Source organism: Limnohabitans sp. 2KL-27 (assembly GCF_001269345.1).
In the GTDB taxonomy this organism is placed as follows: Bacteria; Pseudomonadota; Gammaproteobacteria; order Burkholderiales; family Burkholderiaceae_C; genus Limnohabitans_A.
On the sequence record NZ_CXOP01000002.1, the window covers coordinates 1 to 456,679 of the forward strand.

At 60.9% G+C, this 456,679-nt stretch carries 415 protein-coding genes, 2 tRNA genes, 3 rRNA genes and 1 pseudogene (1 of these 421 cut by a window edge); 198 read left to right on the forward strand and 223 right to left on the reverse strand.

Going from position 1 to position 456,679, the window contains the following annotated elements; genetic code table 11:
• Positions 1–2,910, reverse strand: a 2,910-nt coding sequence (locus LHAB_RS02700) for a VCBS domain-containing protein (protein ID WP_194943060.1), incomplete at its 3' end; no start/stop codon positions are given.
• A gap of 172 nt (positions 2,911–3,082) precedes the next feature.
• Complete coding sequence (locus LHAB_RS02705; protein WP_194943061.1) at positions 3,083–17,101, reverse strand: beta strand repeat-containing protein; 14,019 nt, start codon at positions 17,099–17,101, stop codon at positions 3,083–3,085.
• 131 nt (positions 17,102–17,232) lie between these two features.
• On the opposite strand from LHAB_RS02705, the gene LHAB_RS02710 reads away from it, so the two are divergent.
• The 3 genes from LHAB_RS02710 to LHAB_RS02720 all read left to right on the forward strand — a co-directional run bounded on the left by LHAB_RS02710 (position 17,233) and on the right by LHAB_RS02720 (position 20,215).
• Positions 17,233–17,973: a hypothetical protein gene (locus LHAB_RS02710; RefSeq protein ID WP_194943062.1), complete on the forward strand. Its 741-nt coding sequence runs from the start codon at positions 17,233–17,235 to the stop codon at positions 17,971–17,973.
• A gap of 533 nt (positions 17,974–18,506) precedes the next feature.
• A complete protein-coding gene (locus LHAB_RS02715) occupies positions 18,507–19,541 on the forward strand; it encodes a sensor histidine kinase (RefSeq protein ID WP_194943063.1) in 1,035 nt (344 codons plus the stop codon).
• Positions 19,478–20,215 (forward strand): response regulator transcription factor, encoded by a 738-nt coding sequence (locus LHAB_RS02720; RefSeq protein ID WP_090043870.1) that lies wholly within the window; start codon positions 19,478–19,480, stop codon positions 20,213–20,215. The genes LHAB_RS02715 and LHAB_RS02720 overlap by 64 nt, the downstream gene beginning before the upstream one ends.
• A 68-nt stretch (positions 20,216–20,283) precedes the next feature.
• Here LHAB_RS02720 and LHAB_RS02725 read toward each other — a convergent pair whose 3' ends face one another.
• Complete coding sequence (locus LHAB_RS02725) at positions 20,284–21,216, reverse strand: 3,5-dioxohexanoate:acetyl-CoA acetone transferase (RefSeq protein WP_090043871.1); 933 nt, start codon at positions 21,214–21,216, stop codon at positions 20,284–20,286.
• 200 nt (positions 21,217–21,416) lie between these two features.
• Here LHAB_RS02725 and LHAB_RS02730 point away from each other — a divergent pair, with 200 nt between their 5' ends.
• Entirely contained in the window at positions 21,417–22,913 is a 1,497-nt protein-coding gene (locus LHAB_RS02730) for an AMP nucleosidase (protein WP_090043872.1), read from the forward strand.
• A 48-nt stretch (positions 22,914–22,961) separates the two neighbouring features.
• Positions 22,962–23,903, forward strand: coding sequence for a glutathione synthase (gshB, locus tag LHAB_RS02735; protein ID WP_090043873.1), 942 nt, complete (start codon positions 22,962–22,964; stop codon positions 23,901–23,903).
• A 9-nt stretch (positions 23,904–23,912) separates the two neighbouring features.
• Here the strand turns inward: gshB and LHAB_RS02740 are convergent, their stop codons facing one another.
• The 5 genes from LHAB_RS02740 to LHAB_RS02760 all read right to left on the reverse strand — a co-directional run bounded on the left by LHAB_RS02740 (position 23,913) and on the right by LHAB_RS02760 (position 28,705).
• Positions 23,913–24,677 (reverse strand): class II glutamine amidotransferase, encoded by a 765-nt coding sequence (locus tag LHAB_RS02740; RefSeq protein ID WP_090043874.1) that lies wholly within the window; start codon positions 24,675–24,677, stop codon positions 23,913–23,915.
• Between the two features lie 3 nt (positions 24,678–24,680).
• Positions 24,681–25,853: an MFS transporter gene (locus tag LHAB_RS02745; protein WP_090043875.1), complete on the reverse strand. Its 1,173-nt coding sequence runs from the start codon at positions 25,851–25,853 to the stop codon at positions 24,681–24,683.
• A complete protein-coding gene (locus tag LHAB_RS02750; RefSeq protein ID WP_090043876.1) occupies positions 25,850–26,107 on the reverse strand; it encodes a cysteine-rich CWC family protein in 258 nt (85 codons plus the stop codon). The genes LHAB_RS02745 and LHAB_RS02750 overlap by 4 nt, the downstream gene beginning before the upstream one ends.
• A gap of 11 nt (positions 26,108–26,118) precedes the next feature.
• Positions 26,119–26,352, reverse strand: a complete 234-nt coding sequence (locus LHAB_RS02755; protein WP_090043877.1) for a hypothetical protein — start codon at positions 26,350–26,352, stop codon at positions 26,119–26,121.
• A gap of 121 nt (positions 26,353–26,473) precedes the next feature.
• Positions 26,474–28,705 carry a malate synthase G gene (locus tag LHAB_RS02760; RefSeq protein ID WP_090047576.1) on the reverse strand — a complete coding sequence of 744 codons (2,232 nt, stop codon included), beginning with the start codon at positions 28,703–28,705 and terminating at the stop codon, positions 26,474–26,476.
• 174 nt (positions 28,706–28,879) lie between these two features.
• Between LHAB_RS02760 and LHAB_RS02765 the strand changes: the two genes are divergently transcribed.
• The 11 genes from LHAB_RS02765 (at position 28,880) to LHAB_RS02815 (ending at position 39,754) form a co-directional block, all read left to right on the forward strand.
• A complete protein-coding gene (locus tag LHAB_RS02765; protein ID WP_090043878.1) occupies positions 28,880–29,821 on the forward strand; it encodes a hydroxymethylglutaryl-CoA lyase in 942 nt (313 codons plus the stop codon).
• A 52-nt stretch (positions 29,822–29,873) separates the two neighbouring features.
• Positions 29,874–30,800, forward strand: coding sequence for a LysR family transcriptional regulator (locus LHAB_RS02770; protein WP_090043879.1), 927 nt, complete (start codon positions 29,874–29,876; stop codon positions 30,798–30,800).
• A gap of 67 nt (positions 30,801–30,867) precedes the next feature.
• Positions 30,868–32,553, forward strand: a complete 1,686-nt coding sequence (gene argS, locus LHAB_RS02775; protein WP_090043880.1) for an arginine--tRNA ligase — start codon at positions 30,868–30,870, stop codon at positions 32,551–32,553.
• Between the two features lie 11 nt (positions 32,554–32,564).
• Entirely contained in the window at positions 32,565–33,215 is a 651-nt protein-coding gene (locus LHAB_RS02780; protein ID WP_090043881.1) for an SPOR domain-containing protein, read from the forward strand.
• Between the two features lie 30 nt (positions 33,216–33,245).
• The gene (locus LHAB_RS02785; RefSeq protein ID WP_090043882.1) at positions 33,246–33,920 is read left to right on the forward strand and encodes a thiol:disulfide interchange protein DsbA/DsbL; all 675 of its coding nucleotides are present in this window, start codon (positions 33,246–33,248) and stop codon (positions 33,918–33,920) included.
• Positions 33,921–34,072: 152 nt separating this feature from the next.
• Positions 34,073–34,702 (forward strand): lipopolysaccharide transport periplasmic protein LptA, encoded by a 630-nt coding sequence (lptA, locus tag LHAB_RS02790; protein WP_090043883.1) that lies wholly within the window; start codon positions 34,073–34,075, stop codon positions 34,700–34,702.
• On the forward strand, positions 34,699–35,457 hold the full coding sequence (gene lptB, locus LHAB_RS02795) for an LPS export ABC transporter ATP-binding protein (protein ID WP_090043884.1): 759 nt from the start codon (positions 34,699–34,701) through the stop codon (positions 35,455–35,457). The genes lptA and lptB overlap by 4 nt, the downstream gene beginning before the upstream one ends.
• Before the next feature lie 37 nt (positions 35,458–35,494).
• Positions 35,495–37,036, forward strand: a complete 1,542-nt coding sequence (locus tag LHAB_RS02800) for an RNA polymerase factor sigma-54 (RefSeq protein ID WP_090043885.1) — start codon at positions 35,495–35,497, stop codon at positions 37,034–37,036.
• A gap of 10 nt (positions 37,037–37,046) precedes the next feature.
• Entirely contained in the window at positions 37,047–38,372 is a 1,326-nt protein-coding gene (locus LHAB_RS02805) for a THUMP domain-containing class I SAM-dependent RNA methyltransferase (protein WP_194943064.1), read from the forward strand.
• Entirely contained in the window at positions 38,369–38,803 is a 435-nt protein-coding gene (locus LHAB_RS02810) for a PIN domain-containing protein (RefSeq protein ID WP_090043886.1), read from the forward strand. The genes LHAB_RS02805 and LHAB_RS02810 overlap by 4 nt, the downstream gene beginning before the upstream one ends.
• Before the next feature lie 174 nt (positions 38,804–38,977).
• Positions 38,978–39,754, forward strand: a complete 777-nt coding sequence (locus tag LHAB_RS02815) for a YecA/YgfB family protein (RefSeq protein WP_090043887.1) — start codon at positions 38,978–38,980, stop codon at positions 39,752–39,754.
• 31 nt (positions 39,755–39,785) lie between these two features.
• On the opposite strand, the gene LHAB_RS02820 is transcribed toward LHAB_RS02815, so the two are convergent.
• From LHAB_RS02820 to LHAB_RS02845, 6 genes are all read right to left on the reverse strand, one after another.
• Positions 39,786–40,757 carry an alpha/beta fold hydrolase gene (locus LHAB_RS02820; protein WP_090043888.1) on the reverse strand — a complete coding sequence of 324 codons (972 nt, stop codon included), beginning with the start codon at positions 40,755–40,757 and terminating at the stop codon, positions 39,786–39,788.
• Positions 40,757–41,722: a Bug family tripartite tricarboxylate transporter substrate binding protein gene (locus LHAB_RS02825; RefSeq protein ID WP_090043889.1), complete on the reverse strand. Its 966-nt coding sequence runs from the start codon at positions 41,720–41,722 to the stop codon at positions 40,757–40,759. The genes LHAB_RS02820 and LHAB_RS02825 overlap by 1 nt, the downstream gene beginning before the upstream one ends.
• A gap of 130 nt (positions 41,723–41,852) precedes the next feature.
• Positions 41,853–43,403, reverse strand: a complete 1,551-nt coding sequence (locus LHAB_RS02830) for a class I adenylate-forming enzyme family protein (protein WP_090043890.1) — start codon at positions 43,401–43,403, stop codon at positions 41,853–41,855.
• On the reverse strand, positions 43,403–44,635 hold the full coding sequence (locus LHAB_RS02835; RefSeq protein ID WP_090047579.1) for an acyl-CoA dehydrogenase family protein: 1,233 nt from the start codon (positions 44,633–44,635) through the stop codon (positions 43,403–43,405). The genes LHAB_RS02830 and LHAB_RS02835 overlap by 1 nt, the downstream gene beginning before the upstream one ends.
• Before the next feature lie 32 nt (positions 44,636–44,667).
• Positions 44,668–45,450, reverse strand: coding sequence for an alpha/beta fold hydrolase (locus tag LHAB_RS02840; RefSeq protein ID WP_090043891.1), 783 nt, complete (start codon positions 45,448–45,450; stop codon positions 44,668–44,670).
• Positions 45,447–46,532: a 2,5-dihydroxypyridine 5,6-dioxygenase NicX family protein gene (locus LHAB_RS02845; protein ID WP_090043892.1), complete on the reverse strand. Its 1,086-nt coding sequence runs from the start codon at positions 46,530–46,532 to the stop codon at positions 45,447–45,449. The genes LHAB_RS02840 and LHAB_RS02845 overlap by 4 nt, the downstream gene beginning before the upstream one ends.
• Positions 46,533–46,603: 71 nt before the next feature.
• Between LHAB_RS02845 and LHAB_RS02850 the strand changes: the two genes are divergently transcribed.
• Positions 46,604–47,176 (forward strand): flavin reductase family protein, encoded by a 573-nt coding sequence (locus tag LHAB_RS02850; protein ID WP_228763328.1) that lies wholly within the window; start codon positions 46,604–46,606, stop codon positions 47,174–47,176.
• Positions 47,173–47,607 carry a MarR family winged helix-turn-helix transcriptional regulator gene (locus tag LHAB_RS02855; RefSeq protein WP_090043894.1) on the forward strand — a complete coding sequence of 145 codons (435 nt, stop codon included), beginning with the start codon at positions 47,173–47,175 and terminating at the stop codon, positions 47,605–47,607. The genes LHAB_RS02850 and LHAB_RS02855 overlap by 4 nt, the downstream gene beginning before the upstream one ends.
• Before the next feature lie 19 nt (positions 47,608–47,626).
• On the opposite strand, the gene LHAB_RS02860 is transcribed toward LHAB_RS02855, so the two are convergent.
• The 12 genes from LHAB_RS02860 to LHAB_RS02915 all read right to left on the reverse strand — a co-directional run bounded on the left by LHAB_RS02860 (position 47,627) and on the right by LHAB_RS02915 (position 61,285).
• Complete coding sequence (locus tag LHAB_RS02860; RefSeq protein ID WP_090043895.1) at positions 47,627–48,022, reverse strand: RidA family protein; 396 nt, start codon at positions 48,020–48,022, stop codon at positions 47,627–47,629.
• Between the two features lie 87 nt (positions 48,023–48,109).
• Positions 48,110–49,762 carry an AMP-binding protein gene (locus tag LHAB_RS02865; RefSeq protein WP_194943200.1) on the reverse strand — a complete coding sequence of 551 codons (1,653 nt, stop codon included), beginning with the start codon at positions 49,760–49,762 and terminating at the stop codon, positions 48,110–48,112.
• Positions 49,763–49,833: 71 nt separating this feature from the next.
• On the reverse strand, positions 49,834–51,018 hold the full coding sequence (locus LHAB_RS02870) for an acyl-CoA dehydrogenase family protein (RefSeq protein ID WP_090043897.1): 1,185 nt from the start codon (positions 51,016–51,018) through the stop codon (positions 49,834–49,836).
• A 3-nt stretch (positions 51,019–51,021) separates the two neighbouring features.
• Complete coding sequence (locus LHAB_RS02875; RefSeq protein ID WP_090043898.1) at positions 51,022–51,882, reverse strand: enoyl-CoA hydratase family protein; 861 nt, start codon at positions 51,880–51,882, stop codon at positions 51,022–51,024.
• Positions 51,883–51,893: 11 nt separating this feature from the next.
• The gene (locus LHAB_RS02880; protein WP_090043899.1) at positions 51,894–52,373 is read right to left on the reverse strand and encodes a MarR family winged helix-turn-helix transcriptional regulator; all 480 of its coding nucleotides are present in this window, start codon (positions 52,371–52,373) and stop codon (positions 51,894–51,896) included.
• Positions 52,370–53,161, reverse strand: coding sequence for an SDR family NAD(P)-dependent oxidoreductase (locus LHAB_RS02885; RefSeq protein ID WP_090043900.1), 792 nt, complete (start codon positions 53,159–53,161; stop codon positions 52,370–52,372). The genes LHAB_RS02880 and LHAB_RS02885 overlap by 4 nt, the downstream gene beginning before the upstream one ends.
• A 183-nt stretch (positions 53,162–53,344) precedes the next feature.
• Complete coding sequence (locus tag LHAB_RS02890; RefSeq protein ID WP_090043901.1) at positions 53,345–55,678, reverse strand: bifunctional salicylyl-CoA 5-hydroxylase/oxidoreductase; 2,334 nt, start codon at positions 55,676–55,678, stop codon at positions 53,345–53,347.
• 206 nt (positions 55,679–55,884) lie between these two features.
• Positions 55,885–55,997 (reverse strand): 5S ribosomal RNA (rrf, locus tag LHAB_RS02895).
• 148 nt (positions 55,998–56,145) lie between these two features.
• Positions 56,146–59,025: ribosomal RNA gene (locus LHAB_RS02900) — 23S ribosomal RNA — on the reverse strand.
• Positions 59,026–59,454: 429 nt separating this feature from the next.
• Positions 59,455–59,530 (reverse strand) — tRNA-Ala (locus LHAB_RS02905).
• Positions 59,531–59,577: 47 nt separating this feature from the next.
• Positions 59,578–59,654, reverse strand: a tRNA-Ile gene (locus LHAB_RS02910).
• A 100-nt stretch (positions 59,655–59,754) separates the two neighbouring features.
• Positions 59,755–61,285, reverse strand: a 16S ribosomal RNA gene (locus LHAB_RS02915).
• The 16S, 23S and 5S rRNA genes sit together here with 2 tRNA genes alongside, the layout of an rRNA operon.
• Positions 61,286–61,734: 449 nt before the next feature.
• Between LHAB_RS02915 and LHAB_RS02920 the strand changes: the two genes are divergently transcribed.
• The 7 genes from LHAB_RS02920 (at position 61,735) to LHAB_RS02950 (ending at position 69,461) form a co-directional block, all read left to right on the forward strand.
• Positions 61,735–63,642, forward strand: a complete 1,908-nt coding sequence (locus LHAB_RS02920) for an ATP-binding cassette domain-containing protein (RefSeq protein WP_090043902.1) — start codon at positions 61,735–61,737, stop codon at positions 63,640–63,642.
• Positions 63,643–63,705: 63 nt separating this feature from the next.
• Complete coding sequence (locus LHAB_RS02925) at positions 63,706–64,323, forward strand: LysE family translocator (RefSeq protein WP_090043903.1); 618 nt, start codon at positions 63,706–63,708, stop codon at positions 64,321–64,323.
• A 59-nt stretch (positions 64,324–64,382) separates the two neighbouring features.
• Entirely contained in the window at positions 64,383–65,300 is a 918-nt protein-coding gene (locus LHAB_RS02930; RefSeq protein ID WP_090047582.1) for a DMT family transporter, read from the forward strand.
• A gap of 22 nt (positions 65,301–65,322) precedes the next feature.
• A complete protein-coding gene (locus LHAB_RS02935; RefSeq protein ID WP_090043904.1) occupies positions 65,323–66,507 on the forward strand; it encodes an aminotransferase-like domain-containing protein in 1,185 nt (394 codons plus the stop codon).
• 31 nt (positions 66,508–66,538) lie between these two features.
• Complete coding sequence (locus tag LHAB_RS02940; protein WP_090043905.1) at positions 66,539–67,462, forward strand: PhzF family phenazine biosynthesis protein; 924 nt, start codon at positions 66,539–66,541, stop codon at positions 67,460–67,462.
• 49 nt (positions 67,463–67,511) lie between these two features.
• Complete coding sequence (locus tag LHAB_RS02945; RefSeq protein ID WP_090043906.1) at positions 67,512–68,186, forward strand: histidine phosphatase family protein; 675 nt, start codon at positions 67,512–67,514, stop codon at positions 68,184–68,186.
• Between the two features lie 111 nt (positions 68,187–68,297).
• The gene (locus LHAB_RS02950) at positions 68,298–69,461 is read left to right on the forward strand and encodes a hypothetical protein (protein ID WP_090043907.1); all 1,164 of its coding nucleotides are present in this window, start codon (positions 68,298–68,300) and stop codon (positions 69,459–69,461) included.
• Between the two features lie 13 nt (positions 69,462–69,474).
• On the opposite strand, the gene LHAB_RS02955 is transcribed toward LHAB_RS02950, so the two are convergent.
• Positions 69,475–70,314, reverse strand: coding sequence for a creatininase family protein (locus LHAB_RS02955; RefSeq protein ID WP_090047584.1), 840 nt, complete (start codon positions 70,312–70,314; stop codon positions 69,475–69,477).
• Positions 70,315–70,567: 253 nt separating this feature from the next.
• On the opposite strand from LHAB_RS02955, the gene LHAB_RS02960 reads away from it, so the two are divergent.
• The 3 genes from LHAB_RS02960 (at position 70,568) to priA (ending at position 76,601) form a co-directional block, all read left to right on the forward strand.
• Positions 70,568–72,769 carry a protein-disulfide reductase DsbD family protein gene (locus tag LHAB_RS02960; protein WP_090047586.1) on the forward strand — a complete coding sequence of 734 codons (2,202 nt, stop codon included), beginning with the start codon at positions 70,568–70,570 and terminating at the stop codon, positions 72,767–72,769.
• 214 nt (positions 72,770–72,983) lie between these two features.
• Complete coding sequence (gene hemE / locus LHAB_RS02965; protein ID WP_090047588.1) at positions 72,984–74,096, forward strand: uroporphyrinogen decarboxylase; 1,113 nt, start codon at positions 72,984–72,986, stop codon at positions 74,094–74,096.
• Positions 74,097–74,495: 399 nt separating this feature from the next.
• Entirely contained in the window at positions 74,496–76,601 is a 2,106-nt protein-coding gene (gene priA / locus LHAB_RS02975; RefSeq protein ID WP_090043909.1) for a replication restart helicase PriA, read from the forward strand.
• A gap of 207 nt (positions 76,602–76,808) precedes the next feature.
• On the opposite strand, the gene LHAB_RS02980 is transcribed toward priA, so the two are convergent.
• The 8 genes from LHAB_RS02980 to LHAB_RS03015 form a co-directional block, all read right to left on the reverse strand.
• Positions 76,809–77,777 (reverse strand): AEC family transporter, encoded by a 969-nt coding sequence (locus tag LHAB_RS02980; protein WP_090043910.1) that lies wholly within the window; start codon positions 77,775–77,777, stop codon positions 76,809–76,811.
• A 110-nt stretch (positions 77,778–77,887) separates the two neighbouring features.
• Positions 77,888–79,960: an NHL repeat-containing protein gene (locus LHAB_RS02985; RefSeq protein WP_090043911.1), complete on the reverse strand. Its 2,073-nt coding sequence runs from the start codon at positions 79,958–79,960 to the stop codon at positions 77,888–77,890.
• Positions 79,961–80,100: 140 nt separating this feature from the next.
• Positions 80,101–80,769 (reverse strand): excisionase family DNA-binding protein, encoded by a 669-nt coding sequence (locus tag LHAB_RS02990; protein ID WP_194943066.1) that lies wholly within the window; start codon positions 80,767–80,769, stop codon positions 80,101–80,103.
• Between the two features lie 183 nt (positions 80,770–80,952).
• Entirely contained in the window at positions 80,953–82,014 is a 1,062-nt protein-coding gene (locus LHAB_RS02995; RefSeq protein WP_090043913.1) for a fimbrial protein, read from the reverse strand.
• 80 nt (positions 82,015–82,094) lie between these two features.
• A complete protein-coding gene (locus LHAB_RS03000) occupies positions 82,095–84,740 on the reverse strand; it encodes a fimbria/pilus outer membrane usher protein (RefSeq protein WP_090043914.1) in 2,646 nt (881 codons plus the stop codon).
• On the reverse strand, positions 84,737–85,489 hold the full coding sequence (locus LHAB_RS03005) for a fimbrial biogenesis chaperone (protein ID WP_194943067.1): 753 nt from the start codon (positions 85,487–85,489) through the stop codon (positions 84,737–84,739). The genes LHAB_RS03000 and LHAB_RS03005 overlap by 4 nt, the downstream gene beginning before the upstream one ends.
• A gap of 55 nt (positions 85,490–85,544) precedes the next feature.
• Positions 85,545–86,075 carry a fimbrial protein gene (locus tag LHAB_RS03010; RefSeq protein WP_194943068.1) on the reverse strand — a complete coding sequence of 177 codons (531 nt, stop codon included), beginning with the start codon at positions 86,073–86,075 and terminating at the stop codon, positions 85,545–85,547.
• 80 nt (positions 86,076–86,155) lie between these two features.
• Positions 86,156–86,680, reverse strand: a complete 525-nt coding sequence (locus LHAB_RS03015) for a fimbrial protein (protein WP_090043917.1) — start codon at positions 86,678–86,680, stop codon at positions 86,156–86,158.
• A gap of 156 nt (positions 86,681–86,836) precedes the next feature.
• On the opposite strand from LHAB_RS03015, the gene LHAB_RS14600 reads away from it, so the two are divergent.
• Positions 86,837–87,046, forward strand: a complete 210-nt coding sequence (locus LHAB_RS14600) for a hypothetical protein (protein WP_194943069.1) — start codon at positions 86,837–86,839, stop codon at positions 87,044–87,046.
• Here the strand turns inward: LHAB_RS14600 and LHAB_RS03025 are convergent.
• Positions 86,977–88,902 (reverse strand): sensor histidine kinase, encoded by a 1,926-nt coding sequence (locus LHAB_RS03025; RefSeq protein ID WP_194943070.1) that lies wholly within the window; start codon positions 88,900–88,902, stop codon positions 86,977–86,979. The genes LHAB_RS14600 and LHAB_RS03025 overlap by 70 nt on opposite strands.
• A complete protein-coding gene (locus LHAB_RS03030; protein ID WP_090043920.1) occupies positions 88,889–89,551 on the reverse strand; it encodes a response regulator in 663 nt (220 codons plus the stop codon). Before LHAB_RS03030 ends, LHAB_RS03025 begins: the two co-directional genes overlap by 14 nt.
• A gap of 446 nt (positions 89,552–89,997) precedes the next feature.
• Between LHAB_RS03030 and LHAB_RS03035 the strand changes: the two genes are divergently transcribed.
• The 6 genes from LHAB_RS03035 to LHAB_RS03060 are packed head-to-tail and all read left to right on the forward strand — an operon-like array spanning position 89,998 to position 95,006.
• Complete coding sequence (locus LHAB_RS03035) at positions 89,998–92,085, forward strand: ATP-dependent helicase (protein WP_090043921.1); 2,088 nt, start codon at positions 89,998–90,000, stop codon at positions 92,083–92,085.
• Positions 92,082–92,558, forward strand: coding sequence for a hypothetical protein (locus LHAB_RS03040; RefSeq protein ID WP_194943071.1), 477 nt, complete (start codon positions 92,082–92,084; stop codon positions 92,556–92,558). The genes LHAB_RS03035 and LHAB_RS03040 overlap by 4 nt, the downstream gene beginning before the upstream one ends.
• A gap of 14 nt (positions 92,559–92,572) precedes the next feature.
• Complete coding sequence (locus LHAB_RS03045) at positions 92,573–93,256, forward strand: energy transducer TonB (RefSeq protein ID WP_090043922.1); 684 nt, start codon at positions 92,573–92,575, stop codon at positions 93,254–93,256.
• A 37-nt stretch (positions 93,257–93,293) separates the two neighbouring features.
• Entirely contained in the window at positions 93,294–94,106 is an 813-nt protein-coding gene (locus LHAB_RS03050; protein WP_090043923.1) for a MotA/TolQ/ExbB proton channel family protein, read from the forward strand.
• Positions 94,106–94,546 (forward strand): ExbD/TolR family protein, encoded by a 441-nt coding sequence (locus LHAB_RS03055; protein WP_090043924.1) that lies wholly within the window; start codon positions 94,106–94,108, stop codon positions 94,544–94,546. Before LHAB_RS03050 ends, LHAB_RS03055 begins: the two co-directional genes overlap by 1 nt.
• A 28-nt stretch (positions 94,547–94,574) precedes the next feature.
• Entirely contained in the window at positions 94,575–95,006 is a 432-nt protein-coding gene (locus tag LHAB_RS03060) for an ExbD/TolR family protein (RefSeq protein WP_090043925.1), read from the forward strand.
• Positions 95,007–95,141: 135 nt separating this feature from the next.
• Here LHAB_RS03060 and LHAB_RS03065 read toward each other — a convergent pair whose 3' ends face one another.
• The 8 genes from LHAB_RS03065 to LHAB_RS03100 all read right to left on the reverse strand — a co-directional run bounded on the left by LHAB_RS03065 (position 95,142) and on the right by LHAB_RS03100 (position 104,750).
• Positions 95,142–96,128 (reverse strand): tripartite tricarboxylate transporter substrate-binding protein, encoded by a 987-nt coding sequence (locus tag LHAB_RS03065; protein ID WP_090043926.1) that lies wholly within the window; start codon positions 96,126–96,128, stop codon positions 95,142–95,144.
• Between the two features lie 166 nt (positions 96,129–96,294).
• A complete protein-coding gene (locus tag LHAB_RS03070; RefSeq protein ID WP_090043927.1) occupies positions 96,295–97,557 on the reverse strand; it encodes a phenylacetate--CoA ligase family protein in 1,263 nt (420 codons plus the stop codon).
• A gap of 44 nt (positions 97,558–97,601) precedes the next feature.
• Positions 97,602–98,411, reverse strand: coding sequence for an ABC transporter ATP-binding protein (locus tag LHAB_RS03075; protein ID WP_090043928.1), 810 nt, complete (start codon positions 98,409–98,411; stop codon positions 97,602–97,604).
• Between the two features lie 136 nt (positions 98,412–98,547).
• Positions 98,548–99,885, reverse strand: a complete 1,338-nt coding sequence (locus LHAB_RS03080) for an ABC transporter substrate-binding protein (protein WP_090043929.1) — start codon at positions 99,883–99,885, stop codon at positions 98,548–98,550.
• A gap of 108 nt (positions 99,886–99,993) precedes the next feature.
• Complete coding sequence (locus tag LHAB_RS03085) at positions 99,994–101,070, reverse strand: branched-chain amino acid ABC transporter permease (RefSeq protein WP_090043930.1); 1,077 nt, start codon at positions 101,068–101,070, stop codon at positions 99,994–99,996.
• 12 nt (positions 101,071–101,082) lie between these two features.
• A complete protein-coding gene (locus tag LHAB_RS03090; protein WP_090043931.1) occupies positions 101,083–102,012 on the reverse strand; it encodes a branched-chain amino acid ABC transporter permease in 930 nt (309 codons plus the stop codon).
• Between the two features lie 12 nt (positions 102,013–102,024).
• The gene (locus LHAB_RS03095; protein ID WP_090043932.1) at positions 102,025–102,807 is read right to left on the reverse strand and encodes an ABC transporter ATP-binding protein; all 783 of its coding nucleotides are present in this window, start codon (positions 102,805–102,807) and stop codon (positions 102,025–102,027) included.
• Positions 102,804–104,750 carry an AMP-dependent synthetase/ligase gene (locus LHAB_RS03100; protein WP_090047590.1) on the reverse strand — a complete coding sequence of 649 codons (1,947 nt, stop codon included), beginning with the start codon at positions 104,748–104,750 and terminating at the stop codon, positions 102,804–102,806. The genes LHAB_RS03095 and LHAB_RS03100 overlap by 4 nt, the downstream gene beginning before the upstream one ends.
• 156 nt (positions 104,751–104,906) lie before the next feature.
• On the opposite strand from LHAB_RS03100, the gene LHAB_RS03105 reads away from it, so the two are divergent.
• The 3 genes from LHAB_RS03105 (at position 104,907) to htpG (ending at position 108,634) form a co-directional block, all read left to right on the forward strand.
• On the forward strand, positions 104,907–105,614 hold the full coding sequence (locus tag LHAB_RS03105; RefSeq protein WP_194943072.1) for a Crp/Fnr family transcriptional regulator: 708 nt from the start codon (positions 104,907–104,909) through the stop codon (positions 105,612–105,614).
• Between the two features lie 67 nt (positions 105,615–105,681).
• Positions 105,682–106,590 (forward strand): pseudouridine synthase, encoded by a 909-nt coding sequence (locus tag LHAB_RS03110; RefSeq protein WP_090047593.1) that lies wholly within the window; start codon positions 105,682–105,684, stop codon positions 106,588–106,590.
• A 76-nt stretch (positions 106,591–106,666) separates the two neighbouring features.
• Entirely contained in the window at positions 106,667–108,634 is a 1,968-nt protein-coding gene (gene htpG / locus LHAB_RS03115; RefSeq protein ID WP_090043933.1) for a molecular chaperone HtpG, read from the forward strand.
• Between the two features lie 127 nt (positions 108,635–108,761).
• On the opposite strand, the gene LHAB_RS03120 is transcribed toward htpG, so the two are convergent.
• From LHAB_RS03120 to LHAB_RS03140, 5 genes are all read right to left on the reverse strand, one after another.
• Positions 108,762–109,781 (reverse strand): serine/threonine protein kinase, encoded by a 1,020-nt coding sequence (locus LHAB_RS03120; protein ID WP_090043934.1) that lies wholly within the window; start codon positions 109,779–109,781, stop codon positions 108,762–108,764.
• Positions 109,782–109,812: 31 nt separating this feature from the next.
• Complete coding sequence (locus LHAB_RS03125; protein WP_090043935.1) at positions 109,813–110,619, reverse strand: crotonase/enoyl-CoA hydratase family protein; 807 nt, start codon at positions 110,617–110,619, stop codon at positions 109,813–109,815.
• Positions 110,620–110,729: 110 nt separating this feature from the next.
• Positions 110,730–111,584, reverse strand: a complete 855-nt coding sequence (locus tag LHAB_RS03130; RefSeq protein WP_369814099.1) for a 3-hydroxybutyryl-CoA dehydrogenase — start codon at positions 111,582–111,584, stop codon at positions 110,730–110,732.
• Between the two features lie 102 nt (positions 111,585–111,686).
• The gene (locus LHAB_RS03135) at positions 111,687–112,493 is read right to left on the reverse strand and encodes an ABC transporter permease (RefSeq protein ID WP_090043937.1); all 807 of its coding nucleotides are present in this window, start codon (positions 112,491–112,493) and stop codon (positions 111,687–111,689) included.
• Between the two features lie 3 nt (positions 112,494–112,496).
• On the reverse strand, positions 112,497–113,426 hold the full coding sequence (locus tag LHAB_RS03140; protein WP_090047594.1) for an ATP-binding cassette domain-containing protein: 930 nt from the start codon (positions 113,424–113,426) through the stop codon (positions 112,497–112,499).
• Between the two features lie 125 nt (positions 113,427–113,551).
• Between LHAB_RS03140 and asd the strand changes: the two genes are divergently transcribed.
• The gene (gene asd, locus LHAB_RS03145; RefSeq protein ID WP_090043938.1) at positions 113,552–114,409 is read left to right on the forward strand and encodes an archaetidylserine decarboxylase; all 858 of its coding nucleotides are present in this window, start codon (positions 113,552–113,554) and stop codon (positions 114,407–114,409) included.
• Between the two features lie 27 nt (positions 114,410–114,436).
• Here the strand turns inward: asd and LHAB_RS03150 are convergent, their stop codons facing one another.
• From LHAB_RS03150 to LHAB_RS03195, 10 genes are all read right to left on the reverse strand, one after another.
• Positions 114,437–116,305 carry a potassium transporter Kup gene (locus LHAB_RS03150; protein ID WP_194943073.1) on the reverse strand — a complete coding sequence of 623 codons (1,869 nt, stop codon included), beginning with the start codon at positions 116,303–116,305 and terminating at the stop codon, positions 114,437–114,439.
• 110 nt (positions 116,306–116,415) lie between these two features.
• Positions 116,416–117,711, reverse strand: a complete 1,296-nt coding sequence (gshA, locus tag LHAB_RS03155) for a glutamate--cysteine ligase (protein WP_090047596.1) — start codon at positions 117,709–117,711, stop codon at positions 116,416–116,418.
• 128 nt (positions 117,712–117,839) lie between these two features.
• Entirely contained in the window at positions 117,840–119,120 is a 1,281-nt protein-coding gene (locus LHAB_RS03160; RefSeq protein WP_090043940.1) for a glutamate-5-semialdehyde dehydrogenase, read from the reverse strand.
• Positions 119,121–119,150: 30 nt separating this feature from the next.
• The gene (gene holA, locus LHAB_RS03165; RefSeq protein ID WP_090043941.1) at positions 119,151–120,203 is read right to left on the reverse strand and encodes a DNA polymerase III subunit delta; all 1,053 of its coding nucleotides are present in this window, start codon (positions 120,201–120,203) and stop codon (positions 119,151–119,153) included.
• Between the two features lie 22 nt (positions 120,204–120,225).
• Positions 120,226–120,810: an LPS-assembly lipoprotein LptE gene (lptE, locus tag LHAB_RS03170; RefSeq protein ID WP_090043942.1), complete on the reverse strand. Its 585-nt coding sequence runs from the start codon at positions 120,808–120,810 to the stop codon at positions 120,226–120,228.
• A gap of 7 nt (positions 120,811–120,817) precedes the next feature.
• Complete coding sequence (gene leuS / locus LHAB_RS03175; protein WP_090043943.1) at positions 120,818–123,589, reverse strand: leucine--tRNA ligase; 2,772 nt, start codon at positions 123,587–123,589, stop codon at positions 120,818–120,820.
• 104 nt (positions 123,590–123,693) lie between these two features.
• Positions 123,694–124,122: an ExbD/TolR family protein gene (locus tag LHAB_RS03180; RefSeq protein ID WP_090043944.1), complete on the reverse strand. Its 429-nt coding sequence runs from the start codon at positions 124,120–124,122 to the stop codon at positions 123,694–123,696.
• Between the two features lie 3 nt (positions 124,123–124,125).
• Positions 124,126–124,770, reverse strand: a complete 645-nt coding sequence (locus LHAB_RS03185; protein ID WP_090043945.1) for a MotA/TolQ/ExbB proton channel family protein — start codon at positions 124,768–124,770, stop codon at positions 124,126–124,128.
• A gap of 19 nt (positions 124,771–124,789) precedes the next feature.
• The gene (gene dapB, locus LHAB_RS03190) at positions 124,790–125,605 is read right to left on the reverse strand and encodes a 4-hydroxy-tetrahydrodipicolinate reductase (protein WP_090043946.1); all 816 of its coding nucleotides are present in this window, start codon (positions 125,603–125,605) and stop codon (positions 124,790–124,792) included.
• A gap of 60 nt (positions 125,606–125,665) precedes the next feature.
• Positions 125,666–126,205 carry an outer membrane protein assembly factor BamE gene (locus LHAB_RS03195; protein WP_090043947.1) on the reverse strand — a complete coding sequence of 180 codons (540 nt, stop codon included), beginning with the start codon at positions 126,203–126,205 and terminating at the stop codon, positions 125,666–125,668.
• 83 nt (positions 126,206–126,288) lie between these two features.
• On the opposite strand from LHAB_RS03195, the gene fur reads away from it, so the two are divergent.
• The gene (gene fur / locus LHAB_RS03200; RefSeq protein WP_090043948.1) at positions 126,289–126,717 is read left to right on the forward strand and encodes a ferric iron uptake transcriptional regulator; all 429 of its coding nucleotides are present in this window, start codon (positions 126,289–126,291) and stop codon (positions 126,715–126,717) included.
• 15 nt (positions 126,718–126,732) lie between these two features.
• Here the strand turns inward: fur and hprK are convergent, their stop codons facing one another.
• From hprK to LHAB_RS03220, 4 genes are all read right to left on the reverse strand, one after another.
• A complete protein-coding gene (gene hprK, locus LHAB_RS03205; RefSeq protein WP_090043949.1) occupies positions 126,733–127,674 on the reverse strand; it encodes an HPr(Ser) kinase/phosphatase in 942 nt (313 codons plus the stop codon).
• A gap of 25 nt (positions 127,675–127,699) precedes the next feature.
• Positions 127,700–128,167 (reverse strand): PTS sugar transporter subunit IIA, encoded by a 468-nt coding sequence (locus LHAB_RS03210; RefSeq protein ID WP_090047598.1) that lies wholly within the window; start codon positions 128,165–128,167, stop codon positions 127,700–127,702.
• Positions 128,168–128,323: 156 nt separating this feature from the next.
• Positions 128,324–128,653, reverse strand: a complete 330-nt coding sequence (gene hpf, locus LHAB_RS03215) for a ribosome hibernation-promoting factor, HPF/YfiA family (protein ID WP_090043950.1) — start codon at positions 128,651–128,653, stop codon at positions 128,324–128,326.
• A 224-nt stretch (positions 128,654–128,877) separates the two neighbouring features.
• Entirely contained in the window at positions 128,878–130,098 is a 1,221-nt protein-coding gene (locus LHAB_RS03220; RefSeq protein ID WP_090043951.1) for an MFS transporter, read from the reverse strand.
• A 142-nt stretch (positions 130,099–130,240) separates the two neighbouring features.
• Between LHAB_RS03220 and LHAB_RS03225 the strand changes: the two genes are divergently transcribed.
• Together LHAB_RS03225 and corA are read left to right on the forward strand one after the other, a co-directional pair.
• A complete protein-coding gene (locus LHAB_RS03225; RefSeq protein ID WP_228763329.1) occupies positions 130,241–131,404 on the forward strand; it encodes a patatin-like phospholipase family protein in 1,164 nt (387 codons plus the stop codon).
• 156 nt (positions 131,405–131,560) lie between these two features.
• The gene (gene corA / locus LHAB_RS03230; RefSeq protein ID WP_090043953.1) at positions 131,561–132,547 is read left to right on the forward strand and encodes a magnesium/cobalt transporter CorA; all 987 of its coding nucleotides are present in this window, start codon (positions 131,561–131,563) and stop codon (positions 132,545–132,547) included.
• A gap of 7 nt (positions 132,548–132,554) precedes the next feature.
• Here corA and LHAB_RS03235 read toward each other — a convergent pair whose 3' ends face one another.
• The 4 genes from LHAB_RS03235 to LHAB_RS03250 form a co-directional block, all read right to left on the reverse strand.
• On the reverse strand, positions 132,555–133,316 hold the full coding sequence (locus LHAB_RS03235) for a 5'-methylthioadenosine/adenosylhomocysteine nucleosidase (protein ID WP_090043954.1): 762 nt from the start codon (positions 133,314–133,316) through the stop codon (positions 132,555–132,557).
• A 96-nt stretch (positions 133,317–133,412) separates the two neighbouring features.
• Positions 133,413–135,095: a long-chain-fatty-acid--CoA ligase gene (locus LHAB_RS03240; RefSeq protein WP_090043955.1), complete on the reverse strand. Its 1,683-nt coding sequence runs from the start codon at positions 135,093–135,095 to the stop codon at positions 133,413–133,415.
• Between the two features lie 125 nt (positions 135,096–135,220).
• A complete protein-coding gene (gene pntB / locus LHAB_RS03245; protein WP_090043956.1) occupies positions 135,221–136,639 on the reverse strand; it encodes a Re/Si-specific NAD(P)(+) transhydrogenase subunit beta in 1,419 nt (472 codons plus the stop codon).
• Positions 136,640–136,738: 99 nt separating this feature from the next.
• Entirely contained in the window at positions 136,739–138,340 is a 1,602-nt protein-coding gene (locus tag LHAB_RS03250) for a Re/Si-specific NAD(P)(+) transhydrogenase subunit alpha (protein WP_090043957.1), read from the reverse strand.
• Between the two features lie 225 nt (positions 138,341–138,565).
• On the opposite strand from LHAB_RS03250, the gene LHAB_RS03255 reads away from it, so the two are divergent.
• Positions 138,566–139,060, forward strand: coding sequence for an NUDIX hydrolase (locus LHAB_RS03255; RefSeq protein ID WP_090043958.1), 495 nt, complete (start codon positions 138,566–138,568; stop codon positions 139,058–139,060).
• Positions 139,057–139,815, forward strand: coding sequence for a sulfite exporter TauE/SafE family protein (locus LHAB_RS03260; protein WP_090043959.1), 759 nt, complete (start codon positions 139,057–139,059; stop codon positions 139,813–139,815). Before LHAB_RS03255 ends, LHAB_RS03260 begins: the two co-directional genes overlap by 4 nt.
• An 8-nt stretch (positions 139,816–139,823) precedes the next feature.
• On the opposite strand, the gene LHAB_RS03265 is transcribed toward LHAB_RS03260, so the two are convergent.
• A complete protein-coding gene (locus tag LHAB_RS03265) occupies positions 139,824–140,594 on the reverse strand; it encodes a lytic transglycosylase domain-containing protein (RefSeq protein ID WP_090043960.1) in 771 nt (256 codons plus the stop codon).
• Positions 140,595–140,668: 74 nt separating this feature from the next.
• Here LHAB_RS03265 and mnmA point away from each other — a divergent pair, with 74 nt between their 5' ends.
• On the forward strand, positions 140,669–141,805 hold the full coding sequence (gene mnmA / locus LHAB_RS03270) for a tRNA 2-thiouridine(34) synthase MnmA (RefSeq protein ID WP_090043961.1): 1,137 nt from the start codon (positions 140,669–140,671) through the stop codon (positions 141,803–141,805).
• Between the two features lie 25 nt (positions 141,806–141,830).
• On the opposite strand, the gene LHAB_RS03275 is transcribed toward mnmA, so the two are convergent.
• The 4 genes from LHAB_RS03275 to LHAB_RS03290 all read right to left on the reverse strand — a co-directional run bounded on the left by LHAB_RS03275 (position 141,831) and on the right by LHAB_RS03290 (position 146,087).
• Entirely contained in the window at positions 141,831–143,165 is a 1,335-nt protein-coding gene (locus LHAB_RS03275; RefSeq protein WP_090043962.1) for a DUF3422 family protein, read from the reverse strand.
• Positions 143,166–143,259: 94 nt separating this feature from the next.
• Positions 143,260–144,261, reverse strand: a complete 1,002-nt coding sequence (locus LHAB_RS03280) for an SLAC1 family transporter (RefSeq protein WP_090043963.1) — start codon at positions 144,259–144,261, stop codon at positions 143,260–143,262.
• A 73-nt stretch (positions 144,262–144,334) separates the two neighbouring features.
• The gene (gene ssb, locus LHAB_RS03285; protein WP_090043964.1) at positions 144,335–144,832 is read right to left on the reverse strand and encodes a single-stranded DNA-binding protein; all 498 of its coding nucleotides are present in this window, start codon (positions 144,830–144,832) and stop codon (positions 144,335–144,337) included.
• A 67-nt stretch (positions 144,833–144,899) separates the two neighbouring features.
• Positions 144,900–146,087 (reverse strand): MFS transporter, encoded by a 1,188-nt coding sequence (locus LHAB_RS03290; protein WP_090043965.1) that lies wholly within the window; start codon positions 146,085–146,087, stop codon positions 144,900–144,902.
• Between the two features lie 190 nt (positions 146,088–146,277).
• Here LHAB_RS03290 and uvrA point away from each other — a divergent pair, with 190 nt between their 5' ends.
• From uvrA to LHAB_RS03305, 3 genes are read left to right on the forward strand one after another with little or no spacing between them, the layout of a single operon-like run.
• Positions 146,278–149,181 carry an excinuclease ABC subunit UvrA gene (uvrA, locus tag LHAB_RS03295; protein ID WP_228763330.1) on the forward strand — a complete coding sequence of 968 codons (2,904 nt, stop codon included), beginning with the start codon at positions 146,278–146,280 and terminating at the stop codon, positions 149,179–149,181.
• Positions 149,182–149,237: 56 nt separating this feature from the next.
• Positions 149,238–149,636, forward strand: a complete 399-nt coding sequence (locus LHAB_RS03300) for a glutaredoxin family protein (RefSeq protein WP_090043966.1) — start codon at positions 149,238–149,240, stop codon at positions 149,634–149,636.
• A 21-nt stretch (positions 149,637–149,657) separates the two neighbouring features.
• Positions 149,658–150,272 (forward strand): CYTH domain-containing protein, encoded by a 615-nt coding sequence (locus LHAB_RS03305; protein ID WP_090043967.1) that lies wholly within the window; start codon positions 149,658–149,660, stop codon positions 150,270–150,272.
• Between the two features lie 34 nt (positions 150,273–150,306).
• Here the strand turns inward: LHAB_RS03305 and LHAB_RS03310 are convergent, their stop codons facing one another.
• Positions 150,307–150,717 (reverse strand): PaaI family thioesterase, encoded by a 411-nt coding sequence (locus LHAB_RS03310; protein ID WP_090043968.1) that lies wholly within the window; start codon positions 150,715–150,717, stop codon positions 150,307–150,309.
• The gene (locus tag LHAB_RS03315; RefSeq protein ID WP_090043969.1) at positions 150,714–151,073 is read right to left on the reverse strand and encodes a MerR family transcriptional regulator; all 360 of its coding nucleotides are present in this window, start codon (positions 151,071–151,073) and stop codon (positions 150,714–150,716) included. The genes LHAB_RS03310 and LHAB_RS03315 overlap by 4 nt, the downstream gene beginning before the upstream one ends.
• A 142-nt stretch (positions 151,074–151,215) precedes the next feature.
• On the opposite strand from LHAB_RS03315, the gene LHAB_RS03320 reads away from it, so the two are divergent.
• Positions 151,216–152,391 carry a serine hydrolase domain-containing protein gene (locus LHAB_RS03320; protein WP_090043970.1) on the forward strand — a complete coding sequence of 392 codons (1,176 nt, stop codon included), beginning with the start codon at positions 151,216–151,218 and terminating at the stop codon, positions 152,389–152,391.
• 28 nt (positions 152,392–152,419) lie between these two features.
• A complete protein-coding gene (locus LHAB_RS03325; RefSeq protein WP_090043971.1) occupies positions 152,420–154,042 on the forward strand; it encodes a long-chain-fatty-acid--CoA ligase in 1,623 nt (540 codons plus the stop codon).
• Between the two features lie 88 nt (positions 154,043–154,130).
• Here the strand turns inward: LHAB_RS03325 and LHAB_RS03330 are convergent, their stop codons facing one another.
• Positions 154,131–154,751, reverse strand: coding sequence for a glutathione S-transferase family protein (locus LHAB_RS03330; RefSeq protein ID WP_090043972.1), 621 nt, complete (start codon positions 154,749–154,751; stop codon positions 154,131–154,133).
• Between the two features lie 224 nt (positions 154,752–154,975).
• On the opposite strand from LHAB_RS03330, the gene LHAB_RS03335 reads away from it, so the two are divergent.
• Positions 154,976–156,148, forward strand: coding sequence for an acyl-CoA dehydrogenase family protein (locus LHAB_RS03335; protein WP_090043973.1), 1,173 nt, complete (start codon positions 154,976–154,978; stop codon positions 156,146–156,148).
• A gap of 158 nt (positions 156,149–156,306) precedes the next feature.
• Here LHAB_RS03335 and LHAB_RS03340 read toward each other — a convergent pair whose 3' ends face one another.
• Genes LHAB_RS03340 through LHAB_RS03350 form a run of 3 tightly spaced genes read right to left on the reverse strand, consistent with a single transcriptional unit; the run spans position 156,307 to position 159,506 of the window.
• Positions 156,307–157,101 carry an SDR family oxidoreductase gene (locus LHAB_RS03340; RefSeq protein ID WP_090043974.1) on the reverse strand — a complete coding sequence of 265 codons (795 nt, stop codon included), beginning with the start codon at positions 157,099–157,101 and terminating at the stop codon, positions 156,307–156,309.
• A 34-nt stretch (positions 157,102–157,135) separates the two neighbouring features.
• Positions 157,136–158,482: an MmgE/PrpD family protein gene (locus LHAB_RS03345; protein WP_090043975.1), complete on the reverse strand. Its 1,347-nt coding sequence runs from the start codon at positions 158,480–158,482 to the stop codon at positions 157,136–157,138.
• Between the two features lie 43 nt (positions 158,483–158,525).
• On the reverse strand, positions 158,526–159,506 hold the full coding sequence (locus tag LHAB_RS03350) for a Bug family tripartite tricarboxylate transporter substrate binding protein (RefSeq protein ID WP_194943074.1): 981 nt from the start codon (positions 159,504–159,506) through the stop codon (positions 158,526–158,528).
• 13 nt (positions 159,507–159,519) lie between these two features.
• Here LHAB_RS03350 and LHAB_RS14605 point away from each other — a divergent pair, with 13 nt between their 5' ends.
• The gene (locus LHAB_RS14605) at positions 159,520–159,714 is read left to right on the forward strand and encodes a hypothetical protein (RefSeq protein ID WP_194943075.1); all 195 of its coding nucleotides are present in this window, start codon (positions 159,520–159,522) and stop codon (positions 159,712–159,714) included.
• A 7-nt stretch (positions 159,715–159,721) separates the two neighbouring features.
• Here the strand turns inward: LHAB_RS14605 and pyrF are convergent, their stop codons facing one another.
• Positions 159,722–160,564, reverse strand: coding sequence for an orotidine-5'-phosphate decarboxylase (pyrF, locus tag LHAB_RS03355; RefSeq protein WP_194943076.1), 843 nt, complete (start codon positions 160,562–160,564; stop codon positions 159,722–159,724).
• A 37-nt stretch (positions 160,565–160,601) separates the two neighbouring features.
• A complete protein-coding gene (locus LHAB_RS03360) occupies positions 160,602–161,267 on the reverse strand; it encodes a GntR family transcriptional regulator (RefSeq protein ID WP_090043977.1) in 666 nt (221 codons plus the stop codon).
• A 117-nt stretch (positions 161,268–161,384) separates the two neighbouring features.
• Between LHAB_RS03360 and LHAB_RS03365 the strand changes: the two genes are divergently transcribed.
• The 10 genes from LHAB_RS03365 to LHAB_RS03410 all read left to right on the forward strand — a co-directional run bounded on the left by LHAB_RS03365 (position 161,385) and on the right by LHAB_RS03410 (position 171,087).
• On the forward strand, positions 161,385–162,581 hold the full coding sequence (locus LHAB_RS03365; protein ID WP_090043978.1) for a CaiB/BaiF CoA transferase family protein: 1,197 nt from the start codon (positions 161,385–161,387) through the stop codon (positions 162,579–162,581).
• Positions 162,578–163,354, forward strand: a complete 777-nt coding sequence (locus LHAB_RS03370; RefSeq protein WP_090043979.1) for an enoyl-CoA hydratase — start codon at positions 162,578–162,580, stop codon at positions 163,352–163,354. The genes LHAB_RS03365 and LHAB_RS03370 overlap by 4 nt, the downstream gene beginning before the upstream one ends.
• Before the next feature lie 22 nt (positions 163,355–163,376).
• Positions 163,377–164,354 carry an ABC transporter substrate-binding protein gene (locus tag LHAB_RS03375; RefSeq protein ID WP_090043980.1) on the forward strand — a complete coding sequence of 326 codons (978 nt, stop codon included), beginning with the start codon at positions 163,377–163,379 and terminating at the stop codon, positions 164,352–164,354.
• Positions 164,355–164,369: 15 nt separating this feature from the next.
• Positions 164,370–165,176 carry an ABC transporter permease gene (locus tag LHAB_RS03380; RefSeq protein WP_090043981.1) on the forward strand — a complete coding sequence of 269 codons (807 nt, stop codon included), beginning with the start codon at positions 164,370–164,372 and terminating at the stop codon, positions 165,174–165,176.
• A gap of 7 nt (positions 165,177–165,183) precedes the next feature.
• Positions 165,184–165,933: an ABC transporter ATP-binding protein gene (locus LHAB_RS03385; RefSeq protein ID WP_090043982.1), complete on the forward strand. Its 750-nt coding sequence runs from the start codon at positions 165,184–165,186 to the stop codon at positions 165,931–165,933.
• Position 165,934: 1 nt separating this feature from the next.
• The gene (locus tag LHAB_RS03390; protein WP_090043983.1) at positions 165,935–166,819 is read left to right on the forward strand and encodes a polysaccharide deacetylase family protein; all 885 of its coding nucleotides are present in this window, start codon (positions 165,935–165,937) and stop codon (positions 166,817–166,819) included.
• Positions 166,820–166,909: 90 nt separating this feature from the next.
• Entirely contained in the window at positions 166,910–167,686 is a 777-nt protein-coding gene (locus LHAB_RS03395) for a short-chain dehydrogenase/reductase (RefSeq protein ID WP_090047604.1), read from the forward strand.
• Positions 167,687–167,693: 7 nt separating this feature from the next.
• Positions 167,694–168,851 (forward strand): acyl-CoA dehydrogenase family protein, encoded by a 1,158-nt coding sequence (locus tag LHAB_RS03400; RefSeq protein WP_090043984.1) that lies wholly within the window; start codon positions 167,694–167,696, stop codon positions 168,849–168,851.
• Between the two features lie 14 nt (positions 168,852–168,865).
• On the forward strand, positions 168,866–169,666 hold the full coding sequence (locus LHAB_RS03405; RefSeq protein ID WP_090043985.1) for an enoyl-CoA hydratase/isomerase family protein: 801 nt from the start codon (positions 168,866–168,868) through the stop codon (positions 169,664–169,666).
• Complete coding sequence (locus LHAB_RS03410) at positions 169,666–171,087, forward strand: MmgE/PrpD family protein (RefSeq protein WP_090043986.1); 1,422 nt, start codon at positions 169,666–169,668, stop codon at positions 171,085–171,087. The genes LHAB_RS03405 and LHAB_RS03410 overlap by 1 nt, the downstream gene beginning before the upstream one ends.
• Here the strand turns inward: LHAB_RS03410 and LHAB_RS03415 are convergent.
• The 6 genes from LHAB_RS03415 to LHAB_RS03440 all read right to left on the reverse strand — a co-directional run bounded on the left by LHAB_RS03415 (position 171,033) and on the right by LHAB_RS03440 (position 176,454).
• Positions 171,033–172,352 (reverse strand): amidase, encoded by a 1,320-nt coding sequence (locus LHAB_RS03415; protein WP_090043987.1) that lies wholly within the window; start codon positions 172,350–172,352, stop codon positions 171,033–171,035. The two genes, LHAB_RS03410 and LHAB_RS03415, sit on opposite strands and share 55 nt — an antisense overlap.
• Positions 172,353–172,358: 6 nt before the next feature.
• Complete coding sequence (locus LHAB_RS03420) at positions 172,359–173,267, reverse strand: DMT family transporter (protein WP_090047606.1); 909 nt, start codon at positions 173,265–173,267, stop codon at positions 172,359–172,361.
• Positions 173,268–173,347: 80 nt separating this feature from the next.
• A complete protein-coding gene (locus LHAB_RS03425; RefSeq protein WP_090043988.1) occupies positions 173,348–174,160 on the reverse strand; it encodes a uracil-DNA glycosylase in 813 nt (270 codons plus the stop codon).
• A 7-nt stretch (positions 174,161–174,167) separates the two neighbouring features.
• Entirely contained in the window at positions 174,168–174,665 is a 498-nt protein-coding gene (gene rimI / locus LHAB_RS03430; RefSeq protein WP_228763331.1) for a ribosomal protein S18-alanine N-acetyltransferase, read from the reverse strand.
• An 8-nt stretch (positions 174,666–174,673) separates the two neighbouring features.
• Complete coding sequence (gene tsaB / locus LHAB_RS03435; RefSeq protein ID WP_090043989.1) at positions 174,674–175,474, reverse strand: tRNA (adenosine(37)-N6)-threonylcarbamoyltransferase complex dimerization subunit type 1 TsaB; 801 nt, start codon at positions 175,472–175,474, stop codon at positions 174,674–174,676.
• On the reverse strand, positions 175,471–176,454 hold the full coding sequence (locus tag LHAB_RS03440) for a DMT family transporter (protein ID WP_090047610.1): 984 nt from the start codon (positions 176,452–176,454) through the stop codon (positions 175,471–175,473). Before LHAB_RS03440 ends, tsaB begins: the two co-directional genes overlap by 4 nt.
• Positions 176,455–176,532: 78 nt before the next feature.
• Here LHAB_RS03440 and dacB point away from each other — a divergent pair, with 78 nt between their 5' ends.
• Together dacB and LHAB_RS03450 are read left to right on the forward strand one after the other, a co-directional pair.
• On the forward strand, positions 176,533–178,140 hold the full coding sequence (gene dacB, locus LHAB_RS03445) for a D-alanyl-D-alanine carboxypeptidase/D-alanyl-D-alanine endopeptidase (protein WP_090043990.1): 1,608 nt from the start codon (positions 176,533–176,535) through the stop codon (positions 178,138–178,140).
• Positions 178,141–178,211: 71 nt separating this feature from the next.
• Positions 178,212–178,466, forward strand: coding sequence for a SemiSWEET transporter (locus tag LHAB_RS03450; protein ID WP_090043991.1), 255 nt, complete (start codon positions 178,212–178,214; stop codon positions 178,464–178,466).
• A gap of 7 nt (positions 178,467–178,473) precedes the next feature.
• On the opposite strand, the gene LHAB_RS03455 is transcribed toward LHAB_RS03450, so the two are convergent.
• From LHAB_RS03455 to purE, 3 genes are read right to left on the reverse strand one after another with little or no spacing between them, the layout of a single operon-like run.
• On the reverse strand, positions 178,474–179,490 hold the full coding sequence (locus tag LHAB_RS03455; RefSeq protein ID WP_090043992.1) for an L-threonylcarbamoyladenylate synthase: 1,017 nt from the start codon (positions 179,488–179,490) through the stop codon (positions 178,474–178,476).
• An 8-nt stretch (positions 179,491–179,498) separates the two neighbouring features.
• Positions 179,499–180,689: a 5-(carboxyamino)imidazole ribonucleotide synthase gene (locus LHAB_RS03460; protein WP_090043993.1), complete on the reverse strand. Its 1,191-nt coding sequence runs from the start codon at positions 180,687–180,689 to the stop codon at positions 179,499–179,501.
• On the reverse strand, positions 180,686–181,186 hold the full coding sequence (gene purE, locus LHAB_RS03465; protein WP_090043994.1) for a 5-(carboxyamino)imidazole ribonucleotide mutase: 501 nt from the start codon (positions 181,184–181,186) through the stop codon (positions 180,686–180,688). The genes LHAB_RS03460 and purE overlap by 4 nt, the downstream gene beginning before the upstream one ends.
• A gap of 81 nt (positions 181,187–181,267) precedes the next feature.
• Here purE and trxA point away from each other — a divergent pair, with 81 nt between their 5' ends.
• The gene (gene trxA / locus LHAB_RS03470; RefSeq protein ID WP_090043995.1) at positions 181,268–182,221 is read left to right on the forward strand and encodes a thioredoxin; all 954 of its coding nucleotides are present in this window, start codon (positions 181,268–181,270) and stop codon (positions 182,219–182,221) included.
• A gap of 57 nt (positions 182,222–182,278) precedes the next feature.
• Here trxA and LHAB_RS03475 read toward each other — a convergent pair whose 3' ends face one another.
• The 4 genes from LHAB_RS03475 to pyk form a co-directional block, all read right to left on the reverse strand.
• Entirely contained in the window at positions 182,279–182,800 is a 522-nt protein-coding gene (locus LHAB_RS03475) for an Mpo1 family 2-hydroxy fatty acid dioxygenase (protein ID WP_090043996.1), read from the reverse strand.
• 162 nt (positions 182,801–182,962) lie between these two features.
• The gene (locus LHAB_RS03480) at positions 182,963–183,871 is read right to left on the reverse strand and encodes a phosphoribosylaminoimidazolesuccinocarboxamide synthase (RefSeq protein WP_090043997.1); all 909 of its coding nucleotides are present in this window, start codon (positions 183,869–183,871) and stop codon (positions 182,963–182,965) included.
• A gap of 74 nt (positions 183,872–183,945) precedes the next feature.
• Positions 183,946–185,010 (reverse strand): class II fructose-bisphosphate aldolase, encoded by a 1,065-nt coding sequence (fba, locus tag LHAB_RS03485; protein ID WP_090043998.1) that lies wholly within the window; start codon positions 185,008–185,010, stop codon positions 183,946–183,948.
• Between the two features lie 116 nt (positions 185,011–185,126).
• A complete protein-coding gene (pyk, locus tag LHAB_RS03490) occupies positions 185,127–186,560 on the reverse strand; it encodes a pyruvate kinase (RefSeq protein ID WP_090043999.1) in 1,434 nt (477 codons plus the stop codon).
• A 229-nt stretch (positions 186,561–186,789) separates the two neighbouring features.
• Between pyk and LHAB_RS03495 the strand changes: the two genes are divergently transcribed.
• On the forward strand, positions 186,790–187,905 hold the full coding sequence (locus LHAB_RS03495) for a fatty acid desaturase (RefSeq protein WP_090044000.1): 1,116 nt from the start codon (positions 186,790–186,792) through the stop codon (positions 187,903–187,905).
• A 97-nt stretch (positions 187,906–188,002) separates the two neighbouring features.
• Here the strand turns inward: LHAB_RS03495 and LHAB_RS03500 are convergent, their stop codons facing one another.
• The 6 genes from LHAB_RS03500 to LHAB_RS03525 all read right to left on the reverse strand — a co-directional run bounded on the left by LHAB_RS03500 (position 188,003) and on the right by LHAB_RS03525 (position 193,587).
• Positions 188,003–189,196 carry a phosphoglycerate kinase gene (locus tag LHAB_RS03500; RefSeq protein ID WP_090044001.1) on the reverse strand — a complete coding sequence of 398 codons (1,194 nt, stop codon included), beginning with the start codon at positions 189,194–189,196 and terminating at the stop codon, positions 188,003–188,005.
• Between the two features lie 105 nt (positions 189,197–189,301).
• Positions 189,302–189,637, reverse strand: a complete 336-nt coding sequence (locus LHAB_RS03505; RefSeq protein ID WP_090044002.1) for an AzlD domain-containing protein — start codon at positions 189,635–189,637, stop codon at positions 189,302–189,304.
• A complete protein-coding gene (locus LHAB_RS03510) occupies positions 189,634–190,365 on the reverse strand; it encodes an AzlC family ABC transporter permease (RefSeq protein WP_090044003.1) in 732 nt (243 codons plus the stop codon). Before LHAB_RS03510 ends, LHAB_RS03505 begins: the two co-directional genes overlap by 4 nt.
• Positions 190,365–191,327, reverse strand: a complete 963-nt coding sequence (fmt, locus tag LHAB_RS03515; RefSeq protein ID WP_090044004.1) for a methionyl-tRNA formyltransferase — start codon at positions 191,325–191,327, stop codon at positions 190,365–190,367. Before fmt ends, LHAB_RS03510 begins: the two co-directional genes overlap by 1 nt.
• An 8-nt stretch (positions 191,328–191,335) precedes the next feature.
• The gene (gene def, locus LHAB_RS03520) at positions 191,336–191,842 is read right to left on the reverse strand and encodes a peptide deformylase (protein ID WP_090044005.1); all 507 of its coding nucleotides are present in this window, start codon (positions 191,840–191,842) and stop codon (positions 191,336–191,338) included.
• Between the two features lie 92 nt (positions 191,843–191,934).
• Entirely contained in the window at positions 191,935–193,587 is a 1,653-nt protein-coding gene (locus LHAB_RS03525; RefSeq protein ID WP_228763332.1) for a phosphoethanolamine transferase, read from the reverse strand.
• 190 nt (positions 193,588–193,777) lie between these two features.
• On the opposite strand from LHAB_RS03525, the gene LHAB_RS03530 reads away from it, so the two are divergent.
• On the forward strand, positions 193,778–194,506 hold the full coding sequence (locus LHAB_RS03530) for a phosphatase PAP2 family protein (protein WP_228763333.1): 729 nt from the start codon (positions 193,778–193,780) through the stop codon (positions 194,504–194,506).
• 106 nt (positions 194,507–194,612) lie between these two features.
• Positions 194,613–195,779, forward strand: a complete 1,167-nt coding sequence (gene dprA, locus LHAB_RS03535) for a DNA-processing protein DprA (protein ID WP_090044006.1) — start codon at positions 194,613–194,615, stop codon at positions 195,777–195,779.
• 101 nt (positions 195,780–195,880) lie between these two features.
• On the opposite strand, the gene secF is transcribed toward dprA, so the two are convergent.
• From secF to yajC, 3 genes are all read right to left on the reverse strand, one after another.
• Entirely contained in the window at positions 195,881–196,831 is a 951-nt protein-coding gene (secF, locus tag LHAB_RS03540; RefSeq protein WP_090044007.1) for a protein translocase subunit SecF, read from the reverse strand.
• 12 nt (positions 196,832–196,843) lie between these two features.
• Positions 196,844–198,724: a protein translocase subunit SecD gene (gene secD, locus LHAB_RS03545; protein WP_090044008.1), complete on the reverse strand. Its 1,881-nt coding sequence runs from the start codon at positions 198,722–198,724 to the stop codon at positions 196,844–196,846.
• A 70-nt stretch (positions 198,725–198,794) separates the two neighbouring features.
• A complete protein-coding gene (gene yajC, locus LHAB_RS03550; protein WP_090044009.1) occupies positions 198,795–199,127 on the reverse strand; it encodes a preprotein translocase subunit YajC in 333 nt (110 codons plus the stop codon).
• A gap of 197 nt (positions 199,128–199,324) precedes the next feature.
• Here yajC and nthA point away from each other — a divergent pair, with 197 nt between their 5' ends.
• From nthA to LHAB_RS03570, 4 genes are read left to right on the forward strand one after another with little or no spacing between them, the layout of a single operon-like run.
• Positions 199,325–199,969 carry a nitrile hydratase subunit alpha gene (gene nthA, locus LHAB_RS03555; protein ID WP_090044010.1) on the forward strand — a complete coding sequence of 215 codons (645 nt, stop codon included), beginning with the start codon at positions 199,325–199,327 and terminating at the stop codon, positions 199,967–199,969.
• A complete protein-coding gene (gene nthB / locus LHAB_RS03560) occupies positions 199,966–200,655 on the forward strand; it encodes a nitrile hydratase subunit beta (RefSeq protein ID WP_090044011.1) in 690 nt (229 codons plus the stop codon). The genes nthA and nthB overlap by 4 nt, the downstream gene beginning before the upstream one ends.
• Positions 200,652–201,044 carry a nitrile hydratase accessory protein gene (locus tag LHAB_RS03565; RefSeq protein WP_228763334.1) on the forward strand — a complete coding sequence of 131 codons (393 nt, stop codon included), beginning with the start codon at positions 200,652–200,654 and terminating at the stop codon, positions 201,042–201,044. Before nthB ends, LHAB_RS03565 begins: the two co-directional genes overlap by 4 nt.
• Before the next feature lie 17 nt (positions 201,045–201,061).
• The gene (locus LHAB_RS03570) at positions 201,062–201,904 is read left to right on the forward strand and encodes an EamA family transporter (RefSeq protein WP_090044012.1); all 843 of its coding nucleotides are present in this window, start codon (positions 201,062–201,064) and stop codon (positions 201,902–201,904) included.
• A 28-nt stretch (positions 201,905–201,932) separates the two neighbouring features.
• Here the strand turns inward: LHAB_RS03570 and LHAB_RS03575 are convergent, their stop codons facing one another.
• From LHAB_RS03575 to phaP, 3 genes are all read right to left on the reverse strand, one after another.
• On the reverse strand, positions 201,933–203,054 hold the full coding sequence (locus LHAB_RS03575; RefSeq protein ID WP_194943078.1) for a hypothetical protein: 1,122 nt from the start codon (positions 203,052–203,054) through the stop codon (positions 201,933–201,935).
• Positions 203,055–203,097: 43 nt separating this feature from the next.
• Entirely contained in the window at positions 203,098–203,886 is a 789-nt protein-coding gene (locus tag LHAB_RS03580; RefSeq protein WP_090044014.1) for an enoyl-CoA hydratase/isomerase family protein, read from the reverse strand.
• Between the two features lie 85 nt (positions 203,887–203,971).
• Positions 203,972–204,529 carry a TIGR01841 family phasin gene (gene phaP / locus LHAB_RS03585; RefSeq protein ID WP_090047619.1) on the reverse strand — a complete coding sequence of 186 codons (558 nt, stop codon included), beginning with the start codon at positions 204,527–204,529 and terminating at the stop codon, positions 203,972–203,974.
• Positions 204,530–204,765: 236 nt separating this feature from the next.
• Here phaP and LHAB_RS03590 point away from each other — a divergent pair, with 236 nt between their 5' ends.
• The gene (locus LHAB_RS03590) at positions 204,766–205,365 is read left to right on the forward strand and encodes a hypothetical protein (protein ID WP_090044015.1); all 600 of its coding nucleotides are present in this window, start codon (positions 204,766–204,768) and stop codon (positions 205,363–205,365) included.
• Between the two features lie 13 nt (positions 205,366–205,378).
• Here the strand turns inward: LHAB_RS03590 and mdeB are convergent, their stop codons facing one another.
• Positions 205,379–207,964, reverse strand: a complete 2,586-nt coding sequence (gene mdeB / locus LHAB_RS03595; RefSeq protein ID WP_090044016.1) for an alpha-ketoglutarate dehydrogenase — start codon at positions 207,962–207,964, stop codon at positions 205,379–205,381.
• A gap of 102 nt (positions 207,965–208,066) precedes the next feature.
• Between mdeB and LHAB_RS03600 the strand changes: the two genes are divergently transcribed.
• A complete protein-coding gene (locus LHAB_RS03600; protein ID WP_090044017.1) occupies positions 208,067–208,534 on the forward strand; it encodes an Lrp/AsnC family transcriptional regulator in 468 nt (155 codons plus the stop codon).
• A gap of 13 nt (positions 208,535–208,547) precedes the next feature.
• Here LHAB_RS03600 and LHAB_RS03605 read toward each other — a convergent pair whose 3' ends face one another.
• The 5 genes from LHAB_RS03605 to LHAB_RS03625 all read right to left on the reverse strand — a co-directional run bounded on the left by LHAB_RS03605 (position 208,548) and on the right by LHAB_RS03625 (position 212,944).
• Complete coding sequence (locus LHAB_RS03605) at positions 208,548–209,339, reverse strand: SDR family NAD(P)-dependent oxidoreductase (RefSeq protein WP_090044018.1); 792 nt, start codon at positions 209,337–209,339, stop codon at positions 208,548–208,550.
• 41 nt (positions 209,340–209,380) lie between these two features.
• Positions 209,381–210,667, reverse strand: coding sequence for a TRAP transporter large permease (locus LHAB_RS03610; RefSeq protein ID WP_090044019.1), 1,287 nt, complete (start codon positions 210,665–210,667; stop codon positions 209,381–209,383).
• A 7-nt stretch (positions 210,668–210,674) separates the two neighbouring features.
• Positions 210,675–211,148 (reverse strand): TRAP transporter small permease, encoded by a 474-nt coding sequence (locus LHAB_RS03615; protein ID WP_090044020.1) that lies wholly within the window; start codon positions 211,146–211,148, stop codon positions 210,675–210,677.
• Between the two features lie 59 nt (positions 211,149–211,207).
• Entirely contained in the window at positions 211,208–212,197 is a 990-nt protein-coding gene (locus tag LHAB_RS03620) for a TRAP transporter substrate-binding protein (RefSeq protein ID WP_090044021.1), read from the reverse strand.
• A 132-nt stretch (positions 212,198–212,329) separates the two neighbouring features.
• Positions 212,330–212,944 (reverse strand): 3'-5' exonuclease, encoded by a 615-nt coding sequence (locus LHAB_RS03625; RefSeq protein WP_090044022.1) that lies wholly within the window; start codon positions 212,942–212,944, stop codon positions 212,330–212,332.
• A 112-nt stretch (positions 212,945–213,056) separates the two neighbouring features.
• Here LHAB_RS03625 and LHAB_RS03630 point away from each other — a divergent pair, with 112 nt between their 5' ends.
• From LHAB_RS03630 to LHAB_RS14805, 4 genes are read left to right on the forward strand one after another with little or no spacing between them, the layout of a single operon-like run.
• Entirely contained in the window at positions 213,057–213,728 is a 672-nt protein-coding gene (locus LHAB_RS03630; RefSeq protein ID WP_090044023.1) for a metallophosphoesterase family protein, read from the forward strand.
• 56 nt (positions 213,729–213,784) lie between these two features.
• Complete coding sequence (locus LHAB_RS03635) at positions 213,785–214,024, forward strand: FitA-like ribbon-helix-helix domain-containing protein (RefSeq protein ID WP_090044024.1); 240 nt, start codon at positions 213,785–213,787, stop codon at positions 214,022–214,024.
• Entirely contained in the window at positions 214,021–214,317 is a 297-nt protein-coding gene (locus tag LHAB_RS03640; protein ID WP_090044025.1) for a PIN domain-containing protein, read from the forward strand. The genes LHAB_RS03635 and LHAB_RS03640 overlap by 4 nt, the downstream gene beginning before the upstream one ends.
• A gap of 56 nt (positions 214,318–214,373) precedes the next feature.
• A complete protein-coding gene (locus LHAB_RS14805; protein WP_255349688.1) occupies positions 214,374–214,505 on the forward strand; it encodes a hypothetical protein in 132 nt (43 codons plus the stop codon).
• Positions 214,506–214,532: 27 nt separating this feature from the next.
• On the opposite strand, the gene LHAB_RS03645 is transcribed toward LHAB_RS14805, so the two are convergent.
• Together LHAB_RS03645 and LHAB_RS03650 are read right to left on the reverse strand one after the other, a co-directional pair.
• On the reverse strand, positions 214,533–214,865 hold the full coding sequence (locus LHAB_RS03645) for a type II toxin-antitoxin system RelE/ParE family toxin (protein WP_090044026.1): 333 nt from the start codon (positions 214,863–214,865) through the stop codon (positions 214,533–214,535).
• Complete coding sequence (locus tag LHAB_RS03650; protein ID WP_090044027.1) at positions 214,862–215,143, reverse strand: type II toxin-antitoxin system ParD family antitoxin; 282 nt, start codon at positions 215,141–215,143, stop codon at positions 214,862–214,864. Before LHAB_RS03650 ends, LHAB_RS03645 begins: the two co-directional genes overlap by 4 nt.
• Positions 215,144–215,535: 392 nt before the next feature.
• Here LHAB_RS03650 and dcm point away from each other — a divergent pair, with 392 nt between their 5' ends.
• The 7 genes from dcm (at position 215,536) to LHAB_RS03685 (ending at position 223,074) form a co-directional block, all read left to right on the forward strand.
• The gene (dcm, locus tag LHAB_RS03655) at positions 215,536–216,798 is read left to right on the forward strand and encodes a DNA (cytosine-5-)-methyltransferase (protein WP_090047621.1); all 1,263 of its coding nucleotides are present in this window, start codon (positions 215,536–215,538) and stop codon (positions 216,796–216,798) included.
• Between the two features lie 17 nt (positions 216,799–216,815).
• A complete protein-coding gene (locus LHAB_RS03660; protein ID WP_194943080.1) occupies positions 216,816–217,103 on the forward strand; it encodes a PAZ domain-containing protein in 288 nt (95 codons plus the stop codon).
• 373 nt (positions 217,104–217,476) lie between these two features.
• Entirely contained in the window at positions 217,477–219,117 is a 1,641-nt protein-coding gene (locus LHAB_RS03665) for an ATP-binding protein (RefSeq protein WP_090044029.1), read from the forward strand.
• Position 219,118: 1 nt separating this feature from the next.
• Positions 219,119–219,943, forward strand: a complete 825-nt coding sequence (locus tag LHAB_RS03670) for an HNH endonuclease (protein ID WP_090044030.1) — start codon at positions 219,119–219,121, stop codon at positions 219,941–219,943.
• On the forward strand, positions 219,936–221,753 hold the full coding sequence (locus LHAB_RS03675; protein ID WP_228763335.1) for a DEAD/DEAH box helicase: 1,818 nt from the start codon (positions 219,936–219,938) through the stop codon (positions 221,751–221,753). The genes LHAB_RS03670 and LHAB_RS03675 overlap by 8 nt, the downstream gene beginning before the upstream one ends.
• Before the next feature lie 2 nt (positions 221,754–221,755).
• Entirely contained in the window at positions 221,756–222,187 is a 432-nt protein-coding gene (locus tag LHAB_RS03680) for an EcoRII N-terminal effector-binding domain-containing protein (RefSeq protein WP_090047626.1), read from the forward strand.
• A 185-nt stretch (positions 222,188–222,372) separates the two neighbouring features.
• Positions 222,373–223,074, forward strand: a complete 702-nt coding sequence (locus LHAB_RS03685) for a DUF3427 domain-containing protein (RefSeq protein ID WP_090044031.1) — start codon at positions 222,373–222,375, stop codon at positions 223,072–223,074.
• 250 nt (positions 223,075–223,324) lie between these two features.
• Here the strand turns inward: LHAB_RS03685 and LHAB_RS03690 are convergent, their stop codons facing one another.
• The 4 genes from LHAB_RS03690 to dnaA all read right to left on the reverse strand — a co-directional run bounded on the left by LHAB_RS03690 (position 223,325) and on the right by dnaA (position 229,520).
• Complete coding sequence (locus LHAB_RS03690) at positions 223,325–224,008, reverse strand: DUF3800 domain-containing protein (RefSeq protein ID WP_090044032.1); 684 nt, start codon at positions 224,006–224,008, stop codon at positions 223,325–223,327.
• 145 nt (positions 224,009–224,153) lie between these two features.
• Positions 224,154–226,757 (reverse strand): DNA topoisomerase (ATP-hydrolyzing) subunit B, encoded by a 2,604-nt coding sequence (gene gyrB / locus LHAB_RS03695; protein WP_090044033.1) that lies wholly within the window; start codon positions 226,755–226,757, stop codon positions 224,154–224,156.
• 85 nt (positions 226,758–226,842) lie between these two features.
• Positions 226,843–227,952, reverse strand: a complete 1,110-nt coding sequence (gene dnaN / locus LHAB_RS03700) for a DNA polymerase III subunit beta (protein ID WP_090044034.1) — start codon at positions 227,950–227,952, stop codon at positions 226,843–226,845.
• 167 nt (positions 227,953–228,119) lie between these two features.
• Positions 228,120–229,520, reverse strand: a complete 1,401-nt coding sequence (dnaA, locus tag LHAB_RS03705; protein WP_194943081.1) for a chromosomal replication initiator protein DnaA — start codon at positions 229,518–229,520, stop codon at positions 228,120–228,122.
• 241 nt (positions 229,521–229,761) lie between these two features.
• On the opposite strand from dnaA, the gene rpmH reads away from it, so the two are divergent.
• The 12 genes from rpmH to LHAB_RS03765 all read left to right on the forward strand — a co-directional run bounded on the left by rpmH (position 229,762) and on the right by LHAB_RS03765 (position 241,368).
• On the forward strand, positions 229,762–229,896 hold the full coding sequence (gene rpmH / locus LHAB_RS03710; protein ID WP_005798102.1) for a 50S ribosomal protein L34: 135 nt from the start codon (positions 229,762–229,764) through the stop codon (positions 229,894–229,896).
• A gap of 67 nt (positions 229,897–229,963) precedes the next feature.
• Complete coding sequence (locus tag LHAB_RS03715; RefSeq protein ID WP_090047628.1) at positions 229,964–230,401, forward strand: ribonuclease P protein component; 438 nt, start codon at positions 229,964–229,966, stop codon at positions 230,399–230,401.
• The gene (gene yidD, locus LHAB_RS03720) at positions 230,401–230,673 is read left to right on the forward strand and encodes a membrane protein insertion efficiency factor YidD (RefSeq protein WP_194943202.1); all 273 of its coding nucleotides are present in this window, start codon (positions 230,401–230,403) and stop codon (positions 230,671–230,673) included. The genes LHAB_RS03715 and yidD overlap by 1 nt, the downstream gene beginning before the upstream one ends.
• Positions 230,670–232,352, forward strand: a complete 1,683-nt coding sequence (gene yidC / locus LHAB_RS03725) for a membrane protein insertase YidC (protein ID WP_090044037.1) — start codon at positions 230,670–230,672, stop codon at positions 232,350–232,352. Before yidD ends, yidC begins: the two co-directional genes overlap by 4 nt.
• A 70-nt stretch (positions 232,353–232,422) precedes the next feature.
• On the forward strand, positions 232,423–233,835 hold the full coding sequence (gene mnmE / locus LHAB_RS03730) for a tRNA uridine-5-carboxymethylaminomethyl(34) synthesis GTPase MnmE (protein ID WP_090044038.1): 1,413 nt from the start codon (positions 232,423–232,425) through the stop codon (positions 233,833–233,835).
• A gap of 178 nt (positions 233,836–234,013) precedes the next feature.
• The gene (locus LHAB_RS03735) at positions 234,014–234,991 is read left to right on the forward strand and encodes a fatty acid desaturase family protein (RefSeq protein WP_090044039.1); all 978 of its coding nucleotides are present in this window, start codon (positions 234,014–234,016) and stop codon (positions 234,989–234,991) included.
• 79 nt (positions 234,992–235,070) lie between these two features.
• A complete protein-coding gene (locus tag LHAB_RS03740) occupies positions 235,071–236,600 on the forward strand; it encodes an AMP-binding protein (RefSeq protein WP_090044040.1) in 1,530 nt (509 codons plus the stop codon).
• A 165-nt stretch (positions 236,601–236,765) separates the two neighbouring features.
• The gene (locus LHAB_RS03745; protein ID WP_090044041.1) at positions 236,766–237,542 is read left to right on the forward strand and encodes an ABC transporter ATP-binding protein; all 777 of its coding nucleotides are present in this window, start codon (positions 236,766–236,768) and stop codon (positions 237,540–237,542) included.
• The gene (locus LHAB_RS03750; protein WP_090044042.1) at positions 237,535–238,245 is read left to right on the forward strand and encodes an ABC transporter ATP-binding protein; all 711 of its coding nucleotides are present in this window, start codon (positions 237,535–237,537) and stop codon (positions 238,243–238,245) included. Before LHAB_RS03745 ends, LHAB_RS03750 begins: the two co-directional genes overlap by 8 nt.
• 26 nt (positions 238,246–238,271) lie before the next feature.
• A complete protein-coding gene (locus tag LHAB_RS03755) occupies positions 238,272–239,486 on the forward strand; it encodes an ABC transporter substrate-binding protein (RefSeq protein WP_090044043.1) in 1,215 nt (404 codons plus the stop codon).
• Positions 239,487–239,516: 30 nt separating this feature from the next.
• Positions 239,517–240,404, forward strand: coding sequence for a branched-chain amino acid ABC transporter permease (locus tag LHAB_RS03760; RefSeq protein WP_228763447.1), 888 nt, complete (start codon positions 239,517–239,519; stop codon positions 240,402–240,404).
• Between the two features lie 4 nt (positions 240,405–240,408).
• On the forward strand, positions 240,409–241,368 hold the full coding sequence (locus LHAB_RS03765; RefSeq protein WP_090044045.1) for a branched-chain amino acid ABC transporter permease: 960 nt from the start codon (positions 240,409–240,411) through the stop codon (positions 241,366–241,368).
• 77 nt (positions 241,369–241,445) lie between these two features.
• Here LHAB_RS03765 and LHAB_RS03770 read toward each other — a convergent pair whose 3' ends face one another.
• Positions 241,446–241,961, reverse strand: a complete 516-nt coding sequence (locus LHAB_RS03770; RefSeq protein ID WP_090044046.1) for a 2,4'-dihydroxyacetophenone dioxygenase family protein — start codon at positions 241,959–241,961, stop codon at positions 241,446–241,448.
• A gap of 101 nt (positions 241,962–242,062) precedes the next feature.
• On the opposite strand from LHAB_RS03770, the gene LHAB_RS03775 reads away from it, so the two are divergent.
• The gene (locus LHAB_RS03775) at positions 242,063–242,779 is read left to right on the forward strand and encodes a haloacid dehalogenase type II (RefSeq protein WP_090047630.1); all 717 of its coding nucleotides are present in this window, start codon (positions 242,063–242,065) and stop codon (positions 242,777–242,779) included.
• Between the two features lie 5 nt (positions 242,780–242,784).
• Here LHAB_RS03775 and LHAB_RS03780 read toward each other — a convergent pair whose 3' ends face one another.
• Together LHAB_RS03780 and LHAB_RS03785 are read right to left on the reverse strand one after the other, a co-directional pair.
• Positions 242,785–243,339: an adenine phosphoribosyltransferase gene (locus tag LHAB_RS03780; RefSeq protein WP_090044047.1), complete on the reverse strand. Its 555-nt coding sequence runs from the start codon at positions 243,337–243,339 to the stop codon at positions 242,785–242,787.
• 3 nt (positions 243,340–243,342) lie between these two features.
• Positions 243,343–245,328: a monovalent cation:proton antiporter family protein gene (locus LHAB_RS03785; protein WP_090044048.1), complete on the reverse strand. Its 1,986-nt coding sequence runs from the start codon at positions 245,326–245,328 to the stop codon at positions 243,343–243,345.
• 120 nt (positions 245,329–245,448) lie between these two features.
• Here LHAB_RS03785 and LHAB_RS03790 point away from each other — a divergent pair, with 120 nt between their 5' ends.
• Genes LHAB_RS03790 through lptC form a run of 3 tightly spaced genes read left to right on the forward strand, consistent with a single transcriptional unit; the run spans position 245,449 to position 247,617 of the window.
• Positions 245,449–246,426 (forward strand): KpsF/GutQ family sugar-phosphate isomerase, encoded by a 978-nt coding sequence (locus tag LHAB_RS03790; RefSeq protein ID WP_194943082.1) that lies wholly within the window; start codon positions 245,449–245,451, stop codon positions 246,424–246,426.
• A 1-nt stretch (position 246,427) separates the two neighbouring features.
• Positions 246,428–247,015 carry a KdsC family phosphatase gene (locus tag LHAB_RS03795; RefSeq protein ID WP_090044050.1) on the forward strand — a complete coding sequence of 196 codons (588 nt, stop codon included), beginning with the start codon at positions 246,428–246,430 and terminating at the stop codon, positions 247,013–247,015.
• On the forward strand, positions 247,012–247,617 hold the full coding sequence (lptC, locus tag LHAB_RS03800; RefSeq protein WP_090044051.1) for an LPS export ABC transporter periplasmic protein LptC: 606 nt from the start codon (positions 247,012–247,014) through the stop codon (positions 247,615–247,617). The genes LHAB_RS03795 and lptC overlap by 4 nt, the downstream gene beginning before the upstream one ends.
• Before the next feature lie 117 nt (positions 247,618–247,734).
• On the opposite strand, the gene LHAB_RS03805 is transcribed toward lptC, so the two are convergent.
• On the reverse strand, positions 247,735–248,292 hold the full coding sequence (locus tag LHAB_RS03805; RefSeq protein WP_090044052.1) for an RNA recognition motif domain-containing protein: 558 nt from the start codon (positions 248,290–248,292) through the stop codon (positions 247,735–247,737).
• Between the two features lie 228 nt (positions 248,293–248,520).
• A complete protein-coding gene (locus LHAB_RS03810; RefSeq protein WP_090044053.1) occupies positions 248,521–249,723 on the reverse strand; it encodes an ammonium transporter in 1,203 nt (400 codons plus the stop codon).
• 205 nt (positions 249,724–249,928) lie between these two features.
• Here LHAB_RS03810 and LHAB_RS03815 point away from each other — a divergent pair, with 205 nt between their 5' ends.
• The gene (locus LHAB_RS03815; protein ID WP_090044054.1) at positions 249,929–250,495 is read left to right on the forward strand and encodes a TMEM165/GDT1 family protein; all 567 of its coding nucleotides are present in this window, start codon (positions 249,929–249,931) and stop codon (positions 250,493–250,495) included.
• 53 nt (positions 250,496–250,548) lie between these two features.
• On the opposite strand, the gene LHAB_RS03820 is transcribed toward LHAB_RS03815, so the two are convergent.
• A complete protein-coding gene (locus LHAB_RS03820; RefSeq protein ID WP_090044055.1) occupies positions 250,549–251,364 on the reverse strand; it encodes a formate/nitrite transporter family protein in 816 nt (271 codons plus the stop codon).
• 189 nt (positions 251,365–251,553) lie between these two features.
• Between LHAB_RS03820 and LHAB_RS03825 the strand changes: the two genes are divergently transcribed.
• From LHAB_RS03825 to LHAB_RS03845, 5 genes are all read left to right on the forward strand, one after another.
• Positions 251,554–252,708 carry a homoserine O-succinyltransferase MetX gene (locus tag LHAB_RS03825; RefSeq protein ID WP_090044056.1) on the forward strand — a complete coding sequence of 385 codons (1,155 nt, stop codon included), beginning with the start codon at positions 251,554–251,556 and terminating at the stop codon, positions 252,706–252,708.
• Positions 252,705–253,289, forward strand: a complete 585-nt coding sequence (metW, locus tag LHAB_RS03830; protein ID WP_090044057.1) for a methionine biosynthesis protein MetW — start codon at positions 252,705–252,707, stop codon at positions 253,287–253,289. Before LHAB_RS03825 ends, metW begins: the two co-directional genes overlap by 4 nt.
• A 1-nt stretch (position 253,290) precedes the next feature.
• Positions 253,291–254,490, forward strand: a complete 1,200-nt coding sequence (locus tag LHAB_RS03835; RefSeq protein WP_090044058.1) for a Bcr/CflA family efflux MFS transporter — start codon at positions 253,291–253,293, stop codon at positions 254,488–254,490.
• Positions 254,491–254,614: 124 nt separating this feature from the next.
• Complete coding sequence (locus tag LHAB_RS03840) at positions 254,615–256,201, forward strand: thymidine phosphorylase family protein (RefSeq protein ID WP_194943083.1); 1,587 nt, start codon at positions 254,615–254,617, stop codon at positions 256,199–256,201.
• A 13-nt stretch (positions 256,202–256,214) separates the two neighbouring features.
• Positions 256,215–257,111 (forward strand): ribose-phosphate diphosphokinase, encoded by an 897-nt coding sequence (locus tag LHAB_RS03845; protein ID WP_090044059.1) that lies wholly within the window; start codon positions 256,215–256,217, stop codon positions 257,109–257,111.
• Between the two features lie 119 nt (positions 257,112–257,230).
• Here LHAB_RS03845 and LHAB_RS03850 read toward each other — a convergent pair whose 3' ends face one another.
• Both LHAB_RS03850 and LHAB_RS03855 read right to left on the reverse strand, forming a co-directional pair.
• The gene (locus tag LHAB_RS03850; protein ID WP_090044060.1) at positions 257,231–257,461 is read right to left on the reverse strand and encodes a DUF2783 domain-containing protein; all 231 of its coding nucleotides are present in this window, start codon (positions 257,459–257,461) and stop codon (positions 257,231–257,233) included.
• 18 nt (positions 257,462–257,479) lie between these two features.
• Positions 257,480–259,165 (reverse strand): FAD-dependent oxidoreductase, encoded by a 1,686-nt coding sequence (locus tag LHAB_RS03855; RefSeq protein WP_090044061.1) that lies wholly within the window; start codon positions 259,163–259,165, stop codon positions 257,480–257,482.
• 665 nt (positions 259,166–259,830) lie between these two features.
• Here LHAB_RS03855 and LHAB_RS03860 point away from each other — a divergent pair.
• From LHAB_RS03860 to LHAB_RS03870, 3 genes are all read left to right on the forward strand, one after another.
• Positions 259,831–261,756, forward strand: coding sequence for a hypothetical protein (locus LHAB_RS03860; protein WP_090044062.1), 1,926 nt, complete (start codon positions 259,831–259,833; stop codon positions 261,754–261,756).
• Positions 261,757–261,992: 236 nt separating this feature from the next.
• Entirely contained in the window at positions 261,993–264,065 is a 2,073-nt protein-coding gene (locus LHAB_RS14610; RefSeq protein ID WP_194943084.1) for a fused MFS/spermidine synthase, read from the forward strand.
• Between the two features lie 287 nt (positions 264,066–264,352).
• Positions 264,353–265,126: a FadR/GntR family transcriptional regulator gene (locus LHAB_RS03870; protein WP_090044064.1), complete on the forward strand. Its 774-nt coding sequence runs from the start codon at positions 264,353–264,355 to the stop codon at positions 265,124–265,126.
• A 1-nt stretch (position 265,127) separates the two neighbouring features.
• Here the strand turns inward: LHAB_RS03870 and LHAB_RS03875 are convergent, their stop codons facing one another.
• Entirely contained in the window at positions 265,128–266,159 is a 1,032-nt protein-coding gene (locus LHAB_RS03875) for a Bug family tripartite tricarboxylate transporter substrate binding protein (RefSeq protein ID WP_090044065.1), read from the reverse strand.
• Between the two features lie 28 nt (positions 266,160–266,187).
• Positions 266,188–267,060, reverse strand: coding sequence for an isocitrate lyase/PEP mutase family protein (locus LHAB_RS03880; RefSeq protein ID WP_090044066.1), 873 nt, complete (start codon positions 267,058–267,060; stop codon positions 266,188–266,190).
• A 70-nt stretch (positions 267,061–267,130) separates the two neighbouring features.
• Here LHAB_RS03880 and LHAB_RS03885 point away from each other — a divergent pair, with 70 nt between their 5' ends.
• A complete protein-coding gene (locus LHAB_RS03885) occupies positions 267,131–267,925 on the forward strand; it encodes an SDR family oxidoreductase (protein ID WP_090044067.1) in 795 nt (264 codons plus the stop codon).
• 128 nt (positions 267,926–268,053) lie between these two features.
• On the forward strand, positions 268,054–268,581 hold the full coding sequence (locus LHAB_RS03890; RefSeq protein ID WP_090047634.1) for a lipocalin family protein: 528 nt from the start codon (positions 268,054–268,056) through the stop codon (positions 268,579–268,581).
• A gap of 40 nt (positions 268,582–268,621) precedes the next feature.
• Here LHAB_RS03890 and LHAB_RS03895 read toward each other — a convergent pair whose 3' ends face one another.
• On the reverse strand, positions 268,622–269,239 hold the full coding sequence (locus LHAB_RS03895) for a hypothetical protein (protein WP_090044068.1): 618 nt from the start codon (positions 269,237–269,239) through the stop codon (positions 268,622–268,624).
• Positions 269,240–269,426: 187 nt separating this feature from the next.
• Here LHAB_RS03895 and LHAB_RS03900 point away from each other — a divergent pair, with 187 nt between their 5' ends.
• The gene (locus tag LHAB_RS03900; RefSeq protein WP_090044069.1) at positions 269,427–270,422 is read left to right on the forward strand and encodes an oxygenase MpaB family protein; all 996 of its coding nucleotides are present in this window, start codon (positions 269,427–269,429) and stop codon (positions 270,420–270,422) included.
• Here the strand turns inward: LHAB_RS03900 and LHAB_RS03905 are convergent.
• From LHAB_RS03905 to LHAB_RS03930, 6 genes are all read right to left on the reverse strand, one after another.
• Positions 270,391–270,819, reverse strand: coding sequence for a c-type cytochrome (locus LHAB_RS03905; protein WP_090044070.1), 429 nt, complete (start codon positions 270,817–270,819; stop codon positions 270,391–270,393). The two genes, LHAB_RS03900 and LHAB_RS03905, sit on opposite strands and share 32 nt — an antisense overlap.
• Before the next feature lie 176 nt (positions 270,820–270,995).
• Positions 270,996–271,652 carry a pyroglutamyl-peptidase I gene (gene pcp / locus LHAB_RS03910; protein WP_090044071.1) on the reverse strand — a complete coding sequence of 219 codons (657 nt, stop codon included), beginning with the start codon at positions 271,650–271,652 and terminating at the stop codon, positions 270,996–270,998.
• Between the two features lie 14 nt (positions 271,653–271,666).
• Positions 271,667–273,103, reverse strand: coding sequence for an NAD-dependent succinate-semialdehyde dehydrogenase (locus LHAB_RS03915; RefSeq protein WP_090044072.1), 1,437 nt, complete (start codon positions 273,101–273,103; stop codon positions 271,667–271,669).
• A gap of 110 nt (positions 273,104–273,213) precedes the next feature.
• Complete coding sequence (locus tag LHAB_RS03920; RefSeq protein WP_090044073.1) at positions 273,214–273,963, reverse strand: glucose 1-dehydrogenase; 750 nt, start codon at positions 273,961–273,963, stop codon at positions 273,214–273,216.
• A complete protein-coding gene (locus tag LHAB_RS03925; RefSeq protein WP_090044074.1) occupies positions 273,960–275,084 on the reverse strand; it encodes an aromatic ring-hydroxylating dioxygenase subunit alpha in 1,125 nt (374 codons plus the stop codon). The genes LHAB_RS03920 and LHAB_RS03925 overlap by 4 nt, the downstream gene beginning before the upstream one ends.
• Positions 275,085–275,097: 13 nt before the next feature.
• The gene (locus tag LHAB_RS03930) at positions 275,098–276,066 is read right to left on the reverse strand and encodes a Bug family tripartite tricarboxylate transporter substrate binding protein (protein ID WP_090044075.1); all 969 of its coding nucleotides are present in this window, start codon (positions 276,064–276,066) and stop codon (positions 275,098–275,100) included.
• 283 nt (positions 276,067–276,349) lie between these two features.
• Here LHAB_RS03930 and LHAB_RS03935 point away from each other — a divergent pair, with 283 nt between their 5' ends.
• The 3 genes from LHAB_RS03935 to LHAB_RS03945 all read left to right on the forward strand — a co-directional run bounded on the left by LHAB_RS03935 (position 276,350) and on the right by LHAB_RS03945 (position 279,365).
• On the forward strand, positions 276,350–277,783 hold the full coding sequence (locus LHAB_RS03935) for an aldehyde dehydrogenase family protein (protein WP_090044076.1): 1,434 nt from the start codon (positions 276,350–276,352) through the stop codon (positions 277,781–277,783).
• Positions 277,784–277,787: 4 nt separating this feature from the next.
• Positions 277,788–278,678, forward strand: a complete 891-nt coding sequence (locus LHAB_RS03940) for an NAD(P)-dependent oxidoreductase (RefSeq protein WP_090044077.1) — start codon at positions 277,788–277,790, stop codon at positions 278,676–278,678.
• A gap of 261 nt (positions 278,679–278,939) precedes the next feature.
• Positions 278,940–279,365, forward strand: coding sequence for a universal stress protein (locus LHAB_RS03945; protein ID WP_369814124.1), 426 nt, complete (start codon positions 278,940–278,942; stop codon positions 279,363–279,365).
• A gap of 33 nt (positions 279,366–279,398) precedes the next feature.
• Here the strand turns inward: LHAB_RS03945 and LHAB_RS03950 are convergent, their stop codons facing one another.
• Complete coding sequence (locus LHAB_RS03950; RefSeq protein ID WP_090044079.1) at positions 279,399–280,367, reverse strand: tripartite tricarboxylate transporter substrate binding protein; 969 nt, start codon at positions 280,365–280,367, stop codon at positions 279,399–279,401.
• Between the two features lie 39 nt (positions 280,368–280,406).
• Positions 280,407–281,639: an acetylornithine deacetylase gene (gene argE, locus LHAB_RS03955; RefSeq protein WP_090047636.1), complete on the reverse strand. Its 1,233-nt coding sequence runs from the start codon at positions 281,637–281,639 to the stop codon at positions 280,407–280,409.
• Positions 281,640–281,780: 141 nt separating this feature from the next.
• On the opposite strand from argE, the gene LHAB_RS03960 reads away from it, so the two are divergent.
• A complete protein-coding gene (locus LHAB_RS03960; protein ID WP_090044080.1) occupies positions 281,781–282,098 on the forward strand; it encodes an NIPSNAP family protein in 318 nt (105 codons plus the stop codon).
• Positions 282,099–282,138: 40 nt separating this feature from the next.
• Here the strand turns inward: LHAB_RS03960 and LHAB_RS03965 are convergent, their stop codons facing one another.
• Positions 282,139–282,858, reverse strand: coding sequence for an SDR family NAD(P)-dependent oxidoreductase (locus LHAB_RS03965; RefSeq protein ID WP_090044081.1), 720 nt, complete (start codon positions 282,856–282,858; stop codon positions 282,139–282,141).
• Positions 282,859–283,133: 275 nt separating this feature from the next.
• On the opposite strand from LHAB_RS03965, the gene LHAB_RS03970 reads away from it, so the two are divergent.
• The 6 genes from LHAB_RS03970 to LHAB_RS03995 are packed head-to-tail and all read left to right on the forward strand — an operon-like array spanning position 283,134 to position 288,639.
• The gene (locus LHAB_RS03970; RefSeq protein WP_090044082.1) at positions 283,134–284,108 is read left to right on the forward strand and encodes a Bug family tripartite tricarboxylate transporter substrate binding protein; all 975 of its coding nucleotides are present in this window, start codon (positions 283,134–283,136) and stop codon (positions 284,106–284,108) included.
• 10 nt (positions 284,109–284,118) lie between these two features.
• Positions 284,119–285,018 carry an L-threonate dehydrogenase gene (gene ltnD, locus LHAB_RS03975; RefSeq protein WP_194943086.1) on the forward strand — a complete coding sequence of 300 codons (900 nt, stop codon included), beginning with the start codon at positions 284,119–284,121 and terminating at the stop codon, positions 285,016–285,018.
• On the forward strand, positions 285,015–286,286 hold the full coding sequence (gene otnK, locus LHAB_RS03980; RefSeq protein ID WP_090044083.1) for a 3-oxo-tetronate kinase: 1,272 nt from the start codon (positions 285,015–285,017) through the stop codon (positions 286,284–286,286). The genes ltnD and otnK overlap by 4 nt, the downstream gene beginning before the upstream one ends.
• Positions 286,283–286,948 carry a class II aldolase/adducin family protein gene (locus LHAB_RS03985; protein ID WP_090044084.1) on the forward strand — a complete coding sequence of 222 codons (666 nt, stop codon included), beginning with the start codon at positions 286,283–286,285 and terminating at the stop codon, positions 286,946–286,948. The genes otnK and LHAB_RS03985 overlap by 4 nt, the downstream gene beginning before the upstream one ends.
• Positions 286,949–287,005: 57 nt before the next feature.
• The gene (gene otnI / locus LHAB_RS03990) at positions 287,006–287,839 is read left to right on the forward strand and encodes a 2-oxo-tetronate isomerase (RefSeq protein WP_090044085.1); all 834 of its coding nucleotides are present in this window, start codon (positions 287,006–287,008) and stop codon (positions 287,837–287,839) included.
• 56 nt (positions 287,840–287,895) lie between these two features.
• A complete protein-coding gene (locus LHAB_RS03995) occupies positions 287,896–288,639 on the forward strand; it encodes a sulfite exporter TauE/SafE family protein (protein WP_228763337.1) in 744 nt (247 codons plus the stop codon).
• A gap of 6 nt (positions 288,640–288,645) precedes the next feature.
• On the opposite strand, the gene LHAB_RS04000 is transcribed toward LHAB_RS03995, so the two are convergent.
• Both LHAB_RS04000 and LHAB_RS04005 read right to left on the reverse strand, forming a co-directional pair.
• Complete coding sequence (locus tag LHAB_RS04000) at positions 288,646–289,647, reverse strand: XdhC family protein (protein ID WP_090044086.1); 1,002 nt, start codon at positions 289,645–289,647, stop codon at positions 288,646–288,648.
• Positions 289,648–289,660: 13 nt separating this feature from the next.
• On the reverse strand, positions 289,661–290,341 hold the full coding sequence (locus LHAB_RS04005) for a nucleotidyltransferase family protein (RefSeq protein WP_228763338.1): 681 nt from the start codon (positions 290,339–290,341) through the stop codon (positions 289,661–289,663).
• Between the two features lie 155 nt (positions 290,342–290,496).
• Here LHAB_RS04005 and LHAB_RS04010 point away from each other — a divergent pair, with 155 nt between their 5' ends.
• Positions 290,497–291,978 (forward strand): M20 family metallopeptidase, encoded by a 1,482-nt coding sequence (locus tag LHAB_RS04010; RefSeq protein ID WP_090044088.1) that lies wholly within the window; start codon positions 290,497–290,499, stop codon positions 291,976–291,978.
• Entirely contained in the window at positions 291,978–292,844 is an 867-nt protein-coding gene (locus tag LHAB_RS04015) for an alpha/beta hydrolase (RefSeq protein WP_090044089.1), read from the forward strand. Before LHAB_RS04010 ends, LHAB_RS04015 begins: the two co-directional genes overlap by 1 nt.
• On the opposite strand, the gene LHAB_RS04020 is transcribed toward LHAB_RS04015, so the two are convergent.
• The 3 genes from LHAB_RS04020 to LHAB_RS04030 form a co-directional block, all read right to left on the reverse strand.
• A complete protein-coding gene (locus tag LHAB_RS04020; RefSeq protein WP_090044090.1) occupies positions 292,810–293,988 on the reverse strand; it encodes an MFS transporter in 1,179 nt (392 codons plus the stop codon). The two genes, LHAB_RS04015 and LHAB_RS04020, sit on opposite strands and share 35 nt — an antisense overlap.
• Positions 293,989–294,087: 99 nt before the next feature.
• On the reverse strand, positions 294,088–294,789 hold the full coding sequence (locus LHAB_RS04025) for a 16S rRNA (uracil(1498)-N(3))-methyltransferase (protein ID WP_090044091.1): 702 nt from the start codon (positions 294,787–294,789) through the stop codon (positions 294,088–294,090).
• A gap of 2 nt (positions 294,790–294,791) precedes the next feature.
• Positions 294,792–295,901, reverse strand: coding sequence for an aminoglycoside phosphotransferase family protein (locus LHAB_RS04030; RefSeq protein ID WP_090044092.1), 1,110 nt, complete (start codon positions 295,899–295,901; stop codon positions 294,792–294,794).
• A 127-nt stretch (positions 295,902–296,028) separates the two neighbouring features.
• Here LHAB_RS04030 and LHAB_RS04035 point away from each other — a divergent pair, with 127 nt between their 5' ends.
• Genes LHAB_RS04035 through rsmA form a run of 3 tightly spaced genes read left to right on the forward strand, consistent with a single transcriptional unit; the run spans position 296,029 to position 300,525 of the window.
• A complete protein-coding gene (locus tag LHAB_RS04035; protein WP_090044093.1) occupies positions 296,029–298,407 on the forward strand; it encodes an LPS-assembly protein LptD in 2,379 nt (792 codons plus the stop codon).
• The gene (locus tag LHAB_RS04040; protein WP_090044094.1) at positions 298,400–299,746 is read left to right on the forward strand and encodes a peptidylprolyl isomerase; all 1,347 of its coding nucleotides are present in this window, start codon (positions 298,400–298,402) and stop codon (positions 299,744–299,746) included. Before LHAB_RS04035 ends, LHAB_RS04040 begins: the two co-directional genes overlap by 8 nt.
• Complete coding sequence (gene rsmA / locus LHAB_RS04045; protein ID WP_090044095.1) at positions 299,743–300,525, forward strand: 16S rRNA (adenine(1518)-N(6)/adenine(1519)-N(6))-dimethyltransferase RsmA; 783 nt, start codon at positions 299,743–299,745, stop codon at positions 300,523–300,525. The genes LHAB_RS04040 and rsmA overlap by 4 nt, the downstream gene beginning before the upstream one ends.
• Before the next feature lie 279 nt (positions 300,526–300,804).
• Here rsmA and LHAB_RS04050 read toward each other — a convergent pair whose 3' ends face one another.
• The 6 genes from LHAB_RS04050 to LHAB_RS04075 form a co-directional block, all read right to left on the reverse strand.
• Complete coding sequence (locus tag LHAB_RS04050; protein ID WP_090044096.1) at positions 300,805–301,230, reverse strand: barstar family protein; 426 nt, start codon at positions 301,228–301,230, stop codon at positions 300,805–300,807.
• Between the two features lie 29 nt (positions 301,231–301,259).
• Positions 301,260–301,673, reverse strand: coding sequence for a guanyl-specific ribonuclease (locus LHAB_RS04055; protein WP_090044097.1), 414 nt, complete (start codon positions 301,671–301,673; stop codon positions 301,260–301,262).
• A gap of 154 nt (positions 301,674–301,827) precedes the next feature.
• Positions 301,828–304,131, reverse strand: a complete 2,304-nt coding sequence (locus LHAB_RS04060) for an NADP-dependent malic enzyme (protein WP_090044098.1) — start codon at positions 304,129–304,131, stop codon at positions 301,828–301,830.
• Between the two features lie 212 nt (positions 304,132–304,343).
• On the reverse strand, positions 304,344–304,949 hold the full coding sequence (locus LHAB_RS04065; RefSeq protein ID WP_090044099.1) for an MOSC domain-containing protein: 606 nt from the start codon (positions 304,947–304,949) through the stop codon (positions 304,344–304,346).
• 7 nt (positions 304,950–304,956) lie between these two features.
• Positions 304,957–306,345, reverse strand: a complete 1,389-nt coding sequence (locus LHAB_RS04070; RefSeq protein WP_090047639.1) for an aminopeptidase P N-terminal domain-containing protein — start codon at positions 306,343–306,345, stop codon at positions 304,957–304,959.
• A gap of 57 nt (positions 306,346–306,402) precedes the next feature.
• Entirely contained in the window at positions 306,403–307,125 is a 723-nt protein-coding gene (locus tag LHAB_RS04075; protein WP_090047641.1) for a nucleotidyltransferase family protein, read from the reverse strand.
• A 218-nt stretch (positions 307,126–307,343) separates the two neighbouring features.
• Between LHAB_RS04075 and LHAB_RS04080 the strand changes: the two genes are divergently transcribed.
• The 3 genes from LHAB_RS04080 (at position 307,344) to gap (LHAB_RS04090) (ending at position 311,715) form a co-directional block, all read left to right on the forward strand.
• Positions 307,344–308,438, forward strand: a complete 1,095-nt coding sequence (locus LHAB_RS04080; RefSeq protein WP_090044100.1) for an aromatic ring-hydroxylating dioxygenase subunit alpha — start codon at positions 307,344–307,346, stop codon at positions 308,436–308,438.
• Positions 308,439–308,533: 95 nt separating this feature from the next.
• Positions 308,534–310,564, forward strand: coding sequence for a transketolase (tkt, locus tag LHAB_RS04085; RefSeq protein WP_090044101.1), 2,031 nt, complete (start codon positions 308,534–308,536; stop codon positions 310,562–310,564).
• Between the two features lie 143 nt (positions 310,565–310,707).
• On the forward strand, positions 310,708–311,715 hold the full coding sequence (gap, locus tag LHAB_RS04090; RefSeq protein WP_090044102.1) for a type I glyceraldehyde-3-phosphate dehydrogenase: 1,008 nt from the start codon (positions 310,708–310,710) through the stop codon (positions 311,713–311,715).
• A gap of 128 nt (positions 311,716–311,843) precedes the next feature.
• On the opposite strand, the gene LHAB_RS04095 is transcribed toward gap (LHAB_RS04090), so the two are convergent.
• Positions 311,844–313,445 (reverse strand): GMC family oxidoreductase, encoded by a 1,602-nt coding sequence (locus LHAB_RS04095; protein WP_090044103.1) that lies wholly within the window; start codon positions 313,443–313,445, stop codon positions 311,844–311,846.
• An 18-nt stretch (positions 313,446–313,463) separates the two neighbouring features.
• Positions 313,464–314,735 carry a hypothetical protein gene (locus tag LHAB_RS04100; protein WP_090044104.1) on the reverse strand — a complete coding sequence of 424 codons (1,272 nt, stop codon included), beginning with the start codon at positions 314,733–314,735 and terminating at the stop codon, positions 313,464–313,466.
• Positions 314,736–314,738: 3 nt separating this feature from the next.
• Between LHAB_RS04100 and LHAB_RS14810 the strand changes: the two genes are divergently transcribed.
• Complete coding sequence (locus LHAB_RS14810; RefSeq protein WP_255349689.1) at positions 314,739–314,873, forward strand: hypothetical protein; 135 nt, start codon at positions 314,739–314,741, stop codon at positions 314,871–314,873.
• Between the two features lie 7 nt (positions 314,874–314,880).
• Here the strand turns inward: LHAB_RS14810 and LHAB_RS04105 are convergent, their stop codons facing one another.
• Entirely contained in the window at positions 314,881–315,075 is a 195-nt protein-coding gene (locus tag LHAB_RS04105; protein ID WP_194943088.1) for a hypothetical protein, read from the reverse strand.
• 174 nt (positions 315,076–315,249) lie between these two features.
• On the opposite strand from LHAB_RS04105, the gene gap (LHAB_RS04110) reads away from it, so the two are divergent.
• Entirely contained in the window at positions 315,250–316,257 is a 1,008-nt protein-coding gene (gap, locus tag LHAB_RS04110; RefSeq protein ID WP_090047643.1) for a type I glyceraldehyde-3-phosphate dehydrogenase, read from the forward strand.
• A 118-nt stretch (positions 316,258–316,375) separates the two neighbouring features.
• Here gap (LHAB_RS04110) and LHAB_RS04115 read toward each other — a convergent pair whose 3' ends face one another.
• Both LHAB_RS04115 and LHAB_RS04120 read right to left on the reverse strand, forming a co-directional pair.
• Entirely contained in the window at positions 316,376–317,269 is an 894-nt protein-coding gene (locus tag LHAB_RS04115) for an NAD(P)-dependent oxidoreductase (protein WP_090047645.1), read from the reverse strand.
• A 224-nt stretch (positions 317,270–317,493) separates the two neighbouring features.
• Positions 317,494–320,421, reverse strand: coding sequence for a DNA topoisomerase III (locus tag LHAB_RS04120; RefSeq protein ID WP_090044106.1), 2,928 nt, complete (start codon positions 320,419–320,421; stop codon positions 317,494–317,496).
• A gap of 95 nt (positions 320,422–320,516) precedes the next feature.
• Here LHAB_RS04120 and LHAB_RS04125 point away from each other — a divergent pair, with 95 nt between their 5' ends.
• The 4 genes from LHAB_RS04125 (at position 320,517) to LHAB_RS04140 (ending at position 323,079) form a co-directional block, all read left to right on the forward strand.
• Entirely contained in the window at positions 320,517–321,176 is a 660-nt protein-coding gene (locus LHAB_RS04125; RefSeq protein WP_090044107.1) for an SET domain-containing protein, read from the forward strand.
• Between the two features lie 141 nt (positions 321,177–321,317).
• Complete coding sequence (locus LHAB_RS04130) at positions 321,318–322,097, forward strand: biotin--[acetyl-CoA-carboxylase] ligase (protein WP_090044108.1); 780 nt, start codon at positions 321,318–321,320, stop codon at positions 322,095–322,097.
• The gene (locus LHAB_RS04135; protein ID WP_090044109.1) at positions 322,094–322,399 is read left to right on the forward strand and encodes a hypothetical protein; all 306 of its coding nucleotides are present in this window, start codon (positions 322,094–322,096) and stop codon (positions 322,397–322,399) included. The genes LHAB_RS04130 and LHAB_RS04135 overlap by 4 nt, the downstream gene beginning before the upstream one ends.
• Positions 322,400–322,419: 20 nt before the next feature.
• A complete protein-coding gene (locus LHAB_RS04140; RefSeq protein WP_090044110.1) occupies positions 322,420–323,079 on the forward strand; it encodes a glutathione S-transferase family protein in 660 nt (219 codons plus the stop codon).
• A 71-nt stretch (positions 323,080–323,150) separates the two neighbouring features.
• Here LHAB_RS04140 and LHAB_RS04145 read toward each other — a convergent pair whose 3' ends face one another.
• From LHAB_RS04145 to LHAB_RS04155, 3 genes are all read right to left on the reverse strand, one after another.
• Positions 323,151–324,614: a sensor histidine kinase gene (locus LHAB_RS04145; RefSeq protein WP_228763339.1), complete on the reverse strand. Its 1,464-nt coding sequence runs from the start codon at positions 324,612–324,614 to the stop codon at positions 323,151–323,153.
• Between the two features lie 50 nt (positions 324,615–324,664).
• Positions 324,665–325,339, reverse strand: a complete 675-nt coding sequence (locus tag LHAB_RS04150; protein WP_090044111.1) for a response regulator — start codon at positions 325,337–325,339, stop codon at positions 324,665–324,667.
• Between the two features lie 101 nt (positions 325,340–325,440).
• Positions 325,441–325,944, reverse strand: coding sequence for a MarR family winged helix-turn-helix transcriptional regulator (locus LHAB_RS04155; protein WP_090044112.1), 504 nt, complete (start codon positions 325,942–325,944; stop codon positions 325,441–325,443).
• A gap of 141 nt (positions 325,945–326,085) precedes the next feature.
• On the opposite strand from LHAB_RS04155, the gene recA reads away from it, so the two are divergent.
• Together recA and recX are read left to right on the forward strand one after the other, a co-directional pair.
• A complete protein-coding gene (gene recA / locus LHAB_RS04160; RefSeq protein WP_090044113.1) occupies positions 326,086–327,123 on the forward strand; it encodes a recombinase RecA in 1,038 nt (345 codons plus the stop codon).
• A gap of 24 nt (positions 327,124–327,147) precedes the next feature.
• Positions 327,148–327,606 (forward strand): recombination regulator RecX, encoded by a 459-nt coding sequence (gene recX / locus LHAB_RS04165; RefSeq protein ID WP_090044114.1) that lies wholly within the window; start codon positions 327,148–327,150, stop codon positions 327,604–327,606.
• A gap of 134 nt (positions 327,607–327,740) precedes the next feature.
• Here the strand turns inward: recX and argC are convergent, their stop codons facing one another.
• On the reverse strand, positions 327,741–328,664 hold the full coding sequence (argC, locus tag LHAB_RS04170) for an N-acetyl-gamma-glutamyl-phosphate reductase (RefSeq protein WP_090044115.1): 924 nt from the start codon (positions 328,662–328,664) through the stop codon (positions 327,741–327,743).
• Between the two features lie 186 nt (positions 328,665–328,850).
• Here argC and sucC point away from each other — a divergent pair, with 186 nt between their 5' ends.
• The 5 genes from sucC to LHAB_RS04195 all read left to right on the forward strand — a co-directional run bounded on the left by sucC (position 328,851) and on the right by LHAB_RS04195 (position 333,895).
• Complete coding sequence (gene sucC, locus LHAB_RS04175) at positions 328,851–330,011, forward strand: ADP-forming succinate--CoA ligase subunit beta (protein WP_090044116.1); 1,161 nt, start codon at positions 328,851–328,853, stop codon at positions 330,009–330,011.
• Between the two features lie 53 nt (positions 330,012–330,064).
• Positions 330,065–330,961, forward strand: coding sequence for a succinate--CoA ligase subunit alpha (sucD, locus tag LHAB_RS04180; RefSeq protein ID WP_090044117.1), 897 nt, complete (start codon positions 330,065–330,067; stop codon positions 330,959–330,961).
• Positions 330,962–331,090: 129 nt separating this feature from the next.
• Positions 331,091–331,807 carry a TerC family protein gene (locus tag LHAB_RS04185; protein ID WP_090047648.1) on the forward strand — a complete coding sequence of 239 codons (717 nt, stop codon included), beginning with the start codon at positions 331,091–331,093 and terminating at the stop codon, positions 331,805–331,807.
• Positions 331,808–331,872: 65 nt separating this feature from the next.
• On the forward strand, positions 331,873–332,355 hold the full coding sequence (locus LHAB_RS04190; protein ID WP_090044118.1) for a pilin: 483 nt from the start codon (positions 331,873–331,875) through the stop codon (positions 332,353–332,355).
• Between the two features lie 61 nt (positions 332,356–332,416).
• Positions 332,417–333,895, forward strand: coding sequence for a PglL family O-oligosaccharyltransferase (locus tag LHAB_RS04195; protein WP_090044119.1), 1,479 nt, complete (start codon positions 332,417–332,419; stop codon positions 333,893–333,895).
• Positions 333,896–333,923: 28 nt separating this feature from the next.
• Here the strand turns inward: LHAB_RS04195 and LHAB_RS04200 are convergent.
• Together LHAB_RS04200 and LHAB_RS14840 are read right to left on the reverse strand one after the other, a co-directional pair.
• Positions 333,924–334,064: pseudogene (locus LHAB_RS04200) on the reverse strand (cyclic pyranopterin monophosphate synthase MoaC); the annotation flags it as partial.
• Positions 334,065–334,488: 424 nt separating this feature from the next.
• Positions 334,489–334,782: an NUDIX domain-containing protein gene (locus LHAB_RS14840; protein ID WP_369814125.1), complete on the reverse strand. Its 294-nt coding sequence runs from the start codon at positions 334,780–334,782 to the stop codon at positions 334,489–334,491.
• A gap of 278 nt (positions 334,783–335,060) precedes the next feature.
• Between LHAB_RS14840 and LHAB_RS04210 the strand changes: the two genes are divergently transcribed.
• Entirely contained in the window at positions 335,061–335,603 is a 543-nt protein-coding gene (locus LHAB_RS04210) for a DUF2939 domain-containing protein (RefSeq protein WP_090044121.1), read from the forward strand.
• A 696-nt stretch (positions 335,604–336,299) separates the two neighbouring features.
• Here LHAB_RS04210 and moaC read toward each other — a convergent pair.
• On the reverse strand, positions 336,300–336,791 hold the full coding sequence (gene moaC / locus LHAB_RS04220; RefSeq protein WP_090044122.1) for a cyclic pyranopterin monophosphate synthase MoaC: 492 nt from the start codon (positions 336,789–336,791) through the stop codon (positions 336,300–336,302).
• 121 nt (positions 336,792–336,912) lie between these two features.
• On the opposite strand from moaC, the gene LHAB_RS04225 reads away from it, so the two are divergent.
• Together LHAB_RS04225 and LHAB_RS04230 are read left to right on the forward strand one after the other, a co-directional pair.
• On the forward strand, positions 336,913–338,409 hold the full coding sequence (locus LHAB_RS04225) for a M48 family metalloprotease (RefSeq protein ID WP_090047650.1): 1,497 nt from the start codon (positions 336,913–336,915) through the stop codon (positions 338,407–338,409).
• 49 nt (positions 338,410–338,458) lie between these two features.
• On the forward strand, positions 338,459–338,926 hold the full coding sequence (locus tag LHAB_RS04230; protein WP_090044123.1) for a DUF3717 domain-containing protein: 468 nt from the start codon (positions 338,459–338,461) through the stop codon (positions 338,924–338,926).
• 56 nt (positions 338,927–338,982) lie between these two features.
• Here LHAB_RS04230 and LHAB_RS04235 read toward each other — a convergent pair whose 3' ends face one another.
• On the reverse strand, positions 338,983–339,543 hold the full coding sequence (locus tag LHAB_RS04235) for a YaeQ family protein (RefSeq protein ID WP_090044124.1): 561 nt from the start codon (positions 339,541–339,543) through the stop codon (positions 338,983–338,985).
• Between the two features lie 9 nt (positions 339,544–339,552).
• A complete protein-coding gene (purB, locus tag LHAB_RS04240; RefSeq protein WP_090044125.1) occupies positions 339,553–340,953 on the reverse strand; it encodes an adenylosuccinate lyase in 1,401 nt (466 codons plus the stop codon).
• A gap of 121 nt (positions 340,954–341,074) precedes the next feature.
• Here purB and LHAB_RS04245 point away from each other — a divergent pair, with 121 nt between their 5' ends.
• Entirely contained in the window at positions 341,075–341,689 is a 615-nt protein-coding gene (locus LHAB_RS04245; RefSeq protein ID WP_090044126.1) for a glutathione S-transferase N-terminal domain-containing protein, read from the forward strand.
• A 24-nt stretch (positions 341,690–341,713) separates the two neighbouring features.
• Here the strand turns inward: LHAB_RS04245 and LHAB_RS04250 are convergent, their stop codons facing one another.
• The 9 genes from LHAB_RS04250 to LHAB_RS04290 form a co-directional block, all read right to left on the reverse strand.
• Positions 341,714–342,148, reverse strand: coding sequence for a nuclear transport factor 2 family protein (locus tag LHAB_RS04250; protein ID WP_090044127.1), 435 nt, complete (start codon positions 342,146–342,148; stop codon positions 341,714–341,716).
• 20 nt (positions 342,149–342,168) lie between these two features.
• Positions 342,169–342,939 (reverse strand): SDR family NAD(P)-dependent oxidoreductase, encoded by a 771-nt coding sequence (locus LHAB_RS04255; protein ID WP_090047652.1) that lies wholly within the window; start codon positions 342,937–342,939, stop codon positions 342,169–342,171.
• A gap of 122 nt (positions 342,940–343,061) precedes the next feature.
• Positions 343,062–343,658, reverse strand: coding sequence for a DUF3833 domain-containing protein (locus LHAB_RS04260; RefSeq protein ID WP_090044128.1), 597 nt, complete (start codon positions 343,656–343,658; stop codon positions 343,062–343,064).
• A 33-nt stretch (positions 343,659–343,691) separates the two neighbouring features.
• Positions 343,692–345,032, reverse strand: a complete 1,341-nt coding sequence (locus tag LHAB_RS04265) for an MFS transporter (RefSeq protein ID WP_090044129.1) — start codon at positions 345,030–345,032, stop codon at positions 343,692–343,694.
• Positions 345,029–345,643, reverse strand: a complete 615-nt coding sequence (locus LHAB_RS04270) for a chalcone isomerase family protein (protein WP_090044130.1) — start codon at positions 345,641–345,643, stop codon at positions 345,029–345,031. The genes LHAB_RS04265 and LHAB_RS04270 overlap by 4 nt, the downstream gene beginning before the upstream one ends.
• Before the next feature lie 5 nt (positions 345,644–345,648).
• Positions 345,649–346,902, reverse strand: a complete 1,254-nt coding sequence (locus tag LHAB_RS04275; RefSeq protein WP_090044131.1) for a class I SAM-dependent methyltransferase — start codon at positions 346,900–346,902, stop codon at positions 345,649–345,651.
• 17 nt (positions 346,903–346,919) lie between these two features.
• Complete coding sequence (locus tag LHAB_RS04280; RefSeq protein WP_090044132.1) at positions 346,920–347,696, reverse strand: DUF1365 domain-containing protein; 777 nt, start codon at positions 347,694–347,696, stop codon at positions 346,920–346,922.
• Complete coding sequence (locus LHAB_RS04285) at positions 347,693–349,012, reverse strand: NAD(P)/FAD-dependent oxidoreductase (protein ID WP_090044133.1); 1,320 nt, start codon at positions 349,010–349,012, stop codon at positions 347,693–347,695. The genes LHAB_RS04280 and LHAB_RS04285 overlap by 4 nt, the downstream gene beginning before the upstream one ends.
• A 20-nt stretch (positions 349,013–349,032) precedes the next feature.
• Positions 349,033–349,638, reverse strand: coding sequence for a glutathione peroxidase (locus LHAB_RS04290; RefSeq protein WP_090044134.1), 606 nt, complete (start codon positions 349,636–349,638; stop codon positions 349,033–349,035).
• A gap of 87 nt (positions 349,639–349,725) precedes the next feature.
• On the opposite strand from LHAB_RS04290, the gene LHAB_RS04295 reads away from it, so the two are divergent.
• Together LHAB_RS04295 and LHAB_RS04300 are read left to right on the forward strand one after the other, a co-directional pair.
• A complete protein-coding gene (locus LHAB_RS04295; RefSeq protein WP_090044135.1) occupies positions 349,726–349,896 on the forward strand; it encodes a DUF2256 domain-containing protein in 171 nt (56 codons plus the stop codon).
• Positions 349,897–349,932: 36 nt separating this feature from the next.
• Positions 349,933–351,471 (forward strand): cryptochrome/photolyase family protein, encoded by a 1,539-nt coding sequence (locus tag LHAB_RS04300; RefSeq protein WP_090044136.1) that lies wholly within the window; start codon positions 349,933–349,935, stop codon positions 351,469–351,471.
• A gap of 10 nt (positions 351,472–351,481) precedes the next feature.
• On the opposite strand, the gene LHAB_RS04305 is transcribed toward LHAB_RS04300, so the two are convergent.
• A complete protein-coding gene (locus tag LHAB_RS04305) occupies positions 351,482–352,378 on the reverse strand; it encodes a LysR family transcriptional regulator (RefSeq protein WP_090044137.1) in 897 nt (298 codons plus the stop codon).
• 84 nt (positions 352,379–352,462) lie between these two features.
• Here LHAB_RS04305 and LHAB_RS04310 point away from each other — a divergent pair, with 84 nt between their 5' ends.
• Positions 352,463–353,470, forward strand: a complete 1,008-nt coding sequence (locus tag LHAB_RS04310; protein ID WP_090047654.1) for a sodium-dependent bicarbonate transport family permease — start codon at positions 352,463–352,465, stop codon at positions 353,468–353,470.
• 24 nt (positions 353,471–353,494) lie between these two features.
• Here LHAB_RS04310 and LHAB_RS04315 read toward each other — a convergent pair whose 3' ends face one another.
• The 4 genes from LHAB_RS04315 to glnE all read right to left on the reverse strand — a co-directional run bounded on the left by LHAB_RS04315 (position 353,495) and on the right by glnE (position 361,295).
• A complete protein-coding gene (locus LHAB_RS04315) occupies positions 353,495–354,196 on the reverse strand; it encodes an SDR family oxidoreductase (RefSeq protein ID WP_090044138.1) in 702 nt (233 codons plus the stop codon).
• Complete coding sequence (locus LHAB_RS04320) at positions 354,193–357,300, reverse strand: efflux RND transporter permease subunit (protein ID WP_090044139.1); 3,108 nt, start codon at positions 357,298–357,300, stop codon at positions 354,193–354,195. Before LHAB_RS04320 ends, LHAB_RS04315 begins: the two co-directional genes overlap by 4 nt.
• 9 nt (positions 357,301–357,309) lie before the next feature.
• On the reverse strand, positions 357,310–358,425 hold the full coding sequence (locus LHAB_RS04325) for an efflux RND transporter periplasmic adaptor subunit (RefSeq protein WP_090044140.1): 1,116 nt from the start codon (positions 358,423–358,425) through the stop codon (positions 357,310–357,312).
• Between the two features lie 125 nt (positions 358,426–358,550).
• The gene (gene glnE, locus LHAB_RS04330) at positions 358,551–361,295 is read right to left on the reverse strand and encodes a bifunctional [glutamate--ammonia ligase]-adenylyl-L-tyrosine phosphorylase/[glutamate--ammonia-ligase] adenylyltransferase (protein ID WP_194943089.1); all 2,745 of its coding nucleotides are present in this window, start codon (positions 361,293–361,295) and stop codon (positions 358,551–358,553) included.
• A gap of 25 nt (positions 361,296–361,320) precedes the next feature.
• On the opposite strand from glnE, the gene LHAB_RS04335 reads away from it, so the two are divergent.
• The 4 genes from LHAB_RS04335 to LHAB_RS04350 are packed head-to-tail and all read left to right on the forward strand — an operon-like array spanning position 361,321 to position 368,717.
• Complete coding sequence (locus tag LHAB_RS04335; RefSeq protein ID WP_090047657.1) at positions 361,321–365,400, forward strand: YhdP family protein; 4,080 nt, start codon at positions 361,321–361,323, stop codon at positions 365,398–365,400.
• A 6-nt stretch (positions 365,401–365,406) separates the two neighbouring features.
• Positions 365,407–367,488 (forward strand): sensor histidine kinase, encoded by a 2,082-nt coding sequence (locus tag LHAB_RS04340; protein ID WP_090044141.1) that lies wholly within the window; start codon positions 365,407–365,409, stop codon positions 367,486–367,488.
• A 9-nt stretch (positions 367,489–367,497) separates the two neighbouring features.
• Positions 367,498–368,148 (forward strand): response regulator transcription factor, encoded by a 651-nt coding sequence (locus tag LHAB_RS04345; RefSeq protein ID WP_090044142.1) that lies wholly within the window; start codon positions 367,498–367,500, stop codon positions 368,146–368,148.
• Positions 368,145–368,717, forward strand: coding sequence for a C40 family peptidase (locus tag LHAB_RS04350; protein WP_228763342.1), 573 nt, complete (start codon positions 368,145–368,147; stop codon positions 368,715–368,717). The genes LHAB_RS04345 and LHAB_RS04350 overlap by 4 nt, the downstream gene beginning before the upstream one ends.
• 22 nt (positions 368,718–368,739) lie before the next feature.
• Here LHAB_RS04350 and LHAB_RS14620 read toward each other — a convergent pair whose 3' ends face one another.
• On the reverse strand, positions 368,740–368,877 hold the full coding sequence (locus LHAB_RS14620) for a hypothetical protein (protein WP_194943227.1): 138 nt from the start codon (positions 368,875–368,877) through the stop codon (positions 368,740–368,742).
• Between LHAB_RS14620 and LHAB_RS04355 the strand changes: the two genes are divergently transcribed.
• The 5 genes from LHAB_RS04355 to LHAB_RS04375 all read left to right on the forward strand — a co-directional run bounded on the left by LHAB_RS04355 (position 368,876) and on the right by LHAB_RS04375 (position 372,981).
• Positions 368,876–370,036 (forward strand): murein transglycosylase A, encoded by a 1,161-nt coding sequence (locus LHAB_RS04355; RefSeq protein WP_228763343.1) that lies wholly within the window; start codon positions 368,876–368,878, stop codon positions 370,034–370,036. The genes LHAB_RS14620 and LHAB_RS04355 overlap by 2 nt on opposite strands.
• A 5-nt stretch (positions 370,037–370,041) precedes the next feature.
• Positions 370,042–370,317: a YkgJ family cysteine cluster protein gene (locus tag LHAB_RS04360; protein ID WP_090047661.1), complete on the forward strand. Its 276-nt coding sequence runs from the start codon at positions 370,042–370,044 to the stop codon at positions 370,315–370,317.
• Positions 370,318–370,404: 87 nt separating this feature from the next.
• On the forward strand, positions 370,405–371,190 hold the full coding sequence (locus tag LHAB_RS04365; RefSeq protein ID WP_090044144.1) for a class II aldolase/adducin family protein: 786 nt from the start codon (positions 370,405–370,407) through the stop codon (positions 371,188–371,190).
• 7 nt (positions 371,191–371,197) lie between these two features.
• Positions 371,198–372,331, forward strand: coding sequence for an alkene reductase (locus LHAB_RS04370; RefSeq protein WP_090044145.1), 1,134 nt, complete (start codon positions 371,198–371,200; stop codon positions 372,329–372,331).
• Entirely contained in the window at positions 372,328–372,981 is a 654-nt protein-coding gene (locus LHAB_RS04375; protein WP_090044146.1) for a hypothetical protein, read from the forward strand. Before LHAB_RS04370 ends, LHAB_RS04375 begins: the two co-directional genes overlap by 4 nt.
• A gap of 24 nt (positions 372,982–373,005) precedes the next feature.
• Here the strand turns inward: LHAB_RS04375 and LHAB_RS04380 are convergent, their stop codons facing one another.
• A complete protein-coding gene (locus LHAB_RS04380; RefSeq protein WP_090044147.1) occupies positions 373,006–375,213 on the reverse strand; it encodes a heavy metal translocating P-type ATPase in 2,208 nt (735 codons plus the stop codon).
• Positions 375,214–375,289: 76 nt separating this feature from the next.
• Between LHAB_RS04380 and LHAB_RS04385 the strand changes: the two genes are divergently transcribed.
• The 8 genes from LHAB_RS04385 to minE all read left to right on the forward strand — a co-directional run bounded on the left by LHAB_RS04385 (position 375,290) and on the right by minE (position 379,655).
• The gene (locus LHAB_RS04385) at positions 375,290–375,487 is read left to right on the forward strand and encodes a heavy-metal-associated domain-containing protein (protein ID WP_090044148.1); all 198 of its coding nucleotides are present in this window, start codon (positions 375,290–375,292) and stop codon (positions 375,485–375,487) included.
• A 26-nt stretch (positions 375,488–375,513) separates the two neighbouring features.
• Positions 375,514–375,708: a YgaP family membrane protein gene (locus LHAB_RS04390; protein WP_090044149.1), complete on the forward strand. Its 195-nt coding sequence runs from the start codon at positions 375,514–375,516 to the stop codon at positions 375,706–375,708.
• 86 nt (positions 375,709–375,794) lie between these two features.
• Positions 375,795–376,280, forward strand: a complete 486-nt coding sequence (locus LHAB_RS04395) for a Spy/CpxP family protein refolding chaperone (RefSeq protein WP_090044150.1) — start codon at positions 375,795–375,797, stop codon at positions 376,278–376,280.
• Between the two features lie 115 nt (positions 376,281–376,395).
• Positions 376,396–377,280, forward strand: coding sequence for a DUF2189 domain-containing protein (locus LHAB_RS04400; RefSeq protein WP_090047663.1), 885 nt, complete (start codon positions 376,396–376,398; stop codon positions 377,278–377,280).
• Positions 377,280–377,489, forward strand: a complete 210-nt coding sequence (locus tag LHAB_RS04405) for a DUF2788 domain-containing protein (RefSeq protein ID WP_194943090.1) — start codon at positions 377,280–377,282, stop codon at positions 377,487–377,489. Before LHAB_RS04400 ends, LHAB_RS04405 begins: the two co-directional genes overlap by 1 nt.
• A 285-nt stretch (positions 377,490–377,774) precedes the next feature.
• On the forward strand, positions 377,775–378,545 hold the full coding sequence (gene minC, locus LHAB_RS04410; protein WP_090044152.1) for a septum site-determining protein MinC: 771 nt from the start codon (positions 377,775–377,777) through the stop codon (positions 378,543–378,545).
• A 30-nt stretch (positions 378,546–378,575) separates the two neighbouring features.
• Entirely contained in the window at positions 378,576–379,391 is an 816-nt protein-coding gene (gene minD, locus LHAB_RS04415; protein ID WP_090044153.1) for a septum site-determining protein MinD, read from the forward strand.
• A gap of 3 nt (positions 379,392–379,394) precedes the next feature.
• Complete coding sequence (minE, locus tag LHAB_RS04420; protein ID WP_090044154.1) at positions 379,395–379,655, forward strand: cell division topological specificity factor MinE; 261 nt, start codon at positions 379,395–379,397, stop codon at positions 379,653–379,655.
• Positions 379,656–379,745: 90 nt separating this feature from the next.
• Here minE and LHAB_RS04425 read toward each other — a convergent pair whose 3' ends face one another.
• Entirely contained in the window at positions 379,746–383,282 is a 3,537-nt protein-coding gene (locus LHAB_RS04425; protein WP_090044155.1) for an indolepyruvate ferredoxin oxidoreductase family protein, read from the reverse strand.
• A 119-nt stretch (positions 383,283–383,401) separates the two neighbouring features.
• On the opposite strand from LHAB_RS04425, the gene LHAB_RS04430 reads away from it, so the two are divergent.
• From LHAB_RS04430 to LHAB_RS04470, 9 genes are all read left to right on the forward strand, one after another.
• A complete protein-coding gene (locus LHAB_RS04430; RefSeq protein WP_090044156.1) occupies positions 383,402–383,869 on the forward strand; it encodes an Lrp/AsnC family transcriptional regulator in 468 nt (155 codons plus the stop codon).
• Positions 383,870–383,985: 116 nt separating this feature from the next.
• Positions 383,986–385,956 carry a tRNA uridine-5-carboxymethylaminomethyl(34) synthesis enzyme MnmG gene (gene mnmG, locus LHAB_RS04435; RefSeq protein WP_090044157.1) on the forward strand — a complete coding sequence of 657 codons (1,971 nt, stop codon included), beginning with the start codon at positions 383,986–383,988 and terminating at the stop codon, positions 385,954–385,956.
• Positions 385,953–386,609 carry a 16S rRNA (guanine(527)-N(7))-methyltransferase RsmG gene (rsmG, locus tag LHAB_RS04440; RefSeq protein ID WP_090044158.1) on the forward strand — a complete coding sequence of 219 codons (657 nt, stop codon included), beginning with the start codon at positions 385,953–385,955 and terminating at the stop codon, positions 386,607–386,609. The genes mnmG and rsmG overlap by 4 nt, the downstream gene beginning before the upstream one ends.
• A gap of 179 nt (positions 386,610–386,788) precedes the next feature.
• Entirely contained in the window at positions 386,789–387,406 is a 618-nt protein-coding gene (locus LHAB_RS04445) for a LysE family translocator (protein WP_090044159.1), read from the forward strand.
• 15 nt (positions 387,407–387,421) lie between these two features.
• The gene (locus LHAB_RS04450; protein WP_090044160.1) at positions 387,422–388,192 is read left to right on the forward strand and encodes a ParA family protein; all 771 of its coding nucleotides are present in this window, start codon (positions 387,422–387,424) and stop codon (positions 388,190–388,192) included.
• A 1-nt stretch (position 388,193) separates the two neighbouring features.
• Positions 388,194–388,733, forward strand: a complete 540-nt coding sequence (locus LHAB_RS04455; RefSeq protein ID WP_090044161.1) for an RBBP9/YdeN family alpha/beta hydrolase — start codon at positions 388,194–388,196, stop codon at positions 388,731–388,733.
• A 2-nt stretch (positions 388,734–388,735) separates the two neighbouring features.
• Entirely contained in the window at positions 388,736–389,653 is a 918-nt protein-coding gene (locus tag LHAB_RS04460) for a ParB/RepB/Spo0J family partition protein (protein WP_090044162.1), read from the forward strand.
• An 8-nt stretch (positions 389,654–389,661) separates the two neighbouring features.
• Positions 389,662–391,395 (forward strand): ATP-binding protein, encoded by a 1,734-nt coding sequence (locus LHAB_RS04465; RefSeq protein ID WP_090044163.1) that lies wholly within the window; start codon positions 389,662–389,664, stop codon positions 391,393–391,395.
• On the forward strand, positions 391,392–392,987 hold the full coding sequence (locus LHAB_RS04470; RefSeq protein WP_090044164.1) for a hybrid sensor histidine kinase/response regulator: 1,596 nt from the start codon (positions 391,392–391,394) through the stop codon (positions 392,985–392,987). Before LHAB_RS04465 ends, LHAB_RS04470 begins: the two co-directional genes overlap by 4 nt.
• 31 nt (positions 392,988–393,018) lie before the next feature.
• Here the strand turns inward: LHAB_RS04470 and LHAB_RS04475 are convergent, their stop codons facing one another.
• Positions 393,019–394,446 (reverse strand): FAD-binding oxidoreductase, encoded by a 1,428-nt coding sequence (locus LHAB_RS04475; protein WP_090047665.1) that lies wholly within the window; start codon positions 394,444–394,446, stop codon positions 393,019–393,021.
• Positions 394,447–394,646: 200 nt separating this feature from the next.
• On the opposite strand from LHAB_RS04475, the gene LHAB_RS04480 reads away from it, so the two are divergent.
• The 3 genes from LHAB_RS04480 (at position 394,647) to LHAB_RS04490 (ending at position 397,740) form a co-directional block, all read left to right on the forward strand.
• The gene (locus tag LHAB_RS04480) at positions 394,647–395,213 is read left to right on the forward strand and encodes a cob(I)yrinic acid a,c-diamide adenosyltransferase (protein WP_090047667.1); all 567 of its coding nucleotides are present in this window, start codon (positions 394,647–394,649) and stop codon (positions 395,211–395,213) included.
• Positions 395,214–395,223: 10 nt separating this feature from the next.
• On the forward strand, positions 395,224–395,559 hold the full coding sequence (locus LHAB_RS04485) for a hypothetical protein (RefSeq protein WP_194943091.1): 336 nt from the start codon (positions 395,224–395,226) through the stop codon (positions 395,557–395,559).
• 84 nt (positions 395,560–395,643) lie between these two features.
• Positions 395,644–397,740 carry an acetoacetate--CoA ligase gene (locus LHAB_RS04490; RefSeq protein ID WP_090044166.1) on the forward strand — a complete coding sequence of 699 codons (2,097 nt, stop codon included), beginning with the start codon at positions 395,644–395,646 and terminating at the stop codon, positions 397,738–397,740.
• 21 nt (positions 397,741–397,761) lie between these two features.
• On the opposite strand, the gene LHAB_RS04495 is transcribed toward LHAB_RS04490, so the two are convergent.
• The 7 genes from LHAB_RS04495 to LHAB_RS04530 form a co-directional block, all read right to left on the reverse strand.
• A complete protein-coding gene (locus LHAB_RS04495; RefSeq protein WP_090044167.1) occupies positions 397,762–399,078 on the reverse strand; it encodes a TRAP transporter large permease in 1,317 nt (438 codons plus the stop codon).
• A 23-nt stretch (positions 399,079–399,101) separates the two neighbouring features.
• Positions 399,102–399,623, reverse strand: coding sequence for a TRAP transporter small permease (locus LHAB_RS04500; RefSeq protein WP_090044168.1), 522 nt, complete (start codon positions 399,621–399,623; stop codon positions 399,102–399,104).
• A 101-nt stretch (positions 399,624–399,724) separates the two neighbouring features.
• Positions 399,725–400,756: a TRAP transporter substrate-binding protein gene (locus LHAB_RS04505; protein WP_090044169.1), complete on the reverse strand. Its 1,032-nt coding sequence runs from the start codon at positions 400,754–400,756 to the stop codon at positions 399,725–399,727.
• 323 nt (positions 400,757–401,079) lie between these two features.
• Positions 401,080–401,424 carry a hypothetical protein gene (locus tag LHAB_RS04515; protein ID WP_090044171.1) on the reverse strand — a complete coding sequence of 115 codons (345 nt, stop codon included), beginning with the start codon at positions 401,422–401,424 and terminating at the stop codon, positions 401,080–401,082.
• A gap of 3 nt (positions 401,425–401,427) precedes the next feature.
• A complete protein-coding gene (gene dapD / locus LHAB_RS04520; protein ID WP_090044172.1) occupies positions 401,428–402,405 on the reverse strand; it encodes a 2,3,4,5-tetrahydropyridine-2,6-dicarboxylate N-succinyltransferase in 978 nt (325 codons plus the stop codon).
• A 101-nt stretch (positions 402,406–402,506) separates the two neighbouring features.
• Entirely contained in the window at positions 402,507–403,493 is a 987-nt protein-coding gene (locus tag LHAB_RS04525) for an acrylyl-CoA reductase (NADPH) (RefSeq protein ID WP_090044173.1), read from the reverse strand.
• Between the two features lie 88 nt (positions 403,494–403,581).
• Complete coding sequence (locus tag LHAB_RS04530) at positions 403,582–404,478, reverse strand: DMT family transporter (RefSeq protein WP_090047669.1); 897 nt, start codon at positions 404,476–404,478, stop codon at positions 403,582–403,584.
• A 134-nt stretch (positions 404,479–404,612) separates the two neighbouring features.
• On the opposite strand from LHAB_RS04530, the gene LHAB_RS04535 reads away from it, so the two are divergent.
• Both LHAB_RS04535 and LHAB_RS04540 read left to right on the forward strand, forming a co-directional pair.
• Entirely contained in the window at positions 404,613–406,193 is a 1,581-nt protein-coding gene (locus tag LHAB_RS04535; RefSeq protein ID WP_090044174.1) for an alkaline phosphatase D family protein, read from the forward strand.
• 104 nt (positions 406,194–406,297) lie between these two features.
• Positions 406,298–406,921, forward strand: coding sequence for a TetR/AcrR family transcriptional regulator (locus tag LHAB_RS04540; protein ID WP_090044175.1), 624 nt, complete (start codon positions 406,298–406,300; stop codon positions 406,919–406,921).
• A gap of 2 nt (positions 406,922–406,923) precedes the next feature.
• Here LHAB_RS04540 and pcaQ read toward each other — a convergent pair whose 3' ends face one another.
• The 7 genes from pcaQ to LHAB_RS04575 form a co-directional block, all read right to left on the reverse strand.
• Positions 406,924–407,853, reverse strand: coding sequence for a pca operon transcription factor PcaQ (gene pcaQ, locus LHAB_RS04545; RefSeq protein ID WP_228763344.1), 930 nt, complete (start codon positions 407,851–407,853; stop codon positions 406,924–406,926).
• Between the two features lie 89 nt (positions 407,854–407,942).
• Positions 407,943–408,938 (reverse strand): amidohydrolase family protein, encoded by a 996-nt coding sequence (locus LHAB_RS04550; RefSeq protein ID WP_090044177.1) that lies wholly within the window; start codon positions 408,936–408,938, stop codon positions 407,943–407,945.
• Positions 408,939–408,940: 2 nt separating this feature from the next.
• Positions 408,941–409,915 (reverse strand): tripartite tricarboxylate transporter substrate binding protein, encoded by a 975-nt coding sequence (locus LHAB_RS04555; protein ID WP_090044178.1) that lies wholly within the window; start codon positions 409,913–409,915, stop codon positions 408,941–408,943.
• 72 nt (positions 409,916–409,987) lie between these two features.
• Positions 409,988–410,965, reverse strand: a complete 978-nt coding sequence (locus tag LHAB_RS04560; protein WP_090044179.1) for a TauD/TfdA dioxygenase family protein — start codon at positions 410,963–410,965, stop codon at positions 409,988–409,990.
• A gap of 167 nt (positions 410,966–411,132) precedes the next feature.
• Positions 411,133–411,555, reverse strand: a complete 423-nt coding sequence (locus tag LHAB_RS04565; RefSeq protein WP_090044180.1) for a universal stress protein — start codon at positions 411,553–411,555, stop codon at positions 411,133–411,135.
• Between the two features lie 120 nt (positions 411,556–411,675).
• Positions 411,676–412,557 carry a metallophosphoesterase gene (locus LHAB_RS04570; RefSeq protein ID WP_090044181.1) on the reverse strand — a complete coding sequence of 294 codons (882 nt, stop codon included), beginning with the start codon at positions 412,555–412,557 and terminating at the stop codon, positions 411,676–411,678.
• Entirely contained in the window at positions 412,554–413,540 is a 987-nt protein-coding gene (locus LHAB_RS04575; RefSeq protein WP_090047671.1) for a LysR family transcriptional regulator, read from the reverse strand. The genes LHAB_RS04570 and LHAB_RS04575 overlap by 4 nt, the downstream gene beginning before the upstream one ends.
• Before the next feature lie 146 nt (positions 413,541–413,686).
• On the opposite strand from LHAB_RS04575, the gene LHAB_RS04580 reads away from it, so the two are divergent.
• On the forward strand, positions 413,687–414,157 hold the full coding sequence (locus LHAB_RS04580) for a hypothetical protein (protein WP_090044182.1): 471 nt from the start codon (positions 413,687–413,689) through the stop codon (positions 414,155–414,157).
• A 66-nt stretch (positions 414,158–414,223) separates the two neighbouring features.
• Here the strand turns inward: LHAB_RS04580 and LHAB_RS04585 are convergent, their stop codons facing one another.
• From LHAB_RS04585 to LHAB_RS14740, 6 genes are read right to left on the reverse strand one after another with little or no spacing between them, the layout of a single operon-like run.
• Positions 414,224–415,117: a DMT family transporter gene (locus LHAB_RS04585; protein WP_228763345.1), complete on the reverse strand. Its 894-nt coding sequence runs from the start codon at positions 415,115–415,117 to the stop codon at positions 414,224–414,226.
• Between the two features lie 43 nt (positions 415,118–415,160).
• Entirely contained in the window at positions 415,161–415,622 is a 462-nt protein-coding gene (locus LHAB_RS04590; RefSeq protein WP_194943092.1) for a hypothetical protein, read from the reverse strand.
• A complete protein-coding gene (locus LHAB_RS04595; protein ID WP_228763346.1) occupies positions 415,619–416,110 on the reverse strand; it encodes an OmpA family protein in 492 nt (163 codons plus the stop codon). Before LHAB_RS04595 ends, LHAB_RS04590 begins: the two co-directional genes overlap by 4 nt.
• Entirely contained in the window at positions 416,107–417,942 is a 1,836-nt protein-coding gene (locus tag LHAB_RS04600; RefSeq protein ID WP_194943093.1) for a caspase family protein, read from the reverse strand. Before LHAB_RS04600 ends, LHAB_RS04595 begins: the two co-directional genes overlap by 4 nt.
• A 29-nt stretch (positions 417,943–417,971) precedes the next feature.
• Positions 417,972–418,802, reverse strand: a complete 831-nt coding sequence (locus LHAB_RS04605; RefSeq protein ID WP_194943094.1) for a hypothetical protein — start codon at positions 418,800–418,802, stop codon at positions 417,972–417,974.
• The gene (locus LHAB_RS14740; protein WP_228763347.1) at positions 418,799–419,497 is read right to left on the reverse strand and encodes a hypothetical protein; all 699 of its coding nucleotides are present in this window, start codon (positions 419,495–419,497) and stop codon (positions 418,799–418,801) included. The genes LHAB_RS04605 and LHAB_RS14740 overlap by 4 nt, the downstream gene beginning before the upstream one ends.
• Positions 419,498–419,918: 421 nt before the next feature.
• On the opposite strand from LHAB_RS14740, the gene LHAB_RS04615 reads away from it, so the two are divergent.
• Entirely contained in the window at positions 419,919–421,346 is a 1,428-nt protein-coding gene (locus LHAB_RS04615; RefSeq protein WP_194943096.1) for a caspase family protein, read from the forward strand.
• 88 nt (positions 421,347–421,434) lie between these two features.
• Here the strand turns inward: LHAB_RS04615 and LHAB_RS04620 are convergent, their stop codons facing one another.
• Positions 421,435–423,303 carry a phosphoenolpyruvate carboxykinase (GTP) gene (locus tag LHAB_RS04620; RefSeq protein ID WP_090044188.1) on the reverse strand — a complete coding sequence of 623 codons (1,869 nt, stop codon included), beginning with the start codon at positions 423,301–423,303 and terminating at the stop codon, positions 421,435–421,437.
• Positions 423,304–423,522: 219 nt separating this feature from the next.
• Between LHAB_RS04620 and modA the strand changes: the two genes are divergently transcribed.
• From modA to LHAB_RS04635, 3 genes are read left to right on the forward strand one after another with little or no spacing between them, the layout of a single operon-like run.
• On the forward strand, positions 423,523–424,326 hold the full coding sequence (gene modA, locus LHAB_RS04625; protein ID WP_228763348.1) for a molybdate ABC transporter substrate-binding protein: 804 nt from the start codon (positions 423,523–423,525) through the stop codon (positions 424,324–424,326).
• Positions 424,327–424,372: 46 nt separating this feature from the next.
• Positions 424,373–425,050 carry a molybdate ABC transporter permease subunit gene (gene modB, locus LHAB_RS04630; RefSeq protein ID WP_090044190.1) on the forward strand — a complete coding sequence of 226 codons (678 nt, stop codon included), beginning with the start codon at positions 424,373–424,375 and terminating at the stop codon, positions 425,048–425,050.
• Complete coding sequence (locus LHAB_RS04635) at positions 425,050–426,213, forward strand: ABC transporter ATP-binding protein (protein WP_090044191.1); 1,164 nt, start codon at positions 425,050–425,052, stop codon at positions 426,211–426,213. Before modB ends, LHAB_RS04635 begins: the two co-directional genes overlap by 1 nt.
• A gap of 72 nt (positions 426,214–426,285) precedes the next feature.
• Here LHAB_RS04635 and LHAB_RS14815 read toward each other — a convergent pair whose 3' ends face one another.
• From LHAB_RS14815 to LHAB_RS04665, 7 genes are all read right to left on the reverse strand, one after another.
• Entirely contained in the window at positions 426,286–426,420 is a 135-nt protein-coding gene (locus LHAB_RS14815) for a hypothetical protein (RefSeq protein ID WP_255349690.1), read from the reverse strand.
• A 124-nt stretch (positions 426,421–426,544) separates the two neighbouring features.
• Complete coding sequence (locus LHAB_RS04640; RefSeq protein WP_090044192.1) at positions 426,545–427,999, reverse strand: aldehyde dehydrogenase; 1,455 nt, start codon at positions 427,997–427,999, stop codon at positions 426,545–426,547.
• Positions 428,000–428,026: 27 nt separating this feature from the next.
• Positions 428,027–428,827, reverse strand: a complete 801-nt coding sequence (locus LHAB_RS04645; protein ID WP_090044193.1) for an ABC transporter ATP-binding protein — start codon at positions 428,825–428,827, stop codon at positions 428,027–428,029.
• The gene (locus LHAB_RS04650; RefSeq protein WP_194943097.1) at positions 428,824–429,618 is read right to left on the reverse strand and encodes an ABC transporter ATP-binding protein; all 795 of its coding nucleotides are present in this window, start codon (positions 429,616–429,618) and stop codon (positions 428,824–428,826) included. Before LHAB_RS04650 ends, LHAB_RS04645 begins: the two co-directional genes overlap by 4 nt.
• Positions 429,605–430,627 carry a branched-chain amino acid ABC transporter permease gene (locus LHAB_RS04655; RefSeq protein WP_090044194.1) on the reverse strand — a complete coding sequence of 341 codons (1,023 nt, stop codon included), beginning with the start codon at positions 430,625–430,627 and terminating at the stop codon, positions 429,605–429,607. Before LHAB_RS04655 ends, LHAB_RS04650 begins: the two co-directional genes overlap by 14 nt.
• Complete coding sequence (locus LHAB_RS04660; protein ID WP_090044195.1) at positions 430,624–431,499, reverse strand: branched-chain amino acid ABC transporter permease; 876 nt, start codon at positions 431,497–431,499, stop codon at positions 430,624–430,626. The genes LHAB_RS04655 and LHAB_RS04660 overlap by 4 nt, the downstream gene beginning before the upstream one ends.
• Before the next feature lie 3 nt (positions 431,500–431,502).
• Positions 431,503–432,693, reverse strand: coding sequence for an amino acid ABC transporter substrate-binding protein (locus LHAB_RS04665; RefSeq protein ID WP_090044196.1), 1,191 nt, complete (start codon positions 432,691–432,693; stop codon positions 431,503–431,505).
• Between the two features lie 207 nt (positions 432,694–432,900).
• Between LHAB_RS04665 and LHAB_RS04670 the strand changes: the two genes are divergently transcribed.
• Positions 432,901–433,860: a helix-turn-helix domain-containing protein gene (locus LHAB_RS04670; protein ID WP_090044197.1), complete on the forward strand. Its 960-nt coding sequence runs from the start codon at positions 432,901–432,903 to the stop codon at positions 433,858–433,860.
• 21 nt (positions 433,861–433,881) lie between these two features.
• Here LHAB_RS04670 and LHAB_RS04675 read toward each other — a convergent pair whose 3' ends face one another.
• Positions 433,882–434,292, reverse strand: a complete 411-nt coding sequence (locus LHAB_RS04675) for a PaaI family thioesterase (RefSeq protein ID WP_090044198.1) — start codon at positions 434,290–434,292, stop codon at positions 433,882–433,884.
• Between the two features lie 79 nt (positions 434,293–434,371).
• Between LHAB_RS04675 and LHAB_RS04680 the strand changes: the two genes are divergently transcribed.
• On the forward strand, positions 434,372–434,662 hold the full coding sequence (locus LHAB_RS04680; RefSeq protein WP_194943098.1) for a hypothetical protein: 291 nt from the start codon (positions 434,372–434,374) through the stop codon (positions 434,660–434,662).
• 7 nt (positions 434,663–434,669) lie between these two features.
• Here LHAB_RS04680 and LHAB_RS04685 read toward each other — a convergent pair whose 3' ends face one another.
• Positions 434,670–435,137: a DUF3237 domain-containing protein gene (locus LHAB_RS04685; protein WP_090044199.1), complete on the reverse strand. Its 468-nt coding sequence runs from the start codon at positions 435,135–435,137 to the stop codon at positions 434,670–434,672.
• Between the two features lie 46 nt (positions 435,138–435,183).
• Here LHAB_RS04685 and LHAB_RS04690 point away from each other — a divergent pair, with 46 nt between their 5' ends.
• Entirely contained in the window at positions 435,184–436,257 is a 1,074-nt protein-coding gene (locus LHAB_RS04690; RefSeq protein ID WP_194943099.1) for a 3-deoxy-7-phosphoheptulonate synthase, read from the forward strand.
• Positions 436,258–436,501: 244 nt separating this feature from the next.
• Here LHAB_RS04690 and LHAB_RS04695 read toward each other — a convergent pair whose 3' ends face one another.
• Positions 436,502–437,005, reverse strand: a complete 504-nt coding sequence (locus LHAB_RS04695; protein WP_090044201.1) for a CBS domain-containing protein — start codon at positions 437,003–437,005, stop codon at positions 436,502–436,504.
• A gap of 122 nt (positions 437,006–437,127) precedes the next feature.
• Positions 437,128–438,102: a Bug family tripartite tricarboxylate transporter substrate binding protein gene (locus tag LHAB_RS04700; protein ID WP_090047678.1), complete on the reverse strand. Its 975-nt coding sequence runs from the start codon at positions 438,100–438,102 to the stop codon at positions 437,128–437,130.
• On the opposite strand from LHAB_RS04700, the gene LHAB_RS14625 reads away from it, so the two are divergent.
• On the forward strand, positions 438,101–438,244 hold the full coding sequence (locus LHAB_RS14625; protein ID WP_194943100.1) for a hypothetical protein: 144 nt from the start codon (positions 438,101–438,103) through the stop codon (positions 438,242–438,244). The two genes, LHAB_RS04700 and LHAB_RS14625, sit on opposite strands and share 2 nt — an antisense overlap.
• Here LHAB_RS14625 and LHAB_RS04705 read toward each other — a convergent pair.
• From LHAB_RS04705 to LHAB_RS04730, 6 genes are all read right to left on the reverse strand, one after another.
• The gene (locus LHAB_RS04705; RefSeq protein WP_090044202.1) at positions 438,238–438,993 is read right to left on the reverse strand and encodes an amino acid ABC transporter ATP-binding protein; all 756 of its coding nucleotides are present in this window, start codon (positions 438,991–438,993) and stop codon (positions 438,238–438,240) included. The genes LHAB_RS14625 and LHAB_RS04705 overlap by 7 nt on opposite strands.
• Positions 438,980–439,630, reverse strand: a complete 651-nt coding sequence (locus LHAB_RS04710) for an amino acid ABC transporter permease (protein WP_090044203.1) — start codon at positions 439,628–439,630, stop codon at positions 438,980–438,982. Before LHAB_RS04710 ends, LHAB_RS04705 begins: the two co-directional genes overlap by 14 nt.
• Complete coding sequence (locus tag LHAB_RS04715) at positions 439,623–440,294, reverse strand: amino acid ABC transporter permease (protein ID WP_090044204.1); 672 nt, start codon at positions 440,292–440,294, stop codon at positions 439,623–439,625. The genes LHAB_RS04710 and LHAB_RS04715 overlap by 8 nt, the downstream gene beginning before the upstream one ends.
• A gap of 20 nt (positions 440,295–440,314) precedes the next feature.
• Positions 440,315–441,109 (reverse strand): transporter substrate-binding domain-containing protein, encoded by a 795-nt coding sequence (locus LHAB_RS04720; protein ID WP_090044205.1) that lies wholly within the window; start codon positions 441,107–441,109, stop codon positions 440,315–440,317.
• On the reverse strand, positions 441,106–441,867 hold the full coding sequence (locus LHAB_RS04725; protein ID WP_369814100.1) for a GntR family transcriptional regulator: 762 nt from the start codon (positions 441,865–441,867) through the stop codon (positions 441,106–441,108). The genes LHAB_RS04720 and LHAB_RS04725 overlap by 4 nt, the downstream gene beginning before the upstream one ends.
• Positions 441,868–442,090: 223 nt before the next feature.
• Positions 442,091–442,804: a YebC/PmpR family DNA-binding transcriptional regulator gene (locus LHAB_RS04730; protein WP_090044206.1), complete on the reverse strand. Its 714-nt coding sequence runs from the start codon at positions 442,802–442,804 to the stop codon at positions 442,091–442,093.
• A gap of 286 nt (positions 442,805–443,090) precedes the next feature.
• Here LHAB_RS04730 and LHAB_RS04735 point away from each other — a divergent pair, with 286 nt between their 5' ends.
• On the forward strand, positions 443,091–445,328 hold the full coding sequence (locus tag LHAB_RS04735; RefSeq protein ID WP_090044207.1) for an NADP-dependent isocitrate dehydrogenase: 2,238 nt from the start codon (positions 443,091–443,093) through the stop codon (positions 445,326–445,328).
• A 110-nt stretch (positions 445,329–445,438) separates the two neighbouring features.
• On the opposite strand, the gene LHAB_RS04740 is transcribed toward LHAB_RS04735, so the two are convergent.
• The 3 genes from LHAB_RS04740 to LHAB_RS04750 all read right to left on the reverse strand — a co-directional run bounded on the left by LHAB_RS04740 (position 445,439) and on the right by LHAB_RS04750 (position 449,495).
• Positions 445,439–446,692 (reverse strand): Hsp70 family protein, encoded by a 1,254-nt coding sequence (locus tag LHAB_RS04740; protein WP_090044208.1) that lies wholly within the window; start codon positions 446,690–446,692, stop codon positions 445,439–445,441.
• Positions 446,693–446,886: 194 nt separating this feature from the next.
• Entirely contained in the window at positions 446,887–447,627 is a 741-nt protein-coding gene (locus LHAB_RS04745) for a response regulator transcription factor (protein ID WP_090044209.1), read from the reverse strand.
• Positions 447,624–449,495, reverse strand: a complete 1,872-nt coding sequence (locus LHAB_RS04750; RefSeq protein ID WP_090044210.1) for a sensor histidine kinase — start codon at positions 449,493–449,495, stop codon at positions 447,624–447,626. The genes LHAB_RS04745 and LHAB_RS04750 overlap by 4 nt, the downstream gene beginning before the upstream one ends.
• 232 nt (positions 449,496–449,727) lie before the next feature.
• On the opposite strand from LHAB_RS04750, the gene LHAB_RS04755 reads away from it, so the two are divergent.
• From LHAB_RS04755 to hppD, 4 genes are all read left to right on the forward strand, one after another.
• Positions 449,728–450,006 (forward strand): hypothetical protein, encoded by a 279-nt coding sequence (locus LHAB_RS04755; protein ID WP_090044211.1) that lies wholly within the window; start codon positions 449,728–449,730, stop codon positions 450,004–450,006.
• 379 nt (positions 450,007–450,385) lie between these two features.
• Complete coding sequence (locus tag LHAB_RS04760; protein ID WP_090044212.1) at positions 450,386–450,646, forward strand: DUF3297 family protein; 261 nt, start codon at positions 450,386–450,388, stop codon at positions 450,644–450,646.
• Between the two features lie 7 nt (positions 450,647–450,653).
• Positions 450,654–451,853: a CaiB/BaiF CoA transferase family protein gene (locus LHAB_RS04765; protein WP_090044213.1), complete on the forward strand. Its 1,200-nt coding sequence runs from the start codon at positions 450,654–450,656 to the stop codon at positions 451,851–451,853.
• Between the two features lie 212 nt (positions 451,854–452,065).
• Entirely contained in the window at positions 452,066–453,148 is a 1,083-nt protein-coding gene (gene hppD / locus LHAB_RS04770) for a 4-hydroxyphenylpyruvate dioxygenase (protein ID WP_090047681.1), read from the forward strand.
• Positions 453,149–453,152: 4 nt separating this feature from the next.
• On the opposite strand, the gene recQ is transcribed toward hppD, so the two are convergent.
• Positions 453,153–455,033 carry a DNA helicase RecQ gene (gene recQ / locus LHAB_RS04775; RefSeq protein ID WP_090044214.1) on the reverse strand — a complete coding sequence of 627 codons (1,881 nt, stop codon included), beginning with the start codon at positions 455,031–455,033 and terminating at the stop codon, positions 453,153–453,155.
• Between the two features lie 209 nt (positions 455,034–455,242).
• On the opposite strand from recQ, the gene queC reads away from it, so the two are divergent.
• Positions 455,243–455,962: a 7-cyano-7-deazaguanine synthase QueC gene (gene queC, locus LHAB_RS04780; protein WP_090044215.1), complete on the forward strand. Its 720-nt coding sequence runs from the start codon at positions 455,243–455,245 to the stop codon at positions 455,960–455,962.
• A 25-nt stretch (positions 455,963–455,987) separates the two neighbouring features.
• A protein-coding gene (locus tag LHAB_RS04785; RefSeq protein WP_090044216.1) for a homocysteine S-methyltransferase family protein crosses the window boundary here: on the forward strand, positions 455,988–456,679 show its 5' portion. It continues 355 nt past the right edge of the window; only the first 692 of its 1,047 coding nucleotides appear in the window; the start codon lies at positions 455,988–455,990; the stop codon falls past the right edge of the window.

Below are 456,679 nucleotides of genomic sequence, written 5' to 3' on the forward strand. Positions count from 1 at the left end.
GCCCACACCCAGGCTGTCGTAAGCGCTGTTGCTCGCGTCAAACGTCCACGCACCCGTAGACCCATCGAGCGCCAGGCCCGCAGGCGTGTTGCCCACCACCGCATAGGTGGCCGTGCTGTTGTCATCCGCGTCGGTCGAGGTCAGCGTGCCGCTGATCGTCGCGCCCTCGTTGACCGGCCGCGCCGTCGTGTACGTCGCCACAGGCGCATCGTTGGCGCCCGTCACCGTGATCGTGAAGCTCTCAGTGTCGCTGCCGCCATTGCCGTCGCTGACCAAGTAAGTCACGGGAATTTGCTGCGTCGCGCCAGCAGCCAAGTCCTGGTAATCAGCGTGGCCAGGATCAAACGACCAGATGCCGTTCGTGCCGATCGACAGGCCCGCAATTGCGTTGCCCACCAGCGCGTACGTCGCGCCATCATTCGTGTCCGCGTCCGTGCGGGTCAACTGGCCCGAGATCGTCGCCAAATCTTCTGTCGCACTTTGCGCCGTCGTGTACGTCGCCACAGGCGCGTCGTTGGTGCCCTGCACCGTGATCGTGAAGCTGTTGGTCGCGCCTGCGCYCTGGTCATCAGTCACCGAGTAGTTGACCGTCACCGAAGCGGTCTCGCCCACACCCAAACTGTTGTACGCGCTGTTATTCGCGTCAAACGTCCACGCACCCGTAGACCCATCGAGCGCCAGGCCCGCAGGCGTGTTGCCCACCACCGCATAGGTGGCCGTGCTGTTGTCATCCGCGTCGGTCGAGGTCAGCGTGCCGCTGATCGTCGCGCCCTCGTTGACCGGCCGCGCCGTCGTGTACGTCGCCACAGGCGCATCGTTGGCGCCCGYCACYGTGAYCGTGAWCGCTYKCWSAACGTATGCCCCGTTGTTGTCGGTCACACGCGCGGTGTAACTCTGCGTGACAGAAGCGCCTTCTGCCAACGCCTTGACATCGGCATCATCGTTATCGAGCGTGTAGGTCCAAACCCCGGTCGATGAATCAATCTGGATCGAACCATATGTCGTCGAAGGCGTGCCCTCGATGCTCCATAGCCGGGTCGCACCCGCATCCACATCAGAAGCACTCAAGGCACCAGAAATGCTGGCTGTGCCTGAGACAGCACTACCATCATCAAGATTTCCAGCCTCAATCACCGTACCTGCATTGGCCCCGGCAGTCGTGGTCAATGTTGGGACGTCGTTGGTGCCAACAATGGTGACCGTGATCGCTTGCTCAACGTATGCCCCGTTGTTGTCGGTCACGCGCGCCGTGTAACTCTGCGTGACAGAAGCGCCTTCTGCCAACGCCTTGACCTCGGCATCCTCGTTATCGAGCGTGTAGGTCCACACCCCGGTCGATGCATTGATCTGGATCGAACCATATGTCGTCGGGGCCGCGCCCTCAATGCTCCATACTTGGGTCGCACCCGTATCCACATCAGAAGCACTCAGGGCTCCAGTAATGCTGGCCGTGCCTGAAAAGACATTGCCATTGTCAAGATTTCCAGCCTCAATCACCGTGCCCGACTGCGCAGCACTGCTGTTGGTGATCGTAGGTCCATCATTACTGCCGATGATCGTAATGGTTACCGTGGTCGTTGTTCCATCGACGGTCAGAACAGAAAAGACGTCCGAAGCGGAAGCACCCTGCGCCAAACTTTGCAACGCACTGCTTGAACTGGTCAGGGCGTAATTCCAAACGCCATTCGAGTCAACGCTAAAGTTGCCATACGAGCTGGCAGTATTGGCTTGAGGCTGGAAAGCTGACTCCCCAGTATCCAAATCAGTGGCCGTAAGCAAGCCACTGACACCAACGAGGCTGTCCTCTCCCATTTGAGCTGCAAAGTTCCCAGACACAACTGGTATGTCATTGACCGCCGTAACCATCACATTCGCAGTGATGTTGAGAGATTGAGTCTCGTTATCGGACGCGCTCGATAAGTTGTTACCACTGTCCGTGATAGACAAGAGCCTGAGCGAACGGGGACCCGGAGTAGGGTTATCAACGTTCAAATTTTGATAGGACGAATAGAGAAGAGCATTCTTTAGAGCGGTGCTGATCATCCCAGCGTCGCTGGTGATACTGACCGTGAAAACGCCGCCACTCTCAGTTATGGCCCAGTTCCAGTCGAAGGTTGCTCCCGAATCAAGGACGGATAAGCTATTGGAGGTAGCAGTTGGCGCCAGAACAATCTGTACCCCATCAAACCAGATGACTTCCTGGTTCGCATCCATGACCCCGGTAACCCGAAAAGTCAGTGCAGTGATTCGTTGATTTGTTGAATCGCCTGTGCCATAGCCTATGGATACCGACCTGAAAAGCAGCATGGGATCCCCCGGAAGCGCGGGGTCCACCACGGGGTTGCCATCTGAATCTAACGCTGCAAGGTTGTCACCCTCAACAAACTGTATGGAGGAACTAAAAGGTACTGCAGAAAGAGTTGGCGCCGCCAAAACCTGCTTGAACCCCTCCCTCGCCTCAGCACTGAAAGGCGCCTTGGGTGCAGCTTGCACGTCCAGCACCCAGCTGCCGCCCTTGTCTTCATGACCCACCAAACCGCTGGAAGCGAAGACGTGTGCACCGGTAACGTTTGCAACTGTGTTGATGAAGTTCATACCAATATCTCCGTGACCGGTCTTGCAGGACCAAAAAGCGATTTGAAGGGGGTTTGTGGCAGCGGCGCCAAGCAGGCCGCTGCGTTGAGAAAATGTCTGCGCGTCCAGGCGTTGACCGCCCAAAATGACCTCGCCAGGAGCTCCATGGCCCAGCACGTGCAGCTGGGCCAAAGAGGGGTCATTCATGAGTTGCGCCATGATGGCCAGGGGCTCATCTTGGGGCGTGATCGGAATGGCGTGTATGCCCGCGTCGAGCCCTTGCAGCAGCGCGTCAACCTGTTGAACGCTGGGGTCGTAAACGAGTGCTTGTGTCATGGCAAATGTCTCTGCTTGTGGGCTAATGCGGGGCGTGGTCATCGGTATGTACCTAGGTATTTTCCGTAATTTTAGCCATTTTGGCAGTATTGACAAGTAGTGATCGAAATAATCATCAATAAATTATGGCGCAGATGTTTTTCGGCGTTTTTGTGCATTTTCGTATTCCCCCTCAGTTCACTGGGTAGATCAAGGGGTCGAGGTCGGTGCGCCAGTCGGGTCCCCATGTGGTTTCAACCCAGTTGGGTTGCGTGATCACAAAGTTGTGCCCCGTGAGTGCCGAGTTGGCACCGCTTTCGAACTCGATGCGCACGGAGGCGCTCTTGGCCGCAGAGGTGGTGTCTAGCCATGTCGACAAATCGATCTCAACCGCTGAGGCATGGGTTTGCCCCTGCACAATGCCCAACAGGTGTGACATCACTTGGGCCGCGGCCTCGGGTGATGTGCTGTTGTTGATGCCAGACTGGGTCACCAATTTTGTGAATGGCGAAAGGTCAATCAAATCGGTGCTGGCATTGAAGTCGCTGATGATGAGGCGCACGTCTTGCCGGTCGTTATGAATCGCAAACACATCGCGCCCGTTGCCACCCGATGCGTGCACGGTGCCCGACAGGGCCACCAAGACGTCGTCACCGGCCCCGCCTTCCAGGCGGGCTTCGTTGGCCAAAACCTCAGCAGAGGTTTTGCCTGTGGTGTTACCGGGGGATTGGCCAGCCAAGAGGATGTCGTCGCCCTCTCCACCCAGCACTTGCGGCATGCTGCTGCCGACGACTTTGGTGGTGGCCCCATTGCCACGGGCCCAGACGATGTCGTTGCCGCCCGCTGCAATGATGTGGTCGGCCGAGCCGCTGCTCGAGATGTAGTCGGCACCTTCGGTCAGTTGCAACTGCAGACCATTGGCCGCGGTGTTGAGTTGGTAGGCTGCGGTGGTTTGACCCGAGGCGTTTTCAAGAACGATGGTTTCGGCGTCGGTCAAAACAGCGCCACCGTCTACAAAGCTGACAGCCAAAAGGCCTTGGCTGTTGGGTGTGAGGTTGGTGATGCCGCTCAATGCGCTGAGGGACACGCCAGTGGGCAAGTTGCTGTTGTTCCAACCCAACATGTACACGCCAATGAAGCCGTATCGGCCCGTTTCATCGGTACCAAAGTCGCGCACACTGGCATCAACGATCATGGTCAGATCCTCGCCAGACCCGCCCACAAAAAGAGACTTCTCTTCGGCATAGAAGAAATCATGCCTTGAATCAGTGCCCAAATAAGTGGTGAAGAGCTCGCCCGATTTGAGCGTTGCGGCATACGCTTGGGTGTAGTTCGTCGGGTGGCTGATGCTGAAAGGGCCTTGGTTGCTGACGTTGTTGGGGGATGTCTCTTGCGCTGAGATGGTCAAACCGCTGATGGCCGTGGTCCAGCCAGAGACTTGACCCAGGAGGCTTCCGCCAGATGCGACCAAAGGCAGGGTGCGTGATACGCCCCCTGCATCGGTGTAGAGACCCGTGAAGTTGAGGCCGCCGTCAAGGTCTTCGAACATGCCGTTGACGCGAACGACGGCGTTGCCGTTGGCCATTTTGTAGACGTTCACAGCCAGTTCAGGGCTAACACTGGACGACCAGGTTGGTGCGTCTTGTGCACCACTGACCGCAAAGGCGGCAAGCCCAGTGGCCACCAAGCCCCCGGTGTCGCGCACCACCATGACGAATTTGTCCAAATCGGTTTGGATGTTGGTCAAGGATGCGGTCTCTACAGCACTGGCATCCACCTGGTAACTGAGCGTGGCGGTGTTGCCACCCTGGTGCGTCAAGGTCACCGTGCCAAAGTTGCCGGCTTGTGTCCATTGCGTGGCATTGACCTGGGTCCAACCACCCCAGGTGGTGTCGTGCAGCAAACTCGGCAGGGGGCCGTCCACATCGCTGAAGGTCAACGTGCGCGTCAGGCCCGTGCCCGTGACGGCGAGCACTGGCGCGTCGTTCACGGGAATGAGGTCCAGCGTGAGGGTGTATTCAGAAAGACTGAACTGGCCTTGCGAGTCCTGAACCTTGAAGGAGAAGGTCTGGTCGGTGTCGGCGTTAGCGACAGGTGTGTAGATCAGATTGCCAGCAATGATCTGGTCGATGCCAATGGCTTGAGGTGCCACAACGGCCACGCCATTGAGCCTGAGCACGCCCTGCGCGGGCAGGCTGGTGATTTGCACGCCGGCGAAGCTGTCTGCCGGGTCTTGGTCTGCAAAGACACCAAAGTCAGATGCGGTCAAAGCCTTTGCCACATCCTCGGTCACGGCCGCGGTGTCATTGGCAGAAGTGGGGGGGGCGTTGGTCACGGCCGGATCCAGCTTGACGCTGGCCAGCGCGGTGTTCATGGCTGCCACATTGTTGCCTGCCAAGTCGGCCATGCTGCCAGCAAAGCCCAGCAAAGTGATGCCCGATGTGGCCGTGTCAGCGGATGTGACGGTGTAGCTGAAGCTGGCTTGAGTGGAGCTTGCGCCACTGTTGACCACAACGCTGCCAGGCACCAACGCAGCGCTGACGGTGCGGGAGGAACCAGATGGGTTATTGAGCTGCACCTGCAAACTGGCGTCGGCACCCACCGTGAGCACGGCATCAAACTGCAGCGTGAAGTTCAACACACGGGCCAGGCCGTAGGTGGCCGCTTCGGGGTACTCGCTGGTGGTGCTTAACACTTTCGGAGCTAGCGTATCGATCACCAAGGTACCCGCAGGATTGACAGCTGCGCTGAGTGCCGTCAACGCATTACCCGCAGCATCTTTGAAGGTGCCAGCAAAACTGCTGACCATCAGGTCAGCCACATTGCTGTCGCCACTGGCCACGGTGTAATTGAACACCAAGGCAGTGCTGCCACTGCCGCTGGCATAGGTTGCGGTCGCGCCGTTACTCAGCGTCAAGGTGGGGGTGCCGGTCACAGTGATCGCTTCGGTCGTGTTGACCGTGAAGGCCACTGTCTTGCCCGCGTTCAAAAATCCAGCGCCACCTGTGATGCCAGTTCCAGAAACTGCAATGGATGAAACCGTGGGCGCCGCGGTATCGATCACCAAAGTGCCCGTGGGGTTGACCGCTGCGCTCAGCGCCGTCAACGCGTTACCCGCAGCATCTTTGAGGGTGCCAGCAAAACTGCTGACCATCAGGTCAGCCGCGCTGCTGTCGCCACTTCCCACGGTGTAGTTGAACACCAAGGCAGTGCTGCCACTGCCGCTGGCATAGGTTGCAGTCGCGCCGTTGCTCAGCGTCAAGGTGGGGGTGCCCGTCACGGTGACGGCTTCGCTCGTGTTGACCGTGAAGGCCACTGTCTTGCCCTCTCCGAGCAAGCCAGCTCCAGCGGAAATTCCAGTTCCAGAAACTGCAATGGATGAAACCGTGGGCGCCGCGCTATCGATCACCAAAGTGCCCGTGGGGTTAACCGCTGCGCTGAGCGCCGTCAACGCGTTACCCGCAGCATCTTTGAGGGTGCCAGCAAAACTGCTGACCATCAGGTCAGCCGCGCTGCTGTCGCCACTTCCCACGGTGTAGTTGAACACCAAGGCAGTGCTGCCACTGCCGCTGGCATAGGTTGCAGTCGCGCCGTTGCTCAGCGTCAAGGTGGGGGTGCCCGTCACGGTGATGGCTTCGGTCGTGTTGACAGTGAAAGCCACCGCCTTACCCGCGTTGAGCAAGCCAGCACCAGCTGTGATGCCAGTTCCAGAAACTGCAATGGATGAAACCGTAGGCGCCGCGGTGTCGATCGCCAAAGTGCCGGTGGGGTTGACCGCTGCGCTGAGCGCCGTCAATGCATTACCCGCAGCATCTTTGAGGGTGCCAGCAAAACTGCTGACCATCAGGTCAGCCGCGCTGCTGTCGCCACTTCCCACGGTGTAGTTGAACACCAAGGCAGTGCTGCCACTGCCGCTGGCATAGGTTGCAGTCGCGCCGTTGCTCAGCGTCAAGGTGGGGGTGCCCGTCACAGTGATGGCTTCGCTCGTGTTGACCGTGAAAGCCACCGCATTACCCGCGTTGAGCAAGCCAGCACCAGCTGTGATGCCAGTTCCAGAAACTGCAATGGATGAAACCGTAGGCGCCGCGGTGTCGATCGCCAAGGTGCCTTCGGGGTTGAAGGCTGCGCTGGTCAAAGCGTTGCCTGCCGTATCCCTTAAGGTACCAGCAAAACCGGTGACCGTCAGATCAGCGGCACTGCTGTGGCCACTGGCTACGGTGTAGTTGAACACCAAGGTATTGGTGCCACTTCCGCTGGCATAGGCTGCAGTCGCACCGTTGCTCAGTGTCAAGGTGGGGGTGCCAGTGACGGTGATGGCTTCAGTCGTGCTGAGCGTGAAGGCCACTGTCTTGCCTGGGCTGAGCAACCCAGTGCCAGAGGTCAAGTCCGTGCCAGCAGCCGTGACAGAAGAAGCTGTGGGTACCACAGTGTCCACCGTCACAGACAGTGCTGCTGAAGGTGCAGAGACAAAGCTGCCCACTTGTATGGTGCTGGTGATGCTGCTGACAGTTGCATCGCCAGAGGCCAGATTTGTTGTGGGCGTGACATTGGCAACGCCAGAGGAAACCTCTGCTGCGGTAACCAAGCGCTCTGCAACCAAAGACCCGTTGGCATAGAGGCGAACGGTGCTGCTCACCGTCGCACCTGTGTCCGTCAAAGAGACGGCAAAGGTGGGAGTGGTCGAGCTGGTGCGGTCGTCTGTGGTGCTGGAGCCCAAGTCACTTGCTGCCACCAAATCTGGCGTGCCGGTGGGTACAGGTGCATTGAGGAAGAGCGACTGCGCAGTGCTGAAGATGGTGCCGTTGACATCGTCGTGCACGCGCACTTCGATGGCTGCAACACCAGCAGCCAATTTGGATGTGGCCGTGTAACCCAGGGTGGTCAACGCCGTGTTGACCACAGCCGTGGCGCCCACCAGGGTGTAGGTGGTTTGATTGCCACTCTCGACAGGGGTGCCGGACCAATTCAAGCCTGCGCCAACACCTAAAGACAGGCTGCCGCCGCGTGCGACGAGCTCAACGGTTTGGATGTCGGTGGCATACAAATCGTCTTTGATCTGTATTGATGCCGCGGCAGAGCCACCCAATGCGCTCAAAGGCAAAGCGGCACTCGATGCGGGCAAGACCACGCTTGAGGGGTCGTTCACAGCCACGGTGATCAGGCCTGCATCACCTGCGACGCTACGCCAGCCAGTGAGGCGCACCGTGTTAGTTGCAGTATTGGCCAAGATGATGCCAAGTGGGTTGGCATCGTTTGCTGTGGTCTCAAAGTACAGCATGTTCGCCGTCGTAGAGCCATCACCCGCAACGACCCAAGCATCAACGGTGCTTTCGCTACGAGCAGCCTCCGAGCTGACCAACTGAACATTGGATGGCAGTCGAATAAAGTCGCCCACCGACAAGTCGGTGATGGTGTCAAACGAGCCAACGGTTGAGCCGGTGGAGTCAGCATTGAAAACAAATACGTCATTGCCCGCACCGCCTGTGAGGCTGTCCACGCCTTCACCACCGGTGAGGGTGTCATGGCCTGCGCCACCGGCCAAGGTGTCGTTGCCTGCGCCGCCTGTGAGGCTGTCATTGGCTGCACCACCACTGGCGGTAATGGCTGCGCTGCTGGCAGAGGCATTTAGACTGAAGGCACCTGCGGTGCGCTGGCTTGCGTCAATGGCAGTTACAGAGGTGGTCGTTAAAGCGAGCGTGAAATCGCTAGAGCCAATGACTTTGAGAGTTTCAATGCTTTGCAATTTGGCCAAGTCGGCAGCCAGCAAGGTACCGCCTGAGCCCATCAACTCAATCGTATCCGCTCCGGAGTCACCTCCCACAGCCTGGGCGGCGTTCAAGTCGGCCACAGACATGCGGAAGGTGTCATCACCTGCGCCGCCATACAACTTGTCGGCACCGCCGCCGCCAGAGATGATGTCAGCGTATTGCGAGCCAATGATGACGTTGGTCGCCGTGGTACCCACCAAGTTGGTGGCGCCAGAGGCAGAAGAGGCCAGGGCTGAGGAGCTCAAGCCTGAGGCGTCAATGTTGACAGCGGCAAACAAGCCAGTGACAGATACTCGTCCAGTTGCTGTTGCCACCAATGACGAGGACAAGTCAGCCAATATGTTGCTTGAGCTAGGGTCAAGGGCCAACACCAAGGTCGTGTTGGAAGCCGGCGTTAGGCTTGTTACAGCAGCTGTGCCAGCACTCAAGACAGAGGCAAAGGGGCCTTTGCTCAAACTGAGGGCAACCGTGGTGGTGCCCACAGTTTGGTTGCCACCATCGGTTGCAGTGATGGTGACAGTGCGGCCTGCTGAAATTTCATCGTCAGCCACAACGACCGAATGGGTAAACACCACGCCCCGTAAGACCGATTCAAACGAAGTGATAGAGGCTGTGGTGCCATCGGCCTTGCTGACAGTCAGCGTCAGGTCACTGAGGGTGGCTATCAAACCTGCGGCGTCTAGGGCTGTTTGGCCAGCAGTGGAGAGCGCCAAGGCTCCCGTTCCATTGGCAAGCGAATTCAATGCCACCGTGATGGACTTGAACTGCGTGCTGTCTACGTCAGTGATGGTGGCAGAAGGCGCCAACACAGCAGCCACAGAGCCCACCCCACCCGAGAACATGGCGGTGTTGTTCAGGCCTGCGGTATCGGCACCTGACAAATCGATGATAGCTTTGTCGTCTGTGCCTGTGATATTGACTTGCACGGCTGCAGCAGCACTGCTGAGGCCAGATTCGTCTTTGACGCTGATCTGCACGGAACGCACTGCGGTGCTGGGGTTGGCCGCCATGTTTTGGTAGGCCACAGTGCGCAGCACAGCTTGGTAGTTGGCCAATGTGGTGGTACCCGTCAAGTTCAAGGTGCCACTTGTGGCATCAAAACTACCGGTGATGCCAGAGCCTGCCGTAAAAGCCAGCAAGTCTTCACCAGGTGCATAACCCGAAACCAATCTAATCTGAGCAGAGCTGATGTTGGCACTGGCGTTGCCATCAGGATCCGTCAATACCAAGCCCGACGCAATGAAGGCTGATGCCGCCGTTTTGGTGGATGAAGCTGATTCAGTGAAGGATACAGGCGAGACGCTCAGGGCAGATAACACAGGCGCGTCATTGACGGCGACAACGTTGATGCTGCGTGACACTAAAGCGGATGACAACACCGTGCCAGAGCTTGATTGGTTCAGATCGGTAAAGACGATTTCAAGGTTACGCGTCACAGTTGTGATGTCATCGCGCGTGTTTTGGAAAGTCACCGCTTGCACGGCAGCTTGGTACTGAGCGAGTGTGGCTGCACCTGTCAGGGTCAACACGCCATTGACGTAGCTGCCAGTGACAGGGTTGCTTGCAATAGCGGTGAAGCTCAACGCATCACCGGCTTGTGCGTTGGTGATTCGAACCACAGCACCGCTGAGCAGCGTACTGTCAATGTCGCTCAAGCTCACAGCCGGGGCCACTTGCATGGCTGGGCCGTTTTCGGTGAAGGTCAATGCAGTTGTTGGGATGATGGCCACAGGCGCATCGTTGCCGGATGTGATGGGCACGGTCACCACAGAAGCAGCAGAGTTCAGATCAGACTGGACACTGTCCACCAACACATAGCGCAAAGACGCGGGCGTGGTGCGATCGGCATCTGGGGTGAACTTCAAGTTCAAGGCACCACTGGTGAGCGTGAGTGCTGTGCCCGCAGCGCCCAACGCGATAGCCGAGCCATCAGATTGAGTCAAGGTGCCGCCCTCGACAGACAAGATGCGCAGCTTGCTAGGCGCAGCACTGTCTGCGTCGGTCAATGCGGGAGCCAAGGTGAGGTTCGCAGCCTTGGCGTCTTCGGCGATGGCGGTGGCAGTCAGGTTGCCACCGGCATTGGGGGCTTGGTTACTAACGACTGCCACCTGGATGGTGGTACTGGCTGTCAAATTGCTAGGATCAGTGACAGACACGGTGATAGTGGGGCTGCCGTTTACAGGTGAGGTGTACCTGACATTGGCCAAGGTGGTTTGCAATTCCTCAGGACTGCCGACAAAAGTGATGCTGGTGGCGGTCTTGGCGCCCTGCGTGACGCCAGCGCTGATGGTGCCGGGTGTGAGGGTACCCTGCGAAGCCGTCAAGGTCACTCTCAGGCTGCTGCTGTCCGCATCGGCCAAACTAATTTGCGGCAACAAGGTGGCCATCAATCCTTTGAACATGGCGCTGCTGGGTGCCACCACGGTGGGGGCTGCCTCATCGACCGCAACGCTGAAACTGCTCGCCGGGTCCGTTGTCAAGGCATCGAGGTCTGACACGCTAACGCTGATTTGCGCCGTGGTAATACCAGCATTGGCTTTGAACGACAAGTTAGCCAAGGCTGCATTTACAGCACTTTTAGCGCCTTCAAGTGTCACTTGCCCCGCGACTGAGCGGTTGACAAATATGCCTGTGCTGGTGCCCGTGATCACATCGCCCGCAGTGGACATCAAGGTGACAGACACGTTGTCGCTGTCGATATCGGCCACGCTGATCGGCGCGAGAGACGAGGTGGTGCCAGCAGTGACGCGCTGATCTGAAGCGATGGAGTCAATGGTGGCAGAGTTGTGGATATCCACCGCAAACTCAGCCTGGCCTAAAACGCCAGTACGAATAGATGCAGTTTCACCCGAGCCCAAATAGGGCTGCACACTCACACGCACGCCGCCCGTCAACTCACCAGCCGCGCCGGTGAACATCAAGCGGGCGAGGGCGCTGTTGATCTCTGCCAAATTGCCGGTGAGGGTATAGGTCCCGGTTGAACCCACCAAGGATAAGCCACCAGCAGCTTGCTGCAGGTGCAAGGTGCCGTGAACGGATGTGAGTGTCGCCACCAGCTTGCTGGTGGTGTCAAAGTAGTCCACCGCCACCCCGGCCACCGCCATGGCCTGACCATCGCCTGCTGCAATGGTGGTGGGCACGCTCAAGACAGGCGTGTTGGGATCATCATCAAGTAAGGTGACACGCGCAGAACCATTGGCAATCAAGTTGCCATTGAGGTCCGTGAATTGCGAATTTCCATACGCATCTTTGACCGTCAAAGTCAACAACTCAGAAGTATTGCGGGCAGTGTTGTTGACGAGTTCGATGGTAATGATTTGTTCGGTCACATCAGGACCAAAAGTCACGCTACCTTTAGGGATGTCTCCGCCTACAAAGCGGTCACCAGTCAAGGCGGCAGAGCCTTCTAAGCTGTAGTTCAGCACCACAGTACCGTCCAAACCACCGCCACGGGTAATCTTGAAGGCAATCACACCGCCTTGTCCCAATGCATCACCTTCGAATACGTTGGCGGCGGCAGCAGCAGTCAAGCTGTCAGTGGTCGTGACACTGACACTGAAAGACGATGGCACGATGGGGCCAACAATGACGTTGGCCACCTTGTAATCAATGCCCTGTGTCGTGTCACCCAACATCTGAGCAGGCGTGAGGTAGTCATTTCCGCTGGTATCGCCCACGATGTAGCGCTCCAGCATTTCGGTGGACTCACCCTGCACAACTTGCTGAACAGCCACAATTTTTCTCAACACATTGATAGCATCTTTGCTGTCGGCCGTATTGCCGTCGATGGCCGTTGCATCAACTGCTGAAATAAGCTGGTTTGCTTTGGCAATGATGCTGGCAATATCGCTGACTTTGGTGGCGTAGTCGGTCGTCAAGTCGCCGGTTCCAGAAACAACGGCAATAGACGAAAGCGCAGGTACGGCCTTGATGGCGTTAGTCAACAGGGTGTTGATGGTGCTGGAACTGGTGAGCAAGTTGCCCAGTAAAGGTGGTGTGGCATCGTTGAGCAAGGACGCCAGGGCTGAAATAATTTTGACACTGGTATCAGTGGTTTGAATCCCCGATGCAGTGGATAAACCGTCTATGGCGGCCAAGGTTGTGCCACCCACATCTGCCAAGGTGGCGATCATGGCGGCATTTTTTTGGTATGCAATGGCTGACAGCTTGGCGTTCATCTGCTTTGACGGTTGTTCCGAGGTGTCTGCTGATTTAGCGGCTACGCGAAACGCGTCATACGACGACAAAAATGAGCTGTATTTACCCGCAGTCATACCAACATCAGTGGTTGGCGAGTAGCTGCCAAACAAACCAGCGCTCACTACTTTGCTCACCGCTACTTCGGTGAGGGTGTTGTAGATAAACACACCTTTGCTGTTGATCGCACCACCAGCCAAGGACTGGTACTGCGCAAACAAGGTGGTCACCGGGTTGATGACGGTGTAATTCTCAGGCGCTTCGTATTGAACGGAGAAAGCAGCACCTGTAGAAATATCTTCACCACCGCGCATGATCAAGTGGCCTTTACCACCAGGAATCGAGAACACACCCGCGCCGATAGAGCCACCCACAGCCTCGCCTGCGTTGATGGCGTTGTTGTTGTTGCTATCGGCAAAGATGACCACGTTGATCAAATAGCCGTCAACCGCAGAACCGATGGCCACGCCGTTGATCTTGATACCAGACAAGGCGCCGATGTTGTTCAACGTCAAGCTCAGTTCGTTGCCTGCAGCGTCTTGAATCTTGGCATCACTGCCGCTGCCATCTGTAAACTCAACGCTTGGGTTAACAGTGATGCCGGTAGTATCCAAATCACCCGAGACCACTTCGTACTCAAAAGTCAATGCGTTGGTGCCCTGCCCTACCGGTTCGCCGTACTCATCTCGCTTGAGGTAAGCGTATTGCGGATCCGCACTGTCCAAATTGATTTGGATGTAGGGGTTGCCAGGTTGGTCTTGGCCAAGAGAAGTGTTGTAAGTACCACCCACATACATGGCCTCGGTGCCATTGAGCACAAAGGTCAAGGTCTCGCCGCGTTGGTATACGGCGTTGCCTGGAACCGACAGGCTAGATACCGTGGGGACTTGGTTGTCGAGGGTGATGGACAAAGCGCTACTTGCGACGCTGCTGTTGCCTGCTGCGTCAACAGCTTTAACGCTCAGACTGTGCGTGCCCTGCGATAGGCTGACACCTGTGAAGCTGTAGTTCCCACTGCTGTCAGCCGTGGTTGAGTAAGACGACTTGACACCGTTGACGAACAACTGAACAGTCGAGCCATTTTCCGCACTCGTCCCAGTAAAGGAGAGCGATGAGGACTGGGTGATATTGTCTGTAGTTGCGTATTTAAGCGCAAAAGCGCCGGTATCGCTTGTTAAATCTGGTGCACTTGTTGGCGTGGTCGGTGCAGAGCGGTCGAGCGTGAACGCTTTGGTGGACACGCTGGTCTCAAAAGTGTTGCCAGCACGGTCGGCCACCGTAGCGTTGATTTTGTAATCGCCATCATCGCTCAGCGCCGTCAAATCGGCGCTGCCTACAGCAACAGAAAAGGCTCCGTTTGTGACGGTTCCAGTCAGCACAAGAGTGCCACCAGCTGTCGACGTATTCGCCAGGCCTTCAATGGTTACCGAGACTGATTGCCCGTCCTCAGCACCGACAGCAGTGCCAGAGATGGTAAAACCTGTTGCAGCCAAAGCGCTGTTGACATAGCCGCCAGCGTCAGCTATGGCCGCAGCAGAAGGCAGGTTGATAACGGGCGCAGATTTGTCGATGGTGATGGGCTGCGTCTCTGTGGTGCTGTCGTTGCCAGCCAAGTCTGTCGCTTTGACTTCTAGTGTGTAAGTGCCATCAGCCAAAGAGGACAAGTTGCCAGACACCTTGGCTGTCACCCCACCGCTGGCAGCGCTATAGGACAAACCGCTTGAAACACTGACGCCAGAAGCATCGAGCAAACGCACGCTAACAACTGCAGCCGCATCGCTGAGCGTAAGAGGTTGTTCAAATTCATCGAGCTCAGTAGCTGAAAAATTGTTGTCGCTCAAAGCGGTCAGGCTCAGCGTTGGCGCTTGCTGATCCAACAAGACGACCGGTGACATGGTGCTAACGCCAGAGACGTTGCCAGCGGCATCGGTTTGAGAAATAGTGATGTCGTAGGTGCCCTCGGTCGTGATTCCCAGCTGCGAGGCACTGACGCTGAAGGTTGAGGTTGAAGCCACGACTGTTACAGCTACGCCGTTGACAGTGATTGACATCGCCGCACCAGGCTCGGCGTCGGTGATAGTGAAACTACTGCCGAGTTTGGTCACACCATCGCTAGAGGATGTTCCCGTGTCCTCGCCCGTTGCAAGTGCAATCGTGGGTGTTTTGACGGTGTTATCAAACGCGACCATTAACCCTTTAGACTCACCGCCAGCCAAGCCTGCTGCCGTGTCAACACGCGAGCTGATAAGACGCTTTTCATCGACTACAAGAGGTTGATTGGTATCAGTTTGTGAGTCGAGTTGACGCAACAAAGTGACCAAACTTGGTGCACTAAATGTCAAACTGAAGGTCGTGTTGGCACTGGCTCTGGCAGCCGTGAGTTCTTCGTCCGTAAAAATATGCGACAGCCACACGTTGCCATCGACCAACACTTTCAAGACGTCACCTGCCACTGCATCAGTGGGGACCTTCTGATTGATCGTCAAATTCCCGCTCGAGTTCAGCGTAGCGGAACCTAAACGGGTGAGCGCGTTGTTTGAGCCATCGATCAAGGTGGGGCGATCAGGGGCCGAGCGAGCACCCGCTGTAGGCGCCGCAACTGCACCCACCACGTCCGAGATACTGTCGAACATGCTGACCAGGCTAGAACCCGAAAAGTTAGACGCATCGAGCGTGCCAGCATTGATGGCATTGCTGAGGTTGTACTGCGCCGCGTATTCGGTTTGTACCAAAGACGTCAGTGCGGTCAACGAATAGGTGTTGGCACTGAAGGCCAATTTACTGACCTCGTCGTTCACATTGGAGATGGAGGCAGACAAGGCATCGAGCTGACCTGCCGGAATGCTCGTTCCGCCGACGTTAACGTCAGTCAAGACAGCATTGACAAAGGTGTCGCTACCCAAATCAACAGTCGTGCCTGCAGGCGCTGCGGACAATTGCCCCGCCAATGCGTTAACCACCGCATTCGATGAGAGCTCCAAAGAGGATCCTGATGCCATCTTTGCAGCGGCCGTGCCCGCTACGATCAAGTTCGCCACTTGTGCAGCCGCCGCGTAGACTGTCAGTGCCTTGGTTTTAGCGGCAGCATTTGCACCATTGAGCGCACTGTCAATTGAATCTGTTCTGAGCAAGTCGTCTGAAGTGACGCCCTGGGCGGTCAATCCCAAGAGATCTGCAACCTTAGCAACGGCAGCGTCTGTGGACAGGCCACCGATATCCTTGACACTTTGAATCAGTGTGGTCAAAGGCGTGACCACAGTGGCTCCATCTGGTGCAAGCAAAATACCTTGGAAGTTCAACCCCGTGCCATAGATGTCTTTACCGCCCAAAACGCGGATGGCCCCAGAGCCTTCAAGACCAGAAAAGTTGCCGTTCGCGTCCGTGAACTTGAACTTGTCAAGCCCAGCATTGACGACTTCACCTTCTTCCACCTCACCATCGCCGTCGTCGTTCCAGGTGCCGTTGAATTGCCCATTGCCATCGCCATCGCGCCAAACCAGCGCGCCTTTGAGGTAGCCTTTGACGACGACACCTGAGGCCAACGCCACCAAAGAGTTACCCCCAGCAGCAGCTGCTGCACCGCCGCCACCGCCGCCACCCAGACCAAGAAAGCCCAGCAAAAATGCCGGGTTAAATCCGTCTATGAATGAGCTGCCGGCCGATTTGACAACTGCATCCTCAGAATCGTCGATGGCGGGCAATCCAGCCTGCTCGAGTTCGTCGTTGAAAAGGTCCCTGAAGGATTTGCGGGCCTCTGCCGCCGAACTGATTGGTGCGCTGGCATTGGATCCAGCGCTTTGGCCCGAGGCTGTTGCAACCTCTTCACTGAATTGAGCATGCGCGCCGCCTAGGCGCAACCATTTCTCAACCAGCATGCTCAATGCGGCATCGGTGAGGATGGCCGACTGCTCTTGCGATGCAGCAGCGGTCTGATTTTGCTCTGTCAGCGGCGAGGCAAAGGAGATGACGGTCTCAGATTCGGGTCCACCGACATCATCACGTGCGTCGTGGGCTACGGCAGAGTCACTGGCGTCGGTGTTTGCTTGGCCCCGCCCCTCTTGGCCGTCTTGAGTGTCTTGCGATATGACTGTCTGTGCAGCCAGCGTCTTGTCGGCCAACAACAGGCTGGCCAACACAAGGGTCCAAAAAGACCGAGCAGGAACAAGCGTGACTTTTTGCAGCAAATCTGCAAGAGCCAGCTTGGCCTTTCTCTGATGGCGTGCATCACGGCTAGAGTCTGAACGCATACGGTATCCGGTCTTTACTTAGGTAGTTACCGCAAATTTATCATTTCTTACACAAGATTGCAAGTTCACCCCTCTTAATAGTCAGAATTATCAGTTAATTATCAAAGTGCTTGCCATAGAATGTCCTATAAATGTTTTCTTCACTTGTTCGGAACCTGATCACTGCGATTGCTCTCGCAGGGCTTGCATGGGCAGCACAAGGCCAGAACAACGTACTTGAAGACCCCAAAAAAGAAAAAATTGATTCTTTTGGAGTCTTTAGTGCTGATTCATCAGATCCTGCGCTTTTTCGGGATCTGCTGTCTCAATCTCTGGGCGAATTGATCCGATACGAATCCGCTGTTTTGTCAGAATTGCGGAAGGGTTTCGAGCGCCTGAACAAGAGCTGCCTGCGCTCTACCCCACCGAAGTCCCCGCCAGACAATGCCCTGTTGTCGCGAAATATTCTGGCTTTCGAACAAGCGGCCGCTGTTGTCGCTTCGCGTCAAGACACTTTGTCCCGCACAGCCACAGCGTTTGAACTTGCTGCCAAGCGACAGGAGGTACAGCACTGCTCTGGTTTGTCCTCTAACTTGACTTTTGGCTTTTTGAAGTCTCCAAGCTGCAAACAAGCTCAGAATCTACAGAGCCTGGTCAAAACTTACCGATCTGGACTGGAGCAGTACTACCAACTGCAGTCCGAGCGCTATCGGACTTATCTGGAACTGGCCCAAATCGAGCAGCAAAGCTGTGTGCGTGCAGGCTTCACAGGCCGTTTGCTGCAAGCCAATGAGGTTCACATGCGCGAGTCCGAGGCGCAAAGCCAACGCCTGCTGGTTCAATGGGACCGTGATTTGGCCCGGCTGCTGCAAGCAGGAGGGACGCCGCCATGAGTGCCATTCGCGCCATGCCGACTTGGCCACGCTCCATTGAGAAGATTTTGCTGGGCATGCTCTTTTTGAGCCTGACAGCCATGGGGGCCTTGATCGCTTATTGGTCTGGAAGCTGGTACCTTCACCAAACCGAACAACGGGCGGTGCAAAACGCGTTGCCTGCACTTTCAAGGGCGTTGGACCAGTCGCTGGGCGAGCTCGAATCACGCCTTATCACGGACAACTACCTGGACTTGAACAGCCCCAGCAAAATGGCGGCGATTTTTCAAGAGCTGCGAGAGGACCTGCCGTTTGTGGCGGCTTTGCAGCTGCGAGACATTGAGGGCGAGTTGTTGCTCACCACCGCTTCAACGCACCGGGCTGAACATCGCTGGTTGTCGCCAGGGTACGCGGCTTTGTTTGAAGCGGCGGTCAAGTCAAGACGCCCCAGCTACTCCAGCATTTACACAGAGCCGATGCGTGGCCAAGATGCTTACTTTTTTGACCTGATTGTTGTGACCCAGTGGGGGCACCAGCAAGGCTTGGTCGCCAAGGTGTCGGCCGCCGAGTTGTTAAAGGCCAGCCTCCAAGAATTGGAACGGGAAACTGCCTCGGGGCTGGAATTGGTGATCCAAGAGATCACCCAGGCCTTGCCCCAGCCAGCTCCTACAACGCGCTGGCCGCTCGCACAATGGCTTTTCGAGCGCAACGGCTTGCGCTTGACGCTGTCGGGCAGCGTCTCGGCCCCAATGGCCGACAGCGCCGCAGTTTTGCAATGGCTGCTCGCGTGCCTTGGCGGCTTGTCGACCCTGACAGTGTCCTTATGGGTGCGCGGTCTGCGGGTCAGAAGACTGACCAAGTTAAGGTTGGCCGAGATCGAAAAGAAAATGCAGTCGGACGCCCGGATTGCAACCCTTGGCGAAATGTCAACCGCCATCGCGCACGAGTTGAATCAACCCCTCGGGGCCATTTGCAATTACGCCTATGCGGCCGAAAAAATTGCAAAACAGCAGTCCCACCCTGAGCCTGCATTGCTGGAGGGATTGGCTCAAATTCGTCACGAAGCCGAGCGTGGTGCTGAAGTCATCAAAAGCATTCGCAACTTCATTCGCCGCGAAGAGATGGCGTCAGAGCAAATCGATGTGGCGGTAATGCTCAATGACCTCATGCCGATTTTGGAGCTTCAAGCCCAAAGCCAAGGCAGTCGCCTCGGTGTTGAAGTCAAAGATAACCTGAAGATCAATTGCTCAAAAGCACTTTTGCAACAAGTCATTTTGAATTTGACCAAAAACGGGCTTGATGCCATGAAGGATTTGCCCAGAGCGGCCCGGTTTTTGCAAATCAAGGCGGGAGTCAATGAAGACACCCAACGGATCACTTTTGAAGTGATTGATGCTGGCCACGGGATCTCGGAGGAGGTCCAGAAATCACTTTTCAAACCATTTTTCACCACCAAAAAAGATGGCCTTGGGATTGGTTTGAATTTGTGTCTGTCGATTGCCGAACGTCAAGGTGGTACGGTGAGATGGCAAAACAACGCCACAGGCGGTGCCAGGTTTGTGCTGGAGCTTCCAGCCAACAATTACTGATCATTCATGCCATGAACCTGCCTCTGACCGGACTGCCTCCGCCCTACGTGATCGCCATCGATGACGATGCCGGCATGCTCAAAAGCATGGACTTCTTGCTGAAAACAGAGCGGATCCAATCCCGCCTTTTTTCAGGCGGACCGGAATTTTTCGCGGAGGTTGAATCCCATCCCGAACTTCTGAACGGCCCGGGGTGTATCTTGCTTGACGTGCGCATGCCCGACATGAACGGGCTGGAAGTTTTTGACAAACTGATTTCGATCGATGACAACCTCAACATGCCGGTGATTTTCATCACAGCGCATGGTGATATTGCCTTGGTGACCAAGGTCCTCAAACAAGGCGCAGTCGACTTCATTACAAAACCATTTTCTGCGGAAGACCTGTTGTTGCGCCTGCACCAGTATTTTGAAATTTCCCGCGCAAGGTACACCCGAAAAGCCAACATCCAGTCAGTGCACCAGCGCATCAGCCAACTGACAGAGCGTGAACTGTTCGTCATGGAACACCTGTTTGAAGGCCTGTCCAACAAAGAAATTGCAGAACTGTTGGGCAACAGTGTCCGGACCATCGAGTTGCGCAGGGCCGCTATTTACGACAAGTTAAATGTCAAAAGTGCTGTCGAATTGGCCCGTCTTCTTGAAAATGCCGCTTGGAAAAAGAAAACGCTTTGACGGCATTTTCTGACGGGTTTGCCCGGCCTCGGTCAAGTGACGCGCCGGGGCTCAACGACCACTGATCTTCAAAAGTTCACCCGATCCCCGCCCTTGAGCGCCAGCATGCTGCGCGCTTCATCCGGCGTGGCGATCTCCAGATTCAGGGCTTCGAGCACGGTGCGGATGCGCTGCACTTGCTGAGCACTGGACTCGGCCAATTTCCCGGGGCCGATCCACAGCGAGTCTTCGAGGCCCACGCGCACGTTCGAGCCCATGGCCGCACCGATGCTGGCCAGGGCGATCTGGCCTTTGCCTGCACCCAAAATCGACCACTGGTAATCGTTGCCAAACAGGCGGTCGGCCGTGCGCCGCATGTGCATCAGGTCTTCGGGGTGCGGGCCGATGCCGCCCAAAATACCAAACACAGACTGCACAAACAAAGGTCCCTTGACCAGCCCCCGGTCACGGAAGTGGGCCAGGTTGTACAGGTGGCTGATGTCATAGCACTCGAATTCAAAGCGGGTGCCGTTTTCGGTGCCCAAGCGCAAAATGGTTTCGATGTCCTTGTAGGTGTTCTTGAAGACCAGATCCCGGCTTTTCTCGAGGTGCTCACGCTCCCACGCGTGCTCAAACGTCTTGAAGCGGTCGAGCATGGGAAACAAGCCGAAATTCATCGAGCCCATGTTGAGCGAGGCCACCTCGGGCTTGAAGGTCAAGGCCGGCTGCATGCGCTCTTCGACCGTCATGTGCGGACTGCCCCCCGTGGTCAAGTTGATGACGGCGTTGGTGCTGGCCTTGATTTTTTTCAAAAAAGGCACGAAATACGCCGGGTCTTGGGTGGGGCGACCGTCTTCGGGGTGGCGGGCGTGCAGGTGCAAGATGGCCGCACCCGCCTGGGCGGCGGCAATCGCCGCGTCGGCGATCTCGTCGGCCGTCACCGGCAAATGCGGCGACATGCTGGGCGTGTGGATGGCCCCGGTTGGGGCGCAGGTGATGATGACTTTGCGGCTTTTGCTCATGAACAGACTCCAAAAAGTGGCTGACCCGTGGCCAGCAGAACTCAAAGCGCACCAGCATGCCCGAGCCACCCCCTTCTTGGGGTCACCAAGGCAACACGCGAGAGTCTGGGCCTTGGGGCCCTGCCACGCGCCTGTCATGCCCCTGCCCCAAAATGCTCAGACAGAGCCACTAAACTCGACAGACCCTTTGAGGACACCTCATGCAGCACCTGCCGCCCTTCATCGCCCCTTCCGAGCACCATGATGCCGAGAGCGCTTTGGCGCAAATCCAGCGCATCTACCAACACAGCGTGAACCACCTGCGCCAGGCCATGCGTGAATTTGTGGCGGGCGAGGACATGGCAGACACCCGGGTACGGGCTTTTTACCCTTTTGTTCGGGTGCAAGTCAGCAGCGCCAGCCGCAAAACTGCGGGGCTGGACAGCCGCCTGAGTTACGGCTTTGTGGCCGAGCCTGGCCGCTTTGAAACAACGCTGACCCGGCCGGACCTGTTCGCCTTCTACATCCGCCAGCAATTGGCGCTGCTGCTCAACAACCACGGTGTGAGCCTTCAGGTGGGCACCAGCAACCAGCCCATTCCCATCCATTTTTCGTTGGCGGAAGACGAGCACATGGAAGGCAGCTTGAGCCCCGAACGCCAGGCCCTGATGCGCGAGGTGTTTGACCTGCCGGACTTGGCCGCCATGGACGACGGCATCGCCAACGGCACGCACGAGCCAGCGGCCTCCGAGGCGCGGCCGCTGTCGCTGTTCACAGCGCCGCGCATCGACTATTCGCTGCAACGCCTGCGCCACTACACCGGCACATCGCCGCGCTGGTTTCAGAACTACGTGCTGTTCACCAACTACCAGTTTTACATCGACGAGTTCATCGCCCTGGGCCGCGCCGAGATGCAAAACCCGGACAGCGAGTACCTCGCCTTTGTCGAGCCCGGCAACATGGTCACGCGCCGCGTGGGCCTCTCGCCAGAGGACGTGGACGCGCTGGGCCAAACACCGCCACGCCTGCCGCAAATGCCCGGTTATCACCTGGTGCGCAAGGGCCACAGCGGCATCACCATGGTCAACATCGGTGTGGGCCCGGCCAATGCCAAAACCATCACCGACCACATCGCCGTGCTGCGCCCACACGCCTGGCTGATGCTGGGCCACTGCGCGGGCCTGCGCACCACGCAGCTGCTGGGCGACTACGTGCTGGCCCACGCCTATGTGCGCGAAGACCATGTGCTGGACGAAGAGCTGCCGCTGTGGGTGCCGATCCCGGCGCTGGCCGAAGTGCAGCTGGCGCTCGAGCGCGCCGTGTCGGATGTCACCGGCTGTCATGGCGCAGACCTCAAACGCCTGATGCGCACCGGCACGGTGGCCAGCACGGACAACCGCAATTGGGAGCTGCTGCCCGACAACAAACCGCAGCGGCGATTTAGCCAAAGCCGCGCCGTGGCCCTGGACATGGAAAGCGCCACCATTGCCGCCAATGGCTTCCGGTTTCGGGTGCCCTATGGCACTTTGCTGTGCGTGAGCGACAAGCCGCTGCACGGCGAGATCAAGCTGCCTGGCATGGCCAACCAGTTTTACCGCGAACGGGTCAACCAGCACCTGCAAATCGGTATCCGCGCCGTGGGCTTGCTGCGCGATGCAGGCCCCGAACAGCTGCACAGCCGCAAACTGCGCAGCTTTGCCGAAGTGGCGTTTCAATAAGACGCTGTGGCGTCACGGCTTTCCCCTTTTTTGTGACACAGTTGAGCCATGCACATTCTTTTCATTGCCGATCCCCTCGAGTCCTTCAAGATCTACAAGGACACCACTTTTTCGATGATGCGTGAAGCGCAAAAACGCGGCCACCAGGTCGCAGCCTGCGAGATGACCGATGTGCGCTGGCAGCAGGGCGAAGCCGTGTCGGCCCAGGTGAGCGACATCACGCTCACCGGTCAGGCAGACGCCTGGTTCCACCAAACCGCTTCGCGCCGCGCCCAGCTGAAAGATTTCAGCGCGGTCATCATGCGCACGGACCCGCCTTTTGACAGCGAATACTTTTACGCCACCCATCTGCTGAGCCAGGCCGAACGCGAAGGCGCGAAAGTCTTCAACAGCCCGGCGGCCTTGCGCAATCACCCTGAAAAACTGGCCATCTTGGAGTTCCCGCAATTCATTGCGCCCACCTTGGTCACGCGCAGCGAAGCCGACATCCGTGCCTTCCATGCCGAGCACGGCACCATCATCTTGAAGCCCCTGGACGGCATGGGTGGCATGGGCATTTTCAAAGTGGGGGCCGATGGCCTGAACCTGGGTGCGATCATTGAAACGCTCAACCAGGACGGCGCTCAGACCGTGATGGTGCAGAAGTTTTTGCCTGGCATCGCGCAAGGCGACAAACGCGTGCTCTTGATCGGCGGCAAGCCGGTGCCCTTTTGCCTGGCGCGCATCCCGCAAGGCGGCGAAGTGCGCGGCAACCTGGCCGCAGGTGGCAAGGGTGTAGCGCAACCGATTTCGGCGCGCGACCGCGAGATCGCCGAAGCGCTGGGGCCCATCTTGTTCGCACGCGGCCTGATGCTGGTGGGCCTGGACATCATTGGCGAGAGCCTGACCGAAATCAACGTGACCAGCCCGACCTGCTTTCAAGAAATCACCGACCAGATGGGCTGCGACGTGGCAGCGCTGTTCATGGACGCGGTGGAGGCGGCGCTTTAAGGCGCAGGGTCAGGGGTTCAACCCACCGCCCTCAAAGGTGTACAAGCGCCCGGGCTCAAACGCCACCCAAGCCTCATCGGTGGTCAAGGGCGCCGTCACCACCACCGCCACCCGATCGGTCTCGCGGGTGTGGTCGGCAAAGTTCACACTCAGGTCCTCATCGCTCAACGTGGCTTGCGTGAAGGGGTGCTTGCGCAGCACGTAGTGCAAGTTCGTGCTGGCGTGTGCCCACAAGGCCTGCCCGTTGGAGAGCAAAAAGTTGAAGGTGCCAAAACGGGCAATCTGGGGCACCAACTCGCGCAGTGTCAACGACAACTCTTGCACGCTGGGCACACTGGCGTGCGACTTGGCCAGCTCTTGCATCAGCCAGCAAAACGCGCGCTCGCTGTCGGTTTGCCCCACCGGCTTGAAACTGCCGTGCAGGCGCGGCGCAAAATCCACCAGGTTGCCGTTGTGCGCAAACACCCAGTAACGGCCCCACAGCTCACGCACAAAGGGGTGACAGTTTTCCAGCCTCACTTCGCCTTGCGTGGCTTTGCGGATGTGGGCAATGACGTTTTGGCTTTGGATGGGGTAGCGGCGGATCAGATCGGCAATGGGCGAGCGGCTGGCGCTTTGGTGGTCCACAAAGTGGCGCACGCCCTGCCCCTCAAAAAAAGCGATGCCCCAGCCATCGCCGTGGTGGTCCGTCAGGCCGCCGCGTTGCGCGAAACCGCTGAAACTGAAGGTCACGTCGGTGGGGGTGTTGCAATTCATGCCGAGCAGTTGGCACATGGTTCAGTCCTTGGCGGTTGCGGCTGTGGGCTCGGCCATTTTCCAGGCCGCCAGCAAGGCCAGCGCGGTCATAGCGGCCAGAAAAACAAAGGTTTCGTTGAAGGCCCGCAAATCGGCGCGGTCTGGTGTGCCCGATGCATGGGCATACACCGCCAAACGCCACTCCAGCACGATGGCGCAAATGCTCACGCCCGCCGCACCGCCCAGCATGCGCACAAAACCGATCACGCTCGACGCCTGCGGGATCAGGTCTTTGGGCAAGCCCCGCAAAGCGCCCAGGTTGAGCGAAGGCAAGATGAAGCCCAGGCCAATGCGCCCCAAAATCACCAAAATCCAGAGGAGCGCCAAGCCCGCTGCGGGGTGAACCAAGGGCATGAGCGCAAACGACAGCGCCAGCAAAGCCAGGCCCCAGCTCACCCATTGGGCGGGCGGCATGCGGTGCGACCAACGCCCCACTGCCGCGATGGTCACGGCCAGCAAAATGCCCGCCGGCAACAAGGCCGCGCCAATGTAGGACGGCGACAGACCCAGCCCCATCTGCATGTAAACCGGCAGCAAATAGGTCGAGCCAAACAACGCAATGCCGTAGGTGAACGACACCAGCGCCACCATGGCCAGTGGCACCACCATGAAAAAGATCGAACGCCAGCCGAACACATCCACCAGCACACCGCCAATGCTGGGGCCAATGGCCGGAGCCAGCACCACGCCCATGCCAAACAGGCCACTGGCACGGCCCTGCTCGTGCGAGGCGAAAGCCCGCAAGATGATGATCGCCGGGATGGGTTGCACCACACCGGCAGCCAAGCCCTCGGCCACGCGGGCGGCCATGACCAGTGCAAAGTCGTTGGCCAAACCGCCCACCACCCCGCCGCCCAGCAGCAGCCACATGCAGACCTCGTACACCCGGCGATACCCGTAGCGCGAGAGCAGCCAGGGCGTGGTCAACATGGACACCGTCATCGCCACCATGAAACCCGAGGTCACCCACTGCACCCGACTTTGGCCCAAGGTGAAATGTTGGCTCATGTCCGGAATGGCCACGTTCAAGATGGTGGACGACATCACCGCCGCCATGGAGCCCAGCATCACCGACAGCAGCAGCAGCCAGCGGTGGCGCTCGCCATAACGCGCTTGCAGCGCCTGCAAGCTGTGCGGGCCATGGGCCAGGCTCATGCGTGTTCGCCTTGGTTTTGGCCTTGGCTTGTGCCTGTGTCTGGCTGTTCGGACGCCGCCACGCAAGCCGCGCAAATGCAGGCCTTGTTGCGTGCCGCTTCGGGCACTTGCTTCAGCAAATCGGCGCTGAACTGCACCAGCGTGCACCAGCAGGGGCCGGACGCTGCAGCCTCGGTGGTCGGCGTGGCCATGGCGCAGGCATTGGGTTGCCCGCACAAGGGGCAGCGGCAAGGATCAAAGGCAGGCTGCGTCATGACGACAGGGCTCAGTCCTTGCCTTGGCGGCGGCGCTGCGCGTCACGCCAAAGGCGAATGGCCAGCACCAACATGGGCACGGTGTGCAACAAGAAATCAAAGAGGTCGATGGGTTTACTCAAGCTGCCGTCGAACAACATGCGCCACTTTTCCACCAGATGCGGCTCGGGCACAAAAGGGGCCCCCGCCAGGTAAACAGCAATGCCCACCAGCCACAGCAATGGAATCCGGTCAATCCAGCGCATCGCGCCCTCCTGAAAACCCCTATTTTCGGGCATGCCTGGCACCGCAGCGCATGACGCACAGCAAAACGGCTCCAAAAGGAGCCGTTTTTCAAGTCTCAGACCGTGCCCGAGGCCAGCACTTTCAGGCCGCCTTGACCTTCAAACGCCAGGCGTGCAGCAAAGGCTCGGTGTAGCCGCTGGGCTGGGCTTTGCCTTTGAAGACCAGATCGCAAGCCGCTTTGTAAGCGGCCGACTTGGTGAAGTTACCGGCCATCTTTTGGTAAGACGAGTCACCGGCGTTTTGGCCATCGACCACAGCGGCCATGCGCTCCATGGTTTGCTTGACTTGCTTGTCGGTCACCACGCCGTGGTGCAGCCAGTTGGCCATGTGCTGGCTGGAGATGCGCAGCGTGGCACGGTCTTCCATCAGGCCCACACCGTGGATGTCGGGAACTTTGGAGCAACCCACGCCCTGGTCCACCCAGCGCACCACGTAACCCAAAATACCTTGGGCGTTGTTATCGAGTTCCTTTTGCTTGTCTTCGGCCGACCAGTTGGCCGCGTCTTTGGCGACCACCGGAAACTGCAGCAAAGCGTTGAGGGCGACTTCACGCAGCACCTTGGCGTCTTGCTTGGCCACCGCCTTTTCCATCTGCTTTTGCAGCGCGGGCACGTCCACCTGGTGGTAGTGCATGGCGTGCAGCGTGGCGGCGGTGGGGCTGGGCACCCAAGCGGTGTTGGCACCGGCCATGGGGTGGCCAATTTTGGCCTTGAGCATGTCGGCCATCAAATCAGGCATGGCCCACATGCCTTTGCCGATTTGGGCACGGCCGCGCAGGCCGCAGGCCAGGCCCACGTTGACATTGTTCTTCTCGTAAGCGCCCAACCACACGCTGTTTTTGATGTCGCCCTTGCGCATGACAGGGCCGGCCAGCATGCAGGTGTGCATTTCGTCACCGGTGCGGTCCAGAAAGCCGGTGTTGATGAAGGCCACGCGGCTCTTGGCGGCGGCAATGCACGCCTTGAGGTTGGCGCTGGTGCGGCGCTCTTCGTCCATGATGCCCAGCTTCACGGTGGAGGGCTTCATGCCGATGACTTTTTCCACGCGACCAAACAGCTCGTCGGCGAACGCGACTTCGGCGGGGCCGTGCATCTTGGGCTTAACGATGTAGACGCTGCCTGTGCGGCTGTTGCGCAGGGGGTGGGACGATTTTTTCTGCAAGTCCACCAAGGCGCAGGTCACGGTGATCATGGCGTCCAGGATGCCTTCTGGGATCTCTTTCGTGCTGCCGTCGGCCGCTTTGTAGAGGATGGCGGGGTTGGTCATCAAATGGCCGACGTTGCGCACAAACATGAGCGAGCGGCCGTGCAACTTGACAGTGCCCTTTCCTGAGGGCTTGGTGTACTCGCGGTCACCGTTCATGGTGCGGGTGAACGTCTTGCCGCCCTTTTGCACTTCTTCGCTCAGGGTGCCTTGCAAGATGCCCAGCCAGTTGGCATAGGCCAACACTTTGTCGTCGGCGTCCACAGCGGCCACCGAGTCTTCCAAATCCAAGATGGTGGACAACGCGCTTTCGGCGATCAGGTCGGACACACCCGCCGGGTCGGTTTGGCCGATGGCGGTGGTCTTGTTGATTTGCAAATCAAGGTGGATGCCGTTGTGCACGAACAGCACTGATGCAGGGGCTGATGCGGGGCCGGTGTAGCCCACGAATTGCTTGGCGTCTGCCAAGGTCGTGCTCTTGCCATTGGCCAGGGTCACGACCAGCTTGCCGGCTTTGACGGCATAGCACTTGCTGCCCACGTGCGAGCCGGTCTTGAGCGGGGCCGTGCGGTCGAGCACATGGCGGCAGTAGTCAATGACTTTGGCACCACGCTTGGGGTTGTAACCCGTGCCTTTTTCGCAGCCATCGGCCTCAGAGATGGCGTCGGTGCCGTACAGCGCGTCGTACAAAGAACCCCAGCGCGCGTTGGCGGCGTTCAGGGCGTAGCGGGCGTTCAGGATCGGCACCACCAACTGGGGGCCTGCCAGCTTGGCCAGCTCGGCGTCCACGTTGGCGGTGGTGGCTTGGGCGTTTTTCGGCTCGGGCACCAGGTAGCCAATTTGCGCGAGGTATTTGCGGTAGGCCTTCATGGCCTTGCCTTCGGCCACCGGGCCGGGGTTGGCGCTGTGCCACGCGTCCATGGCGGTCTGGATGCGGTCACGCTCGGCCAGCAAGGCGATGTTCTTGGGCGCCAAATCGGTCACGATGTCGTTGAAGCCTTTCCAGAACTTGTCTTTGTCCACGCCAGTGGCGGGCAACATTTGGTCGTTGATGAAACTCAGCAGGGGATTGGCCACTTGCAGGTTGTGGATCGCGGTGCGTGCAGTCATGGAAGCCTCGAAAGGATGTTGAAAAACGGTGGGGATATCGCTGGCGGCAGGGTCGCCACCCGGCAACAAACCGATGTGCAAAGACTTTATTCTAAGTTTGGATGCAGATAAACACGTTCAAAAGCCATAAACCCATGACTTTTCTGCACAAATCTGCTGTTGTCTAATCGGGTCATGACACGCATTTTTGTCCCGGACGTCCTGATCAGCGAAGTGGGCCCGCGCGATGGCCTGCAATCGGTCAAGGCCACCATGCCGACCGCAGACAAGCTGCGCTGGATCGACGCGCTGGCGGCCGCGGGCTTGCGCGAGATCGAAGTCGCCTCTTTCGTACCGGCCCAACTGCTGCCGCAAATGGCCGATGCCGCGCAGGTGGTGCAGCACGCGCTGCGCCACACCGGCGTGTGCATCATGGCCTTGGTGCCCAACCTGCGGGGCGCACAGGCGGCGCTGCAGGCCGGCGCGCAAAAACTCACCCTGCCCGTGTCGGCCAGTCCCGCGCATTCCGTGGCCAATGTGCGCAAATCGCCCGAAGCCATGGTCGAGGAAGTCAAGGCGGTTGTGCAACTGCGCAACGACACCGCGCCCGGTGTGCCGGTGGAGGTGGGCATGTCCACCGCCTTTGGCTGCACCCTGCAAGGGGCAGTGCCTGAAGACGATGTGCTGCGTTTGGCCAGGCTGCTGGCCGAAGCGGGCGTGGACGAAATCGGCCTGTCGGACACCACCGGCATGGGCAACCCGGCGCAAGTGCGCCGCCTGTTCCAGCGCCTGTTTCAGGAAGTCGGCCCCCTCACGGGCTCGGCCCACCTGCACAACACCCGAGGCCTGGGCCTGGCCAATGCGCTGGCCGCTTACGAGGCGGGGGTGCGCACCTTTGACAGCTCCCTCGGGGGGTTGGGGGGCTGCCCTTACGCGCCGGGGGCATCGGGCAATGTGGTGACCGAAGACCTGGTTTTCATGTTCGAAGCCATGGGGGTGTCCACCGGGATCGACCTGCCCTGGCTCATGGCCGCCCGCGAGCCCCTGCAGGCTGGGCTGCCCGGCGAGCCGCTGTACGGCATGACGCCCGAGGCGGGACTGCCCAAAGGCTGGGTGATTCCAAGCAACTCGCGCTAATTCACAAGAGTTTCCTCTTCATTGCAAACTTTGACCCTCATAATTGGAGGGCATGGACAAGCTCAAAGCCTTTGAAACCTTCGTCGCGGTGGCCACCAAAGGCAGCCTGACCGCAGCCGCCCGCGCCGAAGGGGTGGCCCCGGCCATCATCGGCCGCAGGCTCGATGCGCTGGAAGAAAACTTGGGCGTGAAACTGCTGGTGCGCACCACACGGCGCATCACCCTCACCCACGAAGGCAGTGCTTTCTTGGAAGACTGTCAGCGCCTGCTGTCGGATGTGGCCAACGCCGAGGCCAGTGTTTCGGCCGGCGGCGTCAAGGCCAGTGGGCATTTGCGCATCACCGCCCCTGCCGGTTTCGGGCGACGTCATGTGGCCCCATTGGTGCCGCGCTTTCGCGAACTGCACCCCGATGTCTCGATTTCCCTCAATTTGAGCGACCGGGTGGTGGACCTGGCCGCCGAGGGCTTTGACTGCGCGGTGCGCGTGGGCGACCTGCCCGACTCGTCGCTGGTGAGTGTGCGCATGGCCGACAACCGGCGCCTGTGTGTGGCCACCCCGGCCTATCTGGCGCGGCGCGGCGCGCCCACCCAACCCTCGGACCTGCTGCAGCACGACTGCCTGACACTGTCGAGCGACGCCTCACAAACCCGAGGCTGGGCCTTTCGCAACCCGGCAGATGGTGGCCAGGACGTGGTGCACTTGCGCCCGGGCGGACCACTTGACTGCTCGGACGGGCAGGTGCTGCACGACTGGTGCCTGGCCGGTTACGGCATCGCCTGGCGCAGCACCTGGGAAGTCGAAAGCGAGATCCGCTCGGGCCAATTGGTGGCCGTGCTGGAAGAATTTGCCGCGCCGCCCAACGGGATTTTTGTCGTTTTTCCTCAGCGCAAACACCTGCCGCTGCGCGTGCGTCTGTGGATCGACCACCTCAAACACCATTACGCCCAGCCCGGTTACTGGCAAACGACCCATCGCTGAGCACGAAACGCGACGAACGGGCCCTGGCACTGCGCTCATTCAGGCCCAAGCCGTAAAATCGCGCCCTATGCTTTCTGCCAAACAACATTTGCTCTCGGCTCTGGCCGCTGAGCTTGAAAAACTCCAACCCGGCGCCGGTGCGCGCGCGGCCTTTGAATCCCCCAAAGTGGCCGCCCACGGCGACCTGGCTTGCACCGCCGCGATGCAACTGGCCAAAGCCCTCAAGCAAAACCCCCGCCAGCTGGGCGAAGCCTTGCGCGCAGCCTTGTTGTCCACCCCCGCTTTCGAGCGCTGGGTCGATGCCATCGAGCTGGCCGGCCCAGGCTTCATCAACATCCGTCTCAAAAACGCCGCCAAGCAGGCCGTGGTGCACGAGGTGCTGCAAGCGGCGCAATGCTTTGGCGAGCAAGCGGCCCAACCCGGCAAAGTGCTGGTCGAGTTCGTGTCGGCCAACCCAACGGGCCCGCTGCACGTGGGCCATGGCCGCCAAGCGGCTTTGGGCGACGCCATCTGCAACCTGCTGGCCACGCAAGGCCAGCAGGTCTACCGCGAGTTTTATTACAACGATGCGGGCGTGCAGATTGGCACCCTGGCCAACTCCACCCAGCTGCGTGCCAAAGGCTTCAAGCCGGGCGATGCCGAATGGCCCGAGGCCGCGTACAACGGCGACTACATCCAGGACATCGCCAACGACTTTCTGGCCCAAAAGACGGTCAAGTCGGATGACCGCGAGTTCACTGCCAGTGGCGATGTGAATGACCTGGACGGCATGCGCCAATTTGCCGTGGCCTACCTTCGCCACGAACAGGACCTGGACCTCAAGGCCTTTGACGTGCGCTTTGACAACTACTACCTGGAGTCGAGCCTGTACACCAGCGGCAAGGTCGATGCGGCGGTGCAAAAGCTCAAAGACGCGGGCAAGACCTATGAGCAAGACGGCGCGCTGTGGCTCCAATCCACCGATTACGGCGACGACAAAGACCGCGTCATGCGCAAGGGCGACGGCACCTACACTTACTTTGTGCCCGACGTGGCGTACCACATCAGCAAGTGGGAGCGTGGCTTCACGCGCGTGGTGAACATCCAGGGCACCGACCACCACGGCACCATCGCCCGCGTGCGCGCAGGTTTGCAAGCGGCCAATGTCGGCATCCCCGAGGGCTACCCCGACTACGTGTTGCACACCATGGTGCGCGTGATGCGTGGCGGCGAGGAGGTCAAGATCTCCAAGCGGGCAGGAAGCTACGTCACGCTGCGCGACCTGATCGAATGGACCAGCAAGGACGCGGTGCGTTTCTTCTTGCTGTCGCGCAAGCCCGACACCGAATACATCTTCGACATCGACCTGGCCCTGGCGCAAAACAACGACAACCCGGTGTATTACGTGCAATACGCCCATGCCCGCATTTGCTCGGTGCTGGCCGCATGGAAAGACAAGTATGGGGGTGATGTGACTTCGCTGGCCCAAGCCGATCTGTCGCCGCTGCAAAGCCCGCAAGCCCACGCGCTGATGCTGGCCCTGGCCAAATACCCTGAGATGCTGACGTCTGCCGCCACCGACTTTGCGCCGCACGACGTGACGTTTTACCTGCGCGACCTGGCGTCGCTCTACCACAGCTACTACGACGCCGAGCGCATTTTGGTGGACGACGAAGCGGTCAAAAAGGCGCGTTTGGCGCTGGTCGCGGCCACCGCACAGGTGCTGCGCAACGGCCTTCATGTGTTGGGCGTGTCAGCCCCACAAAAAATGTAAAGGGACGGCTCATGCAACTCCACAGCCAACGCGGCGGTACTTTTTTGGGTTTCATCATTGGCTTGGTGCTGGGTCTGGGCGTGGCCTTGGCCGTGGCCATTTATGTGACCAAGGTGCCCACGCCGTTCTCCAACAAGAACCAGCCCCGCACCAACGACCAGGACGCGCAAGAAACCGAAAAAAACAAGGACTGGAACCCGAACAGCGTGTTCCAACCCAAACCACCGGCTGAGGCCCCGGCCGCACCCGCAGCACCCGCACCCGACGCAGGCACCGACAAAACCGCCCCAGGTCTGGTGGGCAAAACCGCCCCCGAAGCGCCCAAAGCCGAACTACTTCCGGCCGTCACCGCCGATCCGTTGGGCGATTTGGCCAAGACCAAATCAGGGCTGAGCACCCCCGCTGCGCCAGCCAACGCCGCCGACCCCTTTGACTATGTGATCCAGGTGGGCGCCTACCGGACCAGCAACGATGCCGACGCCCAAAAAGCCAAACTGGCCTTAATGGGGCTGGATGCCAAGGTTTCTGAGCGGGATCAAGCCGGACGCACCGTGTATCGCGTACGCTTGGGGCCCTTTGCAGACAAAGCCGCCGCAGAACGCATCCGCAGCCGCCTTGAAGGCAGCGGCATTGACAACACCTTGGTTCGAGTTCAACGCTGAACCCGAACCCCCCTCATTTGGAGCACGACCATGAAACGCCGCCTCTTCTCTTCCGCTTTGCTCACTGCCAGCGCTTGGCTGAGCACCCCTTTGGCCTGGGCCCAAGCGGCCCTGTTCAAGTCCGGCAAAGACTTTTTGACACTGGAGCGCCCCGTGGCCACTGAGGCCGGTGCAGGCAAAATCGAAGTCATCGAATTTTTCTGGTACAGCTGCCCGCATTGCAATGCTTTTGAGCCCAGCTTTGCCCAATGGGCCAAAAACGCACCGAAAGACGTGCTGGTGCGCAGGATTCCCGTGTCTTTCCGCGACGACTTTGCCCCCCAGCAACGTCTGTTTTTCACGATCGAAGCCATGAACCTGATGGAAACGCTGCACCCCAAGGTGTTTGCCGCCATCCATGTCGAGAAGTTGATGCTCAACACCGATGCCAGCGTTTTGGCCTGGGCCGAAAAGCAGGGCGTGGACAAAGCGAAATTCAACGAGGTCTACAAATCCTTTGGTGTGGCCGCCAAGCAAAAGCGGGCGGTGCAACTGCAAAACGACTTCAAGGTGGAAGGGGTGCCCTCACTGGGCGTGGCTGGGCGTTACTACATCGATGGCACGCTGGCTGGCAGCATGGACCGGGCTTTGAAAGTCGCTGAATCCCTGATCGCCCAGTCGCGCAGCGGCTCCGGCAACACAGCCGCCGCCAAAAAACAAAGCTGAGACCTCCACCCCAACAGGGGTCGGCTTTGGAGCCAACCCGCCAGACCCAGGTCTGTGCGGGTTTTTTTACGCCACAAGCCGCCCGCCGATGCCGATACAGCCTGGCTTGCGCCTACAATCAAAATCTGTTCTCAGCAAGATTCATGCCCTCAATGAAAACCCTTCGCGTCATTGGCCTCCTCGCCTCAGGGTTGAGCTTGTTCAGCATGCCTGCCTGGGCCGAGAAAGCCGACAGGGACAAACCCATGCGCATTGAGGCCGATGCCATGCGCCATGACGAGAACAAATTGCTCACCATCTTCACGGGTCAGGTGGTGGCCCTCAAAGGCACCATGGTGCTGCGCGGTGCACGCATGGAAGTGCAGCAAGACAAAGAAGGCCAACAAATCGCCCACGTCTGGGCTGCCCCCAATGAGCGGGTGTTCTTTCGGCAAAAGCGTGAAGGCGTGGACGAATTCACCGAAGGTGAGGGCGAAATGGCCATCTACGACAGCCAAGCCGACGTCGTGACCTTGATCCAGCGGGCCGAAGTGCGGATTTTGCGTGGCACGGTGCTGGCCGATCAGATCAACGGCCAGAAAATCGTGTTCAACAACACCACCGAGGTGATGACCGTGGACCGCCCCGCCCCGGGTGCCAAAGCCACAGACCCCCGCGACCAACGCGTGCGGGCCGTGCTCACCCCCCGAAAAACCAACCCCGCCACCACGCCAGTTGCACCCACAGCCAACATACCGGCCCTGCGGGTCAGCCCCGGCACCGGTGAGGGCAAGAAACCATGAGCGAGCCTGTGGTCACCAGCCGCCTAGAAGCCCACCACCTGCAAAAAGCCTATGGCAGCCGCAAAGTGGTGCATGACGTGTCGGTGCAAGTGGACAAGGGCGAGGTCGTTGGCCTGCTCGGCCCCAACGGCGCTGGCAAAACCACCTCGTTTTACATGATCGTGGGCTTGGTGCGGGCCGATGGCGGGCAAATCCTGATCGACGGCCAAGACGTCACCCGCATGCCCATCCACAAGCGCTCGCGCATGGGCTTGTCCTACCTGCCGCAAGAAGCGTCCATCTTCCGCAAGCTCACGGTGGCCGAGAACGTGCGTGCCATTTTGGAGCTGCAAACCAACGACCAGGGCCAAGGTTTGTCGTCAGCCGACATCGAAAAACGCCTGACCGAATTGCTGGGCGATTTGCGGGTCGACCACCTGCGCGACTCGCCTGCGGTGGCGCTGTCGGGGGGTGAACGCCGCCGGGTCGAGATTGCTCGCGCCTTGGCCACCGACCCGCGCTTCATCCTTTTGGACGAGCCATTTGCAGGCATCGACCCCATCGCCGTGATCGAGATCCAGCGCATCATCGCCTTCCTCAAGCAGCGCGGCATTGGCGTGCTCATCACCGACCACAACGTGCGCGAGACGCTGGGCATTTGCGACCACGCCTACATCATCAGCGAAGGCCGCGTGCTGGCTGAAGGTACGCCCGACGAGATCGTGACCAACGCCGATGTGCGCCGGGTGTACTTGGGCGAACACTTCAGGATGTGATGAACACCCACTCTGTTCTCGACTTGAAAGCGCAGCCATGAAGCCAGGCCTGTCGCTTCGCATGTCCCAGCACCTGGCGCTCACGCCCCAGCTGCAACAATCGATTCGCCTGCTCCAGCTGTCTACCCTGGAGCTGTCCCAAGAAGTCGACCAGATGCTGGACGACAACCCCTTTTTGGAACGTGCCGAAGAAGAATCCCCTGCCGAGGCCTTTGGCCTGGAGCAGGCCGACACCCACGTCAGCCTGGGCGACCGGGTAAGCGAAAGCGCCAGCACGTCCAGCAGCAGCGAAGACAACGCCAGCGAAACCCGCGACGAAGCCGTGACCGATGTGGCCGAAAGCTGGGACGGCGATGGCAGCGTGGACATGCGCCCCGACGACAGCGAATGGGGCGGCGACGCCACACCGCGCCAAAACAACGGCGAAGAAACCGCCGACGCCATCGATCTGGCGCGCGGCAGCGGGTCCCTGACCGACTTTTTGCACCGCCAGGCCTTGTCGCTGCGCTTGTCCGAAGTGGACCGCGCCGCCTTGCGCTTTTTGATCGAATCGCTCAACGACGACGGCTACCTGACCGACACCCTGCCCGAGCTGGCCGCAGGTCTTGCGGGCAGCGATGACTACGAGCAGCTCGACGAACTGGTGCACCGCTTCACCGTAGCGCTGGGTTTGCTGCAATCGCTCGAACCCGTGGGTGTCGGCGCACGCGACTTGGCCGAGTGCCTGCGCATCCAGATCAAGGCTTGGCTGCAAGACTCGCCCGATGACGAAGTCGCCCAGGCCGCACTGGCCATTTGCGCCCAGCCTCTCGAGATGTTGGCCAAGCGCGACTACAAGCGTTTGGCCGTGGCCTGCGGTCTGAGCGAAGCCGTGGTCAAAGTCGCCATCCCTTTCATCGCCCGACTCGAACCCAAGCCCGGCCGCCCCTTTGTGCAGGCCGAGCAAAACATCATCATTCCCGATGTGCTGGTGGTGAACACCAGCAAGACGGCCACGCCCAAATTCCGCATCCAGCTCAACCCGGACGTGATGCCCAAACTGCGCGTGCACGACATCTATGCCAACGCCCTGCGCGGCGGCAAGGGCGACAACCATGCCGGCCTGCAGCAGCGCCTGCAAGAGGCGCGCTGGTTCATCAAGAACATCCAGCAGCGCTTTGACACCATCTTGCGCGTGTCCACCGCCATCGTGGAGCGGCAAAAAAACTTCTTGACGCACGGCGAGCTGGCCATGCGCCCCTTGGTGCTGCGCGAGATCGCCGACGAGCTGGGCATGCACGAGTCCACCATCAGCCGCGTGACCACGGCCAAATACATGTCCACGCCACAAGGCACCTTTGAGCTGAAGTATTTCTTTGGCTCAGGCCTGGGCACCGACAGCGGCAGCGCTGCATCCAGCACCGCCGTGCGCGCGCTCATCAAACAGTTTGTGGCGGCCGAAAAACCCGCCAAACCGCTGTCGGACAACCAGCTGTCTGAAATGCTGAAAGAGCAAGGCATCGACTGCGCACGCCGCACCGTGGCCAAATACCGCGAAGCCCTGAAGATCGCCCCTGCGAACCTGCGCAAAACCCTTTGAGAGCATCTGAGTGAATTCATTGAACCTGTTCATGCCCTGCGCCGCGGGCGTCGAGGGCTTCCTGGCCGACGAAGTGCACGCCATCACGGGCCTCACGGGCCACGACCTGATGACCGGCCGCGGCGGCGTGATGGCACGCGCTTCCTGGCGCGATGCCATGCGCATCAACCTGCACAGCCGCCTCACCCAGCGTGTGCTGGTGCAGCTGTCGGTGACCGACTACCGCAACGAGAACGACCTGTACCACGCCGCCAGCGAAGTGGCCTGGGAAATCTGGTTCACCCCCAAGCAAACCTTCAAGATCGACATCACCGCGCAGCACAGCCCGCTGACCAGCCTGAACTTTGCGGCCCTCAAAATCAAAGACGCTGTGGCCGACCGTTTTCGCGCCAAACGCGGTGAGCGCCCCAGCGTGGACACAGCACGGCCCGATGTGCGCATCTACGCCCACCTCACACCCGAAACCCTCACGCTGTACATCGACACCTCGGGCGAGCCCCTGTTCAAGCGCGGTTGGCGCACCGACAAGGGCGATGCGCCCCTGAAGGAAACCCTGGCCGCCGCCATGATCGCGGCCAGCGGTTGGGACGCCACCGTCCCCCTTTACGACCCGTGCTGCGGCAGCGGCACCATCCCGATCGAAGCAGCGCAAATCGCCTGTGGCATCGCGCCCGGTTTGCAGCGCCGCTTTGGCTTCGAAAAACTGCTGCCCTTCCAGAACCACGTTTGGCAAGGCCTGATCGAAGAAGCCCGCGACCACGAACACGAACCCACCGCGCCGATCTTTGGCAGCGATGTGGCCTTTCGCATGGTCGACTTTGCCGAGCGCAACGCCGAACGCGCAGGCGTGTCGGGCGTGATCGAGTTCCGGGGTGGCGACGCCCTGCAACGCATGCCCCCCAGCGAGACCCCCGGCGTCATGCTGCTCAACCCGCCTTATGGCGAGCGCATTGCCGCTGCCGGTGTGGCCGGGCGCGGGCGTGACAACTTCCAGCCGGGTGCCCTTTCGGATGCTCGTGCCAGTTCCCGCGCCGCCGCCCCAAGCCACCACCGCGAAACCGCCCAGACCCAAGACGGCGACGACAGCGTCGACTTCTTTGCCCAACTGGCCAGCCACTGGAAGAAAAACTACAGCGGCTGGAGCGCCTGGATGCTCACGCCCGACCTGAAGCTGCCCAGCAAAATGCGCCTGAAAGAATCGCGCCGCGTGCCCATGTGGAACGGCCCCATCGAATGCCGCTTGTTCCGCTTTGACATGATCAAAGGCAGCTTGAAGCGCACACCAACAGACGCCTCTGCAGACAAAGCAGGGGATACTGGAACGCCTGCCCCATGAGTGTGAGTGCGCCTGTGAGCACCCTGGAGCGCCATGTGCTGGACACCAACATCTTGCTCGACCTGTGGGTGTTTGACGAACCCCAGGCCGAAGCACTGCGCACCCGCGTGGAGAGCGGCAGCATAGATTGGCTGGCCACCGCCGCCATGCGCGAAGAGCTGGCCCGGGTGCTGGCCTACCCGCAAATCGCCAAACGCCTGACGCACCGCCAACTGCCCGCCAGTGCCGTGCTGGGCCACTTTGACCGCTGGGCCCAACTGCAGCCCGACGCCCCCAAAGCCCCCTACGCCTGCAAAGACGCAGACGACCAGAAATTCATTGACCTGGCCGTGCAGCACACCGCCGCCCTGCACAGCAAAGACGCGCAAGTGCTCTGCATGAAAAAACGCCTGGAGCGCTGCGGCGTGGCGCTGAACCCGACCACGGCCTGAACCATCTCGGGCCAGCTTGTGGGAGGCCGCCCCTGCGGCCGAATGCGCGTTGCGGTCAAGGCGACCCTTCGCGAGCAGGGGCTCGCTCCCACTTGGCAGACAAGCACTGAGTGGGCTGAGGCATTGCAGTCCAGCGCTCCTCCTTACAATCCCCGCATTGCAACAGGAACCCCCATGAACACGACCGCTGGCTTGGAAGCCGAAGACTTTGACACCCTGGACAACATCCTGGACGACCTGCGTGAGCGCTTTGAAGAGACGCCGCAGTGGGAGTTTTGCGAGGGCTTCATGGCGGCGCTGGTGTGCTGCCGCCGCGCCATTCCCGACAGCGAGTGGCTGCCCATGCTGCTGGGCATTGACCCGGACGAGATGGATGGCGGCAGCTTTGCCGACGAGGCCCAGCGCCAGCAGTTCATGGCCTTGTGGCAGCGCCGTTTTGACGAGATCCAGCTCGCGCTGGACACCCCCGTGCAGGCGCTGGACGACGACAAGGCTTACGCCCCCGAGGTGATGGACGTGCGCGGCGCGATCGCGTCATTGCCGCCCGAAGAGCGCGAAGAAATCGAGGACAGCGAGATCCCATCGTTTGCCCAAGTGTGGGCGCTGGGCTTCATGTTCGCGGTGGAAAACTGGCCCGATGAGTGGGCCACGCCCAAGGACAAAGACGCGGCCAAGTGGTACGACCTGTCGCTTGAAGCGGTCGTTGCCTTGACCGAAGACGACACCGATGTGCCCACCCTGTCGGCCCTGTCCGAAGACGGCCCGCCCAGCGTGAGCGAGAACCGCCTGAATGCCTATGGCGAAGCGCTGTGGGCGGTGTACGACTTGCGTGAGATCTGGCGCAACATCGGCCCCCGCGTGGCGCAGGTCATCAAGGAAGCCACACCGGGTCGCAACGACGCCTGCAGCTGCGGCAGCGGTAAAAAATACAAGAAGTGCTGCGGGGCTTGACGCCCACTGGAGGCGCACAAGCCGGGCCGGTTTAAACGAAAAAGCCCCGCAAGGCGTCGCGGGTCGCCTCGGGCAGTTCCTCGGGAATGAAATGCCCTGCCGGTAGGCACAGGCCACTGACGCGGCCCGCGCATTGCGCCTGCCACAGCTCGACCGGCTTGAACATGCGGTTGACCACGCCGCGCTCGCCCCAAAGCACCAGAGTGTCGCAAGCGATCTTGTGGCCGTATTCGCGACCTTCGCGGTCGTGCTGCAGGTCAATGCCCGCGCTGGCCCGGTAATCTTCGGCCGCGCTGTGGATGGCGGCGGACCAGCCCTTGTCGTTGAGCGCCGGATTGCATAAGGCGCGCTCGTATTCGGCCAAGGCTTCGGCTTCGATGTAGCCCATGCCCTGACTGCCCCAGCCGCCCAGCTTGGCGTGCAAATAGGCTTTCGGGTTGCCGCCGATCATGAATTCCGGCAAGGGCGCGGGCTGCGTCAGGTGGAACCAATGGTAATAAGCCTGCGCAAACGCAAAGTAGGGGTCCGCCACCGGGCCGGAGGCCTGAGGGGTTTTGCCCCACAGACCGCTGTACATGTCCAGCGTCGGCGCGATGTCGATCACACAGAGTTTTTTGACCCGCGCAGCATGGTCCAGCGCCAGCCGGTGCGCCACACGACCGCCCCGGTCGTGACCGCACAAAAAGAAATCAGCCACCCCCAGCGCGTCGAGCAAGCCCACCACTTCTTGCGCCATGGCGCGTTTGCTGTAGTGCCGGTGTTCGGCGTCGCCTACGGCGTGTGAAGAGTCGCCATAACCGCGCAAGTCAGGCATGACCAAGCGGTAGCGGCCGCGCAAGTGCTGCGCGACGCGCTGCCACATGACGTGGGTTTGCGGAAAGCCATGCAGCAAGACCAGCACGGGCAGGTGCTCTTGCGCGGCCCAATCGGCCGAGCGCCGAAAGCAAACCGGCAAGCCTGCCACCGTGAGCGTTTGCCGCTCGAAGCCTTCAAACCAGGCCATCAATCGACCTTGGCACCCGAGGCCTTGACGACTTCGGCCCACTTCTTGTGCTCGGCCTCGATCAGCGCCGCAAATTGCGCGGGCGTGTTGCCGCTGGGGATCGCACCCAGCGTGGCCAAACGCTCTTTCATGGCGGGGGTGGCGAGTGATTTGGCCACTTCTTGCTGGATGCGGCTGACCACATCGGCGGGCGTGCCTGCCGGGGCCAACAAGCCGAACCAACTGCTGGCTTCAAAGCCTTTGAGGCCGCCCGCTTCTTCCACGGTGGGCAAATCAGGCAAGGCCGCAGAGCGCTGGCTGCTGGTCACCGCCAGGGCTTTGAGCTTGCCGGCCTTGATGAGTTGCATGGCCGAGGGCAGGTTGTCGAACATCACGTCCATGCTGCCGCCTGCCAAATCGAGCAAAGCCGGGCCGGAACCACGGTAAGGGATGTGCGCCATGAAGGTGCCGGTTTGGGACTTGAACAACTCCCCCGCCAAATGGATGGAGGTGCCATTGCCGCTGGAGGCCATGTTCAGCTTGCCGGGGTTGGCTTTGGCGTATTGGATGAAGTCCTTGACGTTGTTGATCTTGTTGGCGGCCGCTTTTTCGGCGTTGACCACCATCACATTGGGCACGCCCGCAACCAAGGTGATCGGCACAAAGTCCTTGAAAGGGTCATAAGGCAGTTTGGCGTAAAGCGCGCGGTTGATGCCGTGCGTTCCCACGGTACCCATGAGCAGGGTGTAGCCGTCGCCGGCCGACTTGGCCACTTGCTCGGCCCCCAGGTTGCCGCCTGCGCCGCCCTTGTTTTCGATCACGAACTGCTGGCCAAAGGCCTTGGCCAAATCGGGGGCGATGGCACGGGCGAGGATGTCGGTGGTACCGCCCGGTGCAAAGGGCACCACGATCTTGACCGGCTTGTTGGGCCAAGCGGTTTGGGCCCAGGCCAAAGACGTGGTCGACAACAGAACTGCAGCCGCCATGCCCAGAACCGGGCGGCGAGTGAAATGGCGTGACAGTTGAACCATGCGTATCTCCTTGTTTTGATGCATCGGTTAATAATGCCATGCAGGTATGGCAAGGCTGTCGCCCAGGCGAAGAAAGTCGCCCGTTTTAAGGGTTTGTCCCTGTCAATTGGGACTGCAGTTGCGGCTTGAGCACCTTGCCCAAAGCGCTCTTGGGCAGGCCGCCCACGAACACCACGCGGCGAGGGAGTTTGAAGCGGGCGATGCGCGGCTGCAGGTGGGCCAACACGGTTTCGGCGCTCAAAGCTTGGCCAGATGCATCGGCAGTGCGCACCAGCACCGCCACCGGCACTTCACCCCAGCGGGCATCGGCCACACCGACCACGGCGCACTCGGCCACACCGGGCAAGGTGACGAGTTGGTTTTCGATTTCGGCCGGGTAGATGTTTTCGCCGCCCGAAATCACCATGTCTTTGCTGCGGCCCACGATGGTGATGCAGCCATCTGCGTCGCGCTGGCCCAAGTCGCCCGAATGGAACCAGCCGTCTTGCAGGCCCAGGCCGCTTTGCCCTTGCGCGCTCCAGTAGCCGCTCATCAGGTTGTCGGCGCGCAGGCAGACCTCGCCGGTTTCGCCGGGGCCGACTTCTCGGTCTTGGGCGTCGATCAATTTGACCTGCGCTTGTGGGTGCGGCCAGCCGGATGCGCCCACACGGGCCATGGCCTCGGGCAGGCGCAGCACGATGGACACAGGGCCGGTTTCGGTGGTGCCATAAACCTGCCCCACCGGCACACCGCGTGCGTGCAGGGTGTCGAGGTAGGCCACAGGCACGGTGGACGAGCCGGTCATGATGCCGCGCAGGCCAGCGAGCGAGGTATCGGCCCAACGCGGGTGTTCGAACACAGCGCGCATGGTGGCGGGCACCAGCAGCGACAAGGAGGGTTGGCTGGTGGACATTTCGTCCAACCAGGCGCTGGGGTCAAAGCGTGTGTGCAGCACCACCTCCACACCCGCCAGCAGTGCCGGCAGGGTCTGGATGCACAGGCCCCCCACATGGAACAGAGGCAGCGTAGACAGCACTTTGTCGCCGGGTGCAAAGTCGTGCGCCCATGCACTGGCCCGGGCATTGGCCAGCAGCGCGGCTTGCGTGTGCACAGCGCCCTTGGGCACGCCCGTGGTGCCCGAGGTGTAGACCAGCAGCAGCGGCAACTCGCCATGCACAGCGGGCAGAGGCAAGGCGCGAGGCGAGGCGGTGGCGATCAACGTCTCGTGGTGGGTATGCTGCAGGCGCTCGACATGCAAGGCCCGTGCGGTGTCGGCGTGGTGGCTGTCGTGCACCAGCAGGCGCGGATGGGCGTCTTGCATGACCTGCTGCAACTCGGGCACGGCCAGGCGAAAGTTGAGCGGCAAAAAGACCGCACCCAAACGGGCGCAGGCCACCAGCGTGACCAACTGCAGTTCATGGTTGAAACCCAGCCAAGCCACGCGGTCACCCGGCTGCACGCCCCAGGTGGACTGCAGGTGCGCGGTGACGCGTGCCACGCGCCGCCAGAACTTGGCGAAGTCGTAGGCGAAGGTGCTGTCACCCGTCTGGGTGGCTTTGCGCTCATCGCCCCGGAAGGTCATGGCGGGCTGCGTGCCGCAGTCCTGCGCCAGCTGCGCAAAGCGGGCCGCGAGGGGGCTGGTCTCGGAGGCCTGCATCACTCGTCTTTTTCGCCGGGTTCGTACAGGGCTTCGCGGCCAATGCGGTCCATGCACAGCTCGGCTGTCCAAGGCAACATGAGCGAACCGCAACGCGCATCGCGGTAAAGGCGCTCGAGCGGCAGACTTTTGAGCATGGACTGACCGCCGCAGGTGCGGATGGCCAAGCGGGCGATGTCTTGCGCGTTTTCCATGATGGTGTACTGCGCGGCGTAGGCGCGCAGGCGGGTGGACTTGGACGGATCGACCTTCGCGTCTTCAATCGCACGCAAGAACAGGTTGCGGGTTTGCTCGAGCTTGATGAACATCTCGGCCACGGCGATCTGTTTGGTGGCGAACTGGCGGCGCTTGACGGGGCCCGTGCCCGGAATCTCGCCACGCAAATACGCCACGGTGAAGTCGTAGGCCGCTTGCGCGATGCCCATGTAGGTGGGCGAGAGCGTCATGAACATATGCGGCCAGCGGCTGGCGGCCTGGAAGTAAAGGCCTTGCGGCATGAGGGCCGCGTCGTCCGGCACGAACACGTCTTTGAAAATCAAATTGCGCGACACGGTGGCGCGCATGCCCAGCGGGTCCCAGTCGCCTTCGATCGTCAGGCCCGGTGCTGTGCGGGGTATGGCCAGGTACAGGGTGTCCCGGCGTGAGAGGTCAGCGCCCTCTTTCTTCTCGGTGCACAGCACGCCAAAGTAATCGGCCGCATCTGACAGAGAAGCAAAGATTTTTTTGCCGTTGACCTTCCAGCCGCCATCGACCTTGACCGCCAGGGTGCCAAAAGGTTGCGCCCCTGAGGCCGCAGCGCCACCTTCCGAGAAAGGCTGCGCGTAAATCGCGCCGTCTTTCACCACCCGCGCAAAGTGTGTGGCCTGGTGCTGGCGGTGTGAGGCACGCTGCTCGGGCGTCATCTCCAGGTCTTCAGACAACAAACCGCTCCAGAGCATGGTGCAGACGTGCATGTTGAAGGTGAGCGCGGTGGCGCCGCAGTAGCGACCGATCTCGGCCGAGACCATGGCATAGGTGGCGTAATCAGCGCCCTGGCCGCCATGGGCTTCGGGCACGCACAGCGCCAGCAGGCCGCAGGCGCGCATGTCGTCGTAGTTGGCAAACGGGAACTGCGCGTCGCGGTCGAGATGCGCGGCACGCGGGGCAAACTTTTCGCGGCCCAGTTGCCGGGCCAGGGCAATCAGCTTTTGCTGTTTTTCGGTCAGGGGGTAATCGTCACCACAGATGGGCATGGTGTGGGGGATCGTTTTGTTTTGCACATCGGTCATGGTTTCACGTCCTTCAGGAATTTTTCAAGTTCGGCGTTGAACGCCTTGGGCTGTTCGTAATGCAGCAAATGCCCTGCCCCGGCCAGGCAGGCGTAGCGCGCACCGGGGATCTTTTGCGCCATGCGCTCCATCACGATAGGCGGTGCGGTGCGGTCATGCTCTGCGGCCAGGCACAGCACGGGCACGCTGATGGTGGGCAGAGCAGCGCGTTGCTCAAACTGCACCAGCGCATGCAGCGCGGCGCGGTAGGTGGCGGCCGGCACGGCCGACATGCTTTGGTGCGCAGGGTTCAACTGGGTTGCATCGCCACCGGGTGCCGCCATGGTGGGGATCAACTTGTCGGCAATGTCGCCCATGGTTTTGCCCGATTCCAGCGGGGCCAGGCGCTGCGCCAAAAATTGCTTTTGAAAGTCACCGTCGCTGTTGCCAAAAGCCGGGCTGCTGGCGGCCAGCAGCAGGCCACGGATGCGCTCAGGTTTTTGCGTCCAGGCTTGCAGGGCGACCATGGCCCCCATGCTGTGGCCCACCAACACAGCTTGGTCGATGTGCGCCGCGTCCAGCATCTGCCAGAGGGTTAGCGCCAAGTGCGCAAAGTCATAGGGGGTGACCATGGGGCTGTCGCCATAACCGGGCATGTCCCAGGCCAAGCTGCGCCAGCCCAGAGCGGCCACATGCGCTTGTTGTGCTGTCCAGCCGTGTCGGCCACCGCCCACGCCGTGCAAAAACACCACAGCGGGTTGCGTGGGCAAGCCCACATCCGTAAAGGCTGGTGCGTTCATGCCAGCGCCGCGCTCACGACTTGGCCCGCATCGACCACAACCGTGTCGTCGAGCCGGATGGTGCAGCCGCGCATTGGCAGGTCAAAGTGGCCAAGGGTGTGGCGGCCCGCGACTTCATTGGCTCCGGTCGAATACAAAAAGTTGCCCGCAAAAGCTCGCAGCTCGGTGCCGTTGCAGTCGCGCTTGTCGTAAAACGCCATGGCGTCCCAGCGCGCCGCCGGGTTCAGGCCAAAGCCCACATGCGACACGGCATAAGCAGCGCGGTGGCCCTCAAAGTCTTCCCAGGCTTTCCAGTAGCCGCGCATCATGTCCACATCCACGCCCTGCCCCTCGATGGCGACCACGCTGTCGTTCTCAATCGTCAGGCGGATCGTGTCGCGCAAATAGCTTTTGAAGGTCAGGTTCACATCACCCGGGGCCATGACCAGCGTGCCGTTGACGCTGCCCGCAGCGGGGAAAGCCAGCGCCAGCCCGGCAGGCCAGTGCGACACCATGCCCGGCTTGGGGCAAAAGCCCCACACACCGCCCACCACCGCTTGTTTGTCGCCATGTTTCAGGTTCACACGCAGGTCGGTGCCTGCGGCAGACGTGACGTGCATTTGTTGTGCGCCGCGCAGTTTCTTCATGGCGGCACGCACCACGCCTTCGAGTGCCGGATCGGGCACGGTGCGCTCTAAAATTTCAGGGTGCTCGTTGGACACCATCAAGAGGCGCGGCATGTGGCCGTCCACGCCCTTCATGATGGCCGGCAGCTCGGGCGCGTGCAGCAGACCTTCGACAGTGCAGTCCACCACCATGTCGGCGCGGGCCAATGCAGCCACCACCGGGCCGAGCTGGCCAATGGCGTCGCTGGCGCCTGTAGAGCGCACGGGCGCAGGCGCTGTCAGTGCGGGCGTGGTCAAAGTCACCTCGAACACGCGGGCACCCATGGCCTCCAGTGCGAGGCGGGCCAAGTCCACGTTGACCCGGCGTGATTGGGTTTCCGCCAAAATAGCGACCACTTCGCCAGGCTGCACCTTGCACAGCGTGAAGGTGCGGGTAAAGGCCGCGAGCCACCTGTTTTCGATTCGTTCCACCAGCATGCTTGTCTCCTTGGCCTGCAGCTTTGAACGGTTCTCCTGCAGACATGAATGGTCAGTTTATATGAAAATTCATGCAATTCAACTATCATCCACCCATGCACCAAGCCCCCCCATCTCACATCAAAGCGCTGAGCCCAGACTTTGAAACGCCGCATTTCAAGCAAGCCCTGTCGCGCTTTGCCACGGGCGTGACCGTCATCACCACGTTCGCGCCGGGCGCACACAAAGGGGATTCGGCCAGCAGCAGCTTTGTGGGCATCACCGCCAGTTCATTCAACTCGGTGTCGCTCACGCCCCCGCTGGTGCTGTGGAGCCTGGGGCAAGGCGCCAGCAGCGCACCGCTGTTCCATGCGGGCACGCATTACGTGGTGAATGTGCTGGCCGCCGATCAGCTCGATGTATGCAACCGTTTTGCTTTCGGCAAAGGCGACCGCTTTGCCGATACCGCTTACACGCTGGGCGAGTCGGGTTTGCCCATTTTGGCTGGCGCGCTGGCCTGGTTTGAATGCCACAACCGCAGCCGACACGAAGAAGGCGACCATGTGATTTTTGTGGGCGAGGTGGAGCGCTGCGGTTTCAGCGATGGCTCGGCCCCACTCGTTTACCAGGGCGGTCAGTTCAGCACCACCGCGCCTCTCGCATGAGCAACTCGGCAGGCTTTGTCGACGACTACTTGGCCTACTTGCTGGCACGCGCCAGCCATTTGATTTCGAGCGAGTTCCACGCCGTGGTCGAAGCCAGCGGCCTGAGCCTGATGGAATGGCGCGTCATGGCCAGCCTGTCGGGCAAAGACGCCCTGAGTGTGGGTGAGTTGGCCGACATCGTGCTGGCCAAGCAACCCACGGTGACCAAACTGGTTGGACGCATGGCCGAGGCCGGCTGGGTTCAGCGCGTGGACGCGCCGCACGACAAACGCCAATCCCTGGTCAGCCTCACACCCGCAGGCCGTCGCAAAGTCAAACCCCTGCTGGGCCAAGCCCAGGCCCATGAAGCACAGGTGATGGCCGACATCGGCGTGAGCGAAGTGGCTCAACTCAAAAGGGTCTTGGAGCGGATGATTTCGGTGCGGGCATGAGCATGCCCGCCCGCTGCCTTCACTCCGGCACCACCGCCGTGACTTCGATCTCCACTTGGGCGCGGTCTTCCACCAGATCGGCCACCTGCACCAGCGTCATGGCGGGATAGTTCTTGCCAATGACTTCTTGGTAGACCTTGCCCAGCTCCTTGCCGCGTGCGAGGTATTCCTTTTTGTCCTTGACGTACCAGGTCATGCGGGCCATGTGCTGCGGGCCTGCGCCTGCGCAAGCGAGCGTGTCAACGATGTTTTGCAGGGCCTGGCGGCACTGGGCCACAAAGTCGTCGGTCTCGAATTGGGCTTGGCCGTTCCAGCCGATCATGCCTGCGACGAACACCATGCGGCCACGCGCTTCGATGCCGTTGGCATAGCCTTTGGCGGGTGCCCAGCCTTCGGGTTGCAAGACGTTGAACATGAACTATTCCTCAGTAATGGGTGGATGTGCACGACGCGAAGCATGCAAAGCCGTTGATGGATGGCCGCGCTGCGCTCGCCATGACTGTCAGCGCAGTTGACGCAGCTTGAAGCGCTGCAGTTTGCCGGTTTCGGTGCGGGGCAAGGCGTCCAAAAAGACCACCTTGCGCGGGTACTTGAATGGGGCGATGGTTTGCTTGACGTGCTCTTGCAAGGCTTTTTCCATCGCCGCATCACCCGTGTGGCCGGGCTTGAGCACCACACAGGCCTGCACGATGTGCCCACGGTCTTCGTCGGGCATGCCGACCACGCCGCACTCAGACACGGCCGGGTGTTGCAGCAAAGCGCCTTCCACCTCGGGGCCTGCGATGTTGTAGCCCGCCGAAATGATCATGTCGTCGTTGCGCGCCTGGTAGCTGAAGTAGCCGTCGGCGTCCATGACGAAGGTGTCGCCGGGCAGGTTCCAACCGTCTTTCACATAGTCTTGCTGGCGCGGGTCGGCCAGGTATTTGCAGCCTGTGGGGCCGCGCACCGCGAGCCGCCCCACGGTGCCGGGCGGCACGGCTTGCATGTCATCGCCCACGATCTGCGCCACATAGCCGGGCACCACCTGGCCAATGTTGCCCGCCCGCACCTGAGCGCCGGCGCTCGAGATGTAGATGTGGATCACTTCGGTGCCGCCAATGCCATCGGTCATCTCAATGCCCGTGGCCTGCCTCCACAGCTGGCGGGTGGCGTCGGGCAAGGCCTCGCCTGCCGAGACGGGGTGCTTGAGGCTCGACAGGTCAATGCCTTTGGCCAGCGTCGCCATCTGGCGGTACATCGTGGGCGCGGTGTAGCACTGCGTGGCGCGGTACTTGGCAATGGTCTGCATCAAGGTCTCGGGCGTGTGCTTTTCGAGCAGCACGGTGCTGGCGCCAAAGCGCAGCGGGAACGCCAGCAAACCACCCAAGCCGAAGGTGAAGGCAATCGGCGGCGTGCCGCACACCACATCGGTCTCGTTCATCTGCAAGATGTGGCGCGGGAACAAATCGCACATGGCCAGCACATCGCGGTGGAAGTGCATAGTGCCCTTGGGTTGGCCCGTGGTGCCGCTGGTGAATGCAATCAGGCACACGTCGTCGCGGCTGGTGGGGTGGGCGGTGTACGCGCCAGTTTGCCGCGCCATGCGCTGCTCCAAGCCATCGGGAGCGTCACTGCGGAAATGCACCACCTGCTTCAAATGGGCCATGTGGCTGGCGTGGCCAGCCGTCATGCAGTGCTGCAGTTCATCGCCCAGCAAGCTGTCGCACAGCGCGGCGCTGACCTGCGCTTTGTCGATGATCTGGGCCAACTCGCCCGCACGCAGCAGCGGCATGGTGGGCACCGCCACCAGGCCCGCCTTGAGCGCGCCCAACAAGCAAGCAGCCATCATGGGGCTGTTGCCGCCGCGCAGCAAGATGCGGTTGCCGGGCACGAGGCCCATGTCTTGTGTCAGCACCTGGGCGATGCGGTTGCTCTTGTCTTGCAACTGTGCATACGTCCAGCTGAAGTCGCCGCCCCCCTTGTTGAAGTCGCTCACGCCATGCAGCGCGATGCGGTCGCCCCGGCCCTCTTGCACATGCCGGTCCACCAACTCCACAGCGCAGTTGATCTGGTCCGGGTAGTCCAACTCGGGCCGATCCGCCATGAACACGGGCAGCTGGTCTTTGGGCGGCAGCCGGTCACGCGCAAAGGTGTCGTTGTGGCTGCTGGGCAGCAGTTCGTTCCAGTCCTTCATGTGCTTTGTCTCCTTTTTTGTTTTTGCTGTGCAGCGCTTGCCGCACCACGCTGTCACCCCTTCAACACATCCTTGCCAATGATCAGCTGCTGCACTTCCGTCGCCCCTTCGTAAATCCGCAAAGCCCGGATCTCCCGGTACAGCGACTCCACCATCACGCCCTTCTTAACGCCCATGCCGCCGTGCATCTGCACCGCCATGTCGATGATCTGCTGCGCGTTTTCGGTGGCGGTCATCTTGGCCATGGCCGCTTCGCGGGTGATGCGTGCGCCTTGGTCGCGCAGCCAAGCGGCGCGATACGTCAAGAGCGTGGCCGCGTCCAGCATGGTGGCCATCTGCGCGATCTTGGTCTGGGTGATCTGAAAATCGCCCAAGCTCTGGCCAAACATCTTGCGCGAACGCGCCCAAGCGATGGACTCGTGCAAGGCGCGCCGCCCAAAGCCCAAAGCGGCTGCGGCCACCGAGGTGCGGAACACATCGAGCGTGGCCATGGCGACCTTGAAGCCCTGGCCCGCTTCGCCAATGCGTTGCTTTGCATCGACCTTGCAGTTGTCAAACTTGAGCGTGGCCAGCGGGTGCGGCGCGACCACGTCGATGCGCTCTTCAATCGTCAAGCCCGGGGTGTCGGCATCGACAATGAAAGCCGTGATGCCGCGTGCGCCCGGCGCTTCGCCTGTGCGGGCGAACACCACATAAAAGTCGGCAATGCCGCCGTTGCTGATCCAGGTCTTGCGTCCGTTGAGCACATAGCCGTCTGCCGTGGCGGTGGCGCTGCACTGCATGGCAGCCACGTCCGAGCCGGCATCGGGCTCGCTGAGCGCAAACGCCGACAAGGCTTGGCCCGAGGCCACGCGGGGCAGGTAGCGCTGCTTCTGATCGGCTGTGCCCATGAGGCTGATGGCGCCTGTGCCCAAGCCCTGCATGGCAAACGCGAAGTCAGACAAGCCGTTGTGAAAGGCCAGCGTCTCGCGCAGCAGGCAGAGCTGGCGGGTGTCGATCACATCCGATGCGGCGCCATAGGCCGTGCCAGAGACTGCGTGTTTTAGCCAACCGCCGCTGCCCAGCAGGCGCACCAGACGGATGCATTCGGCGTCCACCGCGTCGCGGCTTTCGTCATGGTGCGCGTGGGCCAGGTGTGCGTTGCACCAAGCGTCCAGCCGCACTTTGAAGTCGCGGTGGCTGTCATCAAAGAAGGGCCAGTCGAGTTCGGGCGGGTGAGTGGCTGGGTGGTCTGACATGGCTCAGTCCCCTTCAAAAACGGGCGTTTGCTTGGCCACAAAGGCGTGGTACGCCCGGTGGAAGTCGTTGGTGGCCATGCAGATGGCTTGGGCCTGGGCTTCGGCCTCAATGGCTTCGTCCACGCCCATGTTCCATTCTTGCTGCAGCATTTTTTTGGTGATGCCGTTGGCAAAGGTGGGGCCTGCCACCAGCTGGGCGGCGATGGCTTGTGCATCGCCCAACACGGTGTCTGCCTCGCACACGCGGTTGTAAAAACCCCAGCGCTCGGCCTCCAGTGCGCCCAAGCCGCGTCCGGTGAAGAGCAGCTCGCTCGCACGGCCTTGGCCGATGATGCGCGGCAGCAATGCGCAAGCGCCCATGTCGCAACCGGCCAAGCCGACTTTGTTGAACAGGAAATAAGTCTTGCTGCGCTCGGTTCCGTAGCGCAGGTCTGAGGCCATGGCCAGTATCGCGCCTGCGCCCGCGCACACACCGTCGATCGCCGCGATGATGGGTTGCGGGCAAGCACGCATGGCCTTGACCAAGTCGCCCGTCATGCGGGTGAAGGCCAGCAGGCCCGGCATGTCGAGTTTTGTCAGTGGCCCGATGATTTCGTGCACATCGCCACCGGAGCAAAAGTTGCCGCCCTCGCCCGTGATGACCACGGCGTGGATGTCGGTTGCGTAGGGCAATGCGCGAAAGAAGTCACGCAGCTCGGCGTAAGAGTCAAACGACAGCGGATTCTTTCGCTCGGGGCGGTTCAGGCTCACCGTGGCCACACCGTCTTTGACGGCCAGCAAGAAATGCTCGGGCTGGTAGCCCGCCATGGGCTGGTTGTGACGGGGCAGCTGGTGGGGCTGGCCGGGCAGGTAGCGTGGGCTCATGTCTTCTCCTTTTATTGTGTTCGGGTGCCGGACTTCAAGGTGCCCAGCAGTTGGTGCAACTGTGTTTGTTCTCGCTCTGCCAATGGCGACAGCAGCTCGACCACCCAGCCTTCGTGGGCCTGGGCCATGGCGGCAAATGCGGTACGCCCTGCCTCGGTCAAGCTGACGGTGAAAGAGCGGCGGTCGCTGGCCTGCATTTGCCGCTGCACCAGTTGTTCTTTTTCCAGCTGGTCCACGATGCTGGTGACGTTGCCGCCCGTGACCATCATGCGGCGCGACAGCTCGCTCATCGACAGGCCGTGCGGCTCACGCTCCAACTGGGCCATCAGGTCAAAACGCGGCAGCGTGATGTCAAACTGCTCGCGCAGGCGCTGGCGGATGGTGTCTTCGATGCGGGTGGTGGCCGACAACAAGCGCAACCACAGGCGCAGCGAGGCATGGTGATCGGCATGGGCCCGCACTTCCATATCGGTGTCTTGTCGTGCGCTCATGCCACCAGCTCCCCACCGTCGATGGCAATCGATTGGCCGTTGATCGCATCGCTGCCTGCCGCACACAGCCACAGCACGCTTTGCGCCACTTCCTGCGGTTGTACCAGGCGCTGTTGGGGGTTGCCTGCGGCCAGGGCTTGGCGCGCTTCGGCTTCGCTCTTGCCGGTTTTACCCACGATGTTTTGCACGGCGTGGCGCACGATGTCGGTCTCGGTGTAGCCGGGGCAAATCGCGTTCACGGTCACGCCCTTGCGCGCCAACTCGAGCGCGAGCGCTTTGGTCAGGCCGACCACGCCGTGCTTGGCGGCCACATAGGCGCTGACATAGGCATAGCCCTTGAGGCCTGCCGTGCTGGCGATGTTGACGATGCGTCCGGGCGTTCCGCTGGCTGCCGCTTCGAGCATGCCCGGCAGCACTGCCTGGATGCAATGGTAGGTGCCTGTGAGGTTGACGTTCAACATCTGCTGCCACAGCGCGGCATCGGTCTTGGCAAAGGGCGCGCTGTGCGCCTGGCCCGCGTTGTTGACCAAGATGTTCACCGAACCAAAGCGGGCCTGGGCCTGCTGCACCGCCGCTTGTACGGCGTGTTCATCGGCCACGTCCATGGGCGCGATCAGCACCGCCACATCGGGCACTTGTGCACGCAGCGCCTCGGCTTGCGCCTGCAGCTTGTCTTGCGAACGGCCACTCAGGGTCAAGCGGCAACCCGCTTGCGCGAGCTGCAGTGCGATGGCCGCGCCAATGCCTGCGCCCGCGCCAGTGATGAGGGCGTGGCGGTTGTTCAGCATGCGGTCACCTTTGTAGGAGCGGCAAACTCGCCGCGATGGACTTTTGTGGGAGTCACCTCGCCTTGATTGGTTTTTGTGGGAGCGGCGCCCTCGCCGCGATGGACGCCCATTCGCGACGAGGGCGTCGCTCCCAAAAATTCAAATTGCAAGGAAGTTGAAGTCCCCCCATGAGCATTCAACATCTCAATCCCCCTTTGTCGCAGCCTGCTGGGCACGCTCGCGGGCAAAGCCTGCTTCGAGCTGGGGCTTGCCCGAAACGTATGCACGCGGCCAAGCGATGTCTTTGAAGCCAATGCGTGCGGCTTCGGTCAGCGTCCAGGCCGGGTTGGCCAGGTGCGGCCGAGCCACAGCGCACAGGTCGGCGCGGCCTGCCGCCAAGATGCTGTTGACGTGGTCGGCTTCACTGATGGCGCCCACCGCGATGGTGGCGATGCCCGCTTCTTGGCGAATGCGGTCGGCAAAGGGGGTTTGGTACATGCGGCCGTAAGTGGGCTTTTGCTGAGCACTGACCTGACCCGATGAGCAGTCGATCATGTCAGCACCTGCAGCCTTGAAGGCGCGGGCGATCTCGACCGCGTCAGTCGGTGTGATGCCGCCTTCTACCCAATCGTGCGCCGAGATGCGCACCGACATGGGCAGTTCTTTGGGCCAAGCGGCGCGCACCGCGGCAAACACTTCGAGCGGGTAACGCAGGCGGTTGGCGAGCGATCCGCCGTATTCGTCTGTGCGTTGGTTGGTGAGCGGGCTGATGAAGCTCGACAGCAGATAGCCGTGGGCGCAGTGCAACTCCAGCCAATCGAAGCCGGCTTGCGCAGCACGCTGGGTGCTGGCCACGAAGTCGGCCGTGACCCGGTCCATGTCGGCCCGGGACATGGCGCGGGGCACATCGCCGTGGGGCAAATAGGGCTGAGCCGAGGCCGCCAGCAATGGCCAGTTACTCTCTTCGTCGTCAGCGGGAACAGGTTGGTCCATGCCAGGACCTTGCCAAGGGCGGCAGGTCGAGCCTTTGGGCCCGGCGTGGCCGATCTGCAGGCCGATCTTCGCGTCAGACTTGGCATGCACCCAGTCGGTGATGTGTTTGAAATCTTCGGTCTGCTCATCGCTCCACAGGCCCGGACAGCCGTGGGTGATGCGGCCGTCTGCGCTGGGCGCGGTCATCTCGACCATCACCAGCCCGGCGCCGCCCATGGCGCGTGCGCCCAAGTGCACGAGATGGTCATCGCCCACGCGGCCGTCCAGCGCCATGTACTGCGCCATAGGCGAGACGACGACTCGGTTTTTGAGGGTGACCGAGCGCTGGGTGTAGGGCGTGAACATGGGTGGACGTACCCCGGGTGTGGCCGTGCGCCCAGCGAACCAAGCCTCGTAGCCCTCCAACCAGGCCTTGTCGCGCAGTCTCAAATTCTCGTGGCTGATGCGCTGGCTGCGCGTCAGCATGGAATACATGAACTGCTCGGGTTCGAGCTGGTCGCAGTAACGTTCACCGCACACTTCGAACCACTCCATGGCATTCCAGGCGGCGTTTTGCAGGCGGATCACGTCGATCTCTCGCACAGCTTGGTAGTGCTTCAGGACTTCCGGGATGCGGTCAGCGGTATCGCCCAGCCCTTTGAATTGACGCACCAACTCGATCGCGTCTTCGAGCGCAAGCTTGGTGCCCGAGCCAATCGCAAAGTGAGCGGTGTGCACCGCGTCGCCCATCAGCACCACATGGCTGTTGCCGTTGAAGTGCGACCAGTTGGCGCACTTGACCCGCTGAAAGTTGAGCCAAGCCGAGCCACGCAGGTGGCGGGCGTTGGTCATCAACTTTTCGCCCTGAAGGTTCTTTGCGAAAAGCTTTTCACAAAAAGCAATCGACGCGTCTTGATCGGCTTTGTCCAGACCGTGCGCCAGCCAGACGTGCTCGGGGCACTCGACGATGAAGGTCGAAGTCTGGTTGTCGAATTTATAGACGTGCGCCTGAAACCAACCGTGCTCGGTCTTTTCAAACAAAAAGGTGAAGGCATCGTATTGGCGGTTGGTGCCCAGCCAGATGAAGCGATTGGGCCGAGTGACGATGTCTGGTTTGAAAACTTCAGGAAGCCTGCTTCGAACACGCGAATTCACACCATCGCTGGCCAGGATAAGGTCCGCGTCGGGAAAATCCAGATCCGAATTCACATCTTGTTCGAACAAGAGCTTGACGCCCACTTGCTCGCAGCGCTCTTGCAAAATATTCAGCAATTTTTTTCGCCCAATCCCCACAAATCCATGACCACCTGATCGGATCACACGGTCTTTGATGTGCAGTTCTATGTCATCCCAGTGGTTAAAAGCTTGCTCCACTTCTGCAGCGGTTTCTGGGTCCCACCCGCGCATGTTCTCCAGCGTCTGGTCAGAAAAAACAACACCCCAACCAAATGTGTCGTAAGGCTTGTTGCGCTCCACCACGGTGATGTCGTGGTGGTGGCCGAGCTTTTTCATCAGCAACGCAAAGTACAAACCCGAAGGACCACCGCCAATGCACACAATTTTCATGTTCGTTCTCTTTGCTATAGACCGCACAGGCCATTGATTAAGGCCTATATATTTCAAACCTCAAGTATTGAGGCGAATGAAAAGTCGGTCAATCAGGGAGTAACCCGTAGAAAACGAAAGAAAGAGAGGGAATGGTGCGGATGCAGAAATGCTTCGCACAAAGCAAAACGCCCCACCGGTCGGTGAGGCGTTTTGGGCTGTTAGAAGCCTGACGATGTCCTACTTTCACACGGGAACCCGCACTATCATCGGCGCTAAGTCGTTTCACTGTCCTGTTCGAGATGGGAAGGAGTGGGACCAACTTGCTATGGTCATCAGGCATAACTTGGTGTCATCTTGACTTGCATCAAGACAACGAATTCATAGAGTTTCGAATCAGATTTCGGCCTTTCAGCCATTTTTGAATGCGTCAACTTGGCATAACTTCCTTGACCAATGCACATCTTTCAATGTGTGATCAAAGTTATAGGGTCAAGCCGCACGAGCAATTAGTATCAGTTAGCTTAACGCATTACTGCGCTTCCACACCTGACCTATCAACGTCCTGGTCTTGAACGACTCTTCAGGGGGCTCAAGGCCCCGGCAGATCTCATCTTGAAACGAGTTTCCCGCTTAGATGCTTTCAGCGGTTATCTCTTCCACACTTAGCTACTCGGCAATGCCACTGGCGTGACAACCGATACACCAGAGGTGTGTCCACTCCGGTCCTCTCGTACTAGGAGCAGGCTTCCTCAAATCTGCAGCGCCCACGGAAGATAGGGACCAAACTGTCTCACGACGTTTTAAACCCAGCTCACGTACCTCTTTAAATGGCGAACAGCCATACCCTTGGGACCGGCTACAGCCCCAGGATGAGATGAGCCGACATCGAGGTGCCAAACACCGCCGTCGATATGAACTCTTGGGCGGTATCAGCCTGTTATCCCCAGAGTACCTTTTATCCGTTGAGCGATGGCCCTTCCATACAGAACCACCGGATCACTATGTCCTACTTTCGTATCTGCTCGACTTGTCAGTCTCGCAGTTAAGCACGCTTATGCCATTGCACTATCATCACGATGTCCGACCGTAACTAGCGTACCTTCGAACTCCTCCGTTACGCTTTGGGAGGAGACCGCCCCAGTCAAACTGCCTACCATGCACTGTCCCCGATCCAGATAATGGACCTAGGTTAGAACCTCAAACACACCAGGGTGGTATTTCAACGTTGGCTCCACAAGATCTAGCGACCTCGCTTCAAAGCCTCCCACCTATCCTACACAGATCTGTTCAAAGTCCAATACAAAGCTACAGTAAAGGTTCATGGGGTCTTTCCGTCTTTCCGCGGGGAGATTGCATCATCACAAACATTTCAACTTCGCTGAGTCTCAGGAGGAGACAGTGTGGCCATCGTTACGCCATTCGTGCAGGTCGGAACTTACCCGACAAGGAATTTCGCTACCTTAGGACCGTTATAGTTACGGCCGCCGTTTACTGGGACTTCAATCAAGAGCTTGCACCCCATCATTTAATCTTCCAGCACCGGGCAGGCGTCACACCCTATACGTCCACTTTCGTGTTTGCAGAGTGCTGTGTTTTTATTAAACAGTCGCAGCCACCGATTTTTTGCAACCCCGTTCGGCTCCCTTTGTTCAAGTTCACCTAATAGGGGCATACCTTCTCCCGAAGTTACGGTATCAATTTGCCGAGTTCCTTCTCCTGAGTTCTCTCAAGCGCCTTAGAATACTCATCTCGCGCACCAGTGTCGGTTTGCGGTACGGTCAATGACAAGCTGAAGCTTAGTGGCTTTTCCTGGAAGCAGGGTATCACTCACTTCAGGTGCAAGCACCCTCGTTATCACCCCTCATCTAAGCCCGGCGGATTTGCCTACCGAGCACGACTACAGGCTTGAACCAACATATCCAACAGTTGGCTGAGCTAACCTTCTCCGTCCCCACATCGCACTTGTCATCGGTACAGGAATATTGACCTGTTTCCCATCAGCTACGCATCTCTGCCTCGCCTTAGGGGCCGACTCACTCTACGCCGATGAACGTTGCGTAGAAAACCTTGCGCTTACGGCGAGGGGGCTTTTCACCCCCTTTAACGCTACTCATGTCAGCATTCGCACTTCTGATACCTCCAGCAGGGTTTACACCACCACCTTCACAGGCCTACAGAACGCTCTCCTACCACTTGCAATAAATTGCAAATCCGCAGCTTCGGTAACTGGCTTAGCCCCGTTACATCTTCCGCGCAGGACGACTCGATCAGTGAGCTATTACGCTTTCTTTAAATGATGGCTGCTTCTAAGCCAACATCCTGACTGTTTTAGCCTTCCCACTTCGTTTCCCACTTAGCCAATTTTAGGGACCTTAGCTGGCGGTCTGGGTTGTTTCCCTCTTGAGTCCGGACGTTAGCACCCGGTGCTCTGTCTCCCAAGCTGTACTCATCGGTATTCGGAGTTTGCCTTGGTTTGGTAAGTCGCCATGACCCCCTAGCCAAAACAGTGCTCTACCCCCGATGGTAATACTTGAGGCACTACCTAAATAGTTTTCGGAGAGAACCAGCTATTTCCAAGTTTGTTTAGCCTTTCACCCCTATCCACAGGTCATCCGCTAATTTTGCAACATTAGTCGGTTCGGACCTCCAGTACCTGTTACGGCACCTTCATCCTGCCCATGGATAGATCACTTGGTTTCGGGTCTACACCCAGCGACTGATCGCCCTATTCGGACTCGATTTCTCTACGGCTTCCCTATTCGGTTAACCTTGCCACTGAATGTAAGTCGCTGACCCATTATACAAAAGGTACGCAGTCACCCCTTTCGAGGCTCCTACTTTTTGTAAGCATGCGGTTTCAGGATCTATTTCACTCCCCTCCCGGGGTTCTTTTCGCCTTTCCCTCACGGTACTTGTTCACTATCGGTCAATGATGAGTATTTAGCCTTGGAGGATGGTCCCCCCATATTCAGACAGGATTTCTCGTGTCCCGCCCTACTTGTCGTTAGCTCAGTACCACACATCTGTTTTCGCATACGGGGCTATCACCCACTATGGCCGGCCTTTCCATGCCGCTTTGCTAACAGTTGTGCTATCACTAACAGGCTCTTCCGATTTCGCTCGCCACTACTTTCGGAATCTCGGTTGATGTCTTTTCCTCGAGCTACTGAGATGTTTCAGTTCACCCGGTTCGCCTCGCATGACTATGTATTCATCATGCGATACCCCTAAGGGTGGGTTTCCCCATTCAGAAATCTCCGGATCAAAGCTTATTTGCCAGCTCCCCGAAGCTTATCGCAGGCTTTCACGTCTTTCGTCGCCTATCATTGCCAAGGCATCCACCACATGCTCTTATTCACTTGACCCTATAACTTTGAACTCTCTTGCGAGAACTCATCGTTGTTTTCAAGGAATGTCTGTCAGGTCTTTCACCTGACGCGTTATGCCGTAAATGAATAATTCCTCAACACCGGATGTTTCCATCCAATATCAAAAGAACAATTCGTCTTTACTTGAATTTCAAACGTCGTTTGAATATTCGTTTTGACGCAATCAAAAAATTGTCACCAGGGGCACGGTCCGCACTAAACCTTTACGAATGTGCGGTTTCCCCTGGCAACTCTGATTCGACTCTATGAATTTTTAAAGAACAGCCGTGTGTCTTGCGACACTTGTTAATCGATCAATATCAATCAACACAAAAACAGCCTCGCAATCTCTTGCCAAGCAGCTTTTGTTTTGAATGAAGATTTATCCAGGCCCTTGCAAAGCCCGCTCAACATTTCGATAAGTGATGGTGGAGGATGACGGGATCGAACCGACGACCCCCTGCTTGCAAAGCAGGTGCTCTCCCAGCTGAGCTAATCCCCCGTTATCTTGTCCGGAGCGCCCAAACAGCGCTCACTCTTCAGAAGGATTGGTGGGTCTGGTTGGTCTCGAACCAACGACCCCTGCGTTATCAACACAGTGCTCTAACCAACTGAGCTACAGACCCAAGTCGTTGCTCAACAACCAGGCTTTATGCCCAAGCCGTCAGCGACTTGCCTTCCAACAACCGATAAGTGTGAGCGTTCAATTTAGATTGCAGTTTCCAGAAAGGAGGTGATCCAGCCGCACCTTCCGATACGGCTACCTTGTTACGACTTCACCCCAGTCACGAACCCCGCCGTGGTAATCGCCCTCCTTGCGGTTAGGCTAACTACTTCTGGCGAGACCCGCTCCCATGGTGTGACGGGCGGTGTGTACAAGACCCGGGAACGTATTCACCGTGACATTCTGATCCACGATTACTAGCGATTCCGACTTCACGCAGTCGAGTTGCAGACTGCGATCCGGACTACGACTGGTTTTATGGGATTAGCTCCCCCTCGCGGGTTGGCAACCCTTTGTACCAGCCATTGTATGACGTGTGTAGCCCCACCTATAAGGGCCATGAGGACTTGACGTCATCCCCACCTTCCTCCGGTTTGTCACCGGCAGTCTCATTAGAGTGCCCAACTGAATGTAGCAACTAATGACAAGGGTTGCGCTCGTTGCGGGACTTAACCCAACATCTCACGACACGAGCTGACGACAGCCATGCAGCACCTGTGTTACGGCTCTCTTTCGAGCACGCCTCTATCTCTAAAGGCTTCCGTACATGTCAAAGGTGGGTAAGGTTTTTCGCGTTGCATCGAATTAAACCACATCATCCACCGCTTGTGCGGGTCCCCGTCAATTCCTTTGAGTTTCAACCTTGCGGCCGTACTCCCCAGGCGGTCAACTTCACGCGTTAGCTTCGTTACTGAGTCAGTGAAGACCCAACAACCAGTTGACATCGTTTAGGGCGTGGACTACCAGGGTATCTAATCCTGTTTGCTCCCCACGCTTTCGTGCATGAGCGTCAGTACAGGTCCAGGGGATTGCCTTCGCCATCGGTGTTCCTCCGCATATCTACGCATTTCACTGCTACACGCGGAATTCCATCCCCCTCTACCGTACTCTAGCTATGCAGTCACAAAGGCAGTTCCCAGGTTGAGCCCGGGGATTTCACCTCTGTCTTACATAACCGCCTGCGCACGCTTTACGCCCAGTAATTCCGATTAACGCTTGCACCCTACGTATTACCGCGGCTGCTGGCACGTAGTTAGCCGGTGCTTATTCTTACGGTACCGTCATGAGCTCCTCGTATTAAGAGAAACCTTTTCGTTCCGTACAAAAGCAGTTTACAACCCGAGGGCCTTCATCCTGCACGCGGAATGGCTGGATCAGACTTGCGTCCATTGTCCAAAATTCCCCACTGCTGCCTCCCGTAGGAGTCTGGACCGTGTCTCAGTTCCAGTGTGGCTGGTCGTCCTCTCAGACCAGCTACAGATCGTTGGCTTGGTGAGCCTTTACCCCACCAACTACCTAATCTGATATCGGCCGCTCCAATCGCGCGAGGTCTTGCGATCCCCCGCTTTCATCCATAGATCGTATGCGGTATTAGCGTAACTTTCGCTACGTTATCCCCCACGACTGGGCACGTTCCGATATATTACTCACCCGTTCGCCACTCTCGAGGGGTTGCCCCCTCTACCGTTCGACTTGCATGTGTAAAGCATTCCGCCAGCGTTCAATCTGAGCCAGGATCAAACTCTATAGTTCGATCTTGATTTTTTTCGCTCTCTCGAGCAACTCATAAATTGGAATCGACGTGGTCACCATCTCTGATTTCCACATCTTTTTTACTTCATGAGCGTTTGTTAGCTAGTTAAAGCTAAGTTCCGAAGAACTTGGCAATCACCATCAAACGCCCACGCTTATCGGCTGTATATTTTTAAAGAACCCAAGGCAATTTGCATCACCCCGTCTTGCTTCGCCGCGATCAGCGAAGCCTCGAATTATGACACAGTTTTGAAGGCTGCGTCAAGTTTTTGAAAAATTTTTTGACCCCAGGGGTCTTTTCAAAAACTCCTTCACTGCCTGATTTGCGTTTCTTGCGAAAGCCCATTTGTGTGCAGCGAAGCCCTCTATTGTGACACAGTTTTTTAGGCCTTCGCCATCTTTTTGAATTTTTCGGCTAATTTTTTGAGCCACCCCCGGATAATGGGCCCATGGCATTACTCACACTCCTGAACGCGTCTCTGGCTTTTGGTCACGTCGCCCTCCTTGATCACGCTGACTTTTCTTTGGAAACGTCCGAGCGCATCGGCTTGATTGGTCGCAACGGCACGGGCAAGTCGTCCTTGCTCAAAATTTTGGCGGGCATGGAGCGTCCGGACGACGGGAACTTGCATGTGCAGCAAGGCGTTCGCATTGCTTACGTGGCGCAAGAGCCCGTGCTGGTGCCTGAACACACCATTTTTGAGTCGGTTCGAGAGGGTCTGTCCGAAGTGGTGCAGTGGATCGACGACTACACACACAGCCGGGGGGATCTGGACACGCTGCAAGGGCTGATCGAGTCGCGCGACGGCTGGGGCTGGGAGCAACGCCTGGATGAAACCCTGCAACGCCTGAAGCTGGACCCCAATGCCATTGTGCAGTCGCTGTCTGGCGGCATGCGCAAACGGGTGGCCCTGGCCCAGGCCTTGGTGACCCGCCCTGATGTGCTCTTGCTGGACGAGCCCACCAACCACCTGGACCTGAACGCCATCACCTGGCTGGAAGACCTGCTGATTGACTTCAAGGGCAGCGTGATCGCCATCACGCACGATCGGGCCTTTCTGGACCGCATCGCCACGCGCATTGTCGAGCTGGACCGAGGCAAGTTGCGCCCTTATCCGGGCAACTATGCCGCCTACCAGCTTCAAAAAGAAGAGCAACTCGCGCAAGAGGCCGTGATTCAGGCCAAAGCCGACAAGCTGCTGGCCCAAGAAGAAATTTGGATTCGCAAAGGTGTGGAAGCGCGTCGCACCCGCAGCCAAAGCCGCATCACGCGCCTGCAAAACCTGCGCAGCGAACGCGCCGCCCGCCGTGAAAAGGTGGGCAACGTGAAAATGGAAGTCGCCTCGGGCGTGCCCAGTGGCAAGCTGGTGGCCGAATTGACGGATGTGAGCAAGAGCTTCGCCCAGCCCGACGGCTCGGTGCGAACCATCATCCAGAAGTTCACCGGCACCTTGCTCCGAGGTGACAAGATTGGCCTGCTCGGCCCCAACGGTGCTGGCAAGACCACCTTGCTCAAACTGATTTTGGGCGAACTGGAAGCCGACAGCGGCGAAGTGCGCCGCGGCACCAAGCTGGAAGTGGCCTATTTTGACCAGATGCGCGACGCACTGGACCTGGACGCCACGCTGGAGGACTTCATCAGCCCCGGCAGCGAATGGATCGAGATCGGCAACAAGCGCCAGCACGTCAAGAGCTACCTGGGCGACTTTCTGTTCTCGCCCGCACGCGGCACCTCGCCCGTGCGCTCCTTGTCTGGTGGCGAGCGCAACCGCTTGCTGCTGGCGCGTTTGTTTGCGCGCCCGGCCAACGTGCTGGTGCTGGACGAACCCACCAACGACCTGGACATCGAAACCCTGGAATTGCTGGAGGAGCTGCTGCAGACCTACGAAGGCACCGTGTTCCTGGTCAGCCACGACCGCGCCTTCATGGACAACGTGGTCACCGGCATCATCGCCTGCGAAAGCGCCCCGGACCAACCGGGCCTGTGGCGCGAATACGAAGGCTCGGTGCAGGACTGGTTGGTGCAATCGCAACGCGCTCAGGCCATTCGGGCGCAAGCTGCGCAGCGCAGTGGCTCGACGCCACCGGCCGCGGCCGCCCCCATCACGGCGGCTGCCGCACCCGCAGCGGCCGCTCGCAGCAAACTCAGCTACAAAGAACAGCGCGAACTGGCCGAGTTGCCTGCCAAGATCGAAGCGCTGGAAAAAGAACAGGCCGCAGCCCGAGCGCAGTTGGCCGATGGCAGCATCTACCAACGTGACCCAGGCCTGGCACAGCAACTGTTCAAGCGCGATGCCGAGATGGACGACCTGTTGTTGGTGGCCATGGAGCGCTGGGAAGTGCTGTCGGCCCGCTGATGGCACGCGGACGAGTCCAAATGGCGACCTGAGCAGTGGCCTTTTGGCCCTACATTCAAAGCCATGACCCCTTCAGAACTCAGCGCCCTGCTGGTGCTTGCCACCGTGAGCAGCTTCACCCCAGGGCCCAACACCACCTTGTCGACGGCCATGGCCGCCAACCACGGGATGCGCCGCGCCATGCGCTTTGTGTGCGCGGTACCGGTCGGTTGGGGCATTTTGTTCCTGCTGTGCGCCACAGGCTTGGGTGGTTTGGTCGTGGCTTTTCCACCTTTGCGCTGGGGCATCGTGACGCTGGGCACGGGCTATTTGCTGTGGCTGGCCTCGCGTTTGTGGCAAAGCGGCAGTTTGCAGCAAGCCGACAGCGCCAAGTTGCAGGTGGGCTTTGTGCAGGGTGTGGGCCTGCAGTTCCTCAACATCAAGGCCTGGATGCTGGCCCTGGCCATCGTGGCAGGCTGGGTGGCCGGGCGCGAAGACGCCACCGCCCGCACACTGGTGCTGCTGCCCATCATGGTGGCCTATGGTTTCTTCAGTAACCTGACCTATGCGGTGGCCGGCTCGATGCTGCGGCACTGGCTGGCACACGGCCGCCGCTTGCTGGTGTTCAACCGTTGCATGGCGGTGGCGCTGGTGGCCACGGCTTTGTGGATTCTGAACGGCTTGCGCCAAAGCGCAGGCTGACGCCAGCAGCAGCGCGCATGGCCCGCTCGGCAACCGCCCCGCCCCAAGAACACACATCCATGAACGACGCCGCTCAACACCGCGAGAACCTGGGCCTTTGGCTGGGTTTTTTGGGGGTGGTCATTTTCGGGCTCACCTTGCCCATGACGCGCTTGGCCACCGGAACGGTGGACGCGCCGCAAATGTCGCCCTGGTTTGTCACTTGGGCGCGGGCCGCGCTGGCGGGTGTGCTGTCGGGCATTTACCTACTGGCCGTGCGGGCCCCATGGCCCACTGCAGCCCAGCGCGGGCCTTTGTTTTTGTCACTGGCGGGCAATGTGATCGGTTACCCCTTGCTGCTGGGCTGGGCGCTGCGCCACGTCACGGCCAGCCATGCGGCTGTCATCACCTCGCTCATGCCGCTGGCCACTGCAGCGGCAGCCGCCTGGCTCATGCACCAACGCGCGCGCCTAGGGTTTTGGGTGTTTGCCGCGTTGGGCAGCGCCCTGGTGGCGGTCTACAGCCTGCTGCGGGCAGCGCAGTTGGGCCACGGCTTTGGCCTGACCTGGGCCGACACGCTGCTCGTGGGTGCGGTGGTGGCCGGCTCACTGGGCTATGTGGCTGGCGCCAAAGTCACGGCCAGCCTGGGCGCAGAAAAAGTCATCAGCTGGGTGTGTGTCATGGCCTTGCCCTTCACGCTGCCGGGGGCCTGGCTCACCTGGCCTGAACACGCCATGGCAACGACATCGTGGCTGGCCTTGGTGTATGTGGGCGTGTTCTCCATGTGGGCGGGGTTTTTTGCCTGGTTTCGTGGCCTGTCGCTGGGCGGTCCGCTGCGGGTGAGCCAGCTGCAATTGCTGCAACCGTTCATCACCATGTTGGCGTCCGTGCCTTTGCTGGGAGAATCGCTGGATGCCATGACTCTGAGTTTTGCCCTGCTGGTGGTGGCCACGGTTTTCATGGGGCGGCGCATGGCCAATGCCCCCACGTCGAATTGAACACACCTTTGAGGAGCACCGCATGAACTGGCAAATGGCCCAACGCGCCGAAAAAATGAACCCTTCGGTGATCCGCGAGATCCTCAAAGTCACCGAAAAGCCCCGCATCATCAGCTTTGCCGGTGGCCTGCCCTCGCCCCTGACCTTCCCGATCGACGCCATGCGCGAAGCCAGCGAGCGCGTGCTGAAAGACGACGGCAAAGCCGCCTTGCAATACGCCGCCAGCGAGGGCTACACCCCCTTGCGCGAGTGGGTCGCGCAAGACCTGCTCAAACAAGGCATGCACATCAGCCCCGACCAGGTGTTGATCACCACCGGCAGCCAACAAGGCTTGGACCTGGTGGCCAAGATCCTGATCGACGCGGGCAGCCGCATCTTGGTCGAGACACCCACCTACTTGGGCGCCTTGCAAGCTTTCACACCGATGGAGCCGGTGGCCGTGGGTGTGGACAGCGACGACCATGGCGTGGACGCGGCAGACCTGCGTGCCAAAGTCGGCTCGGGCAAGGACAAAGCCCGCTTTGTGTATTTGCTGCCCAACTTCCAAAACCCCACGGGTCGCACCATGACCGAAGCGCGTCGCGCCGCCGTGGCCCAAGTGGCCATCGAGACCGGCCTGCCGATCATCGAAGACAACCCCTACGGCGACCTGTGGTTTGATGCACCTCCTGCGCCCTCGCTGAGCGCACGCCACCCTGAGGGCAGTGTGTACCTGGGTTCTTTCTCCAAAATCCTGGCCCCCGGCCTGCGCCTGGGCTACCTGGTGGCACCCCAAGCGCTCTACCCCAAACTCTTGCAGGCCAAACAAGCGGCGGATCTGCACACCCCCAGCTTCAACCAACGCGTGGTGGCCGAAGTGCTCAAGGACGGCTTCATCGAGCGCCATGTGCCCACCATCCGCGCCCTGTACAAACAGCAATGCGAAGCCATGCTGGCCGCGCTCGACCGCGAAATGGCGGGGCTGGGCCTCACCTGGAACCGTCCGGTGGGCGGCATGTTCTTGTGGGTGCAGCTGCCCAAGGGGCTCCAAGCCATTCCCTTGCTGGCCAAAGCCGTTGAAAAAGGCGTGGCCTTCGTGCCGGGCTCGGCCTTTTATGCCGGGGACGCCAACGAAAGCACCCTGCGCCTGTCGTTTGTCACCGCCACTGTTGATCAGATCAACACCGGCATGGCCGCGCTGGCGGCGGCGATCCGCGAATCACTTTGAAACACGATCAGCGCCTGACCGGAGCCACGCCATGAAACCCCGCGCCTTCCAACAGGTCGACGTCTTCACCGACACCGCCTTTCTGGGCAACCCGCTGGCCGTGGTGCTGGACGGAGAGGGCCTGAGCGACACGCAAATGCAGGCCTTTGCCGCCTGGACGCAGCTGAGCGAAACCACCTTTGTGCTGCCGACCAGCCCCGAAGGGGCCGCGGGCGGTGCCGACTACCGGGTGCGCATCTTCACGCCCGGCGCCGAGCTGCCGTTTGCCGGGCACCCGACCCTTGGCACCGCCCATGCCTGGCTGGCAGCCGGTGGCCAGGCCCGGCAAAGCGGCGAGTTGGTGCAGGAATGTGGCGTGGGCTTGGTCCGCTTGAAATCCGTCGAGGGCCGCTGGGCCTTTGCCGCGCCCCCTTTGCAGCGCCAGCCCCCTGCGCCAGCGCTGCTGGCCGAGGTGTTAACGGCGCTGGGCCTGCATGCCGACGAAGTGCTGGCCGCCCAAGACCTGAACAACGGCCCGCACTGGCTGGGCCTGCTGGTCGAGTCTGTGGACACCCTGCTCGCGCTGGCACCGGACCACGCCGCGCTCAAACGCCTGAACACCAAGGTCGGCGTGGCGGCCAAACGTGAGGTGCCAGCAGGCGGCCTGATCCGCCGCGCCAACCGCGAGGCCCGCGCTTTTGCCGTCGCAAACCGCATCGCGAACGACCCGACCGACCTGGAAGTGCGCGCGTTTGCCGCCCCGGTGGGCATCGCCGAAGACCCCGTCACCGGCAGCCTGAACGCGTCGCTCGCGCAATGGCTGATGGCCGAGGGACACATGCCTGTGCACTACAGCGCCCGCCAAGGCACCGTCCTCGGCCGCGCCGGGCAGGTGTTCCTCTCCCAAGACGGACAAGGCCAAGTCTGGGTGGGCGGCGACGTGGTCGGCTGCATTGAAGGTTCAGTCACCCTCTGATCACCCCAGCGACAGGGGAAAGTGACCGCGCTGCGCACAATCGCAGCCCATGGGAACCCTCTACTTGGTCCGCCACGGACAAGCCTCTTTCGGGGCCGATGACTACGATCAACTCAGCCCGCTGGGCCGCCAACAGGCGGTGCGCCTGGGCGAGTATTTGCGGCCCAAGCTGCAAGACAAACCCCTCGAAGCGGTGCTCATGGGCAGCTTGAAGCGCCACCGCCAAACCTGGGAGGGCATTGCCGAAGGCGCGGGTTTGCCGCACACCCCGGCGGTGTGGCCGGGCCTGAACGAATACGACAGCCATGCCCTGATCGAGGCCATCCACCCCGAGCCGCTGGCCAAACCCGATACGCCCGAGTTGTACCGCCACCACTTTCGCCTGTTGCGCGACGCCCTGCAGGCCTGGATGGCCGGGCGCACCCAGCCGCGCGACATGCCCAGTTACGCCGACTTTGTGGGGGGCATCGAAGCCGCGCTCGACCATGTGCGGCAAAACCACGCTGGCGATGTGATGATTGTCTCGAGCGGCGGCCCCATCTCGACCGCCGTCGGACGCGTGCTGGGCACCCCGCCCGAGACCACCATCGAGCTGAACCTGCGCATCCGCAACACGGCACTCACCGAGTTCGTGTTCACGCCCAAGCGCCACATGCTGCTGACCTACAACACCTTACCGCACCTGGACAGCGACGCGCACAAAGACTGGGTCACCTTTGCCTGAAGCCCAAAAAACGCTGCGCAGCAGCCATCCGGGCGGATCCCGCGGCACATTCCTGCCACACAGGTACATTCCCTAGGCAATACCCCTTTGCTTTGAGGGCAAAATTGAACCATGAACAGTTCAACCGCGTGGTTGGCCCTCAAGTCATTGGAGGGCGGCTTCCAGCTCACCACCCTGCAAGCCGCGGACGCAGACCGCCTGGCCAGCGAGTTGACGACTTTGTTGGACGCCTGGGCTTTGGCCTCAGCGGTTCAAACCCTGACCCTGCCCTTGCCAAGCGGACAAATCGCCCTGGTCTGCACGCTGCGGCCCGACTTCAGAGCGCAATGCATGCCAGGCCACGACACCTTGGCCTTGCACGAAACACTGGGGCACACCCCTCAGACGGACGAAGTTTGGGCTGTGGAGCGTGAAATCTGGGTGGCTTTGCTGGGTTCTCCCCACCGCTTTCAATTTGCCAGCCTCAACTCGCTCACCTCGCACATCCGGGTGAGGCGCAACATGGCCTTGGATGCCCGAAAAACCGCCTTGGCTTTCAAAACCGAAGCGGCCGAACGACCCCAGGCTTTTTGGCGAGATGGTGGCGAAGAACCCGGCTTCATCTTGCAACCCGGTCGCTGCTTGGTCGATGCACTGACTGCGGCCACCCAGCCTGATGCCACGGGCAAGTTGTACGACTTTTCTTGTTACCGGGCGACCGAGTACGTGATCTTGCTGGGCATCGCGCAAGAGCTCCAAACCGAAAATCCCGAACTGCTGGCCCAGTTGCAAAGCCTCAATGAAATCCACGCCGTGCGCTCCGGTCAATTCCATGAGGTCTACCTCATCGAATACGGCAGCATGGAATCGCCCTTGCCGGCCCGCTTTTATGTGCCAGGCGACCGCTTATGGTTTCGCAACCCCGACGAACGCTCTTCCGACGTCACCGGCTACGAAGGCTCTTGGGTCCTCTACATGGGCGGCGGCTTGTTCAGCAACTTCTGGAAGCGCGACACGCCCTTCACCCTCGAGTCCAAAGCGATTGAAATCTTCCACTGGAAAGACGGCGCCTACACCGATGCCCAGGGGGTGCTGCAGATGGACGAGTCGGTGGTGGAGGCCAGGGTGGCGCAAACCGAAGCCGACCCTTCAGCCCGCGCCCGGGTGTTGGAACGCATGCTGCGAATGCGCGACCCCAAAGGCGTTTATGCCGAAGGCGGCTGCATCGACACCACCCGCGAATACCCCAAAAGCGTGAGCCGCGAGCACTGCGAACTGGTGCTGCCCAGCTTCTGAAGATCGGGCAAGCTCAGCCCACCCGGTCGCTCAAGGTGCCGGGCGGCAAACGATCGATTTCACCCAACAACTGCGCCAACGCCCGGCCCGAAGCATCCAGCAAAGCCTGGCCCTTTTCAGCGGTCGCGGCCAGGGCGTTGCCTGCGGCACCGTGGCGGTTGTAGTCCTGCATCTGCCAGCCGAGCTTGGCGCTTTTGCCGTTGCCCAGGATTTCAAAACGCTCAGCGCGGTCCTGCGAGGTGGATCGGAAGTTTTGCGCCAAGTCCATGCGCACGGTCTCTGGCCGCAGCGCCCGCATCATCGATGTTTCGGTATCGCCCGCGTGCACGCCAAAACGGTGCTCTTCGGCGGGGAACAGCGCATTCACATCCCCCCCTTGCGCGTCGCGCAGCGGCAAATTGAACCAGCTCACGCTGTACACCAACATGCCCAGCCGTGCCCGCAAATCCCGCGCCACGATGTCCATCACGCTGACCTGCCCACCGTGGGCATTGAGCAGCACCAGTTTGTTCACACCGCTGGCCGCGACCGACTCGCCGATGTCGGTCCACAAGCGGAACACGGTTTCGGCCTTCAAGGTCAGGGTGCCTGCAAAACGGGCGTGCTCGGGACTCAGGCCCACCGTTTGGGTGGGCAAAAACAAAGCCGGCAAGTCGGCAGGCAAATGCGGCAAGCAAGCTGCCACCACGCCGTTGACCAAATCGGTGTCCACCGACAGCGGCAGGTGCGGGCCATGCTGCTCGGTGGCCGCCACGGGCAGGATGGCGATGGCCCGATCGGTGGCCTGGTCTGACGCCAAGGCCTGAAAATCAAGGGTGGTCCAGTCGGCCCAATAACGCGAAGGGTTTAGCATGTTCGGCATCTTAATGGAGCGCGGGCGTGTACAGTGCCTTTCGCACTGTGATGCAGGTCCCCGCCCGAGGCGTTGGGGGCCAGAAAGAAGGATTGGCGTGAAAGTTTCCGTGTTCTTGCGTGGCTGGGCCACTGCTCAAAGCTCCGTGTGGGGTCTGTTGGCACTGGTGGGGCTGGGTGCGCTCTTGTGGTTCGCCCTGCCGGCTCAGGCACAAACCAACCCGCTGTTTTCGGCCAAAGGGGCAAGCGCCAGCATGTCGGGCACAGCCGCCTTGCTCGGCAGTGCCAGCCACGTGGTCAAGACCGACCAAGTGCGGGCCGAATTGCTGGTACACGCCCCACAGGGCATTCGCGCCGGACAAACTTTTTGGTTGGGCCTGCAGATCGAGCACCAGCCGCATTGGCACACCTACTGGCAAAACCCTGGCGACTCGGGCTTGCCCACGCGGCTGCAGTGGCAGCTGCCTGCCGGTTTGCAGGCCAGTGACATCGCTTGGCCTTTGCCCAAAAAAATCCCCATCGGCACCTTGGCCAACTACGGCTACGAGGGCCGCTTGCTGCTGACCGTGCCTGTGACCGTGGGGGCCGACTTCCGTTTCCCGGACGGTGCGCCACTGGCGCTTGGCTTGCAGGCCGAATGGCTGGTGTGCCGCCAAGAATGCATTCCCCAAGAAGGTCGATTCACCCTCAATCTGGCCTCTGCCGCGCCACAAAAGCCGCAAGCCGCCCTGTTTGAAGCCACCCAACCACTCAGTCCCCAAGCCCTGCCTCAGCGGCAACAAGGCGACACCTGGATCACGGGCGGCCAAGCCACTTTGACCGCAGACGCCCGGCAGATCAGCCTGCGCGTGCACGGCCTGCCTGTAGGCTGGCGTGGCCAGACTTTGAGCGCTTTCCCGGTCACCCCCAACGTGGTGCACAACGCGGCCGTGCAAGGCAAGGACTGGACGCAAAACTGGCAAGGTGCCGTCTGGAGTGCCCAAATCCCGGTGTCTGAGGAGCGCGGCGACAGCCCGCCATCCATGCGCTGGGTGATCGCGGCCGGACCAGAGTCTGCGCCCAAAGCCCCTGCTTTTGACATCGAAACGCCTGTGCAAGGCGCTTGGCCGGCGCCGACACAAGCCGCACCGGCTGAAATTTCGCCGGCCCTGGCCAAGGCGCTGGCCGATAACGCCAAAGCCAACGCAGCACAACAGCCAACCACCACCAGCACCACCGCTCTGGGCTTGGCCCTGGCCATCTTGGGGGCACTGGTGGGCGGCTTGTTGCTCAACCTCATGCCCTGCGTGTTCCCGGTCTTGGCCATCAAGGTGCTGGGATTTACCCAAGCCGACACCACTCAGACCCAACACCGCGCCGCGGGCATGGCTTACACCGTGGGCGTGGTCTTGTCGTTCATGCTGCTGGGCGGCCTGATGCTGGGCCTGCGGGCTGCCGGCGAGCAATTGGGCTGGGGGTTTCAATTGCAATCGCCCCCCGTGGTGGCGGGCCTGGCGCTCTTGTTCACCCTGCTGGGCCTGAACCTGGCGGGCGTTTTTGAATTCGGTCAGATGCTGCCCGGCAGCCTGGCCACCTTGCAAAGCCGCCACCCGACGGTGAACGCTGGTTTGTCTGGCGTGCTGGCGGTGGCGGTGGCCTCGCCCTGCACTGCGCCGTTCATGGGGGCCTCATTGGGCTTGGCGATCGCGCTGCCTGTGTGGCAGGCTTTGTTGGTGTTTGCCGCCATGGGCGTGGGCATGGCTTTGCCGTATTGGGCGGCCAGCTGGTGGCCGGGCATCGCCCGCGCCCTGCCACGGCCCGGGGCCTGGATGGAGACTTTCCGCCAAGCCATGGCCTTTCCGATGTTTGCCACCGTCATTTGGTTGCTGTGGGTGCTGGGCCAACAAACCGGCATCGACGGGGCGAGCGGCCTGCTGGCTTTGCTGCTCACGGTGGCTTGGCTGGTGTGGGCGCTGGGCCTGAGCGGCCGCACGCGCTGGGTTTTGAGCGCTCTGGCCCTGGCCACCTTGCTGTGGATGGGCAGCAGTTGGTTGCCCTTGGCGTTGCGCGAAGCCCCTGCACAGCCGCTGACCAGCGCCAGCCCATCAGCACCAGGCACCGGGGCCAGCCCGACCTGGCAGCCTTGGTCAGAAGCCGCTTTGCAAGCGCAGATGGCCGCAGGACGCCCGGTGTTTGTCGACTTCACCGCCGCCTGGTGCGTGACCTGCCAATACAACAAGAAAACCACACTGGCCGACGCGCGCGTGCTGGCCGACTTTGCGGCGCGGCAGGTGGTGCTGATGCGGGCCGACTGGACGCGGCGCGACCCGGCCATCACGCAGGCCTTGACGGCACTGGGCCGCAGCGGCGTGCCGGTCTACGCCCTGTATGCACCTGGCCGTGCGCCCATGCTTTTGTCCGAGCTGCCCAGCGTGGCCGAAGTCCAAACCGCCTTGCAGGGACTCCCGGCTCGTTGAGCCGCCCAAACATTGTTCAACGGGGGAGCCAGTCCCCGATCAAGAGCGCTTACTCTGGCCTTGCCAGCATTCGGCCGCAGGGGCGGCCTCCCACAAAAAACAGACCTCCCTTCAAACAAGTCAAACTGACTCTCTCGTGGGCGCTTGCCCCTGCTCGCGAATAGCCCTGAAAGTGACACCCAAAAACCTGGCCTGGGCCTGCCACAATAAGGGGATGAGCTCATTTGCCCCCCTCCAAAACGACACCTTCCTGCGCGCCTGCCTGCGCCAAGCCACCGACCACACCCCCGTCTGGCTCATGCGCCAAGCCGGGCGTTACCTGCCCGAGTACTGCGCCACCCGCGCCCAAGCCGGCAGCTTCATGGGCCTGGCCACCAACGTCGACTTCGCCACCGAGGTCACCCTGCAGCCACTCGAGCGCTACCCGCTCGACGCGTCCATCCTGTTCAGCGACATCTTGACCGTGCCCGATGCCATGGGCCTGGGCCTGTCGTTTGCCCAGGGCGAAGGCCCCCGCTTTGCCAAGAACGTGCGCGACGAAGCCGCCGTGGCCCAGCTGGCTGTGCCCGACATGAACAAGCTGCGCTACGTGTTCGACGCCGTCACCAGCATCCGCAAAGCCCTGAACGGCCGCGTGCCCCTCATCGGTTTTTCCGGCAGCCCCTGGACGCTGGCGTGCTACATGGTCGAAGGCGCTGGCTCGGACGACTACCGGCATGTGAAAACCCTGATGTACAGCCGCCCCGACCTGATGCACCGCATCTTGGCCATCAACGCCGACGCCGTGGCCCTGTACCTGAACACCCAAATCGAAGCGGGCGCGCAAGCGGTCATGGTCTTCGACAGCTGGGGCGGCGTGCTGGCCGACGGGGCTTTCCAGGAATTCAGCCTGGCCTACACCGCCCGCGTGCTGGCCCAGCTCAAAACCGAGCACAACGGCCAGCGCATCCCCAGCATCGTCTTCACCAAAGGCGGCGGCCTGTGGTTGCCCGAGATGGCCCCTTTGAAGTGCGACGTGTTGGGCCTGGACTGGACCATGAACCTGGGTCGCGCCCGCACCTTGGTGGGCGGACAAGTGGGCGGCCCCGGCAAAGCGCTGCAGGGCAACATCGACCCGAACATCTTGTTTGCACCACCCGCGCAGATCGCCACCGAGGTGCACCGGGTGCTCGACAGCTTTGGCACGCCGCACACGGACACAACCACCACCGGGCCCACGCACATCTTCAACCTGGGCCACGGCATCAGCCAATACACCCCGCCCGAGCATGTGACGGCGCTGGTCGAGGCGGTGCACAGCCATTCGCGGGCGATGCGCCAAAAGTGAGCATGGCACTGTGCGCGTCGCAAGCGCATAGCATAGAAAAAAGACCATTTAAAGCCTTTATTTGCAAAATATTCGGCTTTAAATGCTTGACTTATGCACAAAAGTAAAAAGCCTCTCAGGAAAACCCTAATGCCCACATTCATGCTCTGCGCGCAGTACACCAAACACACAAGTCATTGATTTAATTGGTATTTTTTATCCTGCACATTGGATGGGCAATTTGTTGGAAGGCTTGATTTTCAAGGCTTCCAGCGCATCCAGCGCAGGTTTTCAACAAAGTTATCCACAGTTTTTTTGGATGGCGCCCAAAGTGCTGGAAAATCAACGACTTACGTCTTATTTCAAGAAATCAGCTAACCTCCAATATCGCCAAATCCACCGCGAATCACCGGAAACCATGTGAGCACTCACCAGTGGATCGACATCGCCGTCCAAACACCTGCCCACAGCCAGGTGGGGGGTCTGCTGAGCTACCGCAGCCCCTTGGGGGTGCGGCCTGGGCAACTGGTGCGCGTGCCCTTGGGCAAGCGGGACGTGTTGGGTGTGGTGTGGGCCGTGCGCGATGCGGCGCCCACCGACATGCCCGCATCGGCCGTTCGCGATGTGCTGGGCGTGCTCGATGGCCTGGCCCCGCTGGGTGACGCCTGGCGGCAACTGGTGCAGTTTTCGGCACAGTATTACCAGCGTTCGCTGGGCGAAGTCGCCCTGTCGGCCCTGCCGCCCCAGCTGCGCGACCTGAGCGCTGAGCAACTGGCGCGCCGCCTGAAAAAACAGAACACCGAGCGCGCAGTGCAAACCGCCCCCGGCCCGGCCCTTTCCCCCGAACAAAGCGCCGTGCTGGACCAGATGGCGGCCGGCACCGGGCCTTTTTTGCTGTTTGGCAGCACCGGCAGCGGCAAGACCGAGGTCTATTTGCAAGCGGTCGAGCGCATGCTGGCGAGCGACCCGCAGGCCCAAGCCCTGCTCATGGTGCCCGAGATTAACCTCACGCCGCAGCTCGAAGAAAGGGTGCAGGCCCGCTTTGGCACCGAAGCGGTGGTCTCCATGCACAGCGGCATGACGCCCGCCCAGCGCCTCAAAGGCTGGCTGGCCGCGCACGCGGGCCACGCCCGCATCGTGCTGGGCACGCGCATGGCGATTTTTGCGTCCATGCCGCAGCTCCAACTCATTGTGGTCGACGAAGAACACGACCCCAGTTACAAGCAACAAGAAGGCGCACGCTACTCCGCCCGCGATTTGGCGGTGTACCGGGGCCGCCTGCACAACGCCCCCGTGTTGTTGGCCTCGGCCACGCCTTCGCTGGAGAGCTGGCACCACAGCCGCCCGGCCACCGACGAAGATCCAGGCGGCCGTTACCAGCGCCTGCTGATGCCCTCGCGCATTGGCACGGCCCTGCTGCCCAAAGTGCGGCGCGTGGACATGAACAAACAGCCGCGCCGCACCGTGCTGTCGGCCCCGCTGGTGGCCGCCATCCAAGAGCGGGTGGAGCGCGGCGAGCAATGCATGCTGCTGCTCAACCGGCGAGGCTATGCGCCCGTGCTGCACTGCGCCGACTGCGGCTGGAAAAGCGAGTGCAAGCATTGCAGCGCGTTCCGGGTGTTCCACAAGATCGACCGCACCTTGCGCTGCCACCACTGTGGCCTCGCCGAACGCGTGCCCCGCGCCTGCCCCGAATGCGGCAACGCCGACATCGCCCCGATTGGCCGGGGCACCGAACAACTGGAAGAACACCTGGGCGAGTTGTTGGCGCACGTCTTGCGCCCCGACGGGACGCCGGTGCGGATCGCCCGCATCGACGCCGACAGCACCCGTCTCAAAGGCGCTTTGGAGAGCCAGTTGGCCCAAGTGCATTCGGGCGAAGTGGATGTGCTGGTGGGCACGCAAATGATTGCCAAGGGGCACGACTTCCGGCGCATCACCTTGGTGGCTGCCGTCAACCCCGACACCGCGCTGTTTTCCAGCGACTTTCGGGCCCCCGAACGGCTGTTTGCGCTGCTCATGCAAGCGGCAGGCCGTGCCGGGCGCGACGCCGCGCAAAGCGCCACCAGCGAAATGTGGGTGCAAACCTTTCACCCCACGCACGCGTTGTTTGAAGCCCTCAAACAACACGACTACCCGGCCTTTGCCGCCAGCGAACTGGCCGAGCGCACCGCGGCCGACCTGCCCCCCATCAGCCACCAGGCACTGCTGCGCGCCGATGCCCGTACCCAGGAAGCCGCGCAAGCCCTGCTGAACGCGGCGCGCGAAACGCTGGAAGCGCAACTGAGCGCCGACCCGGTCAACGCCGATTTGGTGCAGCAGGTCAGCGTCTACCCGGCCGTGCCCATGAGCATGCAGCGCGTGGCCGATGTGGAACGCGCCCAAATGCTGCTGGAAAGCCCCAACCGCATGGCGCTGCAAAAGATGCTGTGGCACCTGCACGGCGTGCTGCACCAGGTGCGCAGCCAGCCCGAGCACAAAGGCGTGATCCGCTGGCTGGTGGACGTGGACCCTCAGGCGATCTGACACGGCAAGTCTTCCCCCGGTAGGAGCGAGTCCCTGCTCGCGAATCTGTATAGAGGTGCCGCAAGCATTCGGCCGCAGGGGCAGCCTCCCACAACAGCCAAGCAGACCCGATCTACCGTGGGAGCGAGCCTCCGCTCGCGAATTTGCGCCCGGCCACTTCAACCCTTCGGCCGCAGAGGCGGCCTCCCAAAGAACTGCGAATCCGTGTCAGGCTTTGAAAAAAGCCACCGCCCCAGAAAAGGTCAAGAAAGCCACCGCCGTGGTGACCAAAATGATGCGGGCGATGCGCCCGTTGTCTGCCCCCAAGCGCTCAGCCAGCAAAGACACATTGCTGGCGCTGGGCAGCGCGGCCACCAGCACCATCACCTGCAGGGCAAAGGGCTCGATCGGTACCCCCCACTGAATGGCCGTCAAGCCCACCAACAAGACCAGCACCGGGTGCAACACCAGCTTGATCAGCGCAATCGGCAGGTAATCGGCACTGCGCAAAGGCCCATCAGGGCGCTCGTGCGCCAGCAGTTGCGAGCGGGCCAACACCGCACCGATGGTGAACAGCGCCACAGGCGAGGCCGCATCGGCCAGCAAACTCACGGTTTTGTTCACCGGGCCCATCAGTTCCAGATTCCAGAATGAAAACACCGCACCCAGACTGATGGCCCAGGGCATGGGGTTGCGCAACACCCCCGCCAGCGCCTTGCGGGCGGCCACCGCCGCGCCGTGTTGCCCGGCCGCATCCATGCGTGACAAAGCCACGCACAAAGACGACGTGATCACCAAGTCCACCACAATGGTGACGATCGCAGGGCCTGCGGCCCCTGGCCCCAGCAGCGCCACCAACAAGGGCACGCCCATGAACCCCGTATTGGGGAAAGCCGCCACCAGCGCACCCAAAGACGCATCGTTCCAGCGAATCCGCGCGTTCAAACTGATGGCCACACTGAAGGCCACCATGACCAAGGCGCAGAGCAAGTAAGTGAAGAACACCCCGGCATCGAGCAACTGGGCAATCGGCGTGCTGGCCCCAAAGCGGAACAACATGCAGGGCAGGGCAAAAAACAGCACAAAGCCATTAAGGCCAGGAATGGCCTCCAAGGGCAAAAGCTTCAACCGGGCAGCGCCATAACCACACAAGACCAGGGCAAAGAAGGGGAAAGTGACGCGCAGAACTTCGAGCATGCCCGGATTATCGTGGCGATTGCGCCGCACCTTTTCACCACAGCGACATCCCGTGCGCCGCAGCCCAGCACCATGAGGTGCGGGCTACAAGTGTCCAGATTCAGGTGACTTTAAAAATTACTCACCAAAACGGCGCCGTTGTTCACAAGCAAAAGCATTTGGGTGCCATAGATGGCCAAACCGTACATGCCCGTCAATACACCGGGTAAGCTGCCCAAGCGCACCCCCGTAGAGCCGGCCGTTCCGGCCAATGTCGACACCACACCCGCTGGGGTGACTTTTCGAACCAAACTGTTGGCATAGTCGGTCACATACAAGTTGCCCGCGCTGTCGATGGCAATGCCATAGGGCTCTTTAAAACGCGCAGCGGCGCCTGTTCCATTGGTGCTACCCGAGCTACCCGCCGTGCCTGCAAACGTGGTGACCACACCGGCGGAGGTCACCTTGCGAATGGTGTGGTTGATGAGGTCCGTCACATACACATTGCCCGAGGCGTCCACGGCCACGCCCGTCGGCAAATCAAATCTAGCTGCTGTTCCGGTTCCGTCTTGGGCGCCATTTATGCCAGATGATCCCGCGAGGGTACTCACCGCCCCCGTTGAGGCCGTGATCTTACGGATGATGGAATTGCCGGTGTCGGCCACATACAGGTTGCCAGCAGTGTCTACCGCCAAACCATCCGGATTGGAAAAACGCGCATTGGCCGCGGGGCCATTGGTATCGCCCCCTACGCCTGCTGCACCCGCGACGGTGGTCACCTGTGAGTAATCGGCGCTGATCTTTCGGATCGTGTGATTGCTATAGTCGGACACATAAATATTGCCAGCGGCATCGACCGCTATACCGGTAGGGCTATTGAAACGCGCAGTGCCTCCCACACCGCCCGTACCATCAGCGCTACCTGACACGCCTGCCGCTCCGGCAATTGTCGTGACTTCACCCGCAGCCGTGACTTTACGCACCGTGTGATTCGAATTGTCTGTCACGTAGGCATTGCCATTGGCGTCATAAGCAGCACCGTATGGCGTGTAAAAACGCGCTGCAGTTCCGACGGCGTCGGTGCTGCCGCTGACAGTGGCTGCACCTGAAACAGTGCTTGCTACGCCAGCCAGCGTCAGTTTTCGAATGTTGTTATTGCCAGCGTCAGCTGCAACAAGCACATTGTTCGAAACGACCAAGCCCCACAAAGTCCCAAAACTGGCCGTCGAACCCGTGCCATCTGCTGATCCGGTCACGTTGGGGGTGCCCGCCAAGGTGCTCACAGTTGCTGTCTGGGTGATTTTTCGGACGATGCGACCTTCATCGTCAGCCACATACAGATTGTCACTGGCATCGACCGCCATCGAATTGGGACTGTTAAATCGTGCAACCCCACCGACACCGTTGACTGTGCCAGCTGCATTGGCAGCGCCAGCAAAGATAGACACGTCATCGATGGTGGAAGAGATTTTTTGAATCACGTGGTTGCCGTAATCGGCCACGTAGATGTTGTTTTGACTGTCAATGGCCAAGCCATAGGGGTTGCTGAACACGGCCGTTGCCCTGGGGCCTGGATTGGGAGGCAGCCCAAAAGCCTGTGCTGTCCCGGCATACGTCGACACCGTCCCGTCCGGTAAGATTTTCCGAATCACGTGGTTGGCTTGCTCTGCGACAAACAAATTGCCCAGGCTGTCAAATGCGAGCGCAACCGGCCTTGAAAATCGGGCAGCGGCCCCGATCCCGTCGGTACTTCCCGCGGTCCCGGCAACACCCGCAAAAGTGGTGACCACGCCCGCAGAAGTAATTTTTCGGATGGTGTGGTTGTCTGAATCAGCGACAAACACCACCCCTGTCGAATCGACGGCAATGCCGTGAGGCGAGTTGAATTGCGCCGCAGTACCAGTGCCGTTGGCCGTGCCAGAAACACCCGACCCTCCCGCCAAAGTGGTCACCACGCCCTGCGCGCTGATTTTTCGGATGGCGTGGTTGTAAGCATCCGCGACGTACGTGTTGCCAGCGCTGTCGGCTGCCATCCCGCGTGGGCCATAAAAGGCGGCTTCCGAGACCGAACCATCCAAGTTGCCAGGTCCAAAGATATTTCCAACAAAATGAACCATGGAAGCGATGGGGGTGTTTTGATTACCACCGCAACCCAGCAGACTGAAGGCGAGCATGGCTGCTGCGCAACCTTTTGCTAACTTCATACCAAACCTCGCGAAATTGTTAAAAAAAATTCGCAAGGATGATACTGGATTGATGGGATTACTCCGTCATGTCGGCGTGCTTTGACAGGTCATTCCACAGGTCATGCTTCAACGCCCAGCTGCTGCGCTGCAGCGAGGGTTCAGGCCAGCCTGGTATCGAGCCTCAGAAATCCCAGCCGATAACCGGTCAAGAATTCGGGGGTGAGCTGGGTGTTCAACAACAACGCCACTTTTTCAAGGTGCTCTCGAGCAGTGCTGCTCAGCACCGCACTGTTGTATATGACGAAATGGGTCTTGTCGTCCACCGAGCGCTCCAACTGGGACCAGTTCATCCACTCGATCTCTGCATTGATGAATATGTGCTTGATCTTGGCATGGGCATTCAACAATTCCATCGGGTTTGAAACGGTTTGAAAGCAATCGTCACCCCCCAAACGATCGAACGCGATGGGGTCTTGGTTGTCGCCGTGCCAGATATAGAAACCCACCTCTGACTGTGGCGGCTGAGCAGGTTCATGCGCCAAGTCCAAAGCCATGTTGTTGCGTTTCTTGAAGTTGATCAGCTCACCATAAGAAATTCGACGGTGGCCGCCCGGGGTCAAATACCCCGTGAGAACACCCGCATCAACCAGCTTTTGCACCGTCCCCACGGACATGTTCAGTTTTTTGGCCGCAAAAGCTGTCCCCACATACGCATGGCCATCGTGAGATTTGGGATTCATTTCAATTTCCTTCTGGGTTTGATTTCTCGATTCCACGCAGTAATTATCAATACCTCCAAAAAGAAAAAAATAGCTTGTTTTTGCCATTTGATGGCTTTGAACTGCCTCATTGAAGTCATTCGCAGTGGCCTTGGAAGCCCCAAAAAAAAGCTGGCAACAAAGCCCATCATCAGCACCCTTTGGTGAGGTGCATACGCTGGGCCGGAAAAAGATGGCTCATGTCCACGTGCGCTTGGCCTCAACCCAAAGCGTTAGTCTGCCGCCTCACCCTCACTGGTAGGTCATGTTGAACGTGACCACCCCGCGCACATTGCCCGCCGTGGCCTGGCCGGTGGCGTAGTAGCGTGCCGAAAAGTTCGCGCTGTAGGTGCCCGACGTGATGCCCGTGGCGATGGTGGACGTCGCGTTGTTGGCAATCGGGTTGTTGTTCGCATCGCGAATCTGGATTTCCACATTGCCCGCAGGCGACGTGGCGCTGTTGGCAATGGTGGTGGCGGTCGCGCCAGGCGTGAATGACCAATTGGCGTTGGCTATGTAGGTGCCTGTGGCTAGGGCCGAGCAGCCGGTCAGTGTGATGGAAAACGGCTGCACCCCGGCCGTGTCACCGGAATTTCTCAACTGCAGCTGCGAGACGGTTGGCAAGGTGACGGTGGACGTTGAGGGGGTCACTACGCAAGCAGTAGTTATAGCCCCCAGGGTAACGGGCGTGGGGTCGGCGTAATTGCCACCGTTATATGCAGTAGCCGTCATCGGAAAGTTCGTGGTGGAGGTGTTGATGGCTGCGCCCGATGTGCTGACCACCACGTTCAACGAAATGGTGACGACACAACCATAGGATGCCTGTGCGCTGACGCCCAGAACAAAGCCGTTTGCGTCCCAGCGGGTGGAGTAATTGGGCCCTGGCGTTGAGGACAAACTTCCATTGACGCTGTGGTCTTTGTTGCACGCATTCCAATCCGATATGGTGGAGGTCGGGGTACTAATGGGCGTGATGATCAAGCCGCCTGCAAAAGTCCGGGGCGTGTTGCCCATAAACAATTCAACAATGCCCAGTCTATAGCCTGAATCATCAGAGGCGCAATTTGCCGTAGCGGTCAGGGTGCCTGTGTAAATGGTGATGCCCGCAGACGGGTTTTGGCTCACCAAAAACTTTCCACCCCCTGCGCCATCGGTGCGCAAATTGGCGTGGGGCGTGAAGGTGGTGTTCATATTGACGCAAACAAAGGTGGCTGCATGCGCCGTACCAGCCGACAAGGCCCAGACCCCGGCCAGCAGCACCAGCGTCTTCAGCCAGCGGCGCACGTTGAGAAGTTGAGAAATGAAAGCAGTCATGGTGCGGGGCGGTCAGTGGGTGAATGGATCAGGATGAGGACCTGGGGTCGTTGAGGGGTGTGGCGCACTGCCGTGTCGGTTCAGTTGGCACTCAGCTGCACCCCGTCTGCGGGGGTTGTGCTGGGCGCGGTACCGATGACAGGCTGAGCACCCGGTTTGCCCGGGCGCTGCACCGTGCGGCATTGGCCCTGGATGTGCTGGATGGCGGCCCGGTTGCCGGTGGCGGGAACCTGGTAGGCGATCTCGCACAGCTCGCCTTGGGGGCCGTCGATGTCCACATACAACACACCACTGGCCAGGGCCACGTGGGCTTGCAGCTTGCCGCCCTGCCCGATGGCCCCAACCACCTGCCCTGACGCGTCGGTCACCGAGGCGCCAAAGGGCAGTCGGCTGCCTTTGTCGGCGTCGAGTTGCATCACGAGGAAGTAGCTTTTTTCGGTCTCAAATTTGACGTAGCTGACGGTGCCTGCCCGTGGCACGACTTTTTCGGTGGAGTTTTTGAAGCTGGTGTCAAAGCCGAGGTTGTTGCTGTCGATCTCAATCGCGTTCAGCGCATAGGGCTCGAGGTAAGGGATCACCGCAAAGTGGCGGTCATTGATGTTGACGCGGTGGAGGTAGCGCAACGAGGCGCCTTCGGCCCCAGGGGCTTCGACGATGGCCACGGTGTCACCAAGGGTTTGCGACGCGGTCACGCCGCCCCGGTGCACCACCAACCCGCCCGATGCGCTGAACGAGTACTGCGTGTAATGGCGGCCTTGACCCAGCGAGGCGCGCAGCGTGGCTTTGTCGCCGGTGTAACTGCCGTTGAGCCCGGAGGTGGTGCCTTGGGCTCCATCGGAGGCCGACAGGCCGTAGCCGTATTCTTGCTGTGCACCCAAGGTGCCGTACACCGACGCTTGTGTGGACGTCGGAACCACGTTGCCCGTGTTCACAGAAACGTGTGCGGAGGGCGCAGCTCTGCCCGAGCCCAATGGCATGGACACGGTGACCGTCAGGCGGTCATCTTGCCTGGCGTTGGTGTAGGTGCGGATGGCGGACAAGCCCAGCTGGACAGCGCCCCAATGCCTGTGCCAGCCGACTTGGTATTGCGTGGAAGGGGGCACGCCTTTCCAAGCGGTGGATTTGGCGTAATTGGCGAACAACGAGCCCGCACGGCCCAGGTTTTGGCTCAGCGAAAGGTCCAGCCGTTTTTTCACGGGCCCGGCCAAGGTGCCAAAAAACCGACCTGGGCTGAGCTGGCCAATGGCCTCGCGCAGACCGTAGTAGTCCTCGGAACTTTGCAAATAGGTGGCCAGGGCCACGTTGGTTTTTGTGGCGGGCACCACGGCTGTCCAGCCGAATTTGTGGCTGTCGCCTTTGTAGCGCAGCCCGGTGGGCGTGGTCAGGTCCGATTGCAAGCTGGCCGCCGAGAAAGAGCCCAAAGGCGTGCCCAAGGTGACCCCCAAGCTGTGGGCCCGGTAGGCGTCAGAGGCCACAAAGCCGCCGTTGAGTGTCAACCAATCGTTCAGGCCATATTGCAAGGTCCCGACGGTCATGTGCACATTGGTCGTGAGGTTGCCTTCGTCCAGCTCGCCCGTGGACAGGTGGTAGCGCACACTGCCTGCACGCAAGAGCTGCGGCGTGGACGCATAAGGCACCACGTAACTGAATTGGATGCCACTGTTCTCGGTCACGGTCACGGTCAGGTCGCCGCCGTAGCCGGTGGCGTAGAGGTCATTGATTTCAAAAGGCCCGGGGGCAACCGAGGTTTCATAGATCACCATGCCGTTTTGTGACACCGTCACCTTGGCGTTGGAGTTCGCAGTGCCGCGAATGGTGGGCGCATAGCCCCGCATGGAACTGGGCAGCATGCGCTCGTCGCTGGCCAAGGTCAGGCCGCGCATGGATGCGCTGCCGAAAAACGTGCCTTCTGTGTAGGTCGAACCCAGCGTGAGTGAGCCCTTCAAGGGGGTGACATCGGTGCGCACATGGGTGTTGAGGGATCGGTACTGGTTCAACTTGCCTTGGTTGCCGGTCAAGGTGCCGGTGTGCCGCAAGCGAAATGCGCCGATATTCAAACCTGCTTGCAAACCCAAAAAAGTGCTGCTGGTGGTCGTGGCCGAGCCGTTGGACGTGCGGGTGTTGTACTGGTTGAAGTTGTAGTTGAGGGTGCCCGCTGTGACGCCGTCGCTCCATTCGCTGGGGGAGACATGCCCACGGGGTTTGCGCAGCAGGAATTTTTGGGGGACGGTCAGCTCCAGACGCAAGTCGCTGAAGACCACCTGCGCGGTCGCATCGGGCACCTGCTGTGGCAAATTCAGGCACGCATTTGAGGGATCGGCGCTGTTGGGACGAGCGGCTGGCGGTGCGCTCTGGCCAGTTTCTTTGGCCACGCCTTCGTAGTCGATCGGGATTTGCGCCATCAAGGTGCCGCTCAGACACGCCACGGCCGTGGCTTCGGATTCGGCCTCTTGGACCTGCACGTCATGTTTGCCCAGCCAGGTGCTGTTGAGGTACACATCCAGCCGGTAACGCCCGGCCATGACGGGGTTGCCTTTGGCAAATTTTTGGATGTCTTTGCCACGCACACCGCCAAAGAGCATGCTGCTGTCAAATTCCACCAGGGCCAGCTCTTGCGCTGGCGTCTGTTTGGTTGTGGTGGCCTGCCGCTGGAGTCCATTGGCATGGCCGATACCGGTCAAACTGGCGGCCACCAAAGCCCACCCGGTGCATGCGAGGGGCTTCATTTTTTGTGCGCCCCCAGGTGAAAGACCGCGTCGCTGGTGGCACCCAAGTCGTCAATCACTTTGTAGCGCACGTCGGTGATTGGGGTGCTTTTGTCGGCCTTCTCGGCCAGCTCAAACGTCACGGATTCGGAGGCGTTGGGGGCGATCATGGTGAACATGGGTTTGCTCACGCGCACACCCTGGCTTTGCAAACTGACATCGCCAATGGAGATGTAATAGGGCGTGGGGTTGAACACCGTGTACTTCAAGCCAGCACCATCGGCGCTTTGCCATTGCAGCTTGGCCCCCATTTTTGAGACTTCGTCTTTGAGGGCGGCGGGTCGGTAAAACACTTTCAAGCGGGTGCGCACCGCAAACTGCAGCGTGTTGGCGTCGGGGGCCACTTTGGCTTTGGGTGGGACTTGGTAAATGTTGAGCCAATAAATGCTTTCGCGGTCTTGGGGCATGGCTTCGCCGGTATGGATCAAGCGCAAGGTTTGTCCTTTGCCAGGGTCGATCCGGGCCAGTGACGGCGACAGCAAAAAGGGGACGTTGATGCTCTCTGGCGAGGCTTTGCTGTCCCCTTTGTCGAGCCAGGCTTGGACCAAGGCGGGTTGCTCACCCGCGTTCGTCAAGTGGATGGAGACCTCTTTGGCGGTGGACACATAGACGAAACGTGTGCCACTGCTGACCACGGAAGCCTGGACACTGCCGATCACCCACCCCTGCAAGGCCAGGGCCATCAAGATTCGGAATAGATTGCTTTTCATAGACTCACAATTTGATTTCAATGAACGGGACGCACTGCGCGGGTGGTGCATCCGATCAGTTGTAGACCATGGAATACGTGACGCTGGACTGGACGGTGCCGGGCGTGACCAAACCAGTAGCTATATAGGCAACTCTGAAATCCAAACGGCCCGCATTGGAAAAGATGTTGTTGGTGAATTGCGGGTACTGAATGCCGCCGAGGGAGACCAGGTCGGTGGCGCCACCATCGGCGGTTTTGATGACCAATTCGACATTGCTGGCGGCTCCGCTGCTGGCCGTGTTTTTCAAGGTGTCATCAAACGAGAGCACATTGGGGCCGTCTTCGAAAGAAACATTGGCCCCTGTGATACTGGCATTGCAATTGGAGACGGCAATGGAGAATTGTGTTTCGCCAGCTTGGTCATAAAGCGTGGCCAAACTGGACACAGGCACAGTAGGCAAGATCACCGTGAAGTTCGCTGGTGCTGTGATGGTGCATGTCTCGGTTTTCAAGTTGCCACCGAAGGTGATGGTGCCATCCGACGCGCTGGCTGCCAGCGGCGCAAGTGCAGTGGCCAGGGTCAAGGCCCAAATTTTTGTGTTCATGGAGTGTCTCGCTGGGGTGAGAGGTTTCGGTGCAGGGCGCATCGCGGCGCCCCATGGGTCTAACGGGGCGCCGGGCTTGATCAGTTGTAGACGACTGAATAAGTCAGCGTGGAAGAGACTGTTCCCGCCGTGCTGACGCCTGTGGCGAAGTAGCGCACCGCGTATTCCAATACGGCGCCGCCAGAAACAATGTTGTCGGCCTGCAGCGTGTATTGAGGTTCGCTGTAAGGTTTGCTCAGGTTGATCGCTGCACCAGAAGCGGTGAGCAATTGGAGGTCTACGTTGGCGGCCGTACCAGTGCTCTTCAAGCGGCCAGTGCTGGAATCCACATTGGGGCCCGCTTCAAAATATGCGTTGGCATCGGTCAGCCCAACATTGCATCCGGTGATGGCGATCACAAAGCGGGTGGTGCCAGCTGTATCGTTGGCTTGGGCCAGTGTGCTGGTGCTCACGGTGGGCAAGGTTACCGTGAAGGTGGGTGTTCCAATGGTGCAAGTGACTGCTGACACGGCACCCGTGAATGTGATGGTGCCGTCCGAAGCGCTGGCGACCATGGGGGACAAAGCAGCGGCGGCAGTGGCCAAGGCCAAAAGTTTGTGTTTCATGTGGTTCCTTTTGAGGTTCGTGGGTTTTGTCTTTTTTTGCTCGTGCAGACTGGCAAAAGCATCTTCATTATTTGGATTTCAAGGGCCTTTGGAATCACCAAAATGAATGGTTTTCAAGGCTGAAATAGCGCAAACAAGCCATTGAGGCTGACTGTTTTGAGGGGTGTGCGTCACAGCGGCCATGGGCCTGCGCGGGCCGATGGCAAAGGCGTGGTGGTGGCGATGGCCCGCGAGGGCGGCGGGCAGCAGGTGGCGGGCGGCGGGCACTGCGGCCTGCGCCGCAAAACATCAAGGGATCAAGGCGCGCTGATGAGCGGCATCTGGATGTGGATGCAGGTGCCTTGGGACACGGGTTTGGCGGTGTAAATGGCGCCGCTTTGCAGGGTGCGCAAGGCAATGCCTTGCAGTCCGCGACCGCCCTGGGTGGTGGATGGCCCAGGGGCCTGCACATTGATGTGGGGTGGGAGGCCAATGCCGTTGTCGGTGACCATCAACTCAATCATGAGGTCCGACTGTTGGAACTCCACCAGGATTTCGGTGGCCCGGGCGTGTTTGATGGCGTTGGCCAAGAGCTCCTGCAGAATGCGCAGCAGGTTCATGTGGTGCCTGGGGAACAGGTGGATGGCGTGGGTGTCGTCGATGTCGTATTGGAAATCCAAATCCAGGCTGCTGATTTTGGATTCCAGGTCGATGCAGTAATCAAAGATGGCCGATTGGATGTCGCCCGTGCTGTCCACGTCGGTGTTGATGATCAGGCGCAAATCATCCAGGCAGCTTTTGATTTGGGCTTCCATGTCCACGGGTGTCAACACGCCTTGCCGGGCACTGAACAAAGTGGCAATCAGGCGAGAGCCGATGCCGTCGTGCACGTCTTGGTAGATGCGTTCACGCTCGAGGTTGGCCGCGCTTTGCCTTTGCAGTTTGGATTCGTTGTAAAAACTGATCTTCAATTGCCTTTCTTTTTCAATCAGGGCCCGCTCGAGTTCTTGGTTGTTGGAGGCTATTTTTTTCATGTACTCCATCCTCTCTTCGAGCCAGATTTGGGCCATGACGATCAGCATGAAGGGCAAGCCCAAATGGATGAAATACACGTGCTCGGAGACAAAGAAATAAGCCATCCAAGAGGATGGGTTGAAGTCGAACGTGTGGATCAAACCCGTGAGGATCAGGTAATCGTGAAAACCAATAAAAATGGTGAGGAGAGATTGCACAAACAAGGCAGTGCTGGACCCTTTTTTCTCGCGCAGCGCGTAAAAACCCAGTTGAACCACGGCGTACAAATACACCACCAACAGTGGGAGTGACCAAAAGATGTTCAGGCTGTTTTCTATTTGGCCTTCAAAAAGTGCATAAAGAATGGCCGCGCTTGCGGCGTACAAGGCCAAGCACTGGCCTTGTGATGGTGTCAAAGGCCGATGGCAGTGCTTCAAAATGTGCAGCGGCAAAACCGCAAGCAATATGCCTTCCAATAGGTAGCCCGACAAGCGCCATGTTTTGTGCCACTCCAATGGCACGTATTCCCACATGGCCAGCGCGTACAGCGATGACCATGAAATGGTGATGATGCCCACGATGCCGTAACTGTTGCCGCTGCTTTTGGATGACCAAGCTCCGATCATGAAAAAACCCACCAACAAAGCAAAGAAGTGGGTGGCGCTGGCCAGCACGTGGGTGATGTAAAAGAGGATTTCGTACACCACCCGCACGTCGTGCGAATACCCCAAGTAGGCGCGAGGAATCAACCAAAAGGGTTCACGCGTGGAATTGACCACGGTCAATTCGTTGTCGCGGCCATCCCAATGGAGCAGCGCATTGGGCAACTGCAACAAGGTCGGTTTGTACCAGGCCCAGCGGGCTTTTTCGTCGGAAGTGGGAAAGTTCAACAACCAGACGCCGTTGATGTAGAAATCGCCCCCGTTGATGGCCTGAAAAAAAATCAGGCTGCGTGCGGAATCGCTGGCTTTTTCTTCGGGACTCAAAGTTTCGTTGAGCTTGAATGTGAAACGGGCCGTCGAATGCGACAACTCGCTGCGGTCTTCAATCGATTGGAAATGCGGCAATGTGACCGACTGGGCCTGCGAATCGATGCTCACATGGGCTTGCGAAATGGGCTGTAAGTTGTAGCCACTCAAAGTGTGAAACACGGCCAAAGCCAAAACCAGGATCGAGCCAAACAAAATGAGGCTGGACCACTGGAGCAGTTGTTTTTTAAACGAGGCCATTTTCTTTGGCGACAAAAACAGCCAAGGAGCGCGAACGCACATTGAGTTTTCTGTAGATATTGCGCAAGTGCTGGTTCACGGTGTGCGGGGAGATGTTGAGGCGATCGGCGATGAGGATGATGCTCAAACCGAGTGCCAATTGGGTCAGCACATCGACTTCGCGTGCGCCGAGTTGGAACCGGGCAATGGCTTGTGCGCGGGCCTGATGGCTGGCGGGCTCTTTGGGCGATTCTGAAAGTTGCTGGATGAGGATTTTGGCAATGGGCGCGCTGATGGGGGATGCGCCGTTGTGCAGGGCCACGATTTTTTCGATCAAGGCCTGGCTGGATTCGTCTTTGAGCAAATACCCCTTGGCGCCTGCTCGGATGCTGCGGCCCACATGTTTGGCGTCACCAAAGGTGCTGAGCACCATGCTTTGTGCATGGGCACAGTGTTCCTGGATGTAGGCAATGACGTCCACCCCGTCGACGTCGGGCAGCCCGAGGTCGACCAGGTAGACATCGGTGATGTCTTGATCGATCAGCGCCATGGCTTCAGCACGGTGGCCTGCCGATCCTGTCAAAACACACAGATTGGATGACCGGATGATGGATTCCAAATGGGTGCGAACAGATTGGTCGTCTTCAATGATGGCGACAGAAATGGTCATGGATGGGCTCTTTTAAAGCGGGGCGCCATTTCAAGCAGATTCAGGCCATTGTGGATGCATAAGTGCGTATTAAATTCTACATACACTAGGATTTTTGCCACCCCATACCCACAAACTGTAGGCTTTTGGCCATGGCGGAGGTCGTTTGGCGGAGCTTGAATCGGGATCGGCAGCTGCATGATTGACGATTTTCGGATTATGAATCGATAGCAATATCTAAATTGCTTCGGAGTGCGGCCATTTTCTGACTTATCTTTTGGGGTTGGAATAGCCTATTTAAGTCATTGCCTCGCTGGTTGGTCCCTTTGTTGGGCAGGGCTGGCACGGGTTTGAGCACGCATGGGTACAGGCGTCTGGACGCCTCGCAGGCCCGCGTGCGTCGCCCTGGCAAACGGCTATCATGGCCCGCTTTGCTTTGCCTTCTTGGCCCCCAACCCCCTCCCCCCATGTCAGCCGGACTCAACAACGCCCAACTCGACGCCGTGAACTATGTTTCAGGCCCCTGCTTGGTGCTGGCCGGGGCGGGTTCGGGCAAAACGCGGGTGATCACGCACAAGATCGGTCGCCTGATCGAGGCCGGGCTGGAGCCCCGGCGCATCGCGGCCATCACCTTCACCAACAAGGCGGCCGCCGAAATGCGCGAGCGCGCCAAGCAGCTGATTGACCGCGCTGCCAAGGACGTGCTGATTTGCACTTTTCACGCCTTGGGCGTGCGCATCATGCGCGAAGACGGCCATGTGCTGGGCCTCAAGCCCCAATTCAGCATCATGGACGCGGACGATGTGACCAGCATCCTCAAAGACTGCGGCGGCACCACCGATGCGGCCACCGCCCGCCAATGGCAATGGACCATCAGCCTGTGGAAAAACATGGGGCTGAACGCCGAGCAAGCGGCAGCGCAAGCGCCCGACGACCATGCCCGCGTGATCGCCCGCATCATGGCGCTGTACCAAGAGCGGCTGAGCGCGTACCAAAGCGTGGACTTTGACGACCTGATCGGCATGCCGCTGAAGATGCTGGCCGAGTACCCCGAGGTGCGCGAGCGCTGGCAGGCCAAGATGGGCCATGTGCTGGTGGACGAATACCAGGACACCAACGCCACCCAATACGAGGTGCTCAAACACCTGGTGGGCGAGCGGGCCCGCTTCACGGCGGTGGGCGATGACGACCAGTCGATCTACGGCTGGCGCGGGGCGACCCTGGACAACCTCAAGCGCCTGCCGGTGGATTTCCCGCAGCTCAAGGTCATCAAGCTGGAGCAAAACTACCGCTCCACCAGCGCCATCTTGCGGGCGGCCAACCACGTGATCTTGCCCAACCCCAAGCTGTTTCCCAAAACCCTGTTTTCAGAACTGGGCGAGGGCGAGCCGGTGCGGGTGGTGGACGCGGTGAACGAAGAGCACGAAGCCGACCGGGCGGTGGCGCGCATCCAGTCGATCCGCAGCGGCCACTCGCTCGGCTCCCCCCACCGCGAATTCAAGGACTTTGCCATCCTGTACCGGGCCAACCACATGGCCCGCCCATTTGAGCAGTCGCTGCGCCGCGCCAACATCCCCTACAAGGTCTCGGGCGGGCAGAGCTTTTTCGACAAAGCCGAGATCAAAGACCTGTGCGCTTGGTTTCGCCTGTGGATCAACAACGACGACGACCCGGCTTTTTTGCGGGCCATCACCAGCCCCAAGCGGGGCATAGGCCACCAGACGCTGGGCCAGTTGGGCACCTTTGCCACGCAATACAAGCTCAGTCTTTTCGAAGCCTTGTTTGCGGGCAGCTTGCCCAGCGCGGTGAATGCCCGCGCCATTGCTGGCTTGCACGAGTTTGGCCGCTACATCAACGATTTGGAGCACCGGGCCCGCCACACATTGGGCAAAACGGACGCCCTGGCTTTCTTGCTGGCGTGGTTGCAGGAGATTGGCTACGAGTCGCACCTGTACGACGGCGAAGACAACGAAAAAGTGGCTGCGGCCCGCTGGACCAACGTGCTCGAGTTTTGCGACTGGATGGCCGGGCGCTGTGGCGGTGAGATCGACGACGTGACAGGGGCTCAAACAGGGGCCGAGGCTTCTGACACCAAAAACCTGCTGGAGGTGGCGCAAACCATCTCGCTGATTTCCACCCTGAGCGAACGCGAGAAAGACCAAAACGTGGTCACGCTGTCGACCCTGCATGCCTCCAAGGGTCTGGAGTGGCCGCATGTGATGCTGGTGGGCGTGAACGAAGGGCTGCTGCCCTTCAAGCTCGGCGACGACGACAGCACCCCCGGCGCCACCCCCGAGGGCATCTTGCTGCGCCTGCAGGAAGAGCGCCGCCTGATGTATGTGGGCATCACCCGCGCCAAGCGCAGTCTGGCCGTGAGCTGGACCCGCCGCCGCAAAAAAGGCCGCGAAACCGTGGCCGCCCTGCCCAGCCGCTTCATTGCCGAAATGCGGCTGGACGAAAACACCACCAAGGAAGACCCGCGCGAAAAACTCAAGGCGCTGCGGGCCGAATTTGCGCAACGCGCCGCCGATGCGGCCGCGAAAGCACAGCCATGACCGAACACCTTTTGGCCTTTTCCACCGTCAGGCGAACCGCACTGGGCCTGCTGACAGCGCTCTTGCTCAGCGCTTGCGCCACGCCGTCCGCACGCAAGGCCTGCCCCTCGGGGCCCGAGGTGCGGGCAGACATGCTGCACGGCGTGTGGCAAGTTCACATGGCAGGCATGTCGGCGCCGTGGACCTTGCACTTGGGGCCCCACCCGGAACACACGGGCAGCCTGCGCGGCGAACTGGTGCAAGGGCTGCAGCGTTGGCCCGTGGTGGCCGATGTGGACGATGGCGAATTCACCCTGGAAGAGTCACGCGACGGGCTGCGCATATCGGCCACTTGGCTGGGCACCCCCGCTGCAGGGCATTGCGGCCGGCTGATCGAAGGTCACCGGTATGAGAAAGATCAAAAGGGCCAAAGTTTTCGTTTGGTTCTCACGCAAAATACGGGCCCACAGACCCCCTCTGCGCCCGTTCACTGACCTGCCCCACCCCCATGTCTGAGAGCACCTACCTTCAAGCACCGCCCAAGCGCAAGCTGCTGGGACTGGGGGTGGTCGTGGCTTTGCATGCTGTGTTGTTCTGGGCCATCCAGGCGGGGCTCACGCGCACCGTGATCGACAAAATGCCGGTGGTGGTGCAGGCGCTGCTGCTGGAAGAAAAGCGGCCTGAATTGCCGCCCCAGCCACCCGCCCCGCCCCCCCCGCCCAAGCCGACACCCCCACCTCCTTCGCCACCACCTCCTTTGCCACCGGCCTATGTGCCGCCTGCCGTGACACCGGCTGCGGCGCCCCCGCCCCAGGCCATCGCGGCCGTGAGCACCACGCTGCCACCGCCTGCACCCAAAGCCGCGCCCACGCTGCCTGCCGCGCCAGCGCCAGCTGCGCCTGCCATCGCCCCGGTCCGCACCACCGCAGGCGTCAACATCGCCCAATGCGACAAGCCCGATTACCCCGCGGCCTCTCGGCGCATGGAAGAAGAAGGCACGGTGGGTTTGCGGTTTTTGGTGGGCGTGGATGGCAAAGTCATACAGTCCGAGGTGGCCAAAAGCTCTGGCTACAAACGCCTGGACGAAGCCGCACGCGCTGGTTTGGCCAAGTGCCAGTTCAAACCGGCCACCGTCGACGGCAAACCCGAACAAGCCTGGACCACCATCCAATATGTGTGGCGGCTCGAATGACCCCCCTGATTCAACGGATTTTTAAGGAAACGCCAACATGTTCAACACTTTGAAGCACAGCCTGCTGGCCGCTGTGGTGTGTACCGGCCTTTTGTTCACAGGCCTGAGCCAGGCCGCACCCGATGCGGCCACACCGACCTCGGCCTCGGCCACCGCTGCTGCCAGTCTGGTGCCTGCCCCGGCGACGGCCCCGCAAGACAACCCTTATGGCCTGGGCGCACTGTGGGCGCAAGGTGATGCAGTAGCCAAGGGCACGCTGCTGGTTTTGGTGCTCATGAGCATGGGCAGTTGGTATGTGATCTTCACCAAATTCACCGCCCAATCCAAACTGCACCGCTTTGCCCAAACAGCGCAGGCCAACTTCTGGTCTGCAGGCTCGGTGCGCCAAGCGGCCGATGCGCTGGAGGCCGACAGCCCGTTTCGCTTCATTGCCGAAAAAGGCCTGGAGGGCGCCTCCAAACACGAGGGTTTGCTGGGCAATGTGGACTTCAACACCTGGGTGACGATGAGCATCCAGCGGGCCATGGGCACGGTGCAAAGCCGCCAGCAAGATGGCCTGGCGGTGCTGGCCACTGTGGGCTCGACCGCACCTTTTGTCGGTTTGTTTGGCACGGTGTGGGGCATCTACCATGCGCTGGTCAAGATCGGCATGTCGGGCCAAGCCAGCATCGACAAAGTGGCTGGCCCGGTGGGCGAAGCGCTCATCATGACCGCCATTGGCCTGGCCGTGGCGGTGCCTGCGGTGCTGGGCTACAACTGGCTGGTGCGGCGCAACAAGGTGGCGATGGAAGCGGTCAATGCCTTTGGCGCTGACCTGCACGCCGTGCTGCTGGCCTCGGCCAAAAAGTGATGGGCATGAACCTCGGCCCTTCTCTGGGCAACATTTTGGGCACGACCGACGATGACGAGGTCATCGGCACCATCAACACCACGCCGCTGGTGGATGTGATGCTGGTGCTGCTGATCATTTTCTTGATCACCATCCCGGTGGTCACCACCTCGATCAAGGTGGAGCTGCCCAAAGAGCCCAACGTGGTGCGCGAGGCCAAGCCCGAGACCGTGGTCATCTCGGTCAACCGGGCCGGGCAAATTTACCTGTACGACACCCCGATCCCGTCCACCCGGGACCTCCAAACTCGGTTGGAAAAATTTGCCGCCATGAAGCCGCAACCCGATGTGCAAATTCGGGGCGATGCACAAAGCGCCTTCGAGTCGGTGGGCCGCGTCATGTACGCGGTCCAACGAGCAGGCATCACCCAAGTGGGCTTCATCACCGACCCGGCTCCCTGATGCGCATCACCCCAACAAGGACCCCCACATGGCCATGAACCTGGGCACCGGCAGCACCGACGAATCGGAAGTGATGATGGACATCAACACCACGCCGCTGATCGACGTGATGCTGGTGCTGATCATCATGCTGATCATCACCATCCCGGCGCAATTGCACGCGGTCAACCTCGACATGCCCGTGGCCAGCAGCGCTGCGCCACCGCTGGAGCCTGTGGTGATTCGGCTCGACATCGAGGCCGACAGCCGACTGCGCTGGAACGGTCAACTGCTGGCCGACCGGCCCGCCCTGGAGGCCCAACTGGCCGAGGCTGCGGCGCGACAACCCCAGCCTGAACTGCACATCCGTTCGCATGCCCAAGCGCAGTACGCGGCCACCGCCGCCGTGCTGGCCAGTGCACAGCGTCTGGGCCTGAAGAAGCTGGGCATCCTCGGCACCGAGCGCTTTGCCGGCCCGTGACTGGCATGCCCTGGGCATGGGCTGCACCGCTCACTCATCTGGGAAACCGATCACGTCGGGCATGACAGCGTCTTGGTGACGCGCCCAAAGAAAAAGCCGCTTCAAGAAGCGGCTTTTTTCAGGGTCTGAACAGCATCAGTCGGCGTACTTGCCGCCAGCGTCCACGGCTGCTTTGATCTTGACCATCTCGGCAGCCACAAACTTCTTGTGCTCTTCAGGTTCAACACGTTTGTCGTTCACCACCAAAGCGCCCAAGCCTTCGTTCTTCTTGATGAACTCAGGGTCCTTCAGGGCTTTTTTCAGGGCCTCGTTCAAAGATTTGGTGACCGCTGCAGGCGTGCCTTTGGGGGCATACAAACCGTGCCAGATGGTCAGGTTGAAACCCTTCAAACCCATTTCTTGCAAGCTGGGGTAGTGCTTGAGCACAGGGTGCGTGCTCAGCGGTTTTGCGGTTGTGACCGCGAAAGCCTTGACGCGTCCGCCTTCGATCTGGCCGGTGGTGTTGGTGGTCTGGTCACACATGACATCGACCTGGCCGCCAATCAGGGCCGTCATGGCTGGACCTGTGCCGCCGAACGGGATGGTGGTCATCGCGTCTTTGGTCTGCAGATTCGATTGCCACAAGAGGCCACAGAGGTGCGATGCTGAACCCAGACCTGCGTGGGCGATGTTGAGTTTGCCGGCGTTGGCGCGGATGTAGTTTTCAAAGTCGCGGTAGGTGTTGGCAGGCAACTGGGGCTTGCCGACCAAGGTCATGGGCACATCGTTGACCATGCCCAGATATTCAAAGTCTTCCAGCGGCTTGTAAGACAACTTGCGGTACAGAGCAGGGGTGGCAGCCATGCCGATGTGGAACAACAAGAGCGTGTGGCCATCAGGGTTGGCTTTAGCGACTTTGTTGGCGCCGATCGTGCCGCCCGCGCCTGCGGCGTTTTCAACCACGAAGTTGCTGCCGGGAATCTGCTTGCGCATGGCTTCGGCCAAGTCGCGTGCGACGCGGTCTGTCGGGCCACCGGCAGCAAAAGGCACCACGATGGAAACCGGCTTGGTGCCGGGGAAATTTTGGGCTTGGGCACCCACCGAAACAGCGGCCAAAGCGGCCAGAGCGATCCATTGCTTCATCTGAAACTCCTGAAATTGATTGAACAGTTTAAAACTTCAAGAGTGTCACGAAATGGCGGAAACTACTTAGCGGCTAACCCTTGTATGCCCTTGATTTTATGAAGGAATTGCAACACCCAGCCCAGCGCCACGCCCGCAGGGCAAACGTGTCCTGAAAACCAAAGGTTTATTGGTAGCTGCGGGCGTCTTCGATCACCTTGCCATCGTTGGCCAGGCTGCCTGACTTGACCAGGTGCACGTCGCCACGCAGCTTGGTCACATCGCGCACCGCCTCGGACACCCGGGCCTTCAGGGCCTCATCGCTCAAGTGGGCGGTCTCCACGTGCAAAGCCATTTGGTCATTGGCCATCTCACCGGTCACCACCAAACGGGCTTTGCTCACTTCGGGGAAGCGTTTGACGATTTCGGCCACCTGGCCGGGGTGCACAAACATGCCCCGGATCTTGGTGGTCTGGTCGGCGCGGCCCATCCAGCCTTTGATGCGCTGGCCGGTGCGGCCGGTGGGGCACATGCCGGGCAGGATGGCCGACAAGTCACCTGTGCCAAAACGGATCAGCGGGTAGTCGGGGTTGAGAACCGTCACGACCACTTCACCCACTTCGCCCTCGGGCACCGGGTCACCGGTGCCGGGACGCACGATCTCGACGATCACGCCTTCGTCCAACACCAGGCCTTCGCGCGAAGCGGTTTCGTAAGCGATCAGACCCACATCGGCGGTGGCGTAGCACTGAAAAACGGCTACGCCCCTTTGTAAAAACCACTCACGAAGAGAAGGGGGACAGGCCTCGCCAGACACCAAGGCTTTGGTGAAAGACAGCTTTTGCCCGGTTTCCTGGGCCTTTTCAATCAAAATTTTAAGGAAACTGGGCGTGCCCGAGTAAGCGACCGGACGCAGATCGGCCACGGCAGCGAGTTGCTGCTCCGTGTTGCCCACGCCGCCCGGAAAAACGGCACAGCCCAGCGCATGGGCACCGCTTTCCATGATCCAGGCGCCGGGCGTCAAGTGATAACTGAAGCAGTTGTGCACCAGATCACCCGCGACAAAACCTGCGGCCGACATGGCGCGTGCAGCACGCCAGTAATCCGCTGCGTGGCCCTCTGGCTCGTAAATCGGACCAGGCGACTGGTAAATGCGACGCACGCCAGTTGTTCGGACCATGCCTTTCCAACCAATCGTCGAAAAACCGCCCAATGGGTCTTGGGCGCGCAGCGCCTGTTGGCGCTCCAACAACTGCTGTTTACGCAAAACAGGCAGGCGAGCCAGAGCCGCACGGGTGTTCACGCTTTCGGCGTCCACATCCTGAAGCAACTGCGCAAAAGCGCTTGTGTGGGCCTTGGCATTGGCGATCTGCCCGGGTAGAGCCGACATCAGCGCGGCCTCGCGCTCTTGGGGTGAACGTGTTTCCAACGTGTCAAAGTGCTGCGACATGTGTGACTTTCCTGGGTACTGCGGGGAAAACGAATCTGTCAATCTCAAGCCAACCAACGCTTGCGGCGCTTGTAGCTCTTGACGTCTTTGAAGCTCTTGCGCTCACCGCCGCCCATGCCCAGATAAAACTCCTTCACATCCTCGTTGGTGCGCAGATCGGCTGCAGCGCCATCCATCACGATGCGACCCGACTCCATGATGTAACCGTAATCGGAATACTTCAGCGCCATGTTGGTGTTTTGCTCAGCGATCAAGAAAGTGACTTTTTCTTTCTCGTTGAGGTCTTTGACGATGTTGAACACCTCTTCCACAATTTGGGGGGCCAGGCCCATGGAGGGCTCGTCCAACAACATGACGCTGGGACTGGTCATCAAGGCACGGCCAATGGCACACATCTGCTGCTCACCGCCCGAGGTGTAGGCCGCTTGCGAGGTACGGCGGGTTTTCAGGCGCGGGAAGTAGGTGTAGACCTTGTCCAGGTTGGCCGCGATCTCGCCCTTGTCGGTGCGGGTGTAGCTGCCGGTCATCAGGTTTTCTTCGATGGTCAGGTGGGCAAAGCAGTGGCGACCTTCCATGACCTGCACCACACCCCGGTTGACCAAGTCGGCAGGCGTGAGGTTTTCGATGCGCTCGCCGCGCAGCTCGATGGAGCCCTTGGTCACCGCGCCGCGCTCGCCTTGCAGCAAGTTGGAGATGGCGCGCAGCGTCGTGGTCTTGCCCGCGCCGTTGCCGCCCAACAAAGACACGATGCCTTGCTCGGGCACCTGCAGGGACACGCCCTTGAGCACCAGGATGACGTGGTTGTAAATGACCTCGATGCCATTGACGTTCAGAACAATGTTTTTGTCGCTCATGGACTGTGCCTTTTCAAATTCTGGGGGTTCAAGCCAAATGGAACCGCTGCACGCAAGGGTTTCATTTGGCAGCTGCCGGTGGCGCGAACCACCGAGCAGCTGCAGCCCGCCGCTTGCGCAGCGGGCTGTTCACCGATCAGGACTGGCAATCCGCAGGGGTGCGGCGTGTCAGCTTTTTCTCGCCAGCGTACTTGTCGGCCGACGATTTCACGAGCGGCTTGATGATTTGCTCATCAGCCTGCAACCAGTCGGAAGCCCAGACAAATTTGCTGCCATCCCATGTGTGGACGCGGGCCCAAGCAGAACCCATGTGGTCAGCGCAAGAAGTGGAGACAGGACGCATCACGCCCTTGAAGCCCAAGGCATCCAACTTGGCTTGCGTCAAGTTGAGGTTCTCATAACCCCAGCGAGCTTGTTCGCCGGTCATGACTTTGCCCTTACCGTACTTCTCTTGCGCTTGGCGCACACCTTCAACGGCCAACATGGCACCGACCACACCACGCATGTACAGCACTTCACCGACCTCAGTCTTGGGGCCTGTGCCTTGTCCCTTGTTATGGACTTTGGCCAAAATTTCCTTGACCACTTCAGCTTGGGGCTCAGCACCGTGCTGCATCATCACGGCGTTGTAGCCTTTGGCAGCCGCACCGATGTCCTTGATGTCTGGTTCAGCGCCAGACCACCAGGTGCCAAACATTTTTTCACGTGGATAACCGGTCGCAATGGCTTCTTTGATCGAAGTAGCGGTCATCACGCCCCATGTTTGCAACATCACGTAGTCAGGGCGTTGCTGGCGAATTTGGAGCCAGATGGCTTTTTGCTCAACGCCGGGCGCGGGGATAGGCAACAACTGCAGGGTGAAGCCATGCATCGCTGCACGTTCTTGAACGATGGGCAACAACTCCTTGCCAAACGGACTGTCGTGGTAACCCACGGCGATTTTTTTGCCTTTGAGTTGGTCCCAGCCACCGGCTTGCTTGGCGATGTGCTGCAAGAGCACGTCACCCGCGACCCAGTAGTGGCCAATCAAGGGGAAGTTCCACTTGAAAACGCCGCCATCTGCCGAGTCACTGCGACCGTAGCCCGAGGTGATCATGGGGATCTTGTCGCCTGGGATTTTTTCGGTCAGAGCAAAGGTGATGCCGGTCGACAGGGGCTGGAATACGGTCGCGCCACCGTGCTTGCCCTTGAGGCGTTCGTAGCACTCCACACCACGGTCCGTGGCGTATGCGGTTTCACACTCTTCCACCAAGGTTTGCACGCCGTTGATGCCGCCGCGCAGGTTGACCAGTTTCATGTAGTCGGCGTAGCCATTGGCAAATGGCGTGGCGTTAGGGGCTACCGGTCCGGTACGGCCCGTCAGACTCGGGAAAAACTGTACTTTGGCTTGCGCCATCACGGCTGTGCTGGTGACCACAGCGGACAAACCTGCACAGGCCAAAGTGGCCAGCAGAGCTAACTTTTTGAGTTTCATGGAACTGTCTCCTTCAATCGTGTTAAAAAAATCAATGGGCCCATCATGAGAGCGGTGTTGGTGTGCCAGCCCGGCTGATGTCAGCCAACTTTGACACACCCGCACCACTCAGTGCGGGAAGGGCCACAACCGCAACTTCTGTTTGGTAATGCTCCAGAGCTTGGCCAGACCGTGGGGTTCGGCAATCAAAAACCAGACGATCAGCGCACCAAAAATCATGTACTCGGCATGGGATACAGCCGCAGTGGAAATTTCCACGCCCACCAAAGCACCCACAGCGGGCAAAAATTGGTTCAGGAAAATCGGCAAGATCACGATGAAGGCCGCGCCAAAGAAGCTGCCCATGATGGAGCCCATGCCGCCGATGATGACCATGAACAAGAGCTGGAAGGAGCGGTCAATCGAGAAGGCCGCAGGCTCCCATGAACCCAGGTGCACAAAGCCCCACAGGCCACCGGCCACACCCACAATGAATGAGCTCACAGCGAAGGCGCTGAGCTTGGCGTAAACGGGCCGAATGCCGATCACCGCAGCGGCCACGTCCATGTCGCGGATCGCCATCCACTCGCGACCAATGGCGGAACGCACCAAGTTTTTGGCCAACAAACCAAACACCACCAAGAAAGCCAGACAAAACAGGTATTTTTCAACAGGGGTGTCCACCACCCAACCCATGACCTGCAAATTCGAAACGGCAACAGAACCTGACGAACTGTTGTTCGTGAACCAACTGATGCGGCTGAAAGCCCAATCGCAAAAAAACTGGGCTGCCAATGTCGCCACGGCCAAATACAGGCCCTTCACGCGCAGGCTGGGAATGCCAAAGAACATCCCCACCAAGGTGGCGAAAAAGCCCCCGGCCAACAGTGCAACGATCAGCGGCATGCCCTCAATACGCACGTAGGTGTTGTAGGCCATGTAGGCCCCCACCGCCATGAACGCGCCCGAACCCAGCGAAATCTGACCGCAGTAACCCACCAGGATGTTCACCCCCAAAGCCGCCAGCGACAGGATGAGGAAGGGAATCAGGATGGCGCGGAACATGTACTCATCGGCCATGAAGGGCACACCGATGAAAGCGAAGGCGATGAGCGCCAGAATGGCCCAGCGGTCTTGCGCAATCGCAAAGATCTGCTGGTCGCTGCGGTAAGAGGTCTTGTACTGACCGTTTTCTCTGTAGAACATGTTTTTCTCTCCTTACACGCGGTCGATGATTTTTTCGCCGAACAGGCCTTGCGGACGGAACAGCAAGAACACCAGCGCCAGCACATAAGCAAACCATATTTCGATGCCGCCGCCCACATAGGGGCCAAGGTACACCTCGGACAGCTTTTCACCCACACCGATGATCAGGCCGCCGATGATGGCGCCGGGCACCGAGGTCAGGCCCCCCAAAATGATCACCGGCAAGGCCCGCAAAGCCACGGTGGTGAGCGAGAACTGCACGCCCAACTTAGAGCCCCAGATGATGCCAGCCACCAAGGCGGTGATGCCGGCCACAAACCAGACGATCACCCAGATGCGGTTGAGCGGGATGCCAATCGACTGTGCCGCTTGGTGGTCGTCGGCCACCGCACGCAGAGCACGACCGGTGCTGGTTTTTTGGAAGAAAAGGGACAACACCACCACCAGCAAAGCGGCAATGCACGCGGCATAGACGTCTTCCAGACTGATCAACACTCCGCCATCAAAAACGGACTGGAAAAGAAAGACCGGTTCTTTGGGCATGCCGACATCGATTTGGTAAATGGCACTGCCAAAGATCGTCTGGCCCAGGCCGTCCAGGAAATAGGTGATGTCCAAGGTGGCCATCAGCAAGGTCACGCCTTCTTGGTTGACCAGGTGGCGCAACACCAAGCGCTCGATCAACCAGGCCAGCACAAACATGATGGCGGCAGCCAGCACAAAAGCGATCAGGTTGCCCAAGAGCTTGTCTTCGATGCCCAGCCAGCCGGGAATCCATTCGGAAAAACGCGCCATGGCCAAAGCCGCGAACAAGACCATCGCACCTTGCGCGAAGTTGAACACGCCCGAGGCTTTGAAAATCAGCACAAAGCCCAGCGCCACCAGGGCATAGAGCATGCCGGCCATGAGGCCGCCAAAAAGAGCTTCCAGGAAAAATGCCATGTCTTGTTCTCCTCAGTGGCTGGTGCCCAGATAGGCACTGATCACTTCTTCGTTGTTGCGCACTTCTTCGGGAGTCCCGTCGCCGATTTTTTTGCCGTAGTCCAACACCACCACGCGGTCGGAAATGTCCATCACCACGCCCATGTCGTGCTCGATCAACACGATGGTGGAGCCGAACTCGTCGTTCACATCCAGAATAAAGCGGCACATGTCCTGCTTTTCTTCCATATTCATGCCGGCCATCGGCTCGTCGAGCAAAAGCACTTGGGGCTCCATGGCCAAGGCACGGCCCAAGTCCACCCGCTTTTGCAAACCATAGGGCAGCTGGCCCACAGGCGTTTTGCGAAAGGCCTGGATCTCCAGAAAGTCGATGATGTGCTCGACAAATTCGCGGTGCTCTTCTTCTTCGCGTTGTGCGGGGCCAATGCGCAAGGCCTGCATGAACAGGTTGCTTTTGATGCGCAGATTGCGGCCGGTCATGATGTTGTCGATCACGCTCATGCCCTTGAACAACGCCAGGTTTTGGAAGGTGCGGGCGATGCCCATCTCGGCCACTTGGCGGCTGTTCATGTGGTCAAACTTTTGGCCACGGAAAGTGATGCTGCCCTCTTGCGGCTGGTACACGCCGTTGATGCAGTTGAGCATCGAGCTTTTGCCAGCGCCGTTGGGGCCGATGATGGCACGCACTTCGTGTTCGCGCACGTTGAACGAAATGTCGGTCAGCGCCTTCACGCCGCCGAAACGCAAACTGATGTTGTTGACGTCCAGAATGACGTCGCCGATTTTCTTGGTCATGCTGCTGCCTTCACGGATGTGAATGTTTTGGCGTCGGAAATCTTGAGCGTGGCGCTGACGCTGCCGGTGCGGCCGTCTTCGAACTTGACCACCGTCTCAATGAACTGCTCGGTCCGACCTTCGTACAGGCCATCGACCAGCGGTTTGTATTTGTCGGCGATGAAACCGCGGCGGACCTTGTTGGTGCGGGTCAACTCGCCGTCGTCGGCATCCAGCTCTTTGTGCAGGATCAAAAAGCGCGAGACTTGGCTGCCGGCCAGCATGGCGTCTTCGGCCAAATCGGCGTTGACCTTTTCCACGCATTCCTGGATGAGTTGGTAGACCTCGGACTTTTGGGCCAGGTCGGTGTAACCGGCATAAGGCAGGTTGCGGCGCTCGGCCCAGTTGCCCACGGCGTCAAAGTCGATGTTGAGCATGACGCACACTTTTTCGCGCTGGTCGCCATAGGCCACCACCTCTTTGATGTGCGGGAAGAACTTGAGTTTGTTCTCGACGTACTTGGGCGCAAACATCGCGCCATCGTTGGCGCCGCCCTGAATGCGACCCACGTCTTTGACGCGGTCAATGATCTTCAGGTGGCCATGGCTGTCGATGAAGCCCGCATCGCTGGTGTGGTACCAACCGTCGGCCGTCAACACCTCGTCGGTGGCCTTCTGGTTCTTGTAATAGCCCTTGAGCAAGCCGGGCGACTTGACCATGATCTCACCGTTGTCGGCGACCTTGATTTCCACGCCCTTGCACGGCACGCCCACGGTGTCGGCACGGGCTTCGTTGTCGGGCTGCAGGCACACAAACACAGCGGTTTCGGTGGAACCATACAGCTGCTTGATGTTCACGCCAATCGAGCGGAAGAAGGTGAACAGGTCGGGGCCAATCGCCTCGCCCGCGGTGTAGGCCACGCGCACGCGGCTAAAACCCATGTTGTTGCGCAAGGGGCCGTACACCATGAGGTTGCCCAAGCCATAGACCAGACGGTCCATGAAGCCGACCGACTGGCCGTCCATCAAGGCGGGGCCGACTTTTTTGGCCACGCCCATGAAATAGTGGAAGAGCTTGCGCTTGAAGCTGCCCGCGTCTTCCATGCGGATCATCACGCTGGTGAGCATGCCCTCGAACACGCGGGGCGGCGCGAAGTAGTACGTCGGGCCAATTTCTTTGAGGTCGATCGTCACGGTGGCCGATGACTCTGGGCAGTTGACGACGTAACCGCACACCAGCCACTGCGCGTAGCTGAAGATGTTCTGACCGATCCAGGCGGGCGGCATGTAGGCCAGCACGTCCTCGGCGCTGGTCAGCTTGTCAAACTCGGCGCCGGCATCGGCGCGGTCGATCAGGGAGCTGTGGGTGTGCACCACACCCTTGGGGTTGCCTGTGGTGCCCGAGGTGAAGAACATGGCGGCCACATCGGTGTAAGCCGCTTTGTCCACCTCTTCGCTGAAGAACTGCGGGTGCTGCTTGGCGAACACGCCACCGGCGGCGATGAGCTCTTCGAGCGAGCCCAGGCCGTCTTCGGTGTACTTGCGCAAGCCACGGGGATCGTCGTAATAAATGTGCGTCAACTGGGGGCATTGCTCGCGCACTTCGAGCATCTTGTCGACCTGCTCTTGGTCTTCCACCACGGCAAAGCGCACTTCGGCGTTGGTGATGGGGAACACGCATTCGGCAGCGGCTGCGTCTTGGTAGAGCGGCACAGGGATCGCGCCCAGCGATTGCGCAGCCAGCATGGTGGCGTAGAGACGGGGGCGGTTGGAGCCCACCACGATCAGATGCTCGCCGCGCTGCAAGCCGGCCTGATGCAAACCGCAGGCCACCGACTGGACCAAGCGGGCCAGATCCGACCAGTTGGTGGTTTGCCAAATGCCATATTCCTTCTCGCGCAGTGCGGGCGCTGTGGGGCGCTCAGCAGCGTGCTTGAGCATCAAACGGGGAAACGTTGTTTGCATGACCTGACCTGTCTCCAAAAACGGTGCATTGAATGCAATGCGACTGAACTGGAACGGATGGTAGGCATCCATTTGACGCCAAGTTGTCGTTTGGACGACAATTCAGGGAAGACCCCTAGCCCTTCTGACCGGTTCCTGACAAGCATCACTTTTGACATGACCAAAGAAAACAGCGTTTACCAGCGCCGCCGCGCGCCCACCGAAGCAGAGCTTCAGATGATCCCGTGGCTGCACCTGCTGAGTCCACAAGAACGCTTGGAGATCGTGCCCCAGCTGGTGGTGAGCGATCCGCAGGTGGGCGACTACGTGTGCCGCGTGGGCCGCCCCGTGACCTTTTGGTTTGGTGTGATCTCGGGCCTGCTCAAAATGAGCAGCGACAACGAAAGCGGCCAGACCATGACCTTCACCGGCGTGCCGCCCGGAGGCTGGTTTGGTGAGGGCACGGCGCTCAAGCGCGAGGTTTACCGCTACAACATCCAGCCCCTGCGCCCCAGCGTGGTGGCGGGCTTGCAGCTGGAGACTTTCCACTGGCTGATCGACCACTCGCTGGGTTTCAACCGCTTCATCATGCAGCAACTCAACGAGCGGCTGGGCCAGTTCATCGCGGCACGCGAACTGGACCGCATGACCAACCCCGAGCTGCGCCTGGCCCGGCACTTGGCCACCTTGTTCAACCCGGTGCTGTTTTCCGGCGTGGGCGAGGTGCTGCGCATCACCCAACAAGAGCTGGCCTATTTGGTGGGCCTGTCGCGCCAGCGCGTGAACGAAGCGCTGCGCGTGTTGGAAACGCGCCAGCTCATCCGCATCGAATACGGCGGGCTGCGCATTCTGGATTTGCAGGGGCTGCGCACGGCCCAGTTTTGATGTGCAAAAGAGGGACAATTGGCCTTCGGCCGATTTGGCCCCTTTCAGCCCCCTTTTGATACCTCACATGACCCAGCCCCCCGCTTTCAAACGCGCCCCCCGCCCCGAAGGCAAAGGCGACGCCGCCGCACCCAGCGGGACTTCGCGCCTGAACAAGCGCATGGCCGAGCTGCGCATGTGTTCGCGCCGCGAAGCCGACGCCTGGATCGAACAAGGCTGGGTGATGGTCAACGGCCAACCCGCCAGCATGGGCCAGCAGGTCAGCTTGGCCGACCGCATCACCATCGACAAGGCCGCCGAGCAACAGCAAGACCGGCAAGTGACTATTCTTTTGCACAAACCCATGGGCTATGTGAGCGGCCAGGCCGAAGACGGGCACGAACCCGCCATCACCCTGATCAACCCGCGCAGCCACTGGGGCGGTGACCCGTCCAAGCTGCGCTTCACCCCGCCCCACCTGCGTGGCTTGGCCCCGGCAGGGCGCCTGGACATCGACTCCACAGGCCTGCTGGTGCTGACACAAGACGGCCGCGTGGCGCGTCAGCTGATCGGTGAAGACTCGGAGATGGAAAAAGAGTACCTGGTGCGCGTGGCCTACACCGGCCACGAAAACACCGCCGCGGCCACCGCCGCATCGGCCACCTATGGCGGCAAGGCCAACCAGCTCACGGCCATTGGCGACTTCGACCGCGTGAGCGCCAATGTGCAAGCCGTCTTTCCCAAGGCGCTGCTCGATCGCCTGCGCCATGGCTTGAGCCTGGATGGCAAACCCCTCAAGCCCGCCAAGGTGGAGTGGCAAAACCCAGAGCAGCTGCGCTTTGTGCTGACCGAGGGCAAAAAGCGCCAGATCCGCCGCATGTGCGAGCAAGTGGGCCTCAAAGTGGTGGGTCTCAAACGCATCCGCATGGGCGGCGTGCAGCTGGGGCAAATGCCTGCAGGCACTTGGCGGTATTTGGGCCCCAACGAGTCGTTCTGACCCCTCTTGAAACCCTGCCAGACGCCCCAAGCTGTGGGGCGTCATTGTTTTCTGACTTTTTTACTGTTGAACCGCTATGAGCAAACAAACCCATGCCTTTCAGGCCGAAGTCGCGCAACTGCTGCACCTGGTCACGCATTCGCTGTATTCCAACCAAGAGATTTTTCTGCGCGAGCTGATCTCCAACGCCTCGGATGCCTGCGACAAGCTGCGCTTTGAAGCACTCAACAACACCGCCCTGTACGAAGACGCCCCCGATTTGCAGGTGCGTTTGTCTTTCGACAAAACGGCCAAGACCCTGACCATCACCGACAACGGCATCGGCATGACGGCGCAAGAAGCCATTGACCACTTGGGCACGATCGCCAAGAGCGGCACCAAGGACTTCATGAGCAAGCTCAGCGGCGACCAAAAGTCGGACGCGCAGCTGATCGGCCAGTTCGGCGTGGGCTTTTACTCGGGCTTCATCGTCGCCGACAAAATCACCGTTGAAACCCGCCGTGCAGGTGCGGCCGCTGCCGAAGGCGTGCGCTGGATCAGCGGCGGCACGGGCGACTTTGAGGTGGAAACCATCACCCGCGCCGAGCGCGGCACCAGCGTGATCCTGCACCTGCGCGAAGAGGCGCTGGATTACGCCAACACCTGGAAGCTCAAGGAAATCGTCGGCAAGTACTCTGACCACATCAGCTTGCCCATCCTGATGGAAAAAGAAGAGTGGCAAGACGGCGAGCTGATCGACCCGAACAACGAAGAAGGTGGCCGCCAGCCCGGCGCCATGGTCAAGACCGGCGAGTGGGAAACCATCAACAAAGCCAGCGCCCTGTGGACCCGCCCCAAGAAAGACATCACCGATGAGCAATACGCTGATTTTTACAAGCAGATCAGCCGCGACTTTGAAGCCCCGCTGACCTGGACGCACAACCGCGTGGAAGGCAGCACCGAATACACCCAGCTGCTCTACATCCCCGGCAAAGCGCCACAAGACCTGTGGAACCGAGACAAAAAAGCCGGCATCAAGTTGTATGTGAAGCGCGTGTTCATCATGGACGAAGCCGAAGCGCTGATGCCCAGCTACCTGCGCTTCGTCAAGGGCGTGGTGGACTCCGCCGACCTGCCCCTGAACGTGAGCCGCGAGCTGCTGCAAGAAAGCCGCGATGTCAAAGCCATCCGCGAAGGCTGCACCAAGCGTGTGCTGTCCATGTTGGAAGACCTGGCCAAACACGACAAAGCGCCAGAAGCCCAAGACGGCGTGACAGACGTCCTGTCGGAAGAAGACAAAGCCAAGTTCGGACAGTATTCCAAGTTCTACGCCGAGTTCGGCGCGGTGCTCAAAGAAGGCCTGGGCGAAGACTTTGGCAACCAAGCGCGTTTGTCCAAACTGCTGCGTTTCGCTTCATCGACCCATGACACCGTGAGCGTGAGCTTTGCCGACTACAAAGCCCGCATGGAAGAGGGACAGGACGCGATCTACTACATCACCGCCGACACCTTGGCCGCCGCCAAAAACAGCCCGCAGCTCGAGGTCTTCAAGAAAAAAGGCATCGAAGTGCTGCTCATGACCGACCGCGTGGACGAATGGGCGCTGAACTTTGTGCACGAGTTTGACGGCACCCCGCTGCAAAGCGTGGCCAAGGGCGCGTTTGACCTGGGCAAGCTGCAAGACGACGAAGAAAAGAAAGCCGCTGAAGACGCGGCCGAAACCTTCAAGCCTGTGCTGGCCAAACTGAAAGAAGCGCTGAAAGACAAAGCCGAAGACGTGCGCGTGACCAGCCGCTTGGTGGACAGCCCCGCCTGCTTGGTGGTGACCGACGACGGCATGAGCATGCAACTGGCCCGCATGCTCAAACAAGCAGGGCAAAGCGCCCCTGAAGTCAAGCCCGTGCTCGAAGTCAACCCCGAGCACGCGCTGGTCAAAAAGCTCGACGGCTCGGTCCACTTCCACGACCTGGCCCACATCCTGTTTGACCAGGCCTTGCTGGCCGAAGGCGGTTTGCCTGCTGACCCTGCAGCGTATGTGAAGCGGGTGAATGCGCTGTTGAGCTGAGCGCTCTACGGCTGGTAGGAAGACATTCGGCTGCAGGGGCGGCCTACCACAAAGCGCTGCGACGGACTGCGTGGGCGCGAGCCCCCGCTCGCGAATGCTTGCGAGGGCCCGACCACCCAACCGTGGCTCAGACGCTGAGCGGCGCCTCCTGCATCTGCTCGACCTGCTCTTGCAGCATGAGCACCTGGCCACGCCAGTAGTCGGGCGTGCCAAACCACGGGAAGTTGACCGGGAAAATCGGGTCTTGCCAGCGCCGTGCCAACCAAGCGCTGTAATGGATCAGTCGCAAGGTGCGCAGTGGCTCGATCAGGTCCAACTCAGCCCGGTCGAAGTCGCGCACCTGCTCATAACCATCGAGCAAGGCCGACAGTTGCTGGGTGCGCTGAGCCCGGTCACCCGACAGCAGCATCCACAGGTCTTGCACGGCAGGGCCCATGCGGGCGTCGTCCAGGTCCACAAAGTGCGGACCGCCGCCAGGCAGCTCGGTGGGCGTCCACAAAATATTGCCCGGGTGGCAGTCGCCGTGCAGTCGAATCAGGCGGCGGTTTGACGCTCCTTGCGCCATTTTTTCCTGCACACATGCCAGCGCCTCGTCAAAGGCCTCGCGCCATTCGCGCTCGACTTCCAAAGGGATCATCTGGTGTGTTGTGAGCCACTCGGCGGGCTCCAGCGCAAAGGTCTGCACATCGAGGGCGGGGCGATGCACAAAGGGTTTGGCCGCCCCCACCGTGTGGATGCGGGCCAAAAAGCGGCCGATCCATTCGAGCACATCCAAATCATCCAGCTCAGGCGCACGGCCGCCACGCAAGGGGCTGACCGAAAAATCAAAGCCCACGCCTTGGTGCAGCGTCTGGCCGTTCAGCACCAGGGGCGCGACCACGGGCACTTCGCCCGCCAAGAGTTCGGCTGCGAAGTCGTGTTCTTCTTGAATCTGTGCCCGACTCCAGCGCCCCGGGCGGTAAAACTTGAGCACCACGGCCGATGCGCCTTGCACTGGCTCGTCCAGGTAGGCTCGGTACACACGGTTTTCATAGGAGCTGAGCGCCAGCAAACGGCCGTCGGGCCACAGGCCCAGATCGGTCAAGGCGTCCATCACGCGGTCGGGGGTGAGATCAGCGTAAGGATGCACAGCGTTCGGTTCGGTCATGCGCCGATTGTGACCGAGCGCTTGCGCCGTTTCAGTGTCCTGTGAAACGCGCCGCGCGCTTTTCTACAAACGAGCGCACGCCCTCGGCGGCATCGTCGCTGTGAGACAGCGTTTTCTGCACCGACAGAAAGTCGTGCATGGCCACCAGCGGGCCGTGCTCCACGCCCTTGAGCACATTCTGGCGCGTGGCGACCACCGCCAGCGGCGCTTGCGCGGCGATCTGCCCGGCCATGCGCATGGCCTCGGCCAGCAAACCCGCCGCAGGCACCACCTTTTGCACGAAGTTCAGGCGCAGGGCTTCGGCGCTGTCGAACACATCGGCCGTGAGCAGGTGCAAGAGCGCATTGCCCATGCCGGCACGCTCGGCCATGCGCAGCGTGGCGCCGCCCGTGGCCATGATGCCGCGCTGCACCTCCAGCTGCGAAAACCGGCAGTCGTCCGCCGCCACCACGATGTCAGCGGCCAGCATCAGCTCGATGCCCAGCGTGTAGGTGATGCCCTGCACCGCCACCACCATGGGTTTGGTGCGGCGGCGATAGCCTTCCATGCCCAGGTTCAGCGGGTCCACCAAGCCCAGTGGCACGGCTTTTTCGCCGCGTTGCATCAGTGGCGCGATGGTCGGCAAATCGAGCCCGGCGGTGAAATGGTCGCCCGCCGCGCACAGCACACCCACGCGCAGCGCCGGGTCGTCGTCCAGCCGGGTGTAGGCCTCGCCCAACTCACGGAACATTTTGGGTGTGAAGCCGTTGCGCTTGGCAGGGCGGTTGATGCTGATTTGAAGGACCGCACCGTGCACGCTGCAATCGATCTGGCCTTCGGGGTGGGGGGTGGTGTTCATGGCACTCGCTCTGTTGTATTTCTGTAGGAGGCTGCCCCTGCAGCCGAATGCGTGAAGTGTCCGATGCACACATTCGCGAGCAGGGGCTCGCTCCCACAGGGAATAGGACCTCAGTACTTGTAAACACCCTGACCGGTCTTGCGGCCCAAACGGCCTGCGGCCACCATTTCTTTAAGCAGCGGGCTGGGGCGGTATTTGCTGTCGCCGAACTCCTTGAGGTAAACCTCCATCACGGCCAGGCACACATCCAGACCAATCATGTCGGCCAGCGCCAGAGGGCCGATGGGCTGGTTGCAGCCGAGCTTCATGCCGGCGTCAATGGCTTCGGCTTCGGCCAAGCCTTCGCCCAGCACAAAGAAGGCCTCGTTGATCATGGGCACCAGGATGCGGTTGACCACAAAGCCGGGCGCGTTCTTCACGGTGATGGGGGTCTTGCCCAAAGCCAGCGCCATGTCGTGCACCGCATCGTGCGTGGCGTCGCTGGTCTGCAGGCCGCGGATGATTTCGACCAGCGCCATCATGGGCACGGGGTTGAAAAAGTGCATGCCGATGAAGCGGTCGGCGCGCTGCGTGGCGGCGGCCAACTGCGTGATCGAGATCGACGAGGTGTTGGACGCGATGATCACGCCCGGGGCCAGCATGCCGTCGAGCTGCTTCAAGATCTTGACTTTGAGTTCGTGGTTCTCGGTGGCGGCTTCGATCACCAGTTGGGCGCCCTTGAGGTCGTCGTAGCTGCTCGAACCTTTGATGCGTGCCAAAGCGGCGTCTTTGTCGGCTTCGCTGATTTTTTCTTTTTTGACCAGACGGTCCAGGCTGCTGGTGACGGTGGCCACGCCTTTGGCCACGGCTGCGTCCGAGATGTCGACCATCACGACCTGGATGCCCGACACCGCACACGCCTGTGCGATGCCATTGCCCATGGTGCCTGCGCCAATGATGCCTACGGTCTGGATGCTCATGCTCAATCCTTGAAAGTGTGAAATGGGAAAAATGGAAGATCTTAGCGGGTGGAGGGGGCAAATGGCTGACACATGCCCCACAGTGAAGGATGCGTCAGGCTCGTGGTTTCAACTCCTGAACCGCTTCCTCGTCAAAGCCAAGGCGATCCAGAACGACACCCCCGCAAACACCGCCAGCACCAGCACATGGCGCAGCGGCTGGTCTGGCCAGCGGTCCAGAAACAAGGGGCGCACCAAGTCCACCGCCACCGACAGCGGCAGCCAGTCCGCGACCACGCGCACAAAACCTGGCAGTTGCTCACGCGGAAAGAAGATGCCCGAGAGGAACATCATGGGCGTGAGGAACAGGGTGAAGTAATAGGTGAAGAAGTCGTAGCCCTTGGCCAGCGCATTGAAGATCAGCGCCATGCAGCTGAAGGTGATGCCCACACCCAGCAGCACGGGCCAGGCCACCAGCAGCTTCCAGCTGTGGCTGATGCCCAAGGCCATCATCACGACCAAAATGGCGGTCACGGTGAACAAGGCCTTGAAGGCCGCCCAGAGCATTTCGGCCAGCACCACATCGTCCAGGCGCACCGGGGCGTTCATGATGCCATCCCAGGTTTTTTGCACGTGCATGCGCGAGAACGCGGAATACAAGGCTTCAAAGGTGGCGGCGTTCATGGCGCTCATGCAGATGCTGCCGCTGGCCAAGAAAAGGATGTAGGGCACCTTTTCGCCGCCCAGCTCGATCTGCCCGACCAGCGAGCCGAGGCCGTAACCAAAGGCCACCAGCCACATGAGCGGCTCGGCGATGTTGCCCACCAGGCTGGGGATGGCGAGTTTTTTCCAGACCAGCCAGTTGCGCTGGAACACGGGCCACCAGCGCATGGACAGTCGGGGTGCGGCCCAGATGTTGTTTTGAATTTGGCTCATGGCTTAACCCTCCTCGCGGATCTGTCGTCCGGTCAACTTCAAGAACAGGTCTTCCAGGTTAGAAGGTCGGTGCAGCGTGCGCAGCGCGGGCCAGGCTTGCAAGGCCGCCATCAGGGCGCGGCTGTCCTGGGTGTAGAAAAACACCGTCTCGCCGCTGACCTCGACCCTGCCTGACAGCGCCTTCAAGCTGGCCTCTTGCGCCAGCGCGACTGCGCCTTGGCCAAACACTTCCACCACCTCGGGCTCCAGGTGCTCGGCGATCAAATCGCGGGGTTTGCCTTCGGCGATCTTGCGGCCTTGGTCCAACACCAACAAGCGCGAGCACAGGCGCTCGGCCTCGTCCATGAAATGGGTGGTGAGCAAGATGGACTTGCCTTCTTGCAGCAAGACCTGCAGGCGCTCCCACATGAGGTGGCGCGCTTGCGGGTCCAGACCCGTGGTGGGCTCGTCGAGCATCAGCAATTGCGGTTGGTTGATGAGCGCGCGCGACAAACTCAAGCGCCGTTTCATGCCACCTGACAACTCGCCAGGCTTGGATTTGGCTTTGTGACTGAGCGCACCAAAATCCAGCAGCTGGGGGATGCGCTCGCGGATCACGGCGTCGGGCAAGCCAAAGTAGCGGCCAAACACCAAGAGGTTTTCTTCGGCGGTGAAGTCCGGGTCCAGCGTGTCCATTTGCGCGACCACGCCCAAGCGGGACTTGATGGCCAGTGCGTCGCGCGGCATTTGCAATCCGTCGAAATAACGGATTTCACCGCCATCGGGTTGTGACAGGCCCAGGCACATGCGCAGCGTGGTGGTTTTGCCCGCGCCGTTGGGGCCGATCACGCCCAGGCATTCGCCGGGCTCGATGTGGAAAGACAGGTCATTGACCACCGTGGTGTCGCCGTAGCGTTTGACCAGATGTTCGACTGAAAGCAGTGGGGAGTTCATGGTTGGATTGTGCCTGTTGGGTCGCCACCCTTCGGCCGCAGGGGCCGCCACCCACAAGGGGGAAACCCGAGCAGGCGGCCCGATAAAATCTGGCAATTGTCTTGAACCGCCTTGGCGGCCCCCTCATGTCCAGTTCCTTCTCTGACCGCTTGGCGGTTTTGCCGCAGTACCTGATCCCCAAGCAAGCCCTGACCGCCTTTGCGGGCTGGGTGGCGGGCAGCCAGTGGGGCGGCGCGACCACCGGCATCATCGACTGGTTCGTCCAGCGCTACAACGTGAACATGAGCGAAGCGGCCAACCCGGACACGGCCAGTTACAAGAGCTTCAACGAGTTTTTCACCCGCCCGCTCCACGCCAGCGCACGCCCTTTGGCCCATGCCGCATATGTCAGCCCCGTGGACGGCGCCATCAGCCAGTGCGGCCAGATTGCAGGCGATCAGGTGTTCCAAGCCAAGGGCCACAGCTACAGCACACGCGCTTTGGTGGGCGGCGACGCGGCGCTGGCGGCGCAGTTTCAAGATGGCCAATTTGCCACGCTCTACCTCAGCCCGCGCGACTACCACCGCATCCACATGCCTTGCGCAGGGCGCTTGTCCCGCATGGTTTACGTGCCGGGCGACTTGTTCTCGGTCAACCCGACCACAGCCCGGGGTGTGCCCGGCCTGTTTGCCCGCAATGAACGCGTGGTGTGCGTTTTCGAGGGCGAGCACGGCCCCTTTGTGATGGTGCTGGTGGGTGCCACCATTGTGGGCAGCATGGCCACGGTGTGGCACGGGGTGGTCAACCCCCCACGCCCAGGCACGGTGCGCGAATGGACTTACGAGATGGGCAGCATCAGCCTGGCGCAAGGTGAAGAGATGGGCCGCTTTTTGCTCGGCTCTACGGTGGTGATGTTGTTCCCCCAAAGCGTGATGCAGTTCAACACCGACTGGACACCCGCCCGACCCATCGCCATGGGCGAGGCGATGGGGTCCGTGGTTTGATCTGAATCAATTGGGATCTGACCCCGATTAAATTTCGATTTTGGAGCCCAACTCGACCACCGCGTTGGTGGGCAAGTTCAGAAACTCGGCCGCGGCACTGGCGTTGTGGTGCATCTGGGCAAAGAGTTTTTCTCGCCAGGTCGCCATGCCGCCGCCAATCGTGGGAATCACGATGTCGCGAGACAAGAAGTAGCTGGTCGTCATCGGGTCCAATTTGTAACCCTCGCCTTCGATGGTGGCCAAGGCCGAGGGCAGGTCCGGGTTGTCCTTGAAGCCATAGTTCACGATGACTTGCCAGCAGTCGTGCCCCAGCGAGGTCACATCCAAACGCTCACCGATGTCCACCCGCGGCACCTCGTGGCTGCGCACCGTGACGAACAGGTTCCGCTCGTGCAAAACCTTGTTGTGCTTGAGGTTGTGCAGCAAAGCGTTGGGCACTGTACCGGTCTCGGCCGTCAAAAACACGGCCGTGCCATCTACGCGGGTGGGCGGCGAAATGAAGACCGCATCCAAAAAATCAGGCAAACGCAAGGCGTCCGAGCGCAATGACTCGTTGAGCAAGCGTCTGCCATCGTGCCAGGTCAGCATCAGGATGAACACCGCTGCGCCAATGAGCAGCGGGAACCAGCCGCCGTCGAACAGCTTGAACATGTTGGACGCCCAAAACGCCAAGTCGACCACAAAGAAGAAACCTGTCGCACCGATGCACAGCGCCAGCGGCAGCTTCCAGGCGTAACGGATCACGAAGAAGGTGAGCACCGTGGTGATCAGCATGTCGGTGCACACGGCAATGCCGTAGGCAGCGGCCAGGTTGCTGGACGACTTGAACATGACGACCGCCAAAACGATGGCCACAAACAAACCCCAGTTCACAAAGGGCATGTAGATTTGACCGGTGTCGGTTTCGCTGGTGTGCTGCACCTGCAAGCGCGGCAGATAACCCAGCTGAATGACCTGTTTGGTCACGCTGAATGCGCCGGAAATCAGCGCTTGCGAAGCGATCACCGTGGCCATGGTCGCCAGGCCCACCAGCGGCAGCAAGGCCCAATCGGGCGCCATCAGGTAAAAGGGATTTTTGACGGCTTCAGGGTTGGACAACAACAGGGCGCCTTGACCGAAGTAGTTCAAGGTCAGGCAAGGCATGACCACGCTGAACCATGCCAGGCGGATGGGCTTTTTGCCGAAGTGGCCCATGTCGGCATACAGCGCCTCGCCGCCCGTGACGCACAAAACCACCGCACCCAGAATGATGAAGGTGGTGCCCGGCTCGTTCCACATGAAGCCCAGCGCGTAGTGCGGGCTGATGGCCAGCAAAATTTCGGGGTGGTGCACGATGTGCGAGATCCCCAGCACCGCGATGGTGGCAAACCAGACCAGGGTGATGGGGCCAAAGAACTTGCCAATGCCTGCCGTGCCGCGTTTTTGCACCCAAAACAGCAAGAACAAAATCACCAACGTGAGCGGGATCACCCATTTTTTGAAAGCGGGCGAGATGACCTCCAGGCCCTCCACCGCCGACAGCACTGAAATGGCCGGGGTGATCACCCCATCGCCATAAAACAAGCAGGTGCCAAAAATACCGACGATCAGTAAAACTTTACGGGTTCGCGGGCGGTCTTTCACCGATTGGGAAGCGAGTGCCAGCATGGCCACCAGCCCCCCCTCGCCGTGGTTGTCGGCCCGCAGCACCAACACCACATACTTGACCGACACGATGGTGGTCAAGGTCCAGAAAAAGATGGAGAGGATGCCGTAGACGTTTTCGTGGGTGAAAGGCACATGGCCGGAGCCAAACACCTCTTTCATCGCGTACAGCACGCTCGTGCCAATGTCGCCGTAAACCACGCCAATGGCGCCCAAGGTCAATGCGACGAGTGAAGAACGGGTGGAAGACACAAGAGAGGGCCTGGGTGGGGTCAGGCCAAATGACAAAGATGGGCTATTTTGCGCCCGATCAGGGCCCTGTGTCACCGTTCAAGCGGTGATTTTGTTGCAGTGCAGCAACTTCAATCGTATACCTCGGCCTCGGGGTCGGTGGCTTCCAGTTCATAGCTGGCGGCCAGCATGGCCAAACGGCCAATCACACCGTACATATAGAAGCGGTTGGGCACGCTGGCACCGGGTTTGACACCGGGCTGGGGCAGGTGCGGGGTGTCGGCAAAGGCCAAAGGCACAAAGCTGGCACCCGGGGCATTGAGGTTTTCGTCCACGCCGCGCTCGGCGTGCACGCGGTAAAAGCCGCCCACCACGTAGCGGTCCATCATGTAGACCACGGGTTCGGCCACGGCGTCGTTGATGCGCTCGTTGGTCAGCACCCCTTCTTGGATGATCACGTCGTTGACGGTTTGGCCGTCCTTGATGACGTTCATCTTGTTGCGGGTCTTGCGGTTGAGCGCATCCAGATCGGACACATCGCGCACCGTCATGATGCCCATGCCATAGGTGCCGTTGTCGGCCTTGACCACCACAAACGGCTTTTCGTTGATGCCGTATTCCTTGTATTTGCGCTTGATCTTGGTCAGCAGCGCATCGACATTGCTGCGCAGGCACTCCATGCCCGTGCCCTCGGCAAAGTTGACATCGCCGCACTGGCTGAACATCGGGTTGATGAGCCAGGGGTCGATGCCCAGCAGCTTGCCAAATCGCTTGGCCACCTCTTCGTAACTCTGGAAATGCTTGGTTTTGCGGCGCACGCTCCAGCCCGCATGCAGGGGCGGCAACAAAAATTGCTCGTGCAGCTCTTCCAGAATGCCCGGTGCACCCGCCGACAGGTCGTTGTTGAGCAAGATGGTGCAGGGGTCGAAGTCTTTCAGGCCCAGGCGGTGCTGGGTGCGCACCACAGGTTCGAGCGTCACGCTCTCGCCGTTGGGCAGTTCGATGACGGTGGGTTCCTTGATCTCGGGGTTGATGGAGCCCAGGCGCACATTCAGGCCGGCCATGTGGAAGATGCGCTGCAGCTGCGCCACATTGGTCAGGTAAAAGGTGTTGCGCGTGTGGTTTTCGGGAATGATCAGCAGGTTTTTGGCCTCGGGGCAGATCTTCTCGATGGCCGCCTGCGCGGCCTGCACCGCCAAAGGCAGCATCTCGGGCGTCAGGTTGTTCCAGCCGCCGGGGTAAAGGTTGGTGTCGACCGGGGCCAACTTGAAGCCCGCATTGCGGATGTCGACCGAGGTGTAGAACGGGGGCGTGTGCTCCATCCATTCCAGACGGAACCAACGCTCAATGGCGGGCATGGAGTCGAGGATGCGCTGCTCCAACTCATTGATGGGGCCGGTCAGGGCAGTGATGAGGTGGGGAACCATGGGCATCCTTTATCGGGCAAAAAGCGGGTCAAAACAGAAAAATCATATGGGGTCGGCGAGCGCCATTGCAAGCGCCTACCGGACACAGCGCCCGCAGCGTGTGTGCCTGTGCACGGAAGGCGCGGCAATCAGCCACGCACCTCGCCCTCGCCCAGCACCACGTACTTGAGCGAGGTCAGGCCTTCGATGCCCACTGGGCCCCGGGCATGGAACTTGTCGGTGCTGATGCCGATTTCGGCACCCAGGCCGTACTCAAAACCATCGGCAAAGCGGGTGCTGGCGTTGACCATGACGCTGGCCGAGTCCACCTCGCGCAAGAAGCGCTGGGCGTGCATGTGGTCGCGGGTCAGGATGGCGTCGGTGTGGTGGCTGCTGTAGTGGTTGATGTGGGCAATCGCCTCATCCACCCCTTCGACCACCTTGATGCTGATGATGGGCGCCAAGTATTCCTCGAACCAATCTTGCTCGGTGGCGTCTTTCAGGTTGGCCCCGGTGACCTGGCTCAAGATGGCCTTGGCCTTGGGGCAGCATCGCATTTCCACGCCCTTGGCGGCATAGATCGCCCCGATTTTGGGCAGGAATTCGGCCGCCACACCACGCGCCACCAAGAGACTTTCGCTGGCGTTGCAGGGGCTGTATTTTTGGGTTTTGGCGTTGTCGGCCACCCGGGTGGCCATGTCGATGTCGCACGGGTCGTCCACATAGGTGTGGCAGTTGCCATCCAGGTGCTTGATCACGGGCACTTTGGCTTCGGCGCTGATGCGCTCGATCAGGCCTTTGCCGCCCCGCGGGATGACCACGTCCACAAACTGCGGCATGGTGATGAGCTGGCCCACGGCGGCGCGGTCGGTGGTTTGCACCAATTGCACCGCATCAAGTGGCAGGCCGCTCTCGGTCAAGGCCTGCTGCACCAATTTGGCCAAGGCCTTGTTCGATTCAATCGCCTCTGAACCACCGCGCAAGATGCAGGCGTTGCCGCTTTTGATGGACAGGCTGGCCGCTTCGATGGTCACATTGGGTCGGCTCTCGAAAATCATGCCGAACACGCCAATCGGCACGCGCATCTGACCCACGCGAATGCCGCTGGGTACCTGCTTCAAGCCGATGATTTCGCCGATCACATCGGGCATGGCGGCCAACTGCTCGCAGCCCTGGGCGCAGGTTTCCAGCACCTGGGGACTGAGTTTGAGGCGGTCGACCAGGGGCTCGGCCAGGCCAGCGGCGCGGGCTCGCTCCAAATCTTTGGCGTTGTCCAGCTGCAAAGCATCGGTGTTGGCGCGCAACAAGGCGGCCAAATGGCGCAAAGCCTTGTTTTTGGTGGCAGCCGAGGCCTTGGCCATCAAAGCCGAAGCTTGTTTGGCCTGCTGGCCCAAGGCCTGGACGTGTTCGGCGGTGTTCAATTCAGTCATTCGACCATTTTCGCAGATGCGCCCAGCCGCTCAGCGGACCCCGCAAAAACGCGAAAAGCGCAGCGCCAGCCGTTGCAGGGCTTGCCAGGGGTCGGTCGGCCAGTCGGGGACTTTGAGGCCTTTGACGATGCCGTCCACCTGATGCGCCGCTTGCAGCAAACCATTCAGACGGGCTTCGGTCATGCGGGGCAGCACACGTTCAAACAAGCGCTCCCGCGGCCCCCACACGCGCTGTTCGCGCAAGGCCAAGGGCATGGGCTTGCCTGCGGCGATGGCGTCTTTGACGCGTTTGAGAGCGCGGATGTCTTCGGCCAGCGTGTAGTGCACCAGCACCGCAGCTTCGCCCTCGGCCTGCAGACCGTCGAGCATGCGCTGCACGCGGGCCACCTGGCCCGACAACACCGACTCCGACAGCTTGAAGACGTCGTAGCGGGCCACATTGACCACGGCCGACTCGACTTGTTCTTGATTGAGTTCACCGGGTGGATGAAGCAAACCGAGTTTTTGGATCTCTTGGTGAGCGGCCAACAAGTTGCCTTCCACGCGGTCGGCAAAAAACTGCAAGGTGCGCTGGCCCTCTTCGCCTGCCACCACGCGCTGGCCTTGCTGCTGCAAGCGCTGCGCGATCCAATGGGGCAGTGCGTTGCGGTCCACCGGGTCGACCTGGATCGACACGCCCGAGTTTTCCAAGGCGCCAAACCAGGCCCCTTTGCGGGTGGCGGCATCCAGGCGAGGCAGCAAAAACAGCGTCAGGGTGCTGTCGTTGCCTTGGGCAGACGCGGCCAGTTGCTGAATGGCGGTGCTGCCCTCCTTGCCCGGCTTGCCTGAAGGCACGCGCACTTCCACGATTTGTTTGTCCGCAAACAGGCTGAGCGAGCCGCCTGCGGCCAGCACTTCGCTCCAATCAAAGTGTGCACCCGAGACGGTGTGCACGCTGCGCTCGGTGTAGCCTTGAGCGCGCGCCGTGGCGCGGATGGCGTCGACGGCTTCCTGGATCAGCAAGGCCTCGTCGCCGTGCAATACGTACAGGCTGCGCAAGCCTTTTTGCAGGTGCGCAGACAACTGTGGAAGGGCCAACTGCATGGACGCGCTCAATCCCGGGGCATCAAGGCCGGGAGGCCGGGCCGGACGCAGGCGCTGCAGCGGGCACTGCCGTACCCGCCGGCCTGGGCAAACTGCCCGGCTTGACCGCCGACAAACGGCGCATGATTTGCTGCACGACATCGGTCTGCATGTCGCGGTACAAGATGCCCATCTCGATTTCTTTGGACAATGCCGCCGTCTCGGTGAAGCTCAAATCACGCTGCTGGGCCAAAGTGACGGGCTCGATCAGATCAAGGCCTTGCGGTGTGCGCAAGCGAAACTGCACTTGCAAGCGCAATTGCAGTTCGCGCACCTGCCCGGTTGCGCTCACCCCGACAGGCACTTGCTGACGGGTTTCACTGAGGATGTCCAAAATGGCATCCGCCTTGGGCATTTCCTTGGGCTCGGTCAAGAGCGCTATGCGCCCCGATCCGAGCAAGTTGCGCCGCAACTCCACGCCCAAAGGCGAGGTGGTGGAAAAATTCGCATACAAGGTCTGGAACGCGAAATCGTTGGTTTGGCGCAGCTGAAACCCGCATCCCGAGAGCCAGGCGGGCAAGGCAGCTAAGCCCGCAGCGGTCAACAAGAATCGGCGTGAGGGTTTCATGCTGGGTTTACACAACAATGTTGACCAAGCGACCCGGCACCACGATGACCTTCTTGGGCGCAGCACCGGCGGCCTGCTTGACAAAGGCTTCGCTGGCCAGGGCAGCGGCTTCGATGTGCGCTTTGTCGGCGGCAGCAGGCACCAGGATGGCCCCCCGCAGCTTGCCATTGATCTGCAGCATCAGCTCGATCTGGTCACGCTCGAGCGCCGACTCGTCCACCGCGGGCCAAGGCGCGTCGAGCAATTCGCCAGCAGCCTTGGCATAACCCAGTTGCTGCCAAATCTCGTCGGTGATGTGTGGGCAGGCGGGGTAGAGCATGCGCATCAAGAGCGACACGCCTTCGCACAGGGCGGCGGTGTCACCCGCGTGGAAAGGTCCACTGCCGTCGGGCTTGAAATCTTCCAGTGCATTGAGCAGCTTCATGCAGCCCGAGACCACGGTGTTGTACTGCATGCGCTCGTAGTCGTAGCCCACTTGCTTGAGTACCAAGTGCATCTCGCGGCGCAGGGCTTTGGCGGCGTCGCCCAAAGCGGCTTGGCTCAGGTCTTGGCTGGTGGCCGATCGCAGCAGTTCGTGGTGCTTGAACGCAAAGTTCCAGACCCGGCGCAAGAAGCGGTAGCTGCCTTCCACGGCCGAGTCGTTCCATTCCAGCGTGACCTCGGGCGGCGCGGTGAACATGGTGTACAAGCGCGCGGTGTCGGCGCCGTATTTTTCGATCAGGTCCTGCGGGTCCACGCCATTGTTCTTGGACTTGGACATGGTGCCCACGCCTTCGTAGTCTATTGGCGTGCCCACGGGCAAACGGCCGTCGCCGCTGTCGGCTTCGTTCTTGAGCTTGGCACCCACCACTTTGCCGGTGTCGTCGAGCACATGCTCGATATCGTGCGGCCAGAAGTAGTCCTTGCCGCCTTTGGCAGTGCGGCGCGAATAAATGTGGTTCAGCACCATGCCTTGCGTGAGCAGCTTGGTGAAGGGCTCATCGACCTTGACCAGGCCCAAATCGCGCATGACCTTGGTCCAAAAACGCGCGTACAGCAGGTGCAAAATCGCGTGCTCGATGCCGCCGATGTACTGGTCCATCGGCATCCAGTAATCTGCGCCCTCGGCCACCATCTTGTCGGTGTTGGTCGGGTCGCAATAGCGCATGAAGTACCAGGACGAATCCACAAAGGTGTCCATGGTGTCGGTCTCACGGCGGGCGGGTTTTCCGCACACCGGGCAAGTGACGCCGGCATGAAAACCTTGGTGCTTGTGCAGCGGGTTGCCCGATCCATCGGGGATGCAGTCTTGCGGCAAGACCACCGGCAGGTCTTTTTCGGGCACGGGCACCGCGCCATGTTCGTCGCAATGGATGATCGGGATCGGTGTGCCCCAGTAACGCTGGCGGCTCACGCCCCAGTCGCGCAAACGCCAGGTGGTTTTTTTCTCGCCCAGACCTTTGGCAGCGAGCAGCTCGGCGACTTTGTAAACAGCGGCTTTTTGCGTCAAGCCGTCGAGTTCACCGGAATTGATGCACACGCCGTCTTTGGTCGCATACCACTCTGCCCAGGTCGTTGCGTCAAAAGAGGCCTTGGCGTTGCCTGCGTTGGGCAACGATGTTGAGCTTGCGTCTGAGGCGCCCGACGCAGGCGACGACAAGGCCGCACCACGCTGAGCGACGACTTGCTGGATCGGCAAGGCGTACTTCAAAGCAAACGCAAAGTCGCGCTCGTCGTGTGCAGGCACACCCATCACCGCGCCGTCGCCGTAGCTCATCAGCACGTAATTGCCCACCCACACCTCCACCTGCGCGCCGGTCAGAGGATGCGTGACGAACAGGCCCGTGGCCATGCCCTTTTTCTCTTGCGTGGCCAGCTCAGCCTCGGTCGTGCCGCCGCTCTTGCACTCTTCCAAAAACGCCGCCAAGGCGGGGTTGGACGAGGCCGCATGCAGCGCCAGCGGGTGCTCGGCGGCCACCGCACAAAACGTGACGCCCATGATGGTGTCGGCGCGGGTGGTGAAGACGTACATCTTGCCGTCGCCGATCAAAGCGCCATCAGCGCCCGCAATGCTGTGCGGGAACGCAAAGCGCACGCCTTCGGATTTGCCAATCCAGTTTTCCTGCATCAGCCGCACTTTGTCAGGCCAGCCATTGAGGGTGGCCTGGTCGTTGCCGATCTGCACGTGGTCAAGCAGCTCTTGGGCATACGAGGTGATGTTCAGGTAGTAGCCCGGAATCTCGCGTTTTTCGACCGGAGCGCCTGTGCGCCAGCCTTTGCCGTCAATCACCTGTTCGTTGGCCAGCACCGTCTGGTCCACCGGGTCCCAGTTGACGACCTGGGTCTTGCGGTAGGCGATGCCTTTTTCGAGCATCTTCAAAAACAACCACTGGTTCCACTTGTAGTACGTCGGGTCGCAGGTGGCGACTTCGCGCGACCAGTCGATGGCCAAGCCCATCGCCTGCATCTGCTTTTTCATGTAAGCGATGTTCTCGTAGGTCCACTTGGCCGGGGGCACGCCGTTTTTCAGCGCAGCGTTTTCGGCGGGCAGGCCAAAAGCGTCCCAGCCCATGGGCATCAAGACGTTGTAGCCCTTCATGCGCAAGCTGCGCGTGAGCATGTCATTGATGGTGTAGTTGCGCACATGGCCCATGTGCAGCTTGCCGCTGGGGTAGGGCAGCATGGAGCAGGCGTAAAACTTCTTTTTACTTGCGTCTTCGGTGACGCGGTAGGCGTCGCGGGCCGTCCAGCGGGACTGCGCTGCGGGTTCGACTTCGAGGTGGTTGTACTTGTCTTGCATAGTCTGCAATTGTAGGCTGGCGCGCGTGTTGTTCTGGGTGAAATGACCAGCGCTGGTGACCCGCAGGGCGGGCATCGTGCCTCTTGGTTCGCGGGCTTTACCGGTCAGCGCTTGGGGGTGGACGGCGTCTGGGCAACGAACCCAATGCGCGACAGCCCGGCTTTTTGGGCCAGACCCATGGTTTCGACGATGCGGCCATAAGGGACGGACTCGTCGGCACGCAGTTCCAGCTCGGCATTGGGGTTGCGCTTGGCCGCTTCGGCCAAACGCAGGCGCAGGGCTTCTGCGGTGATGGGCTTGTCGTTCAGGTACACCGTGCCTTGGGCGTCCACCACCAAAGACAGCGCCTGAGGCGATGCCCCGGCCTCGCCGCCCTCAGCCTGTGGCAAGTCCAAGCGAATGGCACTGGTCATCAAGGGTGCCGTCAAAATGAAGATCACCAGCAACACCAGCATCACGTCCACCATGGGGGTGACGTTGATCTCGCTCATGGGTGCATGCGGCTTGTGGGTTTCAAGACGACCGAAGGCCATGGCTCAGTCCTGCGGGTCGACCAGCAAGCCACGCAAATCGTGGGCAAAGCCTTCGAGTTCGGCCTCGATCTGGTCCAGTTTTCGGCCCAGCAGGTTATAGCCCAGCACTGCCGGAATGGCCACGGCCAAGCCGGCAGCGGTCATGATCAGGGCCTCGCCCACGGGGCCGGCGACCTTGTCGATGGTCAGCTGCCCGGCCTCGGCCATGCCCGTCAGGGCATTGAAGATGCCCCAGACAGTGCCCAAAAGACCGACAAAAGGCGAAATGGAGCCCGCTGTGGCCAACCAAACCTGCCCCCACTGCAAGCGGCGTACCACGCCCTGCATCGCGTCGCGCAAGGCTCGGGTCAGTTGTTGACGGCGGTCACCGGCTGAGGCCAGGGTGCCCCCCACCGGGAGCAAGGTGGCTTCGAGCATGGGGGTGATGCAGGCATCGCGGTCAAATTGGGCCACGCGCTGCTGGGCCTGGTCAAGACCCGGAGACTGCCAGAAAGCGGCCACGCTGCGGCGCACATCCAGACCCACGCGCCAGAGCAAGCGCCATTTCCAGACCATCACCACCCAACTGCCCACCGACAGCGCCAACAAAATCAGCGCCAGCGCCCGGCTGACCAGGTCGCTGTGCAACAAAAAGTCGTTGAGGGTCATGGCGAAAAAAGGACGGCTGTCAGCGCAAGCTCAACACGTCAAACATGTCAAACAGGCCGCGCTGCTGCGTGGCCAGATAGCGCACGGCACGCAGGCTCCCCTGTGCATAGGTGGACCGGCTGGAGGACTTGTGCGTCACTTCGATGCGCTCGCCAATGCCGGCAAACAGCACGGTGTGGTCGCCCACGATGTCGCCGCCACGGATGGTGGCAAAGCCGATGGAGGAGGGATCGCGCTCGCCCGTGTGGCCATAGCGTTCGTACACCGCGCACGCTTTCAGGTCACGCCCCATGGCCTCGGCCATCACTTCACCCATTTTGAGGGCCGTCCCCGAGGGCGCATCCACCTTGTGGCGGTGGTGCGCTTCGATGATCTCGATGTCGTAGCCCGTGGACATGGCTTGCGCGGCCATCTGCAAGAGCTTGAGCGTGACGTTCACCCCCACGCTCATGTTGGGGGCCATCACGATGGCGATGTCTTTTGCAATTTCAGCAATTTCGGCTTTTTGCGCATCGGTGAAGCCCGTGGTGCCGATCACGGCCTTGACACCGAGTTCTCGGCACACCTTCAGGTGGGCCAAGGTGCCCTCTGGGCGCGTGAAATCAATGAGGCAGGATGCGTTTTTCAGCCCGGCGTGCAGGTCAGATGTGACCAACACACCTGTGGACTGCCCCATGGATGCGGCGGCATCCTGGCCCAGCGCGGGACTGGCTTGGATGTCCAGCGCCCCCGCCAGGCGGCAATCGCCCGAGGCGAGGATGGCTTCGATGAGCATGTGCCCCATGCGGCCAGAGGCCCCGGCAACGGTGATGGGCAAGTCGTTCAATTGAGTCATGTCGTTTCAGCAATGAGGGTCACGCAGGCCGTGGGGCACCCGGCCCAAACAAGGCCCCCTTTAGCGGGGTGCCGGCTCCAAGGGAGGGTAAGTTGCAGGCAGTGGCGCAGTGCGCTGCGCATCGCCTGTTGCTTGGGGTGCAGGGAACTTTTTCAGATCTTCCTCGCTGGCCTGCAAATTGGGCACGCTGGCGGCTTTGCGCTGGGTGACGAGGCGCTCCACAAACTCGGACTCGCTGGGCAATTCGCCGCCCTCCACGGAAGACACCCCATCGTTCTTGAAATAGACGGTGAGCTGGAAGCTCTGCGGCGGCACACCCTGGCGGCGGATGCTGAAGGCGTAATCCCAGCGATCGGCATGGAACAGGCTGGTGACCAAGGGCGTTCCCAAAATGTCGCGGACCTGTGCGCGGGGCATGCCCACGCTGATCGCCTGGCGCTGCTCTTTGGAGACGAAATTGCCTTGCACGACCTCGGGCACGTAGGGCTTGAAGGTGTCGCTGGTGAAGCTGGACAAGTTGGCACAACCCGCCAAACTGGCGCACATGAAAAGCATGGCCAGGCGGGAGCCTGTCAAGGAAAAAGTCAGGGATGCTGTCATGGTTGAGGGCTGGCCGATATGATCGGTTCATTGTAGCGGCAGCTCGGCGCGCAACCTCTTTTCCTATCCAGACATCCCTTCACATGACCCAAATCGACGAACTGAAAAACAATGGTCTGAAGGCCACGCTGCCGCGCCTGAAAATTCTGGAGGTTTTTCAGAGCGGACAGCAACGGCACATGACGGCCGAAGACGTGTTTCGCCTTTTGTTGAGCGAAAACACCGACATCGGTCTGGCCACGGTTTACCGGGTGCTGATGCAGTTCGAGCAAGCGGGCATTCTCAGTCGCAACCACTTTGAAAGCGGCAAAGCCGTTTACGAGCTCAACGAAGGCCAGCACCACGACCACATGGTGTGTCTGGACTGCGGTCGGGTGGAAGAGTTTTACGACCCGGAAATCGAGTCCAGGCAACAAGCGGTGGCCGAAGCCAAAGGTTTTGTGATCGCCGACCACGCATTGAGCCTGTACGCCCATTGCACCCGAAAGCCTTGCCCTCACCGCCAGGGTTGAGCGGGCCGGGCGCCTTCAGTCCATCGCCCGGCGCTGGCGCTCGATGAACTCTTGGTAAGTGTCGATACCGCGCATCTGCAAGATGGTGTTGCGCACGGCAGCCTCGACCAACACCGCGATGTTGCGCCCGGCCACCACCTGAATGACCACTTTGCGCACCGGGATGCCCAGCACGTCTTGCACCAGAGGCTCCGAAGGCAGGCGCTCGTAATCGCGCTCCAGCGTCTCGCGGCGCACCAAGTGCACAATGAGTTTGAGGCGCATCTTGCGGCGCACCGCCGTCTCGCCAAAGATGGCTCGGATGTCCAATAGGCCAATCCCGCGCACCTCCAGCAGGTTTTGCAGCAAATCGGGGCAACGCGCCTCGATGGTGGTCTGGTTGATGCGGTACAGGTCCACGGCGTCATCGGCCACCAGGCCGTTGCCACGCGAGATCAACTCCAAACCCAACTCGCTTTTGCCCAAGCCGGATTCACCCGTGATCAATACGCCCATGCCCAAAATGTCCATGAACACACCATGCGTGGTGGTCCGGTCGGCAAAATGCTTGGACAGATAGGCCCGCAGCACATCGATGACAAAGGCCGAGGACTGCTCGGTCGAAAACATCGGAATTTGGGCCCGCTCGCACATCGACAAAAGGGCTTCGGGGGCCGCCTGGCCATCGGCCAAGACCAGGACTGGTGGCTCCAGCGTGACGATGCGGGCGATTCGGCGGGCGCAATCCTCGGGGGTGGAATTGGTCAGGTAGGCCACCTCGCGGGGGCCCAGAATCTGAACACGGTAGGGGTGGATGTAGTTCAGGTAGCCGACCAGGTCGGCGCCTGAACGGGCTTCGCGGACGGCGACTTCATCGAAGCGGCGCTCCGAAGCGCCCAAGCCCGCCACCCACTGCCATTTGAGTTTGCTGCGGTGGTCTTCGAACAGAACGTCGGCGCTGATGACAGAAGGTTTCATCGCAACATCACCGCCTGGTCTCGGCTCAGGCGGTTTGGGCCGACTGCCACTGGGCAATCAATTGGTGCAGGTTGTGTTGAACCGTGCTGTTTTTGATGTTTTCGCGCAGGGTGGTGTCGCTGAGCAACTCGGCGATCTCGGACAGGATCTCCAAGTGCTTTTGGGTCGCAGCTTCCGGGACGAGCAAGAAAATCAGCAGGTTGACCGGCTGCTCATCGGGGGCATCAAAGCCTATGGGCTGGGCCAGCTGGAACACAGCCGCCATGGGCGCCTTGAGACCCTTGATGCGGCCATGCGGGATGGCCACGCCATGCCCCAGACCCGTCGACCCCAGCCGCTCACGGGCGAACAGGCTGTCGGTCACCAGGGCACGGGACAGCCCGTGCAGGTTCTCAAAGAGAATTCCGGCTTCTTCGAATGCCCGTTTCTTGCTGGTGGCTTCGACCCCGACAAGAACTTGGGCAACAGGCAATATGGATGAGAGGCGATTCATGGTCGAGGCCGGATTATGCACCTTGCGCGGACTGCGCCATCTTTGCGCCTGCAAACCGGGCATGGGGGGCCGTGTTTCTGCCCCCGAATCGGCGTGTGGCCTGCATGAAAAAGGGCCACAAGCTTGTGGCCCTGTTCTGAAAAAACATGGAACCGATCACATCATGCGCTTGGGGGCGCTGTGGTGGTGGTCGGTGATGCGGTCTTTGTGCTTGACCACTTGGCGGTCCAGTTTGTCCACCAGATCGTCCACTGCGGCATACAAGTCTTGGTGCGCGCTTTCGGCAAACAGGTCATTGCCCTTGACGTGGATATTGCACTCGGCGCGTTGGCGCTTTTCCTTTTCTTTTTGCTTCTCGACGGTCAGAAGCACTTTGACATCGACCACTTGGTCAAAGTGCCGGGTGATCCGGTCAAGCTTCCCCGTGACGTACTGACGCAATGCCGGAGTCACTTCCAGATGGTGCCCGCTGATGGTTAAATTCATAGTCGTCGCCTCCATGATTCAGGGTATAAAAAGCCCCGCCGAAGCAGGGCTCGGAAACCACCTTGAGGGGTGGTTCAGCCCCACTATGCGCCCCCCGAAATGGAAAAGCAAGGCGCGCGCAACGAAACCTGTAACGTCCGCCGCTTTTGCCCCCAAAGCCCCATTTCGGTGCTATGGTTCGGCTTGAAACCTGACAGCGTGGGCCGTTTCCTGGGCCCCAAAGCTCATGCCGACCCGGCAGGCGCACCATGCAAGCGCAAATGCCCGGCCAGCCAGACGCTGAGCAAACTGGCCACCACCCCCAACAAGCCCGCCACCCAATACAAGGTCAGTTGCCCCTGCGCGTCGCGCCCGATGATGAGCCCCGCCACCAGGGCTGCCAAGCCCATGGAGGCCGACTGCACGGCCGAGTTGAGGGTCATGAAGGTGCCGCGCAAACGGGGCTCAACCGCCGAGGAAATCATCGCCATGCCAGGAATCATGCGCCCGCTCATGACGGTGAAGAGCAGCGTCGAGATGGCCAGCAAACCCCACAGGGGCAGGCCTTGCGAGAGCGTGGTGGCCATCAAGGGCACGGTCACCGCCAACGCCAGGCGTTGGAACATCCGGACCTTGCCCACCCGGTCCGTCAGGCGGCCAAAGTAGCGTGCACTGAGCAAGGTGGCCAAGCCGCCGCTCAGGTAGATCCAGGGCACCTCAGCGGCCTGCATGCCCGCGTTGGACTGCAGGTAAATGGTGATGTAAGGAATGACGGTGAACGCTGCGAACATCATCAGGCCAGACACGGCAAACGCCTTGAGGTGGTTGGGCTCGGCCAGAACCTGGCCGATGCCACGCCAAACGCTGACTCTCTCGGGATGGTGCAAGTGCGCATCCAGCTGGGGCAAGGTTTGCCAGGCCGCCAGCGCCAGCAGTCCGACCAAGGCCGCAATGCCCACAAATGGGGCATGCCAGTTGAAATGCGCCGCCAAAAACAAACCCAGCGGCACACCCGCCACGGTGGACACCGAAAACGAGGTCATCACCACACTCATGGCGCGACCCCGGCGCTCGAAGGGGATCACATCGGCCACGATGGTCTGTGACAGGGCCGACAGAACACCGCCAAACAAGCCTGCGGCCACCCGCGCCAGCATCAACCACACATAGTCGGGGGCCAAGGCGCAAGCGAGCGTGGCCAGTCCGAACAGGCTGTACATGCCCAAGAGCAACTGTTTGCGACTGAAACGGTCGATGTAAGTGGCCGCCATCAACCCCGAAAAGCCTGCCGACAAGGTGTAGGCCGAGACCAACAGCCCAAACTGGGCGTTGCTGATGCCGAACAAGGCCGTGAACTGCGGCCCCAGCGGCATCATGATCATGAAATCGAGGATGTGGGTGAACTGGATGCCGGCCAGCGTGAAAAGCAGCCAGCGCTCACGGCGCGGGGTCAAATGTGGGGTCATGGAACAATGCCGTTGAATTGACTGAATCTAACACCCACACCCGTCCAGCGCCTCTGTCCCAGATCACATGCCGATTGACCCCTTGACGCCCACCCCGCCAACGTCACCCCCAGAACCTCCGCATTCTGCGCATCCGCACCCCGTGCTGGGGCTGGTTCTGATGGGGGGCGGTGCCCGCACCGCTTACCAGGCGGGGGCGTTGCAGGCCATAGGCCAGCTGCTGCGCCGCAGCCCAGGGCCATCACAGGCTTTTCCTTTCCAGGTGCTGGCAGGCACCTCGGCCGGGGCCTTGAACGCCACGTTTTTGGCCAGCAAGGCCATGGAGGGCCTGGACGGGCTGGACGAGCTGGCGCATTTCTGGACCCACATCCGCACAGAAGCGGTCTACCGCCTGCCCCAGACCCCACTGGACAAGTTCAGCCGATGGGCCACAGCGGTGGGTTTGCTGCGCTCAGCCCGGGCCCATGCCGCAGCCATGGACAGCCTCGCCTTGGTCAACACTTTGCATCAGGCGATTGCCCTTGAGAAGATCGACACTGCCTTGCAAAGCGGTGCGCTGCAGGCCCTGGCCGTGACCGCGTCGAGCTATTCCAGCGGTGTTCATTGGACGTTTTGCCAAACACGCGACGGCCAGCCGATCCCCTGGAGCCGCCCGGGGCGTCGCGCCGAGCAGCAACCCATCACCATCGAGCACCTGATGGCGTCCAGCGCCATCCCCTTCATTTTCCCGTCTACGCCCCTGTGGGTGGACGGCGGCATGGAGTTTTTCGGAGATGGCTCGATGCGGCAGATCTCGCCCTTGTCCTCGGCGGTGCACCTTGGGGCCGACCGGATTTTGGCGATGGGCGTGAGCCAACCCCAGCGGGCCAGCCTGGCGGCACCGGCCCGCGCTGCGGGACGACCCTCGCTGGGCACGATCGCTGGCCATGCCATGGCCAGCGTGTTCCATGACACGCTGGAGGCCGATGTCGAGCAGATCAGCCGCATCAACCAGGCCCTGGACAGCTTGCCCGAGGCGGTCCGCGCGGGCCTGCCCCTGCGCCCAGTGCAGGTGCTGACCCTGCAGCCCAGTGCCTCGCTCGATGCCTTGGCGCAAGAGCACGCCCACACCCTGCCCCGGCCCATCCTTCGGGTGCTGGAGGGCTTGGGCGCACTGCGCGGCAGCGGCGCGGCCCTGGCCAGCTATTTGCTGTTCGAGCCGGGTTTCATCGCGGCGCTGATGGCTTTGGGACAAGCAGACGTCCAAGCCCGCGCCGACGAGATCCTGACTTTTCTGTCCCCCGCAGCGGCCCATCCGGTGCGATAATCCGCCGATTCATTCTGGAGACACATTGCCGTGGAAACTACCCCGAGTCGGTAGCTTTCGGACGCCTTGAGCATTGGCCCATCGTTCGAAAGCTGCAGAAAACCCCCTTCGCCGCCCCTTTGAACTTTTGGCACCTGGCCATTTTTTGGATTCGCCATGCTCAACATCTTCACCCTCGTCAACGGTCGACTCTTTCAGGAAGAGATCGAATCGCTCGAAGAACTCTCCCGTTTCCAGCCCATCTGGGTGGACCTGGAGTCGCCCACGCTCGAAGAAAAACGCTGGATCAAACAGTACTTTGGCCTGTCCATCCCAGAAGACGCGATGGACGAGGACATCGAGGAATCCGCCCGCTTTTACGAGGAAGACAACGGCGAGCTGCACATCCGCTCTGACTTTTTGATCGCCGACGAGGACGAGCCGCGCACCGTGCGCTGCGCTTTTATCCTGAACCAGCACAACGCCGACCTGAAAAGCCAGGGCGTGCTGTTTTCCATCCACGACGAAGACGTGCCGGTGTTTCGCTTGCTGCGCATGCGTGCGCGCCGCGCACCGGGCCTGATCGAAGACGCCAAGGAAGTGCTGCTCAAACTGTTTGACGCGGACGCGGAGTACTCGGCCGACACGCTTGAAGGCATTTACGACAAGCTCGAAACCGCCGGCAAAAAAGTGCTGTCGGGCGATGTGACCGACGCCATGGCCGGTGAAGTGCTGGGCGCCATTGCCCGCCAGGAAGACCTGAACGGCCGCATCCGCCGCAACGTGATGGACACCCGCCGCGCGGTGAGCTTCATGATGCGCTCCAAGATGCTCAACGCCGAGCAGTTCGAAGAAGCGCGCCAAATTTTGCGCGACATCGACTCGCTCGATTCGCACACGGCCTTTTTGTTTGACAAGATCAACTTCTTGATGGATGCCACTGTCGGTTTCATCAACATCAACCAGAACAAGATCATCAAAATTTTCTCGGTGGCCAGCGTCGCCTTGCTGCCGCCCACCTTGATCGCCAGCTTGTACGGCATGAATTTCCAGTACATGCCCGAGTTATCGCAAAAATGGGGCTACCCCTACGCCCTGGCCCTGATGGCTGCGAGCGCCGTGGTGCCCATGTGGTACTTCCGCCGGCGCGGCTGGCTCAAATAAGGCCAGCTCAAGCGGGCTGGCGGCGGCTCAGCCACCGGGAGACAATCGCCAGACTGTAGCGGCTGGCCACCTCACGAATGAAGCGCTGAAAGTCGGTGTGGGCCGTGTCATCCGCCCGGTCCGAGATGGTGCGCACCGCCGCAAAAGGCACGCCGAAATCGTGGCAGACCTGCGCCACCGCCGCGCCCTCCATCTCCACCGCCAAAGCTTCGGGCAAGGCCTGGCGCAGCACTTGGCTTTCGGCCGAAGCCGAGACAAAACGGTCGCCACTGATGACGAGGCCCTGGTGCATCCGGGGCGCGTGCAATTGAAAATCGGCCAAGGTGCCTGCGCCCAGGTGCAGCGCGGCATCGGCCAGCACCTGTGCGCTGGCTTTTGCAAGTTGCAGCGCCAATTCGGCATCGGCCTCAAAACGGGCGCGGCCGTACATGGGCACCTCATGGCGCGGAAACAGCGGCGAAGCGTCCATGTCGTGTTGCACAAACCCATTGGCCACCACCACATCCCCCACCCGCACGCCTGCGCCAAGACCCCCGGCCACACCCGTGAAGACAAGCGTGTCCACCGCAAAGCGCTCCAGCAGCACCGTGGCGGTGGTGGCCGCCGCCACTTTGCCAATGCGCGAGAGCACCACCACCACCGAGTGGCCTTGCCAATGACCCACCCAAAAGTCACGCCCGGCCACTGTGATGCGGTGCTCGTGCGGCATGGCAGCCAACACGGCGGCCAATTCCTCTTGCATGGCACTCATGATGCCGATCACGGCCATGGATCACCCCTGTGGTGTGCTTCAAAAAAGAAAACGGCCACCTTGAAACAGGTGGCCGCAGGCCAGTGTCCGGGCATCAGGCCCACCGCTGAGTCATCAGGCCTTGTTGCGCAATTCGCGACGCAAAATTTTACCCACCGGCGTCTTGGGCAATTCGTCACGGAACTCGATCACGCGAGGCTGCTTGTACGCAGTCATATTCTCGCGGCAGTAAGCCATGATCTGCGCCTCGGTCAGCGCCGGGTCTTTGCGCACGACCACCAGTTTGACGGTCTCGCCGGTTTTTTCGTCGGGCACGCCAATGGCGGCACATTCGAGCACGCCCGGACAAGCCGAGGCGACTTCTTCGACCTCATTGGGGTAGACGTTGAAGCCGCTGACCAGGATCATGTCTTTTTTGCGGTCCACAATTTTGAAGTAACCGCGCTCGTCCATGGTGCCCACATCGCCCGACTTGAAGTAGCCGTCGGCGGTCATGGCCTTGGCGGTTTCGTCGGGGCGCTGCCAGTATCCGGCCATCACCTGAGGGCCTTTGATGGCGATCTCGCCAGGTGTGCCGGGGGTGGTGACTTCGTTGCCTTCGTCGTCAAGCAGCTTCATCCAGGTGCCAGGAATGGGCACACCAATCGTGCCGGTGAACTCGGTGCTGGTGGTCGGGTTGCAACTGGCCGACGGGCTGGTTTCGGACAAGCCATAACCTTCGCAGATCGGGCAGCCTGTTTTCTCCAGCCAGAGTTTGGCCACATTCGGCGTCACGGCGGTGCCGCCACCCAAAGACACTTTCAGGTTGGACCAGTTGACGGTGCCGAAATCCGGGTGATTGGCCAAGCCGTTGAACAAGGTGTTGACCGCCGGAAAGCTGTGGAAGGTGTGCTTGGATAACTCTTTGAGCACGGCGGGCAGGTCACGCGGATTGGGGATCAGAATGGTCTTGCCGCCCATGCGCAGGCTCAGCATCATGTTCACCGTGAAGGCGAAGATGTGGTACAGCGGCAATGCGCAAACCGCAGTGGGTTGTTGTCCGGCCGGAATGCGCTGCATGACGGGCGAGTTCCAGGCCTCGGACTGCAACACGTTGGCAATCACATTGCGGTGCAGGAGCACCGCGCCCTTGGACACGCCGGTGGTGCCACCGGTGTACTGCAACACGGCGATGTCGTCGGCCGACAGCTCGGGCTTGCGAAAAGCCTGTTGACGCCCTTTGGCGAGGGCCTCGTTGTAACGCACGGCCTTGGGCAAATGGAAGACGGGCACCATCTTTTTGACGTGGCGCACCACGTAATTGACCAAATTGCCCTTGAGCAGACCCAAGCGGTCCCCCATGGCGGCCAGCACCACATGCTGCACCGGGGTTTGCGCGATGCACTTTTCCAGCGTGGCCGCAAAGTTCTCGATGATCACAATCGCCTTGGCACCCGAATCCTTGAGCTGGTGCTCCAATTCGCGGGCGGTGTACAGCGGGTTGACGTTGACCACCACCAAACCCGCACGCAACACAGCCGCCACCGCCACCGGATACTGGGGCACATTGGGCATCATGATGGCCACGCGATCGCCCTTGCTCAAACCCAAGGATTGCAGGTAAGCGGCCATGGCCAAACTGTCCTGATCAGTTTGGGAAAAGCTGAATTCCTTGCCCATGAAACTGTAGGCAGCGCGTTCTGAATACTTGGAAAAACTGTCTTCCAGCAACCCCACCAACGAGCTGTACGCGGCGGGATTGATGTCCGCCGGGACGCCTTCAGGGTAACTCTTGAGCCAAATGGGATTCGCGTTCATGTGGGGTACTCCTGCGGTTCAGTCTACCGTAAATCTGACATCTGACTGACGCTAAAAACCTCGGGGTTTACGCCAAAAAAAAGGGCGAACATGGTTCGCCCTTTTTCCAAAAGTGGGATGGGCTTTTAAGCCTTCAAAGCCATCAACACCTCGTCCAGCATCTTCTTGGCATCGCCAAACAGCATGCGGTTGTTGTCTTTGTAGAACAGGGGGTTGTCCACGCCGGCATAACCGCTGGCCATGGAGCGCTTCATGACGATGCTGGTGCGGGCCTTCCAGACTTCGAGCACCGGCATGCCGGCGATCGGGCTGGTCGGGTCGTCTTGCGCGGCCGGGTTCACGATGTCGTTGGCGCCAATCACGATGGCCACGTCCGTGTCCGGGAAATCGTCGTTGAGCTCGTCCATCTCGAACACGATGTCGTAGGGCACTTTGGCCTCGGCCAGCAACACGTTCATGTGGCCGGGCATGCGGCCTGCCACGGGGTGGATGCCAAAGCGCACGTTCACGCCTTTGTCGCGCAGTGTCTTGGTGATCTCAAACACCGTGTGCTGGGCTTGGGCCACGGCCATGCCGTAGCCAGGCACCACGATCACGTTTTTGGCTTCGCGCAGCAGCTCGGCGGTCTCGGCGGCCAAGATGGGGCTGACTTCACCTTGCGGCTCGGCCGCTTCGCCACTTGGCTTGGGCGCGGCGGCCGTGGTGCCAAAGCCACCGGCGATCACGCTGATGAAGCTGCGGTTCATGGCGTTGCACATGATGTAGGACAAAATCGCGCCGCTGGAGCCCACCAAGGCACCGATCACGATCAGCAAGTCGTTGCTCAGCATGAAGCCGGTGGCCGCTGCGGCCCAGCCCGAATAGCTGTTGAGCATGGACACCACCACCGGCATGTCGGCGCCGCCAATGGCCATGACCATGTGGATGCCGAACAGCAATGCGATGGCGGTCATGATGACCAAGGGCAGCATGCCTTCTTGCACCGTGTGCGCATTCATGAATTCACGGCCAAAATAAACCACCGCGATCAAACCCACCAGGTTGAGCCAGTGGCGGCCAGGAAGCAACAAGGGGCTGCCGCCGATGCGGCCGGACAACTTGCCAAACGCCGCCACCGAGCCGGAGAAGGTCACCGCACCAATGAAGATGCCAATGTAGATTTCACCCGCGTGGATGGCGTGCGCTGCACCTTCCAGATTTTTGGAGGCTTCGGGGTCCACATAAGTGGCATAACCCACCAGCGCCGCCGCCATGCCGACCATGCTGTGCATGAGCGCCACCAGCTCGGGCATTTGCGTCATCTGCACTTTGCGCGCAGCGTACAAACCAATGATGGCACCCACCAGCACGGAGCCCACGATCATGGGGATGCCCTCGGCCGTGACTTGCGGACCAAAGATGGTGGCCAGCACGGCCAGGCTCATGCCGATCATGCCGTAGAGGTTGCCGCGCCGTGCGGTTTCTTGGTTGGACAAACCGCCCAGGCTGAGGATGAAGAGAATGGTTGCGCCGATGTAGGCGACCGTGGCCAGACTTGAGTTCATAAGTGTCTCTTTTCTTAATCGGTTGGGAACAGCGCTAAAGATCTTTCCCCAAAGACTTAATCAGTCGGGGACAGAGCTGAAGATCTGTCCCCGAAGTCATTATTTTCTGAACATCGCCAGCATGCGCTGGGTGACGGCGAAGCCGCCAAACATGTTGATGGCGGTCAGCACCAGCGCCAAAGCGGCCAAGATGCCGATCAGGGTGTTGGGTCGGCCGGCCGCAGCCAAGGGCGAAATTTGCACCAGCGCACCAATGGCGATGATGGAGCTGATCGCGTTGGTCACGCTCATGAGCGGGGTGTGCAGGGCCGGCTTGACGTTCCAGACCACCATGTAGCCCACAAAGCAGGCCAACACAAACACCGTGAAGTGCGACAGGAACGCGGCTGGCGCGTACGCCCCCACCAGCACCAAGAGCACAGCGGCGACCGCCGACACGATGAGCAACTGGCCGACCGGCATGGGGCCCGAGGGCTCGCCATGGCCGTGGCCTTTTTTGGCGGCCGGCGCGGCAGCGGGCTTGGGGGCGGGCTTGGGGGCCACCACCAAAGGCGGGGCAGGCCAAGTGATTTCACCGTCCTTGATGACGGTGAGGCCCCGGATCGCGTCGTCTTCCATGTTGACGTTGATCACGCCGTCCTTGGTCTTGCACAGCTCTTCCGTCAGGCGGAACAGGTTGGTGCCATACAGCGTGGAGGACTGGCGCGCCATGCGCGAAGCCAAATCGGTGTAACCGACGATGGTCACACCATGCTTGACCACCGCTTTGCCCGGCTCGGTCAGTTCGCAATTGCCGCCTTGCTCGGCGGCCATGTCCACGATCACGCTGCCGGGCTTCATGCTTTGCACCATCTCGGCCGTGATCAGCTTGGGCGCGGGTTTGCCGGGAATCAGCGCGGTGGTGATGATGATGTCGCACTCTTTGGCTTGCTTGGCGTACATCTCGCGCTGCGCGGCCTGGAAGCCTTCGCTCATGACCTTGGCGTAACCGCCACCGCCCGAGCCTTCTTCTTCGTAGTCCACTTTGACGAACTCACCGCCGAGCGACACGACCTGATCGGCCACTTCGGCGCGGGTGTCGTTGGCGCGCACGATGGCGCCCAGGCTGGCGGCCGCGCCAATCGCGGCCAACCCCGCCACACCGGCACCGGCAATGAAGACTTTGGCGGGGGGCACTTTGCCCGCGGCCGTGATCTGGCCGTTGAAAAAGCGTCCAAACGCGTTGGCCGATTCGACCACCGCACGGTAACCACTCACACCGGCCATGGAGGTCAGCGCGTCCATCTTCTGGGCGCGGCTCAATGTGCGGGGCAAAGCGTCAATGGAGAGCGCCGTGACCTTTTTGGCCGCCAGCTGCTGCATCAAATCGGGGTTTTGGGCCGGCCACAAAAAGCCGATCAAAGTCTGGCCTTCGTGCATCAAAGCCACTTCGTCAGGCGTTGGGGCCCGCACTTTGAAGACGATGTCGCTGCCAGTCCACAACGCCGCTGCATTCGGTGCAATCGTGGCACCGGCTTCGACATAGGCGGCGTCCGACAGGTCGGCGAGCTCGCCCGCGCCCTGCTCCACCACCACAGCAAAACCGAGCTTGACCAGTTTGCTGACGGCATCGGGGACTGAGGCCACCCGTTTTTCACCTGGGAAAATCTCACGGGGCACGCCAATGCGCTGCGGCTTGGGGGCGTTGTCGCCTGTTTGCATGAATGTCTCCTCACTCAATCCACAAAAAAAGTACGGCCAATATGAAAGCTTAACCGAAGTCAATTCATCCAAGCCCAATGCAAGCCCTTCTCGAAGCTGCCCAAGCCGTTCGGGCCCGATAATATCAGCCAAAACTGATATTTGAATCTGACTTGACCCTGCCAAGCACCCTTTTGGTGCCCCAGGCGAGCACTTGGGCCCTTGGGCACACCGATAATCCCGGACATGGACACACGCTGGAAACCCAATGTCACCGTGGCCGCCATCATTGAGCGTGATGGCCGCTACCTGTTGATCGAAGAACATACCCAAGAAGGTTTGCGCCTGAACAACCCGGCAGGCCACCTGGACCCGGGCGAGTCACCCGCGCAAGCCTGCGCCCGCGAAGCGCTGGAAGAAACGGCCCAACCCTTCACGCCCACCGCCCTGGTGGGCATTTACCTCTCACGCTTTCAACGACCAGCGACCGGCGAAGACATCACCTATGTGCGCATGGCTTTTTGCGGCGACATCGGCGAGCGCCAACCCCATCTGAGCCTGGACGAGGGCATCGTGCGCACACTGTGGATGACACCCGAGGAAGTGCGTGCCAGCGCCGAGCGCCACCGCAGCCCCCTGGTCTTGCGCTGCATCGAAGACCACCTGGCCGGACAACGCTTCCCGCTGGACGTGATCCACACGGACCCGGCCGTGGCCGATTTGCCACCCTTGTCGACATGAGCCCCGTTTGGCCCGCCGAAGCCCTGTGGCTGCTCACTGGGGCGGCCGCTTTCGCTGCGGGCGTTCTCAATGCGATCGCCGGCGGCGGTAGTTTTCTCACCTTTCCCGCCTTGGTGTTTGCCGGGGTGCCCCCCTTGGCGGCCAATGCCACCAGCGCCATGGCCGTCAGCCCGGGTTACTTGGGCAGCGTGCTGGGTTTTCGCTCGGAGCTGCAAAACCTGCCCCGCGCGATGCTCCAACGCGAAGTGGCGGTGGCCGCTTTAGGCGGCTTGATCGGCGCGGGCCTGCTGTTGGTCACCCCGGCACGGGTGTTCTCAGGCTTGGTGCCTTGGTTGCTGCTGCTGGCCACGGCGCTGTTTGCGGCCGGCCCCTTGCTCGCCCGACGCAACGCTGGTCAGGGCCATCCCGCCTGGCGCCTGCCGGGCCTGATGGGTGTGGCCATTTATGGCGGTTACTTCAACGGCGGCTTGGGCATTTTGCTGATGGCCTTGTACACCCTGACGGGCGAGGGCCGGCTGAACACGGTCAATGCACTGAAAAACCTCAACTCCTTTGTGCTGTCCCTGTTGTCGGTCGCGGCCTTTGCGGCGGCCGGGGCCATCGTCTGGCCGCAGGCGCTGTGGATGATGGCACTGGCCACGGCCGGCGGTTGGGCCGGCGCTCGGCTGGCCAAGCGCTTGCCCGTGCGCTGGGTGCGTTGGCTGGTGGTGGGCACTGGCTTGGTGATGAGCCTGGTGTTTTTTGCGCGCGCTTGATGTCGCTTTTAGTTGGTTTGGCCACCAGAAGCTGACAACGGCTCAACACGGTCAGACAAGGACGGCTTTTGTCCCGCAGCCACTTGGTCCAGCTGGGCTTGTTCGGCAAACACTTTGGCCACATAGCCCCCATCTTCTGACAAGGCGTAGCCACCCAGGTAGAACTTGAGGCCATCTTCCAGAGAGCCGCCGCGCAGCTTGACCGCATCCGACAAAACCGCCACGCCCACACGCATGTTGGCAATGGGGTCAAAAGCGGCCAAACGCCCACCATAGGCCTCGTAGCGCTTGACGTGGATGTCCGTCACCACCTGCATCAACCCTTGCGCCCCGGCCGGACTCTGGACATAAGGATGAAAGTTGGACTCGATGGCCATGACCGCCAAAATGAAATGCGGGGCCAGCTTGGTTTTTTTGGACAAGACATGCGCCTCGGCCACCAAAGCGGCCAAAGGCTCCGGCGCGACTTTGTATTTGCGCCCCAACCATTGGGCCACCGCGGCCTGGGAGGGCGGCAAGTCCTGCAAACTCACGGCCGTGGCGCGCTCTGCGGTGTTTTCAGGCAACCAAGACAGCAAGACCTGGCGCTCTCGCAACCAGTTGAACACCGAGCCTTCGGCCGAGTGCAACCATTGCGGGTTCAGCCACAAAGCCAGAACCAGGCTCACGGCCGTCAAGCCCACCATGGCCAAACCACTGTGGGTGATGATGAACATCCCTTGCGCCACATCGCGCAAGAATGTTCTGCCTTGTTGGCACCAGTTGCAGTGCTTAGTCATGAGTTGAGCCCATTGGGCATTATAAATTTGCACCCCTGCACAGACCGATGAGGTCGTCGCGGGATAATTGCGCCATGCCCCAACTTCACCGTGTGGTCGTCGGCTTGTCCGGCGGCGTCGACTCCGCAGTCACCGCCCATTTGCTCAAGCAACAGGGCCATGACGTCATTGGCATCTTCATGAAAAATTGGGAAGACGACGATGACAGTGAATACTGCTCTTCGAATGTTGACTTCGTCGATGCAGCAGCGGTCGCGGACGTCTTGGGCATCGAGATCGAACACGTCAATTTTGCGTCCGATTACAAAGACCGTGTTTTTTCGGAGTTTCTGCGCGAATACCAAGCCGGGCGCACGCCCAACCCGGACATCCTGTGCAATGCCGAGATCAAGTTCAAATCCTTTCTGGACCATGCCATGCGGCTGGGCGCAGAAAAAATTGCCACCGGCCACTACGCACGGGTGCGGCAGAACAGCGCGAGTGGGCGGCACGAGCTGCTCAAGGGTCTGGACACCAGCAAGGACCAAAGTTATTTTCTGCACCGCCTGAACCAGGCCCAGTTGTCCAAAACACTGTTCCCCGTGGGCGAGCTGCACAAGACCGAAGTGCGCCGCATCGCCGAAGAGATCGGCTTGCCCAACGCCAAGAAGAAAGACTCGACCGGCATTTGCTTCATTGGTGAGCGGCCATTCCGCGAATTTTTGAACCGTTACATTTCCAAAGAACCCGGCCCCATCAAAGACCCGTCGGGGCGCACCATTGGCCAGCATGTGGGCTTGAGTTTTTACACCTTGGGGCAACGCCAAGGGCTGGGCATTGGCGGCATCAAGGCCAAAGGGGCTCAGCGGGGCGGGGGTGAACACACCCCTTGGTTTGTGGCGCGCAAAGACATCGACAAAAACACCTTGTGGGTGGTGCAAGGGCACGGCCACCCCTGGCTCCAATCGCCACGCTTGCAAGCCACCGATGTGAGCTGGTGCGCGGGCCTTGCCCCCGAAACAGGGCGCTATGCGGCCAAGACCCGTTACCGCCAAGCGGATGCGGCTTGCGACTTGCAGCCCCTGATGCCAGGACAGGGAGCCGCCGGGTTCGAGCTGGCCTTCAGCGAAAACCAGTGGGCCGTCACGCCCGGGCAAAGCGCCGTGGTCTATGACGGTGAAGTGTGCTTGGGCGGTGGTGTGATCTCTTGGGCCCCCACACTGACAGACTGAGGACCTTCGGCCTGTTCTTGGGCCCTCAATGGCCCGCGTTTTTCAGCTTTTCATGAATTTTCCGGGTCGTGCGCCAAACGCCCCACAGCACAAACGGCACCAACACCCCGACCGCCACTTCCGGCTGAACAGGCACACCCGCCGCATGGATGGCTTTGGCCCCGTACAACAACAGGCTGACCACGTAATAAGAGATGGCCGCGATCGACAGGCCTTCCACCGTGCTTTGCAAGCGCAGCTGCAAGGCTTGCCCTTTGGTGAGTTTTTCGAGCAGCACCTGGTTTTGTGCCTCGGTGGCAATGTCCACGCGCGTGCGCAGCAAGGCGCTGGAGCGCGAGACCCGCTCGGCCAAAGAGGCCAAGCGCTTTTCGGTGGCCTGCACCGTGGCCATGGCTGGCGACAAACGGCGCTGCATGAATTCGCCCAGGGTCTGGGTGCCCGAGATCGGCCGCTCGCGCAACTCGGCCAAACGCTGACTGACCAGCGTGTCATAAGCCCGTGTGGCCGAAAAACGGAATCCATGCTCGGCCGTCGCACGCTCGATGCGGGCGGCCAGGGACACCAGCAAGTCGAGCAAGGCCTGGTCGGTTTCGCCCTTGCTTTCGAGCAAACCGGTGATGTCGGCCAGCTGCGATTCGGCGGCTGACAACATGGCGGACAAATTCTTGGCCACGGGCAAGCCGCGCAAGGCCATCAGCCGATAGGTCTCCATCTCGAGCAGGCGCTGCGAAATGCGCCCGGCACGCGCTTCGGTGGTGCCATCGGGGGCCAACACCAGCATGCGCTCAAAACCATCTTCACCGATGCGGAAATGGGTCAGGATGCACGAGTGCGGCATACCTTCGGTGGTGTTGCCCATGCGGGAGGCCAGCACCGCCCCCGGTCCAAGCCAGGCTTGTGCGGTGGCGATCAGGTCCGGCTGATTCATGTCGGCGTGCAACATGCCCAAATGAATGGCCGCCATGGTTTGCCCGGGCAAGCCACGCAGCCACTCGGTGCCGACCTCCACATGGGTTGCCAGCTCGGGCTGCTCGGCACCCCAGCCGGCGTTGTCGGGCAAGGATTGCACGATGGAGTAACGCGTGAATTCGGTGTGCCGTTCCCATTTCACCGTGAAATGGTCGCATCGCAAGCGCAGGAAATTGCCCTGCAAGCTCTCGAGGGTCAAGTCGGCGTGACCGGGCAAAAGGCGCAAATGTGCCCATTCCTGCTCCCGGGTCACCCCTGCATTGAGCACCGCCACATAAACGATCAAGGCAGGCAAGCGCACCCGGGCTGAGGGCCGGGCGTGCACTTCGTTGTGCAATTCACGCCGCAGGGCGTCTTCATGGGGCAAAAACCGGGATGTGATTTCGTTCATGATGGCATTTTGCCGAGATTATTAAAACAGAACACCCTGATCCACAGAATTGTCAGGCTGCCCCAGCGCAGCGCCCCATTTTTGACGCGGTCGCTCAGGGCACCGCAGGGGACGGCCCAGGGGCTTCGGCCACCAGCAAACGGCCCAGCCAAAGCCCGTGGACCGTGGCCAGCAGCAAGGCCCCAATCACCCCAGATGCACAGACCAGCCAGGCCATGGCCAACACATGGACCCAACCCTGGGTGGGCGCGAGGTGCAAGGACAAGGCTGCCGAAGCTGCCAAGGGAAATGACATGCCCCAAAAAGGCATGCCAAAAGGCTGCTGCAGGCAGCGCTTGAGCACCGTCAAGGACACCAGCGTGAAAAACAAGGAAACGCCCCACAGCATGTGCACCACCGTGTCAGGCGCACCCAACTGGTGTCCTGACAAAGCCAAAATTGAAGGCGGTGCCATGGTCACGAAGGTGGTGGGCATCATGCGCGAGGGCCACAGACCCACCATGCCGATGCGCACCAAGACAAGCCCCAAGGCGATGGGCCACAAAAAGATCGCAACCCCATACTGCGCAGCCGCCCAAACCGAGTGGCCCAGCGTGACCCCGGCCAAGGCGGGCAGCACATTGCCCACCACCGGGATGAACAGCGCAGGGGTCATGCCGCGCCAGAAATCCTCTGCGGTCATGCCCGGCTGCAACCAACGCCAAATGACACCGACTGTGCCCAGCAACAAACCGACAGCGCCCAGCATCCACACCACCTCTGCCCACACGCTGTATCCCCGGTGCGCCACCCAGATGGTCGGCAGCAAGACCACGGAGGATGGCAAGGTGGCCACAAACACATGGCGCAGGGGATGGCGGGCATCTTCCAGAACAGCCGCAGGAAACCGATACCAGCGCCAAAGCTTGGCCGCCGTCAGGACCCCAAAAACCCCAGCCGCCAACACGCCCACCCCCAGCGACACCTGCAAGGCCACAGGCCCCCAATGGGGCACAGCCCGAAACCAAGCCAGTGACAGGCCGCACAGGCCCATGACCATGGCAAACCAGGCAAAACCCAAATGCTGCACGGATGCCAGCGACGCTCGTTGTGTCATGGGGTGATTTTTTTCCTATAAAAAAACCCGTGGTCCAGGCCACGGGTTTGGGATGCAGCGGGGCAGCCGAGCATCAAAATGGGATGTCGTCGTCCATGTCGTCAAAATTGCTGGCCGCTGGCTTGGGCGCAGCGGCTGGCCGCTGGGCGGGTGCGGCGGCCGGCCGAGCGGCAGGGGCCGACTGGCGAGGGGCGTAAGCACCACCGCCAGCGTCATCGGCTGGGCCACCCATGCCTTGGCGACCGCCGAGCATCTGCATGGTCTCACCCCGAATCTCGGTGGCGAATTTCTCGATGCCATCCTTGTCCGTGTACTTGCGGGTGCGCAGACTGCCTTCCACATAGACCTGCGAGCCCTTTTTCAGGTACTGGCCCGCAATTTCGGCCAGTTTGCCGAAAAAGCTGATGCGGTGCCACTCGGTGGCTTCCTTCATCTCGCCCGTCGCCTTGTCCTTGTAACGGTCGGTGGTGGCCACATTGATGTTGCTGACCGCATCGCCCGAGGGCAAGTAACGGGTTTCAGGGTCGCGGCCCAAATTGCCGACGATGATGACTTTGTTGACGGATGCCATGAAAACTCCTCGATGATGTCTGAATTATGAGGCCATTCCCCGCCCACTCAGCGGACTTGCCCCGCCCTCAGGCCGCTTGCCCGAGCTGTGCGCTTCGTCCCGGGGTTTGCATGGGCCAGGCCACCAGCAACCAGGCCAGCATGGCCACACCGCAGCACAAAAACAGGACCGGGCTGCCCCAGGACTTGACCAACCAGCCGCCCGTCAATCCCCCGACAAAAAAGCCCAGCGACTGCAACGTGTTGTAGACCCCCATGGCCGTGCCACGCATGGCCCGGGGGGCGATGCGCGAAGCCAAACTGGGCTGGGTGGCTTCCAGCGCATTGAAACCACAAAAAAACACCAGCAGCAAGGCCGCCAAAGCCCCCAGGCTGGTGGTCCCCACCGACTGGAGCAGCAAACCAGCCTGCACCAGCACGATCAGGCCGATCGAGACCAGGAACACCTTTTTCAGGTGCCCGCGTCGCTCCATGGCGAACACCACACCCAAAAACAAAAACGACACCAACACAGCGGGCAAATACACCTGCCAATGCTGCGCAGTTTGCAGGCCCGCCTGCACCAGCAAGGCGGGCAACGCCACCCACATGGCCAATTGCACCGCATGCAAAACAAACACGCCCACATTCAGGCGCATCAAGTCGGCATGGGCCAGCACATCGCGCAGTCGCCCCCGGCCTTGTCCAAGCACCGGCGCGGGCGCAGGGGGTGCCCCCCAAATCACCACGCCCACGCCCAACAGTGCCAACACACCGGTGAGCCAAAACAGGCCCGGCAAGCCAATCCAGGCCGTGAGCAAGGGCGACACCACCAAGGACAAGGCAAACATCAAACCGATGCTGCCGCCCACCAAAGCCATGGCTTTGGTGCGCACCTCATCGCGTGTCAAGTCGGCCAGCAAGGCCGTGACAGCCGCCGACACCGCCCCCGCCCCCTGCAAGCTGCGCCCGACCAGCAAACCGGTCAGGTCGGTGGCCGCAGCCGCCCAAAAGCTGCCCAAGGCGAAGATCACCAAGCCCAGCACGATGACGCGCTTGCGCCCAAACCGGTCGGAGGCCATGCCAAAGGGCAGCTGCAAAAGACCCTGCGTCAGGCCATAAATGCCCATGGCCAGACCCAACCACACCGGGTCTTCGCCGCCGGGGTAGCGGCGCGCCTCCAGGGCAAAGACCGGCAAAACCAGAAACAAACCCAGCATGCGCAGCGCAAAAATGCTGGCCAATGAAGCGCTGGCGCGGCGCTCGATGGGCGTCATGCTCAAAACGTCTGAAACGGGATAAGGCAAGGAATCGGCCACAAAAGATCTCAAAAAGCCCCAAACGGGAGGATGCAAAAGCCGGATTGTCCCTGATTGATGGACCCCAGCGCCCCGCAGGATCTCAAAGGGGATAATCAAAGGTTTTGCTGATCTGGCCCTCACTGTGAAACTTGCTGATCCCTCTCTCTTGCCCGACGAACCCCAAGAAGCGCGGTACCTGGCAACGGCCTTGCGGCAAACCCACATCAGCGTGCGGGGGGCGCGCACCCACAACCTGAAAAATATCGACCTGGACATCCCGCGCAACCAGCTGGTGGTGATCACCGGGCTGTCGGGCTCGGGCAAGTCGAGCCTGGCCTTTGACACGCTGTATGCCGAAGGCCAGCGCCGCTATGTGGAGAGCCTGTCGGCCTATGCCCGGCAGTTTTTGCAACTGATGGACAAACCCGATGTGGACCTGATCGAGGGTCTGTCGCCCGCCATTTCCATCGAACAAAAAGCCACCAGCCACAACCCGCGCTCCACCGTGGGCACCGTGACCGAAATCCACGACTACCTGCGTTTGTTGTACGCCCGTGCCGGCACGCCCTATTGCCCCGACCACAACTTGGCACTGCAAGCGCAGACCGTGAGCCAGATGGTGGACACCGTGCTGGCCCTGCCCGAAGACACCAAGCTCATGATCCTCGCGCCGATTGCGCGCGAGAAAAAAGGCGAGTTCGAAAAAGTTTTCGAGCAGATGCAGGCGCTGGGCTATGTGCGCTTTCGCATCAACGGCCAGACCGTCGAGGTGGAAGACCTGCCCACGCTCAAGAAGACCGAGAAACACAACATCGACGTGGTGGTGGACCGCATCAAAGTCCGATCAGAAGAAGACCCCAAAGCGCGCGACGCCTTGCGCCAGCGCCTGGCCGAAAGCTTTGAGGCCGCCCTGCACCTGGCCGAGCACCGCGCTGTGGCGCTGGAAATGGACACGGGGAAAGAACACTTGTTCAACGCCAAGTTTTCTTGCCCGGTCTGCACCTATTCCATCAGCGAGTTGGAGCCGAGGTTGTTCTCCTTCAACTCGCCCATGGGGGCCTGCCCCACTTGCGACGGCATCGGCACGATGGCGTTTTTTGACCCGGAGCGGGTGGTGGCCTTTCCGTCGCTCAGCTTGGCCAGCGGCGCCATCAAGGGCTGGGACCGGCGCAACGGCTTTTACTTCAGCATGCTCGAAAGCCTGGCCAAGCATTACCAGTTCGACATCGAAGCGCCGTTTGAAAAACTCGCGCCCATTCACCAGCAAGTTTTGCTGCACGGCTCAGGACTCGAAGAAATCAAGTTCAGCTACGTGATGGAGTCCGGTGCCTCGCAGGGCAAAAAGGTCAGCAAAAAGCACCCGTTTGAAGGGATCATCCCCAACATGACGCGCCGTTACCGCGAGACCGACTCGGCCGTGGTGCGCGAAGACCTGGCACGCTACCGCAACATGCAGGCCTGCACCGATTGCCAAGGCACGCGTCTGCGGCGCGAAGCCCGCCATGTGCGCATTGGCGAGGGTGCGCAAGCCCGCGCCATTTACGAGATCAGCCACATCACCCTGGGCGAGTCGCAGCAGTATTTTCAAAGCTTGAAGATGCACGGCGCCAAGGCCGAAATCGCCGACAAAGTGGTGCGCGAAATCGCGCTGCGCCTGAAGTTTTTGAACGATGTGGGTTTGAATTATTTGAGCCTGGACCGCAGCGCCGACACCCTCTCGGGCGGCGAGTCGCAACGCATCCGCCTGGCCAGCCAGATCGGCTCGGGCCTGACGGGTGTGATGTACGTGCTGGACGAGCCCAGCATCGGCTTGCACCAGCGCGACAACGACCGCCTGATCGGCACGCTGCAACACCTGCGCGACATCGGCAACAGCGTGCTGGTGGTCGAGCACGACGAAGACATGATCCGCGTGGCCGACCACGTCATCGACATGGGGCCGGGTGCGGGCGTGCACGGGGGGCGCGTGATGGCGCAAGGCACTTGCGCCGACATCCTGGCCGCCCCCGACTCGGTCACCGGCCAGTACATGTCGGGCCGCAAAAAAATCGACATCCCCAAACGCCACAAAGCGGGCAAGGATTTCATCGAGATCGTGGGCGCGTCGGGCAACAACCTGAAAAGCGTGAATGTGAAATTCCCAGTGGGCCTCCTGACCTGCGTGACCGGCGTGTCCGGCTCGGGCAAATCCACCTTGGTGAACGACACGCTCTACACCGCAGCAGCCCACCAGATTCACCGTGCGCACGATGAAGCTGCTGCCCACGAAGAGATCAAAGGGCTGGAGCACTTCGACAAAGTCATCAACGTCGACCAGTCGCCCATTGGCCGCACGCCGCGCAGCAACCCCGCCACTTACACCGGCCTGTTCACCCACATCCGCGAGCTGATGGCCGAGGTGCCTGCCGCACGCGAGCGTGGCTACGGCCCGGGGCGCTTTTCCTTCAACGTGACCGGCGGCCGCTGCGAAGCCTGCCAGGGCGACGGCATGGTGAAGGTGGAGATGCACTTTTTGCCCGACGTCTACGTGCCTTGCGACGTGTGCCACGGCATGCGCTACAACCGCGAAACGCTCGAGGTGCAATACAAGGGCCAGAACATCGCGCAAATCCTGAACATGACGGTGGAAGCCGCGCACCAGTTCTTCAGCGCCGTGCCCAACATTGCGCGCAAGCTGCAAACCCTGCTCGATGTGGGCCTGACCTACATCCGCTTGGGGCAAAGCGCCACCACCTTGTCGGGGGGCGAGGCGCAACGCGTCAAGCTCGCGCTCGAATTGTCCAAACGCGACACGGGCCGCACGCTCTACATCCTGGACGAACCCACCACCGGGCTGCACTTTGCCGACATCGACCTGCTGCTCAAAGTCTTGCACCAGCTGCGCGACGCGGGCAACACCATCGTCATCATCGAGCACAACCTCGACGTCATCAAAACCGCCGACTGGCTCATCGACATGGGCCCCGAAGGCGGCGCGGGCGGCGGCACGGTGCTGGGCGAAGGCACCCCCGAGCAACTGGCCCAAAACAAGGCCAGTTTCACGGGCCGCTATTTGGCGCGTTTGCTGTGAGTCAGAGGCACGCGCCTCATCTTTCATCCACACACTTTTGAAATTCTGAAACCCTTATGAAAACCGTGATCCGTGCTTTTTTCAGAACCCTGCGCGTTGTACTGGGCCCCGTCATGCTGCTCAAAGAGCGCTTGACCCAACCGACCGGCGTGCAACGAGGCTCCGCCGAACAAGCCGCTGTCGATCAGCAATGCCAAAGCCTGGCGCTGTACCAATTCAGCACCTGCCCGTTTTGCATCAAGGTTCGGCAAGAAATGCGCCGCCTGTCCTTGCCCATCGAAAAACGCGATGCACAGCACAACCCTGCCCACCGCGATGCGTTGATGCAAGGCAGTGGCGCCACCCAAGTGCCGTGCCTGCAGATCACCGAGGCCAACGGCCAAACCCGCTGGCTCAAAGACTCGGGAGCGATCATGGCTTATTTGCGCGAACGATTTGCGGCAACTGGCATTTGAGGGCTTTATCCCTCACACGGCATGGAAACCGAACTCAAACTCAGCCTGTGCACAACAGCGCTGCCGCGCCTGCTGACGCATCCTCTGCTGGCCGGCGCGAACAGCAAGCAACGTCTGCTGAACACCTATTTCGACACGCCCGAGTTGGCCCTGCAAGAGCGCCGCATGGCCGTGCGCGAGCGGCTGGCCGGCGATCAGTGGCTGCTCACGGTCAAGACGGCGGGGCGAAGCGACAAGGGCCTGTCGCGCAGGCAAGAGTGGGAGGGCCCAAGCACCGCTGGCGCTTTGCAGTTCGACACGCTGGTGGATGACGCCGCCCTGGCCACCGAACTGATGGCGATGCGGCCGCGTTTGAAGGCGCTTTTTTGCACCGATTTTGAACGCCAGCGCTGGGTGCTCATGCACGCAGACGCACAAATCGAAGTGGCGTTAGACCAAGGCCGCATCCATGTGCCCGGCACCGACTTGAGCGAGCCGCTGCTGGAGCTGGAACTTGAATTGCTGAGTGGCCCCGAAGCCGCCTTGCTCGCACTGGCCGAGGTGCTGCGTCAAACCCCGCAAGGTGAGTTGACGCTCACGCCCAGCGACACCAGCAAGGCGCAGCGGGGTATGGCGCTTTGGCAGCGCTCTCATTGACCCGACAAGCAGACCTCGGCGGGGTTTTGCAGACTCACGCCGCCTGAACCACCGTGAGCAAGGTCTGGCCGTTCGCGACCAGCTTCTCACCCTCTGCGTCCACCGCAAACAAATCACAGCTGGTAAAAACCTGCGCCTTCCCCGGCTTGACCACCCGTGCACGGGCAATGAATTTTTGCCCTACCGCTGGCCGCAAGCAGTTGACCGAAAAGTTCGCGGCCAGCAAATTCGGCCCGGCCACGGTGCCGGCGGCGAAACCACATGCGGTATCGATCAAGGCGCCAATCAGGCCCGCATGCAAGAAGCCCGAATACTGGCCGACTTCTGGCCGCCAAGGCATTTGGATTTCCACAAACCCGGGTTCAGCCACCGTCACTTCGATGCCGCACCAGCGGTTGAATTCGGCCATGGCATTGATCTTTTTCAACGTGTCGAGGGGGCTCATTTCGCTTTCCTTTGCTTGTTTTCAAACCAGCCGATGTGGTCGATCAGCTTCCTGCGCAGTGCTTGGTGTTCGGCGATGACTTGGTCGATGTCGGCCACACGCTGGCGGATCGCCTCGATCATGTCCTGGGGCCTCAATTGGCCCGATTGGAATTTGGGCACGTACTCGGCGATGAAGGGCAGCGAGAAGCCCATCTCCCGCGACATGGCGATGAAGACCACAAGCCTCAAGGTTTTCTCGTCGTAATCGCGGTAACCGTTGGGCAATCGCTGGCTCGCGATCAAGCCTGCCGCTTCGTATCGCCGCAAGCGGTGCACCGACACCTGGGTCTTGGCTGAAAGTTCTGAAATGCGCATGAATCCAGTCTAGCAACGCTCGCGCAATGCGAAGGTTCATCTCTTTGACGCATGGGCGACAAGCCAGGCGAGCGTCTGCGCCGCAGGTGATACCCCGCTGCGCCTTGCTGGTGTACAAAACATCCTTCTTCAGGAGCACCCGATGACCTCTCACCCCGCTTTGCCCCACGCCCATCCTGCTGACGTGGGCCTGTGCCCCGAGCGCACGCAACGCCTGATGGACGTGATGCGCCGCGAAGTGGACAGCGGCCGGCTGCCCGGCGCGGTGGCCATGGTGGCCCGGCGCGGGCAAATCGCCCTGCTCGAGGCCGTGGGCCAGCAAGACCCGGCCACGGGAAAAGCCATGCAGACCGACAGCATCTTCCGCATCTATTCCATGACCAAGCCGGTCGTGTCGGTGGCGGTGATGATGCTGATCGAGCGCGGACAGTTGCTGCTCTCCGATCCGGTCGGCCGCTGGTTGCCGGAATATGCCCACCAGCAAGTGGCCACCGCCCATGGTCTGGAGCCGGTGCGCAACCCGGCCACCGTGCAAGACTTGCTGCGCCACACGGCCGGCTTGACCTATGAATTTCTGGGCGACTCTGCGGTGCAGCGCCAGTACGCCCAAGCCAACATCGCTTCACGCGAACGGACCAACGCCGAGTTCTCGCAAACGCTGGCGGCCATGCCCTTGCAGTTTCAGCCCGGCAGTGTGTGGGCCTACAGCCGCGCCACCGATGTGCTGGGGCGCTTGGTCGAGGTGGTCATTGGTCAGAGCCTGGGCGCGTTTTTGCAAACCGAGATTTTTGGCCCATTGGGCATGGTGGACACCGGATTTTCCGTGCCCCCCGCGCAGCAGCACCGCATCGCCGAGCCCTTTGCGCACGACCCCGATGGCGGCGTGCCGATGAAGGTGCTCGAACCCCGACAAGTGCCTGCCATGGAAGGCGGTGGCAGCGGCCTCATGTCCACCACCCTGGACTACACCCGCTTTTTGCAGTGCCTGCGCAACCGCGGCGAGCTGAACGGCGTGCGCCTGCTGGGACCCCATACCGTGGACTACATGACCGCCGACCACCTGGGCAGTATCCCAGCCGATGGCACCCTGCTGCCCCCGGGCCACGGCTTTGGTCTCGGGTTTGCGGTGCGCACCCATCTGGGACAGGCGCCCGTGCCCGGTTCGGTGGGGCTGTATTACTGGGGCGGGATCGCGGGGACCACGTTTTTTGTGGACCCGGCGCTCGACATGGTGGCCATGCTGATGGTCCAGGCACCCAACCAAAAAGACTACTACCGTCCCTTGTTCCGCGACCTGGTGTACGCGGCGCTGCTGTAAATAACTCAAAACACTGGAGACTTCTCACATGTCCACTTCCGGCCTCATGATGAACCGCCCCCTGCTCATTTCGGGCATCCTCGAACACGGCGCGGCCCAATTCGGTGACCAGGAAATCGTCTCGCGCGAAACGCATGGCCCACTGCACCGCACCACCTATGCGCAGGCCGCCCAACGCGCCCGCCAACTGGCCAACGCCTTGGCCCAGATGGGCCTCAAGCACGGCAGCGCGGTCGGCTCAATCGCCTGGAACAACCACCGCCACCTGGAAGCGTATTACGCCGTCTCGGGCAGCGGCATGGTCATGCACACCTGCAACCCGCGCCTGCACCCGCAGCAGCTGATCTATGTGATCAACCACGCTGAAGACGAGGTGATCTTGTTTGACGCCACCTTTGCCCCCTTGGTCAAAGGCATCGCCGCACATTGCCCCAAAGTCCGCGCCTGGGTTTGCCTGGCTGATGCGGCCAACACCCCCACCATCGAGGGCGTGGCCAACGTGATGAACTACGAGGGCCTGATCACCGGCCACAGCGACACCTTCCACTGGCCTGAATTGGACGACCAAACAGGCGCAGCGCTTTGCTACACCTCGGGCACCACCGGCAACCCCAAGGGTGTGCTGTACACCCACCGCGCCATCGTGCTGGACGCCACCACCGCCTGCTTGCCCGATGTGCTGGGTTTTTCCACGCAAGAAACTGTTTTGCCGGTGGTGCCCATGTTCCACATCAACGCCTGGTGCATCCCCTACGCTGCGCTGGTGGCGGGCACCAAGCTGGTCTTGCCCGGCCCCAAACTCGACGGCCCGAGCCTGTTTGAGCTGATGGAGGCCGAGCAGGTCACCATCAGCGCGGGCGTGCCCACCATCTGGATGGGCCTGATCCAGCACGTCGAACACAACAACTTGCGCTTTGCCCACATGAAACGCACCTGCGTGGGTGGCTCGGCCATGCCCATGGCGCTGATCGCCAAGTTCATGGACACCTATGGCGTGGAAGTGCGCCACGGCTGGGGCATGACCGAGACCACCGCTGTGGCCACCATGAGCAACTTGAGCCGCGCCGACCGCCTCAAGCCCGCCGCCGAGCAGCACGCCATCGTGGCCAAGCAAGGCAAAACCGTCTCGGGCATTGAGATCAAAGTGGTCGATGAAAACGGCGCCACCTTGCCGCGCGACGGCACCTCACAAGGCGAGCTGATGGTGCGCGGCCAGTGGATCGTGGAGCGCTACTTCAAGGCCGAGAAAACTGCACTGGTGGACGGCTGGTTCCCCACGGGCGACATCGCCACCATCGACGCGCACGGCACCATGCAAATCCGCGACCGTACCAAGGACGTGATCAAGACCGGTGGCGAATGGATCAGCTCCATCGACCTGGAAAACGCCGCCATCGGTCACCCCGCCGTGGCCATGGCCGCCGTGATTGGCGTCAAGCACCCCAAGTGGGACGAGCGCCCGCTGCTGTTCATCGTGCGCAAGCCGGGCCAAGCCCTAGAAAAGCAAGAGATCCTCGACTTCCTGGCCACCCAGGTGGCCAAGTGGTGGGTGCCCGACGATGTGGTGTTCCTCGAATCCCTGCCCGTGGGCGGCACTGGCAAGGTGCAAAAGAACGAACTGCGCAAGGACTACGGCGGCGTGTTCAGCTGAAGTTGCCGTTTGGATGGCCACCTCGCAAGCTCCTCGCAATGACAGGCGGTCTGTCATGGCGAGCCAAGCGTGGCCATCCAGTGAACGGTCAAACCTTGGCGCTGGGCCGCTCGTTCATGCGGTCGCGCCAGGCTTGCAAAGCGTGCATGCCCTCGTCGCCGGGCACAAACTTCATCAGGCCCCGCGCAAACTCCAGCGCGCAAAACGCGGTGATGTCGGCGATGGTGAAGCGCTCGCCCGCGATCCAAGGCTGCGCTTGCAGGCGCTGGTCAAAACCCCGCGCCACATCGCGCACCTTCTCGGCCTGTGAGCGGCCGAACTCGGGAAACTGCGGTTTTTCCAAGGCAGCCAGCCCCGGGTGGCCGTGACGGATCGCGTTGGCAATGCCGCCCAACAAATACAACTCCACCTGCCGGTCGGCCATCTCGATGAAGCCGCGCTCGTCGCCATCCACACCCATCAGGTTGGGCGCGGGGTAGCGGCCCTCCAGCAAAGTGCAAATCGCCCGCGTCTCGGTGATCACGCGGCCATCGTCCAGTTCCAGCGCAGGCACTTTGGCCAGCGGGCTCTTGGCCAAATACGCCGGCTGACGGTGCTCGCCGCCTTTGAGGTCCATGTTCACCATCTCGATGCCGGTGATGTTTTTCTCGACCAAAAACATCAGCACCCGGCGGGGGCTGGGCGCGCGGTGGGCGGTGTAAAGCTTCATGGTTTTTCTCCTTTTTTTGGCAGGGGCATGTTCCCAGTCTTGGGCCTGTGCCGTGCAGACTAGCACCGGCCTGATCGGGGGCGTGCCACGCAGATGACAGCTGCTGCGAGGCGCAAGAACAGACACACGGGCGACACCCAGTCACAGGCCGGACAGGACAAGGCCTGTTCAGCCTTTCCAATCCACACCAGAGCCCCTGTTCAACGATTTGAGAAAACGCGACCATGAACTTCGACATCCCACCGGACATTGCAGCCCTGCGCGAGCGCACGCGGCAGTTCATTGCCGAACAGGTGATCCCGCTGGAGGGCGACCCGCGCCACGGCCCGCATGGCCCGTCCAAATCACTGCGCGAAGAACTGGTGGCCCGTGCACGCGCTGCGGGCTTGCTCACGCCGCATGCCTCCGTCGAGATGGGTGGGCTGGGTTTGAGCCACATTGCCAAAGCGGTGGTGTTTGAAGAAGCCGGCTACTCCAACCTGGGGCCGACCGCGCTCAACATCCATGCGCCCGACGAGGGCAACATCCACCTGATGGAAGAAGTGGCCACCCCCGCACAGAAAGAGCGCTGGCTGCGCCCGCAGGTGGCCGGGCTCACCCGCTCCTGCTTTGCCATGACCGAGCCCGCACCCGGCGCAGGGGCCGACCCCTCGATGCTCACCACCACCGCCGTGCGGGATGGCGACGACTACCTGATCAGTGGCGGCAAGTGGTTCATCACCGGGGCCGAAGGGGCCGATTACGCCATCGTCATGGCGCGCATGGAAGACGGCACGGCCACCATGTTTTTGACCGACATGGACAAAGCGGGCATCACGCTCGAGCGCAGCATGGACGCCATGGACAACTGCTTCACGGGCGGTCATGGCGTGCTGTGCTTTGACAACTTGCGCGTGCCCGCCACCGACGTGCTGGGCGAAGTGGGGCAAGGCTTTCGCTACGCGCAAATCCGGTTAGCTCCGGCTCGCCTGACGCACTGCATGCGTTGGCTGGGCCAAGCCCGCCGCGCGCACGACATCGCACTCGACTACGCCAGCCGACGCCAGGCTTTTGGCAAACCCCTGGCCGAGCACGAAGGCGTGGGCTTCATGCTGGCCGACAACGACATCGACCTGCACACCGCACGCCTGCACATCTGGCACACCGCCTGGCTGCTCGACCAAGGGCAAAAAGGCGGTTTCGAATCAAGCCGGGCCAAAGTGGCCTGCTCAGAGGCCGAATGGCGCGTGGTGGACCGCTGCGTGCAAATTCTGGGCGGTCAAGGGGTGACCGCCGAGACGCCCGTGATGCGCATCTTCATGGACATGCGCGCCTTCCGAATTTATGACGGCCCCAGTGAAGTCCACCGCTGGAGCATGGCGCGCAAGCTGGTTTACAAGGCGCAGCAGGCGACATAGAGTCTTGCTGGCCGATCTCACGGTTGACCCCCATCTGTGCCAAGCCGTCCAGGCCCCCTGTTGGCGCTTGGCTGAACCCGTTGAAGGCTAGCGCGCTGGCTTCAATACCCAGCCGGTCAAGCCAAAGGCAAAAAATGGCGTTGCCCAAACAAGCGCGCTCAGATCAAAGGCACCAACGCGCCATCCATCGACAAATTGGCTCCGTTGATGTAACTCGCTTGGCTGGACGCCAAAAAGACGACCGCAGACGCAACCTCCTCTGGCCGAGCAATACGCCCCATCGGCAGCTTTTCGGTCAGTTGCAAAAGAGCAGTTTCGGTAGAAATAAGCCGGCTCTTGGCGTCTGCAGCGATGGAATTCTCCAAACGCTGCGTCAAGGTGCTACCGGGATTGACGGCATTGACCCGAACGCCTTGCCCGGCATACGCGTTCGCCAGGCCAGCGGTCGCCAACATCAAGGCGGCATTGGCGGCACCGCCCGGCAGGTGCAAAGGGCTGGCCACCTTGCCGCCGTTGCCAACGACATTCACGATGGCACCCTGACCACGCACAGCCATCTTTTTGATGACGGGGTCCATCATGTTGATGTAACTGAAGAACTTCGATTGCATGGCGTTTTGCCAGTCCTGCGGTTTGAGGTCTGCGGCTGCCGTCTTTTTGGCAGCGCCGGCCGAATTGACCAGCACATCGATCGGACCACCCAAGCCTTCTGCCTCGGCAAGGGCCGCCAGGGCAGCCTCAGCCTGTGTCAGATCTGCTGCCACCACATGAATTTTGCAGCCTGCGGGTGCTGTCAGCCCCAGCTCTTGTTGCGCCGCTGTCAACGTTTCCGAATTGCGCGCCACCAAGGTCACATGCGCGCCCTCTTGCAAAAATGCGCTGGCGCATGCCAACCCGATGCCCTTGCTGCCGCCCGTGATGAGGATGTGCTTGTTTTGAAGATGGAGGTTCATTGATGGGCTTGGTTCAAGTGATTAAAAAGGGAGGTCATCGGGATTGCGGCACGGTCATGGCGATCAGCTCCGCAACATTGGCCATTTGAGGGAATCGGCCCAGCGCCTCCAACAGTTCGTCGGCATGGCAATGCGGCGCCCCCCAAGCGGCGAGCTCGCGAAACTTGCGTGCCAGTGCCTCAGAGGTCATGGGTGCTTGCGCCCCAAGGATCTCGCGGGTGATCAAACGCCCGCTTTGCAGGTGAATCACCACCCGAGCTTCTTCAGTGCTCAGGCGTTCGTCTGCCACGATCTTGACCTTTTGACGGCAGTTGCGAACGAGCACATCATTCACAGCAGCATCGGTAAATGCTCGCACACCGGCTTGGCCCCGCGTGATGGCCATGGCCACCGCATGCTGAAGGCTGAGCTTGGATTCAAGTCCATCAGCCGGATGAAGGCGGTCTGCACGTATTTGCGACAAGGGATGAACCGTGACCGTGATGTGTTCAATTTCATCCCCGGCATGGATCGGGTCATCGGCCATGCCCAAGCAGGCGTCCAATGTGGGGTGCAGCAAAAAGCCGCACGGGTAGGGCTTGAACGTATTTTGTGTCGCTACCCAATGTTGTCCCAAGCCTTCGCAAAGACCCGCATCCAGAGGTCGTGACCCCATGACTTCGGAGAACCCGAACCGTGCCTCCAACACCCGGTCGTTGGCCGTGATGCCATGCCTTGCAAGCTGTGCCGCCACCAAGCCGTTGCGCGCCGCATGGGCAATGTTCAAGCTCTTGGCCATGGTGCCCAGACTGGCCACCAAGCCACCCGACTGTGTGGCGGCATGGCCCATTGCCCAAGCCATTTCCTGGGGACTCAGGCGCATCAGGCGTCCTACAGCAACCGCAGCACCCAAGACGCCGCAAGTGGCCGTGATGTGCCAACCCCGCTCGTAGTGACCGGGCGAAACGGCCAGACCGATTCGGCACTCCACCTCCATACCCAACAAAAACGCATGCAAGAAATCCTCGCCGCTCACGACCGTCTGACTGGCCCAGGCCACCAGGGCCGACGCCACTGTGCCCGCAGGATGAATTCCCGTCGGCCAATGCGTGTCGTCGTAGTCAAGGATGTTCGAAGCAAAAGCGTGAAGCAATGCAATGGTTGCAGGGTCAAACTTTTCAGCGCGGCCGATCAGTGGTGCATCACCGCGGCCGAAAGGCGCTAGCGCCAAGAGCAGTCTGTCCAAGGCGGGGTCACCTGCGCCACCGAGGGCACAGGCAAACCAATTCATCCATGATGAAGCAGCCGACGATCGAGTCGCCGCATCGACATCAGTCCACTTCGACTCAACCGCCCATTGAGCAAGCGCATGCGTTGGAGATGCGCCATCCAGCAGCTTCATGAAAGAGGCCGCAACACCAGAGACAGCATGCTGAGATCCATGCTCAGTTGGCCACGATGCCTGCTTTTTTCACCACCGGGCCCCAGCGGTCAAGTTCTTGCCGCACGTAGCTGGCCGCTTGCTCTGGCGTTCCGCCTAGGGCCTCTGTTCCTTGGGACGCAAAGCGCTCGAGAACGTCGCTCGACTTGAGCGCCTGGTTCACTTCGCGGTTCAAGCGGGCAATGATGTCAGGCGGTGTGCCAGCTGGCGCCATCAAGCCGTACCAAAGTGCGACATTGACCGAAGGAAAGCCCAACTCAGCAAAGGTGGGCGTGTTGGGCAACAGGGGGTTTCGTCGAGGACTGGCAGCGGCCACAGCCCGGATCTTTCCGCTCGTGATGTGTGGCAGCAGTGACGGTGCGCCATCAAACATGACTTGGACTTGTCCGCCCACCAGGTCTGCCACAGCGGGGCCGCTACCGCGGTAAGGCGCATGGATCATGTCGATCGATGTTGCCGCGGTGAACAACTCGCCCGCCATGTGCGGTGCACCACCGTTGCCCGACGAGGCGAAGGCCAACTTACCAGGCCTTTGCTTGGCCAGCGCCACAAACTCAGGCAGCGTTTGTGCTTTCAATTCAGCGTTGATGGTCATGATCAACGGCAAGCTTGCCAGCATGGTGATGGGCGCGAACGATGTGATGGGGTCGTAGGGCAACTTGGCCATCAAGTGGGGACCAATGCCATGCGTTGTGATCGAGTTTTGCAGCAAGGTGTAGCCGTCGGGCGCTGACTTGGCGACGAAATCGCTGGCCAATGAGCCGCTGGCGCCCGCCTTGTTTTCCACAACAACGGGTTGCCCCATCGAGGTGGACAACTTGGCTGCCAGCAATCTGGCGATGAAGTCTGCAGCGCCTCCTGGCGGCACTGTGACGATGAGTTTGATCGGACGGTTGGGGTATGCGCCAACGCTTTGCGCTTGGGCCCATGTGCCCGCCAAAGCGCACACCACTGCGCAGACATATTTGGTCAGTTTGGATGCCATCGAAAACCTTTGAATGGAAGATCTGAACGGAAAAAACGCGTGGAAAGCTGACTCAACAACAGTCTCCGGCACTGGCGAGGTGCTGTTTTGTTGGAGAACTGCTTGGTTCATCCTAAACGAGATCGGCAAAAAAGGCCGAACGGTTGTGACAGGCTTTCAAAGACCGCAAACGCCAATCAACCCGCTTGGGGCCTCACCCTTTGACTGAACGCGCGTCACAGCTTGGCTGCTTCGAGGGTGTCCCTTGTCTGCATGGCCACACGGCGTGCAGCCGCTGCAAAGTCTTCGCCGCTCGAGGCGTAAAGCACCGCACGCGACGAATTGACGATGATCGGGCCGGCGCTGGAGCCGTCGGCATGGGCGCGCCAGCCGGCCTTGACGGTGGTGACCGCGTCGCCGCCTTGTGCGCCCACGCCGGGGATCAAGAGGGGCAAGGTGGGAGCGAGTTCGCGCACGCGCTCGATCTCTGCCGGGTAGGTCGCACCCACCACCAGGCCGAGTTGGCCGTTCAGGTTCCAGGGGCCTTGGGCCAGTTTGGCAACGTGTTCGTACAACAAAGGCTGACCCTCGACCGAGGCCAAACGCTGGTTTTGCAGGTCATCACCGCCGGGGTTGGAGGTGCGGCACAGCAAGAAGGCGCCTTTGCCTTCGTACTTCAAATAAGGGGCCACCGAGTCCCAGCCCATGAAAGGCGAGAGGGTCACGGCGTCGGCGCCGTAGCGCTCGAAGGCTTCTTTGGCGTACTGCTCGGCAGTCGAGCCAATGTCGCCGCGCTTGGCGTCCAGGATGATGGGCACATGCGGGGCCACACGGCGCATGTGTTCCATCAGGCGTTCGAGCTGGCCTTCGGCACGGTGCGCGGCGAAATAGGCGATTTGGGGCTTGAAGCCGCTGACCAGGTCGGCCGTGGCGTCGACGATGGCGGCGCAAAAGTCGTAGATCTTGTTGGCGTCGCCCTTGTAGCGGTCCGGGAACTTGGTGGGCTCGGGGTCCAGGCCCACGCAAAGCATGGAGCCGTTTTGGCGCTCGGCGGCGCGCAGCATGTCGAGGAAGGTCATGGGGGATGATTTTAAGCGGCGCCCCACACGCGGCGCTTCACTGCGAAGCCAGCAGGTCCGTGGGCAAATTGAGGATGAAGTCGTTCAGGCTTTTGGCATCACGCCCGGGGCGCATGTGGTCGCGCATCGAGAAAACAGCCGCATCGGCATCGCGCACGCGCAGGGCCTGAACAATCTGTTCGTGCTGCTCAAAAGAGGTCTGCAAACGGCCCAGGGCACCAAAGGCGTGGCGGCGGTAAACGCCTGTGCGAAAACGGATGCGCAAGACTTCTTGCCGCAAAAACGGGTTGCGTGTGCCTTGGTAAATGAGCTCATGAAACGCCAGATTGAGCTTTTGCCAGCCCTGCAAGTCCTCGGCAGCGGCCACCAGGCGGCTTTCTTCGTGCAATGCGAGCAGCTTGTGCAGGTCTTCTTCGGCCATGCGCTCGCAGGCCAGGCGCACGGCCACGGCCTCCAGCTCGGCCAGCAACTCCCACAGGCTGAGCAGTTGCTGCAGGTTCATCTTGGTGACGGTGCTCCCGCCCCGGGGCATGTTGCTGACCCAGCCCTGGGCCTGCAACTGGATGAGGGCCTCGCGAATCGGTGTTTTGGAAACACCGAAACGCTCGGACAAAGCCCCTTCGTCGATCGGGTCCCCAGGCAACAAATCACCCTTGGACATGGCTTCTTCCAAGTGCAAACGGATTTGGTCGCTGACTTTCATGGGGCGTTTCTTAGGGCTAACACTGATATTTTGGCATATTGCTTTGCATACAGATATAGACTATAAATATATTTATGGATGGTGACTTTGTTTTTAAAGTCATCCAACACAACATTTATGGCCAAAATTCAAGCTTCCTCTGCACTTTCACGCTTCAAGGTCATCGACCTGTCCCGCGTCCGTGCGGGCCCCAACTGCGTGCGCATCCTGACCGATTTTGGTGCGGATGTGGTGCGCGTCGAGCCGCCTGAAGGGGTCGATCCCAACGAAGCGATGTTTGCCGCCAACCGCAAGGGGGGCGATTTTCAGAACATCAACCGCAACAAACGCTCGATGACGCTGAACCTCAAGAAAGAGGGGGCGATGGACATCCTCAAACGGATGATTGCCGAGGCGGATGTGGTGGTGGAAAACTGGCGGCCCGATGTGAAGGACCGCCTGGGGCTGGATTACGCGTCGCTCAAGGCCATCAACCCGCGCATCATCTTGGCCAGCATTTCCGGCTTTGGGCAGGACGGTCCCTATGCTTGGCGGCCAGGCTTTGACCAGATCATCCAGGGCATGGGCGGGCTGATGAGCGTGACGGGTGAGCCCGAACACGGCCCCATCCGGGCGGGCCTGGCGGTGGCCGACCTGAGCGCCGGGCTGTACTGCGCCATCGGCATTTTGGTGGCCTTGATCGAGCGCGAAACCTCGGGCCAGGGCCAGTGGGTGCAAAGCTCCTTGCTGCACTCGCAAATTGCCATGATGGATTTCCAGATGGCCCGCTACCTGAACGACAACGACGTGCCCGTGCAGGTGGGCAACAACCACCCGACCAGCTCGCCCATGGGCTTGTTCGAGGCCAGCGATGGCTGCTTCAATTTGGGCGCATCGGGCGAGGGCAACTGGAAGCGCTTTTGCGAAGTGCTGCAAAAACCCGACTGGTACCAAGACCCGGAATTTGTGACCGAGCCGTTGCGCGTCAAGAACAGGGAGCGCCTGAACCGCTTGATCGCCGAAGAGTTTCCGAAGAAAACCGTTCACCAATGGGTCTCGATGCTCAACCAAGCGGGCGTGCCGGCCGGGCCGGTCTATACCGTGCCGCAGGTGTTTGAAGACGAGCAGGTCAAGCACCTGCAAGTGACCACCACACTGCCCACACAATTTGGCAAGGACATGCACTTCATCACACAACCGGTGGTGCTCAGCCGCACGCCGTCCAAGGTGGTGGCCCCGGCCCCAGGCTGGGGTGAGCACACCGACGAGGTGCTGGGTGATCTGGGTTTTTCGGCCACTGACATTGAGGGCTTCCATGCCCGGGGTGTTGTATGAGCGAAGGCCGCATCGATCTGAACGTGCAAGGCCATGTGGCACAGGTCACGATCGACGACATCACCCGGCACAACGCGATGAGCCTGTCCATGTGGACGGCCTTGCTGGCCGCTTTTGAAGAGATGGACCGCCTTACAGAGGTGCGTGTGTGTGTGCTGCGCGGCGCGGGCGAGAAGTCCTTTGTGTCGGGGGCCAACATCAGCGAGTTCGAAACCCAGCGCAACTCCGAGGCTTCGGTGGTGCATTACAACGACATGGTCAAGCGCACCCAGCAAGCGATTTTTCGATGCCGCGTGCCGGTGATCGCGGCCATCAGTGGCATTTGCTATGGCGGCGGGCTGGGCCTGGCCTTGAGCTGCGACCTGCGTTACGCCGCACCGCATTCGCGTTTTCGCATGCCTGCGGCCCGCATGGGCTTGGGCTATGACTGCGAGAACATGAAAAGCATTCTGAACAACCTGGGCCCCCAGGCCACGGCAGAGGCTTTTTACACCGCACGGGTCTATGACGCGGCCAGCGCGCAGGCCATGGGCATGGTCCTTGCAGTGGTAGATGATGTTTTTGCGCACTGCACCGCCTTGGCCCATGAGATCGCAGCCAACGCGCCCTTGACCATTCAGGCCGCCAAGAAAACTTTGGTAGCACTGGCAGAAGATGAAGAAGACATGACGTCAGTGGAAACCGCCATCGACGCCTGCTTCAAAAGCAACGATTATGCGGAAGGCCGGCTGGCTTTCGCACAAAAGCGGTCCCCCTTGTTCACCGGCCAATAACCCCCAACCCAGGAGTATTCAGATGAAACTTTTGACTTCCCTCATCGGCTTTGCACTGTCGGTCTCAACCGGCATGGCTTTGGCCTTGGGCCCAGCGCCCGCCCCCCTCAAAGACAAAGCCACACTGACAGTGGGCTACGTCAAAGTGGGCCACCTTTCGCCCATGCTCTTGGTCGAAGAAGAGCTCAAGAAGATGAACATCGAAGTCAAGCGTGCCGAGTTCGTGCGCTACGCCGATGCCCGCACCGCCTTGCTGTCCAACTCGGTGGACGTCTCGGCCGTGGGCGCGGGTGACCTGGCCATCGTGGCCGGTCAAGGCAGCAAAAACCTGATCGGCCTGACCGGTGTGGGCAGCTCGCCCAAATACCTGGTGGTGCGCAAGGGCGTGAAAATCGACGACTGGGCAGACATCAACGGCAAGAAAATTGCCATTGCCCCTGGCTCAGCCGTCTGGTTCCAGTGGGCCATGACCTTGATCGAGAAGAACATTCCCTACAACTCGTTCACCCCCGTGAACGTGCAAGGTGGTGGCACCGCCTTTGTGCAGGCCATGAAGCGCGGCGACATCGATGCCATGGTGCTGTGGGAGCCCTTTGAGTCCCAAGCCGTGGCCGAAGGCGATGCGTACTTCTCGCAAAAGCTCGAGTACAGCCAATCGCGTGCGGTGGGTGCCGAGCTGGGCATGTTGGCCGCCTCTGGCGAAGCCATGACCCAAAAGAAGGAGCTGGTGCGCCGCTTCCTGTGGGCTTACCTCAAGGCCGAAGAAACCCTGAGCAAGAACAAAGACGTGTTTGCCGATGCTTATTCCAAGTACACCGGCTTGCCACTGAACGTGACCAAAGAATCGGCCAAGATCATCAAGCTCGGTGGCGTGCTGAACAAGGACCAGGTCTCGCGCTTGGCTGAAGCCGCCTTCAAACAAGGCATTGTGCAAAAAGACGTGACCAAGGAAGCCGCCGCCCTGTACGACGACTCCATGGTTGTTGAACTCAAGAAGTAATCAGGCAGCACCCTCATGGCAAACGCTTCTCTCGATACCCTTCGTCGGACAGTGCTTGGCATGTTGGTGCCGGCATTGGTTCTGATCGTCTGGCAGGTGGCAGGCAGCCGTCCCGGCATGGCCGGCATCCTGCCCACCCCCATGCTGGTTTTGGAAGGCTGGCACGGCTGGATTTTTGGCTCGCCCGGCATGGGCCTGAACCCCTACCTGGGATCCTGGGTGTCCAACGTCCAGTACTCCTCAATGCGGGTGGCACAGGGCTTTGTTCTGGCGGCCCTGATTGGCGTGCCTTTGGGCTTGCTGATTGGCTGGAGCCGTCTGGTTCAGCAGCTGTTTGACCCGCTCATCCAGAGTCTGCGCCCGATCCCGATCACCGCTTGGCTGCCGTTTTCGATTGCCCTGTTCGGCATCCGCGACATGGGGGCCATCTTCCTGATTTTTCTGGGTGGCTTTTATGCCATCGTGGTCAACACCACGCAAGGCGCACGCGATGTCGAGCGCAACCTGGTGCGGGCCGCACTCATGATGGGGGCCAGCCGCAAGCAACTGCTGTATCGGGTGGTGCTGCCAGCGGCCATGCCCTCCATCTTCACCGGCTTGCGCATTGGCCTGGGCATCTCCTGGACGGCCGTGATCGTCTCCGAAATGGTGGCTGTCAAGTCGGGCCTGGGCTATGTGCTGTGGGACGCCTACTACGTGGGGCGCATGGACATCGTGCTGGCCGACATGGTGTCGATCGGCATCATGGGGTTTTTAAGTGATCGCCTGATCGTTTTCATCGAAAGCAAGGTTTTGGTCTGGCGCATGCTGCAAAGCCATTGAAACAACTATGTCTCACATTTCCATCGACAAGCTCTACAAGACCTACCCGGGTGCCACACCCGTCAAGGCGCTGGAAGACATCAACCTTCAAGTGGCCCCGGGTGAACTGGTGGCCCTGCTCGGGCCTTCGGGCTGCGGCAAATCCACTTTGCTCAACCTGATCGCTGGATTCGAGCAACCCAGCCAGGGCCAGCTTTTGGTCGACGGCCAAGGCGTGCGTGCGCCCGGACCGGATCGGGGCGTGGTCTTTCAGGAAGCCGCGTTGTTCCCTTGGCTGACCGTTTGGGAAAACGTGATCTTCGGACCCAAGGTGCAGGGCATGGCGCGCAGCGAGTACGAAGACCGCGCCCATGAAATGATCAAGATCGTGGGCTTGAGCGATTTCAAGAACCATCTGCCCGTGCAGTTGTCGGGCGGTATGCGCCAACGTGTGGGCATTGCCCGCATCCTGACACTGGGCTCGCGCGTCTTGCTGATGGACGAGCCTTTTGGTGCCCTGGATGCGCAAACCCGATTGACCATGCAGGAGCTGCTGCTCAATGTGTGGCAACAACTCAAGCCCACCATCATCTTTGTCACCCACGACATCGACGAGGCGATTTTCTTGGCCAGCACGGTTTACGTGATGTCGGCTCGGCCGGGCCGCATCCAGACCAAGATCACTGTGCCACTGGCGCGCCCACGCACCGTGGCCGACACCGCCAGCGAAACCTTTGCCTCGCTCAAACTCGACATCCTCAACCTCATTCGACACTGACATGGCCAACCCCCGCATTCCCTACCGCTTCTCCAACGATGGGCCAACGCTGAAGGCCGCGCCTGAAGGCGCCATCATGGTGCACTTGGTGGTGAACGTGGAACACTGGCAATTCGAGTCGAGCATGCCGCGCACCATCATCACACCGCCGCACGGCAAAGAGACGGTGCCCGATGTGCCCAACTTCAGCTGGGCCGATTACGGCATGCGCGCGGGTCTGCCGCGCATTCTGCGGGCCATCCAGGACCGCGGTCTGCCCGCCTCCACCAGCTTCAATGCCGGGGTCATCACCGCTTACCCCCAAGCTGCGCAAGCCATGCACGATGCGGGCTGGGAATTCATTGGCCACGGGGTGCACCAAAAAAGTCTGAACCACAACCAGGGTGAGTCCGAAGAATCCCTGATCGCGACCAGCCTGGACATGATCGAGCGCTTCACGGGCCAGCGCCCCAGAGGCTGGCTCAGCCCCGGTCTGCGCGAAACACACGACACCCCCGAGTTGCTGAAAAAGCAGGGCGTGGACTACGTGTTTGACTGGGTGGTGGACGATGTGCCTGGCTGGATGCAAACACGCAACGGCCCCTTGCTGGCCTTGCCCTACAACCTGGAAATCAACGACTCGATCGTCTACGCCATCGAAAAACACACCAGCGACGAAATGTACGAACGCCTGGCGCGGACGCTGGCCTTGTTTGAACGCGAAGCGGCTACGCACCCCCGGGTGCTGGCCATTGGCCTGCACCCGCACCTGATTGGCGTGCCCCACCGCTTTGCCAGTTTTGAGCGCATGCTGGACTTGCTGATGAAGTCGCCCCAGGTGTGCTTCATGAACGGGGGGCAGATTGCCGACTGGTACACCGCACAGGTGCCCGCACCCACTGTTTGACGGTGCTCGCCTGGTGCGCAAGCTCAAGTTTTGTCACGATTTTGAAACCCGGACCAGCCCTTGGGCTGGCACCATTTGCAGGCCCTTTGCATGAACCTCGAACTCGATCAAAAACAAGTCATCGTCACGGGTGGCTCCAAAGGCATTGGCCTGGCCATTGCGCTGAACTTTGCCCGTGAAGGCGCCAAGCCGGTGCTGGTGTCGCGCCAGCGCAGCAACCTGGACGCCGCTCTGGCAGCTTTTGCCAAAGAGGGCTTGCCTGCCCCCGCGATCGCGGAAATCGATTTGTCGCAACCCGGCTCGGACCGCGCTTTGTTCAACTTGTTCCCGTCTGCGGACATCCTGGTCAACAACGCCGGCGCCATTCCGGGCGGCAGCATCCACGACATCGCCGAAGACGCGTGGCGTGCGTCGTGGGAACTCAAGCTGTTCAGCTACATCAACCTCACACGCTTGTACCTGGGAGCGATGGAGTCACGCGGACAAGGCGTGATTTGCAACATCATCGGCATGGCCGGGGCTGCACCGCGCTACGAATACATTTGCGGCTCTGCGGCCAATGGCGCTTTGATATCGTTCACCCAAGGCATTGGCGCGGGCAGCGTGCGCAAGGGCGTGCGTGTGTTCGGCATCAACCCCTCCCCCACCCGCAGCGACCGCATCGAAGGCGTGCTCAAGCAGCAAGCGGCCAGCAAACTGGGCGATGCCTCGCGCTGGCTGGAGATGACCCAGAAATTGCCCTTTGGCCGTTTGGCCGAACCCGACGAAATCGCCCGACTGGCCGTCCATTGCTCGTCCCCCGTCTGCGGCTACCTCAGCGGCACGGTCTTGCACGTCGACGGCGGCCAACAATACGCACCCAACTGAAAACACCATGCACACAGAAAACAATTTCGAATCCCTGCGCGACGGCGTGCGCAGCGTGGTCTCCCAATTCGACTCGCGCTACTGGCAAGAGATCGACGAGGCCCGCGCATTTCCCGAAAAATTCGTTCAAGCCCTCACGGCGGCTGGCTGGCTGTCGGCCTTGATCCCCGAGGAATACGGTGGCTCCAACCTGAGCCTGGTGGAAGCCAGCGTGATCATGGAAGAGATCAACCGGGCTGGCGGCAACTCCGGCGCCTGCCATGGCCAGATGTATGTGATGGGTTGCGTGGTGCGCCACGGCTCGCAGGCCCAAAAAGAAGCCCTGCTGCCCAAGATTGCCAGCGGCGAGTTGCGCATGCAGTCGATGGCGGTGACCGAGCCCACCACCGGATCGGACACCACCCAGCTCAAGACCTTTGCCGAGCGCAAAGGCGACCGCTACATCGTGAACGGCCAAAAGGTCTGGACCTCGCGGCTGCAGCACTCAGACTACATGCTGCTGCTGGCGCGCACCACACCTTTGGCCGAGGTGAAGAAGAAATCCGAAGGCCTGTCGGTGTTTCTGGTGGACTTGCGCGAGGCCGTGGGCAAATCGATCACGGTGCGCCCCATCCGCAACATGGTCAACCACGAGACCAATGAAATCTTCATCGACAACCTAGAGATCCCGGTTGAAAACCGCATTGGCGAAGAAGGCAAAGGGCTCAAATACATCCTCGATGGCCTCAACGCCGAGCGCATCTTGATCGCTGCCGAGTGCATTGGCGACGGTTACTGGTTCGTGGACAAAGCCAAGGATTACGCCAACCAGCGCGTGGTGTTTGACCGACCGATCGCCAAGAACCAGGGCATCCAGTTCCCGATCGCCCGGGCCTTTGTCAACGTCGAAGCCGCCAGCCTGATGCGCTACGAAGCGGCCCGCCTGTTCGATGCCCAGCAGCCCTGTGGGGCCCAGGCCAACATGTCCAAACTGCTGGCCGCCGATGCCTCGTGGGAAGCGGCCAACGTCTGCCTGCAAACCCATGGCGGCTTTGGTTTTGCAGCCGAATACGACATCGAGCGCAAGTTCCGCGAAACCCGTCTGTACCAAGTGGCCCCGATCTCGACCAACCTCATCCTGTCGTATGTCGGCGAGCATGTCTTGGGCATGCCCAAATCCTATTGAAGGCGTTTGCACCCATGGCTCTTCCTGAAATCTGGGACACCTTGCAGCTGCAGATGCACGACGATGGCGTCTTGCAGGTCACCCTCAACCGCCCCGATGTCGGCAACGCGATCAACACCCGCATGGGTCAGGAGTTGCTCGACCTGTGGCTGCGCCTGACCGACGATGCACAAGGCGTGCGCTGTGTGGTGCTGACCGGCGCGGGTCCGAAAATTTTCTGCGCAGGCGGTGACCTGAAAGAGCGCAATGGCATGACGCGTGCGCAATGGACACACCAGCATGAGATTTTTGAACGTGTCTCTTGGGCCTTGGTGGATTTACCGCTGCCCGCGATCGCCGCGGTCAATGGCCATGCCTATGGCGGCGGTCTGGAGCTGGCCCTGTGTTGCGATTTCATTTACGCCAGCACCAGCGCACGCTTTGCCTTGCCCGAGGTCACGCTGGGCATCATGCCCGGCATGGGCGGCACGCAAAACTTGCCCCGCGCCATCGGTGATCGCCGCGCCAAGGAGCTCATCATGACGGGCCAAGCCTTCAATGCCCAGCAGGCGTTGGAATGGGGCTTGCTCAACCAAGCCATCGAGCCCGAACAGCTCTTGGGCCAAGCCCTGAGCACGGCGAAAACCCTGGCACGCAATGCCCCACTGTCGGTGCGGCAAGTCAAGAAATCCATCCGCTACGGCAGCCAGATGGAATTGCGCACGGCTTACCGGTTTGAAATCGAGGCCTACAACCAGCTCGTGGACACCGAAGACCGGCGCGAAGGTGTGTTGGCCTTCAACGAAAAAAGACCGCCCCGCTTCAAGGGACAGTGATGCGCCTCGCCACCCCAACGCCCTGGAGCGAATGGCTGGTGGCCGCGTTGCGCAGACCTGTGCACCGGTCTGACCGTGAGCGTGCTGCCCTGCACCTGATCGACTGGCTGGGCTGCGCGCACCTGGGACAGACCACCGAGCTGGGTGCGGTGTTGCGGCAATGGGCGAAGGTGCAAGCGCCCGGCCCCATTTGGGTGTGCGGTCACCCGGGCTTGCAGGCCGCAGAAGCGGCCCGCTGGCATGGCACCTTGGGCAGCAGCCACGAAATGGACGATGTACACCGCGAAGCCGTGGTGCACCCGGGCGACACCGTCATCCCTGCCGTGCTGGCCATGGCCCAGCGCGAAAATGCCAGCCCCGAAGCCTTGCTCGATGCGGTGGTGGTCGGCTACGAAACCGCCATCGTGCTCGGGCTGCTCAGCGGGCCGGCCCACTACGCCCAGTGGTACAGCACCGCCACCACTGGTGTCTTTGCCAGCGCCATGGCCTGCGCCCGCTTGCTCAAGCTCGACGCCACTCAGACGCAACACGCCCTGGCCTTGGCCGGCATGCAGTCTGCGGGCGTCTGGCAATGCCGACTGGAGCCAGGCCTGGCCAAGCAGATGGCGGCTGGCCACAGCGCCCAAGCGGGCCTGGTGGCCGCCGACATGGCGGCAGCGGGCATGACCGGCCCCTTGTCCATCCTGGAAGGCCCACTGGGTTGGCTGAAGGCCACTGGCGGCAATCTGGACGCAGCGCGGGCGCAAGCCCTTTTACAAACCCCAGTCGAGCACGCCTGGCGTGTGCACGAAGTCAGCTTCAAGCCCTGGCCCGCCTGCAGGCATGTGCACCCCGCCATCGAGTGTGCGCTGCAGCTGCATGCCCAAGGGATAGTCCCCGATCAGATCGCCAGCATGCGCTTGGAAACCTATGGCGTCGCCCTGTCGTTTGCAGACCAGCCCCATCCTCAAACGGCTTTGCAAGGCAAGTTCAGCTTGCAGCATGGCGTGGCGTGGAGCCTGCGCCATGGCGGCTTCGGGCTGGAGGCCACCGGGCCAGCGGCTCTGGCAGACCCGGCTTGCGCCGCGCTGCGCGAACGCGTGACTGTGGCCTGTGGGCAGGAGCAAGACCGGGCATACCCGCAAAGCTTTGGCGCACGGCTGCACCTGCAAATGGCCAACGGCAGCCAACACAGCAGCGAAGTGGTCAACGTGTTGGGCGATCCGGAAAACCCCTTGAGCCCTGAACAGGTGAGGGCCAAAGCGGCCCAGTTGCTGCAAGCCAGCGGCTGGGCGGTTGCGCAGGCCGAGCAACTCATCGTGCTGGTTGGGGCGCTGCCGCAAGCCAAGGCCTTAGGGCCTTTGTGGGACAGCCTGCAAGCCGGGCCTCAGTCCCAGAAGGTGTCGAGCGCACAGGCCAGCGAAAGCAAGCGCTCGTCCTGACCGGGCGCGGCCAGCAACTGGCACGACACCGGCAAACCTTCGGTCGGGCAAGGAAAGGACAAAGCGGGCGCGCCCAGCATATTGGCCAGGCACGCCCAATCGGCCTGGCTGGCGGGTGCGGCGTTGGTGTGGGCAAAAGCGGTGTGCGGCGTGGTGGGCAAGAGCAGGACATCGATGTCTGCGAACACTGCGCCGGCCTGCGCACGCAAGCCGTCGATGGCAGCCTGACTGGCTTGCCGTTTTTCAGGGCCCAACCGGGCGCCGTAATGCAGCATTTTTTGCAGGCCGGCACTCAAACCGGGCAGCTCAGGGCCCAAAGCGTTCAGCCAGTAATCCGCCCCCTCCCACTCGCTCATGAGCAAGGCGTGCAAGCGGTTTCGGGCGGGCGACCAATCGGGGAAGTGCACGGTTTGCACCTGCGCACCCAGCGTCTGCAGACGCTGCTGCGTGGCCTGCCAGGCTTGGTGCACAGTCGGGGCCATGTCCACCTCGTGGGTTTGCGGCAGGATGCCCACGCGCAAACCGCGCCACACGCTGGCCTGCGCAACGGGTGCCAAGCGGATGCCCAAGAGGCAAGCCATCGTTTGCGCGAGGTCGTGGCCACTGCGCGCCAATGGGCCCGCCACATCCAGCGTGGGGCTCAGGGGCACGATACCGTCCATGGGGATGCGCGTGCGCGTGGGGATCATGCCCATCACGCCGCAGTAAGCGGCCGGAATGCGGACCGAGCCCATGGTGTCGGTGCCCATGGCGATGGTGCACAGGTGATCGGCCACGGCAGCGGCCGAGCCACCGCTGGAGCCGCCCGGCGTGTGCCCCTCGCGCAAGGGGTTGATGCAGCGGCCATACACCGGGTTGTCGGTGGTGGCCCCCAAGGCGGCTTCGTGCATGTTGAGTTTGCCCAGCAGCACCATGCCGGCATCGCGCAGTCGCTGGTAAACGGGCGCATCGTGTTCAGGCATGCGCTGTGCGTAGGCCGCTGTGCCTGCCGTGCAGGGCATACCGACCACATCGATGTTGTCTTTGAGGGCCATCACCACCCCATCGAGCGGCCCCAGCGGCTGCCCGCCGGCCAATCGCTTGGCACTGGCCTGGGCCTGTTGCAAGGCCAGCTCTTCGCACACGTGCACAAAGGCCTGCAGTGCCGGGTTGCGCTGCGCGATGCGTGCCAAGTGCGCACGGGTCACGGCCACAGGGTCGGTGAGGCCTTGCGCATAAGCCTGCTGCAAAGCGGCCGAATTCAAAAGGGTCAGGTCCTGGTGCATGGTCAGTCAGGTGTCGGCCGCTTGTCGGGCCGGTGCAGGGGGGGTGCTGGCGGGCCACAGCACAGAAGCAATGGCCAGCACGATCAGCACGATGGCGGCCCAGTCTTGCCAATGCAAGGCTTCGTTGAGGAAGTAGGCCCCGCTGAACACGCCCAGCACTGGAATGAACATCACACTCAGCGTGGAGGCCAGCGGCGGCAAATTGCGCGCCAGCGAGAGCCAGGCCGCTTGGGCAAACACAAACACGCCAAAGGCGTTGTACACGATGGCGACCCAGGCCATCTGAGGCGGTGGCCCCCAATGGTCACGCTCAAATGCAAAGGCCAGAACACTCATGAGCACGCTGCTCATGCAGGTCATCCAGAACACCAAGGCCAATGTCGGCGCCTGGATGCGGGTGTGGCGGATTTGCTGCGTGCCCAAACCCCAAAAAGCGGCCGCCACCAGCCCCAGCACCACGCCCAGCGGTTTGCCCGAGATGGCGCTCAATTCATGCCAGAGCAACAGCACCACCCCCAAAGCCGCACACCCCACCCCGAACCAGCCCCGCCAGCGCAGCGCTGCCCCGTACCAAAACACACCGATCATGGCGGAAAAAATCGGCATGGTGTAACCCAGGATGGCAGAGCGGCCACTCGAGAGGCTTTGCACCGCCAGCATGATCAGCATGTGCCAGACCAGCATGTTGGTGGTGGCGAGCATGAAGAGCTCTTTCCAGTCGGCCCTCGGAATCCTGAAGGGGACTTTTTTGACATACAGCACGAGCGCCAGAAAGGGCAGCCCCATCCACATGCTCAAACTGCGAAAAGACAAAGGCGGGAAGTGGTTCACGCCCAACTTGAGCATGGGCCAGTTGAAACCCCAGACCAAAGTCAGCGTGATCAGCAGCGTGATTTGTTGTCGGCTCAGGGTCATGAAGGCCATGGTAGCGCAGGCCCATGGCCTTCGCTGACCAGGCGGCGACAAGCCCCTCGCCTGCGGGCAGCGCGCTGAGCTTACGAGCCGCGCACCACGCTCATCGCCATCACCAGATCGGCCCAGGCTTTGGCCTTGTCGGGCAAGTTGCGCAGCAGTATGTCGGGGTGATAAGTCGCCACCACAGGCACGCCTTGGTAACTGTGGACTTGGCCACGCAATTTGCCCAGCGGCTCGGTCGACTGCAGCACCGCCTGAATGGCAAACCTGCCCATCAACACAATGACTTTGGGCTTGACGAGGGCCACCTGCCGCGCCAAATACGGCTCGCACGTGGCCAATTCTTGCGGGCTGGGGTTGCGGCTGCCGGGCAGTGGGCACTTCAAGCTGCTGGTGATGTAAACACCCCTTTCGCCTTTCGCCTCACGGCTCAAACCTACTGCTTTGAGCATGTTGTCGAGCAGTTGCTTGGATGGACCGACAAAAGCCTCACCATGCTGGCCGTCGGCTTCGACAGGCGGGTCACCAATGACCAACCAATCGGCTTGCACATCCCCCACACCCAACACGGCCTGCTGGCGATTCGCGCACAAATCACAGGCCCGGCAACTGGCCACGGTGGCTTGCAAGGCGGCCCAGTCCATCTGGTCCACGCCCTCGGCCAGGGGCTGACCCACCCGGGCAAGGGCCGGTGTGGGGGCTGGGGCCGCAGGACGCGAGACGGGCAACGCTGCGGGCGCAGTTACCGCAAGGGCCACCTCCGGCGCTGCAGCAAGGGCCTGAACCTCGGGCTGTTCCTCGGCGGTGCGCTGCGGCCACCACACGCGCACGCCCATCTCGGCCAGCATGGCGCGTTGGCGGTCGTCCAGGTCGAATCGGGTGGGGTCGCTCATGTTGGGCTCACAGTTTCAAACTCATCACCACCGCATGCTCACGCTGCTGGCGGCCTGCAGGATAGTAATCCTTGCGGATGCTGACTTGCTTGAAGCCGTAGCGCTCGTAGACTTTCTGTGCTCGCAGATTGCTTTGCCGCACCTCCAGCCACAACCATTGCGCCCCTGCATGGCGAGACATGAGCGACAAAGCGTCCAGCATCATGTGCCCCCAGCCTTGCCCCTGGTGCGCAGGGGCCACGGTGATGTTGAGCAAATGCATCTCTTCAAAGCCGCGCATGGCCAAAAAGTAGCCGAGCAATTCGCCATCGAGCCACAGGCACTGGGCATCAAACAAGGGGTTGAGCGAGTCCCGAAAATTGCCCGATGTCCAAGGGTGGCTGTAGGCGGTTTGCTCGATGGCCATGACCGCGTCCAAGTTGTCCTGTGTCATGGGGGCCAGCGTGACACGGTTGCGTGTGGCCTCCGAAGGCTGCGGGCGTGTGGACAACTTGTCAGCGCTCATGACCGCACTCATGGCTGCGCCGTGGCCTTGGCCAAAGCAGACTGGGCCTGCAGGGCTTGTGCCTTCATGGCGTCGCGCTCGGCGGTGGTGTTGGCCACTTTGTCGCGGATATAGAGCGGCATGGCTTGTTCGGCCGGCACCGCCAAACCCTGCGCCCACAAGGCCGGGGCCAGGCGCAGCAAAGCGGCAGCGGTGGGCAGGGCCTCGCAGCGCAAACCACCGGACACCCCCTGCAACAAACGATCGCCGTAAGCGGCAAAGGCATTGCCCGCCTGCAACACCATGCGGCCCTCGGGCATCTGCAATTTTTCAGGGGCACCCACCTGCAAGGGTGCGGCTTCCTGCCAAAGCCCGTGGCTTGCCCCCGGCACGGGCTGCCAGTGGTAAACGGCGCTGTAGACCTCGTCCATGCGGGCATCCAAAAGCGCCAGCACAGAGAGCGCGGTATCGGGCGCGAGAGCCCCCGCTTGCACTTGCGACCAGCGTGCCTCTTCGGCCACGGCCAGCAGGGTGTCAACAGGCAACACCGGCAGATCGACCCCAAAGGCCAAGCCTTGCGCCACAGCGCAGGCCGTGCGCAAGCCGGTGAATGAGCCCGGGCCCCGGCCGAACACGATGGCGTCGAGCGAGGCCAGCGGCATGCCGGCCTCGTCCAGCAAGGCCAGCACCGCCGGGATCAAACCGCTGGAAGCCTGTGCGCCACCGGGCAGGGTTTGGCTCCAGACCTGCTGGCCGCGTGCCACGGCCAAAGACAGCACATCGGTGCTGGTGTCAAAGGCCAGCCAACGTCGCTCAGCGCTGCCGCTCATGGCCGACCTCCAGGTGGGGACGACAGGGGAGCGACCTCGGGCTTTTTGACCTGCCGCACGCCAAACAAAATGCCGCCTGTGACCAGCGCCAGCCCGGCCAGCAAATTCCAATGCATGGGCTCGCCCAGAAACCACACCGCACCCAAAGCAGACAGGCCCGGCACCAGGGCCGTGATCATGGTCGACCGCACCGGGCCGTAGTGGCGCACCATCTGGGTGAAGGTGATGCCCGAGATGACCACCGAGCCCATGCCCTGGAACACGGCCTGGAACAGGACCTCGGTCCAAGGCACCTGCATCAAATGAGTAGGCAACAGCCCCAGGCCAATCAAAGTGAGGTACACGGGCACAAAACTGACAAACGCAAACGCGGTGATGGCCATGGTGGCTCGCACCGCGTCCAGCCCATGCCGGCGCACCGTGATGCTGTAACCCGCCCAACAGCAAGCGGCGGTCATGAACAGCAAATCGCCCTTCCAAACTTCGCCGCCGTCAAAAGCCATGAGCAAGCTGGCTCCGCCCACCAGCACATCGCCCAGCACAATGAAACCCAGCCCCAGTGTGCGGGCCGATGACACTTGCTCACGCAAGACCAGCCAGGCCAGCAAGGTGGTCCACAAGGGCAAGCTGCCGGGCAAGAGCACCGAAGCATGGGAGGCCGGCGCAAAAAAGAAGCCTGTGTAAGCCAGTACGGCGTAAAGCAAGCCCCCCAACAAGCCGGCCTGCACGGTTGGGGCCAAGGGCAAAGGCGACAATCCGCCCAAAGAGCCCACTTTCTGCCCGGCCTGGCGAGCGGAGCGCATCAGCCACCAAGCCCAAGGCAACAAGATGCTGCTGGCCCCGAGAACGCGGGCCAGCGCGATGTCCAGGGGCAGCAAGCCCCGTGACGCCGAAGCCCGCGCAATGACAATGAAACCGGTCCAGATGAGCACCGTGATGACCGCCGAAGCCAGACCCACGGTTTTTGAAGAAAATCGCATGGCCCGAATCATACGGGGCCACAGTGCAAGCTTGTCCTTTGCCGCCGGATCTTCGCCTGTGCCCGTTAGACTTGCGCGATGTCCGCTTCCCGCGCCAGGCGCCCATTTTTGTTCACACTCGCCCACGCCGCCAGTGCAGCGCTGGCCCTGAGCAGCGCGCTGGTCTGGCCGGCCAGCGCCCAAAGCAGTGCACAAAACAGCCGCCTCACCCACACCGAGGGGGACCAGCAAACCCCTGGTGGCCGCGCCCACGCTGCGCTGCCCCGGCAGGTCCTGCAAACCCTGCAAAAGGCCCAAGTTCCCCCCTCGGCCCTGAGCGTGCTCATCGCCCCCCTGCCCAATGGCCCAGGGTCTGGAAAAGCCTTGCCACGGCATTTGTCACACCATGCGCAAGCCAGTGTCAACCCGGCCTCGGTCATGAAACTGTTCACCACCTACGCCGGCTTGAGCCTGCTGGGGCCGGATCACGTCTGGCGCAACCGGGTGTACACCGACGGGCCTGTGCGCGATGGCGTGCTGCAGGGCAACTTGGTCGTGCGCGGCAGCGGCGACCCCAAGCTGGTGGTCGAGCGCCTGCAGGAATTGCTGAACCAAGTGCGATCAGCGGGTGTGCGCGAGGTGCGCGGGGACATCGTGCTCGACCGCAGCGTGTTCGACGTGCGCGAACGCAGTGAGCCCTTTGATGACGAACCCCTGCGGCCCTACAACGCGGGCCCCGACGGGCTGCTGCTCAACTTCAAGGCGGTGGTCTACAAGTTCACGCCCGACGCCGCCAGCGGCCTGGTGCAGGTGCGCTTTGAGCCACCGCTGGCGGGTTTTTCCGCCCCCACGCAATTGCCGCTGACACAGGCCCCTTGCAGCGACTGGCGTCGCCAGCTCCAAGCCGACTTCAGCCAGCCCCAGCAAGTGCGCTTTACAGGACGCTACCCCGCCAGCTGCGGTGAGCGCGAATGGCCGGTGGCCTACCCCGAGCCCGAAGCCTATGCGCCCCGCGTCATGCAGGCCCTGTGGCAAGAAGGGGGCGGGAAGCTCACGGGACAGGTGCGCTACGGCCCCCGCCCTGCATCGGCTCGGCTGCTGCTGGAAGCGCCCTCCTTGCCCTTGTCCGAGATCATCCAAGACATCAACAAATTCTCGAACAACGTGATGGCGCAGCAGCTGTACCTGACGCTGTCGAGCGAAATGGGCGCACCCGGGCGCTTTGAGGCCTCGCGCTTGCGCCTGTCGCAATGGTGGCGTCAAGGCTTTGCCGGTCACGCTGAGCCGGTGCTGGACAACGGCTCGGGGCTGTCACGCCATGAGCGCAGCACCGCGCAGGCCCTCACCGCTTTGCTGCAGGCCGCCCACGCCAGCCCGCACGCCCGGCACTTTGTCGACTCGCTGGCCATTGCCGGGGTGGACGGCACCGCCGCCCGCCTCAAAGACCGCAGCCCGCAGTCGCCCGTGATCGGCCATGCCTGGCTCAAGACAGGATCGCTGCGCGATGTGGCCTCGGTGGCCGGTTATGTGCAGGGCCAAAGCGGCCAGCGCTACACCCTGGTGGCCGTGCTGCACCACCCCAACGCCCACCAGGCCCGGGCCGCGCTCGACCAGCTGCTGGAATGGACGGTGCGCGACACCGCGCCACCTGCCCAAAAAGAACAACCGGACCGTGCCAGACATGGCGCACTTCGTTCCTCGCGATGACGGCTTTTTTGTCAGTACGAGGCCAGCTTCGCCATCCATGAGCGCCTAAAGCCCCTCCCCCAAAGCACACCATGAACCTCATCGACTGGGTTGGCTCTTTGGCCGCCATCCTGACCACCACCAGCTTCATCCCGCAAGCCTGGCAGACTTTTCGCACGCGTGACGTGAGCGGCATCTCATTGGGCATGTACAGCCTCTTCACCGTGGGCGTGGCCCTGTGGCTGGTCTATGGCATCTTGATGGTGGCTTGGCCCATCATCATCGCCAACGCCATCACCACCAGCCTGGCGCTGATGATTTTGGTGATGAAGTTGCGTTACCGCTGAAGCCGCGTCAAGCCGCAGCCCGCTCAAGTCGGTCGCGCACGCCTTCCCACTCGGGCGTGTCGGGCGGCAGCTGCACCCAGATTTGCGTCACGCCCCGGGCGTCCAGGTCGCGCAAGACACTGAACAAATCGTGCGCGGCTTGCTCGGCTGTGCTGGCTTGCTCACGCCACAACACGCCTGCACCCGCGCCTGCACCCATGACGGGGTCGCTGGCAGGGCGCTCGGCCGACCAGACCCCCAGATTGTTGGCGTGCGGCCCCAGGGCCTGCAGTTTGGCCGCGATGTCTGGCGCCGACAGGAGGCGCACCTTGGCGCGCGGAGCGTAATGCGACGCCAGCGTGCCCGAGGCGCGGGGCGCGGGCTGACCCAGTGCCGCTTGCGGCGCGTCTTTACCCAGCACGGCGCGGCCGCAAGCCGCTTCAATTTGCGCCCGCGTGATGTGTCCGGGTCGCAGCAAAACGGGCTCGCCCCGGGTGCAGTCGATGATGGTGGACTCGATGCCGACAGCGCATTCACCACCGTCCAAAATCAACAATTCAGGGCCCAACTCGGACTGCACATGTGCCGCGGTGGTGGGACTCACGCGGCCAAAGCGGTTGGCGCTGGGGGCCGAGACGCCCAGCACGCCCAACGGCAAACAAGCTTGCAACAAAGCTTGCGCCACCGGGTGCGAGGGGCAGCGCAGCCCGATCGAGTCTTGTCCGCCCGCCGAAGCCGTGGCCACGCCGCTGCGGCGCGGCAGGATCAAGGTGAGGGGGCCAGGCCAAAAAGCCTGCATCAAACGCTGCGCAAACTCGGGCACCTGCACCGCAAACAAAGGCACCTGGTCCTGACTGGCCACATGCACGATCAGCGGGTGGTCGGCAGGGCGGCCTTTGGCCGCAAAAATTTGCGCCACCGCCGCATCGTCGTTGGCGTTGGCCGCCAGGCCATACACGGTCTCGGTGGGCAGGCCAAGCAACTGACCGTCACGCAAAGCTTGCGCAGACTGCGCGATGGCGGCGTGCGAGGCACTCAGGATCATGGTGGTCTTTAAAACGCTTCGATACCGAGCAAAACGGCCGCCTGCAAGGCCGTGGCACGCACGGCCTCAGGGCTGGCAGCCGTGATGTTCAGGTGGCCCATCTTGCGGCCGGGGCGGGCCGACAACTTGCCGTACAGGTGCAAGTGCGTGCCAGGCAGCGCCAGCACCTGCGCCCAAGCGGGGCTGGTCGGGCCTTTGCTGGTGGTGCTGACTTCGGGCCACAGATCGCCCAGCAGGTTGAGCATGATGGCGCTCGAATGCTGGCGCGGCTGCGTCAGCGGCAAGCCCGCCAGCGTGCGCACCTGCAGCTCAAACTGGGACTGATCGCAGGCATCCAGGGTGTAGTGGCCGCTGTTGTGCGGACGCGGCGCCATCTCGTTGACCACCAGCTGGCCACCTTCGAGGAGGAAAAACTCCACGCACAGCACGCCCACGTAATTCAAACCCTCGGCAATTGCGCGGGTGGCGGCCACGGCTTGGGCGGCCACGTCGGCGGGCACAGCGCCGTCGTACACGCTGGTCACGGCCAGAATGCCGTCGCGGTGCAGGTTCAGTTGCACCGGAAAATTCACCAGCTGGCCGTCGGCCCCCCGCGCCACGATGACCGAACACTCGGCCTTCAGGGGCAGCATTTTTTCGAGCACGCAGGGCACGTTTTTCAATTGGGCCCAGTCCGCAGCCAGTGCCTCGCGGGTCTGGACACGGATCTGGCCCTTGCCGTCGTAGCCCATGCGCGAGGTCTTCAAGATGCCCGGCAGCAAATCGTCGCCCACAGCCGCCAGTTGCGCGGCGGTCTCGATCACGGCGTGCGGCGCGACCGGCACCCCGCAGCGCACAAAGTGGGCCTTTTCGGCAGCGCGGTCTTGCGCAATCGCAACCGACTCGGACGCCGGGGCCACCGGGCGGTGGGCGCCCAGGGTCAACAGTGCAGGGGCAGGCACGTTTTCAAATTCGGTGGTGATGGCCGCGCAGCGCTGCATCAACTGCGCCAGCCCTTGCTCGTCCAGGTAATCGGTCTGGATGTGGTGGTGGCTCACCCGTCCGGCGGGGCTGGCCGCATCGGGGTCGAGGACGGCGGTGAAATAGCCCATGGCCTGCGCCGCGTGCACGAACATGCGGCCCAGCTGGCCACCCCCCATCACGCCCAGCGTGGCCATCTGGCCATTGACCATGGACCCGGGCAAGATGGCGCGGCTCATGCAGCACCCACGGGTGGGAGTTTCATGGCGCGCGCAGCCGCCGTTTGCTCGGCGCGGAAGGCTTCGAGTTTTTGGCGCAGCGCCGCATCCTGGTTGGCCAGCATGGCCACCGCAAACAAAGCGGCATTGGCCGCGCCCGCTGCGCCAATGGCAAAGGTGGCCACGGGCACGCCCTTGGGCATTTGCACAATGCTGTGCAGCGAATCGACACCCGACAGCGCCTGGGTTTGCACCGGCACACCCAGCACCGGCACCACGGTTTTGGCCGCGATCATGCCCGGCAGGTGGGCCGCGCCGCCCGCGCCTGCGATGATGGCCTGCAAGCCCCGCTCGGCCGCGCTTTGTGCATAGGCAAACATATCGTCCGGCATTCTGTGGGCCGAAACCACGCGGGCGTCGTGGGGGATGCCAAACTGTTGGAGAATCTGGACTGCGTGCTGCATGGTGTCCCAGTCGGAGCTGGAACCCATGACGACGCCGATGAGCGCTTGAGTCATTGGGTGCTTTTCGTGATCAATGTCGAATTTTAAGGTTTCGCCCCAGCCGGAGCCGAAACACAACCCGGAACACTGCCCGCCATGATGGACGTCACGATACAAAATTTTGAAGCCGAGGTGATTGAAGCCTCCATGACCACGCCCGTGTTGGTGGATTTTTGGGCACCTTGGTGCGGTCCTTGCAAATCGTTGGGCCCGGTGCTCGAAAAAGTCGAAACCGCTTACGAAGGCCGCTTCAAACTGGTCAAGATCAACTCAGACGAAGAGCAGCAACTGGCCCAGGCCTTTGGCATCAAGAGCATCCCGACCTGCGTTTTGCTCAAAAACGGTCAGCCGGTCGATGGCTTCATGGGCGCTTTGCCCGAAGGCCAGGTCAAGCAGTTCCTGGACAAACACCTGCCCGCCGCCGAGGAACTGCAGGCCCAAGCTGCCGCCCAAGAAGCCCAAGAGCACCTGCAAGCGGGTGACGCCCAAAGTGCCCGCGCCGCTTTGGAGCAAGCCCTGGCCACCGATCCCGGCAACGACGACGCCCGCTTCGATTTGGTCAAACTGTTGATCGGTGAGGGCGAGCTGGCCGAAGCCGCCGCCTTGCTGGCCCCGGCCATGGCCCGCATCCCGGTGCCGCTGCGTTTTGAGGCGCAGACCCAATGGCTCAACGCGCTGGAGTTTGTGACCCAGGACCCGCGTGGTCAGTGGGAATTGGCCCAGTTTGACGAATTGATTGGCCAGAACAAGCGCGATTTCGAAACCCGCTTTGCCAAAAGCCGCCTCTTGATCGCCGTGGGCCAATGGGAAGCGGCCATGGACGAGTTGCTGGAGATCATCATGCGCGACAAGAAATGGGACGACGAAGCCCCGCGCAAAACCTTTGTGGCCCTGCTCGAGCTGATGACGCCGCCCAAACCCAAAACGCAAGACGGCACGGGCAAATCGGCCGGTGGCATCGAGTTGATGGGCAAAGCCGCTGTGCAGGAAGACCCGTTGCTGGCCATGATTTCGAGCTACCGCCGCAAGTTGAGCATGGCGCTCAACTGAAAAGGCGCATGGGCGCTGGCCGGCTCAGTGCCGGCTCAGCGCTGGCGCGGTGCCGAATCAGTGGGTCGGTCCCGCCTGTCGCTCGATGTCCCGGCGCATTTTTTGCAGCAAGCCCAGCGCCATGAGCACCTCACCCACCACAAACATGGGGCCCACCAGCAAGCCCACCACATCGTCCACAAAAGCGGGTTTGCGGCCTTCAAAGTAATGCCCAATGAACTGGATGGCCCAGCCGAGCACGAACAGGCCAAGGCCGGCCTGCCACACCGTCAGGCCCCAAACCGCTGACCAAGCAGGCACTTGGTGGGCGGCCGCGATCAAGGCCCCATTGACCAGGGAGGTCGCCAAACCCAACAACAGATCCCCCCGCGTCAGGTACCACAGGCTGGTCAAGGCCCAAGCACACCAAGCCAGCGTCAGCGCGTGGCCCATGACTTCCCACGACGGGGCCAGGAGCAAGACGCCGATCGACATGAAGATGAGGGGAATGCCCAACAGATGGGTGACGATGTTGCGGCGATCGCGGTGGTAATGGGCGTACTGCACCATCAAAGGGGTGGCCGATCGGAAAAGGTTCATGCAGTGCTCCGGTGGGTGCTGGCGCCTGAATGGCCCACAGGCTCACCCTACCCACTCAACGACAGGAAAGCCTGCATTTTGGCGCGCTTTGCGGGTGCGTCAAGGGTATTTGCGAGCACTGGGCAGTGGCCCCTCGCGGCTTGCAGCGGCCAAAGCGGCCGCTCAACCCAGCAGGCGCTGCATCGCTTCTTGGTATTTGGCCGAGGTTTTCTCGATGACCTCGCGCGGCAGCCGAGGCGCAGGTGGCGTCTTGTCCCAGGGCTTGCCGTTGACCAAGGCCGTTTCAAGCCAGTCGCGCAGAAACTGCTTGTCATAACTGGGCGGGTTAGCGCCCTCGGCATAGCTGGCAGCCGGCCAGTAACGCGAAGAATCGGGCGTGAGCACCTCGTCCATCAGCACCAAAGTGCCATCGGCGTCCAGGCCAAATTCGAACTTGGTGTCGGCAATGAGGATGCCTTTGGCCGCAGCGATGTCGCGCGCCGCTTTGTACAGCCGGATGCTGATGTCGCGGATGCGGGTGGCCAGGTCGGCACCGATCATGGCCACGGTTTGCTCGAAAGTGATGTTTTCGTCGTGCTCGCCCACGGCGGCTTTGGCCGCCGGGGTGTAAATCGGCTCGGGCAAGAGGCTCGCGTTTTTCAGGCCGGCGGGCAACTGGACACCGCACACGGCCTGGTTGTCTTGGTATTCCTTCCAGCCGCTGCCGGCCAGATAGCCGCGCACCACGGCCTCGACCGGGATGGGCTGGAGGCGCTTGACCAGCATGGAGCGGCCCTGCACCTGTGGCACTTCATCGGCCGACACCACGCTCTCGGGGGCCTCGCCCGTCAGGTGGATTGGGCAGATGTTCAAACCCTTGGGGCCGAGCTGGTCAAACCAGAACAGCGCCATTTGCGTGAGCAGCACGCCTTTGCCCGGAATGGGCTCGCCCATGATCACGTCAAAGGCGCTGATGCGGTCAGACGCCACCATCAAAATCCGGTCCTCACCCACCGCGTAGTTGTCACGCACCTTGCCTCGCGCCAGCAGGGGCAAGGAAGTCAGGGCCGAGGTGTGGAGGGCAGAGGTCATGGCAAAACAGTCAAGCAACAAATAAAAAGGCCCGTTGAACAGTCAACGGGCCATTCGGGTCAATTATCGCAGGCTCAGTTCACGACTTGCGCCAATTCGCCCCGCGCATAGCGGGCGGCCACCACCTGCAGGTTGTCGCCCTTGATCTTGGGGGCCTGGCCTTCGCAGCCGAACTCCAGGTAGCGCTGCTTGCAGATTTGCTTGGCCGCTTCGCGGGCGGGCTTGAGCCATTCGCGGGCGTCGAACTTGTCAGGGTTTTCAAACAGGAACTTGCGGCAAGCAGCGGTCATCGCCAGGCGGATGTCGGTGTCGATGTTGATCTTGCGCACACCGTGCTTGATGGCCTCCTGGATTTCCTCGACCGGCACGCCGTAGGTTTCCTTCATCTTGCCGCCGTACTGGTTGATCATGGCCAACAGCTCTTGCGGCACGCTGGACGAGCCGTGCATCACCAAGTGGGTGTTGGGGATGCGCTGGTGGATTTCCTTGACACGGCTGATGGCCAAGATGTCGCCTGTGGGCTTGCGGCTGAACTTGTAAGCACCGTGGCTGGTGCCAATGGCAATGGCCAGCGCGTCCAGGCCGGTGGCTTTCACGAACTGCGCGGCCTCTTCGGGGTCGGTCAGCATCTGGCTGTGGTCCAGCTTGCCTTCGGCGCCAATGCCGTCTTCCTCACCGGCTTCGCCGGTTTCGAGGTTGCCCAGGCAACCGAGTTCGCCTTCAACCGACACGCCCAACAAGTGGGCCATGTCCACCACGCGGCGGGTCACGTCCACGTTGTAGGCAAAGTCGGCAGGCGTTTTGCCGTCTTCGAGCAAAGAGCCGTCCATCATCACGGACGAAAAACCCAGCCCGATCGCGCCCTGGCAAACCGCCGGGCTTTGACCGTGGTCCTGGTGCATCACCAACGGGATGTGCGGCCACTGCTCGGTGGCGGCTTGGATCAGGTGCTTGATGAAAGCCTCACCGGCGTATTTGCGCGCTCCCGCGCTGGCTTGCAGGATGACCGGGGCACCGACCTCGTCGGCCGCGGTCATGACCGCCTGAACCTGCTCCAGGTTGTTGACGTTGAAAGCTGGAATGCCGTAGCCGTTGACGGCCGCGTGGTCCAGCAGTTCGCGCATGGAAACGAGTGCCATGGTGAGAGTCCCCAGAAAGTTAAAAATTCGGCAAATCGGGCATGTACCCGACGTGTCACTGCCCGAATTTTACAGTCCGGGGTCTGACAAGGGGCTGAGCAGCGCCCCTGCGGCGCTCAGGCCACTCGGCAAATTTTGAGCATGTTGGTGCCGCCGGGTGAGCCCATGGGCTCGCCACAGGTGATGGCGTACACATCGCCCGCGCCCACAATGCCCCGTTTTTTCAGGTGCGCCTCGGCTTCCGCCAAAGCCGTGTCGCGGTCGGCGCTGGTGTCCATCAAGAGCGGCCGCACATTGCGGAACAGCGCCATCTTGCGCTGCGAACTGAGTTTGGTGGTCAGGGCGTAAATCGGGATGTGCACACGGTGGCGGCTCATCCACAAGGCGGTGGAGCCCGACTCGGTCATGGCCACGATGGCTTTGGCCCCCAAATGGTGGGCCGTGAACAAAGCGCCCATGGCGATCGACTGGTCGATGCGGCTGAACGACTGCCCCCGGAAGTCGGCATCGAGCTGCACGTCTTCGGCGTTTTCGGCCGCCTCGCAAATTTTGGCCATTTCTTCCACGGTTTCCAGCGGGTATTTGCCCGCGGCGGTCTCGGCGCTCAGCATCACGGCGTCGGTACCGTCCAGCACGGCGTTGGCCACGTCCGACACCTCGGCGCGGGTGGGCACCGGGTTGGTGATCATGCTCTCCATCATCTGGGTGGCGGTGATGACCACCTTGTCATGCACCTTGGCCAGCTTGATCATGCGTTTTTGCAAGGCGGGCACGGCGGCGTTGCCCACCTCCACGGCCAAATCGCCCCGGGCGACCATGATGCCGTCGCTGGCTTTGAGGATGGCTTCGAGGTGCGGAATGGCCTCGGCGCGTTCGATCTTGGCGATCAGGCCGGGTTTGTGGCCGTATTCGGCACCGGCCACATTGCACAGCTGGCGGGCCATTTCCATATCGGTCGCGTTTTTGGGGAAGCTCACCGCCACATAGTCGGCTTTGAGGCTCATGGCGGTTTTGATGTCGTCCATGTCCTTGGCGGTCAAGGCCGGGGCGGTGAGGCCGCCGCCTTGCTTGTTGATGCCCTTGTTGTTGGACAGCTCGCCGCCGAGCTTGACGGTGGTGTGCACCTGTTCGCCCTTGACCGCGTTGACGGTGAGCACGATCAGGCCATCATTGAGCAGCAACACATCGCCGGCTTTCACGTCGCGGGGCAGCTCTTTGTAATCCAGGCCCACGCCTTGCAGATCGCCGGGTTCGGTGCGCGAGGCGTCCAGCACAAACGGTGCGCCGGGCTCGAGCATGACTTTGCCCTCGGCAAACTTGCCCACGCGGATCTTGGGGCCCTGCAGATCGGCCATGATGGCGACTTCGCGGCCAGCGCGTTGCGAGGCTTCGCGCACCAAACGGGCGCGGTCCACGTGGTCCTGGGCCTTGCCGTGGCTGAAGTTCAGGCGCACCACATTGACGCCCGCACGGATCATGGCTTCGAGCAAAGCTGGGTCACTGGAAGCAGGGCCTAAGGTGGCAACAATCTTGGTGGCGCGACGGGGCATTCGGACATCTCCATGTAATTTGGTTTCAATTCTCACACGAAAACAGTTACATAACGGGTTCTTTCCAACGGGTCCCACGAGAAGCAAGACCCTCGCCCCCCGCGTGTGGCCCGCCAAGCCGAAGGCATACACCATCTTCCCCCTGCCATGACCCTGAATTGATCCTTGTCAGCCCATGGAAACCCTCTGGCGACTAAACTCTGCTTTGAGCGATTCAATTTCAAGCGCCATGACCGCACTACACACACCCACCAACTCGGCCCCCATCACACCGGACCAGCCTTTGCCGCACCGCAAGACCTTGCGCGAGTGGCTGATTCCCCTGTCCGAGCGCAGCACCTTCCGCGCCTTTGTGCTGCTGATCACGGACTACGCCCTGTTCTTGGCGCTGATTGCCGGCACCATCGCCCTGGACGCCATGTGGGCCAAAGTGTTGTGCGCGTTGGCCGCAGGTTTCGTGATCGGCCGCCTGTTCATCATCGGCCATGACGCCTGCCACCAGAGCCTGACGCCCCACCGTGAACTCAACAAGGTGCTGGGCCGCATCGCGTTTTTGCCCTCGCTCACACCCTACAGCCTGTGGGACACCGGCCACAACGTGGTGCACCACGGTTACACCAACCTCAAGGGCGTAGACTTCGTCTGGACCCCTCTGACGGCCGCCGAGTTTGAGGCCCTCAGCCCCATGCAAAAGCTGCTCGAGCGTGCTTACCGCAGCGGCTGGGCGCCGGGCCTGTATTACATGATCGAGATCTGGTGGAAGCGCGAGTTCTTCCCCAACAAAACCCACATGCCCACCCGCCGTCCTATCTTTTTCAAGGACAGCCTGCTGGTGAGCCTGTTTGGCGTTTTCTGGATCGCCACCATCGCAGCGGCTGCCGTGTACACCGGCCAGTCGGTCTGGTTGTCGCTTTTGCTGGGTTTTGTGGTGCCCTTTTTCTTCTGGAACACCATGATCGGCTTTGTGGTCTATGTCCACCACACCCATGTGAAGGTGTCTTGGCACGACAACAAGGCCGCCTGGACCAAAGCGGCGCCCTTCGTTTCGACCACCGTACACCTGACTTTCCCCTTCAACATCGGCGCCCTGATGCACCACATCATGGAGCACACCGCCCACCACGTGGACATGAGCGTGCCTTTGTACCGCCTGAAGAAAGCCCAGGCCAAGCTCGAAGAAATGCTGCCCGGGCGCATCATCGTTCAGCCCTTCTCGTGGAAGTGGTATTTCGAAACCGCCAAAAACTGCAAGATGTACGATTTCACACGCGAATGCTGGACCGACTTCAAGGGCAACATGACCAGCCCAGTGCGTGGCAACCTGCCGCCGGCCACGCCAGCCTGATCGGGTCTTTTCCCCAAACAAAAAACCCCGCCATGCGGGGTTTTTTTGTGGGGTGATCCATCGCAATCGGCGTCTCGCGCCCAGACAAAGCGTCCAATCAGCCCGCGGCGCGCTTCATCAAAATCTCGAACGCAGGCAAAGTCTTGCCTTCCAGAATTTCCAAGAACGCGCCACCGCCGGTCGAGATGTAGCCCACCTGCTTTTCGATGCCGTATTTGGCAATCGCCGCCAGCGTGTCGCCGCCACCCGCGATGCTGAACGCGTCGGACTCGGCAATCGCCTGGGCGATCACTTGGGTGCCGTTTTCAAAGGCCGCAAACTCAAAAACGCCCACCGGGCCGTTCCACACGATGGTGCCCGCCTGCTTGAGCTGGGCGGCGAGTTTGGCCGCCGTCTCCGGGCCAATGTCCAGGATCATGTCGTCATCGGCCACCTCGGTGGCTTTTTTCACGGTGGCCACCGCGTCGGCAGCAAAAGTCTTGGCCACCACCACGTCGGTCGGGATGGGCACTTCGGCGCCACGCGCCTTCATGGCCTCGATCACGGCTTTGGCCTCGCCCACCAAATCGGCTTCGGCCAGGCTTTTGCCGATCTTCAGGCCCGCTGCCAGCATGAAGGTGTTGGCAATGCCGCCACCCACGATCAGCTGGTCGACGTTTTGCGACAGGCTCTTGAGGATGGTCAGCTTGGTGCTGACCTTGGAGCCGGCCACGATGGCCGCCAGCGGGCGCTTCGGGTTGGCCAGGGCCTTGCCAATGGCGTCGATCTCGGCGGCCAGCAAGGGGCCCGCACAAGCGATGGGCGCGAACTGGGCGATGCCATACGTCGTGCCTTCGGCGCGGTGGGCGGTGCCAAAGGCGTCGTTCACATAGATATCGCACAGCTGGGCCATCTTGCGGGCGAGCGCTTCGTTGTTTTTCTTCTCGCCTTGGTTAACGCGGCAGTTTTCGAGCAGCACGACCTGGCCGGTAGCCAGGGTGACACCATCGACCCAGTTGGCGAGCAAGGGCACATCACGGCCGAGCAGCTCGCCCAAGCGTTTGGCCACCGGCGCCAAAGAGTCTTCGGGCTTGAACGCGCCCTCGGTGGGGCGACCCAAGTGGCTGGTCACCATCACGGCAGCGCCTGCGTCCAGCGCCATTTGAATGCAGGGCACGCTGGCGCGGATGCGGGTGTCTTCGGTGATGCTGCCGTCATCGGCCTGCGGCACGTTCAGGTCGGCGCGGATGAAAACGCGTTGGCCAGCGACTTGGCCCTTGGCACACAGATCAGAAAAACGGATGACGTTCATGAGGGACTTGTCCTGTATCGGGAAATTGGGCTCGATTTTAAAAGCAGTGGCCGGGCACCCCTTCGCGATCAAGGGCTCGCGCTCACCAGACAGGGGTGGCCCTGTTTACCAGCCCAGGCCCAGGTGCAAAGGCAAGTACACCGCCATGCCGCCCACGATGGTGACCAGCACATCGCGCCGCCAAAAGTAAGCGGCCACGCCGGCGACAGCGGCGTACAAGCGTGCGTCTTGCCAAGTGCTGACCAGCTCGCCCTGCACGGTGATGATTTCAGGAATGACCACCGCCGACAGCGCGGCAATGGGCGCGTATTGCAGACCGCGCTGCGCCCAATGGGGCAGCTGCCAGGCCTTGCTGGAGATGAAAAAGAAACTGCGCGTCACCACCGTCACCACCGCCAAGCCCACGATCACCGCCAAAGACCACAGATCGGTCATGTTCATGCGGCCACCTTGGGTTCAGGGCGGATTTTTTCGACCGTCAGGCACAAGACCACCGCCACGGCAATCGCCACCACGATGTTGAGCTTGAGCGGCAAATGGTAGGCGGCCACGGCGGCCGCACCCGCCACGGCGGCCGAGAGCATGCGCATGCGCGAGCTGGCCAGCGAGCACTGGATGCCCAGCAGGCACAAGATGCCGGCAAAGCCCAAACCCCATTCGGGCGGAATCAGGTTGGCCAGGCCCACGCCCAGCAGGCTGGCCACGATCCAGCTGCCCCAGTTCAAAAAGTAGTTGCCCGCCAGATAGGCCTCTTGCCCGGTGCGCTCGTCGTCTGTGGTGGCCGGGTGCGGACAGTGCCGGATGAACAGCACATAGGTGATGTCGGCGGTGAAATAGCCGTGGAACATGCGCTGCCAGCGCGGCAGGTGCATCAGGTATTGCCGCAGGTGCAGGCTGAACACCACAAAGCGCAGGTTCACGCAAAAACCGGTCGCCAAAATCACCCAGGCCGGGGCCCCGGCCACCAAAAGCGGAATGGCCGCCAGCTGCGAGCTGCCCGCGAACACCAGCATGGTCATGGCCACGGCCTCGAACACGCTCATGCCCGACTTGACCATGGCCACCCCGGTCATCAGGCCCCAAGCCGCCACACCCGGCGCTTGCGGGGCCAGGTCGCGCAGGCCTTGCCAGAACTCGGCGCGGCGGTAGAGCGTGGGCCGGAAAAACATCAGGCCACCAATCTCTGACCCGGCAGCAAGGGGCAGCCGCGCAAGAAATCGGCCGCGCTCAGGCGCTTGCCACCGGGGCGCTGCAACTGCGTCAAGCACAGCTGGCCCTCGCCGCAGGCCACACGCACGCCAGACGCATCGGCGCTGAGCACGGTGCCCGGCGCGGCGGTCTTTTCGGCTTCTTCGGCCACGGCCTGCCAGAGCTTGAGGGTTTCCACACCGGAGGCGGTGGCCAGCGGCACGGTCATGCCCGGAAACGGGTCAAAGGCCCGAATGCGCCGCGCCAGCAGCTCGGCGCTCAAAGTCCAGTCGAGTGCGGCCTCGGCTTTGTCGATCTTGTGCGCGTAATTCACGCCCTCCAAGGGCTGGGGCTGGCGGGGCAGGCTGCCTAAGCTGGCCAGTGCCTGCACGATGGCTTGCCCACCCAACGCGGCCAGTCGGTCGTGCAGGACGGCGGTGGTGTCTTCAGGCGCCATGGTGCATGGCAGCGTCAGCAGCATGTCACCCGTGTCCAGGCCCGCATCCATCTGCATGATGGTGATGCCAGTTTGCGAATCGCCCGCCTCGATGGCGCGGTGGATGGGCGCCGCACCACGCCAGCGCGGCAACAAAGAAGCATGGATGTTCAGGCAACCCCTGGGCGGCAAATCCAGCACCCACTGCGGCAGGATCAGGCCGTAAGCGGCCACGATCATCGCGTCTGCTTTCGCAGCCAACAGGGTCTCGCGGGCGGCGGCGGCGTCTTCGGGGTATTTGCCATCGAGGCGCAGGCTGCGCGGCTGGGCAACGGGGATGCTGTGGTCCTGGGCCCATTGCTTGACGGGCGAGGGCTGCAGCTTCATACCGCGCCCAGCAGGCCGGTCGGGTTGGGTCAGCACCAGCACGATCTCGTGGCCCGCCGCATGCAGGGCGGCCAGCGCCACTTGGGCAAATTCGGGTGTGCCCGCAAAAATCAAACGCATAAGGGGGATCAGCGCCCGGCTTTTTGGGCTTTGACCATCTTGGTCTTGATGCGGCCTTGCTTGAGCGGCGAGAGGTATTCCACAAACACCTTGCCCATCAGGTGGTCCAGCTCGTGCTGGATGCAAATGGCCAGCATGCCTTCGGCCTCGATCGTGCGGATTTGGCCATCGCGGTCCATGGCCGTGACCTTGACTTGCGTGGCGCGTTCGACGCCGTCGTAAATGCCGGGCACCGACAAGCAACCCTCTTCGCCTTTGACGCGCTCCTCGTTCATCCAGGTGATCTCGGGGTTGACCAGCACCATGGGCTGGTTGCGCTCTTCAGAGGTGTCGATCACCACCAGGCGCTCGTGCACATCGATCTGCGAGGCGGCCAAGCCAATGCCGCCGGCCTCGTACATGGTCTCCAGCATGTCGTCGATCAGGGCGTGCACGCGGGCGTCTACCGCCTGCACGGGCTGGGCCACTTTGTGCAGGCGAGGATCGGGGTAGCAAAGGATGGGGAGCAGGGCCATGGCATCAACACGGAAAGGAAATCAAGGGCGTATTGTCCCCAATTTCCGATGCGCCTGCCGAAGGCAGGGCGCATCGTGTGGGGGGCAGGCCTTCAGCGACCCGCCGAGCAAGCCGCAAACAAGTCCAACTCCGGTTTGGCCCAACGGGTGCTGACCTGGCTCAAGCCCAACATCGAATGGAACAGGTGGTCGTGCGACAAGGCCTTGGCGCTCTGCGATTGCAGGCAATCCATGCGCCAATTGCGCTCACGTTGCAGGGGCTTGGACAACCACACCAGCATGGGCACATGGATTTGCTCTTTGGGGGCCAGGCTGTAAGGCATGCCATGCAGGTACAGGCCTTTTTCACCCAAGGACTCGCCGTGATCGGACAGGTACATCAGCGCCGTGGGGCGCGACTGCGCCTGCAGCCAATTCACCGTTTTGGCAATGAAGTGGTCGGTGTACAAGATCGAGTTGTCGTAGGCATTGACGATCTGCTCGGGCGGACAGTTTTGCAGCGCGTGGCTGCTGCACTCAGGCTGGAAAGACTTCATCGCTGCCGGTGAGCGCTTGTAATAAGCCGGGCCGTGGCTGCCCATCTGGTGCATCACCACCACCGTGCCTTTGGCCCGTTTGGCCGGGTCCAGCGCCGCCAAATGTTGGGGCAGCTCGTGCAGCATCACCTCGTCCAGGCATTCGCCGCCCTGGCAATAGTCGCTCACCTTCAGCGCCGTGGTCGCCACATTGGGGACTCGATCGCACACGCCTTTGCAGCCCGACTGGTTGTCCAGCCACAGCACCGCCAAACCGGCACGCTGGAGCACATCGAGCACGCTTTCAAAGCGCGCTTTGTTGTCTTCGTAAGCCGCTTTGCCCATGTGAGAAAACATGCACGGCACCGACGTCTGGGTGCTGGTGCCGCAGGACTTGACGTCGGAGAAATAGACCAGATCGCCCTGCGCCTGAATTTTGCGCAACTGCGGCGTGGTGTCGCGGGCATAACCCCCCAGGCCGAAATTGGCGGCCCTGGCCGTCTCGCCCAAAATCAACACCACCAGGGGGGCCGCAGCCTCGCTGGCGGGGGGTGCGCGCAAACTTGCGTCCTCGCCAATGGCCTGCAGGGGCTGAGCGGCCTGGGTTGCCTGCCCCACAGCCAGGCGGGTCAAGCCGTAGAGGCTGTTGAACGGGTTGATCATGTAGCGCAACTGCTTGTGGTTGCGTGTGAGCGAGGCGATGTCCTGAAACGACATCCAGAACAAGCCCAGGGCCACCAAAAATGCCAGCAAGCCCACGCCCAATTGCCGCCAGATCAAAGACCGCAGGGGCACCGCACGAATGGGCTGCCGCCAAAGCCACAGTCCCGGTAAAACCACCCCCAGCAACACCGCTGCCAGCATCGGCCAGGACAACAAGTCGCGCACCTCGCGCACATCGGTTTGCACCACATTGGCCAGCATGCTGGTGTCGATGACCACACCATACGTCAGCATGAAGTAGCTGCTGGAGGTCACGGTGATCAACAGCACCAAGCCTGCCGGCTTGAGCCATCGGGGCCAAACCCACAGGCACAAAAACCAACCCAGCAAAGCCAACAAGATCAGCCACAAACTGCCCATCGTGCTCAGCGCTCGCAGGCCTTGGGTCTCTGGCAATTTCCAAATCGCCATCCAAAACGGCAAGTTGCCCACCGTTGCCAGCCAAAAAACCAAGACCGCCAACAGTCGCGTGGGGTGCCACGCCGCGGGCGCAATAAGAAGCTTCATCACAGCGTTGTCTCAAGATACACAAGGGCTTGATTCTAGACAGGGCCCATGAAGTTGCGCTCAGGCGCCGCTCAAATGCCGTATTCAAAACGGTTGCTGAGGATTTTTGACGCAAACGCCCTTACATTCGGTGCAACGTGATGGCCACGAGCGTGCGCGATCCCTCAGACCCCTTTGACTGACCCGGCCCATGACCTCACCCCACCACTACGCCCGCATCGGAGACCTCTCTCCATCCCGCCGCTTGGGGCAAATCACCTGGGTCACGCTGATGTGCTTGCTGGCTTGGGATTTCTCCGGCCTGGACGTGGGCTTCATGCACGCGATCGCTGACAGCAGAGGATTTTTGCTGCGCAACAACTGGTGGCTGGAAACCATTTTGCACACCCGGGCCAAACAATTCGCCATCGTGGTTTATTTGGCCTTGGTGATCATGGTCTGGTGGCCCCAAGCCGTTTTTCGACAACTGACGCGGCTGCAGCGTACAGAAATCGTGGTGGGCATCACCCTGAGTTTGATCACCATCAGCACCCTCAAAAGTTTCAGCTTGAGCAGCTGCCCCTGGGAATTGCAGTCCTTTGGGGGCCAAGCGGTGTATGTCTCGCACTGGCTGTGGGGCTCGCCAGACGGTGGCTCGGGACGCTGCTTTCCGGGTGGGCATGTGTCTTCGGCCTTGGCCTTTCTGGGCCTGGCCCTGCCTTGGCTGGGTTCCGATTCGGCACCACGGCGGAAAACAGGCCAACGGATTTTGCTGGTGGTTTTGTTGATGGGCGCTTTGCTGGGCATGACCCAAACCTTGCGGGGAGCGCATTACCCCAGCCACACCTTGTGGACCGGCTTCATCTGCTGGACGGTGGTGTTGGCCAACCACTTCGTGTTTGGCCGGTTGGCCCACCGACGCCAAACCCCTGCAGCCTGAGGCCGGGACTGGCTGATTTGGCAGCGTTGCCAAGTCTAGGCAAGGCCTGCCCTTTGGACCACAATGCCTCCACAGACAGCCAACAAGGCTGCACAGGGAGACAAAAATGGTCAAAACCTCAGAAGAACTGGGTGGGTGGCTGCGGCTGGTGCTCACGCCGGGTGTTGGACCCGAAACAGCCAGGCGATTGCTCGCAGCGTTCGGGCAGCCCCATGCCCTGTTCGCGCAAAACCAATCCGCCTTGCGGCAAATCGTCTCGGCGCAGCAAGCCCAGGCTCTGGGACAAGCGCCCGATGGCTGGGCCAGCCTGACCAGCGAAACCTGGCAATGGCTGCACGCAGGAAGCACGACAGACCTGACCCGAGCCATCGTCACCCTGGGCGATGCCGACTACCCGGCCGCCTTGCTCGACATTCCTGACCCGCCCCTGATGCTGTATGCCCTGGGCCAGACCGACAAGTTGCAACCACTCAAAACACAGCAGGCCTTGGCCATGGTGGGCAGCCGCAACCCCACACCCCAAGGAGCAGCCAACGCCCGCGATTTTGCGCGCAGCCTGGCCGCCAGTGGCCTGACCATCGTCTCAGGACTGGCGCTGGGCGTGGACGGCGCAGCCCACCAAGGCGCTTTGCTCGGCGCCGCTGCCGACAGCTTGGCCACCATCGCCATCGTGGGCACGGGCCTGGACCGGGTCTACCCGCGCCAGCACCGCGAGCTGGCGCACCAGATTGCCCTGCGTGGCCTGATCCTGAGCGAATACCCCCTGGGCACGCCGCCGCTGGCACCCCATTTCCCAAGGCGCAACCGGCTGATTTCGGGCTTGTCGCAGGCCACTTTGGTGGTTGAAGCCGCCCTGCAATCGGGCTCGCTGATCACCGCTCAACAAGCGCTGGAGCAAGGCCGCGACGTGATGGCCATTCCCGGCTCAATCCACTCGGCCCAATCCAAAGGTTGCCACCAGTTGATCAAACAGGGGGCCAAACTGGTGGAATCTGCACAAGATGTGCTGCAAGAGCTGCCTCTGCCCGGGCCGCTGGCGCGTGGCTCGATGGCGCTGGAGGCTGCGGCCAAACACAGTGACACAGCCAGCAGCGGCCAGCCAGACCCCGACTTGCTGCGGGCCATGGGCCACGACCCGGTGAGTCTGGACGCCCTGCAAGCGCGTTGCGGCTGGAGCACCGCACAAATGCAGGCACAACTGTTGGAGCTGGAACTCATGGGGCACGTTGGCCGCCTGCCGGGCGGCTTGTTCCAGCGGGTGGGAGTGGGGTGAGGGCTGCATCACCCCGAACTTCATCAGGGGTCCATGCCCTCGGAGCAGCGTGTTACCCGGTCAGGCCAGGTAAGACAAAAACCCAGCCCGGCCTGACATGTTCAGACCACCGCGCCAGAGTTCTCGTCGTTCGGGTCGTTGTCTTTTTTGATCGGCTTGATCAGGTCTTCGCGCTGCAATCCCAGCCACATGGCAATGGCGGCGGCCACAAACACCGAGGAATAAATGCCAAAGCAAATGCCAATCGTCAGCGCCATGGCAAAGTAGTGCAGGGTTTCGCCACCGAACAACAACATCGACAACACCATGATCTGGGTCGATCCGTGGGTGATGATGGTGCGGCTGATGGTCGAGGTGATCGCGTTGTCGATGATCTCCACCGTGTTCATCTTGCGGTAGCGGCGGAAGTTCTCGCGGATCCGGTCAAAAATCACCACCGACTCGTTGACCGAGTAGCCCAGCACCGCCAACACAGCCGCCAACACCGCCAATGAAAATTCCCACTGGAAGAAGGCAAAAAAGCCCAGGATGATGATCACGTCGTGCAAGTTGGCGATGATGGCCGAGACGGCAAACTTCCACTCAAAGCGGATCGCCAAATAAATCATGATGCCGACCACCACGAAGGCCAAGGCTTTGAGACCGTCTTCGGCCAGCTCGTCACCCACTTGCGGGCCCACAAACTCGGTGCGGCGCAGGGTCACATCGGGGTCGTTGGCCTTCAGCGCTGTCAACACCTTTTCGCTTTGCTGGGCCGAGCTCACGCCTTTTTGCGCGGGCAGTCGGATCATCACGTCACGCGCCGAGCCAAAGTTTTGCACCTGCACTTCGGAAAAGCCCAATGTGGCCACCGTGCCGCGCACCTTTTGCAGGTCGGCAGGCTGGCTGTAGCTCACCTCCATCAAGGTGCCGCCCGTGAACTCCACCGACAGGTGCAGGCCACGGCTGAACAAGAAAAAGACCGCCAAGGCAAACGTCACGAACGAGATCACGTTGAAGACCAACGCGTTCTTCATGAACGGGATGTCTTTTTTGATTTTGAACAATTCCATGGTCTTTTCCCCTTAGTCGGCTTTCACCGCAGTGCCAGCCTCGGGCCGCCAGACGGTGCCGATCGATACCGATTTGAGTTTCTTCTTGCCACCGTACCAAAGGTTGACCAAGCCACGCGAGAAGAACACCGCCGAGAACATGCTGGTCAAAATACCGATGCAGTGCACCACCGCAAAACCACGCACCGGGCCGGAGCCAAAAGCCAGCAAGGCCACGCCCGCGATCAAGGTGGTGATGTTGGAGTCAAAAATCGTGGCCCAGGCGCGGTCGTAACCGGCGTGGATGGCCGCCTGCGGACTCACCCCGTTGCGCAACTCTTCACGCACGCGCTCGTTGATCAGCACGTTCGAGTCGATCGCCATGCCCAAAGCCAGCGCCATCGCGGCCATACCCGGCAAGGTCAAGGTCGCTTGCAGCATCGACAAAATGGCCACCAAGAACAACAGGTTCACACCCAGCGCAATGCCCGAGAACAAACCGAACACGGCGTAATAGATGACCATGAAGGCCACGATCACCAGGAAACCCCAGGTCACGCTGTTGAAGCCCTTGGCGATGTTTTCGGCCCCCAGGCTCGGGCCAATCGTGCGCTCTTCGATGATCTCCATCGGCGCGGCCAGCGAGCCGGCGCGCAGCAGCAAGGCAGTGTCGTTGGCTTCGGCCGTGGTCATGCGGCCCGAAATCTGCACCCGACCGCCACCGATCTCGGCACGGATCACAGGGGCCGTGACCACTTCGCCCTTGCCTTTTTCGAACAAGATGATGGCCATGCGCTTGCCCACGTTGTCGCGCGTCACGTCCTTGAAGATGCGGGCGCCTTTGGCGTCCAGCGTCAGATTGACCACGGGTTCCTGCGTCTGGCCGTCAAAGCCAGGCTGGGCATCGGTCAGGTTGTCGCCTGTCAAAACCACTTGTTTCTTGACGATCAGGGGGCGGCCGTCGCGCTCCAAGTAACGCTCTGCACCAAAGGGCACAATGCCGCCGGCTTGCTCGGCTGCACGCGCTTCGGTGCTCTCGTCGACCATGCGCACTTCCAGGGTGGCCGTGCGGCCCAGAATGTCTTTGGCCTTGGCCGTGTCCTGCACGCCGGGCAGCTGCACCACGATGCGGTCCAGACCCTGCTGCTGGATCACCGGCTCGGCCACGCCCAGCTCGTTGATCCGGTTGTGCAGCGTGGTGATGTTTTGCTTCAAAGCCTGCTCTTGTACCCGGCGGGCCGCTTCGGGCTTGATGCTGGCCGTCAGGCGGAATTCGCTGCCATCGGCCGCTTCTTGAGTTTGCAAATCGGCAAACTGCTCAGACAAGACACGCTTGGCCGCTTGCAGTTGCTGCGCATCGCGCAAGCGGATTTCAATGCTTTGGCCATTGCGGCTGATGCCGCCATGGCGCACGTCTTTTTCGCGCAGCAAGCTGCGCATGTCGCCCGTGATGGATTCGACTTTTTGGGTCAATGCCGCTTGCATGTCCACCTGCAGCATGAAGTGCACGCCGCCGCGCAAGTCCAGACCCAGGTACATGGGCGAGGCGTGCAGGGCCGTCAACCAAGCAGGAGAACGGGACACCAGGTTCAAGGCCACCACGAACTGCGGGTCAGCCGCGTCGACAATCAGCGCTTTTTGAATGGCGTCCTTGGCCTTCAGCTGCTCGTCAGTGCTCTGGAAACGTGACCGGATCGAAGTCCCTTCCAACGCCACGGTTTGGGGCGTGATGGCAGCGGCCTTGAGCGCGTCTTCGACCTTTTGCAAGGTCGAGGTGTCTACCTTGATGGTGGCCTTGGCCGAAGACACCTGCACAGCAGGCGCTTCGCCGTAAAAGTTGGGCAGGGTGTAGACCACACCCAGCAACATGGCGATCACGATGATCGCGTATTTCCAGACCGGGTAACGGTTCATAGTGACTCGCGTGCAGGACAAAAAAACGGGGCTGGCCCATGCCGGGCCCCATGAAAAAAGCGCGTGTGAATTACTTCAGGGTGCCTTTGGGCAAGACTTGCACCACGGCGCTGCGCTGCAATTGCACTTCCACGCCGGTGGCCAGTTCCACACCAATGTAGGCGTCACCGATCTTGCTGACTTTGCCCAGCAAACCACCGGCCGTCACGACTTCGTCGCCCTTGGCCAGCGCATCGATCATGGCGCGGTGCTCTTTTTGCTTCTTCATCTGGGGACGGATCATGACGAAATACAGGACCACAAACATCAGCAGCAATGGCAGCATGCTCATCAAGGTGGACTGCATGTCGCCTCCGGCGGCAGCGGCAGGAGCAGTTTGGGCAAAAGCGGAAGAAATGAACATGGGAACTCCAGAAAAAAGCTAATTCGGGATTTATCGGAGCCCATCGGGTGGCCCGCGAACGAAGCCGCCATTGTATGCGGCGCTATCATGCCCACTGAAAGCCTTTTTTCCCCAACGGTCAGTGTCAAAAACCGGCCTCACAGCACCGGTACAAACCCTGAGCCGCAAGGCCACCCACCCACCCTCGAGGAGCGCCCATGCCAGCTGACAGCCAACATGACCACGACCACCATGAGCACAGCAGCCTGGGCGAGATGGAACTGCGGGTGCGGGCCCTGGAAACCTTGCTGACGCAAAAAGGCTACCTCGACCCCGCCGCCGTGGACCGCATCATCGAGACCTACGAAGTCCATGTCGGGCCGCACAACGGCGCCAAAGTGGTGGCCCGCGCCTGGGCCGACCCGGCTTTCCGGGACTGGCTGCTGCAAGACGCCACCGCCGCCATCGCCTCGATGGACTACTCGGGCCGCCAGGGTGAACACATGGTGGCCGTGCCCAACACGGCGGACACACACAACATGGTGGTCTGCACCCTGTGCAGCTGCTACCCCTGGCCCGTGTTGGGCCTGCCCCCGGTTTGGTACAAGAGCGCGGCTTACCGCTCTCGCGCCGTGATCGAGCCGCGAGCTGTGCTGGCCGATTTCGGCGTCTCGTTGCCGCCGGGCCAAAACATCCGCGTCTGGGACTCCACCGCCGAAGTGCGCTACTTGGTGCTGCCCGAGCGCCCTGCGGGCACCGAAGGCTGGACCGAAGAACAGCTGGCCACACTGGTCACCCGCGACGCCATGATCGGCACGGGCTTGCCCCTGAACCCCCAAGAGCGCCCAGAGGTGACCGCATGAACGGCGTGCACGACATGGGCGGCCTGCAAGGCTACGGCCCGGTTCGCATTGAAGCCAACGAGCCTTTGTTTCATGGCGAATGGGAGCGTCGCGCCTTGGGCGTGACCGTGGCCATGGGCGCCAGCGGCCTGTGGAACATCGACTTGGCTCGCTCGGCCCGCGAATCTTTGCCCCCGCTGGACTATGTGCGAGGCCCTTACTACGCCATCTGGACCCAAGCGCTGCAAAACCTGCTGATCGAGCGCGGCCTCATCACCGCCGAGGAGCTGGCACAGGGCCACCCCATCACGCCACCGGTAGCAGGCGTGCGTGTGCTGAAAGCGGTCGAAGTGGACGCGGCCTTGGCCAAAGGCAGTCCGGCCGACCGGCCCAGCACGCAAGCGCCGCGCTTTGCTGTGGGGCAACGCGTGCGGGCCCTGAACCTGAACCCCCAAGGCCACACCCGGCTGCCCCGTTACGTGCGCGGCCATGTGGGCACCGTGGTGTTGCACCACGGCAGCCATGTGCTGCCCGATCGGCATGTGGACCACATGCTGCCGCCCTTTAACGGCGCGGCCGAGCACCTGTACACCGTCGTCTTTGACGGCACCGAGCTGTGGGGCCCGCAAGCCGAAGCCGGGCACCAGGTGAGCGTGGACGCCTGGGAGTCTTATTTAGAGGCTGCACTGGAAACTGTACCCGCATGACCCCCAGCCTGAACGACCTGGCCCAAGCCTGTGGCGACGGCTTTCCCATGCCCCCCACAGCCAACAACGGTGCTGTTTTTGAAGAACCCTGGCAGGCCCACGCCTTTGCCATGACCTTGCAGCTGCACGAAAAAGGCGTGTTCACATGGCCGCAGTGGGCCGCTGCGTTGACCCGAGAAATCCGCGCGGGCCAAACGCGGGGGGAAGCCGACGACGGCAGCTTGTACTACACCCACTGGCTCAATGCCCTGGAGCAGCTGGTGATCGAGCGCCAACTGGGCACACCCGAACAAATCCACGATCTGGAACACGCCTGGGCCGCTGCCGCCGAGCGCACGCCGCATGGCCAGCCGATCGTGCTGGACGCGACCGAAAGAGGTTCCGTTTGAACCTGCGTTTGTGGGCCATGCTGGCCTTGATGGGCAGTCTGGTGTCACTGGCGGTGGGCACCTCGTTTGCCAAAAGTCTGTTTCCTGCCTTGGGGGCCGAGGGCACCACGGCTTACCGACTGGTGTTTGCAACGCTGATGTTGATGGCCGTGTTCAGGCCCTGGCGCAGAAAGTGGGTCTGGGGCGATGCGCTGCCGCTGGGCCTGTATGGCGTCACGCTGGGCGTGATGAACCTGCTGTTTTACAGCGCCATCAAGACCATTCCTTTTGGTGTGGCGATCGCCATCGAATTCACCGGGCCGTTGGCGGTGGCGGTCTGGACCTCCAAAAAAGCGAGCGACTGGCTGTGGGTGACGCTGGCGGTGGTGGGCCTGGCTTTGCTGCTGCCTCTGCCGGGGAGCGATGCCGTCACAGCGCTGGACCCAATGGGCATGTTTTTCGCCTTCACCGCCGGCATTTGCTGGGCGCTTTACATCGTGTTCGGCCAGCGCGTGGCCCTGCGTTACGGCGGCATGGCCACGCCCATGGGCATGCTTGCTGCCGCTTTGGTGGTGGCCCCGATCGGCGTGGCGCATGCCGGCAGCGCTTTGCTCAACCCGCAGTGGCTGCTGGCCGGGCTGGCCGTTGCACTGCTGTCCAGCGCCATCCCTTATGCGCTGGAGATGTTCGCGCTGAACCACCTGCCCAAAAACACCTTCAGCATCCTGCTCAGCCTGGAGCCCGCCGTGGGAACGCTGGCCGGGTGGCTGGTGTTGTCAGAGCGCCTGACCTTGCTGCAAGGTCTGGCGATCGCGATGGTGATGGCCGCATCCATGGGCACGGCTTGGTCTGCAGGCCGTGCTGCGGCCAACAGGCGCTAACAGGGGCTCGCTCCCACAGGGCTGGGGCTTATTGGGGCTTGGGTTCTCCGGCCTTGGCCTCTGGCTTGGCTTCAGACTTACCCTCTGACTTACCCTCTGACTTGGCCTCAGACTTGGCTTCGGCTTGGGGATCGCTTTTGAGTTTTTCGAGCTGCTTGAGCAACCAGCTGCGCTTTTCGAGGCGCTCTTGTTCCAGACGATCGAGTTCCTGCAGGCGTCTGGCGCGGTCGGCCTCGGCCTTTTCCTTGCGCTCGCGGGCTTGCGCAACTTTGGCTTCTTGCGCCAACTGCTCCTCGCGCAAACGGGCCTCTTCTTGGGCTTTGACTTTGGCTTCTTCATCAGCCAGCAGCCGCGCCTGACGGACTTGCTCCTGCTTTTGGCGTGCCGCTTTGGCCCCAGCGGTTTCCCGCACACCAGTGCCCCAGGGCTGGCCGTCGAGCAGGCGCCGGATCGCGACCTCTGCAGAGATGGGCACGGCCTTGCCCTTGTCCATGGCACTGAAAAAGCCCTCACAACGGGTCTTCAAGCCACCGGGCAAGGTGCAGGCAAAACTTTGCGGATTTTGTTCACCCCAGGCTTTTTTCTGCGCCACGAATTCATCGCACCGGTTCAGCGCGCGCTGGATTTTCGAGTCTTCGGGGCTGCTTTCCTGGGCCATCGTGTCAAACCACTCATAACGCACCCGGTCCAGCTGCAAGGCCGTGCGCACGCATTGCGCCTTGGCCGGGTCCATGGCCGACAAAGCAGTGCGCCACGACGCCTTGAGCGCCGCATTGTCTTCCACCACCCTGAATTGGGTGCGGCCCTGCGTGGGGCAAGCATTGACCGCCTCGCCATGGGCGCGCTTGAATTTGCCACGCCAGCTGACCAAGACCGACTCGACAACTTCTGGCGTGATCTCGATGCGGGCCTCAAAGTCAGGGGCACGGACCTCCCGCTCCAGGGTCGCTTGGCCTTGGATCGAGATTTCGAGGTTGCACACTTGTTCGGCGTTTTGCACCCGTGCAGCCACCACCACCGTGTTGGGCTGCTCGGCCAACAGCTGGTATTGCCCGGCCTGAACAGGGGCGCTCAAAACCAGCCACCCCAACAGAAGGGCCAACAGATTTAACGCCTGCATGGCGGGTGCATGGATTGAATTGGAGTGCATGACAGAGAAGTATCGGCTCGAACCACCGAAACTTGATAGCCCGTCACCGCCCCAAAAAAACTGGCTTGCGCCGTTCGGCAAAGGCGGCGCGACCTTCGGCAAAGTCTGCGCTGCGGCTGGTCATGTGCTCACGCTCGCGCAAACGGGCCACATCGGCCTGCCCGGTTTCAATCTCGCGCAGCGACTTTTTGGTCTCTTGCACCGCCAGTGGCGCCAAAGCCAGAATGTCTTGGACCAGCGCCAGCACCGTGGCGTCCCATTCCTCGGCCGTCACCATCGCCTCAAACAGGCCCATCGCCTCCAGCTGACTGGCCGTGAAAGGGCGTGCCGTCAAAAACGCACGCTTGGCTGCAGCCAAACCGAAGCGGCTCACATACCGCTGCAGCCCGCTCGGGTAGTAATGCAAACCCAGTGCCGTGGCAGGCATGCGCCACTCGATACCCTGCAGGCCAATGCGCAAATCACAGGCCAGCACCACATCGGTCGCACCGCCATACACACTGCCGTTGAGCGCGCAAATCGTCACGGGACGCAGCGCGGCCAGGGCATCGGGGATTTCTTCAAAGAAAGTGGCGCCATGGCCGGGTTCGTCAAAGCCACCGATGTCATAACCCGCGCAAAACACCGGCTTGGGTTGGCCCGCCGTGTTGGCCGTCAGCACCAGCGCCCGCACATCGGGATCACGGTTGACGGTTTCAAAATGGGCCAACAAGGCCTTGAGGTCGCCGTTTTCCAATCGATTGCGCTGGGCTGGGCGGTTCAAGGTGAGGGTGGCCACGCCGCCCTCGATCTGCAAAACGGGGGCTGAAGCTTGCGCAAAGGGTGATGACATGGGTGAAATCCAAAACAAAAAGGGTGCCCAGAGGCACCCTGATTGTAGAAAGCCGGCTTGTGCAGCCCGCTCATGAAGTCAAGGATTAAGCCTTGGCTTTGGCCTTGGACATGGCGGCCTTGACCGAAGCTTCGGCTTGGGCGGTTGCGGCTTTGATGTTCGACTCGGCGGTGTCAGCAGCTTGCTTGGCCACTTTTTTCAGGGTTTCAGCAGCAGTCTGGCTGGCTTCGTAAGCGGTTTTGAACACGGCCACAGCGGCGTCAGAGCCGGCAGGTGCGTTCTTCAGGCTGTTTTCGACCAAGCTTTTGACGGCTTTTTCGGATTCGGCCATTTTGCTTTCGACTGCTTTGGTGAACTCGGCGCCAGTGCTGTTGGCGATGTCAGCCAAGTGACGGCCATAAGACACCGACTTTTCGAAGGCGGGCTGCACCAAAGCGGCTTGCACGGCCATCAGGTCTTGCGGCGACTTGGCACCCATCAGGGCTTGCATGTTGGAGAAAGTCTCGCCCACAGCGGCTTTGCCAGCAGCCATGTTCAGCTCAACCAGGCGCTCAAAACCGGCGAAAGCGGTTTGCGACAGGCCAGCGGCCACGTTCATGTTGGCTTGTTGGGTGGCGGTGAATTGTTCAGCGTTGAAGTTCATGGTGTGTTCCTTGAAGGGTTTTTGTTGCAATGCAGCAATTTGAACAGCATGGAGCACCCAAGGCAAGGGGAAACCCGTACTTTAGAGTCCGCTCTCCAATTGGCCGGGTGAGAGAGAACACGCTGAACGCCTCGACCTGCCCCGGTGCCATGCACGGCGCAAGGCCTTTGCCCATTGCGCGAGTCCAACTCACTACACTTGGCGCAACGCCGATTCGGCCCCAATCCCCGCGCTCTATGGAATTTCTCAGTCTGCTGTTTTTATTGGCCACGGGCATCCACTGGCTCAACACCCAAAGTCAGCGCAAACGCACCGCCCTGCTGGCCGAGCAATTGCGGCCCTACCAAATCGAAAAGCACATGGAGCAGCTCACCGGGGCCTATATGCGGGCGCTGGGCGAGGGCGATGCCGAGCGCCAGCAACAAGTCCTGCAGCTGCAAGAGGCTGCCGAACAACAACTGGCCAGCGAATTCCAAAGCCTGGCGCAGGGATTTGCCAAACTGCCTGCACCCCTGACCCGGGCTTTCAAAGTGTCTCTGCCCTACGTCGACCAGCTCTCGCCCAAAACCACCTTTGACATGCGCCGCATGCTCGAAGTGCACGCACAAGGCATCGAGCGGGCCGTGAACAACCTGCAAGGCCTCTCCCCCAAGGCACGGGCCTTTCGCATGATGGGCGAGATGTTTTTGATGCAGCACAGCTGCCACTGGTTTTGCCGCTCCAAAGCCATCGCTTCGGCCCGCATGGTGGCGCAGCACCAAACTCGCTATGAACAAGCGCTGGAGGCCGCGAGCGCAGAAACGCGACAGGCTTATTTCAGCGTGGTGCAGGGCTGAAGCCCCGGCACCCTCAACGCTCCAGCGATTGGCGCGCCGCCTGCACGATGCTGTCCGCGTCCACCGCGAAGAAGCGGCGCAAAGCCGCCCGGGTGTCGCTGCGGCCAAAGCCATCGGTGCCCAGGGTGTTGTAGCGGCGGCCCTGGGGGACGAAGGCGCGCACGCTCTCGGGCACGGCGCGCACATAGTCGGTAGCGGCGATCACCGGGCCATGGGTGCTGGCCAGCAATTGCGCCAAGTGGCCCGCGTTCTCGGCTTGCGCCATGCCGTCGCGGGCCAGCTCGCTCCAGCTGGTGATGCTCAGCACCTCGACCCCCACGCCTTGCGCCGCCAGTTGCTGCGCGGCCTTGACCACTTCGGTCAAGATCGCACCCGAGCCGAGCAAGGTCACGCGCTGTGCGGCATCGCTCGGTCCGTACACCCCAAATCGGTAGCCCCCGCGCAGCACATCGGCCTCCACGCCCGCTGGCAAATCGGGCTGCGCGTAGTTCTCGTTCATCAGGGTGACGTAATAAAACACATCGGCCTGCTGCTCGACCATCTCGCGCATGCCCGCGTCCAAAATCACCGCCAGCTCGCCCGCAAAGGCCGGGTCATAGGCCTTGCAGTTGGGGATGGTGGCCGCCACCAGGTGGCTGCTGCCGTCCTGGTGCTGCAGGCCCTCGCCGCCCAAGGTGGTGCGGCCTGAGGTGGCGCCGAGCAAAAAGCCCCGGGCGCGCTGGTCGGCCGCGGCCCAGATGGCGTCCCCCACACGCTGGAAGCCAAACATCGAGTAATAAATGTAGAAGGGCAGCATGGCCAAGCCGTGCACGCTGTAGCTGGTGGCCGCCGCCGTCCAGCTGGCGATCGCGCCCGCTTCGCTGATGCCTTCTTCCAGAATCTGGCCGTCGGTGGCTTCGCGGTAGCTCAACACCGAGCCGATGTCTTCGGGCGCATAGCGCTGGCCCACGCTGCTGTAGATGCCCACCTGTTTGAACAGGTTGGCCATGCCGAAGGTGCGTGCCTCGTCGGCCACGATGGGCACGATGCGCGGGCCCAGCGTGCTGTCTTTGAGCAGGTTGCCCAACATGCGCACAAAGGCCATGGTGGTGCTCATCTCCTTGCCATCGGCCTGCAGCGCAAACTGTCCGTAGGTGCTCAAAGCAGGTACAGGCAAACGGTCACACACCGTCTCGCGCTTGGGCAAACTGCCGCCCAAGTGGGCGCGGTGCTCGCGCAGGTAGCGCATTTCGGCGCTGTCGTCAGCGGGTTTGTAGAAAGCCAAGCCCTTGGCTTGCTCGTCGCTCAGCGGCAGGTCAAAGCGGTTGCGGTACTCGATCAGGTCTTGCTCGTCGAACTTCTTTTGGCTGTGCGTGGTCATCTTGCCTTGGCCTGCGCTGCCCATGCCAAAGCCTTTTTTGGTGTGCGCCAAAATCACCGTGGGCTGGCCGCGGTGCGCTGCGGCAGCGGCATATGCCGCGTGGATTTTCACGATGTCGTGCCCACCGCGCTTGAGCCGGTCGATCTGCTCGTCGGTCATGCCCTGCACCAGCCGCGCCAGTTCTTCGTTTTGGCCAAAGAAGTTGTCGCGGTTATAGCGCCCGTCCTTGGCGGCAAAGGTCTGCATCTGGCCGTCGACCGTGTTGGCAAAAGCGCGCATCAAAGCACCCGTGGTGTCGCGCGCCATCAAGCCGTCCCAATCGCTGCCCCAGACCAGTTTGATCACGTTCCAACCCGCACCCGCAAACAACTTTTCCAGCTCGTCGATGATGCGGCCGTTGCCGCGCACCGGGCCATCGAGCCGCTGCAAATTGCAGTTGACCACCCACACCAGGTTGTCGAGTTTTTCGCGCGCGGCCAGCGTGAGCGCGCTCATGCTCTCGGGCTCGTCCATCTCGCCGTCGCCAAACACGCCCCACACCTTGCGAGCGCTGCAGTCTTGCAACTGGCGGTGCGTCAGGTAGCGCATGAAGCGGGCATGGTAGATCGAGCTGATCGGCCCCAAACCCATCGAGCCGGTGGGGAACTGCCAAAAATCAGGCATCAGCCAAGGGTGCGGGTAGCTCGACAAACCGCGTGCGCCGCTGTCCGGTGCGGTGATCTCCTGGCGGTAGTGCATCAGGTCCGCCTCACTCAGGCGGCCTTCCAAAAACGCGCGGGCGTACACGCCGGGTGCGCTGTGTGGCTGAAAGAACACCAAGTCGCCCTTGTGCTGCTCGGTGCGGGCATGAAAGAAGTGGTGAAAGCCGGTCTCGAACAAGTCGGCCACGCTGGCATAACTGGCGATGTGCCCGCCCAACTCGCCATAAGCCTGGTTGGCCCGCACCACCATGGCCAAGGCGTTCCAGCGCATGATGGCCACCAGCCGCTCTTCGGTGGCCAGGTCGCCGGGGAACACCGGCTGGTCATCGACGGCGATGGTGTTCATGTAGGGCGTGTTCAGCTCGGGCTGCCAGCCGGTGCGCTGCTGGCGGGCCACACGGGCCAGCTCGTCCAGAATCTGGCGGGCACGTACCGGTCCCTGGGTGCCGATGAGAGCAAGCAAAGCATCGCGCCACTCGGCGGTTTCCTCGGGGTCGATGTCGAGGGCGTGCAACAGGGGTTCGTAAGGTGCGTTCATGCGCTTGACTTTACAGAGGCAGGCGGCGCATGTGCTGCGTATTTTCGCCTCCCACACCTCGATTTAAAGCACAATATGCCGAAATTAGCAGGAATTCAGCACATGATTTTGGACAACGTGGATTTGAAGATACTGGACGAGCTGCAGCGCGACGGCTCGCTGTCCAATGTGACGCTGGCCAAACGCATTGGCCTCTCGCCCTCGCCGTGTCTGGCCCGCGTGAAGGCGCTGGAGTCGGGCGGCGTGATCCAACGCTATGTGGCACTGGCCAGTGCGGCGGCGCTGGGGCTGGGTCTGACGGTGTTCATCTCGATCAGCCTCAAAACCCAAAGCAAGGAAACACTGGCCGACTTTGAAGCCCACATCGCCCGGCACGACGAAGTGATGGAGTGCTATTTGATGACCGGCGACAGCGACTACCTGCTGCGCGTGGCCGTGCGCGACATGGCGGCGCTGGAGCGCTTCATCTTGGAGCAGCTCTCACCGATCCCGGGGGTGGAAAAAATCCGCTCCAGCTTTGCGCTCAAGCAGGTGCGCTACAAGACGGCGCTGCCGCTGGCTTTGGGGTGACCGAGCGCGCTGCTCACACCCGAATCGAAAACCCACCATCCACAGCCAGGCATTGGCCGGTGATGTATTGGGCTTCGTCAGAGGCCAAAAAGGCAGCGGCCTTGGCGATGTCCCAACCGGTGCCCATGCGGCCAGTCGGGCACATGGCGTTGCGCTTTTCCACCATCTCTTCGTGCGAGGCGTACTGGCCTGCAATGGCTTTGTAGATGTGGGGCGTGTCCATCATGCCGGGCATGATGGCGTTGACCCGGATGCCTTTGCGGGCATATTCAAGCGCCATGGATGCGGTCAAGTGGTTCACCGCCGCCTTGCTGGCGTAATAAGCGGGGTAGGGGTAACCGGTGTAGCGGATCGCCGCCAGCGATGAAATGTTGACAATCGCCCCCTTGCCTTGCCGCACCATGACAGGCAACACCGCCTGGCAGGTCAAGAAGACACTCTTGAGGTTCACATCCATCGCGTAGTCCCACTCCCCCTCGCTGAGCGTCTCCATGGTGCCCATGGCCGGCAAGCCCACGTTGTTGTGCAGCACATCAATCTGCCCAAAATGCGCCACGATCTCGGCCATCACCGCGTTCACCTCATCGCTCTGCGTCACGTCGCAGCGCCAGGCCACCGCTGTGCCGCCTTCGCCAACGATCCAGTCCACCGTCGCCTGCGCCGCCGCCAAATCGATGTCGATGGCCGCAATCGTGGCCCCGTCTCGGGCATATTGCACCGCCGCCGCTTTGCCATTGCCCCAACCGGGCCCCACCGAGCCAGCACCGCACACCACGGCCACACGGCCATCAAATCGTCGAGTCATGTTCAAACGCCTTGGAAAACAGACCGCCAGCGAGACTTGTTCTAGCGCCCACCGATCACCGAGGGCAACCACAAGGACACCGCAGGCACAAAGGTAATCAACAGCACGACACCGATGGCTGCGGCCAGGAATGGCAGCACTTCCCGGTTGACCTCGTCCGAACGCGCCCCTGCAATCAGCGCACCTATGGACAGGCTGATGGCCACCGGCGGCGTGATCAAGCCGATCAGCAAATTGATGCCGACGATCATCGAGAAATGGTAGGGGTCAATGCCGAACTTGGCCGCCACGGGGTACAACACCGGACACAACAACACCAAAGAGGGGCCGTTTTCCATGAAGGTGCCCACCAGGAGCAGCAGCACATTGACCAGCAACAAAAACAACATCGGGCTGCCAATCGAGCCCAGCATCCACTCGGCAATGCGCTGGGGGGCTTGCTCGTAAGCCAAGAACCAGGACACCACCTGCGCACCGCCCAAAATGATCATGATCGACGCTGTCCCGCGAGCCGAGCTCACCAGCGCCAGCCAAAGCTTGCGCAAATTCAGTTGGCGGTGAATGAAAAATCCCACCACCAGCGCATACACCACCGCCACTGCAGACGACTCGGTCACGTTGAAGATGCCCGTGCGAATGCCCACGATCAAAAAGACCGGCATCGCCAATGCCCAAAAGGCCAGCTTGAATTCGCGCCAGATCCCGGGCAAATTCACCGCCTCTGCCGCCGGGTAGCCGCGGCGTCGGCTGATCACCACCGCCACCAACATGATCGCGCTGGCGTACAGCACGCCCGGAATCACAGCGGCCACAAAGAGCTTGAGCGGTGACAAGTTGGTCAGCACGCTGATCATCAAAAACGTGATCGATGGCGGAATGATCGGCCCCACCACGTTGGCCGCCGCCGTCAGTGCGGCAGAAAATCCGCGTCCATAGCCGGCCTTGATCATGGCTGGAATCAACACCTTGCCCAAGGCCGAAGTATCGGCAATGGCCGAGCCCGAAATCCCCGACATCAAGGTGGCCGAAGCCACATTGGTCATGGCCAAGCCGCCACGAAAACGACCAAACACGGCATTGCAAAAACCCAGCAAACGGTCGGTCATGCCGCCTTGCGACATGAGTTCACCAGCCAACAAAAACAAGGGAATGGCCAGCAGCAAAAAGCTGTCCAGCCCCTGGTAAATTTGCTGGGGAACGATCATCAGATCAATGCCACCGACAAAAATCACCGCGATCGTCGCCGACAGGACCAAAGCAAACGCAACCGGCACAGCCAAAAGCAAAAGTACTGTCAAGGACAGCAACAGCACACCAAGCATCGTCATCTGGGTATCACTCCACGGGCATGATCGAATCGACGGCTGGCGTCTGACCGCCCAGTCGCGCCAGCGTGAGCACGAGCGCCATCAGCACCGCGCCCACAGCCATCGCCGAATAAGGGATCGACATCGGAATTTCCAGCGCGGCCGAGTCTTGGTCGGCGTTGAGCAGCGCAAAGCGCACGCCGGCCCAAGCCATCACGCCGGCGGTGGCCATCACCAGCACATCCCGGACAGCGAGCAACACCACACTGATGCGCGGTGGCACCGCATTGACCAGCGCCCCCACCGATATATGACCGCCGTTGCGCAAACACGCGCCGGTGCCCAGCATGGCCATCCATGCGACCAACATCCGCGCGACCTCCTCGGTCCAAGCGGGCGCACGGCCAATCACGTAGCGCCCGAACACTTGGTAGAAAAGGACCAAGGCGACCGTCAGCAGCATCAGGCCCAGGATCACATCGAGGGCGCGCTCGATGCGCATCGCCCAAGCGATCGCAGCGTTTGGAGGCCGCTCCCCAGCGGCCTCACCGGCTGCCACAATCACTTGACAGCCGCGAACTTGGCGGCCCAAGGGGCCAGGTCCGGGAACTCTTTCGCGATGCCACCGAGTCGGCTGCGGATCGCCTCACGGTCAATGTCGCTGAACTGCATGCCCGACTTGGAGAGCTTGTCACGCAAACCGCTTTCCAATTTCGCCATCTTGTCGCTGGCTTCGAGCATCACCTTGTCGCCCTCTTCCTTGAGCAGGGTCTGCACATCGGCGGGCAAGCGCTTGAAGCGGGCGTCCGAATAGATCCAGGTCATCGCGCCGATGATGTGCCGGGTGTCGATCGCGTATTTCTGGACTTCGTTGAACTTGAAGTTGTCAATGAACTCCAGCGGGTTCTCTTGGCCGTCCACCACGCCCTGCTGCATCGAAGTGAACAGCTCGGCGGCGCCCATCGGAACGGGGCTCGCGCCCAGCATGTCCCAGGTCATTCGGTACATCTTCAGGGGCGGCACGCGCAGCTTCAGACCCTTGATGTCGTTGACATTCTTGACCGGCTTGTTGGACGTCAGCCAACGTGCGCCGCGATAGCCTGCGCCAATGATCCGGAACGAGCTCTTCTTGGCCACCTCTTCAATGAACTCGGCGCCCACCGGGCCAAAGTAAACCTTCTTGAAGTGATCGAGGTCACGGATCAAATAAGGGTACGCCTCCAGACCGGGCAGCGGGTTGTAGCGGTCCAGCGTTCCGATGGACTGCAGCACGATGTCGTTGGTGCCGATCTTCAGGCCCTCGATCGAGGCAGGCCAATCGCCGGTCGAGCCGCTGGCTGCGATCTGGATCTTCACCTTGCCACCCGAGCGTGCCTCGACCGCTTTGGCATAAGCCTCAGCGGTCTCAAACCAGATGTTCCCAGGGTTGTAGACGTGTGCCATTTTGAGCACGAGGGGTGCCTGCGCCCAAGCTGGGGCAACAGAAAGGCCAGCCACCATGGCTGCAGCACCGACGGCCTTGAGCAATGCACGTTTGTTTGTCTTCAACATCTTGTGGGTCTCCTGAATAAGGTGGGTGATTTTTTGGCAGTCATCGTGTTGATGCTGCTCAAATCAGTATGTCACCCGCCACCCACACGCCCGAAAGGGAAAACCCTAACCGTCATGCCCACCAGCGCGAATTCAGTTACCTGCGTGACAAGCTGCCAAGTAGCTGCCCACCCTTTGGCGGCTGGTGCGTTGCAGGCCCATCAGCAAAGCGTGGTCGGCCTGGGTGCAGCCGTAGCGGGTTTTCAGGTCGTGCTGCATCTGCGCCAGCAAATGCGCGGCCATCTCGGCATCGGCCAGGGCCCGGTGGGCGCGGCCTGACGACGGCAAATGGTGCAGCGCCGCCAGCGTGCCCAGCTTGTGGTTGGGCGCTTGCGGGTACAGGCGGCGCGACAGCAGCAAAGTGCAGGCAAAGGCTTGCGAGCCGTCTTGCCCGCAACGGGCCAGCTCCGCCTGCCAGAACTTTTTGTCAAAGGCCGCGTTGTGCGCCACCATGGGCCGCCCGCCCACAAAGCGGGCCGCCTCGCGCATCACCTGCTCGGCTGGGGGCGCGGCCTGCACCATCTCGTTGGTGATGCCCGTGAGCTGGGTGATGAAACTGTTGACCCGCACCCCGGCGTTCATCAGGCTCTGGTAACGGTCTACAACCTGCCCGCCTTCGAGCATGACGATGGCCACCTCGGTGGCGCGGTCGCCCATGTTGGGCGAGATGCCAGTGGTTTCGAAGTCGATGATGGCGATGGGGGTCATGGGTGGCTTAGCGGAAAGCATTCGGGGGAACTGTTCAAGCTTATCCGAAGGCCCTGTCAACAGCTCTGCAAAGACCTGCACAATGCGAAAGAAACTTCATTCACTCACCCCCATGCACCCCGGCCCCATCCTCTTCTGCGGTGACCCGCACGGCCAATGGCAGCACATCATCGATGCCGCCTTGCAAACCCACGCCCGTGCCGTCATCCTGCTGGGCGATCTGGAGCCAACCCGGCCGCTGCACATCGAGCTGGAAGCCATTTGGGAGCGCGTCTGGTTCATCCACGGCAACCACGACACCGACCACGCGGGCAACTTTGCCAACGTCTGGCACCCAGAGGTGAACGAGCGGCAACTGCACGGCCGTACCGTCACGCTGCCCTGCGGCACACGCATCGCTGGGCTGGGCGGTGTGTTTCGCGGCGCAGTCTGGTACCCCAAAGACGCCCAAGCGCCCAAGTTTCGCAACCGCGAAGACCACGCCCGAGTCACCCCGCGCCAAGACCGCTGGCAAGGCGGCGTGCACCTCAAGCACTGGTCCACCATCTACCCCGACGAGGTGGAACAACTGGCCACCCTGCAAGCCGACATCCTCATCACCCACGAAGCGCCCGGCTACCACGAACACGGATTCAAAACGCTGGACACACTGGCCCGCCGCATGGGCGTGCGCATGACGGTGCACGGCCACCAACACGACAACATTGACAGCAGCGCCCACTGGGAAGCGCAAGGCTTTCAGAGCTTTGGGGTGGGGCTGCGGGGGGTGATGGTGGTGGATTGATTGATATGAAATTTTGATTTTCATATCATTCACACCTTGCCCAAGGAGTCCTTGCCATGTCGTCCATCACCATCCGCAACTTGCCCGAAGAAACCCTCAGGGCACTGCGCGTGCGTGCCGCATTGGCCGGGCGCAGCACAGAAGCCGAAGTGCGCGACATTCTGGAGCAAGCTGCCCGCCCGGAAGGGCGTATCCAACTGGGATCTCTGCTGGCCGAAATTGGCCAACAAGCTGGCGGCTTTGACTTGGTCACTGAACGCGACAAGACACCGGCAAAACCCATCGTATTTGAATGATCCTGTTCGAAACCAGCGTCATCTCTGAGTCGCTGAAGCTGCCAGTGGGCGAAAGAAAAGAAACCCTGCGCCTTGGCCTAGAGCAAAGAATCCTGCCTTTTGACGCCAGCGCATCGCAGGCCTATGCAGACATCCTTTCGACAGCCCGCGCCCAGGGCCGCGCCATCTCCATCTTGGATGGCTACATCGCCGCTACCGCGAAGCGACATGGCTTCATGGTGGCCACGCGAGACGCCAGTCCCTTTGAGGCTGCGGGGCTGACCGTGATCAATCCTTGGACGGTTCAACACTGAGCGCCCCCAAGCTGCGCTAACACGGCTTTAAAGCGCTGGACTCACTGGCCCGCCGCATGGGCGTGCGCATGACGGTGCACGGCCACCAACACGACAACATCGACAGCAGCGCCCACTGGGACGGGCAAGGGTTTCAGAGCTTTGGGGTGGGACTGCGGGGGGTGATGGCGGTGGATGGGCTGGATTGATCGTCACCCGACATCAACAGTCGCCATTCAATCCGGCAAATGCTTGGCCAAATCCATGCTGTCATGCAGCAAGCGGATGACATCGATAACTTGTCCGTCCGCAAACCTGAAAACCACCAAATGGCGGCCTTTTCTGCCCAGTCGTGCGACATGCAGTGTCCGAATACCCAGCCCGATATCGTCGCGCACTTTGCTGCCCACAATGTTGGGGCCATCGGTCAGCGCCTCAAATGCGAGCGTCAGCGTCTCAAGGTAGTCATCCGCCTGAAGTGCACCGAACTGATCAGTCGTCCAAACAAGCGCGTCAAGCAAGTCGTGCTCGGCCTTTTCTGCCAACCGAACTGCCCATACCGCACTCATTGGACAGTGCGCACTTTGGCTGCAATGCCCTGCATGTGATCGCGCAAGCCTTGCTTGGATTCAAAAGTCTTGAATCGCCCCGCGTCGATATCCGCAATGCCCTCTTGGGCTGCTTTTCTCAAAACCGCAAGTCGATAAGCGTCTTCGGCGTCTCGCTGCTCCACCATGCGCAGCCCCTCACGCAGAACTTCGCTGGCATTTTGATAGCGGCCACTTTGGACCAGCTGCTCGACCAGCGCAGCTTGGTGATCAGTCAGCACGACATTTCGGGTGGGCATGGGAGAGCTCCTTGTTGAAACAGGGTTGGCATATTATGCCAATAAGGTCTGTTGGTCGTGGTTGTAGCAATCAGAGCACCGGAAGCTTATTCGTCCTCGTCTTCGGGGACAGGGTGAAAACAGTACGTACACAACCCTTCAGCATCGACTGGAACTTCGATGGCGCAGTTTTCGCAATAGGCAAAACGCGTAACAGGTGTGGTGCTTTGACTCGCTGCCGTGGTAAGTCCGCCTCTCTCATAAACATGAAGCCCGGTTGCTGAATGGATGTGGGTGCTTGTTCTCATTTGTGACTCGCTGCGTCAGTTAAGACAAGAAGAATTTTACTGTAAATTTATACAGAGGGAATAATTTCGGACATAATGTCCGAAATTATTCCCGCCGGACAAGATATGAAACTCACGACTGAAGACACCAGCACATTTGACACGTACCTTGAGGCAGCCCAAAAAGCGCACCCAGAAATGGACTTGGCTAAACGGCTTGGTACAACCGCTCGGACACTCAGACGTTGGAAATCAGGAGAAGTCGCGGCACCTCAACTAGCCGTTGAGGAATTGCAACGGTTACTAAACTTCGGACCAATAACCAGCGGAAACGGAGATTTCACGTTCATCGATTTATTCGCAGGCGTTGGCGGTATCAGAGTTGCCTTCGAATCAATCGGTGGCGAGTGCGTCTTTACCAGTGAGTGGGACGACTACGCACAAAAAACCTATGCCGCCAACTTCCCGGGTGGACACGCCATCAACGGTGACATCACACAAATTGCCGAAGAAGACATTCCGGATCACGATGTCTTGTTGGGCGGCTTTCCATGTCAACCTTTTTCCATAGCCGGTGTTTCAAAGAAAAACGCATTGGGTCGGGCGCATGGCTTTTCAGACGAGACACAAGGAACGCTTTTTTTCGATGTGGCACGGATCATCGCTAAAAAACGCCCAAAAGCTTTTCTGCTTGAGAACGTCAAAAACCTTCAGTCGCATGACAAAGGCCGGACCTTTGATGTGATACGCAGAACACTGCAGGACGCATTAGGCTATCAGATCTTTTTCAAGGTAATCGATGGCGCGCACTATGTTCCGCAACATCGGGAACGCATTCTCATTGTCGGCTTCCGCGATCCCGCTCCATTCGATTGGGAGCACGTCGCGTTACCAGAAAAAGGCACTCGAACATTGAGTGAAATCCTCCACAAAAAAACGGGTGAGCCTTTTATCGAGACGGACGGAGACCGTTTTTATGACCACCAAGCCAAGAAGGTCCTCGACAAATACACCCTGACCGATAACCTCTGGGCGTACCTTCAAAACTACAAAAAGAAACATCAGGAAGCTGGCAATGGATTCGGCTTCGGAATGGTGACTGGTGAAAGCGTTACACGCACATTGTCTGCTCGCTACTACAAGGATGGATCTGAAATCCTTCTTAGCCAAGGCAGCAAGAAAAACCCACGCCGCTTGACACCACGCGAATGTGCCCGCCTCATGGGATTTCCCGACAGTTTCAAAATTCCCGTATCGGATATGCGGGCTTACAAACAATTTGGCAATTCGGTTGTTGTGCCGGTCATGACAGCTGTTGCCGAAGCAATGCGTGCGCACCTTGTTGTGCCGAGCACCACCGAACAAAAGTCCCGCCAATGCAAAGTCTGAAACCCCAAGGAGACATCATGCAAAACATAGTACGAGTTCCCACAATTCCAGGTAATTCCCGCTTCGCACTTGAGCGCTGGTTTTACAAGCTTTACACAGATGACTTGTTGTTCAACCCCGATGACCGCCCGGAAAATATCGTCCATGCAGGTAAAGATGAGCCATTCTTTTCAGCAGAGGAATGTGTGATCCTAAATCAATCGCTTGACCATCTTTTTGAGATACACGGAGACACAGTCTACGAAGTGGCGCTCAAATATTTCAACAAAAAGATGGGTATCCAGCTGGATTACTCCTACGCGTAACAGACGGTGTAGACAAAGCAACACGGTGCCGGATGATGACCGGCTGTCGTAGCTACACCAGCAAGCCTGAAATCGGCTATCAATTGCCACCCGACCGACGAATGATCTTTCTTGCCATGCCCACTAGCGGATGTGTGCGGCGAAGTACAAATCGATCAACCATTAGGGCCACAGCCGCTTTGTTGAGAAATGCATTGACTAACTCCCATCGAATTTGCATGACTCAACGTATTGGTCAGCAATAACGAAAGTCCAAAATATTGGAATGTGCGTACTTCTCACTAGATAATCTGCATGGTTCTGCTTTTACTGATCAAGAAGCAAATCGGACATCACATCGCTTTAACGCAAATCCCACTGGAGGTCAGCAAAAATGACAAATTCATCAATACATGACGACCTCATAAATGAACCAGATGCACAGCGTCTAATCTTTGGTCTGCGCGATACTGGATATAACGTAAAAACCGCAGCAGCAGACATTATTGACAACGCAATAGCTGCAAAAGCGGACAAGATTCAGGTCGAGATCACACTTCGTGAAGATGGCCGCAAGCTGGTCTATTTTGGTGACAACGGCGATGGGATGGACTCGGATGGAGTGAAAAAGGCCCTCCGTTACGGCGCACCGGAACGCGACAATCCAGAAAGCTTAGGAAAATTTGGACTCGGTCTCAAGACAGCATCAAGCTCCGTATGTAAAAAATATGCCGTTATATCCCGTAAGTCACCAACGCAAGCACTCTCGAAATTTGGGTGGGATTTAGATCACGTAGCGAAACAGGGTAAGTGGCAGATGCTCCAAGAACCCATAACGGTGGACGAACAAGAAATGTTCGAGGAGCTGTGCGGAGACAAAGGCACACTTATCATTTGGGAAAAGTGCGACAGAATTCTGACGAAGGACTATGAGCCCGGCGGTAATAAGGAGAGGGCCGCAATCGAGAGGTTAGCGAACAGCCTCAGCCGTCACCTTTCACTCGTGTACCACAGGTTTCTTGACAAGACTGACGTGCGAGAACGAGATGTCGAAATATGGATTAACCAGACTCAGGTTCAACATTGGAACCCTTTTTATCCTACTCGCTCCGAGCAAGTCCTCCCAGATCACCAGCAAAAGTTAATAGTAGAGTTGCCCGATGGAACGGAAGAGGAAGCCCGCATCAGGGCATGGATACTCCCACACCGGAGTGACATGACGAAGGAGGAAGAAAAAGTACATGCTCGCATATCCAACCGCGGGCAGGGCTTCTACATATACCGTGAAGGCCGACTAATTCAAGAGGGTACTTGGATGGAAGTGTTCGGCGCACCAGAGCCGCACACATCGTTACTGCGAATTGAGTTTGATTTCGGCCATACCCTCGATGACGCCTTCAGAATCGACGTCAAGAAGTCACACATACTTTTCCATCCTGACCTAGAGGATGGGCTACGCGAATTGCTCCAGCCGATATATCGAGAGGCTGGACAACGCTATCGCAGGAAAACACGGGCGGATGCGAATTTACGTGGAATCGATCACACCAGCGCGAACAAAAATATTGCTGAGACAGATTCAGCCAGCAAGCCGAAAGTCGAATCAGCCGACACAAAAACGCAGACTGCAGTCGTTACCAATAACTTGGGGGCGAAGATCCGGCTCAAGTTACCTGTTCAAAGCAACGTAAGCCCAGACACCATTTATGTAGATGCTGTTGAGAGCATCACTTCGGGCGAACTTTGGCAACCAGCATTCCGCAGCGCAAGCGATTTTGGACATGCGCCCGCTGTGCTGCTAAATAAGCATCACGACTTTTATCAAAAAATCTATAAACGGGCAGCCGCAAATGGATTTGCGGTCGAGGGAATGGATTTATTGCTTTGGGCATTCGCCGTCGCTGAACAGAACAACACGAACGCAGAGCTTGAGCCGATATTCGAGGACATTCGCAGTGAGGTCTCTAACAACCTGCGCAAGCTTTTACGACTTGTGCCAGACCCCGAGCCGGGCGAATTTACAGAAGAAGACTGAAATGCTAGCGGAGAAGAAGGACCTGATACTTCAGGAGCTTGAAAACGGTACTGGCGCAACCATCGGTGCCGCAGCAGATTTCAGTAACCTGTTATCCGGGTTAAAGATATGGTTTGGTGACCTTGATGAAAAGCATGGTCCCGTTGCTGTACTCCGGCGGCACGGTCTTAAAGGTCACCGCGTCTGTCTCAGCTTTGGCAGCTTTTCCGGCGAAGTGATCGCCCAAATCCGTAAAGCTCCCAAAGAAGATCTTCTGTTGGCACGGGCATTGGTAGCATCAATTCCTCGATCTATTGAAATAGACATACCGGGCCAAAACCTTTCTGATTGGTCGGTGACTACCGGCGGATTTCGAATAGTAGCGACAGTGCGTGATCTCGAGCACCCTAGCGATGACTCAGCGGTAATTACAACTTGTCGCGAAATACTCGTGCCGCTCATGGCTGCAATGGCGGAATTGATTGGATATGACGAGATTGATCAATCCGATATCGACGAACAGGCCAACTTTGATGGAGCCATATCGCTTTCAGTAGTACAGCGCCGTGAGCGCAACCCACGCAACAGACTTTTATGCATTAGAACCCATGGCGAATTTTGCGCAGTATGCGGCTTGGTACCGAAAGTGCTTTATGGAGCTGCTGGTGGGATCATCGAAGTCCACCATCTTGAACCGTTAGCACTACTTGTGGAACCCAAACTCTACGATCCTTGCACAGACCTAATTCCTCTATGTCCAAGCTGTCATCGGGCGATCCACACGAGGCGACCAGTTCCCTTCAGCATTGAAGAACTCAAAGCCATGATTGGGGGGCATCGTGATTGACTTCACTAGCCTACCAGTGGGTTTCGATTTATTGCGCACTCGCGTGCCCATTAATTTCATGCTTTCAGAACGCGTGATCGAACCCTTCATTACGATCAGTCGACATGGCGATTACATAGTGGCGTGCCTAGCTGGGCGTCGCATTCAACGCGGAGTGGAGATACTACTCACAGCGCCGAGCAACGACCATTCATGGGTTATAGATGGCAATACGATTCGCCCTCTTCCACGTGATTCGGCAGCCCTCTTCATAAAGGCGCTGAATGGATTAAACCCAAATGATGTTCCATACCGCGAGGCAATAAGGCTTTTACGAAACACTGATGCCTTTTTACGAGTCGTGCCTGACGAATCATTTCTCAAGTCCGGCGCTACTGCAGCAGATGAGCTAGAAGACACGATAGTAGTCCCGGGACTTACAGCAAATCTATTCCCGTATCAGGCACGCGGCGTCCAATGGATGTTCAAGACCGTACGGCATACAGGCGGGCTAATACTCGCCGATGAGATGGGCTTAGGAAAGACTCTGCAAATCATCGCACTACTGCTTATGGATACCCCAAAACCAACAGCACCAGCATTGATTGTTTGCCCCACCAGTCTCATTGCGAACTGGGTTCGCGAATTTTCTCGATTTGCAAACGGCCTAAGTGTTTTAGTGCACCGTGGACCTAACAGGGCTGGCATTTACCGTGGACTCACGACTACGAACATCGTCATCACGACCTATGACACATTGGTCAACGACATTTCGATTTTTTCCGCTTTCGAATGGTCCTGGGTAGTTTGCGACGAAGCACAGGCAATTAAAAATCCTGATTCAAACCGGAGAAGCGTGCTCTGTAGCGTCATGCGGCGGCGGTCCATAGCTATGACTGGAACGCCTGTGGAGAATAGTCTTCTTGACTTGTGGTCATTGACTGACTTTGTTATTCCGGGTCTTCTAGGGACGCGCCAAGACTTTGAAACGGACTTTCCTGATGATGTGGAATCCGCTAAGGCGCTTTCTTCAATCACAGATCCGGTAATTCTCAAACGAAGGGTAGCTGATGTAGCAGGGGATTTACCCGAGCGTCTTGATATAGATATACCGCTTGAGCTTGGTGATCAGTTAGGCGAACACTATATTGCCGTTCGGAATGAAATTTTAGCTAATTACCCCACAGCTGGAGCGCTTGTGGCAACACTACAGCTGCAGCTTATTTGCGCCCACCCTTGGCTTCGCATCAAGAAGATAACCGCAGATACGGACGGCGATGATGCAGAGCTGTTACGCGGCGATGCGTATCCCCTGATAACTCCAAAAATGGAGCGCACTTTAGAGCTTCTCCGAGAAGCCTTCTTTAACGGAGAGAAGGTTATCGTCTTCGCTTTGTTCAACAGGGTTGGCGATTTACTAAAAGAAGCATTCCAAGGCTTCCCGACCGCTTTCTGGGGCGCAATAAATGGAACGACTCCACAAGAGGAGAGGCAACCTATCATCGATAGCTTTACCGAACACAACGGACCAGGTTGCCTTATATTGAATCCGAAAGCTGCCGGAGCAGGACTAAACATAACTGCTGCAACAGTGGTAATTCACTTTACGCCTGTCTGGAATCCAGCCCTTGAGGCACAAGCAAGTGCAAGGGCACACCGCCGAGGACAAACTAGACCTGTCACCGTTTACCGGCTCTTCTACAAAGATACAGTTGAGGAGGTCATGATTGACAGATCTCTTTGGAAAAGCGAGTTGGCCAACGAAAGCGTGCCCGTCTCATCGAGGGATATTGATGACCTTAAGCGTGCACTAGAAATTTCACCTTTATGACCATGAAAAAAACTTTCAATAAGACACTAAGCGCCAACGATGTCGGCACTACAGGTGGACATCAAGGGGGCATATTGATTCCCAAAAAAGAGAATGAACTGCGCGCCTTCCTTCCGCATCTTGATCCTTCTGTAAAAAATCCTGACGCTTGGCTCGAATGCAGGGATGAAAACGGAAAAGTCCGCCGATTTCGGTTTGTTTACTACAACAACAAACTGCATGACCCCGCCGGCACACGAAATGAATATCGCATCACATACATGACTGCTTACTTCCGCGATATGGGGGCTCGCGAGAAAGATATTTTCGAAATCTCAAAGTCAGATGACTCCTCCTGCTACAACATAAAAATAGTCCGCCAAGAGCAACCGACTGCACTCGCCACACAAGCTGTCAGGATCAAGATTCGCACAGGATGGCAACGAGTACATTGAGATTTCATATGGCAATTTAGATGCGAACATCCGCATTGCGGTCCCCCCTGTCTCATCCTGGCAAAAGTTGAGGCTGTACAACACGGACAAAGCCTAGACCGAGGGCAACCCCAAAAACGCCCCTACCGCATCAGCGATGATTGTTTAGCAGCACTCAAGCAGCCCCTCTCTGAGGGGGCAACTCGATGAACGGCGGCAAAAATCCGGTGTTGGGCGGTGACTATTTGCTGCTGGAGTTGATCACGCCCAGTCGGGCAGGCTCGATCACGGGCAACGTGGTGGCCATCGAGCGGCAAGACGACAGCGGCGACAACCAATACCTACTGCGGGTGGTCACCAAGGGCCGCGATGGCCAATACATTCTGAAAGCCAACAACCCGGACTACGAAGACCTGACGGCCACCGACGACATGCGCACGCTCGCTCGCCTGCGCAACATCATCGATCCACTGGATCTGGCGCTCGGTGAGTCTTTCATGCGCGAAGACATTCCGGCGCTGTTTGGCGAGGCCTACAACCCCGGCAATTGGAATGTCGGCCATGTGGTGCTGGCCCAGAAAAAGGCGCACATCCTGCTGGTCACGCTCAACAAACAAGGCCGGGCTGATGAGCACAAGTACATGGACCACTGGATCGATGACACGCACTTTCACTGGCAAAGCCAGAACGCCACCGACCCGACCAGCAAACGCGGCAACGAAATCATCCGCCACGCCGCTTTAGGCATCGACGTCCACCTCTTTGTGCGCGACACCAAGCTGGCCGTCGGCAAGGCCGCACCATTCACGTACCACGGCCGGGTTCGCTACCAGTCGCACCAGGGCAGCAGGCCCATGAGCATTGTGTTTGGGCTTGATGCAGTGGTGGGCTCAAGCCCTCTTGATTGAACAAGCCTTCACCTAAGCCCCCAGCTCTATGACAATTGCTGGCGGGGAGCTCTCCTCTGCTAAAGCACTCTGTATTGCCAAGATGGTATCCAGAGGGTATGATGCAAACTGGATCTGAACCCTGGCTCGTCTGGTCATTAGGATTCCACCGGGGCCCGCAAGGGCCCCTTTTTTATAGCCGCACGATATGCAATGGGTCTCTGGGCGATGCGTGTTTAGACACAATCGGGGCCAGACGACCAAAATAATTCTAGCCGGATTTCTTTTTCATATAGGCCGATGGCGCCAAGTGTTGATAGAGCAAAAAGGCCGTGACATCCACCGATTGAATGAAATACGAGTGGCTGGAGTCCCGGTAGTTCGGGTCTTCGATGATGGTTCTGATTTGCAGGTTGCGATAGCCTGATGTTTGCTGACTGGGAACAGGATTGAAGGCACGCATGCGTCGGAGCAGAGCGTTGAGTTTCTTTTCATCAGATCGATCCGGGAAAAGCATGCCCATATCGTCCGGATTTCTCGGCCCCGGAAAATTCCTATGCGCCAGCGTGTTTTCAAACCGCTGAATCAATGCTTTCCAAGCGGCATCAAAAACATCGTACGTCGCAGGCTTATTGGTTTTGTCCACCACGACACAGATGAGGCTCAGATCCGGCATGCTTGCCAGCTTGTCTGCATAGCGGCGCAATATTTCAAGCCGCTGATGCTTGGGGATACGCACCAAACCACCTGGTTTGGAAAGCATGGGGCTTGCATGGATCTCTTCTCGGAGCTTGAGACCGAAATCGGTTTTTTGCTCTCTGCGAAAGGCAATCAGCTCATCAAGAGTTTGGCGCCATCGAAGTTCATGCAGAACAAGGCCCGTCAATACGAAATACCGCGTTGGCGAGCCAGTCAGGCCAATATCGCCACTTTCATCCACATACATCAAATACATGGTTCAAAGCCTCCCCAGGCTAGATGAGATGGCCGAAGCGCACCGGACTCTGAGGTCCTTGATGGTGTCTACTTCAGCGGTGTGATTGCAAGTACTTGATTCCTATCAGTTTTTTTCAAATTTCCGGATTCGGATGTGATAAGTCTTAGATATCGATGTTCCCCGCCCGCAGCGCGTTGCTCTCGATGAAGTGACGGCGTGGCTCAACCTCGTCGCCCATGAGCATGGTGAACACGCGGTCGGCTTCGATGGCGTCGTCGATCTGCACGCGCAGCAGGCGGCGCACGGTGGGGTCCATGGTGGTTTCCCACAGCTGGGCGGGGTTCATCTCGCCCAAGCCTTTGTAGCGCTGGCGGCTGGTGGTGCGTTCGGCTTCGCTGATGAGCCAATGCATGGCTTGGCGGAAGTCACCCACTTTTTCTTCTTTCTGGCGCTCGCCTTCGCCACGCTGGGCTTTGGCACCTTCGCTGAGCAAGCCACGGAAAGTCTCGGCCGCTTCGGCCAGCGCGCCATAGTCCGCGCCGTGCACAAAGTCTTGCGTGATGATGCTGCTCTTGATGTTGCCGTGGTGGCGGCGGCTGATGCGCAGAATGGGTTTGTCGGTGCGCACGTCAAACTCGGCGGTTACTTCGGCCGGGATGCCGGTGGTGTTGAGTTCGCGCAGCTTGGCTTGCAGCGCGGGGGCGCATGCAGCGGCTTGTTCCATGCCATCCAGGTTCAGTGACACGCCGTCGGCCATGGCGCGCAGGGCTTCGGCGTCCATGAAGTTGGACAAGCGGGCAATGACCGACTCGGCTACTTGGTGCTTGCGGGCCAGCGCTTCTAGGGTCTCACCCGTCAGCACTTGCGGCGCAGCGCCGCCGGTGCTGATGCTGGCGTCTTTGAGCGCGATGCGCAGCAAGAAGCCATCGAGCGCCGGGCCGTCTTTGAGGTACAGCTCTTCTTTACCGGCCTTGACTTTGTAAAGCGGCGGCTGGGCGATGTAGATGTGGCCACGCTCGACCAGGTCAGGCATTTGGCGGTAGAAGAAGGTGAGCAGCAGGGTGCGGATGTGCGCGCCGTCCACGTCGGCGTCGGTCATGATGATGATGCGGTGGTAGCGCAGTTTGTCGACGTTGAAGTCGTCGGTGCCGCTCTTGCCACTTTCAGCGCTGGCCTTGCCGATGCCGGTGCCCAGGGCGGTGATGAGCGTGACGATCTCGTTGCTGGTGAGCAGCTTTTCGTAGCGGGCTTTTTCCACGTTCAGGATCTTGCCGCGCAGGGGCAAGATGGCCTGGAATTTGCGGTCGCGGCCTTGCTTGGCCGAGCCGCCGGCGGAGTCACCCTCGACGATGTAGATTTCGCACAGGGCCGGGTCTTTTTCTTGGCAGTCGGCCAGTTTGCCGGGCAGGCCCATGCCGTCGAGCACGCCTTTGCGGCGTGTCATTTCGCGAGCTTTGCGGGCGGCTTCGCGGGCGCGGGCGGCTTCTACGATCTTGCCGCAGATGATCTTGGCGTCGTTGGGGCGCTCTTCCAAAAAGTCGGTCAGGGCCTTGGCCACGATGTCTTCCACCGGGGCACGCACTTCGCTCGACACCAGCTTGTCTTTGGTCTGGCTGCTGAATTTGGGTTCGGGCACTTTGACGCTCAGCACGCAGCACAGGCCTTCGCGCATGTCGTCGCCGCTGACTTCGACTTTTTGCTTCTTGGCGATTTCGTTTTTCTCGATGTACTTGGCAATCACACGGGTCATCGCAGCACGCAGGCCGGTGAGGTGGGTGCCACCGTCACGCTGCGGGATGTTGTTGGTGAAGCACAGCACGTTTTCGTTGTAGCCGTCGTTCCACTGCATGGCGACTTCGACACCGATGCTGGTGCCGGGGATGCCGCCGTAGCTGTCGGCCGGGCGCTCGCCGTTGGCGTGGAAAGCGTTGGGGTGCAGCACTTTTTTGTTGGCGTTGATGAAGTCCACAAAGCCTTTGACGCCACCCGCGCCAGAGAAGTCGTCTTCTTTGCCGCTGCGTTCGTCTTTGAGGCGAATGCGCACGCCGTTGTTGAGGAAGGACAGTTCACGCAAACGCTTGGCCAGGATTTCGTAATGGAAATCGGTGTTCTGCGTGAAGATTTCCACGTCGGGCAAAAAGTGCACTTCGGTGCCGCGCTTGTCGGTGGCTCCGGTCACGCGCATGGGCGAGACTTCGACGCCGTCAACGGTTTCGAGCAAGCGGTTTTGCACAAAGCCTTTGGCAAAGTCGATCTGGTGGACTTTGCCTTCGCGGCGCACCGTCAGGCGCAGCCATTTGCTCAAAGCGTTCACGCACGACACACCCACGCCGTGCAAGCCGCCCGAGACCTTGTAGCTGTTTTGGTTGAACTTGCCGCCCGCGTGCAGTTCGGTCAAGGCGATCTCTGACGCACTGCGCTTGGGCTCGTGCTTGTCGTCCATCTTCACGCCCGTGGGGATGCCGCGGCCGTTGTCGGTCACGCTGATCGAGTTGTCGGAGTGGATGGTGACGACGATGTCGTCGCAGTGGCCGGCCAGCGCTTCGTCGATCGAGTTGTCCACCACCTCGAACACCAGGTGGTGCAGGCCGGTGCCGTCAGAGGTGTCACCGATGTACATGCCGGGGCGTTTGCGCACCGCCTCCAGGCCTTCTAGGATCTGGATGGAGCCTTCGCCGTAGCCTTCGGATGCGCCCGCTTGGTGGGCGTCGATCTTGGGTTGCGCGGTGGTGAAAGCGTCTTCGCTGGGGTTGATTTCGTCGGTCATGTTCAATTTTCTCTGTCGCTTGAATGGCCGAAACCCGCGAAGGGTCGCGGGTTTCGATAAGGTCTATGGCCGTAGGGCGCGGGCCTTAAATGCGCATCGGCATCACCACGTATTTGAAGTTGTCGTTTTCGGGAATCGTGATAAGGGCCGAGCTGTTGGCGTCGGCCAAATCAATGCGGACCATGTCCTGGCCCATGTTGCTGAGCACGTCGATGATGTAGGTGACGTTGAAGCCGATCTCGATGCTGTCGCCACCGTAGTCGATGTCGAGTTCGTCCACGGCTTCTTCTTGCTCGGCGTTGGTCGAGGCCACGCGCAGGCTGCCGGGGTCGAGGTTCAGGCGCACACCCTTGAACTTGTCGCTGGTCAGGATGGCGGTGCGCTGCAAGCAAGACAGCAGGGCTTGGCGGCCCAGGGTCAAGTTGTTGCTGTGGCCCTTGGGGATGACGCGGTTGTAGTCGGGGAACTTGCCCTCGACCAGCTTGGTCACGAACTCCATGCCGTCAAAGCTGAACTTGGCCTGGTTGTTGGCGAATTGCATCTCGATCGCGCCGTCGGCATCCGACAGCAAGCGCTGCAGCTCGAGCACGGTTTTGCGCGGCAGGATGACTTCTTGTTTGGTGGGCACTTCGACGTCGAGTGTGGCGGCCGTGAAGGCCAGGCGGTGGCCGTCGGTGGCGACCAGGCTCAGGCGCTTGCCTTCGGCCACAAACAGGATGCCGTTGAGGTAGTAACGGATGTCGTGCACGGCCATGGCAAACGAGACCTGCCCCAGCAATTGCTTGAGGGTTTTTTGCGGCACGCTGAACACGGGGCCAAAGCTGGCGGCTTCTTGCACCAGCGGAAAGTCTTCCGCAGGCAAGGTCTGCAAGGTGAACTTGGACTTGCCACCCTTCAGGATCAATTTGGCTTGCGACGATTCAAGGCTCACTGTTTGGTCGGCCGGCATGGTGCGCAGGATGTCGATCAGTTTGCGGGCGCCCACCGTGGTGGTGAAGTCGCTTGGGTCGCCGTCCATCTCGGCCGTGGTGCGGATTTGGATTTCCAGATCGCTGGTGGTCAGTTGCACCGCATGGCCCGTTTTGCGGATCAGCACGTTGGCCAGCACAGGCAGGGTGTGGCGGCGCTCAACAATGCCGGACACGGATTGCAGGACCGACAGCAATTTGTCTTGGGTGGCCTTCAGGACGATCATTTGTCTACCTTTGGTGGTTTTTTTCAGGCGTCAGCCCAGAATGGGCGAATGGATGCAAACAGGGTACATTTTCGCCGTTTTTCGGCTGTTTTTTCGCCCAAAACCCCCGATGGGGCATTCTTTTGCCGCGGATCGGCCGAGGTGTTGGTGGGGGCAAAAAACAGCCATCAGCCCTTGAGCGTCTGCTCCAGCACGTGCAGCTGCTGGTTCAATTCGGTCATTTGCTGGCGCTCGGCGTTGATTTTTCGCACGGCGTGCAGCACGGTGGTGTGGTCGCGACCGCCAAACAGCTCACCGATTTCGGGCAGGCTCTTTTGGGTCATTTCCTTGGCCAGGTACATGGCAATCTGGCGCGGGCGTGCAATGCTGGCCGGGCGCTTCTTGCTGTACATGTCGGCGACTTTGATCTTGTAGTAATCGGCCACCGTTTTCTGGATGTTTTCCACGCTGATCTGGCGGTTTTGGATCGACAGCAGATCCCGCAGGGCGTCACGGGCCAGCTGGATGGAGATTTCCTTCTGGTTGAAGCGCGAATAGGCCAGGATCTTGCGCAGCGCCCCTTCCAGTTCACGGACGTTGGAGCGCACGTTTTTGGCCACAAAAAACGCCACCTCTTCGGGCATTTCACTGCCTTCGCTGATGGCTTTGTTGATCAAAATAGCCACCCGCATTTCGAGCTCGGGCGGCTCCATGGCCACCGTCAGGCCCGAATCAAAGCGCGAAACAAGACGCTCGTGGATGTCGGCCAAGCCCTTGGGGTAGGTGTCGCTGGTCATCACGATGTGCGATTTTTTGGCCAGCAAGGCCTCAAAGGCATTGAAAAACTCTTCTTGCGTGCGGTCTTTGTTCGCAAAGAACTGCACATCGTCGATCAACAGCAGATCGAGCGAGTGGTAATGCTGCTTGAACTCGTCAAAAGTCTTGCGTTGGTAAGCTTTAACCACATCCGACACAAACTGTTCAGCGTGGATGTACAAAACCTTGGCCTCGGGGCGGTCGGCCAGCAGCTTGTTGCCGATGGCGTGCATCAGGTGGGTCTTGCCCAGACCGACGCCGCCGTAGATGAACAAGGGGTTGTACAGGTGCCCGGGCGAGCCCGACACATGCATGGCCGCAGCTCGCGCCATGCGGTTGGCCGTGCCCTCGACCAGGTTGTCAAAGGTCAGGGCGGTGTTGAGTCGGCTGCGGAAGGTGTTGGTGGCGGGCTCTTCGGGCAGGTCGATGGGCTCGGGGCCGTTCTCCATCGACGATGGCGTGGACTGACGCGAAGGCCTGGAGCCACCATCACGAGGAGTAAGCACTAACTCTATTTGAACAGGATGACCCTGAAGGCTTTCCAAAAGAGCGGCCAGACGACCGGCGTATTGGGCCCGGATCCAGTCGAGTTTGAAGCGGTTGGCGACAAACAGCGTGAGGCGCTGCTGGTCCTCCGAGATCTGTGCGGTCAGGGGTTTGATCCAGGTGTTGAACTGCTGCTCGGGCAGCTCACGGGACAGCTCGTCCACGCAAGCCTGCCACAAGGCCTGGCCGGCATCCATCTGAAATTCTGGGGGGAGTCCCTCGGACATGTTGTATTTATTTTTTGTGGACAGTTGAGAGAAAAAATGGCTGTGAAATGAAGCTTATCAAGAGCTTATCCACATGCCGAATCGGGTTCGCCAAGGCATCATAAACCACATCTGCAGTGGATGGCGTCAGTATTCACCCGATGTTCTGAAAACGGCTTTATTTGCCGACCGCCCGAAAGTTTGCGATAATCTTGGGTTTCGCCCAACGCTGATCCATGGCATTGGGCACAAAGGAAGAGTTATGAAACGCACCTACCAACCATCCAAGACACGTCGCGCCCGTACCCACGGCTTTCTGGTTCGCATGAAAACCCGTGGTGGCCGCGCCGTGATCAATGCACGCCGCGCCAAAGGCCGCAAGCGTCTGGCTGTCTAATGACTTTTCAACCGTCTGGCTGTGGCCTGACGCCACTGCAGGCGGTTGATTCCAGGGTTTGGCCATCGTGCAGCGTTTGAAGACACGCCCACAATTTCAGGCCGCCCTGGCGGGTGGAACGGTCTCGCGCACTGCGCATTTTGCGCTGCATCGCCTGACATTGACCCGCCCTTCGGACACCCCCTTGGCGCCAGCCGAACAGGTCGGGCCTGCACCTTCACAGGAGCAGGCCCTTTTTGTCTTGTTTGACGTTTGGCTGGGGGCCATGGTGCCCAAACGCTGGGCGCGTCGCGCCGTCACGCGCAATGCCATCAAGCGCCAGATCTACAACGTGAGCGAGCGCTTTGGTGATCGCCTGCCTGTGGCTGCCCATGTGGTGCGTCTGCGCACGACTTTTGATCGCCAACAATTCATCAGCGCCACCTCCGAGCCCCTGAAGCTGGCGGTTCGGCAGGAGCTGGAGCAATTGTTTGAACGCGCAGTTCGTCCCGAGGTGCGCACATGATCATTCAACGTGTGTTGATGGGTGTGGTGCGCGGCTACCGCTTGCTGCTGAGCCCTTGGCTGGGGTCATCGTGCCGATTTGAGCCCACCTGCTCGGCCTATGCCTTGCAAGCCTTGGCGCTGCACGGTGCAGCCAAGGGCAGTTACCTGACCGTTCACCGTCTGGTGCGTTGCGGCCCTTGGTGCAAGGGCGGCCACGACCCCGTTCCCACACAAGCCTTGCGCTTGTTCTCTGATTTGTTATCCCCTACTTCGTCAAAGAAGACCCCATGACTGATATCCGCCGCACCATCCTTTGGGTGATTTTTGGTTTTTCCATGGTCCTGCTGTGGGACCAATGGCAGCTGCACAACGGCCACAAGGCCACGTTCTTCCCCAAGCCAGAAGCGGCCACCGCCGCTGCCGCACCCGCCGCAGCAGCCAGCGCCAATGGCGTGCCTGCGGCGTCTGCTGCCGTGACCGCAACGCCAGGCCAGGTGCCCAGCTCTGCGCCCGCCGCCTCGGTCACACCACGCGAGAAGATCGAAGTGTCCACCGACGTTCTCAAACTCAGCTTTGACACCGAAGGCGGCTCTTTGGTGCGCACCGAGTTCACACGGCACGCCGACTTTGTGGACACCAGCAAGCCTTTTGTCTTGCTCGACCAAAGCAGCAGCCGCGTTTACATGGCGCAAACAGGTTTGATCGGCGGTGACTTTCCGACGCACAAGTCGCCCATGAAGTTCAGCGGTGAGCGCAGCCTCAAAGACGGCCAAAACGAGTTGACCTTGCGCTTCGAGTCCGATGTGCAAAACGGCGTGAAACTGGTCAAGACCTACACCCTGCAGCGCGGCAACTACGCCATCGGCGTCAAGCACGAAGTGGTCAACACCGGCACCACCAACGTGTCACCGCAGCTGTATTTGCAACTGGTGCGTGACGGCAACAAGCCCGCTGGCGAGTCGTCTTTCTACTCCACCTTCACTGGCCCCGCCGTTTACACCGAGGCCAAAAAGTACCAGAAGGTCGAGTTCAGCGACATCGAAAAGAACAAGGCCGAAATCGACAAGACTTCGCCCAATGGCTATGTGGCCATGGTGCAGCACTACTTTGCATCCGCCTGGTTGTTGGCCGATGGCATTCAACGCGAAAACTTCGTGCGCAAGGTCGACACCAACCTCTACGCCGTGGGCATGATCACGCCCCTGGCCGATCTGGCGCCCGGCCAGTCCAAGACCGTGAGCACCCAGCTGTTCAGCGGTCCTCAAGAAGAAAAAGTGCTCGAAGCCTTGGCCCCTGGTCTGGACTTGGTGAAGGACTACGGCTGGTTGGCCATGCTGTCCAAGCCTTTGTACTGGTTGCTCGATAAGCTGTTTGGCTTCATCCAGAACTGGGGCTGGGCGATCGTGGCGCTGGTGTTGCTGCTCAAGATCGCTTTCTATTGGCTCAATGCCAAGGCGTATTCGAGCATGGCCAAGATGAAGGCCATCAACCCCAAGATCATGGAAATGCGCGAGCGCCTCAAAAACGATCCGCAAAAAATGCAGCAGGAGATGATGCGCATTTACCGCGAAGAAAAGGTCAACCCCATGGGTGGCTGCTTCCCGATCATGGTTCAGATCCCGGTGTTCATTGCCCTGTACTGGGTGTTGTTGTCCAGCGTCGAGATGCGCAACGCGCCTTGGGTTCTCTGGATCCATGACCTCTCGGCACCCGATCCGTATTTCATTCTGCCTTTGGTGATGACCTTGACCACCTTGCTGCAGACCGCGCTCAACCCCGCGCCACCGGACCCGATGCAAGCCAAGCTGATGTGGTTCATGCCGCTGATCTTCTCGGTGATGTTCTTCTTCTTCCCAGCCGGCCTGGTGCTGTACTGGATCACGAACAACATCTTGTCGATTGCCCAGCAGTGGATGATCAACACCCGCATGGGTGTGCCACCGCAGTTCAATCTGCCCAAGTTCAAGTAAATCCCCATCCATTCAAAGGGCCGCGCAAGCGGCCTTTTTTTGCTTCACCCAGCCTCCATCTGACACCGCCATGCTCGCCCGCCATCAAGAACCCATCGTCGCCATCGCCACCGCACCCGGTCGCGGCGCGGTGGGCATCGTGCGGGTGTCGGGTCGCCATCTGTCACCGCTGATCCAGGCGCTGTGCGGGCGTCCTCTCAATGCCCGCGAAGCCACCTACCTGCCCTTTGCCGACGCCGATGGCAGCCCGATTGACCACGGCTTGGCACTGCACTTTGTGGCCCCGCATTCGTTCACAGGCGAAGACGTGCTGGAGCTGCAAGCGCATGGCGGGCCGGTGGTCCTGCAGCTGCTGGTGGCGCGTTGCCTGCAAGCCGCTGCCGAAACGGACCCCGTCACCGGCTTGCCCCGTTTGGCCGGATTGAGGGTGGCGCAGCCGGGTGAGTTTTCCGAGCGCGCATTTTTGAACGACAAGATCGATCTGGCGCAGGCCGAAGCGATTGCGGACTTGATCGATGCCAGCACCGAGGCCGCCGCTCGCAGCGCGAGCCGGTCATTGGCGGGGGACTTTTCCAAAGAAATTCATGTGCTGCGCGATGCCTTGATCCACCTGCGCATGCTGGTCGAAGCGACCTTGGACTTTCCAGAAGAAGAGATTGATTTTTTGCAAAAGGCCGATGCGCAAGGACAACTGTCGCGCTTGCAGACCGCCTTGATGACGGTGCTGGGCAAGGCCCGGCAAGGCGCTTTGCTGCGCGAAGGCATCAAAGTGGTGATTGCGGGCCAACCCAATGCAGGCAAGAGTTCGCTGCTCAACGCGCTCGCCGGAGCGGAGCTGGCCATCGTCACCCCCATTGCGGGCACCACACGCGATGTGGTCCAGCAAACCATCCAAATCGAAGGCGTGCCCCTGCATGTGATCGACACCGCCGGACTGCGCGAAGGCGAGGGTGTGGACGAGGTCGAGCAAATCGGCATTGCACGCGCCTGGGGCCAGATTGAAAACGCCGATGCGGTGCTTTTTTTGCACGACCTGACTCGCTTGGGCCAAGCCGATTACGACATGGCCGATCAAGACATTGCCGCCGCCCTGCAAAGCCGATTGCCTGCCAGCGTGGCGGTGATTGATGTGTGGAACAAGTCCGATGCCGCCCCAGTTTCTGGTGAACGCTCGGGTTTATCCCTCTCGGCCCGAACCGGCGAAGGTCTGCAGGCGCTGCGCCAACAATTGCTGCAGCACGCCGGTTGGCAGCACGCCAGCGAAGGCCTGTACATGGCCCGCGAGCGCCATGTACAGGCGCTGCACCGGGTCAGGGAGCACCTGGCGTTGGCGGATGCACATTTGGCCGCGCAAGCGCAAAACCTGGACCTGCTGGCCGAGGAGCTTCGCCTGGGTCAAAACGCGCTCAATGAGATCACAGGCGAGTTCAGCGCCGACGATTTGCTGGGCGTGATTTTTTCGAGTTTTTGCATCGGCAAGTGAGCCAAGGCCAGGCCCTGAGCCTTCGGCAGCTGTGGATACCCGCATGCGCGGGTATGACAAGCTGGGCATGACAGACACAACCCACAATCGCTCAGGGAAAGCCCCGAAAAGGTCACGCCTGTGACTCTCTGGCCAAGTCATAAGGCACAAGATAGGTGTTTTGCCGACACCCCTTGCCATGACCACCGACACCCAGCCCAGCCTGAGCCCCGAGCAAGACGCGTATTTGCGCGAGCGCTCGGACTGGATGGGTGCTTATTTGGTGCTGCACGCTTGGGGCGTGATCGCCTTGGCCATGGCGTTTTTCGTGGCTTGGCCCAACCCTTTGAGCTTCGTGGTGGCGGTGGTCATCATCGGCGGACGTCAGCTGGGTCTGGCGATTTTGATGCACGATGCAGCGCATCGGGCTTTGTTCAAAAACGCCCGACTGAACGACACGCTGGGCGCTTTTTTGTGCGGCTGGCCTGTGGGTGCCAGCCTTGCGCAGTACCGACCCTACCACCTGAGCCACCACCGCCACACCCAGCAGGCCGAAGACCCCGACCTGATTTTGTCGGCCCCATTTCCGATCAGCCCACAAAGCTTCTGGCGCAAGATGCGGCGCGACATTCTGGGCATCACCGGATACCAACGGCGCATGGAATTTTTCCGCATGGAAATGGGCGACAGCCCCAGCCGCTGGCAGCGGCTGAAGAACCTGATCAACGCAGAAAAATACTTCTTCCTCAGCAACCTGGCCATCTTCGCCGTCACGGCCGCCGCTGGGGTGTGGTGGGCCTACTTCCTGCTGTGGCTGCTGCCCTTGCTCACTTGGTACCAAGTGATCAGCCGCGTTCGCAACATCGCCGAGCATGCGGTGGTGGGCGACAACGATGACCGCCTGCGCAACACACGCACCACGATGGCCCACTGGGGCATGCGCATGGTGCTGGCACCGTACTGGGTCAACTACCACCTGGAGCACCACCTGTTTGTGTTCACCCCTTGCTGGAAGTTGCCAGCAGCGCACGCCATGCTGATGGCGCAAGGCTTTGGCCCACGCATGGAGCTGGCCCCGGGCTACCTGGCCGTGCTGCGCCAAGCCACTGCCAAGAACCACGATGGTCCGGGCACGCCTTCAGGCGGCAAGCCACGCAAAACGGCCGCCATGATTTGAGGCCTGCTCCACCATTTTTTCCCCAACCCGACAGGCAAGGGCCAGCACAGGGGCGGCTTGCCAGAAAGCTTGAACCGACATGAACATCGCCCTTTGGCTGGCCCGCAGCGCCGAACGTTACCCGCAGCAAGCGGCCATTGCGCATGGCACCGACGTCTGGTGCGACTACGCCGAGTTCGCCCGCCGCGCCGCGCGCACGGCCCACTGGCTGCGCAGCCAAGGTGTTCAGCCGGGCGACCGGGTCATGCTGTTCATGCACAACGCGCCCGCCTACTTGCCCTTGATGTGGGGCATCTGGTGGTGTGGTGGTGTGGCTGTGCCGGTGAATGCCAAACTGCACGAACGCGAAGCGGCCTGGATTGCCGGGCACAGTCAAGCGCGTCTGGCGCTGGTCGACGACGAGCGCGCCAACGGCCTGCAGCAGGCTTTGCACGAGATCAAAGTCAACACGCAGGTGCAGGCTGACCACCGTTTCATGCAGCAGGCCCATGGCCCGCAGCTGTCTTTGCAGGCCCGCGAAGACGACGACCCGGTTTGGTTGTTTTACACCAGCGGCACCACCGGCAGGCCCAAAGGTGTGGTGCTGTGCGGGCGCCAATTGCGCGGCTGCACGCTGGCGTATTTCAGCTCAGTGCAAACTGTGCAGCGCGGCGACACGATGCTGCACCCCGCACCGCTGTCGCACGGCGGCGGCATGTACCACCTGCCTTATGTGCTCAACGCCGGATTGAACGTGGTGCCCCGCTCTGACGGCTTTGACCCGCACGAAGCCCTGAAGCTGGCCGCGCACTGGCAGCAGGCCTCGTTTTTTGCAGCGCCCACCATGGTGCGGCGGCTGGTCGATGCGGCACGCACTTTGCCGCAACGGCCACAGGGCCTGGCCACCATCGTCTATGGCGGTGGCCCCATGTACCTGGCCGACATCGAAGAGGCTTTGCAGGTGATCGGGCCGCACTTTGCGCAGATCTACGGACAAGGCGAATGTCCGATGACCATCAGCGTGCTGCCCAAGAGCGATGTGCTGGACACCGGCCACCCACGCTGGCGCGAACGCCTGGCCTCGGTGGGCCATGCACAGGCCATGGTCGAAATCAGAATTTGCGATGAGGCAGGCTCCGAACTGCCCCTGGGTGAAGTGGGCGAGATTTGTGTGCGCAGTGAGTTGGTCATGGCCGGCTATTGGCAGGATCCGGAGGCCACGGCCAAAGCGATTCGCAACGGTTGGCTGCAGACCGGCGATGTGGGCCGCCTGGACGCCGATGGCTACCTGAGCCTGCTCGACCGCTCCAAGGACATGGTGATCAGCGGCGGCACCAACATTTATCCGCGCGAAGTCGAAGAAGCGCTGCTCACGCACCCGCAAGTGGCCGAGGTCTCGGTGATCGGCCGCCCCGACCCCGAGTGGGGCGAGGTGGTGGTGGCCTTTGTGGTGTGCCGCGAAGCCTTGAGCGTGGCCGAGCTGGACGCGCACTGCCTGGCCCAGGTCGCTCGCTTCAAGCGCCCCAAGCACTACCACCTGGTGCAAAGCCTACCCAAGAACCACTACGGCAAGGTGCTGAAAACCGAGCTGCGTGCTGCCGATGCACGGCACATGCAAACCCTGGCATGACATGGACCTTGAAGGGACAGGCGACTCGCCGCCCATGCCGCGTGCGTGACAGACACTTGCGTGACAAGACCCCGGGATAACCATGACATGAAACTGACGATCCCCCCGCACAATCGGACCGCTTAGCAAGCCACAACCGCCGAACAATGAACCAGAGCAGTCCAGATGTCCAGCAATTTCATTCTTGAAACCCGCGAGCTTGTCAAAGAGTTCAAGGGCTTCGTTGCCGTCAACGGCGTGAGCCTGAATGTGCAGCGTGGTCACATCCACGCGCTGATCGGCCCCAACGGCGCAGGCAAGACCACCGTCTTCAACCTGCTGACCAAATTCCTGATCCCCACCCGTGGGCAGATCCTGTTCAACGGCCACGACATCACGTCAGAGAAGCCATCTCAGGTGGCGCGGCGCGGCATCGTGCGGTCCTTTCAGATCTCGGCCACTTTCCCCAACCTCACGGTCATGGAAAACGTGCGCATCGGTCTGCAACGCGCCACCGGCACTTCGATGCACTTTTGGCGTTCCGAACGCAGCCTGAACCAACTCAACGACCAGGCCATGGCATTGCTCGACCAGGTCGATTTGGGCAACATGGCCGACCTGACGGCAGTGGAGTTGCCTTATGGCCGCAAGCGCGCCCTGGAGATCGCCACCACCTTGGCCATGGACCCCGAGCTGATGTTGCTGGACGAGCCCACACAGGGCATGGGCCACGAAGACGTGGACCGGGTCACGCAGCTGATCAAAAAAGTCGGTGCCAACCGCACCATCTTGATGGTGGAACACAACATGAATGTGGTGTCAAAAATTGCCGACACCATCAGTGTCTTGCAACGTGGACAGGTGATTGCAGAAGGGCCTTACGCCGTGGTGTCGCAAAACCCCCAAGTGCTCGAAGCCTACATGGGCACGACCGATAACCAACTGGAGGGGGCCCATGGCTGAGTCCAAAGAATTCCTGCGCATCAGCAACCTGCAGTCCTGGTACGGCGAGTCGCACATCCTGCACGGGGTGGACATGACCGTCAACGAAGGCGAGGTCGTCACCTTGCTCGGTCGCAACGGCGCCGGGCGCACCACCACCGTCAAATCCATCCTGGGCTTGGTGGGCCGGCGCACCGGCTCCATCACCATCAATGGCCAGGAAACCGTCAACTGGGCGCCGCACCAGATCGCCAAATTGGGCTTGGGTTATTGCCCTGAAGAGCGCGGTATTTTCTCGGCCCTGACTTGCGAAGAAAACCTGTTGTTGCCGCCCGTGATTGCCCCCAATGGCATGTCGGTCGAAGAAATCTACGACATGTTCCCCAACCTGCTGGAGCGCCGCAACAGCCCCGGCACGCGCCTGTCGGGCGGTGAGCAGCAAATGCTGGCCGTGGGCCGCATCCTGCGCACAGGCGCTCGGTTTTTGCTGCTCGACGAAATTTCTGAAGGTTTGGCCCCTGTGATCGTGCAGGCCCTGGCCCGCATGATCACATCCCTCAAGGCCAAGGGCTTCACGATCATCATGGTGGAGCAGAACTTCCGGTTTGCCGCGCCCTTGGCGGACCGGTTTTATGTGATGGAACATGGTCAGATGGTGGAAACCTTCAGCTCGCAAGAGCTGTCCTCCAAGATGGGCATGTTGAACGAGTACCTGGGTGTGTGATTTTTTTTCTAACTGGAGACAACACGATGAAACGCAAACTTCTTTCCCTGGCCACAATGGCCGCCTGTGCCTTCGCTGGTGGCGCACAAGCCCAGATCTCTGACGGCATCGTCAAGATCGGTGTGCTCAACGACATGTCGGGTCTGTATTCCGACATCACCGGTCCTGGCTCGGTGACGGCCGCCAAAATGGCCGTCGAGGACTACATCAAAGCCACCAAGAGCACGCTCAAAGTGGAAATCGTGGGCGCTGACCACCAGAACAAGCCCGACGTGGGCTCCAATGTGGCACGCCAATGGTTTGACACTGACAAAGTGGACATGATCGCCGACGTGCCCACATCTTCTGTGGGTTTGGCCGTGGCCAAAATTGCCAGCGACAAGGGCAAGCTGCACGTCAACTCCGGCTCGGCCACCGCCGACCTGAGCGGCAAGGCCTGCAACGCCAACACCATCCACTGGGCTTATGACACCTGGATGCTGGCCAACGGCACGGGCAAAGCCATTGTCAAAAGCGGCGGCAACACCTGGTTCTTCCTGACCGCTGACTACGCCTTCGGTCACGCCCTGGAGCGTGACACCGAAGCCGTGGTGACCAAGAACGGCGGCCGTGTTGTGGGCAAAGTGCGCACCCCCTTCCCGACACAGGACTTCTCCTCTTTCTTGCTGCAAGCCCAAGCCTCCAAAGCCAAGATCATTGGCTTGGCCAACGCCGGTGGCGACACCACCAACTCCATCAAGCAAGCGGCTGAATTCGGCATCACCAAGGGCGGCCAGAACCTGGCCGGTCTGCTGGTGTTCTTGCCCGACGTTCACTCGCTGGGCCTGAACATCGCGCAAGGTCTGATGCTGACAGAAACCTTTTACTGGGATCTGAACGACAACACACGTGCCTTCTCCAAGCGTTTTGCAGCAGCCCAAGGCGGCAAGATGCCTTCGATGGTGCAAGCCGGTGTCTATTCCAGCGTGATTCACTACCTGAAGGCCGTTGACGCTGCCAAGACCGATGACGGCACCAAGGTCGCCGCCAAGATGAAAGAGTTGCCCACAGACGATCCGATCTTCGGCAAGGGCTCGGTCCGTCCCGACGGCCGCAAGATCCACCCAGCCTACCTGTTTGAGGTGAAAAAGCCTGCCGAGTCCAAGGGCCCTTACGACTACTACAAGCTGGTCGCCACGATCCCTGCCAACGAGGCATTCCGCCCATTGGCCGAGAGCGAGTGCCCGCTGGTCAAGAAGTAATTTCATCCCATTGTTCAAGCAAGTCGATACATCATGGAAATCTTTGGCATACCTTCACAAGCCCTGTTCGGGCAATTGCTGATCGGGCTGATCAACGGCTCTTTTTACGCATTGCTTTCGCTGGGCCTGGCCGTGATTTTCGGCTTGCTGAACATCATCAACTTCACCCATGGCGCCCAGTACATGCTGGGCGCCTTTGTGGCCTACCTTGGCTTGACCAAGCTGGGCATCAATTACTGGGTCGCGCTCGTCGTGACGCCTGTGGTGGTGGGTGCCACCGGCATGCTGATTGAGCGCACCATGCTCAAACAGCTGTACAAGCTCGACCACCTGTATGGCCTGCTGCTCACCTTCGGTCTGGCCTTGATCATTCAGGGTTTGTTCCGCCACGAATTCGGCTCTTCGGGCATGCCCTATCCGGTCCCCGAAGTCTTCAAAGGTGCTTACAACACCGGTTTCATGTTTTTGCCCAAGTACCGCGCCTGGGTCATTGTGGCCTCGCTGGTGGTGTGCCTGACCACCTGGTACGTGATCGAGCGGACCAAACTGGGCGCCTATCTGCGCGCCGCCACCGAAAACCCCAGCTTGGTGCAAGCCTTCGGCATCAACGTGCCGCGCATGATCACCCTGACTTATGGCTTCGGCGTGGGTCTGGCCGCTTTTGCAGGTGTGATGGCCGCACCCATTTACCAAGTCAACCCGACCATGGGCGCCGACATCATCATCGTGGTGTTTGCCGTGGTGGTGATTGGCGGCATGGGCTCCATCATGGGCGCCATCCTCACGGGTTTTGGCCTGGGGCTGATCGAGGGCCTGGTCAAGGTGTTTTACCCAGAAGCTTCCAGCACGGTGATTTTCATCATCATGACCATCGTTCTTTTGATCAAGCCTGCAGGCCTGTTCGGCACCCAGAAGTAAGACCATGACCACTGTCTCGACCCCCTCTCTCAAGACCCAGTCGTTCACACACCAGTGGGTGGCCTTTGCCATCATGGTGATGGTGCTGGTCATTGCGCCCATCTGGGTCTACCCCATCTTCCTGATGAAGGTCATGTGCTTTGCCTTGTTTGCATGCGCCTTCAACTTGCTGATCGGTTTTGGTGGCCTGCTGTCTTTTGGCCATGCCATGTTTTTGGGCACCGCCGGTTATGCCGCCGCACACGCCGCCAAAGTTTGGGGCTGGAACCCGGAGCTGGCGGTGTTGTTTGCCACCGCTTGCTCTGGGTTACTGGCGCTGGTCACCGGCATGCTGGCCATTCGCCGGCAAGGCATTTATTTCGCGATGATCACCTTGGCGTTTTCGCAGATGGTGTTCTTTTTCTACCTGCAAACGCCTTTCACAGGTGGCGAAGACGGCATCCAGTCGGTGCCACGCGGCAAGCTGTTTGGCATGTTCGATTTGTCTGAAAACTCGGCCATGTACATGTTTGTGCTGGCGATTTTCCTGGCCGGTTTTGCCCTGATCTGGCGCATCATTTATTCGCCCTTTGGCCAGATCCTCAAAGCCATCCGCGAAAACCAGGACCGCGCCATCTCGCTGGGTTACGACACCGACATGTTCAAGTTGATCGCTTTTGTGATCTCGGGCGCATTGGCAGGCACGGCCGGTGCCACCAAGTCCCTGGTCTTCCAGTTGGCCTCGCTGACAGACGTGCATTGGTCCATGTCGGGTGAGGTGGTCTTGATGACCCTGCTGGGCGGCCTGGGCACCTTGTTTGGCCCGGTGGTGGGCGCAGCGGTGATCGTGAGCATGCAAAACTACCTGGCCCAGTTCGGTGCCTGGGTCACCATCATCCAGGGCGTGATCTTTGTCGTCTGCGTGCTGGCTTTCCGCCGGGGCATCATTGGCGAAATCGCCAACTGGATCAAGAAGCCACTGTGATGCCACGCCACTGAGCTGCAGCTCAGCCAACAAAAAACCGCTCTGCTGAGCGGTTTTTTTATGGGCAGTAAAGCCGTTCAGCGCATGAAGGTCTTCACGTGATCGGCCCCCAGCCCCACGGCCTCAAAGTGGGCGCGGTACTTCTCGATGCGGGTGAACACGTCGTCGTAACCGGTGGCATTGCCTTGCGTGTCCACGTACATCAAGGCGCCATGTACGGTGAACATCGTCACCATGTCCTGGCAATCGTCCGGCACCACCAGGGTGTGGGTCTCGCCCGGGGGTTCGAACACGTAGCTGCCTTCTTCGGCCACCCAGTCATGCTCCAGATACAGCCATTTGCCGCGCAACACATGCGCATGCACCTGGCCCGAATGGCGGTGGCGCTGCAACAGGCCCGAGCGCTTGACCTTGAGCAGGTGCACATAAAAGCCACCCGTCACGTTCAGGTGCAGCGGGCGTGACCAGATGCCTGGCGCCACAGGCGCCCACAAGCGCTCGTCTTCGGTTTGCACATCGTGCACCACCATGTCGGGGGCCATGCCCCAAGGCTGGGGTTTGGCATAAGGCTGGCGATCATCACTGTCACTCATCGGGGGTCTCCTTAGAACTGTCACCCACGATAATGCCAACGGTGCCGCGTGTCTGCTCTTTGGGTGACAGCCATTTGGCCGGTGCGTGGAACAATGTGGCCATGCACACCCCCGACTTCGCCCCCGACAGCGTCCAGGTTCTGGCATTTGATATTTTCGGCACTATCGTCGATTGGCATGGCAGCATCGTGCGCGAGGTGCAGGCCCTGTACCCCCAAGTGGACGGCGACGCCTTGGCCCTGGCCTGGCGGGCGGGCTACCAACCCGCCATGCAGCGGGTGATGAGCGGCGAGCTCGGTTGGACCTTGATCGACGATTTGAACCGTATGATTTTGGACCGCCTGCTGCCCGAATTTGGCCTGGCACATTTGAAAGAAGCCGAACGCCAACACCTCAACCGCGTCTGGCACCGCTTGGATGCCTGGCCTGACAGTGTGTCGGGGCTCACGCGTTTAAAGCGCCGATTCACCATCACCACCTTGTCGAATGGCAACATCGGATTGCTCACGAACATGGCCAAGCGGGCCAGCTTGCCTTGGGACTGTGTGCTGAGTGCAGAAGTATTTCGCGCCTACAAACCCGACCCGGCCACCTACCTGGGCGTGGCGAAGGTGTTCAACCTGATGCCCGAACAAGTCATGCTGGTGGCCGCACACCATGAGGACTTGGCAGGCGCGCGTGCATGCGGCTTGCGCACCGCCTACATCGAGCGCGCTTTCGAGTTTGGCGCAAGCCATCCCAAAGATGTCTCGCCCCAGGCGGGCAATGACCTGCATGCCCTGGATTTGAACGCCCTGGCCGATCAACTCGGTTGCTGAGGCATTCAGTGACCGTCGTAGGCCACCAAGGTGAACAGTTTCAAACCCGCACTGCGCAAGCGTTGTGAGCCACCCAGCTCAGGCAAGTCCACAATGGCGGCCCCTTCGATCACGGTGGCCCCAAGCTTTTCAAGCAGTTTCTTACCGGCCATCATGGTGCCACCCGTGGCAATCAGGTCGTCAATCAGCAGCACGCGCTGGCCAGGCTGGACGGCATCGGTGTGCAACTCGATCGTGGCGCTGCCATATTCCAGCTCGTAGGTTTCTTCCACCGTGGTGAAGGGCAGCTTGCCTTTTTTGCGGATGGGGACAAAACCCAGCCCCAGCTCGTAGGCCACGACCGAGCCCAAAATGAAACCGCGTGCGTCGAGCCCCGCCACCACGTCTGGGCGCAAGGCCGGGTGCATGTAGCGGTGTACAAAGGCATCGATCAGCACCCGAAAAACCCGCGGGTCTTGCAGCAGTGGCGTGATGTCACGGAACTGCACGTCCGGCGCAGGCCAATCGGGCACGGTGCGGATGTGGCTTTTCAAATAATCGTTGACGTTCAGATCGTCCATGCCTCAACCTCGCAAGAGTTTTTCTTCGGCCACGGCCAGCGTTTGGGATTTGCCCGACAGCACCAGCGTGTCGCCCGGATGCAGCACGGTGTCATCGCCGACGATTTCGGGCTGGCCATTGGCGCGGCGCAGATTCACCACACGCACGCCCATGGCGTGAAAAGACAGGTCCTGGATCTGCTTGCCCAACCAAGGCGAGGCCATGGGCAGCCCCACAGTGGTCAAGCGCTCGTGGTCGATTTCATCGAGCGTGTCGTCGTCTGCGCCATGGAAGTAACCGCGCAGCAAGTTGTAGCGGGCATCGCGTTGGTCTTGCACGATGCGGATGACGCGGCGCATGGGCACACCCACCAGCGCCAGCGCATGGCTGGCCAGCATGAGCGAGCCCTCCAGCGCCTCGGGCACCACCTCGGTAGCCCCCGCCAGCTGCAGCTTTTCCAGATCCAGGTCGTCCTTGGTGCGCACAATCACCGGCACTTGCGGCGCATGGCTGTGGGTGTGGTCCAGCACCTTCATGGCGGCGGGCACATCCAGGTAGGTGATCACCACGGCGCTCGCGCGGGCCAGGCCTGCGGCCATGAGCGATTGCAAGCGTCCTGCATCGCCAAACACCACCGAATCACCGGCTGCAGCGGCCTGGCGCACCCGGTCTGGGTCCAGGTCCAGCGCCATGTAGGGGATGTTTTCCTTTTCGAGCATGCGCGCCAAGTTCTGGCCGCAACGCCCGTAGCCGCAGATGATGACGTGCTTGCTGGTGTTGATCGACTTGCGGGCGATGCTCGTCATCTGCAAGGACTGCTGCAACCACTCGCTGGCCACCACCTTGAGCACGATGCGTTCGCTGTGCATGATGATGAAAGGCGTGGCCATCATGGACAGCACCATGCTGGCCAGCACCGGGTTGAGCAAGGCGGGGGGAATGATCTGGCTTTGCGCCCCCAGTGTGAGCAACACAAAACCGAATTCACCCGCCTGCGCCAGGTACAAACCGGTGCGCAGCGCCACCCCATTGGGGGCACCTGTGAATTTGGCCAATGCGGTCACCAAAACCAATTTGAACAAAACAGGCAAGGTCGTCAGCAGCAGGACCAAGGGCCAGCGTTCGACCACGATGTGCCAGTCCAGCATCATGCCGATGGTGATGAAGAACAGACCCAGCAACACGTCGTGAAAAGGCCGGATGTCCAGCTCCACTTGGTGCTTGTATTCGGTCTCAGAGATCAACATGCCCGCGATGAAAGCGCCCAGTGCCAGACTCAAGCCTGCCAGTTCGGTGATCCAGGCCAGGCCCAGCGTGACCAGCAGCAAGTTGAGCACAAACAGCTCTTCGCTTTTGCGCCGCGCCACCAAGGTCAGCCACCAGCGCATCACGCGTTGCCCGCCCGTCATGAGCAAGGTGATCAAGACCGTGGCTTTGAGCGCGGCGATCACCAAGGCGCTGATCATCTCGTCGGCCGGCGCGCTCAGTGCAGGGACCATCACGATCAACGGGACCACCGCCAAATCCTGAAACAAGAGCACGCCCACCACCCGCTTGCCATGCTCGGACTCCAGCTCCAGCCGGTCGGCCACCAGTTTCACCACGATGGCCGTGCTGCTCATGGCCATGGCGCTCGACAAGGCCAGCGCGGTTTGCCACTCCATCTTCCAAAGCGTAGGGGCCACGGTGGCCACAAACAAGGAAAACACCGTCACGATCACCAGCGTCAACAAGACCTGCAGCAGGCCCAGGCCAAACACATGCTTGCGCATGGAGCGCAGCTTGGGCAGGTTGAACTCCAGCCCGATCACGAACATCAAAAACACCACGCCGAACTCGGCCAAGTGTTTCACGCCCTCGGAATTTTGCGCCAGCGCCAGCGCGTTGGGGCCGATCACCACACCCACCGCCAAATACCCAAGCATCGGCGGCAGCTTGAGCATGCGGCAGCCCACCACGCCCAGCACGGCCGCGAGCAGATACAACAGGGTCAACTCCAAAGCGCTCATGCTTCGATGGTAACAAGCACGTGGAAAACCCACGGCAACACGGTCCATCCTTTCACCCCCGCTGGGCGCTGGGGCACACCTGTTTCGCGCCACCACACGCCGCCCGATAAAATGTCCCATATGCTCGCCCATTCCGACCACACCTTGCAACTCGCCCGCGAGACCCTCGACATCGAGGCCGCCGCCTTGCTCCAACTCAAAGCCCGCTTGGACGAGCGCTTTGTCCAGGCCGTGAACATGGTTCTGGGCGTGCCAGGCCGTGTGGTGGTCACGGGCATGGGCAAAAGCGGGCACATCGGCCGCAAGATTGCCGCGACCCTGGCATCGACCGGCACACCGGCCATGTTTGTGCACCCCGGCGAGGCCAGCCATGGTGACCTGGGCATGATCCAGGGCATCGATGTGGTCCTGGCCATCTCCAACAGCGGTGAGAGCGATGAGCTGGTGGCCATCTTGCCGATCCTCAAACGCCAAGGCGTGCCCCTGATTGCGCTGACCGGTGGCCTGCAGTCCTCGCTGGCCCGTCATGCCGACGTGGTGCTCGACTGCTCTGTCGACAAAGAAGCCTGCCCCCTGAACCTGGCCCCCACTGCCAGCACCACCGCCCAGCTGGCCATGGGCGATGCCTTGGCCGTGGCGCTGCTCGATGCCCGAGGCTTCAAACCCGAAGACTTTGCCCGCTCGCACCCCGGGGGTTCGCTGGGGCGAAGGCTGCTCACCCACGTGGCCGATGTGATGCGCCAAGGCAGCGATGTGCCCCAAGTCGGACCCGATGCCGAATTCACCGCCCTCATGCGCGAGATGAGCAGCAAAGGGCTGGGCGCGACCGCCGTGACAGACACCGAAGGCCGCGTGCTGGGGGTGTTCACCGATGGCGACTTGCGCCGCCTGATTGAAAAGGGCGCCGATTTGCGACAGCTCAAGGCCGGCGACGTGATGCACGCCAGCCCCCGCACCATCCGGGTTGACGCACTGGCGGTTGAAGCGGCCGAAATGATGGAGCAGTGGCGCATCACCAGCATCCTCGTCATCGACGAAGCCGGCTGCCTGTGCGGCGCCCTGAACACCAACGACCTGATGCGTGCCAAGGTGATCTGAGATGCCAACCCTGAAAGCCCTCACACCTGCCCTGCATTTCCCGCCCGAATTGCTGCTGCAAGCGCAAGGCATCCGCGTGGCCTTTTTCGACATCGATGGCGTGCTGACCGACGGTGGGCTGTATTTTTCAGAAGCGGGCGAGACCCTCAAGCGCTTCAACACGCTGGACGGTCAGGGCCTGAAACTGCTGCAAAAGGCCGGCATCACGCCCGTGGTCATCACCGGCCGCGACTCGGCCCCACTGCGGCTGCGCCTGAAGGCGCTGGGCATCACCCATGCCCGCTTTGGCACCGAAGACAAGCGCCCGGCGGCCGAAGCTTTTTTGAGCGAACTGAATCTGAGCTGGGCGCAAGCGGCCGCCATGGGCGACGACTGGCCCGATTTGCCGGTGATGCAGCGCGTGGCCTTTGCCTGCGCCCCCGCCAACGCACACGCCCAAGCCAAGGCCGTGGCGCACCACACCACCCCAGAGCGTGGCGGCGAAGGCGCGGCTCGTGCCTTTTGTGACCTCTTGCTGGTGGCGGGCGGTCACTACGCCAGCTTGCTGGCCCAGGTCGGCATCCGCGCGCACACCGGCCCCTCGGCATGAACAGATTGCGCCAACTGCTCGACAAGTTGAGCATTTACCTGCCTTTGATTGTGATGGCCCTGCTGGCCTCAGGCAGTTGGTGGTTGGTCAGGAGTGTGCCGTCTTTGCTCACGCCCGAAGCCAACAAAACTGTCCGCCAGGACCCCGACTACCACCTGACCCATTTTTCGGTCAAGTCTTTCAATGACAGTGGGCGCATGACCCGTGAAGTCGTCGGCGACAAAGCACAACACTATCCGGCCACCGAGGCCTTGCACATTGCCCAGGTTCGCATTTACGCCGAAAGCGACAGCGGTGCCAAAATGAACGCCCGAGCCGAGAAGGGCATTGCCACCGACGATGGCACACAAGTCACCTTGATCGGCAACGCTTACGCCATCAAACACCCCCAAGAAACCCGCCCCCAAATTGAACTGCGGGGTGAACGCCTGGTCGCCTTGCCCGACGAAGACCGCGTGGTGTCTGCCGACCCGGTCCTCATCACGCGTGACCGCGATGTCTTCACGGGCAACACCATGGACTTCAACAGCAGCACGGGCGAGCACGTCTTGCAAGGCCGTGTGCGCGGCACCTTGGCCCCCAAGCCACGAAAAACACCCTGACGGATGCCACTGGCCACAGGACCATGGCCTGAACAAATCCCAGAAACGACAAAGCCCTGCATTGCAGGGCTTAGTCAGGATTCAAGGGCCTGTCCGTGAACAGGCCGGGTGCGTGAATCAGTAACCGCCGCCGTAGCCGCCGCCACCGCCTTCGCGGCGACCGCCACCACCACGTGGGCCGGCGCCGTAGGGGCTGCGGAAACCACCGCCGCCACCTTCGCCACCACCGTAGCCGCCGCCGCCTTCGCGACGACCGCCGCCGTAGCCGCCGCCACCGCCTTCACGGCCGCCACCAAAACCACCGCCGCCACCTTCGCGACCGCCGCCGTAGCCACCGCCACCGCCACCGCCTTCACGGCGACCACCGCCGTAACCGCCGCCGCCACCGCCACCGAAACCACCACCGCCAGTGCGGGGAGGACGGGCTTCCATGGGACGGGCTTCATTCACCACCACGTTGCGGCCGCCCAAAGGCTGACCGTTCATGCCGTTGATCGCCGCTTGTGCTTCGTCATCGCTGCCCATTTCCACAAAGCCGAAGCCTTTGGAGCGGCCAGTGTCACGTTCCATCATGACTTTGGCGCTGGTCACAGCACCGAATTCACCGAAGGCTTGTTCCAGATCGCCGTCGCGAACCGAGTAAGGCAGGTTGCCGACGTAAAGTTTGTTGCCCATGAAAGGGACTCCTCAAAACACAGAGATAAAAGCGATGGAGCTCCGAAAACGCATTCAACAAACCTGAAAACATCGGAAGGAAAGCGAAACTGATCTGGTCACCGCAAACATGACTTCGCTGCTTCAGACAGTGAAGTCCGGCAATTATGAGTGATAAAACAAAAAAAATTGCAAGGGGTTATCCCCCGAAGGCCCGCCGAATGTGGTCTCCCGTACACATCTGTTGTTTTACCAACTCACCTCGCGGTCCGGTGTGGCGCTGATTTTGTGGACGCTCAAATCAGCGCCGTCGTATTCTTCTTCCGGGCTGAGTTTCAGTCCCAAAGTGAACTTCAAGACCGCATAGACCACCACCCCACCCAACAAAGCCCAAGCCACGCCCAGCGCAGTGCCGATGCATTGCGCCGTCAGGTTGACACCCCCCAAACCACCCAGACCGGTCGCCCCAAAAATGCCAGCGGCAATCCCGCCCCAGGCGCCACAGATGCCATGCAAGGGCCACACGCCCAACACATCGTCGATCTTCCACTTGTTCTGGGTCAGGGTGAACATCACCACAAACAGGGCCCCCGCCACCGCGCCGGTGACCAAGGCACCAAAAGGGTGCATCAAATCGGAGCCTGCGCACACCGCCACCAAACCGGCCAAGGGGCCGTTGTGCACGAAGCCGGGGTCGTTCTTGCCCAAGACCAAGGCCGCCAAGGTGCCGCCCACCATGGCCATCAGGGAGTTGACCGCCACCAGGCCCGATATCTTGTCCAGCGTTTGGGCGCTCATGACATTGAAGCCAAACCAGCCCACGATCAGAATCCAAGAACCCAGGGCCAAGAAGGGGATGCTCGACGGCGGATGCGCCGACACCACACCGTCCTTGCGATAGCGGTTGTAACGCGCACCGAGCAACACAATAGCAGGCAAAGCGATCCAACCGCCCATGGCATGCACCACCACCGAGCCTGCAAAGTCATGGAACTCATCGCCCGTGGCGGCCTTGATCCAGGCTTGCACGCCAAAATGCTGGTTCCAGGCAATGCCCTCAAAGAAAGGGTAGACAAAGCCCACGATCACCGCTGTGGCGATCAACTGCGGCCAGAACTTGGCCCGCTCGGCAATGCCGCCCGACACGATGGCGGGAATGGCGGCGGCAAAGGTCAGCAAAAAGAAGAACTTGACCAGGTCATAGCCGTTCTTGGCGGCCAACTGCTCGGCGCCCACAAAGAAGGTGGTGCCGTAAGCCACGCTGTAGCCCACCACAAAATAAACCACGGTCGACACTGAGAAATCCACCAAGATTTTCACCAGCGCATTGACTTGGTTCTTTTTGCGGACTGTGCCCAGTTCCAAAAAAGCAAAACCGGCGTGCATGGCCAACACCATGATGCCGCCCAACAAAATAAAAAGCGCATCTGCGCCCTGTTTTAGTGCTTCCACGATCGTCCTTTGAGGATTTTTGAATTGATTTGGTGCATTTCGGGGGCGATCCACCCTCGCGCACCAAAGCAAAGCAAGAAACGCACCCAAACTGACTCACCCGTGAGGGGCTCTGCCTCATCCCCCCAAACCGGTGCACGGGGCCCTCACGTAAGATGCGCTCCTTGATTTGAATCGGTGTTCAGGGCTACGCCCGCATTCCCCCATGGAAGCATTCCTCGTCTCTACCGGCATCGTGGCCCTGGCCGAAATGGGTGACAAAACCCAGCTTTTGTCACTCGTGTTGGCCGCCCGTTTTCGCAAACCCTGGCCCATCGTGCTGGGCATTTTGGTGGCCACGCTGGCCAACCATGGTCTGGCCGGGGCCGTGGGCAGCTGGGTCACCAGCGTCATGGGGCCCGATGTGCTGCGCTGGGTGCTGGGCGCATCCTTCATTGCCATGGCGGCGTGGATGCTGATCCCCGACCAACTGGACGACGAAGAAGGCGACAGCGCACCGCGCATGGGCGTTTTTGTCACCACTGTGGTGGCTTTCTTTCTGGCCGAGATGGGCGATAAGACGCAGATCGCCACCGTGATGCTGGCCGCGCAATACAACGCCTGGTTCATGGTGGTCGCGGGCACCACGCTGGGCATGATGCTGGCCAACGCCCCCGTGGTGTGGCTGGGCGACGCCATCACCAAACGTGTGCCGCTGCGCCTGGTGCACATCATTTCAGCGGGCATCTTCGCCGTGCTGGGTGTGATTGCCTTGACGGGTTGGGGCGCTTAAATACAGCGGTCAAGCACTCGGGTACGTGAGCGCACCCCTGTGCGCCATGGTTTTCAAGTCGGCGGCTGGCGCTTGTAAATGACGTGGTACACCCCGGCTACCAGCACAGCGCCGCCCAACACATTCCCCAAAATCACGGGCAGCAAATTGCCCAGCATGCCGCTCCAGGTGATGGCGGGGTAGCCCGCCAACCCTGCCTGTTGCAACAACATGGCCAAAGGCATCAGGTACATGTTGGCAATGCTGTGCTCAAAGCCAGCTGCCACAAAGGCCATCACCGGCAGCATCACAGCCACCGCCTTGTCGGTCACGCTGCGCCCGGCCATGGCCATCCACACGGCCATGCACACCAGCACGTTGCACAGCACGCCACGCAACAAGGCCGTGACAAAGGGCAGCTCCTGCTTGGCCACGGCGATCTGCACCACCTTGAGGCCTATCGCGCCGCCGTTGAGGCTTGCGTGGCCGCTGGCAAACACCAGCAGCGCCAGACCGGCCGCGCCCACAAAATTGGCCAGGCACACGATGGCCCAGTTGCGCAGCACCTGCGCCGTGCTGACCCGGCCATCGGCCCAGGCCATGACGATCAGGTTGTTGCCGGTGAACAACTCGGCCCCGGCCACCACGACCATGAGCAAGCCCATGGCAAAGACCAGGCCGCCCAGCACCGAACTGGCCGCAAAACCCAAAGTGGGGTCGGATTTGACCAGCACAAACAGCATGGCCCCAAGGCCAATGAACGCGCCAGCGAGCACGCCCAGCAAAGCCAGTGGCAGCATGGCCATGCGGGCCTTGGTCTCACCCACGGCCTCGATGCGGCGGGCGATTTCGACGGGACTGTAGGCGTCCGAGCCATAAAGATCTGACATGCGTGCTCCTGAAATGGGCCCCGGCTTCGCCCTTATACTTGCCCCAAGCGCCGATTTGAACCCGATTGCGGGCGCCGGAACCGTGATGGTTTCGAAATTCAGCTAAATGGCGTGTGTTTCAACTCACTGAAGCCCGGCCCAGCTGACTGCGAAGCCGGGTTTTGTTTTTTGCACACCTGAACACCCTCGATGTTGATCGCCGAATCCCAAAGCATGCTGTTTGAAGCCCCTTTGCCTTTGCAAAGCGGTGCGTCCATCCGCGGCTATTCGCTGAGCTACGAAACCTACGGCACGCTCAACGCCGACAAATCCAATGCCGTGCTGATCTGCCACGCGCTCAACGCCTCGCACCACGTGGCGGGCGTGTACGCCGACCAGCCCAAAAATGTGGGCTGGTGGGACAACATGATCGGCCCTGGCAAGTCGCTGGACACCGACCGCTTTTTCGTGATCGGCGTGAACAACCTGGGTTCGTGCTTTGGCTCGACGGGCCCCATGCATGTGAACCCCGACACGGGCCGCGTATACGGGGCCGACTTCCCGGTGGTCACCGTGGAGGACTGGGTCAATGCCCAAGCCCGCTTGCTCGACGCGCTGGGTATCAATCAACTGGCCGCTGTGATGGGCGGGAGTCTGGGCGGCATGCAGGCACTTTCTTGGACGCTGCAATACCCCGAGCGCGTGAAGCACGCGGTGGTGGTGGCCAGCGCCCCCAACCTGAACGCCGAAAACATCGCTTTCAACGAAGTGGCCCGCCGCGCCATCGTGACCGATCCGGATTTCCATGACGGGCACTTTGTCGCGCAAGGCGTGGTGCCCAAGCGCGGCCTGCGCATCGCCCGCATGATTGGGCACATCACCTACCTGAGCGACGACGTGATGAACGAAAAATTTGGCCGCGAGCTGCGCGAAGCCGTGACGCACAACGCCACCGGCTACAAATACTCCACCCAAGACGTGGAGTTCCAGATCGAGAGCTACCTGCGTTACCAAGGCGACAAGTTCAGCGAGTACTTTGACGCCAACACCTATTTGTTGATCACCCGGGCGCTCGATTACTTTGACCCGGCCCGCGCCTTTGGCGGCGATCTGTCCAAAGCGCTGGCCCGTGCCACTTGCAAGTTCTTGCTGGTCAGCTTCAGCACCGACTGGCGCTTCTCGCCTGCCCGCAGCCGCGAGATGGTCAAGGCATTGCTCGACAACCGCCGCGACGTGAGCTATGCCGAGATCGACGCGCCGCACGGGCACGACGCCTTTTTGCTCGACGACGCCCGCTACATGAACGTGGTGCGCTCTTACTTTGACAACATGGCGAAGTCTTTGAACGAAGGAGGTGCCGCATGAGCGACCCCCTGATCATGCAAGCCATCGCCCGCCTGGTGCCGCAAGGCGCCCGCGTGCTGGATTTGGGCTGTGGCGACGGGTCCCTGCTGGCCTATCTGCAGCAACATAAGGGTTGTACTGGCTACGGCGTGGAGCTGGACGACGCCAATGTGCACGCCTGTGTGCAACGCGGCGTGAACGTGATCCAGCTGAACCTGGACGAAGGCCTGAACCTGTTTGCCGACCAATCGTTTGACGTGGTGCTGCAAATCGACACCCTGCAACACCTGCGCAACGCCGAGACCATGCTGCGCGAGACGGTGCGGGTGGGGAAAATCGGCATCGTGGCCTTCCCCAACTTTGCGCATTGGTTCAACCGCCTGAGCGTGCTGCAAGGCCGCATGCCGGTGACCAAGCGCCTGCCTTACCAGTGGTACGACACGCCCAACATCCGCGTGGGCACCTATGCCGACTTTGGCGACTTGGCGCGTAAAAACCAGTTGCGCGTCATGGACGCCTTTGGCCTGCAGCAGGGCCAAGAAGTGCGCCTGTGGCCCAACCTGATGGCGGGCACGGCGGTCTACAAATTGCAGCGCAGCTGACATGGTCACTGCGCCAGGCGCCACCGCCCCGGCCGCCCACAGCCCCTGGCTGATCGCGAACGTGCTGGCGCAAATTTCATTCGGTCTCTTGGCCATGACCCTGTGCCTGCCCTCCATGCAGGAGTGGGGCAGCATCTTCACCACCAGCCAGGCCGATGTGCAGCTGACCTTCAGCGGCTATGTGGTCGCCTACGGCGCCTTGCAGCTGGTGTACGGCCCGCTGTCCGACCGTCTCGGGCGCAAGCCCATCCTGATGCTGGGCTTGGTGGTGGCGGGATTGGCTTCGGTGATGGCCGCGCTGGCCACCGACATCACCACACTGATCGCCGCCCGTGTGTTGCAAGGTGCAGGTTGCGCCGCCAGCATGGTGGTCAGCCGCTCTATGGTGCAAGACCTGTTTGCCGGACCACAACGCACACGCGTCATGGCCTACATTGGCATGGCGATGGGCATGTGCCCGCCGCTGGCCACGCTGATCGGTGGGCAGATCCATGTGCGCTTGGGTTGGCAAACCAACTTTGTGGTGTTGGCCGTGTTGGCCTTGCTGCTCTTGGTGGCGGCGTGGCTGGGACTGCCGCGTGTGGCCAAACCTCCGCCCGCTCATGGCCACTGGCTGAGGGCCATGCTCAGCGCTTACGCCCGCTTGCTGCGCGAGCCGCGCTTTTTGCTCTACGTCGCCATCCTGGCGGCCACCACCGCCACGTTTTACGCTTTCTTGGCTGGCGCACCCATCGTGCTCAAGGGCTACGGCATCGGCCCGGACGGCATTGGCTGGTTCATCATGGCCGTACCTGTGTCCTACATCCTGGGCAACTTCATGACATCGCGGCTGATTGCGCAGGCGGGCGAATCGCGCGTCATGGCTTGGGGCCAGGCGCTCACGCTGGGTGGGTTGGTGGTGATGCTGGCGCTGGGCTTGGGGGGCGTGCAGACAGCGCTGGCCGTGGCCCTGCCCTTGTTACTTTTGGGTTTCGGTCATGGCCTGCTGAACCCGCCTGCGCTGGCGGGCACCGTGGGTGTATTGCCCGCGCTGGCAGGCTCGGCCGCTGCGGTGGCAGGCCTGATGCAGCAACTCACCGGAGCCTTCGGCGGCTACTTGGTGGGCTTGGTGCCGCACGAAGGCGCGGTGAACTTGGGTTGGATGATGCTGGGCTTTGCCCTCACAGGGGCCATAGCCCAATTTTTCTTGCGCAGGCGCTGAACAACAAGTGCGCACAGTGGCCAGCTGGGTGACCTTCTGACTTTCTGCACAAACCTTGAGCGACAGCAAGGCTTGCGCGCAGGCCGATACGCCTCAAGGGTGTTTGGGGTGTAGCCTCAGACGCATGGACAGCCCACTTCCTACAGCCCCTCTTGCAGGCACAACTGAGCGGACATCGCCCCTGTCGCTGCGCCGCGTGGCCATCGACACCTACCGCGAAAACGTGGCTTATCTCAACCGCAACTGTGCGGTTTACCGGGCCGAGGGTTTTCAGGCGCTGTCCAAGATCGAAGTGCGCGCCAACGGGCGGCAGGTGTTGGCCACCCTCAATGTGGTCGACGACGACAGCATCGTGGCCTGCACCGAAGTCGGTCTGTCTGAAGACGCGTTTCGCCATTTGGGCGTGCCCGATGGGCACACGGCCTCGGTCTCCCAAGCCGAGCCGCCTGCATCGATGGAGGCCCTGTTTCGCAAAATCGACGGCGAACGCCTGAACCAGGACGACTTCCACGCCATCGTGGAGGACATTGCCAAACACCATTACTCCAAGATCGAACTCACCGCATTTGTCGTGGCCACCAACCGGGGCGAGATGGACCGCGAGGAGGTCTACTTTTTGACCGAAGCCATGGTCAAGGCCGGGCGCCGACTGGATTGGCGCGAACCGCTGGTGGTCGACAAACACTGCATTGGCGGCATCCCCGGCAACCGGACTTCGATGCTGGTCATGCCCATCTTGGCGGCTTATGGCATCTTGTGCCCCAAGACTTCGTCACGCGCCATCACCTCACCGGCGGGCACGGCCGACACCATGGAAGTGTTGGCCGATGTGGAGCTGCCCTTTGAAAAACTCTCCGAGATCGTGCGCACTTACCGGGGCTGTCTGGCCTGGGGCAGCACCGCCGATTTGTCGCCGGCCGACGACGTTCTGATCGCGGTCGAGCGCCCACTGTCGCTGGACTCGCCCGCGCAAATGGTGGCCTCCATCCTGTCCAAAAAAATCGCGGCAGGCTCCACCCACCTGGTGCTCGACATCCCGATTGGCCCCACCGCCAAGGTGCGCTCCATGCCCGATGCGCAGCGCCTGCGCCGGCTGTTTGAATACGTGGCCACGCGCATGCACCTGTCGCTCGAAGTGGTCATCACCGATGGCCGCCAACCTGTGGGTCAGGGTGTGGGCCCGATGCTCGAAGCCCGTGACGTGATGCGCGTGCTCGAAAACGACCCGCGTGCGCCCAATGACCTGCGGCAAAAATCGCTGCGATTGGCTGGCCGTCTGATTGAAGCCGACCCCGATGTGCGCGGCGGCGACGGTTTTGCCATCGCGCGCGACATCCTCGACTCCGGCCGAGCGCTCAGCCGCATGCAGGCCATCATCGCCGCCCAAGGGGCACACCCCTTTGACCACAACCATCCGCCACTGGGGGCACTCACGCTGGAGGTGTGCGCCCCCAGTGGCGGCGTGGTGACCGGCATCGACAACCTTCAGATCGCCCGTGTGGCCCGCATGGCCGGTGCCCCCAAAGTGCGAAGCGCCGGGGTGGATCTGCTGCGCAAACTGGGCGACAGCGTCGCGCAAGGCGAGGCGCTGTACCGCGTGCATGCCGCGTACCCGAGCGACCTGGAATTTGCGGCCCAGCTGTGCCGCAAAGCCAGCGGCTACACGATGGGCCAGGCCAGCGATGTGCCGCATGTGTTTGTCGAGTTTTGAAGGCAGCACCCCGATGACCGCGCCGGGTGCCTTGCTGTATTTTGAAGACGAAGCGCCAGCCGCTTTGCGTCTGGGCGAAGCCTCGGGCCTGCTGCCACAGCAGATCGTGCAGCACCGCTTTCCCGATGGCGAAATCCAGCTGACCCTGCCCGCGCACTTGCCCCCGCGTGTGGTGCTGATGCGCAGCTTGCACCAGCCTAACGAGAAACTGACCGCGCTGCTTCTGGCCGCGCCCACCGCCCGCCAACTGGGCGCCAAGCACCTCAGCCTGGTCGCGCCCTATCTGGCTTACATGCGGCAAGACATGGCATTTGCCCCCGGCCAAGCCGTGAGCCAGCGCATTGTGGGCTCTTGGCTGGCCAATTTGTTTGACGCCGTCATCACCGTGGACCCGCACCTGCACCGGGTGGCCACGCTGGCCGAGGCCGTGCCCGCCCACCAGACCATCACGCTGAGCGCGGCACCGCTGCTGGGCAACTGGATTGCAAAGCACCGCCCAGGCGCGTTCTTGCTCGGGCCCGACAGCGAATCCGCGCAGTGGATCAACCAAGCCGCCGCCGCTCACGGCCTGCCCCACGCGGTGTGCCGAAAAGTCCGCCACGGCGACCGCGCCGTGAGCATGACGCTGCCCAAGTGCGACCTGCGCGGCCAAGCGGTGGTGCTGCTGGACGACGTGGCCAGCAGCGGCCACACCCTGGCCACTGCCGCCGCCTTGGCATTGGCCGCAGGTGCGGCCAGCGTGGACGTGGCCGTGACGCACGCCCTGCTGGCGGGCGATGCACTGCCGCGCATCCATCAGGCCGGCGTGGGCGAGTTTTGGAGCACGGACAGCGTGGCGCATCCGAGCAATGTGGTGGGCTTGGCGGCTTTGCTGGCGCAAGCGCTCATGCGGTCAAACCGGACACGATGACCGCCTTCTGTCACACCCGGCTTGACCGGGTATCGATGTCCGCTGGGCAAACGGACTGAGCAACCGACAGGTTGTGTGGCTGACAGCAAGCACGGCAAATCCGTCTTTAGCCGTCTTCCTCAAGTGCTGTCGCGCGCCTTGTCCAGCGCCTCGCGCAACACCTTCAATTCTCCAATGTGGTTGGCCAGCAGCAGGATCAATCGGGCGTTGAGGGCCTCGCTTTGCTCGTCACTCAAGCCGTTGTGGGCTTCGATCAGGTGTTCATAAAACTCGTCGCCGGGGGAGAAGTCGCGGAAGAAGCGGCGGCCTGTTTCGTGGAAGTTGGGGTCTGTTTTGAGGGCGGTGTTCATCTCAGTCCTTGCTGCGGTTCAGGCTGGGCCGATGTGGCTTCCGATGGCGCGGGCCAGTGCGGTCTGCACGGCCTTGGCGTCCAGCTGGCGCCAGCGGGCCACCACGTGCTGGTCGGGGCGCAGCAAGTAAGTGGTGCCTGGGCGGGCGTCGTAGCGCTTGGCCACCAGGCCTTGGGTGTCGACGATCACTTTGAAGCCGGGGATGTTCAAAGCACTGGGGGTGACGATGAGGGGGGTCACTTGGATGGGCGCATCCGCGCGCAGAGGCGCCCCCCCACAGAACGCAAGTTGCGCCAGGACCTCGGGCGAGGGCACTGCGCCAACGAAGAGCAAAACCTGAAAACCTTGGCCCACTTGGTCGAGCAACCACGCGTCTTGTCCGCTCACGTGCACCGGCGCGTCGTCCATCGGCGCACCGGGCACCATCTGGCCTTCAAAGGGCTCGGCATCGGGGGTGTTGAGCACCGATTCCGTCAGAAAGGACGGCATGGACAAGCGGCCCGAGTTCACGAGCTTGCGGGCAAAGGGGTAATGCTTGGCCAGCGCCAGCACCTGGTTGCGAAAAGTCTTGCTGGTGCGGCTCTTGGGCGTGATGAAATCGGTGGAGCGGGTCGAGTTCATGATGTTTTCGTCGGCCGCAAACTGGCGGTCGTGCGCGTAGGTGTCGAGCAGTTTCTCGCTGGCTTGGCCTTGGATGACCAAGCCCAGCTTCCACATCAGATCGTCCGCGTCCTGAAAGCCCGAGTTGGCCCCGCGTGCGCCAAAGGGCGAGACCTGGTGCGCCGCATCGCCCACAAACAGCACGCGGCCATGGCGAAAGTCGGTCATGCGCCGGCACTGGAAGGTGTAGATGCTCACCCACTCCAGCTCAAACGGGCGCTCGTCGCCCAGCATGGCTTGCAGGCGGGGGATGACTTTTTCGGGCTTCTTTTCTTCTTCCGGGTCGGCATCCCAGCCGAGCTGAAAATCAATGCGCCAGACGTTGTTGCTTTGCTTGTGCAAGAGCACGCTCTGGTTGGGGTGAAAGGGCGGGTCAAACCAGAACCAGCGCTCGGCGGGGTAGTCGGCTTTCATGATCACGTCGGCGATCAAAAAGCGGTCCTGGAACACCCGGCCCTCGATGTCCAGCCCCAGGTGGCGGCGCACCGGGCTGCGTGCGCCATCGGCCACCACCAGCCAGTCGGCTTCGATGTCAAAGCTGCCTTCGGGCGTCTCCACGGTCAGTGTGGCGTGGTCATCGTGCGGGCGGACCGCCGTGACCTTGTGCTGCCAGCGGATGTCGGCACCCAATTCAAGCGCGCGTGCAATCAGCATTTCCTCGATGTGGTACTGCTGCAGGTTGATCATGCCGGGGCGCTTGTGCCCCGCGTCGGGCACCAGGTTGAACTGGTAGACCTCGTCTTCTTCTAAAAAGGTGCGGCCGATGTTCCAGCTCACGCCCATGTCGCAGGCTTGTTCGGCAATGCCCAAACGGTCCAGGATTTCGAGTGAGCGCTTGGCGTAACAAACCGCCCGCGAGCCGATCGAGACGGTTTTGTCGTCGTCCAGCACCAACACGTCCAAACCCTGCAAGCGGGCATCGATGGCGGCAGCCAGGCCCACCGGTCCTGCGCCAATGACGATCAGCGGTTTGCGCTGCGGCGGTGTGGACATCAAGTCGGCTGGCGACTTGTAGGGATAGATCGGGTTGATGTAGGCACCCATGCGTGGTCTCCGGCCATGAGAAAAGCACCGTTCGGTGCGACAGGTGGTAATTTACTATAGTTGAATCAATTTACCTATCCGTAATTTTGAAATGCCTCTCCATGGAGACTTTTCACGTTGGACAAGCCATTTCAATTATTGAATGTGCATTCAATCTTGCAGCCCACCGCTGTGGTGACTCGGTGAGCCGCCCATCATATTTTGGCCATCGACCCCATCGGGTGTATCCGTGCCGTTGACACACCGAGTGTTGCCAAGCCAGCAGTCTCGCTCGGTCTTCCCCATCCGCAACTGGAGCTTGGGCACATCCTTTTTTAGTTAAAAAAAATAATAACCACTATTTATGGATTCAATCCCAAGACCGTGACGACTCAGAACGTGGAGCAGCCAAAAAATTTATGAATATGAAAATTTGTACACAACAAAAACAATGTGACATGAGCATCATATGATTCATTTTAAAAATTCATTAATATCAATAGATAAAATAAATAAATTTTGCCTGATGGTTATTAACTATTTTATAGTATTTAATTGCCGCATTGTTTGAGGGCACGGTTCATGGGAAGTGAGTTCTTGTGAGTAATCGTGAGCAATCACACTCTTTGGGGTGTTAAAAACCTTTTGGATTTTTTCACAGTCCACATCAACAAAAAGGTTTTGTCATGAAAGTTCCCTACAGATTGCTGCCATTGGCATTGATCGTCATGTCGATCAGCGCTTGCTCGACCATGGATAACCCAAAGAATTCATTCAATTCCTCACCGCTCAAACCCGCTGATTACATCAAACCCAGTTTCGCCAAAAAATCTGACCCCACCAATGCCCAGCAGCTCATGCAGAGCGGAACCGACTATTTACAAAAAGGTGATCTGCAAAAAGCCCATTCCGTTTTCAGTGTTGCCTTGAAACTTGATATCAGAAATGCTGGACTCCATTTCCTGAATGGTTTGACCTACCAAATGATGTATGAAGCAGGTGATGAAGCCAGCTTTGACTTGGCAGTGACTGGTTTTAACACTGCACTTTCACTGGATGAAAATTTAGAACCTGCACAGCTTCAATTGGGACAGCTTTATATTTCAGCTAAAAAATATGATTTGGCACAAAAAGTATTTTCTGAAGCTTACGCCGGCAATTCCAAGTCAACACGCGCATTGATGGGGATGGCCCAGTCTTCAATCTTGGCGGGAGACATGAAGTCATCTTATTGGGCCACTGTTAAATTAGAAGCACTGGGCACAAAAAGCCCAGAATTTTTAAGACTGAAAGCCATCCAAGCCGCGTTGGCACAAAGCCCTGAAAAAGCCAAGGCTTACGCCAAGCAATATGCGCAGCTTGCCAATGAAAAGGGTGCAACCAGCGATGTTGACTACGTCAACAATCGCGTTGATAAACTGTTGACGATGAACACCAGCTGGAGCGCTCCAGCCAACAGCGGCATTCAAATCGCACAAGCCGATACCGGTGGCAAATCCAAGGAAGAAGCCAAAGAGGGCGCCGCTGAAGAGTCGAAAGAAAGTGTTGCTGGAGCGCATCAACTGTGGTGGCGTTGCGATCCAAATCCGGGCTTGTCTTTGCAAAAAGACGGTTTACCGCAGCTTCAGCTGCCAGTGACAGAAGAAAACGCCACAACGCTGACTTTGCCAAAGCCATGTGCCGGTGAAAAGCCTCCGATGGCCATGATTGAAGTGACCATGATTCGAACCGAAGAATCCATGACACGCATGCAAGGTATCAACCTGTTGGACGGCCTGAAAATGGTGAAAGACACATTTTTGGATGCCGATAAACGCAGGGTCATTGGCAATGACGACACGATCACCACAAGTGCAGCATCGTTGATGTACTCTTTGAATATTGCCAATTCACTGTTTGCAAAAAATGAAGTGATTGCGCGCCCAAGTCTTTCAGCTGTAGACCGCTTACCTTCTGTGTTTTTCAGCGGTCGCACTGTTTCAATTGCAAGCGGCACGGTCAATACTGGCTTTTCATTATCTGACAAATCAGTGGGTACAAGCTTGTCCATCACCCCGACGTTCGTGGATGATGACAATGTGTTGCTCTCCATCCGATCCAGCCGTTCTTTCATTGAGCCATCAGAAGGTGTAAATATCGCATTGGTTCAATCAAGGAATGCCGTCAATGCCAGCGCCCGCGTGAAGTTCGGTCAAACTTATGTTTTGAATGGCATGATTGAACGTGAGAAAGACAATGTGAATACTGGTTTTCCAATATTAATGGATATTCCAATCATACAAAATCTGTTCTCGAAGAGTGTCAAAATAGACTTTAACCGTCAAATATTAACGCTGGTCACAGTTCGCAGATTGGTCGATGACAAAGACTCAATCCATCTTGCCAAAAATCCAACTGGAACGATCAATGGCCATAAATTGGCCAGCGAGGTTCAAGAGTTCATTGATCTTCAGTCCAACCAAACCGTGATGGATGAAGTTCTCAATGGCCTCAGAAAAGACAACAGCTTGTACAAGCGTCTTCGGAACAAAGATGTGGTTCAAGAAAGCTACAGCTCGCAATCGATGATTCAAAGACTGCTGATGGATTTGAAAGAACTTGCTTATTTCTAAATTATTTTGATGATTAACAATCAAAATTAAGGCCCAAAAAAGACTCCAGCTCATTTGCTGGAGTCTTTTTTTCCGCTTAGATTTATCAAATGGGCAGCCTGTATCTGACACCAATTCGTCAACGATCGATTACATGGTTCGCAATCGTAGGGTCGCCACGGATTCTGCTGGCATCCAACTCAAATGCGCGAATTATTTCCTCAAAAGATCATCCTCATCTCTAAAAAGCCAAGTCCATGTTTTACTTTTCGGCCACCATCTTCACAAGTGCATTTCTATTATTCATGGTGCAGCCCATTATTGCCAAACAAATTCTTCCTTGGTTTGGAGGCTCGTCGGCCGTATGGACAACTTGCATGGTTTTCTTCCAGATGATTTTGCTTTTGGGTTATTGGTATGCTGATTTTGTTGTGCGCAAACTGACCAACCGAACTCAAGCTATTTTCCACTCAACAGTGGTTATTTTTTCTTTAATTTGTTTGCCCATCATTGCAAGTAACGAATGGAAGCCAACCGCTGACACAGAGCCTGGAACAAGAATTTTGTTACTTTTAACGGTAACAGTCGGTTTGCCGTATTTGCTGCTTTCCACAACAGGGCCACTGGTGCAGGCTTGGTTTGCGCGTTGCTATCCACAGGCCAAGGTATACAGGCTGTTTGCCTTGTCCAACTTTGCTTCACTCATCTCGTTACTTGCATACCCTCCACTGATTGAACCGCACATTGATTTGCAAAGCCAAGCATGGTTATGGAGTGGTGTTTATGCGGTCTATGCTTTGCTGATTGTTGTATCTGCTTGGCACTCTGTTCGACAAGGCGTGGTCAGTCAATTACAAAAATCAACTGAAACTCAAATAGGCCCTGTTGGCGATGCGCCTGCCAAACAGGATTACATGCTTTGGATTTTACTGGCCACTCTCGGATCAGTATTGCTCTTGTCATTTACCAATCACATCACACAAAATATTGCGTCTGTTCCTTTTTTATGGATAGTTCCTTTGGTACTGTACTTGGTGACTTTTATTTTGGTATTTGACGTGGGCAGCTCAAGAGGTAAAAGTGGTTGGTACTCAAGATTGGTTTTTATACCCTTGTTGTTTGCTTTACTAATTATTACAACCTATGGCATGTATGAAGGCTTTGCCTCTACCATGAACATTTATATTGCATTGCCATTATTTTGTATTTTATTATTTGTGGGTTGCATGTTTTGTCATGGTGAGTTGGCTTCACTTCGGCCAGCAACTCAATACATCACTCAATTTTATCTGTGCATGTCAATCGGCGGTGCTGCGGGCGGCCTCATGGTTGGGTTACTGGCGCCATTGGTTTTTAATTCTTTCGCAGAACTGCCTTTGGCGCTTATTTCATGCGGTCTTTTAGCGAGCTTTGTGATGTGGAAAGCGCCTTCTGGTGCGATCCAGTCCAAGCTCAATTCAACGTTGATCAGTTGCGCCATCGCTTTAACTTGTGCGATGAGTTGGTTTTTATGGCAAGAGTCACAAACAAGCGAAGAAACGCTTTTGCAGCACAGAGATTTTTACGGCACTTTACGTGTTTCAGAATCTGATAAAAACATGACGCCTGAGTCTGTGCGTGACTTGTACCACGGGGTCATTAGCCATGGTTGGGAACACACCTACGAGCCACTGCGCTCTAAACCTGTCAGCTATTTTGGCCCAGGCACTGGCATCGCTCGAACAATTGATTTTTACCAACAAGAAGAGCCCTCTGTTCGGGTCGGCGTTCTGGGTTTGGGTATCGGAATTTTGACCTCTTATGGCCGTCAAGCTGATAGTTTTCGCATATACGAGTTGGTGCCCGCGGTCATTGATATTGCCAAAAAGTACTTTTGGTATTTACCCTCTTCCAAATCCAAAATCGATTACGTGGTGGGTGATGGGCGCTTGAGCCTGGAAAGAGAACAATCCAATGAGTTCCATATGCTCAGCGTGGATGCGTTCTCTTCTGACTCCATTCCGATGCATCTGATGACTGTTGAGGCTTTGCAAGTCTATAAAAAACAAATCAAAAGTGACGGCGCAATTGTTTATAACGTCACCAATCGCTTGATCAATTTGGCCCCTATGGTCAAATTGATTGCAGACCAAGAAGGGATGGAAGCGATCTTAATTGCCAATAGACCCTCAGAGTCTGATCTTTATCCCACGGATTTTGTGGTGGTGACCCATAACAAAAAATTAATTGCCGCATTAAAAAATACACAAGACTTCATGCCCATTGAGACATTGCCTAAGATCAAGGCCTGGACTGATAGTTATAACAACTTGTTTGATGTGTTGCGGTAGTCCTATTTCCAGGCAGGCAGGGCGCAGGCCACATCCACCTTTGTGCTCGTTGGTGCGGTAAGGACACACCCCACCAACTGAGCGAGTCCCAAGGCAGGCGATGGGCATTGCCCAGCACCGGATGCAGGGCCCTCGCCTCAAACAAGGTGGAAGTCATTTCATCATCGTGTTTTACTGCTGCATCGCGTTGTCCCCATTTGGGCTTGGCTTGCGGCCCCGCACCAGGTTGACAGCATGAAAAACGATCTCAGGCTATGCTTCAGAATCGTCTTTTGTATGACAACTTCATGATCCAGCATTTCACCCCCGTGTCCAGCGGCGCTCGCCTGTCTGACCAGGTGGCCGAGCAACTGGCCAACGAAATCAAACAAGGCCGTCTTTTGCCCGGCGACAAACTACCCACCGAGGCACGCTTGGTCGAGCAGTTTGAAGTGAGCCGCACCGTGGTGCGCGAAGCGGTGTCTCGGCTCAAGTCCTTGGGCCTGGTCGACTCACGCCAAGGCAGCGGGGTGTTTGTGAACCCCCAATTGCCCTTTGCACCGCTCAACTTCGAGGCCCGGCATGCCGCCTCGCAAGAGGCGGTGATCCAAATGGTGGAGGTGCGCCGCGCACTGGAAGCCGAGGTGGCCGCGTTGGCGGCCGAACGGCGCAACGCACGCGATATTCGCAAGATCGAGCAAGCCGTCCAGGCCCTTGATGCGGCTGTCCAGTCGGGCGGCGATGGTGTGGCCGAAGACGTCAAGTTTCACCGGGCCATTGCCGACGCCACGTGCAACCCTTTCCTGATCCAGACGCTGGAGTACTTGGGCCAGTTTTTGCATGGGGCCACTCAAGTGACCCGCGCCAACGAGGCCCGGCGCATGGACTTTGCGGCCGAAGTGCAAACCGAGCACCAGGCCATCTTGCAAGCCGTCAAAGCCGGTGATGCCGCTGCGGCCAGACAAGCCGCCGCCACGCACATGGGCAACGCCATCACCCGCATCCGCAGCGCAGACCCGGCCTTTTGGGTGCAAGAAGGCGAGCGGCTGGCACAGCCCCTGGTCAAAGGGCTGCGGCCTTGAATCACTCGGCCTTGATGTTGGCCGACTTGACCACCGCCGCGTAGCGCGACAGGTCACGCGCCATGTCGCGGCCAAACTTCTCCGGGCCGCCGGGGCTGGCGGTGATGCCCAAGGTGTTCAAGCGCTCGCGCACGGCAGGGTCATTGAGCACCGCGTTCAGCTCGGTGTTGAGCTTGTCCACAATGGCCCGAGGCGTTTTGGCCGGGGCCAGCAAGCCCACCCAGGAGTTGATGTCGAAATCGGTCACGCCCGATTCGATGAAAGTGGGCACATCGGGCATGGACGGTGCGCGCTGTGCACTGGACACCGCCACCGCATGCAATTTGCCCGACTTGACGTGCTGGATCGCGCCCGCCACAGCGGTGTAGACCAGCGGGATGGTGCCGCCCATCACATCGATCATGGCCTGGCCACCGCCTTTGTAGGGAATGTGCGTCAGGTTGGCGCCCGTGCGCTGCTTGAGCAATTCACCCGCGATGTGCGGCGTGCCGCCCGTGCCGGAGGTGCCATACGACAGGCCGCCCGATTGGGTTTTGGACAAGGCGATCACTTGCTGCAGCGACTTGGCGGGCACGCCGGGGTGCGACACCAAAATCAGGATGGCATCGCCGATCTTGCCGATCGGGGCAAAGTCTTTGGCGGTGTCAAAGCCCACCTTGGTAAAGACGTGCGGGTTGATCACCAGCGTGCCGTCAAAGCCCAACAGCAAGGTGTAGCCATCGGGCTCGGCCGCGGCCACCATTTGCGTGCCGATGTTGCCCGAAGCGCCCGGCTTGTTGTCCACGATCACCTGTTGGCCCAGGCGCTTGGACAGCTGCTCGGCGATCAGGCGGCCGCTGGTGTCGGTCACGCCGCCGGTGGCAAAGGGCACCACCAGACGAATGGGTTTGGCGGGGTAGGCCGATTGCGCTTGCGCCGTGCTCGCGCTCAAGGCCAGTCCCCCGCAGGCAGCGGCGATGAGGCCTGTGCCCTTGGCGGCATTCAGAACAGTTTTCAGCCATTGGCGGCGGGGTGTTGTCGTGGTCTTGGTCATGTGGGTCTCCGGAAGGTTTTAGAGGGAATCAATCGGTCTCGGCGTAGCGCTTTTCAAAAGCCCACACGTCTTCAAAACCCATGAGCTTTGTCAGGTCGGCAAAGTCGTACAAAGGCGTGGCGCCCTTGGCCGATGAGCCGGTGTCCTTGAACTGCTGGTAAACCTGCGCCATGGCCTGCACCCCGGCCAGCAAGGCGGTCACGGGGAAGATGGCGATCTTGTAACCCAGCGCTTCCAGCTCGGGGCGCGTCAGCACCGGGGTGCGGCCTTTCTCGACCATGTTGGCCACCAGCGGCAGATCCAAGCTTTGGCCGATGCGGCGCATCTCTTCTTCGGTCTCGGGTGACTCGACAAACAGGATGTCGGCACCGGCCTTGGCATAGGCCTCGGCCCGGCGCAGCGCTTCATCCAAGCCCAGCGTGGTGCGGGCATCGGTGCGGGCGATGATGAGGAAATCTTTGGAGTCGCGCGAATCCACCGCCACCTGGATTTTGCGCACCATGTCGGCCATGGGGATCACGCGGCGACCCGGCGTGTGGCCGCACTTCTTGGGGAACTCCTGGTCTTCGAGCTGGATGGCGCAAGCGCCCGCCGCCTCGTAGCCCCGGATGGTGTGGCGCATGTTGAGCAAGCCGCCGTAGCCGGTGTCGGCATCGGCAATCAAGGGCGTGCGGGCCATGCCCGCCATGGCCGTCACGCGCCCGACCATGTCGCTGTAGGTGGCCAAACCCGCATCGGGCAGGCCCATGTGCGAGGCCACGGTGCCGTAGCCGGTCATGTACAGCGCATCAAAGCCAAAGTTGTCGGCCAGACGCAGCGACACCATGTCAAACACACCAGGGGCGACCACGAGGCCGGGCTGGTTCAAACGCGCACGCAGCGCAGAGGTTTTTGTAGTCATGCGGCAAAAATGGATGAAGAGTGTTCAAATCACGAAATTCAACTTGGTTATTTCATCAGAAGAGCATCCCATGAATCTGCACTTAAGCGACAAGCACGTTTTGATCACCGGCGGCAGCAAAGGCATTGGCCTGGCCTGCGCCCAAGCCTTTTTGGAGGAAGGGGCCAAAGTGACGCTGGTGTCGCGTGACACGGCCAATCTGAAAAATGCGCTGCAAAAGCTGCAGGCCCATTTTGCAGCCGATCGCATCCACACCGTGTCCGCCAATTTGCGCGATGCAGGCGATGCCCTGACGGCGCTGAATTCGGCAGAGGCGGCCTTCGGCCCGGTCGATGTTTTGGTGAACTCGGCGGGCGCAGCCAAGCGCACGCCCGCGCCCGAGCTCACGCCCGAGGCCTTTGCCGATGCCATGCAGGCCAAATATTTCACCACCATCCACATGCTCACGCCCACCATCCAACGCATGGCCCAGCGTGGCCAAGGCACGGTGGTGAACGTGGTGGGCAACGGCGGCAAAGTGGCCAGCCCGATCCACCTGCCCGGCGGCGCGGCCAACGCGGCCCTGATGCTGGTGAGCGCAGGCATGGCGGCCGCTTACGGCCCACAAGGCATCCGCGTGAATGCGGTGAACCCCGGACTGACTTTGACGGACCGTCTGCAAGAAGGCATGGCGGCCGATGCCCGCATCAAAGGCATCGACACCGAAGAAGCCATGGCTCAAGCCGTGGCCAAAATCCCATTGGGCCGCATGGCCGAGCCTGAGGAAATCGCCAACGCCGTGGTGTTTCTGGCCTCGTCCAAAGCCAGCTACATCACCGGCATTTGCATGAGCATGGACGGTGCACTGACCCCGATCGTGGTGTAACAGACAGACTGGGGCTGCGCCTGTGTCATGCTCAGCAGGCCGCTGCCCCTTTTTGCTTTTGTGAGACCCCCACCATGACCCTTGCCACGAACCGGTCGCATCGCCTGCTCAACTCGGCCCAACACTGCATGGTCTCAGGCCTGTTGGCCTGGGCGGCTGCCACGGGGTCGGCGCAGGCCGAAGTAGCGCCGCTGCAAACAGTCCCTGCGGTGGACGTGCCGCGCTACATGGGGACCTGGCACGAGATCGCCAAATACCCCAACTGGTTCCAGAAAAAATGCGCCAGTAGCACGCAGGCCACGTACACCCTGCAAGCCAATGGCCAAGTGCAAGTGCTCAACCGCTGCAAAACCGACAAGGGCGAGTGGAGCGAGGCCTTGGGCGCAGCCCGTCAAATCGGCGGGCCGACCTCTGCCCAGCTCAAGGTGCGTTTTGCACCCGAGTGGCTGTCGTTCATTCCGCTGGTGTGGGGAGATTACTGGATCATCGAGCTGGACCCGGACTACCAGTGGGTGGTGGTGAGCGAGCCCCAGCGTGACTACTTGTGGATTTTGTCGCGCACGCCCCAATTGCCTGCCGCCACCTACCACGCTTTGCTGGGCAAGCTGGAAAAACGGGGTTTTGACCTGAAACGGATCGAGCCCACCAAGCCTTGAGATTGGCGGGCTCGATGGGGTTTTGGGAAAAGCGCTGGGGTCAGTGAACGGCTTCGGCCACGCGCACTTGGCGCGCTTCGCCAGCCTGCAGCCAGCCTTGGTTGGCGGCGTCTTGTGCCAGCTGGGCGATCAGGGCGCGGGCATCGGCGTTGACCATGGCCACAGGTTGCAGGCGCAGTGCAGCGTCCGAAAAGTGGTGCACCACTTCGGCCACGTCGTCAGCGTCCAGCGCCGTGGGTTTGTAGACCGGGCTGCAGGGCGCTTTTTGGCCCAAGGCACGGTAAAACACCGCTGACAAGTGGGATGACGCGCCGTACACGCTGTGCTGTTGGCCGGCAGCCGTCACCCGCAGGGTGTAGCCATATTTGCCTTTGACGCACTCGGCCTGGGTGATGTCTTTCAAGGTCAAGTGGTGCACCAGGGTGCCGCTGTCGTTTTCTGAGACCAGCAACTGGCGGTCGGTCAGCAGCCACAGGCCACGGCCGGACAACACCACGCGGCCGAGTACATAGCCCAGCACCCGCTCATCGGGCTGGATGTGGTCGCGCATCTGGTCCACATCGGCTTGCTTGAGCAGTTGCGCACCATAGGGGTTGTGGCCCTCAATGAGCAGTTCACTCAGTTCGTTGCCGTTTTTCAAAAAGTCCAGCCAAGCCATAGGGGTCTCCAAATAAGTCGTGGATGTTCGGTCATGGCGCGGGAGACACAGGCCTCGGCCCACAAATAGGCCCACAGTATGCCCGGTTATTCAGGTAAATCCCAAGGCATTTCATGGCCATTGCCCTGCGCCGTGCACCCAACAGAGCGCTGACCCAAACTGCGGTTTGTCTTCCATCGGGCCCACCATGTTCAAGCCATCGCGTTTTTTGCCCCACCTGAGTGCTGGGGACTGCCCAGTCCTGACCCCGCTGTCCGAACAGCTGTCGGCCCACCTGAAAACCCAGCTGGGCCAGCGCGTGCGTGCCATGACCGGGGCCACGGGCGATGCGCGAGACTTTTTGCAGCCTGCGGGCGACCCCGGTCTGTTTGGGCCCGACTCGGCCGCCTGGCAGGTGCACGCGCACTTTGTGGCCATGATGACCGGGGGCTTGTCATCGCTCATGTTGCAGGCCCTGCACCCCCGGGCGCTGGCGGCCGTGTGGGACCATTCCAGTTTCCGCACCCAACTGCAGGCGCGGCTGGGTCGCACCGCCTTGTTTGTGGCCACCACCACCTATGGCGGCACGGCGGCTGCGTTGCAGACCCTGGAGCGGGTCAACCGCATCCATGCGCACATTCGGGGCACGCTGCCCGACGGCACGCCCTATGTGGCCAACGACCCGGAACTGATCCGCTGGGTGCATCTGGGCGAGACCACCAGTTTCTTGCGGGCCTACCAAGACCTGTCGCTACAGCCTTTGCCCCCAGACAGGCAAGACCAGTACTTTGCCGAAATGGCGCAAATCGGCCAGCGCTTGGGGGCGCACGATTTGCCACTGACACGCCACCAGGCCTTGACGCAGCTGCAAGCCTTTCGCCCCGAGCTGCGGGTGGACGAGCGCACGCGAGAGACGATTGCCCTGATCGAACACTACCCATGCATGCCCCTGGACCGGCCCTTGGTGAGCCTGATCGTGCGGGCCGCGTTTCAGATGCTGCCGGACTGGGCGCTGCAGATGCTGGGTCGCGAACGCCGCTGCCCGCTGGAGCAAGCCGCAGTGCGCACCGCCTTGCAAGGCATGGGCGCGTCGCTGGCCTGGGCTTTTGCCGACACCGGTGTGGCCGCCCGCGCCCGTCAGCGCATGGCGCCCGGGTTCGCGGCCTCGGCATTCAGGGCTGCTGAATCGTCTCCAAGTACATGAGCAAAGACACGATGCGGTTGCGCGCCGACCACTCGGCGGTGCGGGGCGAGTCGCTGGGCTGGGTCATGGCGCGGGCTTTGAATTCGTTGCCCCACACCGGCATCTCGCGCGAGCCATGCGGCCCGCCATCGCCGGACCAACGCCCGTCGATCACCTCCCACATCAACTCCTGCGGAAATTTGCCGCCATGGCGCTGCGCAACCCGGGTCAAGTCAGACGGGGGCTTGACCAAAAACGAATGCACCGGGCCATCGCCCTTGCCGGAAGCGCCGTGGCAGCTGGCGCAGTTTTCCCTGTAGTCAACCCGCCCCAAGCCGACCGACGTCTGCGCCCAAGATGCGGCTGTGACGCTGAGGATGCTGGCAATCACGCATCGGCAAATGGTTTGTTTGTGCATGGGTGCTCCTGTTGTTTTGCAAGAGCCCCATCATCCTGAGAACGGCTGTCCAAGTCTGTGCGCTGGCACGCCAAAACCAAGGTATCGGCTTACCGGTTCGTCTGGATGTGGTGCGGGGCCTGAGCGCCCACAGCAGACAGCTCGGGAGCCCTGGCCGTGGACACAGGCATCGCGATTCAGTTCAGGGTGCCGCCGCTGATGGCCAAGTCGCTCAGCCCCTGCTGCCGATGCGCCACCAACAAGGCCAAGGCCTGCTGCACGCCAGCCGCCTGCACAGAAACCGGCCAGCTGGGCAAGGTCGGGCCAGGCCAATGGGCCGCTTGCTCGGGCAAGAGCGGCAAGTGCATGAAGCCGCTGAGCACCCCCAGCCCTGCCAACGTGTGCTGCAAGGCATAAAACACCTGGTTGCAGACAAAGGTGCCCGCCGTGTGCGAGACCGAGGCCGGAAAACCCGCCGCCTTCAGGCCCACCACCAGCGACTTGATGGGCAAGGTGCTGAAATACGCCGCCGGGCCACCGTCGATGACGGGCACATCGATGGGCTGCGCGCCTGCGTTGTCGGGGATGCGGGCATCCTGGACATTGATGGCCACTCGCTCGACCGAAAAATCGCAGCGCCCCTCGGCTTGGCCCAGCGCCAGCGCAATGTCTGGGCGGTGCTGCGCCAAGGCGTGCTGCAAAGCGGGCAGGGCCTGCGCAAACACACAAGGCAGCTGCACCGCCGTGACCTGCGCCCCGGCGATCACCGCGCCCTGTAGGGCGCGGGCCACTTCCCAGGAAGGGTTGATGCTTTGTCCGCCAAAGGGTTCAAAGCCCGTGAGCAGGATCCGCATCACCGCCGTCGCCTTCAGACGTTGAAGATCGACACCGTCTTGGTGTTGAGGTAAGCCTCCAGTGCCTCGGGGCCGCCTTCGGAGCCGTAGCCCGAATCCTTGACGCCGCCAAAAGGCAGCTCGGGCCAAGGCGCAGCAGGCTGGTTGACCCACAGCATGCCCAGTTCCAGGCGCTGGCTGAGTTGGTGCAGAGTCTTCATGGAGTTGGTGAACGCGTAACCGGCCAAGCCAAAGGGCAGGCGGTTGGCTTCGGCAATCGCGTCTTCGATCTTCTCGAAGCTGCGGATCGCGGCGATCGGGCCAAAGGGCTCGTTGACCACCACATCGGCATCGAGGGGCACATGCGAGAGCACCGTGGGCGCAAAAAAGTTGCCCTGCGTGCCAATCCGCTCACCGCCGGTGAGGACCTTGGCACCTTTGGCGCGGGCGTCTTGCACGATGGACTGCATGGCGGCCAGGCGACGCTCGTTGGCCAGAGGCCCCATTTGTGTGCCTGCGGCCAGGCCGTCACCCACCTGCAGGGCCTGCGCTTGGGCGGCATATTGCTCGGCAAAGGCATCGGCAATTTTGTGGTGCACCAAAAAGCGGGTGGGGGCGATGCACACCTGACCCGCATTGCGGAACTTGGCCGCACCGGCGGTCTTCAGGGCCAAGCCAATGTCGGCGTCTTCGGCCAAGATGACCGGGGCGTGACCGCCCAGCTCCATGGTCACACGCTTCATGTGCTGGCCTGCCAAAGCGGCCAGTTGCTTGCCCACAGGCGTGGAGCCTGTGAAGGTGATTTTGCGGATCAGCGGGTGGGCAATGAGGTAGTTCGAGATCTCGGCGGGTGTGCCATAGACCAGCCCAATGACGCCAGCAGGCACGCCTGCATCGTGAAAGGCGCGGATCAATTCGGCAGGCGCGGCAGGGGTTTCCTCCGGCGCCTTGACGATGATGGAGCAACCGCTGGCCAGCGCGGCAGACATCTTGCGTACGGCCTGGTTGATGGGGAAGTTCCAGGGCGTGAAGGCCGCCACAGGGCCCACAGGCTGCTTGAGGACTTGCTGCTGGACGTTGATGTTGCGGGGCGGCACGATGCGGCCATACACGCGGCGGCCCTCTTCGGCAAACCACTCGATGATGTCGGCGGCCATCATGGCCTCCACCTTGGCTTCCGCCAAGGGCTTGCCTTGTTCTTGCGTGAGGAGTTCGGCGATTTGCGGGGCGCGTTCGCGCATCAAAGCGGCGGCCTTGCGCAGAATGGCGCCGCGTTCGTTGGCTGGGGTGTCACGCCACAACTCAAAGCCTTTTTGAGCGGCTTGCGCGGCACGCTCCAGGTCGGGAATGCCCGCATGGGCCAAGCGGCCGATCTCGGTGCCGGTCGAGGGGTTGAACACGGACAAGGTCCGGCCGCCTTCGGCATCGCACCATTGGCCGTTGATGAAGAGTTGGGTGTTGGGGTAAGTCATGGGCAGTGTCCAATCAGAGCGTCAAATGTCAAAATACTCCGTCGCAAAACAGCACAGGCCGCAGCAGGCCTGACGGTGCAACATAAGCTGGGGTGGGCGTATTGTGTCAGTCAGATGTTGCGTCCGCCGTCCACATCGAGACACACCCCCGTGAGGAAGGCGGCCTCATCGCTGGCCAGGTAAACCGCCGCATGGGCCACATCCAGCGGCTGGGTAAAACGGCCCAAAGGAATGCGTGCCAAGAATTTTTGCCGGTTTTCGGGGGTGTCGGGCATGCCCATGAACTGCTCCATGAGAGGCGTTTCGCCAATCATGGGGTTGATCACGCAGACCCGGATTTGGTCCTTGGCCAGCTCCAGCGCCAGCCCCTTGCTGGCGGTGATGACCGCGCCCTTGCTGGCGCTGTACCAGCACAGCCCGGGGCCAGGGCGCACCCCCGTGGTGGAGGCCACGTTCACAAAAACACCCCCACATTGCTGGCGAAAGAGCGGGGTCACATGGCGGTTCATGTGGAACAGACTCTTCACGTTCACTTGGTAGAGCCTGTCGAACTCGGCCTCGGTCACCTCACCGGCAGGCTTGTTGGGGTGGGTGGTGCCGGCGTTGTTGACCACGATGTCCAGACGGCCAAATTGCGCCAGGGTGAACTGGAGCAGCTGTTCAATGTCGGCACTGCTGGAAACATCACAGCGGCAGGCGACGCCGCCAATGCGGCTGGCCACTTCCTGGCCTTTTTCAAGGTTCAGGTCGACCACCACCACGCGGGCACCTTCTTGGGCAAAACGCTCGGCGATGCTGGCGCCAAAGCCTGAGGCGGCGCCGGTGACGACAGCCACCTTGTTGTGAAGTCTGGGTGTCATGGGCTGGTTTTCTGGCGGGTTGCTGGGCTCGCCATGGCAGCTTCTTGCTGCAAACGGCGTTTGATGATGAAACGGGCTTGGTTCAGGCCGCTGTCGTGGGCGGTGGCCACGGGTTTGAAATGCGGGTCCAGGTTCAGGTTGCGCTGCTGCGCTTCGATGATGCTGCGGTCTTCGCCGAAGGCCTTGACCACGTCCTGAAAAATCGCCTCGGTGATCTCGGGCCTGTCCAGCATGAAGTGGTGGGCCTGGCAAAAGAAGTAATGCGTGGTGCCATCGGTCTCGGGCGTTTGCACCGAGGTGTGGCGAAACTGCAAGGCTTCAGGCACGCGGGTGCCCTCTGGCGCACCGGTGCCCGTGGGGGCAGAACCCGCATCCATGCGCAAAAAGGCCGGTGCATGCCATTCGTAGATTTGCCAGCGGTCTACCAGGCCCTCAAATGTCGCCACGCGCTGGTGGTTGGGGGACATCTCGTCGTTGATGTACCAGCGCGTGATGCGCAGGCCCGGCCCGGCTGCATCGTCCGTCAGGCGGTCGATCTGGGCCCGGACCTGGGCATTGGAGACGGTGCCCAACGTGGTCGGGTGCACAAAAGACAGGTGCGAAAAATCCAGCAGGTTGTCCACCACCAGCTGGTAGTGCGCCTGGTAATGGATGTAACCGGGCTTCATGCGCCACTCGGGGTGATCGTGCCAGAAGAAATCCAGAATCCGGGCAGGGTCGGCCAAGGCTGGGTCGCCCATCCAGATCCAGATGAAGCGGTCGCGCTCAACCACCCGGTAGGCCTTGACACAGGCAGATGGGGGAATTTGCGACTGGCCCGGGATGTCGGTGCAAGCACCTTGCGGGTTGAACTGCATGCCGTGATACAGGCAGCGGATGTGGTCCCCCTCGACCCGGCCATGCGACAGCGGTGCCGCCCGGTGTGGGCATTTGTCGGCCAAGGCCACCACCTGGCCCTGCGTGTCGCGGTAAAACACCACCGGCTCGCCCAGCAAGGTGCGGGCGAGCGTGCCGCTGTGGCCCACTTCGTGGTCCCACGCGGCCACATACCAAGCGTCGCGAATAAATTCCGAAGACAGGTAAGCCTCCCCGCTGTGCGGGGTGCCATTTTCTGGGTTCATGCGGGCCTCGCGCTCAGTCGGCTTTGAAGCCGGAAGCCCTGACGATCGGGCCCCAGCGGTTGGTGTCGACTTCCATGATGCGGCTCAAATCGGCCGCGCTGCCACCGCCGGTTTCAAGACCCAGCGACAGGAACTTCTCGATCACATCGGGCGATGCCAGGGCTTTGTTCAGCGCCTTGTTGACCCGCTCGACCTCTGCGCTGGCGGTTTTGGGCGGCGCATACAAACCGAACCAGCCCTGCCCAACGATGTTGGGGAAACCCTGCTCGGCAAATGTGGGCACATCGGGCAAGACTTTGGCGCGTGCGCGGCCCGAGGTGGCGATGATGCGGGCCTTGCCGGCGCGGTGGTTTTGCAAAAACTCGAACACCACGTCAATGCCTGCAGGCACCTGATCGCCCAACACGGCCGTTTGCAAAGGTGCACCGCCGTTGTAGGAAATATGCACCATGTCCACTTTGGCCTCCCGGGCCAGCATCAGGCCAAAGAAATGCGGCAAGCTGCCCGCTGCAGGCGAACCAAAACTGGCTTTTTGTGGATTGGCCTTGAGCCAGGCCACGAACTCGGACACGGACTTGATGGGCGAGTCGCCCTTGACCGCCAGCCCGAAGTTGAAATTGACCACATGGCCGACCGGCGTGAAATCGGTCGCGGGGTTGTAGGGCAACTTGCTGAACACCAAGGGGGCCAGCACCGGCACCACCACGGGGGTGATCATCAAGGTGGTGCCATCGGCCGGCGCGTTTTTCAGCAATTCGGCGGCCAGGCGGCCACCCGCACCGGTCTTGTTTTCAATCACCACAGGCTGGTTCAGATCGACCCGCATTTTCTCGGCAATCGTGCGGGCCACGGTGTCGATCGAGCCACCGGGCGGAAACCCCACGAGGAGTTTGATGGGCTTGTCGGACTGGGCAAGCGCTTGCGGCGCGTGCAAAAGTGGCAAGGATGCTGCAGCTGTGACCAGCAAGTGGCGGCGTTTCATGGTGTCTCCTGGGTTTTGTATGGGAAAAGGTTGGGGTGACCTCTGCTGACTCTATGCACTTTCAACACGATTGATCTAATCAACCAACCCTATCGTTTTCCCTAGGGTGGCACTCAAGGGCAGGCGGCTGAGCGGCGTTTTCGGTGCTGCAAATGCACGCTTCGGATCCTCCGTCCAGGGTTTGCCAAGCAGCCCCTTGGTGCAAGGCGGTGGATTCGGTCAGCGCCGCAAGGCACCTGCGGGCAGGCGGTAAACTGACCGCATGACATTGGAGACAGGTCCCATGAAACTGCACTACATCGCCAACCAGCACACCGCTCCGGCCTCGGGCCAGGACATCCCGGTCATCGATCCGTCCACCGGCGAACAGTTCAACGCCATTGCCCGCGGCAACGCGGCCGACATTGACCGCGCGGTGCACGCCGCCCGCGAGGCCTTCCAGGGCGACTGGGGCCGGCTGACCGCCACCGAACGCGGCCGTTTGCTGCAGCGCCTGTCGCAGCACATGCTGGCGCACATCGACGAGCTGGCCGCCATCGAGTCGCGCGACTGCGGCAAGCCCACCACGCTGGCGCGCGGCGACGTCACAGCAGTGGCGCGTTACTTCGAGTTTTATGCCGGCGCCGCCGACAAGTTGATGGGCGAGACCATTCCGTTCTACAACGGCCACACCGTGTTCACACTGCGCGAACCGTTTGGCGTGACGGGCCATGTGATCCCCTGGAACTACCCACTGCAAATTTTTGGCCGCAGCGTGGCGGCGTCGCTGGCAGTGGGCAACGCCTGCGTGGTCAAGCCCGCCGAAGACGCCTGCCTGTCGATCTTGCGTGTGGCCGAGATGGCCGCCGAGGTCGGCTTTCCGGCCGGGGCGCTCAACATCGTCACCGGCTATGGTCACGAAGCGGGCGACCTGCTGGTGCGTCACCCGGGCGTGGACCATGTGTCATTCACCGGCTCACCGCGCGTGGGCCAGCTGGTGATCCAAGCCGCGGCCGAACACCATGCGCCCGTCACGCTGGAGCTGGGCGGCAAGTCGCCGCAGATCATTTTTGGCGACGCCGACATGGACGCCATGACCACGGTGGTGACCAACGCCATCGTGCAAAACGCTGGCCAGACCTGCTCGGCGGGCAGCCGCGCCTTGGTGCACCGCCCGGTGTACGAGGCGGTGGTGGAACGCCTGGCCCAGTCCTTTGCCGCGACCCGCACCGGCCCGGCCCACATGGACCTGAACTGCGGCCCGCTGATCCGCGCGTCGCAGATGCAGCGCGTGCGCAGCTTTGTCGAGCTGGCCAAGCAAGATGGCTTGCCGATTGCCGCACAAGGCCAGCTGGTGCCCGAAGCGCCCCAAGGCGGCTTCTACCAAGTGCCCACCCTGATCCGCGATGTGCCCATCGCGCACCGCTTGGCGCAAGAAGAAATATTCGGCCCGGTCTTGACCATCTCGCCCTTTGACGACGAAGACCACGCCATCGAGCTGGCCAACGGCACCGAATACGGCTTGGCCGCAGCCCTGTGGACGCAGGATGGCGGTCGCCAGCTGCGCATGGCGCGTCGCTTACAAAGCGGCCAAGTGTTCGTCAACAACTACGGCGCGGGTGGCGGCATCGAGCTGCCGTTTGGTGGCGTCAAGGCCAGCGGCCACGGCCGTGAAAAAGGGTTCGAGGCGCTGTACAGCTTCACCACGCTCAAGACCATCACCCTCAAACACGGGTAAGCCAATGAACAACCCCCGCATCGGCATGATCGGCCTGGGCCTGATGGGTCTGGGCATCGCCACCAACATCGTCAAAAAAGGCTTCGCGCTCACGGCCATGGAACACCCGGGCAACCAGCCCTTGGGTGAGCTGATCGCCGCCGGTGCCACGACCGCACCCACCGCGCAGGCGGTGGCCCAGGCCAGCGACATCGTGATCCTGTGCGTCAACGGCTCGGCCCAGGTCGAGGCCATCCTCGCAGGTGACAGCGGTTTGCTGGCGGGCTTGCGCGCGGGCATGACAGTGATCGACTGCTCAACCAGCATTCCGGCGTCCACCCAGCAAGTGGCGGCCAAGCTGGCGCAGCATGGCGTGCGCTTCATGGACGCAGCCATGACCCGCACGCCCAACGAAGCGATGCAAGGCCGCCTCAACCTGCTGATCGGTGGTGACGCGGCGCTGCTCGAAGAGGTGCGCCCACTGCTGTCCACCTTTGCCGAAAACATCGTGCACGCGGGGGGCGTGAGCGCCGGCCACAGCATGAAGCTGCTGCACAACTTTGTCTCGCTCGGCTCGGTGACGCTGCTGGCCGAGGCGGCGGCCTGCGCGCGCCGCTCGGGCATCAACGACGCGGTGTTTGTCGAGGTGCTGGAAAAAGGCGGTGGCTGGGGTGCAGCGCTCGAGCGCCTCAAGCCCTATTTGTTGCACGGCGAAACCTCGGGCTTGCGCTTTTCGATGGGCAATGCCCTCAAGGACCTGGGCTACTACGCCGACATGGCGCGCGAAACCGGCTCGCACGACGCGGCGGCCCAAGCCATGCAAGCCACGCTGGCCGCCGCCTGCCAGGCGGTCGACCCGCAAACCCTGCTGCCCGAGTTGGTGGGCCAGCTGGCCAAGGGCGCAATCAAGGCCTGAAGACGCCTCCAACCCATCCCGCAGCGCCACCGCCTGTTTTGGGTGCTGGCCTACATCGCGTGGGAGATTGGCAGCGCTTGGAAGTGACGGGCAGGTATAGGCCGGTATAGAGGTCTCTATCCAAAGGCCGATGGTTTTATCCCGCCCATTTTTCTAGCATCGGATCACACGGGCTCCCAAGTTCAAGCTGGGGATCCGTGTGCGGCGCGGATCCCCACGCCATCACCTCACTTCGGAGAACTTCATGCCCGTATTCAAAAAATCCTTGTTCCCGTGGACGGCAGCGCCACTTCCAACAAAGCCGTGGACTTTGCTTTGCGCTTGGCACAAGACGATCAGGCCAGTGTCCGTCTGCTGCACTGTATTGACGAGACGTCCTTCCTTGACGCCTATGAGTATTCCAGTGATTTGATCAAGCAAGCACGGGAGGCGGGCCAGAAGATCTTGCAAGACGCTCTGGCGGCCGCGCAAAAGCTGGGGGTGACTGCCGACACCTTGCTGCTGGAGCGCGCAGGCCAGCGCCTGGGAAATTCGGTGGCCGATGCAGCCGGCGACTGGGGGGCTGATCTGTTGGTGGTCGGCAGTCATGGCCGCCGGGGCATTGGCCGCTTGCTGTTGGGCAGTGGCTCAGAGCAAATTTTGCGCACCAGCCCCGTCCCCGTGCTGCTGGTTCGGGGCTTTGACTGAATGGGCTGCTCCCAGCCCATTCATCTTTTGTGCTCAGTCGATCTTGGCGCCTGAGGCCTTGACCACCTGCGCCATGCGCACGTAGTCAGCGGCCAGCAGCTTGCCAAAATCGGCATTGCTCAAGTCCCGGGGTTCGATGCCTTGCTTGTCCAGGCGTTCCAGGATCACCGGGTCCTTGAGCAGCTTGCTCACGGCCGCGTGGATGCGGTTGGCCTGTTCTGCAGGCACGGCAGCCGGACCCAGCAAACCAAACCACGAATCGAACTGGTACCCCGGCAAACCGCTTTCGGCGATGGTGGGCAGATCGGGCAGGTATTTGCTGCGCTTGGGCGAGGTCACGCCCAGCAAGCGGATGCGGCTGTCCTTGGCAAAGGCCAAGGCCCCAATGCTGGCGGCAATCACCGCTTGGGCACGGCCGGAGATGACTTCGTTGATCGCCTCGCCCGTGGCTTTGAGCGGCACATGCACCACATCGATGCCGGCCAGGCCGTTGAAGTAAGCCATGGACAAATGCGTGGCGCTGCCCACACCGGCCGTGGCGTAGTTCATTTTGCCGGGGTTGGCCTTGGCGTGGCGGATGTATTCGGCGGCCGTCTTGGCCGGCACATCGGGGTGCACCATGAGCACGTAGCTGGCGCTGCCGATGTGTCCCAGCGGCGCAAAGTCCTTTTGCGGGTCGTAAGAAAGCTTGGTGTACAGCGAGCCTGCAATGTTGTGGCTGGCGGCGGCCATGACCATGACCGAGCCATCGGCTTCGGCCCGGGCGACAAAAGCGTTGCCAATGGTGCCGCCTGCACCCGCGCGGTTTTCCACGATCACGGTTTGGCCCAATGCCGCCCCCATTTCGACCGAGAACGAGCGGGCCAGGATGTCTTGCACACCACCCGGTGCAAAAGGCACCACGATGCGCACCGGTTTGGAAGATTGGGCCTGGGCCATGCCGACCGCCGACAGCAATGCGGTGCCCAAACTGGATGCCAAGAGTTCACGCCGTTGAATCATGAAAGTTTCCTAATGAAGGTTTTGAACCGTTGAAATGGATCAGGCCACGCAGACCCGGTCGGCCAGGCGGCGCATGAAGCGCTCGCACCAAGCCAGTTGTTCCAGCGTGACCCACTCGTTGGGTTGGTGGGCCTGCGCGATGTGGCCGGGACCGCACACGATGGTGGGCACACCCGCCTGGTGGAACAGAGCAGCTTCCGTGCCAAACGACACCTTGCCCGCGCCGCTGGCCGGGTCGACCTCGGCGCAGTCAAAACACAGCTGCGCGATCTCGCTGTCGGCGGCCGTGGCAAAGCCAGGCAGCACCGACTTGAGCTCGTGCGTGATGCCCGTGTCGGCGGCCACCGCCTGCATGGCGGGCAACAGAGCCTCGCCAAAAGCCTTGGCCCGTGCAAACAGGTCTTCGGGCGTGTTCATGTGGTGGTGGCGGATTTCCCAGGTCACCTCGCACTGGCGCGGAATGATGTTGAGCGCGGTGCCGCCCGCGATCACGCCGGTGTGGACCGTCGTGTGGGGCACGTCATAAATCGGATCGAAGGGGCCGTTTTGCACCAGCTCGCGGTGCATGCTTTTCAGGTTGGCGACGAACTCGCACGCGATTTCGACCGCGTTCACGCCCAACGGGGTGAGCGAGGAGTGCGCCTCAAAACCGTGCACCGTGGTTTTGTACGAGTGCTTGCCTTTGTGCGCGATCACCACCTGCATGCCGGTAGGCTCGCCCACGATGCAGCCTGCGGGCTTGAAACCTTGGGCCTGCATGTCGGCGATCATGCGGCGCACGCCGATGCAGCCGACTTCTTCGTCGTAGCTGAAGGCCAAATGGATCGGACGCTTGAGTTTGCGCTTGAGCAACTCGGGCACCATCATCAAACAGATGGCGCCAAAGCTCTTCATGTCGGTCACGCCCCGGCCGTACATCTTGTCGCCGATCACGGTGACCTTGAACGGGTCGGTGTCCCAAGGCTGGCCGTCCACCGGCACCACGTCGGTGTGGCCCGACAGCACCAGGCCACCGATTTTGGTTTCGCCGTCGTGCGCGGGCAGTGTGGCCCACAGGTTGGCTTTTTGGCCGCTGTCGTCGTAGGTGCGGCTGCAGGCGATGCCCAAATCGTTCAGATAAGCCTCGGTCCAGTCCAGCAAGGCCAAGTTGCTGTCGCGCGAGACGGTGGCAAAGGCGATCCATTTTTCAATGAGGGGCAAGGCGGCCAAATCGGCGGCTTGGACGAGGCCTGGTTCGGGCGACAAGGCGGCATGTGAAAGAGGGGCGTTCATGGGCGATTCCATCCAAAATGCCCGTGGCGGGCGTTTTTTCATCTTACAGGGCCGCCAGCGCCAGGGCGTCACCTTGCCGACAGGCGCGGCCCCGCCGAAACCCTACAGTGAAGACCACTTTCCTCACCCTTTGGAGTTTCCATGGCCCTGTATGAGCTGCGCACCTATTCTGTGATCGTCGGAAAAATGGCCGAAGTCGTTTCGCTGTACAAAAACGAAGGCTGGCCTGCGCTGGCCAAGCACCCGCAAAAACTGGTGGGCTATTTCACCGGTGACGTGGGGGCGATCAACGAACTGATCCACGTCTGGAAGTTCGACGACGACGCCGACCGTCGCGCTTTTTGGGCCGGGGTGTTTGCCGACCCTGAGTTCATGGCCTTTGCCGCCAAGATCCGCCCGCTGATGCGCGAGCAAAACAACAAGCTCATGCTGTCCGCCCCTTGGGGCCCACAACCCTGAGCTGGGTGGGACGGCCGGATGAACGGCCCTGGTTCAGGCCTTACTGAACCAAGTAGCCCCCATCCACCGGCAAGACCACGCCCGTGACAAAGCGGGCTGCGGGGCTGGCCAAAAACAGCACCGGGTCGGCCACGTCTTCGGGCTGGCCCCAGCGGCCCATGGGCGTGCGACCCACAATCTGGGCGCTGCGTGTGGGGTCGTCTTGCAGCGCCTGCGTCAAGGGCGTGGCGATCCAGCCCGGCGCCACCGCGTTCACCCGGATGCCGTCGACCGCATAGGCAATGGCCAGCGACTTGGTCAGCTGCGCCACGCCGCCTTTGCTCGCGCTGTAGCCCGGCGTCGGGCCGCTGCCAAAAAAGCTCAGCATCGAGGCGGTGTTGACGATGCAGCCCTGACGGGCTTTGAGGCCTGCTCGCGCCGCAGCGCAGGCCCGCATCGTGCCGTTGAGGTTGATGTCCACGGTTTTGACGAACACCTCTGGGTCATGCTCGACGCCGCGCTGAACGATGCCCGCGCAATTGACCAGCACATCGAGCTCGGTGAATTCGCCGAGCGTCTTTTGCACCTGCGCGTTGAGCCGCACATCCAGCACCTGGAAGGCAATCCGATGGTTGGCCGGCAACGCTTGCGCCGCCTCGACCTCGGCGGGCGTGGCCCCGGTGGCCGTCACATGGGCGCCCGTGGCGGCAAATGCCCGGGCAATGGCCGCGCCAATGCCGCTGGTGCCCCCGGTGATGAAAACTTGTTTGGCCGTGTCCATGCCGCGTCTAACTTTCTGGTTTTTTGAACATCCGGGGCGATCGCCCGGCCCACCCGCCGTGTGAGTGGGGGGTGCTGGTGTTTCCAGCTTACAAGCCGGTGCATGCATGCGCTGTCACCCATGGGCTGGCTCACGATGGGTTTGCGCCTGCGCGGGCAGGGCGCCAGAGACTTTCTCGGGATGAGGGCTCAGACCTGCCGTCCCGGTGTTCTCCCTGTTGCTGGGGTCTTGCAAAATTTGTATGATGACCTGATTAATTTCACTCAGGAGCCCCCATGCACCGCAGAAACTGGATCGCAGCAGCCGCTGCCGTGGTCGCCTTGTCGCCCTTTTTGGCCCCCACCGCTTCGGCGCAGGCCTGGCCGACACGCCCGATCAAACTGGTCGTGCCTTTCCCACCCGGCGGCCTGATCGACAACATGGCCCGTTTGGTGGCGCCCAAGTTGTCGCAAGAGTTGGGGCAGCCCATCGTGATCGACAACAAGCCCGGCGCCGGGGGCAACCTGGGTGCGGCCGAAGCGGCCCGCGCCGCAGCGGACGGCTACACCCTCTTGATGGCCTCGCCGCCCTTGACCATCAGCCCCGCGCTGTACACCAAGCTGCCCTACAAGCCTGAGCAAATCGTGCCGGTGGGCCTGCTCGGTCGTGTGCCCAACGTGCTGGTGGTCAACCCGGCTTCAGGCATCCAGAGCGTGGCCGACCTGAGCGCCCGCATCAAAGCCAAACCCGGCCAACTCAACTACGCCTCCAACGGCCAAGGCACCTCCTTGCACCTGAGCGCAGAGCTCTACAAAAGCATGTCCGGTATTTTCGTCACACACATCCCCTACCGGGGTGCTGCGGCGGGCCTGACGGCGGTGATGGCCGACGAGGTCAGCATGATGTTCGACAACCTGCCCTCGGCTCTGGGCCTGATCAATGGCGGCAAGCTCAAGGCCTTGGCCGTGACCACACCCCAGCGCAGCAGCGCCTTGCCTAACGTGCCCACCATGGAGGAAGCTGGCGTCAAGGGTTACCAAGTGTTTGCCTGGTTCGGCGTGGCCGCGCCTGCGGGCTTGCCTGCACCCGTCGCGCAAAAACTGGAACAAGCCCTGGAGCGCGTGGCCAAGCAGCCGGAAGTCCAGGCCGCCATCCAGAAAGCCGGTGCCGAGCCGACCTGGGTGAACGCCCAAGGCATGGCCAGCTTCATGCAGGCCGACATGGCGCAGTGGAAAAAAGTGGCGGCCTACGCCAAGATCAATCTGGATTGAGAGCACGAACATGAGCACAGTGGGATTGATTGGTTTGGGGGCCATGGGCTCGGGCATGGCCGCATCGCTGCGCCGCGCCGGGCACAGCGTGCAGGTGTTTGATGTGCGCCGCGAAGTGGCCGAGGCTTTCACCCATGCAGGCGGCACGGCGCACGACACCTTGGCCTCGCTCGGGGCAGCGTGCGATGTGGTGGTCTCGGTGGTGGTGAACGCCGCGCAAACCGAAGCCGTGCTGTTTGGCGATGGCACCACCCCCGGTTGCGCCGCCAGCATGAAGCCGGGCAGCGTCTTTGTGATGTGCTCCACCGTCGACCCGAACTGGTCGGTGGCCTTGGAAGCGCGTCTGGAGGCCATGGGCCTGCGCTATGTGGACGCGCCGATTTCGGGGGGTGCAGCCAAAGCGGCGTCCGGACAAATGACCATGATGACCGCCGGCAAGCCCGAAGCCTACGCGCTGGCCGAACCGTTTTTGAACGCCATGGCCGCCAAGGTCTACAAGCTGGGCGAGCGCGCGGGCGCGGGCAGCAAAGTCAAGATCATCAACCAACTGCTGGCGGGCGTGCACATCGCCGCAGCGGCCGAAGCCATGGCCCTGGGCCTGCGTGAAGGTGTGGACGCTGCCGCTTTGTACGAGGTGATCACAAACAGCGCAGGCAACAGCTGGATGTTTGAAAACCGCATGGCCCATGTGCTGGCGGCCGACTACACGCCGCTGTCGGCTGTGGACATTTTTGTGAAGGATCTGGGCATCGTGCTCGACATGGCGCGGGCCAGCAAATTCCCACTGCCGCTGTCGAGCACCGCGCACCAAATGTTCATGCAGGCCAGCACCGCAGGCTTTGCGAAAGAAGACGACAGCGCGGTGATCAAGATCTTCCCGGGCATTGAATTGCCCAAGGGCAAAGCATGAGCGCGCTGAAACTCGGCTTGAAGTTGGGTTGCATTGCCGACGATTTCACCGGCGCCACAGACCTCGCCAACAACCTGGTGCGCTCGGGCATGCGGGTGGTGCAGACCATTGGTGTGCCCACCTCGCCACTGGCCGCAGACGTCGACGCGGTGGTGGTGGCGCTCAAGTCGCGCACGATTCCTGCCAACGAGGCCATCGCGCAATCGCTCGAGGCCTTGCAGTGGCTGCAAGGCCAAGGCGCACAGCAAATTTATTTCAAATACTGCTCGACCTTTGACAGCACGCCCGAGGGCAATATTGGCCCCGTGAGCGAGGCGCTGATGGACGCGCTGGGATGCGACTTCACCATCGCCACACCCGCCTTCCCGGACAACGGGCGCACGGTGTTCAAGGGCTATCTGTTTGCGGGCAACGTGCTGCTCAATGAGTCGGGCATGCAAAACCACCCGCTCACGCCCATGACAGATGCCAACCTGGTGCGCGTGATGCAGGCGCAAACAAAGCGCAAGGTGGGCTTGATCGATTACAAAACCGTGGCGCAAGGTGAAGCGGCCATCCGCGAACGCATCGCCGCGTTGCGGGCCGAGGGGGTGGGCGTGGCGGTGGTGGACGCCACCAACAACGAAGACCTGCACCGTCTGGGTCCTGCTCTGAAAGACATGCCGCTGGTCACCGCCGGCTCGGGCGTGGCCATTGGCCTGCCCGCGAACTGGGGCCTCAAGCCTTCGCTGCAAGCGAGCCAATTGCCCACTGCCAAGGGCCTGCAAGCCGTGGTCTCGGGCAGCTGCTCTTTGGCCACCAACGCGCAGGTGGCGCACTTCAAGGCCACGGGGCGACCCGCTTGGGCCATCGCGCCCGCCAGCCTGATGCACGGCCAAAGCGAAGCGGTGGTGCAGCAAGTGCTGGCTTGGGTCGCGCCACTTTTGAAGGACGGCCCGGTGCTGGTGTATTCCACCGCCGAGCCCGAAGCCGTCAAGGCGGTGCAGGCGCAACTGGGCGTGGCGGAAGCGGGCGCTTTGGTCGAACACGCACTGGCCGCTGTGGCGCGGGGCCTGGTCGGTCTGGGCGTGAAACAGTTGGTGGTGGCGGGCGGTGAAACCTCGGGCGCTTGCGTGCAGGCGCTGGACATCGCGCAGCTGCAAATCGGCCCGCAAATCGACCCGGGTGTGCCGTGGTGCCATGCGCCTTCGGGCGTGCACATCGCACTCAAGTCGGGCAACTTTGGCACCGAAGATTTCTTCACCAAAGCCTTTACAGTGCTGGCATGAACTTCACCGAATCCCAAGCCCGCGAAGAGATCTGCCGCGTGGGCCGCAGCCTGTTCGAGCGCGGCTACGTGCACGCCACAGCCGGCAACATCAGCGTGCGCCTGGACGATGGTTTTTTGATCACGCCCACCGACGCGTGCTTGGGCTTTCTCGACCCTGCGCGTCTGGCCAAGCTCGACCTGCAGGGCCAGCAGGTCAGTGGCGACAAAGGCAGCAAAACCATCGCCTTGCACCGCCAGATTTACGCGGCCGCTGCCGAAACCGATGCCGACACCCGCTGCGTGATCCACACCCACAGCACGCACTGCGTGGCACTCAGCCTGAACGCCCACGGCCCCGAACTGCTGGCGCCAATCACGCCCTACTTTGTGATGAAGGTCGGCCATGTGCCCCTGGTGCGCTACCACCGCCCGGGCAGCCCCGATGCGGCCCAAGAAGTGGCCGCATTGATCCGCAGCCACGCCGCGCAAGGCAGGCCGATTCGCGCCGTGATGCTGCCGCGCCTGGGGCCCAATGTGTGGCACGACACGCCCGCCGCCGCCATGGCCACGCTCGAAGAACTCGAAGAAACCGCCAAGCTCATGCTGCTGCAACCCGAGACCCCCGCGCTGCGCGCCACCGATCTGGACGAGTTGCGCCAGACCTTTGGTGCCCGCTGGTGACCCTGTAAGCGCGGCGCCCTCGCCGCGATTGAACCCCTTGCACACCGAAAGAACCCCATGCCCCGCTTTGCTGCCAACCTGTCCATGATGTACCCCGACCTGCCGTTTCTGGACCGCTTTGAAGCCGCAGCCCAAGACGGTTTCAAGGCGGTGGAGTATTTGTTTCCCTATCCTTATCCGGCGGCCGAGTTGGCGGCCCGATTGAAGGCCAACGGTTTGCAACAGGCGCTGTTCAACGCCCCGCCCGGCGGCACCGATGCGGCCAGCTTTGGCCAAGCCTGGGAAACCGGCAGCCGGGGCACGGCCAGCGTGCCGGGACGTGAAGCCGAGTTCCGTACCGGCTTTGCCCAAGCTTTGGTCTATGCCGACGCTCTGAATTGCCCGCGCGTCCACGCCATGGTGGGTTTGCGGGCCGAAGGCGCCAATGCCGAAGCAGCGGATGCCACGCTCGTGAACAACTTGCAATGGGCTGCCGCCGAAGCCGCCAAAGCCGGGCGCGATGTGCTGATCGAGCCGATCAACACCCGCAGCGTGCCGGGCTTTCACCTCAACCGGCAAGACCATGCGCACCGCATCGTGCAGGCCGTGGGCGCGTCCAATGTGAAGGTGCAGATGGACTTGTTCCATTGCCAGATCGTCGAAGGCGACCTGAGCGCCAAGATCGCGCAGTACCTGCCCACGGGCCGGGTCGGGCATTTCCAGATCGCCGAGGTGCCGCACCGCCACGAGCCGGGCACGGGCGAGGTGAACTGGACGCACATCTTCCAGGTGATCGACAAGGTGTCGGCCGAATGCGGCTGGGACGGCTGGATCGGCTGCGAGTACAACCCGGCCGATGCCTCGGCGGGCGGCACGTCGCGGGGTCTGGGCTGGGCGCGGCCTTACCTGTGAAACAAGGTCAGCCAAGCCTGTCGCTGTGCCACGCCATGACTGCGCCTTGATCTGTCATGAATGACCTCCATTACCTGATGTGGGCCGGTTTGGCGGCGAGCCTGGTGGGCATGTCCAAGGGCGGATTGCCCACCGTCGGCATGTTGTCGGTCCCCATCCTGTCCTTGTACATGTCGCCGATCAAAGCGGTGGTCATGCTGCTGCCGATCTACATCATCTCCGACACCGTTGGCCTGTGGCTTTACCGCAAGGCATTCAGCGCCATCAACCTGAAAATCCTTGTGCCTGCTGGCATCCTGGGCATTTGGGTCGGTTGGTTGACAGCCACCATGGTGTCGGATGCCGCCGTCAAGGCGATGATCGGTGTGATGGGCGTGGGGTTTGTGCTCAATGCCTGGCGACAACGCAAAACCGTTCAAATTGCGCAATCCGCGCGCTGGGGCCGAGGCATTTTTTGGGGTGGTGTTTCGGGTTTTGCCAGCTTCATCTCCCACGCTGGGGGACCCCCATTCCAAGTTTATCTGCTTCCCCAAAAACTGCCCAAGTTGGTGTTTGCCGGCACGTCGACTTTGTTTTTCGCTGCCATCAACCTGGCCAAACTCGCACCCTATCACCAATTGCAGCCCTATGGCGCGGAAGAAATGATGGGGGCTTTGGTGCTGATCCCGTTTGCCCTGTTGGGCACCGTGGTCGGGGCTTACCTGACACGCAAAATCGCCGACGACTGGTTCTTCAAATGGGTCCAGGTTGGCTTGCTGTTGGTCTCGTTGAAGTTGATCTTGGACGTGGTCAGCGCCTGAGGCCTGTCAAACCAAGCCGCACACCGTCTTGGAGCCTTCCCAATTGCTGAGCGCTTGGCTCAAATCGGTGCCCCGGCGCATGGCGGTCATTTCGGCCACGATGCTCAAAGCAATTTCGGGGGGCGTCAAAGCGCCAATGTTCAGGCCCACTGGGCCATGCAGTTGGCGCACTTCGGCTTCGCTCAGATCAAAGTCCAGCAAACGCTGGCGGCGCTGCGCGTTGTTGTGCCGTGAGCCCAATGCCCCCACATAAAACGCAGGGGTGCGCAGCGCCTCCATGAGGGCAAGGTCGTCGAGCTTGGGGTCGTGCGTCACCGCCACCACGGCGCTGTTGTGGTCCAGGCGCATGGACAGCACCAGGTCGTCGGGCATCTGAGTGGACAGGGTCACGCCGGCCAGGGTGTCCCAGCCTTCGTGGTATTCCACACGCGGCTCGCACACCGTGACCTGGTAGTCCAGCATCACGGCCATGTTGGCCAGACAGCGTGACAACTGCCCGCCACCGATGACGAGCAAACGCAGGCGCGGGCCGTGCACCGTGGTCAGGCTGTGGCCGTCAAACTGCAGCTTATCGCCTTCGGTGGCGGCGCTCATGCGCACCAGGCCCGTGGCCATGTCCAAGCGGCGCTCCACACGCTGGTGTTGCGCAATGAGCACCAGCAATTCGCGCAATTGCGACTGTGGCGACAAAGGCTCCAGCACCACCTGCACCGAGCCGCCACACGGCAGACCAAAGCGGCGCACCTCTTCGGCGGTTTGGCCATAGGTAGTGGTGTCGGGCAGGCGCAGCGCCAGCTCGCCAGCGGCCACGCGGCGAATCAAATCGTCTTCGATGCAACCGCCCGAGACCGAACCGGCCACCTGGCCATCGCCCCGGATGATCATGAGCGAGCCGGGTGGACGCGGGGCCGAGCCCCAAGTGCGCACCACCGTGCCCATGACCACGCGATGGCCCCGGCTTTGCCAGTCCAGGGCCGTGCGGATCACGTCGATGTCGATGCTGTTCATGCTTGTCGCTTGTTTAGAGGTTCAAATCGTTGGGCCAGCGCAGGCTTTGCCCCGTCAGCTGTTCCACCGCCTGGCGGTCTGCCTCATTGTCGACATCCAGGCGGTAATGACCATGGGGTGTTTCCCAGTGGTAAACGGCTTCGGGGTGGGCCCGCTGCCATTGGCGCGCGCCCATTTGTTCGTCGCTGGCCAGCATCTGCGCCATCACCGCGCCAGAAAACACCACCGGGTTGCCCGGCAACCCTTTCACACTCGGTTGCAGCATCTGCGTGCCAGCCGGGCGTTGCGCAAAAGCCTCTAGCAATGCCTGCACCGCTGGCGCGTTGATCAGCGGCTGATCGGCCAGCGCCACCACCACCGCATCCAGACCAGGTGGCAAAGCCCTCAAGCCGATGCGCAATGAGCTGACATGGCCCTCATCGGGCTGAGGGTTGCGCACCGGCTGGGCAGCCCAGCGGGCCACCGCACCGTCTTGCAAAATGCGCTCTGCGTGGTGCCCCAGCACCACCCCAATGGGGCTCACGCCCGCCAGCGTCAAGGCCTGCAATTGCCGCTCCAGCAAACTCACGCCGTCGAGCTGCAGCAGGCATTTGGGCCGGTGGCCCATGCGGCTGCCAGCGCCTGCGGCCAACACGAGGCCGCCTGTGCGCAGTGCCGGTCCCGTTGCGGGCTGAGCAAGCGGTGTCAGGTTCAATCGGGCGCTCCTGGTCGGTGATGGACGGGTCATTGTGCCGGGGTCCTGTCCCGGGGCTGCCGCGTTGGCGTCACCTCAGTCAATGCCTGCCGTGGCCAGCCCAACCCAAACGCGCTACAGTATTTTCTTTTGTGTCGCCCCGAGGAGCCCCCACCATGAACGCCCCCCTGCACCGCGAAATGCCCGCTGGCACCCTCGACAGCGCCCGCGCCTTGAATGCAGTCACCCAAGCCTGGGACAGCACCATCCTGCCCGAGCTGAAAAAGTACATCGAGATCCCGGCCAAGTCGCCGGCCTTCGATGGCGACTGGGCGGCGCACGGCCACATCGAAACCGTGTTGCGCAACGCGGCGCAGTGGGTCGAAGCGCAAAAGGTGGAGGGGCTCACGCTCGAAATCATCCGCCTGCCCGGGCGCACGCCGGTCATGTTTTTTGAAGTGGCCGCCACCCGCGCGCAAAGCGTTGGCTCGGGCCAAACGGTGCTGATGTATGGACACCTGGACAAGCAGCCCGAGTTCAATGGCTGGCGCAATGACCTGGGTCCTTGGACCCCGGTGTATGAAGAGGGCAAGTTGTATGGCCGCGGTGGCGCGGACGACGGCTATGCGGTCTATGCCAGCATCGCCGCCGTGCAAGCCCTCAAAGCGCAAAACACCGCCCACCCGCGCATCGTGGGGCTGATCGAGACCTGCGAAGAATCGGGCTCTTACGACTTGCTGCCCTATGTGGATGCCCTGCGCGCGCGCATGGGCGATGTGGGCCTGGTGATTTGCTTGGACAGTGGGGCGGGCAATTACGACCAACTGTGGCTCACCACCAGTTTGCGGGGCATGGCCAGCGGCACGCTCAAGGTGCAGATCCTCACCGAAGGCATCCACTCGGGCGACGCCTCGGGCCTGGTGCCCTCGAGTTTCCGCATCATGCGCCAGGTGCTCGACCGCTTGGAAGACAGCGCCACCGGCCGCCTGCTGCCCGCCAGCTTCCATTGCGAAGTGCCCGCCGAACGTTTGGCGCAAGCCCAAGCCACGGCCGCCATTTTGGGCGACGAGGTGTACAAGCGTTTCCCCTGGGCGCACTACGACTGCGGCGGCTCGACCAGCTTTGCCCTGCCCACCACCACCGACCCGACACAAGCCCTGCTCAACCGCACCTGGACGCCCACGCTGAGCGTGACCGGGGCCGATGGCTTTCCAGCCCTGAAAGACGCGGGCAATGTGCTGCGGCCCTACACCGCCTTCAAACTCAGCCTGCGCCTGCCGCCGCTGGTGGACGCGGCACAAGCCGTGGCCGAGATGAAAGCCCTGCTCGAAGACAACGCGCCTTACCAAGCCCAAGTCACCTTTGAAAGCGGCGGGGGTGCCACCGGCTGGAACGCCCCCGACACCCTGCCTTGGTTCGAGCAAGCCTTGAACAGCGCCAGCCAGGCGCACTTTGGTGCCGGTGTGGGCTACATCGGCCAGGGCGGCACCATCCCGCTCATGAACATGCTCAGCGCCGGTTTCCCGAAAGCGCAAATGATGGTTTGTGGCGTGCTCGGCCCCAAGAGCAATGCACACGGGCCCAACGAGTTCTTGCACGTGCCTTATGCCAAAAAGCTCACGGCCGCCGTGGCCGAAGTGATGGCGCGGATGCCTTGATGAACGTCATCGCACGTCCCTCCTTGCCCCGCCCCCAAATTTCAGGCTTGCATGGCGAGGCGGGCCCATTGGCCTTGTACGACTGGGCGATGCCTGTCAGCAAGCCGCTGGGCACAGTGATCTTGGTGCACGGCCTGGGCGAACACGCCGGGCGCTACGGCGAGGTGGCGGCGCACTTGCACCAGTGGGGCTTTGCGGTGCGCGCTTATGACCAGCAAGGCCACGGCCAGTCAGAAGGCCCTCGCGGTGACCTGCTGCGCCCGGGCAGCCTGCAGGCCGATTTGTGCCGGGTGATCGACGACACACGGCAGCGCCCGTCTCAGGCGAACTTGCCGCTCATTTTGCTGGGCCACAGCCTGGGCGGCCTGGTGGTGGCCCGCACGCTGGCCGAGGGTTTGCGCCCGGTCGATGCCGCGGTCTTGTCTTCTCCGGCCTTGGGGGCGTTTCCCAACCTGTTTCAAAAAATACTGCTGGCCACTTTGCCCCGCGTGGTGCCGCATTGGCGCGTGGACAACGGCTTGAAAGCCGACTTTGTGTCACGCGACCCCGACGTGGTGAAAGCCTACAAGACCGATGCGCTGGTCCACCGGCGCATCTCAACGGGCCTGGCCGCCTGGATTTTGGAGAACGGTGAGAAAACCTTGGCCGATGCAGCCCAGTGGGAAGTGCCCACCTTGCTCCTGTACGCAGGACAAGACAAGCTGGTGAACGCCCAGGCCACCGCTGACTTTGCACGCGCCGCACCTCAAGCCGTGGCCCAGGCCCAATGTTTTGAGGCCATGTACCACGAGATCTTCAACGACCTCTACCGCGCCCAGGTGTTCGCCGCGCTCAAGCGCTGGCTGCTGGCGCGTTTTTCTGCTTGAGCACCATCCAGGCCAGTGCCAGGCCGGTCAAGGCCACCGGGAACAGCGAACCGATGTTCAGCCACATCCAGCCCTGTGTGGTGACCAGTGCACCTGAAGCGAACGAGGTCACGGCCATGGTGGCAAACACAAAGAAGTTGATGGCCGCCTGACCCCGGTCTTTTTCGGCGGGGGTCCAGGCCTGCATGGCCAGCGTGGTGCTGCCCGTGAACAGAAAGTTCCAGCCCAAGCCCAGCAAAAACAGCGAGATCAGGAACTGGTGCAGCTCGACGCCCGACAAGGCAATCGCGATGCACACAAAGTTGATGACCACGCCCACCGCCATGATCTGCAGCGTGCCGAATTTCTTGATCAGGTGCCCCGTGAAAAAGCCCGGCGCGAACATGCCGATCACATGCCACTCCAACACCAAGGCTGCATCGTCAAAACTGAAGCCGCACACCTGCATGGCCAGCGGCGTGGCGGCCATCAGCAGGTTCATCACGCCGTAGCTGAGCGCCGCAGCGGCCGCCGCCACAATGAACACCGGCTGGCGCATGATCTCGGACAAGGGCCGACCCACGCTGTCGCCCGGTTTTTTGGCGGGCACCGCAGGAAAACGGATGAAGCTCATGCACACCATGGCCAAAATCGCCACCAGCCCCAGCGCGATGTAAGCGCCCAAAAACGGCACCTCGTACAAGGTGCGGGTGCGCGATGCCAAGTTGGGGCCCACGATGGCCCCGATCAAGCCACCGGCCAAAACCAAAGAAACCGCTTTCTCTTTGAAGCCGTCGGCCGCCAACTCGGCCGCCGCAAAACGGTACAACTGGCCGTTGGCGCTGTAGTAGCCCGCGATCACCGTGGCCGCCACGAGCAGCCAGAAATTGTGGCTCCAGGCGGCATACGCGGCCAGCAGCGCCGAAAACAAAGCCACCCCCAGGCCCAGCTGGAACGACACCTTGCGCCCCCAGCGCGACTGGCTTTTGGCCACCAGCCCGGTGGACAGCGCGCCGCCCACCACATAGCCCATGACGGGCAAAGTCGCCATCCAGCCCAGCGGCGCCATGGACAAACCCACCAGCCCGTTGATGGCGATGAAGGTGACGTTGTTCGTGAAGAACAGGCCCTGGCAAAGGGTCAGGAGGATCAAATTGGGGTTCATGGCAGGCAGTGTATCGCCAGCCGCTTATGAAGCCATGTCGCCTCGGCGCCCTTGCCGCGAACACGGTTTCGGAAGACCCCCTCCCTCGCCCTGAGGACTTCAGGCGCAAATGGCCAGCACGGCCAAGGGCGCCGTTTCGGCGCGCAGCACACGTGGACCCAGTGTGATGGGGGTGAACCCAGCGGCCAAAGCGCTGGCTTCTTCGCTGGCGCTGAGGCCCCCTTCGGGGCCGCTGAGCACCGTGACGGGCGCGCTGCCGGTCATGGTCGACAGGGCCTGGGTGCCTTCTGACAAAGACAAGACCCAGCGCTGACCGGGTTCAGCCCCCGCCAACCACGCTTTGAGGGTGACGGCCGCATGCACCGTGGGCACGCGGTTGCGCCCGCATTGCTCGGCCGCCGCCACGGCCACACCTTGCCAGTGCGCCAGCTTTTTGTCGGCGCGCTCGCCCTTGAGCTTGAGCACGCTGCGCTCGGCCACCAGGGGGGTGATGCTGGCCACGCCCAGCTCGGTGGCTTTTTCAACCAGCCAGTCCATGCGCTCATTGGCAGTGATGCCCACCAGCAAATGCACGGCGCGGGCCGCTTCACGCTCCAACGGGTGGTGTGCGCCAAGCTCGACCTCCACGTCGCTGCGGCCCATGCGGGTGATGGTGGCGTCAAACTCGCCGCCTTCGCCATTGAACAAGGTGATGCCATCGCCCGGCTGCAGGCGCAGCACCTGCACATGGCGCGCGGCGCCAGCGGGCAGGCTGAGGGCCAAGCCGGTGGCCAAAGGGGCGGGGCAGTAAAAACGGGGCATGCTCACATGCGCCCGTACGCGAAGCCGACCTGGGGCGTGGTGCCTTCGATTTCGTCGATCAACTTCAGCAGCGGGCCCAGCTCGCGGTAACGGTCACATGCCTTGCGGATGTAGTGGATAAATCGCGGCGCATCGGCCAGGTATTTGGCTTTGCCGTCGCGCAGCGTCAGGCGGGCAAAAATGCCGGCGACTTTCAGGTGGCGCTGCAGGCCCATCCATTCGACGGCGCGGTAAAACGCGCCAAAGTCGCTGTGCCAGTCTTCAAAGCCCATCAATCCCGCCTTGCGGGCTTTTTCCCAGTAGCGGATGGTGATGTCGAGCACAAAGTCTTCGTCCCACGTCAAAAAGGCGTCGCGCATCAGGCTGGCGATGTCGTAAGTGATCGGGCCATAGACCGCGTCCTGGAAGTCCAGCACGCCCAGGGGCGCACCATCGCCCAAGGGCATCATCAAATTGCGCGGCATGAAATCGCGGTGGACATACACACTGGGCGCGGCCAGGTTGCGCTGCACGATCAGGGCAAAGGCCTTGTCGAACACTTCGCGCTGGGCGCCCTGCAGTGATACGCCCTTGTGCTGGGCCAAATACCAGTCCGGGAACAGGCTGAGTTCACGCTGGAGCAAAGCTGCATCGTAGGGCGGCAGCACGCCAGGCCGGGAGGCCAGCTGCCACTGCACCAGCGTGTCGACCGCCTGCATGTACAGCCCGTGGTTGGCCTGCGGGCGCTCGGCGTCGATGGCCGACATCATGGTGGCGTCGCCCAGGTCGCTCAGTAGCATGAATCCCTGGGCCTGATCCCAGTCCAGCACCTCGGGGGCGTTCAGACCAGCCCCCTTCATCAAGGCGGCGATGCGCACAAAAGGCTCGGAATTTTCCTTGTCGGGCGGCGCGTCCATGACGATGCGGCTGCCGCCTTGGACCGTGTCCACCCGCAGGTAGCGTCGGAAACTGGCATCGGCAGAAGCCACGCGCAAACTGGCAGGCACCAGGCCTTGAGCGGCCGCGATCCCCGCCATCCATTGCTGGAACAGCGCCTGGCGAACGGGATCGGTCCAATGGACCGCTGAAACAGGCGCAGGAGAGGACATGGAAGATAAAGAGAGGTGGCTCATGGATAATCCCATTCTACAAAGCCTGCCAGTGCCCCAAGGGGTGATGACAGCCAGTCTTTTTCATCACTGTCCCCCATTTGTGGCCACCCATTTAGCCTCGCCTTCCTCGCCGTTGACACCTCCAGCCATGGTCCCCCGCTCGGTGGCTGCGGCGCTGTTGTGGGTCTTGGGGAGCAGCTGGGCGCAAGCGCAGCCGGCTGGCCTGCCACTGCGCAGCAGCCCTGTGCTGGAAGAAGCGGTCACGGATCGGCAGAAATCAGAAGGGGCGGTGTTTGTCAAAGGCCAAAGGATCACCGCCCGCCCCGACATGGACCTGGTGGTCGAAGGCCAAGCCAGTGTCCGGCGACCCGGACTGGCCTTGAGCGCAGACCGGGTGGACTACGACCAGACGCAAGACGTGGTGGATGCCAAAGGCCAGGTGCGCGTGAGCACCGAAACCAGCGTCTTCACCGGCCCCCACCTCAGACTCAAGGTCGACAGCTTCCAAGGCACCTTCGACAAGCCAAACTTTGAGCTCTACAGCAGTGGCGGCTATGGCCAGGCCGCCCAAGTCGTGTTTGTGGACAACGCGCGAACCCTGCTTCGCCAGGCCAATTACACGACATGCCGCCGCACGCCAGGCCCAGATTGGCTGCCCGCCTGGTTGCTCAAAGCTGCAAAACTCACAGTTGACGAAGAAGAGTCGCGCATTCAAGCCGAAGGCGTGCAGTTCCGATTTCAGGACGTGCCCATTTTTGCCGCCCCCTCGATCAGCCTGCCTTTGACCAACGAACGCAAGTCCGGCCTGCTGCCACCGCTGCTGAGCATCGACACGGTCAACGGCATCGAAGTGGCGCAGCCCTATTACTTCGACATCGCCCCCAACCGCGACGCGACGGTCACCACCCATGTCATGAGCCAACGGGGCGTCGCGGTCGATTCCGAATTCCGTTACATGGAGCGCGACTACAGCGGACAACTGCGCTTGAACCTGATGCCCTCGGACAAATTGCGCAACGACAGCCGCTGGGGCTTGTCCAGCCAACACAATGGCAGCATTGACACCGGACTGGAAAGTGTCGGGCGCGTGGGTATTGGCCTGACCCTGAACCGCGTCAGCGACGACAACTACTGGCGTGACTTTCCCCGCTCAGGCCTGGTGCTGACGCAACGCGCTCTGCCGTCCACAGGTGTGCTGTCCTGGGGCCGGGGCGACTTCAGCATGAGCGCCCAAGTGCAGCGCTGGCAGAACCTGCAAGAAGCCGCACCGCCCTATGACCGAGCACCTCAAATCACCATGCGCTATGGCCAATGGAATGCCGAGGGTCTGGACTGGTCGGTGGTGGGCGACACCACCCGTTTTGAAGCCGACTTTTCTCGCGTGGCGAGTTTGGTCAACGCCGGGATTTTGCCGCGCAACGGCGAGCGCAGTTTCGTCCAAGCCCAGCTCAGCCGACCCTGGGTTCGCCCTTGGGGGTTCGTGACCCCCAAAGTCCAACTGCACGCCACGCGCTACCAGATGGACCGGGCACTCGACAATGGCGCGATGGCCGTGAACCGGGTCTTGCCGACCTTCAGCCTGGATTCCGGGCTGGTGTTTGAACGCGAAACCCGCTGGTTCGGGCGCAACGTGCTGCAGACCCTGGAGCCCCGAGCTTTTTACGCCCACACCCCTTACAAAGACCAAAGCATGCTGCCGATCTACGACAGCGGTGCCACCGACTTCAACCTGTCCACGATTTACAGCGAAAACACCTATGTGGGCCAGGATCGGCTGGTGGACAACAACGCCCTGACCCTGGGCGTGAGCAGCCGCTTTTTTGATGCCAACAACGGTGCAGAGATGCTTCGGCTGGGTGTGGCGCAACGCATCCGGTTTTCAGACCAACAGGTGCTGCTGCCGGGGCAAACGGCCAGCAAGACCGGTTTGAGCGACATTTTGTTCGGTGCCGGCATCCGTTGGGACGAGCGCTGGTCCTTCGATGCCACCCTGCAAGCCAACAACCAGACGCATGACATCGCCCGGACCACCTTGCAAGCACGCTACAGCCACAGCCCCTACCGGGTGATCAATGCGGCTTACCGCGCCAACAACCAAGTCACACCCAACTCCGAATTTGTGGACGTGGGCTGGCAGTGGCCTTTGAGCGACCTGGTGGGCAACACCGACCGGCAAGCCGAAACCGCCTGGTCCCGCACACCCGGTCAAGGCCTGGGGCCGGACCGCTGGTACACCGTGGGCCGTCTGAACTACAGTCTGAAAGAGCGCACCCTGGTCGACACCTTGCTGGGCCTGGAATACGATGCGGGTTGCTGGTTGGGGCGAGTGGCTTTTCAACGGCTGCAGACCAACATTTCCACGGTCAGCGCCACCAGCGCGACGAGCAGAATTCTTTTCCAGCTTGAGTTCATCGGTTTCGCCCGCGTGGGTGTGAGCCCCCTCAAGAGCCTCAGTGACAACATTCCCCGCTACCAATACCTGCGCGACAGCACGGTTCAACCCAGTCGGTTCCAGCACTATGAATAAACTGTTCTCTCCCACCCGCTCCGCATTGGTGGCGTCCATCTGGGCCCTGATCGGTCTGCTCGGCACCACCAACCCTTGGGCGCAGACAGCAGCGCCGACCCCCAGCAACCGGTCCGCGGATTTCATCGTGGCGGTGGTCAATTCCGAGCCCATCACCAACCGGGATGTCCAGGTGTTGCGCCAGCGTCTGGCCAGCGAAGCTGCCGCCCGCCCAGGCAACAGGCCCGATGCGAGCGAGCTCACTCGCTTGGCACTGGAGCAGTTGATCAACGAAAAAGTGCAGATGCAGCAGGCCCGAGAAGCGGGCATCAAGATCGAGACCGAGGCCATCGACCAAGCCGAGCTGAATGTGGCGACCAGCAACCAGCTGTCGCGAGAAGAAATGCACAAACGCCTGGCGCAAGATGGCATCACGCTGAGCAGCTTTCGCGAGCAATTGCGCACCCAGTTGACTTTGAGCCGCTTGCGTGAGCGTGAGGTCGAAGGGCGCGTGCGTGTGAGCGACTTGGAGGTCGAACAATTCCTGCGCGAACAACTCAAAGCCCAGGCTGCGCAAGTGCCTGCCCAGTTGAACCTGGGCATGATTTTGATTGCGGTGCCTGAAAACAGCAGCGAGTCTGCCGTCCAGGCTTTGGGTGAACGCGCCGCCGATGTGGCACGCCGCGCACGGGCAGGCGACAACTTCGCCGAATTGGCCAAAGCAGTTTCGCAGGCGGCCGACCGGGGTGCCAATGGCGGCGAAATGGGCTTGCGCCCCGCTGACCGTTACCCCGAACTGTTCCTGGACGCCACGCGCACGCTGAGTGTGGGCGAAGTGGCTGCGCCTGTGCGTTCTGCGGCAGGCTTTCACATCCTCAAGGTGATCGAGCGCCGCCAAGCCAACACCTTGCTCGTCACGCAAACCCGTGCACGTCACATCTTGCTGCGGCCTTCGGCACAAATGCCCCAAGACCAGGCGGTGGCCAAACTCACCGAAGTGCGCCAAGCGGTGGTTTCCGGCAAAGCCGATTTCGCCGCCGTGGCCCGCCAAATGTCACAAGACGGCAGTGCCCAACAAGGGGGCGATTTGGGCTGGGCCAACCCCGGCATGTTTGTCCCCGAATTCGAACAGGTCATGAACCGCCTGCGTCCTGGCCAAGTGGCCGAGCCTTTGGTCTCCCGCTTTGGCGTGCACCTGATCGAAGTCACCGACCGCCGCAACGCGCCCATGAGCGATCAAGAGCAGCGCACCATGGCACGCAACGCCTTGCGCGAGAAAAAACTCGATGAAGCTTATGTCACCTGGCTCGAGGACATTCGCGGACGGGCCTTCGTCGAGATGCGCGAGCCGCCGCAATGAAACACATTGCACGCAAACGGTTTGGCCAGCATTTCCTGACCGACGGGGGCATCATCGATGCCATCGTCGATGCCATCCATCCCGAACCCGGCCAGGCCATGGTCGAGATCGGTCCCGGTCTGGCCGCTTTGACCCAGCCCTTGGTCGAACGCCTGGGCCACCTGAGCGTGATTGAGCTCGACCGCGATCTGGCAGTGCGCTTGCGCGAACACCCTCATTTGTCGGTGGTCGAGTCGGATGTCCTGAAAGTGGATTTCCGGGCTTTGGCCACGCAAATGCTGGCCCCCACGGCCGAAGCCGCACCGCTGCAAAAAATCCGTGTGGTGGGCAACCTGCCCTACAACATCTCGACCCCCATCCTGTTCCACTTGCTGGCGCAGGTGGACGTGATCGAAGACCAGCACTTCATGCTGCAAAAGGAAGTCATCGACCGCATGGTGGCCCAGCCTGCGACCTCGGACTACAGCCGCCTGTCGGTGATGCTGCAGTGGCGCTACGACATGGCCAACGTGCTGTTTGTGCCCCCTGAGAGCTTTGACCCGCCCCCCCGCGTGGACAGCGCTGTGGTGCGCATGGTGCCCCTGGCCACACCGCCCGTGCTCCATGTCAAGACGCTGGAGACGCTGGTGCAGGTGGCCTTCAGCCAACGCCGCAAAATCTTGCGCAACACCTTGGGCAAATGGCTCGATGAAAAAGGCTTTGCCGGCCACTTCGATTTGCAGCGCCGCGCCGAAGAAGTGCCTGTGGCCGAGTTTGTGGCTTTGGCCCAAGCCGTCTAAGTCGCGTTGGCACCCTCTGGACCACGGTCAAGACCCACGAAAAAGCCCGCATGAGCGGGCTTTTTCTGGGGCGCCGCACGAGCGGCTCAAGGCGAGGTCAGGCGGCTGCGAGCCAGTAACCTGCGTTGAATGGGCTGCTCATGCGCAGCGCCAAAGGCGACACGTCCACCAGTTTGTCGGTGGGCATTTTTTCGCCTTCTTCGATCGATTCGGCCATCACGGCGTCCTCGCTTGGTGCCTCATTCGCCCGTCCTGCTTGGCTGTTTTGCGCAGAACGGGCTACAGAAAAGAATAGAAGCATCGGAAGGGTATCTTCCGGTCTCCCCAGTAATCGGCGGTGTCGCGGAAGATGTCCAACAACTGCTCGCGGGCTTCCTTGTCAAATTTGACATGGGCCGGAATTTGCTCCAGCACCACAATGAAACCCGGCTGTGGGCCCGACTTGTGCAAAGGGTCGGTCATGCAGTCGTACAGGGCATCAAAATTCTTGCCAAAGTGCGAAGGCAGCGTGAACTGCGCACCAATGAGGTCCAGCACGTCTTGTTTGCTTTGGGCTTGGGCCAAGTTGGCGTACAAAAAGTGGTGGCCCAGGCCTTGGGCGGCTTCTTGCAAGTCGCTCACGCGGTAAGCGCGGATCGACTGCACGATGTTGGACCGCACACCCTTCAAGGGCGTGTCTTGGTCATGACGAATCGGCGTGTCCATCTCCGTGGTCTTTCTTTAGAGTCAAAAAATCAAGGCTTGTCGACAATCATGCGAAAACTCGCGTAATGGTCTTGTGTGTAGTAACAGGTCTGTGGATCACGGAGAACCTGGCCACCGCAAACGATGCGCCGCGCTCCCCGGTGCTTCACCCCGGGCGTCCTGACGGTGTATTCACGGTAAAACCCCCGCGCCTCGCGGGGCAGAAGACGCTCACGATTGCCAAAAACAGTCCCGTCCTTTTCGTAAGGAAAAGGACCTCCCTTGCGGATGAGCTGGTACGTGTCTTGGCCTTCTCGCGGCAAATCTGTCACCCGGATCAGGGGCGAAGTTTGGGCATCGGCGGCGGGACGGGCTTGCACCAAAAAAGTGCAAAATGAGAACATCAACCCCAAAAGCACCGGTAACCAGCGCTGCAGGGAGGCGAATTGTCGCGCCACCTTCATGAAAACACCTTTCAGAAGTCCCCGGGTTAACCCGAACACTCGAAGGCGCTAGTGTGAGGCAAACGACATGAAAAAGCAAGCGAATGCCCAATAAACAGGCAAAACCTATCCGGACATTCACACTTTAAGTGAGCACAGACTCCTGTTTTATGCCTCAACGCGCTGCGTTGGCATCGGCCACCGTCAAAGCGGTCATGTTCACAATCCGGCGCACCGTGGTGCTGGGCGTGAGGATGTGGACCGGCTTGGCCGCCCCCAACAACACAGGGCCCACAGCGATGTTGCCACCGGCTGCGGTCTTGAGCAGGTTGTAAGCGATGTTGGCGGCATCAATATTTGGCAAAACCAACAAATTTGCGTCGCCGATCAGGCTGCTGTTGGGCATGATGGCCTGACGTGCGGCGGCGTCCAGGGCCACGTCGCCGTGCATTTCGCCATCGACTTCCAACCAGGGCGCGTTTTGGCGCAGCAACTCCAGCACCTCGCGCATTTTCACCGCGCTGGGGTGGTTGGAGGAGCCAAAGTTGGAGTGCGACAACAGGGCTGCCTTGGGCTGGATACCGAATCGGCGCATTTCTTCGGCGGCCATGACCGTGAATTCGGCCAACTGCTCGGCCGTGGGGTCGTAGTTGACATGGGTGTCCACCATGAAGACTTGCCGGCCGGGCAGCATCAAGCCGTTCATGCAGGCAAAGGTGTTGACGCCTGCACGCTTGCCGATGACCTGATCGATGTAATTCAGGTGCATGGGATTGGTGCCCCAGGTGCCGCAGATCATGCCGTCCACGTCGCCTTTGTGCAGCAGCATGGCGCCAATGAGCGACAAACGGCGGCGCATCTCGATCTTGGCGATCTGCTGGGTGACGCCCTTGCGCTCGGTCATGCGGTGGTAGGTTTGCCAGAAATCGCGGTAACGGTCGTCTTGCTCCACGTTCACCACGTCGTAGTCCAGCTCTTCTTTCAAACGCAGACCGAATTTCTCGATGCGCTCGGCGATCACGGCCGGGCGGCCGATCAGGGTGGGGCGGGCAATGCCTTCGTCCACCACAATCTGGGCGGCACGCAGCACGCGCTCTTCTTCGCCTTCGCTGTAGGCGATGCGTTTCTTCAAGGCGCGTTTGGCGGCGGTGAAGATGGGCTTCATCATGGTGCCCGAGGCATACACAAAGCCTTGCAGGCGATCGCGGTAAGCGTCCATGTCGACAATCGGGCGCGAAGCCACGCCGCTGTCGGCTGCGGCCTGCGCCACAGCCGGCGCGATTTTCATCATCAAGCGCGGATCAAAGGGCTTCGGGATCAAATACTCGGGCCCGAAAGCCAGCGGCTCGCCCACATAGGCGGCTGCCACCACTTCGCTTTGCTCGGCTTGCGCCAACTCGGCAATCGCATGCACCGCCGCGATTTCCATCTCCAGCGTGATGGTGGTGGCGCCGCAGTCCAAGGCGCCCCGGAAGATGTAGGGGAAACACAGGACGTTGTTGACCTGGTTGGGGTAGTCGGTGCGGCCCGTGGCCATGATGGCGTCGTCGCGCACGGCTTTGACGTCATCGGGGTCGATTTCGGGGTTGGGGTTGGCCAAGGCAAAGATCAGGGGCTTGGCGGCCATGGACTTGACCATGTCCTGTTTGAGCACGCCCCCAGCCGACAGGCCCAGGAACACGTCGGCACCGGCCATCACTTCACGCAAGGTGCGGTGCTCGGTTTTTTGCACGAACTGGATCTTGTCTTCGTCCATCAACTCGGTGCGGCCTTCGTAGACCACACCCGCCAGGTCGGTGACCCAGATGTTTTCGCGGGGAATGCCCAACTTGACCAACAAGCCCAGGCAAGCCAAGGCCGCGGCCCCCGCACCGGAAGTGACCAGCTTGATCTTCTTGGGGTCTTTGCCGACGATCTTCAGGCCGTTCAAGATGGCCGCACCCACCACGATGGCGGTACCGTGCTGGTCATCGTGAAAGACCGGAATCTTCATGCGTTCGCGCAACTTGCGCTCGATGTAGAAGCAATCCGGTGCCTTGATGTCTTCCAGGTTGATGCCGCCAAACGTCGGCTCCAGTGAGGCGATGATCTCGACCAGCTTGTCCGGGTCTTTTTCGTTGATCTCGATGTCGAACACGTCGATGCCCGAGAACTTCTTGAAGAGCACGCCCTTGCCTTCCATGACCGGCTTGCTGGCCAATGGACCGATATCGCCCAGACCCAGCACGGCCGTGCCGTTGGTCACCACGCCCACCAGGTTGCCCCGGCTGGTGTACTTGAAAGCATTGGCCGGGTCCTTGACGATTTCTTCGCAAGGCGCCGCCACACCGGGCGAATAAGCCAGCGCCAGGTCGTGCTGGTTGACCAGCTGCTTGGTGGGGGCGATGGCGATTTTGCCGGGGGTGGGAAACTGGTGGTATTCCAGTGCGGCTTTGCGCAACTGGGCGCGTTTTTCTTCAGCTTGGACCTTGTTGGTCATGGATCTTGCTCCGTTGTAGGGCTGTGCTGTCAGGGTTACCGGGGTTCGGCAACCGATTGGAATGGCCAGAAATTTGTCAACATCGAGGGCGACAATTGGGCGGTATTTTCATTGTAGACCCCGCATTCAGCGCTCAAGGCCTGGGTAATGCCCTTCGCAAGTGAGTTGGCTTTTGACTTTTTCGCACAAATGAAAGGCGAAATGGCGTCTGATCAACGCAGATGCTTCCAGGCTTTGTGCTGCAAGGCCTGCACCACGTTGACCGAGCGTGGCCCTGAAATGATTTGAAAAGCCGCACCGGCTTGCAAACGGCCCGCTTGGTCCACCGCCAAATAAAAGCCACAGCGCCCGCTTTGCACCATGTCTTTGGCGGCCTGGGCGTAGCCCATGACAGCGTTGAATTTGCCGCAGGGCTCGCGCGGTTGGGTCACGCGCAAAACCACACCGCCAAAGTCGAGGCGATCGCCCACAAAGAGGTCCTGTTCGAGAACGCCGTGCAGGCTCAGGTTTTCACCCAAATGACCCGGCGCCAAGGCTTCTTCAAACATCGTCGCACCTCGGGTCTGCCGCTGAGCCTGCCACCAAGTCAGGTGCTCCGAAGGCAAGGCGTACACCGCTTTGCTCAGGCCACCATGCACCGACAGGTCGGCTTGCTCGTCGCCGGCCAGGCCCAGAATACCGACATCGATGGGGCCAGAAACAGTGGTTTTGCCAATGGCCGACACCATGTTTCGGCCGCCCACCCTTAATGGGCGCACCTGGCCGATCTGGATGGTGAGCAGCGTGCCCGAAAAACCGGGCGGCGATGTTGGCTGCATGGGCCTTTCAGCCCCGCATCAGGGCTTCGATCTCATCGGCTTTGACTGGCACGCCACGCGTGATCAGCTCGCACCCCGTGGCCGTGACGATGGCGTCGTCTTCGATGCGAATGCCGATGTTGTGGAACTTTTCGGGCACGCCCGCAGCAGGGCGCACGTACAGGCCCGGCTCGATGGTCAGCACCATGCCCGGCTGCAAGATGCGGCTGGGGCGGTCCTTGATCAGCTCGCCGCTCAGTGGGTCCTTGCGCTCACTGACCTGGCCCACCTGTGAGGGCTCGACGTAGCTGCCGCAATCGTGCACGTCCATGCCCAGCCAGTGGCCGGTGCGGTGCATGTAGAACTGGAAATAGCTGCGGTTGGCGATCACGTCTTGCGCATGGCCGACCTTGTTTTTGTCGAGCAAGCCCACGTCCAGCAGGCCCTGCGCCAGCACCGCCACGGTGGCCTCGTGCGGGTCGACAAAACGCGCACCGGCTTTGGTGGCGGCCACGGCCGCGTCTTGTGAGGCCAGCACCAGGTCGTACAAAGCGCGCTGCGCTCCGGTGAATTGGCCATTGGCCGGGAAGGTGCGGGTGATGTCGCTGGCGTAGCCATCGAGTTCGCAACCGGCATCGATCAAGACCAGATCGCCATCGCGAATCAAAGCGGTGTCGGCGCGGTAATGCAACACACAGGCATTGGCACCGCCCGCCACGATGGAGCCATAGGCCGGGTACTGCGAGCCGTGCTGGCGGAACTCGTGCAACAACTCGGCGTCCAGGTGGTATTCGCGCACCTCTTGCCCGGCGCGCAGCATGGCGGCGCTGCGCTGCATGGCGCGGATGTGGGCGCGCGCGCTGATGGCCGAAGCGCGGCGCATGATGTCTTGCTCGTGCGCGTCTTTGACCAGGCGCATTTCATCGAGCAGGCTGCACAGGTCACGCTGCTGGTCGGGGCACAAAGCGCCATAACGCACCCGCGCGCGCACCGACTGCAGCCAGCCGTCCACACGGCCTTCCAAGCCCGCATGGATGGCAAAGGGGTACCAAACCGTGCTGCGGTTTTCGAGCAACTTGGGCATGTGCGCGGCCAACTCGGCCGAAGAATAGGCCCGGCTCACCCCCAATGCGGCAGGCGCAGCCTCGGGGCCCAGGCGGATGCCGTCCCACACTTCGCGCTCCATGTCCTTGGGCTGGCAAAACAAGGTGGTCTGGCCATCGGCCGTGATCACCAAGGTGGCATGCGGCTCGGTGAAGCCGGTCAGGTAATAAAAATAGCTGTCGTGCCGGTACAGAAAGTCACTGTCGCGGTTGCGGGGACGCTCGGGCGCGGTCGGGATGATGGCGATGCCACCCGCACCCAGTTGGGCGGCCAGGCGGGCGCGTCGGTCGGCATAAAGTGAGGACGTGTTCATGGTGGATTCGGTCTGGGTTTCGGTCAACAAATGAAGAGCTTAAGGGCTGGGGCAAATTCAGGTCGGGTGGGGGGCATTGAGCCGGGCCAGCCGCTCGGGCGTGCCCACGTCGGTCCACTCCCCCAAGTAGCGCTCACCCGAGACCCATCCCCGGTCCATCGCGGCGCGCAACAGCGGCGCCAGCGCCAGCGCCACGCCCTGCGGGTTGCCCGCCGGCAGACCGCAGTCGGCGAAAAAAGCTTTTTTGTACAAAGCGATGGTGCTGAAGGTGAGCTCGCAAGCGGGGGCGCCTTTGGGCACATTGAGCACCTGCCCCGTTGCGGACAGACCAAAGTCGCCACCCGGGTTGTGCGCCGGGTTGGGCACCAACCACAAGTGCGCCAGCTTGTCGCTCTGGGCAAAACGCGCCAGCGCTGTCGCGCTGAACACAAAATCGGGTGCGAAAACATCCCCAGCCACCACCCAGAACACCTCGCCCAGGCTGGGCAGGGCGCGCACAATGCCACCGGCGGTCTCCAAGGCATGGCCAAAATCAGCGCCCTCGTGCGAGTAGCGCATGTCGAGCTGCGGCAACCCTGGCCAGCACACCTGGGCGCTAAAGTGGTCAGAAATCTGCGACCCCAACCACGCCGTGTTGACCACCAGCCGGGTGAAGCCGCCGCGGGCCAGCGCTTGCATGGGCCACTGCATCAGGGGCTGTCCGCACACCGGCAACAAGGGCTTGGGGGTGTGATCGGTCAGCGGTCGCATGCGCTCGCCGCGTCCGGCGGCCAGCACCATGGCCTGCGCCAGGTCCGTCGCGTGCAAGGGGGAATCCATCAGGTCGCTCATGCCCGAATGTTGCCACGCATTCGGGCCAGTTTGAGTGCGCACGGCCCGCAAAGTGTCGCCCCTGTCACCCGCGCGGCCTCGCCCCGAGCGGGGCCACGTCAAAATCCACACCGGCCAGGCCAGAAAAGAGCCCTCTTCAAGGACTGCCGCCACCGCAGGAGACACGCATGACCCGCCCCCAGAAAAACGTGATTGTGGCCGCCCAAAACGCCGCCTCACGGCTGGCTGACCGCGACACCCCTTTTGTCATGAACGAGTGGTACGTCGCCGCTTTTGGCGATGAAATCAAGCACCAGCTGCTCGCACGCACCTTGCTCGGTCATCGCCTGGTGTTCTACCGCAGCACACAAGGGCAGGTGGTGGCCCTGGAGGACCGCTGTCCGCACCGCTCCATGCCCTTGTCGGCCGGCTCACTGGAACAAGACACCCTCGTGTGCGGGTACCACGGCTTTCGCTTCAACACCGAAGGCGACTGCATCGAAGTGCCCTCGCAAGCGAGCTGCCCGAAAAATGTCGGCATACGCGCTTACCGCACTCACGAACGCGGCGCGGTGGTGTGGATCTGGATGGGAGAGCCCGAACAGGCCGATCTCGCCAAACTGCCTGCGCAAGACTGGATGCAAGACCCGCTGTGGGAGCGCTCCCAAGGCCATTTGAGCCTGCAGGCCAGCTATGTGCGCCTGCACGAAAACCTGCTGGACCTGACGCACCTGAGCTTTTTGCACGCCAAAAGTTTTGGCACCCCCGATTACGCCAAAGCGGCTTTTGAGACCGAAATCGGTGACGGTCAATTCGCCTTGCTGCGCCACGTGGTGCCCACCACACTGCCGCCGGTGTGGGCGGTCCCCACGGGGCTGACCGGGCAGGGCCAGGCCGCGCGCGTGGTGCGCTCCGAGTTTCGCAGCCTGGGCCTGCACGAGGTCTCGGTGCTTTTTTACGATTGCCATTTGCCCGAATCGGAGCGTGCGCAGTTCCGCATCCGCACCGCGCACATGCCCACACCCGAAACCGCCACCTCCACCCATTACTTCATCGTGCACGGACGCGATTTCGCGCTGGACGACCCGGCCACCACCCGTTTCATGCACGAGCAGCTGTTCGTCGCTTTCCAGGAAGACGTGGACGGTTTGGCGCTGCAAGAGCAGGCGCTGGCCCACACCCGCCCCGAAGATCTGTACGAGTTATCGGTGGCCGCCGACGCCCCGGCGGTGGCCATGCGCCGCTATGTGCTGGCCCGCCAGCACCAAGAGTCGACCCGCTGAAGCTGCCAATGTCCAAGCCGCCGCCCAATCAAGGCCGGCGGGTGGACAACCGCTAAAATCCGGGTTTTCCAGAATACTTTCCCGGAGCTGCCCACATGGCAAACCAGCAACAAATGGCCAACGCCATCCGCGCCCTCGCAATGGACGCGGTTCAACAAGCCAACTCCGGTCACCCCGGCGCGCCCATGGGCATGGCCGACATGGCCGTTGCGCTGTGGGGTGATCACCTGCAGCACAACCCGGGCAACCCGCACTGGGCCAACCGCGACCGCTTTGTGCTGTCCAATGGCCACGGCTCGATGCTGATTTATTCGGTGCTGCACCTGACCGGCTACAAGTTGCCGATCGAAGAGCTCAAAAACTTCCGCACCTTGCACAGCAAAACCGCGGGCCACCCCGAAGTCGGCGTGACCCCTGGCGTGGAAACCACCACCGGCCCGCTCGGCCAAGGCATCACCAACGCCGTGGGCATGGCGCTGGCCGAGAAAATGCTGGCGGCCGAATTCAACCAAGCTGGCCACAAGATCGTCAACCACCACACCTATGTGTTCCTGGGTGACGGCTGCCTGATGGAAGGCATCAGCCACGAGGCCGTGGCTCTGGCGGGCGCCTGGAAGCTCAACAAACTGATCGCCCTGTACGACGACAACGGCATCTCCATTGACGGCCAGGTCGCCCCCTGGTTCATCGACAACACGCCCCAGCGCTTTGCCGCTTGCGGCTGGCACGTGATCGACGCCGTAGACGGCCACGACGCCGCTGCCGTGTCCAAGGCCATTGCCACCGCCAAGCACAGCGCTGACAAGCCCACCTTGATCGTCTGCAAGACCGCCATCGGCAAGGGCTCGCCCAACCGTGCGGGCACCTCCAAAGCGCACGGCGAGCCTTTGGGCGCCGAAGAAATCAAGCTCACCCGCGCGGCCCTGGGCTGGACGGCCGAGCCCTTCAAGATCCCCAAAGCGGTCTATGCCGACTGGGACGCCAAGGCCGCTGGCAAAGCCCGCGAAGCCGAGTGGAACACCGCCTTTGCCGCCTACAAAGCCGCCCACCCCGCGCTGGCCAAAGAGTTCGTGCGCCGCATGAAGGGCGACTTGCCCAAGAACTTCAACCAGGTGGCGTTCGACGCCGTGATCGCCGCCCACACCAAGGGCGAGACCGTGGCCAGCCGCAAGGCCAGCCAACTGGCGCTGGAGGCCTTCACCGCAGCCCTGCCTGAAATGCTGGGCGGCTCGGCCGATTTGACCGGCTCCAACCTGACCAACACCAAGAGCACCCCCGCTTTCCGCGTGGACCTGGCGGGTGACGTGGTCAAAACCGCAGAAGGCCAGATCGGTCGCCACATCAACTACGGCGTGCGCGAATTCGGCATGGCCGCCATCATGAACGGCGTGGCCCTGCACGGCGGCTACATCCCCTACGGTGGCACCTTCCTGACCTTCAGCGACTACAGCCGCAATGCCATCCGCATGGCCGCGCTCATGAAGCAGCGCGTGATCCACGTGTTCACCCACGACTCCATCGGTCTGGGCGAAGACGGCCCCACGCACCAATCGATCGAGCACGCCGCCAGCCTGCGCCTGATCCCCGGTCTGGACGTGTGGCGCCCCGCCGACACGGCCGAGACCACCGTGGCCTGGGCTGTGGCGCTGCAAAACGCCCACCGTCCTTCGGCCCTCTTGCTCAGCCGCCAGAACCTGGCCTATTCGCCCAAGAGCGATCTGGGCGACATCAGCCGCGGCGCCTATGTGCTGTCCGAGCCCGAACACCTGGGCATGAAAAAGACCCATGGCGTGATCATTGCCACCGGCTCCGAAGTGCAACTGGCCTTGGCCGCCCAAAAACTGCTGGCCGAACGCCAAATTGGCGTGCGCGTGGTCTCCATGCCCAGCACCAATGTGTTTGACCGCCAGGACAGCGCCTACAAGCAAAGCGTGCTGCCAGCCGGCATCCCCCGCGTGGCGGTCGAGATGGGCTCCACCGACGGCTGGTGGAAATACGGCTGCGCTGCGGTGGTCGGCATCGACACCTATGGCGAGTCGGCCCCGGCCCCTGTGTTGTTCAAGCACTTTGGTTTCACCGCCGAAAACGTGGCCGACACGGTCCACGCTGCGCTGCTCAAGGCCTGAGAAGGCCAGACTGACCGGGCATGGACTGGATTTCAGTGCGCACTGCGCTGACATCCGGTTCACGGGATCAGGCCCATGCAAGGGATCTGGTTTCCAATCCGGTTACGTAACGGTTTAGTAACTTATCTCCCGAGGCTCTCACCATGACCATCAAGCTGGGCATCAACGGATTCGGCCGCATCGGCCGTTTGGCACTGCGCGCTGCGCTGAAACACGGCTACGACGACATCCAGATCGTCGGCATCAACGACCCCAAGCCGGCCGACTACCTGGCCTACATGCTCAAGTACGACAGCGTGCACGGCCGCTTTGATGGCACGGTGGACTTCACCGAAGACACCCTCATCGTCAATGGCAAAAAGATCAAGCTCTCGCACGAGCGCGATGCGCACAACCTGCGCTGGGGCGAGATGGGCGTGCACACCGTGCTCGAATGCACGGGCCACTACCTGACCGAGCCCACCAGCCAGATGCATTTGGCCGCGGGCGCCAAGAAAGTCGTGATTTCGGCCCCCTCCAAGGACAGCATCCCGATGTTCGTCTACGGCGTGAACCACAAGCAATATGCGGGCGAAGCCATCATCTCCAACGCTTCTTGCACCACCAACTGCCTGGCACCTGTGGTCAAGGTGCTCAACGACAAATGGGGCATCAAGCGCGGCCTGATGACCACGGTGCACGCCGCCACGGCCAGTCAGATGACGGTGGACGGGTCGTCGCGCAAAGACTGGCGCGGTGGCCGGGGCATCCTCGAAAACATCATCCCCAGCAGCACGGGCGCGGCCAAGGCCGTGGGCGTGGTGATCCCCGAGATCAAGGGCAAGATCACCGGCATGGCTTTCCGTGTGCCGACTTCGGACGTGTCGGTCATTGACTTGACCGTCGAGTTGAACAGCGACGCCAGCTACGCCGACATCTGCGCCGAGATGAAGGCGCAAAGCGAAGGGGCTCTGAAAGGCGTGCTGGGTTACACCGACGAGAAAGTGGTCTCCACCGACTTCCGTGGCGAGTCCTGTGCCAGCGTGTTCGATGCAACGGCCGGTATTGCGCTGGACAAAAGCTTTGTCAAGATCGTGGCCTGGTACGACAACGAATGGGGTTACGCCAAGCAGTGCCTGGAGATGGTGCGGGTGGTGGCCAAGAAGAAGTGAGCTGAACGGGCAGGCAGCTTCAGGGCTCCCCGCAGGGGCTCAGAGGCGCTTCGCTTTGCCACATCGCCCCTGCGAGGAGCCCTGAAGCTGCCATGGGACATCGCTCAAAGCGCCTTCGGGCGCTTTTTTCATGGCCGACTGCCGCGTATCCAATCCGCCGCCTTCTCGGCAATCATGATCGTTGGGGCGTTGGTGTTACCGCTCACGATGCGCGGCATGACCGACGCGTCGACCACGCGCAAGCCCGGCACGCCATGCACGCGCAACTGCGCGTCCACCACGGCCATGTTGTCCTGGCCCATGCGGCACGTGCCCACCGGGTGGTAGACCGTGTCGGCGTTTTGGCGAATCCAGTGGTCGAGTTGTTCGTCGGTGCGGGCATCGGCCGACGCCGCCCACTCTTTGCCATACGCGGCCAAAGCGGGTTGGGCCAGGATGCGCTGGGCTTGGCGAACGCCGTCGCGCAGCCGCTGCAGGTCGCGCGGCGCGCTCAAAAACTGCGGGTCGATCAGCGGCGCACTGTTCGGGTCGCGGTCGGCCAATTGCACGCGGCCTCGGCTGTCCGGTTGCAGCAAACACACATGCAAAGAGTAACCATGCCCCAGCGTCAGTTGGCGGCCGTGGTCCACCAGTTTGGCCACCACAAAGTGCAGCTGGATGTCCGGGTGCGCCTCATGGGGACGGCTTTTGTAAAACGCACCGCCTTCTGCGAAATTGGTGGTCAGTGCCCCTTGGCGGTGTTGCCGCCAGGCCCACAGCGCCTGCAAGGTGTGCCATGCCCCCCGGGGCGAGACGCCGATCAAATCGGTCTGCCCCGGCGCATCGGCCACCAGCACGGCGTCGGGGTGGTCGTGCAGGTTCTCGCCCACACCGGGCAGGTCGTGCAACACATCGATGCCCAGGCTTTGCAGGTGCGGGGCCGGCCCAATGCCTGAACGCATGAGGATGGCGGGCGACTGGAAAGCGCCCGCACTCAAAATGATCTCGCGCCGAGCGCTCAAGGTCTGGGCCTTCCCACCTTGCACGGTGTGCACCTGCCGCGCCACGCAATCCACCAAACCAATGCGGTCCACGGTGACGCCGGTCATGACGTGCAAATTGGGGCGCCCCAAGTTCGGCGTGAGGTAAGCCTTGGCCGCGCTGAAACGCTCGCCTGAGCGCTGCGTCACCTGGTACAGGCCCACACCTTCTTGCGTGGGGCCATTGAAGTCGGTGGTGTGCGCCAAACCGGCTTGTATGCCCGCCTCGACAAAGCGTTGTGAAAACACGTTGGGGCTTTGCAAATCGGCCACGTTCAAGGGGCCGTGTTGCGCATGCCAGCCGTTGTGGATGCGCTCGTTGTGCTCGGCCTTCAAAAAGTAGGGAAAAACCTCGGCCCACGACCAACCCGAACACCCCATCTGGGCCCAGGTGTCGTAATCGGCTTGTTGGCCACGGATGTAGGCCATCGCATTGGTTGAGCTGGAGCCCCCCAAGGTGCGGCCACGCGGCTGGAAACCGATGCGGCCGTTCAAGCCGGGTTGCGGCACCGTGTTCAAGCCTTGCGTGACGATTTCGGTGCGGGCCATGAGCGCGATGCCCGCGGGGCAATGGATCAGCGCACTGGTATCGGGCGGCCCGGCCTCGAGCAGGGCCACCTGCACGGTGGGGTCTTCGCTCAAGCGGCTGGCCAGCACACACCCGGCCGAGCCGCCGCCCACGATCACGTGATCAAACTCCAAACGGTCCATGGCTTTTTCTCCTGCGCTTCAAGGCGCAATATAAACCGGAGAAAACCCGCCGCCCGGTGTTCTGAAATTGGTGGTTTGGCCTTGGTACAAACGGGCAGCCAGCGACTGCACTTGGCCGTCGTACACGTAGTTGCGCACATCGAACTTGAGCACCTGCGCCGAGTCGCCGCCCGAGATGGTGCGCTCACCCGGCGCCACCCAAGCTTGAGCGATGTAACCGCCTGCCGCGATGTCGGCCCAGACACGGTGTGTCAATTTGTCGCCCCGGTAAGTGGCCTTGCCGCCGTAGCCTGCAAAGGGTTTGAAGAAAAACTGTTTGCGCGCGGCCCAAAAACGATCGGCATTGGCGGGTGTCACCACCTCGGTGTGCGGAATACCCGCCAACAACAATGATTGCGCTGCTTCGGGCACACCCATGGTCTGGAGTGTGTTCACGTTGCACAAGAGGGCCAGGTTGCGCTTGTCGGCCCACAGCGCATGGGCTTGCGGATGGGGCGTGAGAACAACCGCGTCCTGTACATAGGCTTCACGCAAGTGAGCATGCGGGGGCTCGCTCAAGTCAAAGTCGGTCAGGCGGTTGTAAACCAAATCGATGGCCACACCCTCACACCAAAGCTGCTGATCACGCCACGCCAATTGCGCCGGGTCGGCCACGAAGGCCGCAATGCCATGACGCTTGAACAAGGACTGGAACAGCAAGAATTCGGGATACAGGTATTGCTGCTCGGGTGCGGCGTCCACGATGGCCACGGTTCGCAAGGGACGACCCGGGTGACAGAGCTGCCACTCGCGCTCGAACATGGCCACCCAGGCCGCTTCCAAGGCATCCACTTGGGCGTTGGTGGGCACCAGCGATTCGATCTCGGCGCAGCAAGCTCGCTGCGCTCTGGCCAGCAAAGCGTTGAGCAATGCGCCGCCGGCATTCGTGTTGACCTCGATCAGGCCAAGCCCCGCGTCATTGACATGAAAGTCATAGCCCATGAAGACACCTTTGGCGCGGGTCGGGTGGCGGGCAATCGGCGTTGAACGCGACAGGACCTCCTCGCGGTAAGTGGGCAAGGCCACCACAGATTCCAGCGCCGAAATCAGCTGCGCCATGCCCTGCACTTGGGCCTGTGACAGCACCACGGGCCGCGCTGAAAACAAGGAGGGCAGGCGGCCCTGCACCCACTCAAACAAAGCCGGGTCCCCGATCTCTGTCGCCATGCTGCGTCGCAAAGCTTGCTCATCGAGGCTGATGCAAAAGCATTCGCGGTTGAAATGGTCGGCGTTGAGGTGTGCGGTGTTCACGAGATGGCATTGCAAGAAGACATGTCCGAATTGTCCACCCGGCTGGAAACGCTTAAGACGCCTGCCGACCGGGCGAAGGACGCCCACATGAAAAAACCATCTGCCCTGGTGAGGCAGATGGCTCCTTCACAGGTCTGACCACGCCTTATTTGGAGGCGGGCATGCCCTTTTTGGCCAACTCCATGTGCTCTTGCGCTTTGGCAAAGTGTTCGCCAGCCACTTTGGCATGGGTCTGCGCTGCAGCGTGGTCGTTGGCACCGATGAGCTTGGCCACTTCTTTGTGTGACTTGGCAGCCAGCTCCAGGTGCTCTGCGACTTTGCTGTGGTGATGTTCAGACACGCACTGTCTGTCCGCCTGCACACGCAACAGCCATCGGGTTACAAAACCAGAACAATCGCGCCACACGGCCGGATCATGTAACAAAATTTCAATATTTGGCATACGATGGTTACATCTCTGACCCATCCAGCCTTGCCGGGCTTGCGCCTGCACCTCCAAGAAAGAGAGCCCCACATGACCACACGAATTGGCATCAACGGCTTTGGCCGCATCGGGCGCATGGTGCTGCGTGCAGCCACGCAAAACTTCAGGGACGTTGAAATCGTCGGCATCAACGATTTGATGGCGCCCGATTACCTGGCCTACATGCTGGAATACGACAGCGTGCACGGGCGCTTTCAGGGCACGCTGACGGTGGAGGGTTCAACGTTGATCGTGAACGGCCAGCGCATCCGCCTCACGCAAGAGCGCGACCCGGAAAATCTGAAGTGGAACGAGGTAGGCGCGGATGTGGTGATCGAAGCCACCGGCTTGTTTCTGGACCAGGACAGCGCGGGCAAGCACTTGAGTGCGGGTGCCAGAAAGGTGGTGATGTCAGCCCCCTCGAAAGACGACACCCCGATGTTTGTGTATGGCGTGAACCATGCGTCCTATGCCGGACAAGCCATCGTCAGCAACGCCAGCTGCACCACCAACGCGCTGGCGCCCATCACCAAAGTGCTGAACGACAAATGGGGCATCCGGCGCGGCCTGATGACCACCGTGCATGCCACCACCGCCACCCAAAAAACCGTGGACGGCCCGAGCAACAAAGACTGGCGTGGTGGCCGTGGCATTCTGGAAAACATCATCCCCAGCAGCACAGGCGCGGCCAAAGCTGTGGGCGTGGTGATCCCCGAGATCCAGGGGCGGCTGACCGGTGTGGCGGTGCGTGTGCCCACCAGCGATGTGTCGCTGGTGGATTTGACCGTCGAGCTGAGCAGCCCGGCCACCTATGCCGAAATTTGCGCCGAGATGAAAGCGCAAAGCCAAGGGGCGCTCATGGGCGTGTTGGGTTACACCGAAGCCAAGGTGGTGTCGACCGATTTTCGGGGCGAGGTGTGCACCAGCGTGTTCGACGCCGAGGCGGGCATGGCGCTGGACAGCACCTTCATCAAAGTGATGGCCTGGTACGACAACGAGTGGGGCTACGCCAACAAGTGCCTGGAGATGGCGCGGGTGGTGGGCAAGGCATCCGCCTAAGCGCTCGAACTCGAGGGGGTGGGATCACAGCCCCCCTCCCTGCCCGACAAGCCATGACAACGCCCCTGTTTTCGATGGGCGTTGTCATGGGCCAATAGGGCCCAAGCCCTCCAAAACCTCAAGCCTTGACGATCGTGACCTGGTTGAGTTGGGCCTGCGCCTTGACCAGCGAGGGCACCATCTCGCTGCCATAGCCCAAAGCCACGGCCGTGTTCAGGGCCTGGTGCACGCTGGTGCCGATGATGGAGGGCACCTTCATGCTCTCGGTCAGGTGCGAGTAGTAACGCAAATCCTTGGCCGCATTGTTCAGCTCGAACTTCATCGCGCCGTAGTCGCCCTGCAAGGTTTTGGACATGAGCTGGAACAAGCCCGAATTGACGCCGCCCGCCGAGATGACCTGCACCACTTTGTCCAGGTCTACGCCCGCCTTGGCCCCCACAGCGAAGGCCTCGGCTGTGGCGGTGCAAATGGCCTGCGCCACAAAGTTGTTGAGCAGCTTGACGACGTGGCCAGAGCCCATCTCGCCCACATGGAACACGTTTTCGCTGTAAGCCCGAATCACTGGCTCGATGCGGGCGAATACCTCGGGCGATGCGCCCACCATCGAGTTGAGCTTGCCCGCTTCGGCCTCGATGGGCGTGCGGGTGAGCGGCGCGTCCACATAAATCACGCCCTGCGCAGCGCACAGCGCCGCCAGACGGCGGGTGGATTCGGGCTCACTGGTGGAGGTGTCGATGACGATCAGGCCTGCTTTCGCCTTGGACAAAATGCCCCCCGGCCCAGACACCACCGCCTCGACCTGGGGCGAGCCCGTCACGCAAATGAGCACCGCATCACAGGACGCCAAGTCGGCATAACTGCTCACCTGGCGGGCGCCTGCAGCCAACAAGTCTTGCACCGGCGCGGTGCGCTGGTGGACCGAAATCGACAAGTCAAACCCCTTGGCCCGGATGTTTTTGGCCATGCCATGGCCCATCAAACCCGAAGCGCCGACAAATCCGATGTGTTGCATGTGCGTCTCTGCTGTGTGGTGAAGGTCTGCCCATTTTGGAAGAAAGTGCAGGGCCAAGGTGTCACCTTCGCAGCCAACTGACAGAGCGCGCTTTTCAGGCATGGGGCACACGCTCAGCTAGAACGCCCACCCACCCTGGCACCGGCCATGGGCAATGGCTTTGGATGGCTTCCAAAAAAAACGCCACGTCTGGCGTGGCGTTCAGAACCCCGGCGGGATGGGTGTCAGCTCAGGTGCTTGCCAATGATGCCGGCCAACTCGAACATGGTGGCTTGGTCTTTGCCAAACACCGCTTGCAGCTTGCCATCCGCCTGGATGGATCGCTTGTCTGCCGGGTTCTGCAGGTTGTTGGCCTTGATGTAGTCCCAAATTTTCTTGACCACTTCGGTGCGGGCGTAGGTGCCGTCACCGATCACCGAGGCCAAGGCGGCGCTGGGCTTCAAGGTGCCCACAGCGGCTTTGCGGGGCGCTTTGGGGGCAGCCGCTTTGGCGACTTTTTTGGCTGCGGGCGTTTTGGCGACCGTCTTGGCCGTGGTTTTCTTGGCAGCGGCTTTGCCAAACGGCGTCTTGGTGGCCGCTGTCTTGCGTGGTGGGTATTTTTTGCCCCCTTCGCGCTGTTCGAACTCAAACGTCACTTTGCCCTCTTCGGGGTTCCAGGCCAGCATGGCCTTGAAGCTGCGGCGGGTGCGGTTGCTGACGAATTTGTCGAGCACATCGGTCTTGCCGCTGGTCAAGAGTTTGACGATTTGCTCGCGCTCCACTGGCTGCTGCAAGATGAGTTTGCCGGTTTTGAAATCGCAACTGGGTGTGGGCTGTTCGTTCGTAGGAACGGCTTTGCTGCACACATAGTTGCTGCCGTGTTCGTGCACCGGACTGCCGCACTTGGGGCAAGCACCCAGGGCCTCGTCGGTGAACTCGACGATCTCGCCGCTCTCTTCGTTTTTCTTGTCGTCACCAAAGTCGAATTCGAGCTTCCAGTTCTTGTCTTCTTCGTTGTATTTGAGGGCCATTTCGGCCACGAAGGGCCAACCGGCCTTGGAGCGGAAGCCTTCGAGCGGTCCGATTTTCTTGTCGCGCATGAACTGCTCAACCTCGGCTTGTTCAAAGGTGCGGCCCGCAGGCGACTTGCCAAACGAGAAGCCACAGCCGTCGCTGGCGCCATCCGCGCCCGTGCAGGTGTACCTGCGGTAGTTTTCCTTGACCACTCCGCCGCAGTTGGGGCAGGGCGTGCTCAGCGTGGCGTAGTCGCCGGGCACGGTGTCGCGGTCGTATTCCTTGGCTTTCTTGACGATGTGCTCGGTCATGGCCGCGATCTCGGCCATGAAAGTGGCGCGGCTCAATTTGCCTTGCTCCATTTGCGCGAGCTTGTATTCCCACTCGCCCGTCAGTTCGGGCCGGGAGAGTTCTTCCACCTGCAGGCCACGCAGCAGCGTCATGAGCTGGAAGGCCTTGGCCGTGGGGATGATCTCGCGGCCTTCGCGCAACATGTATTTTTCGTTGAGCAGGCCTTCGATGATGGCCGCACGGGTGGCGGGTGTGCCCAGGCCTTTTTCCTGCATGGCCTCGCGCAATTCGTCGTCGTCCACCAATTTGCCCGCGCCTTCCATCGCCCCCAGCAGGGTGGCTTCTGAATAGCGTGCCGGGGGGCGTGTCTTCAGGCCCTTGGCTTCGACCGATTCAACGCCCACTGGCTCGCCCGCTTGCACCGGCACCAGGTTCTGGCCCTTGTCGCCGTCTTTGGCGTCTTCCACCTCGTTGGCGGCTTCCTTGCCGTAAATGGCCAACCAGCCGGGTTTGACCAGCACCTTGCCCACCGTCTTGAAGCTGTGGCCTGCGGCCACGCTGATGCGGGTGGTGACTTGGTATTCGGCGCTGGGGAAAAACACCGCCATGAAGCGGCGCACCACCAAGTCGTAGAGCTTTTGTTCCGCCTCAGACAAGCCACTGGGCGCTTGCAGCGTGGGGATGATGGCGAAGTGGTCCGAGACCTTTTTGTTGTCGAACACGCGCGGGATCTTGCGCACGTAGTTGTTGTTCAGTGCCGTGAGGGCGTGCGGGGCCAAGTGGCGCATGCCGCTGTCGGCCAGCATCTCAAAGGTTTCCTTGGCCACGGGCACATAGTCTTCGGGCAGGTGGCGCGAGTCGGTACGCGGGTAGGTCAGGGCTTTGTGGCGCTCGTACAGGCTTTGCGCCAGCGCCAGCGTGGTCTTGGCCGAGAAGCCAAACTTGCCGTTGGCCTCGCGCTGCAAACTGGTCAGGTCAAACAGGCCGGGGCTCGCTTGCGTGGTGGGCGTGGCCTCTTCGGTGACGCTGGCGGTTTTGCCGCGCACAGCCTCAACAATGGCTTGCGCCTCCGCCGCCGACCATTTGCGGTCGGCTTTCTTTTCAGCGTCTTCTTCTTTCTTCCATTGGGGATCGAACCACTTGCCCGGGTAGGTGCCCGCGGCCGCCGCAAACTCGGCGTGGATTTCCCAATAGTCACGGCTCACGAATTTGCGGATTTGCTCTTCGCGCTCCACCACCACGGCCAGCGTGGGCGTTTGCACCCGGCCAACCGTCGTCAAGAAGAAACCGCCATCGCGCGAGTTGAACGCGGTCATGGCGCGGGTGCCGTTGATGCCCACCAACCAATCGGCCTCTGAGCGGCTGCGGGCGGCGTCGGCCAGACCCTGCATCTGGGTGTTGCTGCGCAAGTTGTCAAAGCCATCGCGAATGGCTTGCGGCGTCATGGACTGCAGCCACAGGCGCTGCACGGGCTTGTCCAGCGCCTTGGTGCCTCCGGCGTACTGCTCGATCAGGCGGAAGATCAACTCACCCTCGCGGCCCGCGTCACAGGCATTGATGAGCGCATTCACGTCTTTGCGCTTGGCTTGCCTGACCACGGCCGTCAAACGGCTCTTGGTTTTGTCCACCGGCTTCAAGTCAAAGTGCGGCGGGATCACGGGCAAGTTGGCAAAGCTCCACTTGCCGCGCTTGACGTCGTATTGCTCCGGGGCCTGGATCTCCACCAAGTGGCCAACGGCGCTGGTCACGACGTAGCGGTCGTTCTCGAAATGGTCGTCGTGTTTCTCGAACTTGCCCGAGGTCGGGGTCAAGGCCTTCACGATGTCCTGAGCCACCGAAGGCTTCTCTGCAATTACCAAGGTTTTCATGTCATTACAATCCGTTGTCTCGCGTGTGCGCACGCGCCCGGGCACGCGCTCACGCGCACGCCCACATGAATTCACCATAACAAATTTTCAACGCCGTGGCCAAATACCCAGATTCCTCCCCCAGCCGCTCGGTCCCGAGCGCGTCCGGCAAACGCATCCAGGTGAGACGCTCCGGCGTGCACGGCAAGGGTGTCTTTGCCCTGCAGGACATCGCCGAAGGCGAGACCTTGATTGAGTACGTGGGCGAGGTCATCAGTTGGGAGGAGGCGCAATACCGCCACCCGCATGACCCGAATGATCCGAACCACACGTTTTACTTCCATGTGAACGAAGACCGGGTGATCGATGCCCTGCACGGCGGCAACTCCTCGCGCTGGATCAACCACAGCTGCGACCCCAACTGCGAAGCCGACGAAGACAACGACCGGATTTTCATCAAGGCCATCCGAAACATTTCAGCCGGTCAAGAGCTGAACTATGACTACGGCCTGATCATCGACGAGCCCTACACCAAGAAGCTCAAGGCCGAATACCCTTGCTGGTGCGGCAGCGCCAATTGCCGGGGCACCTTGCTGTCGCCCAAAGAGCGCAAGGACACGCCCAAGACCCCAAGCCAGAAAAAAGCCAAGGCCAAATCCAAGGACAAGCCCAAAGCCAAGTCTGAGGACCAGCTCAAAAAACAAGCCAAAGCGAAACCCAAGCGCAAAGCGTCCAAAACGGACAAGCCAAAGAAGGCGTCCAAGGCAAAGGGCTGACCCAGGCTGGCTTGCAGCGTTGACCCTGACAGAGGCCGCCCCTGCGGCTGATGGCTGGTGAAGCTGTTCAGACTTTGTCGAAGTGCCCCCATTCGCGAGCAAGGCTCGCCCCCACAACCAGCACGTTGCGCCACCGCCCCCATGATCACGCCCACCGCTTGGCCTGCTGAAGCTGTTTGGGAACAGGTGTTCCCCCTGCTGCCCGATTTCACCGTCGAGGTGCTGCCCGAGACCGACTCGAGCAACAGCGAGCTCATGCGCCGGGCCCGTGCTGGGCAGCACGAAGCCACGCTGCTGGTGGCCGAACGCCAAACCGCAGGGCGGGGCCGCATGGGGCGTGTCTGGCAAAGCCAGCCGGGCGACTCACTCACTTTTTCGCTCAGCGTGTCCCTCCAGCCCCAAGACTGGTCAGGCTTGTCTCTGGCCGTGGGCCTGAGCCTGGCCGAAAGCCTGCACCCCGATGTGGGCCTGAAGTGGCCCAATGATTTGTGGTTCCAGGACCGCAAGCTCGGCGGCATCCTGGTCGAAGCGGCCAGCATGGGCGGGCGCAGCCAAGTGGTGGTGGGGGTGGGCCTGAACATCCGGCCGCGCCCTGCACAGGGGCTGAACACAGCCCCAGCAGCCCTCAGCGAGTTGCTGCCTGGCTTGAGCGCCTCAGCAGCCCTGCTTCGCGTGGCCTTGCCGCTGGTCCAGACCTTGCTGGCCTTTGAGCGCGACGGCTTTGGTGCTTTGCAATCCCGGTTTGAATCACGCGATGTGCTCAAGGGACGACCCGTGCACACCAGCGATGGCCAAGAGGGCTTGGCGCTGGGCGTCAGCCCCGTTGGCGCCTTGCGACTGCAAACCGACACCGGCGTGCAAGACATCCACAGCGCCGAAGTCAGCGTGCGCCCTTTTGCTGCACAGGAAACGTCCCGATGATGCGTTGGTCCATGGCCCTTTTGTTGGTCTTGAATTTGCTCACGCTCGCATGGCAATGGGACGCCTTTGCCCGCTGGGGCTGGGGCCCCAACACCGCGCGCGAACCCGAGCGCCTGCTGAACCAACTCCGGCCCGAAGCCATCCCAGTCGAAACCCCTGCGGCGGCTGCACAGCGCATGGCCAAACAAGCGGCCTCAGAGGCCAGCGCACCGACATCGCCCAACTTGGCAGCCTCCGAGCCCGCTTTGCCCGCATCCAGCCCTGCGGCAAGTGGCCGACAAGCTGCCCCAACAAAACCTTGATCCTTTTGACGGAGACTTTGATGAGCCTGAAACTTTACTTCGCCCCGGGTGCCTGCTCTTTTGTGCCCCATGTGCTGCTGGAGATGAGCGGTGCCGAATTTGAGCCCCACATGGTCAAGCTGCACAAAGGCGAGCAAAACAGCGATGGCTACAAAGCCATCAACCCACGCGGCCAGGTGCCGGTGTTGGTGAGCCATGGCCAGCCCATTACCCAAATCGTGGCCATCGTGCTGCACCTGGACCAGGTCTTTCCCCAAATGGGTTTTCTGCCCAATGAACCCCTGGCACGGGCCCAAGCCATCTCGACGCTGGCCTGGATGAACAACACGGTGCATCCGACGTTCACACACATCTTCATGCCACAAAAATTCTCGGACCAGCCCGATGTGCAGACGGCGCTCAAGTCGTACAACACACAGCTGTTCCGCGGCATGCTGGGCGAGTTGCAAGCCTTGGTGAAGGCCGCTGCCGCTCAAGGTCAGCCCTGGTTGAGTGGCCAACGCTTTGGCCCTCTGGACGCCTACAGCCTCACTTTTGCCCGATGGGGCACGATCGCGGGCATCACGCCCGAGGCGCATCCCGAGTTGTGGGCCTTTGTGCAAAAAGTGGCCGCTGAACCGGCCGTGGCACGTGTGATGGAACGTGAACGCCTGCAATTGAACATGGGCCAAGCCGCTTAAGGCGGGCCATGCCCCTTCAGCCATTCGGCCGCTGAGGCAGCTTGCCCAAAAGGGCGCGTCAGCGGCTGCGCTCAGGCGAGCGCGTTGAAGCGCAGCGTGAAGCATGCGCCTGGTGCGGTTTGACCGAGATGGGCGGTATCGACCGTGACCGATGCCCCGTGTTGCTGCGCGATCTCCCTGACGATCGGCAGGCCCAAACCCGAGCCGTCCACGTTGGTGCCCAGCGCGCGGTAAAAGGGCTGGAACACCAAATCACGCTCGGCCGCAGGAATGCCCGGGCCGTTGTCTTCCACCTGCATGACCAGGGCTTTGCTGTAAGGGTCCACCAACACGCGCACAGTGACCACGCCTTGGCGCTCAGGCGTGCTCGGCGTGTAGTGCACCGCGTTCTCCACCAAATTGCGCAGCATTTCCTTGAGCAAGGTCGGGTTGCCTTGCACTTGCGCCCCCGGCGTACCAGGTTCGACTCCCTCGTAGCCCAAGTCCAGCCCCTTGTCCATGGCGCTGGGCAGGCAGTCTTGCAAAACTTCCCTGGCCAACACCACCATGTCACAACTTTGTTGCGACAGATGCATCCCACCGCCTTCTGCGCGGGCCAGCGACAGCAGTTGGTTCACCGTGTGTGTGGCCTGCACGCTGGCCCGGCCAATTTGCTGGAGGGATTTTTTCAGGTCCTCTTCGCTGGAGCCCGAGCGCTGCGCCAGATCGGCCTGCATGCGCAAACCTGCCAGCGGGGTTTTGAGCTGGTGTGCGGCATCGGCCAAAAAGCGCTTTTGGGTGACGATGGAGTCCTTCAATCGCTCGAGCAAATCGTTCACCGACACCACCAGCGGGGCCACCTCCATCGGCACAGCCTTGTCGTCCAGTGGACTGAGGTCATCGGGCTTGCGGGCGCGGATGCGTTCTTCCAGCTCCGACAGCGGCTTGATGCCGCGCACCAGCGCCAGCCAGACCAACAACACCGCCAAGGGCAGGAGGGCGAACTGGGGCAGCATCACGCCCTTGATGATTTCTGCGGCCAACACCGAGCGCTTTTCACGCGTTTCGGCCACCTGCACCAAAGCCGGGTTTTTGCCCTCGGCATCCAGCCGTATCCAGGTGTAGGCCACACGCACTTCCAGGCCACGCATCTCGTCATCGCGGATGTGCACAACGTAGCTGCTGCCCTTGTCTTCGCCAGGCTTGGGCATGGGCAGATCGCGTTCGCCGCTGAGGTGCTCGCCGCCACCGCCTCGCACTTGGTAATAAACCAGATCGGTCTCGTCGGCCCGCAACAATTCGCTGGCAGGTTGGGGCAGGTTGAACTGCACACGCTGGTCGGGCCCAAGCTTGACTTGCTGGGCCAATGCCTGCACGTTGTAGACCAGTGCCCGGTCAAACGGTTTGTTGGCCAGCCCCTGCGCCACTAGCCAGGTGAGGGCCAGACTGATGGGCCACAGCAACAACAGCGGCGTCAGCATCCAGTCGAGAATTTCCCCGAACAAGGACCGCTGCTCTCGCTTGAAGATGCGCACACTCCAGCCACGCGATTTCATGGCGGCGTCATCCTGGGGGCTGTGCAGGTATCGGTCAAATCAACAGGCATTCAGCCTGGAATTTTTTCGAGGCAGTAACCCAGACCGCGCACGGTTGCAATCCGGATCGGGCCTTTTTCGATCTTCTTGCGCAAACGGTGGATGTACACCTCGATGGCGTTGTTGCTGACCTCTTCGCCCCATTCGCACAGACGTTCGACCAGCTGGTCCTTGCTGACCAGGCGGCCTGCGCGTTGCAACAGCACTTCGAGCAGGCCCAGCTCACGGGCCGACAACTCGACCATCTTGCCGTCGATGGTGGCCACGCGGCCGGACTGGTCATAGATCAATGGGCCATGCTTGATTTGTGAGGTCGCACCCCCCATGCCCCGGCGGGTGAGGGCCCGCACGCGGGCTTCGAGTTCTTGCAAGCTGAAGGGCTTGGCCATGTAGTCGTCGGCACCGTAATCCAAACCCTTGACGCGCTCTTCCACGCTGTCTGCCGCCGTGAGGATCAAGACTGGCAACACAGAGCCCCTGGACCGAAGTCGCTTGAGCACTTCGAGTCCATGCATTTTGGGCAAACCCAAATCAAGGATCAACAAGTCAAATTCATTGTTGGTCATCAACGCCGCGTCGGCTTCGCTGCCGCTGGCCACGTGGTCCACCGCAGCGCCTGCGCTGCGCAAAGTGCGCAACAAACCATCGGCAAGCACCTGGTCATCTTCGGCTATCAGAATGCGCATGTCTGTCTCCTGTTGTTGTGGCGGCTGCCCTGGCGGCTTATCCCGGCTGCTTGATTCTAGTGTCAGCTGTGTCCGTTGCGGCCCGTTTTGGGGTCCTCACCTCAATGGGCATAGGCTTCCAAACCCAAAGCGACCACGGTGGCCACATCTTTGCCCACCGCTTCGCGAAATTCAGACTCGGCCTGCGCCACCGCGTCCTTGAAAGCGTGCAACCAAGCCAGCCCCACGGGCGTGAACACCACGCGCCGGGCCCGGGCATCCAACGGATCCGGCTCGCGCTGCACCAAGCCCCAAGCCATGCACTGGTCCACCAGATCGCCCATGGCTTGTTTGCTCATCCCCGCAGCGCGGGCCAGGTCGGTCAAACGCGAGCCTTCCAGCGCCAAATGCCGCGTGATGTGCACATGTGCGGCGCTGATCTGGTCACGCGAGGCCAGGTTGGCCAAGGCCAAGGGCACGCCTTCGTTGCCCGCCATCAGGTGCAGCACGCGCTCGTCAAAACGCCGCATCGCGTGGCCCAGCAAACGGCCCAAATGGGTTTGGCGCCAACGGTCATCCTGCAGCGCTGGGCTGCTCCAGGCGTTTGAAGCGGGGTGTTCTGACATGCCGGAATGATAAGGCAAACTGACCAAAAATAGTGTTTACAGCTTTATACAGCTCGTTTACAGTACTGTTCACGCATCCAGTAAACAGCGCATCCCTGCTGAACCCGGTGCCCCAAACCATTGATATTCAAGGAGATTCCCATGAGCGACGACAACAGCGAAAAGTCCAAAGCCCTGCAAGCCGCCCTGGCCCAGATTGAAAAACAATTCGGCAAAGGCACCATCATGCGATTGGGCGAAGGCGAAGTCATTGCCGACATCCAGGTCGTCTCAACCGGTTCTTTGGGCCTGGACATCGCCTTGGGCGTGGGCGGCCTGCCCCGTGGCCGCGTGATCGAAATCTACGGCCCGGAGTCTTCGGGCAAAACCACCCTGACCCTGCAAGTCATCTCCGAAATGCAGCGTCTGGGCGGCACCTGCGCCTTTGTGGACGCCGAGCACGCGCTCGATGTGCAATACGCCCAGAACCTGGGCGTGAACCTGCAAGAGCTGCTGGTCAGCCAGCCCGACACCGGCGAGCAGGCCCTGGAAATCGTGGACAGCCTGGTGCGCTCTGGCGCCGTGGATCTGGTCGTCATCGACTCGGTGGCGGCGCTCACCCCCAAAGCCGAGATCGAAGGCGACATGGGCGACAGCCTGCCCGGTCTGCAAGCGCGTTTGATGAGCCAGGCCCTGCGCAAGCTGACCGCCACCATCAAAAAGACCAACTGCACCGTCATCTTCATCAACCAGATCCGCATGAAGATCGGCGTGATGTTCGGCAGCCCCGAAACCACCACCGGCGGCAATGCGCTCAAGTTCTACGCCTCGGTGCGCCTCGACATCCGCCGCACCGGCACCATCAAAAAGGGCGACGACGCGATTGGCAACGAGACCAAGGTCAAAGTGGTCAAGAACAAAGTCGCGCCGCCGTTCAAGACCGCCGAATTCGACATCCTGTTTGGTGAGGGCATCAGCCGCGAAGGCGAAGTCATCGACATGGGCGTGACCGCCAAGATCGTCGACAAATCCGGCGCTTGGTACGCCTACCAGGGCGAAAAAATCGGCCAAGGCCGTGACAACGCCCGCGAATTCCTGCGCGAAAACCCGGCCTTGGCCCGCGAGATCGAGAACAAGGTGCGCGAATCGCTGGGCATCCGCTTGCTGGAATCGGCCATTGCCGAGCCCAAAGGCGAATAAACGGCCTTGGCGAAGAGACCCCGCTTGAACAAGCCCGGTTTTCAGCCCTCGCTCAAAGGCCGCGCCCTGCGGCTTTTGAGTCAGCGCGAGCACTCGCGCACCGAGCTCGAGCGCAAGCTGGCCCCGCACGAGGAGGTGCCCGGCGAGCTGGCCAAGGCGCTGGACGAGCTGCAAGCGCGCGACTTCATCAACGACGGGCGCGCTATCGATTCGGTGGTGCACCGCCGCTCAGGCAAATTGGGGGCGGCACGCGTCAAGCAAGAGCTGGCCGCAAAAGGCTTGACAGGGGATGCCGTGACAGCGGCCATGGAGGGCCTGCGTGAGACCGAATTCAGCCGCGCACTGGCTGTTTGGCGCAAGAAGTTTGACCGCCCCGCCACCGAACCGAACGAGCGGGCCAAACAGATCCGCTTTTTGATGACCCGCGGCTTCAACGCCGAGGTGGTGCGCAAAGTGGTGCAGGGCGAAGACGAGGACATCTGAGCTGCAAAAATACCAAGGGGGCTGGCTGGCCCTGAGGCCGAGTGCCCGGATCAACGGATCATCTGCATTCGCGGGCAGGAGCTCGCTCCCACAGGGAAAACGCCCAGAAGCCAAGAGCCCACTTGGCGGGTGAATTACAAACCCAGCATCAGTTGGATGTTTTGGACTGCCGCGCCGCTGGCCCCCTTGCCCAAGTTGTCCAGCCGGGCGATCACCACCGCATGGCGGGCTTCTTCGTTGGCGAAGACCCGGATTTCCAGCTGGTTCGTGTCGTTGAGCGCCGTGGCGTCCAGTTTGGCATCGGCGGTGGCGGGCAGCACACTGACCCAGCCGCCGGCTTCTTGGCTCGCAGCGTAATGCGCGCGCAAGGCTTGGTGCAGGTCGGCGCCCGTCGGCTTGCCCGGCAAAGCGTCCAGGTGCAGCGGCAGTTGCACCAGCATGCCTTGGCGGAAATTGCCCACAGCCGGGACAAACAAGGGCCGCGAGCTCAGCCCGGTGTAGCGCATGATTTCTGGAATGTGTTTGTGCTTGAGGCCCAAGGCATAGACCTCAAACAGGGGCGCCCGGCCTGCTTCGTAGTCTTCGATCATGCTGCGTCCGCCGCCTGAATACCCACTGACCGAGGGCAGGCACACCGGGAAATCTCTTGGCAGCAGGCCGGCGTCGATCAAAGGCCGCAAGATGGCAATCGCCCCCGTGGCATAGCACCCGGGATTGGCCACACGCTGGGCCTGGCGCACGGCCGCCAGCTGGTCCGCCGCCAACTCGGGAAAGCCAAACACCCAATCGGGGTGGCAGCGGTGCGCGGTCGAGGCGTCCACAATGCGCGGTTTTTGACCGGGCAAGCTGTCGATCATGGCCACCGATTCGATCGCGGCATCGTCGTGCAGGCACAGCACCACCAGATCGGCTTCGGCCATCAACTCGCGTTTGGCTTGCGGATCCTTGCGGCGGGCCGGGTCGATGCTCAGCACTTCGATCTGGGGCATCAGCGCCAAACGCTCGCGGATTTGCAAACCTGTGGTGCCGGCTTCGCCATCGATGAATATTTTGGCCATGGGTATGACTTTCTGAAGAATTCCGGGTCTCAACGTCATGTGAATGTAAGACGCAAGGCTCAGGATTGGTGCATTGCAGCATGATACAGTCGCGAGTTGCAGTGTCCAGAGCCTGCTGACGCGCCTGACGCTGATCGGGCAGCCTGGCAGACCGGTCGAATTACCACCCCTCTGAGAGAAGACCTCATGAAGATTCACGAGTACCAAGGCAAGGAAATCTTGCGTCAATTCGGTGTACCAGTCCCCCGCGGCATCCCGGCATTCACTGTTCAAGAGGCGGTTGAAGCCGCTCAAAAACTCGGCGGCCCGGTTTGGGTGGTCAAGGCCCAGATCCATGCCGGTGGCCGTGGCAAAGGCGGCGGCGTGAAGGTTGCAAAGACCATTGAAGACGTCAAGCGCATTTCTGGCGAGATCTTGGGCATGCAGCTCAAGACCCACCAAACCGGCCCGGAAGGCCAAAAAGTCCGTCGCCTCTATATTGAAGACGGCGCGGACATCCACAAAGAGTATTACGTGTCCGTGGTCACCGACCGCGCCACACAAAAAATCGCTTTCATCGCTTCGAGCGAAGGCGGCATGGACATCGAGGAAGTGGCCCACAGCACCCCCGAGAAAATCATCACCGAGTTCATCGATCCTTTGAGCGGTCTGGGCGATGCCCAAGCCAAAAAGATCTCTGATGCGATTGGCATGCCTGCTGACTCCACCGCCCAGGCCGTGGACATCTTCAAGAAGCTGTACCAGTGCTACATGGACACCGACGCGTCTTTGGTCGAAATCAACCCGCTGAACCGCGACAGCAAAGGCAACGTGATGGCACTGGACGCGAAGTTCAACTTCGATGCCAACGCTTTGTTCCGTCACCCCGAAATCGTGGCTTACCGCGATCTGGACGAAGAAGATCCGGCCGAAGTCGAAGCTTCCAAGTTTGACCTGGCCTATATCAGCCTGGACGGCAACATCGGTTGCTTGGTCAACGGCGCCGGCTTGGCCATGGCCACCATGGACACCATCAAGTTGTTCGGCGGCGAGCCTGCCAACTTCTTGGATGTGGGCGGCGGCGCAACGGCTGAGAAAGTCACCGAAGCCTTCAAGATCATGCTGGCCAACAAGAATGTCAAAGGCATTTTGGTCAACATCTTCGGCGGCATCATGAAGTGCGACACCATTGCCACCGGCGTGATCACGGCTTGCAAGGCCGTGAACCTGTCCGTGCCACTGGTGGTGCGCATGAAGGGCACCAACGACGAGCTGGGCAAGAAGATGCTGGCCGAGTCCGGCTTGCCCATCATCTCTGCCGACACCATGGCCGAAGCCGCGACAGCCATCGTCGCAGCCGTTAAGTAATGACTTTGCAGGACGGTGCCCAAGGCGCCGTCCGCAACTGATTAGGAACAAACATGTCGATCTACATCAACAAAGACACCAAAGTCATCACCCAAGGTATTACCGGCAAAACCGGTCAGTTCCACACTGAGAAGTGCCAGGAATACGCGAACGGCAAAAACTGCTTCGTCGCGGGTGTGAACCCCAAGAAGGCGGGCGAGTCCATCTTCAACATCCCAATTTACGCATCCGTCAAAGAAGCGGCCACCCAAACGGGCGCGACCGTGTCCGTGATCTATGTGCCTCCAGCAGGCGCAGCCGCTGCGATATGGGAAGCTGTCGAAGCCGACTTGGACTTGGCGATCTGCATCACCGAAGGCATTCCGGTCAAGGACATGCTCGAAGTGCGCAACAAGATGAAGGCCAAAGAAGCCAAAGGCGGCAAAAAGACACTGCTGCTCGGCCCCAACTGCCCCGGTCTCATCACCCCTGACGAAATCAAGATCGGCATCATGCCCGGTCACATCCACCGCAAAGGCCGCATCGGCGTGGTGTCCCGCTCGGGCACTTTGACCTATGAAGCCGTGGCCATGTTGACCGAAGTGGGCCTGGGCCAGTCCAGCGCCGTCGGTATCGGTGGCGACCCGATCAACGGTTTGAAGCACATCGACGTGATGAAGGCTTTCAACGACGATCCCGACACCGACGCCGTCATCATGATTGGCGAAATCGGCGGCCCAGACGAAGCCGAAGCTGCCATGTGGTGCAAGGCCAACATGAAAAAGCCTGTGGTCGGCTTCATCGCCGGCGTCACAGCCCCTCCCGGCAAGCGCATGGGTCACGCCGGTGCTTTGATCTCTGGCGGCGCCGACACGGCCGATGCCAAGCTGGCCATCATGGAAGAGTGCGGCTTCATCGTCACACGCAACCCGTCTGAACTGGGCAAATTGCTCAAGGCTCAGCTGAAGTAAACTGCCAGCCGCCTCCGTGCGGCTGTGGTTTGCCACAATACCGAAACCGGATGTCCTGCAGGACAATCCGGTTTTCCGTTTTTTGAACTCATGTTTCATTGGCCTTGTGCCTGTGACAAAAGGAACACCGTGGAAGAATTTCTGACCCCCGCATTCTGGTTCGCCGTCGGCCAGATCATCATGATCGACATCTTGTTGGGCGGTGACAACGCCGTGGTGATTGCACTGGCTTGCCGCCAATTGCCGGACCACCAACGCACCAAAGGCATCTTGTGGGGCACCGCCGGTGCCATCGTGCTGCGCGTGATCCTGATCTTTTTTGCGCTCACCTTGCTGGCCATCCCCTTCCTCAAGTTTGTGGGGGCAGTCTTGCTCATCTGGATCGGCGTGAAGCTGCTCACCCCCGATGAAGAAGACGACCACAGCAACATCCAGGGCAGCGACAAGCTCTGGGGCGCGGTCAAGACCGTGATCATTGCCGACCTGGTCATGAGCGTGGACAACGTGATCGCCATCGCCGGCGCTGCCCAGACTTCGGGCAACGCCGACCACCAAATGCCTTTGGTCATCTTCGGTTTGCTGGTGAGCATCCCGATCATCGTCTGGGGCAGCCAGTTGGTCCTCAAACTGATGGACCGCTTCCCAATGATCATCACCGCTGGCGGCATGCTGCTGGGCTGGATCGCGGGCACCATGATCCAAACAGATCCTGGCTTGGTGGCCTATTTGCCACAAGACAAGGTCTGGGGCTATGGCTTGGGCATTGCCGGTGCTTTGCTGGTGCTGGCCTTGGGCAAACTGATCATGGCCCGCCGGCCTGCAAGGGCTGAAGACGCCGCCTCGTGAGCTGAAAACAGGCCTTCGGTGGGTGAATCAATTACCATCGAGGGCCATTCACCAGGGGGAGAACCATGCCAAAAAACCAACAAGGTTTGACATTGATCGAGCTGATGATCGTGATCGCGGTCATCGGTATTTTGGGGGCGCTGGCTTTGCCGGCTTACCAGGACTACACCATCCGGGCCAAGGTGTCCGAAATGCTGCTGGCGGCCAATGGCTGCAAGACAGCGGTCAACGAAGCGGTCAGCTCAGCGTCGGACGCCAATGTGTCAGCCACTTTGCCCAAGGTCTGTGAAAGCCAGGCCAGCAAATACGTGGCCAGCGTGGCCGTCGATGCCCATGGCGTGATCACCGTGGTGGGCCGCCATGAGGCGCTGCGCGGCAGCACCAGCGCATCGGCCCATGCCATCGCTCTGACCCCGCTGCAAACCGGCGATACCCCCATCAACGGCAGCACCGATGGCGGCAAGACTATCTCCGGCTGGCGCTGTGGCCCGGCCAGCAGCAACGGCTTGCCGATCAAGTACCTGCCCGCTTCATGCAAAGCGTCCTGAACGTTTTTTGCACATCCCAACGCCCTGCTGAACCCAGGGCGTTTTTCATGGTGGCTGGCGCATGGGGTTGAATCTCGACGGCCATCACCCCGTCAGCGCGCCCACATGGGTCCCCAGACTGGCTTTGGGGGTGCTGCTGGTTTTGCCATGGCTCGCGCCTTGGTCCCCTTCGCCGCAACCGAACACGGTGCCCTTGCTGGTCAGCTGGGCCTGTATCGGCTTGCTCTTGTTGTGGGCCACGCGCATTCAGGCCTTGGACGTGGCCCGGGCATGGGCCATCGCAGCCCTGGTCAGCAGCGTCATGGGGCTGATCCAGTATTTTGGGACGGCCGAGGTCTTCAGCCCCTGGCTGCACGTCACCGCCTTGGGCGAAGCCAACGCCAACTTGCGCCAACGCAACCAACTGGCCACCTTGCTGGCCATCGGCATGCTGGCGGTGCTGTGGTGGCAAGTGCATGGGCTCCAAACCCGCCACGCGCTGTGGATGCTGACCCTGCTGGCCATTGGCAATGCCGCCACCACATCGCGCACCGGCTTGCTGCACATGCTGCTGGTCTGCGGCCTGGTCATGTTTTGGGCCTGGCGCAGTCGTTCACCCGTGCTCAGGCTGTCCCGTCCTCTGGCGTTTTGGACATTGGCGGTGTACCTGCTGGCCAATTGGGGGCTGCCCTGGTGCTTGAGCGTTTTGACCGGGCAAGACGTCATCGATGCCCTGACCCGGATGGGCCACAACGATGGCTGTGGCAGCCGACGCGTGTTGTGGGCCAATGTGATCGAACTGATCGGGCAAAAGCCTTGGACAGGCTGGGGCTGGGGTGAGCTCAAATACGCCCACTACATCACCGCGTACGAGGGCGGTCCAGACAAAAGATTCTGCGAGATTCTGGGCAATGCCCACAACTTGCCCTTGCACCTGGCGGTCACGTTGGGCCTGCCGATCACCGCCGCCTTGGGACTGGCTTTGCTCGCGACACTGGCCTGGGCACGGCCTTGGATGAGTGCATCGCCAACCCATCAATGGGCCTGGTCGGTGCTGGCGGTGATTGGCCTGCACAGCCTGCTGGAGTTTCCGCTGTGGTACGGCCCCTTCCAGATGGCCGTGCTGTTGTGCGCAGTGTTGTTGCTGATGCCGGCCTCCGGCTGGTCGGCCGGTTTATGGCGAGGCCTGCCACTGATCGGTGGCTTGCTTTTGGCACTCGTCTGCCTGGTGGGTGCGGACTATGCCCGTGCGCGGCAGATTTACATGCCCGCCTCGCAACGCTGGCCTGTGTGGCGTGACGACCCGCTGGGCGCCGCACGCAGCAGCTGGTTTTTCCAGCGATCGGCCACCTTTGCCGAGCTGACCCTGACCCGCGTGACCCCAGAAAACGCCCCATGGGTGCTGGCCACCAGCCTGGAGATGCTGCATTACTCGCCCGAGCCCCAAGTGGTCAGGCAGTTGATGCTGAGTGCGCACATGCTGGGCAGGCAGGACTTGGTGGCACTGCACTCGGCCAGGTGGCAAGCGGCCTTCCCGTCCGAACCGATGCCTGGGCATTGAAGGCGTCAGGGGCAGGCCGATGCGGTTTTCACTTGGCCGCCACAAAACTCCCCGACTTACCCCCATGCTTTTCCAGCAAGGTCACGCCGTTGATGGTCATGCCGCGGTCCACCGCTTTACACATGTCGTAGATGGTGAGCAGGGCGACTTGCACGGCAGTGAGGGAGTCATACAAATCAACAACTTACAGCACACGGCTTTCCATCGCTTGGCCTGATCCTGTGTGTTTAGTTGGACAAAATTTGGACAAGATTTCTTGCCCGATGCAAGTGTACGTTACGCGCTAAGTTTGTCTAGGCAGCTTCCAATGCCGATACTGGGTCGAATTTCACCAGCGGCCGACCCCACCGTACCCCCACCCCCTAAATCCTGAGCAGGGACTCCCGTCTGCCCTATGCACTGTGATTCGCGTAAACGATGCGACCAGCGTGCTTATCTACGAACGTTCTCATGACCACTTCCAACACCGGGAGATCAGGGAGTGCCCAGTCCAATGCTTGTAACTCAATTGGCTCAAACCAACCAGCTTCCTCATGGCTTGAGAGCGTGACCTCACGGTCCTTTGACGTGCACCAGTAGCACTCAAGCTGTATCTAGTACGTGTCGAGCGGTGTGGTGAATGTTCCGAGGGATGGCCCAACTTCTACCCTGATGCCAAGTTCCTCAAGGATTTCTCTTTGAAGTGCTTGTGGAGCCGATTCACCAGCCTCTACCCTTCCTCCGGGAAATTCCCACTTCAAAGCCGATCCGCCGCCGGCCGTCCTTTTCGCGGCAAAGATTTGATTACCATGCCATATGACTGCGGCGACAACCCATAGGTCTTCCTGAAAAGTCTTCCCTTTACGCTTTGAGGCACTCTGGAATAACAGATTTGGTAATTGGTGGATTGGACCTCCTGACCAACGTTCTTATTTTTTGAACGTCCGTTGCCATGATTGAACGTCACTACGGACATTTGAGACAAGAACATGCTGCATCGGCACTTGAAAAGCTAAAGTTGTGAGCTTGTGATGAGCCATTGAAATTTATCAATGTCTATACTTTCTTGCATTACATGGTCTTTATTGCCTAAGCGGTTAAAAAGATCGTTTCGGTTAACACCGGCTTCAAGCATCGTCTGCAAGTGCCACTGAATTTGTTCACAACAACAGCCTAATTGAATGATATGAAAAAAATAGTCTCATTTAGCTTTGCAGCATTAATTGCACTTGCCCTTGCAGTCGGAGCATATTGGTACTACTCACCATACCTCGTAATTAACAACATGGCTACCGCAGCCAAGATGAAAGATGCAGACAGGTTTAACGAAGGCGTTGATTACCCTCGTCTGCGAGAGAGTTTGAAGGGACAAATTTCTGCACAAATGGCAATGACTGTTGGCAAGCAATCTAGCACCCCGTTCGGGGCACTTGGTGCAATGCTCGGCATGGCTATGGTCAACCAGATAGTTGACTCATTTGTTCGACCAGAAATGGTCATGGAGATGATGAAAGACGGAAAGGTCAAGACCACCGGGTCCTCCTCTTCTGACTCTTCAGAGACAAAAGAAGTGAATTGGGTCATCGAACGTAAAGGAGTTGATCGCGTAATTGCGATGGCTCAAGACAACAGAAAATCTGACTCAAAAGCAGCGGTTGGATTCGTTTTTGAACGGTCAGGATTCGCGACTTGGAAGGTGACTGAACTTCGCATGGTATTCCCCAATTAATAGCCGGGGGGTACAACTTGTCAAACTTCTCTTATGAATTCAACCCCACAGGCATCGTCCAGCCCTAGGAATTGAAGAGCTTAAGCAATGACTTGTTCAGCGACAAAAAGAGGTCTAGGTGTTGATTGGTCAGCACCCGCGACCGTGCTTGCGGACTTTGTGGCTTACGGACCATCTGAACAGGGTTGGGCGCATTTATTCCCCATTCACGCCGAGCGTGATTGATGATGGCTGACAAATACGCCAGTTCCCGGATGACTGTTCCCGCACTGACCTCTTTAAGTCGCTCGTCTCGATATGCCGCAATACGGGCTACGCTCAGGTTCGCCATGCTCCACCGTGCAATTGGTTTGCGCATGATGGCTTTGAGCCGGATAGTGTCCTCCGTCGCACCCTTCATGGTCGGCGTAACCTCGGCCAAATACCGTGCTATCAGATCGCCCAAGGTATTCCGCTGGGCCTCACTGACAGTAACGAACTGCCCCTTGTCGATTTCTGACTCAAGCCCCCGCGCCCACTTCTCTGCGGCGGCCTTGGTTTCAAAAGTCTTGGTTTGATCGGGGTAACCGTTGCGCAGGATACGCGCCTGCCACTTGCCGCCACGCTGCCAAAAGAAGCCATTTCCTATTCCTCAGATGGACAGGACTTGGACAAACGACGGTTTTCCGTGCTCCTAAGCCGTTGATTTGTGAGCGCCTACTTGCCCGCCACGAAGCTCCCCGACTTACCCCCATGCTTTTCCAGCAAGGTCACGCCGTTGATGGTCATGCCGCGGTCCACCGCTTTGCACATGTCGTAGATGGTGAGCAGGGCGACTTGCACGGCGGTGAGGGCTTCCATCTCGACACCCGTTTGGCCGATGGTTTCGGCGGTAGCGGTGCAGACCACGGTGGATTCGGCGGGCAACACCTCAAACTCGACCGCCACCCGGGTCAGGCCGATCGGGTGGCACAGCGGAATCAGGTCACTGGTCTTTTTGGCCCCTTGAATGCCCGCGATTCGGGCAATGCCCAACACATCGCCTTTTTTGGCGGTGCCCGACGCGATCAGCGCCAGCGTGGCGGGCAGCATCTCGATGCGGCCGGTAGCGACCGCGATGCGGCGCGTGCTGGATTTACCGCCCACATCCACCATGTGGGCTTGGCCCTGGGCATCAAAATGGGTCAAGACATCGGTAGACTGGGTCATGGCTGTGTTGGTTGGAACGATTTACAAAAGCTTGACAAGAATGGCGCATCATACGGCCATCAACAGGTCTATTCACAGGACATCGATCACATTGAAACACCTCTTGCGTCCCTCCAAATTGATGCTGGTCTTGCTGCTGGGCACTCTGGGGTTGCAGCCGGGCTGGACCCAGACCAACGCATTGCCGTCCTTGGGCAACGGCGAGGGCATTTCCTTGGGGGCCGAGCGCAAACTGGGTGACCGCATTGCGCGGGAGTTGTACCGCGACCCGGATTATCTGGAAGACCCGGTTCTGGACGAATACATCCAACGCCTGTGGGCACCGCTGGTCAAGGCGGCCGCCGCCCGTGGTGAGCTGTCCAGCGACTTGCAAGAGCGATTTGCCTGGCGCATCTTGCTCGGCCGTGACCGATCGGTGAACGCTTTTGCCTTGCCCGGTGGTTACCTGGGGGTGCATTTGGGCCTGATCGCGGTGGTCACCTCCCATGACGAACTGGCTTCGGTGTTGGCGCACGAACTGAGCCACGTCACCCAGCGCCACATTGCCCGCTCGATCGACGAGCAAACCAAGATGACGCCCTGGGTGATCGGCTCCATGATTTTGGGCGCCATCGCGGCCAGCAAGAACCCCCAGGCTGCGCAAGGCCTGATCGTGGGTGGGCAAGCGGCCGCGATCCAGTCGCAATTGAGCTATTCACGCGACATGGAGCGTGAAGCCGACCGGGTGGGTTACGGCATCCTGGCCGACGCGGGGTATGACCCTCAAGGCTTTGTCGGCATGTTTGCCAAGCTGCAGCAGACCGCAGGGGTGAGCGACAGCGGGGCCTATCCCTATTTGCGCAGTCACCCCCTGACCACCGAGCGCATCGCCGACATGCAAGCCCGCTTGCAGCTCAACACCGCCAGCCCACGTGCAAGCGGCGACATGGTGCAGGCCATGCTGGCCGCTCGCGCCCGGGTGATGTCGCAAAACAGTGTGGAAGCCTTGAGGGCCTGGACCCAGGGCAGCCAGGCCCACTCGCCACCAGCCCATGCAGCGCAACAGGCGGGGGCTCTGTATGCGGCCACCTTGGCGCACCTGCAACTGCGGGACATGGCCGCTGCTGAGCGCAGCTGGCAGCAGCTGTCGCAATTGACGCCCGCCACGCCCGAGGCCAAACGGTTGGTGGTCTTGTTGCAGGCCGAGATGGCCGCCAAGCAAGAACGTTTTGCGGTGGCACTGCAAGTGCTCGAAAGCCTGGGCCAGGCCCCGTTGCCGCGCCCCGAGCTCATCGCCACCGCGCAAGCCCTGTTGCGCTTGCCACCCCATCCGGCACGCGCCAGCATCACCCAAAAACTGCGCGAACAAGTGACACAAGCGCCGCACGATGCGCAGGCCTGGAACACCTTGGCCAGCATGCTGGCCTTGCAGGGGCAGGCGCTGGCGTCGCTGCGGGCCGAAGGGGAAGCCCAAATGGCCCGGATGGATTGGACCGGGGCGGTCGACCGCTTTCGGGCTGCGCAAGACTGGGCCAAAAACAACCGGCTGCAAGCCGGTGACCACATCGAAGCCTCCATTGTGGACACCCGTTTGCGCCAGGCACAAGCACAAATACGGGACATGCAAGCCGAGCGTTGAGCCGATCAACCCGAAAGCGCTATGATCGCGCTCCTTTCTCACACACACCATGGCCGGAATCCACATCACCGACATCGAAGCGGCCATCAACCATTGGCGGCTCAAGAACCCCTCACCCGACGGGATCACCTTGCCACGTGAGTTGCGTGCATTGGCCGAGGTGTATGGCTTGATGGTTTATCACAGGCAAGACCTGGCCGACGAGTTCACCCTGCCTTTGGCGGCTGCAGAAGCTTGGCAAGACTGGTACGCCAGCACCCCCGACACGCCGTGCATCGCCATTTGCTCGACCAGCCAAGGCGATGAAACCTGCAAAGGCTGCGGCCGCAGCTTTGAGGAAGTGCAACATTGGACCGAGATGAGTTCAGGTGAAAAACGGGCCGTTTGGCGACGCATCACGGTCGATGGCACCTCCTGGCGCTTCAACCGTTATGCCGAGCGCGCCGCCGAAAATCGCCAATGGGCCAAAGCAGCGGCTGAGGCTCAAGCGAAGCTGGACCTGAAAACCGCGGATTGAGCCATGGGTCCCGGATCCTGTCCGGGATCAGATGCGTCACAACCCGTGGGTTGGCTTCACTTCCAGCGGATCAACTCGATGTGCACGCTGCCTTTGTCGCTGCTGAAGGTGACAGCGCCTTCCTGCACCGTGGCTTGCAACTGCATGCTGCGCTCGGCCAGTTGGGCCAATTCCTGTGAGCCCTCGGTGGGCACGCGCCAGACCTGCAGCTTTTCCAAGCGCGTCAGCTTGGTTTCGATGCCCCGCCACCAGACTTCGGCGGCATGGTTGAAGCAATACAGCAGCACTTCGTCGGCCTTTTGGCAGGCTTTCATGATGGGCTTGTCTTCGGGCTGACCGACCTCGATCCACAGGCGGGTTTGGCCCGTGAAGTCGCGCAAGCTGACGTCCGGGTCGTCCGGGTCCGACAAGCCCGCGCCAAACGCCAGCTTGCCATCGCCGTTGCACACCGCCTGCAGCTTGTAAGCATTGATGGCCAGCGCCAGCAGGCGGATCATCATGCGCTCGTCGGTTTCGCTGGGGTGACGCGCCAGCGTGAGCTGGTGGTCTTCGTAGTAGCTGTGATCGATGTCGGCGATCGACAGATTGGCTTTGTAGATGGTGGATTTGAGGGCCATGTGAACCGATCAGACCCGACGGGCCAGTTCAGCGGCCTTGCCGACATAGCTGCCCGGCGTCATGGCCAGCAGGCGGTCCTTGTCGGCTTGCGGAATCTCCAGAGCCTGAATCAGGCCGTGCAGATCGGCGGCGGTGACGGTCTTGCCGCGCGTGACTTCCTTGAGTTTTTCGTAAGCGCCCTGCACGCCATAGCGTCGCATCACGGTCTGGATCGGCTCGGCCAGCACTTCCCAAGCGGCGTCCAGATCGGCGGCCAAGGCTTCTTCGTTGAGTTCGAGCTTGTTCAAACCGGTCATGAGCGAGGCATGGGCCAGCGCGGTGTAACCCAGGCCCACGCCCATGTTGCGCAGCACGGTGGAGTCGGTCAGGTCGCGCTGCCAACGGCTGATGGGGAGCTTTTCGCTCAGGTGTTTGAGCACGGCATTGGCCAGACCCAGATTGCCCTCGGCGTTTTCAAAGTCGATCGGATTGACCTTGTGCGGCATGGTGGAGGAACCGATCTCACCCGCTTTGAGGCGCTGCTTGAAGTAACCCAGGCTCACATAACCCCAAATGTCACGCGAGAGGTCGATCAAGATGGTGTTGCTGCGGGCCACGGCATCGAACAACTCGGCCATGTAGTCGTGCGGTTCGATCTGGATGCTGTAGGGCTGAAACGTCAGCCCCAGCCCCCATTGGCTCGCTTGCGTTTCACCCAGTTCGGGCGTCTCCACCACTTTCCGTGCAAAGGCTTCCCAGTCGAAATCAGGCCAGGCCGACAAGTGGGCGTTGTAGTTGCCCACCGCGCCGTTCATCTTGCCCATGAGTTGGACGGCCGCGATTTTGTCGCGGCAGCCCTTCAGGCGCATCACGACGTTGGCCATTTCCTTGCCCACGGTGGTGGGGCTGGCGGTTTGGCCGTGCGTGCGGCTGAGCATGGGGACTTCGGCAAAGGTGTGCGCCATCTCGCGCAGCTTGGCGATCAGGCCGTCCAGCCCGGGCAAGAGCACCTGGGCACGTGCGCCCTTGAGCTGCAAAGCGTGGCTGGTGTTGTTGATGTCTTCGCTGGTGCAGGCAAAGTGCACAAACTCGGCTGCTTTTTCCAACTCGGGACGGTCCTTGAACTTGTCCTTGATCCAGTACTCCACCGCCTTGACATCGTGGTTGGTGGTCTTTTCAAACGCCTTGATGGCCAGGGCATCGGCTTCGCTGAAATTTTTGACCAAGCCGGTCAGGTAAGTGCGCGCACCCGGCGACAGGGGCTTGAATTCGGCAAAGCCGGCATCAGACAAAGCGATGAACCAGGCGATTTCGACTTGAACGCGGCGGTGCATATAACCCTGCTCACTCATGAGCGGGCGTAAGGCATTGAGTTTGCTGGCATAACGGCCATCCAGCGGCGACAAGGCGGAAATGGGGGTGAAATTCATCCTTTGATTGTAATTCCCGCCACCTTGCAACCGTCCTCTTTCCCAAATAGGCGAGAGACAGGGAAATCGGCACCTGTTTCACCTAGAATCGGCCATCCTTATTGGCACTCACCCTTCTTCTATGAAACTCATCGGCTCCGTCACCAGTCCTTATGTTCGCAAGGTGCGCATCGTCATGGCCGAGAAAAAACTGGACTACCAGTTTGTCACCGAAGATGTTTGGTCCGCACAGACCAGCATCCACGCCACCAACCCCTTGGGCAAGGTGCCGTGCTTGGTGATGGAAGGGGGTGAGGCGGTGTTCGATTCGCGCGTGATCGTGGAATACCTGGACACCTTGTCGCCTGTGGGCAAGCTGATCCCAACGGCCGGTCGTGAACGCGCCGAAGTCAAAACATGGGAGGCCTTGGCCGATGGCCTGCTGGATGCGGCCTTGCTGGCCCGCATGGAAGCGGTCTGGACCGACCGCCAGGACAGCCAGCGCAGCCAAGCCTGGATCGACCGCCAATTGGACAAAATTCAGCACGCCTTGCGTGCCATGAGCAACGGCCTGGGCGACAAAACGTTTTGTTCGGGCATCCACCTGACTTTGTCCGATGTCGCGGTGGGCTGCGCTGTGGGCTATCTGGACTTCCGCTTCCCGCAAATCGACTGGCGCACGCCTTACCCGAATCTGCACAAGCTCTACGACAAATTGGCGCAGCGGCCAAGCTTTGTAGACAGTTTGCCGGGTTGAGCGTTTCCGCCAGCCCCTGCTCGCTCAGGTGTTGGCGCGTTTTTTGAGCCAACGCATCACCGCGCCCACCACCGGCAGTTTCTCGTACAGCTCTTCGGCCGCATCCCAGTAGTCGCGGTGCAAAGTCACCGCACCCCGGTCGTTGAACACCACATGGCTGGCGCCCCGCACAGCCTGCAGCGTGGTGGTGTCAAAGCGTTTGAAGCGAAAGCGAAATTCCCAAGTCAGAAAGGCCTGTGCGCCGTCCACCACCTGACCGGTCACGACAAAGTGCGGCTGGTCCAGCGCCACGTACATGTGCCGAAATATCCGCTCGATCTCGGGCAGGCCCTGCACCTCGTTGAACGGGTCTTTGAAACGGGCTTGTGCGTCGTACAGGGTGTGCAGCTGTGCCACGCTTTGCGGCGACAGGGTTTCAAAAAATGTGGCCAAGTTTTGTGTGGCTTGTCGGGTGTCCATGATCGGCTTTCAGTTCAGATTCACAGCCCCGTGAACTTGCGCACCAACGGAAAGTACAGGCGGTAGGGCAACAAGCGCAGCAGTTTCAGCCAGAGCGTGAAGCGCTTGGGGAAATGGATGTCAAACTGGCCTTTGGCCCAACCCTTGAGCATTTCGCGGGCGGCTTCTTCGGGGCTGATCAGAGCGGGCATGGTGAACTGGTTTTGCGCGGTGAGCGGCGTGGCCACAAAACCGGGGTTGACCACGCTCACACCAATGCCCTGGTCTTGCAAGTCCATGTACAGCGTCTCGGCCAGATGGGTGAGGGCAGCCTTGGTCGGGCCATAGGCCAGGCCATTGGGCAGGCCGCGCCAACCGGCCACGCTGCTGAGCAGGCTGATGTGCCCGCTGCCTTGCGACAGCATGCCGGGCAGCACCGCATGGATGACCTGCAACGCCCCCTGGTAATTGACCTTGTCGTGCTGCAGCAAGTCGTCCATGTCCATGGCCGTGGCGCGTTGGGCGCGGTAATAGCCCGCGGCATACACCACCATGTCGAGCGGGCCTTCGGCCAGCAGGGCGCGGGCCGTGGCCTGCACTTGAGCTCCATCGCTCACATCGAGCGCACGCCACTTCACCCCTGCATCCTGCGCGGCCCAGTCTTGCACACCTTGCGGGTTGCGGGCCGACACCACCACCAGGGCCCCGGCTGCACGCAGCGCTTGCGCACAGGCCAAGCCAATGCCGGTGGATGCGCCCACCAACCAGACCCGGCGGCCCTGCCAGTGGGTGATGGGCGGGTTCAGCTGCAGCCAGCTTCTGGCGGGCGCGTGCGGGGTGGGGACAGCGGTTTGCGGGCCGACTTTGGGCATGGCCATGTCGGCCGTTTCAGTGGCCAGTGCTGCCGCGCCAGGAGAGTGGGGGTTCATGCGCATCAACCCGGCTTGGCCGCCAAAGGCGTGCGGCGCGTGAAGGACAAGGTGACTTCGCCCAGCTTCACGCCCCACTTGCTCATGGTGGCTTTGTTGAGCATGACGCGGTCGTCCATCAGGTACATCCAATCGTCAAAGTCGACGTGCCAAACACGGCCTTCGACCGGCAGCGCCAGCGTATAGCCCCAGCGGAACGCGTTGCCGCTGACTTGGCCCGAGGCCTCGCCCACCACGTCGTCGGCGCGGCCGGTGTAGGTGCCGTTCGGGCCGGCTTTGAGTTTCCAGATGCGGCGCTGCTTCGTACCATCCGAGTACACAAAGGCTTCGTCCAGCACGCCTTCGTCGCCGTTCCAGCTGCAGTCCATGACCACCGTGAAGCGCTTGACCACCTGGCCGCTGCGGTCGGTGAACACGCCCCAAGCGTCGATGGTGCCGGTGAAGTAAGTGCGCAAGTCCAAGAGCGGTTTTTCTTGTGCGTACTGCTGCACCTGTGGCCCGGCGCAGCTGGCCAAAAAGGGCGTGGCCGCCGCCAGGGACAAAGCGCCCAGGCGGGTCAAGGCCGTGCGGCGTTGGATCATGGTGGGGTGTGGTTGGCGCATGGGAGGCTCCCGTGGTGTCAGTTCAAAACGGCGTCATACCGAAGGATGGGCCGAAGGGTGGGCCAATTCAGGCCCCGAGATCAGATCGGGGCGACGCATCAGGCCCGCGTACAAAGCCAGTCCGGCCAGGAGCTTGAGCACGCAAGGCAGCAAGCCATAAGCCAGGCCCAGGGCCAGCACGGCATCGGCGCCCTGCTGGCCCGGGGCATAACCCCACAGGCCGAGCAAGGGCAAAGACAGCCCGGCGGCCAAAGCCAGATTGAGTTTGGTGGCCAGATTCCACCAGCCCATGAACGCGCCGTCTGTGCGGCCACGCTCGCCGCAGCGGTCAATGAGCTGGTTGAGCAGGGCACCGGGCACCGTGAGGTCCGCGCCCAGCGCCATGCCCGACAAGGCGCACACCACCAAAAAGCCGGTGGTGTCACCCGCGCCCAGGGTGACCACGCTGACAAAGGCCAACACCGACAAAGCCATGCCGGTGGCCCAGGTGCGCAGCAAGCCGATGCGGTCGATCACCTTGAGCCACAGCGGAAACGACAGCGCCCCGGCGGCAAAGTACAGGCCCAAAAACAAGGGCTCCATGGCTTTGGGCGCTTGCAAGAGGTCTTGTACAAAAAACAGCACCAGCGTGGCGGGCACTGCGCTGGCCAGGCCGTTGAGCATGAAGACCATCAGCAGGCGGCGAAAACCCGCGTGTTGCCACGGCTGCCAAAGGCTGCCGGCCGCATGGCCCGAATCAAGCAAGGTGGACGATGCCAAGGCGCTGCGTGCCACCCGCCGCCAGGTGAACAAGCCCAGCGCCAGCATGAGCACCAGCAAGGCCGTCGTCCATGACCAACCCCACAGCGCGGGCAACGCCGACGCCAAAAGCACCCCCACCAGCGCAAAGCCCTCGCGCCAAGCGACCCAGCGGCTTTGCGCCATGCCGCCGCCGCCTTGCCGCGCCGCCCAGGCCTGGTGCAAGATGCCCAAGCCGCTGTAGGCCAGATGGCTGAGGGTGAGCGCAGCGCCCACCCACACCAGCAAACCCACAGGCGACAAAACCGCTGCGGGCGGAAAAAACAAGGCCGCAAAACCCAGCGCCACGGCCAGCGCCAACAACAGCGCTGCGACCCACACGGCGCGCCACGAGTGGCGGTAGAGCTTGTCGCCCCAACGCCCGAGCCACGGGTCCACCACCGCGTCCACACTGCGGCTGAGCAAGAGCACGGCGCCCAAAGCGGTCAAGGGCACACCGTACTGCTGGGCGTACACATTGGGCAAATGCACATAGACCGGCAAAGCCACAAAAGCCAGTGGCAAGCCCAGCAAACCATAGGCGGCCGAGGCCTGGCGCGGCAGGGTCGCCGGGGTGGGCGCGGCAGGGCCGTTCATGGCTGCAAGCCTTGCAGCAGCTGAGCGCGCATTTTGGGCTCAGAGCTGCGCTCATCGAGCCAGATGCCAAAAAACAAGCGTGCAAAAGCCAGGTCCTTGACCACCCCCACACGTTGGCCATTGACCCAGAACTCGGCGCCCACGCCTGGCAAGTTGATGCCCGTGATGCGGTCACCCTGGCGCACATCGGGGAACAGCTCGCGCATGGCGCTCAGCCAGCTTTGCGCCTGTGCATCGCTGAACGGGCCCAAGCGCCGCATTTCGTCGATCGAGCGGCTGGCAATGGCAGCACCTTCCAACCGGCGCAGGTACTGCAATTCCAGCGCAAACGGAAACTGCGTGTAGGAACCGTGCCGAAAAACCACGGGTGTCCACAGCCGGGCGTCGTACACCTCAAAACCCCAAACCCGCAAGCGCACGGGTGCGGTCGGCACGACACCGCCCAGGTCGGCCACTTCGGGGCGTGAATAAGCCGCGTTCAGGCTGGCCACAGGGGTGCTTTGCGCCCGCACCTCAGCCACAAGCGCGCCCAACAACAAGGCACACCCCAGCACCTGCACACCCCATGTGTGTGGGCAGCGTGCGCGGATGGTTGGAAGCGTGCCGTTCATCGCAATCAACCCGGTTTGGCCAAAGTGAACTGGATCACATCGATGTTGGCTTCGTCAAAAGCCGCTTCACAATAGGCCAAGTAGAACTCCCACAAGCGGATGAAGCGGTCGTCAAACTTCAGGGTCCGCACGGTGTCCAGTTGCGCCATGAAGGCCTCACGCCAGCGGCGCAAGGTCTCAGCGTAGTCGGGGCCGAAGTTCAGCTCATCGACCACCTGCAAGCCCGCTGCCTGCGCTTGTTTGCGGAACTCGCCAGGGCTGGGCAAACAACCGCCCGGGAAGATGTACTGCTGAATGAAATCGGTCGATTGCAAATAGCGCTCAAAAAAACGGTCGTCGATCGTGATGCTCTGCACGCATGCACGGCCGCCGGGTTTGAGCATGCGGCTGATGGTCTGAAAGTAGGTCGGCCAGTATTCCTGACCCACCGCCTCGATCATCTCGATCGAGCACACCGCGTCGTAAGGCCCATCGCTGATGTCGCGGTAGTCTTGCAGTCGCAAATCAGTGCGCGCCTGCACGCCATGCGATTGCATGCGGGCATTGGCAAACGCCAGCTGCTCGGTGGACAAGGTCACGCCCGTGATGTGCGCGCCAAACTCGGTGGTGGCCGCTTCGGCCAAAGCACCCCAGCCGCAGCCGATCTCCAGCACACGGTCGCCCGGTTGGGCGTTCACCATGCGCAGGGCCCGGCGCACCTTGGCTTTTTGGGCGGCGGCCATGTCTTGGCTGTGGTCGCCTTCGAACCAAGCCGACGAATAGTTCATGGTGCCGTCCAGCCACAGCTCGTAAAAAGCGTTGCCCAGGTCGTAATGGGCATGGATATTCTTGCGGCTGTTGCTGCGGTTGTTGCGGTTGAGCAAGTGCTTGATGCGGTAGAACAAGCGGCCCAGCCAGTGGCCATAAATCGCGCTTTCAATGTGGTCGCGGTTGGCAATGGTCAAACGCAGCAAGCCTGCCAAATCGGGCGTGGTCCAGTCGCCGGCCATGTAGCCCTCGGCAAAACCAATGTCGCCCGATTTGAGCACCTCGGCGCATACCTCCCAACGGTGGATATGCAGGGCTGCAAACGGGGCTTCGTGCGTGCCAAAAACCTGGTTGTTGCCATCGGGCGCGTGCACCGTGAGCGTGCCAATTTTCAGGCGGGTCAACAAGCTCAGCAAACGCGCAGCGGCTTTGGGCAGGCTGGCGTGGGAAATGGTGGCGGTGCGCAGGCCCAAGGCTTGGGCGTTGTCGGCAGTCTTCATGGAGGGCGGCATCCGGTGGGGTCCAGTGTTCATCGGGTCACAAAATCGCGGGGCGGCTCGGGCTTGCGCCAAAACGGTACTTTTTTCATCCACAAGAGCAGGGCATGCCAGTGGATGCGGGCCACCACACCCAGCGTGAGCAGCGGAAAGCGCCACATCACACGGCGCAAGGCGGCTGCAGTGGCCGGCTCCAGCACACCGCTCCAGCTGGTGTCGATCAAAGGGCCATCGGCATCGCCATGGTCCACACGCGCCACGATGCGGTCTTGTCCGCCGTGTGTCACGCGCATGAAGCGGAACCGGTATTCGCCTTGTACATCGCAAAAGGGCGAAACATGAAAAACCTTGCGCGCCAACATCGTTTGGCCGTATTGCGGCTGGGGCAGCAGGTAGCAGTGGCGCTCACCAAAAGTGTTGTTCACCTCGGCCACGATGGCGGCCAAGTGGCCATCGGCGCGGTGCGCATACCAAAAACTCACGGGCTTGAAAGCATGGCCCAGCACGCGGGGGAACGCTTGGAGCCAGACCTCGCCTGTGGCGTCCTGGATGCCTTCGCGCTGCAGCAATGCATCGAGCCAGGCCAGCGCCCCACCGGTCTGGGCCGGACGGCCATCGCCATGGTCGGCGTCATGGAAGGCGAACCAGGCGCGGCGGTTGATGGCCAACTCGGTACGGCACACACCCGATTGCAAGCTGCGCATGGGCAGCATCAAGAACGCTGTCGGGTACGCGAAAGCGTGGTGCGCCGGTCGGTGGCGCGTGTGGCGCACCTGGCCCCAGCCGATGAGCACGTTGGCAGGCTTCATGCGGCCAGTCTGTCCTGAACGGGGCTGGCCTGTTCATGGATGCGTTTGAGCAAAGCGCGGCCGACTTGCAGGCCCGACTTGAGGCCGTCTTCGTGAAAGCCATAACCCGTCCAGGCCCCGGCATACCAAGTGTGCTGCTGGCCTTGCAGCAAGGGCAAACGCTTTTGCGCCTCGATGGCGGCCACATCAAACACCGGGTGGGCGTAGTCGTATTCGCCCACGATGGTGGCCGGGTCGATGTCGTGCAAAGGGTTGAGCGAGACCACCACGGGCTGGGCAAACGGGATGCGTTGCAAACGGTTGAGCAGGTAATGCAGGCACACGCGCGAGGACTCACGCTCGCTGCTGGCGGCGCGTTCGTAGTTCCAGGCGGCCCACGTCTTGGGGTTGGCAGGCAGCACGCTGGCATCGGTGTGCAGCACAGCGCGGTTGTCTTGGTAGCGGATGGCCCCCAGCAAGCTGCGCTCGTCAGCGCTGGACGCGCGCAGCATCCCCAGAGCCTGGTCGGTGTGGGTGGCGATGACCACCTGGTCAAAGCGTTCGGCATGGCCGTCGGTGACGATGCGCACGCCTTGTGCGTCACGCTCGATCAAGCGCACGGGCGTGTTCAGGCGCTTGTCGTGCACGCCCGCCAGAATTTTCTCGACGTAGTGGCGCGCACCGCCCACCACGCTGAACCACTGCGGGCGGTTGGTCACCTGGATCAAACCGTGGTTGTGGCAAAACCGGATCATGGTCGCCACGGGGAATTGCAGCATCTGATCGGTCGGGCAACTCCAGATGCAGCCGAGCATGGGCAGGAAATACCAGTCGCGAAACGGCTCGCTGAATTTGTGCGTGCGCAAAAAGTCGGAGAGTGGCTGCTGCAATTCTTTTTCGCGCTGCTCTTTGGCAATGCGGGTGCACAGGGCGTTGAAGCGCATCACGTCGGCCAACATGCGCCAAAAACGCGGGTTGATCAAATTGCCACGCTGCGCGAAGACGCTGTTCAGGTCGGTGCCGCTCCACTCCAGGGTTTTGCCGTTCAGCGCGCCCGGCACCTTGACTGAAAACGACATGTCAGACGGCGCGGTCTCCACCTGGAGCTCGGCAAACAGATTGATCAGGTTGGGGTAGGTGCGTTCGTTGAACACCAAAAAACCGGTGTCCACGCCATGCGTGACCAGGCCTTGAGGTGTGGGCAGGGTGACATCGACCGTGTGGGTGTGGCCGCCAAAATAGTCGCCCGCCTCGAACAGGGTGATGTCGGCATGGTCTTTCAGGGTGTGGGCCACGGCCAGGCCGGAAATGCCCGAACCCACGATGGCCAGTTTCATGCGCGGATTGGTTGTCCCGCTCATGGCTGGGCCTTCAGGGCTTTGTCGATGGCCGACAACAGCGTTTTGCTTTCCGGTCCGGTCATGCTGCTGTAGTTGTCAATCACCTTGCCGTCGCGACCGATCAGGTATTTGTGAAAGTTCCAGCGCGGCTTCTGGCCGGTTTGCGCGGTGAGCTGCTTGAACAGCGGCGCGGCGCCATCGCCGGTGACCTGGGTTTTGGTGAACATCGGAAACTTCACGCCAAAGGTGCTTTCGCAAAAGGCGGCGATGTCTTTGTTGCTGCCTTTTTCTTGCGAAAAGTCATTCGATGGAAAGCCCAGCACCACCAAGCCTTGGTCTTTGTACTGGGTATTGAGGGCCTCAAGGCCTTTGTACTGCGACGTGAAGCCGCAAAAACTGGCGGTGTTGACCACCAGCACCACTTTGCCCGCGTACTGGCACAGCGATTGGGGCTTTTCGTCCTGCAAGCGTTCAACGGTGTGGTTCAGGATGGCGGGGCAAGCCACTGCGTTGCTGCCTTTTTGCGGGCTGGCTTGCGCCGATTCCAACCCCAAGCCCAGCAAAGCTGCCAGCAAGGCCATCAGCAGGCTGGGACCCCATTGTTTTACCCAAGAGTGGTTCATTTGCACTTATAAATTTATTTTGTGACTGATCAGTTTAAACTCGTTTGTGCACATTGTCACGCCAACCCTTTTTCACTGGAGAGACTCATGCCCAAACCCTCGGGTTTTAAAGGGAACAAACAGGATTTGCCGCAAAAACCTTGTGCCGTCTGTGGCCTGGCCATGACCTGGCGCAAAAGCTGGGCCAAAAACTGGGACAGCGTGTTGTACTGCAGCGAGCGCTGCCGGGCCGACAAGGCCAAAGCCCCCCGTGCCTGACCCCTCCTGAACGCCACCGCCTAAGAAAGACAAGGCATGACCCGTCACCTGATATTGGTTCTGGGCGACCAGCTCGGCTGGGACAACCCGGCTTTGGCCGACTTTGACCCTGCCCAAGACCGGCTCTTGATGGTCGAGGCCGACAGCGAAGCCGATGAGGTCTGGAACCACAAAGCCCGGATCGCTATTTTCTTGTCGGGCATGCGGCACTTTGCCAACGAAGCGCACCGCCGCCGCTGGCCCTGCACGTATATGAAGTTGGACGACACCGAGCGGCCCCCTGACTTTGCCGGCCGCTTGGCCCAAGCGCTGCAAGAGCACCCCCCCAAAGCCTTGGTGGTGATGGAAGCCGGGGCCTGGCGCATGGAGCAGCTGATCGAAAACGCTGCAGCGCAGGCCCAGGTCCTGTTGCGCTGGGTGGGGGACACGCATTTTTTGTGCAGCCGCGCCGAATTTGCCAAGTGGGCCGGCGACAAGAAAGAGCTGCGCATGGAGTTCTTTTACCGGGAGATGCGCAAACGCCACGGCATCTTGATGGAAGGCAAAGAGCCCGTCGGTGGCCAATGGAATTTTGATGCCGAAAACCGCAAAGGCTTCGGCGCCAAGGGCCCTGGCACCGTACCACCGCCCGCCCGCTTTGCACCCGACCGCGTCACGCAAGACGTGATCGCCCTGGTGCAAACACGCTTTGCGGGGCATCCGGGCACGCTCGACCATTTCGCCTGGCCCGTCACCCGAGAAGACGCGCTGGTGGCGCTGCAGCATTTCATCGACCAACGGTTGGAACACTTTGGCGCATGGCAAGACGCCATGTGGACCACGCTGCCCTTCGGCTGGCACGCGCTGGTGGGCAGCAGCCTGAACCTGCATTTGCTCCATCCGCGCGAGGTGATCGTGGCCGCCGAGCAGGCCTACCGCGAGCGCGGCTTGCCGCTGGCCAGTGTGGAGGGCTTCATCCGCCAGGTGCTCGGCTGGCGCGAATTCATCCGGGGGGTGTACTGGCTCGACATGCCCCACCTGGCCGAAGCCAACCACTATGGCCACACCCGTGACCTGCCCGCCTGGTATTGGACGGGCGATACCCACATGGCCTGCATGCAAGCGACCATCGGCCAAAGCCTGCAGCACGGTTATGCCCACCACATCCAGCGGCTCATGGTCACCGGGCAGTTTGCCGTGTTGGCTGGGCTGTCACCGCAGCAAGTCAGCGCCTGGTACCGCGCCATGTACGTCGATGCGGTGGAATGGGTGGAAACACCCAACACCCTGGGCATGGCCCTGCACGCCAACGGGGGGCGCTTCACCAGCAAACCTTATGTGGCCAGTGGCCAGTACATCAGCCGCATGAGCAACTACTGCAAAGGTTGCCGCTACCAACCCGAAGTGCGCACCGGGCCCAATGCTTGCCCCATGACCACGCTGTACTGGGATTTTTTGATCCGCCACGAACCGGCCTTTGCAGGCAACCCGCGCACCGCGCTGATGGTCAAGCATGTGGGCAAGATGAGCGCTGAGGACAAGGCGCTGATCGGGAAACAGGCCGAGGGTGTGCGCGCAGGTCTGGATGCGGTCTGAGCACTCCGCATCATTTGCGCCGACTGATTTGCTGGAGCACATGCTGCTTGAAGGCCAGCGCCAGCGGTGACAGTTTTTTGCCCGCCGGGTAAACGATGTGCCAGGCCGAGGTCAGGGGAAAGCCCTGCACATCAACGACGCTGACGCCGTTTTCTTTCTGGTGGCCGTGCAGGGCGTGGCGCGAGACCACTCCCACACCCAAGCCCCCGGCCACGGATTCCTTGATGGCCTCGTTGCTGCCCAGCTCCAGCCGCACATCGGGTCGGAACTTCATGGCGCGGAAAAACTGGTCAGCGGCCATGCGTGTGCCCGAGCCTTTTTCGCGCAAGATGAAGCGGCGTTGCGCCAACTCGTGCAAAGGCACCGAGCTTCGTTTGGACAAGGGGTCTGTGGTGGGCGCGATCACCACGATCGGGTTGGGCATGAACGCTTCATCGCCCAAGTCCATGTCTTTGGGCGGCATGGACATGATGTACAGGTCGTCCAGGTTGTCACGCAGGCGCTGCACCACCCCATCGCGGTTCAATATTTCCAATGACACGTCGATGGCAGGATGCCGCTTGCAAAAGCTGCCAATCAGATGCGGCATGAAGTATTTGGCGGTGCTGACCACCGCCACGCGCAGCTTGCCCCGCGACAAGCCCTTGGCGGCATCCACGTTTTGCTCGAAGGTGTCCCATGTGTGTGCCACGGCCCGCGCGGTCTGCGCCAGCTCTTGGCCCACCTGGGTCAAGTAAAGCTTTTTGCCCACCAGCTCATACAAGGGCAGGCCCACGGATTCAGCGATGTCCCTGAGTTGCATCGACGCCGTGGGCTGGGTCACGTGCATCACCTTGGCCGCGGCGCTCACGCTGCCGGTTTCGGCCAGGGCCAGAAACAAGCGCAATTGGCGAAAGCTGACGTTCATAGACTTTTACCTATAGTCAAGGGTTGAAGAATCGATTTTACAAGTGCCCTGTCCATTCCTATGATCGGCGCAAGGAACACCCCCATGCACAACCTGATCGACCCCGCCATCCTCTTTTTCATCTTTGGCGTGTTGGCGGGCACCGTCAAATCCAACCTCGAAATCCCGCCCGCCATCTCCCGCTTTTTGTCGCTTTACCTGTTGATGGCCTTGGGCCTGAAGGGCGGCTTTGCGCTGTCGCAATCGGGCCTGACAACCCAAGTCGGCATCAGCCTGGCCGCCGCCGTGTTGTTGGCCATCGTCATCCCGCTCATCGGTTACGCCGTGCTGCGGCGCTTTGTCTCCGGTTTTGACGCGGCCGCCGTGGCCGCCACGTATGGCTCGGTGAGTGCCGTGACCTTTGTCACGGCGGTGCAGACGCTGGAAAACCAGGGCGTGGCTTATGGCGGGCACATGGCCGCGGCCATGGCTTTGATGGAGTCCCCCGCGATCATCCTGGCCGTGGTGTTGGCCAACTCATTGCGGCAAAAACAGGCCTCAGGCGCGGTGCTCCAAGCGGGCGGTGTGGCCGCGCTGGGTGGCCCTGCCGCACCTCATGGTGCGTCGGTGGGCAAAATTTTGCACGAGTCTTTCACCGATGGGGCGCAGTTGCTGCTGCTGGGGGCCATGGTGATTGGTCTGGTCACGGGCGAAGCCGGCAAAGAAGCGATGGCCCCCTTCTCGGTGGACCTCTTCAAAGGCATGCTGGCCTTCTTCCTGCTCGACATGGGCTTGATGGCCGCGCGCAACCTGCCGCAGGTCAAAGGCCAGTCGCCCGTGCTGATCGCCTATGCCGTGCTCGGCCCCATCGTGCACGCGGCTTTGGCGCTGGGGCTGGCGTACGGCCTGCAACTGAGCGCAGGCGATGGCGCCTTGCTCATGGTGCTGGCCGCCAGTGCGTCTTATATTGCCGTGCCCGCCGTGCTGCGCACCGCCTTGCCCGAAGCCAAACCCGCGCTGTATTTCGGCCTGAGCCTGGGGCTGACCTTTCCCTTGAACATCGTGATCGGCATCCCGGTCTATCTGGCGGTGGCGCAGGCCGTGCTGGTCTGACGGTCACGGGTGTTCAGTGGGCCCCTAGACCGAGCGCATCAAACCGCCATCGATGCGCAGGTTCTGGCCCGTGATGTAGGCCGCGCCTTCTGAGGCCAAAAAGGCGATGGTGGCGGCCACTTCTTCGCTGGTGCCATAGCGCTGCATGGGCACACTTTGGCGGCGCTGCTCTTGGGCGGGCAGGCTGTCGATCCAGCCGGGCAGCACATTGTTCATGCGCACCTGGTGCACCGCATGCTCGTCGGCAAACAATTTGGTGAATGCGGCCAGGCCCGCGCGGGCCACCGCCGAGGTCGGGAACATCGCACTGGGCTCGTCCACCCAGGCGGTGGAGATGTTGACGATGGACCCCGATTTTTGCTGGACCATGATGGGCGCCACCAGCCGCACGGCGCGCACCACATTCAGAAAGTACATGTCGAGCCCCAAGTGCCACTGCGCATCGGTCAACGCCAGCAAAGGGCCTTTGGGGCCGTGGCCTGCGCTGTTGACCAGCACGTCGATGCGGCCCCAGCGCGCCATGGTTTGATCGACCAGCTTTTGCAGGTCTTCGCCCGACTGGTTCGAGCCGGTCAGCCCCAAGCCGCCCAACTCATGGCCCAGCGCCTCGCCCTTGCCGGACGAGGACAGCACGGCCACCTGAAAGCCATCTTGCGCCAACTTGCGCGCCGCAGCCGCCCCCATGCCACTGCCGCCGCCCACCACCATCGCCACCTTGATGCTCATGTCTTGCTCCTGGTTTGTGTGAATTTTCGAAACATCCGGCCTGACCACTGCCCCAGATCGTCCAAGTAAGTGAACACCACCGGCACCACCAACAAACTGAGCACGGTGCTGGTGAGCAGGCCACCGATCACGGCAATGGCCATGGGCGAGCGGAAACTCGCGTCTGCCGCGCCCCAACCCACGGCAATGGGCAGCATGCCCGCGCCCATGGCAATCGTCGTCATGACGATGGGGCGCGCGCGCTTGTGGCAAGCGTCCAGCAAGGCGTCCCAGCGGCTCATCGGCGGCACGGCGGGGTGATCGCCCTCGGCGGGTTTGCCGCGCCGCGCTTCGATCGCGTACTCCACCAGCAAGATCGAATTCTTGGTGGCGATGCCCATGAGCATGATGAGGCCAATGAGCGAAGGCATCGAAAAGCTCTTTTGCGCGATGAGCAAGCCCACGAATGCGCCGCCCAAAGACAAGGGCAAAGCGGCCAAGATGGTGATGGGGTGCAAGAAGCCCTTGAACAACAGCACCAGCACGATGTAGATGCACAGCACACCGATCATCATGGCCAGGCCAAAGCTGGCAAAAAGCTCGCCCATGACTTCCGCATCGCCCACTTCCACGATCTTCACGCCCGGCGGCAGGCTTTGCAGCGCAGGCAGCTTTTGCACTGCCGCTGTCACGTCGCCCAGCGGCATGCCCGACAGCTCGATCTCGAAGTTGATGTTGCGTTGGCGGTCGTAGCGGTCAATCACCGCCGGGCCGCCTGCCACCTCGATGCTGGCGACTTGGCCCAGCATGACGGGGCCGCGGCTGCCGGGCACCAGCAGGCGCTCGAGCGTGGTCAGATCTTGCCGGGATTCATCGCCCAATTTCACGACGATGGGCACCTGCCGCTCGGACAGGTTGAGCTTGGGCAAGGCCGCGTCGTAGTCCCCCAAGGTGGCCACGCGCAAGGTGTCGCTGATCGCGGCGCTGGTCACCCCCAGGTCGGCGGCTTTGGCAAAGTCGGGGCGAACCGCGATCTCGGGGCGCACCAGACTGGCCGTGGAGGCGATGGAGCCCAAGCCCTGGATGGTGCGCAAATCGCGTTCCACCGCCATGGCCGCGGTCTGCAGGGCCTGCGGGTCTTCGCCCGTGAGGACCAGCACGTATTTCTCGCCCGAGCCGCCCAAGCCCACCTTGGTGCGCACACCGGGCAATTGCTGCAAAGCCGTGCGGATGTCGTTTTCAATGGCCTGTTTGCGCGGGCGCGTGCCGCGCTCGGTCAACTGGATGGTGAGCGTGGCCTTGCGCACCTCGGCCGCGCCGCCGCCGGCAAACGGGTCACTGCCGGCGCTGCCGCCACCGATCGTGGTGTAGACGCTTTTCACGTTGTCCACCGTCATCAAGAGCGTGCGGGCGTGGTCGGCGCTGGCCTGGGTCTGGGCCAGCGTGGCGCCAGGGGGAAGCTCCACATAAACCTGGGTTTGGGAGTTGTCGTCCGGCGGGATGAAGCCCTTGGGCAACAAAGGCACCAGCATGATGGAGCCGATGAAAAACAGCGTGGCCAACACCATGGTGAGCAAACGGTGCTTCATGCACCAGGTGGCCCAAACCATGTAGCGCTTGAGCCAGCCGGGTTCGTGCGCGGCCGTGACGATGGGCTTCAAGATGTAAGCGGCCATCATGGGCGTGAGCACCCGCGCCACCACCAGCGAGGCGAACACCGCCAGCGACGCGGTCCAGCCAAACTGTTTGAAGAACTTGCCCGGAATGCCGCTCATGAAAGCCGTGGGCAAAAACACCGCGATCAGGGTGAAAGTGGTGGCGATCACCGCCAGGCCGATTTCGTCGGCCGCTTCCATGGCCGCTTGGTAAGGCGACTTGCCCATGCGCAAATGGCGCACGATGTTTTCCACCTCCACAATCGCGTCGTCGACCAGCACCCCAATCACCAAGGACAGCGCCAGCAGAGTCACCACGTTGATGGAAAAACCCAGATACGCCATGCCGATGAAGGCCGGGATGACCGACAGCGGCAGCGCCACGGCCGACACAAAGGTGGCCCGCCAGTCGCGCAGGAACAGCCACACCACCAGCACCGCCAAAATGGCGCCCTCGTAGAGCAAGATGAGTGAGCCCTTGTATTCCTCTTCCACCGGGGTCACGAAGTCAAAGGCCTCGGTGATCTCGATGTCGGGGTTTTGCAAGCGGTAATCGGCCAGCGCCTGGCGCACCAGAAGGCCCACGGCCACTTCGCTCTCGCCCTTGCTGCGCACCACCTCAAAGCCCACCACCGGCGTGCCGTTCAGACTGGCGGCCGAGCGGGCATCGGCCAAGGTGTCGGTCACCGTGGCCACTTGGTCCAGGCGCACGCTGCCGCCCCGCGATGTGGCCAGCTCAATTTGTCCGACTTCTTGCGCCGTTTTGACGGTGGCCAAGGTGCGCACGGGCTGCTCGCCCGCACCCACATCCATGCGCCCACCCGAGCCTTCTTGCTGCACCTGCTTGAGCTGGCGCGAGACTTCGGCGGCCGTGATGCCCAGCGCCTGCAAACGGTTCACATCGAGCGCCACACGCACCTCGCGGGTCACGCCCCCCACGCGGTTGACCGCGCCCACGCCGCGCAGCGACAAGAGCTTGCGGGTGATGTCTTTGTCCACCAACCACGACAGGGCCTCGTCGTCCATGCGCGCAGAGCGCACCGTGTAGGCCAGCACAGGTGTGCCGGCGAGGTTGAGCTTTTGCACCACCGGGTCGCGCAGGTCACCGGGCAAGTCAGCCCGCACCCCCTGGATGGCCGAGCGCACATCGTCCACCGCCTCTTGGCTGGGTTTCTCCATGCGGAATTCGGCGGTGATGGACACCACGCCGTCTTGCACTTTGGTGGTGATGTGTTTGAGGCCTTGCAGCGGGGCCAACGCGTTTTCGAGTTTGCGGGCCACATCGGTTTCGAGCTGCGAGGGCGCGGCGCCGGGCAAGCTGGCGGTCACGGTGATGGTGGGCACATCCAGATCGGGAAAGTTCTGCACTTTCATCGCGCCAAACGCGATCATGCCCGCCACCGTCAGCAGCACAAACAGCATGACCGCCGGGATCGGGTTGCGGATCGACCAGGAAGAGACGTTGAGCATGGCGTCCCTTTATTTGGTGGCGGGAGCGGCTTGCGGGGCTGGCGCCTCCACCACACGCACGGTGTCGCCGTGGTTCAGGAACGCGCCCCCACTGGCAACAACGCGGGCATCGGCTTTGAGGCCACTGCTCACCTCCACACGGCCATCGCTTTGGCGTCCGGTTTGCACCTTGAGCTGACTGACTTTTTGGTCAGCCCCCACGGTGTAGACATAACTGAAGCCGTCACGCACCACCACGGCCGCCTGAGGCACCGTGAGCGCCTGGCTCTGGCCCACCGCGATCTGGCCTTGGGCATACATGCCTGCGCGGGCGCTGCCGGTGGCCGCGGTCAAGTCCACGTACACGATGGCGTTGCGGGTTTGCACATCGACCGATGGGGCCACCATGCGCACCTTGCCTTGCAGCATCTGGCCGCTGGCGGCTTTGATCTGCACCGGAGCGCCCACCTGGATGCGACCGATTTCGGCGGCAGTCACTTCAGCGCGCCACTCCATGCGGCCTTGCCGAATCAGGCGGAACAGCTCGGTGCCAGCGCCCACCACGCTGCCCACGGTGGCCTGCCGCGCCGAAATCACCCCCGCATCGGGCGCACGCACCTGGGCTTGCGACAGGCGCACGTTTTGCAACTGCACCATGGCACGGGCGGACTGCACGCGGGCCATGGCCGAGGCCTCTGTGGCCAGCGCTTGGCTCAACTGCGCATTGCTGAAGAAACCTTGCTGCTGCAGGCTGCGGGCGCGCTCGGCTTGGACTTTGGCTTCTTGGGCGCTGGCAGCCGCTTCGGCCAACAGGCCTTCGGCCTGCGCCAACTCAGCCCGCACGCTGTCGGCCTGCAAAACCGCCAGCACATCGCCGCGCTGCACCCGGTCGCCCACGTTCACGCGCACCTCGGTGATCTTGAGGCCATTGGCCTCGGCCCCGATGACCGCTTCTTGCCAAGCGGCCAAGTTGCCGTTGGCGCTGATTTTTTGCGCCAGACTGGTCGTTTGGGGGGTGGTCACCGTGACCGTGAGGGAAGGTTTGGGGGCGCTGGGGGCTTTGCCCTCTTCAGCGGCAAAGGCCACAGGCCCCGCAATGACCCACACCCATGCACTTGCCCATACCCAAACACCGCTTTTTTTCATGACACTTCCCTTGACTGCACGCCAGGCTGACGCTCAACAAGTTTAGCGGTTGACCATGCCTGCTCGCATTGCACTTGAACGCCACAAGGTCATGGGCCGCCATGGCAGCGCCTCCATAAGCTGTGTCAGTGCATCACGAAATGCCACAGCGCCAAGACCGCTTCGCGCTCAGACGCAAGCTGCTCCAATGGCACGTCGGTGAGCTCTTCGTTCAAGCGGGCACGGTGCTGCACGCGGCGCAACTCGCGGTAGGCGTTGGCGGCGGCCTGACCCATGCCTTGCGGCAGCAGACCCACGGCTTCGGCGCGGATCAACAAAGCGATGTTGCCCACGTTGTCGGCCAGCTCGGGGTGGGCGGCGGTGTGCAGCAGCACCAGGTATTGCACGGCAAACTCGGCGTCCACCATGCCGCCGGGGCTGTGTTTGACGTCAAAGCGATCGGCCTTGACCGGGTGGCCCTGGCGCACTTTGTCCCGCATGGCCACGATTTCGGCTTTGAGGCTGGCCGCATCGCGCGGGGCGCTGATGACGGCGTGGCGCACCGCGTCAAACTGCGGGGCGAGGCTTGGCAGCCCCATCACAAAGCGGGCGCGCGTCATGGCCTGGTGTTCCCAGGTCCAGGCGGTGTTGCTGCCGCGCTGCTGCTGGTAGTCGGCATAGGCTTCAAAACGTGTGACCAACAGACCCGAGTTGCCATTGGGTCTGAGTGCCGTATCGATCTCATACAGGTCGCCATCGGCGGTTTTCACGGTCATCCAGTTGATCAGTTTGCGCACATAGGCGGCATAGATTTCCTGTGCGCGTTCGTCCTCGTCTTCGTAAACGAACACGATGTCCAGGTCGCTGCCGTAACCCAACTCTTTGCCTCCGAGCTTGCCGTAACCAATGATGGCAATGGCCGGTTCTTCGCGGTGGCGGGTTTTCAGGCGGCTCCAGCACCAGCGGGCTGTGACGCGCAGCACGGCATCGGCCAAAGCGCTCAGATCGTCGGCCACTTGCTCCACCGTGAGCACGCCTTCCACGTCACGTGCCAAGGTGCGGAACTGCTCGGCATGGTGGGCACGGCGCAGCAAATTGAGCAAGCTTTCCTCGTCGTCTTCGCCTGTGCGCTGCAACGCCGCCAGGCGGGCCTGCAACTCGCCCTCGAATTCAACCGCATCAAAGCGGCTGTCAAACAAATTCCCTCCGGCCAGCTCGTCGATCACCCCCGGGTGTTGCAGCAGGTAGCGGGCGGGCCACTTGGCCGCACCCAGCAGGCGCAGCAGGCGTTCGTGCACCGAGGGTCGCTCCAGCATCAACGCCAGATAGCTTTCCCGGCGCAGCAAAGGCTCGATCCAGTCGGCCATGCGCAGCACGGCTTCGTCGCTCACGCGCCCAACGTCCAGCCACTGGGCGGTGCGCTGCAGCAGACGCATCAGGCGTCCCCTGGCATCGTCGCGCAGGGACTGCACGCGCGGGTTGTCGGCCCACTGCGCCAAGCGCTCGCGCACCCGACCCTTGAAGTCGCCCAGCACCGCGTCCAGCTCGGCATGCTCGCGGTTGTTTTTGCCGTTCTTGCCGTTGCAGGTTTTGCATTCCCGGTCGCCGCCCAGCAGGGTGTCGAACTCTTGCGCCACCACCTCGCGGTGCGCGTCCAGCTCGCTCAAAAAAGCACAGGCGTTGGCGTGTCCCAGGGTCTGCGCGATCCAGGCCAGGTCGTCGTCTCGGGTGGGCAGCACATGGGTTTGTTGGTCGTCCAGATACTGGATGCGGTGCTCGACCTGGCGCAAAAATACATAGGCCGCGCCCAAGGCATCGGCGGTGGCCTGGGGCATGAGCCCGGCCTTGGCCACGCGCTGCAGGGCGTCCAGCGTGGGGCGGGTGCGCAGTTCTGGAAACTGGCCGCCGCGCACCACTTGCAAAAGCTGCACCGTGAACTCGATCTCGCGGATACCGCCGCGTGAGAGTTTCACGTCATTGGCGCGTTCGGGATGGCCCGCGCTGCGCTTGGACGCGTGGTCGCGGATTTGCTGGTGCAGGGTGCGCAGCGACTCGAACACGTTGTAGTCGAGGTAACGGCGGAACACAAAGGGCAACACCACACCGCGCAAGGCTTGGGCCGAGCCCTTGAGCACCGCTGTGCGGGGGGCGACCACACGGCTTTTCATCCAGGCAAAGCGCTCCCACTCGCGGCCCTGTACCAGCAAGTACTCTTCCAGCGCATCGAGCGAGACCACACTGGGGCCAGAGTTGCCGTTGGGGCGCAAGGCCAGATCGACACGGAACACAAAGCCGTGCTCGGTGGTGTCGCCGATCAGGGCGTACATACGCTTGACGGCGCGGGTGAAGTACTCTTGGCACGAGACCTTGTTGCGGCCCTCGCTGTTGCCCAAAGTTTCGCCGTCTTCGTCGTAAACATAAATCAGGTCGACGTCACTGGACACATTCAACTCGCGGGCACCGAGCTTGCCCATACCGATGATCCACATCTCGGCGCGCTGGCCGCAGGCCTTGGTGGGCGCGCCGTGCAGGGCGTCCAGATCGGCCATCACTTGCTGCCAAGCGATGTCGAGCGTGACTTCGGCAAGCCACGTCATGCCGTGCGTGACCGCCGACAAATCGGCTTGGCGGCTGCAGTCCAAAAAGGCCAGGCGCTCCAGCGTGAGCTGTCGCAGCACGCGCAAGGCCGCGCTGGTGTCCAGGCCCTTGGCTTGCAAAGCGGCATAGGCGGTGTTCAGGCTGTCGCGTGTGGGGGCCCCGGGCGGCAAAAGGGGCAACTCGGCACCATAACGGCGATGCAAACGCTGCACAAAACGTGAATACAGAGGCAAATCGACCAGACTGACATCGTTTGCGGCGGGTGCCTCATCCATGGGCTGGCTGCGAGTCATAATTCCTGCTGACTTTCTGATTCAAATGTTTGTGTCCTCTTTGCCCATTTTTGCCCGCCTGACCCTTGTGCTGTCCCGCTTGATGCGGGCCGTGGCCTGGGTTCTGTTGGCGCTGGGCGTCTTATTGGGGATGGCCTGGGCTGCCTTGCATTTTTGGATTGTGCCGCGAATCGGGGAGCACCGTCCCGCGCTGGAGCGCTTGGCCCAACAAAGCATCGGGGTTCCGGTCAAGATTGGCGAGATCTCGGCCGAGTCAACCGGCTGGGCGCCCTCCTTTGAGTTGCGCAACATCGAACTGCTCGACCCCGAAGGCCGCACCGCACTGCGACTGCCCAAAGTCACGATCGCGATCAGCGTGCGCTCGGTGCTCGACTTGAAACTGGAACAGCTCGTGCTGGATGGGCCCGAACTCGATGTGCGGCAGATGGCCAACGGCCACTGGCGGGTAGGGGGCCTCGATTGGACGGCGCAAAAAGGCGGTGACAAGGCCGCAGCCGATTGGTTGTTTGCGCAGCGGGAAGTCATCGTGCGGGGCGGCACGCTGCACTGGAGCCGCGAAAAAGCAGCCCAAGACCCGACACAAACAGACACGGCGGCGGCCAGCCTGTCACTGCGCGACCTGGATCTGGTGCTGCGCAATTCGGCCCGACACCACGACGTGCGCCTGGACGCCACCCCTCCCGACAATTGGGGTGAACGCTTTGTCACCATCGGTCGCTTCAAACGCAACCTCTTGTCCATGCACCCCGGCCAATGGGCCGACTGGACGGGTCAGGTCTACACCTACTTCCCGCACGTTGATGCCGCGCAGCTGAGCCCCTACATGCCCGGAGAGATGAAACTCATGTCGGGTCAAGGCAGCATGCGCCTGTGGAACGACGTGAACAACGGCCAATGGGCTGGCGGCGTGGCCGATGTCCACCTGACGGGATTAAAGACCACCCGCCCAGAAGGTGAAACCCCCCTGGGCTTTGAGCGTTTGTCGGGGCGTTTGGCGGGCCGCGTCCATCCACTGGGCTTTGAGGTTTCGACACAGCACTTGGCCTTTGTGAGCGACCAAGGCCTGGCCTGGCCTGGTGGCAATGTCACGCTGACCTATACCCATCCACAAGGCAACAACCCGGCAAGCGGTCAGCTGCAAGCCGATCAGCTGGACTTGTCGGCCCTGCGCGATGTGGCCTTGCGCCTGCCTTTGCCTAACGATTGGCATCAACGGCTGCAACACCAAAAGGTCACCGGACAGGTCGACGCTTTGCAGTGGCGCTGGCAGGGCGACTGGCAAACACCACAGCGCTATGACGGACAGCTCACACTGCACGGTTTGTCTTTGCCACCATCGACCGCACGCGCAAGCGACACCTCCCCGCAGCGGCCCGGCGTGCAAGGCGCACAGGTCCAACTGAAATTGAACCAAGATGGTGGTCGCATCGAGGTCAACATGGCCAATGACGGGGCCGTGTTTCTGCCTGGCGTTCTGGAAGACGCCGAAGTGCGCATTCAGTCTTTGCATGCGCACGCGGTGTTCAAACGCGAGGCTGCACAGTGGCACGTGCCCGACTGGAAGCTTCAGCTGGCCAATGCCGACCTGCAAGGGGAATGGCAAGGCCAATGGCACCCCACACCCGAAGGCCATGGCCCGGGCGTGCTGGACCTGCAGGGCAAGATCAAACGAGCCAATGCCGCAAGGGCTTACCGCTACCTGCCCCTGTCAGTGCCCGCAAACGTGCGGCAATACGTGCGGGACGCGGTGCTCAAAGGGGTCTATTCGGACGTGCAAGTGAAGGTCAAAGGCGATCTGGCCAAACTGCCATTTGCCAACCCCAAAGCGGGTGATTTCAGGTTGGCTGGCCGCATCCAGGACGTGGAGCTGGATTACATTCCTGCGGCCTTGCTGCCCCCGAAAAGCCTGCCCTGGCCACGCTTGCACCAACTGACGGGCCAGCTCGTCTTTGACCGCCTGGGCATGAAACTGAGCGACGCCTCCGCCCGCGCGGGCGATCCACGCACCGGTCTCACGCTGAGCGCGGGTCAAGCCGACATCGCCGACATGCTCAATAACCCTGTGCTGAATGTCTCGGCCGAGAACAAAGGCGCAGCAGCACAGGTGCTGACGCTGGTGCAAAATTCGCCTTTGGATGCCATGCTGTCGGGTGCTTTGCGGCAAACCCAGGCCACCGGCAATGTGCAAACCCGCTTCAAACTGGCGGTGCCCCTGCTCACACCCCAGAACACCAAACTGCAAGGCTCGGTGGTGCTCAGCAGCAACGATGTGCGCATGACGGCCGACACACCACTTTTGGAAAAACTCCAAGGCACGGTGCAATTCAGCGAATCTGGTTTCAGCCTGAGCGGCACTCAAGCGCGCCTGTTGGGTGGGGCGGTTCGGATTGAAGGCGGCATGCGGCCCACCCCGGGTGCGTCCAACACAGAGACCTCGCTGCAGTTGCGTGCCCAAGGCCAAGTGACGGCCGAAGGGCTTCGCCAAGCCAAAGAATTCAGCCCGCTCAATGAATGGGCGCAACACGCCAGCGGTGCCACCAGCTTCAGCGCACAACTGGGCTGGCGCCAAGGGCAACCCGAATTCGCGCTGCAAAGCCAACTGGAAGGCCTGGCCCTGAAATTGCCCGCCCCACTGGGCAAGGCAGCGAACGCGAGCTTGCCCGTTTCACTGCGCACGCGCGTGCAAGGTTCAGGCAACGCCTTGCGGGACCAATTGCAGCTGGAGTGGGGCACCGTGGCCTCGGCCCTCTATGTGCGTGATCTGTCGGGCGCAGAACCCGTCGTCTTGCGCGGCAGCCTCACCCTGGGCTTGCCGGCGGCGCAAGCCCCCACATTGCCCGCCACTGGGGTCAGCGCAGCGGTGGCGCTGGACCGTTTTTCGCTCGAAGACTGGGAAAGCCTGCTGCCCGCCGATCAAGGTGCAGCAGGCCAAAAAGCCACGGGCAAAACAGCGTGGTCAGCCTATGGCCCCACACGCATCGGTCTGCAGGCCAACACACTCACCGCCGATGGCCGCACCTTGCACCAAGTGGTGGCAGGTGGCTTGCGCGAAGGCAACTCGTGGCGGGTCAATGTCGATGCCCGAGAACTCAATGGCCACGTGGTCTACCGACAGCCCAGCGGCGACCAACTGGGCCACCTCTTCGCACGCCTGTCGCGCCTGATTTTGCCGCCTTCCAGCGTGGCCGAAGTCGAAGGTCTGCTCGAAGCACCACCGGCCAACCTGCCTTCTTTGGACATTGTGGTGGAACAGCTGGAGCTGCGCGGGAAAAAACTCGGGCGCATCGACATCGAAGCCCTCAACACCGAGCCGCCCAAAACCCGGGGCAAAGCCAACCTCGAATGGCAGTTGAACAAATTCAACATCACCGTCCCCGAGGCCAGCTTTCGCAGCACCGGGCGTTGGCTGACCACGGCCGATGGGGGCCAGCAGCGCAAGACAGAAATGAATTTCAAGCTGGACATTTCAGACGCTGGCGCATTGCTCACGCGCCTGGGCACGCCCAACGCCTTGCGTGGCGGGGCGGGTCAACTCGAAGGTGCTGTGAGCTGGCAAGGCTCCCCCTTGGCCTTGCATTACCCGAGCATGTCCGGCCAATTTGCCGTCAAGATGGGCCGAGGTCAGTTCCTCAAAGCCGACGCCGGGGTCGCCAAGTTGTTGGGGGTTCTGAGTCTGCAAGCCTTGCCGCGCCGCCTGTTGCTGGATTTCCGCGATGTGTTTTCTGAAGGCTTCACTTTTGATTCGGTGCGTGGCGACGTCAGCATCGCCCAGGGCATCGCTTACACGCGCAACCTTCAAATCAAGGGCGTGAACGCCTTGGTTCAACTCGACGGATCGGCCGACATCGCTCAGGAAACCCAAAAGCTGCGGGTGGTGATCCTGCCTGAGCTCGATGCGGGCACGGCGTCATTGGTGGCAGGCATTGCGGTCAATCCCGTGGTGGGCCTCACGTCTTTTCTGGCGCAGTTGTTCTTGCAAAACCCCTTGGTCAAGGCCAACACCCAGGAATTCCTGATCGATGGCAGCTGGGCCGACCCCCGGGTCACCAAAGTCAACAGCGCGGGCGATATCAAAACCCCTCCTGCTGGCATGAACCCGCCTTGAAGCCCCATGAAAATGCTCGGCGCCACTGGCCTGATGAACGCTTGGCACAAGCACCGGAACAGGATCCGTGCCCAACTCGATGAAGCTTTGCCTTGGGGATCAGGGCGCCGCTCTTTGTGGGCGGCGCTGATCGCCTTGGTGCTGGCTGTGCTGACCACACTGGTTTGGCTGGCCGGCCGCTACGAAGCCAGTCAGGTGCAAGCCGAGCTGGAACGCGACACCGCCGATGCCGTAGGAGATTTGCGCAGCAGCCTGTCACGGCAGATTCAGGCCTTGCAAGCCTTGCAATCGGGGTCTTTGTCACCTGCCAGCTGGCCGCCTTCGGCCTTGGATTTGTTGCGCAACAACCGCGACTGGTTGCGCGTGGAGTGGCGCGACAAAGCCTGGCAACTGCAGGCGTTTGCCGACTCACCCCTGCGTGCACCGGCGTTTGAGCGCATTGCGCGCAGTGACGTCCTGAACGAGGCCAACCAAGCCTGCCAACGGGCCAAACGCCTGAATGGGCCCGCTTATTCCAGCACCTATTTCCTGCCCCAAAACGACGGCCTGGGCATCGAAGTCATGGAGCTTTGTCTGCCGGTCACACAAAACGGGGAATGGTTGGGCTTCACTGTGGTGACCTACAGTCTGCAGGAGTTGCTGAACGAGCGTCTGGGCAGCACCTTTGGGCGCAGGAACGAATTGTCTTTCGTTGAGCCGGACGGGACACGCTTGGCCATTGCCGGTGCCCAGCGGCGCGAGCGGCGTGTGTTCACCAGCCAGCAACTGGTCGATTTGCCAGGCAACACTTTGCTGCTGCGCATGGACGGCCGACGCGGCGAGCCGGCCCTGTTTCCCAATGTGCTCACCGCCTTGGTGACCGGCATGTCGATGGCGCTGATCACGGTGATGGTTTTGCTGACCAAGGATGCACGCCGGCGCCAGAAGGCCGAACGTGATCTGGCCGATGCGCTGGCGTTTCGCAAAGCCATGGAAGACTCTTTGGTCACGGGCCTGAGGGCCCGCGATCTGCAAGGCTGCATCACCTACGTGAACCCGGCGTTTTGCCAAATGGTGGGTTGGGAGGCCGACGCCCTGATCGGCCAGAACGCCCCCATGCCCTATTGGCCCCCCGAAATGGTGGACGAATACCAACAGCGCCAGGCCATCCGCATGGCGGGCAATGCCTCGCCCAGGGAAGGTTTCGAATCGGTCTTCATCCGCCAGGACGGCACGCGTTTTCCGGTGCTGATCATCGAAGCGCCACTGATCAGCGTGCAGGGCGAGCAGACCGGTTGGATGGGCGCGGTCATCGACATCAGCGAGCAGCGGCGCATCGAAGAGCTGTCGCGGGCCAGCCAGGACCGCCTGCAAGCCACCGCTCGCCTGGCCACAGTGGGCGAGATGGCGTCCTTGCTCAGCCACGAGCTCAACCAGCCTTTGGCCGCGATCGCCAGTTATGCCAACGGCTCGCTCAACCTGCTCAAGGACCCGCAGGCCGAACCGCAAACCCTGGACGATGTGCACATGGCCTTGCGCCGCATCGCCGAGCAGGCCGAGCGCGCCGGACGCGTCATCAACAGCGTGCACGACTTTGTGCGCCGCCGCGACCAGGCCCGCGAAGCCGTGCAACCTCAGGCCCTGCTGGACGCCATCGCGCCGCTGGTCAACCTGCAAGCGCGCAAACTGCAGGTGCGCGTGCACATGCGGGCGGATGCCCGACTGCCTGCCGTGTGGTGTGACCGCACCATGGTCGAGCAGGTCCTGCTCAACCTGGCACGCAACGGCATGCAGGCCATGGATTGGCCAAACTGCCGCGACAGGGTGCTGGTGCTGCAGGTGCAACTGGCCTCGCCTGAGCAGGGCCACGTGGGCGTGGCTTTTTCAGTCACGGACCTGGGCGCGGGCATTGCGCCCGATGTGGCCGCCCAGCTGTTCAACCCCTTCTTCACCACCAAGCCCGAAGGCATGGGCTTGGGCCTGAGCCTGTGCCGCACCGTGGTCGAACAGCACGGGGGCCAGCTGGAATTTGAGCCACACAAGCCCAAGGGCACCGTGTTCCGCTTCACGCTGCCCGCAGCGGGCGGCCCTGCCATGCACAGCACCTAAAATCGCGCCATGCACCCCCCTTTTGACAGCATGGTCTACATCGTCGATGACGACATCGGCGTGCGCGAAGGCATGGCCTGGCTGTTGCGCACGCGGCGCCTGCTCAGCGAGTCCTATGACAGCGCCGAGGCCTTTCTCGACATGCTGGAAAAAGCCGCTTCCGTGGCCAACGCCTCGCCCCTGCCCCAACAGGCGGGGTGCATCTTGCTCGATGTGCGCATGCCGGGCATGAGTGGTCTGGTCTTGTTTGAACACCTGCAAGCCAGCGGAATGGCGCAGGCTTGGCCTGTGATTTTCCTGACCGGTCATGCCGACGTCCCCACCGCGGTGGACAGCGTCAAGCGCGGGGCGTTCGATTTTTGTGAAAAACCTTTCTCGGACAATGCCTTGGTCGACCGGGTGGAGCAGGCCCTGCGCCTGTCCCAGGATCGCCTGAATGCACGCACCCAGCAGGGCTTTTTGCAATCGCGCCTGGGCGAGTTGACCGACCGAGAACGCGATGTGATGCGCTTGGTGGTGGAAGGTCTGCCCAACAAACTGATCGCCGACCAACTCGACATCAGCGTGCGCACGGTCGAGGTGCACCGCTCGCGCGTTTTCGACAAAATGGAAGTCAAGTCTGCCGTCGAATTGGCCAACCTGATGCGAACACTGACATGAGGCAGCCGACCCACAACGCGCGCCCCATGCAGGCCCTGGCCCGCACAAGCCTGATCACCGTGCTCACGGGCTTGGCCTGGCTTGTGGTGGGCTGCTCGTCTGCCCCGGTGCGGACAGACCAGCGAACTGCGCCAGTGGCGGCGTCAGAGATGCCTTCTGCATCACAGCCTGCTGCCAGCACCGATTACCACCCCAAACGCAATGACCTGGCCTTGTTTGCCATGTCCTTGCTGGACACGCCTTACAGCTGGGGAGGTCGAGGGCCGGCCACAGGCTTTGACTGCTCCGGTCTGGTCTCGCATGTCTACCGTGAAGCGGCGGGCTTGCCAGTCAAAGGCAGCTCGGCCGACTTGGGCCAGAAATCACGCCCCATCGACCGCGCCCGCATCCAACCTGGCGACCTGGTGTTCTTCAACACCTTGGGGGCGCGGCATTCGCATGTGGGCATTTATGTGGGCGATGGCCGCTTTGTGCACGCCAGCAACCCCCGCACCGGCGTGCGCATGGACCAGCTGAACAACCGCTACTACGCCCAGCGCTTTGAAGGCGCCGGCACACTGCTGGACTGAGCCCGTTTCGCCCCCCGCCCAGTCAAGGCTTTGGATCGTCTGGGTCTTTGGGGTCGACCGGTGGCAATTCACCCTTGTTTCGGCCAGAAAACATGGTCCACCACACAATCACGACGAACAGCACCAGGGCCAACAAGGCTTCCAGCAAAATAAGCGCCATGATCAAGTTTCCATTTCTTCGTGTTGGCCGCGCAGGTCCCCGCTGGCTGTTGGTTGCGATTGTAGGCAGCCTGAGCGCTTGCGCCGTTGCTCCCGTGCTGGATGAACCCAGCCGCGCCGGCCCATTGGCCGCGCCTGCCGCAGTGGCTGTCGCGCCACTGCCCCCTGTGATCATGCAAGCGACCAGCCGCTGGGTACCGGTGCCCTGGTCCGATCTGCCTGGACTGGAACAAGACGCTGTGCACGAAGCCTGGCCCGCATGGGTGCAAAGCTGCACCCGGCCCAGCCCACCTTGGGCCGCCCTGTGCCCGGAGGTTCGGCAGCTGGCCCAAGCCAGCGTGCAAACGCAGCGCCAATGGCTGCGCGAGAGGTTACAACCTTACCGCGTGGAGTCACACACCCAGCAAAACGAGGGCTTGTTGACGGCTTACTATGAGCCCGTCTTGAAAGCCGAGCGCCATGCGCGCCCAGGCTTCCGTGTGCCGCTGTATGGCCCACCCGACGGTCTGAGCAAACGCAAACCCTGGTACACCCGGCAAGAAATCGACACCTTGCCTGCGGCTCGGGCTGCACTGCGCGGCAAGGCCTTGGTCCATTTGGCCGACCCGGTCGATGCCATGGTGCTGCACATCCAGGGCTCAGGCTTGATCGACGTGCGCGAACCCGATGGCCGCCAACGCAGGGTGCGCCTGGCGTTTGCTGGCACCAACGACCAACCCTACAAAAGCATTGGCCGCTGGTTGCTGGACCAAAACCTGATTCGCGACGCCTCTTGGCCCGGCATCAAATCGTGGATTGACCGCAATCCCTCGCGTGTGAACGAGTTGCTCTGGCAAAACCCCCGCGTGGTTTTTTTCAAGGAAGAAGCCTTGCCTGTCGGCGATGTGCCGCCCGGCCCCAAAGGTGCACAAGGCGTGCCCCTGACCGCAGAGCGCTCCATCGCGGTCGACCGCAGCAGCATTCCCTATGGCACGCCCGTGTGGTTGAAGTCCAGCGGTCCGCAAACCCGACTTGACCGCTTGGTGTTGGCCCAAGACACCGGCACCGCCATTGTGGGCGCGGTGCGTGCCGACTATTACGCGGGCTCCGGCCCGGCAGCCGGTGAATTGGCCGGGCGCATGAAGCAGCCTCTGCAACTGTGGGCCCTGTGGCCACGCTGAGCCCCATGCCTTTGTCCTGCCGCCCCGGCTGCGCCGCGTGCTGCACCGCACCGTCGATCTCCTCGCCCATTCCAGGCATGCCCCATGGCAAACCTGCGGGCGTGCCCTGTGTGCAGCTGGACGCCCAACTGCGCTGCCGGATTTTTGGGCACCCTGAACGCCCGGCCGTTTGCGGGCAACTGCAAGCGTCCCTGGAAATGTGCGGGCCGCAGGACGACCAAGGTCAGTTTGCGCGCGCTTACCTGACCCGACTTGAAAAGTTGACCCGCCCTGATGCCTGAATCTGCTTTCGGTGAGCCAGTCTCCAAGACGTCATCCGGCTCGGCTGTTCATGGGTAAGCTGAGTTTTTTGTCCCCGGAGCATCGCCATGGCGTTTGAGATTCCCTCTTTGAAAGACAGCGTTCACCCCGATGAATGGCAACTGCGCCTGGACTTGGCCGCGTGCTATCGGTTGGTGGCGCTGTATGGCTGGAGCGATCTGGTGTTCACCCACATCAGCGCCAAACTGCCCGCATCGGTGGCGGGCGATGAGCACCAGTTTCTGATCAACCCCTACGGCCTGATGTTTGACGAAATCACCGCCTCCAGTCTGGTGAAGGTGGACATGCAGTGCAACAAGCTGCAAGACAGCCCCTTCCCTGTGAATCCGGCAGGCTTTGTGATCCACAGCGCAGTACATGAGGCACGGCCCGATGCCGGTTGCGTGCTGCACACCCACACCCGGGCCGGGGTGGCCGTGAGCGCGCAGGCGCACGGCGTGCTGCCCATCAGCCAGCAAAGCACTTTTGTGCTGGCCTCGCTGGCCTACCATGGCTACGAGGGCGTGGCCATTCGCGACGAAGAAAAGCTGCGCCTGCAGGCCGATCTGGGCTCGGCCAATTACCTGATGCTGCGCAACCACGGCTTGCTCACTGTGGGCAAAACCATTGCCGACGCTTTCTTGTCGATGTACACCTTCGAGAACACCTGCCGCATCCAGGTCGATGCGCTAGCAGGTCAAGCAGGCCCCAAAGACCTGACGGCGGTGGACCCACAAGTCCTGACCGGCGTGGCCCACGCCATGCGGGTGCAAACCGGTGGCTTGGGCGGCGCCTTTGTTTGGCCTTCGCTGCTGCGCAAGCTCAAGCGCGAAAGCCCCGATTACACCCTTTGAGGACCCCATGCACGCCTTGTTTGAACCCTGCCAAGTCGGCAGCATCGCTTTGGCCTCACGCATCGTGATGGCCCCGCTCACGCGCAACCGCGCACCCGGCTCGCTGGCCAATCCCCGCATGGCCACCTATTACCGCCAACGCGCCAACCCAGCCACGGGGGCGGGCCTCATCGTCACCGAAGCCACGGCCATCAGCCACCAAGGCCAGGGCTATGCCGATGTGCCCGGCATCTGGAGCGCCGAACAAGTGGCTTCATGGAAACAGGTCACCGATGCGGTGCACGCCGAAGGCGGCAAGATCGTGATGCAGCTGTGGCATGTGGGCCGTGTCTCGCACACCAGCTTGCAGCCCGGTGGCGCGGCGCCTGTGGCGCCATCGGCCCTCACGGCCGAGACGAAAACCGTCCTGCTGGTGGACGGCCAAGCCAAGTTCTTGCCCGTGTCCGCGCCGCGTGCGCTCGACGCCGCCGAGCTGCCAGGCATCGTGCGGGATTACCGCCGCGCTGCAGCCAACGCCATCGCCGCCGGGTTTGACGGTGTGGAAGTGCACGCGGCCAATGGCTACCTGATCGACCAGTTTTTGCGCAGCAGCAGCAACCACCGCACCGACGCGTATGGCGGCTCGGTCGAGAACCGCGCCCGCTTTTTGCAAGAGGTGATGCAAGGCATCGTGGCCGAAGTGGGTGGCCCGCGCACAGGCATCCGCCTGTCGCCCGTGACGCCCGCCAACGGGGTGAGCGACGATCGGCCTCAGCCTCTGTTTGAACATGTGGTGCGCTTGTTGGCCCCCATGGACTTGGCCTTCTTGCATGTGATTGAAGGCTCCACTGGCGCCGCACGCGACCACCAGCAAGGCGATCTGCCATTTGACTACGCTGCTTTGCGCCAGGCCTACACCCAGGCGGGCGGGCGGGGCGCATGGATGCTGAACAACGGCTACGACCTGAGCTTGGCCACGCAGTCTCTGGCAGGTGGCGCGGACCTGATCGCGTTTGGCCGCCCCTTCATCGCCAACCCCGACCTCGGCGCACGCCTGCGCCAAGGCGGCCCCTTCAACACGCCCGACCGCGCCACTTTTTACGGTGGCGGCGATGCGGGTTATACCGACTACCCCTTTTTGTCATCACAAGGCCCGACATGAGCACCCAAAACCAATGGTCCCAAGTCCTGTTTCTGTTGCTGGGCTTGAGTGGCATGTTCAGCGTCCAAGCTGGTCGGCCATTGACCGTGGACGACGCCAGCGTGAACGATGTGGGTGAAGGCCACGTGGAAGGCTGGTGGACACGCGCACCCCATGGCTCGCGCAGCTGGACCGTCGCCCCAGCTTATGCGCCCATGCAAAACGTCGAGCTGGGTGCAGGCCTGGCGCGTGAACAAAAAACAGGGCTTGAGACCTTGAACGTTCAGGCCAAGTTCCGCATCACCCCGTCGCAAGAAAACGGTTGCAATGTGGGCGCTGTGTTGGGCACCGCCCGCACCACGGGTGAGGCATCCAAAGGCTATGTGAACGCCTTGTTCAGCTGCAACCACGCCACACTGGGCAGCTTGCACACCAACTTGGGGGCGCTGGATGTCACCAGCCACCAACGCATCGGCACATGGGGCTTGGCTTGGGAGCGTGCGTATGGCGATATCACCGCCCATGTGGAGGTTTATGGCCAACAGCAGGGCAAACCCACCTGGGCCACAGGTTTGCGCACCAGCATCTTGCCCAAGCTGCAGCTGGACACCAGCATCGGCCGTCAAGGCGGACAAAACCTGTTGACGCTCGGAACCAAGTGGATGTTTTGACAAGCGCGCAGCTTGTGCGCGCTTTCAGGGTTTCCAGCGCTTGAGCAACAAGGCATTGGCCATGACGCTGACCGAGCTGAGCGCCATGGCCGCACCCGCCATCATGGGGTTGAGGTAGCCCAAAGCGGCCAAGGGAATGCCCGCCACGTTGTAGGCAAAGGCCCAAAACAGGTTCTGCCGGATCTTGGCCACGGTGCGGGCCGAGATGTCGAGCGCCGCGCCCACCAAAGCCACATCGCCGCGCATGAGGGTGATGCCGGCTGCGTGCATGGCCACATCGGTGCCATTGCCCATGGCCATGCCCACATCGGCCGCGGCCAAGGCGGGTGCATCGTTCACCCCATCGCCCACCATGGCCACCACCTGGCCACCCGCGCGCAGTTTTTGCACCTGCGCCGACTTGTCGCCGGGCAGCACATCGGCCAGCACCTCTCCTGCTTCGGGGCGCAAGCCCAGTCGGCGCGCCATGGCTTCGGCGGCGGCTTGGTTGTCACCGGAAATCATCACCAGCTTCAGGCCCCGCTCGCGCAATGCGGTCAAGGCTTGAGCAGCGCCCGCTTTGGGCTCATCGCCAAAGCCCATGAGCAACAGGCCGCGCAAGCCCACGTCGGTGCGCTCGGCCAAGGCCGACAGGCTGGCGCCTTGTGCCCGCAAGGCTTCGATGTCGTGCAGCCAAACGCCGATGTCCAAACCTTCTTCTTGCAGCCAGCGCAAGCTGCCCAACAACAACTGCCGACCATCCACCGTGGCCAGCACGCCTTTGCCGGGCACCGCCTGCAGGTCTTGGGCAACGGGGCCTGCCAGGCCCTGCTGTTCAGCCGCGCTCACCACCGCACGGGCCAAGGGGTGTTCGCTGCCGCTTTGCACGCGTGCGGCCAATGCCAGCGCCATGTGCGCATCGTGTCCGGGCGCGGCCACATGGGCCAGCAAGCGCGGTTGGCCCACAGTGAGCGTGCCGGTTTTGTCAAAGGCCACGGTTTGCACGCGGTGCGCCAACTCCAGCGCCTGCACGTCCTTGATCAAGATGCCGTGCTTGGCCGCCACGCCCGTGCCCGCCATGATGGCCACGGGCGTGGCCAAGCCGAGGGCGCAGGGGCAAGCAATCACGAGCACGGCCACCGCATGAATGAGCGCCGTTTCAAAATCGGCCCCCGTCGCCATCCACGCACCCAAAGTGAGCAAGGCGATCAACAGCACCACGGGCACAAACACTTCGGCCACTTTGTCCACCAAACGCTGAATGGGTGCTTTGGCCGCTTGCGCGTCTTCCACCAAGCGGATGATGTGCGAGAGCACAGTTTCATGCCCCACGGCTGTCACGCGCATGAGCACACGGCCTTCGCCATTGATGGAGCCGCCCGTCAAGGCCGCGCCCAGCGCCTTGGCTACGGGCAAAGGCTCGCCGGTCAGCATGGATTCGTCCACCTGGGTTTGGCCTTCGACCAATTCGCCGTCCAGCGGAAAACGCTCGCCGGGCCGCACCACAATCCGGTCGCCCACCAGAATTTCGTCCACCGGCACATCGACTTCGCCGTCTTGGCTCATCCAATGCGCCTTGTCGGGGCGCAAGGCGTGCAGGGCGCGGATCGCCTCGGTGGTTTGACGCTTGGCACGTGTCTCCAGCCATTTGCCCAGCATCACCAAAGTGATGACGACGGCCGAGCCTTCAAAGTACAGGTGTGGCGCGTGCCCCTCGTGCGCTGTGAGCCACAGCCAGACGGACAAGGCCCAACCTGCGGTGGTGCCCAAGGACACCAGCAAATCCATATTGCCCGTGAGCGCCTTCAGCGCGTGCCAGCCGGCTTTGTAAAAACGGGCACCCAACACGAACTGCACAGGCGTGGCCAGCGCAAATTGCAACCAAGCGGGCAGCATCCAGTGCTGGCCCCACAACTCGGCCAGCATGGGCAGCACCAAGGGGGTGGTCAACAACAGGCCCACGCCAACCGGCATGAAGCCTGTCCACGGTGAATCAGCGCCTGCATCGGCTTGTGCTTCGGGCGTGCGGGGCTCGTAACCGGCATCGCGCACAGCGCGGCGCAAACGTGCGTCGGTCACATCCAGCGATGCCACTTCGATGCGGGCCGATTCGGTGGCGAGGTTGACCGTGGCACTGAGCACACCGGGTATTTTTTTCAACGCTTTTTCAACCCGCGCCACGCAAGATGCGCAGGTCATCCCACCGATGCCGATGTCGCAGGTGATGGCGGGTTCAGTCTTGATCTGTGTCATGGCAAGAAGCCTTTTTTGGTCTATGCTCAGACAAGACCCCAAGAGGTCGTGTGCAGTTCATTGAAGAGGATGCATCATGAACCAAATTTTCACCGTTGAGGGCATGACGTGTGGCCATTGCGAAAAAGCAGTCACCCAAGCTTTGTTGACTTTGGACGCACAGGCCAAGGTCGTGATCGACCGCGCACACAACAGCGTGCAAGTGGATTCTGAAAAAAACCGCGAAGCTTTGGCACAAGCCATTGCCGACGAAGGTTACCGCGTTAGCGCTTGAATTTTTTGATCCCCTAGGAGTTTCACATGACCCAAAACATTGGCAACATCGAACGTGTTATCCGCATCGTGGGCGGTCTGGTCTTGATCGCACTGGCAGCCACAGGCACCGTGGGCGTTTGGGGCTGGCTGGGCCTGGTGCCTTTGGCCACAGGCTTGACGGGTTGGTGCCCGCCCTACAGCCTGCTGGGCATCAACACCTGCAAGAATAAAAATACCTGATCTTTACAAATCAGCAGCATCCGGGCACAACCCGGATACATGGGCGGATCAGACTGCATGCATCCCATCAACCAAAGGATGTTTCCATGAAATCGATTCGCACCACCTTGATCGCCACGGCCTTGATGGCCGGTCTGAGCGGTCTGGCCTTGGCCCAAAATACCACGGCACCCACCGAAAACACCCGTGCTGGGCGCATGGAAAAAATGCACGCCAACCAAGCCGTGCGCCATGCCCAACACTTGGCCCAACTCAAGTCCAAACTGAACTTGCAAGCCACTCAAGAGCCCACGTGGAACAGTTTCACCCAGTCCATGCAGTACCCTGCCCACATGGCGCGGCCGGAACGTGCAAGCTTTGAAAAAATGACCACGCCCGAGCGCTTGGACCGCATGCAAGCCATGAAAACCGAACGCGATATTCACATGCAGCAACGCGCCGAAGCAACCAAGGCTTTTTACGCCAGCTTGAATGCCGATCAAAAACAGGTGTTTGACCAGGAAACTGCCCGCATGATGAACGGGGCTGGCATGCACGCGATGGGCCACCCACGAGGTCACGGTCACCATTGAGCGCCACTGGGCCGGTTGATGACCGTCTCGGTTGAATGCAAAAGGCTGCCTGGCAGCCTTTTGCCGTTTGATGCAAGTCAAGTTCAACGGTGGCTTGGCAGGTAAGCTCGCTTGCATGACACATGCCTCTCCTCCTCCTGATGATTCCTCTGACCCAGCACCGGATGATCCGCCAAGCCAACTTAAGCGTTTGAACTTACCTGCCGTTTTGCCCATCGACGGCAAGCAACCTTTGTATTGGCTCTCTCTGGGCCTGAAAGACATATTCCACGCCCCTTGGCTGAGCCTGGCCCATGGCTTGGTCATGGCCATCGGTGGCGGCTTGATCACTTGGCTGGCACACGATCGGTTCTGGTTGCTGGCCAGCGCGGTGTCGGGCTTCTTGGTTGTGGCACCGGTTTTGGCCACCAGCCTGTACGCGATGAGCCGCGCCATCGAAAGAAACGAGGCCGTGAACCTGCGACTTTTGTTCAAGACCTGGACGCAATGGCAAACACTGCAAAACAACGAAGCTGTGAGTTACTGGTGCCTGGTGCGTTTTGGTGTGTTGCTGGCTTTGGCGGGCACAGGTTGGGTCTTGACGTCATCGGCCCTGATCACCCTGCTGGCGCCAGTGCCGATTCACACCCCGATGGATTTCATTCACCATGTGGTGCTCAACACCGACAGCTACCTGTTTGAGCTGTGGCTGATGCTGGGCGGTCTGATGGCGGCACCGGTTTTTGCTTCCAGTGTGGTGGCCATGCCTTTGTTGTTGGACCGCCAGCTCAACACCTTGCAAGCCGTGCTGACCAGCTGGAAGGTGGTCCTGACCCATCCCATGCCCATGGTGTTGTGGGCATTTTTGATCATGGGCTTGAGCCTGATGGGTATTTTGAGTTTATTCATTGGCCTGATCGTGATCGTGCCTCTCTTGGGCCATGCATCCTGGCATGCCTACCGCGCCCTGGTGGACACCCGCGATGTGCCTGAGCGCATGCCCCGTCAGGAGGCTGTTTGATGTGGCATTTCACAGAAGAACAGTTCGCCTGGTTTGGCCTGACCATTGGCGTGGGCGCTTTCATGCTCTACATGCTGTTCATCGTCATGCAGCTGGCTTGGGAGTCCAAAGCTGGCAAATTTGGTACCTTTGTTATTTTCTTGGGTCTGGCTTTCGGCATGCTCGGTTTTGTGGCCAAAGGAGTCATTCAATGGTGGATCGATGGCTGAAAACCAACTGGGATAAATCTGTGGATAAAAAACATGGAATATGTCGGTTATCCACAGCTTGGTCTGTCTTGAGCAAGTTGTTCATTTTGTCGTGACAGCAAAATATCACACTCACCCACACCCTTGGAAATGCCATAAGTGACTGTCAATGCTGATGAAAAGGCAGTTGTACACAGAACAGCCCTGTGCTTACTACTACGACTATTTAAAGATATAAAACTATAGAGAGACAACAAGTAAGAAGTGCGCTGTTAAGATTTGTGTCTTTCCATCTCAAACTGCACCATGGCGATCGTTTCAGAAGACCCTTCACTGCCCTGTTACGACATCAAAAGCGCTGATTTGTCTTTGTTGGCTTTGTTGCTCAAAACGACCAACATCCAAGCCGTCTCTGCTGCATTGAAGCAGCAGATGGCCGAAACCCCTGGCTTTTTTGACCAAGATCCTGTGGTTGTGGATGTGGGTGCTTTGGGTCTTGGACCGGATGAAACACTGGATTTGCAAGGACTGATGGCGGCACTGAGGGAACACCAATTGGTTCCCTTGGCCATCAAAGGCGCCCATGAAGCGCTTTTGTTGAAAGCCAAGGGGATGGGCTTGGTGGACGCCTCGGATGCCCGTATTCGGCGTTCTTTGCCCGTTGAAGACCCATTGCCACAAGCCATTGCACCTGTTCCTGCCGTCTCCACACCTGTCTTGGCTGCGCCACTGGGTGCGATGGTCATTGACAAGCCACTGCGTTCAGGTCAACAGGTGTACGCCAAAGGCCGGGATTTGATCGTGTTGGCGATGGTCAATGCGGGTGCCGAGGTGATTGCTGACGGGCATATCCATGTTTATGGTGCTTTGCGTGGCAAAGCCATTGCGGGCGCTCGTGGCAACACGCAAGCCCAAATTTTTGCCCAGGTCATGGAGCCAGAATTGATCTCTATCGCGGGTGTTTACCGCACCAGCGAAAATGCCTTACCCAAAGATGTTTTGGGGCAAGTGGCCCAGGTGTGTTTGCAATCGGGCCCCGATGGGGACAAATTGCTGATCACTGCCCTCAAATGCTAATTTTTTAATCGCGTCCAAGAAAGTTTTTCCATGACAAAAATCGTTGTTGTGACCTCTGGCAAAGGCGGCGTGGGCAAAACCACGACCAGCGCCAGTTTCGCTACCGGCTTGGCCCTCAGGGGTTTCAAGACCGCTGTCATTGACTTTGATGTGGGTCTGCGCAATTTGGACCTGATCATGGGTTGTGAACGCCGTGTGGTGTACGACCTGATCAACGTGATTCAGGGTGAAGCCAATTTGAACCAAGCCCTCATCAAAGACAAGCAGTGTGACAACCTGTTTGTGTTGGCGGCCTCACAAACCCGTGACAAAGACGCTTTGTCACAAGAAGGCGTTGAAAAGGTTTTGACCGATTTGAGTGGCATGGGTTTTGATTACATCGTGTGTGATTCGCCTGCCGGTATTGAAACCGGTGCACTGATGGCCATGCACTTTGCCGATGAAGCCTTGGTGGTGACCAATCCCGAGGTGTCTTCGGTGCGCGATTCGGACCGTATTTTGGGCATGCTGGGCAGCAAGACCAAGCGTGCCATTGAAGGCTTAGAACCTATCAAAGAACACCTGTTGATCACCCGCTACAACCCCAATCGGGTGGAAGAAGGGCAGATGTTGTCCTTGCAAGACATCCAAGATATTCTGCGCATCAAGTTGCTGGGTGTGATTCCCGAAAGTGAAAATGTCTTGCAGGCGTCCAACCAAGGCACACCGGCCATCCACATGGCCAACAGCGATGTGTCGGAGGCCTACAAAGATGTGATCGACCGTTTTTTAGGCGAAGACAAACCCATGCGCTTCATTGACGCCGAGAAACCCGGCTTCTTCAAACGTTTGTTTGGAGGCAAGTGAGCCATGTCTTTTCTTTCCTTCTTGTTGGGTGAAAAGAAGAAAACTGCGAGCGTGGCCAAAGAGCGCTTGCAGATCATCTTGGCCCATGAACGCAGTGGCCGCAATGTGGCCGAGCCTGATTATTTGCCCGACCTGCAACGTGAGTTGGTGGCGGTGATCAGCAAATACATCAAGATCAATCCCAACGACATCAAAGTCAATTTGGAGCGTCAAGACAACCTGGAAGTGTTGGAAGTCAAAATTGAATTGCCAGATGCACGTTGAAGTTTGACAACTGATTGACCCGCGCTCGATTTTCTAAATTGGCGCGCTCTTCAAGCCAGAAAGCCACCTGAAAAGGTGGCTTTCTGGTTTTCAATGTGCGTTCAGTGATGCCCACAATGCCCGAGCAGCACGGATGTTGCGCTCTTTGACATGGCCAAAACCCTTGATGGTTTCGGGCACACGGACCACATCCAGCGCATGCGCGTGAGTGCTGTCTGACAGCTTTTCCAGCACGAGGTCGATGTGCTGCACGTATTCGCGGATCAAGGCCCTCTCGGTCACACGTTCTTCGGTTTTGCCAAACACATCGAGCGCCGTGCCGCGCAGGCCTTTGAGCTTGGCCAGTAATTTGAAGCCGGTCAACATGATCGGGCCAAACTTGCGTTTGACCAATTCACCCTTTGCATTGCGCTTGGACCAAATGGGTGGGGCCAAGTGGTAGTTCACCTTGAAGTCGCCTTCAAAGCTGTCGTTGATGCGTTCCAGAAAGCCGGTTTGGGTGTGCAGGCGGGCGACCTCGTACTCGTCTTTGTAGGCCATGAGCTTGTACAAATGGCGTGCCACGGTTTCAGCCAGGATGCTTTTGCCCAATGGGGCCTCGGTGGCCCGCACGCGTTCCACAATGCTTTGGTAAACCTGTGCGTAAGCTGCGTTTTGGTAGTCTGTCAAACGTGCCATGCGGTTGGCCACAATGTCTTCCAGGCTGTCGCGTTTTTTGAAGTGGATGGCCTGCGCTGGGCGAATTTGCTGCATCAGTGCATCAAGGTGTTGCGCGGCGTGGCGTCCCCACTCAAAAGCGGCCAAGTTGTTTTTGACTTGCACGTCGTTGAGCTCAATGGCACGCACCAATGACTCACGTCGCAAAGGCACCCAGCCTTTTTGCCAGGCGTAGCCGAGGATCATGGGATTCACATAGATGGTGTCGCCCATGAGTTGCTTGGCCAGGGCATCGGCATCAAAAGTGCCCATGCCCTCCACACCCACTTGCGCGGTGATTTCGGCCACGCATTGCTCGGCCGGGTTTTGCCAGTTGCCGTTTTTCACAAACGCCGCGGTGGGCGTGCTGTTGCTGTTCAAGGCCACGTGGGTTCGGCCTGCACGCATGCGCAAGGTGGTTTCCTTGGAGGCGCTCACGATGGGGTCGCAGCCGATGATCAGGTCCGCCGCGGCCATGCTCACGCGGGTGGTGCGGATCTCGTCTTGGCTGTTGGCCACCAGGATGTGGCTCCAGGTGGCACCGCCTTTTTGCGCCAGACCTGCAGAGTCCTGTGTGACGATCCCCTTGCCTTCGATGTGCGCAGCCATGCCCAGCAGCTGGCCGATGGTGATCACACCCGTGCCGCCCACACCGGCCACCACCATGCCCCAGGGCTGACCGATGAGTGGCAGTTCGGGTTCTGGCAATGCGCCCAAGCTGGCGGGGCTCAGGTTGATGGTGCTGGACGAGGCTTTCTTTTTGAAGGTGCCGCCTTCCACCGTGACAAAGCTGGGGCAAAAGCCTTTGAGGCAGCTGGTGTCCTTGTTGCAGGTGCTTTGGTTGATGGTGCGTTTTCGGCCGAGTTCTGTTTCCAGAGGTTCGACCGACAGGCAGTTCGATTGCACGCCGCAGTCACCACAGCCTTCACACACTTCTTCGTTGATCATCACGCGCACCGCCGGATCGACCATGGTGCCGCGTTTGCGGCGGCGGCGTTTTTCGGTGGCGCAGGTCTGGTCGTAAATGATGACGGTGGTGCCTTTGATTTCTCGCATCTCGCGCTGGATGCGGTCGAGTTCGTCGCGGTGGAACACGCGCACGCCTTCGGCCAAAGCCACGCCATCGTATTTTTCAGGCTCGTCGGTCACGACCACAATGCGCTGAGCGCCTTCGGCCTTCATGCTCATGGCAATTTGCACCACGCTGTGGCCCTCGGGGCGCTCGCCGACTTGCTGGCCACCTGTCATGGCCACCGCGTCGTTGTACAAAATCTTGTAGGTGATGTTCACACCCGAGGCCACGCTTTGGCGCACCGCCAAGATGCCGCTGTGGAAATAGGTGCCGTCGCCGATGTTGGCAAAGATGTGTGTGTCGGTGCAGAAGGGTTGTTGGCCGCTCCATGGCACGCCTTCACCGCCCATCTGGGTGAAGCCCGTGGTGCTGCGGTCCATCCAGAGGCTCATGAAGTGGCAGCCAATGCCTGCCATGGCGCGCGAGCCTTCGGGCACCTTGGTGGAGGTGTTGTGTGGGCAGCCGGAGCAGAACCAGGGGGTGCGTTCGGCCGCGGCGCCCAGGGTCAGGCTTTGCAGGGCTTTTTCTTTGGCGTCCAGCACGCTCAGGTGCGCGTCAATGCGGGCCGTGGTGTCGGCGTCCACGCCCAGCTTTTTCAGGCGCTTGGCGATGGCCCGCGCAATCAAGGCGGGGGTCAGGTCGGCATTGGCCCGCAGCAAGGTGCGTTGGGTCGGGTTGGGTGTGGACCATTCGCCGCCCGAGGTGTCGCCATCGGCCTCGTCGAATTTGCCCACGATGGTGGGACGCACATCGTCGCGCCAGTTGTACAGCTCTTCTTTGAGTTGGTATTCGATGACCTGGCGTTTTTCTTCGACCACCAAAATTTCGCACAGCCCGGTGGCGAACTCGCGGGTGGTGTGCGCTTCGAGGGGCCAGACCACGCCGACCTTGTGCACCCGAATGCCCAGGCGTTGGCAGCTGGCGTCGTCCAAGCCCAGGTCGAGCAGGGCTTGGCGTGTGTCGTTGTATGCCTTGCCGCTGGCGATCAGGCCAAAGCGGTCATGGGGTCCTTGGATGACGTTGTGGTTGAGTTTGTTGGCGCGGATGTAAGCCAGCGCCGCGTACCATTTGTAGTCGAACAGCCGCGCTTCTTGCTCCAGGGCCGTATCGGGCCAGCGGATGTGCACGCCGCCGGGGGGCATGACGAATTCGGGCAACACGATCTGTACGCGCTCGGGATCGATGAGCGCGGTGGCACTCGACTCGACGATTTCCTGGATGGTTTTCATGCCGGACCAGATGCCGGCAAAGCGGCTCAGGGCCAGGGCATGCAAGCCTTGGTCCAAGATGTCTTGCACGCTGGCCGGGAAAAACACGGGCAGGCCGCAGGCCTTGAAGATGTGGTCGCTTTGGTGCGCGGCGGTGGAGCTTTTGGCCACATGGTCATCGCCCGCCACGGCCAGCACGCCGCCCCAGGGGGTGGTGCCCGCCATGTTGGCGTGCTTGAAGACGTCCGAGCAGCGGTCCACTCCCGGGCCCTTGCCATACCAGATGCCAAAAACCCCGTCGAATTTGTTCGTGCCGGGCGGTGCAAAGCCCAGTTGCTGTGTGCCCCACAAGGCGGTGGCCGCCAGCTCCTCGTTCACGCCGGGCTGGAAGACGATGTGTTGGGCCTTCAGGTGGTCCTTGGCCTTCCACAGGGATTGGTCGTAACTGCCCAGAGGCGAGCCCCGGTAGCCGCTGATGAAGCCCGCGGTGTTCTTGCCTTGCAAGGCGTCGCGCTGGCGTTGCAGCATGGGCAGCTTGACCAGCGCCTGCACGCCGCTCATGAAAGCGCGGCCGACATCGAGGCTGTACTTGTCGTCCAGCGTCACCGTCTCTAAAGCCTGACGAATCGATTCGGGCAAGGGGGCGTTCATGGTCTGTCCTGCTTCTGAAATGGATGACACAGTGTAGGACGCTGTGGCCGACAGGTGCTTGCTTTTGGCGACAGGATTTGCCCTATGATTTGAAAGAGTCTTGCTTAAAGAGGCATATTTTGGAAACAATGGACAAATTTGACTGGGCCATATTGAACGAACTGCAGACCAATGGCCGTCTGACCAACGCCGAGTTGGCGCAGCGGGTGGGTTTGTCGGCCGCGCCGTGTTGGCGGCGTGTGCGGGCACTCGAAGAGTCTGGCGTCATCAAAGGCTACCGCGCCGACATCGACCGCCAGAAGGTGGGCTTGGACGTGCTGGCCTTTGTGCGTCTGGACGCCGAGCGCAACCGGGGCGACATCACGCGCCAGCTGGAAGAGGCGATCCTCAAAATCCCCGAAGTGGTGTCGTGCCACTACATCAGTGGCACCGGCACCTTTGAGCTGCAGGTGGTGAGCAAGGACTTGAACACGTTCAGCCAGTTCGCCCGTGATGTGCTGATCAACTTGCCCAATGTGAAGGACCTGCACACCAGCTTCTCGCTGGGCGAGGTCAAGGCGGCAGGGGCCTTGCCGTTGAGGGCTTGAGCTGGGCGCACGGATGGAGCCCTGCCTGTAAAATAAGCAGCTTCAGCCGACCCCTTCGCCGGGCGGCTCCGTGGCGCAGGCGGCGCCCCTTATTGGCCCGCAAAGGGCAGACTCTCATGCTTTACCCTCAAGAATTCGATGTGATCGTGGTCGGTGGCGGCCATGCCGGAACCGAAGCGGCCTTGGCCGCGGCGCGCATGGGCTGCAAAACGCTCTTGCTCAGCCACAACATCGAGACCCTGGGGCAGATGAGCTGCAACCCCTCCATTGGCGGCATCGGCAAGGGCCATTTGGTCAAAGAGGTGGACGCCTTGGGCGGCGCGATGGCCCTGGCCACCGACGAGGGCGGTATCCAGTTCCGCATCCTCAACAGCTCCAAAGGCCCGGCGGTGCGCGCCACCCGCGCCCAGGCCGACCGCATTTTGTACAAAGCCGCCATTCGCCGCATGCTCGAAAACCAGCCCAATCTGTGGCTGTTCCAGCAAGCGGTGGACGACCTGATGGTGGAGGGTGACCGCGTGGTGGGCGCCGTCACGCAAGTGGGCATCCGTTTCCGTTCGCGCACGGTGGTGCTGACCGCCGGAACATTTTTGGACGGCAAGATCCATGTGGGCTTGCAAAACTACGCCGCGGGCAGGGCAGGCGACCCGCCCGCCGTCAGCCTGTCGGCTCGCCTGAAAGAGCTCCAGCTCCCGCAAGGGCGCCTGAAGACCGGCACACCACCACGGCTGGACGGACGCAGCATCGACTTTTCAAAGTGCTTGGAGCAGCCCGGCGACGGCGTGCCCGGCGGCATGAACCCCGACGGTGGGGTGCCGGTGTTCAGTTTCATGGGCCGCGCTGAGATGCACCCGCAGCAGGTGCCGTGCTGGATCACCCACACCAACGAACGCACGCACGAGATCATCCGCTCTGGCTTTGACCGCAGCCCCATGTTCACCGGCAAGATCGAAGGCGTAGGGCCACGCTACTGCCCCAGCGTCGAGGACAAGATCAACCGTTTTGCCGACAAGGACAGCCACCAGATTTTTCTGGAGCCCGAGGGCCTGACCACGAACGAGTATTACCCCAACGGCATCTCGACCAGCTTGCCTTTTGACATCCAGTACGAGCTGGTGCGCTCGATGAAGGGTCTGGAAAACTGCCACATCCTGCGGCCCGGTTACGCCATCGAATACGACTACTTTGACCCACGCGCACTCAAAAACAGCTTTGAGACCCGGCAGATCAACGGCCTGTTTTTTGCCGGCCAGATCAACGGCACCACCGGCTACGAAGAGGCGGCGGCCCAGGGTTTGTTTGCGGGCATCAACGCTGCCCTGCAATGCCGGGGCGAAACGGCTTGGACCCCTGCACGCGACCAAGCCTATTTGGGCGTGCTGGTGGACGACCTGGTGACGCAAGGCGTGACCGAGCCTTACCGCATGTTCACCAGCCGCGCCGAGTTCCGCCTGCAGCTGCGCGAAGACAATGCCGACGCGCGCCTGACCGAAGTGGGGCGGCAGATGGGCCTGGTGGACGATGCGCGCTGGGACGCTTTCAGCCGCAAGCGCGATGCTGTTTCACGTGAAACAGAACGCCTGAAATCCACTTGGGTGAACCCACGCAATCTGCCCGCAGACGAATCGGTGCGGGTTTTGGGCAAGGCCATTGAGCACGAACACAACCTGTTTGACTTGCTGCGCCGCCCCAATGTGTCTTACCCGGCCCTCATGTCTTTGGACCAAGGCCGCATGGCCAGCGCCGATGTTTCACGTGAAACCTTGGGTGATTTGAGTGTGCCTGTCATTGAGCAGGTGGAGATTGCCGCCAAGTATTCGGGCTACATAGACCGCCAAAAAGGCGAGGTGGAGCGCGCGGCTTTTTACGAGCACCTGCGTTTGCCGGAAAGCCTGGACTATATGCAGGTGTCGGCCTTGTCGATCGAGGCCCGACAGAAGCTGGCGAAACACCGGCCTGAAACTTTGGGCCAGGCCTCGCGCATTTCTGGCATCACGCCGGCCAGCGTGTCGCTGTTGTTGATCCACCTGAAAAAGGGCGGGTTCAAGGGCTTCATGCACGCGGCAGAGGAAGGCGTGCAGGCATGAGTCTGAATCTGGAGGCGGGCTTGCGCTCGGGGGCGCAAGCACTGGGCCTGAACTTGTCAGAGGCGCAAGTCCAGCACCTGCTGGACTACATGGCGCTGATCCAGAAGTGGAACAAGGTCTACAACCTGACCGCCTTGCGCGATCCGGCGGACATGCTCACGCACCACCTGCTGGACAGCCTCACGGCCATTGCCCCGTTGAAGCGCCACACCCAGGGCCAAGCGATCCGGGTGCTGGATGTGGGTTCGGGGGGTGGCTTGCCGGGCGTGGTGTTGGCCATTTGCATGCCCGAGTTGAACGTCACCTGTGTCGACACCGTGGCCAAAAAAGCCGCCTTTGTCCAGCAGGTCGCCGCCAGCCTGAAGCTGCCTAACTTGCGCGGCATCCATGCGCGGGTCGAGTCCTTGACCGAGCCTTATGCCGTGATTTGTTCTCGTGCCTTCGCGTCCTTGCCCGACTTCGTGACCTGGTCACGCTCAGCTTTGGCCGAGGGTGGGGTGTGGATGGCCATGAAAGGCAAGCATCCGCAAGACGAAATCACCGCCTTGCCGGCAGACGTCCATGTGTTTCACGTGGAACCCTTGGCGGTGCCGGGGCTGGACGTGGAGCGTTGCATGGTGTGGTTGAGGCCCGAAGTGTCCAGCCCCGCCTGATGGGGATGCGTGGGCTGACAAGCCCCGCGTGTTTTGCCCAAAACCACCTTGGGGTTGCGCTTGTAAAAATGGCCCCTTGTGGGGGTCATGAAGGTGTTCCACGTGAAACGTGAGGGCATGTTTGGCCATTGTTGTGCAGGCATCACTTACACTCAGACCCCTACTTTGTAAAGAAACCCATGTTCTTTGGCATCTCTGACTATGGCGCTTTTGTGGCGGCGATTGTTGTGTTTCTGGCGATTCCCGGTCCGGGCAATCTGGCCCTGATCACCTCCACCAGCAAGGGTGGTGTGGCTGGGGGCCTGATGGCCACCCTGGGCGTGATCGTGGGGGACCAGGTGCTCATGTGGCTGGCCGTGGCCGGTGTGGCGGCGGTGCTGGCCACTTACCCCACCGCCTTTGCCGCCATCCAGTGGTCGGGCGCGGTTTACCTGGCGTGGTTGGGTTGGAAGATGCTCTCGGCCAAACCGGGTGATGCGCCGGTGTTGAACATTCGACCCCGCCAATTCTTCCAGCAAGCGCTGGCGATCACGCTGCTCAACCCCAAGGCGATCGTTTTTTACATGGCTTTTTTCCCCTTGTTCGTGGACCCCGCCACCCATTTGGGTTGGGTCAGTTTTGGCGTCATGGCGGCTACCATCGCCGCGCTGACCTTTCTGTATGGCGTGGGCATGACCTTGCTGACCTACCACTTGGCCGAGCGCATGCGAGCGAACCCGGTGATCGGCCGTGTGCTCGAGAAAGTGGCGGGCCTTTTTCTGGTGGGCTTTGGCATCAAGCTGGCCATTTCCAAATAAACGGAGCGCACCGACATGGCCAAAATTTTCTGTGTTGCCAACCAAAAAGGTGGCGTTGGCAAAACCACCACCACCGTCAACCTGGCCGCTGGCTTGGCCAAGGTCGGGCAGCGTGTGCTGCTGGTGGACCTGGACCCGCAGGGCAATGCCACCATGGGCTCGGGCATCGACAAACGTGCGGTGGAGTTGAGTGTCTATGACGTGCTGCTGGAGTCGGCCTCGATCGCCGAAGCCCTGATCCGGGCCGACCAGTGCGGCTACGACGTGTTGAGCGCCAACCGCGAATTGGCCGGCGCCGAGGTCGAGTTGGTGCAACTGGCGCACCGCGACCAGCGCCTGAAAAACGCGCTGGCGGTGGTCGATGGCGAATACGATTTTGTGCTCATTGATTGCCCTCCGTCGCTGTCCATGCTCACCTTGAATGGCCTGTGTTCGGCCCATGGCGTGATCGTGCCCATGCAGTGCGAATACTTTGCGCTGGAAGGCCTGACCGACTTGGTGAACACCATCAAGCAGGTGCACGCCAACCTGAACAAGGACCTCAAAATCATCGGTTTGCTGCGTGTCATGTTCGATCCGCGCATCACCCTGCAGGTGCAGGTCAGTGAGCAGCTCAAGAACCACTTTGGAGACAAGGTGTTCAACACCGTGATCCCGCGCAATGTGCGTCTGGCCGAAGCGCCCAGCTATGGTTTGCCCGGCGTGGTGTTTGACGCCTCGGCCAAGGGCAGCCAAGCCTATGTCGAATTCGCACGCGAGTTGGTGCTGCGTGCGCCCACCCTCTGACATGGCCGCTCCTTCGGTTTTGATCTTGCCCGGTTGGCAAGGCAGCGGCCCCTTGCATTGGCAAATGCACTGGGTGCGCCAGCATGGCTACACCGTGGTCGAGCAGGACGACTGGCTGCGCCCCCGACGTGGTGATTGGCTCGCGCGCCTGGACGAGGTGGTCATCGACACCCCGGGGCGTCTGCTGCTGGCCGCGCACAGCCTGGGCTGCATCCAGGTGGCCGCGTGGGCGTCGGTCTCGCGGCACACGGCGCGGGTGTCTGGGGCCTTGCTGGTCGCGCCCGGCGATGTAGAGGCCGGCCCTGTGCGCGAGCTGCTGCCGGGGTGGTCCCCCATCGTGCGGCAAAAGCTGCCATTTGACTGCATTTTGGTGGGCAGCCAAAACGACCCTTATTGCGCTGCCGAGCGGGCTCAAGGTCTGGCCCGAGACTGGGGCGCCCGTTGGGTGGACTTGGGTGCGGCTGGGCACATCAATGCAGATTCATCGCTGGGCGATTGGCCGCAGGGCCACGCGCTGTTGCAAACATTACGGAAGGATTGACCATGGTCACCAAAAAACCCAAAGGCCTTGGCCGCGGACTCGAAGCCCTGCTGGGCCCCAAAGTGCAGGAGGCCCCCCCCGCAGACATGCGCGCTGAAACGGGCGTGCCCACCCAACTCAAACTTGACCAAATGGTGGCCGGCATGTACCAGCCGCGCACCCGAATGGACGAAGGCGCTTTGTACGAGCTGGCCGAATCCATCAAGGCCCAAGGCATCATGCAGCCGATTCTGGTGCGCCTGCTCACCGATGGTGACCACGCGGGCAAGTACGAGATCATCGCGGGCGAGCGGCGCTTTCGCGCCTCTCGTTTGGCGGGCTTGGAATCTGTCCCGGTTTTGGTGCGCGATGTGCCCAACGAGGCGGCCGCGGCCATGGCGCTCATCGAAAACATCCAGCGTGAAGACCTCAACCCGCTGGAAGAGGCTCAAGGCCTGCAACGCCTGATCAAAGAGTTTGGGCTCACTCACGAAGCTGCGGCGCAGGCTGTGGGCCGCTCGCGCAGTGCCGGCAGCAACTTGCTGCGCCTGCTCAACTTGGCCGAGCCCGTGCAAGCCATGCTGATGGCGGGCGACTTGGACATGGGCCACGCCCGTGCCTTGCTGTCTTTGGACAAAGCCACGCAGATCACGGCGGCCAACCAAATTGCCGGCAAAAAGCTGTCGGTGCGCGAAGCCGAAAGCCTGGCCAAAAAACTCGGCGCCGAGTTCAACTTGGTCACGCAAAAGCCCAAAAAAGAAAAGTCGCGCGATGTGCGCCGGGTGGAAGAAGAACTGTCGGACCTGCTCATGGCCGAGGTGGAGGTGCGCGTCAAAAAACGTGTCAAGCGTTTGGGCAAGATGGAAGAGATGGGCGAGTTGAGCATCCAGTTTGGTTCGCTCGACGAACTCAATGGCCTGATTGAAAAACTGCGTGGCTGACAACGCCCATGTCGGGTCTGTTTAAACGGTTCAGAAAAATCTGGCGAGGCCTGTTTCGTCTGAATGGTTTTTTGCGGCAGCAGGTGCTCACTGTTTACCTGTTGCTGGTGAGCCTGACCACCTTGCTCGGCTTTGTGTTCACGCCGGTCGAGCGCGTGGCGCACGCCAACTTGCTCGTTTGCGTGCTGTCTGCCGTTTTGTTGTGGGGGGTGCGTGTGCGGGCGTTTTTTGGCGTCACCGTGCACACGCTCACGGCGCTCACGGTGTTGCTGACGGTTTACACCGCGGCCCAGACGGGGGGCATCCATTCCACCGCCGTGGTTTGGCTCCATGTCTTGTCCGTGCCGGTGTTGCTGTTGCTGGGGCATGCGGCCACGCTGGCCTGGATGGGCATGGTGCTGGCCTTGACCGTGGGCCTGGCCTGGGTCACGGCCATGGGTTGGGTCAGCGGCCAGGCCCCGGCCGCCTCCTCGCTGGTGACTTGGGCCTGGCTCCACCACCTGCTGGCGCTCTTGAACCTGATGATGGGGGTTCGCATTTATGAACACCTGCACCAGGCGCAGCTGCGCAAGATTCAGCGGCGCAACGACGAACTCCAACGCACCCACAGCGCCTTGATCAAGGCGCAAGGGCACGCGGACGAATTTGTGGCGGCCGTCGGCCATGAGTTGCGCACACCAATGAATGCCATCTTGGGCTTCAATGGCGCACTGCGCAGCGCTTTGAGGGCCGACCCCGAACAGGTGGTGGTGGTCGACCACATCCGCACCTCGACCGAGCACCTGCTTCAGGTGGTCAATGACCTGCTGGATTTTTCGCAGTGGCAAGCGGGGAAACTGCGCCCGAACCCCGTGGATTTCGCCTTGCGCGCCTTGCTGGATGGCGTGCAAGAACGTCACGGACAGGCTGCCCGCGACAAAGGCTTGGCATTGCACCTGCACTGTGACGCCGCCTTGCCTGGCCATGTGCATGGCGACCGCAAGCGCTTGCTGCAGATCCTGAACCAACTCGTGGGCAATGCCATCCAGTTCACCGACACGGGGGGGGTGCAGGTGAGGTTGATGGCCCAGGGCGGTGCCTTGCGCCTGGAGGTTCAGGACACCGGGCCCGGCATCGCTGCAGATCGGCAGCCCCAGCTTTTCAGCCGCTTTGAACACGCCCAGGCGCAGACCCTGCGGGCCCATGGCGCCACGGGCCTGGCGCTGTGCGACAAACTGGTGACGTTGCTTGGCGGGCGCATCGGCGTACAAAGCCAGCTGGGCCAAGGGGCGCTGTTTTGGCTGCAGGTCCCTTTACAAGCCGCGTCAGCCCCTGATCCGGTCCCCGATGACGGGTTGGCAGGTGACGCCCTGCGCATGCTGGTGGTGGACGACAACACGCTGAACCTGATGGTGGCCCGGTTGCAGTTGCAAGCATGCTGGCCCGAGGCGCACATCGTGACGGTGGACAGCGCCGCCAAAGCCTTGGCCATCCTGAACTCCCAAGTGTTTGACATCGCCTTGGTGGACATGGTCATGCCGGACATGGATGGCTTGCAGCTCACGCAGCACATTCGGCAGCATCACCACGCAGGTTTGGCGCGCATGCCGATTTTGGCTTTGACCGCCAACACCCAGCCGCAGGACCGCGAGCGCTGCCTGGCTGCTGGCATGGACGAGGTCTTGGGCAAGCCCATGGACACGGCCACGCTGGTGCAGACCGTGGGGCGCTTTGTCCGCCAGGCGCGGGAGGCGACAACATGATGCGCCCACACCGCTCAGGAGGGCCGCGCCTGGCCGCGCAGGCCCGGCGTGCCCTGTCGTCGCCTTGGGCGATCCACTTGGCCACCTGTTTGGGGGCGGCCGTGCTGATGCACAGCGTGTGGCATTCCGGTGGCATTTATTCACCCTGGATGGCGTGGCTGCTGGTTTTGCCCCTGACGCCGTTTTATGCCATCCACCGACAAGCCGGTGTGGTGTGGCTGTGGCTGGTCCTGCTTTTGCAGTTGGCCATGGCGGTGTCCAGTGGCCTGGGTTGGGTGCCTGCACGCGAGGTGGCCGAGCCGCCGGTGATGCCCTCACTTTTGTCGGCTGTCTGCGTCACCTGTGCGCTCATCGTGGTGCCCTGGCTGTACGACCGGCTGTACCGCCGGGCGCTGGCGCAAGGCCGCCGCCACCAGCGCGAGCTGGAGGCCAGACGCCAAGCGCTGGAGCAGGCCACCGCCATGCGCGAGCAGTTCATGGCCACCGTCAGCCACGAACTGCGCACCACCATGAACACCATTTTGGGCTTCAATGCGCTGCTGCTGACCCGCGTGCAAGACCAGCCCGAGGCCCTGAAGGTGCTCCACCACACGCGCCAGTCGGCCGAGCACCTGATGACGGTGATCAACGACATCCTCGACCACTCGCAACTGCAAACCGGGCAACTGGTGATCCAGGCCGAGACCTTTGAGTTGCGCCAGACCCTGGCGCACGCCTTCGAGATGTTTGAGCCGCGGGTCAAGAGCACCCAGCTCGCCTACCGTCTGGAGCTAGACCCGGATTTGCCCACCTGGGTGCACACCGATCGCCATCGGCTCATGCAGGTGCTGGTCAATTTGCTGGGCAATGCGCTGAAATTCACCCACCAGGGCGAGGTTGTGCTGCGTGTGCAATGGGGCCCCTCGGGCGCGCTGTTTTCCGTCACCGACACCGGCATTGGCATCGCGCCCGAGCGTCAGGCGCAGATCTTCAGCCCCTTCAGCCAAGCCGGCAACGACATCCAGGCGCGCTACGGCGGCCACGGTTTGGGTTTGGCCATTTCCCAAAAACTGGCCCAGCTGATGGGGGGGGACATCGGCTTTGACAGCACGCTGGGACACGGCTCGCGGTTTTGGCTGCGCTTGCCCCTGACGGCCGTGCCCGCACCCTCGGCCTTGCCCACGCGCCCCACCGATGCGCACGGGCCAGCGCTTCAGAGCCGAGCCCGGGCCTGGCGTTTTCTGATCGCCGACGACCACGCCATCAGCCGCTTGTTGGTCAAACAGGTGCTGCAAAACGCCTGGCCCCACTGCGAGATTTTGGAGGCGCACGATGGCCAGCAAGCGCTGCAATGCCTGCGTGAGAACCCGGTGGACCTGGTGCTGATGGACATGGTCATGCCCGTGGTGGACGGCCTGGTGGCCACCCGGACGGTGCGCGAGACTTGGGGCAACCCGGCCCACAAGGTGCCGATTTTGGGCTTGACCGCCAACGTCCATCCGGTGGATTTGGACGCCTTCAGGCAATCGGGATTGAGCGCGCTCATGCTCAAACCCTTTGAGCCCGCCCAGCTGTGCGCGCAAGTGGAGCAGTTGCTGCTCGAGGCCCGCTGAGCGGTGCCCGGCGCTGTGGCGCCGGTCGGGTTCACATCGAGAAAATCTTGCCCGGATTCATGATGTTGAGCGGGTCTAGCGCCCGCTTGATGGTGCGCATCATGTCCACCGCGCCTTCGCCGGTTTCGGTGCGCAAAAAGTCCATCTTGTGCAGGCCAATGCCGTGCTCACCTGTGCAGGTTCCCCCTAAGCGCAGGGCGCGGCTGACCAGCTGCTGATTCAGGGCTTCGGCTGTTTCGCACTCTTGCGCGTTGTTGGGGTCGATCAAATAGCCAAAGTGGAAGTTGCCGTCGCCCACGTGGCCGACCAAAAAGTAAGGCAGGCCGCTGGCATCGGTTTCGGTGATGGAGTCGAGCAAGCAGTCCGCCAAGCGGCTGATGGGTACGCAGGTGTCGGTGCTGATGGCGCGGCAGCCGGGTTTGCTCTGGATGGCCGCAAAGTAGGCGTTGTGCCGCGCAGTCCACAGGCGCGTGCGCTCTTCGGGTGTGACGGCCCACTCAAACGCGTTGCCGCCCATGTCACTGGCCAACTCCTGGACGGTTTCGGCCTGTTCTTTCACGCCCGCAGGCGAGCCGTGAAACTCCATGAGCAGCAGGGGCTCTTCGCGCAGGTTCAGCTTGGCGTAGGCATTGACCATGCGCACAGCGTTGTGATCGATCAACTCCACGCGGGCAATGGGCACGCCCAGTTGGATGGTTTGGATCACGGTGTGCACCGCGGCCTCGATGCTCGGGAAGGAGCAAATGGCGGCCGAAATCGCTTCGGGCAAGGGGTACAGGCGCACCGTGATTTCGGTGATCACGCCCAGCGTGCCTTCGCTGCCCACCATCAGGCGGGTCAGGTCGTAACCGGCGCTCGACTTCTTGGCGCGGGTGCCGGTGCGGATGACTTCGCCCTGGGCGGTCACCACTTCCATGGCCAGCACGTTCTCGCGCATGGTGCCGTAGCGCACGGCGTTGGTGCCGCTGGCGCGCGTGGCGCTCATGCCGCCGATGGTGGCGTCTGCGCCGGGATCGATCGGGAAAAACAAGCCGGTGGACTTGATCTCTTCATTGAGCTGCTTGCGCGTCACGCCGGGCTGCACCGTCACGGTGAGGTCTTCGGCGTTGATGGCCAGCACCTTGTTCATGCGCATCAGGTCGATGCTGATGCCGCCCTGCACGGCCAGCAAATGGCCTTCGAGCGAGGAACCCACGCCAAAGGGGATGACGGGCACTTTGAACTCGGCGCACAGCCGCACCGCGTCCTGCACGTCCTGGGTGCACTCGGCAAACACCACCGCGGCCGGTGGCGGCACGTGCGTGAAAGCCGATTCGTCGCGGCCGTGCTGCTCGCGCACCACCAAGGCGGTCGAGCAGTTGTCGCCAAAGCGGGCCTTGAGGGCCGTCAAAAAGGCTTCGGGCACGGCGCGCTGCGCGATTTCAGGGGCCAGATGGGCCGCGGGGGTGGGGGCGTTCATGGGGGTCTCCAGTGGTGGCGGGCCAGACCCGCCAGACATGCGAAAACGCAGTTTACGCCGCAAATCCCGGTCTTGCTGTCCACTGTCAGACAGGCTGCAGCCAGTTGGCCGACAATCGAGCCTTTCTGCAGGTGCCCACTTTTGTGGGCGATGATGGCAAAACCTGCACGCTTGAGCGAACAAAAACAGAGAGCAAGACCATGGGCAACCGACTCACACAAATCGCCACCCGCACCGGTGACAACGGCACCACCGGACTGGGCAACAACCAGCGCGTTTCCAAAAACAGCCTGCGCGTGCATGCCATGGGCGAGGTGGACGAACTGAACTCGCACATCGGTTTGCTCTTGTGCGAAGCCATGCCCACCGATGTGCGCGAGGTGCTGGTCGAGGTGCAGCACCAGCTGTTCAATTTGGGCGGCGAGTTGTCGATTCCTGGTTTTGAATTGCTCAAGGAGGAGGCCGTGGCGGCACTCGACGAGGCGCTGGAACGCTACAACGCCCAACTGCCCAAACTCGAAGAGTTCATCTTGCCCGCCGGCACACGGGGCGCGTCGCAAGCCCATGTGTGCCGCACCGTGGCCCGCCGCGCCGAACGCGCTTGCGTGGCCTTGGGCAACGAAGAGGCCATCAATGAAACCCCGCGTCAATACCTCAATCGCCTGTCGGATTTGATGTTTGTGCTGGCCCGCGTGCTCAATCGCATGAACGGGGGCGATGACGTGTATTGGAAGAGTGCGCGCATGAACAAAGACACGGCGGCCTGACATCGTGCGCATGCCATGGCGTGCTGTGGGATGGGCGACGCTCAGTTGGGTCGCGCTTTGCCCTGCCGTGGCCGCGCCGTCTTCTGTGGTTTTGAGTTGCGCCGTGGCCTACCTGCCGCAGCGCAGCACCTGGGTGCGCGAGGTGCGCATCGATTGGGACAAACAAACTATTCGCCGTTTGCGCATCGACGGCGTGGAGCCTTATGGCTTTTCGCTCTGGTCGGGTGGCGTGATGACGGCGATCGACAACGAGCGCATACAGATCGATCTGGTGGGGCGTCAGTGGCAAAGTGATTTTCGGGGCCAGGCCACGGGGCAGGGCCGCTGCGAAACCTTGCCCGGCTAAGTCCGGCCGTTGCTGTCACCTACGCGCATGTTTCAGGGTTGTTGCGCGTGACAGCGGTGCATGGCCACTGATACGCTGTAAACCATGAACCATGTGACACCACCCCACCCTGCAGCGCCTCAGCTCCCCCAAATTCGGCTGTACCAAAACTGGCTGCGCGATGAGCGCGGGCTGAGTTTTGCCAACTACAACGACCTTTGGCTTTGGTCGGTGACCGAGCTCGATGCGTTCTGGCAAAGCATCTGGGATTATTTTGATCTGCGCTCGCCCACGCCACACACCGCTGTGCTGGCCCACAATGTCATGCCCGGCGCCAAGTGGTTCCCCGGAGCCCAGACCAACTACGCGCACCAGGTGCTGCGGCATGCGCAGCCTGCGCACGAGGCCGGTTTTTTGGCCGTCATCAGCCACAACGAAAAAGGCCTGCGACGCGAGTTGACTTGGCCCGAGTTGCGCCGCCAGGTGGCCGCCATGGCGCTGCACCTGCAAGCGCAAGGTGTGCAGCCCGGTGACCGGGTGGCAGCGTATTTGCCCAACATCCCCGAGGCCATGGTGGCGTTTTTGGCCACCGCCAGTGTGGGTGGGGTGTGGAGCATTTGCGCGCCCGACATGGGCACCAACGCGGTGCTCGACCGTTTCAAACAGATCGAGCCCAAGGTGCTGATCGCCGTGGATGGTGTCAGCTATGGCGGGCGCGACTTTGACCGCATGGCCGTGGTGCAGGAGCTGCGCGACGCGCTGCCCAGCGTGCAGCACGTCATCGTTCACGAGAATTTGGGCACCCTTGATCTGGCCAGTTGCGACGTGGCCGCCAGCGTGCAAATGTCCGCCATCACCGCGCGAGACGATGCCCAGGTGCAGGCCTTCGAGCCGCTGTGGCTGCCCTTTGACCACCCGCTGTGGATTGTTTACTCAAGCGGCACCACCGGTTTGCCCAAGCCCATCGTGCACGGCCACGGCGGCACCGTGATCGTGGCCTTGGCCAACAAAATCTTGCACAACGACGTGGGCTGCAGCTACCACCCCAACAGCTTTGGCGAACGCTTTCATTGGTACAGCTCCACCGGCTGGGTCATGTGGAATGCGCAAGTGGCGGGCCTGCTCAACGGCGTGACCTGCGTGATCTACGACGGCAACCCCGGCGGCAGCAAAGACAACCCGGACTGGGGCATTTTGTGGCGCATGGCCGCCGAAGAAAACGTCACCTTCTTCGGTGCGGGCGCCGCCTTTTTTGCCAACTGCCAAAAGGTGGGGGTTGATATCTCGCGTTGCGGCGACTTGTCGGGGGTTCGTGCGCTGGGCACCACCGGTTCGCCCCTGTCGGCCGATACCCAAATCTGGGGGGTGGAGCAGTTCAAGGCCATCGGCACCGACATTTGGTGGTGCAACCTTTCGGGCGGCACCGACTTCGCGGGCGCTTTTGTCGGCGGGCATCGCGAGCTGCTGCAGGAGCCGGGCGTGATGCAGTGCCGCATGCTGGGCGCGGCGGTCGAATCGTGGAACGAAGCGGGCGAGCCCGTCAAAGGCGAAGTGGGCGAGCTGGTGTGCACCCAGCCCATCCCGTCCATGCCGCTGTTCTTTTGGGGCGACCAGGACAACGCCCGCTACCTAGCCAGCTATTTTGAGATGTACCCCGCCGGCCACGGCCGCATACCTGGCGGCGGCAACGGCCCCGCCAGCATGGGCGGCGTCTGGCGCCACGGCGACTGGCTGCGCATCGGCAACGCCCAAGGCGAGGGCGAAGGCTGCGTGATCTTTGGCCGCAGCGACGCCACCATCAACCGCCACGGCCTGCGCATGGGCACCAGCGAGCTCTACAGCGCGGTTGAAGCGCTGTCCGAGGTGACGGACTCGATGGTGGTGGACCTGGAGTACCTGGGCAAAGAAAGTTATATGCCGCTTTTCGTGGTGTTGCGCCCGGGCACCACGCTCGACGACGCGCTCAAGGCCAAGCTCAACAACGCCATCAAGGTGGCGCTCAGCCCGCGCTTCATTCCGAACGACATCTTCCAGGTCGCCGAGATCCCGCGCACCTTGTCGGGCAAAAAGCAGGAGCTGCCGATCAAGAAACTGATGCTGGGTCAGCCGCTGGAAAAAGTGGTCAACAAAGACGCCATGGCCAATCCGGGGTGTCTGGACTGGTATGTGGATCTGGCCCAGCGGCATTTGGCCAAGTTGTGAAACAGCTGAGCTGGCGGTTACTTAAAACCTCAACACAAATAAAGTGATGGACGGAAAGGCCACCAGCAAGGCTGTGCGCAAGAGGTCGCTCAGCACAAAGGGCATGATGGCGCGGTAAGTCTGGGTGATGGGCGTGTCGCGAGCGAGCGAGTTGATGACGAACAGGTTCATGCCTACTGGGGGCGTGATCAAGCCGACTTCCACCACGATCAGCACCAAGATACCGAACCAGATGGCCAGTTCATCGGGGGGCAGGCCAAAGTCCAAGGCCGAGACGATCGGAAAGAACACTGGAATCGTCAGCAAGATCATGGACAGCGAGTCCATGAAGCAACCCAAAATCACGTAGAGCACCAAAATTGCCGTCATCACCAGCAAGGGGCTGACTCCCCAAGAGGCCACGGCCGCTGCGGCTTCTTGGGGCAATTGCGACAAGGCCAAAAAGGTGTTGTAGACGCCTGCGCCCAGCACGATCATGAAAATCATGGCCGTGGCCACGGCGGTGCCCAGCAAGGCCCCGCCCAGCGTTTTGCGGTTCAGGCCGCCATTGAGCCAGGCTGCTACGCCTGTGCCGAAAGCGCCCACAGCCGCACCCTCTGTGGGCGTGAAAATGCCGCCATAAATACCGCCGACCACCAGCAAGAAAATCAGCACCACAGGCCAAACGCGGGCGGTCGCTTGCAGGCGCTCTTTCATGGGTGCTGGCGGCAGTGTGCCCATGTCTTGCGGGCGCACCCGGGCATAAATGGCGATCACGATCACATAGCCCACTGCAGCCAGAATGCCGGGAACGAAGGCTGCCAAAAAGAGCTTGGCGATGTTCTGTTCCGTCAAGATGGCGTAGATGACCAGCACCACGGAGGGGGGGATCAAGATGCCCAGCGTGCCACCAGCGGCCAGACAGGCCGTGGAGATGCCGCCCGCATAACCGGCTCGCTTGAGCTCAGGCAGGGCCACCTGACCCATGGTCGCGGCGGTGGCCAAAGATGAGCCGCAAATCGACCCGAAACCCGCACAGGCACCAATAGCAGCCATGGCCACACCGCCTTTGCGGTGCCCAACCCAGACTTCAGCAGCCTTGAACAAGGCCTTGGACAGACCCCCCAAAGCAGCAAACTGACCCATCAGTAAAAACAATGGAATGACCGACAGCGAGTAGCTGGAAAAGGTGCTGTAGGTAACCTGCTTGAGCTGGTTAACGATGGGCGTGATGTTCCCAAAAATGAAGTAAGCCCCGCCTAAGCCGCACAGCATCATCGACAAGCCGATCGGGATGCGCACAAAAATCAACAGCAGCAAAACCGGGAACGACCACAGCGCCAGTTCAATCGTGTTCATGAGCAAAACCCCCCTGCTTGGTATCAATGGCCGATGGGGCCGGAAACATGCAGGCTTTCATCGGGCTTGGCCAGCCCCAGCTGCATCAGGATATGGCCCAAATAAGTAACGCAGCCCAGCACCGCACCCAGCAGGCACAAAGCAAAACCCCACCACAGGGGCATTTGCAAGATGAAGGTGGTTTCCTGGTTGGCGTATTTGTCCACCAGACCGGCCCACAAACGCCATGTCAGCAGCAGCCATACCGCCAGCATCAGCACATCACTGAGCAAGCGGATGAAGCGTTGCAGCCCGGCAGACATGTGTGAATACAGCAAGTCCACGGTGGCGTGCCCACCTTGCAGGTAGCACCAGGGCATGAAAAAGAAAATGGCCACGCCCACCCCCACTTCCACCAGCTCATAGTCGCCGGGCACAGGGCCCAGGCCCACGCCACTGAAACTGCGCCCGATCACGCTGATCACCACCAGCAGCGTCAGCATTGTCAGCAACACACCGCCTGTCAAGGCGCTCCAGCGGGCCATATGGTGAATGAAGGTCATCATGGACAAAGTCTTCCGAATGCATGGGGGGGGCCCCACAGTGGACAGAAAAAACCCGCCGACCAGCGGCGGGTGCAATCCGTGCCAAAAGGCACAGCACTTAGTTACTTGCTGTGCTTAGCGATCAGCTCACGGGCCTCGGACAACAACTTTTTGCCATCAATGCCCTTGGCGCTGACTTCCTTGACCCAGTCATCGGCCACCACGCTGGCCGTACGACGCCAGCGTTGGGTCTCGGCCGCGTCCAGAGCCACAATGTTGTTGCCCGCTTTTTCGGCAATGGCACGACCGGCCTTGTCGCCTTCGTCCATGGCGCGGCCAAAGAAAGCTGCGGTCTCCAGGCCCGAGTTCTTGTCAATCACCTGCTTCAAGTCTGCAGGCAGTTTGTCGTAGGAAGCCTTGTTCATCGACACCGCAAATGTCGAGTTGTACAAGCCGTTGGGGCCGTAGAAGGTGGTGTGGTTCTTCACCAATTCATGCACTTTCAGCGAAGGTGCCACTTCCCAAGGGATGGTGGTACCTTGGATCACGCCCTTGGACAAAGCCTCGGTTACGGCCGGCACCGGCATGCCCACTGGGGTTGCACCCAGTTTGGTCAGCATGTTGTTGATGATGCGCGAGCCGCCGCGGATCTTCATGCCTTGCAGACTCTCCAGCCCGGTTACGGGGGTCTTGGTGTGGAACAGGCCGGGGCCGTGGGTGTGAACAGCAATCAGTTTCACGTCCTTGAACTCTTCGGGCGCATTCTTCTGCACGTATTCCCACAGGGCCTTGGATGAGGCTTCACCTGTGGTGGTCAGGAAAGGCACTTCAAACACTTCGGTCTTGGGAAAGCGGCCAGGGGTGTAACCCAGGACTGTCCAGGTGATGTCGACAACGCCGTCTTTGGCCTGGTCAAACAACTGGGGCGGCGTACCGCCGAGCTGCATGGTGTTGAAAATCTGCACCTTGATGCGACCACCGGATTCGGCTTCGACCTTTTTGGCCCAGGGCACGATGGCCTTGGCCGGGATGGTGGCCTGCGGCGGCAGCATCTGGTGAAAGCGCAAAGTGACGTTTTGGGCCTGTGCGGCACCGGCAAACGCCGTAGCGCCCAAAATGGCCAACACGGCACGTCGAGGGGTCAGCTGAAACATGGGTTGCTCCTGATTATGTTTTATAAACAAATGACAAGTTCTGATGCTACCCAAATCGGGTGCAATGCCTATCAGGGTTTTACCTTGATGGCGTCAACAATTTTCTCCAAACACCCCCAAGTGTTTGCCTTGAAGTGCCAAGCCACCTGCTCATATCCCGTACGAGCGGGCTGTCCAGCGTGGTCCAAGCCCGGCCCGCAGTCATGGACTCGATCGTGGTGGACTTCGATCACCTGGACAAAGAAAGCGTTTTGTCGCTGTTTGTTCTGCGGTGTCCGGGCACGGTACTGGATGACATGCTTCAAGCCAAACTCAACAACGCCTCAAGGCGCTTGGCGTTTGCGCAAACGACCAAAGAGCACGTGCATGGCGCCTTGGGCACGGTGCAACATGGCCCGGGGTTTGGCCATGAGCGCGTCTCTTTTGACAAAGATGCGGCGCTGTGAATCAACCGACGGGCGGGGCAAGTTCCAACGGCTGCCGGGTCCCCAGATGCTGGTCAGCAACAACTGCAATGCCATCAACAGCATCAGTACTTGCAGGCCAAACAGCAAGAGAAAGCCCCATCCAATGTCTGGCCAAAGCGTGCGCATCAGCAGCATCACCAAGGGCAGCAACAAGCTGACCGCCAGGGTCAGCTTCAAGCTCAAGGGCAGGCGTTGCAGCATGGCTCAGTTCTTGTGCAGCTCAGCGTTGAGTTCGCCCCAGCTCTTGTTGCGCGGGATCGCGTGCAAGGCGCCGGATTGCGAGTCGCGGCGGAACAGGATGCCGTTTTTGCCCGACAACTCTTTGGCTTTCATCAAGCTGCCGTCGGGCAGTTGCACGCGGCTACCACCGGTGATGTAGCAGCCAGCCTCGACCACGCAGTCGTCGCCCAGCGAGATGCCGATGCCGGCGTTGGCGCCCAACAGGCAGCGCTTGCCCACCTTGATGACTTCTTTTCCGCCACCCGAGAGCGTGCCCATGATGGACGCGCCGCCGCCGATGTCGCTGGCGTCATCGACCACCACGCCCGCGCTGATGCGGCCTTCGACCATGCTGGCGCCGAGCGTGCCGGCGTTGAAGTTGCAAAAGCCTTCGTGCATGACGGTGGTGCCGTTGGCCAGGTGTGCGCCCAGGCGCACGCGGTCGGCGTTGGCGATGCGCACGCCCGAGGGGATCACGTAATCGGTCATTTGCGGGAACTTGTCCACGCCTTTGACTTCCAGCACACGGCCAGAGGCGCGCGCCTTCATGCGGGCGGCGGGCACATCGGCCACGGCGCAAGGGCCCAGGTTGGTCCAGGCCACGTTGGCCAGCAGGCCAAAGATGCCCGTCACGTTGGCGCCGTGCGGTTGAACCAGGCGGTGGCTGAGCAGGTGCAGGCGCAGGTAGGCGTCGTGCGTGTCGGCGGGCGCGTCGGCCAGGCTTTTGATCTCGGTGCGCACAGCCACCACGGTGGTGCCGCGCACAGCGCAGGCACTCAGGGCCTTGGCCACGTCTGCGCCCAGAGCCGCCACGGCTTCGGCTTCGGACAGGCGTGTGCTGCCGCTGGCGGCCACATCGCCGGCCAGCTCGGGGGCTGGGAACCAGGTGTCCAGCACGGTGCCGTCAGCGGCCAGGGTGGCCAGGCCGGTGGCGCGTGCGCCGGTGGTTTGGAAAGTGCTCATGGGGTGCTCCGAAAAAATGGCCCGCAGTGCCTGCGGGCCGTTGGGAATCTGAAGGCGTGATTATCGGGGATGACGGCTCAGGGTCTCGAGTGGCGGGCCCATCAGCCGTTGACGTTCACCACCACCCGACCACGCACTTGCCCTGCCAAAATCTCTGCACCCAGCCCGATGGCGTCGGCCAGGCCCACTTCGCGGGTGATGCGTTCGAGCGGCGCGGCGTCCAGGTCTTGCGCCAGCCGCGCCCAAGCGGCTTCGCGAACGGCACGCGGGGCCATCACGCTGTCGATGCCGGCCAGCGTCACGCCGCGCAGGATGAAGGGCGCCACGCTCGATGGAAAGTCCATGCCCTGTGCCAAGCCACAGGCCGTGACCACGCCGCCGTATTTGGTGCTGGCGCAGGCGTTGGCTAGGGTGTGGCTGCCCACGGTGTCGACCACGCCGGCCCAGCGCTCTTTGGCCAGGGGTTTGCCGGGCGCGGACAGCTCGGCCCGGTCCATCACGTCGGCCGCGCCCAGCTGGCGCAGGTAGTCGGCTTCTTGTGGCCGGCCGGTGCTGGCCACCACGCGGTAGCCCAGCTTAGTCAGCAGGGCAATGGCCACACTGCCCACGCCGCCGCCCGCGCCGGTGACCAAAATGTCGCCCTTGTCCGGCGTGACGCCGTGCTTTTGCAAGGCCATCACGCACAGCATGGCGGTGTAGCCTGCGGTGCCAATGGCCATGGCTTGGCGCGGGGTGAAGGCGGCAGGCAGGTGCACCAGCCAGTCGCCTTTGAGGCGCGCCTTTTGCGCCAGACCGCCGCTGTGGCTCTCGCCCACGCCCCAGCCGTTGAGCACCACGCGGTCACCGGCCTTGAACAAAGGGTGCTGGCTGTCCGTTACGGTGCCCGACAAGTCGATGCCGGGCGTGAGCGGGAACTTGCGCACCACCGGGCTTTTGCCGGTGATGGCCAGGCCGTCTTTGTAGTTGATCGTGGCGTAATCCACTTGCACCGTGACGTCGCCTTCGGGCAAGGCGCTGTCGTCCAGCGTTTGCAGGGTGCAGCGGTAACCGGCGTCGTCTTTTTGGATTTGCAAGGCTTGGTAGGTCATGCTTTTTTGTCAGATCAGGGTTTCAGGGGATGGGATCGCGGTGATCGATGGGGGGTGAGGGTTGGAGGGCGGGCGTGCCATGCAGTGCTCAGCCCGGCTTTCGGTTGACCAGCACAATGCCCGCGGCCACCAGCGCCAAGGACAGGGCCAGTGTCAGGGTCACGGCTTCGCCTAGCCAGAGCATGCCAAACAGCAGGGCGAACAGCGGTGTCAGGAAGACAAAGGCCGAAATTTTGGTGGCCGGGTAATGGCCCAGCATCCACATCCAGGCCAGGTAACTGGCGAATGCGCCGACCACGCTTTGCACCGCCACCGAGCCCATGGCAAATCCGCTCCAGCGGCCATCCCAGGGCTCGCCCATCCCGTATGACAGCAAGAGCAGCACCACCGTGCTCACAGCCAGTTGGTAAAACAGCAGTTTTTCGGCGGCCAAGCGTGTGAGGTTGGCGGCCCGAATGGCCACCGTTGTCAGGCCCCACAAGGCCCCAGCGGCCAGGCCCATCAGGTCGCCTTTGGCCCCGCCGCCGCCCAAACCTTCGCGCAGGGCAAAAACCACGGCGGCAAACGCGCAGGCCATGCCCAGCCACTGCACGGTTCGCAGCCGCTCGGTGCGGATGAACCAAGGCACCAGGGCCGCCACCCAAAAGGGCGAGGTGTACAAGAACACCGTCAGCCGTGAGGCCGTGGTGTGCTGCAGGCCGATGTAGATGAAGGCAAATTCCGCCGCAAACAAGCAGCCCACCAGCAAACCCGCCCACAAACTGCCATCGCGCTCAAACAGCCGCACCCCGCGCCACTGGCACCACAGCCACAGCAGCAGCGTAGCGCCCACGCCACGCACCGCCGACTGGAACACGGGCGGCAATTCGGCCACGGTGGCTTTGACCAGCACTTGCTGAAAGCCCCAGAACATGCAGCACACCAGCAAGATGCCCACGGCCAGGGCGTCCAGGTGGTCTTGTCGGGGTCGGGTCGAAGCACTCATGGCAGCCATTGTGCCGCCGTCCAGCCTGAGCGCCTGTCGCCATCAGGCAACGGTCACTTCGGCAGCCCAACCAGGCGTGCCCGGTTAACATGCCGGCTGAACTTTGACCCATACCACCGCAACGCCTTGCCGACATGAACCGATCTTCAGTGACCCGCCGGGATGTGCAGCGCCGGGCCCTGGCACTGGCCTTGATGCCTTGGCTGGGCGCAGGAGCGCAAGCGCAGCTGTTGCAGGGTTTGGCTTGGGGCGCCGGGCCGCGTTGGCAGGCAGATCCTTTCAGTTTGGGCGTGGCCAGTGGACAGCCCCAATCTGGCAGCGTGGTGCTGTGGACGCGCCTTCGCATCAGCGAGTCCGATGCGGCCTTGAAAGCCCAAAGCCTGGAGGTGGTGTGCGAGGTGTTTGCCGATGCCGCCTTGCGCCAACCCTTGCGCCAGTGGCGGGTGCACACCGATGCAGCCCGTGGCCACAGTGTCCATGTGGTGGCCCAGGGCTTGCAGCCTGGGCGGCCCTATTGGTACCGATTTGTCTGCGGCAATGCCATCAGCCCGGTGGGCCGTGCCCGCACCAGTCCGGCCGCCGATGAGGCCGTGGCACGTTTGCGCATGGGTCTGGCCTCGTGTCAGCACTATGAGCAGGGCTACTTTGCCGCCCACCGTGAGATGGCCCAAAGTGACCTGGACCTGGTGCTGTTTGTCGGGGACTACATTTATGAAAGCTCCAACCCGCAGTACATGCTGCGCAAGCACGCGGGCGGTGTGCCCAAGCTGCTGGACGAGTACCGCGACCGCCATGCCCAGTACAAAAGCGATGCCGATTTGCGCGCCTGCCACGCCGCGCACACCTGGGTCATGACGTGGGACGACCACGAAGTGGTCAACGATTACGCCAACGACCTGGACCGCAACTTCACCGACCCGCAGACCTTTTTGCGCCGCCGGGCAGCGGCCTACCAAGCTTATTTTGAGCACATGCCGCTGCGCTTGGGCCCGGACCCGGTCAACCGCAGCCAGATGCGCATCCATGACCGCATGGCCTGGGGCAAGTTGGCCGACGTGTGGACGCTGGATTGCCGCCAGTACCGGGATCACCAGGCCTGTCTGGACCCGAATCGCGGCGGTGGTCGGGTGGTCATCGGGTGTGACGCCTTGACCGACGCATCCCGCACCATGCTGGGTGCGGCGCAAGAGAAGTGGTTCACCGAGGGCCTGACCCACAGCGCCCGGGGCTGGAAACTGGTGGCGCAGTCCACGCAAATGAGTTCGAGTGGCGTCAACACCCCCTTGGGACGCAGCGCCTTCACCGATGGTTGGGACGGTTATCCGCAAGCCCGCGCCAGGCTGTTGGGCACGGTGGCCCAGGCTGGGGTGAACAACGTGGTGATGCTGGGCGGCGATGTGCACATGAATGTGGCCGCCCAGTTGCGCGTGCAGTCCAACGACGAGCGCTTGCCTGTGGTGGCCAGCGAGATCGTGACCACGTCCATCACGTCGCGGGGTCTGGGCGAGAAGCTGCTGGCCCAAATCCGCGACAGCAACCCCGACATCGTGCATGCCCGCTCAGACGAGCGCGGCTTCACCCTGCTGGATGTTCGCCCGGAGCGTGTCACAGCCGACTTCAGGACCACTGCCAATCCGGCCCAGGTCGACGGTGTATTCCGCTCACAGGGGCAGTGGGTCATCCGCTCGGGCGTGCCAGGCGTGCAAAAAGCCTGATTCGCAGGGCATTTTTCGGTAAACGGGGCTCTCACACTTTGAATGGCAAGGGCTCTGGTGTGACCACGGGGTCTTTTTTTGGTCTGCCGGGCTAGAATCCGGCCATGAATACCGAAGTCCATACACCGCCGAAAAAATCTTTCAAGATCCAGATGCTCGCTGCCCGTGAGACCGCCATCATCCAGTCGGTCAACCGATTGCTGGCCGAAAAGGGCTTTGACGCGATGACGGTGGATGAGGTGGCGGCCGAGGTGGGCATCGCCAAGGCCAGCTTGTACAAACATTTCACCAGCAAGGAAGAGCTCGCCTGCGCCGCCATGGTGACAGCCATGCGCAAGGCGCAAGAGGTGATTCAGAGTACAGACGCCCAATTGGCACCGCTGGACAAGATCAAGGCCGTCACCCGCTGGACCATGTCGCTCAAGCTTCAAGGCCTGATGCCGTCATTGCCCAGTCAGAACTCCAGCCTGCGTGCCACCTTGATGGCCAGCAAGGAATACATGGACGGCTTGATGGAGGTCAGCGACGCCTTGGGCGGCTGGATCGAGGAGGCTCAGGCGCAAGGGCAAATAAACAAGGCCTTGCCCGCTGTCGCGGTGCTCTACACCTTGTTTGCGCGTGCCTGCGACCCGGTCCTGGAGTTTCTGAAAATGGGCGAGCAGCACAGCGAAGATCAGATCCTGGATCTGGTGATGAGCACTTGCTTTGAAGGACTCAACGCCCGCTGACATCAGTTTGGGGCATTGAGGGGTTTTGACAAAACACCAAACCGTTCAGAAGCGCTTCGACGGATTTCATCTGACACCCTTTGCATCGACTCGGACGGTGGATGGTCAACGCGAAGGGTCAATCCGACAGGCCCTTCGGTGGCGCTGGTATCGATGTGCAGGCGCACCAGGGAAGCTTGTTGTAAATCGTTTTCGATGGCCCCCAGTGGGACAAACCATACCGCGTCGCTGTGCAGTACATAACTCCGACCGAAGGACAGATCGATGGTTTCGATGACGCGCAAAGGCAAGCCAGAGCCCACGGCCATGAAAAAACGATCAGCTGCTTCACGCGCGCGCGTGCCAGCATCAGGCAGGACCAAACGATAGCCGTTCAATCGGGCGGGATCGATTTGGGGCAGCAAGGACAGTTCATGCCCAGGACGCACGACCAGCAGCAGTGGCTCGCTGTAAAGGTGCTCAAAACTCAGGCCTTGCATGTCGGAGGGCTCTGCGAGACGTCCAACCACCATGTCCAAAACACCTTGTTTCAAGGCGGCAATGAGTTGCGCATTGCTGCCGGTTCGGACGGTCACCCGGGCTCGGGGCACGGAGGCTGCAAAACGAACCAGTGCGGGCGCCAGCACCGTTGCACCAACGTTGGGCAATGCACCAATGACCAGGGCCGGAGCCTCGCCCTCTTCTTCGGTCGACAGGCTGGACAGCCCATCCTGGATCGCGCGCAACCCGGACCCCGTGTGCTTCACCAAAATTTGGCCGGCGGCGGTCAAAGTGACGCCTTTGGGTGTGCGTTCAAACAGCCGATGGCCTGCAATGTCTTCAAGCTCAGCCAGGGTTTTCGTGACAGCAGGTTGCGAAATGCTCAGGGCTTTCGCAGCGCGGACCAGGGAGCCATGTTCTGCAACGGCCACCAATGTGCGCAGGTGGCGCATTTTGAGGCGGTCATTGAAGGGCATTGGTCAAGCATAACCTGCCAACAAACCGGATGGCCATGGGTTGGGAGGCCAGGCCCCATGGCCACTCAGCTCAGCCGTGCCAGCAATGCGGCAGCGTTGCCATGCAAGACCAGGGCCTGATCGGATGCCGAGAGACGAGATTGTTGGATGCCCGCGAGGGTTCTGGCGGTATCAAAAATAGGGCAATCGGTGCCCAGTACCACCCGGTCCGCACCGAACACCGACACGGCTTGCTCCAGTGCTTTTGCCCCGAGCGACGCGCAGTCTACCCACACACCGCGTGTCTGGCTCGACGGCATGGCGCGGCCCGGGTCGCGGAGGGCCAACATGTGGTCCATCCGTTCAACCACAGCCGCAAAGGTGCCGCCCAGATTGGCCACTTGGACGGTGATGTTTTGCCACGGTTGAAGGAAGTCGGAAAGCAGCAGCGTCACCATGGCCTCGCCCACCTCGTGCTGAACGGCCAGCGCACGGCGTGCCAGATCGTTGTCTGGGGGCAGATGGGGCAAGGCACCACTGTCGGGCATTCGCCCAGGGTGAACAAAGAAGTGTGCCCCCAGGGCTTCGGCCGCTTCAAATACGGGCCTGATCCGCGCTGCAGTTTCTTGGCTGCGAAAGGCGTCCACCGGCAAAATGGCGCCGAGCAGCCCCAACTCAAGTCTGGCCCGGCGCAGTTCTGCCACAGCAGCATCCATGTTGGCCCAGGGCAGTGCAGCGAGCCCACAAAAACATTCAGGATGCGTTTGGCATAACTGGGCACAAGCGTCATTGAAACCGCGCACCAAGGGTGCAGATTGTTCAAAAGGCAAACTGTCGATGCCAAATAAACCGGGCAATGACAGCATTTGCCGGGTGATGCCCTGTTGCGACATGAGTTCGAGCCGCAAGTCGATGTCGGTGTGCGCTTGGCTGAAGCTCAATGTGCCGATGGGCATGATCAAGCGTTCGGCCCCATCTGTCAAAACATCCAGACGGGGCACCTGACCTTGGCGTTGGCGCAGGGCCTGGGCCAGTTGTGGCGGCACCCAGTGCGCATGCAGGTCGATGGCTTGGGCGTGCATGCTCAGTCGGCTTTGGCCCCGGAAGCCTTGACGACTTCAGCCCAGCGGCTGATCTCGCTGTCGATGAATTTGCCAAATTCTTGTGGTGTGGAGATCGAGGGTGCCGCGCCAACGCTGGCCAGCGTGTCCTTCACATCGTTTTGCTGCATGATTTTGCTGATCTCTGCATTCAGTCGGTTGACGATGACCGCTGGGGTGCCGGCTGGCGCCACGATACCGAACCAGGGTTCGACATCGAAGCCGGGCAGGCCACTTTCGGCGATGGTGGGGACCTCAGGTATGGCTTGTGAGCGTTTGCCGCTGGGTGTGGCCAGCATCACGAGTTTGCCGCCTGCCACATGGGGTTTGGCAACGGCGTATTGCAAAAACATGGCCGAGACTTGACCGCCCAGAAGGTCTGATGTGGCAGGGCCGTTGCCTTTATAGGGCACGTGCGTCAGGTCCACGCCGGCGCGAGTCTTGAAAAGCTCCAGCGCCAGATGGGCGCCGGTCCCGATCCCGCCAGAGGCAAAGTTGATCTTGCCGGGCCGGGCCTTGGCCAGAGCCAGAAACTCACTCACATTTTTCGCAGGAACAGAGGGGTGGGTGACCAGAACCATGGGTGACCAAGCTGCGCGGATCACGGGGCTGAAGTCTTTGCGTGCGTCGTAGCTAAGACGCGTCGCCATGAGGCTTTCGTTGATGGCCAAATCGGGTGCAACCAAAAGCAAGGTGTAGCCATCGGCTGGCGCCCGCGCCACCATCGCACTGCCAATGGTGCTGCCGCCGCCGCCTTTGTTGTCCACGATGACATTCTGGCCCAGCCGGGTTTGAAGTTGGGTGGCAAGTTGCCGACCCAAAATATCCGTGAACCCACCAGGTGGATACGGCACCACCAAGCGGATGGGCTTGTCAGGGTAAGAAGCCTGGCTGAAAACAGCAGAGCAGGCGCTCAAAGCAAGTGCAGCAAAAATGGCACGCCGAGAAAAACGAAACATAGCAGTCTCCTCATTTGAATGGCCAACCAGTATGCGGACATTTAACCGGATTGGCTTTGGGTTTGAAAAAATTCAGAGATCCAATTGCCGCTTTTGGGCGGTCCCCGCTTGACGGAATTGAGACAAGGGCGGCATCAAATAACGCCGCAAGTCGCTCGGGTCGGCGGCTGGATCTGCACCGACAGGCCTTGTGCCCGCGATGGTCACGCGCTCCATCAGGCGTCGCTGAGGGTAGTAATCGTGCAAAGCGGAGTGTTGCACATGACGGTTGTCCCAGAACACCACCATGTTGGGCTCCCAGCAGTGACGGTACTGGTACTCGTGAATCAGCGTTTTCCGGTAAAGCATCTCAAGGATCATCCGGCTTTCGTCTTCGGCCATGCCCTTGATGTACAGCGTGAACTGAGGGTTGACAAAAATGACCTTTTTGCCTGTGATGGGGTGTACCGACACCACCGGATGGGTGACCGCAGGATAGCGGTCTTCAAAGCGACGCAACTTTTCGATGCCGTCTGCGTCAGTGGGAAACAAGCTGCGAAATGGCTTGAAGTCATGGACAGCCTCAAGACCCGACAAGAAGCGCTGCCAGCGATCAGACAGGCCTTCATAGACGGCCGACATGCTGGCAAAAGCGGTGTTGCCACCGTATTCGGGAATGATCTTTGAGCACAGTGCCGTCCCCATGGGCGGAGCCTCACGAAAAGTTTCGTCGGTGTGCCAGATGTCGGTGGGCGCGGGGGGATTGCCCTCTTTGTTGTCGTAGACGATCAACTCAGGCGCGTTTGCGCTGCTGGTCGAAAAAGGGTGAACGCTCAGACTCCCGAAATAGCGGCCAAAGCGGCGCAGGTCTTCTGAGGAAATGACCTGATCTGGAAAGACCAGCACCCCATGTTGGGCATGTGCCAATTTGAGGGCTTCGACGGTGGTTTCGTCCAGAGCCTGAGTCAGGTCGACCCCGGTCACGCGAGCGCCCAAGAAAACCCCCACTCGACGTATTTCAAGATTCGCCGCAATCGCCGAATGAGGAACCTGCTGGGTGTCAATGACCATGACCTATAACTCCTTGTGGTGCTGGAAAAGTAGCCAACGCCCGAATATAGGGTCAGGAATGGTTCAGGGAAATTGAAATTGCAGGGGTATTGGTATTACCTGTGGTTATGGCGTGGCCACCCTCTGGGCAGGTGTCCCGGCCCAGAGGGCGGCTTGGTCAAGCACCTTCAGCGAACAAGCAGCACAGGCACTTTGCAGTGCGCCAACACCTGTGTCGCGACCGAGCCCATGACCAGGTTGCCCAGGGTGCCGTGGCCGTGCGAGCCCATCACCACCAGGTCAAATTTGCCGCTGTCGGCGGTTTTGGAAATGGTTTCGCCCGCATGGCCCACTTTGGCCACGGTTTTGGCGTCGATGCCGTGGCGCAGCAAAAACTTGGTCACCGGGCTGAGCACTTTTTCGGCCTCGTCGCGGTGGTAGGCCTCGACCATGTCTTTGCCCACGGCAGCGCGTGCGCGGGGGGGCAGTTGGGGGCTCACCGTCAGCAGGGTGTAGCTGTTGCTGGCACTGAACAACTCGTCGTGCGTGGTCAGGTAAGCCAGCATTTTTTTGGTGTAGTCACTGCCATCAACGGCCAATAAGATTTTCATGAGGGGCTCCTGTTGCGGATCAAACAAGTCTTCACTCTATGCCGCGCAGGGTCGTGAGGTCTTGACCTAGGTCATGAAATCAGGCGGTTGCGCGTGCCTTCACGTTGGGGCAATGCGGACTCATGTGCCCCGGACCTCCAGCAGGCATTGCGGCTTGAACAGCACTTGCTCGTTTTTGCGCGCATAACCCAGTGGGTTGGCCACCACGCGGCAGCCGTTTTGGGTGTAGTCGCTGGCGCAGTGCAAATGGCCGTGCAGCCACAACTGAGCGTGGGGCAGCCAGTGGTCGAGCGCGTTGCAAAACCCCGCTGTGCCTGGCACCCGGCCATAGCGCGGGTCGGCGCTGGCCAGGCTGGGCGCAAAGTGCGTGATGACCACCGTGGGGCCTGCAAAAGGCGCGCGCAGTGCAGCGTTCAGCCAGTCCTGGCATTGCAGGGCTTGCTCGCGCAGGCCCTCGGCCAGCCAGGGCTCACCTTGGCGCGTGGTCAGGGTTTTGCGCAGGTAATAGTTGGCCGCGCGAAAGGCCTTGTCACGGGCTTTGAGCTGGCGTGTGTATTGGCTGTTGGGGTGGCTGAAGTGCGCCGGGATTTTGTCGGTCAGTGGGTCGGGAATCGGCTGCCCGGCCAGCGGCCCCAGTGCGTCAAAGTCGGTCCACAGCGTGGTGCCCACAAAGCGTACGCCCCCTAGCTGCACCACTTCGCGCTCCAGCCAGGTGATGCCCAGCCGCTCGCAGGTGTGGCGCAGTCGGGTGTGGGCGGAGTCAAAGTCCAGCCCGTCGTACTCGTGGTTGCCGGGCACAAACAGCACGGGTGTGGGCCAGCCGTGCAGCGGCGAAAACCGCGCCAGGCCAAAGTCGCTGTCGCCTGCGCTGGCCAGGGCCGAGCCCGCCTGATACGAGCCAATGTCGCCCGCGAGCACCAGCACATCGGCACCTGAGGCCGGGCTGGGCACAAAGTCGGGGTTGGACTCCAGGTGCAGGTCGGAAAGGAGCTGGATGTTCATGTCGGGATGTCGCTGCTTGCTACACCGCTGGCAAATGCGTGCCGGGCGACTTGTTGCAGTTGGGTGCGCAGCCATTGGTGCGGGCTGTCTTGTTGGCGCTTGCGGTGCCACAGGGCGTGCACTTGCACGGGCGGCACGTCAAAGGGCAATTCGTGCAGCACCAATTCATGGGCCATGCCGGTGGTCCGCACAAAGTGGCGCGGCAGCACCGTGAGCAAATCGGAGTTCACCACCACCCGCCCGGCCGTGAAAAACTGGTTGACCGTGAGCACGATGCGCCTGTGGTGTCCGATGGTGGCCAGGGCTTCGTCGACAAAACCATAGGCGCGCCCGGAAAAACTCACCAGCAAATGCCGGGCCGCGCAATAGGCCGCCAAGCTGAGGGGACGTTTGGCCAGCGGATGGCCCTTGCGCATCACGCACACATATTCGCCCGAATACAAGCGTTGGTGTTCAAAGGGAATGGCCTCGCCCGATTGGGCGCGTGCTGTCAGGTCGGCCAGCACCGCCGGAAAGTAGCCCAAAGCGATGTCGGCGCTGTCTTCGTTCAGCAACTTGCGCGGGTCACGCGTGGTCAGAGGCACCACGCGCAAGGACACGCCAGGGGCCTGCAGCTCCAGTTCGCGGGCCAGCCCGCCCATGAGTTCTGCCGCCGTGGCGTCGGCCATGGCCAGCACAAAGGTGCTGTTGGCTTGCTGCGGCTCGAAAGCGCTGGGCACGATGGCCGCTTGCAATTGGCGCAGGGCCTCGCGCACGCTGGGCCACAAGGCCAGCGCCCGGGGTGTGGGCTCGATGCCGTGGCCATGGCGACGCACCAGTTCATCGCCCAAGGCCTCGCGCAACCGGCGCAAGGCATTGCTCACGGCCGGTTGGGTCAGCGCCAGGTTGTGTGCGGCCCGGGTCAGGCTGCGCTCGGCCATGACCTCGTCGAACACCCGCAGCAAGTTCAGGTCGAGGGTGCGAAAAGAGGCGGGGTTGGGCATGGCAATGTCTTCAACTATCACCATTATGAATGAGGGGCATTAAGAAGATAAAGTTGAGCAGCATTGGTAAAAACCCTATGATTCATCCAATAAGTTTGTCAATTTGGATTTCCAAAGAAAACAAAACTGAATCAAGGGAAAACAAAATGAACATCTCTACCAAACCTGTCCTGGGCAACATGTCCGTGATTTCTGCTGAACCAGCAGCCAACACCACTTCCAGCAAAACCCTCGCGAACCTGATGCTGGCTGCAGGTGTGGCCGCCACCGTCGTGGTGGTCGATCAGATGATTGACCACTGGGCTGAATCCCATGTGGTGGCCGCTTGGTTGGCCTTGTGGGCCGTGGCTGTGTTGAGCATTGTCTTGCTGCGCGGCCTGACGCGCCTCTTGGCGCAACACCTGATGACCGGTCTGGACGCCTGGTCGGCCCATGTGGCCCGCAGCCGCGCGGATGAGCGTTTGTGGTCCATGGCGCAGTCCGACCCGCGTTTGATGACTGACCTGCAAGTGGCCATGGACCGCAACAGTGAGCGCCAAGGCCCCGTCCGTGATCTGGAAAATTTGATGACCCGCCGCGCGGCCCGCTTGGTGCGTGACCGCTTGTATTACGTCTGAGCGCCCAGCGGGTCCAGCGCCCCCCTTTTTCAAGGGCTTGCGGCCAAGCCTTTGAAAAGCCCGGTCTCAGCGTCTGGATGCCATGTAGATGCCCGGCAAGATCAGGGCAGCACCCCAAACGTGGTGCCAGCCCATGGCTTCGCCCAAAACCAGCCAAGCGGCCAAGCCGCCATACAAAGGCCCGAGGTACAAACTGGCGGCCACGCGGCTGGCCCCCAAAACCTTCTGGCTGAAGCCATAAGCCCAATACGCACCAATGCCCGGCAACAGGCCTGCAGCCACCACCAGCACCGTGGCCTGAACGCTCCAGGCCGGGCGATCGGCTTGCCAGTACTCCCACACACTGAAGGGCAGCAAAATCACCACGCCGCCCATGCAAATCGCAGCCAGGCGTGCGGTGGAGCCCAAGGGGGTTGACCATTTTTTCTGCAGCAAAGCAAATGCGGCCCAGGACACCATGGCGAGCACGATCCAGCCATCACCGGCGACCCATTGCACTTGGCCTAAGGCCAGCCATTGGCCTTTGACCACCACATGGAACACGCCCGCCATGGCCACCACCACGCCCAAGCCTTGTCGCCACGAAAACCGTTCGCCCAGCCACACCACGGCACCGAGCGCGATCAGCACGGGCGAAGCGGCATAAATCAGGGCGATGTTCATGGCCGATGTGGTTTGAGCGCCCTCGTAAACCCAGGCCCCACAAATGAGCATGCCCAAAGCACCCAAGGCCAAGTAACGCCAGCCATGCTGCAAGGTGCTGCGGCGTTCACGCCACAGCTCGCTGCGCGCAATCACGGCCAAGATGACGCCCGCCAATGCCCACCGCCCCAGTGCCAGCATGTGCGGCTCCACCACCCCCGGTGCCGTGCGGGCCACGATGTAATTGACAGACCACAAGGCGGGTGTGACCCAGAGGAGCCAAAGGGCCAGGCGTTCGCGGGATTGAGGGGTGTTCAAAATCAACTCAGTTCAGGGTGTTGCGCCAGCAGTCGGTCAAACATCATTTGATTTCGAAATCCAATGCTTTGACGCCTTGGCGGCCTTGCAGATCCTCAATGCTGATCAGAAGACGGTGCGAACCTTTGGGCAGGCTGGCTTCCTTGACGTTGATGCCCTCGGCAGTGACCTTGGCCGCGTTGATCAAGCGTTGCGTGATGTCAATGCGCAAACGACCGTACAAGACTTTGAATGTCTCTGGACGGACAACGCTGGAGGCCGCAGGCACAAACATCAACTGGATGGCCGTTGGAGAGACCACGGGCGTATCCAGTCTGGGGTGCACGATCTCGATTTGAGGTGCACCCGGCACGGCAGCCGTTTTGGCGGTCAATGGTTCTGCCGCACCCAAAGACGCCTGCATTTCCTGGACCGAGACGAGATCAAAAGCCTGTACATGGAAGACCGATGCACACAGTCCCCAAGCCAGGACGGACGTTTGCAGCCATGAGCCCCAATGCATCATGGCAACAGGCTGATCCGCACGCGGCGGTTTTCGCTGGCCAGTGGCTTTTCGGGCACGAGCAATTCGCTGGCCCCTTTGCCTTCGGCTTGCAGGCGTTCGGCGGGCACGTTTTGACCCACCAGGTAGGCCTGCACCTCTGCCGCTCGGCGTGCCGACAGTTCTTGGTTGTAGTCGTTTTTGCCTTTGGCATCGGTGTGGCCTTCCACCTTGAATTTCAGCTGGGACAGGCGCTCGCTGTTCATGGCTTGTGCGAGGTTGTCCAGCAAAGACTTGCTGCTGGCCTGCAACCGGGCAGAGTCAAAGTCAAAGTTGATCGACAGATCCACATTGACCGGTTTGGGCACCAGGTTGCGCAGACTGCGCGTGGTGGGTGGCGCAGGGGGGGTGAGCTTTTCGATGAGGTCTTCTTTGGAGGCCTGCTGAACCAGTTGGGCCGATGCGGATGACCCCATCAAGACGAATGCCAAAGCCAGGGTAAACCGTTTCATAGAACTTCCTTCAGGGTGAGCAGTTTGGCACCAAAGCGTTCGGAGCCCTGCCCATCCTTGTTGTGAACCAAAAAGTTGATCAGCGCGGCGCGGCCACCGATTTCATTGAGGGCAAAAGTGAACGGGTTGGTGGCCGAGGGTTCGGCCATGGTCAAACGGTCAATCTGCCGTGGGCTTGAAGACACCATGACCAACAAATGGTCGGTGCCGGGGGGGCCTGCCGCTTCGAGTTGCCAGTCAGGTCGGGGCAGCTTGCGTGTTTGACCGGCCTTGATCCTGTTGTCTTTGTCGAGTCCATTGGGATAGAGCACGTAGAAACTCTTGCGGTCACTGCCCAACAAGACCATATAAATGAACCCATCGTGGCTGGACTTGATGCTGAGGTCCAACGCGTCCTTGCCAATTTTCAGCACAGACTTGCTCAGTTTCACATCCAGCACGATGCGGGGATCGCGTTGTTGTTCAATGTCGGCCAATGTGGCCAGTGACGCCAGCATTGGCTCGGGTGCCGGTGTTACAGGTGCCACACTTGCGGGAGCAGGGGCGGGAGCAGGTGCAGGTGCAGGTGCAGGTGCCGACTGGACCACCGGTGGTGTGGGTGGCTTGGCGGGTGCGGGCTCAGGAAGTTGGGCAGCTGGCGCAGCAGCGACGGGTCGTGGAGTTGACGGGTTGCTTGAGGGCGCTGGGCTGGCTGTAGATGGGGTAACAGGTGCGGTGGGTGTTGGCGGTGGCCGTGATGCGCTGGCGGATGTGGATGCAGGTGCGTTGGCGGTTGCAGTCGGTGCCGTGTTGGTCACCATCGCCATGGTCAAGGGCTGTGGCGGTGTGGGCGCAGGCACTGCGGCCGTGGGCGTTGGCGTGGCTGCAACAGGTGGGGCGGGCTGAGGTGCAGGTGCGGCGACCTGCGTTGGTGCGGGACGCTGCAATGCCACAGGAATCAGGTTCCGGTTGCCCGACACCGACACATGGTGCGGCGTCAGGTCTTTCACGCCCTTGAGTCTCAAGTCAATGAAGGCTTGAGCACACTGCTGGATTTCTGCGAGGGAGACTGCGCCCGATCCGTCCTTGTCAACCGCTTTGCCAAGCAGGCAGTCACGGACACCCTGGGTCGCCAGGCCCCCTTTGCCCGGTTCGTCAAAGCTGACCTCATCGGGCCGAGAGGAGGTGATTTGAACCACGTTTTCCTGCAAGGCACCCAAGCGTGTGGCCTCCCCCAGCAGACTTCGGGTTTTGAGGTTGGAGGGTTGGCTGCAGGCATCTGCGGCACTGCTGGCCTTGAACGTGAATTTGGGTTTGAATTCAATGCCGCCGATCGATCGAGTGGCCGCCTTGTTGGTGGTCACGCCGCCAGAGTGACAGGCATCGATCATGGTGATGACTTTGTCTGCACTCGCGGTGATTTTTTGTGTGGCTTGTGCCAACTCGGCGTTGGTGATGGCTTGACCGTCGTGGGTCAACAGGCCTTCGACGCACCCGTTGACTGTCGGGTCCCAATACCGGGTGCCGTGTCCAGAGAAGTAGATGAACGTGCGCCCACCATCGCGTGTGCGTTCACCCAATTGCCGAATTTCTTTCAGGATGTTTTCTTTGGTGGCGTCTTGGTCTCGCATCAAACGGATCTGATGGCCAGGAATGCCCATGGCCATGGCCATGCGTTTGGCGCTTTCCACATCGTGTGGCACACCTTCCAGCGTGGCTGCGCCAGTGCTTGGACTGTATTGACTCAGGCCAATGACCAGCGCAGAACGCAAAGCTGGCGTCTGCGTCTGAGATTGTGCGGGCCATGCCGTGAACAAGGCCAAGGCCAGCAAGAGGGAGTGGGGGTTTTTCATGAGATCAAGCGCATTCAAATGGGAGCATCTCATGGGCCTGTGAAAGCTTTGAGTCCGGAATAAAGGGCCGCACCAGCAGAGACCAGTGGCGCTGTGGCGGTGATCAGGCTTTGCACTTGGTTGGAGATTTCCGTGATCTTGAATTTTCCGGATGCATCGCGCGCCAGCAAAACCCGCAGGCTGATTTTGTTGCGCTGTTGGCGCGCCCACCGGGCCATCAGATGGTGGGTCAAAAAGCCAGTGAAAAATGACAAACCAATGGCAGCGGTGTATTCCAGCGTTTCGCGCCAGTCTCGGGCGTTCTCGGGCCACAGGGGCACGCCATCAAGCCGGGCCGTGATGGCCAGCATCAAGCCGACAGACAAAGCACCCACCAGCAAAGCGGCCAAGAGATGTGTGAACCCACCGAAGCCACTGCGACGCGCACATCCGAAGCCGGTGACTGCGGGCAGTGTGATGGTCAAGACACGCAGAAACAAAGGCGGGGCGTCGTAGACAAACAGCAAAATCCAGTGACAAAGACCCATGGTGGCGATGGTCAGGACGACCATGCCCAGCCAATGGGGCCAAGATCGACGGGGCGTGTCGGCTAGCGCATCATGCGGCGTTAAGGCTGAGGTGTTGTGAGTTTCAGCATAGCTCAGGGCAGCCGCCTGAATGTCTTGTGATTGCAGTTGGGTGAGCGCATGTGCTTGTTGCTGTGCCATGGATTTGAGTTGCGCCACTTCATCGGCCAGCGTTTGCAACTGGAGCGCCAGAGGCTTGAACAGCACCAAATCCCGCGTGCAGTGGCTGCACACCGATGCCTGCACTGGAACATCGCTCCAGCAATAGGGACAGTTGAACGTGGTGTGGCTCACTTGGCGTTCAAGTGGATGATGGTCTTGCCTTCTCGACCTTCGCTGTCGCGCACCGTTACCCGGATCGGGTGCGTGCCAGCGGGCACGCTCGCCTGAGGCAATTCAAGCTGGTTGCCGCTCAAACCTGTTTTGAATCGGGCCGTCAGGTCGACAAGGGGTTGTTTTAAGTATTCAAATTTGATGGAGGCGGGGTCGATTTTGGCGCCGCCTCGGGGCTCGAAATTCATTTTGAATGCAAAAGATTTGCCCGTCACTTCCGTTGGCGACAACAAGCTGATGCCGGGGCCCCGCGTGATGGCCCGCGTGGCAGGCACTTGGAGATTGGGGGCTTGTGACTCGGCCTCCGTGATCAATGGGGTCTGCGCCATGGCACCCCAAGACAAGAGGGTCAGCATCAGGGCCATGACCGAGGTCGAGACAATGGAGCGCATGTTGGGTGTTTCTCGTCTTCGAGTGGTGTATACCGGATCATCAGTGTAACAATTGGTACGGTTGATGCGCAGACGTGCTTTGCCGAGTCTGCCAAACCATGAGTGCCAAGAGATTTCAGGAATAAACATGCCGACCATTTGTTGTGCCAAGCCAGCTGCTTTCACACCCACCCATTTGACTTTCAAATCCATACGCCGTTTGTTCTGGGTGTTCCTTGGGCTGATGGTTTGTGGGGCGCTTCCTGCGATGGCCCAGCCTGTCAAGGGTTCTGTCTACAAGGACTTCTTGCCCATGGGGTCGGGTGCCAGTGTGGCTTTGCCAGAGGGTGCATGGGAAACGACCCACATCAGTTCGTTGGATTATCCAGGAACCAATTGGGAGGTTTACACACTCAAAAACCAACAAGCCGACGCGAAAGTGCCTTTTTTGGTCGTTCGCCAAACAACCACAACGGGGCGGTGGGGCAATACGAATTGTTTGTCAGCTGCGCCAACTCAATTCATGGTCAATGAGCATGGCACCACCAGCAGCCAGACCTTGAATAAATGCTCCAGGATGTTTGCATTCAACTTCGACAACTGGAGGACATTGAACTGGGCTGATCAAAATGGCAAAAAATGGTGGTCAGGCGCACTGCAGGGCCTTCCGGAAAAACTGGGCAGATCCGGGTCCAGCATTTTTCAAGTGGAGTTGACCGTTCAGCAATTCAATGGAAAGAACCTGCGCATCGATGCATTTGTTTTGCCACCCAAAGGCATGACGGCGGGCAAATTCAGGGACGATTTCAGAGCCGGTCAGGTTTTGGCTGAGCATCAGATCTTGTCGGGCTGGACCTCGATTTACATCGAGTCCATGCAGCAAAGTTTTTTCAACAAAAAACCGCAAGCCATCATGGCATTGGCCTATCCGGTCAACACTGGAAGTCCCAATCCAGCGGTAGTCTCCGACACCCAAATGGCAGCAGCCATGCCTGCCACCGAAAACACAGACTGGGACCTCATAGACAAAGAGCGCGATCAACGTACTCGGGAAATTCTTCGCGAAATGGAAACTGCAAGCAACAAGCCACCTGCAGCCCAGCCTACCGCCTCGACACGCCCTCCGGTTGTTGCCGCTCTGGATTCGGTGAAGCCCGCACCTTTGCCCCCGTCTAAGCCCGCTGCAGCCTTGCCTGCAGCGGCTCAGGCCCCCGTTGCTGTGGCAGACAACTCTGCCCAGCTGCGTCTTGAGCAAGAACGCCGCGCCATGGATGAGGAAAAGCGCAAGATGGCGCAGCAGCTGGAAGCCATGACCCAGATGCTGGCCAAACTCCAACAAGAAAATGCGGCCGCCGTTGCTGCAGCAAAAGCCAAGGAGGTGGCCGCTGCAAAGCCTGAGCCACCAGCCCAACCCCGTGAGCCGGTGACCTATGCCAACCGCAAGGCCTTGGTGATTGGCAACGATCTTTACACGCATGTGCCCAAGTTGAACAACGCAGGCGCTGATGCCGATGCCATGGCCAAGTCCCTGGAGGCGGTCGGTTACAAGGTCTTCAAGCACCTGAACTTGGACGAAAAGAAATTCAAGCAGGCCATTCGGGACTTTCGTCAAAACCTCAGTGGCGGCGACGAGGTGCTCTTTTTCTACGCCGGTCATGGCGTGCAACTGGGCAATGCCAACTACTTGTTGCCCACCGATGTGCAAGGCGACCAGGAAGACCAAGTCAAAGACGATGCCATCTTGCTGCAAAAGGTGCTTGACGATTTGGAAGAGAAAAAAACCAAGTTTGCCTTGGCCGTGATCGATGCTTGCCGCGACAACCCTTTCAAGAGCAAAGGCCGCGCCATCGGTGGACGGGGCTTGGCACCCACTTCGGCTGCGACCGGTCAGATGATCATGTTCTCAGCGGGCTCCGGCCAGCAGGCACTTGACCGATTGGGTGACAACGACAAAGAGAAAAATGGTCTTTTCACTCGGATTTTTGTCAAAGAAATGATCAAGCCCGGTCTTTCGGTGGACCGTGTCTTGCGCAATGTCCGCAATGAGGTGGTTCGTTTGGCCCGTTCGGTGGGACACGAGCAAACGCCTGCGCTCTATGACCAGGCCATTGGCGAGTTTTATTTCCGACAGTGATGCAGCCAGTCCTCTGAAATAAAAAACCGCCCCGGTTTGTGCCGGGGCGGTTGGAAGACTCGGCGCCCCCGATGGGCGCAGAAGCTGATCAAGCGGGCAAGCGGGCTTGCAACGAAGCTTTGGTGTCCAGCAGCGCTTGGGGCAGGTGGTAGCTCAGCTGGGCAAAGTGTTCATCGTGCAGTTTGAACTCGGCCTGCCAAGCGGCGGCGTCGATGCTGGTGACCGACTTGAACTGCTCGGCGCTGAACGCGATGCCACTCCAGTTGATCTCGCTGTAGGTGGGCACGATGCCGAACATGGTTTCTTCGCCTTGGGCCTTGCCTTCGAGGCGGTCAATCATCCACTTGAGCACGCGCATGTTGTCGCCATAACCTGGCCAGACGAACGCGCCGTCCTCGCCTTTGCGGAACCAGTTCACGCAGTACATGGCCGGCAACTTGTGGCCAGCCGCTTGGGCCTTGGTGCCGGTGTCGAGCCAGTGCTGGAAGTAGTCGCTCATGTTGTAGCCGCAAAACGGCAGCATGGCGAAGGGGTCACGGCGCACCACGCCTTGCGCGCCAAAAGCGGCGGCGGTGGTCTCGGAGCCCATGGTCGCGGCCATGTACACGCCCTCTTGCCAGTTGCGCGCTTCGGTCACGAGCGGCACGGTGGTTGAGCGGCGGCCGCCGAACATGAAAGCGTCGATCGGCACGCCCGCAGCGTCGTCCCAAGCGGGGTCGAGCGCGGGGTTGTTGGTCGCGGCCACGGTGAAGCGGGCGTTGGGGTGGGCGGCCTTGGCGCCGGTCTCTTTGGCGATCTGGGGGGTCCAGTCCTTGCCTTGCCAGTCGATCAAATGGTCGGGCAGCTTGCCGGTGTCTTTTTCCATGCCTTCCCACCAGACGTCGCCGTCGTCGGTCAGGGCCACGTTGGTGAAGATCACATCCTTGTGCAGGCTCAGCATGCAGTTGGGGTTGGTCTTCATGTTGGTGCCGGGGGCCACGCCAAAGTAGCCAGCCTCGGGGTTGATGGCGACCATCTTGCCGTCGGCTTGGGGCTTGACCCAGGCGATGTCGTCACCGATGGTGGTCACGCTCCAGCCTTCAAAGGCCTTGGGTGGCACCAGCATCGAGAAGTTGGTTTTGCCGCAGGCGCTGGGGAAAGCCGCTGCGACGTGGTACTTTTTGCCCTCGGGGTTGGTGACGCCCAAGATCAGCATGTGCTCGGCCAGCCAGCCCTGCTCGCGGCCCATGTTGGAGGCGATGCGCAGCGCAAAGCATTTCTTGCCCAGCAGCGCATTGCCGCCATAGCCCGAACCGTAAGACCAGATTTCGCGGGTCTCGGGGTAGTGCACGATGTATTTGGTGCTGGGGTTGCAAGGCCAAGACGTGGTGTCTTTTTGGCCAGCGGCCAAAGGGGCGCCCACGGTGTGCACGCAAGGCACGAAATCGCCGTCGGTGCCCAGCACATCGAACACGGCTTTGCCCATGCGGGTCATGACCTTCTGACTGACGGCGACATAAGCGCTGTCGCTCAACTCGATGCCGATGTGACTGATGTGCGAGCCCAGCGGGCCCATCGAGAAAGGCACCACGTACATCGTGCGGCCTGCCATGCAGCCATCAAACAGCGGGTTCAGGGTGGCGCGCATTTGCGCGGGTTCCATCCAGTTGTTGGTCGGGCCAGCGTCTTCCTTTTTGGCCGAGCAGATGTAGGTGCGGTCTTCCACGCGGGCCACGTCCGAAGGGTCAGACCAGGCCAGGTAAGAGCTGGCGCGCTTGGCGGGGTTGAGCTTTTTGAAGGTGCCCGCGGCCACCAACTCGGCGCACAGGCGGTCGTATTCTTCTTGGGAGCCATCGCACCAGTAGATGTTGGCGGGCTTGCACAGGGCGGCCATTTCGGCGACCCAGGCGATCAGTTTGGCGTTTTTGACATACGCAGGGGTGTTCAGGTTCAGGCCCTGCATCACGGGTGAGTTCATGACTGGCTCCAAGTTTAAAAATCGTTTTTTCAAAGTCCCTGTGCAGGGACTTTGAAAAAACGGCTGTAGGGCTGAGATACTGAGGGTCATGGCCGCACAAAAAGGACGGCTGTAACCACGTGGTAACTGGCGGGTCTCGATTTTAGGGAGACTGCTGCTTGTGTGCCTGTCAGCTGGCTTGAAAACCCCTTTATATCTATGCAAAAGATGCATGACGTTATGCGAATCCTGAGGGGTGGTGCACTCGGCGCAGGTCGGCGTCATTGGATGATGGCAGTGGGGGCTCTTTCTTTGGCGGCTGCCTGGAAGACGCAGGCGCAAGCTCCGGTGCGCATCAAAATAGCCGCCGCCAGCAATCTGAAGTTTGTACTGGCTGACTTGGCGAGCCAGTACAGGCAACAAACTGGAGTTCAGGTGGATGTGAATCTGGGCGCATCGGGCAATCTGGCGCGGCAGATCTTGCAGGGCCTGCCGGTCGAGCAATTCATCTCGGCCGACGAGGCTTGGGTGGCCGAGTTGGCCAAAACCGGACGCACCCTGGACGCAGGGCAACGCTACGCCACGGGGCGCTTGGCCCTGATCGTGCCCAAAAATTCAGCACTGCCGCTGGCCCAAGGCTTGGCGGCGGTGGTGCGCGCCATGAAGCCGGGCGACAAATTCGCCATCGCCAACCCGGCTTTGGCCCCGTATGGCGTGGCGGCCGTTGAGGCTTTGCTGCGCGCAGGGGTTGGGCCGCTGCCGGCCGATCGCCAAGTGCTGGGTGACCACATTGGTCAGGCCACCCAGTTTGTGGCCACCGGTGCGGCGCAGGCAGGACTGACTGCGCTGGCGCTGGCCCAAGCCCCCGACTTCGCCCGAAGCTTGCAGGTCTTGCCCTTGTCCGCCCACTTGCACGCCCCCCTGCACCAGCGCATGGCGCTGCTCAAGGGCGCAAGCGTGACGGCCGCAGATTGGCACCGGTTTTTGCTCAGCCCGCCAGCGCAAGCGGTGTTTGTGCAGCACGGTTACGCCTTGCCGCAATAATCCAGCCCAACACCTGGCCCTCACTTTCGACGACAGAACCCGCACCATGGATTGGTCCGCCCTTCACGTATCGCTCACCTTGGCCGCCCTCACCACCTTGGCGCTGCTGCCGGTGGGGCTGGCCCTGGCCCGTTGGCTGGCCGTGACCGCTTGGGCCGGGCGGCCCGTGGTCGAGGCTTTGCTGCTGCTGCCCTTGTTGCTGCCGCCCACCGTGATCGGGTTTTACTTTCTGGTCGCCTTTGGTCAAGGCAGTGCCTTGGGCGCTTGGCTGGCGGCATCAGGCGTTCGGCTGGTGTTCACCCTCGAAGGCCTGCTGCTGGTGAGCGTCTTGGTCAACCTGCCCTTCATGGTGCAACCCATCCAGCGGGCGTTTGCGGCCGTGCCGCACAGCCTGCGCGAGGCGGCCTGGGTTTCGGGCTTGTCCACTTGGCAAACTTTTTGGCGCATCGAATTGCCCTTGGCCTGGCCCGGTTTGCTGGCCGGCATGGCGCTCACGGTGGCGCACACCTTGGGCGAATTTGGTGTGGTGCTCATGGTGGGCGGCAACATCGAAGGCGAAACCCGCACCCTGTCGGTGTCACTCTACGACAAGGTGCAGGGCATGGATTTGCAGTCGGCCCATGTGATGGCGCTGGCGCTGGTGGGCGTGTCGTTGCTGGCGCTGACGCTGGTGTTGGCCTTTGACCGGGTGGGCCAGCGTGGCCGCGCCCTGCAGGAGCGCTGATGCACGGCTTGCAAGTACAACTGCGCTCGGCCAGCCCGATTCGGCTGGAGGCCGAGTTCGACTGCGGCGCTGGCGAACTGGTGGCCTTGGTCGGGCCGTCAGGCAGTGGCAAAACCAGCATGCTGCGCGCCATCGCGGGGCTGTGGACGCCCGCCGATGTGCAGGGCCACATTCGGGTGGCGGGCCAGGCTTGGCTGGACACGGCGGCGCGTGTGCAGCTCAGCCCGCAAGAGCGCCGCGCGGGCCTGGTGTTCCAGCATTACGCCTTGTTTCCACACATGACGGCGCAGGCCAATGTGGCGCTGGCCGCAGGGCCGGGCTGGTCGGGCGCGGATGTTCAGACTTTGCTCGCCCGCTTGGGGCTGGCCTTGCTGAGCCAGCGCAGGCCATCGCAACTGTCCGGCGGGCAGCAGCAGCGCGTGGCGCTGGCACGGGCCTTGGTGCGCGTCATGCCGACACCCTCTTTGACGTCAACCCCAGCCAGCTTGCCCGGGGTGTTGTTGCTGGACGAGCCCTTTTCTGCGGTGGATGCACCGACGCGCCAGACGCTGTACCGCGAGTTGGCCGCTTTGCGCCAAAAGGTGTCGGTGCCCATGGTGCTGGTCACGCACGACTTGGCAGAAGCGCGCCGCTTGGCCGACCGCGTGGTGATCATGGACGCGGGCCAGACCCTGCAAACGGGCGAGCCTGCCCGCGTGTTTGCCAGCCCGCGCAACGCCCGGGTGGCCGAACTGGTGGGCATTCAAAACCACTTCGAGGGGCGCTTTTTCAAGGACCACGCCGACTGGGGGCGCTTGCGCTGGACCCATGCGGCACCATCAGACGCCGGCTTGGACTTGGCGGTGTTCGACAAACACAAGATCGACGATGGCACGCGCGTGACCTGGGTGCTGAACGGGGAACAGGTGGACGTGATGGCCGATGGCGAAGCGATGAGGGTTGCGCCGCCCGGCCACACCCGCTTGCGCTGCCAGTTGTTGGAGGTTTTGTCCTTGGGAGAAATCAGCCTGTGCACGCTCCGACCCGAAGCCTTGCCCAGCCAAACCATCACCCTGAACCTGACCAGCCGCCTGTTGGGGCGTTTGGATGCGGGCGCTGGTGCCTGGGTTCAGCTGCTGATCGCGCCAGAGGCGCTGCACATCATGCCCGTGCGCACAAAATAAAACCCGCAAAGCGCAAGCTGTTGCGGGTTGGGCGGGTGCTGCCAAGGTGGCGCACCCGAGGGCGGAAAAGCCTCAGGCCATGAACACAGCGATGAAGGCCAGCAGGAAAATCAGCACGGCACCAGCGGCGGGAATGATCACGGGAATGTGCTTGACCACGTTTTCCACGGGATCGTCGGATGTGTGAGAGTCGTTGTGAGCAGACATGAGATACCCCAAAACAAGAATGCGCGTATTGTAGCCAAGCCAAGCGGGTCAATTGATCCAGACTAAGTGCCGCACCCAAGGACGTGAGGGCGGCACCTTGCCCGGATATCTGGCGTCGGACCCTTCAGAACGGGTAGTGGCGGGGGGTGGTTTGAATCGTGACCCAGCGCAGTTCCGTGAATTCGTTGATGCCCGCTTTGCCTCCAAAGCGGCCGTAGCCACTGCCTTTGACGCCGCCAAAAGGCATTTGTGCTTCATCGTGCACGGTGGGGCCGTTGACATGGCAAATGCCGGAGTCGATTTTTCGGGCCACGTTGAACGCACGCGCAATGTCTTTGCCAAACACCGATGAGGACAAACCGTATTCGTTGTCATTGGCGCAAGCAATGGCTTCGTCAACGCCCTTGACGCGGACGATGGCTTTGACGGGCGCAAAACTCTCTTCGCGGTAAATCCGCATGGCAGGCGTCACATGATCGAGGAGCGTCGCGGGCATCAGCGTGTCGGTAGATTTTCCGCCGCAAACCAGCTTGGCACCTTTGGCCAAAGCATCGTCGATCAAGCCGTTGCAATGCTCCACCGTGCCCATGCCAATCACGCTGCCCAAGACCACGGGCTCTGGTTTGCGTGGGTCACCCAAGGGCAGGTTGCGGGCTTTGTTGGCAAAGCGTTTGACGAATTCGTCGGCGATTTTTTCGTCCACGATGATGCGTTCGGTGCTCATGCAAATTTGACCGCTGTTGGCAAAACTGCCAAAGGTCGCGCCATTGACGGCATCGTCGATGTCGGCGTCATCCAGGATCACCATGGGCGCCTTGCCCCCCAGCTCAAGGATCGCGGGCTTGAGGTATTTGGCGCAGGTTTGCGCGATGATTTTCCCCACCTTGGTCGACCCCGTGAAATTCACGCGGCGAACCGCTGGGTGAGAAATCATGGCCTCGACAACGGCACCGGCATCTGCAGGCGCGTTGGTGATGTAGTTCACCACGCCCGCAGGAAAGCCGGCCTCTTGAAAGGCTTCCACAATCAGTTGGTGTGTTTTGGGGCAGTTTTCAGACCCTTTGAGAATGACCGTGTTGCCACAGGCCAAGGGTGTGGCGATGGCGCGCACACCCAAGATCACAGGGGCGTTCCAGGGTGCAATGCCCAGCACCACGCCCGCCGGTTGACGAATGCCCATGGCCAAACTGCCTGGCACATCCGATGGAATGACTTCACCCGAGACCTGGGTGGTCAGTGATGCGGCTTCGCGGATCATGCCCGCAGCCAAGAACACATTGAAGCCTGCCCACATGCCTGTGGCCCCCGTTTCGGCGGGAACCGCTTCGATGAAATCCGGTGTTTTCGCTTCCAGTTTGTCGGCGGCTTTGAGCAACAGGGCTCTTCTTTCGTTGGGCCCTGTTTCGCTCCAGGTCTTGAATGCTTCGGCAGCCGCTTCGACCGCCAAAATCGCGTCGGCTGTGGACGCGGCAGGTGCACGGGTGGCCACTGTGCCATCCAGAGGATTGCGCCGTTCAAAGGTGGCGTTGTTTTCGGCAGTGACCTTGAGGCCATTGATGAGCATGGACATATCGGACATGGGATTGCACTCCTGGAAAATGAAGAATCAAATGGATCGAACAGTTTTTTCTAGCGCTTGCGATGCAGAGCGTGTGTCGCTCGATGCAGCGCCCAAATAAGCTTCGCGGATGACACTGGAGCGCACCAGCAATTGCGATGAACCGTGCGCGACCAAACTGCCGCGCTCGAGGACGTAACCCCGGTCTGCAACCGCCAGTGCTTTTCTGACGTTTTGCTCCACCATCAAAACCGTGGTGCCGCTGTCGGCGATGCGCCGTGTCATTTGCAGCAACTCATCGACCATGCGGGGCGCCAAGCCCAAAGAAGGTTCGTCCAGCATCAAGAGCTTGGGCGCGGACATCATGGCGCGGGCAATCGCCACCATTTGCTGTTCGCCGCCACTCATCGTGCCGGCCAGTTGGTTGAACCGTTCGCGCAGTTTGGGAAAGTCATCCATCACCGCATGCATGCGGGCCTGACGGTCCGCAGCCGACTGCAGCCAACCGCCCAGTTCAAGATTTTCTTGAACGGTCATCTGGGGGAAAAGCTGCCGGCCCTCGGGCACCAAGGCCATGCCGGCTTGAACGATCTCGTGGGCCTTTTCAGGCAAGTCATCGCCATTGAACAAGACCTCGCCGCGCAGCGGTATTTGGCCGGACAGGGCGCGCAACAAGGTGGTTTTGCCTGCGCCATTCGGACCCAAAATGACCGTCAATCCGGGCAAGACGTCAAAGTTCAAATTGCGAACCACTTCAAAGGGGCCATACCCTGCGGACAAGCCGCGCACCTTGAGCTGGGCTTTTCCTGACCCACCCAACACAAAGGGTTGAGGGCGATACCACATCATGTCAATCCCTCCGAAGCGTTGACCATTTCGTCACCCAAATAAGCCTCGATGACTTCCTTGTTCCGCACCACTTCCGAGGGTTTGGCGTCGGCAATTTTTTTGCCCTGGTGGAGAACGATCACCCGCTCGACATGCTTGAGCAATATCTTCACAGCATGTTCGATCCAGATGACCGACAAATCGAGCTCATCGCGCAGTCGGCGAATGAGTCTGGCCATCTCTTCCACTTCAATTTCGGTCAAGCCTGCGGCCACTTCATCGAGCAGCAAAATTTTGGGCCGTGTCGACAAGGCCATGCCGATCTCCAAGATGCGCTGCTGCGATGGGGTGATGGCGGCAGCCGGCAAATCGGCCAGGTGCGACAGACCAATCACCGACAAAATGCTGCCGACGTCACGCAGTGCCCATGGCACGCCTTTCTCTTCACCCCAAAAGATGTATTTGCGCGGTCTGCGGCCTGCAAACTGCAAGCCAAAACGGATGTTTTCACCGACACTCAAGTCGGCAAAAACGCGCGGTGTCTGAAAGGTCCTGGCCAGCCCACGCGCAGCAAAGCTGTGCGCAGTGGCACCGGCCAGAGATTTGCCCTCGATGGCCAGCTGTCCGCTGGTCAGCGGCGTGACCCCCGAAATCGCATTGAAGAACGTGGTTTTGCCAGCGCCATTGGGCCCCATGATGCCCACCAATTCGCCGGCTTGTATGTCCACACTCACCGCATCCACAGCGGTCAGCCCGCCAAAACGCACGGTGATGTCTTGGGCCCGCAGCAGGATGTTTTTAGGCGCCGACAATGCGTCTCTCCTTGGCGCGCTTTTTGTCGCGCGCTTTGTCCCCGCTCAAATCGTAGCGAAGATCTTTCCACCATTGGCGCGTATCTGTGCGCCAGTCTTTGAAGGTTTGCCAGCGCAGGGAAGCCAGACCGCCGGGCAAATACAGCACACTGAGGATCAACAAAAACCCGAGTGTCATCATGTAAATCTGAGGTGCTTGCAGGCGCAATGTTTCGGCCAAGATGCTGAAAACAATCGCCGCAATCAAGGGCCCCCAGATGGTCATAGCCCCGCCGATCAGGGCAATCAAAACCGTCTGAAATCCGATGAAGGGGTTGAACGCCGTGTGCGGGTCAATGTAGGTCCAACGCACCGCCATTGCGGCACCTACGCCCCCCGCCACCGCTGCGGTAAAGGCAAAACCGGCCACTTTGATCCAACGGGTGTTGACCCCCAAGGTTTGGGCGCGTTGCTCGTCCCCGCCAATGCCCAGCAGCGCCAAGCCAAAGCGGGTGCGGCGCAGACCGATCGACAGGCCCACCGAAATCACCGCCAGCAACAAAACGGTGTGGTAAATGGTGTTCATGTCAGGCACGGTGGTCAGCACCCGGCCCACGGTGCCATGCACCGACTTTTCGTAATAGCTGATGGCGTGGCGAATCAACTCGGCCATGCCGAAGGTCAGCACAGCAAAATATGTCCCCCGAAGGTGCAACACCCCCAAACCCATCACCACAGCCACGGCCGCTGCCACGCCAGAACCCAGCGCGATGGCGCTGGTCCATGGCAAGCTGTCCAGGTTCATGGCCGTGGTGTAGGCGCCCAGACCAAAAAAAGCCGAGGTGGCCAAAGACAAATAGCGTGAGGCGCCACAAAAGAACCCCCAACTGGTCGACAAGGCCACGTACATCAGGCACGTCAGCGCCATCGACATCGCAAATTCGCTGCCATACCCTGGCAGTGCCAATGCCCAGCCGGTCAGGCCAAACAGCACCAGCACATCACGCCACAACAAGTTCTTGGAGTTCATTTTGCAAAAAGCCCTCTTGGACGGAACAACAACACGCCAATGAAGACGACATACGACAGCAGCGCCTTGAGCGAGGGGTTGGTGAAGTGCATGCCCAGTGCTTCAATCACGCCCAACATGAGCCCACCTGCCAGTGCGCCGCCCATGCTGCCAAAACCGCCCAGCGTGATGACGATCAAGGCCGTCACGGTGTAGGGCTCGCCCATCGATGGGGAGATGGTGTAGGCCATCGACAGCAAACACCCAGCCAATCCGGACAGGCCCAGGCCGATGCCAAACATCAAAGGGTGCAAGGTGCGCGTGTTGATGCCCACCAATTGCGCGCCCACTTGCGACTGCATGAGCGCCCGGACGCCTTTGCCCAGCAAGGTTTTTCGCAAAACGATCATCAAGCCCAGGCTGAACACCAAGGCCATGGCAAACACCAACAATTTGTTGCCCGCGAACTGTGCGCCCCCCATGGCGACGGGGTCGGTCATGAAGTCATAGCCCCGAAGCTCCCCTCCCCAAATGGCCGACACCATGTTTTGGATCAGGAACATCAGGCCAAAGGCGACCATCAAACCGCGCGCCTCGAAGATGTCCAGGGTGGGCGATGTCGCATTGAGCCGCCTGAAGCACAGCCAGTGGATCACCAAGCCCAGCAGCATCAGCACCCCAAAGGACACGGGCAACATGAGCAGAGGCGATAAACCGAATTGGGTCTGGACCATCCAGGTGAGGTAAGCCCCCACCATCAAAAATTCACCGTGCGCGATGTTGAGGATGCGCATGAGGCCGTATTGCAAATTCAGCCCCAGCGCGACCAACGCGTAGATGCCGCCAGTGATCAAGCCACTGGCAATGAGCTCCATCCAGGCGGTCACCGACACGGCTTACTTCCAGGTGGGTTTGTTGGTGTTGAGCTTGGCGGTGGCCAATTTGGGTGGCCAGACCACTTCAAACTCGCCGTTCTGCCATTGACTCACGGTGCCAGGTGTCGCGGTGTTTTCACTGCCCGTGAATTTGACGTCACCAATGATGGTCTTGTGGTTGGTGTTGGCGATGTAATCGCGCAAGGCCTTTTTATCGAGGCCCACTTGCTTGACGCCTGCCGTCAGGATCTCCAAGCCAGCCCATGTGTGGCCACTGGCCCAACGGTCGGGTTCTTTGCCCGCAAATTTCTTGGTGTGTGCGTCAAAGTAAGCCTTGGCACCGGGGCTGGTTTTGGCGTTCCAAGAGCCCATGCCCATGACACCTTCGGCGCCGGCAGGGGTCATGACGTTGCGGTACAACTGGAAGGCCGTGCCCACCGAGGCGTAGAAAAACTTGGGGTTGAAGCCCACTTCTTTGGACTGGCGGCTGGCCAAGATGGTGTCGGGTGGGTAGGTGAAGCCCACGAATGCATCCGGGTTCTTGTCTTTGATGGAGCGCAAAACAGGCGACAAGTCTTTCACGCCACCGGGGTAGCTTTTTTCTTCGACCATTTGAATGCCGCTGCCTTGCAACGCCACTTTCAAGGCGGCGTAGTTTTCGAGGCCAAACAGATCGTCCACATAAATGCAGGCAATGGTTTTGACGCCGTTGGCCTTGAACATCTCGACCAAGGCATTGGTCATGGGGGCAGGTTGCTGCAGCAGCAAGAAGAAGTAAGGCAACTTCATCTCGACCAGTTTTCGGCTCAAGGCCGTGGGCGCCAAAAATGGGTAACCAAAACGGTTGGCCAGGGGTGCCACGGCAAAGTTGGCGTTGCTGCCCCAAGGTGGCAAGACCAGATCGACTTTGTCGGAGCCCATGAGCTTTTCATAAGTTCTGACACAGGTTTCCACATCGCTGCGGTCATCGGAGCTGATCAGCTCGATTGGGCGTTTGACGCCTTTGACATCCAAACCACCTGCCGCATTGACCTGTTCTGCCCAGAGCAAGTAATTGGGTTCTTGACTAACTTGCGCGCCCCCGGTCCATGGGCCGGTGCGGGCCATGGCGTAACCGATGCGCACAGGCTTGACCTGAGCACGCAGGGCGGGTGCCAGCGAAGCAGCTCCCAAGGCTGCGGCACCTTGAATCATTTGTCGACGTGTCGTCATGTCTTGTCTCCTGTTGGTGGATCTGCGCAGACCCAGTTGTGTGAAAGAAAACCAACCCGTAACTTACTTGCAAAATGCCCAGCCTGCTGTGCAATTTGTGCACTGTTTCAAGCCCGACACCCCCATGGACATGCGGGTAATCCCTCGGTCTTGCCCGTTGAGGGGGATTTCGGGCGTGTCCATAATGGTTGTTTAAGCAAAAGTCCCATGTCCGAAACCCTGTCCCTGTCCACCGATGCGCTGCCTGTCAAAGACAGGATGGGCCAGTGGTCGGAATGGATCACGCAGCAATTCGGAGGCTTGCAATCCGATCTTTACGGCGACACGGTTTTCGATGGCCACATGCATACCTCCCGTGCGGGCCAGGTCATCTTGACCAAGCTCGAGGCGTCTCGGCACCGGGTGGTCAGAACCCCACAGATGGCCCGAACCAGTGAAGTGCCCTATTTGAAAATCGTGGCACCTTGGCATGGCCAAGCGCAAGTGCATCAAATGCAGCGTGAAGCCAAGGCCGACGTGGGTGGCTGGGTAATTTACGACACCACCACCGCCTATGAAGTGGCCAATCCCAGCCGCGTTGAGCACTTGATCGTCATGGTCCCCAAAGACCAAGCCGCCCAAAGAGGTTTGCGGCTGGAGGGTTTGATGGCCCGGCGTCTGGGTGCGGGGGGCATATCGCGGGTGGCCTTGGAGGCGATGCGCAACACCTACCTGGAGCTGCCTTACATGAGTGACAGCGCCGCGCAAGGTGCGGGCGACTTGATCATTGATCTCGTCAAACTCTCTTTGTCCGAATTGGCGGGCCAAGAAACCGCCATGACCCAGCGCGAGGCTTTGCGCGACAGGATCAGACACCATGTTCACAAGTGCCTCAGAGATCCTGAGCTGAGTGTGGACGGCATAGCGCGAGCCCTCAATTGCAGCCGCAGACATTTGTACAACGCCTTTGAGGGCGAGGGCGAATCGGTGGCGGCTTACATCCAGCGCATGCGCCTTGAGGCTTGTATCAAAGACCTGCAAGCCAGTGCAACCAAGACCCGCGCCATCACCGATATTGCGGTGTCATGGGGGTTTGGCAATCCATCCCACTTCAGTCGTGTTTTCAAAGAGCACACCGGTGCAAGTCCAAGCGACTTTCGAAATCAAAAGACGCCCGTCAAAAACTGACGGCTTTTGTCCTGCCCCAAGTCACATCAGCGCGTAAGTGGTGCTGGCCCGGAAAACGCTTTTGCCATCGTCGGCCCCGGCCAGGTCGATCTCGCCAAAAGCCATGGCCTTGCCTGCCCGCAGCACCCGGGCGGTGACCAGCGCGTCCTGCCCAGACAGTGGTTTCATGAAACTGCTGGACAGCTGCACAGTGCTGCAGGGCCTGAACTGCCCAAAGTGGCTGATGAGTGCCAGCACCATGGCCGTGTCGGCCGCGGCCATCATGGCCTGGCCGCACAGCATGCCCCCCACCCGCGAGAGCTGCTCGCTTTGCGGCAAACGCAGGGTCACGCTGTCGGCGTCAAAGCGCTCGACCTTCAGGTTCAGCGCTTGCACCCAAGGGGCAAACAAATCGGTCAGCGATTGCTGCAAGGTTTCAGTGGTGGTGCTCATGGCAGAAGTTTAAACAGTGCGAAGACGTCGCCCCAACACGGGGGCCCGGCAGCCCTTGCACCCTTTCTGTACTGCGCGCATGGCTGCTTCCCTCCTTGTTCTGGGCGCCGGCATGGTCGGCACCTGCACTGCTTTGCATTTGCCCCATGCCTTTCCACGCGAGCCGGGCTTTTTGCTGAACGTGGCTTTGCGACGTGGCGCCGAAGTGCATTGGCATGCCCGGGGTTTGTGGCAGATGGCCGGGGCGCTGCTGCGCTATCTGCGCCATTCACACCCTCAGCGCCATGCCCAGGCCACCGAGGCCTACAGCCAGCTGATCGCCCACGCCACGGACGAGCACGACCTGCTGATCGCCGCTGCTGGCCATTGAGGCCCGTTCAAAGCACCCGGTAAAAACTCAGATACACCCCATCGGGCGCACGCCGCCCAGTGCCGATGAACTGGCTCTCGCTGAGCCAGGCCCACGTGGGCGTAGTGGCTTCCAGCTTGGGCTGGCAGCGGAAGTAAATCTCGTCAGGGTTGACCGGCTGGCCGTTCATGATGCGTTGGGAGTTTTCCAGCGAGGCCACGCGCAAGGCGGTGTTTTGCACAAACACCCGGCTGCCGTCGTCCAGCTCCATCACGTAACGCGCGTCCAGGTGCGCCTGGGTGCCGCCGTCCAAAATCAGCTGAAAGTCGGCACCACCCGCCAGCACCTTGCCGTTCAGCCGTGGGCCGGTCACGGTGCCACCGGTGATCGGGATCATGCGGCGCAGGCCCGCGGGGGTGTGGCCGACTTCAACGGGCGGGGCAATGGTCACGGCCAAGTCGCAAACGTGTTCGAGTTGGGGTGGGGGCAGCGTCATGGGGGTTCCCTTTAAACTTGGTTTGAATTATCAGGTCACTTCACCCATGCTATCCACCCAAGACAAAACCCGCATCGACGACACCCGCATTGCTTCGGTGCGCCCCCTCATGACGCCTGCGCTGCTCGAAGAGCGGCTGCCCGCATCGCCCGCGCACTTGGCACTGGTGGAGCGCTCGCGGCAAGACATCTCGCATGTGCTGCAAGGCCAGGACGACCGTTTGGTGGTGGTGGTGGGCCCGTGCTCGATCCACGACCACGAGCAGGCGATTGCCTACGCCCGGCTGCTCAAGGCCGAAGCCGACAAACACGCCCAAGACCTGCACATCGTCATGCGCGTGTATTTTGAAAAACCCCGTACCACCGTGGGCTGGAAGGGCTATATCAATGACCCGCACCTGGACGGCAGCTTCGCCATGAACCAGGGGCTGGAGATGGCGCGCAAGCTGTTGCTGGAGATCATTGATCTGGGCTTGCCTGTGGCGACGGAATTTTTGGATTTGCTCAGCCCGCAGTACATCAGTGACCTGGTCACCTGGGGCGCGATCGGTGCGCGCACCACCGAAAGCCAAAGCCACCGCCAGCTGGCCAGCGGCCTGTCGTGCCCGGTGGGTTTCAAGAATGGCACGGATGGCGGCATCAAGGTGGCGGCCGATGCGGTGGTGGCGGCCAAGGCGCCCCATGCCTTCATGGGCATGACCAAGATGGGGCAGGCGGCGATTTTCGAGACACGCGGCAACCAGGACGTGCACACCATCCTGCGCGGCGGCAAAGCGCCCAACTACTCGGCCGCCGATGTCGATGCGGCTTGCAAGGTGCTGGCCGCTTCAGGCATCGCGCCGCAGGTCATGGTCGACGTCTCGCACGCCAACAGCAGCAAGCAGCACGCCAAACAGATCGAGGTAGCGCTCGATGTGGCCGCGCAAGTGGCAGGCGGTGACCGCCGAATCATGGGCCTCATGATCGAAAGCCACCTGAGCGAAGGCCGCCAAGACCTGAAAGAAGGTCAACCCCTTGCCTACGGCGTGTCCATCACCGACGCCTGCATCAGCTTTGCGCAAACCGTGCCGGTGCTGGATGCGTTGGCGCAAGCGGTGCGGCAGCGCCGAAGCCGCCCTTGATCTGCTGCAAAACACGTCACAGTGTCTTGACCACCCTCGCCCGTTGGGCGTAAAGTGGTGTTGCTGACATCGGGAAACCGATCGAAGCATCCTCTGGGGTGCATCCATGCACCCCGCCCATCAGAACGACAACGCTTCTTTTGGGCAAACCTTGGGACGATCCTCTCGTGACGCCCCATCGGCCCGACCAGTTCGCTGGTCGGGTTTGTTTTTTCTGGGGCTTGGGTTTTCGGCAGCCAGCGTCTCATGGCTCGTGCTGCGCCAGATACAGGTGCGTGGGCCATTCGTCCGGCCGAAACATCGGTGTGGTGCGCACGCTTTCCATGTCGACGCCAAAGCGCAAAGCCTCGGACAGGCCGCTCAGGTCATCGGCCAGGGTGGCCAGCAAATCATCGAGTGACAGCAAGCCCATCAAGCGGCCATCGGGCTCGGTGACGAATACGCGCCGCACGCCGTGGTGGTGCATGGCCTGGATGGCTTCGTGTACCGTGGCCGAGCCAGGCACCCGCACCAGGCGCACGCTGCTGTAGGCCCCCACCGCTTGCTCGTCCGGCGCTCGGCCTTGCGCCAACAAATTCACCACCAGATCACGGTCGGTGACCACCCCCACCACACGCACAGGGTCTTGCGGGTCGGTCAGGGCCAGTGCGCCCACATGTTGCGTGCGCATCAGCTCGGCGGCATTTTGCACCGAGGCCTCGGCGCTCAGGGTGAGGGTGTCGCCGCGACACAGTTGGGACAAATGCATGACCTGCTCCTGAAAATGACCACAGCCCACCTTAATCGGGTGGGCTGTGTTTTTTCAGTGCGTGGCCGCACGCGAGCGCAAGGAAGCAGGTGCAGCCCGTTCAAGCTGCGCCCTGCGCAGGCTCAGTCCAGGCTCAGACCAATCTTGCGCGACACGGCGCCCCATTTGGCAAAGTCCTTGGTCACTTTCACGACCGCTTGCTCGGGCGTGCTGCCAATCACGACCTGGTCGGATGCCTTGAGCCGTTCGGTGGCTTCTGGGGTGCGCAGCGCGTCGACCACTGCCTGGCGGAATTTGGCCACGATGTCATCGGGCACTTGTTTGGGGGCCATCAAGATCAGGCTGAAATCGGCCTCGTAGCCTTTCACCCCGGCTTCGTCCATGGTGGGCACTTCGGGCAAAGAGGGCGAACGTGCCTGGCCCGACACCGCCAGTGCCGTCAATTTGCCCGAGCGCACATGCGGCAGCACTGTGGGCCCTGCCAGCAAGCCGCAAGGCACCTGGTTGGCCAGCACGTCTTGCATGGCGGGGGCTGGGCCTTTGTAGGGGATGTGCGTCATCTGCATGCCGGTCATGCTCAGCAGCAATTCGGTGGACAAATGCCCAGGCACACCCGCACCGCCCGAGGCATAGTTCAAGGGCATGTTTTTGGATTTGGCGATCAGCTCGGACACTGTTTTGACGCCCAGCGAAGGGTTGCACACCAAGGTTTGGCTGAACGAAGACAACACGCTGATGGGCTTCAAGTCGTCGAGCTTGAAGGGCATGGATTTGTACACATGCGGGTTCACGGTGAGCAGCGTGTCGGTCGCGAACAAAAAGGTGTAGCCATCGGGCGCGGCACGCGCCACGCTGGCGGCGCCAATGTTGCCACCCGCGCCAGGCTGGTTCTCGATCACGATGGGTTGCTTGAGATTGCCCAGGATTTTTTCGGCGGCTGTGCGCATGACCAGGTCACTGGGGCCGCCGGGTGGGAAGGGAATCACGACTTTGATCGGGCGCTGTGGCCAGCTTTGGGCCAGGGCGGCGCTGCTGGCACACACGGCCAACACCGCGATGGACAAAGTCTGCTGCCAAGAATGGGAAGTCAAATGCATGAACAAATCTCCAACAATACGCTTCATCCTAGCAAAGACCACGATGGATCCCAAGGCTGAAAACCCCTATGACGGCAGTCTCGTGGCGTACTTCGGGCCCAATATCGGCCCGGTGCTGGAATCGGCCTGCTGGGCTCAGTGAAGTGAGGACAAAAACTGCTGCAATTCAGGCGTTTTCGGGTTGGCAAACAGTTCTGCAGGAGAGCCTTGCTCATGCACCAAACCTTGGTGCATGAAGATCACGCGGTCGCTGACTTTGCGGGCAAAGTTCATTTCGTGCGTGACCATCAAGAGCGTCATGCCTTCTTGCGCGAGCGACTCCACCACGGCCAGCACTTCGCCCACCAGTTCGGGGTCGAGCGCAGAGGTGATTTCGTCGCACAACAAAATGCCCGGTGACATGGCCAACGCCCGGGCAATTGCCACGCGCTGCTGCTGACCGCCCGAGAGCTGATCGGGAAAAGCATCGAATTTCTCGGCCAGGCCCACGCGTGCCAGCAGGCGGCGCGCGCTGGCTTCGGTCTCGGCGGCAGGCAACTGTTTGACCAAACCTGGGGCCAGCTGGATGTTTTTGCCCACCGTCAGGTGCGGAAACAGGTTGAAGGACTGGAAGATCATGCCGACCTGCTGGCGCAAGGTGCGCATGGCCGCAGGGTCTGAATACACCAAAGGCTGACCTTGCACGGTCAGGCTGCCGTGCTGAAAGATTTCCAGCCCGTTGATGCAGCGCAGCAGTGTGCTTTTGCCCGAGCCGCTTTTGCCGATGATGGCAATCACTTCGCCCGGCCTCACCTGCAGGTCGATGCCTTTGAGGACTTCGTTGTTGCCATAGGATTTGCGCAGCCCCGAAATGGCGACGGCAGCTGGGGCAGAAGAATCAGCGTTGGACATGGAATTTGCCTTCGAGAGAGCGTGCATACAGGCTGATTGGGTAGCAGATCAGGAAATACATCACAGCCACACAGCTGTAGACCACAAAGGGTTTGAAAGTGGCGTTGGTGATCATGGTGCCGGCCTTGGTCAACTCGACAAAACCAATGACCGAAGCCAGCGCCGTGCCTTTGACGACTTGGACCAAAAAGCCCACGGTGGGCGCGACCGCAATGCGCGCGGCCTGCGGAAAAATCACGTAGTGCAGTTGCTCGATGAAGTTCAGTGCCAGGCTTTGCGCCGCTTCCCACTGGCCTTTGCCAATCGATTTGACACAGCCGTGCCAAATTTCGGTGAGGAATGCGCTGCTGTACAGTGTCAGTGCCACGGCCGCTGCCGTCCAGGCCGAGGTCTCCACGCCCAGCATGGCCATGCCGAAGTACGCCAAGAACAGCTGCATCAGCAAAGGCGTGCCTTGAAAGAGCTGCACATACAGGGCCACCGCTTTTTGCAAGCTGCGGTTGGGTGCGGTGCGGACCACCAGCAGGGCCAGGCCCACCAAGCCGCCGCCCACAAAAGCGATCAAGGACAAAACAATTGTCCAGCGTGCGGCCAGCAACAAGTTGCTGACGATGTCCCACAGAGAGAACTCAACCACGCCGGCCTCCGAACAAGAAGCGTTGGCCGAACCAGTTCAGCGTGGCGCGGGTGGCGATCGACAGCAACAGGTAAATGGCGGTGGCGATGATGAAGGCTTCAAAGGCGCGGAAGTTGCGGCTCTGGATCAGGTTGGCGGCAAAGCTCAGTTCCTCGGTCGAGATCTGTCCGCACACCGCCGAGCCCAGCATCACGATGATGATCTGGCTCACCAGCGCAGGCCAGACGCGCTGCAAGGCGGGCGGCAAAATTACCCATACAAAAGTCTGCTTGCGCGACAGGGCCAAACTCATGGCAGCTTCGATTTGCCCGAGGGGTGTGGTCTGGATGCCGGCCCGCACGATCTCGGCCGAATAGGCCCCGAGGTTGATCACCATGGCAATGACCGAAGACCACTCAGGGCTCAACCGCACACCCATGGCGGGTAAGCCAAAGAAGAGGAAAAAGAGCTGAACGATGAAAGGCGTGTTGCGGATCAGCTCCACATAGGCGGCCACGCCTGGGCGGCTCCAACCAGGCCCTTGCGTGCGTACCCAGGCGCAGCCAATGCCCAACAAAACGCCCAGCACCGCAGACACTGCCGTGAGGCCGAGCGTCAACGCCACACCCTTGACCAACAGGGGCCACTCGGTCAAAACCGCCGCAAAGTCCAACTCAATGGCCATGGTGTCAGCCCTTCTAGTGCTTATTCAGGCAACTGGCCAGCAGGGCGGCCCAGCCACTTTTGCGCCATCTTGTCGATGTCGCCTGACTTCTTGCCGTCAGCAATGATCGCATTGACCTTGGTGCGCAGCGCGTCTTCGCCCTTACCCACGCCGATGAAGTTAGGACTGTCTTTGAGCAGCAGCTTGTACTCGGTGTTGAGCTGAGGGTTCTTTTGCATCATCACGCCCGCCACCGAAACGCCAGTGGCCAACAATTGGGTTTGGCCTGCGACGAAAGCCGAGACGGTGGCGTTGTTGTCTTCAAAGCGTTTGATCTCTGTGCCCGAAGGGGCCACCTTGGTCAACTCCTGGTCTTCCAAAGCGCCGCGAGTGGCCGCCACGGTCTTGCCTGCCAAATCGGCCATGGATTTCACATTGATGCTTTTGGGGCCGTAAATGCCTTGGAAGAACGGCGAGTAGGCCGCAGTGAAGTCGATCACTTTTTCACGCTCGGCGTTTTTACCTAAGGTGGAGATGACCAGATCGGCCTTTTTGGTCTGCAAGTAGGCGATGCGGTTGGCGCTGGTCACAGGCAGCAATTCGATCTTCACGCCCATCTTGGCGGCGATGTAATTGGCCATGTCAATGTCCAGGCCTTGTGGCTTGAGGTCGATGCCGACAAAGCCATAAGGCGGGAAGTCGGTCGGGATGGCGATCTTGATCAGCTTGGCTTTTTGAATGTTGTCCAGGGCGGCTTGGGCGTGACTGGCACCGGCCAGAGTCAAGAGGCTGGCGGCCACGGCGGTGGACAAGACAAGGCGTTTCGAGAGTTTCATAGCAAGGCTCCTAGGTAAGTGGAAGGTGAGGTTGGAGAAGGGGGTTTTAGGGATGCGATTCGGCCCGTTTTGGGTGGTGAAGCACGGGCAGCACTCATGGGCGCCAATGCCAGACGCAACTCGGCCAGCGGGTCAGCAGGTGCGGCGTTGATCTTCAAGGCCGATTGCACCTGGCCTATGTGCTCAGCCATCAGTTGTTCGGCGGTTTCTTTGTCACCACGCTCGAGGGCTTGCACGATCTCGATGTGTTCCTGACAGGACTTCACCGCGTCGTGACTGGACTGGTAGAGCATGGCGATCAGGGTGGTGCGGGCTGTGAAGTCGCGCAGCGTGTCGGCCAGCAGCTGGTTACCCAAGCACTCGGCCAGGCACACATGAAAGTCGCCAAGCAAAAAACTGCGACGCCCCACATCGTCTTGTTTGAGTGCAGTTTTCTCTTGCTGGATGTGCTGCTTCAGGCGCTTGAGGGTGGTCTTGTCCATGGTCCCGGCGCTGCGAATCAGGCCGGTTTCGATCACCCTGCGGGCTTCAAAGGCCTCACGGGCTTCGGTCTTGGAGGGTTGCACCACATACCAGCCCCGGCGTGAGCTGACCTGTACGATGCCGCGTGCGGCCAGTTGCATCAGTGCTTCGCGCACCAGGGTGCGGCTGCAGTCAAACAACATCGACAAAGCCTGCTCCCCCAAGCGTGCGCCGGGCATCAGCTTTTGGGCCAGGATCGCTTCCACGATCCGGTCGGCAATGTCTTTGGAGTTCACAACCAGGGATTCCTTTGCTTGAACCTCTAGCGAATACCGTGCCACTTGTATTGGCAGCTTGTATGCAAGATTTGTGCATCATAGGTGTGCGCAAATCACTTGTGGCTCATGGATTTCCCTTGCTTGGTGCACGGGCATGCACCAATTTGCGTTGTTTGCGGGCTCCAAAACAAAAGGGCCTGACGGGAACGACCCGTCAAGCCCTTAGAGGAAGGGGTGGGGCTTATCCCGGCAGTCCCACAAACACGTTCTGCACGTCGTCGTTGTTGTCGATCGCGCCCAAGAAGGCTTCGACTTCTTCGAGTTGCTCGGCGCTCAGCTTGGCCGGGTCGACCGGGTTTTTGGGCTTGTAGCCCAGCTTGGCCGACACCACGGTGAAGCCGTGTTCGGGCAGGGCGCGGCTGACCAGGTCCAAGTCGGTGGCTTCGGTGATGAACACCGTCATGCCGTCTTCGTCGGTCGGTTCAAAATCTTGCGCCCCTGCTTCGATGGCGGCCAATTCGGGGTCGGCCCCGGCCTGGGTGGGTTCGGCTTCGATGAACCCCACATGGTCGAAGTCCCAGGACACCGAGCCCGAGCTGCCTTGTTGACCCTTGCGGAACAGCACGCGCATTTCAGAGGCGGTGCGGTTCACGTTGTCGGTCAGCACCTCGATCATCACCGGCACTTGGTGCGGGGCAAAGCCTTCGTAAATCACGCGGTCAAAGCTCACGGCATCGCCCAAGAGGCCCGCACCCTTTTTAATGGCGCGCTCCAGCGTTTCCTTGGGCATGGACACTTTGCGGGCTTGCTCGACCACCAGCCGCAGGCGCGAGTTGGCGGCCGGGTCGGCGCCATTGCGGGCTGCGATCATGATGTCTTTGGCCAGGCGACCAAACAATTTGCCTCTGGCATCTGCTGCCTGTGCCTTGCCTTTGGCTTTCCACTGCGCGCCCATGGGTTTTTCCTAGGTTGGGGAGGGTGCATTGAGGGCACCCACCGGGTCAATCGGGCACCAAATCCAAGGGCTTGGCGCATCTGTCGAGGGGTGTCAGTTTAATCGCCCGGCTGTGGGCCTGATCCCGGCGCGCTGTCTGCGACCGCTGTGGGTGATATCCAGTAAGAAAATCAGAGGGGCTTTTGAGATAAAGTCTCGGGCTAAACCGCCTTAAAAGGGCAGTTTTCGACATGGTTCGACATACCGCCGAACGACGCATACCTACATCCTGACAACGAGAGTACCCATGGCTGCAGACAAATCCAAGATCATTTACACCTTGACGGACGAAGCCCCTTTGCTGGCGACAGCTTCGTTCTTGCCGATCATCCGCACCTTTGCTGCGCCTGCGGGCATCGAAGTGGCAGAGAGCGACATCTCTGTCGCGGCCCGCATTTTGGGTGAGTTTTCGGATTTGCTGCCCCCTGAGCAACGCGTGACCAACAACCTCGCTGAATTGGGCAAGCTGACCCTCAAGCCCGAAGCCAACATCATCAAGCTGCCCAACATCAGCGCCTCCGTGGGCCAGTTGACGGCAGCCATCAAAGAATTGCAGGCCAAGGGTTACGCCCTGCCCGACTATCCAGAAAATGCCAAGACCGACGAAGAAAAGGCCTTGAAGGCCCGCTACAACAAATGCACTGGCTCGGCCGTGAACCCCGTGCTGCGTGAAGGCAACTCGGACCGCCGTGCACCCCGCGCCGTGAAAGAGTTTGCCCGCAAGAACCCCCACAGCATGGCCGAATGGAGCCAGGCATCGCGCTCGCACGTTTCACACATGCACGCGGGCGATTTCTACCACGGCGAAAAATCCATGACCCTGGACCGCGCCCGTGATGTGAAGATGGAGCTGATCACCAAGAGCGGCAAAACCATCATCCTCAAACCCAAAGTTTCCTTGCTCGACCGTGAAGTCATCGACAGCATGTTCATGAGCAAAAAAGCGCTGCTCGAGTTCTATGAAAAAGAAATCGAAGACGCACACAAAACCGGTGTGATGTTCTCACTGCACGTCAAAGCCACCATGATGAAGGTCTCGCACCCCATCGTGTTCGGTCACTGCGTCAAGATTTTCTACAAAGAAGCGTTTGCCAAACACGGTGCGTTGTTCAAGGAATTGGGTGTCAACGTGAACAACGGCATGGCCGATCTTTACGCCAAAGTCGCCACCCTGCCCCAATCCAAGCAAGACGAGATCAAGCGCGATCTGCACGCCTGCCACGAAGGCCGCCCCGAGTTGGCCATGGTGGACTCTGCCAAAGGCATCACCAACTTCCACTCACCCAACGACGTGATCGTGGACGCGTCCATGCCCGCCATGATCCGCAACGGCGGCAAGATGTGGGGCGCCGATGGCCGCTTGAAAGACGTCAAGGCCGTGATGCCCGAGTCGACTTTTGCCCGCATTTACATGGAGATGATCAACTTCTGCAAATGGCACGGCGCGTTCGACCCCAAGACCATGGGCACGGTGCCCAACGTCGGCTTGATGGCCCAGCAAGCCGAAGAGTACGGCTCGCACGACAAAACCTTTGAAATCTCTGAAGACGGCGTGGCCAACATCACCGACCTCAATACCGGTGAAGTGCTGCTGAGCGAAGACGTGGAAGAAGGCGACATCTGGCGCATGTGCCAAGTCAAGGACGCCGCCATCCGCGACTGGGTCAAGCTGGCCGTGACCCGTGCCCGCAATTCCGGCATGCCGGTGGTGTTCTGGCTCGACCAGTACCGCCCGCACGAAGCCCAGCTGATCACCAAAGTGAAGATGTACCTGCACGAGCACAACACGGCGGGTTTGGAAATCCAGATCATGAGCCAGGTGCGTGCCATGCGCTACACCCTCGAACGTGTGGTCCGTGGCTTTGACACCATCAGCGCCACGGGCAACATCCTGCGCGATTACCTCACCGACTTGTTCCCGATCATGGAGTTGGGCACCTCGGCCAAGATGCTCTCCATCGTGCCTTTGATGGCCGGCGGCGGCATGTACGAAACCGGTGCGGGCGGCTCGGCCCCCAAGCACGTGCAGCAACTGGTCGAAGAAAACCACCTGCGCTGGGATTCCTTGGGCGAGTTCTTGGCTTTGGCCGTGTCTTTCGAAGATTTGGGCCTCAAGACCGGCAACAAGAAAGCCGGTGTTTTGGCCAAAACCCTGGATGCTGCCACCGGTAAACTGCTCGACAACAACAAGAACCCGTCGCCCAAGACCGGACAGCTTGACAACCGGGGCAGCCAGTTCTACTTGGCCATGTACTGGGCGCAGGAATTGGCCGCGCAAACCGAAGACGCTGCACTGGCTGCCCAGTTTGCACCTTTGGCCAAAGCCTTGACCGACAGCGAACAGAAGATCGTGGAAGAGCTCAATGCCGTGCAGGGCAAGCCTGTGGACATTGGCGGCTACTACATGCCTGACCAAGTCAAGCTGGCCGCCATCATGCGCCCCAGCGCGACCTTCAATGCGGCGCTGGCTTCGGTCAAGGTCTGAGGCGAAGCGGGCTCAGCGGTCGGCATACCGCTGAGTTGCTGGCCGCAGTGCTGACAGGGCGCTCAAAACCCAAGCCACGCAGGTTCCTGCGTGGCTTTTTTCTTGCTGGCTCAGTGGCTGTAGGCCAAGCCCAGCGCCACGCCACCAAACAAATCGCCTTCGAGCAACGGCACACCCGCAAATTCGGCTTGCAACGCGGCCTGAAAAGTGAGCAATGCCGAGGAGCCCCCTGTCAGGTAAATCGTGTTCAGTGAGGCATCTGTCAGGCCTGCGCGCAAGACACATTCGCGCGCACAGGCCACAGTGCGGGCCAGCAAGTCGTGCAAATGCGACTGCATGTCGCTTACACCCAGACGCGCTTGCAAGTCGCGCTCGATCACGGACAGCGCAATGCCGGTGTCGGCTTGGTTCATGGAACAGCGGATCTTGGCCTGTTCGACTTCGTGTGCCATCAGGTGCCCGTGGCGCTCGGTGAGCACGCGCATCAAGCGTTCGTGCAAATGCAGATCGCTGTAGTTGCTGCGCAAGGTTTGGGCGTGGGCGATGGCTTTGGGCTGGTATTGCCAATGGATCAGGTGCCAGGTGGCCAGGTCAAAAAACACCCGGCTTGGTACCTCGCGCTGCTCGGGCCCCAAGTGTTTGTAACCCAGCAGGGGCATGACCTGCGCCAGGTTGAGTTGGCGGTCAAAGTCGGTGCCGCCGATGTGCACACCTGCGGTGGCCAAAATATCCTGGCTGCGGTCCGTGCGGGTCATCCGGCCTGGCCCCAGGCGAACCACGGTGAAGTCCGAGGTGCCGCCACCCAAGTCGACCACCAGCACGGTGGTTTCTTGGGTCAGGCGCTGCTCGTAGTCCAGTGCGGCGGCAATGGGTTCGAGCTGAAACGACACTTCGTCAAAGCCTACCGCCTCGACCGCCTGTCGCAGCGAGGCTTCGGCTTGGGCATCGCGCAGGGGGTCGTCGTCCACAAAGTGCACCGGGCGGCCCATCACCACACGGCGCGGGGCGCTGCCCAGGCTTTGGGTGGCGCGTTCGCGCAGGTTCGCCAAAAAAGTACCGATGATGTCCTGAAAACTGATTTGCTGGTGGCCGATCTGCGTGGTCTCCAGCAAGAGCGGGCTGCCCAACAGGCTCTTGAGCGAGCGCATCAAACGGCCCTCAGTGCCCTCCAGGTAATGCCCGATGGCGTCACGCCCGAAATGCGTGCGGCCGTCTTCGGCGTTGTAGAACACGGCCGTGGGCATGGCCATGGCCTCGCCTTCGAGCGCAATCAAACGGGCGTGGCCTTGGGGCCCAAGCCAGGCGATGGCCGAATTGGAGGTGCCGAAATCAATGCCGAGCGTGCCGGCGGGGGAAGACATCATGGGTGGGAGAGTGCAGACAGAAGCCAAGGGTGGCCGTGAAAAAGCGGCTTATTCGAGACGCTTTGAAGACCGGGCATTCTGCCACCAAGCGAGGCCTTCCGTTGTCGAGCGAACCTCACGGGTGCCGGTGCACTGTAGGGCCTTGCTGCCATGAGATTCGATGGCTGCGTGGTGACGGGATTCCCAAACGCTGATCAATGGACGAATTTGATCCGCACACACAACTGATAACCCACGCCCCATACTGATTTGATGGCCGGTTCGTCGCCGGCGACCTGGATGCTTTTGAATTTCTTGCGCAAACGGGCAATCAACTCCTCCAAGGCGTGTTTGCTCATCAGGGCATCATCGTCCTCGTCGGCAAACAAATCGCACAGCACACCGGACTCCAGCGTGTTGTCCTTGGCCTGAACGAGGGCCAGCAAAATGGTTTTTTCTTTGCTGGTCAAGCGCAGTTTCAGATCCTGGTCCGGTCCGAGCAAGGTCCGATCGCGCAAACTCAGTGACCACTCCTTTGCCGTATGCGACTGTTTCAGGCGACGCCCCAAATTTTGCAGTACCAAAACCAGCTCATCTGGTGACACCGGCTTGGTCATGTACAGATCTGCGCCACCTTGTTTGTAGCCCGCAATCCGGTCGTTCAAAGCCACCCTGGCGGTCATGATCACAATGCCCGCATCGGGCCGTGACTGTCGCACACGCCGGCACAAACTCAAGCCGTTTTCACCGGGCAGATTCAGGTCGATCAGGTAAAGGTCGAAGGCAATGCGTGCGTTCAGATCGTCCAAACCCGGTGCGCTGTTGGCCGCGTGCACCTCAAAGCCATGCGCGCGCAGATGCACTTCGATTTCTTCGCGCAGCAAACGGTCGTCCTCCACCAAGGCCAGAACCAAAGGCCAAGGCGCGTCTCGGGTGTCAGGGTACTGGTCGTTCAACGGGGAAATCTCACTTCAAAGACCACATCGTGCTCCATTTTTTGGTACCGCACCCGGGCGCCCATCTTTTGCGCTGCGGAATTGACCAAGCTCAGGCCAATGCCCATGCCCGGGCTGTTCTGAAAACTGGGGTGGCGGTAGTAGCGCTCAAACAAACGCGCCTCATCTGGGTGATTCTCGGCAGCTACGCGGTTGCTGATTCGAAAACAGGTCACGCTCTCGGTCTCATCCTGAATGGTGATTTTGATTTTGCCCTCAGCCGCATATTTGACGGCGTTGCTCACCAGGTTTTCAATGATCAAGGCCAAAAAGTGGGGCGCAGCACGAAACACCACACCCTCCTGAATATCGAGTTCAAAACGATCGGGCTCGCGGTACTCCTGCATCACCACGTTCATCAGTTCGATGGCCGAGACGGTTTCTTCCGATCCGCGCGCCTGCATGCGTTCAATTTTGTTGGACATGGCCACATGCTCGATCATCGCGTCCATGCGCTCCACCGAGGCGTTGATGTGAAGAATCCTTTCTGCAGAATCATTGGGCACCAAGGCCATTCTTTTGAGCGAAGCCATGGCAAATTTGATGGTGCTCAATGGCGTTTTCAATTCATGCGTCAGCATGTCAATCAGGTCGCGGCGTTCCTTTAACCCTTCCTCGTGGACTTTGGACTCCGCCACCTGGATCTGCAAGGCCTGAAGCTCCAGAATTTTTTTGCGGTTGCGGGCGCTTTTTTCAGTTGCCACCAGCCAGAAAACAACGATACCAATGAAAATCCCGTTGAATCGCAGATCACCGCTGGTCTGCGCTAAATTGTATTGATCACGCCAGTCCTGGGTGTGCAAATTGTAGGGAAACCCCAAAACGATGATGAGTAAAAACAAGACCCATCCTGATGTGAAAATCCAACGGCCTGGCATGGGCTCACGAACTGTCCGAGCCCCCCAGATCTGGATGAAGGGGCAGAAAAAACCGACGATGTAGTTCATCAAGCCTGCCTCTGTTTCGTACCCAGACAAAACAAGCAGAAGGTTCAGGCCGCATACCCACAGCACAGCGGCAATCCATCGCGCGTAAGCCCTAGTGGGCTTGTAAGCAGACACCACCACCCAGGCCAAAAGCACGGTCATCGCCATCCGCATCACCAGCGCCAAGCCAGCCAAGGTGTTCGGTTGAACCGCCGCCAGCAGTCCCCCGCCTTGGGGTAAAACACCGGAAAAAGCGCAAATCGACAGCACAACCGCCGTTTGAAAACCGCAAAAAACCAGCAACAACCGTGAGCGTTCGAAGAGGAAAAACAGCACCGAAAGCATCAACAATGCGATCGAAAGGTTCAAAGCGGTGTTGACGCTTTTGATGGCAGCAATCGATGACTGCAGCGCATCGTCGGCAGTCATCACTTCAGTGCGCACAATGCGCACAGAGGTTGTTTCAACTTTCAGATAGGCGAAGTTCGCATCGGCATTCAACGTGTTGAATTCAAAACAGTGCTGCAGTTCAATGCAAACTTTTTTCTTTGGCGCTTGCAACTCGCCCCCAAGTTGTGGGGTCCAGTGCCCGGCGTTTTGTTGAAAGAAAGTCAAACGGTCCAAAGAATAAGGCTCGACCCTCAACACCAGCGGTGCCGCCAGGTCAGTCGATGAAAACGCCGAGGGGTCTTTCAGCCGAATCCGAAGCCATGTTTCACCTCGGCTAAACCCCAGGCGCAGTTGACCCCGATACGGTTTGAAGTCTTGCGTTTGGACGGTCTCGAGGGTGTGCTTTTGTTGATCATCGTGAAAATAAGCCGTTTCGATTTCAAAGCGGTCCTGCCCTGCAAGCAAGGACCATTGAAAAAACAATAACAGGAAAAGACAACACAAGCGTTTCATGGATGCTTGGAATCATAAAAGTTTGACAGGGCATAAACCGCTTTTTTGTCAATTCACATCAAATGCTGGCTCGAAAGTGAGAGCAAGTGTGAGCATTTGCAGTCATCCAGCCACGAACGCCCGCTGAGTTGTGAGCTTCTGTGTGTTTTCATGATCTTTGATGTGGGGTCGAACGAGGACGGTTGTTAAATTCCAAACCGCTATCTCCACCCATTCTTTTGAGATCCTCACCATGCCTTCACTGAAACAGCTTGAGCAGCAAAAAGCGGAGCTTGATTTGAAAATCACCCAGTCATTGGAAGTCTTGAAAAAGATGGACCATGAATTGGAGCAGGCCAGATTGCGCCAGCAGGCCATCGAACAAGGCACGGCCCAGATCATGGCGGTGATGGAAAAGTACAACTTGACGCAAGAGGACATTTTTCCGAACAGCACAGTCAAAGTTGGCAGCGTCAAGTACAAGGAGTCGCAAACCCTGGCCGAAATGCGTCAATATTTCAACCGCCGTTGAAGGGAAAATGGGCTCGCAAAAAGACAGCTTGCCCGCATCCAAATGACCAAAGCATGAATGACTGTGGACCGCCCTCAGTGCGGATGCGCTTGAGGCCTTGCTCATCGGTAGTCTTTGACCATCGCCCACGGCCCACTTTGGGCCTGAGATTTTTTCGTTGTATGCCGATGCGCTGGGCCATCCCTCTGGCCTGGAAATGCCAGCCCACCGCCTATCTGGCCGGTGGCCCCTTAACGAGGTGCAGGTGGATAGGCGCTGGGCAACCTGAACAAAGATGACCGTTTGCCCTGTGTGGGCCTGATCGCGGTGGCGACCTCAGCGCTTGAATACCCTTGGGTTTTTGGTATAGATTCGGTAGGTTTTAAACCAGTTCAACGCCATGACCGACATCTCTACCGACACACCCTCTCGCCCCGCACTGCCCGACCGCCTCTCGATCGACACCCGCAGTCCGCACCATGTGCGCGGCGTCTTCGAGCACGACATCGGCATCCGCTTCAATGGCAAAGACCGCACCGACGTGGAGGAATACTGCATCAGCGAAGGCTGGGTGCGCGTGCCTGCTGGCAAAACGTTGGACCGCAAGGGCCAGCCCTTGCTGATCAAACTCAAAGGCCAAGTCGAAGCGTATTACCGTTGAGGTGTGCATGAACGTTCCCACCGGAAAACTTCCACTCGAAGGCCTGCGCGTTGTCGAGTTCACCCACATGGTCATGGGCCCCACCTGCGGCATGGTGCTGGCCGACATGGGGGCCGAGGTCATCAAGGTCGAGCCGATCGAGGGCGATCGCACGCGGCACTTGCTGGGTTCGGGGGCGGGTTTTTTTCCGATGTTCAACCGCAACAAAAAGAGCATCCAGCTCAACCTGCAGTCACCAGAAGGTGCCGATGTGGCACGGCGCCTGTGCGCCACCGCCGATGTGGTGGCCGAGAACTTCAAGCCCGGCTCGATGGCCAAGTACGGCCTGGACTACGCCAGCCTGTCGGCCAAGCACCCTCAATTGATTTACGCCAGCCTCAAAGGTTTTTTGCCCGGTCCTTACGACCACCGAACGGCGCTCGACGAGGTGGTGCAGATGATGGGCGGACTGGCCTACATGACGGGGCGCCCCGGCGACCCGCTACGCGCAGGCACCAGCGTGAATGACATCATGGGTGGGATGTTCGGCGCGATTGGCGTGCTGGGCGCGCTGATCCAGCGCGGCATCACGGGCCGCGGGCAAGAGATCCAGTCCGCGTTGTTCGAGAACAATGTGTTCTTGGTGGGGCAGCACATGCTGCAGTACGCCATCACCGGCCAAGCGGCCGAGCCCATGCCCAACCGCATTTCAGCCTGGGCGGTGTACGACGTGTTCACCGTCAAGAGCGGTGAGCAAATCTTTTTGGCCGCCGTGAGCGATGCGCAGTGGGCCACCTTTTGTGACGTGCTGGGCTTTGCCGACCTGAAAGCCGACCCGCGCTACTTTGACAACAACGCCCGCGTGTCCTTGCGCGCCGAGTTGATCCCCGAACTGCGCAGCCGTCTGGAGGCTTTCACCGCGGCCGAACTGACGGCCATTTTTGAAAGAGCCGGTCTGCCCTTTGCGCCTATTGTCAAGCCCGAAGAGTTGTTTGACGATCCGCACCTTCAGGCCACCGGCGGCTTGGCCGATGTGCGCCTGACCGATGGTGCCAAGGCGGGGCAAAGCGCCCCGGCTGCTCTGTTGCCTTTCACCATGGGTGGCCAGCGTTTGGGGGTTCGGCTGGAGCCGCCGTTCCAAGGCGAAAACACCGATGAACTGCTGCGTGGTCTGGGTCTGAGTGCTGTAGACATTGATCAACTGCGCGCATTAAAAGCCGTGGCCTGAAACGTGTTGTCTTGCTGAACCTGTCGATGTCCCTCACAATCAACGCATGTCCATCCAGGTCTTGATTTTCGGTATCCACCTCGCGCGCAGCACGCGGGGCAAACCTTGCGCACCGCCGCAGGCTTCTTAACCCCCCCCCTTTTTGTTGGACCGATTTCAATTCGGGCCCCGCTCACTTTGCAGCGCGGCCCGGTTCATTGCTGGAGATTTTCATGGCCGATTTGTTTGACAACCCCATGGGCCTGTGTGGCTTCGAGTTCGTCGAGTTTGCATCCCCCGTCGCCAACACCCTGGAGCCCTTGTTTGAAAAGATGGGCTTTTCTTTGGTGGCCAAGCACCGATCCAAAGATGTGGTGCTGTACCGCCAAGGCGACATCAACTTCATCGTCAACCGCGAGCCCAAAAGCCTGGCCGGCTACTTTGCCGCCGAGCACGGGCCGTGTGCCTGTGCGTTGGCGTTTCGCGTGAAAGACTCGCACAAAGCCTATGAGCGTGCACTGGCCATGGGCGCTCAACCGGTGGAGGTGCCCACTGGCCCGATGGAGCTGCGCTTGCCCGCCATCAAGGGCATTGGTGGCGCGCCTTTGTATTTGATCGACCGCTTTGAAGACGGCAAAAGCATTTACGACATCGACTTTGAATTCATCGACGGCGTGGACCGCCACCCGCCCGGTCACGGCTTCAAGCGCATCGACCACATGACGCACAACGTCTACAAAGGGCGCATGGCTTACTGGAGTGGTTTTTACGAAAAGCTGTTCAACTTCCGCGAGATCCGCTACTTCGACATCCAAGGCACCCACACGGGCCTGACCAGTCGCGCCATGACCGCGCCCGACGGCATGATCCGCATCCCGCTGAATGAAGAGTCGGGCAAGACCGGGGGCCAGATCGAAGAATTTTTGATGCAGTTCAACGGCGAGGGCATCCAGCACATCGCGCTCTTGACCGACGACCTCTTGAAAAGCGTGGACGCGCTGCAAATGGCGGGCATTCCGCTAATGACCGCGCCCAACGACATCTATTACGAGATGCTCGAAGAACGCCTGCCGGGCCATGGCGAGCCGGTGCCCGAGTTGCAGGCGCGCGGCATCCTGATGGACGGATCAACCGCCAATGGTGAAAAGCGTTTGCTGTTGCAAATCTTCAGTCAGACCTTGCTGGGCCCCGTGTTCTTCGAGTTCATCCAGCGCAAAGCCGATGAAGGCTTTGGCGAAGGCAACTTCAAGGCGCTGTTTGAGAGCCTGGAGCGCGATCAGATTCGGCGTGGGGCGATACAGGTGGATCAAGCCTGAGAGGTCAGCTGCCGTTGCACACCCGCAGCACCTGTTCGCCATAGGCCTCGAGCTTTTTGACGCCCAGCCCGCTGATGCCTTGCAGGTCTTGCAAGCTTTGCGGGGCGGCTTCGGCAATGGCGGCCAGGGTGGCGTCGTGGAAGATCACATAGGCCGGCAGGTTGTGCTCTTTGGCCACTTCGGCGCGCCAAGCCTTGAGGTTGATGTAACGCACCATCGCGTCTTGGCCCAAATTGGCCGCCGCTGGCCCCGGTGCACTGCGTGTGCGGGCCTTTTTGTCGCTGCGCTGGCTGGTGCTCTCGCGCAATTGCACCGGCACATCGCCTTTGAGCACGGCGCGTGAGGCTTCGGTCAGGTGCAAGGTGCTGAAACCGTCTTCGGTGTGCACATGCAGCGCACCAATGGCGATCAACTGGCGCATCACAGCGCGCAGTTGTTGCTCGCTGTAATCCGCGCCCAGCCCAAAGGTGCTGATGCTTTCATGGCCGCGCTGCACCACTTTCTCGGTTTTCTTGCCACGCACGATGTCCATGGTGTGGCCCGCACCAAAGCTGTGGCCACTGCTTTGTTGGCAGCGGTACACGGTGGACAGCAGTTTGCGCGCGGCATCGGTACCGTCCCAGACCTCTGGGGGTTGAAGGCAGTTGTCGCAGTTGCCGCAATAGGGCATGTACACGCCTTGTCCAGCGTCTGTTTGACCCGGATAGGTTTCGTCAAAATATTTCAGCAATCGAACACGGCGGCAGTCGGTCGCCTCGGCCAGACCCAGCAACGCATCGAGCTTGCCGCGCATGACCTGCTTGAACTCTTCACCCGCCGGGCTCTCGTCGATCATGCGGCGCTGGTTGACCACGTCTTGCAGGCCATAGGCCATCCACGCGTCCGACGCCAAGCCGTCGCGCCCGGCACGGCCTGTTTCTTGGTAGTAGCCCTCGATGTTCTTGGGCATGTCCAGGTGCGCCACAAAGCGCACATCGGGTTTGTCGATGCCCATGCCGAACGCGATGGTGGCCACCATCACCACGCCTTCTTCGCGCAAAAATTCGTTTTGGTGGCGCTGGCGCACCGCCGCGTCCAGGCCTGCGTGGTACGGCAGCGCATGGATGCCCGACTCGACCAGCATGGCCGCGATCTCTTCGACCCGCTTGCGCGACTGGCAATAGACCACACCCGCTTCTTCGGGGTGCTCGCGTTCGATGAAGCGCAGCAATTGGGTGCTGGCGTCTTTTTTCTCGACGATGGTGTAGCGGATGTTGGGCCGGTCAAAGCTGCTGATGAACAGCTCGGCGCCTTCCAATTGCAAGCGCTCGACGATGTCGGCACGGGTCAGCGCATCGGCCGTGGCCGTGAGCGCCACACGCGGCACGCCGGGGTAGCGCTCGTGCAACACCGTCAGGCCCCGGTACTCGGGCCGGAAGTCGTGGCCCCATTGGCTCACGCAATGGGCTTCATCGATGGCGAACAGGCTCAGCAGCCCGCGTTCGAGCAAGGAGTCCATTTGGGCCAGAAAGCGCCCATGGGTCACGCGTTCAGGTGCTGCGTAGAGCAGCGTGATCTCACCGCGCATCAGTCGGCGTTCGATGTCCTGCGCTTCTTCGCTCGTCAGCGTGGAGTTGAGGAAGGCGGCGTTCACGCCCGCTTCGTGCAACGCACCCACCTGGTCGTGCATCAGCGCAATCAAGGGCGACACCACCACCGTGATGCCCTGGCCTGCCCGTTGGCGAGCGATGGCCGGAATTTGGTAGCACAGCGACTTGCCACCACCCGTGGGCATGAGCACCAGCGCATCGCCCCCTGCCGCCACATGGTCGATGATGGCTTGCTGGGGGCCGCGAAAGGCATCGTAGCCAAAGACTTCGCGCAGGATGGGGAGGTGGGGGGACACGTTCGGTGTGACAGCTTTGGGTGAGGGGTGATTGTCCGCTATTGGGCGGCTTGATTTTGGCGGGTGTTGTGAGGGTGGGCGGGGGCGGGCACAGGGTTCCTCATGAGGCGGGGGTACGCCAAAATCGTCACCCCGTGCCCGCCCCCTTCCAAACGCCCCCCGACTGAGACAGCTCTCTCCCTCTATTGACAGCGTTACCATCCTTCCCCATGCACACCTCTGCCCTTGTTCTGTTTTCCGGTGGCCAAGACTCCACCACCTGCCTGGCCCATGCCTTGAGCCGCTATGAGCGCGTTGAAACATTGGCTTTTGACTACGGCCAGCGCCACAAAGTCGAGCTGGACGCGCGTTTGAACGTGCTGGCGGCCCTGAAGGCGCGGTTTCCGGCCTGGGCCCCAAAAATGGGCGAGGACCATTTGCTGGACGCCAGCATCCTGGGCCAGATCAGCGAAACGGCATTGACCCGCGACACCGCCATCGCCATGGAAAGCTCGGGTCTGCCCAATACCTTTGTGCCCGGGCGCAACCTGTTGTTCCTGACGCTGGCCGCCGCTTTGGCCTACCGCCGGGGCTTGCAAGTGATCGTCACGGGGGTGTGCGAGACCGATTTTTCGGGCTATCCCGACTGCCGCGACGACACCATGAAGGCCATGCAGGTGGCCCTGTCGCTGGGCATGGACCGCAAGCTGCTGATCGAAACCCCGCTCATGTGGATCGACAAGGCCCAAACCTGGCAACTGGCGCACGATTTGGGCCACAAGGCCGATGCCCACGGTGGCGGACCGGCCTTGGTGGACCAGATCGTCGAGCACAGCCACACCTGCTATCTGGGTGACCGCAGCCAGCGCCATGCTTGGGGTTATGGCTGCGGCCAGTGCCCCGCGTGTGAGCTGCGGGCGTCGGGGTTTGAGCGATTTCAAAAGGCTTGAAACCCGGACTTTTACAATACGGGTCATGAAGACCCCTGTTTACACCCGCGCCCAAGCGCTGCCCGCGATCCTGAACACCCGCATCGCCATCCTGGACGGGGCCATGGGCACCATGATCCAGCGTTTCAAATTGTCGGAGGCCGACTACCGGGGCGAACGTTTCAAGGACTTCCCCAAAGACGTCAAGGGCAACAACGAGTTGCTCAGCCTGACCCGTCCCGACGTGATCCGCGACATCCACGAAGGCTATTTGGCCGCCGGTGCCGACCTGATCGAGACCAACACCTTTGGCGCGACCACCGTGGCCCAGGCCGACTACGACATGCAGCACCTGGCCCGCGAGATGAACCTGCAGTCCGCCAAGATAGCCCGAGCGGCCTGCGACAAGTTCTCCACCCCCGACAAACCCCGTTTTGTGGTCGGCGCCTTGGGCCCCACGCCCAAGACCGCCAGCATCAGCCCCGACGTGAACGACGCCGGGGCCCGCAACGTGACCTTTGAAGAACTGCGCGCCGCTTATTACGAACAGGTGGAAGCCTTGGTCGAAGGGGGCTCCGACGTGTTGCTGGTGGAGACGATTTTTGACACGCTCAACGCCAAAGCGGCGCTGTTTGCCATCGAAGAATTCTTTGAAGCCAGTGGTGAGCGCCTGCCCCTCATCATCAGCGGCACCGTGACCGATGCTTCGGGCCGCATCCTGAGCGGCCAGACCGTGAC

Bases quoted from the DNA above. Each gene is read 5' to 3' on its own strand.
- secF (WP_090044007.1), bottom strand. From the start codon at position 196,831: ATGGAATTGTTCAAAATCAAAAAAGACATCCCGTTCATGAAGAACGCG.
- LHAB_RS04280 (WP_090044132.1), bottom strand. From the start codon at position 347,696: ATGAAGCCTGCCAACGTGCTCATCGGCTGGGGCCAGGTGCGCCACACG.
- LHAB_RS03775 (WP_090047630.1), top strand. From the start codon at position 242,063: ATGCACACCCCCGACTTCGCCCCCGACAGCGTCCAGGTTCTGGCATTT.
- LHAB_RS02960 (WP_090047586.1), top strand. From the start codon at position 70,568: ATGTCGGGCACAGCCGCCTTGCTCGGCAGTGCCAGCCACGTGGTCAAG.
- LHAB_RS04500 (WP_090044168.1), bottom strand. From the start codon at position 399,623: ATGATGACCTTCATTCACCATATGGCCCGCTGGAGCGCCTTGACAGGC.
- LHAB_RS04320 (WP_090044139.1), bottom strand. From the start codon at position 357,300: ATGCTCAACGTCTCTTCCTGGTCGATCCGCAACCCGATCCCGGCGGTC.
- LHAB_RS03870 (WP_090044064.1), top strand. From the start codon at position 264,353: ATGATCCAGCATTTCACCCCCGTGTCCAGCGGCGCTCGCCTGTCTGAC.
- LHAB_RS03785 (WP_090044048.1), bottom strand. From the start codon at position 245,328: ATGAGCGCTTTGGAGTTGACCCTGTTGTATCTGCTCGCGGCCGTGCTG.
- LHAB_RS03420 (WP_090047606.1), bottom strand. From the start codon at position 173,267: ATGACCCTGAGCCGACAACAAATCACGCTGCTGATCACGCTGACTTTG.
- LHAB_RS04290 (WP_090044134.1), bottom strand. From the start codon at position 349,638: ATGAACCACTCTTGGGTAAAACAATGGGGTCCCAGCCTGCTGATGGCC.
- LHAB_RS04655 (WP_090044194.1), bottom strand. From the start codon at position 430,627: ATGAACTCCAAGAACTTGTTGTGGCGTGATGTGCTGGTGCTGTTTGGC.
- LHAB_RS04640 (WP_090044192.1), bottom strand. From the start codon at position 427,999: ATGTCCGATATGTCCATGCTCATCAATGGCCTCAAGGTCACTGCCGAA.
- LHAB_RS04575 (WP_090047671.1), bottom strand. From the start codon at position 413,540: ATGCCCAACCCCGCCTCTTTTCGCACCCTCGACCTGAACTTGCTGCGG.
- LHAB_RS04310 (WP_090047654.1), top strand. From the start codon at position 352,463: ATGCACAACCTGATCGACCCCGCCATCCTCTTTTTCATCTTTGGCGTG.
- lptC (WP_090044051.1), top strand. From the start codon at position 247,012: ATGAACAGATTGCGCCAACTGCTCGACAAGTTGAGCATTTACCTGCCT.
- LHAB_RS03330 (WP_090043972.1), bottom strand. From the start codon at position 154,751: ATGAAGCTTTACACCGCCCACCGCGCGCCCAGCCCCCGCCGGGTGCTG.
- LHAB_RS04505 (WP_090044169.1), bottom strand. From the start codon at position 400,756: ATGTTTCAGCTGACCCCTCGACGTGCCGTGTTGGCCATTTTGGGCGCT.
- LHAB_RS04210 (WP_090044121.1), top strand. From the start codon at position 335,061: ATGAAAAAAATAGTCTCATTTAGCTTTGCAGCATTAATTGCACTTGCC.
- LHAB_RS04495 (WP_090044167.1), bottom strand. From the start codon at position 399,078: ATGAACACGATTGAACTGGCGCTGTGGTCGTTCCCGGTTTTGCTGCTG.
- LHAB_RS04635 (WP_090044191.1), top strand. From the start codon at position 425,050: ATGCACGGCTTGCAAGTACAACTGCGCTCGGCCAGCCCGATTCGGCTG.
- LHAB_RS04325 (WP_090044140.1), bottom strand. From the start codon at position 358,425: ATGAAAAAAAGCGGTGTTTGGGTATGGGCAAGTGCATGGGTGTGGGTC.
- LHAB_RS04480 (WP_090047667.1), top strand. From the start codon at position 394,647: ATGGGCAACCGACTCACACAAATCGCCACCCGCACCGGTGACAACGGC.
- LHAB_RS03610 (WP_090044019.1), bottom strand. From the start codon at position 210,667: ATGACGATGCTTGGTGTGCTGTTGCTGTCCTTGACAGTACTTTTGCTT.
- LHAB_RS02845 (WP_090043892.1), bottom strand. From the start codon at position 46,532: ATGCTGGTGGAACGAATCGAAAACAGGTGGCTCGCGGCCTTTACCCGC.
- LHAB_RS03995 (WP_228763337.1), top strand. From the start codon at position 287,896: ATGAATGACCTCCATTACCTGATGTGGGCCGGTTTGGCGGCGAGCCTG.
- LHAB_RS04370 (WP_090044145.1), top strand. From the start codon at position 371,198: ATGCACGCCTTGTTTGAACCCTGCCAAGTCGGCAGCATCGCTTTGGCC.
- LHAB_RS03690 (WP_090044032.1), bottom strand. From the start codon at position 224,008: ATGTATTTGATGTATGTGGATGAAAGTGGCGATATTGGCCTGACTGGC.
- LHAB_RS03480 (WP_090043997.1), bottom strand. From the start codon at position 183,871: ATGACCTCTGCCCTCCACACCTCGGCCCTGACTTCCTTGCCCCTGCTG.
- LHAB_RS02835 (WP_090047579.1), bottom strand. From the start codon at position 44,635: ATGCCCATCTGTGGTGACGATTACCCCCTGACCGAAAAACAGCAAAAG.
- LHAB_RS04425 (WP_090044155.1), bottom strand. From the start codon at position 383,282: ATGAACGCCCCCTTGCCCGAATCGATTCGTCAGGCTTTAGAGACGGTG.
- LHAB_RS03160 (WP_090043940.1), bottom strand. From the start codon at position 119,120: ATGACTGAATTGAACACCGCCGAACACGTCCAGGCCTTGGGCCAGCAG.
- yidC (WP_090044037.1), top strand. From the start codon at position 230,670: ATGACTGATATCCGCCGCACCATCCTTTGGGTGATTTTTGGTTTTTCC.
- LHAB_RS03280 (WP_090043963.1), bottom strand. From the start codon at position 144,261: ATGACACAACGAGCGTCGCTGGCATCCGTGCAGCATTTGGGTTTTGCC.
- LHAB_RS04095 (WP_090044103.1), bottom strand. From the start codon at position 313,445: ATGGACCGTTTGGAGTTTGATCACGTGATCGTGGGCGGCGGCTCGGCC.
- LHAB_RS03835 (WP_090044058.1), top strand. From the start codon at position 253,291: ATGGTCACTGCGCCAGGCGCCACCGCCCCGGCCGCCCACAGCCCCTGG.
- hppD (WP_090047681.1), top strand. From the start codon at position 452,066: ATGGCCGATTTGTTTGACAACCCCATGGGCCTGTGTGGCTTCGAGTTC.
- LHAB_RS03180 (WP_090043944.1), bottom strand. From the start codon at position 124,122: ATGGCCTTCGGTCGTCTTGAAACCCACAAGCCGCATGCACCCATGAGC.
- LHAB_RS03665 (WP_090044029.1), top strand. From the start codon at position 217,477: ATGACAAATTCATCAATACATGACGACCTCATAAATGAACCAGATGCA.
- LHAB_RS03580 (WP_090044014.1), bottom strand. From the start codon at position 203,886: ATGTCATCACCCTTTGCGCAAGCTTCAGCCCCCGTTTTGCAGATCGAG.
- LHAB_RS04700 (WP_090047678.1), bottom strand. From the start codon at position 438,102: ATGCATTTGACTTCCCATTCTTGGCAGCAGACTTTGTCCATCGCGGTG.
- LHAB_RS03135 (WP_090043937.1), bottom strand. From the start codon at position 112,493: ATGAGCCAAATTCAAAACAACATCTGGGCCGCACCCCGACTGTCCATG.
- LHAB_RS02940 (WP_090043905.1), top strand. From the start codon at position 66,539: ATGAAACCCCGCGCCTTCCAACAGGTCGACGTCTTCACCGACACCGCC.
- LHAB_RS03050 (WP_090043923.1), top strand. From the start codon at position 93,294: ATGTTCAACACTTTGAAGCACAGCCTGCTGGCCGCTGTGGTGTGTACC.
- LHAB_RS03530 (WP_228763333.1), top strand. From the start codon at position 193,778: ATGACCTCACCCCACCACTACGCCCGCATCGGAGACCTCTCTCCATCC.
- LHAB_RS03750 (WP_090044042.1), top strand. From the start codon at position 237,535: ATGGCTGAGTCCAAAGAATTCCTGCGCATCAGCAACCTGCAGTCCTGG.
- dprA (WP_090044006.1), top strand. From the start codon at position 194,613: ATGGTCAAAACCTCAGAAGAACTGGGTGGGTGGCTGCGGCTGGTGCTC.
- LHAB_RS04365 (WP_090044144.1), top strand. From the start codon at position 370,405: ATGGCGTTTGAGATTCCCTCTTTGAAAGACAGCGTTCACCCCGATGAA.
- LHAB_RS14620 (WP_194943227.1), bottom strand. From the start codon at position 368,877: ATGGCGCTTATTTTGCTGGAAGCCTTGTTGGCCCTGGTGCTGTTCGTC.
- LHAB_RS14810 (WP_255349689.1), top strand. From the start codon at position 314,739: ATGGCATTGCAAGAAGACATGTCCGAATTGTCCACCCGGCTGGAAACG.
- LHAB_RS03075 (WP_090043928.1), bottom strand. From the start codon at position 98,411: ATGAGCGACAAAAACATTGTTCTGAACGTCAATGGCATCGAGGTCATT.
- LHAB_RS03005 (WP_194943067.1), bottom strand. From the start codon at position 85,489: ATGAAAAGCAATCTATTCCGAATCTTGATGGCCCTGGCCTTGCAGGGG.
- LHAB_RS04705 (WP_090044202.1), bottom strand. From the start codon at position 438,993: ATGTCCAACGCTGATTCTTCTGCCCCAGCTGCCGTCGCCATTTCGGGG.
- LHAB_RS04445 (WP_090044159.1), top strand. From the start codon at position 386,789: ATGTTCTTTGGCATCTCTGACTATGGCGCTTTTGTGGCGGCGATTGTT.
- metW (WP_090044057.1), top strand. From the start codon at position 252,705: ATGAGCGACCCCCTGATCATGCAAGCCATCGCCCGCCTGGTGCCGCAA.
- LHAB_RS03030 (WP_090043920.1), bottom strand. From the start codon at position 89,551: ATGACCATTTCTGTCGCCATCATTGAAGACGACCAATCTGTTCGCACC.
- LHAB_RS03925 (WP_090044074.1), bottom strand. From the start codon at position 275,084: ATGAACCCAGAAAATGGCACCCCGCACAGCGGGGAGGCTTACCTGTCT.
- LHAB_RS04055 (WP_090044097.1), bottom strand. From the start codon at position 301,673: ATGAAGGTGGCGCGACAATTCGCCTCCCTGCAGCGCTGGTTACCGGTG.
- LHAB_RS02945 (WP_090043906.1), top strand. From the start codon at position 67,512: ATGGGAACCCTCTACTTGGTCCGCCACGGACAAGCCTCTTTCGGGGCC.
- gap (WP_090047643.1), top strand. From the start codon at position 315,250: ATGACCACACGAATTGGCATCAACGGCTTTGGCCGCATCGGGCGCATG.
- LHAB_RS04455 (WP_090044161.1), top strand. From the start codon at position 388,194: ATGGCCGCTCCTTCGGTTTTGATCTTGCCCGGTTGGCAAGGCAGCGGC.
- LHAB_RS04395 (WP_090044150.1), top strand. From the start codon at position 375,795: ATGAAATCGATTCGCACCACCTTGATCGCCACGGCCTTGATGGCCGGT.
- LHAB_RS03085 (WP_090043930.1), bottom strand. From the start codon at position 101,070: ATGTTCTACAGAGAAAACGGTCAGTACAAGACCTCTTACCGCAGCGAC.
- LHAB_RS04015 (WP_090044089.1), top strand. From the start codon at position 291,978: ATGAACGTCATCGCACGTCCCTCCTTGCCCCGCCCCCAAATTTCAGGC.
- pcp (WP_090044071.1), bottom strand. From the start codon at position 271,652: ATGCGGATCCTGCTCACGGGCTTTGAACCCTTTGGCGGACAAAGCATC.
- LHAB_RS03255 (WP_090043958.1), top strand. From the start codon at position 138,566: ATGGACACACGCTGGAAACCCAATGTCACCGTGGCCGCCATCATTGAG.
- LHAB_RS04010 (WP_090044088.1), top strand. From the start codon at position 290,497: ATGAACGCCCCCCTGCACCGCGAAATGCCCGCTGGCACCCTCGACAGC.
- LHAB_RS04060 (WP_090044098.1), bottom strand. From the start codon at position 304,131: ATGACCAACAAGGTCCAAGCTGAAGAAAAACGCGCCCAGTTGCGCAAA.
- LHAB_RS04740 (WP_090044208.1), bottom strand. From the start codon at position 446,692: ATGATGTCTTCCCCCGCCGGCACGCTCGGCATTGATTTCGGCACCTCC.
- LHAB_RS03915 (WP_090044072.1), bottom strand. From the start codon at position 273,103: ATGACTTACCCCAACACCCAACTCTTCATCAACGGCCAATGGTGCGAT.
- minD (WP_090044153.1), top strand. From the start codon at position 378,576: ATGACAAAAATCGTTGTTGTGACCTCTGGCAAAGGCGGCGTGGGCAAA.
- LHAB_RS03525 (WP_228763332.1), bottom strand. From the start codon at position 193,587: ATGAAGCTTCTTATTGCGCCCGCGGCGTGGCACCCCACGCGACTGTTG.
- dapD (WP_090044172.1), bottom strand. From the start codon at position 402,405: ATGAGCACTTTCCAAACCACCGGCGCACGCGCCACCGGCCTGGCCACC.
- LHAB_RS02785 (WP_090043882.1), top strand. From the start codon at position 33,246: ATGAAACGCCGCCTCTTCTCTTCCGCTTTGCTCACTGCCAGCGCTTGG.
- pntB (WP_090043956.1), bottom strand. From the start codon at position 136,639: ATGAACTCAAGTCTGGCCACGGTCGCCTACATCGGCGCAACCATTCTC.
- LHAB_RS02995 (WP_090043913.1), bottom strand. From the start codon at position 82,014: ATGACTGCTTTCATTTCTCAACTTCTCAACGTGCGCCGCTGGCTGAAG.
- LHAB_RS04720 (WP_090044205.1), bottom strand. From the start codon at position 441,109: ATGAAACTCTCGAAACGCCTTGTCTTGTCCACCGCCGTGGCCGCCAGC.
- LHAB_RS04020 (WP_090044090.1), bottom strand. From the start codon at position 293,988: ATGAACCCCAATTTGATCCTCCTGACCCTTTGCCAGGGCCTGTTCTTC.
- leuS (WP_090043943.1), bottom strand. From the start codon at position 123,589: ATGCAAGACAAGTACAACCACCTCGAAGTCGAACCCGCAGCGCAGTCC.
- LHAB_RS04755 (WP_090044211.1), top strand. From the start codon at position 449,728: ATGCCTTCACTGAAACAGCTTGAGCAGCAAAAAGCGGAGCTTGATTTG.
- LHAB_RS04315 (WP_090044138.1), bottom strand. From the start codon at position 354,196: ATGAGCATCAAGGTGGCGATGGTGGTGGGCGGCGGCAGTGGCATGGGG.
- LHAB_RS03770 (WP_090044046.1), bottom strand. From the start codon at position 241,961: ATGAGTGACAGTGATGATCGCCAGCCTTATGCCAAACCCCAGCCTTGG.
- fur (WP_090043948.1), top strand. From the start codon at position 126,289: ATGACCCAAATCGACGAACTGAAAAACAATGGTCTGAAGGCCACGCTG.
- LHAB_RS04070 (WP_090047639.1), bottom strand. From the start codon at position 306,345: ATGAACACGTCCTCACTTTATGCCGACCGACGCGCCCGCCTGGCCGCC.
- purB (WP_090044125.1), bottom strand. From the start codon at position 340,953: ATGAATTTCACCCCCATTTCCGCCTTGTCGCCGCTGGATGGCCGTTAT.
- pcaQ (WP_228763344.1), bottom strand. From the start codon at position 407,853: ATGCGCCACCTGCGCACATTGGTGGCCGTTGCAGAACATGGCTCCCTG.
- LHAB_RS04560 (WP_090044179.1), bottom strand. From the start codon at position 410,965: ATGGTCATTGACACCCAGCAGGTTCCTCATTCGGCGATTGCGGCGAAT.
- LHAB_RS03105 (WP_194943072.1), top strand. From the start codon at position 104,907: ATGACCAAAGAAAACAGCGTTTACCAGCGCCGCCGCGCGCCCACCGAA.
- LHAB_RS04735 (WP_090044207.1), top strand. From the start codon at position 443,091: ATGGCTGCAGACAAATCCAAGATCATTTACACCTTGACGGACGAAGCC.
- LHAB_RS04155 (WP_090044112.1), bottom strand. From the start codon at position 325,944: ATGTCAGAACACCCCGCTTCAAACGCCTGGAGCAGCCCAGCGCTGCAG.
- LHAB_RS03140 (WP_090047594.1), bottom strand. From the start codon at position 113,426: ATGAACTCCCCACTGCTTTCAGTCGAACATCTGGTCAAACGCTACGGC.
- LHAB_RS04540 (WP_090044175.1), top strand. From the start codon at position 406,298: ATGAATACCGAAGTCCATACACCGCCGAAAAAATCTTTCAAGATCCAG.
- LHAB_RS04120 (WP_090044106.1), bottom strand. From the start codon at position 320,421: ATGAAAACCTTGGTAATTGCAGAGAAGCCTTCGGTGGCTCAGGACATC.
- LHAB_RS04760 (WP_090044212.1), top strand. From the start codon at position 450,386: ATGACCGACATCTCTACCGACACACCCTCTCGCCCCGCACTGCCCGAC.
- LHAB_RS04570 (WP_090044181.1), bottom strand. From the start codon at position 412,557: ATGAACATCCAGCTCCTTTCCGACCTGCACCTGGAGTCCAACCCCGAC.
- LHAB_RS03320 (WP_090043970.1), top strand. From the start codon at position 151,216: ATGACCTCTCACCCCGCTTTGCCCCACGCCCATCCTGCTGACGTGGGC.
- LHAB_RS03250 (WP_090043957.1), bottom strand. From the start codon at position 138,340: ATGCAAACAGGCGACAACGCCCCCAAGCCGCAGCGCATTGGCGTGCCC.
- LHAB_RS14815 (WP_255349690.1), bottom strand. From the start codon at position 426,420: ATGTCTGCTCACAACGACTCTCACACATCCGACGATCCCGTGGAAAAC.
- argE (WP_090047636.1), bottom strand. From the start codon at position 281,639: ATGAACGCCCCTCTTTCACATGCCGCCTTGTCGCCCGAACCAGGCCTC.
- LHAB_RS04195 (WP_090044119.1), top strand. From the start codon at position 332,417: ATGGGGTTGAATCTCGACGGCCATCACCCCGTCAGCGCGCCCACATGG.
- LHAB_RS04525 (WP_090044173.1), bottom strand. From the start codon at position 403,493: ATGACCTACCAAGCCTTGCAAATCCAAAAAGACGACGCCGGTTACCGC.
- LHAB_RS03815 (WP_090044054.1), top strand. From the start codon at position 249,929: ATGGAAGCATTCCTCGTCTCTACCGGCATCGTGGCCCTGGCCGAAATG.
- LHAB_RS03000 (WP_090043914.1), bottom strand. From the start codon at position 84,740: ATGAAGCCCCTCGCATGCACCGGGTGGGCTTTGGTGGCCGCCAGTTTG.
- LHAB_RS03395 (WP_090047604.1), top strand. From the start codon at position 166,910: ATGAACCTCGAACTCGATCAAAAACAAGTCATCGTCACGGGTGGCTCC.
- LHAB_RS03850 (WP_090044060.1), bottom strand. From the start codon at position 257,461: ATGAACACCGCCCTCAAAACAGACCCCAACTTCCACGAAACAGGCCGC.
- LHAB_RS03755 (WP_090044043.1), top strand. From the start codon at position 238,272: ATGAAACGCAAACTTCTTTCCCTGGCCACAATGGCCGCCTGTGCCTTC.
- LHAB_RS03740 (WP_090044040.1), top strand. From the start codon at position 235,071: ATGAACATCGCCCTTTGGCTGGCCCGCAGCGCCGAACGTTACCCGCAG.
- LHAB_RS03125 (WP_090043935.1), bottom strand. From the start codon at position 110,619: ATGAACACCACCCCCCACCCCGAAGGCCAGATCGATTGCAGCGTGCAC.
- LHAB_RS03455 (WP_090043992.1), bottom strand. From the start codon at position 179,490: ATGATCCTGAGTGCCTCGCACGCCGCCATCGCGCAGTCTGCGCAAGCT.
- LHAB_RS03220 (WP_090043951.1), bottom strand. From the start codon at position 130,098: ATGACCCCACATTTGACCCCGCGCCGTGAGCGCTGGCTGCTTTTCACG.
- pyrF (WP_194943076.1), bottom strand. From the start codon at position 160,564: ATGACCTTCCTCGACATGCTGCGCGCCGCCGAGCGCCAAAACGGCTCC.
- LHAB_RS04465 (WP_090044163.1), top strand. From the start codon at position 389,662: ATGTCGGGTCTGTTTAAACGGTTCAGAAAAATCTGGCGAGGCCTGTTT.
- LHAB_RS04300 (WP_090044136.1), top strand. From the start codon at position 349,933: ATGACCCGTCACCTGATATTGGTTCTGGGCGACCAGCTCGGCTGGGAC.
- LHAB_RS03685 (WP_090044031.1), top strand. From the start codon at position 222,373: ATGAACGGCGGCAAAAATCCGGTGTTGGGCGGTGACTATTTGCTGCTG.
- LHAB_RS03780 (WP_090044047.1), bottom strand. From the start codon at position 243,339: ATGGACGATCTGAACGTCAACGATTATTTGAAAAGCCACATCCGCACC.
- nthA (WP_090044010.1), top strand. From the start codon at position 199,325: ATGCCAGCTGACAGCCAACATGACCACGACCACCATGAGCACAGCAGC.
- phaP (WP_090047619.1), bottom strand. From the start codon at position 204,529: ATGAACTTCAACGCTGAACAATTCACCGCCACCCAACAAGCCAACATG.
- LHAB_RS04335 (WP_090047657.1), top strand. From the start codon at position 361,321: ATGTTTGTGTCCTCTTTGCCCATTTTTGCCCGCCTGACCCTTGTGCTG.
- LHAB_RS04450 (WP_090044160.1), top strand. From the start codon at position 387,422: ATGGCCAAAATTTTCTGTGTTGCCAACCAAAAAGGTGGCGTTGGCAAA.
- LHAB_RS03790 (WP_194943082.1), top strand. From the start codon at position 245,449: ATGCTCGCCCATTCCGACCACACCTTGCAACTCGCCCGCGAGACCCTC.
- LHAB_RS04130 (WP_090044108.1), top strand. From the start codon at position 321,318: ATGATCACGCCCACCGCTTGGCCTGCTGAAGCTGTTTGGGAACAGGTG.
- LHAB_RS02810 (WP_090043886.1), top strand. From the start codon at position 38,369: ATGAGTGTGAGTGCGCCTGTGAGCACCCTGGAGCGCCATGTGCTGGAC.
- LHAB_RS03635 (WP_090044024.1), top strand. From the start codon at position 213,785: ATGTCGTCCATCACCATCCGCAACTTGCCCGAAGAAACCCTCAGGGCA.
- fba (WP_090043998.1), bottom strand. From the start codon at position 185,010: ATGGCACTCGTTTCCATGCGCGAACTGCTGGACCACGCGGCCGTCAAC.
- LHAB_RS03795 (WP_090044050.1), top strand. From the start codon at position 246,428: ATGCCAACCCTGAAAGCCCTCACACCTGCCCTGCATTTCCCGCCCGAA.
- LHAB_RS04265 (WP_090044129.1), bottom strand. From the start codon at position 345,032: ATGAACGGCCCTGCCGCGCCCACCCCGGCGACCCTGCCGCGCCAGGCC.
- LHAB_RS03440 (WP_090047610.1), bottom strand. From the start codon at position 176,454: ATGCGATTTTCTTCAAAAACCGTGGGTCTGGCTTCGGCGGTCATCACG.
- tkt (WP_090044101.1), top strand. From the start codon at position 308,534: ATGGCAAACCAGCAACAAATGGCCAACGCCATCCGCGCCCTCGCAATG.
- LHAB_RS02800 (WP_090043885.1), top strand. From the start codon at position 35,495: ATGAAGCCAGGCCTGTCGCTTCGCATGTCCCAGCACCTGGCGCTCACG.
- LHAB_RS03640 (WP_090044025.1), top strand. From the start codon at position 214,021: ATGATCCTGTTCGAAACCAGCGTCATCTCTGAGTCGCTGAAGCTGCCA.
- LHAB_RS02930 (WP_090047582.1), top strand. From the start codon at position 64,383: ATGAACGACGCCGCTCAACACCGCGAGAACCTGGGCCTTTGGCTGGGT.
- LHAB_RS04080 (WP_090044100.1), top strand. From the start codon at position 307,344: ATGACCCGCCCCCAGAAAAACGTGATTGTGGCCGCCCAAAACGCCGCC.
- LHAB_RS02840 (WP_090043891.1), bottom strand. From the start codon at position 45,450: ATGAACGCACCAGCCTTTACGGATGTGGGCTTGCCCACGCAACCCGCT.
- LHAB_RS03620 (WP_090044021.1), bottom strand. From the start codon at position 212,197: ATGTTGAAGACAAACAAACGTGCATTGCTCAAGGCCGTCGGTGCTGCA.
- LHAB_RS04360 (WP_090047661.1), top strand. From the start codon at position 370,042: ATGCCTTTGTCCTGCCGCCCCGGCTGCGCCGCGTGCTGCACCGCACCG.
- argC (WP_090044115.1), bottom strand. From the start codon at position 328,664: ATGGCCAAAATATTCATCGATGGCGAAGCCGGCACCACAGGTTTGCAA.
- LHAB_RS02890 (WP_090043901.1), bottom strand. From the start codon at position 55,678: ATGAAAATTGTGTGCATTGGCGGTGGTCCTTCGGGTTTGTACTTTGCG.
- LHAB_RS03590 (WP_090044015.1), top strand. From the start codon at position 204,766: ATGGAATTTCTCAGTCTGCTGTTTTTATTGGCCACGGGCATCCACTGG.
- yajC (WP_090044009.1), bottom strand. From the start codon at position 199,127: ATGTTCATTTCTTCCGCTTTTGCCCAAACTGCTCCTGCCGCTGCCGCC.
- LHAB_RS03660 (WP_194943080.1), top strand. From the start codon at position 216,816: ATGCAAAACATAGTACGAGTTCCCACAATTCCAGGTAATTCCCGCTTC.
- LHAB_RS04145 (WP_228763339.1), bottom strand. From the start codon at position 324,614: ATGAAATCGCGTGGCTGGAGTGTGCGCATCTTCAAGCGAGAGCAGCGG.
- LHAB_RS03840 (WP_194943083.1), top strand. From the start codon at position 254,615: ATGGACAGCCCACTTCCTACAGCCCCTCTTGCAGGCACAACTGAGCGG.
- hprK (WP_090043949.1), bottom strand. From the start codon at position 127,674: ATGAAACCTTCTGTCATCAGCGCCGACGTTCTGTTCGAAGACCACCGC.
- LHAB_RS04690 (WP_194943099.1), top strand. From the start codon at position 435,184: ATGCTATCCACCCAAGACAAAACCCGCATCGACGACACCCGCATTGCT.
- LHAB_RS04380 (WP_090044147.1), bottom strand. From the start codon at position 375,213: ATGACACAGATCAAGACTGAACCCGCCATCACCTGCGACATCGGCATC.
- LHAB_RS03100 (WP_090047590.1), bottom strand. From the start codon at position 104,750: ATGCAAACAACGTTTCCCCGTTTGATGCTCAAGCACGCTGCTGAGCGC.
- LHAB_RS04235 (WP_090044124.1), bottom strand. From the start codon at position 339,543: ATGGCCCTCAAATCCACCATCTACAAAGCCAATCTGTCGATCGCCGAC.
- LHAB_RS03375 (WP_090043980.1), top strand. From the start codon at position 163,377: ATGAAACTTTTGACTTCCCTCATCGGCTTTGCACTGTCGGTCTCAACC.
- hemE (WP_090047588.1), top strand. From the start codon at position 72,984: ATGAGCTCATTTGCCCCCCTCCAAAACGACACCTTCCTGCGCGCCTGC.
- LHAB_RS03210 (WP_090047598.1), bottom strand. From the start codon at position 128,167: ATGAATCGCCTCTCATCCATATTGCCTGTTGCCCAAGTTCTTGTCGGG.
- LHAB_RS04555 (WP_090044178.1), bottom strand. From the start codon at position 409,915: ATGTTTCGTTTTTCTCGGCGTGCCATTTTTGCTGCACTTGCTTTGAGC.
- rimI (WP_228763331.1), bottom strand. From the start codon at position 174,665: ATGAGCGCTGACAAGTTGTCCACACGCCCGCAGCCTTCGGAGGCCACA.
- purE (WP_090043994.1), bottom strand. From the start codon at position 181,186: ATGACTCAAGCGCTCATCGGCGTCGTCATGGGTTCCAGCTCCGACTGG.
- LHAB_RS03065 (WP_090043926.1), bottom strand. From the start codon at position 96,128: ATGAAGCAATGGATCGCTCTGGCCGCTTTGGCCGCTGTTTCGGTGGGT.
- LHAB_RS02705 (WP_194943061.1), bottom strand. From the start codon at position 17,101: ATGCGTTCAGACTCTAGCCGTGATGCACGCCATCAGAGAAAGGCCAAG.
- dnaN (WP_090044034.1), bottom strand. From the start codon at position 227,952: ATGATCGTCCTGAAGGCCACCCAAGACAAATTGCTGTCGGTCCTGCAA.
- LHAB_RS03920 (WP_090044073.1), bottom strand. From the start codon at position 273,963: ATGACACCCAGACTTCACAACAAGGTGGCTGTCGTCACCGGCGCCGCC.
- LHAB_RS04040 (WP_090044094.1), top strand. From the start codon at position 298,400: ATGAATAAACTGTTCTCTCCCACCCGCTCCGCATTGGTGGCGTCCATC.
- LHAB_RS04665 (WP_090044196.1), bottom strand. From the start codon at position 432,693: ATGACGACACGTCGACAAATGATTCAAGGTGCCGCAGCCTTGGGAGCT.
- LHAB_RS04400 (WP_090047663.1), top strand. From the start codon at position 376,396: ATGACACATGCCTCTCCTCCTCCTGATGATTCCTCTGACCCAGCACCG.
- LHAB_RS03350 (WP_194943074.1), bottom strand. From the start codon at position 159,506: ATGGCATCCAAACTGACCAAATATGTCTGCGCAGTGGTGTGCGCTTTG.
- rpmH (WP_005798102.1), top strand. From the start codon at position 229,762: ATGAAACGCACCTACCAACCATCCAAGACACGTCGCGCCCGTACCCAC.
- modB (WP_090044190.1), top strand. From the start codon at position 424,373: ATGGATTGGTCCGCCCTTCACGTATCGCTCACCTTGGCCGCCCTCACC.
- LHAB_RS04150 (WP_090044111.1), bottom strand. From the start codon at position 325,339: ATGCGCATTCTGATAGCCGAAGATGACCAGGTGCTTGCCGATGGTTTG.
- LHAB_RS03805 (WP_090044052.1), bottom strand. From the start codon at position 248,292: ATGGGCAACAAACTTTACGTCGGCAACCTGCCTTACTCGGTTCGCGAC.
- LHAB_RS03890 (WP_090047634.1), top strand. From the start codon at position 268,054: ATGGTCTCAGGCCTGTTGGCCTGGGCGGCTGCCACGGGGTCGGCGCAG.
- LHAB_RS03650 (WP_090044027.1), bottom strand. From the start codon at position 215,143: ATGCCCACCCGAAATGTCGTGCTGACTGATCACCAAGCTGCGCTGGTC.
- LHAB_RS04535 (WP_090044174.1), top strand. From the start codon at position 404,613: ATGAACCGATCTTCAGTGACCCGCCGGGATGTGCAGCGCCGGGCCCTG.
- rsmA (WP_090044095.1), top strand. From the start codon at position 299,743: ATGAAACACATTGCACGCAAACGGTTTGGCCAGCATTTCCTGACCGAC.
- mnmE (WP_090044038.1), top strand. From the start codon at position 232,423: ATGCTCGCCCGCCATCAAGAACCCATCGTCGCCATCGCCACCGCACCC.
- LHAB_RS02780 (WP_090043881.1), top strand. From the start codon at position 32,565: ATGCAACTCCACAGCCAACGCGGCGGTACTTTTTTGGGTTTCATCATT.
- LHAB_RS03505 (WP_090044002.1), bottom strand. From the start codon at position 189,637: ATGAACATGACCGATCTGTGGTCTTTGGCGGTGATCGTGGGCTTGGCG.
- LHAB_RS04230 (WP_090044123.1), top strand. From the start codon at position 338,459: ATGGCCGGAATCCACATCACCGACATCGAAGCGGCCATCAACCATTGG.
- LHAB_RS02925 (WP_090043903.1), top strand. From the start codon at position 63,706: ATGACCCCTTCAGAACTCAGCGCCCTGCTGGTGCTTGCCACCGTGAGC.
- LHAB_RS03950 (WP_090044079.1), bottom strand. From the start codon at position 280,367: ATGATTCAACGGCGTGAACTCTTGGCATCCAGTTTGGGCACCGCATTG.
- LHAB_RS03070 (WP_090043927.1), bottom strand. From the start codon at position 97,557: ATGTCGCAGCACTTTGACACGTTGGAAACACGTTCACCCCAAGAGCGC.
- LHAB_RS03860 (WP_090044062.1), top strand. From the start codon at position 259,831: ATGAAAGTTCCCTACAGATTGCTGCCATTGGCATTGATCGTCATGTCG.
- LHAB_RS02920 (WP_090043902.1), top strand. From the start codon at position 61,735: ATGGCATTACTCACACTCCTGAACGCGTCTCTGGCTTTTGGTCACGTC.
- LHAB_RS04115 (WP_090047645.1), bottom strand. From the start codon at position 317,269: ATGCAACACATCGGATTTGTCGGCGCTTCGGGTTTGATGGGCCATGGC.
- sucD (WP_090044117.1), top strand. From the start codon at position 330,065: ATGTCGATCTACATCAACAAAGACACCAAAGTCATCACCCAAGGTATT.
- LHAB_RS03365 (WP_090043978.1), top strand. From the start codon at position 161,385: ATGGCCAAAATTCAAGCTTCCTCTGCACTTTCACGCTTCAAGGTCATC.
- LHAB_RS02950 (WP_090043907.1), top strand. From the start codon at position 68,298: ATGAACAGTTCAACCGCGTGGTTGGCCCTCAAGTCATTGGAGGGCGGC.
- LHAB_RS03260 (WP_090043959.1), top strand. From the start codon at position 139,057: ATGAGCCCCGTTTGGCCCGCCGAAGCCCTGTGGCTGCTCACTGGGGCG.
- LHAB_RS03240 (WP_090043955.1), bottom strand. From the start codon at position 135,095: ATGAACGCGAATCCCATTTGGCTCAAGAGTTACCCTGAAGGCGTCCCG.
- LHAB_RS14605 (WP_194943075.1), top strand. From the start codon at position 159,520: ATGGAAGATCTGAACGGAAAAAACGCGTGGAAAGCTGACTCAACAACA.
- LHAB_RS04250 (WP_090044127.1), bottom strand. From the start codon at position 342,148: ATGGACACCCGACAAGCCACACAAAACTTGGCCACATTTTTTGAAACC.
- LHAB_RS04305 (WP_090044137.1), bottom strand. From the start codon at position 352,378: ATGAACGTCAGCTTTCGCCAATTGCGCTTGTTTCTGGCCCTGGCCGAA.
- LHAB_RS03985 (WP_090044084.1), top strand. From the start codon at position 286,283: ATGAACTTCACCGAATCCCAAGCCCGCGAAGAGATCTGCCGCGTGGGC.
- otnK (WP_090044083.1), top strand. From the start codon at position 285,015: ATGAGCGCGCTGAAACTCGGCTTGAAGTTGGGTTGCATTGCCGACGAT.
- LHAB_RS02860 (WP_090043895.1), bottom strand. From the start codon at position 48,022: ATGTTCAACGTCTTGCAACCCGAAGGCTGGGCACCCGCCAAAGGCTAT.
- LHAB_RS04225 (WP_090047650.1), top strand. From the start codon at position 336,913: ATGCTGGTCTTGCTGCTGGGCACTCTGGGGTTGCAGCCGGGCTGGACC.
- hpf (WP_090043950.1), bottom strand. From the start codon at position 128,653: ATGAATTTAACCATCAGCGGGCACCATCTGGAAGTGACTCCGGCATTG.
- def (WP_090044005.1), bottom strand. From the start codon at position 191,842: ATGGCCCTGCTCCCCATCCTTTGCTACCCCGATCCTCGCCTGCACAAA.
- LHAB_RS04685 (WP_090044199.1), bottom strand. From the start codon at position 435,137: ATGACGCTGCCCCCACCCCAACTCGAACACGTTTGCGACTTGGCCGTG.
- LHAB_RS04270 (WP_090044130.1), bottom strand. From the start codon at position 345,643: ATGAACGGCACGCTTCCAACCATCCGCGCACGCTGCCCACACACATGG.
- LHAB_RS04375 (WP_090044146.1), top strand. From the start codon at position 372,328: ATGAGCACCCAAAACCAATGGTCCCAAGTCCTGTTTCTGTTGCTGGGC.
- htpG (WP_090043933.1), top strand. From the start codon at position 106,667: ATGAGCAAACAAACCCATGCCTTTCAGGCCGAAGTCGCGCAACTGCTG.
- LHAB_RS04580 (WP_090044182.1), top strand. From the start codon at position 413,687: ATGAACATCTCTACCAAACCTGTCCTGGGCAACATGTCCGTGATTTCT.
- LHAB_RS04595 (WP_228763346.1), bottom strand. From the start codon at position 416,110: ATGAAACGGTTTACCCTGGCTTTGGCATTCGTCTTGATGGGGTCATCC.
- LHAB_RS04645 (WP_090044193.1), bottom strand. From the start codon at position 428,827: ATGATGTGGTATCGCCCTCAACCCTTTGTGTTGGGTGGGTCAGGAAAA.
- LHAB_RS04550 (WP_090044177.1), bottom strand. From the start codon at position 408,938: ATGCACGCCCAAGCCATCGACCTGCATGCGCACTGGGTGCCGCCACAA.
- LHAB_RS03735 (WP_090044039.1), top strand. From the start codon at position 234,014: ATGACCACCGACACCCAGCCCAGCCTGAGCCCCGAGCAAGACGCGTAT.
- minC (WP_090044152.1), top strand. From the start codon at position 377,775: ATGGCGATCGTTTCAGAAGACCCTTCACTGCCCTGTTACGACATCAAA.
- LHAB_RS03845 (WP_090044059.1), top strand. From the start codon at position 256,215: ATGACCGCGCCGGGTGCCTTGCTGTATTTTGAAGACGAAGCGCCAGCC.
- LHAB_RS14625 (WP_194943100.1), top strand. From the start codon at position 438,101: ATGAACAAATCTCCAACAATACGCTTCATCCTAGCAAAGACCACGATG.
- LHAB_RS03965 (WP_090044081.1), bottom strand. From the start codon at position 282,858: ATGGACACGGCCAAACAAGTTTTCATCACCGGGGGCACCAGCGGCATT.
- LHAB_RS02855 (WP_090043894.1), top strand. From the start codon at position 47,173: ATGAGCAACTCGGCAGGCTTTGTCGACGACTACTTGGCCTACTTGCTG.
- LHAB_RS04485 (WP_194943091.1), top strand. From the start codon at position 395,224: ATGCCATGGCGTGCTGTGGGATGGGCGACGCTCAGTTGGGTCGCGCTT.
- dcm (WP_090047621.1), top strand. From the start codon at position 215,536: ATGAAACTCACGACTGAAGACACCAGCACATTTGACACGTACCTTGAG.
- LHAB_RS02875 (WP_090043898.1), bottom strand. From the start codon at position 51,882: ATGAGCCCACGCTACCTGCCCGGCCAGCCCCACCAGCTGCCCCGTCAC.
- LHAB_RS03060 (WP_090043925.1), top strand. From the start codon at position 94,575: ATGGCCATGAACCTGGGCACCGGCAGCACCGACGAATCGGAAGTGATG.
- LHAB_RS03615 (WP_090044020.1), bottom strand. From the start codon at position 211,148: ATGCGCATCGAGCGCGCCCTCGATGTGATCCTGGGCCTGATGCTGCTG.
- gyrB (WP_090044033.1), bottom strand. From the start codon at position 226,757: ATGACCGACGAAATCAACCCCAGCGAAGACGCTTTCACCACCGCGCAA.
- asd (WP_090043938.1), top strand. From the start codon at position 113,552: ATGTCCAGTTCCTTCTCTGACCGCTTGGCGGTTTTGCCGCAGTACCTG.
- LHAB_RS04515 (WP_090044171.1), bottom strand. From the start codon at position 401,424: ATGCTGCAACGCCTGCCCTTGAGCTTGAAGCTGACCCTGGCGGTCAGC.
- minE (WP_090044154.1), top strand. From the start codon at position 379,395: ATGTCTTTTCTTTCCTTCTTGTTGGGTGAAAAGAAGAAAACTGCGAGC.
- mnmA (WP_090043961.1), top strand. From the start codon at position 140,669: ATGCCCCAACTTCACCGTGTGGTCGTCGGCTTGTCCGGCGGCGTCGAC.
- LHAB_RS04715 (WP_090044204.1), bottom strand. From the start codon at position 440,294: ATGGCCATTGAGTTGGACTTTGCGGCGGTTTTGACCGAGTGGCCCCTG.
- LHAB_RS03905 (WP_090044070.1), bottom strand. From the start codon at position 270,819: ATGCACAAACAAACCATTTGCCGATGCGTGATTGCCAGCATCCTCAGC.
- LHAB_RS04245 (WP_090044126.1), top strand. From the start codon at position 341,075: ATGAAACTCATCGGCTCCGTCACCAGTCCTTATGTTCGCAAGGTGCGC.
- LHAB_RS02880 (WP_090043899.1), bottom strand. From the start codon at position 52,373: ATGAGCGCACGACAAGACACCGATATGGAAGTGCGGGCCCATGCCGAT.
- LHAB_RS03930 (WP_090044075.1), bottom strand. From the start codon at position 276,066: ATGAAACGCCGCCACTTGCTGGTCACAGCTGCAGCATCCTTGCCACTT.
- LHAB_RS04340 (WP_090044141.1), top strand. From the start codon at position 365,407: ATGAAAATGCTCGGCGCCACTGGCCTGATGAACGCTTGGCACAAGCAC.
- LHAB_RS03900 (WP_090044069.1), top strand. From the start codon at position 269,427: ATGTTCAAGCCATCGCGTTTTTTGCCCCACCTGAGTGCTGGGGACTGC.
- LHAB_RS03880 (WP_090044066.1), bottom strand. From the start codon at position 267,060: ATGACTACAAAAACCTCTGCGCTGCGTGCGCGTTTGAACCAGCCCGGC.
- LHAB_RS02725 (WP_090043871.1), bottom strand. From the start codon at position 21,216: ATGAGCAAAAGCCGCAAAGTCATCATCACCTGCGCCCCAACCGGGGCC.
- LHAB_RS04190 (WP_090044118.1), top strand. From the start codon at position 331,873: ATGCCAAAAAACCAACAAGGTTTGACATTGATCGAGCTGATGATCGTG.
- LHAB_RS03055 (WP_090043924.1), top strand. From the start codon at position 94,106: ATGGGCATGAACCTCGGCCCTTCTCTGGGCAACATTTTGGGCACGACC.
- LHAB_RS04285 (WP_090044133.1), bottom strand. From the start codon at position 349,012: ATGAAACTGGCCATCGTGGGTTCGGGCATTTCCGGCCTGGCCGTGGCC.
- LHAB_RS04670 (WP_090044197.1), top strand. From the start codon at position 432,901: ATGTCCGAAACCCTGTCCCTGTCCACCGATGCGCTGCCTGTCAAAGAC.
- LHAB_RS02830 (WP_090043890.1), bottom strand. From the start codon at position 43,403: ATGCAGGCCTCCGAGACCAGCCCCCTCGCGGCCCGCTTTGCGCAGCTG.
- LHAB_RS03425 (WP_090043988.1), bottom strand. From the start codon at position 174,160: ATGAGCGACCCCACCCGATTCGACCTGGACGACCGCCAACGCGCCATG.
- LHAB_RS03600 (WP_090044017.1), top strand. From the start codon at position 208,067: ATGATTTTGGACAACGTGGATTTGAAGATACTGGACGAGCTGCAGCGC.
- LHAB_RS14610 (WP_194943084.1), top strand. From the start codon at position 261,993: ATGTTTTACTTTTCGGCCACCATCTTCACAAGTGCATTTCTATTATTC.
- gshB (WP_090043873.1), top strand. From the start codon at position 22,962: ATGCACATTCTTTTCATTGCCGATCCCCTCGAGTCCTTCAAGATCTAC.
- LHAB_RS03565 (WP_228763334.1), top strand. From the start codon at position 200,652: ATGACCCCCAGCCTGAACGACCTGGCCCAAGCCTGTGGCGACGGCTTT.
- LHAB_RS03360 (WP_090043977.1), bottom strand. From the start codon at position 161,267: ATGAAAGTCAGCGACCAAATCCGTTTGCACTTGGAAGAAGCCATGTCC.
- dacB (WP_090043990.1), top strand. From the start codon at position 176,533: ATGTCCGCTTCCCGCGCCAGGCGCCCATTTTTGTTCACACTCGCCCAC.
- LHAB_RS02885 (WP_090043900.1), bottom strand. From the start codon at position 53,161: ATGCTGAACAACCGCCACGCCCTCATCACTGGCGCGGGCGCAGGCATT.
- mnmG (WP_090044157.1), top strand. From the start codon at position 383,986: ATGCTTTACCCTCAAGAATTCGATGTGATCGTGGTCGGTGGCGGCCAT.
- LHAB_RS03325 (WP_090043971.1), top strand. From the start codon at position 152,420: ATGTCCACTTCCGGCCTCATGATGAACCGCCCCCTGCTCATTTCGGGC.
- LHAB_RS03015 (WP_090043917.1), bottom strand. From the start codon at position 86,680: ATGAAACACAAACTTTTGGCCTTGGCCACTGCCGCCGCTGCTTTGTCC.
- LHAB_RS03235 (WP_090043954.1), bottom strand. From the start codon at position 133,316: ATGGCCGTGATCGGCATCATGAGTGCCATGCAAGAGGAATTGGCCGCC.
- LHAB_RS03935 (WP_090044076.1), top strand. From the start codon at position 276,350: ATGAAACTGCACTACATCGCCAACCAGCACACCGCTCCGGCCTCGGGC.
- LHAB_RS04355 (WP_228763343.1), top strand. From the start codon at position 368,876: ATGATCAAGTTTCCATTTCTTCGTGTTGGCCGCGCAGGTCCCCGCTGG.
- LHAB_RS04135 (WP_090044109.1), top strand. From the start codon at position 322,094: ATGATGCGTTGGTCCATGGCCCTTTTGTTGGTCTTGAATTTGCTCACG.
- LHAB_RS03305 (WP_090043967.1), top strand. From the start codon at position 149,658: ATGGAAACCGAACTCAAACTCAGCCTGTGCACAACAGCGCTGCCGCGC.
- LHAB_RS03120 (WP_090043934.1), bottom strand. From the start codon at position 109,781: ATGACCGAACCGAACGCTGTGCATCCTTACGCTGATCTCACCCCCGAC.
- LHAB_RS04590 (WP_194943092.1), bottom strand. From the start codon at position 415,622: ATGATGCATTGGGGCTCATGGCTGCAAACGTCCGTCCTGGCTTGGGGA.
- LHAB_RS03095 (WP_090043932.1), bottom strand. From the start codon at position 102,807: ATGACCAAGAAAATCGGCGACGTCATTCTGGACGTCAACAACATCAGT.
- LHAB_RS04675 (WP_090044198.1), bottom strand. From the start codon at position 434,292: ATGAGCACCACCACTGAAACCTTGCAGCAATCGCTGACCGATTTGTTT.
- LHAB_RS03895 (WP_090044068.1), bottom strand. From the start codon at position 269,239: ATGGCTTGGCTGGACTTTTTGAAAAACGGCAACGAACTGAGTGAACTG.
- LHAB_RS03500 (WP_090044001.1), bottom strand. From the start codon at position 189,196: ATGAACGTCATCCGTTTTTCTGATCTGTGTGCCAAGGGCCAAGTCGCT.
- LHAB_RS04260 (WP_090044128.1), bottom strand. From the start codon at position 343,658: ATGCGCCAACCACACCCCACCATGATCCAACGCCGCACGGCCTTGACC.
- pyk (WP_090043999.1), bottom strand. From the start codon at position 186,560: ATGCCCCGTCGCGCCACCAAGATTGTTGCCACCTTAGGCCCTGCTTCC.
- LHAB_RS03045 (WP_090043922.1), top strand. From the start codon at position 92,573: ATGTCTGAGAGCACCTACCTTCAAGCACCGCCCAAGCGCAAGCTGCTG.
- argS (WP_090043880.1), top strand. From the start codon at position 30,868: ATGCTTTCTGCCAAACAACATTTGCTCTCGGCTCTGGCCGCTGAGCTT.
- LHAB_RS04460 (WP_090044162.1), top strand. From the start codon at position 388,736: ATGGTCACCAAAAAACCCAAAGGCCTTGGCCGCGGACTCGAAGCCCTG.
- LHAB_RS03820 (WP_090044055.1), bottom strand. From the start codon at position 251,364: ATGTCAGATCTTTATGGCTCGGACGCCTACAGTCCCGTCGAAATCGCC.
- LHAB_RS03605 (WP_090044018.1), bottom strand. From the start codon at position 209,339: ATGACTCGACGATTTGATGGCCGTGTGGCCGTGGTGTGCGGTGCTGGC.
- gap (WP_090044102.1), top strand. From the start codon at position 310,708: ATGACCATCAAGCTGGGCATCAACGGATTCGGCCGCATCGGCCGTTTG.
- LHAB_RS03885 (WP_090044067.1), top strand. From the start codon at position 267,131: ATGAATCTGCACTTAAGCGACAAGCACGTTTTGATCACCGGCGGCAGC.
- LHAB_RS03450 (WP_090043991.1), top strand. From the start codon at position 178,212: ATGAACCTCATCGACTGGGTTGGCTCTTTGGCCGCCATCCTGACCACC.
- LHAB_RS02870 (WP_090043897.1), bottom strand. From the start codon at position 51,018: ATGTCAGACCACCCAGCCACTCACCCGCCCGAACTCGACTGGCCCTTC.
- LHAB_RS04620 (WP_090044188.1), bottom strand. From the start codon at position 423,303: ATGAACTCACCCGTGATGCAGGGCCTGAACCTGAACACCCCTGCGTAT.
- moaC (WP_090044122.1), bottom strand. From the start codon at position 336,791: ATGACCCAGTCTACCGATGTCTTGACCCATTTTGATGCCCAGGGCCAA.
- LHAB_RS04680 (WP_194943098.1), top strand. From the start codon at position 434,372: ATGGCTGCTTCCCTCCTTGTTCTGGGCGCCGGCATGGTCGGCACCTGC.
- LHAB_RS03960 (WP_090044080.1), top strand. From the start codon at position 281,781: ATGGCCCTGTATGAGCTGCGCACCTATTCTGTGATCGTCGGAAAAATG.
- recA (WP_090044113.1), top strand. From the start codon at position 326,086: ATGAGCGACGACAACAGCGAAAAGTCCAAAGCCCTGCAAGCCGCCCTG.
- LHAB_RS03940 (WP_090044077.1), top strand. From the start codon at position 277,788: ATGAACAACCCCCGCATCGGCATGATCGGCCTGGGCCTGATGGGTCTG.
- LHAB_RS03265 (WP_090043960.1), bottom strand. From the start codon at position 140,594: ATGACTAAGCACTGCAACTGGTGCCAACAAGGCAGAACATTCTTGCGC.
- LHAB_RS02755 (WP_090043877.1), bottom strand. From the start codon at position 26,352: ATGCGCTGGATTGACCGGATTCCATTGCTGTGGCTGGTGGGCATTGCT.
- LHAB_RS04600 (WP_194943093.1), bottom strand. From the start codon at position 417,942: ATGAAAAACCCCCACTCCCTCTTGCTGGCCTTGGCCTTGTTCACGGCA.
- trxA (WP_090043995.1), top strand. From the start codon at position 181,268: ATGATGGACGTCACGATACAAAATTTTGAAGCCGAGGTGATTGAAGCC.
- dapB (WP_090043946.1), bottom strand. From the start codon at position 125,605: ATGACTCAATTGAACGACTTGCCCATCACCGTTGCCGGGGCCTCTGGC.
- LHAB_RS04530 (WP_090047669.1), bottom strand. From the start codon at position 404,478: ATGAGTGCTTCGACCCGACCCCGACAAGACCACCTGGACGCCCTGGCC.
- LHAB_RS04385 (WP_090044148.1), top strand. From the start codon at position 375,290: ATGAACCAAATTTTCACCGTTGAGGGCATGACGTGTGGCCATTGCGAA.
- LHAB_RS04075 (WP_090047641.1), bottom strand. From the start codon at position 307,125: ATGGTGCTGGCCGCCGGACGCGGCGAGCGCATGCGACCGCTGACCGAT.
- LHAB_RS04470 (WP_090044164.1), top strand. From the start codon at position 391,392: ATGATGCGCCCACACCGCTCAGGAGGGCCGCGCCTGGCCGCGCAGGCC.
- ltnD (WP_194943086.1), top strand. From the start codon at position 284,119: ATGAGCACAGTGGGATTGATTGGTTTGGGGGCCATGGGCTCGGGCATG.
- LHAB_RS04275 (WP_090044131.1), bottom strand. From the start codon at position 346,902: ATGCCGCCCTCCATGAAGACTGCCGACAACGCCCAAGCCTTGGGCCTG.
- LHAB_RS02815 (WP_090043887.1), top strand. From the start codon at position 38,978: ATGAACACGACCGCTGGCTTGGAAGCCGAAGACTTTGACACCCTGGAC.
- LHAB_RS03090 (WP_090043931.1), bottom strand. From the start codon at position 102,012: ATGGCATTTTTCCTGGAAGCTCTTTTTGGCGGCCTCATGGCCGGCATG.
- LHAB_RS02980 (WP_090043910.1), bottom strand. From the start codon at position 77,777: ATGCTCGAAGTTCTGCGCGTCACTTTCCCCTTCTTTGCCCTGGTCTTG.
- LHAB_RS02720 (WP_090043870.1), top strand. From the start codon at position 19,478: ATGGCAAAACAACGCCACAGGCGGTGCCAGGTTTGTGCTGGAGCTTCC.
- LHAB_RS03370 (WP_090043979.1), top strand. From the start codon at position 162,578: ATGAGCGAAGGCCGCATCGATCTGAACGTGCAAGGCCATGTGGCACAG.
- LHAB_RS02985 (WP_090043911.1), bottom strand. From the start codon at position 79,960: ATGAAGTTAGCAAAAGGTTGCGCAGCAGCCATGCTCGCCTTCAGTCTG.
- LHAB_RS04065 (WP_090044099.1), bottom strand. From the start codon at position 304,949: ATGCAGCCAACATCGCCGCCCGGTTTTTCGGGCACGCTGCTCACCATC.
- queC (WP_090044215.1), top strand. From the start codon at position 455,243: ATGCACACCTCTGCCCTTGTTCTGTTTTCCGGTGGCCAAGACTCCACC.
- LHAB_RS03275 (WP_090043962.1), bottom strand. From the start codon at position 143,165: ATGAACGAAATCACATCCCGGTTTTTGCCCCATGAAGACGCCCTGCGG.
- secD (WP_090044008.1), bottom strand. From the start codon at position 198,724: ATGAACCGTTACCCGGTCTGGAAATACGCGATCATCGTGATCGCCATG.
- LHAB_RS04390 (WP_090044149.1), top strand. From the start codon at position 375,514: ATGACCCAAAACATTGGCAACATCGAACGTGTTATCCGCATCGTGGGC.
- LHAB_RS04350 (WP_228763342.1), top strand. From the start codon at position 368,145: ATGAGGCAGCCGACCCACAACGCGCGCCCCATGCAGGCCCTGGCCCGC.
- LHAB_RS03300 (WP_090043966.1), top strand. From the start codon at position 149,238: ATGAAAACCGTGATCCGTGCTTTTTTCAGAACCCTGCGCGTTGTACTG.
- LHAB_RS02710 (WP_194943062.1), top strand. From the start codon at position 17,233: ATGTTTTCTTCACTTGTTCGGAACCTGATCACTGCGATTGCTCTCGCA.
- LHAB_RS03080 (WP_090043929.1), bottom strand. From the start codon at position 99,885: ATGAAACTCAAAAAGTTAGCTCTGCTGGCCACTTTGGCCTGTGCAGGT.
- LHAB_RS03195 (WP_090043947.1), bottom strand. From the start codon at position 126,205: ATGACAGCATCCCTGACTTTTTCCTTGACAGGCTCCCGCCTGGCCATG.
- LHAB_RS03035 (WP_090043921.1), top strand. From the start codon at position 89,998: ATGTCAGCCGGACTCAACAACGCCCAACTCGACGCCGTGAACTATGTT.
- LHAB_RS02990 (WP_194943066.1), bottom strand. From the start codon at position 80,769: ATGGCAAAAACAAGCTATTTTTTTCTTTTTGGAGGTATTGATAATTAC.
- LHAB_RS03405 (WP_090043985.1), top strand. From the start codon at position 168,866: ATGGCTCTTCCTGAAATCTGGGACACCTTGCAGCTGCAGATGCACGAC.
- LHAB_RS03765 (WP_090044045.1), top strand. From the start codon at position 240,409: ATGACCACTGTCTCGACCCCCTCTCTCAAGACCCAGTCGTTCACACAC.
- LHAB_RS04000 (WP_090044086.1), bottom strand. From the start codon at position 289,647: ATGAACAGCATCGACATCGACGTGATCCGCACGGCCCTGGACTGGCAA.
- LHAB_RS03575 (WP_194943078.1), bottom strand. From the start codon at position 203,054: ATGCACTCCAATTCAATCCATGCACCCGCCATGCAGGCGTTAAATCTG.
- LHAB_RS03400 (WP_090043984.1), top strand. From the start codon at position 167,694: ATGCACACAGAAAACAATTTCGAATCCCTGCGCGACGGCGTGCGCAGC.
- lptB (WP_090043884.1), top strand. From the start codon at position 34,699: ATGAGCGAGCCTGTGGTCACCAGCCGCCTAGAAGCCCACCACCTGCAA.
- corA (WP_090043953.1), top strand. From the start codon at position 131,561: ATGCTCAACATCTTCACCCTCGTCAACGGTCGACTCTTTCAGGAAGAG.
- LHAB_RS03380 (WP_090043981.1), top strand. From the start codon at position 164,370: ATGGCAAACGCTTCTCTCGATACCCTTCGTCGGACAGTGCTTGGCATG.
- LHAB_RS03745 (WP_090044041.1), top strand. From the start codon at position 236,766: ATGTCCAGCAATTTCATTCTTGAAACCCGCGAGCTTGTCAAAGAGTTC.
- ssb (WP_090043964.1), bottom strand. From the start codon at position 144,832: ATGGCATCCGTCAACAAAGTCATCATCGTCGGCAATTTGGGCCGCGAC.
- fmt (WP_090044004.1), bottom strand. From the start codon at position 191,327: ATGCGTTTGATTTTTGCGGGCACACCCGAATTTGCCCAAGTGGCGCTG.
- LHAB_RS03315 (WP_090043969.1), bottom strand. From the start codon at position 151,073: ATGCGCATTTCAGAACTTTCAGCCAAGACCCAGGTGTCGGTGCACCGC.
- LHAB_RS03025 (WP_194943070.1), bottom strand. From the start codon at position 88,902: ATGGCCTCGTTTAAAAAACAACTGCTCCAGTGGTCCAGCCTCATTTTG.
- glnE (WP_194943089.1), bottom strand. From the start codon at position 361,295: ATGACTCGCAGCCAGCCCATGGATGAGGCACCCGCCGCAAACGATGTC.
- dnaA (WP_194943081.1), bottom strand. From the start codon at position 229,520: ATGTCCGAGGGACTCCCCCCAGAATTTCAGATGGATGCCGGCCAGGCC.
- LHAB_RS03670 (WP_090044030.1), top strand. From the start codon at position 219,119: ATGCTAGCGGAGAAGAAGGACCTGATACTTCAGGAGCTTGAAAACGGT.
- lptA (WP_090043883.1), top strand. From the start codon at position 34,073: ATGAAAACCCTTCGCGTCATTGGCCTCCTCGCCTCAGGGTTGAGCTTG.
- lptE (WP_090043942.1), bottom strand. From the start codon at position 120,810: ATGAAACCCTCACGCCGATTCTTGTTGACCGCTGCGGGCTTAGCTGCC.
- LHAB_RS03630 (WP_090044023.1), top strand. From the start codon at position 213,057: ATGCACCCCGGCCCCATCCTCTTCTGCGGTGACCCGCACGGCCAATGG.
- LHAB_RS03110 (WP_090047593.1), top strand. From the start codon at position 105,682: ATGACCCAGCCCCCCGCTTTCAAACGCGCCCCCCGCCCCGAAGGCAAA.
- rsmG (WP_090044158.1), top strand. From the start codon at position 385,953: ATGAGTCTGAATCTGGAGGCGGGCTTGCGCTCGGGGGCGCAAGCACTG.
- LHAB_RS02745 (WP_090043875.1), bottom strand. From the start codon at position 25,853: ATGAGCCTGGCCCATGGCCCGCACAGCTTGCAGGCGCTGCAAGCGCGT.
- LHAB_RS03855 (WP_090044061.1), bottom strand. From the start codon at position 259,165: ATGGGTGCCTACATCAACCCGATCTATCCCTACAAGTCGCCAGCCGAC.
- LHAB_RS04730 (WP_090044206.1), bottom strand. From the start codon at position 442,804: ATGGGCGCGCAGTGGAAAGCCAAAGGCAAGGCACAGGCAGCAGATGCC.
- LHAB_RS04565 (WP_090044180.1), bottom strand. From the start codon at position 411,555: ATGAAAATCTTATTGGCCGTTGATGGCAGTGACTACACCAAAAAAATG.
- LHAB_RS02750 (WP_090043876.1), bottom strand. From the start codon at position 26,107: ATGACGCAGCCTGCCTTTGATCCTTGCCGCTGCCCCTTGTGCGGGCAA.
- LHAB_RS03510 (WP_090044003.1), bottom strand. From the start codon at position 190,365: ATGTTTTTCCGGCCCACGCTCTACCGCCGCGCCGAGTTCTGGCAAGGC.
- LHAB_RS02730 (WP_090043872.1), top strand. From the start codon at position 21,417: ATGCAGCACCTGCCGCCCTTCATCGCCCCTTCCGAGCACCATGATGCC.
- LHAB_RS03825 (WP_090044056.1), top strand. From the start codon at position 251,554: ATGTTGATCGCCGAATCCCAAAGCATGCTGTTTGAAGCCCCTTTGCCT.
- LHAB_RS03185 (WP_090043945.1), bottom strand. From the start codon at position 124,770: ATGACCCTCAACGACTTTTTGTTGCACAGCGACCTGGTCAGCCGGGCG.
- LHAB_RS04765 (WP_090044213.1), top strand. From the start codon at position 450,654: ATGAACGTTCCCACCGGAAAACTTCCACTCGAAGGCCTGCGCGTTGTC.
- LHAB_RS04050 (WP_090044096.1), bottom strand. From the start codon at position 301,230: ATGGACACGCCGATTCGTCATGACCAAGACACGCCCTTGAAGGGTGTG.
- LHAB_RS03335 (WP_090043973.1), top strand. From the start codon at position 154,976: ATGAACTTCGACATCCCACCGGACATTGCAGCCCTGCGCGAGCGCACG.
- LHAB_RS02820 (WP_090043888.1), bottom strand. From the start codon at position 40,757: ATGGCCTGGTTTGAAGGCTTCGAGCGGCAAACGCTCACGGTGGCAGGC.
- LHAB_RS02770 (WP_090043879.1), top strand. From the start codon at position 29,874: ATGGACAAGCTCAAAGCCTTTGAAACCTTCGTCGCGGTGGCCACCAAA.
- LHAB_RS03340 (WP_090043974.1), bottom strand. From the start codon at position 157,101: ATGAACCTCCATCTTCAAAACAAGCACATCCTCATCACGGGCGGCAGC.
- LHAB_RS03310 (WP_090043968.1), bottom strand. From the start codon at position 150,717: ATGAGCCCCCTCGACACGTTGAAAAAGATCAATGCCATGGCCGAATTC.
- LHAB_RS04025 (WP_090044091.1), bottom strand. From the start codon at position 294,789: ATGCCCCGTTTTTACTGCCCCGCCCCTTTGGCCACCGGCTTGGCCCTC.
- LHAB_RS03385 (WP_090043982.1), top strand. From the start codon at position 165,184: ATGTCTCACATTTCCATCGACAAGCTCTACAAGACCTACCCGGGTGCC.
- LHAB_RS03410 (WP_090043986.1), top strand. From the start codon at position 169,666: ATGCGCCTCGCCACCCCAACGCCCTGGAGCGAATGGCTGGTGGCCGCG.
- LHAB_RS03390 (WP_090043983.1), top strand. From the start codon at position 165,935: ATGGCCAACCCCCGCATTCCCTACCGCTTCTCCAACGATGGGCCAACG.
- LHAB_RS03495 (WP_090044000.1), top strand. From the start codon at position 186,790: ATGACCGCACTACACACACCCACCAACTCGGCCCCCATCACACCGGAC.
- LHAB_RS02765 (WP_090043878.1), top strand. From the start codon at position 28,880: ATGACACGCATTTTTGTCCCGGACGTCCTGATCAGCGAAGTGGGCCCG.
- LHAB_RS04140 (WP_090044110.1), top strand. From the start codon at position 322,420: ATGAGCCTGAAACTTTACTTCGCCCCGGGTGCCTGCTCTTTTGTGCCC.
- LHAB_RS04345 (WP_090044142.1), top strand. From the start codon at position 367,498: ATGCACCCCCCTTTTGACAGCATGGTCTACATCGTCGATGACGACATC.
- LHAB_RS04750 (WP_090044210.1), bottom strand. From the start codon at position 449,495: ATGAAACGCTTGTGTTGTCTTTTCCTGTTATTGTTTTTTCAATGGTCC.
- LHAB_RS04405 (WP_194943090.1), top strand. From the start codon at position 377,280: ATGTGGCATTTCACAGAAGAACAGTTCGCCTGGTTTGGCCTGACCATT.
- LHAB_RS03970 (WP_090044082.1), top strand. From the start codon at position 283,134: ATGCACCGCAGAAACTGGATCGCAGCAGCCGCTGCCGTGGTCGCCTTG.
- LHAB_RS02825 (WP_090043889.1), bottom strand. From the start codon at position 41,722: ATGGCGGCTGCAGTTCTGTTGTCGACCACGTCTTTGGCCTGGGCCCAA.
- LHAB_RS14805 (WP_255349688.1), top strand. From the start codon at position 214,374: ATGGGCGTGCGCATGACGGTGCACGGCCACCAACACGACAACATCGAC.
- LHAB_RS03680 (WP_090047626.1), top strand. From the start codon at position 221,756: ATGAAAAAAACTTTCAATAAGACACTAAGCGCCAACGATGTCGGCACT.
- LHAB_RS03415 (WP_090043987.1), bottom strand. From the start codon at position 172,352: ATGCACCAGGACCTGACCCTTTTGAATTCGGCCGCTTTGCAGCAGGCT.
- tsaB (WP_090043989.1), bottom strand. From the start codon at position 175,474: ATGAGCGGCAGCGCTGAGCGACGTTGGCTGGCCTTTGACACCAGCACC.
- LHAB_RS03010 (WP_194943068.1), bottom strand. From the start codon at position 86,075: ATGAACACAAAAATTTGGGCCTTGACCCTGGCCACTGCACTTGCGCCG.
- LHAB_RS02935 (WP_090043904.1), top strand. From the start codon at position 65,323: ATGAACTGGCAAATGGCCCAACGCGCCGAAAAAATGAACCCTTCGGTG.
- modA (WP_228763348.1), top strand. From the start codon at position 423,523: ATGCGAATCCTGAGGGGTGGTGCACTCGGCGCAGGTCGGCGTCATTGG.
- nthB (WP_090044011.1), top strand. From the start codon at position 199,966: ATGAACGGCGTGCACGACATGGGCGGCCTGCAAGGCTACGGCCCGGTT.
- LHAB_RS04475 (WP_090047665.1), bottom strand. From the start codon at position 394,446: ATGAACGCCCCCACCCCCGCGGCCCATCTGGCCCCTGAAATCGCGCAG.
- LHAB_RS02955 (WP_090047584.1), bottom strand. From the start codon at position 70,314: ATGCTAAACCCTTCGCGTTATTGGGCCGACTGGACCACCCTTGATTTT.
- LHAB_RS04295 (WP_090044135.1), top strand. From the start codon at position 349,726: ATGCCCAAACCCTCGGGTTTTAAAGGGAACAAACAGGATTTGCCGCAA.
- LHAB_RS04030 (WP_090044092.1), bottom strand. From the start codon at position 295,901: ATGAGCCACCTCTCTTTATCTTCCATGTCCTCTCCTGCGCCTGTTTCA.
- LHAB_RS02760 (WP_090047576.1), bottom strand. From the start codon at position 28,705: ATGACTGCACGCACCGCGATCCACAACCTGCAAGTGGCCAATCCCCTG.
- holA (WP_090043941.1), bottom strand. From the start codon at position 120,203: ATGCAGTTGGCCCTTCCACAGTTGTCTGCGCACCTGCAAAAAGGCTTG.
- LHAB_RS04695 (WP_090044201.1), bottom strand. From the start codon at position 437,005: ATGCATTTGTCCCAACTGTGTCGCGGCGACACCCTCACCCTGAGCGCC.
- LHAB_RS03345 (WP_090043975.1), bottom strand. From the start codon at position 158,482: ATGAAGCTGCTGGATGGCGCATCTCCAACGCATGCGCTTGCTCAATGG.
- otnI (WP_090044085.1), top strand. From the start codon at position 287,006: ATGCCCCGCTTTGCTGCCAACCTGTCCATGATGTACCCCGACCTGCCG.
- LHAB_RS03570 (WP_090044012.1), top strand. From the start codon at position 201,062: ATGCTGGCCTTGATGGGCAGTCTGGTGTCACTGGCGGTGGGCACCTCG.
- sucC (WP_090044116.1), top strand. From the start codon at position 328,851: ATGAAGATTCACGAGTACCAAGGCAAGGAAATCTTGCGTCAATTCGGT.
- LHAB_RS03625 (WP_090044022.1), bottom strand. From the start codon at position 212,944: ATGACCCCCATCGCCATCATCGACTTCGAAACCACTGGCATCTCGCCC.
- LHAB_RS03290 (WP_090043965.1), bottom strand. From the start codon at position 146,087: ATGACGCCCATCGAGCGCCGCGCCAGCGCTTCATTGGCCAGCATTTTT.
- gshA (WP_090047596.1), bottom strand. From the start codon at position 117,711: ATGGTTCCCCACCTCATCACTGCCCTGACCGGCCCCATCAATGAGTTG.
- LHAB_RS02740 (WP_090043874.1), bottom strand. From the start codon at position 24,677: ATGTGCCAACTGCTCGGCATGAATTGCAACACCCCCACCGACGTGACC.
- LHAB_RS03460 (WP_090043993.1), bottom strand. From the start codon at position 180,689: ATGAGCCGCGCCATCTTGCCCGGGTCCATGGTCAATGGCCAGATGGCC.
- LHAB_RS03040 (WP_194943071.1), top strand. From the start codon at position 92,082: ATGACCGAACACCTTTTGGCCTTTTCCACCGTCAGGCGAACCGCACTG.
- LHAB_RS04035 (WP_090044093.1), top strand. From the start codon at position 296,029: ATGGTCCCCCGCTCGGTGGCTGCGGCGCTGTTGTGGGTCTTGGGGAGC.
- LHAB_RS03875 (WP_090044065.1), bottom strand. From the start codon at position 266,159: ATGACCAAGACCACGACAACACCCCGCCGCCAATGGCTGAAAACTGTT.
- LHAB_RS02850 (WP_228763328.1), top strand. From the start codon at position 46,604: ATGCAATTCAACTATCATCCACCCATGCACCAAGCCCCCCCATCTCAC.
- LHAB_RS03475 (WP_090043996.1), bottom strand. From the start codon at position 182,800: ATGAACCTTTTCCGATCGGCCACCCCTTTGATGGTGCAGTACGCCCAT.
- LHAB_RS04490 (WP_090044166.1), top strand. From the start codon at position 395,644: ATGAACCATGTGACACCACCCCACCCTGCAGCGCCTCAGCTCCCCCAA.
- LHAB_RS03645 (WP_090044026.1), bottom strand. From the start codon at position 214,865: ATGAGTGCGGTATGGGCAGTTCGGTTGGCAGAAAAGGCCGAGCACGAC.
- mdeB (WP_090044016.1), bottom strand. From the start codon at position 207,964: ATGAACGCACCTTACGAACCCCTGTTGCACGCCCTCGACATCGACCCC.